The organism is Polynucleobacter sp. AP-Nino-20-G2 (assembly GCF_018688235.1).
GTDB lineage: Bacteria > Pseudomonadota > Gammaproteobacteria > Burkholderiales > Burkholderiaceae > Polynucleobacter.
In genome coordinates this window covers 1,116,172-1,569,177 of sequence record NZ_CP061313.1, presented here as the reverse complement: position 1 = coordinate 1,569,177, position 453,006 = coordinate 1,116,172, and the positions used below count along the sequence as shown (strand labels likewise).

468 protein-coding genes, 5 tRNA genes, 2 other RNA genes and 4 pseudogenes are annotated in these 453,006 nt (G+C 47.4%); 314 read left to right on the top strand and 165 right to left on the bottom strand.

The window, feature by feature from the left end; genetic code table 11:
• Positions 1-126 precede the first annotated feature (126 nt).
• Genes FD960_RS08195 through egtD form a run of 7 tightly spaced genes read left to right on the top strand, consistent with a single transcriptional unit; the run spans position 127 to position 6,655 of the window.
• On the top strand, positions 127-1,278 hold the full coding sequence (locus tag FD960_RS08195) for an SUMF1/EgtB/PvdO family nonheme iron enzyme (RefSeq protein ID WP_215298558.1): 1,152 nt from the start codon (positions 127-129) through the stop codon (positions 1,276-1,278).
• Positions 1,279-1,337: 59 nt separating this feature from the next.
• Positions 1,338-2,378, top strand: a complete 1,041-nt coding sequence (gene selD, locus FD960_RS08190; RefSeq protein WP_068949273.1) for a selenide, water dikinase SelD — start codon at positions 1,338-1,340, stop codon at positions 2,376-2,378.
• Between the two features lie 39 nt (positions 2,379-2,417).
• Positions 2,418-3,290 carry a putative selenate ABC transporter substrate-binding protein gene (locus tag FD960_RS08185; protein WP_068949272.1) on the top strand — a complete coding sequence of 291 codons (873 nt, stop codon included), beginning with the start codon at positions 2,418-2,420 and terminating at the stop codon, positions 3,288-3,290.
• Entirely contained in the window at positions 3,287-4,072 is a 786-nt protein-coding gene (locus tag FD960_RS08180; RefSeq protein WP_371817426.1) for a phosphonate ABC transporter ATP-binding protein, read from the top strand. Before FD960_RS08185 ends, FD960_RS08180 begins: the two co-directional genes overlap by 4 nt.
• Before the next feature lie 2 nt (positions 4,073-4,074).
• Complete coding sequence (locus FD960_RS08175) at positions 4,075-4,902, top strand: ABC transporter permease (protein ID WP_215298552.1); 828 nt, start codon at positions 4,075-4,077, stop codon at positions 4,900-4,902.
• Positions 4,899-5,693 (top strand): phosphonate ABC transporter, permease protein PhnE, encoded by a 795-nt coding sequence (gene phnE, locus FD960_RS08170; protein ID WP_215298550.1) that lies wholly within the window; start codon positions 4,899-4,901, stop codon positions 5,691-5,693. Before FD960_RS08175 ends, phnE begins: the two co-directional genes overlap by 4 nt.
• Positions 5,694-5,722: 29 nt before the next feature.
• Positions 5,723-6,655 carry an L-histidine N(alpha)-methyltransferase gene (egtD, locus tag FD960_RS08165; RefSeq protein WP_228385065.1) on the top strand — a complete coding sequence of 311 codons (933 nt, stop codon included), beginning with the start codon at positions 5,723-5,725 and terminating at the stop codon, positions 6,653-6,655.
• A gap of 11 nt (positions 6,656-6,666) precedes the next feature.
• Here the strand turns inward: egtD and senB are convergent, their stop codons facing one another.
• Complete coding sequence (senB, locus tag FD960_RS08160) at positions 6,667-7,623, bottom strand: selenoneine biosynthesis selenosugar synthase SenB (protein ID WP_215298548.1); 957 nt, start codon at positions 7,621-7,623, stop codon at positions 6,667-6,669.
• Between the two features lie 152 nt (positions 7,624-7,775).
• On the opposite strand from senB, the gene FD960_RS08155 reads away from it, so the two are divergent.
• Entirely contained in the window at positions 7,776-8,195 is a 420-nt protein-coding gene (locus FD960_RS08155) for a CHRD domain-containing protein (RefSeq protein WP_068949268.1), read from the top strand.
• Between the two features lie 642 nt (positions 8,196-8,837).
• Here the strand turns inward: FD960_RS08155 and FD960_RS08150 are convergent.
• Positions 8,838-9,302, bottom strand: a complete 465-nt coding sequence (locus FD960_RS08150; RefSeq protein ID WP_215298546.1) for an Hsp20 family protein — start codon at positions 9,300-9,302, stop codon at positions 8,838-8,840.
• A 226-nt stretch (positions 9,303-9,528) separates the two neighbouring features.
• On the opposite strand from FD960_RS08150, the gene FD960_RS08145 reads away from it, so the two are divergent.
• From FD960_RS08145 to FD960_RS08135, 3 genes are all read left to right on the top strand, one after another.
• The gene (locus FD960_RS08145) at positions 9,529-9,687 is read left to right on the top strand and encodes a hypothetical protein (RefSeq protein ID WP_215298544.1); all 159 of its coding nucleotides are present in this window, start codon (positions 9,529-9,531) and stop codon (positions 9,685-9,687) included.
• Between the two features lie 83 nt (positions 9,688-9,770).
• Positions 9,771-11,672 carry a molecular chaperone HtpG gene (gene htpG / locus FD960_RS08140; protein WP_215300653.1) on the top strand — a complete coding sequence of 634 codons (1,902 nt, stop codon included), beginning with the start codon at positions 9,771-9,773 and terminating at the stop codon, positions 11,670-11,672.
• 22 nt (positions 11,673-11,694) lie between these two features.
• Positions 11,695-11,769: transfer RNA gene (locus FD960_RS08135), tRNA-Gly, on the top strand.
• Between the two features lie 37 nt (positions 11,770-11,806).
• Here FD960_RS08135 and FD960_RS08130 read toward each other — a convergent pair.
• Both FD960_RS08130 and FD960_RS08125 read right to left on the bottom strand, forming a co-directional pair.
• Positions 11,807-12,661 carry a DUF6671 family protein gene (locus tag FD960_RS08130; protein WP_068949265.1) on the bottom strand — a complete coding sequence of 285 codons (855 nt, stop codon included), beginning with the start codon at positions 12,659-12,661 and terminating at the stop codon, positions 11,807-11,809.
• A 14-nt stretch (positions 12,662-12,675) separates the two neighbouring features.
• Positions 12,676-13,305 carry a histidine phosphatase family protein gene (locus tag FD960_RS08125; protein WP_251369777.1) on the bottom strand — a complete coding sequence of 210 codons (630 nt, stop codon included), beginning with the start codon at positions 13,303-13,305 and terminating at the stop codon, positions 12,676-12,678.
• Positions 13,306-13,406: 101 nt separating this feature from the next.
• Here FD960_RS08125 and FD960_RS08120 point away from each other — a divergent pair, with 101 nt between their 5' ends.
• Positions 13,407-13,940, top strand: a complete 534-nt coding sequence (locus FD960_RS08120; RefSeq protein ID WP_068949264.1) for a superoxide dismutase family protein — start codon at positions 13,407-13,409, stop codon at positions 13,938-13,940.
• A gap of 123 nt (positions 13,941-14,063) precedes the next feature.
• Here the strand turns inward: FD960_RS08120 and FD960_RS08115 are convergent, their stop codons facing one another.
• The 3 genes from FD960_RS08115 to FD960_RS08105 are packed head-to-tail and all read right to left on the bottom strand — an operon-like array spanning position 14,064 to position 16,105.
• Positions 14,064-14,474, bottom strand: a complete 411-nt coding sequence (locus FD960_RS08115; RefSeq protein WP_228385063.1) for a dihydroneopterin aldolase — start codon at positions 14,472-14,474, stop codon at positions 14,064-14,066.
• A 13-nt stretch (positions 14,475-14,487) separates the two neighbouring features.
• Positions 14,488-15,483, bottom strand: a complete 996-nt coding sequence (locus FD960_RS08110; RefSeq protein WP_215298542.1) for an NAD(P)/FAD-dependent oxidoreductase — start codon at positions 15,481-15,483, stop codon at positions 14,488-14,490.
• Entirely contained in the window at positions 15,476-16,105 is a 630-nt protein-coding gene (locus tag FD960_RS08105; RefSeq protein WP_215298540.1) for an alpha-ketoglutarate-dependent dioxygenase AlkB, read from the bottom strand. Before FD960_RS08105 ends, FD960_RS08110 begins: the two co-directional genes overlap by 8 nt.
• Positions 16,106-16,182: 77 nt before the next feature.
• Between FD960_RS08105 and FD960_RS08100 the strand changes: the two genes are divergently transcribed.
• Both FD960_RS08100 and FD960_RS08095 read left to right on the top strand, forming a co-directional pair.
• The gene (locus tag FD960_RS08100) at positions 16,183-16,581 is read left to right on the top strand and encodes an MAPEG family protein (RefSeq protein ID WP_215298538.1); all 399 of its coding nucleotides are present in this window, start codon (positions 16,183-16,185) and stop codon (positions 16,579-16,581) included.
• Positions 16,581-16,760: a hypothetical protein gene (locus tag FD960_RS08095; protein WP_215300690.1), complete on the top strand. Its 180-nt coding sequence runs from the start codon at positions 16,581-16,583 to the stop codon at positions 16,758-16,760. Before FD960_RS08100 ends, FD960_RS08095 begins: the two co-directional genes overlap by 1 nt.
• Before the next feature lie 70 nt (positions 16,761-16,830).
• Here the strand turns inward: FD960_RS08095 and FD960_RS08090 are convergent, their stop codons facing one another.
• Together FD960_RS08090 and FD960_RS08085 are read right to left on the bottom strand one after the other, a co-directional pair.
• The gene (locus FD960_RS08090; RefSeq protein ID WP_215298536.1) at positions 16,831-17,691 is read right to left on the bottom strand and encodes an oxygenase MpaB family protein; all 861 of its coding nucleotides are present in this window, start codon (positions 17,689-17,691) and stop codon (positions 16,831-16,833) included.
• A gap of 4 nt (positions 17,692-17,695) precedes the next feature.
• The gene (locus tag FD960_RS08085) at positions 17,696-18,340 is read right to left on the bottom strand and encodes an LON peptidase substrate-binding domain-containing protein (RefSeq protein WP_215298534.1); all 645 of its coding nucleotides are present in this window, start codon (positions 18,338-18,340) and stop codon (positions 17,696-17,698) included.
• A gap of 133 nt (positions 18,341-18,473) precedes the next feature.
• Here FD960_RS08085 and FD960_RS08080 point away from each other — a divergent pair, with 133 nt between their 5' ends.
• Together FD960_RS08080 and FD960_RS08075 are read left to right on the top strand one after the other, a co-directional pair.
• A complete protein-coding gene (locus tag FD960_RS08080) occupies positions 18,474-18,623 on the top strand; it encodes a hypothetical protein (RefSeq protein ID WP_215298532.1) in 150 nt (49 codons plus the stop codon).
• Positions 18,624-18,649: 26 nt separating this feature from the next.
• Positions 18,650-19,084 (top strand): DUF2244 domain-containing protein, encoded by a 435-nt coding sequence (locus FD960_RS08075; RefSeq protein WP_215298530.1) that lies wholly within the window; start codon positions 18,650-18,652, stop codon positions 19,082-19,084.
• Here the strand turns inward: FD960_RS08075 and FD960_RS08070 are convergent.
• Complete coding sequence (locus tag FD960_RS08070) at positions 19,026-19,619, bottom strand: hypothetical protein (protein WP_215298528.1); 594 nt, start codon at positions 19,617-19,619, stop codon at positions 19,026-19,028. The two genes, FD960_RS08075 and FD960_RS08070, sit on opposite strands and share 59 nt — an antisense overlap.
• 35 nt (positions 19,620-19,654) lie before the next feature.
• Here FD960_RS08070 and FD960_RS08065 point away from each other — a divergent pair, with 35 nt between their 5' ends.
• Entirely contained in the window at positions 19,655-20,242 is a 588-nt protein-coding gene (locus tag FD960_RS08065) for an Rrf2 family transcriptional regulator (protein ID WP_215298527.1), read from the top strand.
• Between the two features lie 19 nt (positions 20,243-20,261).
• Positions 20,262-21,662 carry an exonuclease domain-containing protein gene (locus FD960_RS08060; protein WP_215298525.1) on the top strand — a complete coding sequence of 467 codons (1,401 nt, stop codon included), beginning with the start codon at positions 20,262-20,264 and terminating at the stop codon, positions 21,660-21,662.
• 306 nt (positions 21,663-21,968) lie between these two features.
• Here the strand turns inward: FD960_RS08060 and FD960_RS08055 are convergent, their stop codons facing one another.
• Positions 21,969-23,021, bottom strand: coding sequence for an asparaginase (locus FD960_RS08055; protein ID WP_215298523.1), 1,053 nt, complete (start codon positions 23,019-23,021; stop codon positions 21,969-21,971).
• A gap of 269 nt (positions 23,022-23,290) precedes the next feature.
• On the opposite strand from FD960_RS08055, the gene FD960_RS08050 reads away from it, so the two are divergent.
• On the top strand, positions 23,291-23,962 hold the full coding sequence (locus tag FD960_RS08050; RefSeq protein ID WP_215298521.1) for a cupin domain-containing protein: 672 nt from the start codon (positions 23,291-23,293) through the stop codon (positions 23,960-23,962).
• 104 nt (positions 23,963-24,066) lie between these two features.
• On the opposite strand, the gene FD960_RS08045 is transcribed toward FD960_RS08050, so the two are convergent.
• Positions 24,067-26,298, bottom strand: a complete 2,232-nt coding sequence (locus FD960_RS08045) for a xanthine dehydrogenase family protein molybdopterin-binding subunit (RefSeq protein WP_215298519.1) — start codon at positions 26,296-26,298, stop codon at positions 24,067-24,069.
• 10 nt (positions 26,299-26,308) lie between these two features.
• Entirely contained in the window at positions 26,309-26,806 is a 498-nt protein-coding gene (locus FD960_RS08040; RefSeq protein WP_215298511.1) for a (2Fe-2S)-binding protein, read from the bottom strand.
• 212 nt (positions 26,807-27,018) lie between these two features.
• Here FD960_RS08040 and FD960_RS08035 point away from each other — a divergent pair, with 212 nt between their 5' ends.
• Positions 27,019-27,453, top strand: coding sequence for a BLUF domain-containing protein (locus FD960_RS08035; RefSeq protein ID WP_215298510.1), 435 nt, complete (start codon positions 27,019-27,021; stop codon positions 27,451-27,453).
• Between the two features lie 51 nt (positions 27,454-27,504).
• Here the strand turns inward: FD960_RS08035 and FD960_RS08030 are convergent, their stop codons facing one another.
• Positions 27,505-28,419 carry a LysR family transcriptional regulator gene (locus FD960_RS08030; protein WP_215298508.1) on the bottom strand — a complete coding sequence of 305 codons (915 nt, stop codon included), beginning with the start codon at positions 28,417-28,419 and terminating at the stop codon, positions 27,505-27,507.
• Positions 28,420-28,528: 109 nt separating this feature from the next.
• On the opposite strand from FD960_RS08030, the gene FD960_RS08025 reads away from it, so the two are divergent.
• The 3 genes from FD960_RS08025 to leuD are packed head-to-tail and all read left to right on the top strand — an operon-like array spanning position 28,529 to position 31,586.
• Positions 28,529-29,494 (top strand): tripartite tricarboxylate transporter substrate binding protein, encoded by a 966-nt coding sequence (locus FD960_RS08025; RefSeq protein ID WP_215298500.1) that lies wholly within the window; start codon positions 28,529-28,531, stop codon positions 29,492-29,494.
• Positions 29,495-29,530: 36 nt separating this feature from the next.
• Complete coding sequence (gene leuC / locus FD960_RS08020) at positions 29,531-30,952, top strand: 3-isopropylmalate dehydratase large subunit (RefSeq protein ID WP_215298498.1); 1,422 nt, start codon at positions 29,531-29,533, stop codon at positions 30,950-30,952.
• A complete protein-coding gene (leuD, locus tag FD960_RS08015; protein ID WP_215298496.1) occupies positions 30,945-31,586 on the top strand; it encodes a 3-isopropylmalate dehydratase small subunit in 642 nt (213 codons plus the stop codon). The genes leuC and leuD overlap by 8 nt, the downstream gene beginning before the upstream one ends.
• A 157-nt stretch (positions 31,587-31,743) precedes the next feature.
• Here the strand turns inward: leuD and FD960_RS08010 are convergent, their stop codons facing one another.
• A complete protein-coding gene (locus FD960_RS08010; protein WP_215298494.1) occupies positions 31,744-32,379 on the bottom strand; it encodes an NAD(P)H-dependent oxidoreductase in 636 nt (211 codons plus the stop codon).
• Between the two features lie 283 nt (positions 32,380-32,662).
• On the opposite strand from FD960_RS08010, the gene FD960_RS08005 reads away from it, so the two are divergent.
• From FD960_RS08005 to FD960_RS07995, 3 genes are read left to right on the top strand one after another with little or no spacing between them, the layout of a single operon-like run.
• Entirely contained in the window at positions 32,663-33,457 is a 795-nt protein-coding gene (locus tag FD960_RS08005; RefSeq protein WP_215298492.1) for a hypothetical protein, read from the top strand.
• A 9-nt stretch (positions 33,458-33,466) separates the two neighbouring features.
• On the top strand, positions 33,467-34,348 hold the full coding sequence (locus FD960_RS08000) for a hypothetical protein (protein ID WP_215298490.1): 882 nt from the start codon (positions 33,467-33,469) through the stop codon (positions 34,346-34,348).
• 27 nt (positions 34,349-34,375) lie between these two features.
• Positions 34,376-36,082 (top strand): amidohydrolase, encoded by a 1,707-nt coding sequence (locus tag FD960_RS07995; protein WP_215298489.1) that lies wholly within the window; start codon positions 34,376-34,378, stop codon positions 36,080-36,082.
• Between the two features lie 74 nt (positions 36,083-36,156).
• Here the strand turns inward: FD960_RS07995 and FD960_RS07990 are convergent, their stop codons facing one another.
• Positions 36,157-37,059, bottom strand: a complete 903-nt coding sequence (locus tag FD960_RS07990; protein ID WP_215298487.1) for a LysR family transcriptional regulator — start codon at positions 37,057-37,059, stop codon at positions 36,157-36,159.
• A 114-nt stretch (positions 37,060-37,173) separates the two neighbouring features.
• Here FD960_RS07990 and FD960_RS07985 point away from each other — a divergent pair, with 114 nt between their 5' ends.
• From FD960_RS07985 to FD960_RS07945, 9 genes and pseudogenes are all read left to right on the top strand, one after another.
• Entirely contained in the window at positions 37,174-38,367 is a 1,194-nt protein-coding gene (locus FD960_RS07985; RefSeq protein WP_215298485.1) for a CaiB/BaiF CoA-transferase family protein, read from the top strand.
• Positions 38,368-38,406: 39 nt separating this feature from the next.
• On the top strand, positions 38,407-39,333 hold the full coding sequence (locus FD960_RS07980; RefSeq protein ID WP_215298483.1) for a hydroxymethylglutaryl-CoA lyase: 927 nt from the start codon (positions 38,407-38,409) through the stop codon (positions 39,331-39,333).
• 28 nt (positions 39,334-39,361) lie between these two features.
• Positions 39,362-40,348, top strand: coding sequence for a tripartite tricarboxylate transporter substrate binding protein (locus tag FD960_RS07975; RefSeq protein WP_215298481.1), 987 nt, complete (start codon positions 39,362-39,364; stop codon positions 40,346-40,348).
• Positions 40,349-40,363: 15 nt separating this feature from the next.
• Positions 40,364-40,756: pseudogene (locus FD960_RS07970) on the top strand (VOC family protein).
• A 10-nt stretch (positions 40,757-40,766) separates the two neighbouring features.
• Positions 40,767-41,042, top strand: coding sequence for a cupin (locus FD960_RS07965; protein WP_215298479.1), 276 nt, complete (start codon positions 40,767-40,769; stop codon positions 41,040-41,042).
• A gap of 120 nt (positions 41,043-41,162) precedes the next feature.
• On the top strand, positions 41,163-41,990 hold the full coding sequence (locus FD960_RS07960; RefSeq protein ID WP_215298477.1) for a hypothetical protein: 828 nt from the start codon (positions 41,163-41,165) through the stop codon (positions 41,988-41,990).
• 85 nt (positions 41,991-42,075) lie between these two features.
• Positions 42,076-42,342, top strand: a complete 267-nt coding sequence (locus FD960_RS07955; protein WP_215298475.1) for a DUF1488 family protein — start codon at positions 42,076-42,078, stop codon at positions 42,340-42,342.
• Positions 42,343-42,395: 53 nt separating this feature from the next.
• On the top strand, positions 42,396-42,800 hold the full coding sequence (locus tag FD960_RS07950; protein ID WP_215298474.1) for a translational machinery protein: 405 nt from the start codon (positions 42,396-42,398) through the stop codon (positions 42,798-42,800).
• 20 nt (positions 42,801-42,820) lie between these two features.
• Positions 42,821-43,306: a potassium channel family protein gene (locus FD960_RS07945; RefSeq protein WP_215298472.1), complete on the top strand. Its 486-nt coding sequence runs from the start codon at positions 42,821-42,823 to the stop codon at positions 43,304-43,306.
• Positions 43,307-43,325: 19 nt separating this feature from the next.
• Here the strand turns inward: FD960_RS07945 and FD960_RS07940 are convergent, their stop codons facing one another.
• Positions 43,326-44,222, bottom strand: coding sequence for a transporter (locus FD960_RS07940; protein ID WP_215298470.1), 897 nt, complete (start codon positions 44,220-44,222; stop codon positions 43,326-43,328).
• Between the two features lie 216 nt (positions 44,223-44,438).
• Between FD960_RS07940 and FD960_RS07935 the strand changes: the two genes are divergently transcribed.
• A complete protein-coding gene (locus tag FD960_RS07935; RefSeq protein ID WP_215298468.1) occupies positions 44,439-45,062 on the top strand; it encodes a hypothetical protein in 624 nt (207 codons plus the stop codon).
• Here FD960_RS07935 and FD960_RS07930 read toward each other — a convergent pair.
• Entirely contained in the window at positions 45,049-45,954 is a 906-nt protein-coding gene (locus FD960_RS07930; protein WP_251369880.1) for a histone deacetylase, read from the bottom strand. The genes FD960_RS07935 and FD960_RS07930 overlap by 14 nt on opposite strands.
• Before the next feature lie 50 nt (positions 45,955-46,004).
• Between FD960_RS07930 and FD960_RS07925 the strand changes: the two genes are divergently transcribed.
• Together FD960_RS07925 and FD960_RS07920 are read left to right on the top strand one after the other, a co-directional pair.
• Positions 46,005-46,190, top strand: a complete 186-nt coding sequence (locus FD960_RS07925; protein WP_215298466.1) for a DUF2256 domain-containing protein — start codon at positions 46,005-46,007, stop codon at positions 46,188-46,190.
• Positions 46,191-47,444 carry a DASH family cryptochrome gene (locus tag FD960_RS07920; protein WP_215298464.1) on the top strand — a complete coding sequence of 418 codons (1,254 nt, stop codon included), beginning with the start codon at positions 46,191-46,193 and terminating at the stop codon, positions 47,442-47,444.
• A 4-nt stretch (positions 47,445-47,448) separates the two neighbouring features.
• Here FD960_RS07920 and FD960_RS07915 read toward each other — a convergent pair whose 3' ends face one another.
• Entirely contained in the window at positions 47,449-47,829 is a 381-nt protein-coding gene (locus tag FD960_RS07915) for a DUF2237 family protein (protein ID WP_215298463.1), read from the bottom strand.
• Positions 47,830-47,844: 15 nt separating this feature from the next.
• Positions 47,845-48,540 (bottom strand): SDR family NAD(P)-dependent oxidoreductase, encoded by a 696-nt coding sequence (locus FD960_RS07910; RefSeq protein WP_215298462.1) that lies wholly within the window; start codon positions 48,538-48,540, stop codon positions 47,845-47,847.
• Positions 48,541-48,597: 57 nt separating this feature from the next.
• Between FD960_RS07910 and FD960_RS07905 the strand changes: the two genes are divergently transcribed.
• From FD960_RS07905 to ccmI, 19 genes are all read left to right on the top strand, one after another.
• On the top strand, positions 48,598-48,867 hold the full coding sequence (locus FD960_RS07905) for a TIGR03643 family protein (protein ID WP_215298461.1): 270 nt from the start codon (positions 48,598-48,600) through the stop codon (positions 48,865-48,867).
• 4 nt (positions 48,868-48,871) lie between these two features.
• Complete coding sequence (locus tag FD960_RS07900) at positions 48,872-49,270, top strand: thiol-disulfide oxidoreductase DCC family protein (protein WP_215298460.1); 399 nt, start codon at positions 48,872-48,874, stop codon at positions 49,268-49,270.
• A gap of 1 nt (position 49,271) precedes the next feature.
• Complete coding sequence (locus FD960_RS07895; RefSeq protein ID WP_251369775.1) at positions 49,272-49,832, top strand: chalcone isomerase family protein; 561 nt, start codon at positions 49,272-49,274, stop codon at positions 49,830-49,832.
• Entirely contained in the window at positions 49,833-50,387 is a 555-nt protein-coding gene (locus FD960_RS07890) for a DUF3833 domain-containing protein (RefSeq protein ID WP_371817425.1), read from the top strand. It begins immediately after the preceding gene.
• A gap of 15 nt (positions 50,388-50,402) precedes the next feature.
• Positions 50,403-51,935, top strand: coding sequence for a cryptochrome/photolyase family protein (locus FD960_RS07885; RefSeq protein WP_215298458.1), 1,533 nt, complete (start codon positions 50,403-50,405; stop codon positions 51,933-51,935).
• Positions 51,936-52,004: 69 nt separating this feature from the next.
• Positions 52,005-52,463 carry a DUF2452 domain-containing protein gene (locus FD960_RS07880; protein WP_215298456.1) on the top strand — a complete coding sequence of 153 codons (459 nt, stop codon included), beginning with the start codon at positions 52,005-52,007 and terminating at the stop codon, positions 52,461-52,463.
• A 28-nt stretch (positions 52,464-52,491) separates the two neighbouring features.
• Positions 52,492-53,472, top strand: coding sequence for a quinone oxidoreductase (locus FD960_RS07875; protein WP_215298454.1), 981 nt, complete (start codon positions 52,492-52,494; stop codon positions 53,470-53,472).
• A 149-nt stretch (positions 53,473-53,621) separates the two neighbouring features.
• Positions 53,622-54,731, top strand: a complete 1,110-nt coding sequence (locus tag FD960_RS07870; RefSeq protein ID WP_215298452.1) for a linear amide C-N hydrolase — start codon at positions 53,622-53,624, stop codon at positions 54,729-54,731.
• 32 nt (positions 54,732-54,763) lie between these two features.
• Positions 54,764-55,174 (top strand): carboxypeptidase regulatory-like domain-containing protein, encoded by a 411-nt coding sequence (locus FD960_RS07865; protein WP_215298450.1) that lies wholly within the window; start codon positions 54,764-54,766, stop codon positions 55,172-55,174.
• Between the two features lie 189 nt (positions 55,175-55,363).
• The gene (locus tag FD960_RS07860; RefSeq protein WP_371817452.1) at positions 55,364-56,164 is read left to right on the top strand and encodes a metal-dependent hydrolase; all 801 of its coding nucleotides are present in this window, start codon (positions 55,364-55,366) and stop codon (positions 56,162-56,164) included.
• Positions 56,165-56,328: 164 nt separating this feature from the next.
• Complete coding sequence (ccmA, locus tag FD960_RS07855; RefSeq protein ID WP_251369773.1) at positions 56,329-56,976, top strand: cytochrome c biogenesis heme-transporting ATPase CcmA; 648 nt, start codon at positions 56,329-56,331, stop codon at positions 56,974-56,976.
• Positions 56,973-57,638 (top strand): heme exporter protein CcmB, encoded by a 666-nt coding sequence (gene ccmB, locus FD960_RS07850; RefSeq protein WP_215298448.1) that lies wholly within the window; start codon positions 56,973-56,975, stop codon positions 57,636-57,638. Before ccmA ends, ccmB begins: the two co-directional genes overlap by 4 nt.
• Positions 57,635-58,405, top strand: a complete 771-nt coding sequence (gene ccmC / locus FD960_RS07845; RefSeq protein WP_215298446.1) for a heme ABC transporter permease CcmC — start codon at positions 57,635-57,637, stop codon at positions 58,403-58,405. Before ccmB ends, ccmC begins: the two co-directional genes overlap by 4 nt.
• On the top strand, positions 58,405-58,593 hold the full coding sequence (ccmD, locus tag FD960_RS07840; RefSeq protein ID WP_215298444.1) for a heme exporter protein CcmD: 189 nt from the start codon (positions 58,405-58,407) through the stop codon (positions 58,591-58,593). Before ccmC ends, ccmD begins: the two co-directional genes overlap by 1 nt.
• Positions 58,590-59,021, top strand: coding sequence for a cytochrome c maturation protein CcmE (gene ccmE / locus FD960_RS07835; RefSeq protein WP_215298442.1), 432 nt, complete (start codon positions 58,590-58,592; stop codon positions 59,019-59,021). Before ccmD ends, ccmE begins: the two co-directional genes overlap by 4 nt.
• Positions 59,022-59,024: 3 nt before the next feature.
• Positions 59,025-60,944, top strand: a complete 1,920-nt coding sequence (locus tag FD960_RS07830; protein ID WP_215298441.1) for a heme lyase CcmF/NrfE family subunit — start codon at positions 59,025-59,027, stop codon at positions 60,942-60,944.
• A complete protein-coding gene (locus FD960_RS07825; RefSeq protein ID WP_215298439.1) occupies positions 60,941-61,468 on the top strand; it encodes a DsbE family thiol:disulfide interchange protein in 528 nt (175 codons plus the stop codon). The genes FD960_RS07830 and FD960_RS07825 overlap by 4 nt, the downstream gene beginning before the upstream one ends.
• Positions 61,465-61,965 carry a cytochrome c-type biogenesis protein CcmH gene (locus FD960_RS07820; protein ID WP_371817424.1) on the top strand — a complete coding sequence of 167 codons (501 nt, stop codon included), beginning with the start codon at positions 61,465-61,467 and terminating at the stop codon, positions 61,963-61,965. The genes FD960_RS07825 and FD960_RS07820 overlap by 4 nt, the downstream gene beginning before the upstream one ends.
• On the top strand, positions 61,958-63,148 hold the full coding sequence (gene ccmI / locus FD960_RS07815; RefSeq protein ID WP_215298437.1) for a c-type cytochrome biogenesis protein CcmI: 1,191 nt from the start codon (positions 61,958-61,960) through the stop codon (positions 63,146-63,148). The genes FD960_RS07820 and ccmI overlap by 8 nt, the downstream gene beginning before the upstream one ends.
• Here ccmI and FD960_RS07810 read toward each other — a convergent pair whose 3' ends face one another.
• Positions 63,149-63,910, bottom strand: a complete 762-nt coding sequence (locus FD960_RS07810; protein ID WP_215298435.1) for an SDR family oxidoreductase — start codon at positions 63,908-63,910, stop codon at positions 63,149-63,151.
• Between the two features lie 92 nt (positions 63,911-64,002).
• Here FD960_RS07810 and FD960_RS07805 point away from each other — a divergent pair, with 92 nt between their 5' ends.
• From FD960_RS07805 to FD960_RS07745, 13 genes are all read left to right on the top strand, one after another.
• Positions 64,003-65,340, top strand: a complete 1,338-nt coding sequence (locus FD960_RS07805) for a TAXI family TRAP transporter solute-binding subunit (protein ID WP_251369772.1) — start codon at positions 64,003-64,005, stop codon at positions 65,338-65,340.
• Positions 65,337-66,308, top strand: coding sequence for a tripartite tricarboxylate transporter substrate binding protein (locus FD960_RS07800; protein ID WP_215298434.1), 972 nt, complete (start codon positions 65,337-65,339; stop codon positions 66,306-66,308). Before FD960_RS07805 ends, FD960_RS07800 begins: the two co-directional genes overlap by 4 nt.
• A gap of 35 nt (positions 66,309-66,343) precedes the next feature.
• The gene (locus tag FD960_RS07795; RefSeq protein ID WP_215298432.1) at positions 66,344-67,099 is read left to right on the top strand and encodes a 2OG-Fe dioxygenase family protein; all 756 of its coding nucleotides are present in this window, start codon (positions 66,344-66,346) and stop codon (positions 67,097-67,099) included.
• A gap of 49 nt (positions 67,100-67,148) precedes the next feature.
• Positions 67,149-68,393 carry an MFS transporter gene (locus FD960_RS07790; protein ID WP_215298430.1) on the top strand — a complete coding sequence of 415 codons (1,245 nt, stop codon included), beginning with the start codon at positions 67,149-67,151 and terminating at the stop codon, positions 68,391-68,393.
• Positions 68,394-68,399: 6 nt separating this feature from the next.
• On the top strand, positions 68,400-70,838 hold the full coding sequence (locus tag FD960_RS07785) for a heavy metal translocating P-type ATPase (protein WP_215298428.1): 2,439 nt from the start codon (positions 68,400-68,402) through the stop codon (positions 70,836-70,838).
• A gap of 9 nt (positions 70,839-70,847) precedes the next feature.
• A complete protein-coding gene (gene ccoS / locus FD960_RS07780; protein ID WP_215298427.1) occupies positions 70,848-71,027 on the top strand; it encodes a cbb3-type cytochrome oxidase assembly protein CcoS in 180 nt (59 codons plus the stop codon).
• 170 nt (positions 71,028-71,197) lie between these two features.
• Positions 71,198-72,637 carry a cytochrome-c oxidase, cbb3-type subunit I gene (gene ccoN, locus FD960_RS07775; RefSeq protein WP_215298425.1) on the top strand — a complete coding sequence of 480 codons (1,440 nt, stop codon included), beginning with the start codon at positions 71,198-71,200 and terminating at the stop codon, positions 72,635-72,637.
• A 12-nt stretch (positions 72,638-72,649) separates the two neighbouring features.
• Entirely contained in the window at positions 72,650-73,300 is a 651-nt protein-coding gene (gene ccoO, locus FD960_RS07770; protein ID WP_215298423.1) for a cytochrome-c oxidase, cbb3-type subunit II, read from the top strand.
• Positions 73,301-73,336: 36 nt separating this feature from the next.
• Positions 73,337-73,504 carry a cbb3-type cytochrome c oxidase subunit 3 gene (locus FD960_RS07765; protein WP_215298421.1) on the top strand — a complete coding sequence of 56 codons (168 nt, stop codon included), beginning with the start codon at positions 73,337-73,339 and terminating at the stop codon, positions 73,502-73,504.
• Complete coding sequence (gene ccoP, locus FD960_RS07760; RefSeq protein WP_215298419.1) at positions 73,501-74,424, top strand: cytochrome-c oxidase, cbb3-type subunit III; 924 nt, start codon at positions 73,501-73,503, stop codon at positions 74,422-74,424. The genes FD960_RS07765 and ccoP overlap by 4 nt, the downstream gene beginning before the upstream one ends.
• A 3-nt stretch (positions 74,425-74,427) precedes the next feature.
• Positions 74,428-75,885: a cytochrome c oxidase accessory protein CcoG gene (ccoG, locus tag FD960_RS07755; protein WP_215298417.1), complete on the top strand. Its 1,458-nt coding sequence runs from the start codon at positions 74,428-74,430 to the stop codon at positions 75,883-75,885.
• Positions 75,886-75,915: 30 nt separating this feature from the next.
• On the top strand, positions 75,916-76,119 hold the full coding sequence (locus tag FD960_RS07750) for a FixH family protein (RefSeq protein ID WP_215298415.1): 204 nt from the start codon (positions 75,916-75,918) through the stop codon (positions 76,117-76,119).
• Positions 76,116-76,376, top strand: coding sequence for a hypothetical protein (locus FD960_RS07745; protein ID WP_215298413.1), 261 nt, complete (start codon positions 76,116-76,118; stop codon positions 76,374-76,376). The genes FD960_RS07750 and FD960_RS07745 overlap by 4 nt, the downstream gene beginning before the upstream one ends.
• Here the strand turns inward: FD960_RS07745 and FD960_RS07740 are convergent.
• A complete protein-coding gene (locus tag FD960_RS07740; RefSeq protein WP_215298411.1) occupies positions 76,373-77,131 on the bottom strand; it encodes a helix-turn-helix domain-containing protein in 759 nt (252 codons plus the stop codon). The two genes, FD960_RS07745 and FD960_RS07740, sit on opposite strands and share 4 nt — an antisense overlap.
• Before the next feature lie 81 nt (positions 77,132-77,212).
• Here FD960_RS07740 and FD960_RS07735 point away from each other — a divergent pair, with 81 nt between their 5' ends.
• Positions 77,213-77,944: a sulfite exporter TauE/SafE family protein gene (locus FD960_RS07735; protein ID WP_215298409.1), complete on the top strand. Its 732-nt coding sequence runs from the start codon at positions 77,213-77,215 to the stop codon at positions 77,942-77,944.
• Positions 77,945-77,949: 5 nt separating this feature from the next.
• Here the strand turns inward: FD960_RS07735 and FD960_RS07730 are convergent, their stop codons facing one another.
• On the bottom strand, positions 77,950-79,578 hold the full coding sequence (locus tag FD960_RS07730; RefSeq protein ID WP_215298408.1) for a SulP family inorganic anion transporter: 1,629 nt from the start codon (positions 79,576-79,578) through the stop codon (positions 77,950-77,952).
• 13 nt (positions 79,579-79,591) lie between these two features.
• Entirely contained in the window at positions 79,592-79,993 is a 402-nt protein-coding gene (locus tag FD960_RS07725) for a DUF2177 family protein (RefSeq protein WP_215298406.1), read from the bottom strand.
• Positions 79,994-80,081: 88 nt separating this feature from the next.
• Between FD960_RS07725 and FD960_RS07720 the strand changes: the two genes are divergently transcribed.
• On the top strand, positions 80,082-80,522 hold the full coding sequence (locus FD960_RS07720; RefSeq protein WP_215298404.1) for a universal stress protein: 441 nt from the start codon (positions 80,082-80,084) through the stop codon (positions 80,520-80,522).
• 70 nt (positions 80,523-80,592) lie between these two features.
• On the opposite strand, the gene FD960_RS07715 is transcribed toward FD960_RS07720, so the two are convergent.
• Complete coding sequence (locus tag FD960_RS07715) at positions 80,593-82,053, bottom strand: M23 family metallopeptidase (RefSeq protein ID WP_251369771.1); 1,461 nt, start codon at positions 82,051-82,053, stop codon at positions 80,593-80,595.
• 318 nt (positions 82,054-82,371) lie between these two features.
• On the opposite strand from FD960_RS07715, the gene FD960_RS07710 reads away from it, so the two are divergent.
• Positions 82,372-83,505 carry a mandelate racemase/muconate lactonizing enzyme family protein gene (locus FD960_RS07710; protein WP_215298402.1) on the top strand — a complete coding sequence of 378 codons (1,134 nt, stop codon included), beginning with the start codon at positions 82,372-82,374 and terminating at the stop codon, positions 83,503-83,505.
• A 93-nt stretch (positions 83,506-83,598) separates the two neighbouring features.
• On the opposite strand, the gene FD960_RS07705 is transcribed toward FD960_RS07710, so the two are convergent.
• The 4 genes from FD960_RS07705 to FD960_RS07690 all read right to left on the bottom strand — a co-directional run bounded on the left by FD960_RS07705 (position 83,599) and on the right by FD960_RS07690 (position 88,544).
• Positions 83,599-85,611, bottom strand: a complete 2,013-nt coding sequence (locus FD960_RS07705) for a TRAP transporter fused permease subunit (RefSeq protein ID WP_215298400.1) — start codon at positions 85,609-85,611, stop codon at positions 83,599-83,601.
• A gap of 84 nt (positions 85,612-85,695) precedes the next feature.
• Positions 85,696-86,646 (bottom strand): TAXI family TRAP transporter solute-binding subunit, encoded by a 951-nt coding sequence (locus tag FD960_RS07700; protein WP_215298398.1) that lies wholly within the window; start codon positions 86,644-86,646, stop codon positions 85,696-85,698.
• Positions 86,647-86,675: 29 nt separating this feature from the next.
• Positions 86,676-87,602 (bottom strand): dihydrodipicolinate synthase family protein, encoded by a 927-nt coding sequence (locus tag FD960_RS07695; protein ID WP_215298396.1) that lies wholly within the window; start codon positions 87,600-87,602, stop codon positions 86,676-86,678.
• 12 nt (positions 87,603-87,614) lie between these two features.
• Positions 87,615-88,544 carry a 2-hydroxyacid dehydrogenase gene (locus tag FD960_RS07690; protein WP_215298395.1) on the bottom strand — a complete coding sequence of 310 codons (930 nt, stop codon included), beginning with the start codon at positions 88,542-88,544 and terminating at the stop codon, positions 87,615-87,617.
• Positions 88,545-88,628: 84 nt separating this feature from the next.
• Here FD960_RS07690 and FD960_RS07685 point away from each other — a divergent pair, with 84 nt between their 5' ends.
• The gene (locus FD960_RS07685; RefSeq protein ID WP_215298393.1) at positions 88,629-89,570 is read left to right on the top strand and encodes a 3-hydroxyacyl-CoA dehydrogenase family protein; all 942 of its coding nucleotides are present in this window, start codon (positions 88,629-88,631) and stop codon (positions 89,568-89,570) included.
• A 7-nt stretch (positions 89,571-89,577) separates the two neighbouring features.
• Here the strand turns inward: FD960_RS07685 and FD960_RS07680 are convergent, their stop codons facing one another.
• The gene (locus FD960_RS07680) at positions 89,578-90,783 is read right to left on the bottom strand and encodes an MFS transporter (protein WP_215298391.1); all 1,206 of its coding nucleotides are present in this window, start codon (positions 90,781-90,783) and stop codon (positions 89,578-89,580) included.
• Positions 90,784-90,828: 45 nt separating this feature from the next.
• Between FD960_RS07680 and FD960_RS07675 the strand changes: the two genes are divergently transcribed.
• A complete protein-coding gene (locus FD960_RS07675; protein WP_215298390.1) occupies positions 90,829-91,509 on the top strand; it encodes a cytochrome b/b6 domain-containing protein in 681 nt (226 codons plus the stop codon).
• On the opposite strand, the gene FD960_RS07670 is transcribed toward FD960_RS07675, so the two are convergent.
• Both FD960_RS07670 and FD960_RS07665 read right to left on the bottom strand, forming a co-directional pair.
• The gene (locus FD960_RS07670; RefSeq protein WP_215298388.1) at positions 91,510-91,962 is read right to left on the bottom strand and encodes a cytochrome c; all 453 of its coding nucleotides are present in this window, start codon (positions 91,960-91,962) and stop codon (positions 91,510-91,512) included. It abuts the gene before it with no gap.
• A 91-nt stretch (positions 91,963-92,053) separates the two neighbouring features.
• The gene (locus FD960_RS07665) at positions 92,054-92,716 is read right to left on the bottom strand and encodes a site-2 protease family protein (protein ID WP_215298386.1); all 663 of its coding nucleotides are present in this window, start codon (positions 92,714-92,716) and stop codon (positions 92,054-92,056) included.
• 28 nt (positions 92,717-92,744) lie between these two features.
• On the opposite strand from FD960_RS07665, the gene FD960_RS07660 reads away from it, so the two are divergent.
• Genes FD960_RS07660 through crcB form a run of 4 tightly spaced genes read left to right on the top strand, consistent with a single transcriptional unit; the run spans position 92,745 to position 94,271 of the window.
• On the top strand, positions 92,745-92,912 hold the full coding sequence (locus tag FD960_RS07660) for a hypothetical protein (protein ID WP_215298384.1): 168 nt from the start codon (positions 92,745-92,747) through the stop codon (positions 92,910-92,912).
• 44 nt (positions 92,913-92,956) lie between these two features.
• A complete protein-coding gene (locus FD960_RS07655) occupies positions 92,957-93,094 on the top strand; it encodes a hypothetical protein (protein WP_215298382.1) in 138 nt (45 codons plus the stop codon).
• A gap of 9 nt (positions 93,095-93,103) precedes the next feature.
• Positions 93,104-93,883: a 4,5-DOPA dioxygenase extradiol gene (ygiD, locus tag FD960_RS07650; RefSeq protein ID WP_215298380.1), complete on the top strand. Its 780-nt coding sequence runs from the start codon at positions 93,104-93,106 to the stop codon at positions 93,881-93,883.
• A gap of 10 nt (positions 93,884-93,893) precedes the next feature.
• The gene (gene crcB, locus FD960_RS07645; RefSeq protein ID WP_215298378.1) at positions 93,894-94,271 is read left to right on the top strand and encodes a fluoride efflux transporter CrcB; all 378 of its coding nucleotides are present in this window, start codon (positions 93,894-93,896) and stop codon (positions 94,269-94,271) included.
• 16 nt (positions 94,272-94,287) lie between these two features.
• Here crcB and FD960_RS07640 read toward each other — a convergent pair whose 3' ends face one another.
• From FD960_RS07640 to FD960_RS07615, 6 genes are read right to left on the bottom strand one after another with little or no spacing between them, the layout of a single operon-like run.
• On the bottom strand, positions 94,288-95,265 hold the full coding sequence (locus tag FD960_RS07640) for a tripartite tricarboxylate transporter substrate binding protein (protein ID WP_215298376.1): 978 nt from the start codon (positions 95,263-95,265) through the stop codon (positions 94,288-94,290).
• On the bottom strand, positions 95,262-95,783 hold the full coding sequence (locus FD960_RS07635; RefSeq protein WP_215298374.1) for a chromate transporter: 522 nt from the start codon (positions 95,781-95,783) through the stop codon (positions 95,262-95,264). Before FD960_RS07635 ends, FD960_RS07640 begins: the two co-directional genes overlap by 4 nt.
• On the bottom strand, positions 95,780-96,319 hold the full coding sequence (locus FD960_RS07630; RefSeq protein WP_215298372.1) for a chromate transporter: 540 nt from the start codon (positions 96,317-96,319) through the stop codon (positions 95,780-95,782). The genes FD960_RS07635 and FD960_RS07630 overlap by 4 nt, the downstream gene beginning before the upstream one ends.
• 12 nt (positions 96,320-96,331) lie before the next feature.
• Positions 96,332-97,306: a D-2-hydroxyacid dehydrogenase family protein gene (locus FD960_RS07625; protein WP_215298370.1), complete on the bottom strand. Its 975-nt coding sequence runs from the start codon at positions 97,304-97,306 to the stop codon at positions 96,332-96,334.
• A gap of 24 nt (positions 97,307-97,330) precedes the next feature.
• Positions 97,331-98,704, bottom strand: coding sequence for an MmgE/PrpD family protein (locus tag FD960_RS07620; RefSeq protein WP_215298368.1), 1,374 nt, complete (start codon positions 98,702-98,704; stop codon positions 97,331-97,333).
• Between the two features lie 52 nt (positions 98,705-98,756).
• Positions 98,757-99,755 carry a tripartite tricarboxylate transporter substrate binding protein gene (locus FD960_RS07615; protein WP_215298366.1) on the bottom strand — a complete coding sequence of 333 codons (999 nt, stop codon included), beginning with the start codon at positions 99,753-99,755 and terminating at the stop codon, positions 98,757-98,759.
• An 87-nt stretch (positions 99,756-99,842) separates the two neighbouring features.
• Between FD960_RS07615 and FD960_RS07610 the strand changes: the two genes are divergently transcribed.
• Positions 99,843-100,145 (top strand): antibiotic biosynthesis monooxygenase, encoded by a 303-nt coding sequence (locus FD960_RS07610; RefSeq protein ID WP_215298364.1) that lies wholly within the window; start codon positions 99,843-99,845, stop codon positions 100,143-100,145.
• A gap of 11 nt (positions 100,146-100,156) precedes the next feature.
• Here the strand turns inward: FD960_RS07610 and FD960_RS07605 are convergent, their stop codons facing one another.
• Complete coding sequence (locus tag FD960_RS07605; RefSeq protein WP_215298362.1) at positions 100,157-100,924, bottom strand: sulfurtransferase; 768 nt, start codon at positions 100,922-100,924, stop codon at positions 100,157-100,159.
• Positions 100,925-101,014: 90 nt separating this feature from the next.
• Here FD960_RS07605 and FD960_RS07600 point away from each other — a divergent pair, with 90 nt between their 5' ends.
• The 3 genes from FD960_RS07600 to FD960_RS07590 are packed head-to-tail and all read left to right on the top strand — an operon-like array spanning position 101,015 to position 103,775.
• Positions 101,015-102,016: a tripartite tricarboxylate transporter substrate binding protein gene (locus FD960_RS07600; protein WP_215298360.1), complete on the top strand. Its 1,002-nt coding sequence runs from the start codon at positions 101,015-101,017 to the stop codon at positions 102,014-102,016.
• Between the two features lie 10 nt (positions 102,017-102,026).
• The gene (locus FD960_RS07595; protein WP_215298358.1) at positions 102,027-102,578 is read left to right on the top strand and encodes a carboxymuconolactone decarboxylase family protein; all 552 of its coding nucleotides are present in this window, start codon (positions 102,027-102,029) and stop codon (positions 102,576-102,578) included.
• 3 nt (positions 102,579-102,581) lie between these two features.
• Positions 102,582-103,775 (top strand): class I SAM-dependent methyltransferase, encoded by a 1,194-nt coding sequence (locus FD960_RS07590; RefSeq protein ID WP_215298357.1) that lies wholly within the window; start codon positions 102,582-102,584, stop codon positions 103,773-103,775.
• Between the two features lies 1 nt (position 103,776).
• On the opposite strand, the gene FD960_RS07585 is transcribed toward FD960_RS07590, so the two are convergent.
• The gene (locus FD960_RS07585; RefSeq protein WP_215298356.1) at positions 103,777-104,199 is read right to left on the bottom strand and encodes a VOC family protein; all 423 of its coding nucleotides are present in this window, start codon (positions 104,197-104,199) and stop codon (positions 103,777-103,779) included.
• Positions 104,200-104,311: 112 nt separating this feature from the next.
• On the opposite strand from FD960_RS07585, the gene FD960_RS07580 reads away from it, so the two are divergent.
• Positions 104,312-105,286, top strand: coding sequence for a tripartite tricarboxylate transporter substrate binding protein (locus FD960_RS07580; protein WP_215300642.1), 975 nt, complete (start codon positions 104,312-104,314; stop codon positions 105,284-105,286).
• Positions 105,287-105,322: 36 nt separating this feature from the next.
• On the top strand, positions 105,323-107,074 hold the full coding sequence (locus FD960_RS07575; RefSeq protein WP_215298355.1) for an IlvD/Edd family dehydratase: 1,752 nt from the start codon (positions 105,323-105,325) through the stop codon (positions 107,072-107,074).
• 81 nt (positions 107,075-107,155) lie between these two features.
• Here the strand turns inward: FD960_RS07575 and ssrA are convergent.
• From ssrA to ompA, 4 genes are all read right to left on the bottom strand, one after another.
• Positions 107,156-107,514: a transfer-messenger RNA gene (gene ssrA / locus FD960_RS07570) on the bottom strand.
• Positions 107,515-107,593: 79 nt separating this feature from the next.
• A complete protein-coding gene (locus FD960_RS07565; protein WP_215298354.1) occupies positions 107,594-108,268 on the bottom strand; it encodes an HAD family hydrolase in 675 nt (224 codons plus the stop codon).
• Between the two features lie 8 nt (positions 108,269-108,276).
• The gene (gene ubiG, locus FD960_RS07560) at positions 108,277-108,966 is read right to left on the bottom strand and encodes a bifunctional 2-polyprenyl-6-hydroxyphenol methylase/3-demethylubiquinol 3-O-methyltransferase UbiG (RefSeq protein WP_215298353.1); all 690 of its coding nucleotides are present in this window, start codon (positions 108,964-108,966) and stop codon (positions 108,277-108,279) included.
• 98 nt (positions 108,967-109,064) lie between these two features.
• Positions 109,065-109,631 (bottom strand): outer membrane protein OmpA, encoded by a 567-nt coding sequence (ompA, locus tag FD960_RS07555; RefSeq protein ID WP_215298352.1) that lies wholly within the window; start codon positions 109,629-109,631, stop codon positions 109,065-109,067.
• A gap of 159 nt (positions 109,632-109,790) precedes the next feature.
• On the opposite strand from ompA, the gene gyrA reads away from it, so the two are divergent.
• The 16 genes and pseudogenes from gyrA to cysM all read left to right on the top strand — a co-directional run bounded on the left by gyrA (position 109,791) and on the right by cysM (position 128,232).
• Positions 109,791-112,514: a DNA gyrase subunit A gene (gene gyrA, locus FD960_RS07550; RefSeq protein ID WP_215298351.1), complete on the top strand. Its 2,724-nt coding sequence runs from the start codon at positions 109,791-109,793 to the stop codon at positions 112,512-112,514.
• A 31-nt stretch (positions 112,515-112,545) separates the two neighbouring features.
• The gene (gene serC / locus FD960_RS07545; RefSeq protein ID WP_215298350.1) at positions 112,546-113,643 is read left to right on the top strand and encodes a 3-phosphoserine/phosphohydroxythreonine transaminase; all 1,098 of its coding nucleotides are present in this window, start codon (positions 112,546-112,548) and stop codon (positions 113,641-113,643) included.
• Positions 113,643-114,737, top strand: a complete 1,095-nt coding sequence (pheA, locus tag FD960_RS07540; protein ID WP_215298349.1) for a prephenate dehydratase — start codon at positions 113,643-113,645, stop codon at positions 114,735-114,737. Before serC ends, pheA begins: the two co-directional genes overlap by 1 nt.
• Positions 114,734-115,858 (top strand): histidinol-phosphate transaminase, encoded by a 1,125-nt coding sequence (gene hisC, locus FD960_RS07535; RefSeq protein ID WP_215298347.1) that lies wholly within the window; start codon positions 114,734-114,736, stop codon positions 115,856-115,858. Before pheA ends, hisC begins: the two co-directional genes overlap by 4 nt.
• A gap of 41 nt (positions 115,859-115,899) precedes the next feature.
• Positions 115,900-116,781 carry a prephenate dehydrogenase/arogenate dehydrogenase family protein gene (locus tag FD960_RS07530; RefSeq protein ID WP_215298345.1) on the top strand — a complete coding sequence of 294 codons (882 nt, stop codon included), beginning with the start codon at positions 115,900-115,902 and terminating at the stop codon, positions 116,779-116,781.
• Between the two features lie 8 nt (positions 116,782-116,789).
• The gene (gene aroA, locus FD960_RS07525) at positions 116,790-118,109 is read left to right on the top strand and encodes a 3-phosphoshikimate 1-carboxyvinyltransferase (protein ID WP_215300641.1); all 1,320 of its coding nucleotides are present in this window, start codon (positions 116,790-116,792) and stop codon (positions 118,107-118,109) included.
• A gap of 11 nt (positions 118,110-118,120) precedes the next feature.
• Complete coding sequence (cmk, locus tag FD960_RS07520; RefSeq protein ID WP_215298343.1) at positions 118,121-118,783, top strand: (d)CMP kinase; 663 nt, start codon at positions 118,121-118,123, stop codon at positions 118,781-118,783.
• 145 nt (positions 118,784-118,928) lie between these two features.
• Positions 118,929-120,602: a 30S ribosomal protein S1 gene (rpsA, locus tag FD960_RS07515; protein WP_015421646.1), complete on the top strand. Its 1,674-nt coding sequence runs from the start codon at positions 118,929-118,931 to the stop codon at positions 120,600-120,602.
• A gap of 51 nt (positions 120,603-120,653) precedes the next feature.
• A pseudogene (locus tag FD960_RS07510) lies at positions 120,654-120,992 on the top strand (integration host factor subunit beta); the annotation flags it as partial.
• 66 nt (positions 120,993-121,058) lie between these two features.
• Positions 121,059-122,270: a lipopolysaccharide assembly protein LapB gene (lapB, locus tag FD960_RS07505; RefSeq protein ID WP_215298339.1), complete on the top strand. Its 1,212-nt coding sequence runs from the start codon at positions 121,059-121,061 to the stop codon at positions 122,268-122,270.
• Between the two features lie 36 nt (positions 122,271-122,306).
• A complete protein-coding gene (locus FD960_RS07500; protein ID WP_215298337.1) occupies positions 122,307-123,671 on the top strand; it encodes a UDP-glucose/GDP-mannose dehydrogenase family protein in 1,365 nt (454 codons plus the stop codon).
• Positions 123,672-123,709: 38 nt separating this feature from the next.
• Positions 123,710-124,639 (top strand): D-glycero-beta-D-manno-heptose-7-phosphate kinase, encoded by a 930-nt coding sequence (gene rfaE1 / locus FD960_RS07495; protein WP_215298336.1) that lies wholly within the window; start codon positions 123,710-123,712, stop codon positions 124,637-124,639.
• Positions 124,636-125,655, top strand: coding sequence for an ADP-glyceromanno-heptose 6-epimerase (rfaD, locus tag FD960_RS07490; protein ID WP_215298334.1), 1,020 nt, complete (start codon positions 124,636-124,638; stop codon positions 125,653-125,655). The genes rfaE1 and rfaD overlap by 4 nt, the downstream gene beginning before the upstream one ends.
• Positions 125,656-126,371: 716 nt before the next feature.
• Positions 126,372-126,719 carry a hypothetical protein gene (locus tag FD960_RS07485; RefSeq protein ID WP_215298332.1) on the top strand — a complete coding sequence of 116 codons (348 nt, stop codon included), beginning with the start codon at positions 126,372-126,374 and terminating at the stop codon, positions 126,717-126,719.
• 164 nt (positions 126,720-126,883) lie between these two features.
• A complete protein-coding gene (locus FD960_RS07480) occupies positions 126,884-127,279 on the top strand; it encodes a helix-hairpin-helix domain-containing protein (RefSeq protein ID WP_215298330.1) in 396 nt (131 codons plus the stop codon).
• A gap of 41 nt (positions 127,280-127,320) precedes the next feature.
• Positions 127,321-128,232, top strand: a complete 912-nt coding sequence (gene cysM, locus FD960_RS07475) for a cysteine synthase CysM (protein WP_215298328.1) — start codon at positions 127,321-127,323, stop codon at positions 128,230-128,232.
• A 25-nt stretch (positions 128,233-128,257) separates the two neighbouring features.
• Here the strand turns inward: cysM and FD960_RS07470 are convergent, their stop codons facing one another.
• Positions 128,258-129,532 (bottom strand): lytic transglycosylase domain-containing protein, encoded by a 1,275-nt coding sequence (locus FD960_RS07470; protein ID WP_215298326.1) that lies wholly within the window; start codon positions 129,530-129,532, stop codon positions 128,258-128,260.
• A gap of 83 nt (positions 129,533-129,615) precedes the next feature.
• Here FD960_RS07470 and FD960_RS07465 point away from each other — a divergent pair, with 83 nt between their 5' ends.
• The 5 genes from FD960_RS07465 to FD960_RS07445 are packed head-to-tail and all read left to right on the top strand — an operon-like array spanning position 129,616 to position 135,814.
• Positions 129,616-130,536: a histone deacetylase family protein gene (locus FD960_RS07465; RefSeq protein ID WP_215298324.1), complete on the top strand. Its 921-nt coding sequence runs from the start codon at positions 129,616-129,618 to the stop codon at positions 130,534-130,536.
• 52 nt (positions 130,537-130,588) lie between these two features.
• On the top strand, positions 130,589-132,241 hold the full coding sequence (locus tag FD960_RS07460; RefSeq protein WP_215298323.1) for an acyl-CoA synthetase: 1,653 nt from the start codon (positions 130,589-130,591) through the stop codon (positions 132,239-132,241).
• A 59-nt stretch (positions 132,242-132,300) separates the two neighbouring features.
• On the top strand, positions 132,301-133,050 hold the full coding sequence (locus tag FD960_RS07455; protein WP_215298321.1) for an electron transfer flavoprotein subunit beta/FixA family protein: 750 nt from the start codon (positions 132,301-132,303) through the stop codon (positions 133,048-133,050).
• Positions 133,051-133,986 (top strand): electron transfer flavoprotein subunit alpha/FixB family protein, encoded by a 936-nt coding sequence (locus FD960_RS07450; RefSeq protein WP_215298319.1) that lies wholly within the window; start codon positions 133,051-133,053, stop codon positions 133,984-133,986.
• Positions 133,987-134,026: 40 nt separating this feature from the next.
• A complete protein-coding gene (locus tag FD960_RS07445; RefSeq protein ID WP_215298317.1) occupies positions 134,027-135,814 on the top strand; it encodes an acyl-CoA dehydrogenase in 1,788 nt (595 codons plus the stop codon).
• A 41-nt stretch (positions 135,815-135,855) separates the two neighbouring features.
• Here FD960_RS07445 and FD960_RS07440 read toward each other — a convergent pair whose 3' ends face one another.
• Together FD960_RS07440 and FD960_RS07435 are read right to left on the bottom strand one after the other, a co-directional pair.
• Complete coding sequence (locus FD960_RS07440; protein ID WP_215298315.1) at positions 135,856-136,302, bottom strand: hypothetical protein; 447 nt, start codon at positions 136,300-136,302, stop codon at positions 135,856-135,858.
• Between the two features lie 37 nt (positions 136,303-136,339).
• The gene (locus tag FD960_RS07435; protein WP_215298313.1) at positions 136,340-136,870 is read right to left on the bottom strand and encodes an META domain-containing protein; all 531 of its coding nucleotides are present in this window, start codon (positions 136,868-136,870) and stop codon (positions 136,340-136,342) included.
• Between the two features lie 247 nt (positions 136,871-137,117).
• Here FD960_RS07435 and rpsP point away from each other — a divergent pair, with 247 nt between their 5' ends.
• From rpsP to FD960_RS07405, 6 genes are all read left to right on the top strand, one after another.
• Positions 137,118-137,363: a 30S ribosomal protein S16 gene (rpsP, locus tag FD960_RS07430; protein ID WP_215298312.1), complete on the top strand. Its 246-nt coding sequence runs from the start codon at positions 137,118-137,120 to the stop codon at positions 137,361-137,363.
• Positions 137,364-137,456: 93 nt separating this feature from the next.
• Entirely contained in the window at positions 137,457-138,020 is a 564-nt protein-coding gene (gene rimM / locus FD960_RS07425; protein WP_215298311.1) for a ribosome maturation factor RimM, read from the top strand.
• Positions 138,021-138,036: 16 nt separating this feature from the next.
• Positions 138,037-138,783, top strand: coding sequence for a tRNA (guanosine(37)-N1)-methyltransferase TrmD (gene trmD / locus FD960_RS07420; protein ID WP_215298310.1), 747 nt, complete (start codon positions 138,037-138,039; stop codon positions 138,781-138,783).
• Between the two features lie 126 nt (positions 138,784-138,909).
• Positions 138,910-139,299, top strand: coding sequence for a 50S ribosomal protein L19 (gene rplS / locus FD960_RS07415; protein ID WP_215298309.1), 390 nt, complete (start codon positions 138,910-138,912; stop codon positions 139,297-139,299).
• A gap of 63 nt (positions 139,300-139,362) precedes the next feature.
• Entirely contained in the window at positions 139,363-140,100 is a 738-nt protein-coding gene (locus tag FD960_RS07410; protein WP_215298308.1) for a CoA pyrophosphatase, read from the top strand.
• Positions 140,097-141,056 (top strand): CobD/CbiB family protein, encoded by a 960-nt coding sequence (locus FD960_RS07405; protein ID WP_215298307.1) that lies wholly within the window; start codon positions 140,097-140,099, stop codon positions 141,054-141,056. The genes FD960_RS07410 and FD960_RS07405 overlap by 4 nt, the downstream gene beginning before the upstream one ends.
• On the opposite strand, the gene rsgA is transcribed toward FD960_RS07405, so the two are convergent.
• A complete protein-coding gene (gene rsgA, locus FD960_RS07400; protein ID WP_215298306.1) occupies positions 141,001-142,014 on the bottom strand; it encodes a ribosome small subunit-dependent GTPase A in 1,014 nt (337 codons plus the stop codon). The genes FD960_RS07405 and rsgA overlap by 56 nt on opposite strands.
• A gap of 15 nt (positions 142,015-142,029) precedes the next feature.
• The gene (locus FD960_RS07395) at positions 142,030-143,280 is read right to left on the bottom strand and encodes a M48 family metallopeptidase (RefSeq protein ID WP_215298305.1); all 1,251 of its coding nucleotides are present in this window, start codon (positions 143,278-143,280) and stop codon (positions 142,030-142,032) included.
• 15 nt (positions 143,281-143,295) lie between these two features.
• Here FD960_RS07395 and orn point away from each other — a divergent pair, with 15 nt between their 5' ends.
• Entirely contained in the window at positions 143,296-143,895 is a 600-nt protein-coding gene (gene orn, locus FD960_RS07390; RefSeq protein ID WP_215298303.1) for an oligoribonuclease, read from the top strand.
• A gap of 38 nt (positions 143,896-143,933) precedes the next feature.
• On the opposite strand, the gene mog is transcribed toward orn, so the two are convergent.
• Positions 143,934-144,557 (bottom strand): molybdopterin adenylyltransferase, encoded by a 624-nt coding sequence (gene mog, locus FD960_RS07385; RefSeq protein WP_215298301.1) that lies wholly within the window; start codon positions 144,555-144,557, stop codon positions 143,934-143,936.
• Between the two features lie 26 nt (positions 144,558-144,583).
• Here mog and pmbA point away from each other — a divergent pair, with 26 nt between their 5' ends.
• Positions 144,584-145,930: a metalloprotease PmbA gene (pmbA, locus tag FD960_RS07380; RefSeq protein ID WP_215298299.1), complete on the top strand. Its 1,347-nt coding sequence runs from the start codon at positions 144,584-144,586 to the stop codon at positions 145,928-145,930.
• Positions 145,931-145,960: 30 nt separating this feature from the next.
• A complete protein-coding gene (locus FD960_RS07375; RefSeq protein ID WP_215298297.1) occupies positions 145,961-147,043 on the top strand; it encodes a TRAP transporter substrate-binding protein in 1,083 nt (360 codons plus the stop codon).
• 48 nt (positions 147,044-147,091) lie between these two features.
• On the opposite strand, the gene FD960_RS07370 is transcribed toward FD960_RS07375, so the two are convergent.
• From FD960_RS07370 to fdxA, 4 genes are read right to left on the bottom strand one after another with little or no spacing between them, the layout of a single operon-like run.
• Positions 147,092-147,592 carry a dihydrofolate reductase gene (locus tag FD960_RS07370; protein ID WP_215298296.1) on the bottom strand — a complete coding sequence of 167 codons (501 nt, stop codon included), beginning with the start codon at positions 147,590-147,592 and terminating at the stop codon, positions 147,092-147,094.
• A 12-nt stretch (positions 147,593-147,604) separates the two neighbouring features.
• Entirely contained in the window at positions 147,605-148,399 is a 795-nt protein-coding gene (locus FD960_RS07365; protein ID WP_215298294.1) for a thymidylate synthase, read from the bottom strand.
• Between the two features lie 38 nt (positions 148,400-148,437).
• Complete coding sequence (locus tag FD960_RS07360; RefSeq protein ID WP_251369769.1) at positions 148,438-149,481, bottom strand: NAD(P)/FAD-dependent oxidoreductase; 1,044 nt, start codon at positions 149,479-149,481, stop codon at positions 148,438-148,440.
• Position 149,482: 1 nt separating this feature from the next.
• Positions 149,483-149,806 carry a ferredoxin FdxA gene (gene fdxA, locus FD960_RS07355; protein WP_215298290.1) on the bottom strand — a complete coding sequence of 108 codons (324 nt, stop codon included), beginning with the start codon at positions 149,804-149,806 and terminating at the stop codon, positions 149,483-149,485.
• A gap of 119 nt (positions 149,807-149,925) precedes the next feature.
• Here fdxA and FD960_RS07350 point away from each other — a divergent pair, with 119 nt between their 5' ends.
• Positions 149,926-150,942, top strand: a complete 1,017-nt coding sequence (locus FD960_RS07350; protein WP_215298284.1) for a D-glycerate dehydrogenase — start codon at positions 149,926-149,928, stop codon at positions 150,940-150,942.
• Between the two features lie 4 nt (positions 150,943-150,946).
• Here FD960_RS07350 and FD960_RS07345 read toward each other — a convergent pair whose 3' ends face one another.
• From FD960_RS07345 to FD960_RS07325, 5 genes are all read right to left on the bottom strand, one after another.
• Positions 150,947-151,240, bottom strand: a complete 294-nt coding sequence (locus tag FD960_RS07345) for a hypothetical protein (protein WP_015421612.1) — start codon at positions 151,238-151,240, stop codon at positions 150,947-150,949.
• Between the two features lie 11 nt (positions 151,241-151,251).
• Positions 151,252-152,583, bottom strand: a complete 1,332-nt coding sequence (glp, locus tag FD960_RS07340) for a gephyrin-like molybdotransferase Glp (protein WP_215298282.1) — start codon at positions 152,581-152,583, stop codon at positions 151,252-151,254.
• Positions 152,580-153,182, bottom strand: coding sequence for a molybdenum cofactor guanylyltransferase MobA (gene mobA, locus FD960_RS07335; protein WP_215298280.1), 603 nt, complete (start codon positions 153,180-153,182; stop codon positions 152,580-152,582). The genes glp (FD960_RS07340) and mobA overlap by 4 nt, the downstream gene beginning before the upstream one ends.
• The gene (gene moaA / locus FD960_RS07330) at positions 153,182-154,294 is read right to left on the bottom strand and encodes a GTP 3',8-cyclase MoaA (protein ID WP_215298278.1); all 1,113 of its coding nucleotides are present in this window, start codon (positions 154,292-154,294) and stop codon (positions 153,182-153,184) included. Before moaA ends, mobA begins: the two co-directional genes overlap by 1 nt.
• Positions 154,295-154,376: 82 nt before the next feature.
• The gene (locus FD960_RS07325; RefSeq protein WP_215298276.1) at positions 154,377-157,022 is read right to left on the bottom strand and encodes an Rne/Rng family ribonuclease; all 2,646 of its coding nucleotides are present in this window, start codon (positions 157,020-157,022) and stop codon (positions 154,377-154,379) included.
• Between the two features lie 463 nt (positions 157,023-157,485).
• On the opposite strand from FD960_RS07325, the gene FD960_RS07320 reads away from it, so the two are divergent.
• From FD960_RS07320 to FD960_RS07310, 3 genes are read left to right on the top strand one after another with little or no spacing between them, the layout of a single operon-like run.
• Positions 157,486-158,502 (top strand): RluA family pseudouridine synthase, encoded by a 1,017-nt coding sequence (locus FD960_RS07320; RefSeq protein WP_215298274.1) that lies wholly within the window; start codon positions 157,486-157,488, stop codon positions 158,500-158,502.
• A 25-nt stretch (positions 158,503-158,527) separates the two neighbouring features.
• Positions 158,528-159,217 (top strand): HAD-IA family hydrolase, encoded by a 690-nt coding sequence (locus tag FD960_RS07315; RefSeq protein ID WP_215298272.1) that lies wholly within the window; start codon positions 158,528-158,530, stop codon positions 159,215-159,217.
• Positions 159,218-159,268: 51 nt separating this feature from the next.
• Complete coding sequence (locus tag FD960_RS07310; RefSeq protein ID WP_215298270.1) at positions 159,269-160,228, top strand: S49 family peptidase; 960 nt, start codon at positions 159,269-159,271, stop codon at positions 160,226-160,228.
• Positions 160,229-160,279: 51 nt separating this feature from the next.
• On the opposite strand, the gene FD960_RS07305 is transcribed toward FD960_RS07310, so the two are convergent.
• Positions 160,280-161,053 (bottom strand): SAM-dependent methyltransferase, encoded by a 774-nt coding sequence (locus tag FD960_RS07305; RefSeq protein WP_215298268.1) that lies wholly within the window; start codon positions 161,051-161,053, stop codon positions 160,280-160,282.
• A 17-nt stretch (positions 161,054-161,070) separates the two neighbouring features.
• Positions 161,071-161,694, bottom strand: coding sequence for a Maf family nucleotide pyrophosphatase (locus tag FD960_RS07300; RefSeq protein ID WP_371817423.1), 624 nt, complete (start codon positions 161,692-161,694; stop codon positions 161,071-161,073).
• Positions 161,695-161,707: 13 nt separating this feature from the next.
• On the opposite strand from FD960_RS07300, the gene FD960_RS07295 reads away from it, so the two are divergent.
• From FD960_RS07295 to nagZ, 17 genes are all read left to right on the top strand, one after another.
• Complete coding sequence (locus tag FD960_RS07295; protein ID WP_215298266.1) at positions 161,708-162,289, top strand: YceD family protein; 582 nt, start codon at positions 161,708-161,710, stop codon at positions 162,287-162,289.
• Positions 162,290-162,379: 90 nt separating this feature from the next.
• A complete protein-coding gene (gene rpmF / locus FD960_RS07290; protein WP_011902241.1) occupies positions 162,380-162,559 on the top strand; it encodes a 50S ribosomal protein L32 in 180 nt (59 codons plus the stop codon).
• 83 nt (positions 162,560-162,642) lie between these two features.
• The gene (plsX, locus tag FD960_RS07285; RefSeq protein ID WP_215298264.1) at positions 162,643-163,653 is read left to right on the top strand and encodes a phosphate acyltransferase PlsX; all 1,011 of its coding nucleotides are present in this window, start codon (positions 162,643-162,645) and stop codon (positions 163,651-163,653) included.
• Positions 163,654-163,655: 2 nt separating this feature from the next.
• Entirely contained in the window at positions 163,656-164,642 is a 987-nt protein-coding gene (locus FD960_RS07280; protein WP_215298262.1) for a beta-ketoacyl-ACP synthase III, read from the top strand.
• Positions 164,643-164,685: 43 nt separating this feature from the next.
• Positions 164,686-165,621 carry an ACP S-malonyltransferase gene (gene fabD / locus FD960_RS07275; protein ID WP_215298260.1) on the top strand — a complete coding sequence of 312 codons (936 nt, stop codon included), beginning with the start codon at positions 164,686-164,688 and terminating at the stop codon, positions 165,619-165,621.
• A gap of 58 nt (positions 165,622-165,679) precedes the next feature.
• Positions 165,680-166,423 carry a 3-oxoacyl-ACP reductase FabG gene (fabG, locus tag FD960_RS07270; RefSeq protein ID WP_215298258.1) on the top strand — a complete coding sequence of 248 codons (744 nt, stop codon included), beginning with the start codon at positions 165,680-165,682 and terminating at the stop codon, positions 166,421-166,423.
• 103 nt (positions 166,424-166,526) lie between these two features.
• Positions 166,527-166,766, top strand: a complete 240-nt coding sequence (acpP, locus tag FD960_RS07265) for an acyl carrier protein (RefSeq protein WP_062311190.1) — start codon at positions 166,527-166,529, stop codon at positions 166,764-166,766.
• 27 nt (positions 166,767-166,793) lie between these two features.
• The gene (gene fabF, locus FD960_RS07260) at positions 166,794-168,041 is read left to right on the top strand and encodes a beta-ketoacyl-ACP synthase II (RefSeq protein ID WP_215298256.1); all 1,248 of its coding nucleotides are present in this window, start codon (positions 166,794-166,796) and stop codon (positions 168,039-168,041) included.
• Positions 168,042-168,103: 62 nt separating this feature from the next.
• A complete protein-coding gene (locus FD960_RS07255) occupies positions 168,104-169,552 on the top strand; it encodes a DegQ family serine endoprotease (protein ID WP_215298254.1) in 1,449 nt (482 codons plus the stop codon).
• Positions 169,553-169,696: 144 nt separating this feature from the next.
• The gene (gene lepA / locus FD960_RS07250) at positions 169,697-171,502 is read left to right on the top strand and encodes a translation elongation factor 4 (RefSeq protein ID WP_215298251.1); all 1,806 of its coding nucleotides are present in this window, start codon (positions 169,697-169,699) and stop codon (positions 171,500-171,502) included.
• Positions 171,502-172,308: a signal peptidase I gene (lepB, locus tag FD960_RS07245; RefSeq protein ID WP_215298249.1), complete on the top strand. Its 807-nt coding sequence runs from the start codon at positions 171,502-171,504 to the stop codon at positions 172,306-172,308. Before lepA ends, lepB begins: the two co-directional genes overlap by 1 nt.
• Before the next feature lie 4 nt (positions 172,309-172,312).
• A complete protein-coding gene (gene rnc, locus FD960_RS07240; RefSeq protein WP_215298247.1) occupies positions 172,313-173,104 on the top strand; it encodes a ribonuclease III in 792 nt (263 codons plus the stop codon).
• A 44-nt stretch (positions 173,105-173,148) separates the two neighbouring features.
• On the top strand, positions 173,149-174,045 hold the full coding sequence (gene era / locus FD960_RS07235) for a GTPase Era (RefSeq protein WP_251369876.1): 897 nt from the start codon (positions 173,149-173,151) through the stop codon (positions 174,043-174,045).
• Positions 174,046-174,051: 6 nt separating this feature from the next.
• A complete protein-coding gene (gene recO, locus FD960_RS07230) occupies positions 174,052-174,786 on the top strand; it encodes a DNA repair protein RecO (protein WP_215298243.1) in 735 nt (244 codons plus the stop codon).
• A 12-nt stretch (positions 174,787-174,798) separates the two neighbouring features.
• Positions 174,799-175,539: a pyridoxine 5'-phosphate synthase gene (pdxJ, locus tag FD960_RS07225; RefSeq protein ID WP_215298241.1), complete on the top strand. Its 741-nt coding sequence runs from the start codon at positions 174,799-174,801 to the stop codon at positions 175,537-175,539.
• 10 nt (positions 175,540-175,549) lie between these two features.
• Complete coding sequence (acpS, locus tag FD960_RS07220) at positions 175,550-175,942, top strand: holo-ACP synthase (protein ID WP_215298239.1); 393 nt, start codon at positions 175,550-175,552, stop codon at positions 175,940-175,942.
• A gap of 28 nt (positions 175,943-175,970) precedes the next feature.
• Positions 175,971-177,047 (top strand): beta-N-acetylhexosaminidase, encoded by a 1,077-nt coding sequence (nagZ, locus tag FD960_RS07215; RefSeq protein ID WP_215298237.1) that lies wholly within the window; start codon positions 175,971-175,973, stop codon positions 177,045-177,047.
• An 82-nt stretch (positions 177,048-177,129) separates the two neighbouring features.
• Here the strand turns inward: nagZ and efp are convergent, their stop codons facing one another.
• Together efp and earP are read right to left on the bottom strand one after the other, a co-directional pair.
• Entirely contained in the window at positions 177,130-177,690 is a 561-nt protein-coding gene (efp, locus tag FD960_RS07210; protein WP_215298235.1) for an elongation factor P, read from the bottom strand.
• A gap of 87 nt (positions 177,691-177,777) precedes the next feature.
• Complete coding sequence (gene earP / locus FD960_RS07205; RefSeq protein ID WP_215298233.1) at positions 177,778-178,845, bottom strand: elongation factor P maturation arginine rhamnosyltransferase EarP; 1,068 nt, start codon at positions 178,843-178,845, stop codon at positions 177,778-177,780.
• Between earP and uvrC the strand changes: the two genes are divergently transcribed.
• From uvrC to FD960_RS07180, 5 genes are all read left to right on the top strand, one after another.
• Complete coding sequence (gene uvrC, locus FD960_RS07200; RefSeq protein WP_215298232.1) at positions 178,844-180,781, top strand: excinuclease ABC subunit UvrC; 1,938 nt, start codon at positions 178,844-178,846, stop codon at positions 180,779-180,781. The genes earP and uvrC overlap by 2 nt on opposite strands.
• 36 nt (positions 180,782-180,817) lie before the next feature.
• Positions 180,818-181,393 carry a CDP-diacylglycerol--glycerol-3-phosphate 3-phosphatidyltransferase gene (pgsA, locus tag FD960_RS07195; protein ID WP_215298230.1) on the top strand — a complete coding sequence of 192 codons (576 nt, stop codon included), beginning with the start codon at positions 180,818-180,820 and terminating at the stop codon, positions 181,391-181,393.
• A 117-nt stretch (positions 181,394-181,510) separates the two neighbouring features.
• Positions 181,511-181,586, top strand: a tRNA-Gly gene (locus tag FD960_RS07190).
• Positions 181,587-181,635: 49 nt separating this feature from the next.
• Positions 181,636-181,709, top strand: a tRNA-Cys gene (locus FD960_RS07185).
• 89 nt (positions 181,710-181,798) lie between these two features.
• A complete protein-coding gene (locus tag FD960_RS07180; RefSeq protein ID WP_215298228.1) occupies positions 181,799-182,260 on the top strand; it encodes a hypothetical protein in 462 nt (153 codons plus the stop codon).
• Positions 182,261-182,347: 87 nt separating this feature from the next.
• On the opposite strand, the gene lexA is transcribed toward FD960_RS07180, so the two are convergent.
• Positions 182,348-183,067: a transcriptional repressor LexA gene (gene lexA, locus FD960_RS07175; RefSeq protein ID WP_215298226.1), complete on the bottom strand. Its 720-nt coding sequence runs from the start codon at positions 183,065-183,067 to the stop codon at positions 182,348-182,350.
• Positions 183,068-183,127: 60 nt separating this feature from the next.
• On the opposite strand from lexA, the gene FD960_RS07170 reads away from it, so the two are divergent.
• From FD960_RS07170 to dnaB, 6 genes are all read left to right on the top strand, one after another.
• Positions 183,128-184,204 carry an asparaginase gene (locus FD960_RS07170; protein ID WP_215298224.1) on the top strand — a complete coding sequence of 359 codons (1,077 nt, stop codon included), beginning with the start codon at positions 183,128-183,130 and terminating at the stop codon, positions 184,202-184,204.
• A 134-nt stretch (positions 184,205-184,338) separates the two neighbouring features.
• Positions 184,339-184,713 carry a 30S ribosomal protein S6 gene (gene rpsF, locus FD960_RS07165; RefSeq protein WP_015421573.1) on the top strand — a complete coding sequence of 125 codons (375 nt, stop codon included), beginning with the start codon at positions 184,339-184,341 and terminating at the stop codon, positions 184,711-184,713.
• 59 nt (positions 184,714-184,772) lie between these two features.
• A complete protein-coding gene (priB, locus tag FD960_RS07160; protein ID WP_215298222.1) occupies positions 184,773-185,066 on the top strand; it encodes a primosomal replication protein N in 294 nt (97 codons plus the stop codon).
• Between the two features lie 13 nt (positions 185,067-185,079).
• Entirely contained in the window at positions 185,080-185,352 is a 273-nt protein-coding gene (gene rpsR / locus FD960_RS07155; protein ID WP_011902267.1) for a 30S ribosomal protein S18, read from the top strand.
• A gap of 13 nt (positions 185,353-185,365) precedes the next feature.
• On the top strand, positions 185,366-185,818 hold the full coding sequence (gene rplI, locus FD960_RS07150; protein ID WP_215298220.1) for a 50S ribosomal protein L9: 453 nt from the start codon (positions 185,366-185,368) through the stop codon (positions 185,816-185,818).
• 24 nt (positions 185,819-185,842) lie between these two features.
• Positions 185,843-187,282, top strand: a complete 1,440-nt coding sequence (gene dnaB / locus FD960_RS07145; RefSeq protein WP_371817422.1) for a replicative DNA helicase — start codon at positions 185,843-185,845, stop codon at positions 187,280-187,282.
• A gap of 89 nt (positions 187,283-187,371) precedes the next feature.
• Here dnaB and FD960_RS07140 read toward each other — a convergent pair whose 3' ends face one another.
• On the bottom strand, positions 187,372-187,635 hold the full coding sequence (locus tag FD960_RS07140) for a hypothetical protein (RefSeq protein ID WP_215298218.1): 264 nt from the start codon (positions 187,633-187,635) through the stop codon (positions 187,372-187,374).
• A gap of 186 nt (positions 187,636-187,821) precedes the next feature.
• Between FD960_RS07140 and FD960_RS07135 the strand changes: the two genes are divergently transcribed.
• Positions 187,822-188,142: a hypothetical protein gene (locus FD960_RS07135; protein WP_215298216.1), complete on the top strand. Its 321-nt coding sequence runs from the start codon at positions 187,822-187,824 to the stop codon at positions 188,140-188,142.
• On the opposite strand, the gene FD960_RS07130 is transcribed toward FD960_RS07135, so the two are convergent.
• The 10 genes from FD960_RS07130 to FD960_RS07085 all read right to left on the bottom strand — a co-directional run bounded on the left by FD960_RS07130 (position 188,143) and on the right by FD960_RS07085 (position 198,295).
• Positions 188,143-188,730: a C40 family peptidase gene (locus FD960_RS07130; RefSeq protein ID WP_251369768.1), complete on the bottom strand. Its 588-nt coding sequence runs from the start codon at positions 188,728-188,730 to the stop codon at positions 188,143-188,145. It lies immediately after the preceding gene.
• Complete coding sequence (locus FD960_RS07125; protein ID WP_215298214.1) at positions 188,669-190,336, bottom strand: PhoH family protein; 1,668 nt, start codon at positions 190,334-190,336, stop codon at positions 188,669-188,671. The genes FD960_RS07130 and FD960_RS07125 overlap by 62 nt, the downstream gene beginning before the upstream one ends.
• 235 nt (positions 190,337-190,571) lie before the next feature.
• Entirely contained in the window at positions 190,572-191,039 is a 468-nt protein-coding gene (locus FD960_RS07120; RefSeq protein WP_215298212.1) for a peroxiredoxin, read from the bottom strand.
• 56 nt (positions 191,040-191,095) lie between these two features.
• Positions 191,096-192,013, bottom strand: coding sequence for a polysaccharide deacetylase family protein (locus FD960_RS07115; protein ID WP_215298211.1), 918 nt, complete (start codon positions 192,011-192,013; stop codon positions 191,096-191,098).
• 12 nt (positions 192,014-192,025) lie between these two features.
• Positions 192,026-193,072 carry a bifunctional UDP-4-keto-pentose/UDP-xylose synthase gene (locus FD960_RS07110; RefSeq protein ID WP_215298209.1) on the bottom strand — a complete coding sequence of 349 codons (1,047 nt, stop codon included), beginning with the start codon at positions 193,070-193,072 and terminating at the stop codon, positions 192,026-192,028.
• A 58-nt stretch (positions 193,073-193,130) separates the two neighbouring features.
• Complete coding sequence (locus FD960_RS07105; protein ID WP_215298208.1) at positions 193,131-194,000, bottom strand: formyltransferase; 870 nt, start codon at positions 193,998-194,000, stop codon at positions 193,131-193,133.
• On the bottom strand, positions 194,001-194,972 hold the full coding sequence (locus FD960_RS07100) for a glycosyltransferase (protein WP_215298206.1): 972 nt from the start codon (positions 194,970-194,972) through the stop codon (positions 194,001-194,003). It abuts the gene before it with no gap.
• 62 nt (positions 194,973-195,034) lie between these two features.
• Positions 195,035-196,207 (bottom strand): DegT/DnrJ/EryC1/StrS aminotransferase family protein, encoded by a 1,173-nt coding sequence (locus tag FD960_RS07095; protein ID WP_215298204.1) that lies wholly within the window; start codon positions 196,205-196,207, stop codon positions 195,035-195,037.
• 16 nt (positions 196,208-196,223) lie between these two features.
• Positions 196,224-197,918 (bottom strand): glycosyltransferase family 39 protein, encoded by a 1,695-nt coding sequence (locus FD960_RS07090; RefSeq protein ID WP_215298202.1) that lies wholly within the window; start codon positions 197,916-197,918, stop codon positions 196,224-196,226.
• Positions 197,918-198,295: an Mth938-like domain-containing protein gene (locus FD960_RS07085; RefSeq protein WP_215298200.1), complete on the bottom strand. Its 378-nt coding sequence runs from the start codon at positions 198,293-198,295 to the stop codon at positions 197,918-197,920. Before FD960_RS07085 ends, FD960_RS07090 begins: the two co-directional genes overlap by 1 nt.
• Positions 198,296-198,374: 79 nt before the next feature.
• On the opposite strand from FD960_RS07085, the gene FD960_RS07080 reads away from it, so the two are divergent.
• The 6 genes from FD960_RS07080 to moaE are packed head-to-tail and all read left to right on the top strand — an operon-like array spanning position 198,375 to position 204,433.
• Positions 198,375-199,634 carry a pyridoxal phosphate-dependent aminotransferase gene (locus tag FD960_RS07080; protein ID WP_215298198.1) on the top strand — a complete coding sequence of 420 codons (1,260 nt, stop codon included), beginning with the start codon at positions 198,375-198,377 and terminating at the stop codon, positions 199,632-199,634.
• The gene (locus FD960_RS07075) at positions 199,631-200,941 is read left to right on the top strand and encodes a homoserine dehydrogenase (protein WP_215298196.1); all 1,311 of its coding nucleotides are present in this window, start codon (positions 199,631-199,633) and stop codon (positions 200,939-200,941) included. Before FD960_RS07080 ends, FD960_RS07075 begins: the two co-directional genes overlap by 4 nt.
• A gap of 9 nt (positions 200,942-200,950) precedes the next feature.
• On the top strand, positions 200,951-202,393 hold the full coding sequence (thrC, locus tag FD960_RS07070; protein WP_215298194.1) for a threonine synthase: 1,443 nt from the start codon (positions 200,951-200,953) through the stop codon (positions 202,391-202,393).
• A 20-nt stretch (positions 202,394-202,413) separates the two neighbouring features.
• Positions 202,414-203,655 carry a gephyrin-like molybdotransferase Glp gene (gene glp, locus FD960_RS07065; RefSeq protein ID WP_251369767.1) on the top strand — a complete coding sequence of 414 codons (1,242 nt, stop codon included), beginning with the start codon at positions 202,414-202,416 and terminating at the stop codon, positions 203,653-203,655.
• Between the two features lie 54 nt (positions 203,656-203,709).
• Positions 203,710-203,967, top strand: coding sequence for a molybdopterin converting factor subunit 1 (moaD, locus tag FD960_RS07060; RefSeq protein ID WP_215298192.1), 258 nt, complete (start codon positions 203,710-203,712; stop codon positions 203,965-203,967).
• A 1-nt stretch (position 203,968) separates the two neighbouring features.
• A complete protein-coding gene (moaE, locus tag FD960_RS07055) occupies positions 203,969-204,433 on the top strand; it encodes a molybdopterin synthase catalytic subunit MoaE (protein WP_215298190.1) in 465 nt (154 codons plus the stop codon).
• On the opposite strand, the gene FD960_RS07050 is transcribed toward moaE, so the two are convergent.
• On the bottom strand, positions 204,430-204,702 hold the full coding sequence (locus FD960_RS07050; RefSeq protein ID WP_215298188.1) for a GIY-YIG nuclease family protein: 273 nt from the start codon (positions 204,700-204,702) through the stop codon (positions 204,430-204,432). The genes moaE and FD960_RS07050 overlap by 4 nt on opposite strands.
• A gap of 114 nt (positions 204,703-204,816) precedes the next feature.
• On the opposite strand from FD960_RS07050, the gene clpB reads away from it, so the two are divergent.
• Both clpB and FD960_RS07040 read left to right on the top strand, forming a co-directional pair.
• On the top strand, positions 204,817-207,411 hold the full coding sequence (gene clpB / locus FD960_RS07045; protein WP_215298187.1) for an ATP-dependent chaperone ClpB: 2,595 nt from the start codon (positions 204,817-204,819) through the stop codon (positions 207,409-207,411).
• A 62-nt stretch (positions 207,412-207,473) separates the two neighbouring features.
• Positions 207,474-208,706, top strand: a complete 1,233-nt coding sequence (locus tag FD960_RS07040) for an MFS transporter (protein ID WP_215298185.1) — start codon at positions 207,474-207,476, stop codon at positions 208,704-208,706.
• Here FD960_RS07040 and FD960_RS07035 read toward each other — a convergent pair.
• Both FD960_RS07035 and FD960_RS07030 read right to left on the bottom strand, forming a co-directional pair.
• Positions 208,688-209,407, bottom strand: a complete 720-nt coding sequence (locus FD960_RS07035; protein WP_215298183.1) for a 5-oxoprolinase subunit PxpA — start codon at positions 209,405-209,407, stop codon at positions 208,688-208,690. The genes FD960_RS07040 and FD960_RS07035 overlap by 19 nt on opposite strands.
• A 16-nt stretch (positions 209,408-209,423) precedes the next feature.
• Complete coding sequence (locus FD960_RS07030) at positions 209,424-211,148, bottom strand: 5-oxoprolinase/urea amidolyase family protein (RefSeq protein ID WP_215298181.1); 1,725 nt, start codon at positions 211,146-211,148, stop codon at positions 209,424-209,426.
• A gap of 153 nt (positions 211,149-211,301) precedes the next feature.
• Here FD960_RS07030 and FD960_RS07025 point away from each other — a divergent pair, with 153 nt between their 5' ends.
• The 5 genes from FD960_RS07025 to FD960_RS07005 all read left to right on the top strand — a co-directional run bounded on the left by FD960_RS07025 (position 211,302) and on the right by FD960_RS07005 (position 216,456).
• Complete coding sequence (locus tag FD960_RS07025; protein WP_215300636.1) at positions 211,302-212,519, top strand: MFS transporter; 1,218 nt, start codon at positions 211,302-211,304, stop codon at positions 212,517-212,519.
• Between the two features lie 13 nt (positions 212,520-212,532).
• The gene (locus FD960_RS07020; RefSeq protein WP_251369765.1) at positions 212,533-213,402 is read left to right on the top strand and encodes an amidohydrolase; all 870 of its coding nucleotides are present in this window, start codon (positions 212,533-212,535) and stop codon (positions 213,400-213,402) included.
• A 292-nt stretch (positions 213,403-213,694) separates the two neighbouring features.
• Positions 213,695-214,993, top strand: a complete 1,299-nt coding sequence (gene aceA / locus FD960_RS07015; RefSeq protein ID WP_215298179.1) for an isocitrate lyase — start codon at positions 213,695-213,697, stop codon at positions 214,991-214,993.
• 106 nt (positions 214,994-215,099) lie between these two features.
• A complete protein-coding gene (locus FD960_RS07010; RefSeq protein ID WP_215298178.1) occupies positions 215,100-215,540 on the top strand; it encodes an HIT family protein in 441 nt (146 codons plus the stop codon).
• A 40-nt stretch (positions 215,541-215,580) separates the two neighbouring features.
• Positions 215,581-216,456 (top strand): DMT family transporter, encoded by an 876-nt coding sequence (locus FD960_RS07005; protein ID WP_215298176.1) that lies wholly within the window; start codon positions 215,581-215,583, stop codon positions 216,454-216,456.
• Here FD960_RS07005 and FD960_RS07000 read toward each other — a convergent pair.
• Genes FD960_RS07000 through FD960_RS06980 form a run of 5 tightly spaced genes read right to left on the bottom strand, consistent with a single transcriptional unit; the run spans position 216,453 to position 220,796 of the window.
• Positions 216,453-216,878: a DUF1841 family protein gene (locus FD960_RS07000; protein WP_215300634.1), complete on the bottom strand. Its 426-nt coding sequence runs from the start codon at positions 216,876-216,878 to the stop codon at positions 216,453-216,455. The genes FD960_RS07005 and FD960_RS07000 overlap by 4 nt on opposite strands.
• Positions 216,871-217,527 (bottom strand): endonuclease III, encoded by a 657-nt coding sequence (gene nth / locus FD960_RS06995; RefSeq protein ID WP_215298174.1) that lies wholly within the window; start codon positions 217,525-217,527, stop codon positions 216,871-216,873. The genes FD960_RS07000 and nth overlap by 8 nt, the downstream gene beginning before the upstream one ends.
• On the bottom strand, positions 217,527-218,219 hold the full coding sequence (gene rsxB, locus FD960_RS06990) for an electron transport complex subunit RsxB (protein WP_215298172.1): 693 nt from the start codon (positions 218,217-218,219) through the stop codon (positions 217,527-217,529). The genes nth and rsxB overlap by 1 nt, the downstream gene beginning before the upstream one ends.
• Positions 218,220-218,274: 55 nt before the next feature.
• Positions 218,275-219,564: a polyhydroxyalkanoate depolymerase gene (locus FD960_RS06985; protein WP_215298170.1), complete on the bottom strand. Its 1,290-nt coding sequence runs from the start codon at positions 219,562-219,564 to the stop codon at positions 218,275-218,277.
• Positions 219,565-219,596: 32 nt separating this feature from the next.
• Entirely contained in the window at positions 219,597-220,796 is a 1,200-nt protein-coding gene (locus tag FD960_RS06980; protein WP_215298168.1) for an amino acid aminotransferase, read from the bottom strand.
• A gap of 182 nt (positions 220,797-220,978) precedes the next feature.
• Here FD960_RS06980 and uvrB point away from each other — a divergent pair, with 182 nt between their 5' ends.
• From uvrB to fdx, 8 genes are all read left to right on the top strand, one after another.
• Positions 220,979-223,132, top strand: coding sequence for an excinuclease ABC subunit UvrB (gene uvrB, locus FD960_RS06975; protein ID WP_251369764.1), 2,154 nt, complete (start codon positions 220,979-220,981; stop codon positions 223,130-223,132).
• Between the two features lie 141 nt (positions 223,133-223,273).
• A complete protein-coding gene (locus FD960_RS06970; protein ID WP_215298166.1) occupies positions 223,274-223,843 on the top strand; it encodes a Fe-S cluster assembly transcription factor in 570 nt (189 codons plus the stop codon).
• A gap of 44 nt (positions 223,844-223,887) precedes the next feature.
• Complete coding sequence (locus tag FD960_RS06965; RefSeq protein WP_371817421.1) at positions 223,888-225,147, top strand: IscS subfamily cysteine desulfurase; 1,260 nt, start codon at positions 223,888-223,890, stop codon at positions 225,145-225,147.
• A gap of 51 nt (positions 225,148-225,198) precedes the next feature.
• The gene (iscU, locus tag FD960_RS06960) at positions 225,199-225,585 is read left to right on the top strand and encodes a Fe-S cluster assembly scaffold IscU (RefSeq protein WP_215298165.1); all 387 of its coding nucleotides are present in this window, start codon (positions 225,199-225,201) and stop codon (positions 225,583-225,585) included.
• 40 nt (positions 225,586-225,625) lie between these two features.
• Entirely contained in the window at positions 225,626-225,949 is a 324-nt protein-coding gene (gene iscA, locus FD960_RS06955) for an iron-sulfur cluster assembly protein IscA (protein ID WP_215298164.1), read from the top strand.
• A complete protein-coding gene (gene hscB, locus FD960_RS06950) occupies positions 225,915-226,454 on the top strand; it encodes a Fe-S protein assembly co-chaperone HscB (RefSeq protein ID WP_215298162.1) in 540 nt (179 codons plus the stop codon). Before iscA ends, hscB begins: the two co-directional genes overlap by 35 nt.
• 18 nt (positions 226,455-226,472) lie before the next feature.
• A complete protein-coding gene (gene hscA / locus FD960_RS06945) occupies positions 226,473-228,338 on the top strand; it encodes a Fe-S protein assembly chaperone HscA (protein ID WP_215298160.1) in 1,866 nt (621 codons plus the stop codon).
• Between the two features lie 18 nt (positions 228,339-228,356).
• Entirely contained in the window at positions 228,357-228,695 is a 339-nt protein-coding gene (gene fdx, locus FD960_RS06940) for an ISC system 2Fe-2S type ferredoxin (RefSeq protein ID WP_215298158.1), read from the top strand.
• Positions 228,696-228,789: 94 nt separating this feature from the next.
• Here the strand turns inward: fdx and FD960_RS06935 are convergent, their stop codons facing one another.
• Both FD960_RS06935 and FD960_RS06930 read right to left on the bottom strand, forming a co-directional pair.
• A complete protein-coding gene (locus FD960_RS06935; protein ID WP_215298156.1) occupies positions 228,790-229,134 on the bottom strand; it encodes a Rap1a/Tai family immunity protein in 345 nt (114 codons plus the stop codon).
• Positions 229,135-229,186: 52 nt separating this feature from the next.
• Complete coding sequence (locus tag FD960_RS06930; RefSeq protein WP_215298155.1) at positions 229,187-230,428, bottom strand: DUF3300 domain-containing protein; 1,242 nt, start codon at positions 230,426-230,428, stop codon at positions 229,187-229,189.
• A gap of 357 nt (positions 230,429-230,785) precedes the next feature.
• Between FD960_RS06930 and FD960_RS06925 the strand changes: the two genes are divergently transcribed.
• A complete protein-coding gene (locus tag FD960_RS06925; protein WP_251369763.1) occupies positions 230,786-231,778 on the top strand; it encodes a YeiH family protein in 993 nt (330 codons plus the stop codon).
• 1 nt (position 231,779) lies between these two features.
• Here the strand turns inward: FD960_RS06925 and FD960_RS06920 are convergent, their stop codons facing one another.
• From FD960_RS06920 to FD960_RS06895, 6 genes are all read right to left on the bottom strand, one after another.
• Positions 231,780-233,123, bottom strand: a complete 1,344-nt coding sequence (locus tag FD960_RS06920) for a sulfate adenylyltransferase subunit 1 (RefSeq protein WP_215298153.1) — start codon at positions 233,121-233,123, stop codon at positions 231,780-231,782.
• Positions 233,123-234,046 (bottom strand): sulfate adenylyltransferase subunit CysD, encoded by a 924-nt coding sequence (gene cysD, locus FD960_RS06915; protein WP_215298152.1) that lies wholly within the window; start codon positions 234,044-234,046, stop codon positions 233,123-233,125. Before cysD ends, FD960_RS06920 begins: the two co-directional genes overlap by 1 nt.
• Positions 234,047-234,094: 48 nt before the next feature.
• Positions 234,095-234,823: a phosphoadenylyl-sulfate reductase gene (locus tag FD960_RS06910; protein WP_215298150.1), complete on the bottom strand. Its 729-nt coding sequence runs from the start codon at positions 234,821-234,823 to the stop codon at positions 234,095-234,097.
• A complete protein-coding gene (locus FD960_RS06905) occupies positions 234,820-235,614 on the bottom strand; it encodes a sulfite exporter TauE/SafE family protein (protein WP_215298148.1) in 795 nt (264 codons plus the stop codon). The genes FD960_RS06910 and FD960_RS06905 overlap by 4 nt, the downstream gene beginning before the upstream one ends.
• A gap of 18 nt (positions 235,615-235,632) precedes the next feature.
• On the bottom strand, positions 235,633-235,797 hold the full coding sequence (locus FD960_RS06900; RefSeq protein ID WP_215300689.1) for a hypothetical protein: 165 nt from the start codon (positions 235,795-235,797) through the stop codon (positions 235,633-235,635).
• Between the two features lie 111 nt (positions 235,798-235,908).
• On the bottom strand, positions 235,909-236,685 hold the full coding sequence (locus tag FD960_RS06895) for a ferredoxin--NADP reductase (RefSeq protein ID WP_062309273.1): 777 nt from the start codon (positions 236,683-236,685) through the stop codon (positions 235,909-235,911).
• Positions 236,686-236,835: 150 nt separating this feature from the next.
• Between FD960_RS06895 and FD960_RS06890 the strand changes: the two genes are divergently transcribed.
• The 4 genes from FD960_RS06890 to FD960_RS06875 are packed head-to-tail and all read left to right on the top strand — an operon-like array spanning position 236,836 to position 238,628.
• Positions 236,836-237,108, top strand: a complete 273-nt coding sequence (locus FD960_RS06890) for a hypothetical protein (protein WP_215298147.1) — start codon at positions 236,836-236,838, stop codon at positions 237,106-237,108.
• 42 nt (positions 237,109-237,150) lie between these two features.
• On the top strand, positions 237,151-237,636 hold the full coding sequence (locus tag FD960_RS06885) for an isoprenylcysteine carboxylmethyltransferase family protein (protein WP_215298145.1): 486 nt from the start codon (positions 237,151-237,153) through the stop codon (positions 237,634-237,636).
• A 38-nt stretch (positions 237,637-237,674) separates the two neighbouring features.
• A complete protein-coding gene (locus tag FD960_RS06880) occupies positions 237,675-238,166 on the top strand; it encodes a disulfide bond formation protein B (protein ID WP_215298143.1) in 492 nt (163 codons plus the stop codon).
• Between the two features lie 9 nt (positions 238,167-238,175).
• Positions 238,176-238,628, top strand: a complete 453-nt coding sequence (locus FD960_RS06875; protein ID WP_215298141.1) for an OsmC family protein — start codon at positions 238,176-238,178, stop codon at positions 238,626-238,628.
• Positions 238,629-238,693: 65 nt separating this feature from the next.
• Here FD960_RS06875 and lysS read toward each other — a convergent pair whose 3' ends face one another.
• The 4 genes from lysS to FD960_RS06855 form a co-directional block, all read right to left on the bottom strand.
• Positions 238,694-240,238, bottom strand: a complete 1,545-nt coding sequence (lysS, locus tag FD960_RS06870) for a lysine--tRNA ligase (protein ID WP_215298140.1) — start codon at positions 240,236-240,238, stop codon at positions 238,694-238,696.
• A gap of 33 nt (positions 240,239-240,271) precedes the next feature.
• A protein-coding gene (prfB, locus tag FD960_RS06865) for a peptide chain release factor 2 (protein WP_215298139.1) occupies positions 240,272-241,376 on the bottom strand; the annotation gives its coding sequence in 2 pieces (ribosomal slippage) (positions 240,272-241,294 and positions 241,296-241,376; 1,104 coding nt in all).
• A 28-nt stretch (positions 241,377-241,404) separates the two neighbouring features.
• Complete coding sequence (gene recJ, locus FD960_RS06860) at positions 241,405-243,150, bottom strand: single-stranded-DNA-specific exonuclease RecJ (RefSeq protein ID WP_215298137.1); 1,746 nt, start codon at positions 243,148-243,150, stop codon at positions 241,405-241,407.
• A 4-nt stretch (positions 243,151-243,154) separates the two neighbouring features.
• Positions 243,155-244,132, bottom strand: coding sequence for a hypothetical protein (locus FD960_RS06855; protein WP_215298135.1), 978 nt, complete (start codon positions 244,130-244,132; stop codon positions 243,155-243,157).
• Positions 244,133-244,178: 46 nt separating this feature from the next.
• Between FD960_RS06855 and FD960_RS06850 the strand changes: the two genes are divergently transcribed.
• From FD960_RS06850 to FD960_RS06825, 6 genes are read left to right on the top strand one after another with little or no spacing between them, the layout of a single operon-like run.
• Positions 244,179-245,441, top strand: a complete 1,263-nt coding sequence (locus FD960_RS06850; protein WP_215298133.1) for a lipoprotein-releasing ABC transporter permease subunit — start codon at positions 244,179-244,181, stop codon at positions 245,439-245,441.
• A complete protein-coding gene (locus tag FD960_RS06845; protein ID WP_215298132.1) occupies positions 245,434-246,141 on the top strand; it encodes an ABC transporter ATP-binding protein in 708 nt (235 codons plus the stop codon). Before FD960_RS06850 ends, FD960_RS06845 begins: the two co-directional genes overlap by 8 nt.
• Complete coding sequence (locus FD960_RS06840) at positions 246,138-246,989, top strand: TatD family hydrolase (RefSeq protein ID WP_215298129.1); 852 nt, start codon at positions 246,138-246,140, stop codon at positions 246,987-246,989. Before FD960_RS06845 ends, FD960_RS06840 begins: the two co-directional genes overlap by 4 nt.
• A 4-nt stretch (positions 246,990-246,993) precedes the next feature.
• On the top strand, positions 246,994-249,492 hold the full coding sequence (locus FD960_RS06835) for a DNA internalization-related competence protein ComEC/Rec2 (protein WP_371817420.1): 2,499 nt from the start codon (positions 246,994-246,996) through the stop codon (positions 249,490-249,492).
• Between the two features lie 4 nt (positions 249,493-249,496).
• Positions 249,497-249,835, top strand: coding sequence for a hypothetical protein (locus tag FD960_RS06830; RefSeq protein ID WP_215298127.1), 339 nt, complete (start codon positions 249,497-249,499; stop codon positions 249,833-249,835).
• 54 nt (positions 249,836-249,889) lie between these two features.
• Positions 249,890-250,513: a DUF6803 family protein gene (locus FD960_RS06825; RefSeq protein WP_215298125.1), complete on the top strand. Its 624-nt coding sequence runs from the start codon at positions 249,890-249,892 to the stop codon at positions 250,511-250,513.
• A gap of 97 nt (positions 250,514-250,610) precedes the next feature.
• On the opposite strand, the gene FD960_RS06820 is transcribed toward FD960_RS06825, so the two are convergent.
• On the bottom strand, positions 250,611-251,579 hold the full coding sequence (locus tag FD960_RS06820; RefSeq protein ID WP_215298123.1) for a tripartite tricarboxylate transporter substrate binding protein BugE: 969 nt from the start codon (positions 251,577-251,579) through the stop codon (positions 250,611-250,613).
• Between the two features lie 206 nt (positions 251,580-251,785).
• Positions 251,786-251,862 (bottom strand) — tRNA-Met (locus FD960_RS06815).
• 258 nt (positions 251,863-252,120) lie between these two features.
• Between FD960_RS06815 and FD960_RS06810 the strand changes: the two genes are divergently transcribed.
• Genes FD960_RS06810 through radA form a run of 3 tightly spaced genes read left to right on the top strand, consistent with a single transcriptional unit; the run spans position 252,121 to position 255,837 of the window.
• Positions 252,121-253,962 carry a potassium transporter Kup gene (locus FD960_RS06810; protein WP_251369874.1) on the top strand — a complete coding sequence of 614 codons (1,842 nt, stop codon included), beginning with the start codon at positions 252,121-252,123 and terminating at the stop codon, positions 253,960-253,962.
• Positions 253,959-254,468, top strand: coding sequence for a hypothetical protein (locus FD960_RS06805; protein WP_215298119.1), 510 nt, complete (start codon positions 253,959-253,961; stop codon positions 254,466-254,468). Before FD960_RS06810 ends, FD960_RS06805 begins: the two co-directional genes overlap by 4 nt.
• Positions 254,469-254,472: 4 nt before the next feature.
• Positions 254,473-255,837, top strand: a complete 1,365-nt coding sequence (radA, locus tag FD960_RS06800) for a DNA repair protein RadA (RefSeq protein WP_215298117.1) — start codon at positions 254,473-254,475, stop codon at positions 255,835-255,837.
• An 18-nt stretch (positions 255,838-255,855) separates the two neighbouring features.
• Here radA and prmB read toward each other — a convergent pair whose 3' ends face one another.
• Genes prmB through dapD form a run of 3 tightly spaced genes read right to left on the bottom strand, consistent with a single transcriptional unit; the run spans position 255,856 to position 258,756 of the window.
• Complete coding sequence (gene prmB, locus FD960_RS06795) at positions 255,856-256,752, bottom strand: 50S ribosomal protein L3 N(5)-glutamine methyltransferase (RefSeq protein ID WP_215298115.1); 897 nt, start codon at positions 256,750-256,752, stop codon at positions 255,856-255,858.
• A gap of 15 nt (positions 256,753-256,767) precedes the next feature.
• Positions 256,768-257,919: a succinyl-diaminopimelate desuccinylase gene (gene dapE / locus FD960_RS06790; protein ID WP_215298113.1), complete on the bottom strand. Its 1,152-nt coding sequence runs from the start codon at positions 257,917-257,919 to the stop codon at positions 256,768-256,770.
• Between the two features lie 9 nt (positions 257,920-257,928).
• Complete coding sequence (gene dapD / locus FD960_RS06785; RefSeq protein WP_215298111.1) at positions 257,929-258,756, bottom strand: 2,3,4,5-tetrahydropyridine-2,6-dicarboxylate N-succinyltransferase; 828 nt, start codon at positions 258,754-258,756, stop codon at positions 257,929-257,931.
• Between the two features lie 175 nt (positions 258,757-258,931).
• Between dapD and smc the strand changes: the two genes are divergently transcribed.
• From smc to ligA, 3 genes are read left to right on the top strand one after another with little or no spacing between them, the layout of a single operon-like run.
• The gene (gene smc / locus FD960_RS06780; RefSeq protein WP_215298109.1) at positions 258,932-262,453 is read left to right on the top strand and encodes a chromosome segregation protein SMC; all 3,522 of its coding nucleotides are present in this window, start codon (positions 258,932-258,934) and stop codon (positions 262,451-262,453) included.
• Between the two features lie 18 nt (positions 262,454-262,471).
• Positions 262,472-263,524 (top strand): cell division protein ZipA C-terminal FtsZ-binding domain-containing protein, encoded by a 1,053-nt coding sequence (locus tag FD960_RS06775; RefSeq protein ID WP_215298107.1) that lies wholly within the window; start codon positions 262,472-262,474, stop codon positions 263,522-263,524.
• Between the two features lie 9 nt (positions 263,525-263,533).
• Positions 263,534-265,549, top strand: a complete 2,016-nt coding sequence (gene ligA / locus FD960_RS06770; protein WP_215298105.1) for an NAD-dependent DNA ligase LigA — start codon at positions 263,534-263,536, stop codon at positions 265,547-265,549.
• Here ligA and FD960_RS06765 read toward each other — a convergent pair.
• Both FD960_RS06765 and map read right to left on the bottom strand, forming a co-directional pair.
• A complete protein-coding gene (locus FD960_RS06765; RefSeq protein WP_215298103.1) occupies positions 265,546-268,149 on the bottom strand; it encodes a [protein-PII] uridylyltransferase in 2,604 nt (867 codons plus the stop codon). The two genes, ligA and FD960_RS06765, sit on opposite strands and share 4 nt — an antisense overlap.
• Before the next feature lie 14 nt (positions 268,150-268,163).
• Entirely contained in the window at positions 268,164-269,000 is an 837-nt protein-coding gene (gene map / locus FD960_RS06760) for a type I methionyl aminopeptidase (protein WP_215298101.1), read from the bottom strand.
• 256 nt (positions 269,001-269,256) lie between these two features.
• Here map and rpsB point away from each other — a divergent pair, with 256 nt between their 5' ends.
• The 16 genes from rpsB to FD960_RS06680 all read left to right on the top strand — a co-directional run bounded on the left by rpsB (position 269,257) and on the right by FD960_RS06680 (position 284,260).
• Positions 269,257-270,006 (top strand): 30S ribosomal protein S2, encoded by a 750-nt coding sequence (gene rpsB / locus FD960_RS06755; protein WP_062309220.1) that lies wholly within the window; start codon positions 269,257-269,259, stop codon positions 270,004-270,006.
• On the top strand, positions 270,006-270,884 hold the full coding sequence (gene tsf / locus FD960_RS06750) for a translation elongation factor Ts (RefSeq protein WP_215298099.1): 879 nt from the start codon (positions 270,006-270,008) through the stop codon (positions 270,882-270,884). The genes rpsB and tsf overlap by 1 nt, the downstream gene beginning before the upstream one ends.
• Before the next feature lie 189 nt (positions 270,885-271,073).
• Entirely contained in the window at positions 271,074-271,784 is a 711-nt protein-coding gene (pyrH, locus tag FD960_RS06745) for a UMP kinase (RefSeq protein WP_215298098.1), read from the top strand.
• Positions 271,785-271,795: 11 nt separating this feature from the next.
• A complete protein-coding gene (gene frr, locus FD960_RS06740) occupies positions 271,796-272,356 on the top strand; it encodes a ribosome recycling factor (protein ID WP_215298096.1) in 561 nt (186 codons plus the stop codon).
• A gap of 30 nt (positions 272,357-272,386) precedes the next feature.
• Complete coding sequence (locus FD960_RS06735) at positions 272,387-273,160, top strand: isoprenyl transferase (protein ID WP_215298094.1); 774 nt, start codon at positions 272,387-272,389, stop codon at positions 273,158-273,160.
• 21 nt (positions 273,161-273,181) lie between these two features.
• Positions 273,182-274,009, top strand: coding sequence for a phosphatidate cytidylyltransferase (locus FD960_RS06730; RefSeq protein ID WP_215298092.1), 828 nt, complete (start codon positions 273,182-273,184; stop codon positions 274,007-274,009).
• A 5-nt stretch (positions 274,010-274,014) separates the two neighbouring features.
• Positions 274,015-275,196 carry a 1-deoxy-D-xylulose-5-phosphate reductoisomerase gene (ispC, locus tag FD960_RS06725; RefSeq protein ID WP_215300629.1) on the top strand — a complete coding sequence of 394 codons (1,182 nt, stop codon included), beginning with the start codon at positions 274,015-274,017 and terminating at the stop codon, positions 275,194-275,196.
• Positions 275,153-276,343: an RIP metalloprotease gene (locus FD960_RS06720; RefSeq protein ID WP_251369762.1), complete on the top strand. Its 1,191-nt coding sequence runs from the start codon at positions 275,153-275,155 to the stop codon at positions 276,341-276,343. Before ispC ends, FD960_RS06720 begins: the two co-directional genes overlap by 44 nt.
• Complete coding sequence (bamA, locus tag FD960_RS06715) at positions 276,340-278,688, top strand: outer membrane protein assembly factor BamA (RefSeq protein ID WP_215298090.1); 2,349 nt, start codon at positions 276,340-276,342, stop codon at positions 278,686-278,688. Before FD960_RS06720 ends, bamA begins: the two co-directional genes overlap by 4 nt.
• Positions 278,689-278,706: 18 nt before the next feature.
• Positions 278,707-279,234 (top strand): OmpH family outer membrane protein, encoded by a 528-nt coding sequence (locus FD960_RS06710; protein ID WP_215298088.1) that lies wholly within the window; start codon positions 278,707-278,709, stop codon positions 279,232-279,234.
• Between the two features lie 5 nt (positions 279,235-279,239).
• Positions 279,240-280,307, top strand: a complete 1,068-nt coding sequence (lpxD, locus tag FD960_RS06705; protein ID WP_215298086.1) for a UDP-3-O-(3-hydroxymyristoyl)glucosamine N-acyltransferase — start codon at positions 279,240-279,242, stop codon at positions 280,305-280,307.
• A 71-nt stretch (positions 280,308-280,378) separates the two neighbouring features.
• Positions 280,379-280,828, top strand: a complete 450-nt coding sequence (gene fabZ, locus FD960_RS06700) for a 3-hydroxyacyl-ACP dehydratase FabZ (protein ID WP_015421422.1) — start codon at positions 280,379-280,381, stop codon at positions 280,826-280,828.
• The gene (gene lpxA, locus FD960_RS06695) at positions 280,828-281,625 is read left to right on the top strand and encodes an acyl-ACP--UDP-N-acetylglucosamine O-acyltransferase (protein WP_215298084.1); all 798 of its coding nucleotides are present in this window, start codon (positions 280,828-280,830) and stop codon (positions 281,623-281,625) included. Before fabZ ends, lpxA begins: the two co-directional genes overlap by 1 nt.
• Positions 281,626-281,635: 10 nt before the next feature.
• Positions 281,636-282,838: a lipid-A-disaccharide synthase gene (gene lpxB / locus FD960_RS06690; protein ID WP_215298082.1), complete on the top strand. Its 1,203-nt coding sequence runs from the start codon at positions 281,636-281,638 to the stop codon at positions 282,836-282,838.
• The gene (gene rnhB / locus FD960_RS06685) at positions 282,835-283,428 is read left to right on the top strand and encodes a ribonuclease HII (RefSeq protein ID WP_215298081.1); all 594 of its coding nucleotides are present in this window, start codon (positions 282,835-282,837) and stop codon (positions 283,426-283,428) included. The genes lpxB and rnhB overlap by 4 nt, the downstream gene beginning before the upstream one ends.
• Before the next feature lie 7 nt (positions 283,429-283,435).
• Complete coding sequence (locus FD960_RS06680) at positions 283,436-284,260, top strand: RNA methyltransferase (protein ID WP_215298080.1); 825 nt, start codon at positions 283,436-283,438, stop codon at positions 284,258-284,260.
• Between the two features lie 6 nt (positions 284,261-284,266).
• On the opposite strand, the gene FD960_RS06675 is transcribed toward FD960_RS06680, so the two are convergent.
• Positions 284,267-285,094 (bottom strand): pyruvate, water dikinase regulatory protein, encoded by an 828-nt coding sequence (locus tag FD960_RS06675; protein ID WP_215298079.1) that lies wholly within the window; start codon positions 285,092-285,094, stop codon positions 284,267-284,269.
• 106 nt (positions 285,095-285,200) lie between these two features.
• On the opposite strand from FD960_RS06675, the gene ppsA reads away from it, so the two are divergent.
• Positions 285,201-287,603 (top strand): phosphoenolpyruvate synthase, encoded by a 2,403-nt coding sequence (ppsA, locus tag FD960_RS06670; RefSeq protein WP_215298078.1) that lies wholly within the window; start codon positions 285,201-285,203, stop codon positions 287,601-287,603.
• Positions 287,604-287,698: 95 nt separating this feature from the next.
• On the opposite strand, the gene FD960_RS06665 is transcribed toward ppsA, so the two are convergent.
• From FD960_RS06665 to smpB, 5 genes are all read right to left on the bottom strand, one after another.
• Positions 287,699-288,586 carry a proteasome-type protease gene (locus FD960_RS06665; protein ID WP_251369760.1) on the bottom strand — a complete coding sequence of 296 codons (888 nt, stop codon included), beginning with the start codon at positions 288,584-288,586 and terminating at the stop codon, positions 287,699-287,701.
• 60 nt (positions 288,587-288,646) lie between these two features.
• The gene (locus FD960_RS06660) at positions 288,647-289,444 is read right to left on the bottom strand and encodes a transglutaminase family protein (protein ID WP_215298077.1); all 798 of its coding nucleotides are present in this window, start codon (positions 289,442-289,444) and stop codon (positions 288,647-288,649) included.
• 8 nt (positions 289,445-289,452) lie between these two features.
• Positions 289,453-290,460: an alpha-E domain-containing protein gene (locus tag FD960_RS06655; RefSeq protein WP_215298076.1), complete on the bottom strand. Its 1,008-nt coding sequence runs from the start codon at positions 290,458-290,460 to the stop codon at positions 289,453-289,455.
• Between the two features lie 13 nt (positions 290,461-290,473).
• Entirely contained in the window at positions 290,474-291,886 is a 1,413-nt protein-coding gene (locus FD960_RS06650) for a circularly permuted type 2 ATP-grasp protein (RefSeq protein WP_215298075.1), read from the bottom strand.
• A 110-nt stretch (positions 291,887-291,996) separates the two neighbouring features.
• The gene (smpB, locus tag FD960_RS06645) at positions 291,997-292,449 is read right to left on the bottom strand and encodes an SsrA-binding protein SmpB (protein ID WP_076022953.1); all 453 of its coding nucleotides are present in this window, start codon (positions 292,447-292,449) and stop codon (positions 291,997-291,999) included.
• 26 nt (positions 292,450-292,475) lie between these two features.
• Between smpB and FD960_RS06640 the strand changes: the two genes are divergently transcribed.
• The 13 genes from FD960_RS06640 to FD960_RS06580 are packed head-to-tail and all read left to right on the top strand — an operon-like array spanning position 292,476 to position 303,847.
• The gene (locus FD960_RS06640; RefSeq protein ID WP_215298074.1) at positions 292,476-292,910 is read left to right on the top strand and encodes a type II toxin-antitoxin system RatA family toxin; all 435 of its coding nucleotides are present in this window, start codon (positions 292,476-292,478) and stop codon (positions 292,908-292,910) included.
• Complete coding sequence (locus tag FD960_RS06635) at positions 292,900-293,250, top strand: RnfH family protein (protein ID WP_215298073.1); 351 nt, start codon at positions 292,900-292,902, stop codon at positions 293,248-293,250. The genes FD960_RS06640 and FD960_RS06635 overlap by 11 nt, the downstream gene beginning before the upstream one ends.
• Positions 293,251-293,276: 26 nt before the next feature.
• Complete coding sequence (gene guaB / locus FD960_RS06630; RefSeq protein WP_215298072.1) at positions 293,277-294,743, top strand: IMP dehydrogenase; 1,467 nt, start codon at positions 293,277-293,279, stop codon at positions 294,741-294,743.
• Between the two features lie 49 nt (positions 294,744-294,792).
• A complete protein-coding gene (gene guaA, locus FD960_RS06625; protein WP_215298070.1) occupies positions 294,793-296,400 on the top strand; it encodes a glutamine-hydrolyzing GMP synthase in 1,608 nt (535 codons plus the stop codon).
• Between the two features lie 23 nt (positions 296,401-296,423).
• Complete coding sequence (locus tag FD960_RS06620) at positions 296,424-297,248, top strand: ferritin-like domain-containing protein (protein WP_215298068.1); 825 nt, start codon at positions 296,424-296,426, stop codon at positions 297,246-297,248.
• Positions 297,241-299,151, top strand: coding sequence for a radical SAM protein (locus tag FD960_RS06615; protein WP_215298066.1), 1,911 nt, complete (start codon positions 297,241-297,243; stop codon positions 299,149-299,151). Before FD960_RS06620 ends, FD960_RS06615 begins: the two co-directional genes overlap by 8 nt.
• Positions 299,152-299,196: 45 nt before the next feature.
• Positions 299,197-299,895: a hypothetical protein gene (locus tag FD960_RS06610; protein WP_215298065.1), complete on the top strand. Its 699-nt coding sequence runs from the start codon at positions 299,197-299,199 to the stop codon at positions 299,893-299,895.
• A complete protein-coding gene (locus tag FD960_RS06605) occupies positions 299,871-300,599 on the top strand; it encodes a hypothetical protein (RefSeq protein WP_215298063.1) in 729 nt (242 codons plus the stop codon). Before FD960_RS06610 ends, FD960_RS06605 begins: the two co-directional genes overlap by 25 nt.
• A gap of 28 nt (positions 300,600-300,627) precedes the next feature.
• Positions 300,628-301,281: a 7-carboxy-7-deazaguanine synthase gene (gene queE / locus FD960_RS06600; RefSeq protein WP_215298061.1), complete on the top strand. Its 654-nt coding sequence runs from the start codon at positions 300,628-300,630 to the stop codon at positions 301,279-301,281.
• A 41-nt stretch (positions 301,282-301,322) separates the two neighbouring features.
• Complete coding sequence (gene queD, locus FD960_RS06595) at positions 301,323-301,787, top strand: 6-carboxytetrahydropterin synthase QueD (protein ID WP_215298060.1); 465 nt, start codon at positions 301,323-301,325, stop codon at positions 301,785-301,787.
• Positions 301,788-301,795: 8 nt separating this feature from the next.
• Entirely contained in the window at positions 301,796-302,251 is a 456-nt protein-coding gene (gene tadA, locus FD960_RS06590; protein ID WP_215298058.1) for a tRNA adenosine(34) deaminase TadA, read from the top strand.
• A complete protein-coding gene (locus FD960_RS06585; protein WP_215298056.1) occupies positions 302,248-303,183 on the top strand; it encodes an LD-carboxypeptidase in 936 nt (311 codons plus the stop codon). The genes tadA and FD960_RS06585 overlap by 4 nt, the downstream gene beginning before the upstream one ends.
• A 7-nt stretch (positions 303,184-303,190) precedes the next feature.
• Complete coding sequence (locus FD960_RS06580; RefSeq protein WP_251369759.1) at positions 303,191-303,847, top strand: heme-binding protein; 657 nt, start codon at positions 303,191-303,193, stop codon at positions 303,845-303,847.
• Positions 303,848-303,861: 14 nt separating this feature from the next.
• Here the strand turns inward: FD960_RS06580 and FD960_RS06575 are convergent, their stop codons facing one another.
• The 5 genes from FD960_RS06575 to FD960_RS06555 are packed head-to-tail and all read right to left on the bottom strand — an operon-like array spanning position 303,862 to position 309,416.
• Positions 303,862-304,743 (bottom strand): 23S rRNA (adenine(2030)-N(6))-methyltransferase RlmJ, encoded by an 882-nt coding sequence (locus FD960_RS06575; RefSeq protein WP_215298054.1) that lies wholly within the window; start codon positions 304,741-304,743, stop codon positions 303,862-303,864.
• Positions 304,744-304,745: 2 nt separating this feature from the next.
• A complete protein-coding gene (locus FD960_RS06570; RefSeq protein ID WP_215298053.1) occupies positions 304,746-305,543 on the bottom strand; it encodes a phosphatase PAP2 family protein in 798 nt (265 codons plus the stop codon).
• 5 nt (positions 305,544-305,548) lie between these two features.
• Complete coding sequence (locus FD960_RS06565; protein WP_215298051.1) at positions 305,549-306,808, bottom strand: glycosyltransferase family 9 protein; 1,260 nt, start codon at positions 306,806-306,808, stop codon at positions 305,549-305,551.
• A 19-nt stretch (positions 306,809-306,827) separates the two neighbouring features.
• On the bottom strand, positions 306,828-307,871 hold the full coding sequence (locus FD960_RS06560; RefSeq protein ID WP_215298049.1) for a lysylphosphatidylglycerol synthase transmembrane domain-containing protein: 1,044 nt from the start codon (positions 307,869-307,871) through the stop codon (positions 306,828-306,830).
• A 48-nt stretch (positions 307,872-307,919) separates the two neighbouring features.
• On the bottom strand, positions 307,920-309,416 hold the full coding sequence (locus FD960_RS06555; RefSeq protein ID WP_215298047.1) for a glycosyltransferase family 39 protein: 1,497 nt from the start codon (positions 309,414-309,416) through the stop codon (positions 307,920-307,922).
• Between the two features lie 48 nt (positions 309,417-309,464).
• Here FD960_RS06555 and FD960_RS06550 point away from each other — a divergent pair, with 48 nt between their 5' ends.
• Positions 309,465-310,262: a DUF3047 domain-containing protein gene (locus tag FD960_RS06550; protein ID WP_215298045.1), complete on the top strand. Its 798-nt coding sequence runs from the start codon at positions 309,465-309,467 to the stop codon at positions 310,260-310,262.
• Positions 310,263-310,277: 15 nt separating this feature from the next.
• Here FD960_RS06550 and FD960_RS06545 read toward each other — a convergent pair whose 3' ends face one another.
• On the bottom strand, positions 310,278-312,560 hold the full coding sequence (locus FD960_RS06545) for a cation-translocating P-type ATPase (RefSeq protein WP_215298043.1): 2,283 nt from the start codon (positions 312,558-312,560) through the stop codon (positions 310,278-310,280).
• A gap of 71 nt (positions 312,561-312,631) precedes the next feature.
• On the opposite strand from FD960_RS06545, the gene FD960_RS06540 reads away from it, so the two are divergent.
• The 14 genes from FD960_RS06540 to FD960_RS06475 all read left to right on the top strand — a co-directional run bounded on the left by FD960_RS06540 (position 312,632) and on the right by FD960_RS06475 (position 325,347).
• Positions 312,632-312,826, top strand: coding sequence for a heavy-metal-associated domain-containing protein (locus FD960_RS06540; RefSeq protein WP_215298041.1), 195 nt, complete (start codon positions 312,632-312,634; stop codon positions 312,824-312,826).
• A gap of 67 nt (positions 312,827-312,893) precedes the next feature.
• Positions 312,894-313,541, top strand: a complete 648-nt coding sequence (locus tag FD960_RS06535; RefSeq protein WP_215298039.1) for a DUF47 domain-containing protein — start codon at positions 312,894-312,896, stop codon at positions 313,539-313,541.
• An 80-nt stretch (positions 313,542-313,621) separates the two neighbouring features.
• Positions 313,622-314,563 carry an anion permease gene (locus tag FD960_RS06530; RefSeq protein ID WP_371817451.1) on the top strand — a complete coding sequence of 314 codons (942 nt, stop codon included), beginning with the start codon at positions 313,622-313,624 and terminating at the stop codon, positions 314,561-314,563.
• A gap of 141 nt (positions 314,564-314,704) precedes the next feature.
• The gene (gene apbC, locus FD960_RS06525; protein ID WP_215298035.1) at positions 314,705-315,793 is read left to right on the top strand and encodes an iron-sulfur cluster carrier protein ApbC; all 1,089 of its coding nucleotides are present in this window, start codon (positions 314,705-314,707) and stop codon (positions 315,791-315,793) included.
• Positions 315,794-315,817: 24 nt separating this feature from the next.
• Positions 315,818-316,348: a DUF3305 domain-containing protein gene (locus tag FD960_RS06520; protein WP_251369758.1), complete on the top strand. Its 531-nt coding sequence runs from the start codon at positions 315,818-315,820 to the stop codon at positions 316,346-316,348.
• On the top strand, positions 316,348-316,911 hold the full coding sequence (locus FD960_RS06515) for a DUF3306 domain-containing protein (RefSeq protein ID WP_215298031.1): 564 nt from the start codon (positions 316,348-316,350) through the stop codon (positions 316,909-316,911). The genes FD960_RS06520 and FD960_RS06515 overlap by 1 nt, the downstream gene beginning before the upstream one ends.
• A gap of 80 nt (positions 316,912-316,991) precedes the next feature.
• Positions 316,992-319,013: a 4Fe-4S dicluster domain-containing protein gene (locus tag FD960_RS06510; protein ID WP_371817419.1), complete on the top strand. Its 2,022-nt coding sequence runs from the start codon at positions 316,992-316,994 to the stop codon at positions 319,011-319,013.
• Complete coding sequence (locus FD960_RS06505; protein WP_215298027.1) at positions 319,010-319,654, top strand: molecular chaperone; 645 nt, start codon at positions 319,010-319,012, stop codon at positions 319,652-319,654. The genes FD960_RS06510 and FD960_RS06505 overlap by 4 nt, the downstream gene beginning before the upstream one ends.
• Positions 319,655-319,776: 122 nt before the next feature.
• Positions 319,777-319,998 carry a formate dehydrogenase gene (locus FD960_RS06500; protein WP_215298025.1) on the top strand — a complete coding sequence of 74 codons (222 nt, stop codon included), beginning with the start codon at positions 319,777-319,779 and terminating at the stop codon, positions 319,996-319,998.
• 64 nt (positions 319,999-320,062) lie between these two features.
• The gene (locus FD960_RS06495) at positions 320,063-323,047 is read left to right on the top strand and encodes a formate dehydrogenase subunit alpha (protein ID WP_215298023.1); all 2,985 of its coding nucleotides are present in this window, start codon (positions 320,063-320,065) and stop codon (positions 323,045-323,047) included.
• A gap of 27 nt (positions 323,048-323,074) precedes the next feature.
• Positions 323,075-323,734, top strand: a complete 660-nt coding sequence (fdh3B, locus tag FD960_RS06490; protein WP_215298021.1) for a formate dehydrogenase FDH3 subunit beta — start codon at positions 323,075-323,077, stop codon at positions 323,732-323,734.
• The gene (locus tag FD960_RS06485; RefSeq protein ID WP_215298019.1) at positions 323,731-323,967 is read left to right on the top strand and encodes a hypothetical protein; all 237 of its coding nucleotides are present in this window, start codon (positions 323,731-323,733) and stop codon (positions 323,965-323,967) included. The genes fdh3B and FD960_RS06485 overlap by 4 nt, the downstream gene beginning before the upstream one ends.
• 47 nt (positions 323,968-324,014) lie before the next feature.
• Entirely contained in the window at positions 324,015-325,055 is a 1,041-nt protein-coding gene (locus FD960_RS06480; RefSeq protein ID WP_215298017.1) for a formate dehydrogenase subunit gamma, read from the top strand.
• A gap of 10 nt (positions 325,056-325,065) precedes the next feature.
• On the top strand, positions 325,066-325,347 hold the full coding sequence (locus FD960_RS06475) for a hypothetical protein (RefSeq protein WP_215298015.1): 282 nt from the start codon (positions 325,066-325,068) through the stop codon (positions 325,345-325,347).
• Here the strand turns inward: FD960_RS06475 and FD960_RS06470 are convergent, their stop codons facing one another.
• Positions 325,348-326,058, bottom strand: a complete 711-nt coding sequence (locus FD960_RS06470) for an ATP-binding cassette domain-containing protein (protein WP_215298013.1) — start codon at positions 326,056-326,058, stop codon at positions 325,348-325,350.
• Positions 326,051-326,746 carry an ABC transporter permease gene (locus FD960_RS06465; RefSeq protein WP_215298011.1) on the bottom strand — a complete coding sequence of 232 codons (696 nt, stop codon included), beginning with the start codon at positions 326,744-326,746 and terminating at the stop codon, positions 326,051-326,053. The genes FD960_RS06470 and FD960_RS06465 overlap by 8 nt, the downstream gene beginning before the upstream one ends.
• Before the next feature lie 66 nt (positions 326,747-326,812).
• On the opposite strand from FD960_RS06465, the gene FD960_RS06460 reads away from it, so the two are divergent.
• From FD960_RS06460 to cls, 3 genes are read left to right on the top strand one after another with little or no spacing between them, the layout of a single operon-like run.
• Positions 326,813-327,013, top strand: a complete 201-nt coding sequence (locus FD960_RS06460; RefSeq protein WP_215298009.1) for a hypothetical protein — start codon at positions 326,813-326,815, stop codon at positions 327,011-327,013.
• On the top strand, positions 327,013-327,759 hold the full coding sequence (locus FD960_RS06455) for an endonuclease/exonuclease/phosphatase family protein (RefSeq protein WP_215298007.1): 747 nt from the start codon (positions 327,013-327,015) through the stop codon (positions 327,757-327,759). Before FD960_RS06460 ends, FD960_RS06455 begins: the two co-directional genes overlap by 1 nt.
• Positions 327,756-329,231, top strand: a complete 1,476-nt coding sequence (gene cls, locus FD960_RS06450; RefSeq protein WP_215298005.1) for a cardiolipin synthase — start codon at positions 327,756-327,758, stop codon at positions 329,229-329,231. Before FD960_RS06455 ends, cls begins: the two co-directional genes overlap by 4 nt.
• Here cls and FD960_RS06445 read toward each other — a convergent pair.
• Complete coding sequence (locus FD960_RS06445; protein ID WP_215298003.1) at positions 329,228-330,412, bottom strand: CaiB/BaiF CoA-transferase family protein; 1,185 nt, start codon at positions 330,410-330,412, stop codon at positions 329,228-329,230. The two genes, cls and FD960_RS06445, sit on opposite strands and share 4 nt — an antisense overlap.
• An 11-nt stretch (positions 330,413-330,423) precedes the next feature.
• A complete protein-coding gene (locus FD960_RS06440; protein ID WP_215298000.1) occupies positions 330,424-331,593 on the bottom strand; it encodes an acyl-CoA dehydrogenase family protein in 1,170 nt (389 codons plus the stop codon).
• Between the two features lie 229 nt (positions 331,594-331,822).
• Here FD960_RS06440 and FD960_RS06435 point away from each other — a divergent pair, with 229 nt between their 5' ends.
• Entirely contained in the window at positions 331,823-332,326 is a 504-nt protein-coding gene (locus FD960_RS06435; protein ID WP_371817418.1) for a YqaA family protein, read from the top strand.
• An 18-nt stretch (positions 332,327-332,344) separates the two neighbouring features.
• On the opposite strand, the gene FD960_RS06430 is transcribed toward FD960_RS06435, so the two are convergent.
• The 8 genes from FD960_RS06430 to FD960_RS06395 form a co-directional block, all read right to left on the bottom strand.
• Positions 332,345-333,049: an ABC transporter ATP-binding protein gene (locus tag FD960_RS06430; RefSeq protein ID WP_215297997.1), complete on the bottom strand. Its 705-nt coding sequence runs from the start codon at positions 333,047-333,049 to the stop codon at positions 332,345-332,347.
• 13 nt (positions 333,050-333,062) lie between these two features.
• Entirely contained in the window at positions 333,063-333,818 is a 756-nt protein-coding gene (locus tag FD960_RS06425; RefSeq protein WP_215297995.1) for an ABC transporter ATP-binding protein, read from the bottom strand.
• The gene (locus FD960_RS06420; protein WP_215297993.1) at positions 333,818-334,777 is read right to left on the bottom strand and encodes a branched-chain amino acid ABC transporter permease; all 960 of its coding nucleotides are present in this window, start codon (positions 334,775-334,777) and stop codon (positions 333,818-333,820) included. The genes FD960_RS06425 and FD960_RS06420 overlap by 1 nt, the downstream gene beginning before the upstream one ends.
• 14 nt (positions 334,778-334,791) lie before the next feature.
• The gene (locus FD960_RS06415; RefSeq protein WP_215297991.1) at positions 334,792-335,676 is read right to left on the bottom strand and encodes a branched-chain amino acid ABC transporter permease; all 885 of its coding nucleotides are present in this window, start codon (positions 335,674-335,676) and stop codon (positions 334,792-334,794) included.
• An 88-nt stretch (positions 335,677-335,764) separates the two neighbouring features.
• Positions 335,765-337,000: an ABC transporter substrate-binding protein gene (locus FD960_RS06410; protein WP_251369757.1), complete on the bottom strand. Its 1,236-nt coding sequence runs from the start codon at positions 336,998-337,000 to the stop codon at positions 335,765-335,767.
• 100 nt (positions 337,001-337,100) lie between these two features.
• Entirely contained in the window at positions 337,101-338,342 is a 1,242-nt protein-coding gene (locus FD960_RS06405) for an FAD binding domain-containing protein (RefSeq protein WP_215297989.1), read from the bottom strand.
• Positions 338,343-338,348: 6 nt separating this feature from the next.
• Positions 338,349-338,807 carry a VOC family protein gene (locus FD960_RS06400; RefSeq protein WP_215297987.1) on the bottom strand — a complete coding sequence of 153 codons (459 nt, stop codon included), beginning with the start codon at positions 338,805-338,807 and terminating at the stop codon, positions 338,349-338,351.
• A gap of 1 nt (position 338,808) precedes the next feature.
• Complete coding sequence (locus FD960_RS06395) at positions 338,809-339,513, bottom strand: TetR/AcrR family transcriptional regulator (protein WP_215297985.1); 705 nt, start codon at positions 339,511-339,513, stop codon at positions 338,809-338,811.
• A gap of 111 nt (positions 339,514-339,624) precedes the next feature.
• Between FD960_RS06395 and FD960_RS06390 the strand changes: the two genes are divergently transcribed.
• The 7 genes from FD960_RS06390 (at position 339,625) to FD960_RS06360 (ending at position 346,202) form a co-directional block, all read left to right on the top strand.
• Entirely contained in the window at positions 339,625-340,101 is a 477-nt protein-coding gene (locus FD960_RS06390; RefSeq protein ID WP_215297983.1) for a CoxG family protein, read from the top strand.
• A 45-nt stretch (positions 340,102-340,146) separates the two neighbouring features.
• A complete protein-coding gene (locus tag FD960_RS06385) occupies positions 340,147-341,004 on the top strand; it encodes a xanthine dehydrogenase family protein subunit M (protein WP_215297981.1) in 858 nt (285 codons plus the stop codon).
• Between the two features lie 28 nt (positions 341,005-341,032).
• Entirely contained in the window at positions 341,033-341,542 is a 510-nt protein-coding gene (locus tag FD960_RS06380) for a (2Fe-2S)-binding protein (protein ID WP_215297979.1), read from the top strand.
• A gap of 20 nt (positions 341,543-341,562) precedes the next feature.
• Complete coding sequence (locus FD960_RS06375; protein WP_215297977.1) at positions 341,563-343,959, top strand: xanthine dehydrogenase family protein molybdopterin-binding subunit; 2,397 nt, start codon at positions 341,563-341,565, stop codon at positions 343,957-343,959.
• Positions 343,960-344,081: 122 nt separating this feature from the next.
• Positions 344,082-344,858, top strand: coding sequence for a 3-hydroxybutyrate dehydrogenase (locus tag FD960_RS06370; RefSeq protein WP_215297975.1), 777 nt, complete (start codon positions 344,082-344,084; stop codon positions 344,856-344,858).
• Positions 344,859-344,990: 132 nt separating this feature from the next.
• Entirely contained in the window at positions 344,991-345,569 is a 579-nt protein-coding gene (gene sodB / locus FD960_RS06365; RefSeq protein WP_215297973.1) for a superoxide dismutase, read from the top strand.
• A gap of 39 nt (positions 345,570-345,608) precedes the next feature.
• Positions 345,609-346,202, top strand: coding sequence for a urate hydroxylase PuuD (locus FD960_RS06360; protein WP_215297972.1), 594 nt, complete (start codon positions 345,609-345,611; stop codon positions 346,200-346,202).
• A gap of 64 nt (positions 346,203-346,266) precedes the next feature.
• On the opposite strand, the gene FD960_RS06355 is transcribed toward FD960_RS06360, so the two are convergent.
• From FD960_RS06355 to FD960_RS06345, 3 genes are all read right to left on the bottom strand, one after another.
• Positions 346,267-347,436, bottom strand: coding sequence for an NAD(P)/FAD-dependent oxidoreductase (locus tag FD960_RS06355; protein WP_215297970.1), 1,170 nt, complete (start codon positions 347,434-347,436; stop codon positions 346,267-346,269).
• Between the two features lie 63 nt (positions 347,437-347,499).
• Positions 347,500-347,667: a rubredoxin gene (locus FD960_RS06350; RefSeq protein WP_215297968.1), complete on the bottom strand. Its 168-nt coding sequence runs from the start codon at positions 347,665-347,667 to the stop codon at positions 347,500-347,502.
• A 62-nt stretch (positions 347,668-347,729) separates the two neighbouring features.
• Positions 347,730-348,215 (bottom strand): rubrerythrin family protein, encoded by a 486-nt coding sequence (locus FD960_RS06345; RefSeq protein ID WP_215297966.1) that lies wholly within the window; start codon positions 348,213-348,215, stop codon positions 347,730-347,732.
• A 139-nt stretch (positions 348,216-348,354) separates the two neighbouring features.
• On the opposite strand from FD960_RS06345, the gene FD960_RS06340 reads away from it, so the two are divergent.
• Positions 348,355-349,302: a hydrogen peroxide-inducible genes activator gene (locus FD960_RS06340; protein WP_215297964.1), complete on the top strand. Its 948-nt coding sequence runs from the start codon at positions 348,355-348,357 to the stop codon at positions 349,300-349,302.
• 97 nt (positions 349,303-349,399) lie between these two features.
• A complete protein-coding gene (locus tag FD960_RS06335; protein WP_251369756.1) occupies positions 349,400-350,482 on the top strand; it encodes an alkene reductase in 1,083 nt (360 codons plus the stop codon).
• Positions 350,483-350,541: 59 nt separating this feature from the next.
• On the opposite strand, the gene FD960_RS06330 is transcribed toward FD960_RS06335, so the two are convergent.
• The 5 genes from FD960_RS06330 to FD960_RS06310 all read right to left on the bottom strand — a co-directional run bounded on the left by FD960_RS06330 (position 350,542) and on the right by FD960_RS06310 (position 353,478).
• A complete protein-coding gene (locus FD960_RS06330; RefSeq protein ID WP_215297961.1) occupies positions 350,542-350,718 on the bottom strand; it encodes a hypothetical protein in 177 nt (58 codons plus the stop codon).
• A gap of 13 nt (positions 350,719-350,731) precedes the next feature.
• Positions 350,732-351,268 carry a cytochrome b gene (locus FD960_RS06325; protein WP_215297959.1) on the bottom strand — a complete coding sequence of 179 codons (537 nt, stop codon included), beginning with the start codon at positions 351,266-351,268 and terminating at the stop codon, positions 350,732-350,734.
• A gap of 74 nt (positions 351,269-351,342) precedes the next feature.
• Positions 351,343-351,534 (bottom strand): hypothetical protein, encoded by a 192-nt coding sequence (locus tag FD960_RS06320; RefSeq protein ID WP_215297957.1) that lies wholly within the window; start codon positions 351,532-351,534, stop codon positions 351,343-351,345.
• Positions 351,531-352,382, bottom strand: a complete 852-nt coding sequence (locus FD960_RS06315; protein ID WP_251369755.1) for a hypothetical protein — start codon at positions 352,380-352,382, stop codon at positions 351,531-351,533. The genes FD960_RS06320 and FD960_RS06315 overlap by 4 nt, the downstream gene beginning before the upstream one ends.
• Complete coding sequence (locus tag FD960_RS06310; protein WP_215297956.1) at positions 352,333-353,478, bottom strand: alpha-hydroxy acid oxidase; 1,146 nt, start codon at positions 353,476-353,478, stop codon at positions 352,333-352,335. The genes FD960_RS06315 and FD960_RS06310 overlap by 50 nt, the downstream gene beginning before the upstream one ends.
• A gap of 148 nt (positions 353,479-353,626) precedes the next feature.
• Here FD960_RS06310 and FD960_RS06305 point away from each other — a divergent pair, with 148 nt between their 5' ends.
• Both FD960_RS06305 and FD960_RS06300 read left to right on the top strand, forming a co-directional pair.
• A complete protein-coding gene (locus FD960_RS06305) occupies positions 353,627-354,526 on the top strand; it encodes a DMT family transporter (protein ID WP_215297954.1) in 900 nt (299 codons plus the stop codon).
• 124 nt (positions 354,527-354,650) lie between these two features.
• The gene (locus FD960_RS06300) at positions 354,651-355,799 is read left to right on the top strand and encodes an aminotransferase class V-fold PLP-dependent enzyme (protein WP_215297952.1); all 1,149 of its coding nucleotides are present in this window, start codon (positions 354,651-354,653) and stop codon (positions 355,797-355,799) included.
• 34 nt (positions 355,800-355,833) lie between these two features.
• Here the strand turns inward: FD960_RS06300 and FD960_RS06295 are convergent, their stop codons facing one another.
• Complete coding sequence (locus FD960_RS06295) at positions 355,834-356,484, bottom strand: FABP family protein (protein ID WP_215297950.1); 651 nt, start codon at positions 356,482-356,484, stop codon at positions 355,834-355,836.
• Positions 356,485-356,563: 79 nt separating this feature from the next.
• Here FD960_RS06295 and FD960_RS06290 point away from each other — a divergent pair, with 79 nt between their 5' ends.
• On the top strand, positions 356,564-356,863 hold the full coding sequence (locus FD960_RS06290; RefSeq protein WP_215297948.1) for a protein tyrosine phosphatase: 300 nt from the start codon (positions 356,564-356,566) through the stop codon (positions 356,861-356,863).
• 40 nt (positions 356,864-356,903) lie between these two features.
• On the opposite strand, the gene FD960_RS06285 is transcribed toward FD960_RS06290, so the two are convergent.
• Positions 356,904-357,884 carry a DMT family transporter gene (locus FD960_RS06285; protein WP_215297946.1) on the bottom strand — a complete coding sequence of 327 codons (981 nt, stop codon included), beginning with the start codon at positions 357,882-357,884 and terminating at the stop codon, positions 356,904-356,906.
• Between the two features lie 6 nt (positions 357,885-357,890).
• The gene (locus FD960_RS06280) at positions 357,891-358,775 is read right to left on the bottom strand and encodes an NAD(P)H-hydrate dehydratase (RefSeq protein ID WP_215297945.1); all 885 of its coding nucleotides are present in this window, start codon (positions 358,773-358,775) and stop codon (positions 357,891-357,893) included.
• A gap of 62 nt (positions 358,776-358,837) precedes the next feature.
• On the opposite strand from FD960_RS06280, the gene FD960_RS06275 reads away from it, so the two are divergent.
• The gene (locus FD960_RS06275; RefSeq protein WP_215297943.1) at positions 358,838-360,253 is read left to right on the top strand and encodes an MBL fold metallo-hydrolase RNA specificity domain-containing protein; all 1,416 of its coding nucleotides are present in this window, start codon (positions 358,838-358,840) and stop codon (positions 360,251-360,253) included.
• Here the strand turns inward: FD960_RS06275 and FD960_RS06270 are convergent.
• Positions 360,250-361,065 carry an ABC transporter substrate-binding protein gene (locus tag FD960_RS06270; RefSeq protein WP_251369754.1) on the bottom strand — a complete coding sequence of 272 codons (816 nt, stop codon included), beginning with the start codon at positions 361,063-361,065 and terminating at the stop codon, positions 360,250-360,252. The two genes, FD960_RS06275 and FD960_RS06270, sit on opposite strands and share 4 nt — an antisense overlap.
• A 73-nt stretch (positions 361,066-361,138) precedes the next feature.
• Complete coding sequence (locus FD960_RS06265) at positions 361,139-361,339, bottom strand: hypothetical protein (protein ID WP_215297941.1); 201 nt, start codon at positions 361,337-361,339, stop codon at positions 361,139-361,141.
• Positions 361,340-361,538: 199 nt separating this feature from the next.
• On the opposite strand from FD960_RS06265, the gene FD960_RS06260 reads away from it, so the two are divergent.
• Genes FD960_RS06260 through FD960_RS06250 form a run of 3 tightly spaced genes read left to right on the top strand, consistent with a single transcriptional unit; the run spans position 361,539 to position 364,181 of the window.
• Positions 361,539-362,396 (top strand): LOG family protein, encoded by an 858-nt coding sequence (locus FD960_RS06260; RefSeq protein ID WP_215297939.1) that lies wholly within the window; start codon positions 361,539-361,541, stop codon positions 362,394-362,396.
• A 48-nt stretch (positions 362,397-362,444) separates the two neighbouring features.
• Entirely contained in the window at positions 362,445-362,960 is a 516-nt protein-coding gene (locus tag FD960_RS06255; RefSeq protein ID WP_215297937.1) for a hypothetical protein, read from the top strand.
• A 3-nt stretch (positions 362,961-362,963) separates the two neighbouring features.
• The gene (locus FD960_RS06250) at positions 362,964-364,181 is read left to right on the top strand and encodes an aminoacetone oxidase family FAD-binding enzyme (protein ID WP_215297935.1); all 1,218 of its coding nucleotides are present in this window, start codon (positions 362,964-362,966) and stop codon (positions 364,179-364,181) included.
• A 19-nt stretch (positions 364,182-364,200) separates the two neighbouring features.
• Here the strand turns inward: FD960_RS06250 and FD960_RS06245 are convergent, their stop codons facing one another.
• Positions 364,201-364,956, bottom strand: coding sequence for a TerC family protein (locus tag FD960_RS06245; RefSeq protein WP_215297933.1), 756 nt, complete (start codon positions 364,954-364,956; stop codon positions 364,201-364,203).
• 110 nt (positions 364,957-365,066) lie between these two features.
• Between FD960_RS06245 and FD960_RS06240 the strand changes: the two genes are divergently transcribed.
• Positions 365,067-365,996, top strand: a complete 930-nt coding sequence (locus FD960_RS06240) for a tripartite tricarboxylate transporter substrate binding protein (RefSeq protein WP_251369753.1) — start codon at positions 365,067-365,069, stop codon at positions 365,994-365,996.
• Here FD960_RS06240 and FD960_RS06235 read toward each other — a convergent pair.
• Positions 365,993-366,382 carry a group II truncated hemoglobin gene (locus FD960_RS06235; RefSeq protein ID WP_215297929.1) on the bottom strand — a complete coding sequence of 130 codons (390 nt, stop codon included), beginning with the start codon at positions 366,380-366,382 and terminating at the stop codon, positions 365,993-365,995. The two genes, FD960_RS06240 and FD960_RS06235, sit on opposite strands and share 4 nt — an antisense overlap.
• A 116-nt stretch (positions 366,383-366,498) precedes the next feature.
• Between FD960_RS06235 and FD960_RS06230 the strand changes: the two genes are divergently transcribed.
• Positions 366,499-367,026, top strand: coding sequence for a hypothetical protein (locus tag FD960_RS06230; protein WP_215297927.1), 528 nt, complete (start codon positions 366,499-366,501; stop codon positions 367,024-367,026).
• Positions 367,027-367,079: 53 nt separating this feature from the next.
• On the opposite strand, the gene FD960_RS06225 is transcribed toward FD960_RS06230, so the two are convergent.
• Positions 367,080-367,316 (bottom strand): TIGR02450 family Trp-rich protein, encoded by a 237-nt coding sequence (locus FD960_RS06225; RefSeq protein WP_251369752.1) that lies wholly within the window; start codon positions 367,314-367,316, stop codon positions 367,080-367,082.
• Positions 367,317-367,736: 420 nt separating this feature from the next.
• On the opposite strand from FD960_RS06225, the gene FD960_RS06220 reads away from it, so the two are divergent.
• Entirely contained in the window at positions 367,737-368,783 is a 1,047-nt protein-coding gene (locus FD960_RS06220) for a fumarylacetoacetate hydrolase family protein (protein ID WP_215297925.1), read from the top strand.
• Between the two features lie 34 nt (positions 368,784-368,817).
• Here the strand turns inward: FD960_RS06220 and FD960_RS06215 are convergent, their stop codons facing one another.
• Together FD960_RS06215 and FD960_RS06210 are read right to left on the bottom strand one after the other, a co-directional pair.
• Entirely contained in the window at positions 368,818-370,401 is a 1,584-nt protein-coding gene (locus FD960_RS06215; protein ID WP_215297923.1) for a rhodanese homology domain-containing protein, read from the bottom strand.
• Between the two features lie 40 nt (positions 370,402-370,441).
• Positions 370,442-371,419 carry a tripartite tricarboxylate transporter substrate binding protein gene (locus tag FD960_RS06210; protein ID WP_215297921.1) on the bottom strand — a complete coding sequence of 326 codons (978 nt, stop codon included), beginning with the start codon at positions 371,417-371,419 and terminating at the stop codon, positions 370,442-370,444.
• 158 nt (positions 371,420-371,577) lie between these two features.
• Between FD960_RS06210 and FD960_RS06205 the strand changes: the two genes are divergently transcribed.
• A complete protein-coding gene (locus FD960_RS06205; protein ID WP_173942993.1) occupies positions 371,578-371,766 on the top strand; it encodes a hypothetical protein in 189 nt (62 codons plus the stop codon).
• Positions 371,767-371,841: 75 nt separating this feature from the next.
• Here FD960_RS06205 and FD960_RS06200 read toward each other — a convergent pair whose 3' ends face one another.
• Positions 371,842-372,135 carry a DUF1330 domain-containing protein gene (locus FD960_RS06200; RefSeq protein WP_215297919.1) on the bottom strand — a complete coding sequence of 98 codons (294 nt, stop codon included), beginning with the start codon at positions 372,133-372,135 and terminating at the stop codon, positions 371,842-371,844.
• A 91-nt stretch (positions 372,136-372,226) separates the two neighbouring features.
• Here FD960_RS06200 and FD960_RS10490 point away from each other — a divergent pair.
• Positions 372,227-372,622 (top strand): annotated as a pseudogene (locus FD960_RS10490) (NAD(P)-binding domain-containing protein); the annotation flags it as partial.
• A gap of 21 nt (positions 372,623-372,643) precedes the next feature.
• On the opposite strand, the gene FD960_RS06190 reads toward FD960_RS10490, so the two are convergent.
• The 4 genes from FD960_RS06190 to FD960_RS06175 all read right to left on the bottom strand — a co-directional run bounded on the left by FD960_RS06190 (position 372,644) and on the right by FD960_RS06175 (position 375,507).
• Complete coding sequence (locus FD960_RS06190; protein WP_215297915.1) at positions 372,644-373,927, bottom strand: DEAD/DEAH box helicase; 1,284 nt, start codon at positions 373,925-373,927, stop codon at positions 372,644-372,646.
• 104 nt (positions 373,928-374,031) lie between these two features.
• Positions 374,032-374,625, bottom strand: coding sequence for a hypothetical protein (locus tag FD960_RS06185; protein ID WP_305849558.1), 594 nt, complete (start codon positions 374,623-374,625; stop codon positions 374,032-374,034).
• Between the two features lie 21 nt (positions 374,626-374,646).
• Positions 374,647-375,066 carry a YbgC/FadM family acyl-CoA thioesterase gene (locus FD960_RS06180; RefSeq protein WP_215297911.1) on the bottom strand — a complete coding sequence of 140 codons (420 nt, stop codon included), beginning with the start codon at positions 375,064-375,066 and terminating at the stop codon, positions 374,647-374,649.
• Between the two features lie 18 nt (positions 375,067-375,084).
• Positions 375,085-375,507: a GNAT family N-acetyltransferase gene (locus FD960_RS06175; RefSeq protein WP_215297909.1), complete on the bottom strand. Its 423-nt coding sequence runs from the start codon at positions 375,505-375,507 to the stop codon at positions 375,085-375,087.
• Between the two features lie 137 nt (positions 375,508-375,644).
• On the opposite strand from FD960_RS06175, the gene FD960_RS06170 reads away from it, so the two are divergent.
• Positions 375,645-376,226 carry a hypothetical protein gene (locus FD960_RS06170; protein WP_251369751.1) on the top strand — a complete coding sequence of 194 codons (582 nt, stop codon included), beginning with the start codon at positions 375,645-375,647 and terminating at the stop codon, positions 376,224-376,226.
• 107 nt (positions 376,227-376,333) lie between these two features.
• On the top strand, positions 376,334-378,925 hold the full coding sequence (gene mgtA / locus FD960_RS06165; RefSeq protein ID WP_215297907.1) for a magnesium-translocating P-type ATPase: 2,592 nt from the start codon (positions 376,334-376,336) through the stop codon (positions 378,923-378,925).
• Between the two features lie 35 nt (positions 378,926-378,960).
• Here mgtA and FD960_RS06160 read toward each other — a convergent pair whose 3' ends face one another.
• Positions 378,961-379,785 (bottom strand): substrate-binding domain-containing protein, encoded by an 825-nt coding sequence (locus FD960_RS06160; RefSeq protein WP_215297905.1) that lies wholly within the window; start codon positions 379,783-379,785, stop codon positions 378,961-378,963.
• A gap of 75 nt (positions 379,786-379,860) precedes the next feature.
• Here FD960_RS06160 and FD960_RS06155 point away from each other — a divergent pair, with 75 nt between their 5' ends.
• From FD960_RS06155 to FD960_RS06125, 7 genes are all read left to right on the top strand, one after another.
• On the top strand, positions 379,861-380,886 hold the full coding sequence (locus FD960_RS06155; protein WP_215297904.1) for a substrate-binding domain-containing protein: 1,026 nt from the start codon (positions 379,861-379,863) through the stop codon (positions 380,884-380,886).
• A gap of 117 nt (positions 380,887-381,003) precedes the next feature.
• Positions 381,004-381,249, top strand: coding sequence for a FeoA family protein (locus FD960_RS06150; protein WP_215297902.1), 246 nt, complete (start codon positions 381,004-381,006; stop codon positions 381,247-381,249).
• Positions 381,246-383,159 (top strand): ferrous iron transporter B, encoded by a 1,914-nt coding sequence (locus FD960_RS06145; RefSeq protein ID WP_215297900.1) that lies wholly within the window; start codon positions 381,246-381,248, stop codon positions 383,157-383,159. Before FD960_RS06150 ends, FD960_RS06145 begins: the two co-directional genes overlap by 4 nt.
• A 64-nt stretch (positions 383,160-383,223) precedes the next feature.
• Entirely contained in the window at positions 383,224-383,616 is a 393-nt protein-coding gene (locus FD960_RS06140; RefSeq protein WP_215297899.1) for a cytochrome c5 family protein, read from the top strand.
• Positions 383,617-383,625: 9 nt separating this feature from the next.
• Positions 383,626-383,901, top strand: a complete 276-nt coding sequence (locus FD960_RS06135; RefSeq protein ID WP_215297897.1) for a SemiSWEET transporter — start codon at positions 383,626-383,628, stop codon at positions 383,899-383,901.
• A gap of 76 nt (positions 383,902-383,977) precedes the next feature.
• A complete protein-coding gene (locus FD960_RS06130; RefSeq protein WP_215297895.1) occupies positions 383,978-384,670 on the top strand; it encodes a fumarylacetoacetate hydrolase family protein in 693 nt (230 codons plus the stop codon).
• Between the two features lie 69 nt (positions 384,671-384,739).
• Entirely contained in the window at positions 384,740-385,786 is a 1,047-nt protein-coding gene (locus tag FD960_RS06125; protein WP_251369750.1) for an alpha/beta fold hydrolase, read from the top strand.
• A 27-nt stretch (positions 385,787-385,813) separates the two neighbouring features.
• Here FD960_RS06125 and FD960_RS06120 read toward each other — a convergent pair whose 3' ends face one another.
• Positions 385,814-386,587: an enoyl-CoA hydratase/isomerase family protein gene (locus FD960_RS06120; protein ID WP_215297893.1), complete on the bottom strand. Its 774-nt coding sequence runs from the start codon at positions 386,585-386,587 to the stop codon at positions 385,814-385,816.
• A gap of 74 nt (positions 386,588-386,661) precedes the next feature.
• Between FD960_RS06120 and FD960_RS06115 the strand changes: the two genes are divergently transcribed.
• The 5 genes from FD960_RS06115 (at position 386,662) to FD960_RS06095 (ending at position 389,505) form a co-directional block, all read left to right on the top strand.
• Positions 386,662-386,820 (top strand): DUF5993 family protein, encoded by a 159-nt coding sequence (locus FD960_RS06115; protein WP_215297891.1) that lies wholly within the window; start codon positions 386,662-386,664, stop codon positions 386,818-386,820.
• 6 nt (positions 386,821-386,826) lie between these two features.
• Positions 386,827-387,390 carry a disulfide bond formation protein B gene (locus FD960_RS06110; RefSeq protein ID WP_215297889.1) on the top strand — a complete coding sequence of 188 codons (564 nt, stop codon included), beginning with the start codon at positions 386,827-386,829 and terminating at the stop codon, positions 387,388-387,390.
• A gap of 18 nt (positions 387,391-387,408) precedes the next feature.
• The gene (locus FD960_RS06105) at positions 387,409-388,401 is read left to right on the top strand and encodes a tripartite tricarboxylate transporter substrate binding protein (RefSeq protein ID WP_215297887.1); all 993 of its coding nucleotides are present in this window, start codon (positions 387,409-387,411) and stop codon (positions 388,399-388,401) included.
• Between the two features lie 99 nt (positions 388,402-388,500).
• Positions 388,501-388,977 carry a hypothetical protein gene (locus FD960_RS06100; RefSeq protein WP_215297885.1) on the top strand — a complete coding sequence of 159 codons (477 nt, stop codon included), beginning with the start codon at positions 388,501-388,503 and terminating at the stop codon, positions 388,975-388,977.
• Positions 388,978-389,004: 27 nt separating this feature from the next.
• Positions 389,005-389,505, top strand: a complete 501-nt coding sequence (locus tag FD960_RS06095; protein WP_215297883.1) for a glycine zipper family protein — start codon at positions 389,005-389,007, stop codon at positions 389,503-389,505.
• A gap of 24 nt (positions 389,506-389,529) precedes the next feature.
• Here FD960_RS06095 and FD960_RS06090 read toward each other — a convergent pair whose 3' ends face one another.
• From FD960_RS06090 to trxA, 5 genes are all read right to left on the bottom strand, one after another.
• Positions 389,530-390,921 carry an MATE family efflux transporter gene (locus tag FD960_RS06090; RefSeq protein ID WP_215297881.1) on the bottom strand — a complete coding sequence of 464 codons (1,392 nt, stop codon included), beginning with the start codon at positions 390,919-390,921 and terminating at the stop codon, positions 389,530-389,532.
• Positions 390,922-390,924: 3 nt separating this feature from the next.
• Complete coding sequence (locus FD960_RS06085) at positions 390,925-392,652, bottom strand: glycosyltransferase family 39 protein (protein WP_215297880.1); 1,728 nt, start codon at positions 392,650-392,652, stop codon at positions 390,925-390,927.
• A 94-nt stretch (positions 392,653-392,746) separates the two neighbouring features.
• Positions 392,747-393,094, bottom strand: coding sequence for a type B 50S ribosomal protein L31 (locus FD960_RS06080; RefSeq protein ID WP_215297879.1), 348 nt, complete (start codon positions 393,092-393,094; stop codon positions 392,747-392,749).
• Positions 393,095-393,237: 143 nt separating this feature from the next.
• On the bottom strand, positions 393,238-394,500 hold the full coding sequence (gene rho, locus FD960_RS06075) for a transcription termination factor Rho (RefSeq protein ID WP_062309027.1): 1,263 nt from the start codon (positions 394,498-394,500) through the stop codon (positions 393,238-393,240).
• A 307-nt stretch (positions 394,501-394,807) separates the two neighbouring features.
• Positions 394,808-395,134, bottom strand: coding sequence for a thioredoxin TrxA (trxA, locus tag FD960_RS06070; RefSeq protein ID WP_062309025.1), 327 nt, complete (start codon positions 395,132-395,134; stop codon positions 394,808-394,810).
• 130 nt (positions 395,135-395,264) lie between these two features.
• Between trxA and FD960_RS06065 the strand changes: the two genes are divergently transcribed.
• Both FD960_RS06065 and FD960_RS06060 read left to right on the top strand, forming a co-directional pair.
• Positions 395,265-398,255: a PD-(D/E)XK nuclease family protein gene (locus FD960_RS06065; RefSeq protein WP_215297878.1), complete on the top strand. Its 2,991-nt coding sequence runs from the start codon at positions 395,265-395,267 to the stop codon at positions 398,253-398,255.
• Positions 398,252-401,800 (top strand): exodeoxyribonuclease V subunit beta, encoded by a 3,549-nt coding sequence (locus tag FD960_RS06060; RefSeq protein WP_251369749.1) that lies wholly within the window; start codon positions 398,252-398,254, stop codon positions 401,798-401,800. The genes FD960_RS06065 and FD960_RS06060 overlap by 4 nt, the downstream gene beginning before the upstream one ends.
• A gap of 9 nt (positions 401,801-401,809) precedes the next feature.
• Here the strand turns inward: FD960_RS06060 and FD960_RS06055 are convergent, their stop codons facing one another.
• Positions 401,810-402,157, bottom strand: coding sequence for a BrnA antitoxin family protein (locus FD960_RS06055; RefSeq protein ID WP_215297877.1), 348 nt, complete (start codon positions 402,155-402,157; stop codon positions 401,810-401,812).
• Positions 402,138-402,410, bottom strand: coding sequence for a BrnT family toxin (locus FD960_RS06050; RefSeq protein WP_215297876.1), 273 nt, complete (start codon positions 402,408-402,410; stop codon positions 402,138-402,140). The genes FD960_RS06055 and FD960_RS06050 overlap by 20 nt, the downstream gene beginning before the upstream one ends.
• 194 nt (positions 402,411-402,604) lie before the next feature.
• Here FD960_RS06050 and FD960_RS06045 point away from each other — a divergent pair, with 194 nt between their 5' ends.
• The 7 genes from FD960_RS06045 to FD960_RS06020 all read left to right on the top strand — a co-directional run bounded on the left by FD960_RS06045 (position 402,605) and on the right by FD960_RS06020 (position 408,662).
• Positions 402,605-403,426, top strand: a complete 822-nt coding sequence (locus FD960_RS06045) for a tol-pal system YbgF family protein (protein ID WP_215297875.1) — start codon at positions 402,605-402,607, stop codon at positions 403,424-403,426.
• A 38-nt stretch (positions 403,427-403,464) separates the two neighbouring features.
• On the top strand, positions 403,465-403,965 hold the full coding sequence (locus tag FD960_RS06040) for a DUF1993 family protein (protein WP_215297874.1): 501 nt from the start codon (positions 403,465-403,467) through the stop codon (positions 403,963-403,965).
• A 202-nt stretch (positions 403,966-404,167) separates the two neighbouring features.
• The gene (locus tag FD960_RS06035) at positions 404,168-405,853 is read left to right on the top strand and encodes an amidohydrolase (protein ID WP_215297873.1); all 1,686 of its coding nucleotides are present in this window, start codon (positions 404,168-404,170) and stop codon (positions 405,851-405,853) included.
• Between the two features lie 125 nt (positions 405,854-405,978).
• Entirely contained in the window at positions 405,979-406,476 is a 498-nt protein-coding gene (locus FD960_RS06030) for a LexA family transcriptional regulator (RefSeq protein ID WP_215297872.1), read from the top strand.
• The gene (locus tag FD960_RS06025; protein WP_215297871.1) at positions 406,473-407,771 is read left to right on the top strand and encodes a Y-family DNA polymerase; all 1,299 of its coding nucleotides are present in this window, start codon (positions 406,473-406,475) and stop codon (positions 407,769-407,771) included. Before FD960_RS06030 ends, FD960_RS06025 begins: the two co-directional genes overlap by 4 nt.
• Positions 407,772-407,843: 72 nt before the next feature.
• The gene (locus tag FD960_RS10515; RefSeq protein WP_256441640.1) at positions 407,844-407,975 is read left to right on the top strand and encodes a hypothetical protein; all 132 of its coding nucleotides are present in this window, start codon (positions 407,844-407,846) and stop codon (positions 407,973-407,975) included.
• Positions 407,976-408,233: 258 nt separating this feature from the next.
• Positions 408,234-408,662, top strand: a complete 429-nt coding sequence (locus tag FD960_RS06020; RefSeq protein WP_215297870.1) for a hypothetical protein — start codon at positions 408,234-408,236, stop codon at positions 408,660-408,662.
• Positions 408,663-408,729: 67 nt separating this feature from the next.
• Here the strand turns inward: FD960_RS06020 and FD960_RS06015 are convergent, their stop codons facing one another.
• Positions 408,730-409,395 (bottom strand): putative quorum-sensing-regulated virulence factor, encoded by a 666-nt coding sequence (locus FD960_RS06015; protein ID WP_251369748.1) that lies wholly within the window; start codon positions 409,393-409,395, stop codon positions 408,730-408,732.
• Between the two features lie 310 nt (positions 409,396-409,705).
• Positions 409,706-409,803, bottom strand: an RNA gene (gene ffs, locus FD960_RS06010) — signal recognition particle sRNA small type.
• A 33-nt stretch (positions 409,804-409,836) separates the two neighbouring features.
• Between ffs and dnaX the strand changes: the two genes are divergently transcribed.
• The 12 genes and pseudogenes from dnaX to rlmD all read left to right on the top strand — a co-directional run bounded on the left by dnaX (position 409,837) and on the right by rlmD (position 424,717).
• Complete coding sequence (gene dnaX / locus FD960_RS06005; RefSeq protein ID WP_215297869.1) at positions 409,837-411,522, top strand: DNA polymerase III subunit gamma/tau; 1,686 nt, start codon at positions 409,837-409,839, stop codon at positions 411,520-411,522.
• Positions 411,523-411,561: 39 nt separating this feature from the next.
• Positions 411,562-411,885 (top strand): YbaB/EbfC family nucleoid-associated protein, encoded by a 324-nt coding sequence (locus FD960_RS06000; RefSeq protein ID WP_046330302.1) that lies wholly within the window; start codon positions 411,562-411,564, stop codon positions 411,883-411,885.
• Between the two features lie 13 nt (positions 411,886-411,898).
• Positions 411,899-412,522: a recombination mediator RecR gene (recR, locus tag FD960_RS05995; RefSeq protein WP_215297868.1), complete on the top strand. Its 624-nt coding sequence runs from the start codon at positions 411,899-411,901 to the stop codon at positions 412,520-412,522.
• Positions 412,523-412,720: 198 nt separating this feature from the next.
• Positions 412,721-414,136 carry a carbohydrate porin gene (locus FD960_RS05990; protein WP_215297867.1) on the top strand — a complete coding sequence of 472 codons (1,416 nt, stop codon included), beginning with the start codon at positions 412,721-412,723 and terminating at the stop codon, positions 414,134-414,136.
• Between the two features lie 196 nt (positions 414,137-414,332).
• The gene (locus FD960_RS05985) at positions 414,333-415,850 is read left to right on the top strand and encodes a TolC family protein (RefSeq protein WP_251369747.1); all 1,518 of its coding nucleotides are present in this window, start codon (positions 414,333-414,335) and stop codon (positions 415,848-415,850) included.
• A gap of 9 nt (positions 415,851-415,859) precedes the next feature.
• A complete protein-coding gene (locus tag FD960_RS05980; protein ID WP_215297866.1) occupies positions 415,860-417,119 on the top strand; it encodes an efflux RND transporter periplasmic adaptor subunit in 1,260 nt (419 codons plus the stop codon).
• Positions 417,120-420,197 (top strand): efflux RND transporter permease subunit, encoded by a 3,078-nt coding sequence (locus FD960_RS05975; protein ID WP_215297865.1) that lies wholly within the window; start codon positions 417,120-417,122, stop codon positions 420,195-420,197.
• Between the two features lies 1 nt (position 420,198).
• Positions 420,199-420,990: a 5'/3'-nucleotidase SurE gene (gene surE / locus FD960_RS05970; protein WP_215297864.1), complete on the top strand. Its 792-nt coding sequence runs from the start codon at positions 420,199-420,201 to the stop codon at positions 420,988-420,990.
• A gap of 29 nt (positions 420,991-421,019) precedes the next feature.
• Positions 421,020-421,643: pseudogene (locus tag FD960_RS05965) on the top strand (protein-L-isoaspartate(D-aspartate) O-methyltransferase); the annotation flags it as partial.
• 8 nt (positions 421,644-421,651) lie between these two features.
• Positions 421,652-422,434 carry a peptidoglycan DD-metalloendopeptidase family protein gene (locus FD960_RS05960; protein WP_251369746.1) on the top strand — a complete coding sequence of 261 codons (783 nt, stop codon included), beginning with the start codon at positions 421,652-421,654 and terminating at the stop codon, positions 422,432-422,434.
• Between the two features lie 32 nt (positions 422,435-422,466).
• The gene (locus FD960_RS05955; protein WP_215297861.1) at positions 422,467-423,288 is read left to right on the top strand and encodes a 3'-5' exonuclease; all 822 of its coding nucleotides are present in this window, start codon (positions 422,467-422,469) and stop codon (positions 423,286-423,288) included.
• A complete protein-coding gene (gene rlmD / locus FD960_RS05950; RefSeq protein ID WP_215297860.1) occupies positions 423,281-424,717 on the top strand; it encodes a 23S rRNA (uracil(1939)-C(5))-methyltransferase RlmD in 1,437 nt (478 codons plus the stop codon). The genes FD960_RS05955 and rlmD overlap by 8 nt, the downstream gene beginning before the upstream one ends.
• An 85-nt stretch (positions 424,718-424,802) precedes the next feature.
• On the opposite strand, the gene FD960_RS05945 is transcribed toward rlmD, so the two are convergent.
• Positions 424,803-425,504 carry a Bax inhibitor-1 family protein gene (locus tag FD960_RS05945; protein WP_215297859.1) on the bottom strand — a complete coding sequence of 234 codons (702 nt, stop codon included), beginning with the start codon at positions 425,502-425,504 and terminating at the stop codon, positions 424,803-424,805.
• 305 nt (positions 425,505-425,809) lie between these two features.
• On the opposite strand from FD960_RS05945, the gene ndk reads away from it, so the two are divergent.
• The 15 genes from ndk to FD960_RS05870 all read left to right on the top strand — a co-directional run bounded on the left by ndk (position 425,810) and on the right by FD960_RS05870 (position 442,848).
• Positions 425,810-426,235, top strand: coding sequence for a nucleoside-diphosphate kinase (gene ndk, locus FD960_RS05940; protein WP_215297858.1), 426 nt, complete (start codon positions 425,810-425,812; stop codon positions 426,233-426,235).
• Positions 426,236-426,325: 90 nt separating this feature from the next.
• Positions 426,326-427,507 carry a 23S rRNA (adenine(2503)-C(2))-methyltransferase RlmN gene (gene rlmN / locus FD960_RS05935; protein WP_215300618.1) on the top strand — a complete coding sequence of 394 codons (1,182 nt, stop codon included), beginning with the start codon at positions 426,326-426,328 and terminating at the stop codon, positions 427,505-427,507.
• A 17-nt stretch (positions 427,508-427,524) separates the two neighbouring features.
• On the top strand, positions 427,525-428,793 hold the full coding sequence (gene ispG, locus FD960_RS05930; RefSeq protein ID WP_215297857.1) for a flavodoxin-dependent (E)-4-hydroxy-3-methylbut-2-enyl-diphosphate synthase: 1,269 nt from the start codon (positions 427,525-427,527) through the stop codon (positions 428,791-428,793).
• 59 nt (positions 428,794-428,852) lie between these two features.
• Complete coding sequence (hisS, locus tag FD960_RS05925) at positions 428,853-430,172, top strand: histidine--tRNA ligase (RefSeq protein WP_215300617.1); 1,320 nt, start codon at positions 428,853-428,855, stop codon at positions 430,170-430,172.
• 47 nt (positions 430,173-430,219) lie between these two features.
• Positions 430,220-430,879 (top strand): tetratricopeptide repeat protein, encoded by a 660-nt coding sequence (locus FD960_RS05920; protein ID WP_215297856.1) that lies wholly within the window; start codon positions 430,220-430,222, stop codon positions 430,877-430,879.
• A complete protein-coding gene (gene bamB, locus FD960_RS05915) occupies positions 430,879-432,033 on the top strand; it encodes an outer membrane protein assembly factor BamB (protein WP_215297855.1) in 1,155 nt (384 codons plus the stop codon). Before FD960_RS05920 ends, bamB begins: the two co-directional genes overlap by 1 nt.
• The gene (gene der, locus FD960_RS05910; RefSeq protein ID WP_215297854.1) at positions 432,030-433,394 is read left to right on the top strand and encodes a ribosome biogenesis GTPase Der; all 1,365 of its coding nucleotides are present in this window, start codon (positions 432,030-432,032) and stop codon (positions 433,392-433,394) included. Before bamB ends, der begins: the two co-directional genes overlap by 4 nt.
• A 172-nt stretch (positions 433,395-433,566) precedes the next feature.
• Positions 433,567-433,809 carry an RNA chaperone Hfq gene (gene hfq, locus FD960_RS05905; RefSeq protein ID WP_173960446.1) on the top strand — a complete coding sequence of 81 codons (243 nt, stop codon included), beginning with the start codon at positions 433,567-433,569 and terminating at the stop codon, positions 433,807-433,809.
• Positions 433,769-435,043 carry a GTPase HflX gene (gene hflX, locus FD960_RS05900; RefSeq protein WP_256441636.1) on the top strand — a complete coding sequence of 425 codons (1,275 nt, stop codon included), beginning with the start codon at positions 433,769-433,771 and terminating at the stop codon, positions 435,041-435,043. Before hfq ends, hflX begins: the two co-directional genes overlap by 41 nt.
• Entirely contained in the window at positions 435,036-436,538 is a 1,503-nt protein-coding gene (hflK, locus tag FD960_RS05895; protein WP_215297853.1) for an FtsH protease activity modulator HflK, read from the top strand. Before hflX ends, hflK begins: the two co-directional genes overlap by 8 nt.
• Positions 436,538-437,407: a protease modulator HflC gene (gene hflC, locus FD960_RS05890; protein WP_215297852.1), complete on the top strand. Its 870-nt coding sequence runs from the start codon at positions 436,538-436,540 to the stop codon at positions 437,405-437,407. The genes hflK and hflC overlap by 1 nt, the downstream gene beginning before the upstream one ends.
• Positions 437,408-437,429: 22 nt before the next feature.
• A complete protein-coding gene (locus tag FD960_RS05885; protein WP_215297851.1) occupies positions 437,430-438,593 on the top strand; it encodes an ATP phosphoribosyltransferase regulatory subunit in 1,164 nt (387 codons plus the stop codon).
• 52 nt (positions 438,594-438,645) lie between these two features.
• Entirely contained in the window at positions 438,646-439,986 is a 1,341-nt protein-coding gene (locus tag FD960_RS05880) for an adenylosuccinate synthase (RefSeq protein WP_215297850.1), read from the top strand.
• Positions 439,987-440,046: 60 nt separating this feature from the next.
• Positions 440,047-442,260 (top strand): malate synthase G, encoded by a 2,214-nt coding sequence (locus FD960_RS05875; protein ID WP_215297849.1) that lies wholly within the window; start codon positions 440,047-440,049, stop codon positions 442,258-442,260.
• 84 nt (positions 442,261-442,344) lie between these two features.
• Positions 442,345-442,848: a hypothetical protein gene (locus tag FD960_RS05870; protein ID WP_251369745.1), complete on the top strand. Its 504-nt coding sequence runs from the start codon at positions 442,345-442,347 to the stop codon at positions 442,846-442,848.
• Between the two features lie 143 nt (positions 442,849-442,991).
• Here the strand turns inward: FD960_RS05870 and FD960_RS05865 are convergent, their stop codons facing one another.
• Positions 442,992-443,540, bottom strand: a complete 549-nt coding sequence (locus tag FD960_RS05865) for a hypothetical protein (protein WP_251369744.1) — start codon at positions 443,538-443,540, stop codon at positions 442,992-442,994.
• Between FD960_RS05865 and FD960_RS05860 the strand changes: the two genes are divergently transcribed.
• From FD960_RS05860 to FD960_RS05845, 4 genes are read left to right on the top strand one after another with little or no spacing between them, the layout of a single operon-like run.
• Positions 443,534-444,796: an MFS transporter gene (locus FD960_RS05860; RefSeq protein ID WP_251369743.1), complete on the top strand. Its 1,263-nt coding sequence runs from the start codon at positions 443,534-443,536 to the stop codon at positions 444,794-444,796. The genes FD960_RS05865 and FD960_RS05860 overlap by 7 nt on opposite strands.
• A gap of 40 nt (positions 444,797-444,836) precedes the next feature.
• Complete coding sequence (locus tag FD960_RS05855) at positions 444,837-445,520, top strand: dienelactone hydrolase family protein (protein ID WP_215297848.1); 684 nt, start codon at positions 444,837-444,839, stop codon at positions 445,518-445,520.
• Positions 445,521-445,542: 22 nt separating this feature from the next.
• On the top strand, positions 445,543-446,328 hold the full coding sequence (locus FD960_RS05850) for a DUF4239 domain-containing protein (RefSeq protein ID WP_215297847.1): 786 nt from the start codon (positions 445,543-445,545) through the stop codon (positions 446,326-446,328).
• A gap of 21 nt (positions 446,329-446,349) precedes the next feature.
• Positions 446,350-446,847, top strand: coding sequence for a hypothetical protein (locus FD960_RS05845; RefSeq protein ID WP_215297846.1), 498 nt, complete (start codon positions 446,350-446,352; stop codon positions 446,845-446,847).
• Positions 446,848-446,901: 54 nt separating this feature from the next.
• Here the strand turns inward: FD960_RS05845 and FD960_RS05840 are convergent.
• Positions 446,902-446,988: transfer RNA gene (locus tag FD960_RS05840), tRNA-Leu, on the bottom strand.
• Between the two features lie 143 nt (positions 446,989-447,131).
• Between FD960_RS05840 and rnr the strand changes: the two genes are divergently transcribed.
• The 3 genes from rnr to FD960_RS05825 are packed head-to-tail and all read left to right on the top strand — an operon-like array spanning position 447,132 to position 450,523.
• Positions 447,132-449,534, top strand: a complete 2,403-nt coding sequence (rnr, locus tag FD960_RS05835; protein ID WP_215297845.1) for a ribonuclease R — start codon at positions 447,132-447,134, stop codon at positions 449,532-449,534.
• 30 nt (positions 449,535-449,564) lie between these two features.
• Positions 449,565-450,320: a 23S rRNA (guanosine(2251)-2'-O)-methyltransferase RlmB gene (gene rlmB / locus FD960_RS05830; protein ID WP_215297844.1), complete on the top strand. Its 756-nt coding sequence runs from the start codon at positions 449,565-449,567 to the stop codon at positions 450,318-450,320.
• A 17-nt stretch (positions 450,321-450,337) separates the two neighbouring features.
• Positions 450,338-450,523 (top strand): DUF2892 domain-containing protein, encoded by a 186-nt coding sequence (locus FD960_RS05825; protein ID WP_215297843.1) that lies wholly within the window; start codon positions 450,338-450,340, stop codon positions 450,521-450,523.
• Positions 450,524-450,558: 35 nt separating this feature from the next.
• On the opposite strand, the gene trxC is transcribed toward FD960_RS05825, so the two are convergent.
• Together trxC and tal are read right to left on the bottom strand one after the other, a co-directional pair.
• A complete protein-coding gene (gene trxC, locus FD960_RS05820; protein ID WP_215297842.1) occupies positions 450,559-450,981 on the bottom strand; it encodes a thioredoxin TrxC in 423 nt (140 codons plus the stop codon).
• Between the two features lie 40 nt (positions 450,982-451,021).
• Positions 451,022-451,978, bottom strand: coding sequence for a transaldolase (gene tal / locus FD960_RS05815; protein ID WP_215297841.1), 957 nt, complete (start codon positions 451,976-451,978; stop codon positions 451,022-451,024).
• A gap of 97 nt (positions 451,979-452,075) precedes the next feature.
• Between tal and rpiA the strand changes: the two genes are divergently transcribed.
• Positions 452,076-452,786 carry a ribose-5-phosphate isomerase RpiA gene (rpiA, locus tag FD960_RS05810; protein ID WP_215300612.1) on the top strand — a complete coding sequence of 237 codons (711 nt, stop codon included), beginning with the start codon at positions 452,076-452,078 and terminating at the stop codon, positions 452,784-452,786.
• Positions 452,787-453,006 lie beyond the last annotated feature (220 nt).

Here is a 453,006-nt window from a genome sequence, read left to right as displayed (position 1 = left end):
TTAGTGAGAAGAATTTTTCACTGCGAAGTTTCATGCCCATCATGGGGTATAAAACCTTTGAAGAATTACTTGAGATCTTGCCTAAGTAGTACAGCGATATTGATGACCTTCATTTTCTAAATCTAAATGACACAGTTTGACTATCTGCGCTACGAGCCTTGGCCATTACCCAATAAGCTTCTAAAAGATTTAGAGCGCTCGACTCACGTGACACAAACTATCATTAGTAAGCTTGATCACGGCCAGGAAACAGTCGCCTTATTGCCCGGATTAAACCCTCCGCATTGGGAGTTTGGCCATCTGATTTGGTTTCACGAATTTTGGGTTCATCGTAAAGGAGCGGCATCTAATCCCTCCTTTTTGGCTCGTGCAGATGCTTTATTTAATTCTTCTGAAATGATTCATGATGATCGCTGGCAGGTACAAATACCTTCTATCGATATCTTGATGAATTACTTTTCGAATGTGATGGAGCGTACATTTGCCATTCTCAGATCTGGAACCTTGAGCCCTGAGCAGGCTTACTTTATTCAATTGGCCCTCTATCATGAGGATATGCACAATGAAGCATTTGCTTATATGTGGCAATCTTTAGGTTACGTCTGGCCGCTAGAACAAAGTCTGGGTTCTATACAAGACCAACAGAAAGACTTAGAGCCAAGATATATCCATATTCCTCAGTCTCAATTTAAGCTTGGGTCCACACCAAATACAGGCTTTATTTTTGATAATGAAAAATGGCAGCATGAAGTATTAGTCCCCAATTTTTCAATTTCAAGCCATGCAGTTAGCAGCGGTGAATATGTAGAGTTTTTAAGATCTCTAAATGATGCAGGAATAAGCTATGTAGAGCATCAACCTACGTATTGGAAAAAAGAGGGCGATACTTGGTTTGAGCGTTTTTTTGATCAGTGGCGAGAGTTGGATCTTAATGCTCCAGTAAGACATATCTCTGCCCATAATGCTGAGCAGTATTGTTTATGGAAGGGTGTTCGACTCCCCACTGAAAATGAGCTTAGCCTTTTAATGACATCAGCACATGAGCCATGGCAACCCTCCAGCTTATGGGAGTGGACTAGCAGTACTTTTAAGCCTTTTGAGGGCTTTAGCTCCGATCCTTATCAAGATTATTCGGCCCCATGGTTTGATAGCAGGCATCGGGTTTTGAAGGGCTGGAGTGTATATACCCCCGACTATCTGCGTCGACCCCAATTTCGTAATTTTTACCTACCTTCCCGCAGTGACTTTTTTTGCGGCTTTCGTACCTGTTTGGCATAAATTAGGTAAGCTCACATACTTCGCTGACATCTTCTTACTTTTAAATTGAGTTCTTCAACATGACATATAACGGTCGTCTTACCTCCCTCTCTCACGGCGGAGGCTGTGGTTGCAAAATTGCTCCAGGTGTTTTGAGCGATATTCTGAAATCTTCTCCTATTCGCCAGATACCTGCTGCACTACTAGCAGGTTCTGATAACAATGAGGATGCCGCTGTTTATCAAATCAACGAACATCAGGCGATCGTAGCGACAACCGATTTCTTTATGCCGATTGTTGATGATCCGTATCAATTTGGGCGAATTGCAGCAACAAATGCGATCTCAGATATTTACGCTATGGGCGCCCAACCTCTTTTTGCTCTAGCGCTATTAGGCATGCCAATCAATGTCCTTCCTTTGGAGGTCATTCAGCAAATTACTGCTGGTGGTGAGTCGGTATGCGCAGAAGCTGGGATTATGATTGCTGGGGGTCACTCCATTGATACTGTGGAGCCCATTTATGGCTTGGTCGCCATTGGCGTAGTAGACCCTAAAAAACTCAAGCGTAATAGCGGTGCAAAGTTAGGCGATAGCATCATCCTTAGCAAACCCTTGGGTGTAGGTATTCTTTCTGCTGCGCTAAAAAAAGAGCAGCTTTCTGACTCTGCTTACCAGGAGATGATTGCCTTAACGACTAAGCTGAATAAACCTGGCGTCGCGCTATCCCAACTCGATAGCGTGCATGCGCTTACGGATGTGACAGGGTTTGGCTTAGCAGGGCACTTATTGGAACTGTGCCGTGGAGCAAAGCTTTCAGCTCAGATTCAGTGGGACTCTATTCCAGTAGTTTCTGAGGCGGTCAAGCTGGTAAAAGAAGGCATCTTTACTGGCGCATCACCACGTAACTGGCTGGGTTATGGTCATGAAATACAGCTGGCCTCTCATTTGAATGAGTGGCAGCAAAACCTCTTGTCCGACCCCCAGACTAGTGGTGGTTTATTAATCTCTTGTAGCCCAGAAGCGACTGAGCAGGTATTGGAAATTCTCAGGGCAGATGGATTTAGCCAAGCTCAAAAAATAGGCCAATTTGTACAGGGCTCAGGTGTTTCTGTAGCCTAAGCTCTACTTCTTTAATTCAATAGAAAGTATCCGAACAACATGAAACTAAATACTTTGAAATTTTCACTCGGCCTTGTTTTAACAACGCTTTGCTGTAGCATGTTCACGCTTCCAGCTCAGGCGCAAGCCGTCTTACGCGTCTCCGCGATTCCGGATGAATCACCAACCGAGCTACAAAGAAAATTTCTTCCTTTAGGCGAATATCTTTCTAAAGAGACTGGCATGAAAGTTGAATTTACGCCCGTGACAGACTATGCCGCAGTTGTTGAGGCGCTGGCAACAAATAAAATCGATATGGCATGGTTAGGCGGGTTTACCTATATTCAAGCAAAAATTCGTACGAATGGCGCCGTCAAGCCGATCATTCAGCGTCTTGAAGATGAAAAATTTACGAGTAAATTTATTATTCCTGATGCTAGCTCGGCAAAGAATTTGACAGATTTAAAGGGCAAGACCTTTGCTTTTGGTTCGCCATCATCTACTTCAGGCCATTTAATGCCGCGTTTTTACCTAATGAAGGCAGGCATTAACCCAGATAAAGACTTTAAGAGTATTGCTTTTTCTGGAGCCCATGACGCAACAGTCGCATTTGTTGCTAGCGGTAAAGCAGATGCTGGCGCTTTAAATGCATCTGTTTGGGATAAATTGTCTGATGCTAAAAATCCTAATACCGAAAAAGTAAAAGTTCTTTATACAACGCCTCCGTACCATGATTATAACTGGACCGTACGAGGTGGTTTGGATGCAGCGGTAACTAAAAAAATTAGCGATGCTTTTTTAAAGCTGAATTCCAATGATCCTGCTCATAAAGAATTAATGGATCTTCAGAGGGCTAGCAAATATATCCCTACTAAATCATCTAACTACGATGAAATTGAAAAGGCTGCAATTGGTGCTGGTTTGATTAAGTGAAAAAAATAGCATTTGCATTTAAGCAAGTTAGTTTTAGTCATAGCAATGGAAAAGAAGCGCTAAAAAATATCAACATTAGCGCCTCAGCTGGTGAATCAATTGCGATTATTGGATCATCTGGCTCTGGCAAAACGAGCTTGCTTAACTTGATAGCGACTTCACTGCGCCCTAGTATTGGGTCTATATCGTTATTGGGTATTGATCCATGGGCGATTTCAAAAGGGCAATTACGCCGTTTACGCTCTCAAATAGGCTTAGTCCATCAAGCAGCCCCGATCCCACCAAGACAAAGAGTGATTACCGCTGTCTTAGCTGGTCGTCTTGGTCAGTGGCCGCTCTGGAAATCTCTTCTGTCATTAATCTATCCGATAGATATCGCGGGTCCGCAGTTATGTCTGCAAAAAATCGATCTCGCCGACCGCCTCTTTGATCGTTGTGACCGCCTGTCTGGAGGTCAATTGCAAAGAGTGGGTGTCGCGCGCGTGCTGTACCAGAAGCCTTATTTATTACTGGCTGATGAGCCAGTATCAGCGATGGATCCCGTCCTTTCTGATTTAACCATTCAGCGTCTTTTAGAGGATGCCCAAAGTAGAGATGCTTGTTTTGTAGCTAGTCTTCATGCAGTAGATATTGCTTTGCGATGGTTCCCCAGAATCATTGGACTGAAGGATGGGGAAGTCTTTTTTGACTTACCAGCATCTGAAGTGAATGAAAGTTTGCTGCAACAGTTGTATGCATCCGAACGTGGTGTTCTGCCAAAACAAGGTAGCGTAAATACATAGATATGAAAAGAGCGGTCTATCTTAGAGATCCAGATGCGCTCAGGCGTTTTGTGGTGACGTGTATTGCGTTAGCGATCTTATGGCCAATGATGCAATTGGCACAGTTTGATGTATTTAAATTATTTGAAGTTAGCAATCTTAAAGTTTTTACTAACTTCTTAATTCAGTTTTTTCCGCCTAATCTGCAACTATCATTTTTAGCTTTGGTATTCAAGGCTACTTTAGAAACTTTAGCCATGGCAACAGCAGGTATTGCCTTGGCAATGCTGATGGCAATTCCACTGGGCCTCATCATCACTTATAGCCTATCGATTTCGCGTATTGGTCCTGCCTCAGGTCATCGCGTCGCAAAACTTGGTAGATATCTTGCCCGAATGCTGATATTACTGCTCAGGGGTATTCCAGAAATTGTATGGGCCTTGCTTTTGGTGAGAGTATTTGGTTTAGGCCCAATCGCGGGGGTGCTAGCAATCGCTATTACCTATGGTGGCATGCTCGCAAAAGTGTATTCCGAAATCCTGGAAACTGAAAACACGCTACCTGCTAAAGCGCTACTGATGTTAGGTAGTGGCCGTATCAATGCATTTTTATATGGGTTATTGCCAAGCGCCTCACGAGAACTGGCTTCTTACACCATATATCGCTGGGAATGTGCAGTTAGAGCCTCGGTGGTCATGGGTTTTGTGGGCGCTGGTGGCTTAGGGCAGCTTATGGACCAGTCAATGAAGATGCTTAATGGTGGTGAGGTATCTACCATCCTAATCATGTTTTTATTGCTTGTTTTACTCGCAGACTACATCAGCCTCATCATTCGTCGGCAGCTCGCATGAACCACTATCCTGCTCGCAAATTTTGTCTTAAGTGCCTCATTACGCTTTTACTGGTTGCGATATTCATTGTGATGAGCTTTGCCTATCTTTCATTGAATCCTCTGGCTTTGTTTACTCAGCAAGCTATGAGCGACATTGCCATTTATACAGCACGCTTTTTTCCACCAGATCTCTCGCCATCTTTTTTACAGAAGGTGTGGAGTGGTGTATTGCAGACCCTGGCCATTTCTGCCATGGCCACCTTATTGTCGGCAATTGCGAGTCTTTTTCTGGCGCTACCAGCAGCTGGACAGTTTGGTCGTAGCGCAAAAGTGGCGACCCGTTTTTTCTTAAATTTTCTGCGCTCGGTGCCAGAGCTTGTTTGGGCGGTATTAATGGTGTTAGCAGTAGGTTTGGGCCCATTTGCTGGAACCTTAGCGCTCGCCTTGCACACCACGGGAGTGCTAGGGCGTTTATTTGGCGAGACCCTGGAAAATCACTCTCCTAACGCGACACAAGCACTGAGGTTAGCTGGGGCAAGTAATACTCAAGCATTTATTTATGGGGCCTTGCCGGGGGTCTATTCTCAACTTCTCTCTTATAGTCTTTATCGTTGGGAAATGAATATACGTATGGCCACGATATTAGGATTTGTCGGCGCAGGGGGTCTTGGACAAATTTTGTACTATGAGCTCTCTTTATTGCATGAGCAGCAAGCCTCAACGGTGATCATGGCGATGCTTATCCTAGTTGTAGCTGTAGACATGATTAGCAACAAACTCCGTAGAGTGCAAATGCACAGTCTTGGCTAAACTAGGTCGTATTAAAAAGGAATATTGAAGTGAGTCAAGAGCATATGCCAAATCAAAAGTTAGTTGATGAAATTATTGCTGGTCTTTCACAGGAGCAGCCATCTATATCTCCAAAGTTTTTCTATGATGAAATTGGATCTCACTTATTTGAGGCAATTACTTTTTTGGAAGAGTATTACCCAACTCGAACTGAAAAACAAATCATGATGCAAAACGGCGAAGCGATTGCTTTGGCGATTGGAAAGTGCGATGTTTTATTGGACTTAGGGGCTGGTAACTGCGAAAAAGGTAGTGCATTGTTTGACACCCTATTACCCAAAGAGTATCGCGCTCTAGATATCTCAAAAGAATTTTTAGAGCAAGCAATCTCAGGCTTACAAAAAGAATTCCCACAAATTCAGATGCAGGCACAAACCTGTGATTTACAGGAAGAAATGGCATTTCCTGATCTAGTGGGCCGAAAGAAAACCTTTTTTTATCCAGGCTCTTCCATCGGAAATTTTGACCCAGAGGCTGCTCTAGGGCTATTCAAAAATATTGTGAAAGTTTGCCAAGGTGATGGGGGTTTATTGATCGGAGTTGATCTGGTTAAGGATCACGCAGTTCTATCTCGAGCTTATAACGATGCCCTTGGAATTACTGCAGCTTTTAATAAAAACATCCTTTTGCACCTAAATCGTCTGGCTAAAACGGACTTTAATTTGGCGCATTGGGAGCACTATGCAATTTTTAATGAGCAACTTGCTCGAATTGAAATGCATCTTCGATCTTCTCGGAGTCAAGTAGTTTCGTTCCCTGGAGGTAAAAGGCGTTTTGATAGCGGTGCGCTTATTCATACTGAAAATAGCTATAAGTACACGCAAGAAAAATTTGAATCTCTTTTAATGAGCGGCGGTTTTAAAGCCGTACACTCCTGGACTGATCCAAATTGCTACTTTTTAGTAGTTTATGCGACAGCATAGGGTCTGATTGGTTATTTAATCAGGCTTTTAATGAGCTTTTGAATAGATTTTTGTTCTAATTCTGGTTTGGTGATCTTCTGTCGTAAAGCAATCGCCCTACACAATTTTTGATAAAAGACTGGATTGGCTTCAGCCTTGTTTAGTAGTTTGCTTAAGGCAACTTTATCCTCTGCTGGATAGTAAGCGGGGTAGGTATCCCCTAGTAAGCCGCGATTGCCTGGAATGTCTGATGCAATTACGGGGATGCCAATTGCGATGGCTTCGGACACCACATGTGCGCCACCTTCCATAATGCTGGAGATGATCATCACGTGTGAGCGAGAGAGCCACTGTAGCGTTTTAGAGTGACTCAGTTGGTCCAACCATCGATAACGCATAACATTTTTTTCAATCGAGATTGCTTGTTTTTTAAACTCTGGACTCATTGCCTTACCGAGTTGCACTAGCTGGACCTTGCTGTTTGATGGCAATAAAGGCAGGCATTGCGCTGCACAAAAGGGATCTTTTTCAGACCGCAGATGGCCAATGATGCTGGCTAAAAAATGACGTTTCGGCGGAGATTTTTTAGTAATGCCTTTTACTGACTGGTAAATCACTTGGATTTTATGGTGAAATTTCTTAGGTAAGGATTGAATAGCATCTGGTTGAAGAACCACAATCGCATCGGCCATCTCCATTGACTTGATAACCTTGGTTGAATTTTTTAGATCTCTATAGATATCGGTTCCGGTCATTATTAAAACGACTGGATGATTAGGGTAGGCTTTTTTAAACCCTTGAATAGAGTCATGACTTCGTAGCCCATGGAGCGCAATCAGAACGTCACATGGTTTTTTAGACCATTTCTCAGTGACAATACTTTGGTAATTTAAATGTGACAAAAATCGATGCCATCGTAAGGCGGTAATACGGTTTCCATGAAGAGTACCAGGAGGTGCAGGGGTTACGATTTCAATACGCAATTTCAAATTAATATTTCCCAGTTAGCTCAGATTAAAGTTTTGTGCTCCACAAGATTCTAGGGTAGAAAGGAAAGATATGTTCAAGGCCCTTTAATCGTCATGTTTTACGCTTATGTATGTGATAGTCTGAGGTTTCGCTAACCCGATTGGAGATATAGATGAAGATTAATCATGTTTTTGCTAAAGCTGCTTTGGTATTAGGTGTTGGGATTGCCTCATTTGGTGTATCAGCACAGTCCATGAAAGTAACCCTATCCGGGTCTCAAGAGGTTCCTCCAGTCATGACTTCTGCATCTGGAGTAGGTTCAATTATGGTTGCTCCAGATGGCTCCGTATCCGGAACTATCACTACTATGGGTATGGAGGGGACTATGGCGCATATTCATGAAGCGCCAATGGGTCAAAATGGACCCGTAATCGTGCCATTTACCAAGACTGCGGATAATGTTTGGTCAGCACCTGCTGGTGCTAAATTAACCGAGGCTCAGATCCAAAGCCTAAAGAGCGGCAATCTCTATCTCAATGTTCATAGCGCTACAAATAAACCTGGTGAAATCAGGGCTCAGCTTAAGCCCTAAGGATGGAAATACTTCCTCTGCTTCATGTCACTAAGGATTACCAAAACCACCTTCGGGTGGTTTTTTTGAGCGTTACTTTAAGTAACGCTTATTCCTTTAAAAAGTCTTTTGGAGCAACGAAGTGCTAAACGGTTGCTCCAAAAATCCGTTGGTTTCGAAAATAAAAGAGCGAGAGACCAATTTCTTTAAACCCCTGAATTTGCTTGCACATTTACTTACACACCGACACTGTCCACCCGCAGACCCCTGTTTATATGGGTCTGCCTTGGGCTTCTGCTCTCATAATCCTTTGGTCCCAGGTTCAAGTCCTGGTGGGCCCACCAGCAATATCAACGACTTAGGGAGAGATTCTTAAGTCGTTTTTCTATTTTGGCCGCCTAACTTTTCTTTAATACCTCAAAATACTCCAAAGATTTCACCTCTGGTAACTGCTTTAATGCCCACCCCATTTCATTTGTGAGAGGGTGGGAGCTATCCCAATGGATTATGAGGAATCCTATTAGCAAGGCAAACAAGGTGAGACTTATAAGATGGATTTTATTATTTCCCATTTTTAATGATTCCGTGATTAGCGCGTATCCATATCATGGTAAATATTAAGAAGTAAGCTGGCTAAGATGGCTCTGAGCCAGCTCATTTTAATTAAGCCGCTTCTCTGACTTCCTCAATCACCAGCTTAGAGTTGCCACCAATCAGAATCTTACGTGGCAATTTTTCCTCGGGAATCACATTCTCTAGCTTGATGATCAGTAAGCCATTCTCGACATCGGCTGAACGCACAATCACGGTTTCGGCTAGGGTAAAGTCGTGGCTAAAGTCACGGTTAGCAATGCCTTTATGGAGGTATTCGCCAGTCTGCTCGGCCTTAACCTTGCCTACAACTGTTAGTTTGCTGCCTTCAGCGGTAATATCAATCTCATCATTCTTAAAGCCAGCAACTGCGATTTCAATAGCGTAGTCACGTTCATTCTTTTTGATGATGTTGTATGGGGGATAGCTTTGAGCTTTACTGAGGCTATCCCCCGAGCTCATTGCTTCCATCGCATCGATGAGGCGATCAAAACCTACGGAACTTAGTAATACATTTTTACCAAATGGATAAGACATCGTTTTCTCCTTAAATTTAAGCAAGTTCACAATTTCCTAGACCCCGAAGGCATCTAGTTAGAGACTATTTAAGGGTGGAATTTTTCAATTTCAAGGGCCTTGAATTTCAATTTTTTAGCCTATATGTATAGGCAAAAGGACAAAATATCCCATTGAGATTGGGAGGTATTGCCCTTTGTCACTTGCAGGTAATTTGATAGCTAATTGATTTCATGGAGAAAGCAACATGCCCGAAACTAACCATTTAGAGCTCCAGGAAAATAACCGGGAGCCCATTACTAGACCCAAGCTCAAGCGCTTGATTTTGGAATACCTTCAAAAAAGGAGTCGCAAGGAAATTCTTCGGGAAGAGCCTTGCGGTGAGGTGCGTGGGTCGGTGGAGTAGCACCCACTGGCCGTTCCAGGTCTTGAAATGCTAAAAACTATCCCCAAGTAATGGGGAATCAATCTTTTCTATGGGAAATTGAAATGACTGTTGCTACTAAAGAAACACTTGGATTTCAGGCAGAAGTAAAGCAACTTTTGCAGTTGATGATTCACTCTTTGTATTCTAATAAGGAAATTTTCCTGCGTGAGCTTATATCGAATGCTTCGGATGCTGCAGATAAATTGCGTTTTGAGGGCATTGCTCACCCTGATTGGTATGGTGATGACCCTGATCTTAAAATCAAAGTGGAATTTGATAGAGCCGCTAGAACGGTGACCATTTCAGATAATGGAATTGGTATGAGTCGGGAAGAGGTGATCAATAACCTGGGCACTATTGCTCGCTCTGGGACTAAAGAGTTCTTTGCAAAACTCTCCGGTGATCAGCAAAAAGATGCCGCTTTAATTGGTCAGTTTGGCGTAGGATTTTATTCTGGCTTTATTGTTGCCGACCGCATCACCGTAGAAACTCGTCGCGCAGGATTGTCTGTTTCAGATGGAGTTCGTTGGGAATCGGATGGTTCAGGCGAATTTACGATTGAACAAATTAATCGCCCTCAACGTGGTACCTCCATTACATTACATTTGCGAGAAGGGGAGGATGATTTCCTCAATAGCCATCAGCTCAAATCCATCATTCGGAAGTACTCTGACCATATTTCATTGCCGATCCAGATGCGCAAGGAGGAGTGGGATGCGGATAAAAAAGAGAAGGTGGTTAAGGATGGGCTAGAAAGTATTAATCAGTCTTCTGCTCTATGGGTTCGCAATAAGTCAGATATCACTGAAGAGCAGTACAACGAGTTTTATAAGCACCTTTCGCATGATTATGAAAATCCCTTGTGTTATTCATTAAATCGCGTAGAAGGTAGGAGTGAATTTACTCAGCTACTCTTTGTGCCTAGCAGGGCGCCATTTGATTTATGGGATCGCAATAAACGTGGTGGCATTAAGCTGTATGTAAAACGTATCTTTATTATGGATGATGCTGAAAAGCTCATGCCAATGTACTTGCGCTTTGTCACTGGCGTAATTGATTCGGTTGATTTGCCCCTAAATGTCTCTCGTGAAATATTGCAAGAGTCCCGCGACATTAAAGTCATTCGCGAAAGTTCGACTAAGCGTGTTTTGAGTATGCTTGAAGAACTTGCCAATAGCGAAGATGAAGGTAAGAAACGGAAATACCATACCTTCTGGACTCAATTTGGTCAGGTACTCAAAGAGGGTGTTGGCGAAGATCATGCAAACCAAGATCGCATTCTCAAGCTCTTGCGTTTTGCCAGCACCCATAACGACTCTGCTGAACAGACGGTATCTTTGGCCGAGTATGTTTCGCGTATGAAGGAAGGCCAAGATAAGATTTACTACGTTACCGGAGAATCTTTTAATGCGGTCAAAAATAGTCCGCATTTAGAGATCTTCCGCAAGAAAGGCGTCGAAGTGCTCTTGCTATCTGACCGTGTTGATGAGTGGATGCTTTCATTTGTCACTGAGTTTGACGGCAAGCAATTGGCATCAGTTGCTAAGGGTGGCCTAGATTTAGGAAGTCTAAGTGATGAAAAAGAAAAGAAAGAGCATCAAGAGACTGAGAAGCAGTTCAAGGACTTGGTCGAGCGAATGAAAAAGGTGTTGGAGGATAAGGCTAAGGATGTTCGGGTGACATTCCGCCTAACTGATTCCCCAGCCTGTTTGATTGCTGATGAGAATGAGCTGTCTGGCAACCTGCTACGCATGCTCAAAGCCGCTGGTCAAAATGCACCTGATATGAAGCCAATATTAGAGATTAATCCAGAGCATCCTTTGCTATCCAGACTCAAAAGTAACGATCAACATTTTGATGATTGGGCTAATCTCTTGTTTGATCAGGCGCTTTTGGCGGAGGGTGGTCAATTAAATGATCCGGCAAGTTTTGTAAAGCGGTTGAATCAGCTGCTGCTGAAATAGTTTCATGTAGATTGCCTCTATTGCGGGTGTCGTATAACGGCTATTACCCTAGCTTCCCAAGCTAGAGACGAGGGTTCGACTCCCTTCACCCGCTCCAGAGTGTTAATAAGCGTTACTTCCAGCAAAACATATTTCTAAGGATTGCAGTAATTACACCTTGATGGGTCGGCGCCGTCCTGGTTGGTAATCGCCACCCCTTCTTTGTGTCCACACTTTACGCATGACCACATATTAGCAATTGGTAAATTTGTTGGTGCTCCACAGTGACGGCAGGGTAAGCCTTTTTTAGTTTCAGTAATTGAGAACCCAGGAGATTTGCACTCTGGACAAAGGCAGGCCATTTTCTTGGCTAAATCTTGTGTTGCTTTTAGGATATTTGCCATGCGGGTTGGGTTAGTGTGAGCCCGTAGATCATTCTCTACAAAGACATTGCCGCTCTTGGAAAGCTTCGCAGCCCAGTCGTATGCTTCTTTTAGCGACTCAATTGTGTTGATGGCTTTACGGCATTCAAGTTGGTATTCATCATCAGGCCTAATTACCAATTGATGACTTGGAAATTGGGCCTCAGACAAGAAGACTGTCAACTCATCCCAACTCGACGCCAGCTTGCTCGCACTTTGTGCCTCCCCTCCAAAAAACCCAACAATTTCTATATTGCGGGTGTCATCAACCATTAGAACTAATTCATAATTCCAAGGAATTAGTCCGGTGTATGGATCATTCGCAAATGCTCCCTCACTAGCAATACCTATTTGAGTTCCTGAGAGCTCCATGCCAACCCTTGCTTTTTTTCTGGCAGCTTCTAGTTGCGATCCATACCGCGGAATATCACGAGTAAACGTTCCAAGTTTATCTGTGTCATATCCCGTTACATGAATTACTTCAAGACCATTGGTGTTAAGCATTTCAGGGCAAATTACAGACTCTTTACCATGTTGAGTTAGTAGACTTGCTTTCAATCCATCATAAGGCTTGAGATGATTTGACATAAGAGCGCAAATTTTTAATAGCTTGGACTTGGGTAGATTTGATGAGAAAGGTATTTGCCTTTCTTGTCGGTCTTGACTAGGACCATGTCACCAACATTCACCACCTTACCTGTATAAGCTTGTATGTTGACATGGTGTGTCACTAGAATGAGTGGCGCTTTAGGATTTTCTTTAAGTTGAGTTTGAATCAACTTTTCTAAATCTTGGGTTTGTTGTTTTTCGAGGCTCATATCGTCAAAAAAAGAGCCAAGTACCGGTGTAATTGTGACGGGTCCTTTGTTCAATGGCCTTGCTGTATCGAGGCAGCGACACCAGGGACTGCTAAATACTTTTGCAGAGCTAATTCCTTGGCTGCTTAACCATTGACCTATGGCTACTGCCTGTTTTTTACCTTTCTCCCCTAGATTTCTCTGGGTCGCGCATTTATCCAATTGATAGCCCGGGGGATCTCCGTAACCTGGTGCGTCGGCATGCCGCATCAGCAGGACATGCTGCCCATCATTCAATTCATTTGCAAGGTTCGCCCTTGCCGATAAGGTGCAAAAGGCAAGTAAAGGGCCTACCAACAAAAGGGTGATTAATTTTTTCAATTTCATAGTTTCGAGCGCTTTGATGCCCCAGTTTAGTAAAAGTTGTGAATTCATGCATGGCTCGTAATCTTGGATATCGGGATCCTGCAAGTTCAATTTATTTGTGTGAAACTGATCGGGTAATTTCAATTGTTATAAAAATAACGGAGTCAAAAATGAAGCTAATTCAAAAACAGATGCTCCTTGCAGCCTCGACCGCGGGATTGCTGTCCTTGGTTGCCTGTCAATCTATGGAGCAGGGTGCTGGGCAGAAGGCAAGTGCTAGCTTGGATTCTAGGTCGGGGTCCCAGGCTAAAGGCGAAGTTACCTTTGTTTGGCAAGGTCATGACGTATTAATCAATGGCAAATTTTCTGGCTTAAAGCCTAATTCTGAGCAAGGTTTTCATGTTCATGAAAAGGGAGACTGCTCTGCGCCTGATGCAACGAGTGCAGGCGGACACTTTAATCCTGAAACTAAGATGCATGGAATGCCTGATAGTGGCATGAATCATGCAGGCGATTTACCGAATATCAAATCTGATGCTAGTGGTAACGCAATCTATACGGCAAAATTGCACGGCTTTTCTGTTAATACTGGGCCAACAGGAATTGTGGGTCGATCGGTAGTGGTTCACAGAGATCCGGATGACTATAAGAGTCAGCCTGCTGGTAACTCTGGCCCTCGTATTGCCTGCGGCTTGATTAAGTAAGCAGAGATCACAAGGAATGCCGGCCTTCGGGCTGGCATGACACATTTTCATCGTCCGCGATATGAGGCTCGTAAAAAACTTCGATACTTTTATGATGAGTTTTTAAGCCTCATTAGGGCTTATTTACGCTGAGAGTTTTGAGGTTCTTAGTCTCTGCATAGTCTTTTCGTCTACCATGAGACGCACACCAAGTGAACCAGAGCCTGCGCTGACCGGCAATTTCCTCAGGCCAATTTCAAGAGAAATGATTTCGGAATATTTTGCGCAAGCTTGAACTATACGAGTCATCAATCTTTCTTGGGTCTCATAATGACCATCGCCCGCAAGCCTATTAATTTCAGTAACTAATGGGTCATAGTCAAATACATTCTTCATGACATCTTCGGAGATCAAGACTAATTTTGAGTCAATCCATAGAGTCAAATCTAAAAGATGCTGCTTGGGAATAATGGCTCCTGGTCCATAAGTTCCTATTTGCGTCTGGAGCTTGAGATCTTTTAATTCAATACGTGCATTTGTGTTCATCATATTCATATAGATTTTACCTTTAACTATTTGCAATCTGCGATGCTAACTTGTGACCGCTGAGCCAAGCGCCTTCAACTCTACCGCCATGAAGCCAATCGCCACAAAACCCTATCTTTAAATCCTCTCGAAATCTAAAGCCTGGAATGCAATTAATATGCCCGCTTGCATAACGCCAGCGATGAATCGTAATGATGGCTTGATCACAATCGAGACCAAGCGTCTTTGCACAATTGAGGATACGCTTGGCTGCCTCATCTTTTTCTAGCTCGATCCATTCTTGACTCCATTGAGGATTAGCATGAATAGTCCAAGTCTCCATACCAGTTCGATTTGGCTTTGAATTGTTTCGAGAAATCCAGCTAATAATCTCATCGTTAATAAAAGCAGCGTCAAATGGAACATCCGATTTTTCTGCAAAGTTTGCTATAACAGTCCAACAGCCCAGCATATTGGCATCAGCGGCAATTTCTTCAATTGACTTGTCCGACGACTTAGCAAGAGCTTGGGCTTGAGGTGCAGGAAGTGCTATCACAAGCCAGTCAAATTGTTGTTCAATGTCGCCGGCTTCTAGACTGTGTAATAGCCACTTACTATTGTTATAAGCAATGCGATCAATGGTTTGATTAAATTCAATTGGCAAATTCCTGGCTAAATGTTTACCAATTGAATTCATGGCGGGAGTGCCGACATAACGATGTTCACTGGAGACGCTCTCTCGCCATTGTTTGGCTTCATACACTCTTAAGCGTGGATTCCAGATAGCAGCCGCATCGGTATCAACCCATTGATTGACCTCTTCAATAAATAAGGAGTCCCTAGCAGTGAAGTACTGGGCTCCGTGGTCAGCTGACCAATCATCCGCCTTACGAGTGCTCATGCGGCCACTGACACCGCGACTCTTTTCGTAGATCTGTACTGTAAATCCCAGTGCTTTAAGCCGAGTAGCACAGCTAAGTCCCGCTATGCCGGCACCAATGATCGCAACAGAGATTGTTTTTCGTTGATCCTTATTCATTGCTAACATTGATTTTTCTGAAGGTTAGGTTGATGCGAGGTGTATGTATAGTTTTTGTCTTCAGGAGCGTATGCTGCCAAAATTGCTGAGTGGGGGCGTGCATAATGAGGGCGCTACCATTTTCCAGAAGCAGGGAAGTGGTTGATTTATCTTGCTTGTGTCTAAAGGCGAATTTACGGGTGGCACCAAGACTTAGTGAGGCAATAGGGGATTGGGCGTCTAGCTCATTTTCATCATCGCTATGCCAGCCCATTCCATCTGCACCATCATGGTAGAAATTGAGTAGACAAGAGTTAAATTCAGAGTGGGCAATATTCTCTAGTTGACGTTTAATGGCCAATAGTTCTGAGGTCCATGCTTGAGGCTGTTTTTTTACTCCCGAGTAGGTATAAGTGCAAGCGGGGTCGCCAACCCAAGCTACTTTGCGACGAGTGATGACTAACTTGCCAAACATCATTAGTCGATCAGCCTCCCATTGCAGTGACTGTTGCAACTCTTCCATAAGCTTGGCGCATTCAGTAGCACTTATAAATCCTGGCCGGTAAATGGCGACCCCATCTTTGGGCAATAGATTTAACCTACTTTGGGTTGGTTTGGTGGTAAACAGGAGGCCTTGATTCATCAAATATGGATGTAAGCACTAAATGAATAAAAACCCTAGAATAGCCTTAATTCCTATTTCTTGATGGCGCCCTACTAATGAATCAGTATCTCTACACCTCCTTTATAACCCTCCTTACCGTTTTGCTAATGTTTGGGCTTACTTTTAATGTGGGTAGGGCCAGAGGCAAATATCAAGTAAAGGCCCCGGCGGTTTCTGGGCATGAGCTTTTTGAGCGTGCCTATCGCATCCAGCTCAACACGATTGAAAACATTCTCATGTTTTTGCCTGCTTTATGGCTTTACGCCATTTTTATTGGAGATAAAGGAGCGGGGGATTCCGGTGTTATTTGGCTCATTGCCCGAATCTGGTATGCCATAGCCTATCAACTTAATCCTGCTAAACGCGGCCCTGGCTTCTTAATCTCTATCCTGGTTGTGGCTGGATTATGGACTGGGGCTGCTTATGGAATATTTATTCAGCTAATGAAGGTCTGATGATGAAGGCTCCAGATAAACGCTGCTGTGGATCCGGTGTTTGCATCATTAATGATGCAGGCGAGTGTTGGTGTGGACAAGTCTGGGATGGAGAAAAAATGTCAGCACCCAGCCTGAATCTACAGCCCTGCACCCAGAAGAGCCAAGGTCAAGAGCCAGACAAGTTCAAAACTGAATAACTAGCCAGGGCAGCGGGCGCTACCACAACGGTAAAAAAGATAAGCGGTGATCATGAGCGCTTTCAAAAAATTATCCGTAGACTCTGCGAAGTGAGTGGGCTGCCACCCCATCTTTAAGGGCCTCGCGAACAGGAAAGGCAATCAAATCAATGCTCTTTCTAATTGCTAAGCGCTCTAAATAACTTGGGGTAGCTCTTCCAATCAAGGGATACACCCAGCCCGGAAGATTCAGAAAGCCTGCGCGGCTAATGAGTTTAATAAAGGGCTTAGCAGTTAAATTGCTGGGAAAATTCTCAAGCAAATCAATAATGCTCTTAGCACGCTCACCAAAATAAAGCTCCGGAATATAGGCTTTAATGGCGCTCTCGGTATTGGCGTAAGTGTTGGGGAGGTCTTTGGCACCCATTCTTTCACCCAAGGATTTCATTTCTAAAAAATATTGATCTTTATCCCTTGGATTAATAGTCTCTTTACGATAATCCTCAAAAGCGCTCATAAAGCTTCGGGTCTCTGTAAGATGTACCCAAGCAAGTAAATGAGGATCGGTTGCTGAATAGGGTTTACCAAACTCATCTAAGCCGGTAATTTTGGTATGAATATGATTGACCTTTGTGATCACATTGTTTGCCATTTCAGTTGGGCCGTAGGTTGTTGCCGCGATAAAAAATGCGGTTCTGCCAAGGCGCCCCTTTAGATCTTCTCTGAACGTAGAGTGATCCCAAACTCCAGCAAGGGCTTGCGGGTGAAGTGATTGCAAAATCAACGAGCTAATACCGCCAATCATCATGGAAATAAAGTCAGCATGGATTTTCCAGGCCACTGACTCGGGGCCAAATAATCCTGGATCACCTTTTGGCGTGAGAAATGCTACTGGGGGTCCGCTGCCGCCCACCATTTCTCGAATGGTTTTGCGAATGAGCTCATCTAGCATAGTGCTAATGCATCTTGAGATTTCTTAAATCATCATCTTCAATAATTTCAGTAATAAGATCAAGTCTAATCCTGGGATTGGTCTGTGCTAGCAAGTGATTCTTGTGAGCTAATGAGATTGGTAAAAGCTCGGCAAGGCGGTTGGAGACCCAGCCACAATCATTTACCTTAAATGGTTTCTTAAAAGGCGCCTCAGCCAAGAGATCTTCGCTTTGAATGACAGAGATAATGTCGTCTAATAGCTCGGCAACTTTTTGATGCTCTTGGGGAATTGGGGTAAAGGGATCATTTTCTAAAAGCTCGACTTCACCCATCCAAAGTCCGCTGGTCTCTTGTTTGCTACTCACCAACTTAAAGCGCTGCGTTCCAAATGACTTGGTCATATAAAGAGCGGGCTGGATAGGGTCAAAGTCCTCAATTTGTGCCAGGGTGCCAATATTTGAAAAGGATAGAGATATGTCCTCTTCATTGGTATTTTGGTTTTTGATGATGCTTACCACGCCAAACTCAGTCTTTTCTCGCAAGCATTGCTTAATCATATCGAGATAACGCGCCTCAAAAATCTTCAGAGCAATCACGCCATCAGGAAAAAGTACGGTACCCAGTGGAAATAAAGGAATTTTGCGCAAGGAGGAGGTGGAATAGGTCATCAGATCAATGTAATGGATTTATCTCAACTTTGCTGAGGCTCTATTGGAGGTCAATATTTCCCACTATTTTTCTAGTTGTATGCACTAAACCAGGTTTGCGTTTACATTAAAGGCTCAATACTTGGAGAAATCAATGATTCAGAAATTTCGCATCAAGCTTGCCCGTTTTATTCTAGGTAAGCATTGTCCCTGCTATCAAATGGGTTATCACAATATGGTCGATTTTCAGCAGCGCAGTGCCGACCGATTGGCTAAAGCTCAAGAGGCCAACAAGATTCAATAACCTCCGACTGCTCTTGGTCAGTAGATATGGGTGCGAAACGTTGGCAAATGCGCAGAAACTGCGCTCTGACGCCTAAGCAGCTTCTCCGGTTTTATATTGCCTTAGTTTGCCTCTCTTTAATTGTGGCAACGGGCTTCTTTTTGGCTGGGGTGTGGATGATCCCCATTTTTACGACCTTAGAGTTAATGGCAGTAACGATTGGTTTTTTAATCTACTGTAGGCATGCCTTAGATTCTGAAACGATCGAAATCGAAGGTAAGCGTCTTCTGGTTAAAAAATTTATTGGCTACAAAGAAACGCTTTATGAATTTAATACTCAGTGGGCAAAAATTGAGGCGCCGACTGAGGGCTCAAAAATATTCCATATCAGCCAATCCAAATTAAGGGTTGAGCTAGGTCAGTTTATAAGGTACGAGCAGCAGCTTGCCTTGATTGCGCAAGTTCGGGCCCACCTAGGATGATTGTCTTGCTTAGGCGCCAGGCGATGAGGGCGCTCGAGAAAATTTGAGTGCACAGCAATAAGAGCGTAATGCTATTGAGTATTGAAAAATAGTTTGCAAAGGGCGAGAGCATTACTGGCATTCCGTCTTGTAGCGCTGTTTCCCTCAGGTAATCCATACGTGGTATGAGCAGAAAACTAGCGGCAGCAATTGAAGCTATCAACATGAGTGATGACAAGCGAATTGCTTTCAGTTGGAATATGCCGCGCTTAATTAAGATATTTGACACGCTTAAGATGAAAAACGCACACCCCAAAAAATAATACGAGAGATGCTGCATTACTAGATGCGCCATCATGCTAGCCGCCTGAGCATCTTCCATTACAAGATAAGGAGCGGCGTAGCCAAGGGCTTGTGCAATGATGGCGCCAGCCATTAAACAAGCAAGAAAGCGCAGTAGTCGGCAGGAGGATGCGTATTGAGCTCTGGAAACTTCAACCATGGAATAAAAAGGGTTAATTAATGCGATGCAGCACAAAGTGAAAATCAGTTTCATACTAGATCTAATCTCACTTTTATGCCAAAACTACCATGGAAATTAGCAAAGCAGTCAAATTAGCCCTCAACACTCTAGTTGATATTGCTAGCCACTCTATTAATGGTCAAGTAGTTCCCGTTCCAGATATAGCTCAAAGACTGCATATGTCGACTAGCCGCATTGAGTTATTGCTGCGACCCCTTCGAGAATCCGGACTTGTTATTGGGATTAAAGGACGAACTGGTGGTTATCAACTTTTACAGGATCCCCGCATCATTACGATCAAAGATATCGTTTTGGCGATGAATAGCATTAAAAAGCGCAAAGTCGAAGTATCTGATATAGCAAAAGAGCTTTACCAGTCGCTAGAGGCTTATATGTTGAATTGCATCTCGAACGTCACCTTAGCCTCCACTATTACGGACTATATTCCCCGCTTTAGTGATGTGCAAAAAGCACCCGAAAGAAAGTCATATTTTCCATTAGAGCCTGAGGTGAAGGCTAAACAAGAAAAAAGACCCAAGGGGGAGTTCCAAAAAGTAGTGAAGACTTCATTTAAAAAGGTGGAGGATATTCCTCGGGGGCCAAACTCAATTTTTAGCTTTGCCGACTATCTCAATAAAGACTCGCTAGCTAGTTGAATTTATAAAATTATTTGACGTGGATGCACAAGAGTTCGCTTACCCTGATTTAGCCTTTGTAGATATTGAAACCACTGGGTCGCATTTTGATCGTGATCGTATTACAGAAATTGGCATCAAAACTTTAGCCGGCAATGAGGTCTACGTATGGGAGCAGTTACTTAACCCCCAAACTTATATTCCACAAAATATCCAAAGGCTTACTGGCATATCTCAGCAGATGGTTGAGAATCAGCCAAGCTTTGAGCAAATCGCAAGAGATTTAAAGCAAGAGCTTGAAGGAAAGATATTTGTTGCTCATAACGCTCGATTTGACTACGGGTTTATCAAGGCCTCTTTTAAGCGAATTGGCATAGACTTTAAGCCTAAAGTATTGTGTACGGTGAAGCTCTCAAGGCTACTCTTTCCCAATCAAGATCGCCATAATCTTGATACCATCATTAATGCTCATGGTCTTGAGGTTAGCGCCCGACATCGAGCGCTGGGTGACGCAGATTTATTACTTCAGTTTTGGCGCATCTGTGAGAAAAAGTTTGGGAAAGAAAAGCTGAATGAGGTGATTAATCAGCTGGTTGGCAACCCTAGCTTGCCGCCCAATATTGATAAGGAATTAATAGACTCAATTCCCGATGCTCCTGGCTGTTACATCTTTTATGGAGAGAATAGAGTTCCTTTGTACATTGGTAAGAGCATCTCATTGCGCAGTAGGGTGATGGGCCACTTTCAGGGTGCGCTAACGCAACGTAAAGAAATGAAACTCTCCTTGCAAGTTCGAGATATTGATTGGATAGAAACTAGCGGCGAGCTTGGCGCTCTCATTCTGGAATCAAGGTTGATTAAAGAGCGTATGCCCAGCATGAACATTAAGCTACGGAGATCTAAAGATCTTTGTGGGTGGAGCCTAGTTGAAGATGGTGCTGGAGTGCTTACGCCTACGCTAGTGACCCATCATCAGCTCGCCCCTGGCTTGCAAGATAATTTATATGGCTTGTTCTATAGCAAACGAGAGGCGCACTCTTATTTGAAGGCTATAGCCAAGAAGCATCGACTTTGTGAGGCGCTGCTTGGTTTAGAGAAGCGGGTTGAGGGTAAGGCTTGTTTTGGGTATCAAGTAAAACAATGCGGCGGCGCGTGTCTTAATATCACCCCGATTGCTTTACACAATCTGCAATTAAAAACAGTACTAGAGCTATTTAAAGTTCAGGTGTGGCCATACTCCGGGCCTATCGCAATTCAGGAGGGCGGCGAGATGATCGTTATCGATAAATGGTGCTATCTCGGTACCGCCATCAATCAAGATGAGCTTTATGAGCTGACTCAATCCGGAGAGGCTGAGTTTGACCTCGATATTTATAAGATAGTCAAAAAAGCCTTGATCGGACCCTATAAAAAACAAGTGATGCCCATCAGTATCCAGTAGATATTGAATGCCTCGCCAGCCTATGACTAGTGCAGTCTACTGGCTTGTGCTGATAAGCGCTCATATGGCGAATTGGATGGTGATGTATTGGGGTTAATCGTTATAGGGTGCGCCGATAGGATTGATCGATTTCATCCCAAGTGGCTTAACGGTTAAGCGTTGCATGATACAAATATTGCTGTTCCTAAAGTCCTTTGATCCCAGGCTCAAGTCCTGGTGGGCCGACTATAAATAAAAATGCCAACCTTTGGGTTGGCATTTTTACATTCTTAGGGTATTTAGTTGAAGTTACAAAGGTTTCCTAAATTACTTATCAAACGCTTGCTGTAAAGATTTTTGATCTTTAGTACCTTGTTGCAACAATAGCATCAAGAGGATTCTAGCTTTCTGAGCGCGCAAGTCGTCCGCCATCACTGCGCCTGCATCAACTGTAGTTTTCCCTCCGCCAACAAATCCATAGCTTCCCATAACTCGGCCATTATGAACGCGAGTGGCAATCACAACGGGAACATTTTTTGAAATAGCATATTTCACTGCCTCATACATAGACTCGTTCATGTTTCCCATTCCCAAAGCCTGAACTACTATGCCATCAGCCCCACGATCTACAGCTGCTTTGAGCGCAATTCCATCAGCACCGCCGTACATAGGCACGATATCTACGGTTGGCATTTTATCGGTCTTCAGTTTTATATACTGACGTCGGATAGGGTTGTACGCATAGAAAACACGGTCAGGATAAACCTCACCAATAATTCCAAAGATCCCAGAATTAAATGTTTCCACATTGGCGGTATGAGTCTTGGTAACGTATCTGGCTGAATTGATTTGGTTATTCATTGCCAGCAATACACCCTTTCCTTCTGATTGCTTGTCAACAATAATGCGTACGGCATTAGTAAGATTTCTTGGGCCATCAAAATCTGAAACAGATGCATTTCTTTGGGCCCCGATTAACACAACAGGCTTATTCGACTTAATTGTTAAATCAAGCCAAAACGCAGTTTCTTCCAATGTATCTGTCCCGTGAGAAACAATTACACCGGCTACATCAGAGCGTTCTAGAGCTTCTTGAACCGCCTTTGTAAGGCTTACCCATCGCTCAGGGTTCATATAGTCCGAAGGAACGTTGGAGATATTGTTTACTTCAATTTTGGCGTATTTTCCAACTTCTGGAGCTGCAGCCAGTAAGTCATCTCCATTGATGGCTGGAACTGGTGCATTTTTGACTGGGTCAATTTTCATTGCAATCGTGCCGCCAGTCGCAATGAATTTAACGATGGGAAGATTTTGTGCAAATACTTGTTTTAGCGAAACCAAAGAAAGTAGGCCCAAAATTATTAGGTATTTAAATTTCATTTTGTAAGTGCTCTCCTGTATATTTATTTGGAATAATTATTAAATTTGGTAAATCCAAGAGTAAATTTATCCCATTCATTTAGGCCTAGGGTTTGCACTGATTTATCTGGTATCTAAGAGCGAGATTTAGCTAATCTAGGCTTAAGTTCTCCTGGGCTGAGCAGAAAATAAAGCCCTAGTTAGAGATAACTGAGGTTTGGTCAATTTAAGCGCGTATTTAGTTTGCTTGTTATTCTTTGGCTTGTTTCCAAACACCTACATTGCAATAAATGAATATCAATGCCGATTACAGTAAAAGAGTCGTAGTTAATCACCATGATTTACCATGGGTGGCTAGTCCTGAGCCGGGGATTGAAAGGCGCATGCTTGATCGCATAGGTGATGAGGTGGCAAAAGCAACTTCAATTGTTCGCTATCAGGCTGGGTCTCAATTTAAGGCGCATACCCATGAGTTTGGCGAGGAGATTTTTGTTTTGGATGGGGTGTTTAGCGATGAAACGGGAGATTATTCTGCTGGCACTTACATCATGAATCCTCCAGGCTCTTCCCATGCTCCATCTAGTCAATCTGGCTGCACTCTTTTTGTAAAGTTACGTCACCTCGGACCAGATCAGGTGGAGCGAGAAGTGATTGATACAAAAACAGCTCCGTGGTATCAAGGGATGGTGCCGGGCCTTCATGTGATGCCGTTGATGCGGCAGGGAAGTGGATCTACTTTAGTGCGTTGGGCGCCTCAAACCTACTTTAACCCACATAAACATTACGGTGGTGAAGAGATATTTGTGGTGGATGGCGTTTTTGAAGATGAGCATGGCCGCTATCCAGCTGGATCTTGGATTCGTAGCCCCCATCTAAGTCTGCATCAACCATTTAGCAAAGAAGGTTGCACAATCTTTGTGAAGACAGGACATCTTTTGGCTGGGGGCTTAGGAATTACTTAAGTGGTGCCCGTACTTCCTTCTTTCCTGTAGCTAGTCATAAAAAAAGCCCCCGTTATTTCTAATGGGGGCTGTTTTTATAGAGATTGTTACGGTTAACGGATCTATTAGGCCAAGCTAAGACCTTCCTTTTGCAAAGGGAAGTTGCGCACTGGTCGTCCAATTGCGGCTGAAATTGCATTGGCAACCGCTGGGCCTACAACACAAATGGTGGGCTCACCAACGCCACCCCAAAAGTCATAGCTTGGAACAAGTACCGTTTCAATGCGAGGAGTAGAGCGTAATTTCAGTAGTGGGTAAGTATCTAAATTTTGCTGTTTGATGTGCCCATTTTCAACTGTGATCTCTGGCAGGAAGATGGCTCCCAATGCCATTGCAACTGAGCCCTCTATCTGCTCGCGAGTTAAGTATGGGTTTACGATGTGACCCGCATTCAAAGCAAAAACGAGTCGATTAACTTTGACAACATTGTTTTGTACTGTCACTTCGGCTACACAGGCAGAGTAACTAGCGTATCCCATGAATTGGGCGACGCCGCGATAGGTGCCGGCAGGTAAGGGCTTGCCCCAATCTGCTTTTTTGGCGGCCGCATTTAAGACTCCAAGATGCTTAGGATGCTTTTGCATGATGGCTCGCCTAAACTCCACTGGATCCTTGCCTGCAGCAGTGGCGCACTCATCCATAAAGCATTCCATGAAGATGCCGTTTTGGTTGGTATTTACGCCACGCCATGGGCCAACGGGCACATGGGTATTTTTCATCACATATTCGGTTAAGAGATTGGGGAAGGTATAACCCAATTGGGCATCGGGACCATTCTCGTAAAAACCTTGTAGTTGGCGATCATCTTTCCCATTTTTAATGCTTTGCGGGGACAGTGTGGCATTGATTGACTGGCCCGCAACTTTGATATGCATACCGGTGATGTCGCCAGCATCATCAAGGCCTGCTGTCATTTTTGCCATGGCGATTGGATGATAGAAATCATGCGTCATGTCTTCTTCGCGACTCCAGATTACTTTGACTGGAATCCCGGGAAATTTCTGTGCAACTTTTGCCGCATAGCTTGTGAAGTCTTGTGTAGATCCACGGCGACCTAAGCCGCAACCCGAATCTAGCTTGTAGATTTCACAATTCTCGAGAGGAATTCCGGTTGCCTCTGATAGAGCTGCATGAGAGCCTTCTCCATTTTGCGTGGGGACCCATGCCTCAGCACGATTGCCGGAGATTTTTACCGTTGCATTCATTGGCTCCATCGTGACATGAGCCCTAAACGGTGTGAAATAAATGGCCTCTATTTTTTTGGTGGATGCATTAATTGCGGCGGGAGCATCTCCTTCTTTGCGTTGCCAGAAATCTCCTTGTTCATCTAGCCCGTCTCTCAGTTTTTTATTAATGTCGGCTTGTGAGGTATTGGCGCTGATGCCTTCATTCCAAATGATCGGCATGGCATTGAGAGCGGTGTTGGCATGCCACCAAGTGTCAGCAACCACCGCAATAGTACTGTCGTTGATTTTGACAACGCCCCTTACTCCACGCATATTGCTAATTTTGGCCTCGTCATAGCTCACTAATTTCCCGCCAAATACGGGGCAGGATTTTATAGAGGCACACAACATCCCAGGCAATTGCAAGTCAATGCCATACACCTTGCTACCATTGACTTTATTGGCCGTATCTAGGCGTGCATATGGCTGACCAGCAACTTTCCATGTTCTTGGGTCTTTTAAGACGATGGATTTTGGGTCGGGGGGCGTTAAGGTTGAGGCTAACTCAGCAACCTTGCCATAGGTTGTTTTACGTCCAGTGGACGAATGTGTAATAACACCCTTATCGACTGTTAACTCATTGACAGGAACATTCCATTGCTTTGCAGCAGCCTGCAACAACATGATTCGAGCTGCAGCTGCTCCGCGGCGAACATAATCTTCGGATATTCGAATGCCGCGACTACCGCCAGTGCCATGTTCGCCCCATACACGTTTACGTAATAGGCTCTGACCAGGAGTTGCTGATTGTGTTTTTACATTTCTCCAGTTGCACTCTAATTCTTCGGTCACTAATTGCGCTAGGCCTGTGCGAGTGCCTTGTCCCATTTCTGAGCGAGCAATTCTGATAAACACCGTGTCATCCGGCTTGATGCTTACCCAGGCATTTACCTCAGCATCACCGTATCGTGTTGGAGAGTTAGGATCATAGACTGCATTAGCTTGAGCATAGGCGCCCTCAGGTAGTGCGCCCACACCTAATAACAGACCTCCACCAGCTAGAGCACCTTTGATGATGAAATCGCGACGGGAGCCATTTTCTAATGAAGTGTTTTTTGTATTCAGTGTCATGTTAAATCCCTTAGCCGCGAGTTGAAGGCGATGCATCATACTGAGCCAATACATCCGCTAATTTTTTCTGGCCAGAAGCAACATGAATGCCATCGCGCACCTTCTGGTAGGTTCCACATCGACAAATGTTGGACATAGCAGCGTCAATATCGGCATCTGTAGGCTTTGGAATTCTTTTTAATAAAGCAGCAGCAGCCATCACTTGTCCGGATTGGCAATATCCGCACTGTGGAACATCAAGAGCAACCCAAGCCTGCTGTACTGGGTGGGTGTTATTTTTAGAAAGTGCCTCAATGGTTGTTATCTTGTTGGCCCCAACAGCGGATACTGGTATAGAGCATGAGCGGACAGGTTCCCCATTCATGTATACCGTGCAAGCACCACATTGCGCTACGCCGCAGCCATATTTTGTGCCCGTGAGTCCAATCACTTCTCGAATTGCCCATAACAAAGGCATATTTGGCTCCACATTAATATCATGTACCTTGCCATTAATTGTTAGCTTCATACCTGTCCCCTGAGTTCTGAGTTATTTCAAACTACTTTAAACGATTGCTGCAAAGCTGACATATCGCAAATATAAATGCAATAAATAACTACCTTGGCCCTGTTTTTATCATTTGCGGAAGTCTAAGGGTTTATCCGTGTATATCCCTGTAGAGGTTGAGAACACACTAATCCGTATCGCAGAAAGATGGGGAAGCTTGTGGAGTGTATGAATTGAGTTTAGAAAAAGCGAATGACTTAGTTGAGCTGAGTTATGTGAGTAAGGCGACCCATGAGATGGGGCTCACTAGCTTAGTGCATTTATTTGATGTGTCTCGCCAATGGAATCAAGAGCATCAACTCACTGGCGTACTTTTTTATGAAAATGGTCATTTCGGGCAAATTCTAGAAGGTAAGCGAGACGATGTTTTATTTATTTGGGAGAAAATTAAAAAAGACTATCGCCACAAAGTGCTCCATCAAATTGCGCTCGATGAAATTAAGCAAAGATTGTTCCCTCATTGGGCTTTAAGATTTTATGGTGGAGATCAAATTGCCAAAGATGTACCTCACCTAGCGGGAGTTTTAGATGGTCTGCCTGCTAATGATGTTGAATTACTAAGTATCATGCGATCGGTTGCTAGTAACAATCAATACCCTGAAACCTAGATTCGGAGCTTGATGTAGTTGCCAGAAAATTACACGCTAACAGCAAGCGCATTACCAGTGTTGTTGAGCATTCCCGCGATGCTTGGAAAACTCTTCCAATAAAAAATCCACAAATGCTCTCGTTTTAGCCGAAAGGTTATTGCGCGTGGGGAAGACCGCATAAATATCGGCGCTAGGAAGTTTCCAGTCTAGAAGAATGATTTTGAGTTGTCCGCTTCTAATATATTGATCGGCATCCCAGATTGAGCGAACCATAATGCCTCTACCTTCTAGAGCCCATTTCAAGACCGACTCGCCATCATTGCTGGTTAAGGGGCCTTGAACCTTGATGGTTTCCGTCCTTTGCCCTTGGTGAAAATGCCAGGTTCCATAAGACTCATCAGCCTCACGAATAAATAAGCATTGATGTTTACTCAAGTCCTTCGGATGTTCAGGTTCTCCCGCCTGATTGAGATAACTTGGTGCGGCACACAAGATGCGATGATTGTTTGCCAGTAGTCTTGCGCTTAGTCGTACGTCAGGTAATTCACCAAAACGAATGACCACATCTAAACCTTTTTCCACAATATTCATTGGTCGATCATTGAGTGTGAGCTGTACTTCAACCCCTGGATAGAGGTCTGAAAATTTGGCAATTGCGGGGGCAATCAGGCTTCTTCCGAAACCTAGGGTAGCGCCGATCTTGATGACGCCTTTGGGTGTGTTGCCGCTGCCAGATACTGAGCGCTCTAATTCTTCAAGACTGGCAAGCACATGAGCACCTTCGGTCAGATAGGTTTCGCCTTCCGGTGTGAGGCTAATTTGACGGGTGGTACGTTGCAATAGCCGCACCCCAAGTCGCTTTTCAAGTAAGGCAAGTCGCTTGCTGACAGCTGGGGGTGTAAGCCCTAGCTCCTGGGCGGTAGCGGCCATGCTCCCTTGCTTCACTAGCAGGGTAAAGAAGGCGATATCTGAAAAACTATCCATTCTAAGATTATTAACTAAAAAGACCGAAAGTTATAAATTAAACGATATTAAGTTTGTTTAGTTTACGGGTAGGATAGCGTTACAGATAAAAAAATTGGAGGAGACATCCATGAAATACAAAACCGCTGTAATCGCCTTTTTGGGCGCTATGGGTTTGGCTACTTTTGCAGCGGCACAAACATTCCCGGAGCGCCCAATTAAATTGATCGTTCCGTATGCGCCAGGTGGAAGCGCTGACATTACTGCCCGAATGATTTCCGAGGATTGGGGTAAGACCTTGGGGCAGCCTATGATTGTGGAGAATAGGGCTGGCGCTGGCGGTAATGCGGGAGTAGATGCTGTGGCCAAATCCAAACCTGATGGATATACGATCGGTATTCACACCTTGTCTCTGGCGGTAAATCCAGCGCTTTACCCAAAGATGCCCTTTGACACGCTGAAGGATTTATCGCCAATTGGTATGGTGGCGAGTTCACAGCATGTTCTCGTGGTGAATCCAAAAGTACCTGCGCAAAATCTAAAAGAGCTCTTGGCCTTACTTAAAAAGAATCCCGGAAAATTAACCTACGGTTCTGCAGGGAATGGCAGCACGATGCATATAGCCCCGGAATTATTTAAAGCCACTTCTAATACCTTCATTACCCATATCCCTTATCGTGGTGGCGGCCCTGCTCTCAGTGATACAGCTGGTGGTCAAGTCGATATGAGCTTCCCGGTAGCATCTGCAGCCGCTCAGTTTGTACAAAGCGGCATGCTTAGAGCAATTGGCGTGACGGGCACCAAGCGCTCATCATTAATGCCGAATGTTCCAACATTGGCTGAAGCAGGATTACCCGCTTACAGCTTTGAGACTTGGTTTATTGTTTTTGCTCCAGCGGGAACTACTCAGCCTGTGGTCGATAAGCTCAATGCAACACTGAATACCACTTTGGGTAATGCGACATTAAAAGCGCGCATGACTAAAGAAGGGTTTGATCCAATCCCTTCAACACCAGCGCAAGCTCGCCAACGTCTAGAAAAAGAAATTCCGGTATGGGCAAGGCTCATAAAAGAGCGTGGTATCGCATCAGACTAAGAATACATCCGCAAAAATCTCTATTGAAAGAATTACATGAGTGCAAAAACTTTATATCAAAAGCTAGTAGAGTCACATACAGTGGCAAGCTTAGATGCAGAAAATGTATTGTTATTCTGTGACTTACATTTGATGAATGAGTACACCAGTCCGCAAGCCTTTGCGGGCTTGGATGAGAAGGGGCGTGGTGTACCTATTCCTGGGCAGAATATTTCTGTCGTGAGCCACATTATTCCTACTCACAATGAAGCGCCACGAAAGATTGCCGATCCAGCTTCTTTATTGCAAGCATTAAATCTGAAGAAAAATTGTGTAAAGCACAATATCCCCTTATTTGATACTAATGATGCCTTACAGGGAATTGAGCATGTGGTGTCTCCTGAGCACGGTATGGTGCGTCCAGGCATGGTCATTATTTGTGGTGATAGTCACACAACTACTTATGGAGCCTTGGGGGCATTAGGTTTTGGTATTGGCACATCAGAGGTTGAGCATGTTCTGGCAACGCAAACCTTGGTATATCGCTTGGCTAAAAATATGCGTATCAAAATCAACGGTCAGTTGCCGGCGGGAACCACTTCCAAAGATATGGTTTTGAACATTATTAGTCAAATTGGCGCTAAAGGTGCCATTGGATATGTGGTGGAGTTCTGTGGATCTGCTTTAGAAGATCTCACTACTGAGGCGCGATTTACTTTATGCAATATGGCTGTGGAAGCGGGTGCTCGTGGAGCGTTAATTGCGCCTGATAAAACAGCAATTGATTACGTTCTTGCAAGATGTCCCGATATTACTGGTGAGATGAAAGACCGCGCTCTGGCTCATTGGGCAACTTTGTATTCTGATGCTGATGCAAAGTTTGAAAAAGAGTTTGAATGTGATGCCAGCAATATGGCTCCGTTTGTCACCTGGGGTACAAGTCCAGACCAAGCCATAGCCATTCATGCCAATATCCCAACTAAAGAATCCTTTAAGGACCCAGTGGAAAAGCTCAGTCTTGAGCAGGCCCTGAAGTACACCAAGCTATCTGATGGCCAGACTTTGGAAGGCACCCCGATTAACCACGTCTTTATCGGTTCTTGCACCAATGGCCGAATTGAAGACTTGCGCAATGTTCTTACCGTGGTTGGCGATCGCAAAGTGGCTCAGGGCGTGCGAGCGATGGTGGTTCCTGGTTCTGGTGCGGTTAAGGCGCAAGCAGAAGAAGAGGGTATAGCGGATAAGTTAATTGCTGCAGGTTTTGAGTGGCGCAAGCCTGGATGCTCCATGTGCTTGGCAATGAATGATGATGTTCTGAGTTCGGGTACACGCTGCGCATCAACGACAAACCGTAATTTTGAGGGTCGTCAGGGTAGGGGCGCGATTACCCATTTGATGAGCCCTGCCATGGCAGCCGCTGCCGCGGTTACTGGAATGATTACTGACGTACGTAAATTACAAGGAGCAATAAATGCATAAGCAATCAAGAATTAGCGGACACGCTGCCGCATTGCGCATTGCCAACTTTGATACCGACCAGGTAATGCCAAAACAATTTTTACGGGGCATCGATAAATCTGGTTTGGCTGATGGATTATTTTATGACTTGCGTTTTGATGAGGCGGGTCAGCCTAGAGCCGATTTCTTTCTCAATCAGCCTCCCTATGCTTCGACTGACGTCCTAATTGCAGGACCCAATTATGGCTGCGGTTCTAGTCGAGAGCATGCGGTATGGGGTATGCAGCAGTTTGGCTTTAAAGCAGTAATTGCCTCTAGCTTTGCGGAAATTTTTTACTCTAACGCAATGGGTAATGGCTTATTGTTAATCGTTCTTCCCGAAGATCAAGTCCAAGCCTTGATGCAAGAGGCGGATGATCGTGGCGCTCCGGTGGATATCGCGATTGATATTGAGAATCTAACAGTTCGCACTCAAAAGCATGAGTTCAAGTTCACCATGTCCGCAAGACATCACCGTATGTTCTTGGAGGGCTTAGATGTGATTGGGCTGAGCTTGAAATACAAGCCACAAATTGATGCCTTCACTCAGAAGCATTGGGATGCGCAGCCTTGGGTTAAGGATGTGGCGAGAAGAACGATTGATAGATTGGCATAAAAAAGGGGGTGGCAGTAATTCCGACGTTTAAATCAATTGAGTTAATTGACTAAACCGTGAGCTATCCTTCGACTGCTAATGTATAGATTGGCTAGAAGCAAAAACACCAACCCTGGGGTTGGTGTTTTTATGAATAACCGGAGTGCGATCCAGTTGCTTATTCGACCAAGCTAATGAAATCCTCTTTTGCTCTCCGAACTTTTTTGAGATTTACGAGCCAGTCTTCGTCAGTCTTCCTATAACCCAAAGGAAGCATAACAACGCTACGTAATCCTTGGGCCCTGAGGTCCAAAATGTGATCTAGCGCATCTGGATCAAAGCCTTCCATTGGGGTGCAATCAACTTGCTCATACGCTGCGGCAATAAGAGCCGTACCTAAGCCAATATACGCTTGCTTAGCTGCATGCGTGAAATTGAGTTCAGTATCTCTTGGTGGGTAGGTGCTCAAGAGTTTTTGACGATAAGCATCTCCAGCCTCGCTCTTGAAGTTTCGAGCCTTCTCGGTCATATCAAAGGCTTGATTAATGCGTTCGGCAGTGTAGTTATCCCAAGCCGCAAAAACGAGAAGATAAGAAGATTCCGTAATTTGGGTCTGCCCCCAAGCGATTGCTTGAATTTTTTCGCGAATGGCTTGATTGGTGATGACTAGTACTTTGTAGGGCTGAAGGCCGCTTGAGCTTGCTGTCAATCGAGTGGCTTCTAGAATTTGATCCAGTTTTTCTTGTGGAACCTGTTTACTTGGATCCATCTTTTTGGTGGCATAGCGCCATTGCAATTTCTCGATGAGGCTCATATCTATCCCTTTAGATTTTTATTGAATTAAATGCAGTTAAATTAGGCGTCATATCCATAATGAGAGTGCACATTGAGAGCTTGTTGTATTGGCATCAGCAACCTCTGTTTGTGTCCGAACCCTGCATTTCCCCTATATTGTATTGAGGAGAATGGACTTTGTCGGAGTCTTCACCAGAAATGACAAAGGTTTTTTGTTGATTGGCTCCATAAAAGAGCGATTTCGCAAGAAATTTCTATAAAATTATCAATTCTATAAACATCCTCAAATCACCCTATCCCATATGAATAAACAGATTATTTCAACTATTTTGTTAGCCTGCGCATTATGTTCTTGGCTTCCTCTTGTAAATGCGGCCGAAGAGCTCACCCCTATTCCCAAGGCATCGGATGCATGGCGCTTTGAAGTAACGCCATACTTATGGTTGACCGGCATTAAGGGCACCATGAATTTTGATAATAGCCTTGCTAAATCCGCTGATTATTCTTCAGGTAATGTTTTGAGCAACCTGAAGTCTGGTGGCATGATTGCCGCTGAAGCGCATAACGGTAATTGGGGTGTTATGGGCGATTTAATTTCCGCAACATTGCAGCACTCCGGAGCGATTCCGGTGCAGGGCCGTGGCGTAACTCTTGGCGACAAGATCACTTTGCAGCAAACGGTATTAACCGGCGCCGCTACTTATACCGTTGCCAATACTAAAGATGCTTATGTTGATGCTTTGCTGGGTGTAAGGGCGATTGATATTACCGCCACCTTAAATGGTAATTTGGAGGGCACATCGATCTCTAGGACGATTTCCAATAAAACATCTACCGTAGATCCGATTGTTGGTGCCAAGGGCCGCTACCGTATTGCTGATACTTCCTGGTATATCCCCGCTTACGCCGATATCGGTAGCGGAGGTGGTACAACGAATCTGACCTGGCAGGTGATGGCGGGGGTAGGAAAATCTTTCGGTAGTTTGATTGACGCTTCCTTGACCTACCGTGCGCTTTACTACGATATGAAGTCTGGTGGAGTCTTGCAAAAGACGACTATGCAAGGCCCTCAGGCTGCTATCACTTTTAAGTTTTAAAGAAATTTTATGAAACTTTTTGCACAAAGCCTTGCCACTTCATTGCTGGCAATCAGCTTCGCTTGCCCTGCGCTTGCCCAAGAAATGGATACTCGTGCCGCAACTATTAACGCTGAAAAGATCGCTGCCGTCAGCCCCCCTACTGAGCCGGTGGTTGATACCGTAGGGATTGCCAAGAAATTGGCAAACCCAATTGCCAATATGATCTCGGTGCCGTTGCAGTATCAGTTCAGTCGTGGTGTTGGAAAAAATCAAGGCGGCTCCGAGCAAACGCTATTGTTTCAGCCAGTTGCTCCATTTAATCTGGGTGGCGGTGATACATTTATCGTGCGTCCGATCATTGCTGGTGCGAGAGAGGTCAGCGTTCAAAATGCTGCTGGGCAGTCATTTTCCGGTTACGGTATTGCTAGCGTTACCCTCGAATCTTTTTATGCACCGAATACCAACTCATCCTGGATCTGGGGCGTGGGTCCTTATGCCCAGTCCCCATCGGGCAATAGCGGAAAATTTGGTTCACAGCAAACTGGTGCCGGCGTAACTGGTGTGGTGCTCAATCGTCAAGGCCCTTGGACTTATGGAGTGCTTGGCTACCAATCATGGAATGTGGGTGGTAACCCAGCGTTTGGTACGCAAAACAATATATATGGACAACCTTTTGTTGCATTCACCACAAAAGAGGCTTGGACCTATACCGCCAATATGGAAGCGCTGTATAACTATGACACGCATCGCACCTCTAATCCTCTCTACATTGGCGCATCCAAGCTAATGGTATTTGATGGGGTGCCAATTTCATTTGGCGCGGGTCCGATGTATTACGTCAGCAACATCCCTGGTGGTCCTTCTGGTTGGGGTGCTCGTGCTACTGCAACCTTGGTTGTTCTTAAATAATTACTATTCACACTTGGGAGTGTAAAAATGAAATTCGCACCAAAACTATTGTCAGTACTGTTAATAGCTCATTGCACACTTTCTTTTGCCAAGGGCAATGCGGATACTATTTTTTATGGTGGCCCTATCCTCACAGTGAATGCCAAGAATGAGGAAGTCCAAGCCCTTGCAATTCAAAACGGCAAGATTGTTGCGGTTGGTACAAAAGAGGCTGTAACTAAAGATTGGCAATCAGACGGTACTAAAGTCACTGATCTCAAGGGTCAAACACTTATGCCTGGTTTTGTAGAGCCTCATGTGCACATTATGGTGACTTCGGTACTTGAAGGTCTGGGCTTAAATCTCAGTAACTTTACTTTGCCTTATGACACCTTGGAAACCTTGAGCCAGAAGTTGAAGGCAGGCCTTAAAAATGTGCCTGCTGGCGGATGGTTATTTGGCTTTGGTGTTGATCCATCGCGCACCGCCCCCTTTATGGCTGAATTGACTGCGGATGAACTAGACAAGGTTTCTACTGAGGTACCGATTTTCATCGTGAATCAATCGGGTCATATTGGCTATGTCAATCACAAGGCTTTAGAACTTGCTGGCGTTACTGATAAAACCCCGAATCCTGCTGGTGGCGGTATTTATGTGAAAGATGCGCAGGGCAAGCTCACTGGTAAGTTGGTGGAGCCGCCTACTTATTTGCCATTTATGGCCAAAATGCCGAATCCAACTGAGGCGGAATTATTTTCTGCGATTCAGGGCACCATGAAAAAAATGGCATCAACAGGGGTGACAACAGCTTCTGATATGAGTGTTGGTGGTAATTTCGGTGTTGATAAGGAAATTGCAATTTATAAAAGTATTTTTGCAAAAAATGCTTCACCAATAAGAGTGCGCGGTTATTTATTTAGTGAAACTTTGCCTGCTGGATACAACACGATCAAACCGAATGAAGGTGATGATCGGTTGCGCTTTATTGGCATTAAATATATTACCGATGGCTCTACTCAAGGCTTGACTGCTGCGCTCAATGATCCGTACAGTTATCCGAAGGGTTCTAAATGGAGCGGGGCCTTGAACTACAAAGATGCCGACATTTACGCTTCTATGAAGTCATATTTTGATCAGGGTTGGCAAATTTCTTCACACTCAAATGGAGATAAGGCGATTGACCAAGCTCTTAACAGCTACTCAAAGCTTTTGGCTGGAAATCCTCATCCAGAAGAGCGTCGTTTGCGTATTGAGCATTTCACTGTCAACCATGAGCCTCAGGTTAAAAAGGCAGTGAAGTTGGGTGTGATCCCTAGTTTCACGATTGGGCATGTGGATTATTGGGGTGCGGCCTTTAATAATCACATCATCGGATCTGAGCGCGCTAAGCGCATCGATCCTGCTGGAGATTTCAAGCGCGCGGGCGGTAAATTTACCTTACATAGCGATACGCCAGTTTCGAACGTGGGTCCGTTGAACTACATTAGCGAAGAAGTGACCCGCTTGTGGCAGTTGCCTCCGCAGAAAGTCTTGGGACCCACTCAGGCGGTCACTGTTGATGATGCTATTCGTGCGATCACGATCGATGCCGCGTATCAAGTCTTTGCTGACAATATCGTCGGAAGTCTAGAGCTTGGTAAGCAAGCTGACTTAGTAGTGCTGGAGAAGAATCCCCGCAATACACCGCCAGCAGATATTCGTAATATCAAGGTCAAGGGAACTTGGATTGATGGCAAGCAGGTGAATGTGAATTAACTTTCAAGGCCAAGTAAGATTTTCTTGCATATGAAAGCCCGCTTTTGCGGGCTTTTTTATTTAGCTAAACAGATTTATTTTGATAGGTGCTCCCTAAGTAGGGTGGCTGAGGGCGATAGATTTGCGCCTTCTTTGATTGCCAGTAGCAGGTTGCGCTTGGCCCAGGAGTCTTTGAGATGAACCACCGCAAGGTCCATTGCTTGGATTTGAGCAATGCAAGCTTGGATAGGTAGCACGCCAATTCCTAGATTAACTGAAATCATCTGGCACATGGCGTCATAACTGCGCACCTGTATACGCAGCCTCATTTGCATACCTAGCTTCTCGGCGCTTCTGGAAGTGAGTTCTAGTAGCGAGCTACCGCGATTAAGACCAACGAAATCGTAGTTAAGGCACTCTTCAAAAGAAACCTTTTTCTTTTTGCTCAAGGGGTGTGATTTGCTGCAGGCGATTACAAGCTCATCACTCCCAATCATCTTGGTATCTAAGCCTGTGGTTGGAGAGCCTTCAGCAAATACGCCAATGTCAGCAATGCCATCTAGTAATGCGCGCACGATGTCGCCACTAATCTGCTCTTCGACTTCCACTTGGATCTCGGGGTGCTCTTTAAGAAACTGCGCCAAAGCGGCTGGCAGAAATTCAGTTAAAGCGGACATATTTGCCCAAAGTCGGACGTGACCCTTAACTCCCTTGGAGTATTCACCGAGCTCATTGCTAAATTGCTCAAATCCCTGAAAGAGTCTCAATGCGTGTTGCATCACCGCATGGCCGGCTTGTGTGAGGGTAACGCCCCTGGCTGATCGATCTAGTAGAGTGATGCCAACCGTCTCCTCTAGCTCGGAGATTCTTCTGCTGGCGGCCGATAGAGCTAGATTGCATTCATTTGCGCCCTTGGTAATGCTTCCACTTTGGGCAACGGCACAAAAGAGCTTGAGGGTGACAAAGTCGACTCTAGCGGGGTTAATTGAGGAATTCATAGGTGGTATTTTAGCTAAGCCTTCGCAAAATGAGAAGGCTTGATCGTTTCATAGCAATTCTCAAGGGCGTGAAAAGGGCGTAACTTTAGCCAATAGATCTTTTCGGGGAACATCATGGAGCCATTAGCAAATCTCAAAGTCATAGAAATGGGGCAATTGATTGCTGGACCATTTGCCGCCAAAACCTTGGCAGATTTTGGTGCGGATGTCATCAAAATTGAGCCGCCGAAAGTTGGCGATGCGTTACGAAAATGGCGTTTGTTAAAAGATGGCACTTCAGTATGGTGGCAGGTGCAGTCGCGTAATAAGCGCTCTCTTTCTTTAGACCTCAGGCAGGCCGAAGCTCAAGACATTGTTCGTACTTTAATTTCAGAAGCAGATGTATTGATCGAAAATTTCCGTCCCGGCACTTTGGAGGGGTGGGACCTTGACCCTGTGAAGTTGCTCGAGCTGAATCCCAAACTCATTGTTCTCAGAATTAGCGGCTATGGCCAGACCGGTCCCTATCGAGATAAACCAGGCTTTGGTGTAGTGGCTGAAGCGATGGGTGGTTTACGACATCTCACAGCCGAGCCAGGCAGGGTGCCTGTGCGTGTGGGTATTAGCATTGGCGACACCCTTGCTTCCTTGCACGGCGTGATTGGAATTTTATTGGCCTTGCAAGAACGACATCAGAGTGGCAAGGGGCAGGTGATTGATATCGCCCTTTATGAGGCCGTATTCAATTGCATGGAAAGTTTACTGCCTGAGTACAGCGCGTTTGGTGAAGTGCGTCAAGCTGCTGGCAGTGCTTTACCTGGTATTGCTCCAACGAATGCCTATCTTTGTGCAGATGGAGGCTATGTATTGATTGCTGGTAATGGCGATAGCATCTTTAGGCGCTTGATGGGGATGATTGGTCGTGATGATTTGGCAAACGATGCAGAGTTGGAAAACAACGATGGCAGAGTGAGACGTGTCGCTGAGTTAGATCAGGCAATCGGCGAGTGGACTAAAACAGTGAATACCGATCAGGCCTTGAAGATGCTCGATTCAGTGGCGGTGCCTGCTGGAAAAATATACACCGTTGCTGATATTGCGAATGACCCACACTACAAGGCGCGTGAGAATATTCAAACCATTCGCATGCATGATGGCAGCACTTTAGATGTTCCAGGTGTGATTCCAAAACTTTCTCGTACCCCTGGATCAATCAAGACATTGGCGCCTGATATTGGTGAGAACACCGATGAGATCTTGCGAGATATTGGTTTAACTGAGGCGCAGGTGATATCTTTAAAAGAGCGTGGCGTTGCTTTTACTAAATAAATGCGGAACCCAAGCAACAAATATTAAATGAATACATTTATGACCAGAATATATTTCAATGATGTAGTGACTAGAGATGGCTTTCAGATTGAACCTAACTTCATTCCGACTGATGACAAAGTCAAATTGGTGGATGAGCTAAGTCAGTGTGGCTTTGCCAAGATTGAGGTGACTTCATTTACATCGCCCAAGGCAATCCCAATGTTGCGGGATGCAGAAGAGGTGATGGGTAGAATTCAGCGCGTTCCTGGCGTTGAGTACACGGTCTTAGTGCCCAATTTAAGAGGCGCTGAACGCGCCTTTGAATCTCGCGCTGATGAATTCAATCTCGTGATGTCTACTTCTGAGACTCACAATCTTGCTAATTTACGCATGAGTCGCGAGAAAAGTTTTGCTGGATTGGCCGAGGTGATTCGTTATGTAGATGGTAGGACGCCGATTAACGTTTCTCTATCGACTGCGTTTGGCTGCCCTATGGAGGGTGATGTTCCTCAGGCGGTAGTAGAGAAGTTTGTGAAGCGCTTTGCTGATTTAGGGGTGCGTGGAGTCACTATTTGTGACACTACGGGGATGGCCCATCCTGCTCAAGTAGCGAAGATGGCTGATGATTTACAAAAACAATTTTCCGATTTGCAGCTCACTTTCCATTTTCATAATACGAGAGGCATGGGCTTGGCGAATGTGCTGGCAGCAGTGCAATCTGGAATTAACCGCTTCGATGGTTCCTTAGGTGGTTTGGGTGGCTGCCCATACGCTCCCGGCGCAAGCGGCAATATCTCAAGTGAAGACGCCATTCATATGCTCGATGCCATGGGATACGATACTGGAATGGATATTCCAAGGTTATTGGATTTGGCTCGTGAATTACCCCACATTGTTGGGCACTCAGTTCCTGGTCAGGTTGCAAAGGCTGGAGCTACATGTCAGTTGCATCCAGCCCCATCCTACGTCAATGAATTGCGTTAAATAGTCATCCAATTTGAAGGTTAGCCCCATGCGTAAATATTTTTCTACAATCAATGTACTAGTCCTACTGCTATTGACCCAGGTGTCTATTGCTGGCTATTGTCAGGATGGCGGCAAGTACCCAAATAAACCAATCACTTTTATTGCTTCCTCTGCGCCTGGAGGTACGACGGATTTCACGGCTAGAGTGCTAGCTCAGCCCCTTGGGTTGGCGCTTGGGCAAACCATTGTTGTGGAGAATAAAGCCGGAGCATCGGGCGCGATTGCAGCCGCCGCCGTAAAGAAGGCGGACCCAGACGGGTATACCTTGCTGGTTCAATACTCTGGCTACCATGTCATCACCCCATTAGTGAGCAAGAATCCATTGCCTTGGGAATTAAAGGATTTTCAAGCTGTAGCCAACGTGATCTCGGCGCCACAAATTGTGGTGATTCGGGCGGATCTGCCATTTAAGACCATGAATGAGTTGATTGCTTATGCAAAGGCTAATCCCGGTAAATTAAATTACGCTTCATCTGGCAATGGTTCTTTGCAACACGTTACTGGCGCTATGCTGGAGCAACAAGCAGGCATCAAAATGACTCACGTGCCTTATAAGGGAACAGGGCCTGCATTGGCTGACTTGCTGGGTGGCCAAGTAGATTTGACCTTTGGTACTCCGCCGCCATTTATTCCGCATATTCAAACGGGAAAGTTACGCGCCTTGGCTACCACTGGCAAGAAGCGCTTACTCAGCTTGCCTGAAGTTCCTACTGCTGCCGAGGCAGGTCTGCCTAAGCTCGATGCCACTTCTTGGTTTGCGGTATTCGCCCCAATCAATACGCCAACGCCGATTGTTAACCAACTCACTACTGAGATTGCCAAAGTGATGGCTGCACCATCCTTTAAGCAAAAGGCAGTGGAGATGGGTGCGGAAGCTACTTATATGAATCCAAAGCAATTAGAGGAGTTCATTAAGGGTGAGAATACGCGTTGGTCTGCCGTGGTGAAAACTGCGAAGATTGAGGCTGACTAATTCAGGGGTCTATAGATGATTGATCACTTAGATCATCTAGTGCTAACCACGGCGAATGAAAGTGCATGTGTTGATTTCTACACGCGTGTGCTTGGTATGAAGCTAGAGAGTTTTATTGGCGGTACACCACCAGTGGAGCGAAAAGCATTTAAATTCGGAAATCAGAAAATTAACCTTCATATCAAGGGGAGGGAGTTTGAACCCAAGGCTGATATTCCGACTCCGTGATCTCTGGATCTGTGTTTTATTGCTGATAGACCGCTGGTGCAGGTTATTGCTAAATTGGCCGAGGAGAGCTGGCCCATTATTGAGGGGCCGGTGATGCGTACTGGCGCTACTGCAAAAATTCATTCAGTATATGTGCGAGATCCTGATCAAAATTTGATTGAAATCAGCGAGATTGTTTAAGGCATATTGAATGAAGCAAGATGAATTTCTAAAAATGCTTGCCGAGGAAAATTTTCCGGAACCAACTTTGGTAGTGCGTGAGTCATCTGGATTTTTGGATTCTCATTCCCATCCATTTGAAGTAAAGGCTTTAGTGATCGATGGTCAGATTGATCTGATGATTGATGATCTAAAGCGGGTGTATTTGCCTGGAGATGTATTTCATCTAGATTTCGAACAGATGCACGCCGAGCGCTATGGTAATCAGGGTGTTAGTTATCTTGCTAGCAGAAAATCCCGAGGGTAAAAATACCTAAGGTCCATATAACGTTTGGAGCGTATTTGGCAACATCACATTCTCCAGGCCTTATGATTGGGTTATGGTTTCAATATCCTTAATTAATACTCTCTTGCGACTGAATATCGAGTGCTCAGTCCAATCATAAGCAGCTCTAGCCTGCAGCTAGTAAAAGAGGGGCTATCAAAGCTGAAGCAAAGGTTTGATGGCGCCCGTGACGAGCCCTATGTTGTAGAGAGTCGTCAATTCAAAGCCTTATATTTTGATAGCGAATCCACACAAAGTTTGATGGATGTGCAAGCGCCACTTCGATTGGTTGTGAGTTATACCGAGACGATGATGGGATTTCTCATGTTTCATTCCAACCCCAAAAGTATTGCCATGATAGGGTTGGGCGGTGGATCTCTTGCGAAATATTGTCACCATCATTTGCCCAATACCTCAATTTTGGTTCTTGAAAATAATCCCAAGGTAATCGCACTCAAGGATCAATTTCATGTTCCTGATAATGGCCCCCGTTTTCGGGTGCTAGAAGCCGATGGGGCGGAGTATTTCAGAAATACCGAAGAGCAATTTGATGTATTGCTAATCGATGGGTATAACAAATTTGGACAAGCAGCCCAGCTGTGCAGTGAAGACTTTTATGCCAGCTGTCTTGCATGCTTGAATCCTGGCGGTGTGATGGTGATTAATTTTTCTGGGAAGGCAGGATTGAATCAGGCCTACCAAGAGAGGATTGATCGCATCTTTGGGCGTTCTTCAGTGCTGGTCATGGAGTATGACCGGATGAATCAAATTTTATTTGTAAGCAACAGCGATTTATTGAGCGTATCTTCGGCGGATTTGTATAAGCGGGCTGCAATTTTGGATGAGAGCCATGAAATACACCTCCCGAGAACCGTGCAAAATTTCCTTACCCAAAGAAAAGTAGATCATTTTCAGGAAAGAAGCCCCTAAATTTTGATATGAATCAAGAAAGAGGCGGCAAATGGGATCACAATACCAATGTAGTTTTGATTATTCTTAAATAAAGTGAGTTTTTATGAATATAGAATTTATTGGTCCTGCCACTCTCTTGAGTAATGGCGACGTTTCTTATCCCGCACTTTTGGATGGTCAGCCTTTGCAATGCAGTTTCAGCTACGAGGCTCTGCAAGATTTAGATGTCAATAGCGTTGAGGACGATGCCTTGAAATTATTTAAAAATCATCAGTTGAAATTGTTATCGATTGCAGAGCAGAAAATTCGCAATGGCTATGCCGTTAATGGCGCGGTGCATTTATTTAGCCATGATCTAGTGCTGGATTAACGATTTAATCCAGATCCATTCAATATTCCGTTGCTTAATTAGAAAGAGAAAGTATGTTATTTAATCACTCAGTAATCTGGATCGACCACCAAGAGGCGCATGTCATTTATTTCAATCCCACCGCAAGTGAGAGCGAAGTCATTAAAACAAGATCGACGCATAAAAATATTCACCACAAAAGTGGCTCGATAAGTGGTGCACAAGCAGCGCCAGATCAGCATTATTTGCATGAAGTGATCCAGGCCGTTAAAGAATCTAAGGAAATTTTGATTGTTGGGCCGGGCTCAGCAAAATTAGAGCTCATGAAATATGCCTCTAAGCACGATCACCTGACCGCTGAAAAAGTGGTGGGTATCGAGACTGTTGATCATCCAAGCGATAGGCAGTTATTGGCCTATGCCAAAAAATACTTCGCCAGAGTTGATGCCTTAAAGGGTGACACCGTCATTACCCGCTAATCAATTTATCCCCCTGAAAAATGGGGGATAATTTATTGATGTTGCTCATTACCGCCTTTATCGCCAATGGATTGTTGGCACTCATTGTGATCTTGCTTCACTACGAGGCCTTATTTCAGCTAGATAAAAATCTACCCAAGGTTGCGCATATCGCCCCTCGCTTTAAGGTATTGCTGGGTGTTGGCGCTATTTTTATTGCTCACGTTGTTGAGATTTGGATCTTTGCCTTAGGCTATTTTGCGACATTACATTTTCCCGCGATGGGAAATCTTGTCGGGGAGTTATCTGGTCATGGGATATTGTTGGACTGCGCCTACTTATCTTTTATTACCTTTACAACTGTCGGTTATGGTGAAATTGTTGCGCAAGGATACTTGAGGTATTTGACAGGAGTAGAGGCGCTTACGGGACTCATCTTAATTACCTGGTCAGCTTCATTCTTATTTATTGAGATGCAGAAGTATTGGACTGTATATAAGTCGAATCAGACCAAGCAATACAAATGAGTTTTATTGGGTATTAGCCCTAAAAATCTTTCATCAGTCGCACTGCTAGGACGCGAGTTTGTATGAAACCATTTTTGATTTCCATATCGCGACCGTATTGCAGTGAAAATCTTCCGATAGGGGTATGCGCTTGTCCGCTTAGGAGAAACCGCTGCGTATTCACTACATTGTTCATGTAAGTATTGTTAATCGATGTCGCGCCACCGACCGCATAAATGTACGAAGCGCCAACCGTAAAGATTTCGTTAATGCGATAGATTGGACCAAGCTGGGTGGTGGTGAGTGGCTTTTGAGTAAGTGATACGTTATCGCTTGTTGAGTTGCAGGCTGCGGCACATTGGCTATTGCCGCCAAACCACATTGTGTCCACGGCAATCATGCCGTCAATACCGCCGACAATCGGAGTTTGAAATCCAATCTGCAGATCTGTGCGGAAGCGGTTCTCAGCCAGATTAAAGGCTTGCCCACTCGAATAGCTTCCCATCGGAGCAATGAGATAACCACCCACTCCAACATACGTTCTTGTAGCCTTATTGGCGTAAGGCCAAATCGCAGTTGCCAGTACAAGGTCACCAAAGCCGGTATCGGTCGGAGCGCTAGAGAGTGATCCGGCTGGTCGCACCGATCCATAAGGCAGTTGGATATACGAGACCGCAGGTAGATCAGCTAAGGTGTAGGTTCGCGCGCCGCGCAAGATTGCGCTTTGGGTATCAATAACCGGGCTTGCAAATGATGTCTTTGAATTTACAGCACCATTGCTATAGAAGGTTGAATTCTCGGTGTTGTAGTAACTGACTGTGATGAAATTCTTATTGGGGGGCGGCGCAACAATATCATTCGGCTGCAAATCTACCGCCCATGCTGTGAGAGCATGAGTGAGGGTAAGTGCAAGAAGGGCGCTTCGAATGTAGTGCATAGCGCCCGTATTTTAGGTTGATTTGTCTAGTTTATGCGCTGATCATGCTCAAGAATGGGGCGAATGGTTTAGGGGACAACCCCCATCAATACTCAGAAATAGATCTTCAAACCATACCTAATATTGGTTTGGCGGCCTTATTGATTTGAGCTATAAAATCCCTCTAATTGATTGCGCTCATCTTTGGGCCCGGCTTTTTATCTTTATTAGGAAATCATGAATCATCTCTCAAAGCTCTTTGTGCTGTTGTGCACTCTTTTCTTGGCGGCGTGCCAGTCCACTGGAGGTGATGGCAAGCCATTGACCGCGCAAGAGATTGAGCAAAAAAGACAAGCCACTCTTCAAATGTCTCAAACAGGCCTGGCAGCCCTAGTTAAGCAGAATCCTGCGGTCGAAAAAATAGTGAAGGACGCTCCGGGTTATGCTGTTTTCAGCACTACAAATGTCAATATTGTTTTATTAGTTGTAGCCAGGGGTGAAGGTGTTTTGTATGACAAGCGTCACTCAGGCGACCCGATCTTTATGGAAGCGGTAAAGACAGGTGAGGGTGTTGGTGCCGGATATCAAAATCAGTATCAAGTCATTATTTTTAAAAACACCGATGCGATTGATCAGTTTCTCTTAACCTCTATTGATGGATATCGTGGTGGCATGGATGTTGATGCAAATTTTTCAGCGGGTTCGGGTGGAACTATTCGTTCCTTCAATCCCAATATTACTTTTTATACAGTAGGCTTATCGGGATATGACCTCCAGGCCAACTATGGCGGCACTTTTTACTTGGTGGACAAGCAATTAAATGATGCGAAGATTTTGAATAATCTGCCTAAGAAGCAATAAGGCAGTCAAGCGCTGTCTGAATGGTTTGGAGATGAATGTCAACCGTGGAGTCGATCTTTTTTCCATAGCCTCCAGCCATGCAGGTTGCTATCGGAATTTGACGGCTTAGGCCATATTGAAATACGCATTCATCTCTTTGCTTCATCCCCTGCTTGCTGACGCGAAGTTTGCCTAATCGATCATCCTCATGAGCATCGGCGCCGGCTAAGTAAATAATTAAATCCGCTTTAAATCGAGAGTCCAATATTTCAAGGCTGTGATGAAGCGCTGTCAAATAGGCTTGATCTTGAGTCTCATCTGGTAGGCCAATATCAAGGTCGCTATTTTCTTTTGAAAATGGAAAATTATTTTGCCCATGAATGGACAAGGTAAATATAGAAGAATCATTTTCCAAAATAGACGCCGTACCATTGCCCTGATGCACATCTAAATCAATAATTGCCACTGTAAGATTTTGGTTTACTTCTCTTTGTAGGGCTCTGGCCGTGATTGCTGCATCATTAAATACGCAGAAGCCACTACCTCGATTTCTATAGGCGTGGTGTGTGCCTCCGGCAAGATTCACAGCTAGACCATCTTGAAGAGCGTCCTTCGCAGCTGCAAAAGTTGCACCAGCAGACCTTTTGGAGCGTTCCACCATTTGGGGGCTCCAAGGAAAACCAATTTCTTGTTGTTCCTTGGTGTTGAGGGTTCCTGTGAGTACTTTGATTAAGTAAGCGGGATCATGCGCATAAAGAATTTGGGTGTCAGTAATAGCTGGGGCTTCAAGCAGCTCAATGCCCTCTAACAGGGCCACATGGTTGCGCAATTGACTGTACTTTTCCATCGGAAAGCGATGTCCGGGCGGAAGTGGTAAAACATAGTGGTCGGTATAAAAAGCCTTCAATCGCAGTCTCGCAGATTATTTTTATCAACAGTCTATTCTTTTTATAATCTCCAGGTATGACACGATCCGAAAAAACGGGTTTTAAAGGAAATAAATCATTTTTGCCCAGCAAGGTTTGTTTGGCCTGTGGCAGGGAGATGACTTGGCGTAAGTCCTGGTCTAAGAATTGGGATTCCATCAAATTTTGCTCAGACGCCTGCCGTCTTAAAAAATCAGCAGTCACTAATTTAGGGGTTAAGTAATTGCGGGTTTTGATTTATTGGTTTAGAAATGATCTGCGCCTTGTGGACAATCCGGCTATTTCACGGGCTTGCTTGGATGCAGACTTCATCTTGCCGGTATATTTACATGAGCCAGATGGCGAATTAAATGCTTATGGATTTGAACGTGTAGGTCCGCATCGCAAGCTATTTCTAAAGGAATCTTTGGCCGATCTAAGGACTCAATTGAGAGCCTTAGATTCTGATTTATTTGAATTCCACGGCCATGCAACTGCGGTATTTCCGCAATTAATGAAGGCAATCGGTGCTAGCGCAATCTACTGTGAGCAGATTGAGACTCCCGAAGAGATGATGCAGGTATCGGAATTGCTAGGTATGGGTGTTGAGCTTAAGCAATTCTGGCAATCAAGCATGCTCGACCTAAAAGATCTGCCGTTTGATCCACAGACTATGCCGAATGTGTTTACCCAGTTCCGCCAAAAGATTGAAGGTGCAGGGGTCAGGTTTACCGGCCCCATTGCTGCGCCCAAGTATTTGCCGCCACCTCCTGATGGAGTGGATGTGCCGCCTATGGGGGAGATGGAAATTCAACATTCCCAATCTCCCTATTTGGGTGGCTCTAGCCGAGCCCAGAGTCATCTACAGCAATATCTTGAGCGTCGCTTGCCAGATACCTATAAGGAAACTCGCAATCATCTGACTGGCCAGGATTACTCAAGTAAGTTCTCTTTTTGGCTATCGCTGGGCTGTATTTCAGCGCGAGATATCGCCGCGCAGATCAATCAATATGAGGAGCGCCATGGTGCAAATGATGGCACTTACTGGCTCTGGTTTGAATTGTTATGGCGTGATTATTTTCGTTTTATTCATTTCAAGTTTGGTCGGCAGCTCTACCGAGCTCGGGGCTTAAGTAATTTACCCACCCCTTCATTAGATGTAGGGCAGTTTGAAGGCTGGAAATCTGGCAGCACGGGGAATGCCTTTGTCGATGCTGGAATGCATGAGTTGCAGAGCACTGGTTATTTGTCCAACCGAATGCGACAAATTGTCGCCAGCTATTGGATTTATGACATGCAGGGAGATTGGCGAATTGGGGCTGCTTGGTTTGAAAATCAGCTGGCAGATTTTGATATCTATAGCAACCAAGGCAACTGGTTATACATTGCTGGACGAGGAACAGATCCACGGGGCGGTAGGCAATTTAATGTTGCCAAGCAGGCCCAAGATCATGACCCCCAAGGGGAATACCGTAGATTGTGGAATAAGCCAAATTAATGGCTTAGATAACCGGCACTTCAGCGTATTGCAACAGCACCTCTAGGGAAACTTTTTCTAAAGCTTTTACATGAGTGCTTTCAAGCTTAATCATGGGCGCGCAGTGTTGTTCGAGTGCCTCGATCCAACGGTTAAGACAGAGGCACCATTGATCGCCCGCAACTAGTCCTGGAAATTGATATTCAGGTCTTGGGGTAATTAAGTCGTTTCCTCGCTGACGACTGAATTCTAAAAAATCATTGGTTACTATCGCGCAAACTAAATGGCTGCCGGCATCTTGTTCATTGGTTTTACAGCAGCCATCTCTAAAGAACCCGGTCAAAGGATCAAATGAGCAGGGTACTAGTGGTTGGCCTAAAACGTTTAAGTTGGCATCTTGCGACATGGGTACTTTCTTTATTTACCAGGGTAGTTTTGCACCGGAATAGCTGATGAAGCTTCCTGAATCTTCTTTATTGAGTGAGAGCAAGACTTGAAGCATGTCTCCGGCTGCCACTAAAGCTGGCCTTCCGATTTGTTCGCCCTTGAAGGGTTTTGATAGTCGAGAATTTACGGTGCCGGGATGGAGTGCTATTAAGGCGGTATTTGGTTTTGTTCTGCCAAACTCAATTGCAGCTGTTTTGATCAGCATATTTAAAGCTGCTTTGGAGGCACGGTAGCTATACCAGCCGCCCAAGCGATTGTCTTCAATGCTGCCTACTTTTGCAGAAAGGGTTGCCATTACAGAGCCTGCGGGATCAAGTAGCTTGGAAAAGTGCTTGATAGTGAGGCTTGGTCCAATCGCATTAATTTGCATCAGCATCTGTAATTGCTCTGGATTCAGGTCATCCAATTTCTTCTCGGGCATCCACTTTTCAGAATGTAGGATGCCAATGGTATTAATAATGAGCTGGAAAGGCGCCTCAGCCAATAGGGCATTGGCTGAGGACTCGATAGAGTCGAGATTCAGGTAGTCAATGGAGTGAATCGAGTTGCGGTGAATGCCTCTAACCAGGGTGCAGGAGGGGTTATTTTCCAGAAGCTCCACAAAGGCTGCCCCAATCGTGCCAGACGAGCCAATCACTAGTGCGCGGAATGGGGGTGAGATTAATGGCATGGATGTGGTGTCATAGGGAGTCCAGCTAGTTTATTGAATAAGTCTTAAACTTGCTCGATGACAAGTGCACAGCCCAACTTACTATCTGAAGCTGACTTATCTCGAGTCATTGAGATGGCCTGGGAGGATAGAACCCCTTTTGAGGCCATAGAGCTTAATTTCGGATTGACTGAGCCTCAAGTGATTGCCTTGATGCGCGGGAGTTTAAAGAGAGCTTCATTTAACTTATGGCGCAAAAGAGTTACTGGCAGATCAACAAAGCATGTTGCCCTAAGAAGTAAGTTGGTTACACGAGCCTACTGTTCTACCCAGTACAAGCAAAGATAAGTCAATGAGCAAATTGACATTGTTCTATGATGGTTTGTGCCCCCTATGCCAAGCTGAAATTATTTTTTTATCCGGCAGAAATCAGGCTGGATTATTAGACTTTATTGATATCAATTCAGAGAAATACTCTGCTCAAGATGTGGGGGTGTCGTGTGATGAAGCATTACAAGCCATGTATGCGCAATACGAGGATGGCACTTTAATTAGCGGGGTCGATGTATTTGCTGCTGCCTATGAAAGGGCTGATTTGCCAAAGCTAGCGTGGTTATTTTCTCGACCAAGCTTGCGCCCATTGCTGATGTGGGCATACCGTTTTTTTGCAAAAAACCGCCATACGATTTCTGGTATTTTTGGCCCGACCGCATTGTGGATTGTGAATACAGCGGGCAAGAGTAGGAGTTAGGATGATGATTCAATATTTCACAAAAAACGGTTTTGCCTTATTCATGATGCTATCGCTTATTAGTAGTCTTGGCTTGGCGAACAACATTACTCATATTGAAGATGTAATTAAGCAAGTTCAGCCCCAAGGCGCTGGTAGACTGAACTTCTGGGGGCTTCATATCTATGACGCAACTTTGTACCGATCTTTGGGGAAGGATTCATCAGAGTTTGCTTTGGATGTCAGATATCAAAAATCATTCTCCGGCAAGGCTATTGCTAGCCGGACCGTAGATGAAATGAAAAATATTGGCGTGCCTGAGAGTCAGGCTATGGCTTGGGGAAAAGAGTTGGCTGAGATTTTGCCTAATGTTGAGCCTGGGCAAACCCTCACAGGGGTTTATTCTTCACAGCAAGGAACCACCCTATTTTACGAAGGTAAAAAAATTGCCCAAATTCCTGGGGCGGATTTTTCAAAAGCATTTTTTGGAATTTGGCTTAGTCCTAAAACAAGTGCGCCAAAGCTAAGAGCCGAATTACTTGGGAACGGCTGCCCACCACCAATCATTTCTGGAGCTTGCTAAATGCGTAAGATGATGTCCGCCTTAAGATTGTTTATTGGATTTTTATTGGCAGTGAGCTTGTGCGCCTGTTCATCTCCTACAGTGACTCAGTATGCGCAAGAGGCTCCTCGGTTGGACCTCAGTGAGTACTTCAATGGCACGATCGATGCTTACGGTATCTTCACTGATCGTAGTGGTAATGTTCAAAAAAGATTTACTGTGTTGTTGGTGGCAAAGTGGTCCGTAGTGGACGGTAAAAAAACTGGTATTTTGGACGAAAGCTTTGAGTATTCCGATGGAACAAAGCAAAAGCGGATATGGACTCTTACTGAAACCGCCCCGGGCAAATACATTGGCACAGCCGATGATGTGATTGGCGAAGCGCTCGGAGAGTCATCTGGAAACGCCTTAAATTGGACTTATACCTTGGCCTTGCCGGTGGATAAAACAATCTATCACGTGCAATTTAATGATTGGATGTATCTCATTACTCCTAAAGTCATGATGAATAAGGCGAAGATGAGCAAGTTCGGTATTGAGCTTGGTGAAGTGACGCTGAGTTTCTATAAGCGTTAAGAAATTCTAAGAAAGATGCCATTGAAAAAGCTCATACTCATTCTGGGCGATCAGTTAGATCTCGATAACCCCGTTCTCAAAAGCATCAATTCCACTCTTGATCAGGTGGTCATGATTGAATCTGCGGATGAGGCGAAATTTGTTTGGTCGCATAAAGCCAAGATTGCCTTGTTCTTGTCGGCTATGCGCCATTTTGCAAAGCGGCTTGAAGAGCTCGGCCTCCCGCTTTTGTATATTCAGCAATCTCCTCGGTCTATTGTGGAGAATCTGAGAGCAATTATCGAGTCGGAAAAATTTACCCACTTGGTTTGCATTGAGCCAGGTGAGTGGCGACTCAAGCAAGCAATTGAAGCCTTGGCTTCAGAGCTAAAGATCAAGCTAGAGATGCTGGAAGATCCCCATTTTTATTGCTCCCGTCAGGAGTTTGGCGCTTGGGTTGCTGGAAAAAAAGAGTTGCGATTGGAATATTTTTACCGTCTTATGAGAAAGACGCATGGAATATTGGTGGACGAGAAAGGTAATCCAGAGGGCGGACAGTGGAACTTTGATAGAGATAATCGCAAGCCATTTCCAAAGAAGGGCCCTGGCTTGATTCCACCCCCTGAGTTATTTGAGCCAGACTCAATCACTAGTGAGGTGCTGGAGTTGGTGGAAAAAACCTACCCGGATCATCCTGGATCTTTGCGCCACTTTCGGTGGCCCGTCACTCGTCCTCAGGCGCTAAAAGCTCTAGAGGGTTTTATTGAGCATCGCTTAGGCACCTTTGGCATCTATGAGGATGCTATGTGGACCGATACGCCATTTGGTTGGCACTCTTTGCTTTCTAGTGCAATGAATCTGAAGTTGCTGAATCCGAGAGAGGTCATTGCAGCAGTGATTCAAGCATGGAAAAAAGAGAATTTAGATCTTTCAACAGTTGAAGGATTTATACGTCAGATTTTGGGTTGGCGAGAATTTGTTCGGGGCATGTATTTTTTAGATATGCCGCAGATGGCGGAAGACAATTTCTACGACCATCATCATGCTTTGCCGAGCTGGTACTGGTCGGGCGAGACCAACATGTCTTGTATGCAGGAAGTGATCGGACAAACTCTCGAGTATGGCTATGCGCATCATATTCAGCGATTGATGGTGACAGGTAACTTTGCGTTATTGGCGGAAGTTTTGCCAAAAGAAGTATGCGACTGGTACTTAGCTATTTATATAGATGCAATTGAATGGGTGGAGTTACCTAATACTGCGGGCATGGCCTTGTTCGCGAGTGGCGGGCGATTCACGAGCAAGCCCTATATATCGAGTGGTGCTTACATTAAGCGAATGAGTAATTATTGCGACTCATGTCAATACAAGCCAGATATTCGGTTCGGGGAGGGAGCATGCCCCATTACCAATCTCTATTGGAATTTTCTAATCAAACATCGCAAACAATTTGAGGCTAGTCCTCGCACTCGTCTCATGACTGCTAACTTGTCCAGAATTAGCGATGATGATCAAGCGGCCATTCAGCGACATGCAAAGGTCATTTTGGGTGATCTGAATGCGCTTTAAGCGTGGGCGACGCATTTTTAGATTTTGTGTCACACTTTCGTCAAATAAATCAATGGCTTAAAGGCTGCAATGAGAATAGAAGATACCGATCCGGCAAGACATGCGGGTATTGAATACCCAATGGAAGTAGGCGCCCCTGTTTTTGCGCCAATCAAGGTCGTAGAAGAAAAAGATAAGGCTGTCAATGTGGCTCGCCAAAATGCGAAGCTTGAATACGATCGAATCATGGAGCAGGCTGAAGTGCTTATGAAGCAGGCTCGCGCTTTGCAGGCCCGATTGGATGCTACGGAGATGGTGCATAGCGCTAAATTTAGCTTCAACCCAATTCACGGAAAAATTTACCACCTGTATTTTGATAGTCGTAATGAGGTAAATGTATTGATACAAAATGGCCCGAATCAATGGAGTTGCGGTATTCCAGATGCGTGGACCTATTCTATGGCGGTCAAAAAATTAGGTGATAGCACTTGGGCTGTAGTTGAAGATGAAGATGAAGATGTTGCGACATCCTCAATTACGGTAAGATAATTTTTTATAAAAATAAGTAAGGTGACTTGTGACAACTGCTCGAATTGTTAGTCTTTCAGAACTTGGCAGTGCTGATGTTATTCAATTAATCGATAAAGAATTATCAGCGCCAGGTAAGGGTGAAGTACAGCTTCGCCAAACCGCGATTGGTTTTAACTTTATCGACGTATATCAGCGCTCTGGCGTATACCCCTTAGAGTTGCCTACTGGCTTGGGCCATGAGGCCGCAGGCGTGGTCCTGGCTGTTGGAGAGGGTGTAACGCGATTTAAAGCTGGCGATCGTGTGGTGTATATGAATGCCGGAATTGGTGCGTATGCTAGCGCGCGTAATGTGGCGGCCGATAAATTGGTGGCGATTCCCGACGGTATTTCTGATGAAGTTGCTGCAGCAGTATTTTTTAAGGCAATGACTGCGCAATACCTCATCCAAAAGACTTATAAAGTGAAAGCGGGCGATGTGGTGTTGGTGCATGCTGCCGCAGGTGGTGTTGGCCAAATTTTGGCTGGATGGGCAAAATCTTTGGGTGCATTTGTAGTGGGTACGGTAGGTTCGCAGGCAAAGTTCGCTGCAGCTAAAGAGGCTGGTTGCGATGCTGTAGTGGATTACTCGAACCCAAATTGGGCTGAAGAGGTTGTGAAGGCGGCAGGTGGTCGCAAGGCAAACGTGGTCTATGACTCCGTAGCCAAGACTACCTTTTTGGGCTCGCTCGATTGCGCTGCTCCATTTGGCACGGTGGCTTTGTTTGGTGCCGCATCAGGACCGGCTCCTGAAATTCAGCCAGAAATTTTGAATAAGAAAGGCTGCCTATTTTTAACCAGGCCTTCCGTATTTCCTCATAACGCTACTCCTGAGCTTCTCCAAGAAAATGCGAAAGCGGTATTTGATGCGATCGCAGAGGGGCGCGTTAAGGTTCAAATTGGCGCTAAATTTAAACTCGAGCAAGCCGCTGAAGCGCATAAGGCTGCTGAAGGCCGCAAAGTATCCGGGGCGATTGTGATTACGCCTTAAGGCATGATGAGTCTTTGGCAGTCTTTGTAGAGTTAAGAGAAGCCCCGCTTTTGCGGGGCTTTTTTATGCGTCCGTCCTATATCTAGTGCCATGGCTTCGGCAGTAGAATCGACAATAGATTCTGTCTACCATCCCTATCTGGAGTGTTTATGAAAAAGAGTTTTATCAAAAAAGTGCTTGCCACTTCTATTGCCGCTTCTTTGGCTTTGGCGCCAGCGATTGGAAATGCTTGCACTAGCTTTTTATTGAAAGGTAGTGATGGCGGATTTGTTTATGGCCGCACGATGGAGTTTGGGCTCCCGCTCAAATCTCAGCTGACGGTTATCCCAAGAAACCTGCCCTTACTTGGTGTTGGTGTCGATAGTAAGCCTGGTACGGGCCTGAACTGGACTTCTAAATACGCAGTAGCTGGTATGAATGGTTTGGGTATGCCGGTATTAGTGGATGGCATGAATGAGAAAGGTTTAGTAGGCGGCTTACTCAATGCGCCTAATACGGCTGCATACCAAGTTGTAGCGCCGGCAGACTCTGCCAATAGTATTGCCTCTATTCAGATGCTGATGTACGCCTTGACAAACTTTGCCACGGTCGAAGAAGTAAAAGTCGGCTTTAATAAAATCAAAGTGAACCGTTCTATTATCCCCGCCTACAACAATCAATCTGCACCAGTACGCATGACCTTGCATGACGCGGCTGGAAAAAGCATTGTGGTGGAGTACCTTAAGGGCGATTTGGTGATCACCGATAACCCTACTGGCGTAATGACAAATGATCCAGCATTTAGAGATCAACTCAACAATATTGGGAACTATGCAAATCTCACTAGCGTTGAAAAAAATCCGCTGGTGATTAATGGCGCGACCTATGTGCCACCTAGCTCTGGCAGTGGCTTGCATGGCTTACCTGGTGACTATCTCAGTCCAAGTCGCTTTATTCGTGCACTCTTCTTGACGAAGTCTGTTCCAGCAAGTTACTCAACAGTTCAGCAAACTAATACAGCTTGGCATATCTTGGGTAGCTTTGATATTCCTCCTGGCGCGATTAGCTTGCCTGCAACGAATGCTTATGGTGGTGGAGCGGGTGGCATTGAAATTACCGAGTGGTCTGTGGTCGCAGATAATAAAAATATGATGTACTACCTCAAGATGTTTGATTCAACTAATGTGCAGGCATTCGACTTGAAGAAGATCGATGTGAATGCAAAAGCAATTCAGTTCTACGATGTAAATAAGCCCCAGTCATATTTATCCATTAACTAATATTGGATATAGCTTCTATAGGAGGTATTTTGATGCAACTGGCGATGAAATTCGTAGTGGTGACATCCCTTTTGGTTTTTAGTGCTCCGGGGTTTGCGCAAATCCCAGACACGCAATATTCACAAGGTATCTCTTATATTTCTGGTGGAGTGGGTGAGGAAGAGTCGACAGCAATTTTGGCGGAAGCAAAGCAGTGGCCATTGTTGCTGGAGCTCTCCCAGCTCGAGGGTGGTCGTGGCGTTTGGATCTTTGGCGCAAAGATCAAGATTCTGAATGCCAACAATCACGTGATATTTGATGCCCAGGCTGATGGCCCTTATATCCTGATTAACTTGGCTGCTGGCACCTATTCGGTAGATGCTGTTTATCAAGGAGCACCTCAAAAGCGAGTGATTTCCATCAATCCTGCGACACCCCAGAAGATTTCTATCTTCTGGAAGTAGCGAGATCTTGCGCTATCGATCGTTAGTGCTCGTCCTTTTGCTGAAGACTGGCTTAAATGATGCGCTGCCATATAAGCCAAGTTCTCTTTTCTCGGCTATAGTTTGACGAGATCAATACAAATCTTGGAGATTATCGTGCCTGTTTATTCCCGTTTGAGTTCTTTGGTGGTGGCGCTAACGTATGTATTCTTGTCTGGTGCATCAGTTGCACATGCGCAAACTGCAGACAAAGCGAATGTGCAAGGCGGTACTGAGCTCTTATGGCTCGGTCAAGCAGGTTTTCGTATCAAGAGCCCCAGTGGAAAAATGATTTTGATTGATCCATGGATTACCGGCGGCCCTAAAACACCTCCTCAGTATAAAAATGACTTGGCTGCCATCGGACCAATCGATTTGTTATTGGTAACCCATGCCCACGTCGATCATATTGGCGATGCTCCAGCGATTGCAAAATCCAACAATACAAAGTTGTATGGACCGGCAGATATGGTGACCCCATTAATCACTTTGGGTATATTGTCTGGTGATCTAGGGTATCGTTTTAATAAAACAGGGCGCGTAACACCGCTACCCGGGATCAAAGTAACTGCCGTCCAAGCGGAGCATTCTTCCTTGTTGGTTTGGAAAAATCCAGCCACCGATAAGATGGAATCTCATCCAGCCGGCGAGCCAATGGGTTACATCATTGAATTAGAGAATGGCTTCAAAATTTGGCACATGGGTGACACAGGCCTCTTTACTGATATGAAGTTTATTAGCGAGCATTACAAGCCAGATTTAGTGTTGATCCCGATTGGTGGAAATTTCACGATGGCCCCCGATGATGCCGCCTATGCCTTGAAAACATGGGTGAAGCCAAAGATGGTCATCCCTATGCACTACAACTCCAATCCACTGACCAAAGGCACCCTCCTAGAGTTCCAGGATGCCATGAAAGGCAGTCCAATCAAAATCATTCCAATGACCGAAGGGCAGACGGTTCGGCTTTAAGTGCTTTGATCTTCAGGAGAGCCTCCCTCTAGACTCGGCTTATAATCACCTAAGCGATTGAATTAAAAGAATTTATTCTTTAAATTACTGTTTTAGGCGGTTTGACAGCCTTGAGGGGCTCTTGGACAATGTCTGAAGTGGTTTGATTCAAGCCATTTCTTCTGATGACAGCCATTAACTCTCCTTTCCCCCAATCTAATTTGCCCATGCTTGAGGCACGGGCTATTGCCTGTGTACGGGGTGAGCGCAAGCTCTTTTCGAAGGTGGATTTCCAGGTTTTTGCAGGCGAGTGCCTGCATATTCGGGGTGAGAATGGTGTTGGAAAAACGAGCCTCTTACGTTTGCTGACGGGCCTTTCCTTGCCAGAGTCCGGTGAGATTCTTTCGGGCGGTAAGTCAATCAAAAGTGAGGCGGAAGCCTTTCATAACAAGCTCCTATTTTTAGGCCACCGGGATGCCCTCAAGGAGGACCTCACTGCTCTTGAGAATTTGCGAATGTATGCCGCCATTGATGGGGTTGGGCTTTCTGAGGAGAGTGCCTTTATGGCCCTGTGCCGTTTTGGCTTAAAGAGTCGTGAAGATCTTCCAGTAAATTGCTTATCTGCTGGACAGAAAAAACGAGTTCTCATGGCGCGCATGCTCACTCGCCGTGCGCAAATTTGGATTTTGGATGAACCCTTTAATGCCCTAGATGTTCACGCCGCGCAGGAGCTAAAAGAATTGATTGTTGAGCATCTCGCGCTAAATGGCCTGGTTGTGCTGACGAGCCATCAGCATCTAGACATTCCAAACTTAAAGGCACTTGATTTATGAATGCCTTTATCGCAATCGTCCAGCGTGATTTGCTACTGGTAATGCGTCGGAAAAGCGAAGTCTTAACAGCACTATTTTTCTTTGTGATTGTGACTAGCTTGTTTCCCTTGGGTATTGGGGCTGATGCGGCTTTATTGAGAAAGATTGCGCCTGGCGTGATTTGGGTTGCAGCTTTGCTTTCAACATTGTTGGGATTGCAACGGATGTTCGCCGCAGATTATGCTGATGGCACTTTGGAGCAATTGATTCTTTCTCCTAACGCCTTTACTTCATTGGTTTTCGGGAAAATCGTTGCCCATTGGTTAGTTTCCGGGCTCCCTTTGGTTTTGCTGGCACCCGTGATTGGTATTCAGTTTGATTTGGATGCAGCTTCCCTCAAGATTCTCATGCTGGCTCTATTATTGGGTACACCTGTTTTATCATTGTTAGGCTCTATTGGGGCGGCATTAACTTTAGGCGTCAGGGGCGGTAGTGTGCTGATGAGCCTGTTAATTTTGCCGCTTTATATTCCAGTGTTAATTTTTGGCGCAGGCGCTGTGTATGCCAATAGCGTGGGCCTTGATGTCACTGGCCATTTTTCCCTACTGGGCGCCTTATTCATTTTGGCCTTGGTATTTGTGCCTTGGGTGAGTGCTACAGCCGTAAAGATTGCTATTGAATGAGTAATGTAAATAATTTGCCTACAAGTCGTGTGATGAATTGGTTCAGATTCTCGAGCCCAAGCATCTTTTATCCTTTGGCTGGAAAAATGATCCCTTGGTTTTGGGCGCTCTCCTTTATTTTTGGAGTGGCGGGTTTATGGGTCAGTTTTTTTGTTGCGCCAGTTGATGCAGTACAGGGTCAGGGATATCGCATTATTTTTATTCACGTGCCCGCATCTTGGATGTCGATGTTTATCTATATAGTGATGGCAGCTTGGGCTGGTTTGGGCTTGGTTTTTAATACCCGCTTATCAGCGATGATGGCTCAGGCGCTTGCGCCGATTGGTGCTTGGATGGCCTTTCTTTCTTTGTGGACTGGCGCATTTTGGGGTAAGCCAATGTGGGGTGCTTGGTGGGTGTGGGATGCGCGCCTTACTTCCGAATTAATTCTGCTATTTCTCTACTTAGGATTTATTGCGTTGCAGGCCTCGATTGATAATGTTCGTCGCGCGGACAAGGCGGGTGCAATTCTTGCATTGGTCGGCGTGGTCAATGTTCCGATTATTTATTTTTCAGTGAAATGGTGGAATACCTTGCATCAAGGCGCATCCGTCTCCTTAAGTAAAGCTCCTGCTATGGCTCAGACGATGCTCTGGGGAATGTTATTAATGGCCTTATGTTTTTGGATGTACTCAATTGCAGTAGGGTTAATGCGTGTGCGTACCATCATTTTGGAGCGTGAGGCTCATACTGATTGGGTTAAACAATTAAATGAGGTGCAACGCTAATGTGGAATAGCCCGGCTGAATTCTTTGAGATGGGTGGATACGCGCTCTATGTTTGGTGCAGTTTTGGGGTATGTGCTTTAGTTCTCCTTCTGGAGCCTATGGCTGTTCGCGTGCGTCATCAGTCCATTGTTCGCAGACTTCGTCGTGAAGTAAGAGCAGAGCAATTTGATCAAGAGAGTAGAAAGTGAAGCCTAGACATAAACGAGCTGCCATTATTATTGGCGCGCTGACTGCTATTGGTTTAGCTGCTGTATTGATTTTGAATGCCCTCAACAGCAATATCGCGCTTTATGTCACTCCGAGCGAAGTGGTTGCAGGTAAAGCGCCGCAAGGCCAAGTATTTCGCATTGGCGGTATGGTCAAAGATGGGTCGCTAAAGCGCGATGGTTTAACGGTTCACTTTGTGATTACTGATATGGTGAAAGATATTCCTGTTGCTTATACCGGCATTCTTCCCGATTTGTTTAAAGAAGGTAAAGGCGCAGTTATTCAGGGGCGCCTCGATCCAACGGGGCAATTTATTGCCAGTGAAGTGCTTGCAAAGCACGATGAAAATTATATGCCGCCAGAGGCGAAGCATGCTTTAGAGCAGGCTCAAAAAAATGGAAGTAAATAAATAATGATTCCTGAGTTTGGGCACTATGCATTAATTTTGGCTTTATGTGTTGCCATCATTCAAGGGGCGCTACCTTTGATGGGCGCTCATCGGGGACGTCGGGAATGGATTTTGTTGGCAAGACCGGCAGCGCAAACCATGTTCTTATTGCTGGCACTTTCTTTTGCCATTCTGGCTTGGAGTTTTTATGTGAATGATTTTTCTGTCCTGTATGTGGCAGAGCATTCCAACTCTCAGCTTCCAGTCATATATCGTTTGGGCGCGGTATGGGGTGGTCACGAGGGCTCCTTATTGCTATGGATTTTCTTGTTATCCACTTGGACCTTTTTAGTTTCTCAGCTCTCCAAGTCTTTGGATGAATTTATGGTGGCGCGCGTGATTGGGGTATTGGGGTTGGTGACTACTGGCCTGCTGCTATTTGTCCTAACGACCTCAAATCCCTTTGAACGATTATTGCCTGCTGCGCAAGATGGGCGCTCTTTGAATCCACTGCTTCAAGATCCTGGGCTCGTATTTCATCCACCTATGTTGTACATGGGTTACGTGGGCTTCTCAGTCGCATTTGCATTTGCTATTGCTTCCTTGTTATCGGGTAGGTTAGATGCTGCTTGGGCGCGCTGGTCTCGTCCTTGGACAACTGCCGCGTGGGTCTTTTTGACGCTTGGAATTGCACTTGGATCTTGGTGGGCATATTACGAATTGGGTTGGGGCGGTTGGTGGTTCTGGGATCCGGTAGAGAATGCGTCTTTTATTCCTTGGCTGGTCGGCACTGCTTTATTGCATTCTTTGGCAGTTACAGAAAAGCGGGGCGGTTTTAAGAGTTGGACTGTTCTCTTAGCAATCACCGCGTTTTCACTTTCTCTTTTGGGAACTTTTTTGGTGCGCTCGGGAGTGTTGACATCGGTTCATGCATTTGCGACGGACCCAAAGCGCGGCATCTTTATTTTGATATTCCTAGCCTTAGTTGTTGGCTCATCTTTAACGCTGTATGCATGGCGCGCCCCTAAAAGTTCGCTGGGCGGAAAATTCAGTCTGACATCACGAGAAACATTCATCTTGTTGGGAAATGTTTTCTTGGTGGTTTCCGCAGCATCTGTGTTGCTAGGAACTCTGTATCCCTTATTGATCGATGCATTGCATTTAGGAAAAATATCGGTAGGCCCTCCTTACTTTAATAGCGTCTTTGTTCCCATCATGATTCCATTATTGGTGCTGATGGGCATTGGACCTTGGACCAGTTGGAAAAATTCAAATCTTGTGGATGTTATTAAGCGCTTGTGGGTTGCTGCGGTAGTGGCGGTGATTGCAGCAGTCCTGATTCCAATAGTCATGGGCGAATTTACCTGGTTGGGAAGTCTTGGTTTTCTATTGGCTTTTTGGGTGATGGCATCAGGCGTCCTGCAGATTATTCGTCAAACAAAAGCAGGCAAGCCCACGCGCTCATTTATCGGCATGCAGCTTGCACATCTGGGGATTGCGATATTCGTGATTGGCGTCACGATGGTGGGCGCCTATCAAGAGGAAAAAGATGTCCGGATGCTGGCTGGTGAAAGTGTCAGCGTTGGCGGTTATCAAATTCAGTTGCAGAGCGTTGGTGCTGTTCCAGGACCGAACTACAAAGCAATGCAAGGCACTTTCTTGCTTAGTCGTAATGGTCAGTTAGTTGCAACCCTGTATCCGGAAAAGCGTAGCTATTTCTCTTCAACGATGCCAATGACCGAGGCGGCAATTGATGTTGGCTTAACCCGTGATATCTATGTTTCCTTGGGCGAAGAGTTAGAAGATCATTCGTGGGCCGTCAGGGTCTATTACAAGCCTTTTGTGGATTGGATCTGGGGCGGTTGTTTATTCATGGCGCTCGGTGGTGTTTTGGCAATGTCTGATAAGCGCTATCGTATGAAGTTACGGAAGTCGATCGCATGAAGGCCAAGTTTTTAATCCCACTATTCCTATTTGTAATTTTGATCGGGTTTTTGGCTGTAGGTTTAAATCGTGATCCGCATGAGGTGCCGTCCCCCTTAATAGGAAAAGCGGCGCCTGCATTTACATTGCCCCAATTGGCTGACCCTGCAAAGACTTTTTCTCCTGAGAGTTTGAAGGGCCAACCTTGGGTATTGAATGTTTGGGCATCTTGGTGTGTTGCTTGCCGTGAAGAGCATCCTGTTTTGCTCGAGCTTGGAAAATTGCAGGTAGCGCCCATTATTGGTCTGGATTACAAAGATAAGCGTGAAGATGCCTTGGCGATGTTGTCGCGCCAAGGAAATCCTTATGTTCTTTCGGCTTTTGATGCCAATGGTCGAGTTGGTATCGATTATGGTGTCTACGGAGTTCCTGAGACTTATGTGATTGATAAGGCGGGCATTATTCGCTTTAAACATATTGGCCCGGTGACCATAGAAATTTTGAATCAGAAGATCATTCCTCTTTTGACTGAGTTGAAAAAATGATGAAGCGGGCCACCCTTTCTTTCCTGTTTCTTTTGTCGGCTATGTGCGCGCTGAACTTTGCTTTGGCCAAGGATGCTGCGCCGTTGGCTGATGATCCGTTGACTGAGCAGCGTTTGATCATCATTTCGGAAGAAATGCGTTGTCTAGTTTGTCAAAACGAATCTCTCGCGGGCTCACGCTCGGATCTAGCAAATGATTTGCGTAGAGAAATTCGCAATCTGATCAAAGAAGGAAGGACGGACGATCAAATTCGTAGCTTCATGGTGGAGCGCTATGGCGATTTTGTGTTGTATCGACCGCCCGTTAAGCCGATTACTTGGTTGTTATGGCTTGGCCCATTTGTTATTTTATTGGCTGGCATCATTGGTTTGATGGCCTACCTGCGCCGCAGGAATCAAATCGTTCCTAGCGCCACATTATCTGATGAAGAAAATCGCCGTATTGATACGTTATTAAAAGATGCATCGTCGGACGTAACTGAAAGTAGACATGACTAGTTTTCTGATTCCAGTATTTCTCTTATTGATTCTGGTCTTAGTGTTACTGCTGCGCCCATTCTTCTTCCCTAATTCGGAATCAGCTACCTCACGTCGTCAAATGAATGCAGCGATCTATCGAGAGGAGTTGGATAAGCTCGAGGCAGATCGATTGTCTGGGTTGGTGGATGATGCAAGTTATGAGCAGGCTCACGCTGAAATGCGCCAACGCCTATTCCAGGATACCGATGAGGCTGATGATTTGTCAGTCATGGGGTCGCCTAAAAAGACGATGCTTGGAATCTGTATCTTTGTAGTGGTCCTGTCTATTGGAATGTATTTTGTTCTTGGTGGCGCATCCCGGGTTGCTGAGAAGCGTTCTGAAAAGCCAATGACTCAAGAGTCTGTTGAGAAAATGGTAGCTGAGTTTGCTGCCAAGATGGAAAAAGAACCTGACAATTTGAAGGGCTGGGCAATGTTGGCGCGCTCCTATCGAATTTTAGGGCGCAATGCTGAGGCGGAAAAGGCATATGCAAGAGCCGGATCCTTTGTAGAGTCAGACCCACAGTTATTGGCTGATTATGCCGATGTATTGGCAAGCAATGCGAATGGTAGTTTTGCTGGCAAGCCGCTGCAGCTGATTAATAAAGCGCTTGCTATGGATCCGGATAATTTGCTCGCTCTTTGGCTGTCTGGAACAGCATCATTTAATGCGCAAAACTACAAAGCTGCCGTGCAGTCTTGGGAGCGCTTAGCTAAACAATTGCCCGCTGATTCGGATGAGTCTCGAGCCATTGCCACATCAATTTCTGAGGCTCGCTCTAAGGGCGGACTTCCCGCTGCTTCAGCTCCTGTTATGAGCAATCAGAGTGTTAGCGGCCAGATTGATATTGCTCCGGAATTGAAGGCGAAAGTCAAATCAGGCGATATCTTGATGGTGATCGCACGTAAGCCGGGTGAGCGCATGCCGGTAGCAGTCCTAAAAACCCCGGTTACCGCTTTTCCAATGAACTTCGTTTTGGATGATGCTTTGGCAATGAACCCCAATGCTTTGTTATCTCAACTGCCTGAAGTGTCGGTGGAGGTGCGCGTCTCGAAGTCGGGCATGGCTATGCCAGAAGCCGGAGATCTTGTTTCCGCACCTCAAACCATCAAGGTAGGCTCTGGCAAGGTTCGTTTACTAATTAATCAAGTCAGACCCTAATTAACCGCGCCCAACAAATGGCATCTTGGTTGCCATGATGGTCATCGAGAGAATATTGCTCTCTAGGGGTAGTTGAGCCATCTGCAGGACTGCTTGACCGACATGGTCTACATCCATCAGTGGCTCGGCTTTATTGGAGCCATCTGCCTGTATGATGCCTGCGGCCATTGGAATCGTCATCTCAGTTCCTGCGTTGCCGATATCAATTTGCCCGCAAGCAATATTAAAAGGGCGGCCATCCAAGGCGATCGATTTGGTTAAGCCGGTAATCGCATGTTTCGTTGCTGTATATGGCGCAGTCATGGGCCGAGGCGCATAGGCGGAAATTGAACCGTTGTTAATGATTCTGCCACCCTGAGGAGATTGGGCTTTCATCATTCGAATAGCCTCTTGGGAGCAAAGGAAGGCGCCGCAGAGATTAGCGTTTACTACATTCATCCATTGCTCGTAACTTAAGTCTTCCATGGGAATCGCAGGTGCTCCCATCCCAGCATTATTAAAGAGCACATCAATTCGCCCAAAGTGACCTTTGATTTCTGCAAATAAGCACTTTACCTCCTCTGGCTTACCCACATCACATCTAACGGGTAGACAGTTTTGATCATTTCCACCAATTGCTTGAATAGCAGCCGTTAATTTGTCTAGATTTCTACCGGTAAGCACTACCTTGAAGCCACCATGGAGGAGGGCCTTAGCTGCGGCTTTGCCGATGCCTGTTCCTGCTCCAGTTACTAAAGCGACTTTGATGGGGGATGAGGTCATGATTTGGGGATTTAGTCTTTTGAAAGCATCATCTTATCTCGAATTATTTGCTAAGAATCCATTCTTTTGCCTATTATTCGGCTCGGGGCATAATGGCAAAAAAGAAAAGAGCTGATATGGACTTCCTGCGCAAAAATCTCTACAACCCTTTGGCAATCGGTGTAGCTATTCTCGTTTTAGTTGCAATGCTTTTCGCTGTTTTGTGGATTTTGGTTCCACCCCCTCCGCGATCCATCGAGTTGGCAACTGGCTTCCCAACTGGCCTTTACCATAAGTTTGGTGAGAAGCTTCAAGCTCAGTTGTCTGATGAAGGTGTATCGCTGAAGTTAAGAGCCACTGGCGGCACTAGGGACAACCTCGCTTTACTGGAAGATCCAAATTCTGGCGTAGATTTTGCGATGGTGCAGGGCGGTGTGGCCGACATATCAAAGTACCCCAATCTCGTTTCTATTGCTGGGGTGTTTTATGAACCCGTTTGGGTTTGGTACAAAGAATCGTCATTCAAGGCCGATGGCGGTCGATTAAATTTATTAAGCCAACTTAAGGGTAAGCGCGTCTCTATTGGTAATGAAGGCAGTGGAACACTTGCCTTGGCTAATGAGTTATTGAGAGTAAGTGGTTTGGGTGAGGATTCCTTTCGTGCCGAAAAGTTAAAGCCAGACCAAGCCTTAGAGAAATTTAAGAATGGTGAGTTGGATGCGATTTTTTTAGTCAGCTCTCCAGAGGCGCCGATTTTGAAGAAATTCTATGAGACTCAAAATATTCGCTTAATGAGTTTTGAGCAAGCTGATGCGTATGTGCATCACCTTCCCTATCTTTCTAAAGTCAATATTCCTCGTGGCGTGATGAGTATTGCCTATGATCTTCCTAGGCAGGACATACAGGTGCTAGCAGTTACGGCAACCTTAGTGGGTAAAGATGATGTTAGTCCAGCGCTAGTAACGCTGCTACTTGGCGATACGTACGATATTTTGAAATCGTATTCTTATTTACAAAAACCAGGAGAGTTCCCATCTGGCTCCGGATTGGATTTTCCTTTGCATGTGGATGCCGAGATCTACTTAAAGGATGGACCCTCCTTGCTGCACAGGCATCTCCCTTTCTGGACTGCGGTGTGGATTGGCCGTTTTGCCAAGATTGTGATCCCGCTATTGGTGATACTGATTCCCTTGTTTACGTATATCCCCGCCGCCAAGAATCTCTATCTACGCCTCAAGTTATCTCGAGTGTATGAAGAACTGAAGGTGATTGAGAAGAATGCAAGCAATCCTGATCTTAAAGAAGTAAATCTGAGGGATCTCGCTGATATTGAGAGAAGGGTAGGTAATATTCAGGTCTCGATGTTAGATGCCAAAGAGTTGTATGATTTAAAGGGTCATGTGGGTGAGACTCGTGGGAGACTAGACTCCCTGTATCGTGAGAAAAAATGAAAAATAACACTTTGGCCAAGCTTTCGCTGTTGATCAGCGCCGGAATATTTTCCTTGGCGGCTTTCGCGCAGTCTTACCCTTCTCGATCAGTCTCTTTAGTTGTCCCTCAAGCCGCTGGTGGAACTAACGATATTGTTGCTAGATTAATTGCCCCGGCGTTTGGCGATGCCCTAGGAACTTCTGTGGTGGTTGAAAACAGGCCGGGCGCTGGTGGCAATATTGGAACGCAAAGTGTTGCGCGCTCAGCGAAGGACGGCTATACCTTGTTGTTAACGATTAATAGCGCGCAGGCAATTAACCCCTCTTTATACAAAAATCCTGGTTTTGATCCGATCAATGATTTTGTTCCGCTGTATTACATTGGCGCCACGCCATATGTTTTAGTGTCGCCCCCTGGATCACCATATAAAACATTGGCGGATGTGGTGTCTGCTGCTAAGAAGCGTCCTGGTGAGCTATCTTATGCGTCTGCTGGTAATGGAACCATTAGTCATTTGCTGGGAGCAATGCTCAATACCAGTGCGGGTATAGAGATGCAACATATTCCTTATAAAGGGGTGGCACCTGCTATTAATGATGTTTTAGGTGGTCAGGTCCCCCTGGCTTTTGCAAGCCTTCCTTCCGCACTCAATTACATTAAGGCGGGTAAGCTTCAGGCTATCGCCATTAGCTCTGCTAAGCGCTCTAGCGCTGCGCCAGAAATTCCTACGATTGCTGAAACCTATCCTGATTGTGTGGGTGAGGTCTGGGTTGCTCTTTTTGCTCCAAGTGATGTCAACTCAGATGCCGCTAAAAAAATTCAAATAGCGATGGGTAAAGTACTTGCTCGCCCAGAGGTGAGAGAGAAGCTCAATGCTCAGGGCTTGGATCTCAGCCCCGTCCCACCCGCAAAACTAAGCGCCTTATTAAAAGATGAATTAAGCAAGTGGGCGAAGATTGTGAAAGCATCGGGCGCACAATTAGATTAATTACTGAGTTATTTCATCACTACCATCAGAACCCTATGACCCTTACCACGCTATCGCCGCCGCTGACTCCTGTTAAAGAGGTGCCTCAGTCATTGCGGGTAAATGGTTTTGCTATTGTTTCGGCGGAAGATGTTGCGAGTATTGCAAAGATTCCTCTGTCTGTGTTAATGAATCTCACGCAGTTCTGGGAAGGCTTGCCGCGTGATCCTTATTTGAAGGATGGCGGTCGATATCGGTTTCGACGTCACGCTAGTTATGAAATCAAGGGGGATGCGCTTACCTTGGTGCCGCATCGTGCGCATTGGCAGTCGGTTGACTATAACGCGCTGCACGGTGGTATTGAGCGTTGGTTTGAGCCATCACAGGCGGGGTTGACTGGGAGCTCTGCCTGGCAATCCCTTTTACTAGGTATCGCGCACCTACTAAATAGCATTAAGCCCGTCAATCAATGGTTTGTTGAGGCGCACCAGTTTAGGATTGATACGACTGATGGCATTGGTCGACCAACCCCTGAGGGCGCGCATCGGGATGGCGTGGATTTTGTTGCTGTATTTATGCTGAGTAGGGAGGGCATTAAGGGTGGCGAAACGCGTATCTTTGAAGCGGGTGGATCCGCTGGCTTGAGATTTACTTTAACGGAGCCCTGGTCTTTGTTACTCATGAATGATGAGCGCATGATTCATGAGTCGACCCCCATTCAGCCAATGGGCTCTCACGGTCATCGAGATACTCTTGTTCTCACCTATCGATCTAATGGATTTCAGGATTCGCCAACTCGCAGTCAGCAGTAAATCTTTGTCGTGGGCGAGTAGAATGGCCTATCAAATTTGCTAAGTTCCTATGCGCTTGAAACCTACCGGCTACACGCCTCTCATGCTAATGGCGCAAACCTGCGCCTTGCTCGGGTTTGCTTGCTATGCCGTGGTCTTAACTACTCTGCAGGATGAGTGGCATCTCAGCAATCTTCAATCCGGCTTAATTGCGAGCGCTTTTTTCTTCGGTTACATGTTGATGGTTCCGCTAGCAACCGCCTTAACAGATCGGGTTGATGCGAAAAAGGTTTACCTTATCGGCGGTCTTTCCGCTACCTGTGGTTTGCTGGGAATGGGGCTCTTTGCATTTAATTTCTGGTCCGCTCTATTTTTTATGGCCTTAAATGGTGCCGGCCTGGCTGGTACCTACATGCCAGGCTTAAAGATTCTTTCCGATCGAATTAAAACTGGTGAGTTAACTCGGCATATTGCTTTTTACACAGCCTTTTTTGGTATTGGTACGGGTTTCTCTTACTTATGTTCAGGCTGGTTATTAAGTGCTATGGGGTGGCGTTATGTTTTTAGTGTTATCGCGCTTGGCCCATTCACCGCGTTCTTAATCGTCTTGCTGTTTATTCCGAAGTTAGATCACGAAAAGTGGCATGGCCCAATTCAAATCCGCTTGCGCGATATTTTCCCTGTGGATAAATGGCGGTTAGTGTTGCAAGACAAGACGGCCTCTGGATTTATTTTTGGCTACACCACCCATTCGATTGAATTATTTGCTTCACGTAGTTGGATCGTCGCGTTTTTTGGCTTGTGCGCGCTCGTTTCAGGTGAACCTTTTCTCCTGACTGCCACAACCTTGGCTGGGGTAATTAATTTCTTTGGGGTGCCATCGTCGATTCTGGGAAATGAAATTGCCCTAAAAGTGGGGCGACAAAACTGGATTTGTTTTGTCATGATTACCAGCGCGATCTTTGGCGTTACTTTAGCTTTGTCGACGGGGCAGTCTTGGTGGGTGATTATTGCTTTGGCAATCGGGCACACCATCTTCATCATGGCTGATTCCGCTACTTTGACTGCAGGTTTGGTGATGAGTGCCCAAGAAAATATCAAGGGTGCAGCGATGGGTCTACATTCTTTAATGGGTTTTGGAGGGGGCTTATTAGGCCCTGCTATTTTTGGCCTAGTCCTCGACTTGACTGGCTCACGCGCTACGCAAGCTTCCTGGGTTTGGGCCTATGCATCCGTCGTGATTTGGGGTGTGCTCTTCGTGCTTTATGAGCGCCGCAGTGGATGGGCCAACAAAGCGCTCAAAAGAAATCCATAGTTATTCATGAGTTCACTTTCAGCGAGCAATAGCTGTTATCACTGCGGTAGTTTTATCCTGCCAGGCGATTCTTATGAGCTTGAGTTGGGCGAAGAATCTAGAAAATTTTGTTGCGCAGGTTGTATGGCTATTGCGCAAACTATCCATGGCGAAGGTCTTGAGGTGTTTTATGCGCGTCGGGCGCAGTCAAGTGATAAGCCTGCTGCCTATCTTGTTTCTAATGAAATCCCTGAGGCGCTTAAACCATATGATGACCCATCATTGCGCGGTCGCTATACACGTCCCAGCGGCGCTGATGGTGATTTAGAAACCACTTTGCGCCTTGAAAAAATTCGGTGCGCAGCATGCGTATGGTTATGTGAACAGCATCTACGAAAAATTCCAGGTGTCAAAGATGTGCAGATTAACTATGTCAGTCAAAAGCTGAAAGCAGAGTTTTCTCCCGAGCAAACTAGCTTAGCTCGCTTGCTGTATGAAGTAGAGCGTATTGGGTATGAGGCATGGCCTTTTGAGCCCTCTCTGTCTCTCGAGCGCTCAAAGAAAGAGCGTCGTCAATTACTCACCAGACTTGGCGTTGCTATGTTGGGCATGATGCAGGTCATGATGTATGCGTGGCCTTCGTATGTTGGCGATAGCGACATTACTGCCGAGTACGACCTACTCTTGGGTTGGACGAGTTGGGCTTTAACTGTGCCGGTAATGATTTATTCTGCTGGGCCCATTTTTCAGGCTGCATGGCGCAGCGTGGTGTCGTTTCGCAAAACACATATGCTCGGCATGGATGTGCCGATTGCGCTTGCTTTGGCTCTCGCCTTTTTTGCGGGGACAGTTAACCTAGCAACGGGTTCTGGACATGGTTACTTTGATTCGATCACGATGTTCGTCGCATTTATTTTGGCGGCGCGCTACATCGAGTTATTGGCTAGACAGGATGCACAAGGCGGTGCGGAGGCATTGGCAAAACAATTGCCCACAACTTGCGAACGGCTGCTGAATTACCCCTCATCACAGCAAGTTGAAATTGTTCCAGTGGTCAATTGTAGTCCTGGAGAAATTTTGCGCGTATCGCCAGGAGATGTCATTCCTGCAGACGGTGTATTGATTGAGATCGAAAGCGCTGTAGATGAATCCTTACTTACTGGCGAATCAAAACCGGTTGATAAAAAAATAGGCGATCGTCTCTATGCGGGTACGCACAATATTCTCAATCCATTGCTGATGAGAATCGATGCGGTTGGTCAATCTACACGGATCGCTGGCATCGCCTCTCTATTAGATCAAGCTTTACAAGCAAAACCGTTGATGGTGAGTCTCGCTGAGAAGTGGGCTGCTTATTTTGTTGGATTTTTATTGCTGAGCGCATTTCTTTCCTCAGCAATTTGGCTTTATGTTGATCCCAGTAAGGCTTGGACTGTTCTGGTATCTGTATTGGTGGCTAGCTGTCCTTGCGCTTTATCACTAGCTGTTCCTACCGCGATGGCAGCTGCACAAGGTGCTGTAACTAAATTGGGCTTACTGATTGTCCGTGGTCACGTGTTAGGCGGCTTAGTCAAGGCGACGGATTTGGTATTAGATAAAACTGGCACTCTGACGATGGGTCAGCCAGAGCTAAAAGATATCGTGATTGCGCGCAAAGCATTTTCTCGTGAAGAAGCATTGATTCTGGCAGCATCAATGGAGGCGGGGCAAAAGCATCCACTCGCCTTGTCTTTGTTGCGTGCCGCCAAAGTAGGAAATTTGCAATTGACGTCGCTAGAGCATCCCATTGAAAACCTTTTGGGAAAGGGTTTGCACTCTGGGATATATAAATTAGGAAGCGCAAGCTGGGTGGGTGCCCAGCATGATGTTCGTGAGGGGCAGTATGGTCAAGTTCATCTGGCCGATGACAAAGGTTTAATTGCGAGCTTTATTTTCTTAGATACTCCAAGAGATGGTTTAGAAAAGTTATTGAATGCAGCGCACTCGCGGAAGATTGCCGTGCATTTAGTTTCTGGCGATGATCCAGTCACTGTTGCTTGGTGGGCAAATACCGTGGGGATTGCTAGCTTTAGAGGTGGTTGCTCCCCCGAAGAAAAGTACAACTACATAGAGCGCCTTCAAAAAGAAGGTCGATTTGTATGGGCGATTGGCGATGGCATCAATGATGCCCCTTTATTAGCTCGTGCCGATGTGTCTATTGCGGTTGGAGCTGGGGCACCTCTTGCAACCGCGGGTGCGGATGCGATTTTGACTGCGAGCTCATTGGCGCCACTGGCTAAAGCATTGTTATTGGCAGATAAGACTCAGCTCATCATTAAGGAAAACCTGATTTGGGCGCTGATTTATAACCTACTGGCGATCCCGGCAGCAATGATGGGTTGGGTGAATCCTTGGATTGCAGGCATTGGGATGTCGCTTTCCTCATTAGCGGTCACATTGAATGCTTGGCGCCTGAGAAAGGCCTAGACTGTAGGGATGGAAAGCCTATTTCTCCTTATTCCCATATCTTTGCTTCTGGTTGGCCTTTTGGCCTGGATTTTCTATTGGTCTGTTAAAGCGGGTCAATTTGATGATTTAGAGGGGCCCGGGGAGGCAATATTGATGGATGATGACACCCCAAAATCCAAAAAAATTAGTGATCACTATCAAAAATAGCCATATTTTTCAGGAATATGGACGAACTGACGGGTTGTGAGCGCTGCTAAAAAGCTACAAATGCCCCCATCCTTTTTGATATAGATCAAAACGCTCGCTGGGCCTTACTTTGATAATGGATTCAGTCTATTTGGATTATGTCGCTGTTTGGTCACAAAAAAGGAGAAACCATGGGACTTACCGTGGGGAACAATCAAGATACCTTCAATTACAAGGTTGTCAGCCAATTTGCCATCGTTACGGTGCTTTGGGGAATTGTGGGCATGCTCGTGGGGGTTATTCTCGCCGCGCAGCTTATCTGGCCTGAAATCACTTTTAACATTCCTTGGTTGAGCTATGGTCGCTTGCGTCCTTTGCACACCAATGCAGTGATTTTTGCCTTTGGCGGCTCTGCATTGTTTGCAACGTCTTATTACATCGTGCAGCGCACATGCCAGGCGAGACTTTTTTGTGACAAGTTAGCGGCATTCACATTCTGGGGTTGGCAAGCTGTCATTGTCTTAGCTGCCGTAACCTTGCCACTCGGCATTTCCACTTCCAAAGAATATGCGGAGTTAGAGTGGCCAATCGATATCTTGATCACATTGGTTTGGGTCGCATACGCAGTGGTGTTCTTCGGAACAATCATGAAGCGCAAAACAAAACATATTTATGTTTCAAACTGGTTCTTCGGCGCCTACATCCTCACAATTGCAATTCTGCATATCTTTAACAACCTAGAGATGCCAGCAAGCTTGTGGAAATCCTATTCTGCATATGCTGGTGTACAAGATGCAATGGTGCAGTGGTGGTATGGTCACAATGCCGTTGGCTTCTTCCTGACCACCAGCTTCTTGGGCATGATGTACTACTTCATTCCTAAGCAAGCGGAGCGTCCAATCTATTCATATCGCTTGTCTATTGTCCACTTCTGGGCCTTGAACTTTACTTATATGTGGGCGGGTCCTCATCATTTACAACACACATCATTGCCAGATTGGACCCAGTCCTTGGGCATGGTGTTCTCTCTCATTTTGCTGGCGCCATCTTGGGGCGGCATGATCAACGGCATCATGACCTTGTCTGGCGCTTGGTTCAAATTACGCCGTGATCCGATTCTGAAATTCTTGGTAGTAGCCTTGTCTTTCTACGGCATGTCTACCTTTGAGGGCTCCATGATGTCTATTAAGACTGTGAATAGCTTGTCTCATTACACAGACTGGACAATTGGCCACGTACATTCAGGGGCTCTCGGTTGGGTTGCCATGATCACGATTGGTTCCTTGTACTACCTGATTCCACGTTTAGTTGGTCAAAAGGATATGTACAGCACTCGCTTGATCGAGGTGCATTTTTGGATTGCAACTGTCGGTGTAGTGATTTACATCGCCGCGATGTGGATTGCCGGAGTGATGCAAGGATTGATGTGGAGGGCTTTCGAGCCAGACGGTACCTTGACTTATAGCTTTGTCGAGTCGGTTAAGGCAACCTATCCCTTCTATGTGATTCGTTTATTAGGTGGCCTGTGCTACTTGGGCGGTATGTTCTTGATGGCCTACAACGTCTTCAAGACAGTGCAAGGTAAAACCTTTATTAATGCGCCAATTCCTTTGGCAAATAACAATCACTAAGAGGAGAAGAAAATGTCTAGTGAAAATAAATTCTTTTCCCATGGAACGCTTGAGAAGAACGTTGGCTGGCTAATTATTGCCACCATCGTAGTAGTTTCCATTGCTGGTTTGGTTCAAATTGTTCCGCTGTTCTTTCAGCACACGACTACGGAGCCAAGCCCGGGCGTTGTGCCCTATACAGCGTTGCGATTGGCTGGCCGTGACATCTATCAGCGTGAGGGTTGTGTTGGTTGCCATTCTCAGCAGATCCGTACTCTGCGCTCTGAGGTTGAGCGTTATGGCCCTTACTCTTTAGCTGGTGAGTCAGTATTTGATCATCCATTCCTTTGGGGTAGTAAGCGTACCGGTCCAGATTTGGCTCGTGTTGGTGGTCGCTACTCTGACGCTTGGCATCAGATTCACCTGAACAATCCGCGTGATGTAGTTCCTGAGTCCAATATGCCTGGATATCCTTGGTTGCAGAAGAATGCTGCAGATGCTTCTTCTATTCAGTCTCATATGGTTGCGATGCGTCGTCTCGGAGTTCCTTATACGGATGAAGATATTGCGAATGCTCCCAAGGAATTAGAAGGTAAAACGGAGATGGATGCTTTAGTTGCTTACCTTCAAGGTTTGGGTATTTCGCGTCGCTACATCACTGTTGATGAAGTGGTAGCAAAGTAATCGCCAAGGGTTATTAATTAAAACGATAGAAATCAAATGGAACTGATCACACCTTATCTCTCCGCTTTTTCAACAGTCATTGGACTGATCTTTTTTGTTGGGATTGTTTGGTGGGCTTGGTCTCCAAGTCGGCAGTCTGCTAATGAGGAGTCAGCCGAGCTTCCGTTTGATCTTCCAGATGAATTTAGTAAGGACAAATCATGAGTGATTTTTTTAGCAGCGGTTGGAGTAACTACATCGCACTCGTTTCATTAGTCGGCATCGTTTGGTGTATCTGGCTACTGTTTTCGCAACGCAAGGCTAAGGTAGTGCACACGGCCGATGGCGCGGTTGCAGACACTGGTCATGTATGGGATGGTGATCTTCGTGAGTTGAATAATCCATTGCCACGTTGGTGGATGTGGATGTTCTTGCTGTCATGCATCTTTGCTTTGGTGTACTTGGCTCTGTATCCTGGTTTGGGTTCTTATCCAGGCATCTTGGGTTACAGCACAGATGGCGCACTCATGAATTCCATGACAAACGCCAATGATGAGTTAAAACCGGTTTACGCTAAATACGTGAAGATGGATATTGAGCAAGTTGCGGCAGATCCAAAAGCGCGTGAAATGGGTCAACGCTTGTTCTTGAACTCCTGCGCTCAATGTCACGGTTCAGATGCTGGTGGCTCTAAAGGCTTCCCGAATTTGACTGACGGTGACTGGCTCTATGGCGGTTCACCAGAAAATATCAAAGCTACTATTACCAATGGCCGTGGCGGTGTTATGCCTCCATTCCCACAATTAGATAGCAAGCAAATTGTTGATGTTGCCAACTATGTTCGCAGTCTCTCAGGTTTGCCAGCAGATGACTTAAAAGCGGCCCGTGGTGCTGAAGTATTTAAAGCGAATTGTGCGGCCTGTCACGGTGCTGACGGCAAAGGCAATATTGCATTGGGCGCACCCAATTTGACTGATAAAACTTGGTTATATGGCAGCTCAGAAGCAACAATTGTTGAAACAGTCACTAAAGGTCGCATGGCAATGATGCCTGCTCAAGACAAAGTGCTTAGTCCTGAGAAGATTCATCTGTTAACTGCCTATGTTTGGGGCCTATCTAACAATAAACCAGCTCAAGCTCAATAATTAGTGTCAGATCATTCGCCGGTTGGGAAACCTATCCCTATAGATGTCATCGAGGAATCTCTCTACGAGGTCCGGCGAAAGATTTACCCGCGCTCAGTTAGCGGTCTCTTTGCTCGCTGGCGTTTTATCTTGGTGTTTGCTACTCAATTGCTGTTCTACGGCCTTCCTTGGGTTAGCTGGAATGGCCGTCAGGCGGTACTCTTTGATTTAATTCAGCGTAAGTTCTATATCTTTGGTCTGGTTTTATGGCCCCAGGATGTGATTTATCTCACGCTTCTATTGATACTCTCTGCTTTAGCGCTTTTCTTATTCACTGCGATTGCCGGTCGTTTATTTTGTGGCTACGCTTGCCCGCAAACGGTCTATACCGAGATCTTTATGTGGATCGAGCGCAAGGTCGAGGGCGACCGATTTGCACGTATTCGTTTGGATGGGGAAGAGTGGCCATGGGGTATTCGCAAGTGGCGCCTCAAAATTACCAAGCATTTCTTATGGCTTTTAATTGCCTTTTGGACTGGCTTTACTTTCATTGGCTACTTCACTCCGATTGAAACTTTAAGCGCAGCCATCCTGCATTTATCACTTGGCCCTTGGCAAACCTTCTGGCTATGTTTCTATAGTTTTGCTACTTGGGGTAATGCTGGTTTCATGCGTGAACAGGTATGCAAGTACATGTGTCCATATGCACGCTTCCAAAGTGTGATGGTAGATAAAGATACTTTTCTAGTTACCTACGACAGAATTCGTGGTGAGCCTAGGGGTAGTCGCAGTAAGTCTGCTGACCATGCTAGTTTGGGTTTGGGTGATTGTGTTGATTGCAGTATTTGCGTACAAGTTTGCCCAACCGGAATTGATATTCGAGATGGCTTGCAATATATGTGCATTGGCTGCGGTGCCTGCATTGATGCCTGTGACCAGGTGATGGAGAAAGTGGATTATCCAAAGGGCTTGATTCGCTACACCACCGAGCGTGCCATTGAAGACAAAGAGTCCAATCAAAGCGCAATTCGTCATATCTTGCGCCCACGCGTTTTAATCTATGCCGCGTTTATTACAGTGCTGACGACCGCTTTCTTAGTCTCGCTAGCCACCCGCAATCCATTGCGCGTGGATGTGATGCGTGATCGTGGTGCCTTAGCTCGCGAGGTGGATGGCGAGCGTATTGAGAATATCTATCGTATTCAAATCATGAATGCATCTGAGAGTCCGATGAAGGTTCATGTGAAGGCGGTTGGCTTAAGCGATCTCAGGATTTTGAATTCTCAAGGCAAAGAAATTACTGAAATTGAAGTGGCACCTGCTAGCAATCAGTTGTTGCCGATCAAAGTAAGTACTACTATTGGCGCAAATGAACCTGGAAATTATCCAATTCATTTTGATGTGTCCGCGCAGGAGATGTCGGGTGATAAACCCACCAACAGAACGCGCGATGAAAAATCGAGTTTTATTATTCCCCGCTAAGCTTTATAGTGAATGATGAAGAGGATGAATATGTCAGAGCAATCAGCAAACAAACCGTGGTTTAAACAAATGTGGCCATGGTTGCTAATCAGTGGGCCGGCAATTGCTGCGATTGGCTGCATGATCACTATTTATCTTGCCGTTAATCTATATGCCGATAAACCAGTGCGTGATGGCGTGGTGAAGCGTGGACTGAAGGTGGAGCAACTTAAAGTAGAGCAGGATCGCAAATGAAGTACCGTCTATTCATTTGGATCATATGGCCATCTTTTCTGGTCTCTATTTTGGCCGAAGGTTTGCTATTCAGTATTGTGCATCCAGCTGAACTATTATTCTTTGGGTATCACCCCAATATTTCCGATGAGGGTATCTACACCATTGGATTTTTTGTAATCTGGATCTTTTGCTCATTCTCGAGCGCTTTGACTGCTTACATTCTTCCTGGGATCGATTCAGAGGGCGGAAAAAGCCCTGATCGTGGCTTGATTTAAGCGCCTGCGGACTTGATCTGAACGGTGCGGTCTGGATTGGGAATGCTGGCTAATTCATAGAGCCCATCCATATCGATGAGCTTAATGTGCCGCTGTTTAATTTGAATCAAGCCTGACTCTGCAAAGCGAGAAAGCATGCGACTAACGGTTTCAATTTGAATCCCTAAGTAGCTACCAATCTCTACGCGACTCATTCGTAAATCAAATTCATTGTTGAGATAACCTCGAGCGGCAAGTCGTTGAGAAAGATTGAGCAAGAAAGCCGCTAAACGCTCTTCCGCGCGCAAACTTCCAAGTGATAGTAGGTGACGTTGATCCTGAGTAAGCTCACGACTCAGGATGCGATGAAACTGTTGTTGAAGTACTGGAATCTGGCGTGCTAAATCTTCAAAGGCTTCATAGCGAATGATGCACACTTCACTCTCTTCCAGGGCGATAGCATCCGACTGGTAGTGACCATCGCCAATGCCATCGAGACCCAGAATTTCTCCGGGCAGATGAAAGCCGATCACTTGTTGGCGTCCATCTTCAAGGCAGTATTCTGTTTTGAAGGTTCCAAAGCGAACGCTATAAACCGCATTCAGGAGTTCGCCATGCCGATAGAGGCTTTCCCCCTTTTGTAGGTGGACCCGCTCTTTAACGAGGGTGTCAATCTTGGCGATATCGCTTGAGCTGATGCCTACTGGCAAGCAAAACTGACCCAGTACACATACTGAGCATTTGCTACTAGGGGCATCCGAGCTGGTGTAATTCATATTGGATCAAGTTATCAGACCAGTTTATTCTACTAGGATATGCGCAATTTTTTTATATTTCCTACTGCGGGTAATGGGTAGATGTTAACTGCTAGCCTTCTATTGGCGATCTTTTTGGGCGCCTTGGTCAGCGGGTGGCATTGTGCCCTGATGTGCGGTGGAATTGCAGCTGCGATCGAGCATCAGGGAGAGGTCAAAACGATTCCTATCATTCCCGCTCAGAGCAAGGTACAACGGTTTTATCTTCAATTAATCATGCACTTAGGTCGCTTGACGACATACGTCTTGCTTGGGGCTTGCGCTGCTTGGGCTGGCGCAGTCGTTTGGCAGCAAAACATGGTTCCCATTCAGCGCCCACTCTTTGCTCTGACATCGCTGATTTTATTGGCAATGGGGGTGCGCATATTGCGTCAAGGAGGCAAGAGTTCTAGTGCTTTTGGTAAATGGTTTGGTTCGCGTGTGGCCGCATATTGGGCAAAATACTTAGGGCGTTTTACTGGACGCTCCTCCCGCTGGTTTAGCGGCATGCTGTGGGGTTTGGTGCCCTGCGGTTTGGTATACAGTGTCTTGCCTCTCGCTTTTCTGTCCGGCGATGTTTGGACTGGTGCGGCGCTGATGTTGGCGTTTGGATTGGGTACCTTACCCAATCTTTTGTTGATCTCTACATTTTCTGCAGCTTTGACACAATTTGGTCAGTATGTCTGGGTTCGCTACATTGCGGCTGGACTGCTATTTTCGGCGGGAATTTTTGGTCTTTATCGCGCCTGGTATTTGCCTGAAGCCTTACTAAAAGGCGGCTTTTGTATTGGCTAAAAAATTTAGCGAATCGCAGCTGCAAGCCCTTGCTGTAGATCGGTACAAACACAATCACTCGGCAGTCGTTTAAGCAGGTCGCCGCGAAGCGCCATCTCATAAGGTTGATGCGCTAAGCCACAAATAATCAGCTCGACTCCCTTGGATTTGCAGGTTTGTTCAAGCTCTAGTATGGCATCTATGCCAGATACATCGATATAGATCACATTCTTAAAATCGAGCAGCAGCGTTTGGGATGGCAACTCAGTTTCAATCTTTTCTAGCAGCTTTACGGCTCCAAAAAAGATGGCGCCATAGATGCGAAAGGCGGCAATTTTTCCTTCTTGATGTAGTAGGTCAGGAAAGTCATTTGGATTTGCAGACTCGTAGCGCGACAGGCTGGAAATTCTGTAGATGAAGGTAATGAATGCCAGTAGTAATCCCACCTGGATGGCTACCGTGAGGTCAAGCACGATTGTCAGAATGAAAACACTCAGCATCGTAATACGATAAGGCATCCGAAATTGTTTGAGGTCTAAAAACTTTTTCCACTCGCCCATATTCCAAGCGACAAACATGAGGATGGCCGCTAGGCTGGCAAGAGGAATATTTTTTGCAAGTGGCGCACCAAATAGAATAATGATGAGCAATGTGACTGAGTGAATCAATCCGGCGATCGGCGTAGTTCCACCGCTTTGAATATTGGTCACAGTTCTAGCGATAGTGCCAGTTGCTGGCATGCCGCCAAAAAACGGGCTGACGAGATTTGCTATGCCTTGCGCCATGAGCTCTTGATTGGAATCATGACGATCATGGATGAGGCCATCGGCAATGCGTGCGCACAGGAGTGATTCAATAGCGCCCAATAGCGCCAGGGTAATGGCCGGCGCAATCACAAATTGAGCGGTGCTCCAGCTGATGGGAATCCATTCAAAGCTCGGGAGGCCGGCTGGAATGCCGCCAAAGCGACTACCGATCGTGTCTACCGGTAGATTGAACACGCTGGTGATGATGGTAGCTGCGCCCATGGCAATGACGGTGCCGGGTATTTGGCTGAAATGACCCAAGTGTTTTTGTAGTCCTCTCCAGATAATGAGCAATGCGAGACTGCCTATAGAGAGCATTAGGGCCATAGGATTGATGGTGTCTGCAGCCGCATAGAGGGTTTGTATAGCTTGAAAAAATTCAGCGGGCATTTTAGAAATCTGCAAACCAAAGAATTCCTTGATTTGAGAAAGTCCGATGAGCACTGCAATGCCGTTGGTGAAGCCAATGATGACGGCAACTGGAATAAAGCGAATTAATGTTCCAAGTCTCAGTGCGCCCATTAGCAATAAAAATACTCCCGACATGGCGGTAGCTAAGAGTAGATTGGCTACGCCATAGCGGTCGACAATCCCATACACGATGACAATAAAGGCCCCGGCTGGGCCGCCAATTTGCACGCGACTGCCGCCAAGCAGAGAGATGAGCCCACCTGCGATGATGGCGGTAAAGATTCCCGCTTCAGGCTTCAGTCCACTAGCAATAGCAAACGCCATGGCAAGGGGGAGCGCGACGATGCCGACGGTAATGCCGGCTAGGACATCTTTGGTAAATAAGGAGCCGTTATAGCCCTTTAGGGAATCAAATAGCTTAGGGTGGAAAAGATGCATATGACGAGGGCTCTTAAGCTACTCTATTGCCAATCCAGTAGGCAATCCCAGCAGCAAGGGCGGTAACGCTACTGCCCCATGCGATATCAATGAAAGCTAGGCGAGTTGGAAAATCGCGAATCACCGCTAGATTGGTGAGGTCGTAGGTCATGTAGCAAAAGAAGCCAAATAAGGCGCCATATTGCACTGCATAAATCCAGGACTGCTTAGAGATGGCTGGTAGGATCACGAAAATCGTAGTTCCTAGCGCATAAAACAGATAAAAACTAAGCCCGGCCAAGAGTTTTGGCTCGCTTGCCATGAGGGAGCCCATGTCATCGCGATATAGATTCTTGGCGATGCCCAATAGCCAAATTAAATCAATGATGACTAATGACAGAAGAAAGGAGCAATACACCGCCAAGTACTTGAGCAATTAAGTTTCCTTTTTATGCTTTTATAGGTGAATAATAAGCATTATGATGGAATGAAAGCTATTCAGGTTCAATTTAACAGGAGTCAATATGTTTAAACATTTATTAGTCCCAGTCGACGGTTCAGATGTTAGTAAAAAGTCTTTAAAGAAGGTTGCTGAGCTTGCTAAAGCTGATGGAGCGGCTGTTACCCTGGTTTATGTCTCTGATCCTATGCCTCCGATGGTGTATTCCGATAGCACTATGGGTTATGGTATCTCCCAAAAGGATCATAAGAAAGCATGCGATGCATATGCTGCTGATGTGTTTAAAAAGGCTGCCACTGCATTGGGCGCTTCCATCAAAGCAAAAACAATTCATATTTCCAATGGAACCTTATCTGAAGGTATCTTGGATGGCGCTAAGAAGGCTAAGGCCGATGTGATCGTGATGGCATCACATAAGCGCACTGGTCTCAAGAGTGTTTTGCTAGGTAGCGAAACGCATGAAGTGATTGTGCATTCCAAGTTACCAGTGTTGGTTCTTGGTTAAGTTTTCAAAACCTTAACAATAAAGGGGTCCAGTGGATCCCTTTATTGTTTGTAGAACTTTATTTGCTTTTTTAATTCTTAATAGGTGTTCCGAGTAAAAGAATTTCTCTCGTGAGTAGCCCGCTATCGCTGTCGCGCATATTCCACAGATCGAGTTGTGTTTTAGCGCTGTATGGATCAACATAGATGCCATCTTTTCTTAATTCAAAATGCAGGTGCGGGCCAGTAGATCTGCCGGTAGAACCTACATAACCAATCTCCAATCCACGGCGCACTTCGTTCCCCACTTCTAGCTCTACGTTGTAATTGCTAAGGTGGGCATAGTAAGTCCGATAATTACCGGGGTGCTCCAGAATAATCAGATTGCCAAAGGCGCCGCTATATCCAAGATGGACTACTTTTCCAGTGGCAACGCTAAATATTGGAGTGCCAATTGGCGCTGCATAATCAATTCCCATATGGGCGCGGTAGCGTTGTTTTGGTGCGGCTGTGGGGGCAGAACCCTTCTTTGCGGGCGCTGCTTTTTTGCTGGATGCTCGAACACTGCCTACGCCACGTGAGATGCGTCGGTAGCTAAGGGGGTTGGTCCAGAAGGTACGCTCAATCGATTCACCGTTGGCTGTATAAAAACCTCCTGGAATATCGTTACGCTCAATCCAAAATGCACTGGAAAATACTTCCTGCGAAGTGGGGTCGATAATCTCAGCAGCCCAGATCTGCGCCCAATGCTCTTTATCTCCAAAATCAACAATCAGGCGCACCACGCTGTTGGTGTTTTCCAGGGCAGTATTTTCTTCGGGGTAAATTTGCTTGATGACAGAATTCAATTCCCAGATAAGTTCTACTGGTAATTTGTCACCGACTTTTTTAGGGTCGTAGAGAACGTCGCTGAGCGGGAGTTGAATTTCAGTAAAACGCTTAGACTCGTCTTTTAGGTAGTCTTGCTGGATTAGGAAGTTGCCCGCTGCTGACGGCGTAAAAGTCCATATTTCAGTTTTGGAATCTTGTAGTGGACCGTTCATGATGCTGAGGGACTCAAAGCGATTGCGACTTCCCAAAGCTAGGGCATAGGGAATACAGTTACCGCGTATACGATCAAAGAAGCCCTTGGTCTGCGCTTTAAAAAACTCATTGAGGCTACGGTCATTTACCCCAATATTCGCGGGCAGATTCTCTTCATTAAAGCTGCGACGTAGGCAGCCGCGCTGAATGCGATAGTCTAGATTGGCGGCGCCATCATTGCTGTATTCACCTTCGATGCGCTTAAACAGTTCCGGATTTAAGCTCATGCTGTTAGCGCTTTTATTTGCATACCTCTCTTTAAACTGCACGCCTGCCTGTTTGTTGCCTTGTGTCGCCTTTTGTTTGGTTTGTGCGGTTCTATTGGATTTGCTGGCTTGGTTTGACGATTGCGCGAATGCGCTAGAGCCGAGCTCGATCCCAGGCAATTGAACGAGCCCCACAAAGGCAATGGCAAGCACTTTGAGGGCTGCTTTTAAGAATCCGGGTAAATGACTGACATTTTTCTTCACGGGCTAATTATCCAATATTGCGGCAGCAAAATTAGATAAGGCGAGTGCTGTGGCGCAACAATTGCAATTTAGTTGAATTCCGGTGATGTTTTTGATAATTCGGACGCCTTTTTGGGGCTTACCCTCTCTACAGAGGATTTTTTTGGATGGGCTTGGCTAGATCTATATCTCTACTGTACTGGTGACGGTGATGTTGCTTGTGGATCCCGACAAAATGATTGGCTCAGTACATTCATCACTACTTCATTGTTCCTTGTTTAAGTGGCATCGCACAATCAGAATTGTGGCTACAATAATTTTTTGCATACAGGAGCTCTTATGCCCATCATTGAGTCAGTATCAGTTGCAGCGGTTGCAGTCCCTCTGGATAAGGTCACCTCATTTTCTACTCGTACAGTTTCCGAGCGTCACTATTGCTTGGTTAAAGTCCGCGGTAAAGATGGTAACGAGGGCATTGGATTTTGTTATGTTGGTAGCGCTGGTGGCGATATCGCTAAGATCGCCGTCGAGCAATTACTTGCACCAAAACTCATAGGGCAAAACAGTCACCGCAGTGAAGGCCTCTGGATGGATATGTATAACGAGTCCATTCTGCAGGGTCGCTCTGGAGCAGTCATGCGAGGCATCTCTATCTTGGATACCGCGTTATGGGATTTGAATGCGCGAGTCGCTAAATTGCCTTTGCATCATTACTTGGGTTCAGTAGTGGATGATCGCGTGCCGGCATATGCGAGTGGTGGTTATTACTTGGAAGGGAAGACCCCCGCTAAGCTAGGTAAAGAGATGGAGTCCTACGTTAAACAGGGCTTTAAGGCGGTCAAAATGAAAGTAGGACGCCTATCCCCGCGGGAGGAGGAAGCACGCGTCAAGGCCGCTCGTAAGGCAGTAGGTGAGGATGTTTTATTAACCTTGGATGCAAATAATGCTTGGCGCGACTTGCCAACGGCGCTTGAGTACATTCGTCGTTTCGAGGCATATAACCCTTACTGGATTGAGGAGCCGTTCTCACCAGATGCGATCGACCTGCATGCTGCATTAGCGCGCCAGACAAAAATCAATGTAGCCACCGGTGAAATGGAAGCTGGCCGTTGGCGTTTTAGAGAGTTAATCGATGCTGGTGGCGCGGCTATTTTGCAATCTGATGCTGCTGTTTGTGGCGGCATTACTGAGTGGCGCAGGATCTCGGCTTATGCAGACTTGAAAGGGGTTACTGTTTGCCCACATTGGATGCATGATTTGCATGCGCCTTTGGTGGCTGCAACGCCGAATGCCCGTTTCGTTGAATTTTTCCTAGATGATCAAGTGCTCAATTTTCGGAGGCTGATTAATAAGCAATTGACGTTTAAGAACGGCGATTTGATTCTGCATAAAACCCCAGGCCTCGGATTTGAGTTTGATGAGGCTGCTGTGAAGAAATATGCTGGTAAAGCGGCTTGGACGAAGATTTCTTAATCCGCTTGATTGGCTCTTTTCAGTGCAGTAAGAAATAAAAAATCCCGCCTCATGTGCGGGATTTTTTTATTGTTGAATCACTCCAACGGCATCCTAACTTGATCGAGGATTGAGTTTGAAGTGGGTAATGGATTGAGTTACCAACACCAAGCCAAAGCCTAAAAAGCCCACAATATCCGCTTCAAGTGCTGGATATGCCAGGGCAACTCCAGAGATCACCATGATGATGCGCTCAAAGGTTTTGGTTTTCTCAATAAACCAACCTTGCAGGCCGCCGGCCAAGCAGATGATGCCAACTACTGCTGTAAATGAAACCCAGGTAATCTGCATCCAATCGGCTTGCTCTAATGCGGATGTAGAGCCCATGAGCAATAAACTTACGCCAGACTTATCCAGTACAAACATGAATGGCACCAAAATTGCCGGCGCAACGTATTTCCAGGTCTGTAAGGTAGTTTTGTAGGGGTTGCCTTTACAAATCGCCGCAGCAGCAAAGGGTGATAACGCTGTCGGAGGAGATACCTCTGAAAGCACGGCGTAATAGAAGATAAACATATGGGCTGCAAAATCAGGAACGCCTAAATTGATTAAGGCTGGCGCAGCGATCACAGCGCAAATAATGTATGAGGCTGTCACTGGTACAGCAAGGCCTACCACCCAAACTACTAATGCAGTAAAGATTGCGGTTAGCAAAAGTGAGCCACCCGCATACTGAATCACAATGGAGCTGAACTTGAGGCCAAGGCCAGTAAGCGTCACGGTTCCAACAATTAAGCCTGCGCCTGCGCAAGTTGCCGCAATCGCCAATACGCCGGTTGAGCCTGAAGCTAAAGCTTTGGTGAGATTAGAGTTGTAGAGGCCGGACAAAATAGGTTCTTTACCCTTAAGCCAGCCCCAAGGAATGATCGCAGTGTCTTCGCGCAGCATGCTCGACAGAGCAGATACCACGGTTGCCCAGAATACGGACATCACTGGCGAGAACCCGAACAACATGAACACCACAATGGAAATCAGTGAGAAAAAGTGGAACCAATATTTTTTAGTTAATTGCCAAGCAGTTTCCGCGGCTTGGAAATGAATGTTTTTCATTCCATACTTACGGACGTCGATTTCTACCATGACAAACAAGCCAAGGTAAAACAGAATGGTTGGGATGGTTGCCATCAGCAACACATCTAAATAAGAAATCTTTAAAAAGTCAGCAATCAAGAATGCTGCGGCACCAAGTACCGGTGGGGAAATAATCGCACCCAAACCACCTGCTGCCAAGAGGCCGCCCGCTGCATTCTTCTCGTAGCCGACTTTATCAAGCATAGGGGCTGCAACAGAACCAACGGTAACGGTGGTGGCTACTCCAGAGCCAGATGGACCGCCAAGCAGGAAGGAGGACATCACAATGGTTCTGCCTACCCCAGAGGACTTGCCACCCATAGCTGCAAAAGAGAAGTCAATGAAGAATTTTCCAGCTCCAGTGAATTGTAAGAATGCGCCGAAAATCGTAAAGAGAATGATGAGTGTGGCAGAAACGTCTACTGCAGTGCCGTAGATGCCCTCTAGGGTCATATACATATACCCAACCAAGCGATCTAAGTCGTACCCTTTGTGTGTCCATGGTGCAGGCAAGTAATTGCCGAATAGCGCGTATAGCAAGAATAGGGTGGTTACTCCCACCAAAATCATGCCGTTTGTTCTGCGAACACTTTCTAAGATGAGCAGTATCAAGCCAATACCGACCAGAACATCGGTTGGATTGGGCGCGGTATTTCTGTCGAATAGATCATCGCCACCACTCAAAATGTAATAAGCGATAAATACGGAGCCAATCGCAAAGAGCACATCCCACCACATGAGGCGGTTTTTAAAGCGTGCCGCAATCGGAAAGCTTAGGAAAACGAGAAACAGCACCAAAGCAACGTGGATAACGCGCAGTTGTTGGGTTGGTACGATAGAGTAGGCTGCATACAGGTGAAAGAGGGACATGCCTACCGCCACCAAGGTAATAAATTTGGCTAGAAGACCTTTGTAGTCATTTGAATCACCTTCCTCTTGCTTGATAAAGGCGTCTAGTTTTTCTTGGGTTTCGTTATCGATAACGGCTTGGGTCATGTCTCTACCTATTTTTTATTTATTTATAAATACAGTGCCACTAAGACCAAAGAGAGTGGTGGTCCACTCTCTTTGGCGAATTACTTAATTTACTTTTACATTTTTTTCTTTAAAGAACTTTAAAGCGCCAGGGTGAAAATCAATTGGCGTGGATTTTTGCTTTTGGTTCTCCAGAGTCACATTCATATACTCTTGATGTGTACGCACTAACTCCAATTTATTGTCAAAAACAGCTTTAACAATTTTGTAAGCTTCTGCATCAGGCATATTGGCGTTGACAACCAAGATGTTAGCAACTGCAGCAGCTTTATTGTCCTTAGTCATGCCACTGTAGGTCGCTTTAGGAATCACAGTTGGGAAATACAGATTTCCATATTTTTTATTCATGATGGGCACTTCATCGGTAGTGTCTACCATCACGATTTTCATACCAGGGCTATTAGCCAAGTCAGTGACGGCTGCTGTTGGTAAGCCACCAACCCAGAAGAAAGCATCAATCTTGCGGTCTTTTACCGCATTCACAGATTCGGCTACGCTCAAACGCTCACGCTTCACATCTTTATCTTTGTCCAGGCCTGCAGCTTCTAGTAGGCGGAAGGCCATTACTTCGGTTGCGCTGCCTGGTGCTCCAGTACTGATGCGCTTCCCTTTTAAGTCCTTCATGGATTTAATGCCAGTGGAGTCAACGGTCACGACGTGCATTAAGTTAGGGTAAAGAATTAAGAGGGTGCGTAAGTCGATTTTCTTATTAGTAAATTTACCTTCGCCCACTTGAGCATCTTTAGCAGCATCGGCCATAGAGAAGCCAACGTAAGGCTTGCCTGTGCCAATGAGATTGAGGTTGTCTACTGATCCACCAGTGACTTCAGCAGTGGCACTCATTCCCGGAACTTTGCTAGAAAGAACTGATGCAAGGCCGCCACCCATTGGGTAATAGACGCCGCCAGTGCCGCCAGTTGCGATCGAGATGTTTTGTGCTTGGGCGATGCCCCACATTAATCCAAGTGATACGGCAATTACTTTAAAAACTTTCATTGTCTTGTCTCCGCTATCTGTCTATTTAATTAAAGGCCCGGCATGCTGAAATTGATTTTTTCCAACTCGCTCAATAACTTCGCCTGCTGATCTGCGCTAAGTTGGATGAGTGGTGGACGTACGCGCAACCACTCAGGATCTTTGCTGTAATGCGCAACTGCTGTTTTCATGCCAGCAATCATTTGGTACTGAGCAAAGATGGAGCGTACTTGGTCTAACCCGGCTTGGCGTTGATCTGCGTCAGATTCCTTCCAGTGCGCAGCCAATTCAGCGATCGCCCTAGGGTTTACGTTAGCAGTAGCGGAGATGCATCCTACGCCGCCAGCTCGCAAAGCACGCATCAGGAATACCTCGCTACCTGCATAAACGCGGAAACCAGATGGTGCTAGTAATTTAATAACGGACTCTGTGTACGCCCAATCACCGGAGCTGTCTTTCATGCCCACTACTGTCTTTGGATATTCTTTTACCAAGCGCTCCAACAATGAAAGGCTTAAATTGATTTTGGTAACCGGTGGAATGTTGTAGATATAAATTTGTAAACCAGCATCACCAACTTTTTGAATGACTTCTGAGAAGTAGGCAAACAGACCATCATCAGTAACATCTTTGTAATAGAACGGAGGCAACATCAACACGCCAGCGCATTTGTGTTGAACCGCATGGCGGGTCATATTGACTGTGGCATCAATAGAAGTGGCGCCAGTCCCGGGCATCATATGGGCTGGATTGAGGCCGCCTTCAACGAGCGTAGTCAGTGTGCTCATTTTTTGAGGCGCTGACATGGAGTTTGCTTCGGAGTTAGTTCCAAAGATTGCTTGACCTACGCCATTCGCTTCGAGCCATTGACATTGTTTTAGTAATTTTTTCGCATCTGGACTGCCATCTTCTTTAAAAGGGGTGAGTACTGGTGAAAGTACCGCAGGCAATGTTGAAGGGTGTAAGGAAATTGTCATGCTGACTCCAATTTAATTTTTTACTTCTGTAAGAAGTGGCTGTTGATTATAAAAAGCTTCTAAATTGTCTATTGCTAAATTTGTCATCAATTGTCGCGTTTCTAATGTTGCGCTACCAATATGAGGAGTTAATAAGACATTATCAATATTTAAGAAGCCAATGTTTGGATTTGGTTCATTTTCAAATACATCGAGCGCCGCTCCAGCAATCTTTTTTTGCTGCAGTGCAACTAAAAGTGCGGCTTCATCGACGACACTGCCGCGCGCAATATTGATGAGAAAGCCCTTGGTTCCTAAGGCATCTAATACTTCCGCGTTTACCATCTTGTCCGTTTCTGGGGTAGCGGGGCAAGCGAGGATCAGAACATCACATGCCTGCGCTAATACTTTAATGCTCGGGTAGTACTCGTAAGGCACTTCCTTGCGGGTGGGGCCGGTATAGGCTAAATGCACTTTAAAGGGCTCTAAGCGTTTCGCTAAATCCTGGCCAATCCGTCCCATGCCGGCTATACCCACTCGCTTCCCGGCAAGCGTGGTGGTAATTGTGAAGGGCGCTTTTGACCATGCCTTACTTTTCACAAACTCTTGCGACTCAGGGATGCGGCGTAAGAGGCCAAATAGCATGCCAAATGCCAGTTCGCAAACGGCATCATTCAGTACTCCCGGAGTATTGCTAGCTTTAATTCCCTTTTCCTTGAGGGCGGGGAGGGGAAGGTTGTCATACCCAACCCCACAAGTTGCCACCATCTGCACCTGGGGTAATTGCGCTAGCAATCCTGTCGGAATGGTGGTGTTTGAGCGCGTCAGGATGGCTGTGAAGTTTCCCTCAGGGACCTTGCCTTGAGGGTCTAGAAGTTTGGTCGTGCTGAGCCGCTTATCAATTTCCGCCTGCATTATTTCTGGAAATTGGCCGACCTGCAGTACCGAATTGACTGGGATCATGTCTCACTTACTTTTTTATTGGAATAATGAAAGCATTGTAAGAGGATTTGTAATCCTCATCTTGCTGCTCAAGGAGAAATGTAAATGCTATTTACCCCATCTGAAACAAAAGTGGTGGTTGTTGGTGGTGGCACTATGGGCGCTGATGTGGCCGCCGTATGTGCTCGCGGAGGATGTGCGGTACAGGTGGTGGAGCCGACTACCGAGCGCCGTGCTTTGCTGCCAGATTATTTCAGCAACACCATGATGGATTTGGGTTATGAACACCGCATTCATTTGTTGACTGTAGCTGGATCTCTTGAAGAGGTTGATTGGTCGGATATCGATCTCGTGATTGAATGCGTTCCAGAGCGTTTGGATATTAAACAGGAGTTATTCGCGAAGTTAGAACAGTACGCAAAACCGGAGGCGGTGCTAGCAAGTAATAGCACAAGCTTTCCGATTAGCCAAATTGCCAGCGGCTTGAAAACTGCGGCGCGCATGATTGGTTTGCACTTCTTTATGCCTGCGCATTTAGTGCCTTGCGTGGAAGTGGTTTATGGAGAGAAGACTTCTCCTATGGTTGGCGAGAGTCTGTCTCGTTTGATGACTGCCTGCGGCATGGTTCCCGTGACCGTCAAAAAAGATCTGCCTGGCTTCTTGGCAAACCGCCTGCAACACGCCCTATCTCGCGAGGCTTTTGCGATGGTAGATGCAGGGATTGCGAGTTTGGAAGATATCGATAAGGCTGTCCGCTTTGGTTTCGGTTTTCGTTATATCGCTGCTGGGCCGGCCATGCAAAGAGATCATGCGGGGCTTGAGGTCCATGGTGCCGGTGGCGCAACGATTTACCCCACCCTCAATAACTCTCCTACCATTGCGAAATGTTTAAGCGATCGGATTGCCAGCGGCAAATTTGGCATGAAAACAGGTGAAGGTTTTTATTCCTGGACGGCGGAATCGATGAAGGCTGAACGTGAGCGCTATCAGGAAGCTTTACGTGCTGGCTTGAAGATTATTCAAAAAGAATTGCCAGAGATTAAGTAGTCGCTGCTTAGGCAAGATCTTTTAGATTTAATTTTCGGAGGTGGGGCGCGAGTTGATAAGTGAGCGCCACCACTGCGATAGTGGCTACTCCGCCAAACACAATAGAGGGTACTAGCCCCATCAAGCTTGCGGCAAGACCCGATTCAAGTGCGCCTAATTCATTGGAAGAGCCAATAAAAATGCCATTGATCGCGCTGATTCTGCCGCGCATGTGATCGGGCGTTGTGAGTTGCATGATGCTGCCGCGGATGACTACCGAGATGGAATCAAAGCAACCAGAAATAAATAGAAAGAGGGCGCACAGCCATAAATTACTGGATAGTCCAAAGGCAATGATCGCTACTCCAAAGCCACCTACCGATAGAAATAAATGCTTTCCAGAATCTTCCATGAGGGGGTGGCGCGCCAAGTAAATGCCGGTAATTACTGCGCCGGCTGCGGGAGCCGCTCTCAAAATCCCTAGGGTCTCAGGACCGGCGTTGAGCACCTCTTTTACAAAGGCCGGCAGGATAGATACTGCGCCGCCAAAGAGAACGGCAAACATATCCAAAGCCATGATTCCCAGAATTAATTCATGTTTTCTGACGTAATGAAAGCCCTCAAAAAAACTCTTTAGGAAGTTTGTATTTAAGCCTATCGGTTTTTCGTGGATGATTCGAATAAATGTGATGCCATATAAACCAATGATCCCAAAGATGGCGGCCAATGCGTAAGTCCATTCCAACCCTGCAAAACCAATCATCAGGCCACCTAGGCCTGGGCCTGCCACTACGCAAATCTGGAATGCGGAAGATGCATAAGCGGTATAGCGCGCCATTTGTTCTCGGGGGATGATCTGTCCAAAGATTGCTTGATATGAGGGTCTTAATAGGGCGCGAGCCAACCCAAGAATTGCCACTGCGGTGTATATCAGCGGCACGGGTGGTGATAGCCAGCCTAGTGCAATGATAGTTAAAAATAATCCGACAGCAATGTGCAGAATACAGGCGATGGCTGCTATCAGTTTACGGGAGTGGTGATCGACGGCGTGGCCTGCATATAGCGCCAAGGCGAAATATGGAACCAGCTCTGCCAGTCCAACGAGCCCTAGCGAAACCACGCTATTGGTGATTTCGTAGAGGTGCCAGCCGACAGCGACCATCATGATCTGGTAGCTTAGGGTTGCGCCTACGCGGTAGATCAGCAGAGTTTTAAAGGCTTGACTGGCTTTCATGAATTATTGATAAGTGTAACGGGCCTTGTGATTTATGCTTGAGGGATGAAAAAACTTATCCGTATCTGGGACCTCCCTATCCGACTATTTCATTGGCTCTTAGTCGCCTGTATCGTGGCTAGCTTTATTACAGTCGAAATTGGTGGCAATGCCATGGAATGGCATGCGATCTTGGGCTACTGCATTCTTGTGCTAGTTGTCTTTCGGATTTGCTGGGGGTTTGTAGGATCTCATCACGCACGCTTTGTTCATTTCATTCCAAGTCCGCGTCGCTTATTCACTTATATATCTGGTGGTTCCAAGGCATCTCTTGGTCACAATCCATTGGGCGCACTGTCGGTCTTAGCGCTACTTACTTCAATTGGATTGCAAGCGGTTACTGGCTTGTTTGCGAATGACGATATTGCCTTTGAAGGGCCATTTGCGAAGTATGTTTCTAGTGGGACGGTTGAGTTTTTAACTTCGCTCCATCATCTCAATGAAAAGATCTTAATTATTTTGATTGTTTTGCATTTATGCGCAATCCTCTACTATCAAAAGTTTAAAGGCGACAATTTGATTGGTCCGATGATCTTGGGCGATAAAGAAATTGACCCAAGCGAGGAGTCAAAATATCTGACTGCTGACTTGGGTCACGCCTCTAAGGATAGAGGTTTGCAACGCGGCCTTGCTTTGCTGCTGCTTAGCCTTATTGCTGTGATTCTGGGTTACTTCATTACAGCCTAATTATTTCTTCTTAAAGTCGTCATGACAGCCTTTGCAAGTAGCGCCAGCTGCGCCAAAAGCTTTCTTAATGGCATCCTGATCGCCTGACTGTGCGGCAGTATTGAGGTTGGCTACTGCGACTTGCATTTTGTCCGCTGCGGATTTGAATTTGGCGCTGTCTGACCACACCTCTGGCAGTGCGCTACCACCTTCAGTGCCTGGGCCAAAGGCTTGCCATGGCAAGGAGGAGAGCATTGCAACCACCGCTGCATTTTTAGCAACTTCATCTTTATTGTAGGGAGCTTCGCCCTTTACTACTGCGCCAATTTTTCCAAAAGAATTCGCCATCACCGTGAAGACGCTTTTGCGATATTTGATCGCATCATCTGGTTTTTGGAATTGGGCAAAAGCAATGCCTGCGCTAGCTAGCAATGTTGGCGCGAGAGCAAGTAAAACAATTTTTTTAAATTTCATGGTTGGACTCCGGTAATGTTTTCGAAAAAGAGGCTCGGAACTTCGTATGCTCAGCATACTCCCGAACCTGAATTGATGCACTTGGGATTCTTCAGAAAATCAATCGCAAGGGGCTCGTCAGGAGCAGGATGACCCATTCAAAAAAGGCCATGAGAGGCGTCATCCAGAGGCTGCCAATAATGCCGGTGAAGACTAGGCCAAGGACGATAAAGAAGCCCCAAGGCTCAAGTTTTCCCAGGGCAATCGATTGCCGTGCCGGCAACAGGCTGGCGAGTACCCGACCTCCATCTAGTGGCGGCAGTGGAAATAGGTTGAATACTAGTAATCCGAGATTCCAGCTAATTCCAGCTTGGGACATGGCGATGAGGAACTTTTCATTAACACCAACCCCAACAAAAACAATGAGGAGGCTTAGCCAGATGAGCGCTTGGATCAAATTGGACCCTGGGCCAGCCAAAGCGACCCAAATAGAGTCGATGCGGGGATTGTGCAGGCGTCCAAAGTTCACCGGAACTGGTTTGGCATAGCCAACCAAAAATGGCGATCCTGTCAAAATCAGCAATAAGGGGATCAGAATAGTCCCTACGGGATCAATATGCCTAGCGGGGTTGAGGCTGACCCGCCCAAGCAGATAGGCCGTGTTATCGCCAAACCGTCGGGCAGCATACCCATGAGCCGCCTCATGGATCGTAATGGCAAAAATCAAAGGAATCGCATTAATGGCGACGGCTTGGATAGAATAGTCAGTAATCATGGCAATATGATATCCATAGGAGTAAAAAGTGACTGACGATAAAAAAACTGACCCAAAAACCCCGGCTAAGCCCATAACCGCTAAGCCTCCTGCCCGTCCGCCGGCCCCAAAAGGCCCATCTGGCCCCGGTGGCAGGCCTCAAGCTGGCTTTGGTGGCGGAAAAGGCATGATGCGCAAGGCCGGCCGCGGCCGATAGTGGATAATTGACCCACTAATTAATGTACTTAATGAGGATTTAGCATGAACGAATGGCATAACGAGTCGAAAGACGAAATCAACAAAAAGATCATCACTTTGATCGTGATGTTGGCAGTCGCTACTAGCTTGGCTATTTTGTTTGCATTGGTTGCAGCTCACACTGGTTACGTATTCGGTTAATCATTGTTCATGACTAGCCACCGCCAACCTGCGGTATTTGCTGGCCATGGCAGTCCGATGTACGCCATTGAGCCCAACCGCTATACAGCGGCTTGGTCTGCTCTAGGCAAGTCTCTCAAGCGCCCCGATGCTATTTTGGTGATCTCGGCGCATTGGGTGACACGCGGTGTTTGGGTTACCGCAATGTCTAAGCCCAAAACGATTCATGACTTTGGTGGATTTCCGCAGGCACTGTTTGATATTCAATATCCTGCGCCAGGTAGTCCTGCGCTCGCCGATCGCGTCAAAGAGCTATTAGATGTCCCCGTTGTTCTTGAAGAGAATGAATGGGGTATTGATCATGGTGCTTGGTCGGTTCTGAAGTATCTCTATCCCGATGCGGATGTTCCTGTGGTTCAGCTTAGTCTAGATGGCGCAATGTCTGCCAGCGAGCACTATGAGTTGGCTAAAAAATTACGCCCCTTGCGTGATGAAAATATTTTGATTCTCGCTAGCGGTAATGTTGTCCACAATCTACGTACGATTCGCTGGGGAGGAGACTCCGAACCATTCCCCTGGGCAACAGAATTTAATGAATTTTTTATTTCTGAGATGAAGGCGAATCATCATGAGCCTTTGATTCACTGGGAGCAGTTTGGGGATGCTGGCCATTTATCTATTCCCACCCCTGAGCATTATTGGCCCGCCTTGTATGTGCTTGCTCTGCAAGAAAAGGATGAGGAAGCAAGGGTGTTAATAGATGGTTTGGAGATGGGCTCAATCAGCATGCTTGCGTTTACTGTTGAGTAGAGATTAATTTATGTGGCCATCCATTCTTGCAATTTTCTGTGGCGCCGGTCTGGGCGCTTTGTTGCGGGCTGGTTTCAATTTGGCCACAGTTGGTTTTGCCTCCACGCTTCCCTTAGGGACTTTTATATCCAATATGGTGGGTGGATACCTGATCGGAATCGCCGTTGCTTTTTTTGGCAACAATCCCAGTCTTTCTCCTGAGTGGAAGTTATTCGTGATTACCGGATTTTTGGGAGGACTTACTACCTTCTCTAGTTTTTCTGCGGAGGTAGTGGGCTTTATGCAGCGCGGCGAGGCCACTTGGGCTCTGGGTACGGCATTGCTGCATTTGATTGGTTCTTTGGCTTTAACGCTCTTGGGTATATTGACCTACCAAGCACTCAAGTAAGCCCTCCCTGCGGGGCTTACTCTGGTTTCATGTTTCCGGTTTTGACTACAGCGCTCCATTTGGCAGCTTCCGATTTAATGAGGGCCGCAAATTCTGCTGGAGTGCCGCCTCCAATTTCATTTCCTTGAGAGAGCATCAGCTCGCGAAGTTGTGGATCTTTTAGGGCTTCATTCGCTGCGGCATTGAGCTTATCAATAATGGGTTTCGGTGTCTTTGCTGGCGCGATAAATCCTTGCCAGTTCAATACTTCAACCTTGGGATAACCAACTTCTGCAAAGCTAGGAACATTCGGTAGTAGGGGTGAACGTTTTTTGCTGGTGATGGCGATAGGGCGCAGTTTATCAGCCTTAATACTAGGAACCGCTGAATACATTTGATCGAACATCATATCGACATTGCCGCCCATAAGATCGGTCAGTGCTGCAGATCCACTCTTGTAAGGCACGTGAATCATCTTGATTCCCGCGTTTTGCATAAAGAGTTCAGCAGATAGTTGATGGCTTCCACCAATCCCGCCAGAAGAGAAGGTTAGAGTGCCGGGCTTTGCTTTAGCTGCGGTAACAATGTCTTGAATAGTTTTATATGGCGAGTTTGGATTAACCACTAAAACGAGTGGACCTTTTTCGATCAAAATAATGGGGCTGAGATCGGTTTCAGGATCGTAGCGCAGTGTGCCAAAGAGCGTCTTATTGACTGCCATAGGCGCAAAATTTCCCATGCCGATGGTGTAGCCATCTGGCGCTGATCTCGCAACAAATTCAGTGCCGATATTGCCTCCGGCGCCAGGTTTGTTATCGACGATGATGGGTTGCTTAAGAAGAACACTCATTTTCTGGGCAAGTTGTCTACTGCGAGCATCAGCACTACCGCCTGCGCCATAAGGTACTACTAAATTAATCGGTTTATTGGGGTAGTTTGTTTGCGCTTGATTTGAGCTAGATGCAAACATTGCTGCACACAGAATAGAGATTTTAAAAAGCAACTTAATTTTCATATGAGTCCCAGTATTCCTAAAATTGCACCAATTCCAATTAAATATAAAGGATGCCAGCGTGTAAATAAAGTGATGCCGATAGTGCCCAAAGTGAGTGCGTAAGCGGCATAGCTGTGGTTGATTTGCAATGCGATTTGCCAAGCCGAAGAGAGAACTAGGCCGATTGCAAGACTTGCTGCGGCATATTGAATAGTTTTTTTCTTGTGCTGATCACTCATTCCTAGAATCATGCGTTGCAGAAAGAAGATCAAGATTGATGATGGCCATGCAATTGCGAATGTCGCGATTAGAGCGCCTAATACGCCATACACATGCCACCCAATCAAGGTGACTGTCATGAAATTGGGACCAGGCGCAGCCTGCGCAATCGCAAAATAATCCGCAAATGTTTGAAGATCAATCCAATGCTCTTGGGTCACCGCTAAATCGAGCAGACTTGGAAGAAGTGCATTTACTCCGCCAAATGCAATTAGGGAAAAGGCGGATAGCTTTAGAAATAAGCTAAATAAAACGCTCATAGCTTATGGGCTTTCTTGCGCCCTAGGAAAAAGGCGAGCGGTGAGGCGAGCAATACAACCCAGCCAAGACCTAAGTGAAAGTAGCTTGCGCAGATGATGGTAATTGCCACCACCAATAACATTGCGGGAAATTTGAATTCATCTCGCAACATCTTAAAACCAGTTGATGCGATTAATCCAACCCCAACTGCCGAGATTCCTCGGAGAAGTCCTTGGACCTGCTCTAAACCGCTGTAATGTTGATATAAAACCGCCAGTAGCATCACGATGCAAATAGGTCCAAGCGTTAACCCCAGCACTGCGGCAGCAGCTCCCATGGCCCCGCCAAAACGGGATCCAATACACACTGCCAAATTAACAATATTTGGGCCTGGAACGATTTGACAGATGCCAAGAATGGCGCTGAATTCCTCGGAGCTCAGCACCTTATCCTGCTCAACCAAGGTTCGACGGGCCCAGGGAAGTACCCCGCCAAAACCAGACATCCCGATTTTGCTGAAGCTAAGGAACAGCTGGGCTGGGCTAAGCGTTTTCACGTTGATTGAGTGTTAAGGTTTAAATGGATGTGGGACAGGCTTTTGATCTAACCATGCCTCAAGTGTCTCTGTGATTCCTCGGGAGAAAGTTTCAAAGATCGGTTCAGCGATAAATCCGAGGTGGGGCGTTGTTAATAGGTTGGGAGTGTTGCGTAAGGGATCATCTTTTGGCAAAGGCTCAACATCAAAGACGTCGACTGCTGCTTGACCAGGGGCGCCTTTTTTAAGTGCCGCGCATAAATCCGGCATATTAATGAGGGCTGACCGAGAGGTATTGATCAAAATAGAGTCAGGGCGCATCAAGGCTAATTGATCAGCGCTAATGATTCCTTTGGTTCCTGGGCCCGCCACGAGATGCATGGTAACCACCTTAGAGGTGCTGAGTAATTCATCGAGAGTGACAGATTTTGCATTCTCTGCGGCAGCACGTTCTGGCGTCATCCGTGGGCTCCAGGTGACCACCTCCATGCCAAATGCGTGACCAACTCGAGCTACTCGACTACCAATCGCACCTAAACCCATAATTCCGAGTCGTTGGCCTGAGAGCATCGGAAGTACTGATAATTCGTCGCGCCAACCGCCATGAGCAATTAATGCGTTTTGCTCAATCAGTCGTTTGGATGCTCCGAGAATTAAAGCCCAAGTTAATTCAGCGGTAGTTTCTTTGGAAGGTCCGCCCGGTGTGCAAGCCATGGGAATATTTCTAGATACCAGGGCGGCTGCTTCCAACGTTCCATTACGTTCGCCTGTAAACATCAGGAACTTGAGTTTAGGCAACCTGGCAATCATCGCCTCGTTGAATGGAGACCGATCACGCACGATAGCAATAGCATCAGCATCTTTCACTGCTTCATAGAGCGCTTCATCGCGAAGCGGTTCATGATGAATGGTGAGATTTGCATTCTGCTCGAGCTTATCCCATCGGGAGAAGTGGCGAAGGGCGCGTTCATAGTCACCTAAGATGACAATGTTTGGTAGTTGAGTCATGATGATTGGATTCTTAAAATAGTTTTAGTCTGGAGTGCAAAGGCTCAAAATCTTCTTGAGGTCAGGTGCGTCGCCCAGTTTCCATAAAGCAGCAATCAGTTGACGTGTTTTTTCTGCGCCAATTACAGGTTCAGCCAGGCTAGTGAATTTTTGTTCAAGATTGGCATCGCTCATTGGATTCTCGACAGAGCCAATCGCGTTCTTAACAAAGATATGCACTTCTTTGCCGTCTTTGAGAATTGCCTTCACGTCTACTGATGCTTCGCTAATAGAGGTATCGGTCGTAGCATTCACCTTGGCGCGTAATGCAACGACGTCAGGGCGATTGACAATCTCATCGGCATATTCGCCTTCGCCTGCTTGACCAAAGATGAGGCCAACAGCGCAACCGTGATAGACGCTGAATTTCCCTTCAAGACCATCTTTGGGAGTTTTCTTGCCGGTGAGTTCTAGTACGAGTGGGTGAACTCGAAGTTCAATGCGCTCTACATCTTCTGCTTTCACGCCTTGCGCTTTCAGTTGCGCGCAAGCATCAATGGCTGGGTGAATCACAATTCCGCAAGCAAAAGGTTTATAGGTGTTTAATGAAATCTCAAAGGATTTGCCTAGCGCACGATCAATTTCTGACCAGTCGCACTTGGTGGATACGGTTTGCATATAGCCACGACCCGCTTCTAGGGCTTTTGGACTCGCGGTGAAGCCATGCTTCGCCAATAGCGCGGAAAGTTGGCCTGCGCGCGCTGCACCACCTGGATGAAATGGTTTAGTCATTGTGCCAAATTGTTCACGCATGCCAACCGGTTGGGATGCAGCGATGCCCAGGGCCATAGTCGTTTTTTGCGCATCTAGCCCCATCATGCGTGAACAAGCGGCAGCCGAACCAAGCATGCCAGTTGAGCCGGTGATGTGCCAGCCGCGATGGTAGTGGTCTGGATACATTGCATTGCCAACACGACAAGCCACATCAATACCTAGAATGAGTGAGTCAATGATTTGACGGCCATTGGCATTCAGATGCTCGCCTAATGCCAGAATGGCAGAGGCAACTGGCCCGGCTGGGTGAATCACGGTCTTGAGATGGGTGTCATCAAAGTCAAAAGTGTGTGAGCTAATACCGTTAATGAGTGCTGCACCACCCATATCAACACGATCTTTGCGCCCCAGAATGCTTGCTTGTGGCGCTGGTTGAAACTCACGAATCGCCGCCAATGAGGATTCAACGCTTTCATGATTTGCCGCACCGATTGCGCATCCTAGCCAGTTTAAGAATGTGCGATGCGCCTCGTGATCCACTTCAGGAGTCCATCCTTGGCTAGGATGGGATGTAACAAAGTCCGCCAAAATTTTAGTCACTGGTGGAGCATTGAGGTCGGCTGCTGCCTGAATAGCGTGAGACATGATATTTCCTATATCTAGTAAGTAATGAATGAATTAAAAATGTTGAATGGATTTATTCCAGCTCGATATTGCGTTCTTTTGCCACCTTCTTCCAGCGAGCAATATCTTCTTTTATATAGACTTCAAATTGTTGCGGAGACATAGGCATTAAGGTGAGCGCCTCGCTCGCCATCTTCTCAGAAAAATCAGGTAGTGCCAGAGCCTTGTTCAGCTCCGCATTGAGTTTTTGAACAACTGCTGGGGGAAGGTTTGCGGGGCCCACCAGGCCATACCATTGTTGTCCATCAAAGCCGCTATAACCAAGCTCCTTAAAAGTGGGAATGTTCGGTGCCGCAGGATTTCTTTTTGATCCTGTAATGGCTAGTCCACGAACGCGGTTGGTATTGAGATAGGGTACTGCAGCAAAAAGAGTCGGGAGCATTGCCTGAGTTTGACCAGCAAGCAAATCCGTATAGGCTGGCCCCACACCGCGATACGGCACGTGAACCATGGAAATACCAGCTGCCAGTTTTAATTGCTCCATTCCCAGGTGCGTCAAAGTGCCGGGACCTGCAGAACCATAGCTGAGTTTGTCCGGATTCTTTTTGGCGTACTCAACAAACTCTTTAAAGTTTTTGATGGGTAAGTCTGGATTAATGATGAGCGCATTCGGTGTCGCACCAATCATGCCGATCGGGGTGAAATCTTTAATAGCATCGTAAGGTAGTTTGCGGACGGCTGGGTTTGTGCCGTGAGTGCCAACGTAAGCCACCATCAAGGTATATCCATCTGGGGCAGCCTTTGCAACCGACTGCGAAGCAATGGAACCTCCGCCGCCGCCCATGTTGTCCACAATGATAGTCTGCCCAATGGATTTGGACATACGCTCTGCCAGTGCTCGAGCAATGTTATCTAGGCCACCACCAGCTGCTACTGGGGCGATGAGTTTGATAGGTTTATTGGGATAGCCGGCTGATTGCGCTGCAACATTTGAACTCGTTGTGAGGTTAATAGCGCAAATAATTAAGGCGGATAAAAAAATCGGCATTTGCCGATTAAGGGTATTAGACATGTCTCAAGTCCTATGATTTTTAATTTAATCTTATTATGTAGATGATTTTACTATTGATCTAAAAAATATTTTCAAAAGGAAGTTCTGATGATTTTGGAGCACTGTGATATTGAAATTGACCCAAGTAAGGCCGCTCAATTTGAGGAGGCGATCTTGCGCGGGGTAAATACGGTTATTGCTAAATCCAAGGGATTTCGTGGATTTAAGGTGAACCGTAGTGTTGAAAATCCAGCCCGCTATTTGTTATTAATCTATTGGGAAACTATGGAGAATCACACAGTGGATTTTCGTGGATCAGAGGCCTTTACCGAATGGCGCGCAATTGTGGGCCCATTTTTTGCTAAGCCACCCGTGGTTGAGCACTGCACGCTCGTAGGAAAATCGGCCTAAGATTTCCTGTTTTAAGCCTTGAGTTTTTTGCGGATGGAGTTCTCCACTGGGATGGAATCCAGGTTGGGCTCCAATGCTTCGCGTTCATCAAACACAAAGCAACTACCCGTATAGTGCGCTGAGCCAACTTCCTCAAAGTATTTAAGGATGCCGCCCTCAAGCTGGTAGCTATGTTGCATGCCGATTTCACGCATGTACAACCCTGACTTCTCACAACGTATTCCACCAGTGCAAAAACTCACTAATGTTTTATCGGCTAAGGCCTCTTTGTGCTCGGAAATCGCCTCTGGAAATTCGGTAAATTTATTGATATTGAAGTGCAGGGCATTGTCGAACGTTCCATAGTCCACTTCAAACGCATTGCGTGTATCAATCATGACCACGGGACGTCCTAAGTCATCGGTGCCGCGATCAAGCCACTCTTGTAGTTTCTTGGGGGTGATGAAATTGGCTCGACCCTCTTCAGGACGAATCGCTGGATGGTTCATGCGAATAATTTCATTTTTAATCTTGATCAACATCTTCTTAAACGGCTGTGTTTCTGACCAGCTCTCTTTAGCTTCTAAGGGTGAGAAACGAGGATCTAGGCGTAACCAATCTAAAAAGCCGCGTAACTCAGCCTCTTTTCCAGCAAGAAACATGTTGATGCCTTCGCCGGTGAGCAAAATGGTGCCCTTGAGTTGGCAGGCATTGCACTCATCCAATATTTTGGCGCGGAGCTCAGTTAAGTTGTCCAGGCTGACAAATAAATAGGCGGCAATGTTCAAAATTGGCTTCATCTTTAATTCCTTTTGGCTACGCCTTCTATTATCGAGCAAGCCGCCATGAGGGGTGGTAATCTTGCAGTCTTAATCGATGGAGACAAAGCGATGACGATTTTCAAAAAAATGGCTAAAAAGGCCCTATTCCTGGGCTTGCTTTTGATGTCAGCCAGCTCAATTATTGCGAACGCACAAACTGCCGGTCTTGGTACTTGGCCTACCCAAAAGCCCATTCGCTTGATTGCGGTTTTCCCGCCAGGTGGTTCGGTGGATCAGGTGGCTCGTACCCTGGCCCCAGCCCTTCAGGCGGAGCTAAAGCAAAATGTGATTGTGGAGAACATTGGTGGGGCATCTGGCGTAATTGGTACGGCAGCTATGACTCGCTCCGATCCCGATGGCTATACCTTTGCGGTGGTATTTGATACCCATGGCGTCAATCCAAGCCTTAAAGATAAGCTTCCGTATGACACGATTAAGGATATTGCCCCGGTTACTTTGATTGGCACATCCCCAATGGTGCTGGTTGCCAGTAAGAAGTCTGGAATTACCAGCTTTAAGCAACTGGTTGATCAATCTAAAGCCGGCAAACAATTTAGCTATGGCTCAATTGGTATCGGTAGTTTGGGGCATTTAGCGATGGCTCGCCTTGCTAAGCAGGCTGGGTTTGACTGGAATCACATTCCTTATCGTGGCGGTGGCCCTTTGATGCAGGATGTGTTGGGCGGTCAGGTTCCATTGGCCGTAGGTTCTGAATTTTTAGTTAAGCCGCATATTGATAGTGGCGGCGTTATTCCTTTGGTAATTACTACCGCTAAACGCTCACCTGCATTGCCAAATGTGCCGACGATCTCTGAAAGTGGTTTCCCTGGCTTTAATGCGCCAGCATGGTGGGCTGTTCTTGCTCCAGGCAAGACTCCTCCGGTCATTGTGAATGCCATGAATCAAGCAGTCACTAAAGCCTTGAAAACGCCTGCTGTAGCTGAGAAGTTAAAAGCCCAGGGCATTGAGATTGTTGCAGGCAATCCCGAAACATTGCGAGACTTTATTGGTAAGCAAATTGCGGTGTGGGGTAAGTTTGTGATTGAGAACAATATTAGAGAAACGCAATAAGAGAATAAAGATGAGTGAACGTTTAATCCCCTATCAGCCAATGGATTTGGCTGAGCCTGCAGACCTAGTGGCAGCGATTCGCCAGCGTCGTGGCGGTCAATTTATTAATCTGGATCGCATGCTGTTGCATAGCGTGCCCATTGCTGAAGGCTGGAATCACTTTATTGGTGAGATTCGCAATAACCTTGCATTAGATCCAAAACTGCGTGAGCTGGCGATGTGTGGAGTGGCTGTTCTGAACGGTGCTGAGTATGAGTTCTTTCATCACGCACCCCCGTTTATAAAAGCGGGTGGTACGGAACAGCAGGTGCAGGCATTACGTTTGATTGGCCAACCCACTTTTCCTGCCGATTTATTTAGTCCGGTGGAGAGAGATGCTGCCGAGTTAACTTATCAGATGACGCGCAATATCAAGGTAGATAGTGGTCTCATGAAGCGTCTTCAAGCGGCCCTAGGAAATACGGATACGGTAGAGTTGGTTAGCGTGATCGCTGCTTACAACATGGTGTCACGTTTCTTAATTGCATTGGACGTCACGCCTGAGGAGCACCCTCCTGAGTAAGTCATGACTCTAGCAAGCATGTTGCAGTGGGAGGAGGGTAACCAAACTCGCGTTGCGCATTGGCATTCTGAAAATGGCATAGCGCCGCATAAGCGGGTTGTGATCGCTGACGATACGTTGACGGCTGATGATGCTTATCGTTTGGCATGCGAAGGTACGGCTATTCTTTGGAGGGGTGATTTTCAGAATGCCCGTCAACTTTTACAAGCTTTGGTGAGGCGGATCGATAAGCCCTCTAAGAAATCGAAGCGTGCTGGTAAGCGGGTTGATAAGTCATCTAATGAGGCCGTCCAAAAAACCGCGACCGATATTTTTAATCAACATCGCCTCATTCATTCCCAGCGCGCTCGCATACTGGGAATGTTATTAATTGAATGCAATGCTGATCACACCATTTCTCTTAGACGGGCGCCTGATGTATCTCTGGCTTGTTTGGAAGCTTATGGTGCCGTGTCAGAGTCCTATGTTATTTCATTGCGCGAACTCTTGGGTGTCATTAGCGCTCATGAGTGGCGCAAGAATGGCGTGCCAATTCTTGCGGATAGCGAGGGTGAGCCCATTTTCGTTCATCCCCACTATGGCGTTTTTTCGCCAGTTCGCGGCGAATACATTGAGCTCATTTGCAATACACCTTTACCAAAATCATTGAATGAAGAATCGATTGCTTTTGATATTGGCGTGGGTACCGGCGTCTTATCGATTATTTTGGCTCTGAGGGGTGTGCAGAAAATTGTCGCTACCGATATGGATGAGCGCGCTTTAGTTTGTGCTCAAGAAAACATCGAGCATTTGGAATTGGGTTCACAGGTAGAAATCGTGAAGGCCAATTTATTTCCAGAGGGAAGAGCTTCTTTAGTTGTATGCAATCCACCATGGCTTCCAGCTAGACCCAGTTCTTCTCTCGAACATGCGGTCTATGATCCAGATAGTCGGATGCTAAAAGGGTTCTTAAATGGCCTGAGCGAACATGTAGTCGCTGACGGTGAGGGATGGCTCATTCTGTCAGATTTGGCTGAGCACTTAGGCCTAAGAACCCGGAAAGAGTTGCTTGAATGGATTGAGCAATCTGGTTTGGTGGTGTTGGGTAGGGTGGATACTAGACCTAAGCACCCTAAAGCGTCCAGCGAGACTGATCTACTCTACTTCGCCCGGTCTGCGGAGGTTACTTCTTTATGGCGCCTGGGCATTAAAACTTAGTTCATTTCGCAAATAGTTGGGCAGGGTCTTCGAAAGCTTTGAACTCGAGGGCATTGCCAGCGGGATCCATAAAAAACATCGTCGCTTGCTCCCCCACTTTCCCCTTAAATCGAATTTGGGGCTCCATCACAAACTTAATACCGCTGTTACGTAGACGATCAGCCAAGACATTCCAATCCTGCATCGTCAGAACAACCCCAAAATGTTTTGCTGGAACCTGGTGATCGTCCACTTCGCTAGTCGCAACGTGACCACATTCTTCCGGAGCTAAGTGGGCAACCAGTTGATGTCCAAAGAAATTAAAGTCAATCCATCTATCTGAGCTGCGACCCTCTTCGCAGCCTAGGGTGCTTCCATAGAACTTGCGTGCTGCCTCAAGATCATCTACTGGAAAGGCGAGGTGAAAGGGCTGAATGGTCGACATGTTGATCCTTGGCGATGGGTTGGACTGTATCAATGCTATTACCGGCAAAGTTTAGTATATTGGGATCATAAAAATAAAGCTGTTCAACGGAGACAAGATGTTTACTTTTCAAATGATCAAGGTTTGCCGTTCCATTCTATGTGGCTTTCTCATGTTGGTTTTGAGTGGATTGGCGCATGCTGCCTATCCAGATAAACCAATTAAGCTGATTGTTCCCTATCCACCAGGTGGAGCGACTGATGTCATTGGACGTATTTTGGCCAAAAGTCTGGGTGAAGCTCTGGGTCAGCAGGTGCTTGTCGATAATCGTGGTGGAGCCGGTGGCAATATTGGCGCCGAGGCTGTAGCCAAAGCAACGCCAGATGGTTACACGCTATTGATGGGTGCAGTGACATCTCACTCCACTATGGCGACCTTAGAAAAAGGAAAGCTGCGTTACGACATTCTGAAAGATTTCACGCCAATCATGATTGTGGGATCTGTTCCGTTGGTGGTGGTTGTTAATCCTAATGTGCCGGTAAGAACGCTCAAAGGTTTGGTTGATTACGCTAAGGCAAATCCAGACAAGTTAAATTACGCCTCATCAGGCGCTGGTGCGCCTCAACGCATGGGCGCTGAAATTTTCCAAAAAGAGGCTGGTGTCAAAATTACCCATGTGCCCTATAAAGGTAGTGGCCCCGCAATGACGGATTTGGTCGCAGGCCAGGTCAATATGATGGTGGAAACCGTGCCAGCAGCCTTGCCGTTCATTACTGCAGGACAATTGCGCCCCTTGGCAGTGACTACAGCAAAGCGAATTTCAATGTTGCCAGATGTGCCTACTACCGCTGAATCAGGCATGCCTGGTTTAGAAGTCAGCTCAACCTTTGGTGTGTTGGCTCCAGTAGGCACACCAAGCCCTATCATTGATCAGTTGAATGCCGCTATCGCTAAGTTATTGGTAAATCCTGAAGTAAAGGAAGCGTTCTTAAAGCAGGGTGTTTATGCTGCCGCGCCAACTAAGCCCAAGCAAGCCGCTGAGCTTCTCAATACAGAAGTAAAGCGTTGGGAAAAAGTGATTAAAGAAGCGGATATTAAGACTGACTAAGCTTCACCATTTATTTTTTAAGCTAGAGAATTCATCATGACAAGTAATACTGACAAAGAGAAGAAACAATCTAATGAAAGTGGATTGCGTAAAGGCTTAACGAGTTACGGAGATAAAGGCTTCTCTTTGTTTTTGCGTAAAGCATTTATCAAGGGTGCTGGTTACACGAATAGCGCATTAGATAGACCGGTTATTGGAATTATTAATACCGGTAGCTCCTATAACCCTTGCCACGGAAATATGCCGCAATTAATTGAGGCGGTTAAGCGTGGGGTGATGTTGGCTGGTGGCTTGCCGATGGATTTCCCCACGATTTCTATTCATGAAAGTTTCGCGGCTCCAACTAGCATGTATCTGCGCAATTTGATGTCCATGGATACCGAGGAGATGTTGCGTGCGCAACCAATGGATGCAGTCGTCATGATTGGAGGCTGCGATAAAACCGTTCCTGCGCAAATGATGGGTGCCGCTTCCGCAGGTCTTCCTGCAATTCAGTTAATTACTGGTTCGATGCTGACAGGCTCTCACCGAAGCGAGCGCGTAGGCGCCTGTACAGATTGCCGTCGCTATTGGGGGAAATTCCGTGCCGGTGAAATTGATGAAGTCGAAAAGGATGAGGTAAACGATCAACTGGTTGCTAGCGTAGGTACTTGCTCAGTAATGGGCACTGCTAGCACGATGGCTTGTATTTCTGAGGCATTGGGAATGACGGTGCCAGGTGGAGCAACCCCGCCAGCTGTGACCGCTGATCGCATTCGTATTGCAGAAGAGACGGGTACTCGAGCTGTGCAAATGGCTAAAGATGGATTGACGATCGATAAAGTACTGACTGCTGATGCTTTTGAAAATGCAATGCGAGTGTTGTTGGCAATCGGTGGTTCAACTAACAGCATTGTCCATTTAGCGGCGATTGCTGGACGCATGGGTCTAGAGATTGATTTGGATGCGCTAGATAAAATGGGAGATGAAACTCCAGTGCTTGTGGATCTCAAGCCATCAGGCGATCACTATATGGAAAATTTCCATGATGCTGGTGGTATGACAACCTTACTGCGTGAACTAAAGCCGCTTCTCAAGTTAAATGCAATGACGGTTACAGGCCGTACCTTGGGTGAGGAAATTGATGCGGCTCCACCAAGCTTTAGGCAAGATGTAGTGCGCCAATTTAATAACCCTATTTACCCGCGCGGAAGCATTGCTGTCTTGCATGGCAATCTAGCGCCCGGTGGCGCCATCATCAAACAGTCTGCTGCCAATGAAAAACTCATGGAGCATGAAGGGCGAGCTGTTGTCTTTGAGAATTCCGAAGATCTCGCTAACCGTATTGATAGTCCGGACTTGGATGTCACTGCCGACGATATTTTGGTGCTAAAAAATATTGGGCCCAAAGGCGCCCCAGGTATGCCGGAGGCGGGGTATATTCCGATTCCAATGAAGCTCGCACGTGCTGGCGTAAAAGATATTGTGCGGATTTCCGATGGGCGCATGAGTGGCACCGCTTTTGGGACTATCGTGTTGCATGTGACACCAGAGGCTGCGGTAGGTGGACCATTGGCTCATGTGAAAAATGGTGATCGCATTCGTTTGAGTGTTAAAAATCGAGAGATTAGCCTATTAATCTCCGATGAAGAGTTGGCTAAACGTGAGCAGGAAAATCCGGTTGTTGAGCCGACTGCTGAGCGTGGTTATCTGAAGCTGTTCTTAGATACGGTTACCCAGGCTGACAAGGGTGTGGACTTCGACTTCTTAAGAGCGGTAAAGATGGTTGGTAAGACGCCAAAGCGTTGAGTCGGTAATAAAAAGATCAAAAGCAAAACGCCACCTAATAAGGTGGCGTTTGACTATTGAGCGAATCAATTTACTTCAAAATGGTGGAGTCGGCGGGAATCGAACCCGCGTCCGCAAATCCTCCACAACAAGTTCTACATACTTAGTCATATCATTTAATTTAGCCAGCTAGTCACAGATTGACATGTTCCACGCTGGCGATTCACTTAGTTTTCGTACTATCCCTCGTGACTCGAGATAGTCTTATCTCTTGTAAATGACCCTGATGTAGCTTGCGCTACCTGACCCAAGAGAGAATCAGTTCAGGGGCAACCGCAATTAAGCGGCTAGTGCGTAACGTTCGTCGTTAGCAGTTATTACATTCCCATTGATTTACGAGATAACGGGTCCTCGGTATGCCCTTGATGCTTTGTAATCCACGTCGAAACCATGTCGACCCCGGAGTTCATGCATTGGAAGTTCTATTTTAAGGCTCTTAGCCTTAAATTGCTGGATATCTTGCAGACTGCCAAATAAGCCCTACTGAGGGAAGATGATTTTTAATAGCTCCAGCGGATGCTGAACAAGATAATCAGCGCCCCATGCCTCTGGGGGCTCTTCACAGCCACAGTAGCCGTAGGCGGCGGCGATGGTTTTCATACCCGCAGCCTTTCCGGCAACAATGTCTCGTATATCGTCGCCAATATAGAGAGATTGAGCTGGGTCGATATTGGCGATTCTTGCGGCATGCAGAATGGGTTCAGGATGTGGTTTTGAGTATGGCGTGGTATCGCCCGATACCGTGGATATAGCCCTCTGACGCAGTCCCATCAAGTCGGTGAGCGGGTTGGTAAAGCGTTCGCTTTTGTTGGTAACGATGCCCCAAGGGAGCTGTGCGCTATCCAATTGATTCAGCAGGTGACCGACGCCTTCAAATAATTTGCTATCGATGAGCAATCCCTTTTCATAATTGGTGAAAAATTCATCTCGCAAGCCAATGAAATCGGGGTGCTCGGTATCAATGCCAAATGCTCCGCCAATAAGCCCTCTGGCTCCAGCGGAGGCGCAAGGGCGTAAGATTTCATATTGCTTGGGCGCCAGATTTCTGGCGATCAGAAGTTGATTTACTGCGGCCACGAGATCTGGAGCGGTATCAGCAAGAGTTCCGTCAAGGTCGAAAAACACCCCCTGGTAAGGGCTGGATAGATTACTCATACTTTGAATTACTTTCGCACGGCAATCATGTAGTTCACATCGACATCATCACCAAGGCTGTACACCTGAGTGAGGGGGTTGTAGACCATACCCTTCATGCCCATCATTTCGAGACCTGCTTGGCGGGTAAACGCAACCAATTCAGAGGGCTTAATGAATTTGGCATATTCGTGAGTGCCTTTAGGGAGCATACGCAGGACATATTCCGCGCCAATAATGGCGAATAAGTAGGATTTTGGATTGCGATTAAGGGTGCTAAAAAACAGCTTGCCACCCGGTTTGCAGAGTTTTGCGCAGGCTCTGACTACCGATGCAGGGTCTGGAACGTGCTCCAACATCTCCATGCAGGTCACCACATCATATTGCTCCGGCTCTTCCTCGGCCAACGCTTCAGCTGAAATAGAGCGGTATTGAAGGTCAGCCCCAACTTCGAGGGCATGCAATTCGGCGACCTTGAGCGCTTTTTCCGATAAATCGATGCCGCAGGTGATGGCTCCCGATTGAGCGATCGATTCAGCCAGAATGCCGCCACCGCAACCTACATCCAATACTTTCTTGCCTTCTAGGTCAATAAAAGACTTGATCCAGGAGAGGCGCAAGGGATTTATCGCGTGTAAAGGCTTGAATTCACTATTGGGATCCCACCAGCGGTGGGCTAGGGCGCTAAATTTAGCAATTTCAGACTGATCGACGTTCATAGGTATTTGTGGAGATAGGGCTTAAGGAAAGATGAAATACGAATATAGCGGAAATAAAAAAGCCCGCTAGAAGCGGGCTTTTTTACAAGTAAAAAGAATTACTTAACAGCAGCTGTACCAACAACTTCGATGTCGGTGCGGCGGTTCTTAGCGCGGCCTTCAGCAGTTGCATTGCTTGCAACTGGATTGCTCTTGCCTTTTGATTCTGTGTAAATACGGCTACCGTCAACACCTTTGCTTACCAAGTAAGCTTTAACGGACTGAGCACGACGCTGGCCGAGAGCCATGTTGTAAGCATCAGTACCAACGCTATCAGTGTTACCAACAGCAATAATTACTTCCAATTTGATCTTGCTTAAGTCAGCAGCGATTTTGTCCAATGTAGCTTTGCCTTCTGGCTTCAATGTAGCTTTGTCGAAGTCATAAAGTGTGTCAGCTTGCAAAGTGATCTTGCTTTGGCTAACGCCGTCAGCTTTTTTACCTAACCAGCCGTCGCAACCAGGAGCTGCAGTAGCAGGTGTCCAGTTGTTGTCACGCCAGCACAATGCGCCGTCGCCGTTCTTCCAGTTCAATGCAGAGCTGTTTTCCCAGTTATCAGAAGCCATTGCTGCAGAAGCAGAAACAGTGATAACAGAAGCTAGCAACACTTTTAGGGTTTTGTTCATTTTTAGTCCTCAAAAATCTCTTTTTTAATTAAAGTCAAACTTAAATGTAATTCGCCCTACCTTGAAGCAAAAACTGCAAAGCGACACATCTCAATTTCGTACAAACTGACAGAATCTTAGCATAGGGGCTATCAGTCATCAAAATGATATTATTTCTAAATGGAACAAGCCGCTAAAGAAACACTACCAATATCCCTAGAAGACGAAATGCGGCGGTCCTATTTGGACTACGCAATGAGCGTCATTGTCGGCAGAGCCCTGCCAGACGTGCGTGACGGCCTCAAACCGGTTCATCGCCGGGTCTTATTCGCGATGTATGAATTAAACAACGATTGGAACCGTGCTTACAAAAAATCTGCCCGTATAGTTGGCGATGTGATCGGTAAATACCATCCACATGGCGATTCTGCGGTGTATGACACCATTGTTCGCATGGCCCAGGACTTCTCTCTGCGCTATATGCTGGTTGATGGGCAGGGTAACTTCGGTTCTGTAGACGGTGATAATGCCGCTGCGATGCGATATACCGAGATCCGCCTCCGCAAGATCGCTCATGAGTTATTGGCCGATCTAGACAAGGAAACCGTCGATTTCGGGCCAAACTATGATGGCAGCGAGAAAGAGCCCCTCATTCTTCCTGCAAAAGTACCTAATTTGCTGATTAACGGCAGTTCAGGCATTGCCGTGGGTATGGCGACCAATATCCCGCCTCACAACCTCGACGAGGTGGTTACAGCCTGTTTGCATGTGCTGCATAACCCAGATTGCACGATCGATGAGCTCATTGAGATCATTCCCGCCCCGGATTTCCCGACCGCCGGCATTATTTATGGCGTCCAAGGGGTGCGTGAGGGCTACCGCACAGGCCGTGGCCGTGTGGTGATGCGGGCAAAAACCCACTTTGAAGATATCGATAAAGGCGCTCGCCAGGCAATCATCGTTGATGAGTTGCCGTATCAAGTGAATAAGAAGAACTTGCTTGAGCGTATCGCTGAGTTGGTAAATGAGAAAAAAGTAGAGGGTATTTCTGATTTACGCGATGAGTCAGACAAATCAGGCATGCGCGTAGTGATCGAGCTCAAGCGCGGTGAAGTGCCTGAAGTTGTATTGAATAACCTATATAAGAGCACTCAACTTCAAGATAACTTCGGCATGAATATGGTGGCTTTGGTGGATAACCAGCCACGCTTGTTGAACTTGAAGCAAATGCTCGAGTACTTCTTGCAGCATCGCCGTGAAGTGGTTACACGCCGTACGATTTTTGAATTGCGCAAGGCGCGTGAGCGTGGTCATGTCTTGGAAGGCTTGGCTGTTGCGCTCGCAAATATTGATGAGTTCATTGCGATTATTAAAGCGGCTGCAAACCCAGTGGTTGCTAAGCAGGAATTGATGGGTAAAGCTTGGGATTCTTCAATGGTGCGCGAAATGTTGGCACGTGCTGAAACGGATACCCCTGGAGGCCGCAACGCTTATCGCCCTGAAGGTCTATTGCCCGAGTACGGCATGCAGACCACAGGCTTGTATCGCTTATCCGATAGTCAAGCACAAGAAATTTTACAGATGCGTTTGCAACGCTTGACTGGGCTTGAGCAAGACAAGATTGTGAATGAGTACAAAGAAGTCATGGCGGAAATTTCCGACTTGCTCGACTTGCTTGCAAAACCAGAGCGTGTGACCCAGGTAATCGAATCCGAGTTGAAGGAAGTTCAAGCTGAGTTTGGTATTGCTGGTGGTGATACAGGTCGTCGTTCATTTATTGAGATGAACGCCACCGAGTTGTTCACGGAAGACTTGATCACTCCGCAAGATATGGTGGTGACGCTTTCTAATACCGGCTACATGAAGAGTCAGCCTCTGAGCGAGTACCGTGCACAGAAGCGCGGCGGTCGCGGCAAGCAGGCTGCGGCTACAAAGAACGAAGATTGGATTGAAACACTATTTGTTGCGAATACTCACGACATCATTTTGTGCTTCTCTGATCGTGGCCGCATGTACTGGCTCAAGGTGTGGGAAGTTCCGCAGGGTAGTCGCACATCACGCGGTAAGCCAATCGTTAATATGTTCCCATTGATCGAAGGCGAAAAGATCACTGTGATTCTCCCAATCAAGGGATATCAGGATGATCATTACGTCTTTATGGCAACTAGCCTTGGTACAGTGAAGAAGACGCGTTTGTCTGATTTCTCTAATCCACGTAAGGCCGGCATTATCGCCGTCGACTTGAATGAAAACGATTTCTTAGTTGGCGCAGCAATTACCGATGGTCAGCATGATGTGATGTTGTTCTCTGACGCTGGTAAAGCAGTGCGCTTTGATGAGAATGATGTACGCCCAATGGGTCGTACGGCGCGTGGTGTGCGTGGTATGAATTTGGGTGAAGGCCATCAAGTGATCGCGATGTTGGTTGCGCCTGCTGAAGCAGCGGAAGGTGCTGAAGCTGCTGTGGTTGATGCAAATGGTATCGCCATCCCAAGTAGCGTATTGACTGCGACGGAGAATGGTTTTGGTAAGCGCACTCCGATTAGTGAATACACCCGTCATGGTCGCGGTACCAAGGGCATGATCGCCATTCAGACAACAGAGCGAAACGGTAAAGTGGTTGCCGCCGCCTTGGTATCCCCTGAAGATCAAATTATGTTGATTACTACAGGCGGTATCTTGGTACGTACACGTGTTTCAGAGATTCGTGAGATGGGTCGCGCTACTCAGGGTGTGACTTTGATCAACGTGGATGAAGGTACTCGTTTGTCTGGCTTGCAGCGTATCGCTGAAAGCGATTCAGATGATGACAATGAGATCGATGATGGTGAAGAGGGTGAAGAGGGTGATGTAGCCGCAGATCCAGCAGTCGATTCCAATTCTGATGAAGCTGGTGATGCCTAATTGGCATTCATTAAGGGTTAATTAATTCATCATGACGTTTGACCGCCGCATTTTCAATTTCGCTGCGGGGCCCGCTACCGTACCAGAAGAGGTGCTGAAGCAGGCTGCTGCAGAGATGTTGAACTGGCAGGGCCTTGGCGCGAGCGTGATGGAGGTTAGTCACCGCGGCAAGGAGTTCATGGCCCTATACGAAGAGGTGTTGCAAGATTTGCGCACCTTGATGGATATCCCTGACTCTTACGAAATATTGTTGCTTCAAGGCGGTGGCTTAGGTCAAAACGCAGCCATTCCTATGAACCTGATGTCCTTGGGTAAGAATGGCCCTAAAGCGGATTTCTTGGTCACCGGTATTTGGTCTGAGAAATCTTTTAAAGAGGCTGATAAGTATGGTGTCGCGCATTTAGCGGCGTCCTCAGCTGCAGAGAAATTTAATACGATTCCAGCAAGATCTTCGTGGCAGTTATCTGATGACGCTGCCTACGTGCATTACTGCGCGAACGAGACTATTGGTGGAGTTGAATTTCCTGATGTACCGGATGTCAATGGCAAGCTTTTGGTCGCCGATGTATCGAGCAATATTCTCTCGAAACAGATGGATGTATCAAAGTGCGGCGTCTGGTTTGGTGGTGCGCAGAAAAATGTTGGTCCTTCTGGTGTAACGATTGTGATCGTGCGTAAAGATTTGCTTGGTCACAGCATGAAGATCACTCCTTCGATTTGGGATTGGTCTAAGCAGGCTGCAAATCAATCCATGTTGAATACACCACCTACCTTTGCAATCTACATGGCTGGCCTTGGGTTTAAATGGCTGCTTAAGCAGGGTGGCGTGAAAGCGATTGAGAAACACAATCAAGAAAAAGCTGAGTTGCTCTACAACTTCCTGGATCAAAGTAGCCTGTATGAAAATCGCGTTACCAAAGAATATCGCTCCCGAATGAATGTCACTTTCTTCTTGAAAGATGAAAATTTAAATGCGGAGTTCTTGGCGCAATCTAACGCAGCAGGCTTAGTTGCTTTGCGTGGCCATAAAGCCGCAGGTGGTATGCGCGCCAGTATCTATAACGCAATGCCGCTTGAAGGCGTCAAAGCACTAGTCGAATTTATGCGTGACTTTGAAAGGCGTGCCTAGTGAGCTCCAAAGACCAGAGTACCGAAGAACAGCGTCTAGCGCCCATACGCGACAAGATTGATGCGCTTGATTCGCAAATTTTAGATTTGCTAACTCAGCGTGCTCAAGCAGCTCAAGAGGTTGGCCACATTAAAGGTGGATTTGCCTCGCCAGTATTTAGACCAGAGCGCGAGCGTCAAGTAGTGGCGCGATTACAAGAGATTAGTAAAGGCCCTTTATTGCCTGATGGTATTGCAGCAATTTGGCGCGAAGTGATGTCTGCGTGCAGAGCATTAGAGGCTCGCCAAACCATTGCTTATCTTGGGCCAGTTGGAACGTTTTCAGAGCAGGCTGCGCAAACCTATTTTGGCCACTCGATTGCAGGCCTACCGTGCAATAGCATTGATGAAGTATTCAAGGCGGTAGAGAAGGGCGCAGCCCAATTTGGCGTTGTTCCTGTCGAGAACTCCAGTGAAGGCGCTATCTCCAGAACATTGGATTTGCTTTTGGATTCTCCAATGCGCATAAGCGGCGAGGTGGTTCTGCCAATTCGTCACCATTTATTGACAAAAAACGGCACCTTGGATGGTGTCACCACGGTTTGCGCTCATGCACAGGCATTGGCGCAATGTCAGCAGTGGTTAAGCTTGCATGCTCCGCAATTAAAACGCCAAGCCGTGAGTAGTAATGCTGAAGCTGCACGCATGGCTGCCAATGATCCAACGCTTGCAGCGATTGCTGGTGATCCGGCTCAAGAAGCCTATGGTCTTCAGGCGGTAGCTGCCCAGATTCAAGATGATCCGCATAACCGCACGCGCTTTGTGGTGGTTGGCACTTACGAATGTCAGCCGACCGGCAAGGATCAAACCTCATTAGTGCTGTCGGTCGATAACCAGCCTGGCGCCGTTCACCGCTTGCTTGAGCCTTTGGCTAAACATGGTGTATCAATGAATCGCTTCGAGTCCCGTCCCGCGAGAAAAGGCACTTGGGAATACCACTTCTATATCGATGTCGCTGGACACGCGAATGATGCAAAGGTGGCTAAAGCATTGGAAGAATTAAAAGCAACGGCAGCCTTCTACAAAAACCTGGGTTCATACCCCCATTCAGCATGAGTTCTAAGATTGGTTTAAAACATATTCAAGCTATCGCCCCTTATGTGGGTGGTCGCCCGATTAGCGAGGTAGCTCGCGAATACGGTTTAGATGAAAACAATATCGTCAAACTTGCTTCCAATGAGAATCCATTGGGTATGCCAAAGTCTGCTCAAGAAGCGATGCTCAAGGCTGCTGCTGATTTGGGTCGCTACCCAGACTCCAATGGTTTTGAATTAAAGAATGTGTTGTCTGATCGCTTAGGGGTTCCGGCCGATTGGATTACTTTGGGCAATGGCAGTAACGATATTTTGGAGTTGGCTGCACGCGCAGTTGCTCAATCTGGTGACGATATTATTTTCTCTCGCCATGCTTTTGCGGTGTATCCATTGGCTGCCCAAGCAGTAGGGGCTCGCGCTATAGAAGTAGCGCCAACAGAGAGTTATGGCCATGATTTACCAGCAATGCTAGCGGCAGTGAAGGCATCTGGCGATAAAGCGAAACTCGTGTTTGTTGCGAACCCCAATAATCCAACTGGCAGCTACTTAAGCGCAAAAGAGATTGAGGAATTTTTAACTGCATTGCCAGCTCATGTCGTGGTGGTTCTGGATGAGGCATACAATGAGTACCTTGCCCCTGAGCAGCGCTACGATGCCATCGCTTGGGTGAAGCGTTTCCCCAATATGATTTTGTCGCGCAGTTTCTCTAAAGCCTATGGCTTAGCTGGTCTGCGCATTGGTTATGGTGTGGCTCAGCCAGCTTTGACTGATCTGCTCAATCGTATTCGTCAACCATTTAACGTAAATAGTCTCGCTCAAGCAGCGGCCATCGCGGCGTTTCAGGATCATGCGTTCTTGAAGCAAGGCTTTGAATTAAATCGCGCAGGTTTTACTCAGTTGACCCAAGCATTTGATGAAATGGGTCTGACTTATCTTCCGTCGGCGGGCAACTTTGTGCTGGTGAAGGTTGGTGATGACGATAGCGCTGGCGCTCGCATTAATTTGGCCTTGCTCAAGCGCGGCATCATTGTGCGCCCGGTCGGTAATTATGGTTTGCCACAGTGGCTGCGTATCTCTATTGGATTGCCAGAAGAGAATGCCGCATTTATATCTGCTTTGCGCAGCATCTTGATATCCGAATAATCCAATAGCGCAAATAATAAAAATATAAATTCAATACGCCAATGGCCATCATTAATCCATCAAGCAACTACGGAACCGTCACTATTGTTGGTGTTGGCCTCATCGGAGCCTCTTTGGGGTTGGCCTTAAAACAGGCAGGTGTGGTGAATAAGGTCTTGGGCGTGGGACGCAGCGCGGAAAATTTAGATCAGGCACTCAAGATGGGTGCGATTGATGGGGTGGTGGATTTGGTAGAGGCCGCCAAACAATCGGACGTGATTGTGTTGTGCGTGCCTGTTGCTCAGATGCGCGCAGCCTTTGAACTGATTGAGCCGCATCTAGAGTCTAGAACGATGATTACTGATGCTGGTAGCACCAAAGGTGATGTCATTTTGGCTGCCAAGGAAGTGTTAGGCAAGAAAGCCTGTCAGTTTGTACCGGCACATCCGATTGCGGGTGGTGCGCAGCATGGGGCTAGCGCTGCTAAAGCGGATTTATTTGAGGGCAAGCAAACCATTCTTTGCCCTCTGCAAGAAAACTCTCCACAAGATACTGATTTGATTGAAGGCTTTTGGCAGTCCGTTGGATCTGTGGTCAAAAAGATTTCTTGTGTGCAGCATGATGCTATTTATGCGGCAGTCTCTCATTTGCCACACATCCTTTCTTACGCCTTAATGGCAAGCGTGGTGAATTCTGAAGACGCAGACCAAAAACTCAGTCATGTTGGCGCAGGGTTTAAGGATTTCACGCGCATTGCTGCATCCAGCCCAGAAATGTGGCGCGATATTTGCTTGGGTAATCGCACCGCGATCCTAAAGGAATTGGATCAATATTTACTCATCGTCAATCACATGCGCAAATTGATTGGGGACAATGACGGTGTAGGCATAGAAAAGCTTTTCAAGAAAGCCAGTCAAGCACGTCAAGATTTGGATGTGTTGTGATGAGTGGTTTGCCAGATATCACCATCGGACCACTTCAGCGTGCGCAAGGCTCAATCGTATTGCCGGGATCCAAGAGTATTTCGAACCGGGCCTTGTTGCTAGCGGCACTATCTACCGGCACCACCACGCTTAAGAATTTATTAGATGCTGACGATACTCAAGTAATGCGCAATGCTCTACGCCAGTTAGATTTGGTGGTAACTGATCAAGCCGACAAAGTCTGCGTGGTCGAGGGTTGTAGCGGTAAGTTTCCCGTGCAAGATGCTGATCTTTTTATGGGCAATGCGGGTACCGCTATTCGTCCGCTAACGGCTGCCTTGGCAATGCAGGGTGGTAACTATCGTCTATCAGGCGTCCCTCGTATGCATGAGCGCCCCATTCGCGATTTAGTGGATGGCTTAAGACAAGTGGGCGCGAAGATTGACTACGAATTGCAAGAGGGTTATCCGCCCATCAACATTTCTGCGGCGCATATCGCCATTAACGATGTTGTTAAGGTGCGCGGTGATGTGTCTAGTCAGTTCCTCACTGCGTTGTTGATGGCCCTGCCTTTGGTTGCTAAAGAGTCTGTCAAGATTGAAGTGATTGGTGAATTAATTTCCCGCCCTTATATAGAGATCACGTTAAAACTGATGGCGCGCTTTGGTGTCAAGGTTGCTTGCCCAGATGCCCAGACATTTGTCATCCCTGCCAAAACATCGGATGTGGTTTATCGAAGCCCAGGCATTCTATCTGTCGAGGGTGATGCATCCTCTGCGTCATATTTCTTGGCCTTAGGCGCTATCGGCGCTGGCCCAGTTCGTGTTCTTGGTGTTGGTAATGACAGCATTCAGGGGGATGTAGCTTTTGCAGATGCCTTGGAGTTAATGGGCGCAAAGATTTTTGCCGGCGAGGATTGGATTGAGGTTGCTGGTGTGAAGAATGCCAGTGGCAAACTCAATGGCATCACGATTGATTGCACAGAAATCCCGGATGCGGCGATGACACTTGCTGTTGCGGCACTATTTGCTGAGGGCCCAACGCGTTTAAACAATATCGCGAGTTGGCGCGTGAAAGAAACTGATCGCATTGCTGCGATGGCCAAAGAGTTGAAAAAAGTAGGCGCTATTGTGGAAGAGGGTGCTGACTACATCGTTGTTCAGGCGCCTAAATCCATTTCAGACTGGAAGTCTCCAGCAGAAGGTATTGATACCTATGATGACCATCGCATGGCGATGTGTTTTTCATTGGCGGCTTTTGGTCCAAATACCTTAAAGATCAACGATCCGAATTGTGTGGCTAAAACATTCCCAAGCTACTTTGCTGAGTTTGCAAAGATCGTCTCCTAGGATTGGCATTGATGAGCTTGCCTCCTGTAATTGCCATTGATGGGCCAACCGCCTCCGGGAAGGGGACAGTTGCTTCCTTGGTGGCTCAAAAGCTCGGTTTTCACTATCTGGATAGTGGTGCCCTGTATCGTTTAGTTGCTTTGGCTAGCCAAAAGGCATCAATTGACCCTAAAAATGGCCCAGAACTGGGTATTTTGGCAAAAAAACTCGTAATTTCCTTCAAAAATGGCCAAATTTTGCTCAATTCTGAGGATGTGACCGAAATCATTCGTTCCGAAGCCATTGGTTTAAGAGCGTCGGCAATTGCAGTGCATCCTGAGGTTCGTCAGGCTTTGGTGGGGGTTCAGCATGGTTTTCGTGAACTACCTGGCCTAGTTGCTGACGGCCGAGATATGGCCAGTGTGATATTTCCTGATGCGGTATTGAAGGTTTTCCTGACGGCAACAGCTGAAGCCAGGGCGGAACGTCGGTATAAGCAATTGATAGCTAAGGGAATTTCTGCTAAACTTGATGACTTGCTGCATGATTTGCAGGAGCGCGATGCCAGAGACAGTAGTCGAGGTACAGCGCCCTTGTTAGTGGCGGATGGCGCAAAAGTGCTTGAAACATCAGAATTATCGATAGATCAAGCAGTTAAGGCAGTTTTGGATTGGTATCAATCGAAGGCAGCTTAAGTCGCCGGTAGTAGATGTAAGAGAAGTAAAGCAGTAGTTTTGGTGTCTTGGGAAACTCTACAACGCGATTTTCTAACTTAGCGTGTTTCTCGGGGCTTTTTTAACCTAACCCGTCGGGCCTTCTGGCGGCACAAAGTGAATATACATGTCTGAATCATTTGCAGAACTATTTGAAGAATCATTAACCCGATCGAATATGAAGACCGGCCAGGTTATTTCGGCTGAAGTCCTTCGCATCGACCATAACTTTGTCGTTGTTAACGCTGGCTTGAAGTCTGAAGCGTTTATTCCTGTTGAAGAATTCCACAACGACGCTGGCGAGATTGAAGTAGCTCCTGGCGATTTCGTTTCTGTTGCTATCGACGCCCTCGAAAACGGCTATGGCGACACTATCCTTTCCCGTGACAAAGCGAAGCGCTTGGCATCATGGATGAATTTGGAAAAAGCACTCGAGCAAGCTGAGATCGTTACTGGTACTGTTACCGGTAAGGTTAAGGGTGGCTTGACTGTGATGGTTAACGGTATCCGCGCATTCTTGCCTGGATCACTCGTTGATACACGTCCAATTAAAGACACTAGCCCTTACGAGGGCAAGACTATGGAGTTCAAGGTTATCAAGCTTGACCGTAAGCGTAACAACGTAGTGTTGTCACGTCGTGCGGTTGTTGAAGCTAGCCAAGGTGAAGAGCGCGCGAAGTTGATGTCTAACCTCAAAGAAGGTAGCGTTGTTCAAGGTATTGTTAAGAACATTACTGACTACGGCGCATTCGTGGACCTCGGTGGTATCGATGGCCTCTTGCACATTACCGACTTGGCATGGCGTCGTGTGCGTCACCCAAGCGAGATGTTGACTGTTGGTCAAGAAGTTACAGCGAAGATTTTGAAGTTCGACCAAGAGAAGAACCGTGTTTCACTCGGCGTGAAGCAGCTTGGCGATGATCCATGGGTTGGTATCGCACGTCGTTACCCACCAAACACCCGTTTATTCGGTAAGGTAACTAACCTAACTGATTACGGCGCATTCGTAGAAATCGAATCTGGTATCGAAGGTTTGGTACACGTTTCTGAAATGGATTGGACTAACAAGAACGTTGCTCCAAGCAAAGCGACTGCATTAGGAACCGAAGTTGAAGTCATGGTTCTGGATATTGATGAAGACAAGCGTCGTATTAGCTTGGGCATCAAACAGTGCAAAGCAAATCCATGGGAAGAGTTCTCACGTGGCCAACAAAAAGGCGACAAGTTGACTGGCGCAATCAAGTCTATTACTGATTTTGGTGTGTTCATTGGCTTGCCTGGCGGTATCGACGGTTTAGTTCACCTCTCAGACCTTTCATGGAATGAGCCAGGCGAAGAAGCTGTTAAGAAATACAAAAAAGGCGATGAAGTTGAAGCTACTGTATTGGCCATCGATGTTGAGAAAGAGCGTATCTCTCTCGGTATCAAGCAATTGTCTGGTGACCCATTTAACAACTACACATCCGTAAGCGACAAGGGTAGCCTTGTAACTGGTACTGTGAAAGCTGTTGATGCTAAGGGTGCAACTATTCACTTGGCTGATGAAGTTGAAGCTTACTTACGTGCTTCTGAGATCTCAACAGATCGCGTTGAAGATGCACGCAATGTATTGAAAGAAGGCGACAGCGTTACTGCAATGATCATTAATATTGATCGCAAGTCACGTGTTATCAATCTTTCAATCAAAGCTAAAGACAGCTCTGACCAACAAGATGCTATGAGCAAACTCCAAGGTGATGCGCAGTCTGGCACAACCAACTTGGGTGCTTTGTTAAAAGCAAAGTTGGACAATCAAGGCTAAATCAATATCGCCGCTTTCCACGAGGAGAGCGGCGGTTTTTATTGATAGATCATGTCAGATCAAGAGCAACAAGCAATTACTCGCTCCGAACTCGTGGAGAGCTTGGCGGAACAGTTTCCCCAGCTACTTCCTAGGGATGTGGAGTTGGCAGTAAAAACATTGCTAGATACCATGACTCACGCTTTAGCGGAAGGCAAGCGTATTGAGTTGCGTGGTGTTGGTAGCTTTGTTTTGCATCACCGTCCTGCGCGTACTGGTCGCAACCCAAAGTCTGGTGAGAAAGTAATGATTCCAGAAAAACGGGTTCCACACTTTAAGCCTGGAAAAGAATTACGTGAGCGCGTTGATTACAAGCCGCTAAAGCAAGCGGGACCCAAAGAGGGTTCTGGTGCCTAGTCGCATAGCGCATAAGCAGTGGTCCATTCGGGCCATTTTTTTATTTAAGTTCTGCACATCATGATTCAGATTGCCACTTCTTGGCTTTTGTTATTACCAGTCATGTTTGGTATTGGCTGGTTAGCATCGCGCTGGGATTTGCGTCTTGAGAGTCGGATGGATGAGCGTGAACGTATGCGTCAGCAGCGTTCAACATTCAAAGGCTTAAGCCTTTTGCTGAATGAGCAACCAGATCAAGCCATTGAGACCTTAGTCAAGATTGCTCAACTCGACCCTGAAACAATTGAATTGCATTTTGCATTGGGTAGCCTGTTCCGTCGTCGTGGCGAAACTGAGCGTGCGATTCGGGTGCATCAGCATTTAGCCAATCGCGATGACTTAAAGGCTCGTGATCGAGATCATGCAGCATATGAATTAGGCCGTGATTTTTTGAGGGCGGGATTATTGGATCGCGCTGAAGCCTCTTTGAATCGGGTTGGCGAAGGAAAGTTCGCGGCTCCAGCCAAAGAGAGTCTGCTTGAGATGTATCAGATTGAACGCGATTGGAAGAAGGCGATTATTGCCGCTAGCGAACTGGAAAGTTTGCAAGGCAAATCTCACCACACAGAGATTGCGCAATTTCATTGTGAGATTGCGCAAGAGGCTTTGCGTCGTAAGGATTTACCTGAGGTTGAGCAATCAGTTCAATTGGCATTGCAAGCGGTGTCCAACCATGCGCGCGCCTTGATTTTGCAGGGCGATTATTTGATGGCGATGGACCGACCAGCTCAGGCAATAGAGGCTTGGAGCATCATTGCTAAAACACATCCTGCCTATATGCATTTGCTTGCAGACCGCTGGATGCTTGCTCATGCAGCCTTGGATAAGGCTGATGTTGGTTTAAGCGCCTTGTGCGAACTCTTAAAGACGCAGGCTTCTGGTGAGTTGCTCGATATTGTTCAAAAGCATGTGACCAAAATTCGTGGCGCTCAAGCTGCCGAAGAAATGCTAGTAGAAGTGATGCAGCACTCACCAAGCTTGAGCGCTCTATCTAAGTTGGCGGAAACCCGTTTAGCACTTGCCCAGACCAGTGGCAGCCCAGAAAGAATTTCTGATCTTCAGGCCACCCTAAGTTTGTTAAAGCAGCGCACTACTAGCTTGGCCCGCTATACCTGTGGAAATTGTGGTTTTCGTGCGCGACGTTTTTATTGGCAATGTCCGGGTTGCAATCATTGGGAGGCATACTCCCCAAGACGTAGCGAGGGCGCAGTCCCTAGTGGCCCATCAATGTGATGTTGGTTTGCATTCACTGAATTATTTGGAGAGATCTTGAAAGTCACCATCATTGGAAGCGGTTATGTCGGTCTTGTTACCGGTGCTTGCTTAGCGGAGCAGGGAAATAACGTTTTTTGTGTTGACGTTGATCCTAAAAAGATTGAGATTCTCAATTCGGGTGGCGTACCTATTTACGAGCCTGGCCTCAAAGAAATGATTGAGCGCAATCGCATAGCGGGCAGGTTACAGTTCTCCACGGATATTGCCGCTTCTGTAGCTCACGGCGATATTCAATTTATCGCTGTCGGCACTCCTCCGGATGAGGATGGTTCTGCTGATCTGCAATATGTTGTCGCAGCTGCCCGCAATATCGGTCGCCATATGACGACACCTAAAGTGATTGTGGATAAGTCAACGGTGCCAGTAGGCACTGCAGACAAAGTATCTACCGCAATTACTGAAGAGTTGAATAAGCGAGGTCTCTCGCCGGAACTGTGCTCGGTAGTCTCTAATCCAGAGTTCCTCAAAGAAGGCGCGGCTGTGGAAGACTTTATGCGCCCCGATCGTATTGTGATTGGCACTCAAAGTACACCAGCGGGATTGCGCGCCAAAGAGCAAATGCGCAAACTCTATGCCCCATTTAACCGTCACCATGAACGTACTTATTACATGGATGTTAAAAGCGCTGAGCTGACTAAATACGCAGCTAATGCGATGTTAGCGACCCGTATCTCCTTTATGAACGAGTTGGCCAATTTAGCCGACTTAGTGGGGGCGGATATTGAAGCGGTACGCCAAGGTATTGGTTCAGACTCTCGCATTGGTTATGGCTTTTTATATTCTGGAACGGGTTACGGCGGTTCTTGCTTTCCAAAGGATGTCTCCGCTTTATCCAAAACTGCCATTGAGCACGGCAGAGAACTGAAGATCCTCGATGCCGTAGAGGCGGTCAATGAAGCGCAAAAATATATCCTGGTGGAAAAGATTGAAAAGCGCTTTGGCAAGGATCTCTCGGGTAAGAAATTTGCTTTGTGGGGGCTGGCATTTAAGCCTAATACCGACGATATGCGCGAAGCGCCAAGTCGAGTCATCATTCAAGAATTAGTAAAACGCGGCGCTCAAGTAGTGGCGCACGATCCAGTCTCCATGCCAGAAGCTAAGCATTGCCTAGATCTGGACTTTAAGGGCAATCCAGAGGGTTTGAAAAAAGTCTCCATGGTGGCTGACCCCATGGCCGCAGTCGATGGCTGTAATGCCTTGATCATTGTGACTGAGTGGAAAGCCTTCCGTAGTCCTGATTTTGACCTACTCAAATCCAAGCTCAAAACCCCGATCATCTTTGATGGCCGTAATTTATATGAGCCACAGGCCATGCAAGAATTGGGTATTGAGTACCAAGGCATTGGTCGTCATAATTAATCGAAATATTAGAATCCATTAGAAAGATTACGCATTCCGTGGAAAAAGCTAACCGAGAACAATTTTCTAAAGCTCGCTTATTAGTAGTGGGAGATGTCATGCTCGATCGCTACTGGTTTGGTGATACCAATCGCATCTCTCCTGAAGCGCCAGTTCCAGTGGTTCAGGTAGGTAAGATTGACGAGCGCCTTGGTGGCGCGGCGAACGTCGCGCGTAACGTTGCTGCGTTGGGCGCCAAGACCACTATTTTGGGCGTGATTGGCAATGACGAGTCTGGGCGCCGTGTCTCTGAATTGCTCAAATCCAGCGGAGTGGATAGTCAGCTGGAGATTGATGCAAAAGTTCCGACAACAGTGAAGTTGCGTGTGATTGCAAGGCAGCAGCAGTTAATTCGTTTGGACTTTGAGGAGGCGCCTAGTCAGGCTGCTTTGGCTCATAAGTTGGAGCGCTATGAAAAATTAGTTGGTGATGCTGACGTGGTTATTTTGTCCGACTATGGCAAGGGCGCATTGGGTCAAGTCGCCTTGATGATTGAGCAAGCTCGCGCTCAGAAAAAAATGATTCTGGTCGACCCCAAGGGGGATGATTACGCTAAATATCGTGGTGCTACCGTATTGACGCCGAATCGCAGCGAATTGCGTCAAGTTGTTGGTCAGTGGACAAGTGAAGAAGATTTGACAAAGAGAGCGCAAGATTTGCGACACTCCCTTGATCTTCAGGCTTTATTGCTTACTCGCTCTGAAGAGGGGATGAGTTTGTTTACCGAGGCTGGTGTTAGCCATGTCAAGGCTCAAGCGCGTGAAGTCTTTGATGTTTCTGGCGCAGGAGATACGGTGATTGGAACGTTGGCGGTGGCTTTGGCTGCCCAGTGGCCATTAGAAAGAGCGATGGCTTTGGCAAATCGTGCGGGCGGTATTGTGGTGGGTAAATTAGGTACTGCCACTGTGACTTCAGAGGAATTGCAATGACTATTATCGTAACTGGCGCTGCCGGATTTATTGGCGCCAATATTGTTCAGGCTCTCAATGCGCGTGGCGAGAAAAATATTATTGCCGTTGATGATTTACGTCCCGCTGATAAATACCGAAACCTAGCTGATCTCGACATTGTTGATTACCTAGACAAAGATGAATTTTTAGCCGCTTTTAGAAGTGGTCGATTTGGAAAAGTCAGAGCGGTGTTTCATGAGGGAGCATGCTCCGACACCATGGAAACAGATGGTATTTTTATGATGGCGAATAATTTTCGCTACACCATGAATCTGCTTGATATCTGTACAGAGCAAAAAGTGCAATTGCTCTACGCCTCTTCAGCGGCAACCTATGGTGGCTCCGATGTATTTGTAGAGAGTCGCGAGCACGAGAAGCCATTAAATATTTATGGCTACTCCAAGTTCTTATTTGATCAAGTGATGCGTAAGCGTTTTGCTGAGAATGCGAATTCTGCGCAAGTAGTGGGCTTTCGCTACTTCAATGTTTATGGCCCACGTGAATCTCACAAAGGTCGTATGGCCTCAGTAGCATTTCATCAATACCATCAGTACAAAGACAATGGCCAGGTAAAGCTTTTTGGTGAGTATGGTGGTTATGGGCCGGGTGAGCAAAGTCGCGACTTTGTTTCGGTAGAAGATGTTGTTAAGGTAAATCTATATTTCTTGGACCATCCAGAAATCAGCGGCATCTTTAATCTGGGTAGTGGCCGTGCCCAACCTTTTAATGATGTAGCGCACGCGGTTGCCAATGCAATGCGCAAGCTAGATAACGCGAATTCAGCCAGTCTTGAGGAGTTGGTAAAGGAAAAAGCGATTGAGTACATTCCATTTCCGGATGCGCTCAAAGGTAAGTATCAATGTTTTACTCAGGCTGATTTAACAAAGCTACGTGCTGCCGGTTACGCTGAACCTTTCCTCGATGTTGAGCAGGGTGTAGGCCGTTATATTGCTTGGTTGTCAGCCAATGCGGATTTCTTGGCTAACCCACTCTAGATCTTCAGGATCTGTTTCTTTGGCTGAAGTTGTAATAAATACGAGCGCATATCTTTAGTGCATATAAAACTATAAAGGTGCCGGCTAAATTCCCACTTATCAACAGTGTGAATTCCTCAAACCCATAGGGCATATTTGCATAATAGAAATAAGCAACGCGAAATATCGCATTAAAAAATGCACTGATACAAGAAAGCCAGAATAGGTTCTCGACTGACATATTCAATAAGCTTGGCGTAATTTGAAAAATCTTTTCCCACGCTTTGTAAGCGATTAGCGGTGCTAGCGCATAAAGTGTGGCCAGTATTAGCGAGTCAGGAAGTGGCATATCTCGGAAAAAATACACTCGTATCGCGTATGCCAGCCCAACGCTCAATGCGCCCAACCACCCAAAGGTAATGACCGCTATTAGTCTATAGCCTGCAGGAATATAGATTACGTAAATGAAGTCACTAATTTTGAATATTGAAAAATATTCACGGTTCAGGTAATCCGTCAAGAACCAGACTATCCCTGTGCCCACTACTATTGCTAAATTATGGAGAAGTGAAGTCATCTGACGATCGGCTTGGTTTAATATTTATTAAATCTATAACGGCTTAAGAATAGCATTTGCCTATAGTTTGAGTAATGAGGGTAATCCCGTTCTGCTAATATAGTCATTAAGAATGGCAGTGTTTTCTGCACATGCATAAAACCACTCAAAGAAAATACCAATGAAAAATTATTTGACTGAGGCTTTTTTTCGATTCCAGCAACTCTTGCAAGTTGCTGAGCAATTGCCTTCATTCCCTAGTATCGATGACATAGAGCGTAGATTGCTTGTTTTGGTGGCTTTAGCGGAACGTGATGGCGCTCCTTTGTTGGTGGGTGATTTGCTGTGTCGTGCCGATGTCGCTTCACAGGCCACCATTCATGGCCGCCTTTCCAGGCTGCATGGCAAGCAACTCATCAAGTATCAGGCGGATACGGATGGCCGCAAGAAATATGTGTTGTCGACTCCCAAGGCTAACTCCTATTTTGCCAAAGTGGGTGAGTGCGTAGTTAAGGCCAGTAAGCCTTAATGCTTTGCCTTCTTAAGGCGAAGATTTTTCGTAGGTATTTGCCTATTCTTTTGTAATTGCCTGATCCTGCTTTAAACGGGGTCAACGCTTCTTCTCTCCATTCGTTTTAGATGCTCCCGCCAAATTCCTTGTGCGGGATTTATTTATTTTCTGATGGAGATCGAATGAATCAATTATTAAAGTCTTTAGCCTTTTCAGTGATCCTGGCTGCGTCGGGTTTGAGTGCGGCCAGCCCCGTTAATGTAAATACTGCCACCCAATCTGAGCTGGAAAGCATCAAAGGAATTGGCCCCGCTAAGGCAAAGACCATCATTGCGGAACGTTTGGATGGCGGTCATTTCCAAGATGCCAATGATTTGCAAAAACGCGTGCGTGGTATCGGCATGAAGTCCGTAGAAAAAATGGTGGATAACGGTTTAACGATTGAGGCACCCAGTTCATTTCGCGAGCCACACGGACGCACAGCAAAGGAGGGCTCCAGCCCTAGTAGACGTGGCTCGCGTGGTCAAAATGGTTCTCGCCATCATCCGGATCGTGCGGGCTCAAACCGCCGAAATTAAGCCCTTTTATACATAGTCCTACTTATGGCTAAAATGGCCTTATGAGCACACCTTCTTACTTAACCATTTCACAAACTGTAGGGAATACTCCCTTAGTTCGCTTACAACGCATCCCGGGTCTTGAGAATGACTCCAGGAACAATATGATTTTGGGAAAGTTAGAAGGCAATAATCCAGCCGGGTCGGTGAAGGACCGACCTGCGCTGTCGATGATTTTGCGTGCGCAAGAGCGCGGTGAAATTAAACCAGGCGATACCTTGATCGAGGCGACCAGCGGTAACACTGGTATTGCGTTGGCGATGACAGCTGCCATGCTTGGTTACAAGATGGTGTTGGTGATGCCTGAAAATCAGAGCATTGAACGCAGACAAAGTATGGCTGCCTATGGTGCGGAATTGATTTTGACTGCAGCTTCTGGCGGTATGGAGTTTGCGCGCGACTACGCCTTGCAACTTCAAAAAGAGGGACGTGGCAGGCTCCTAGATCAATTCGCTAATCCAGATAATCCGCGTGCACACATTGAAACCACTGGCCCTGAAATTTGGCGTGATACGGATGGACAGATCACCCACTTTATTTCTGCAATGGGAACGACCGGAACCATTACCGGTGTATCTACTTATTTAAAGTCCATGAATCCAGAGATTCAGATTATTGGCGCTCAACCGGAGGAAGGTTCGCAGATTCCGGGTATTCGAAAATGGGCACCCGAGTATCTGCCTAAGATCTATCAGGGCGACAAGGTTGATCGGATAGAGTATGTGACCCAGGCGGATGCTGAGGAGATGGCTCGTCGTTTGGCTGCTGAAGAGGGAATTTTCTGTGGTATCTCAGCAGGTGGCGCCCTAGTGGTTGCATTGAGAATTGCCCGTCAGGTTGAAAACGCAACGATTGTATTTATCGTTTGTGATCGCGGCGATCGCTATCTTTCCACCGGAGTTTTTCCAGCTTAATCAAGCTTACATTCGGTTCTTGGAATTACTTTACCCTCTTCTTACTGCTAGATTTTTTGGATTTAGATTTAGCGGGTGTAGTTGAATTCAATTCTTTTGCACTTGTTTTGCTATTGGTAGTTGCCATGCTGGGAACGACGCTTTGGTTTTTATATCCCAAGGCCTCAGCGAATTCCACAACGCTTTGTGCATAAAAATAGCTGCGGTTGTATTGCACAATGGTTAAGAAGTTATTCAAACCTGCAACATAGCGCACGCGATCATTTCCATCTTGATCTAGGTAAGGGAGATCCACAATCAATGCTTTGCTTTGAGGTTCGACGCCACCTGCCTGTAAGTCGCCTTGATCTTTTGTCAGAATCCTTTTATCAATCAATTCTTGTACTGTGAATTTAAGCTGAGGTTCGCCATCAGCGAGAGCCTTAGCATTAGAAAATTCAGATTCTTGAATAGGGAAGTAAATAGGCATGCCTGGTTGCCACCCATGCTTTTTCATAAAGTTCGCAACACTGGCAATTGCATCTTTGGGGCTTTGTTTTAGATCGATCCGCCCATCGCCATCGCCATCCACAGCAAAACTACGGATGCTACTCGGCATAAATTGAGGTAATCCGATTGCCCCAGCATAGGAGCTATTTTGATTCAGGCAGGCCTTAAAACGGGCTGGGTTGGTGCTTTGACTACTGTTTTTAGCTGGCAAACTGCCTCCCGCCTCTGACCAGCATAAAAGGATTAACTCCTGCAATTGATCTTTAAAGAGTTGCTCGCGGCTAGCCTTATTGGGCGTATCTGGGTAGCTAAATGCCAGGGTGGAGAGCACATCTTTAACCCGAAAGTTGCCAGTTTGACGTCCATAGATGGTCTCAATGCCAATAATGGCCACGATGACCTCGGCTGGAACGCCAGACTCTTGCTCAGTCCTGAGGAGGTAGTCCTGGTTTTGCTCCCAAAACGCCTTCCCGGCCTTGAGCCGAATGGGTTCGATAAAGCGCTTGCGATAGGCGGCCCAATTCTTTTTAAAGGTTCCCGATGGGGGTAATACCAATTTCCGAATCGACGGAATCGCTTTAGCATCGGAGAAGCCTGTTTCTAGTGAGGCTAGCGGAATTTCTTGGCTTTGGGCAATTTGGGCAAGTAATTGGTTGAGATTTTGGGTGAAACGGGCTTCGGTAGCAGCATCCTCTGTCTGGTTTACGATAGTCTCTTTAGTGTTAGCTTGTTGGGTGGGCGTGCTGGAGCAGGCCATTAAAGCTAGCGCAATGAGCAATATTGAGCTGTAGTAGGAGACGCGAAAATTCATGGATTTGAAGGTGGATTTTTGATCGGTAGATAGGTTTTATTGAATTATAAAAATTACAGTTTTGCTATTGAGGATTTCTAGTAATGACAACAGGATACATAACTCACCCAGATTTTCTGAAACATGAAATGGGTAGCCATCATCCCGAGTGCCCAGAGCGCATTCAAGCGATCAACGATCAACTCATTAGAAGTGGCGTAGATCGCTTCCTGCATCACCTAGACGCGCCTTTGGCAACCGAAGAGCAGCTGGAGTTGGTGCATAGTCCAGACCATATCGCTTTTGTTAGGGAGCGCTCGCCAGCCAGTGGATATTTCATGTTGGATGGTGACACTATTATGAATCCCCATACTTGGAATGCTGCCCTTCGTGCAGCTGGTGCTGCGATTGCTGGAGTGGATGCAGTAATGAAGGGTGAGGTGGAAAATGTATTCTGCGCGATTCGCCCTCCTGGTCATCATGCTGAGCCCACCCGTTCAATGGGATTTTGTGTGTTTGATAACGTTGCGGTAGCGGCGCGCTATGCAATGGAAGAGTACGGTATTGAACGTGTTGCCATTATTGACTTCGATGTCCATCATGGCAATGGTACTGAAGCGGCATTCTTCAACTACCCTAACGTATTGATGTGCAGCTTCTTTCAGCATCCTTTTTACCCGTATACCGGTTTAGATCGTGCGAATAATATGGTTAATGTGCCGCTGCCCGCTTCCACTCGAGGGGATGTAGTGCGCTCGATCGTAGAGGAGCAGTGGTTGCCACGCTTGCGGGATTTTGAGCCAGAGCTCATCATTATTTCCGCGGGATTTGATGCGCATCGCGAAGACGATTTAGGTCAAATGGGGCTAGTTGAAGATGACTACGCTTGGATCACTAAAAAACTGAAAGAGATTGCAAATCAATATTCTCAAGGACGCATCGTCAGCTGTCTTGAGGGTGGTTACAACCTCTCGGCCTTAGGTCGTAGCGTCGTAGCGCACGTCAAGGCGCTCGCCGACATTTAAGTATGTGCAAATAATTCATTACCGCTAATAGAGAACAATATTCAAGGCAGATATGGCAAATATTTTTGAGCAAGGTTTAGAGCGCAATTCAGCAAATTTCACGCCAATTACTCCATTGCTATTTTTAGAGAGATCCGCCGAAGTCTATCCAGATCGCTTGGCAATTATTCACGGTAAGTTGCGCCAGACTTGGGGTCAGACCTATGAACGTTGTCGCCGGTTGGCAAGCGCTTTACAAAAGCATGGCATTGGTCTCGGTGACACAGTTGCAGTGATGTTGCCGAACACGCCACCAATGGTAGAGGCCCACTTCGGCATTCCTATGGCGGGTGCCGTACTCAATGCTTTGAACACGCGCCTTGATGCTGAATCAATTGCCTTTATGTTAAATCATGGAGAGGCGAAGGTTGTCATCGTGGATCCAGAATTTTCTGGGGTGATGAAAAAAGCGCTCGAGATTGCAAAGAAGGAAAGTGGGCGCGAGTTCTTGGTGATCGATGTTGAGGAAAAAGAGTTTGATGTTCCCGGCGAGAAGTTGGGTTCACTTGCCTATGAAAAACTCTTGGCCGAAGGCGATTCTCAATTTGCGCTGAAGGTTCCAGAAGATGAATGGCAAGCAATTTGCTTGAACTACACCTCTGGTACTACTGGCAATCCAAAAGGGGTGGTGTATCACCACCGTGGCGCTGCGATTAACGCGGTCTCGAATATCTTGGATTGGGATATTAACAAGCACCCTGTATACCTATGGACGCTCCCGATGTTCCATTGCAATGGCTGGTGTTTTCCATGGACGGTAGCCGCGCGAGCTGGCATTAATGTCTGTTTGCGTAGGGTTGATGCCCAGCATATTTTTGCCGCTATTAAAGATCATGGCGTGACACATTACTGTGCGGCACCGATTGTGCACAACCTACTAGTCAATGCTCCGGATGAATTAAAAGAAGGCGTTCCTGCTGGCGTCAAAGGCTTAATTGCAGGAGCGGCGCCCCCAGCATCGATCATCGAGGGAATGGAAAAGTTAGGCTTTGACTTGACTCATGTGTATGGCTTGACAGAGGTCTATGGACCTGCCGCAGTGTGCGTGAAGCAAGATGATTGGAATGAGGTCGATATTGGCGAAAGAGCTCGACTCAATGCACGCCAGGGTGTGCGTTATCACATGCAACAGGCTATTACCGTGCTCAATCCTGAAACGATGGAGCCAGTCCCAGCCGATGGTGAAACCATGGGTGAAATTATGTTCAAGGGCAATATCGCAATGAAGGGCTATCTCAAAAATGAGGCAGCTACAAAAGAAGCGTTTGAGGGCGGCTGGTTTCATACGGGCGACTTAGCCGTAATGAACCCGGATGGTTATGTGAAGATGAAGGATCGCAGCAAAGACATCATTATTTCTGGCGGTGAAAATATCTCTTCCGTGGAGGTTGAAGATGTGCTCTATCGCCATCCTGCCGTGATTGCCGCCGCAGTAGTGGCTAAGCCAGATTCAAAGTGGGGTGAAACTCCTTGCGCCTTCCTCGAGATTAAGCCGGGTGTTGAGGTCACGGTGGCCGATATCGTTGCGCACTGTAAGCAGCACTTAGCAGGATTTAAGGTGCCCAGAGCGGTGGTATTTGGGGAGCTTCCTAAGACCTCTACCGGCAAGATTCAGAAGTTTGAATTGCGTAAGCAGGCGGGTTCGGCAACCGCCATCGATGTTTAGCCTGAAGCTGTGCAGGGCGGATAAAATAAAATAGTTACCTAAAAATTAGAGAATCGATAATGAAGATCTTAGTAGCGGCAAAACGCGTTGTGGACTACAACGTCAAAATTCGTGTCAAGTCCGATAACTCGGGTGTAGATTTAGCAAACGTCAAAATGAGCATGAACCCTTTTGATGAGATTGCTGTTGAAGAGGCTGTTCGACTAAAAGAGGCTGGCGTTGCTACTGAAGTAGTGGTTGTTTCTGCTGGCCCAACACAGTGCCAAGAAACCTTGCGCACGGCTTTAGCGATTGGTGCTGATCGTGCTATTTTGGTGGAGACCGATGCGGAGTTGCAGCCATTAGCGGTTGCCAAGATTCTCAAAGCCCTTTCCGAGAAAGAGCAAGCACAAATCATTATTCTGGGTAAGCAAGCAATTGACGATGATAGCAATCAAACTGGCCAGATGTTGGCGAGCTTAATGGATATTCCCCAAGCAACTTTCGCCTCCAAGGTGGTAGTTGCTGATGGTAAGGCCAGCGTGACGCGTGAAGTGGATGGTGGTTTAGAAACTATTGCAATTACCTTGCCCGCTGTCATTACGACAGATTTGCGTTTGAATGAGCCACGCTACGTGACTTTGCCGAACATCATGAAGGCTAAGAAAAAGACGCTTGAGGTGATTAAGCCTGAAGAGTTGAGTGTTGATATTGCGCCACGCCTCAAAACGCTCAAAGTGGAGGAGCCTCCTAAGCGCTCTGCTGGTGTGATGGTTGCTGATGTAGCGGCTCTTGTTGATAAATTAAAAAATGAAGCGAAGGTGATCTAAATGGCCGCACTTGTTATTGCTGAGCATGACAATCAATCATTGAAGGCAGCTACTCTCAATGCAGTAGCAGCTGCGTTACTCTGCTCACCGGAGGTAGATGTTCTTGTAGCTGGAAATAATTCTGATGCTGCTGCAAGCGCCGCTGCGCAAATTGCTGGTGTGCGTAAGGTCATCCAAGTAGATTCTCCAGCCCTAGCCGACCAATTGGCCGAGCCTTTGGCTGCGCAGATCCTCTCGATCGCAGGTGGCTATAGCCATATTCTCGCTCCAGCAACTGCTAATGGTAAGAATGTATTGCCACGTGTTGCTGCTAAGTTAGATGTAGCGCAGTTATCTGACATCACTAAAGTTATTTCTGCTGATACTTTCGAGCGTCCAATCTACGCAGGTAATGCGATTGCCACTGTGCAAAGCGCCGACCCGGTCAAAGTCATTACTGTTCGCACAACTGGTTTTGATCCAGTAGCTGCTATAGGTGGCTCTGCTGCTGTAGAAAAAGCTACTGCAGCTGACTCTACTGGCAAGTCATCCTTTGTAGGCCGTGAGTTGACCAAATCAGATCGTCCGGAGCTCACTGCTGCCAAAATCATCGTATCTGGTGGTCGCGGTTTAGGTTCTGGTGAGAAGTATCAAGAGATTGTGGTGCCGTTAGCCGACAAGCTCGGTGCTGCCTTGGGTGCATCCCGTGCTGCAGTAGATGCTGGTTATGTTCCGAACGACTATCAGGTAGGCCAGACTGGCAAGATTGTTGCTCCCCAGTTGTATATCGCAGTAGGTATCTCTGGTGCGATTCAGCATTTAGCGGGTATGAAAGACTCCAAAGTAATCGTCGCAATCAACAAAGACCCAGAAGCACCAATTTTTAGTGTTGCCGATTACGGTTTAGTTGCAGATCTGAATACGGCCGTTCCAGAGCTCACGAATTTACTCGCTTAAGAAATTTAATTTGCCATCTGTCTAATCCATAGGAGTAGTTATGCCATACGTAGCCCCAGTGAAAGATATGCTGTTTGTGATGAACGAATTAGCTGGGCTATCAGATGTGGTTGCGTATCCCTCTTATGCTGAAGCAGGGGCAGATATAGATTTAGCCCCGGCGATCCTGGAAGAGTCCGCAAAATTTAACCAAGATGTTGTAGCGCCCCTCAATTGGTCGGGCGATCAAAACCCCAGCTCTTTAAAAGATGGCGTAGTCACCACTACGCCTGGGTTTAAAGAAGCATTTGAACAGTTTGCTGCGGCAGGTTGGCAAGGTGTTGTTCATCCCGCGCAGTTTGGTGGACAGGGCTTGCCCAAGTTAATTGCGACCGCTTGCTTTGAGATGGTTCACTCCGCTAGCTTGTCATTTGCTTTATGTCCTATGTTGACTGATGGAGCTATTGAGGCTTTGCTGACTGCGGCAAGTCCAGAGCTGCAGGAGCAATTTGTTCCAAACATGATTTCTGGCGAGTGGACTGGTTCCATGTGCCTCACTGAGCCTCAGGCCGGTTCAGATTTATCCATGGTGCGTGCACGTGCCGTGCCTGAAGGCAATGGCACATACAAAATTTTTGCTACCAAGATTTTTATTACCTACGGCGAACACGACATGGCAAAGAATATTGTCCATCTCGTTTTGGCGAGAACGCCTGATGCTCCTGAAGGTGTTAAAGGAATTTCATTATTTGTAGTGCCGAAATTTTTAGTCAATGCCGACGGTTCATTGGGTGAGCGCAATGATGTTCATTGCGTATCAATTGAGCATAAGCTTGGGATTAAAGCGAGTCCAACCGCGGTATTGCAGTTTGGTGATCATGGTGGTGCGATTGGTTATTTAGTTGGCGAAGAAAATCGTGGACTGGAATACATGTTTGTGATGATGAATGCCGCTCGCTTTGCTGTCGGCATGCAAGGCATTGCGGTAGCTGAGCGCGCCTATCAAAAGGCAGTTCAGTACGCAAAGGATCGTGTGCAGAGTCGCGACTTGACGGGTTCCCCTGGTCCCGTTGCGATTATTGAGCAACCGGATGTGAAGCGCATGCTCATGACCATGCGCGCTTACACTGAAGCTTCTCGTGCTTTGGCGTATTACGCTGCTGCAGCCTACGATGCTCAGCATGCCGCTCCAGACGAAGTGGCGCGAAAGGAGAGTCAGGCTATTTACGAGTTCCTAGTTCCGATCGTGAAGGGCTTCTCCACTGAAATGTCGATTGAGGTTGCTAGCTTGGGCGTTCAGGTGCATGGTGGCATGGGCTTTATTGAGGAGACTGGTGCTGCGCAGCACTACCGTGACGCCCGTATTTTGACTATCTATGAAGGCACCACGGCGATTCAGGCAAATGATTTAATTGGTAGAAAAACCGTACGTGATGGTGGAGCCATTGCCAAGTCACTGGCCGATAAGATTGCGCAGACTGAAAAAGATCTTGCCGCTAGTGGAACCGAAGATGCGAAGGCGGTACTCAAGCAATTAATAGCGGCTCGGCAAGCATTTGAATCCGCTGTTGCCTACATCGTAGCGAATGCAAAGACCGATATTAAAGCCGTATACGCAGGCAGCTGCGCATACTTACGGCTCTGTGGTTTGGTGCTGGGTGCATGGCAGATGGCGCGAGCCTTACTCGCCTCTCAAGCTTTGCGCGAGAGTGATCCAAACTTCTTTGACGCTAAGATTGCAACTGCGCGATTCTTTGCGGAAAATACATTGCCGCAAGCCCAAGCTTTGGCAACTTCAATTCTGGAAAGCGGGTATTCCACAAATGCACTCACAGCGGAGCAGTTTTAAATCTTAGTGCTGCTGTAATGCAATTTAAAAAGCTATCTGCATTACTGGGATAGCTTTTTTGCTTCCTGGAGCTGCGAAATAAAGAATTGCTCAAACGCAATGGCGAGGAATGTCATCATGAAGCCTGCACCTAAGACCAGCGAAAAAATGACAGTTAAGACTACTGGCCATCCTGACTGAGTAGATCTTTCAGGGGTTATTCCTGGGTTGAACTGCGCATCCCATTTTTCATCAGGGCGCAAACCAAACGCAATTGTTGTTAACCAGCTTGCTTCAAGCGTAATAAATCCGAAGGTAACGAGTATCCAGCCTGGAGCTGAGTGAAAGTGAGCATCTCTCAGTATGAGCCAACCAGCGATACCGCCGATGCATGCGAGTAGTTGAGTCCAGCCCCAGAAAGATTTTGGGCCTTGCAAATAAAAACAGTTCAATCCAGCGCCTGGAAAAAATAATCCCAGTGCGCAAAAAAGTAATTTGTATTTTTTCATTCTAACTTTCAGTGATGAATATGTTTAGTGTGGCAAGTTATTTTGCAGCGTTGCTACGTTGCATGAAGTTCAACACTTCACGATCGGCACCAATCATGAGTAGCTGATCGCCATTGCGCACAATGCTGCGGTAATCATTGAGATCATAAAGAAAGTCATTTTCTAATTCCATGCGGGCAGGGGAGCACGCCATCTTTGTGCTGGCGATTTGATCTAGCGTAAAGCCGCGGCTATCTTCACTGATACGAGCTGTAAAACGATTACAGCCAGTCGAGCCACTAAGACGCTCGCCGCTCGCATCAAAAATCAGTTGAATCGGGTTGCCGTTATCGCCTTGAGGGATTTGACGGGTGCGAACTTCTCCCCTAGCGTTCGGGGCCAGATTCCAGCGCACGAGCTCCCATTTGGTGTTTCGTAATTCAGCGCTGGGCGGGCTAATTTTGGCATTGCAGGGTGGAATGACATTGGCGCAGGCGGTCAGCAGGCTTAAACCCAAGCAGGAAATCGTGACAAATAGCCTTTTTGTAGAGCTTCTAGAGGGCTTAAAAGTGGCTATTTTCAGGGACATATTTTTATAAGTTATTGTTTTTTAAGGTTATTTGATCGATTACTGGCTTCCATTCTACCGTCTAAGCATTCGGTGCAAGGACTTAAATAGGTGGATCAAGTAGGGGTTTTCGTCTAGAATATGAGGTTTTCCGCTATACCGTACATTTGTTTTGTTAATTTGCTCGGTTAGTTGGAGTCCAAGATTTTGTAGTAATTTCATTGGGTTGTAATCAACCTGTTTTCATTTTAGATTTTAAGGAATAAGTATGGTCGTCATTCGACTGGCACGCGGCGGTTCAAAGAAGCGCCCTTTTTATAGCATCGTGGCTACAGACAAGCGCAATCGTCGCGACTCGAACTTTATCGAGCGTATTGGTTACTTCAATCCACAAGCAGCGTCTACAGAGCAAGCAATGCGTATTGCTCAAGATCGTTTGACTTACTGGACTGGCGTTGGTGCGCAAATTTCTCCAACAGTTGTTCGTTTGATCAAAAGCAATCCTGCAGTCTAAAGACTTCAATTCCAAAGACTTTATCTCCGCGAAAAAGTCTTTGGTAGCAGAATTGATTTGTAGTGTTATTTGGGGAGTTGAGGTGAATTCAATATGAGTACGCCTTCCCTAAGTGACTTGATTGAGCTCGGAGCAGTACAAGACGCTCAAGGCTTGCAAGGTCAGATCAAGGTTCGCCCTCATTCATCTGATCCAGTAGCCCTCTTATCCAGCAAAGAAATTTGGTTATCTCTCATTCCTCGTCGGAGTGCGGGTGTTGCTGCATCTCATGAGCAAGCGTCACTCACGCTTTACAAAGTGAAGCAAGCCAAGATGCATAGTGGCACGGTAGTGATGGCTTTGGATGGCATTACCGATCGCGACCAAGCTGAAGCTTTAAAGGGTGCGCGCATTTTGCTTGGGCGCAACGTCTTTCCAAAAACTGATAGCGATAGTTATTACTGGGTTGATTTGATTGGTTGCAAGGCGATTGATCTGCAAGGCGATGATCTTGGCGAAGTGATTGATGTCACTGACAACGGAGCCCATGGGGTTATCGCTATCGGCGATGCCCAAACCAAAATGGTGAAGCAGCTAGTTCCTTTTGTTAAGGAGGTGGTGCAAAGCGTTGATTTACCGAATCGTCTTCTTACAATCGATTGGCAGCCTGACTGGTAACTTCTTAGTCCCTACTATGCGCTTTGATGTTGTGACCTTATTCCCCGAAATGTTCTCTGCCTTAACGCAGTGGGGTATCACGGGACGAGCATGCGAGCAGGGCCTTGCTAGTGTCAATTTATGGAATCCCCGGGATTATTGTTCTGATCCCCGTAAGACTGTGGATGACCGAGCCTATGGCGGTGGTCCAGGCATGGTCATGATGATAAAGCCCCTCGAAGATACGATATCCGCCGTTAAAGAGGTGCATCACGCTCAAAATATTACTTCCGGCCCAATTTGTCTTCTGGCGCCTCAGGGTGAAACATTTTCCCAGAAGATGGCGACAGATATCCTCAGTTATCGAAATTTAACCTTTATTTGTGGTCGATATGAGGCTGTTGATCAGAGGTTTATCGATCGAAATATCGATTTACAGCTTTCTATAGGTGATTTTGTGGTTTCTGGGGGTGAATTACCGGCCATGACGATGATGGATGCGGTGATTCGCCTTATACCTGGGGCCTTGGGGGATGGCGAATCTGCGGTTCAGGATAGCTTTATCAATGGGCTTTTGGACTACCCCCACTACACTCGCCCTGAAATATATGAAAATTTATCGGTTCCGGACGTGCTTTTAGGCGGACATCACGCTAAAATAGCGGATTGGCGTCGGCAGAAGTCTTTAGAGCTGACGCTAAGGCTCAGACCTGATTTAATTAAATCAGCAAGAGCTAATGGGTTGCTAAGTAAAGAAGATGAGCAATTTCTTCGTACGCTGTGAGTGATTGCAGTGTCGAATTAAAAGTTTGTATTTTGATTTAGTGAAATGGTTTTAACTGCATCCTCTGTCTGGTCCGTTGATGAATGTCTCGGGATTAAACGCTGACAAGATGTTTAAGGATTAATAATGAATTTGATCGAAAAAATTGAGCAAGAAGAAATTGCTCGCTTAAGCGCCAACAAAACACTTCCAAGTTTTGCTCCTGGCGACACTGTAATTGTTGGTGTAAACGTAGTTGAAGGTACACGTAAGCGTACCCAGGCCTTTGAAGGCGTTGTGATTGCTAAGCGCAATCGCGGACTGAACTCTAGCTTTATCGTTCGTAAGATTTCATCTGGCGAAGGTGTAGAGCGTACATTCCAAACTTACTCTCCACTGATCGCTAGTATTGAAGTGAAACGTCGCGGTGATGTACGTCGCGCGAAGTTGTACTACTTGCGTGATCGTTCTGGTAAGTCTGCACGTATTAAAGAGAAGTTACCTGCTCGTAAGGTTGCTACTCCAACTGCTGCATAAGCATTGCTTTAATGCGAAGAAAGGCGGCCTAGGTCGCCTTTTTTATTACCCTAAAATAAGCCCATGACTCAAAAATCCAACCCTCAGGAACAGACTTTCAGTGTTGCGGTGCCCGCGGGTTTTGATGCGCAGGCAATTCCGATTGCCCAGGTTTGTATTGGTCAGTCAAGGGTGGGGGAGGAATATTTGCAGCCACTGGGAATTAAGAGCCGCTTTCAGAACCCTCCAGTTTGGCAGCCGGAAATTACTGATGAAAATCGCCATGTGATTGCTGCCGACATCATTGCTAGGCGACAGGCTGCTGGCAAAATTACCCGGGCAGCGGTCTTGATTCCATTAGTACTCAAGACTGAAGGATTGTCAGTGTTATTAACCCAACGAACTGACCATTTACATGATCATGCGGGTCAAATTAGCTTTCCAGGTGGTCGCATGGACCCTGAGGATCTGAATCCCAACGAAACCGCTCTGAGGGAGAGTGAGGAGGAGATTGGGCTACATCGAGAAGGTGTGGAGATCCTGGGTCATTTGCCGCAGTATTTAACTGTTTCGGGCTATAGTGTGACGCCAGTTGTGGGATTGGTTAAACCTCAGGCAGAATATGTCTTAGATGCTTTTGAAGTTGCGGATGTTTTTGAAGTGCCTTTACATTTTTTAATGGATCCAGCAAATCATCAAGTGCGGGTCTGGGAGAGTGATCAAGGTAGTCGTCGGTTTTATTCAATGCCCTATGAGAATCGTTTTATCTGGGGCGCCACTGCTGGAATGTTGCGTAACCTTTACCATTTATTAAAAGTATGACTTTCTTTTCTATTCTCTTCGCCCTGATTGCCGAACAATATCGTCCGGTGACTTCAACGCATTGGATTGCGCGCATTAGTGCCCGCTGGTTAGATTGGGTCGCTGGTGAGTTCGGTGGCAAGACTGAGGAAGGTGCAAGCCCAGTTGGCGCGCGTATGGCCTGTCTGGTTGCATTCATACTCCCAACATTTTTGGTATTTGTGCTCTACGTTGTATTCATGGTGACCTTTCCAATTTTAGGTTTCCTATGGAACGTATTGATCGCTTATTTATTTTTTGGTTTCCGTCAATTTAGTCATTCCTTTACCTTGGTCCATGAAGCCATTGCAAACCATGACTTGCCTGCAGCACGTCTGGCTTTGGCGGAGTGGTATGGCCCTGAACTAGACGCATCAAATCTCACTGAGACTGAGGTGATTTCCTTAGCTCTAGAGCGCGCCATCATTGGTTCACACCACCATGTATTCGGCGTGCTGTTCTGGTTCTTGATGCCAATGGGTCCTGCTGGTGTAGTCTTGTATCGCTTGGCTGATACTGCTGCTCAGCGCTGGTCTGAAAAAGGCGACTTCAATTTGAGCGAGGCAGCCCGTCATTTCTTCTATGTATTGGATTGGATCCCTGCGCGTATCACTGCGATGGGTTTTGCGATCGTCGGCAACTTCGAAGGTGCTTTGTATTCATGGCGTCACCTGACCGGGAAATGGGCTGACTCTTTATCGGCTGTGATTCTTGCTTCAGGCAGTGGCGCTCTCGGCGTTCGCTTGGGGGAGCCTATGAGCGAGCCGGATAGTGATGAGGCTTTGCGTATGGCTGAAGCTGGTGAGCCTGTGGTTTACGAGGTAGGTCTTGAGCCCAACGAGCGCACCATGCGCTCTGCCGTAGGTTTGGTGTGGCGCTTAGTTATCGCTTGGATGGCTTTATTGTTAATGCTGACCATCGCTCTTTGGCTTGGCTAATTCCTTGAATCTGCGTATCGGCTGTCTTTGAGTCGGAGCGCAATTGTCTAAATAGCGCCAGCCTTTCTGGCGCTATTTCATTTCTATCTACCGCATCGCGAATCGCGCAATCAGGCTCGGATTGGTGCGCGCAATTATGAAAGCGGCACTTGCCAAGCAAGTCATGAAACTCTCTGAAGGCATGCTCTAACTCACTCACCGACATATGCGCTAGACCAAATTCTTGGAAGCCTGGAGAGTCAATGAGGGCACCCAATTTCCCAGTCGCATCTCGACCCCATGCTTCAGGAAGCTCAAAGTAGCGGCATGCGGTAGTGGTGTGTTTGCCGGTATCGAGACGCACCGAGTACTCTTGGGTGATGGCTGCGGCATTAGGGACCCACGCATTTAGGAGGCTGGATTTGCCCATGCCGGATTGCCCAACGAACACAGAAACTTTTCCTTGAATGTCCGGGCGCAAAGCCTCTATGGATGCCTCATCAAACTTGGCTGATACTTCTGTAACGGGATAGCCCATGCGCGCATAGGGCGCAATGATTTTTCGTGCGTGTTCTAAATTATCTTTGAGATCGCATTTATTGAGCAGAATATGTAGACCAATTTGGTTGGCCTCAGCAGCAACTACCGCTCTGCCTAACAGGTCAGGAGAGAAAGCGGGTTGTGTGGCGAGCACTACTAATATTTGATCTACGTTTGAGGCGATCAATTTACTTTTGAATGCATCTGAGCGGTAGAGCAAGTTTTCTCTCGGCTCAATATGGATGATGCGCGCTTGATCTGCTGATGTCATTTCGAGCAACATCTTGTCGCCTACTGCGCCGATATGTTGTTTTGCCGGAGTACTTACCTGAATTAATTCTCCAGCAGGAGACTCATTGCCGCGCTCATCTTTAACCAAGCGCTGCGCTAAGTAATGCCTTCCATAGGAGGCGGTAAGTAGCGCGCGGAATTGTTCCATGAGGTCTTGGTGTTCTTAATTGAATCGCTTGAGGTTTGCAATCCGCAATGGAGCAGGCGGATGCGAACTATAAAAGGCGGTATATATTGGATCCGGCGTTAGGGTGGAGGCGTTGTCCTGATAGAGCTTTACCAATGCGGTAATTAAGTTAGCCGCAGAAGATTTATCTGCTGCAAAGCCATCGGCCTCATATTCATGCTTGCGAGAGGCTAGGCTAGAAAGCGGTGTAAAGAAGAAGCTAAAGACTGGCGAAACCAGCATAAACAAAGCTAGGGCTAAGCCACCGTTATAGCCGTTGGGGTTGGGCATTACGCCTAGGTCGTTATAGAACCAGGGTTGAGTGCTTACCCATCCTAATAATGCGAACATGGCAAAGCTCAAGGCAAAAGACACCAGCAAGCGCTTGCGAATATGGTTGCATTTGTAATGACCGAGTTCATGTGCAAGCACGGCTTCTACTTCGCCGGGGTTCAGTTTTTCAATCAAGGTATCGAAAAAGACAATGCGCTTCGCTTTTCCCATACCAGCAAAAAATGCATTGCCATGCGCGCTACGTTTGCTGCCGTCCATAACAAAAAGGCCTTGGCTTGCAAAGTCACATCGTTTTAGCAAGGCTTCGATTTGAGTTTTGAGTGGACCATCTTCAAGTGCCTCGAATTTATTAAAAATAGGTGCGATAAAGGTTGGGAAGATCCATTGCATTAAGAGGCTAAAGGCGGTGAGAACGCCCCAAGCCCAAAGCCACCATAGATCGCCTGCTTGAGCCATCAGACTGAGAATTGCCCAAAGAAGTGGAATGCCGATTGCACCGCCAACTCCTAAGCCCTTGAACATGTCGCTGAAGAAGAGTTTCTTATTCATGCGATTAAAGCCAAAGCGCTCCTCAAGGTGGAACTGCTTGTACCAGGAGAAGGGGAGGTCAATGATTCCGGAAATTAACGCGATAGATACGAGTAAGGCAATCTGTTGGGCAATACCTTCCCCTAGCAATTGCAGCAGGGCTATATTGAGAATCTGTAATCCACCTAAAAGGGTAAATGCGATCAAAATGACGGCGCTGACACCATTCTCTAAAATACCGAGTCGAAGTTTGGCAATCGTATAGTCGGCAGCTTTTTGATGTTTAGCCAAAGTGATTTGGGATGCGAATTCCGAGGGGACTAAATCGCGATGCTGAGCGACATGACGAATTTGGCGTTGGGATAACCAGTGGCGAAGACCGAAGCTAGCAATGAAGGCAATTAAAAAAACAATAGTGAATGTCATGAGATGATTATAGATATGAGTGAAAAAACAAGTACCCCAGCTACAAAGACGGCGCCAGCTAATGAACACCTGATTTGGGTGGATATGGAGATGTCCGGTTTAGACCCTGAAAAAGAGCGTATTTTGGAGATTGCCATCATCGTTACCGATGCACATCTCAATACGATTGCTACTGCACCTGTTTGGGTGGTTCACCAAGAAGATGCCTTGCTAGATGCTATGGACGCCTGGAATAAAGGTACCCACGGTCGATCTGGCTTAATCGACAAGGTCAAGCTATCCACTTTGAATGAGGCAGCTGTCGAGGCTGAGTGCATTGCCTTTCTAAAGAAATACATCAAGCCCGGTATTGCTCCAATGTGCGGCAATACGATTGGTCAAGACAGGCGTTTTATGGCGAAATACATGCCAAAACTCGAGGCCTTCTTTCATTATCGAAATGTCGACGTTTCTACTCTGAAAGAGCTTTGTAAGCGCTGGCATCCCGAGTTGGTGAAAGGTTTTACAAAGAAGCAGGCTCATACCGCCTTGGCTGACATTGAAGAGTCAATTGAAGAGCTGAAATACTACCGAGAGAAATTTATTGTCCCCTTGCCAGGGCAGGCTTTGGCATAAGCAAAAGATTTGTAAATAGACCCGCAACGCGGGTCTATTTATTTCTTGATTGCGCTTTTGGGTCTGAAGGCCTTGATGATGGACTCATTAGTCTCAATATAAGGACCTCCAATCAGGTCGATGCAATACGGCACGGCGGCAAAGATGCCAGGGACAATCGATTTGCCTTCGGTATCTTTTAATCCTTCCAGCGTCTCCTTGATCGATTTGGGTTGACCGGGCAGGTTGATCACTAACGCTGTATGCCCCTCGATTTCTCGTAAAACCGCGGTTTGGCGGGACAAAATAGCCGTTGGTACGAAACGCAGGCTAATTTGACGCATTTGCTCGCCAAATCCGGGCATTTCACGGGTTCCCGCATCTAGGGTGGCCTCAGGGCTCACATCTCTGCGGGATGGGCCTGTGCCGCCTGTAGTGAGGATTAAATCGCAGCCAAGTTCGTCACATAGTTCCACGATCGTTTCGGTAATCACTTCCCGTTCATCGGCTATGAGGCGCTCATGGAACACGCAGGGGGTGCTTAAAGCGCTTTGGAGCCAGGTTTGTAGGGCTGGGATTCCCTCATCGTTGTACACGCCCTTACTCGCTCTGTCTGAGACCGAGATCAGGCCAATTTTAATTTCATTGGGGGTGGATCGTTTCCAGGCTTCGGTATGCTTCATGTTTCTATTCTAGCTATTATTAGGGCATGTTTACATACTCATCAAATCAGTTTCAAGAAATCGTTGATTTCATGCTTAAAGAGGCCAAAAGAAGGGGTGCCTCTGATGCTGTAGCCGAGATTTCTGAGGGGCAGGGCCTGTCGGTAACCGTGCGTAAGGGCGAGGTCGAGACCATCGAGCAAAGTCTGGATAAGCAAGTTGGGGTAACCGTGTTTTTGGGTCATCGTCGCGGTAACGCCAGTACTAGCGATTTTTCTAAAGACTCTTTGCGCGCTACCGTGGAGGCTGCGTACCACATTGCTCAACACACGGCGGAAGATGTTTGCGCTGGGCCGGCAGAAAAAGAGCTTCTAGAAAAGCATCCGTTAGATCTAGATTTGTTTCATCCTTGGAATTTAGATTCTGCGACTGCAATCGATATTGCGCGAAGTGCTGAGGGCGCGGCATTTGCGGTGAGCAAGCAAATTCAAAATAGTGATGGCGCTTCAGTGTCGGCCCATCATGCGCATTTCATGATGGGGACTAGCCATGGATTTATGGGTGGTTACCCTTTTTCGCGCCACTATATTTCTTGCGCACCAATTGCAAGTGAAGGCGGAAAAAAGTCCCTCATGCAAAGAGATGATTGGTATTCAAGCTCGCGGATCCCTGAGGAGCTGGCTGATCCAGCCGCAATTGGTAAATATGCGGCAGAGCGCGCGCTGTCACGTCTTAAGGCGAGATCGTTAACTACGCGCCGTTGCCCAGTCATTTTTGAAGCCCCATTGGCTGCCGGTTTGTTGGGCGGTTTGGTTCAGGCGGTATCGGGTGGATCGCTGTATCGTCGCTCGAGCTTTTTATTAGATAGCTTAGGTAAGCAGGTTCTACCGAAGCATGTCAGTCTGTTTGAAAATCCTCACCTCAAATCCATGACGGGCAGTGCGCCGTTTGACGAGGAGGGTGTGAAGACCTCCGCTCGAACTGTAGTGGATAAAGGTATTTTGCAAGGTTATTTCTTATCCACGTATTCCGCGCGCAAGCTCGGCATGAAAACCACTGGCAATGCTGGCGGTTCACATCACCTCACATTACAAAGTCGCAAATCACCCAAAGGTGGATTGCCTGCACTCTTAAAGGAGATGGGCACTGGATTGTTAGTGACTGAGTTAATGGGGCAGGGCGTGAACTATGTCACTGGAGATTATTCTCGTGGCGCCTTTGGTTATTGGGTTGAGAACGGAGAGATCCAGTACCCGGTAGAGGGGATTACGATTGCCAGTAATTTACGCGATATGCTGCTGGATATTCAGATGATTGGCAGCGATTCATTGATCCGTGGCACTAAGGAAACTGGCTCTATTCTCATTGGGTCAATGACAGTTGGTGGTAAATAAAACAAAAAATATATTTTGGAGGAGAGAGTAATGCAAAGACGTTCCTTTTTAAAGAAAGCAACTTTAGGTGCAGGCGCTGCGGCATTGGCTGCCCCTGCAATTGCGCAGAGCTTGCCAACCCTGAATTGGCGCTTGGTATCTAGCTTCCCTAAATCCTTAGATACTTTATATGGCACCCCTGAGGTGTTTGCTAACGCGCTACGTAAGGCCACAGACGGTAAGTTTAATGTGAAGGTTTTCGCTGCGGGAGAGGTGGTTCCTGCTTTGCAAGTTTTGGATGCAGTTCAAAACGGCACCGTGGAATGTGGTCATACAGCCAGCTATTACTACATCGGAAAAAATAGCGCCTTCATCTTTGATACTGCCGCCCCTTTTGGTATGACAGCGCGTCAACAATCCGCATGGATGTTGCACGGTAATGGTATGAAGTTGATGCGTGAACTCTACGCCAGCTACAACATTGTGAATTTCTTGGGCGGTCAAACCGGTACTCAGATGGGTGGCTGGTTCCGCAAAGAGATTAAGTCTCCAGAGGATCTCAAGGGCTTGAAATTTCGTATAGCGGGGTTTGCTGGTCAGGTCCTATCCAAGTTAGGTGTTGTTCCGCAGCAGTTGCCAGCCGGTGAAATTTACTCCGCTCTCGAAAAAGGCACGATTGATGCCGCTGAATTTGTGGGGCCATATGACGATGAAAAACTCGGTTTGGCGAAAGTGGCCAAGAATTACTATTACCCTGCCTTCTGGGAGGGTGCTGCTGGATTATCTTTCTTAGTTAATAAGAAGCAATGGGATTCCTTGCCACCTGCATATCAGGCCGCTTGGCAAGCCGCTTGTTTTGAGGCTCACACGGATATGTGCGCTAAATACGATGCCCTGAATCCACCTGCTTTACAGCGCCTACTGCAGAGTGGAGCCGTGCTGCGTAAATTCAATACCTCGGTAATGGATGCTTGCTTCAAGGCGGCCCAAGAAACTTATGCTGAAGAGTCTGCTAAAAATCCGCAGTTCAAGAAAATCTTTGAAGATTATCGCGTCTTTAGAAATATGGAAGCGCAGTGGTTTGGCGTGGCAGAGCAAGCGTTCGCGCAATACAGTTTTGCTAAGAAGCTTTGATCTGGCGATTGAGGTGGGTGTGAAATAAGAGCTCCGAGGAGCTCTTATTTATTTGCGCTCTAACGTAACAAAGTCAAACTGGATGTCGCCCTCAGCAGCCGGCGTGCGTTCTACTTCTTTCCACTCGGATGCATTCGGAACTTCAAAGAAAGTATCGCCACCATCTACATCGATATCGATTTCAGTAATGTAGAGACGATCAGCCTTAGGAAAGGCTTGGGTAAAGAGTTGTTCGCCACCAATGACAAACACGCGTGGGAATTCTTGTAGGCTGCTTAATGCCGCTTCAAGAGAATTCACCACTTCAGCACCTGCAAGTTGCAAGTCAGCATTACGGCTAACCACAATATTACGACGGCCTGGAAGAGGGCGGCCAATCGATTCCCAAGTCTTGCGCCCCATGATGACTGGGTGACCCATGGTTACTTTTTTGAAGAACTGCAAATCTGCAGAAATCTTCCATGGCATTTGATTGTCGCGTCCAATCACGTGGTTGCGTGAGCGCGCAACAATCATAGAGATGGCGGGGTGGCTAACTACGTGAGTCATGGATATTTTTTCTTAAACGGCTACGGGAGCTTTAATGGCTGGGTGGGATTCATAACCAGCAATTTCAAAATCTTCGAATTCATAATCGAAGATGGAGTCTGGTTTGCGCAGGATATTGAGTTTAGGTAATGGGTAGAAATCCCTTGATAACTGAAGATCTACCTGCTCTAGGTGGTTGCTGTACAAATGACAGTCGCCGCCTGTCCAGACAAAGTCGCCCACTTCCAAGTTGCATTGCTGCGCCATCATGTGGGTGAGTAATGCGTAGCTTGCGATATTGAATGGCACGCCCAAGAAAATATCGGCACTACGTTGATAGAGCTGGCAAGACAGTTTGCCGTCAGCCACATAGAACTGAAAGAATGCATGGCAAGGCGCTAAGGCCATGCGGGGAATGTCTGCCACATTCCATGCGGAAACGATAATGCGACGTGAATCTGGATTCTTTTTAAGAGTTTCTACCACTTCAGCGATTTGATCGATATGCTGACCATTGGGAGCGGGCCAAGAGCGCCATTGGTAGCCATAGATGGGGCCAAGATCGCCATCCGGAGCTGCCCATTCATTCCAGATAGATACGCCACGCTCTTTAAGCCAGTTGTTATCTGTGCTGCCCTTAAGGAACCAGAGTAATTCTAGGATGATGGACTTCAGATGCAGTTTCTTAGTGGTCACCATTGGGAAACCTTCTGCCAAATTAAAGCGCATTTGGTGACCAAAGATGGAGATAGTTCCGGTACCAGTTCTATCGGATTTTTGGACGCCCTTTTCGAGGACTTCCTTCATAAGGTTGTGATATTGACGCATACGTTTATTCAGTCAAATAATTCAGTGATGTAGAGAGCTTACTCGAATCTGGGGGAGTCCACTCCAAGCGCTTTATGAAGCTTTGGTGAGGTGGTGGTGTACTGGAGCTGAATCTGCTTTTCTGGGGCTAAATAAGCGGCTGCAGCAAAGGCTGCAAGGGCTGCCTCATGAAAGCCTGACAAAATCAGTTTTTTCTTCCCGGGATAGATATTGATATCACCAACGGCATAGATGCCAGGGGTGTTGGTCTGAAAAGTCGCTGTGTCGACAGTCAATTGCTTGCGATCAATGTTCAGGCCCCAATCAGCGATCGGACCCAATTTTGGGGAGAGTCCGTAAAAGAGTAGGAGGGCATCAAGTGCAATCCGGCGAACCTCACCGTCAATGCCGGTCACTAGAACTTCAGTCAATTTTCCATTGGTAGATTCAAGGTTGGTAATTTGACCAATCTCCAATGTCATTTCATGGGCTTCACATAGAGCCCGCATTTTGGCGACAGATTGAGGCGCCGCTTTAAAGTCATCTCGACGATGAATGAGGGTGATGGCCGAAGCCTTGCCAACTAGGTGGAGCGCCCAATCCAGGGCAGAGTCTCCACCACCGCAGATCACAATCCGTTTGCCCGTAAATTGATCAGGATCTTTAACACGGTAGAAGACTTGTTGATTCACAAAGCTTTCAATGCCATCTAGATTGAGTGTGCGAGGCTGAAATGCGCCAACGCCAGCAGCGATGAAAATCGTTTTGCAGAGAAATTGTTGATCTTGCGATGTTTTCAGCAAGAAGCGCCCATCTACTTGCTTCTCTAATGAGGTGACTTCTTGGTTCAAATGAAATTGGGGCGCGAACGGTTTGATTTGCGTCAGCAGATTGTTGATTAGCTCTCGGCCGGTACAAACTGGAATCGCTGGAATATCGTAGATGGGTTTGTCTGGATAAAGCTCAATACATTGACCGCCTACTTCGGGCAGGGAGTCAATCACATGGGCTTTGATTTCCAGAAGTCCAAGTTCAAAGACTTGGAAGAGCCCCACTGGACCGGCGCCAATAATGACTGCATCGGTTTCAATGGGGTGATGCAATTTACTTGACCAGTTGATCGAGTTTGTTCTTAACGTCTTTCCACTCTTCCGCTTCTGGCAATGCAGCTTTCGATTTGGTAATCGACGTCCATGCAGGAGAGAGCTCTGCATTTAATTTAATGAAGGCCTGTTGATCTCCTGGCACATCATCTTCCGCATAGATCGCATTGACTGGGCACTCGGGAACGCACACTGCGCAATCAATGCATTCATCTGGATCGATCACCAAGAAATTAGGGCCTTCACGAAAACAATCGACAGGGCAGACATCTACACAGTCAGTATATTTGCAGCGAATGCAGGCTTCAGTAACAACGTAAGTCATGATGATTTAAATGTAAGGCGCCCAAATCAATGGACGACCAAGTTATAAAACCTCGATTTTAGCCGAATCAGCCTATTTTTCAGGCAAAAGGGTCAATTTACTTGTTGTAAAGTCACGCTATGAACACTCAAGCCAATACCCCTCAAACCACCCGTAAACCAAAGATTCTGGTCGCTAGAGCCATATTTCCTGAGGCATTAGCCAAATTGGAAGAATCTTTCGAAGTCCGATCCAATCAATCCGACCAGGTTTTGAGCCCTCAGGAGCTACAAAAGGCTCTATCTGAGGTTGAGGGTGCGCTCGTGGCGGGTAGTGAGCGAATTGATGCCGCGGCCTTATCTCAAGCCAAAAGCTTAAAGGTGGTTTCCAATATTTCTGTTGGATACAACAATTTTGATGTTCCTGCGATGACTGTTGCTGGCGTCATGGCAACAAATACCCCTGATGTCTTGACGGACACTACGGCAGATTTTGGTTTTGCATTATTGATGGCAACCGCTAGACGCATTACTGAATCTGAGCATTGGGTGAGAGCTGGAAAATGGGGCCAATGGTCAATTGTGAATAATCCACTCGGGATGGATCTGCATCACAGTACTATTGGCATTATTGGTATGGGCCGCATTGGTCAAGGAATTGCTAAACGCGCCTTAGGTTTTGGTATGAAGGTGATTTATCACAACCGCAGCCGTTTATCTCCAGAAGATGAGAAGGCTTGTGGCGCCGCTTATGTCGCAAAAGAAGAGTTGCTGCGTACAGCAGATCACATCGTATTGGTTTTACCTTACACGGCTCAAAACCATCACACCATCGGCGCTCAAGAAATTGCGCTCATGAAACCCACTGCAACTTTGATTAATATTGCGCGCGGTGGCATTGTCGATGATGCGGCTTTAGCCCAAGCACTGCAAGCTGGAAAGATATTTGCCGCGGGATTGGATGTGTTTGAGGGTGAGCCAGCGGTCCATCCCGAGTTACTCAAGTGCAGCAATATTGTTATCGCTCCGCACATTGCAAGCGCTACAGAAAAGACGCGCAGAGCAATGGTGGATCTTGCTATTGAAAATTTGCGAGCAGCGCTTGATGGTAAGAAGCCGCCAAGCTTGATTAATGCTGAAGTATTTAAGGCTGACTAGATAATTAGTCAGCCTCGATTTCTTCTGGAAGCTCGCGGAGCGCAAGCTCGATGCCACCAAATTTACCCGCCACCCAGTTGTAAACTTTGCAAGCAATCCACAGCAAAGCAAAGCCGAGTAAAGCATTCAGAATAAGCGCTGACAGCACGGTAAATCCAGGAATTGCGCCGTCGCGAATGAAAGCAACAAATAAAGCGAGCAACACAATCGGAACGGAGAAGCAGAGGTAAACCAAAACCAGAGTTTTGGCGGTATGCATTGGGTCAACGAAGGCGATTTCTTTTTTAGTAAGTTTCATGAGAGCCAATCTTAAAGCAGTCCGTCAAAAAGCGCCACATCCACCCAGTCGCCGGTGGCTATATTTCCTTGGTCGTGATACAGGATGACAAAGCAATTTGCCTCACTCATTGATCTCAGAATTCCCGCTCCTTGGCTGCCAGTGATTTTGACAGTCGGCTTTCCGTCTGATCCACGCTCCATAATGGCGCGCTGAAATTCAGTGCGCCCTGGCTTTTTCCGAATAGGCGCTTGGGCAATCGCCTGGGTAAGGCATGGTTCGGTTTGGCTTGCGCCATTGAGTTGCAATAGGGCGGAGCGAACAAACTGGTAGAAGGTCACCATGACCGCCACTGGATTGCCAGGTAATCCGAAGAACAGTGTCTTATGGTTTGAGGAATGGGTTGGCTTTAGTACGCCAAAAGCCATGGGTCGACCTGGGCGCATAGCAATCTTCCAAAAACCTACATCCCCAAGTTCTTGCATGATTTGCTTGGTGAAGTCCGCCTCACCAACGGAAACGCCGCCAGAGGAGATCAGTACATCCGCCTTTTCTGCCGCCGCTATGAACGCACTCTTCAGTGATGCGGGGTCATCGCGTACGATTCCGCAATCGATGATTTCCAAATCAAGGCGATTGAGTAGGCCGATAAGGCTATAGCGGTTGCTGTCATAAATGCTGCCAGCATCTAAGTCCTGACCAAGGGGCCTTAATTCATCGCCAGAGGAGAGGATGGCGACTTTGAGCTTGCGGTGAACTTTGAGTATTCCGACCCCAAGGGATGCGGCGAGTCCAAGATCAGATGGACGCAATAAGCGCCCAGCGTGTATTGCCGCTTTGCCGCTTTGTAAATCCTCACCACGAAGGCGTCGATTTTCTCCACGCTTTACTTGGTTTTGCTTGAAAGTGACCAGTAGATTATTGGCGGGATCCGCTTGCTCGGTAAATTCTTGCGGGATGACCGTGTCGCAATCTTGTGGCATGAGAGCGCCGGTCATGATCTTGAGGCATTCACCTTTACCCACCCTTCCTTCGTAAGGTTTGCCCGCATAAGCAGTGCCAACAATTTTGAGTGTTACAGGCTTATCCTCATTGCCTAAGCAATCGCTATTGAAAGCAAAGCCATCCATCGCGGAGTTATCTGCAGCAGGCACGTCAATCGGTGAGAGTAAATCTTCAGCCAGAATGCGGTTGATGGCTTGATCTAGAGTAACGGTCTGGACATCGCCCAAATCATTTCTTAAGCGTGACTCAGAAATTAAGTCATCGACTAATTGAGCAATTGCTTTTCGGGCTTCATCAACGTGTAAAGACGACGTCAATAAAATGGGGTCATTGGGCGAGTGCTTCTGTGGTGTAGTCATTGCGAAATCTTTTCTAAAGCCTCTAGCTCATCAGGTGTGTTGACGTTGGCAAAGGCCTGTGCATTTTCAAAGACAACAGTGCCGCTTCGTAATTCTTTGAACCAGCGATCAATCTTGAGATCGCCCTTACTTAAAAAGAGCTCTAGCGAATCCCGCAGATTACTGCGCATGAGGCAAAACACTGGTTGCGCCCATACTTTGCCATCTTCTTTTGAAGAGGCATAAACCAAATCCAAATCCTTTGCTTCTATTTCTGCCGCCATTTGTTCAGCAAGATCGGTTGGTAGCAATGGGGAGTCACAGGGGCAAGTGAGGAGATAAGGTGTATTGCAGTGTTTTAAGGCAACCGAAAAGCCAGCTAATGGACCTGAAAAATCAGGTGTCTCATCCATGATGACTGGGTAGCCATAATGAGAATACTTGGTAATGTTTCGATTGGCATTAATGAGGATGCTCTCAACTTGAGGCTTGAGGCGTTTGATTGCAGATTCAATCAATGGTTTGCCATGAAACGGAATTAAGCCCTTATCAACTCCGCCCATTCTTTGGGCGCGGCCGCCGGCCAAGATTAATCCTGTAATTTGAGTTGCAGTAATCATTAGCCGCCGATGTAAGACATTTCTACTTTGCGAGTGCCACTAGTGTTAACGGTATTCGATCCGCGAATTTCAGAGTAGTGGTCATCGCGCCCTGACCAGGTGCTCATAACAGCATTGGCGATTTCTAAATCACTTCTGCCGGATCGCAATAGGGTCTTGAAATCAAAACCTTCATTTGCAAAGAGACAGAGATAGAGTTGCCCGTCAGTTGAAATCCGCGCACGGGTGCACTCATGGCAGAAGGTTTGCGTCACACTGGAGATGAAGCCAATTTCACCAGAGCCATCGAGATAGCGCCAGCGTTGGGCAACCTCACCAGAATAGTTGGCTTCAATTGGCTCAATGGGAAAGATCGCATTAATGCGATTAGCCACCTCTTGAGAGGGAAGTACTTGAGACATATCCCAGCCATTGGAGCTACCAACATCCATAAACTCAATAAAACGTAAGGTAATGCCTGTGCCTTTGAAATGCTTGGCCATGGCAACAATCTCTTGATCATTGGTGCCTTTTTTAACCACCATATTGACTTTGAGATTCGTAAAGCCCGCTTCTTGAGCGGCAGCGATTCCGTCTAATACATCTGTTACTGGAAAATCGACATCATTCATTTTTTTGAAGATGTCATCATTTAAGCCATCGAGGCTAATGGTGAGTCTATGTAAGCCAGCCGCTTTTAAAGCAACCGCTTTTTTGCGCAAGATGCTGCCATTAGTAGTCAGCGTTAAATCTAAGGGTTGCCCAGCAGTGGTCCGAATCTTTGCCAACATCTCAACAAGCACTTCTAAATTCTTTCTCAGTAAGGGTTCTCCGCCAGTCAGGCGAATTTTCTCTACACCAAGCGTGGCGAAGATAGAGCTTAGTCGAGCGATTTCTTCAAAGCTCAATAGTTCTTTGTGGGAGAGGTAAGGATAGTGCTGATCGAATACTTCTTTGGGCATGCAGTATGTGCAGCGGAAGTTGCATCGATCGGTTACTGAGATGCGTAAATCTCGCAATGGACGTCCGCGAGTATCGCTAGTTATTCCATTGGGGGTGATGAGCTGTCCGGGTATGGACGGCGTTAGGCCGTTGCCTTCATCTACACGAATGGGGATCACTTTTTCAACCATCACTAATTATGGCTGTGAAACGGTGTTTCTGCCAAACTGCCAAATATCCTTGTGGGATAAATGACAGTCTGGAGAAAGAGGTTTAAACCGTTTTTTCTTGGCCGCCGGTTTCAACTAAAACCATTGGCCCATCTGGCAGACTTACTGGAGCCTTGGGTGCTCTACCCAAGATTGCCACTTCTGGTTCTGCCTTGATTTGAGATTGCGCTTCAGCATGCTTGCTGGAGTCTGTTGCTACCCACACCATGCCGGCTGATTGAACAACGCTGTGTAAGGGCGTTTCTTCAAGCGCCTGGAAGGCCACTTTAGGTAGCTCAGGCATAGGCTTTGCAATCACTTCAACCGCTGCCACTGCTACTGGCGCAGCAGTCACTTGAGCGGCAGGGGTAGATGTTGGAGCATTGGCCTGGCGTTGATCTTGGCGCGGTGCGCGTGGCTCTCTAGGTGCACGTGGTGCACGCTCTTTCACTTCACTAGGAGCTGGGGCAACAGGATTAAAGCTCTGCGCAATGTTTTGAATCGGCATGGAGGCAGATGCTCCAGCCATTCCTACGGGTGGACCAGAGAAAGTAGGGGCGGCAGATGGTGCTGATGCTGTGTTTGCTTCGCCATTATTTTCTGTGCGCTCACCACGTTCACGTTGACCACGACCACGACCGCGACGGTTGCGACCACGACCACGACGCTCTTCGCCCTCTGCGCTTGGAGCAGCTTCGCTTCCAGGAGCAGCTTCAGTGGCTGGAGTTACCGCAGCTTGATTTTCTGGCTTTGGATTGTTTTGATTGCGGTTGCCGTTATTGCCATTGCGGTTGCGACCATCTTGACGGCCTCTGCCACCATTGGATTCGCGTGGAGCGGCGCCCTCAGTATTGGCTGGTGCACCTTCCGCAGAGCGCTCACCGCGATCATTGCGTTCGCCACGACGACCGCGATTGCGATTGCCATTGCGATTGTTTTGATTGCGGCCACGTGGAGCGCTAGGAGTTGGTTTTACTTCTGGAGCTGGCGATGAAGAAAATAGGCTCTTAATAAACCCAAAGAATCCACCAGTGCTTGCAGTTTCAGTTGTGGTTTTATCGGCACGTGCCGGACGTGGTTGACTTACTGGAGCCGGTGCATTTGGTGTGATGCCCTTAACAGCGGCTTCTGGACGAGCTTTAACGTCCGCATCTTTGCGGCTTACGGCAGTGTCAGTCTCAAGCTCACGCGCAGCTTCTTCAGCCATTACGTAGCTCGCTTTTTGGTCATCAAGACGTGGATCGTCATGACGCAAACGCTCAAGCTTGTAATGTGGAGTTTCTAAATGCTTATTTGGAATCATCAAGACGTTCACTTTGAAGCGAGTCTCAATCTTGATTACTTCAGGACGCTTTTCGTTTAATAGGAACGCGGCAACTTCGACTGGAACCTGTGTATGGATAGCGGCTGTATTTTCTTTCATTGCTTCTTCTTGGATGATGCGCAAGACTTGCAATGCAGAGGATTCAGTATCGCGAATATGGCCAGTACCGTTACAGCGTGGGCAGGTCACGTGGCTACCTTCAGATAAAGCAGGGCGCAAACGTTGACGAGACATTTCCATCAAGCCAAACTTAGAGATCTTGCCCATTTGAACGCGAGCGCGGTCATGACGCAGAGCATCGCGTAAGCGATTCTCTACATCTTTTTGCGCCTTGCTCGATTCCATGTCGATGAAGTCGATGACGATCAGGCCACCCAAGTCACGTAAACGTGCTTGGCGGGCGATTTCATCGGCAGCTTCTAAGTTAGTACGGGTTGCGGTCTCTTCAATATCTGAGCCGCGAGTTGCGCGTGCGGAGTTAACGTCTACAGAAACCAAAGCTTCAGTATGGTCAATTACGATTGCGCCACCAGAAGGCAATGGCACGGTACGTGAGTACGCAGTTTCAATTTGGTGCTCAATTTGGAAGCGTGAGAACAGTGGAACATCGTCCTGGTAACGCTTCACTCTCGGTAGGTTATCTGGCATCACTACAGACATAAATGCCGCAGCTTGCTCATAGATATCATCGGTATCGATGAGAATCTCGCCAATATCTGGCTGGAAGTAGTCACGAATCGCACGAATCACCAAGCTGGATTCGAGATAGATTAATAAAGGTGCTGAATTGCCTTTAGCGGCCTCATCAATTGCAGTCCATAACTGCATGAGGTAGCTTAAGTCCCACTGCAACTCAGTGGCATCGCGGCCAATGCCGGCTGTACGAGCAATGATGCTCATGCCATCTGGAACCTGGAGCTGAGACATGGCTTCACGGAGCTCTTGACGGTCTTCACCCTCAATACGGCGTGAAACACCACCTCCACGGGGATTATTTGGCATCAATACCAAATAACGACCAGCTAAGGAGATGAAAGAGGTAAGGGCAGCGCCTTTTTGGCCGCGCTCTTCTTTTTCTACCTGAACAATGATTTCTTGGCCTTCGCGTAATGCATCTTTAATAGAGGCATTACGGACATCAATACCCTCTTTAAAGTAGGTGCGGGCAACTTCTTTGAACGGTAGGAATCCATGGCGCTCTTCGCCGTAATTTACAAAGCAAGCTTCGAGCGAGGGCTCAATGCGAGTGATAACACCTTTGTAAATATTGCCTTTGCGTTGTTCACGACCGGCAGCTTCGATATCGATATCGATGAGTTTTTGACCATCGACGATGGCAACTCGCAACTCTTCTTGTTGAGTTGCATTAAATAACATGCGTTTCATAACACTCTCCTGTTGGGGAGTGCGTCGCTGCGCGCTGCGGTAGGGACAGGTTATGTGCCGCTTGAGGCATAGCCCATTGGCGGCTTTGGAGTGTGGATCAAGCAAATCCAGGCAATTTTTGCCTAGTACACCGAGTTAAATATTGGTTAAATCGGTGCCACACTTGACGATCGCCGCAGAGACCTCCTTTAGGTCATCAATGCAGGCGCGCGCCTGAAAACTGTCTTCTAATCGCGGGTCGCGGCATACGGCACACCAACCCTGCGCCTCATTACAACGGGGGAGGGGCAACCCCGGGAGTCTATTAAGGGCGACTCCAAGCTCCACGATTCAAACCTGACTTCAGGTTGGGATCAAGCCAATAAATTAGCTAGAGCGTTGATTATACGGCACAAGTTGAACGACAATGGGGTATTGTTGAGTCCCTTGTCACCCCCTGTCGAGGCGGCAAGAGAGATAAATCATGAAATCCGAACCCATTTCCAAGCCCTTAAAGCTCAAAACACCCGCTCCAGCAGCGGTACATCTTCAGACTATTGGTCCGGAAGAGGCTGGGCAGCGCCTGGATAACTACCTTTTGCGTTGGGCCAAAGGGGTCCCTAAGAGCCATGTGTATCGGATCATTCGCTCTGGCGAAGTACGGGTGAATAAGAAGCGGGCAGAGCCAACCACCCGCCTTATTGAAGGGGATGTGGTGAGGGTTCCGCCAGTTCGGATTGCTGAACCAGCACAAATGGCTGCGGTCAATACTGCTCAAACTAAGTCTCGGGCCCGGGGTTATTCCGACAAAATGCCGATTCTTTTTGAGGATGAGGCTTTATTAATAGTGAATAAGCCGGCGGGGTTGGCTGTCCATGGTGGATCCGGAATCGCTCTTGGGGTCATTGAAACCTTGCGCATTACCCGTCCTGAGTTGAAATTCTTGGAGCTGGTTCATCGCCTAGATCGCGATACCTCTGGGGTATTGCTCTTGGCCAAAAAGCGCAGCGCCTTGGTCGAGTTGCATCGTCAGATTCGTGAAGGGCAGACAGATAAGCGCTATTACTTACTGGCTCATGGGGAAATTGCTCAGGGCCCTGGCGTAATGCAGTTGAAATTCCCTCTACACAAATACTTGCTGGCTAATGGTGAGCGTCGTGTGCGCGTTGACCCAGACGGCCTGCCTAGCCATACCGCTTTGCGCGTTACTAAAACGCTGAAACGGGATGGTGCCGCAATTACTTTGGCTGAAGCCCAGTTAAAAACGGGTCGTACTCACCAGATTCGTGTGCACCTACAGAAATTGGGTCACGCCATCTTAGGCGACGATAAATATGGCTTTGAAGATCAAGACAAGCTTGTTAAATCAAAACGTTTGTATTTGCATGCCCATCTCGCTGGATTTACCCATCCGCGTACTGGTGAAAAGATGCGGATTGAGTCTCCGCTTCCCGCTGAATTTGCGGCAATGATGAAAAATTTCGAGCCACTTGCTGAGTAGAATTCAGTAGATAGATATTTCAAAGATGATTGAAGATAAAACGCCCGATAGACGCTACGATCTGATTGTGTGGGATTGGGATGGAACGATCATGGATTCCACGCCAACCATCGTTCACTGTATTCAGCAGTCTTGCCGTGACTTGGGATTTAAAGAGCCTGATGATTCTTTGGCGAGCTCCGTAATTGGTCTGGGCATTCAAGATTCATTGAGAAGAGCGGTGCCATGGATAGAGCCGGCGCATTTTCCTAAGCTCACAGAACGATTTCGTTACCACTATTTAGCCAAAGACCATGAGCTTGATTTATTCCCGGGCATTCGTGAGTTGCTGGGAAGCTTGCGTGAAGACGGTTACTTGCTAGGTGTTGCTACCGGTAAATCACGCGTGGGCTTGGATCGCTCCCTCAAGCATCATCAGCTTGGTCATCTATTTCATGAAACCCGTACCGCGGATGAATCGTTCTCAAAACCTCATCCAGGAATGCTCTTGGAGTTATCCGACGTAATGCAAGTGCCGATGCGCCGAATGTTGATGATTGGTGATACCACTCATGATTTGGATATGGCGGCTAATGCTGGTGTGGACGCTGTCGCGGTAACGTATGGCGCTCATCCACTAAGCACCCTCAAAGAAGCGCCATCACTTGTTCATGTCGATGATGTTGCTCAATTGGCGGCTTGGTTAAATGAAAATCTCACCGCTAAAAACGCATAAAGACGTGATACTGAAGTTGTTTAATCGCTAGTAACCAAGGAATTAAAAGTAATGGATCAAAATCAATCCGACAACGCTAATCAAAACTGGGAGCGTCAAGCTCTTGAGCATTTATTGCTCGAGAATTTAAAAGAAACTCGCAAGACCCGTCGTTGGAAAGCGGTATTTCGCGTACTTACCTTACTTGTTTTCGTGGGTGTAATTCTGGCGATATTTGATTTCAATCTACCAGGGCGCGGTATGAGCATTGAGAAGCACACAGCGCTAGTGACTCTCGAGGGGGAGATTTCTTCTAGCTCTATGGCAAATGCTTTAGATATCAATGCATCTTTGACATCAGCGTTTGAAAATGAAAATAGTGCAGGTGTTGTATTGCGCATCAATAGCCCTGGAGGTTCGCCAGTCCAAGCAGGGATGATGAATGATGAGATTCATCGCTTACGCAAGCTGTATCCAAATAAACCGTTCTATGTTGTAGTGGAAGACATTTGCGCCTCTGGCGGTTACTACGTTGCTGTGGCTGCCGATCAGATTTTGGTTGATAAGGCGAGTTTGGTTGGCTCTATCGGCGTGATCATGGAGGGCTTTGGCTTTACTGGTCTGATGGATAAGTTGGGTGTTACTCGTCGCATGATTACGGCTGGCTCGAATAAGGGCATGATGGATCCATTCTCCAAAGAAAATCCACAACAGGTAGAGATGATTAAAACCATGATTGATGAAATTCATCAGCAATTTATCGCCGTGGTGAAAGCGGGGCGAGGTGATCGCCTCAAAGAAACTCCAGAAATATTCTCAGGTCGCGTTTGGAATGGCGAGCAAGCCATCAAAATTGGATTGGTGGATGGTTATGGAACAGTGGAATCTGTAGCGCGCGATATTTTCAAAGCCCCAGATATTCTGGACTACACCATGAAAGAGAATTTCGCGGAGCGTGTGGCCAAGCGCTTTGGTGCCGAGGTTGGTGCCGCGGCTGGTAAAGCTTTGATGAAGGCGCCAGATTTAAAGTAGGGTGACTAAACAGCCGTTACCAATAAAGATCAAAGTGATCCATTCACAAATCTAGGCCAGCAATAGAAATACTGCTGGCCTATTTTGTAATGAGGCGCAGGCTGCCTCATTTGGATAGCGCTTGCGCCATTCGGTAATTGAGAGTGTTGTAATTGTTTCTGATTTCAGGCTGAGATCCATTCCAACGCAGAGCATGGATTGGGGCGCCAATGCATTGAGGCAGGCCATCAGCATGGCGGTATTGCGATAGGGCGTTTCAATCCAAATTTGAGTCTGCTGTAATTTTCTAGATTCGACTTCTAGTTGCTTGAGTTTTGCAATGCGGTCTTGCGCATCATGGGGGATGTATCCCTGAAAAGCAAAGCGTTGGCCATTTAAGCCACTGGCCATCAAGCCTAAGAGGATTGAGCTTGGCCCAACCAAAGGTTTCACCTTGGCACCGAGTTTATGTGCGGCTAAAACCAATTCAGCGCCAGGGTCAGCTACCCCAGGAACGCCGGCTTCTGACATCAGCCCCATGTCCTTGCCATCCATCAATGGTTTGAGTAAGTCCATTGGCTTTACTGCATCGCCATACTTCGCATTGCGCGCAGCACCGCGCCATTCACTCATTTGCATTTCTTGGATAGTGCAAGCTAAGGGCGATACGCTATCAACGGCCTTGAGAAAAGCGCGCGCTGTCTTCGCATCCTCAACAATCCAATGAGTCAGTTTGGCTGTTTGTGAAATGGTTTCGCTAGGCAGCACCCAGGGTAATTGTTCAGCGCGGGAGTCTTCGCCCAAGGTATTCGGAATTAAAAAGAGGGTGCCTAAGATCTTGCTCATTATTTGATCTTTCTTATTTATTTCTTGGGCGGAATTTCAAAACCTGCATCACGCAAAAGCCCGCTTAGAGCAATCAAGGGGAGTCCAATCAAAGCTGTTGGGTCATCGCTCTTGATCGCTTCGAGTAGCGAGATTCCTAGACCTTCAGATTTGGCGCTACCAGCGCAGTCGTAGGGTTCTTCAGCTAGTAGATAGGCCTCAAGTACATCATCCGATAGTTTGCGAAATTTCACTTCGGTAGGAATGTTCACGGTACTTTCTGTATCGCCATGCATTAAGCAAAGTGCGGTATTAAAAGTAACCGATGAGCCACGCATGAGTTGCAATTGCGCCATTGCTCGTTCGAAGTTGCCGGGCTTGCCTATTGCTGCCCCGCACAGATCCGCAACTTGATCGGAGCCAATGACCCAGGCATTAGGATGATCTTTTGCGACAGCCGCTGCCTTTGCTTTAGCTAGTCTCAGAGCTAAATCTACCGAACTCTCACCAGGTAATGGGGTTTCATCGACCTTGGGCGATACCACGGTGAAGGGGATGCGCAGCCGCTCCAAAAGCTCTCGGCGATATACCGAGGTCGATGCCAGAATTAATTTTTTTGCAGAATTACTCATCACTACTTGCGCTTTCACTAAGACCTTCATTTAGACTCATGGCATGAATCGTAATCAAGTTTTACCTCAAGTTGAGCTTTCCGCAGATCCAAGTGCCTTGCACCGGGTGGATTTTTGTGCACCTCAGTCCTATAAAGGCGCTGGGTTTTTGGCAATTTCAGCGATGCCAAGATTGGCTGAGGAGGTCTCTAGCATTGATGCCGGGGATGGCTTTCATTGGCAAGTCGACACCTATTTCACCGATTCTCCTGGTTCAGAACCCCATCAAATTCTCCAATTGAGGCTAAAAGGGCGTCTGCACCTGCTCTGCCAGCGTTGTTTGCAAGATTCAGCCTTTGACCTGGCGGAAGAGCGTCAATTCGTCATGGTTGCCACTGAGGCCGAAGCGGATGCCTATCCTATCGAAGATGATCAGCAGGAGCCCTTGGTTGCTAGTCAGCACTTTGACCTCTTAGAGCTCATTGAGGATGAAATTTTGCTCTCTTTGCCTTTGATTCCGAAGCATCCAGAGGGTGCTTGTGAGGCACATGCCTCTTCTTTTGGGGAGAATGGAGCGGAGGATGACGAGCTTGAAAAGCCAGAAAATCCCTTTAACGTATTGAAAAATATGAAGAAAAGTTCATAAGTGGGGTTGGGTAATCTAGCCTATTTACTAATAAATCAAGCGTTTAGGGGATTTTCCATGCTAGAATGTCGCCTTGCTTAGGAGTTCAATATGGCCGTCCAACAGAATAAAAAATCCCCATCCAAACGTGGCATGCACCGTGCGCACGACTTTTTGACCGCACCTGCTACGGCTGTTGAAGCCACAACTGGTGAGGCTCATTTGCGCCACCACATTTCACCAAACGGCTACTACCGTGGCCGTAAAGTTGTTAAAACTAAAAACGACTAGTTTTTTAGTCCAAAAAGATAGAAGCGGCTCCAATAAAAGCCGCTTTTTTCTTGGATAAACCACTTGCAGCAATTAATGATTTTATGAGTGTCACTCTTGCTATCGATGCCATGGGCGGAGATCATGGAGTAGTAGTTACGGTCCCGGCCTGCTGCGATTTCCTCGAAAAACATGCTGATGTGAAGATCGCCTTGGTTGGTGATCCGGACTCGCTCAAGCAAGCCTTGAGTAAATTTCCTAAAGCGCCACTTGAGCGCATCCAAATTATTCCTGCTAGCGAGGTTGTCTTGATGGATGACCCCATCGAGATAGCGCTACGTCGTAAAAAAGATTCTTCAATGCGTGTCGCTATTGAGCAGGTGAAAGAGGGTGCTGCTGACGCCATCATCTCTTCTGGTAACACTGGCGCATTGATGGCTATCTCACGCTACATTTTAAAAACACTTGAGGGTGTTGATCGTCCTGCGATTGCTACTGCTATTCCCAATGAAAAAGGTCGTGGCACCACAATGTTGGATCTTGGTGCCAATGCTGATTGCGAGCCTATGCACTTGGTGCAGTTTGCGCAAATGGCAAATGTAATGGTTCAAGTGGTGGATGGCACACAAAACCCCTCAGTTGGTCTTCTCAATATTGGCGAAGAGGTGATCAAAGGTAATGAGGTGGTAAAGCAAACGAGTGAGCTACTGCGCCAAACCAATTTAAACTTTTACGGCAACGTAGAGGGTAACGATATTTTCAAGGGCACCACGGATATTGTGGTGTGTGATGGCTTCGTCGGCAACGTTGTTTTAAAAGCAAGCGAAGGTTTAGCAAAGATGATGAGCGGCATGATTCGTGAAGAATTTAATCGCTCCTGGTTTACGAAGCTAATGGCTGTTTGCGCTATGGTGCCTTTGTTGCGCGTGCGTAAGCGCGTAGATCATCGTCGCTATAACGGTGCGGTGCTTTTAGGATTGCGTGGTTGTGTGATTAAGAGCCATGGCTCTGCGGATCGTTTTGCGTTTGGTTTTGCCCTAGATCGCGCATACGAAGCAGCGAAAAATCGAATGGTAGAGCGCATTGCTCAAGCATTTGTGGTGGAGACAAAATAAAGATGACTACGTATTCAAGAGTAGCGGGCACCGGAAGCTATCTACCGGAGCAGCGTTTAACCAATCAAGATCTCGTTGAGCATTTGGCCAAAATCGGCCTTGAAACGAGTGATGAATGGATTGTGACTCGAAGCGGTATTTCTGCTCGTCACTTTGCTGCAGATAATCAGTTAACTAGCGATTTAGCTGTCAAGGCTGCACAAGCCGCATTGACAAGCGCTGGCTGCACTTCAGAAGACTTGGATCTGATTATCTTGGCAACATCTACGCCAGATCATTTGGGTGGTTTTCCGAGCACCGCTTGCGTAGTTCAGGATAAGTTGGGCGCGCATACCAATTGCGCCGCATTTGACGTGCAGGCAGTTTGCGCTGGGTTTACTTACGCCCTTGCAATTGCGGATGCTTTCATTCGCTCCGGCACCTACAAAAAAGTATTGGTGCTTGGCGCTGAAACCTTTTCACGCATTTTGGATTTTCAAGATCGCACTACCTCAGTATTGTTTGGCGATGGCGCAGGCGCGGTTGTACTGGAGGCTTCTACTGAGCCAGGTATCCTGGCGACGGCTTTACACGCCGACGGAAGTCAGCGCGATATTTTGTGTGTTCCAGGCCGTGCCGGCAATGGGCAGGTTCACGGCTCCCCATTTATGACTATGGATGGTCAGGCGGTATTTAAGTTGGCGGTGAAAGTGCTTGAGCAGGTTGCGTATGAGGCGCTAGAAAAAGCCAATTTAAAGCCAGAACAAATTGATTGGTTAGTTCCACACCAGGCCAATATTCGCATCATGGAAAGTACTGCTCGCAAGATGGGGATGTCGATGGATAAAGTGATCGTAACTGTTCACGAGCACGGCAACACTTCGGCAGCATCCATTCCACTGGCCTTAGATGCCGGTGTTCGTTCGGGTCAAATTCAGCGTGGCCAACATCTCTTGCTAGAGGGTGTCGGTGGCGGCTTTGCTTGGGGTGCCGTAGCAATCAAGTATTAATCAATAGAATCAAATTACCAATCATTATTCAGCGATTATTCCTATGACATTTGCATTTGTATTTCCTGGCCAAGGTTCCCAATCCGTTGGGATGCTCAACTCTATTGCCGATCGCCCAGAGGTCCGTGCGACATTGCTAGAGGCTTCTGAAGCGCTTGGTGAAGATGTTGCGAAGCTGATCGCCGAAGGGCCGGCGGAAGCACTGGCTTTGACTACCAATACCCAGCCAGTCATGCTGACAGCAGCGATTGCGTTTTATCGCGCTTGGTTAGCTGCTGGTGGTGCTGTTCCTAAGGTGGTGGCAGGGCATAGTCTTGGTGAGTATTCAGCCTTGGTCGCTGCTGGCGTCGTCTCATTTAAAGATGCGGTACCACTCGTTCGCTTCCGTGCGGAGGCAATGCAAACTGCGGTGCCGGTTGGTACTGGCGGTATGGCTGCGATCTTGGGTTTAGATGATGCGGTTGTGAAAACTGTTTGTGCAGAAGCTGCTACCGCTTCTGGTGGCGTAGTTGAAGCGGTGAACTTTAATGCCCCAGGGCAGGTCGTGATTGCCGGTGGTAGTGATGCCGTTACTAAAGCGTGTGAGTTGCTTAAAGCGGCGGGTGCTAAGCGCGCCTTGCCATTGCCGGTCTCTGCGCCGTTCCATTCTTCTTTATTGCAGCCTGCTTCCGAAAAGTTAAAAGGCTACCTGGCTGATATTGAATTTAAGGCTCCTACTATCTCCGTTATCAATAATGTCGATGTAGAGATTCTGAATGATCCAGCGGCTATTAAAGATGCTTTAGTGCGTCAAGCTGCTAAGCCTGTGCGTTGGCAAGAAACCATCAATGCGATGGCTGGGCAGGGTGTGACTCAGGTTGTGGAGTGCGGTCCTGGCAAGGTGCTGGCTGGATTGACTAAACGCATTAATGAGAATGTCGTTGGCATTCCTGTGTTTGATGAGGCCAGCCTGAATGAAGCCTTGGCTACAGTAAAGTAAGAGTACAAATAACAACGAGCAGCTTCAAGAAGCGGCATAGAACAAGCGGAAGACAAATATGAATCTCGACCTTAGCGGACAAATTGCATTGGTAACTGGCGCATCGCGCGGAATTGGTCAGGCCATTGCGGATGAATTGGTTAAATGTGGCGCCAAAGTGATTGGTACCGCAACCTCTGCCGAGGGTGCAAAGGCCATAGAGGCGCGCTTAAAGCCTACGGGTGGTGCTGGCTTAGTCTTAAATGTGACTGCGCCAAATGCTTGCGAAGAAATCATCGATCACATCGTAAAAGAGTATGGCGGCATTAATATTTTGGTGAACAACGCTGGCATTACTCGCGATAACTTGGCGATGCGTATGAAAACAGATGAATGGACCGACGTAATTGATACCAATTTAAGCGCGGTATTCCGCTTATCACAAGCGGTGATGCGGCCAATGATGAAGGCACGCGCCGGCCGAATTATCAATATCACTTCGATTGTTGGTCATATGGGCAACCCAGGCCAGGCCAACTATGCAGCCGCGAAAGCTGGCGTTTCTGGAATGACGCGCGCCTTAGCTCGCGAAATCGGCAGTCGCAATATCACCGTGAATTGCGTGGCCCCAGGCTTTATTGACACTGATATGACCCGCGCTTTGAGCGAAGAGCAGCAAAATGCCCTAAAAGTGAACATTCCTTTGGCGCGTCTTGGTAGCCCAGAGGATGTGGCTCAGGCAGTGGCATTTTTGGCCTCTCCAGCGGCTGGATACATTACGGGTAATACCTTACACGTCAATGGCGGACTATATTTAGCCTAAGGGCAAAGCAGGAATTTCATCATTTTTTGGCGGATTTGCTAATTCAGTCCGCCAAGCTGATAAAATCCTTTTCATCGTTTTTTTACAACCCTTGGGGGACTTAATGGATAACATCGAACAACGCGTTAAGAAGATCGTCGCTGAGCAATTGGGCGTCGCAGAAGCAGAGATCAAGAATGAATCTTCTTTTGTGAATGACTTAGGCGCAGACTCTCTTGACACTGTTGAGCTGGTAATGGCTTTAGAAGATGAATTCGGCATCGAAATTCCTGATGAGGAAGCTGAAAAAATCACTACCGTTCAGCTCGCTATCGATTTCGCTAAATCAAAAGCTCAGGGTTAATTCCCTGGCTAATACATAGCTATTACTGTGTCAGCATCAAATGGCCGTCGCCGGGTAGTTGTTACCGGCTTAGGCCTCATCTCACCTGTTGGTAATTCAGTTGATGTAGCTTGGTCTAATTTGCTCGCGGGCAAGTCAGGCATTGCTACCATCACGAAGTTTGACCACACTCCACTGAGCGTTCATTTCGCTGGTGAAGTGAAGGATTTCAATGTCGAGGAATATGTTTCTGCCAAAGAGGCGCGCCACATGGATACCTTTATCCATTACGGTATTGCCGCAGGCACGCAAGCAATTCGTGACAGTGGATTGCAAGTGACAGAAGAAAATGCTGAGCGTATTGGTGTCATGGTTGGCTCCGGTATCGGCGGCTTACCAATGATTGAAGAGACTGGCGCTGAATTATTGGCGCGCGGTCCTCGTCGTATTTCGCCATTCTTTGTTCCAGGCTCGATCATTAATATGATTTCTGGACACCTCAGCATTTTATTTGGGCTGAAAGGTCCAAACGTTGCTGCGGTTACCGCTTGCACAACAGGTTTGCACAGTATTGGATTGGCGGCTCGCTTAATTCAGTATGGTGATGCAGATGTGATGGTTGCTGGTGGTGCGGAATCTACGATTTCCGCATTGGGTGTTGGTGGCTTTGCATCAGCTCGCGCACTATCGACTCGTAATGATGACCCTGCAACTGCTTCACGTCCATGGGACAAAGACCGCGATGGCTTTGTTCTGGGTGAGGGTGCTGGTGTCATTGTTTTGGAGGAGTACGAACACGCTAAAGCTCGCGGTGCAAAAATTTACTGTGAACTTTTAGGTTTCGGTATGAGCGGTGATGCGTATCACATGACTGCACCAAATATGGATGGCCCACGTCGTTGCATGGTCAATGCAATGCGCGATGCCGGCTTGAATGCGGATCAAATTCAATACATTAATGCGCATGGTACATCTACGCCTTTGGGTGATAAGAATGAAACTGGCGCCATTAAGGCCGCTCTTGGCGATCACGCGAAGAAGGCTTTAATTAACTCCACTAAGTCGATGACTGGCCACCTATTGGGCGGTGCAGGCGGCTTGGAATCGGTATTTACTATTCTGGCTTTACATAACCAGAAGTCTCCCCCAACGATCAATATTTTTAATCAAGATCCTGAGTGTGATTTGGACTACTGCGCCAACACAGCTCGTGACGTGAAGATTGATCATGCCGTTAAAAACAACTTTGGTTTTGGGGGTACTAACGGTACCTTGATTTTTGGCAAGCTGACCTAATATCCTTAGTAAGTTCTTTCCCAATCTTTTCATTGGTTTTTACCAAGCAGGTCTATAGCATCATGAAAAAGTACTTTATTGCGCTCTTGGCTATCTTTAGCTTGGGGCAGCTCACATTCATTCCATTGGCTTCGGCGCAAAGCCCCCGTGTGTCTCTTCCAGACTTCGCTGATTTAGTGGAGCGCGCAAGTCCTGCTGTTGTTAATATCCGCACCACAGAAAAGGTGATGGTTCAGCAGGCGCAAGGTGGGATTCCTGGAATGCCGGAAGACCAGGCTGAGTTTTTCCGCCGCTTCTTCGGGGTGCCTATCCCAGGACTTCCTAGCAGCCCAAAACAAGCGCAACCCAATCCTGGCAAGCCACAAGAGGCTGATCGAGGTGTGGGGTCGGGTTTCATTATTGATTCCAATGGTTTGATTTTGACTAATGCCCATGTCGTAGAGGGCGCGAACACTATTTATGTCACCCTGACTGATAAGCGCGAGTTCAAGGCCAAGCTCTTAGGGATGGATAAACGTACAGACGTAGCCGTCGTCAAGATTGAGGCGCGAGATTTGCCTAAGCTGCAGCTGGGCGATTCTTCAAGAGTGAGAGTGGGTGAGTGGGTATTGGCAATAGGCTCTCCATTCGGCCTGGAAAATACTGTCACCGCAGGGATCGTCTCCGCTAAAAGTCGAGATACTGGCGATTACTTGCCATTTATTCAGACTGACGTAGCGGTGAACCCTGGAAATTCTGGTGGCCCTTTATTGAATACTGCTGGGCAAGTGATTGGTATTAACTCTCAAATTTTTAGCCGCTCCGGCGGATATATGGGTATCTCTTTCGCGATTCCCATTGATGAGGCAATGCGTGTCGCAGATCAATTGCGCACCAATGGAAAAATGAGCCGTGGCCGCATTGGCGTTGCCTTGGGTGAGATGACGAAAGAGATTGCTGAAAGTCTAGGGCTAGGAAGGCCGCGTGGCGCTTATGTCCGTAATGTAGAGCCTGGTGGCCCAGCTGCCTCCGGCGGGGTTGAATCGGGTGATGTGATTTTGAGTTTTAACGGGCGAGATATCGCTAAATCTACCGACTTACCGCGTGCAGTTGGGGAAACTAAGCCAGGCACCAATGCCACTGTTCAGGTTTGGCGCAAGGGCTCCGCAAAAGACTTGACGGTCATGGTTGCCGATACCGATGCTAGTCAGACTCCTGTTAAGAAGGCTGATAACTCAGGCTCAAGCAGTGGCAACGCTAATTCCCTGGGGGTAGTCGTATCAGAGCCTTCGGACGCCCGAAAGAAAGAATTGAATATCCGCGGTGGCGTTGAGGTTACTGGCTTAGGTGATGGCCCGTTGGCTCGTGCAGGGGTGCGCTCAGGCGATGTGATCATTCGGATTGCGGATGCAGACATTACCGGGGTAAAGCAGTTTGAGGGCCTGGTAAAGGGTTTGGACGCCAATAAGGCGGTGCCCGTTTTTGTTCGTAGGGCAGATAGCACCATGATTATTCCGGTTCGGCCAAAATAGGCTAAAAACCAGGTTTTTGAATGGAAAAAACGGGTTTAGCGCTAATCTGGCGCTACCCATTACAATCACTTTAAGACGACTTTTTGCAGCGCATCATTGTGGTGCGTTCTGACAAGGCGTTTTTTGAAGACCACATAAGACGCTATGGATTTAATCCGCAATTTTTCTATCATCGCTCATATCGACCACGGCAAATCAACGCTTGCCGATCGAATTATTCAATTATGTGGCGGCCTTTCTGACCGTGAAATGGAAGCCCAAGTTCTGGACTCGATGGATATCGAGCGTGAACGTGGGATTACGATTAAGGCGCAAACTGCAGCCCTTACTTACAAGTCTAAAGATGGCAAGACTTACAACCTTAATCTGATTGATACACCGGGGCACGTTGACTTCTCATATGAGGTGAGTCGCTCATTATCGGCATGCGAAGGTGCATTGCTTGTTGTAGATGCGAGTCAAGGAGTTGAGGCGCAAACAGTTGCCAACTGTTACATGGCTCTTGAATTGGGTGTTGAGGTTGTTCCAGTGCTCAATAAGATTGATTTGCCTCAGGCGGATCCCGAGCGCGCCAAAAAAGAAATTGAAGATGTGATTGGTATCGATGCTTCTGAGGCAGTGACATGTTCGGCCAAGACAGGCTTAGGTGTGGCGGATGTGATTGAAGAGATGATTGCTCGTGTGCCGCCTCCTAAAGGAAATGCGGCGGATCCTCTACAGGCCTTGATTATTGATTCATGGTTCGATAACTATGTCGGTGTAGTGATGTTGGTGCGTGTGGTAAATGGCACCCTAAAGCCAAAAGAAAAAATTACATTAATGGCTAACGGTTCAAGCCATTTAGTTGAGCATGTAGGCGTATTCAGCCCGAAGTCTGTAGACCGCCCAGAATTATCTGCGGGTCAAGTAGGCTTTGTGATTGCTGGCATTAAAGAATTGAAGGCTGCTAAGGTTGGTGACACAGTCACACATTCTCCTGGGCAGCAGGGTCGTGTACCCGCTGCTGAACCGCTTCCTGGTTTTAAGGAAGTCAAGCCCCAAGTCTTCGCTGGTTTATATCCAGTAGAGTCTAGCGAATACGATCAATTGCGTGAATCATTGGAGAAACTCCAATTAAATGATGCTTCGCTGCTATATGAGCCGGAGGTATCGCAGGCTCTTGGCTTTGGATTCCGTTGTGGATTCCTGGGCTTGCTTCACATGGAGATCGTGCAAGAGCGCTTAGAGCGTCAGTACGGTATGAATCTCATTACCACCGCTCCAACGGTGGTGTACCAGGTAGAGCAGTCTGATGGCTCGATCTTATTGGTGGATAACCCATCGAAGATGCCAGAGGCTAGCAAGATCAATACTATTCTTGAGCCTATCGTGACAGTCAACCTATACATGCCGCAAGAGTATGTAGGCTCGATTATCACTTTGTGCGTCGGCAAGCGGGGTATTCAGATGGATATGAATTACCTTGGACGTCAAGTTAAGCTCACTTATGAGTTACCGATGGCCGAAATTGTTTTGGACTTCTTTGACAAAATGAAATCCATCTCACGCGGTTACGCATCGATGGATTATGAGTTCAAGGAATATCGTCCGGCTGACGTGGTCAAGGTGGACATCTTGATTAACGGTGAGCGAGTGGATGCGCTGTCTGTCATTGTGCATAGAAGCAATAGCCAGCATCGCGGTCGTGAAGTAGTTGCTAAGATGCGCGGCATCATTCCACGTCAAATGTTTGATGTGGCTATTCAGGCGGCGATTGGTAGCAATATTGTTGCCCGTGAGAACGTCAAAGCATTACGTAAAAACGTTTTAGCTAAATGTTACGGTGGCGACATCTCCCGTAAGCGCAAATTATTAGAGAAGCAGAAGGAAGGTAAGAAGCGTATGAAGCAAGTGGGTAACGTGGAAATTCCACAGGAAGCCTTCTTGGCAATTCTGCAGGTGGATGATTAATGAACTTCGCGCTGATTCTTCTGATTTTGGTGGTGGTTTCCGGGATTGCTTGGATTGCTGACCGCTACTACTTTGCCCCTCAAAGACGTCTGGCTGGCATCGACCGTATGCCTTTATGGTTGGAGTACACAGCCGGGTTTTTCCCAGTCATCTGCGCAGTGTTCGTATTGCGTTCATTTATTGTGGAGCCATTCAAGATCCCATCTGGGTCGATGATTCCGACATTGCAAATTGGCGACTTTATCTTGGTGAATAAATTCACCTATGGCATTCGTTTGCCGGTGATTAATCAAAAAGTGATTGAACTGGGTTCACCTAAGCGCGGTGATGTTGTTGTGTTTCGCTACCCCCGCGACGAGTCTGTCGATTACATTAAGCGGATTATTGCTCTTCCTGGCGATACCATTCAGTACCAGGACAAGCGCTTAACCGTAAATGGCGAGCCTTTGCAATACAGCGGTGGCGAGCCCTACCTTGATCCTGAGAATATGCGCTACGCCAAGCGTTATGCAGAATCTTTTCCGGCAGCTCTTGGCGGTAATAAACATCAGATTCTCAATGATCCTGATCGTCCTGCAGGCATGTTTCCTGCGGAGCGTTTCCCTGGATTTGAACACTGCCAGTATCAGAATGCGGGCTTAACTTGCACAGTGCCTGCGGGTCATTACTTCGCGATGGGCGATAACCGTGACAATAGCGCCGACTCGCGTTATTGGGGGTTTGTGCCAGATAAGAATATTGTTGGTAAAGCCTTTTTTGTTTGGCTGAACTTAGGAAATCTTGGCCGCATTGGTGGCTTCGAGTAAAGCCATGAATGCCCGCGCTGTCATCGAAACTGCACCGCTTCAAGAGCGCCTTGGGTACACGTTTAAAAAACTAGAGCTGCTCAATCAGGCTTTAACACATCGCAGCCATAGTAAAAAAAATAATGAACGTCTTGAATTTTTGGGCGACTCTATTCTGAACTGTGTTGTTGCGGAAATGCTGTATGAGCGTTACTCCGATTTAGATGAGGGTGATCTCTCCCGCGTCCGCGCTAATCTAGTAAAGCAGCAAGCCTTGTATGAAATCGCTCAAACGCTATCACTATCGGATTACTTGCGTTTAGGTGAGGGCGAATTGAAAAGCGGTGGATTTCGTCGCCCATCTATCTTGGCGGATACGCTGGAGGCCGTTACGGGCGCTATATTTTTAGACGGTGGATTTGATGCTGCCAAGACCTGTTTGCGTAAGCTTTACTCCATTATTTTGGCTAATGTCGATCCCAAAACTTTGGGTAAGGACGATAAGACTTTATTGCAAGAATGTTTGCAAAGTTATCAATTGGCTTTGCCTACATACAACGTTACCGGCACCAGTGGCGCTGCTCACAACCAGCAATTTGAGGTGGAGTGCCTGATTCCCAGTTTGAAGGTGGCGGTAAAGGGTGAGGGCGCTTCTCGACGCGCTGCAGAACAAGCCGCGGCTAAGCTGGCTTTACTTGCGGCGCTTAAGGCCTTGCCTCAAGAGTTGGGCAAACCCAAAAAGACTCGGTCAGCCAAAAAGAAGGCGGCCAAAAAAGTAGCAACCGAAGAGCAGTTAAATCTTAAGCTGAAGGGCTAATCGTGTTTAGATGCGGCACCATCGCCATTGTTGGGCGTCCCAATATGGGCAAATCCACTTTATTGAACGCTTTAGTCGGTCAAAAGATCAGTATTACTTCTCGCAAGGCTCAAACCACGCGCCATCGTATTTTGGGAATTCAGAATCGCGAAGAAGCGCAGTTTATCTTCATTGATACGCCAGGTTTTCAAACCCGTTTGATGAATACCTTAAATAAGGCCTTAAATCGCACGGTGACCACTGCCTTGCAAGATGTCAATGTCGCGTGCTTCGTAGTTGAGGCGGGATACTTTGGCGAAGACGATAAGAAGGTACTTCGCTTATTGCCTAATGATTTGCCCGTAGTGCTGGTATTAAATAAGCTGGACTTATTTAATAGCCGTTTTCAGACCCCTTCTGAGCGCGATCAAGCTTTGCTCAATTTCATGAAAGAAATGAGTCAGCCTTGGAGTGAGCTTGGTGGTCACGAAGATCAAAACAAGTGTGAATTTACTGAAATCGTACCTATGAGTGCTAAAAGCCCGGGCGATGTTCAAAGATTGTTGGATGTCCTTGAGGGTTACTTGCCTGAGGCGCCACCTGTTTACGATGGCGATACCTTGACTGATCGCAGTGAGCGCTTCTTGGCTGCTGAAATCTTGCGCGAGAAGGTCTTCCGCTTTACTGGTGAAGAGTTGCCTTACACAAGTACTGTAGTGATTGATCAATTTAAGATGGACGGCAAGATGCGCCGTATCGCCGCCACTATTCTGGTGGATCGCGATAGTCATAAAGCGATGATCATTGGTCAAAAGGGCGAGCGCTTGAAAAAGATTTCGACCGATGCGCGTATCGACATGGAAAAACTCTTCGACGGTAAAGTATTTTTAGAGACTTGGGTCAAAGTGAAGCGTGGTTGGGCTGATGATCGCGCTGAGTTGCGGGCTCAGGGTCTGGAATAAATATCCATGGCTTCGATTCGTGTTGCTGACGAACCCGCTTTTGTATTGCACAGCATCCCCTATAAAGAAACCAGCTTAATTCTGGATGTCTTTACGCGGCAATATGGTCGTATGGCATTGATTGCCAAAGGCGCTAAGCGTCCACACTCGACATTGCGACCAGTGTTGCAACGCTTCCAACCTCTACTTGTCTCATGGAGTGGTAAATCAGAATTACGTACTCTAACGAAGTCGGAGTGGGTTGGTGGTACGCCATCACTGGTTGGCGACGCGCTCTTATGCGGCTTTTACCTGAATGAGCTCTTGGTGAAATTTTTGGCTCGCGAAGATGAATACGAAAGACTCTACGATCATTACACCGATACGATTTCGGCTTTATCTAATCTAGAGTTTGAATCTAAGGGTCTAGAAGAAATTCTGCGTCCCTTTGAGTTAACCTTGCTTCAAGAGACTGGTTATGCGGCTGCCCTGGATCGCTGCGTTGAGACCAATCAGGCGCCAAATTCAGGAGAGCAATATGTTTATCAGCCAGAGCGCGGTGTTAGGCCTGCGCAAGGTGATGATCCTGGGCATTGGCCCGTCCTAAGTGGTCGATCTCTTTTGGCGATTGCTGCAGGGGATTTTTCTGATCCCGAAACCTTGTCTGAAAGTAAGCAGCTGATGCGCTTCTTGTTGGGACTGCATCTTCAGGATCAAGTGTTAACCACCCGCCAGATTTTGATTGATCTCAAGAAAATCTAGTAATCTACCGTAATGACCAACTTAGAACTCGGCATCAATATTGATCACGTCGCCACTCTACGTAATGCGCGTGGGACTGTGTACCCCGACCCCTTGAGAGCGGCTCGTTTGGCCGAAGAGGCGGGCGCTGATCTCATTACTTTGCATTTGCGCGAGGATCGTCGTCATATCAAAGATGCGGATTTGTTGGCTTTGCGTCCCTTGATTCAGACGCGTATGAATCTGGAGTGTGCTGTTACTCCAGAGATGATTCACATCGCCTGCCAAGTAAAGCCCCACGATGTTTGCCTTGTTCCTGAGAAGCGTGAGGAAGTGACAACTGAAGGTGGTCTGGATGTGTTGGGCCATTTTGATGCCGTTAAAGCAGCGACCGACCAATTGGTTCATGCGGGTATTCGGGTGTCATTGTTTATTGATCCTGAAGAAAAACAAATTCAAGCAGCTAAAGATGTTGGCGCCACCGTTGTAGAGCTCCATACTGGACGATATGCTGATTTATCTGGTGAGCAGCAGGCTCAAGAGTTAGAGCGCATTCGAAAGGCGGCTCAGTTTGGAAAAAGGATTGGCTTGAGAGTAAATGCAGGCCATGGCTTGCACGAGGGCAATGTATTGCCGGTCGCAGCTATCGCCGAGCTCTCCGAACTCAATATTGGACATGCGATTGTTGCCGAGGCCTTATTTAAAGGTTGGCAAAAAGCGATTATTGATATGAAGACTCTGATGGTTCAGGGTAGAGCAAGCCCTTCAAAATAAAGAACCACTCATGATCATCGGAATTGGTACGGATATTTTGCAGATCGAGCGTCTTCAAGCCGCCTACGACCGGACTCATGGCCGCTTAGCCGAGAAAGTTCTTGGTCCCGATGAGTTGATTGTATTTAAACAGCGCTTAGCTAGAAATCACAAGCGGGGCATTGCTTTTTTGGCAACCCGATTTGCTGCTAAAGAAGCTTTCTCCAAGGCGATTGGTTTAGGAATGAGAATGCCTATGACCTGGAGGTCTTTGCAAACGCTGAATGAACCTAGCGGCAAACCAGTGACTTCATATCTAGGTGCGCTAGCTCAATTTATGGCAGAGAAGAATTGGGAAGCTCAGGTAACGGTCAGTGATGAACAGGATATGGCAATTGCACACGTCATCGTCGTTCAGAAATAATTAACATACTAAATAGCTGGAGGAATGCATGAGTAAGTCGACTATGAATCCAGGTCCAATCACTTTGGATATGGTTGGTCTTGAGTTGAATGCAGAAGATCGTCGTCGCATTCTCCATCCCTTGACCGGTGGCGTTATTCTATTTGGTAGAAATTTCTCAAATCGCAAGCAACTCACCAAACTAAGCGCTGAAATTAAAAAGTTACGCCCAGATGTATTGATCTCCATTGATCATGAAGGTGGTCGTGTACAGCGTTGCAGGACAGATGGCTTTACCCATCTGCCGGCGATGCGTCAATTGGGTGAGTTGTGGTCTGCTAAAGCTAAGGGCGCTCATCCTGCCGCTTCCGCTGCTCAAGCAATGGCTGCGGCTACAGCATGTGGCTATGTATTGGCTGCTGAGCTGCGCGCCTGTGGTGTCGACTTTAGCTTTACGCCAGTGTTGGACTTGGACTTTGGTCGCAGCGGCGTCATTGGCGACCGCTCCTTTAGTCGCGATCCGCAAATCACCTTTGCTTTGGCCAAGAGTCTGAATGAAGGTTTGCGCTTAGCAGGCATGGCCAATTGCGGTAAGCACTTCCCGGGGCATGGTTGGGCCGAAGCGGATTCTCATGTGGCCATTCCCGTGGATGAGCGTTCTCTTGAGGAAATTCTGAATGATGATGCCAAGCCGTATGAGTGGTTGGATTTGAGTCTAGCCTCTGTCATGCCGGCTCATGTCATTTATCCTCAAGTTGATCAGAATCCTGCTGGCTTTTCTAATATCTGGCTCCACTCCATCTTGCGTCAGGAGTTAGGATTTGAGGGTGTTATTTTTAGCGATGACCTTTCAATGGAAGGTGCTAGCGTTGCCGGCTCAGTAGTGAAGGGCGCTGAACTTGCTTTGAATGCGGGTTGTGACGCAGTCTTAATTTGCAATCGTCCCGATCTGGCCGATCAATTACTTTCCAAGCTAAAAGTATCTAAAGCTAAACAATCTGAATCTGCAAAACGCTTGAATCGTTTGATGCCGAAGTCAGTAGGCTTGCCGTGGGATGAGTTGCAAAAAGAGGCGGAGTATCAGCATGCCAAAGGTCTGTTGAAGCAACTGAATTTAATTGCCTAGCGATTAACCACTGAGAGAGTGATAAAGAAGTGCCAATAAAAAAGCCCGGCATGCCGGGCTTTATGCTTTGCTAGCTAAAGTATTAGTTAGCGCGACTACGATATTCACCAGTACGAGTATCGATTTCAATCTTGTCACCAGTGTTACAGAACAAAGGAACTTGCAATTCATAGCCAGTAGCCAATTTTGCAGTCTTCAATACTTTGCCTGAGCTGGTGTCGCCTTTAACCGCTGGCTCTGTGTAAATGATTTCACGAACCAATGAGTTTGGCATCGCTACTGAAAGTGCTTTACCTTCGTAGAAAACTACTTCGCATGGCATGCTTTCTTCGAGGTAGTTCAATGCGTCACCCATGAATTCTGCTTCAACTTCATATTGGTTGTAGTCAGTATCCATAAATACATACATTGGATCTGCGAAATATGAATATGTGCAGTCCTTCTTATCCAAGATCACTACATCGAATTTGTCATCGGCTTTAAATACGCCTTCGTTTGGCGCGCCAGTTAACAAGTTCTTGAATTTCATTTTCACAACAGAGGAGTTGCGGCCTGAGCGGCTGTATTCGGCCTTTAAAACGACCATGGCATCGGTGCCGATCATTACTACGTTACCAACGCGGAGTTCTTGTGCTGTTTTCATCTTGCTAGTCCTGGGTGCAGAGCTGATTTTCTGCGGTTTTTATCAAAGTCAAGATTGTAACCGCCCGGAGGCCTATTTTGCTGAAGATCAGGCTACAAAGCCCAATAGACGGGCAGCTAGACCCCCATCCGCCTGTTTTTGCAGTAAATCCGCTCGCCATGCCTCTGAATGGCTATTCCAGCTATCTAGTGATGCAAGCCATTGGTTTGGCATAGCCCAGGTCATGGCGGCAATCACAGCCAACCTGAGTTCTTGGGAGGCATCTTCGAGGTAGAGATCTAAAAATGCGGCAAGTTTGACCTCGTGCGCACGATCTTCCTGGGGATAGATATGCCAGATGAAAGGTTTTCCGGCTAATTGAGCGCGGATAAATGAATCTTCGCCTCGCACTATGTTGAAGTCGCATTGGCCAAGCACCCAGTCGTATTCATCTTGGGATACGAATGGAATAGAAATGAGTTGAATGGAGTTTGGTAGCGAGATAGGGTGGCCAGTGCTGAGCTTGAGCTGCTCAAGTTGGCCGTGGGTCAATACAACATCGACATTCTCGCCTAGTGCCCCAAGATCCTCGAGCCACTTTAATAATGGCGCTCCAGGGTAGCAAAAGACGCTGATGCGTTTTGTGTTGGGGCGCATTTGAGCCCATGCTTCGTACAGACTGCTTGGAATGTTTGCACTCTTGATTGGTTGGTTTGGAATTGGATCAAGGAGGAGACCACCAACATTTGCCTGAAAGCCGGGAAAGAAAAAGTACTTGGGAATTCCATGAGCCTGAGGAGATGCCTTCCCATGAAAGTCCGCAATCCAGGGTTCGGCACTGAGATACTCTAAATTGATGATGATCGGTTTTTTGGGGGCGATCAGCAGGCCTGTGAGATAGCGCTCTGGTAGATCGCATCCAAATGCCTCAATCACCACATCCGGCGTTTCTACTGGGTGACGGCTATTGTTAAAGCTGGACTCCCATGGCTGAAGGTCGACTTTTCGCTTGATTTCTTCATCAACGCCGGAAGCGAGTAAATTAAGGGTTGGCAAGTCGTCGCAAAAAATTCGCACCGTTTGCCCGTGAAGACTTGTTAAGCTTCTCGCTAGACGCCAGCAAACACCGGCATCACCAAAGTTGTCTACGATTTGACAGAAAATATCCCAACGCATGAGCAATTCGCTTTTTGAAACCCTTCAGCAGGATGTTAAACGGCTACCCGGATTGCCGGGGGTATATCGCTTCTTTGATGAGGCGGGGCATATCTTGTATGTCGGTAAAGCGCGCAACCTCAAAAAGCGTGTTTCTAGTTACTTTCAGCGCACTCAACTTTCTCCGCGCATAGAACTTATGGTGGGAAAAATTGCCCGCTACGAAACTACAGTAACACGCTCTGAGACCGAGGCCTTAATTTTAGAGAACAATTTGATTAAGGAGTTGGCGCCTCCATTCAATATCCTCTTCCGTGATGATAAGTCTTATCCCTATGTCATGTTGACTGGTCATCAATTTCCCAGGCTTGCCTCCTATCGCGGTAAGGTCGATAAGCGCAATCATTATTTTGGACCATTCCCGAATTCATGGGCAGTGCGTAATAGCGTGCAGATTCTGCAAAAGGTGTTTCGACTTCGCACCTGCGAGGACTCTGTTTTTAAGAATCGCAGTCGCCCCTGTTTATTGCATCAAATTCATCGCTGTAGCGCACCTTGCGTTGGACGACTTAGCGTAGACCAGTATGGTCAAGATGTTGCTCAGGCAACGCGCTTTCTAGAAGGCGATCACAGCCGTGTTCTTTCTGAGTTGGAGAAGAAAATGCACACCTTTAGTGATGCGATGGAATTTGAAATGGCTGCCGTATTACGAGATCGCATAGCGGATCTCTCTAGCGTCTTACAGCAACAATCAATGGATGCTGTTGCTGATGGGGAGGGCGATGTAGATGTGATTGCGGTTGCTCAAATGGAAGGTGTGGCGTGCGTCAATCTGGCGATGATTCGTGGCGGTCGACATCTTGGCGATCGTGCCTATTTCCCCAAAGGATTGAGAACCATCTCTGGCGAGTTGCCTCTTCCCGCTGAAATCCTGGAGGCATTTATTGCTCAACATTATTTGGAAGATAAGATGGTCGATGGAGAGCCAACTACCAATCTCATTCCCCCGGTGATTATTCTGAATCATCCCTTGCGTAAGGCATCCGATGAGGTGGCAGCTACTGAAATGATTGATAGCGCAAGCGAAGACTCTGCTCCAGAGGATTTGCATGAGTTGATGAATGCTCAGGCTGGCAAGCGGATTACTTTTTTACATCAACCTCAGGGACAGAGGCGTCATTGGTTGGCAATGGCCGAGGGTAATGCCAAGATCGCCATTGCGAAAAGATTGGTAGAGACTGGTGGGCAGCTTGCTAGAGCGCGTTCATTGGCCGATATCTTGGGTCTTGAATTAGAAAGTCTTGAGCAACTTCGTATCGAATGTTTTGACATTAGTCACACCTCGGGGGAGGCCACTCAAGCTTCTTGCGTAGTTTATTCAAAGAATGCTATGCAGCCGAGTGAGTATCGCCGCTTCAACATCAACGACATTACCCCTGGCGATGACTACGCTGCCATGCGACAAGTGTTGCAGCGCCGCTATGCTAATTTCCAGGAGCTCCCAGTTGAGAAGATGCCTCAAGTGATATTGATTGATGGCGGTAAGGGTCAGGTTGAAATGGCAAGACAGGTGCTTTCTGAATTCGGCATGGATATTTCTCTGATCGTGGGTGTGGCCAAGGGGGAAGGGCGTAAGGTGGGCCTAGAAACCTTGATTTTTGCTGATGATCGCAAATCTCTGGAGCTGGGTATTGATAGTGCGGCCTTATTGCTGGTCGCTCAAATTCGGGACGAGGCGCATCGTTTTGCTATTACGGGGATGCGAGCTAAGCGTGCCAAAGCGAGAACCGTATCTCAGTTGGAAGAAATCGAAGGGATTGGGGCAAAGCGTCGGCAAAAATTACTTGCTCGCTTTGGGGGATTGCGCGGGGTAGCAAATGCTACGGTTGAGGAAATCGCCACGGTTGAAGGAATATCCACCGCTTTGGCGGAGCAAATCTATAAGCAACTCCATTGAGTTCACACGCTCATCACATTGGGTTATGCTTGAGCTATGCCCTTTAATCTGCCTATCGCTTTGACTTGGTTGCGCGTTGCCGCAATCCCGCTTTTGGTCGCAGTGTTTTATCTGCCGAATACCTGGCTTACCCCTTTCGAAAAGAATCTCATTGCAACCATCATCTTTGTGTTTGCGGCAGTCACCGATTGGTTAGATGGATTCTTAGCGCGTCGCATGAAGCAGGAGTCCGCATTCGGACAATTTTTAGACCCTGTTGCCGATAAGTTGATAGTTGCTGCCTCATTGCTGGTGTTGCTCAATATGGATCGCGTGCAGGTGTGGGTGGCCTTAATCATTATTGGGCGCGAGATTACTATTTCAGCACTGCGGGAGTGGATGGCGCTCTTAGGTGCAGGTAAGAGTGTGGCAGTGCATATGGTTGGTAAGCTCAAAACTACCGCCCAGCTTGTTGCGATTCCATTTTTATTGCTTAATGACACGCTATTTGGGTGGCTTGATTGCGCGCAAGTGGGTACTTGGTTAATCTGGATTGCATCGTTTTTAACGCTTTGGTCAATGTTCTATTACATGAAAAAAGCCTTGCCCCAACTGGCAGATAAAGCCCAATAAAGACCGCTAGCCCAGTACGCACAAGGCTTTGTGCGATATTGAATGCCCCTCTATTTTTTGTCTTAGCAACAAATAATGCTTTCTCCCAAATTGTTTGTTAAACTACTGCCCTGTTATGCGGGAATAGCTCAGCTGGTAGAGCGATACCTTGCCAAGGTATAGGTCGGGAGTTCGAACCTCCTTTCCCGCTCCAAGTTCGATGGGAAGCCCTGAAAAGCTTCCCATTTTTGATTTTGGTTTCTGGCGCGTTGGCCGAGTGGTTAGGCAGGAGCCTGCAAAGCTTCGTACGGGGGTTCGATTCCCTCACGCGCCTCCAGTGATTTATCTTGACGACTGAGGTGCTTCACCTAAAATACTTTCAATAAATAAAAGTATGTAAGTCGCATTAATCACTGGGGTTTAGATATGAATCAACTGACGCGAATCAAACGCATCTCACTTGCGCTGGCTTTATCTATGCTGCTTGCAGCATGCGCCTCTTCGGGCGACTCGCCAACAGGCACCCCAAATGAAGTTCAAGAAATTCAAGCCCAGCTATTGGGTGATATGCCATTGCCTGCGGCATCGAAGATCATTGGCGCAGACTCACTCATTATTGGTCGTGGCGATAACTGGGTTGGGCGTGTCGTTTTGTCTGGCGTCCAAACTCCAACCGACATTTACGCATTTTTCCAAGCTGAATATCCCAAAGCCGGCTGGACTACTGTGAGTGCTGTGAAATCCAAAACGAGTATCTTGGTTTTCACTAAGGGTGATCGTACTTCTACGATTGAGTTGAATGAGGGCTCTTTCACTGGACCCAAAACGATCATCACAATTACCGCATCGCCGAAGAATGCAAACGTAGTGGCGCCTAATAAGAAATAAAACAAGCGACACAAATACAAAGCAGCAGTGCGTTCAATATTAAAAAGGCCTCACGAAGAGGCCCTTTTTATTTTGTTGAAGAAAGTCCTACAGTCCTTCAGCCCTGATCAACCCAACCGCCTGACCCTCTACCGCAAAGTTGGGTTGGCGACTGTCAACCAGAATATTTTTAAAGTCTGGATTTTCAGCTTGTAATTCAATCACGAGGCCATCCGCTGTTTTCTTTTGATTCCAGCGTTTCACTGTGACTTCATCGTCCAAGCGTGCAACTACGATATCGCCATTACGCACTTCGGAAGTTTTTCTCACAGCCAGGTAGTCGCCATCCAAAATACCAGCGTCCCGCATACTCATTCCTTTTACCTTCAAGAGGTAGTCAGCGCCCTTGCTAAACAAGCTAGGATCAATTGGAACTTGTTTTTCAATATGCTCGACCGCCATGATGGGGGAGCCTGCAGCAACGCGACCAATGAGAGGAAGTGTGAGTTGCTGAAGTGCGCCAGAAGGCAGAGACATCTGGCGATATTTATTTGGATTATGTGATTGGTTGAATCGTTGTGGAATTCGAATGCCGCGAGAAGTTCCCGGCGTGAGTTCGATATATCCCTTTTTCGCTAAGGCGCGTAAGTGCTCCTCTGCTGCATTTGCAGATGCAAAGCCCAGTTGCGCTGCGATCTCTGCGCGCGTCGGAGGAGAACCGCTTTCCTCGATCGCATTGGTAATGAGATCTAAAATCTCACCCTGACGTGAGGTGAGTTTAGGGAGGGCAGTCAGCTCCTCTGGAAAATCGACTGTATTTATGTCCATACTGGGATTGTATACAGCACTATTTGATAATTCAAGGGATTTGGCGGGGGATAATGGGATATGAGCTCAAATCCGCTGATTATTGAAAAAACACCCCATATTTTGGTTCTAGGCATGGGTGGCACGATAGCCGGCCTGGCCTCCAAGCCAGAAGAGAATCCACTTCAATATCAGGCTGGGCAGGTGGGTGTGGACACTTTGCTAAACCATATTCAGTCGGCCATTCCCCAAGGAGTGGCGCTCGTTTCCAAGCAGATAGCCAACATTAATAGCCGCAATCTCGATGAATCTCTGTTAACCACACTCGGGCTAGCTGTCCAAGAGGCGTTGAATGATCAAGCTGTCAAAGGGATCGTGATTACGCACGGCACGGATACGATGGAGGAAACGGGCTTGTTCCTTCAGTTAACGTGTGGCAAGCAGGCGCTGACCCAAAAAAAGCGAGTCATTCTGACGGGAGCTATGCTCCCAAGCAATGCACCTGGCGCAGATGGGCCGTCTAACCTCTTGGATGCATTACGTTGGGCCTCCACAGCCATTGATAATTGCCCGGGCGGTATTTTTGCGGTGATGGATGGTCGTGGCTGTATGGCGATGGATCTAGCAAAACGCCATGCCACAGCTTTAAATGCGCCAATACAGAATTCACCGAGCAGCTCTGTGAGCTTGATTAATCTCTCATGGCTTTCAGGAGTAAAGGCTGTTGGGGCTGCTTGGACTGAGGATTTACCAATTCCCGGTGAGGGTGAGTGGCCTTGGGTGGAGATCTTAACTAGCCACGCCGGTGCACGCCCCCAAACCGTGGGTCAGTGGCTCGGAAGTGGCGTGCAGGGCTTGGTGCTGGCTGGAAGCGGTAGCGGCGGCTTTCATGATGCCTGGATAACCCCTCTAGAAAAGGCAGCATCTCAGGGAATTGCGCAGGTGAGAACAACGCGAACTGGGGCAGGGGCAACATTGGCTAATATTCCCGAGTTAGATCCCTCTGGGCGAATGGCTGCGGGCACCTTATCTGCTCCTAGGGCGAGGATTGCCTTGCAAATGGCCCTCAATGCTGCAAAACAGGCGAATTTAGCCGGTAAACCCCTGACTTGGCAGGATTTTTTTGCTAGAATAGCGGACTTACCTGAAATTCGGTAAGGACTTAAAAAGCAGTAAATATGTGTAGCTCGTTTTATCTACAATTTGTTACTACCTTGTCACACTGGCGCTAACTTTAAAACCATCGGAAGTTAGCAAGACGCCCAGGTGACTTTATCCTTAAGGAGTGTTAGATGCGTCATTATGAAATCGTCTTTATCGTCCATCCGGACCAAAGCGAGCAAGTGCCTGCGATGATCGATCGCTACAAAGCGACATTAGCTGCTGCTGGCGGCAAAATTCATCGTATGGAAGACTGGGGTCGTCGTCAGATGGCTTACATGATCGACAAGCTTGCTAAAGCCCACTATGTTTGTATGAACATTGAGTGCGACCAGAAAACTCTGGACGAGCTCGAGCATGCGTTCAAATTTAACGATGCTGTTTTGCGTCACCTCATCATCAAGACTAAGAAAGCTGAAACAGAGCCTTCCATCATGATGAAAGAAGTGCAACGTGAAGAAGCGCGCAAATCAGCTCAATCCGACGCTCCTGTAGCAGCGGCTTAAGTTAGAAATTTGAAGAGGAATACACAGACTAGAAAACGTATCAGAGTGACGGAGCGGCGTTGAATCATTTCACCCTAACTGCATTCTTGGTATCTAAAGACGCAATTCGATTTACTCCTGCAGGAATACCTGTGATGCATTGCCTGCTTGAACATAGTGGCGAAGTTCAAGAGGTAGAAGTAGCAAGGAGAATTCAGATGAGCGTTGAAGCCATAGCAATTGGCCCGATACAAAAGGGCTTAGAGCAAATGGATTTAGGGGCCGAGGCGGTGTTTGAAGGATTCTTAGCACCCAAGACTCTACGTAATCAAAGACTTGTTTTCCATATCACCCATATTCAATTGAAAAATTAAAGAGGAAATCATCATGGCGTTTGGAAAGAAACCCGATTTCAAAAAGAAACCAGCTCAGAACCCATTGTTCAAGCGTAAGCGTTATTGCCGTTTCACTGTTGCTGGCGTAGAACAGATCGACTACAAAGATGTAGATACATTGAAGGATTTCATTGGCGAAAACGCCAAGATCACTCCTGCACGTTTGACAGGCACAAAAGCTAAATATCAGCGTCAGTTAGACACTGCTATTAAGCGTGCTCGTTATTTGGCTTTATTGCCATTCTCTGATCAACATAAGAAATAATTGGGAGCCCTCAATGCAAATCATTCTTTTAGAAAAAGTAATCAACCTGGGCAACCTTGGTGACATCGTTCGTGTTAAAGACGGTTACGCTCGTAATTTCTTAATCCCACAACGCAAAGCCCGTCGTGCAACTGAAACAGCAATTGCTGATTTCGCCGTTCGCCGTGCTGAGTTGGAAAAATTGGCTGCTGAGAAATTGGCTGCTGCTGAAGCGGTTGGCGTAAAGCTTAAAGACTTGGTTCTCGAAATCGGTCAAAAAGCGGGCGTTGACGGTCGTTTGTTTGGTTCTGTAACTAACCACGACATCGCTGATGCGTTGAAAGCTAAAGGCTTTGTAATTGAAAAAGCCTCTGTACGTATGCCTACTGGCCCATTGAAAATGGTTGGTGATCACCCTGTAGCGGTTGCTGTACATACCGATGTAGTGGCTGATATCACTATCCGTGTCGTTGGCGAGCAAGCGTAAGTTTTAGAACTGTAGGCTAGCCTCATGGCTGAATCCCGCTCACGCCCCCTAATGTCAAATCCTGGCATGACGGGTTCTGGGGATGCAGTCGTGCAGGCCTTAAAAGTACCGCCACATTCTGTAGAAGCCGAGCAATCTTTGCTCGGCGGTCTACTGATCGATAACGCAGCCTGGGATCGCCTGGGTGGTGTGTTAACCGATAAAGATTTCTATCGCCCTGAACATGCTTTGATCTACAAGGTCATTCAGCGTTTAGTTGGCGACAATCATCCCGCTGACGTCATTACTGTTCATGAGGCTGTGAAGTCTGAACAGGGTGGTGATTTAGTTGGTATTGATTACCTTAACTCCTTAGCGCAAAGCACTCCAAGTGCCGCGAACATCAAAGGCTATGCTGACATTGTTCGTGATCGCAGTATTTTGCGTCGCCTGATTGAGGTATCTGACAATATTGTTAATTCTGCTTTTGTTCCTGAAGGCCGTTCCGTAAGAACGCTTCTTGATGAGGCTGAATCTCGTATTTTGCAAATTGGTGAAGAGGGTAGTCGTAAGGCTGACTATCTAGAGATTGAACCTTTGCTTCGTACTGTGGTTGCTCGTATTGATGAGCTCTATAACCGCCAGGGCGGAAGTGACATCACCGGTATTGCGACTGGCTTCATTGATCTGGATAAGCAAACCAGTGGTTTGCAAAAAGGCGACTTAGTGATTGTGGCTGGCCGTCCATCGATGGGTAAGACGGCATTCGCCTTGAATATCGCTGAGAACGTAGCGTTGGCGGAAGGATTGCCAGTCGTAGTCTTCTCTATGGAGATGTCGGGTGAGCAATTAGCGGCGCGTTTATTGGGCTCAGTAGGGCGCGTTGATCAAGGCCGTATGCGTACCGGTAAATTGCAGGACGATGAATGGCCGCGCGTTACTGATGCGATTGCCCGTTTAAGTAATACCCAAATTTTGATTGATGAGACTGGTGCGCTTTCAAGTCTCGAATTGCGCGCTCGTGCGCGCCGTATTGCCCGTAACTTTGGAGGCACTCTTGGACTGGTTGTGATTGATTACTTGCAGCTGATGAGTGGCTCTGGCTCTGAGAACCGTGCTACGGAGATCTCTGAGATCTCACGCTCTTTGAAGTCGCTTGCAAAAGAATTGCAATGTCCAGTGGTTGCACTCTCCCAGTTAAATCGTGGTCTTGAGCAACGCCCTAATAAGCGTCCAATCATGTCTGACTTGCGTGAGTCAGGTGCGATCGAGCAAGATGCCGACTTAATTATGTTCATCTATCGCGATGAGGTGTATCACCCGGATACAACTACCGATAAGGGTGTGGCAGAGATTATTGTAGGTAAGCAGCGTAATGGCCCCATTGGAACTGTTCGCTTAAGCTGGCAAGGTCCATATACCAAGTTTGATAACCTGGCCATGGGTTCGGTTGGCTACTCATCCGGTGGGTATGAACCGTTCTAGAGCTATCTAGAAAATGACACTTCAATACAAGAAGTCCAAATAAGAAAATGCCTCGCAATGCGAGGCATTTTTAACTAAAGGTATCGATCTTACTTGCCTTCACACTTCTTAATAGAAGCCGCTTTAGCAGCGCCATACAGGGGCTTGCCATCTTTGCTAACTGCCTTGGCTTCGCAACCAGAATCAACGGCGCTACCCATACACTTTTTAATAGAGGCATCTTTAGCGGCACCATGCAGCGGCTTACCATCTTTACTGACAGCTTTTGCTTCGCAAGCGGCTTGATCCGCAAAGGCGTAAGAAGGAAGCGCAAAACTGAGTGCAATACTTAAGGCGATGATGATTTTCTTCATGCGAACTTCTCCTTTGGTTGGAATTCAATCAATTTATAGACTGTAATTCATTATTTCCAATAAGTAAGTCTAAGGGTATTGGCTTTAGGGTTAATAGATATTCACTTTATAGCTAATTATCATAACTAGTATTCCCATACACGAGCTTTCTAAGCCATCTTATCTGACCCATTTCAGTTTAAAGCTATGAAATTGATACAAAAATTATCCCAACATTCGGCCCCTTTTATTTTGGCGGGCGCCTTTATCTTAACCCCCAATGTAGCATCGGCAGTGGCGGCGGGTGGTTTTAACAGCTATACGCCAAACACACCAAACGGCTCTTCCCAGACTGTTTCTTGTAATTCAGGTATTACCCCAGTGGCAACTGCTGGTGTAATTACTGCTCAGAATACAACTACCGTTGGAAATAATGTCACCGTCAATATTGTCAACGGCACTTGTCAAGAGGCTTATCAAGCTCTTACCTCAACTACAGTAATGGCTACCTACACAGTTGGTCTGTAACTAGTTCTGCGTAGTTGCTGAAGTTAGTCTTCTTGCCTCAGTAAATCTAGCTGCCCAGTAGGGTGTAGCGATGTACTCCAGGCGCACGGTTCCACCGGCGCTTGGGGCATGCACAAATCTTCCTTGCCCCACGTAGATTCCAGCGTGGGAATATTTTTCACCAGTCGTATTAAAAAAGACTAGATCTCCAGGTGCGGGTGGCTGGTTATCTACGCTTTGACCTTTGCCGCTCATCTCTTGGATGGTGCGCGGTAATTTGATATTGGCTGATTTGGAATATACGTAGTTAATAAGTCCGCTGCAATCGAAACCGCCCTTGGGAGTGTTGCCACCATAGCGGTAGGGAACGCCAACAAGACCTACGGCAGCAATGGATATATCTTCAGTCCCAACGCTAGTGTCCTGTTTAAATTGAGCGACTTTAGCTGCGTTTGATCGAGTGCTAAAGGTACTGCAGCCCGACAGCGTAAGTAGGGCGCAAATAATAATGCCGCACCCTATGAGAGTGCGGCATGAGAGAGGTTGCTTAGAGTGCGTCAGCAGCATGATCCGCAAGACGTGAGCGCTCTCCACGTGCGAGAGTGACATGACCGCCGTGACGCCAGCCTTTGAAGCGATCGACGACATAGGTTAGGCCTGATGAACCTTCGGTTAAGTAAGGCGTATCAATTTGCGCGATATTGCCTAGACATACAATTTTGGTCCCTGGTCCTGCACGCGTCACTAAGGTTTTCATTTGCTTTGGAGTTAAGTTTTGCGCCTCATCAATAATGACGAATTTGCTTACAAACGTTCTGCCGCGCATGAAATTCATGCTCTTTACTTTAATCCGTGAACGAATTAATTCTTGGGTGGCAGCGCGACCCCATTCTCCAGCATTGTCTTCATTGCGATGAAGCACCTCAAGGTTGTCATCAAACGCTCCCATCCAAGGTTGCATTTTCTCTTCTTCAGTGCCTGGCAAGAAGCCAATGTCTTCGCCCACAGGCACTGTGGCGCGCGTGATGATGATTTCGTTATAGCGCTTGCTATCTAACACCTGCTCTAATCCTGCTGCCAATGCGAGAAGGGTCTTGCCGGTGCCGGCTTGACCTAATAGAGTAATGAAGTCCACATCAGGATTCATGAGGAGATTCATGGCGAAGTTCTGTTCGCGGTTGCGGGCGGTCACACTCCATACATTATTTTTTTGGTGCGAGAAATCCCGTAGTGTTTGCAAGAGAGCGGTCTTACCATTAATTTCTTTTACTTGAGCATAGAAGGGTGTTGAGCCATCAGGATTTTCTTGATAGACGAATTCGTTCACCAACATGCTTGGCACTGAAGGGCCTGTCACTCTATAGAACATCGTTCCAGACTTGCCATCAGCCCAACTTTCCATCCCTTTGCCATGCTTTGGCCAAAAGTCAGCAGGCAGCGCCATAACGCCAGAGTACATGAGATCGCGGTCTTCTAGCACCTGGTCATTGAAATAATCTTCAGCAGGTAAACCTAAGGCACGGGCCTTGATGCGCATATTGATATCTTTGGATACCAATACAACTTCTTGGCCTTTACGGGTCTTTTGTAGCTCGCTAACGACCGCAAGAATCAGGTTGTCACCTTTGCCCTCAGGCAAGCCCTCTGGCAGTGCTTGGGTAGTTAATTTGGTTTGAAAAAATAGTCGACCAGAAACATCTTGATTACCTAATTTATTGAGCGGAATACCTTCATCCAATGTGCCGCTTGTACCGGCCACCAATTGATCTAATGAGCGACTGACGGTACGAGCATTCCGCGCAACCTCAGTCATACCTTTCTTGTGATTATCCAACTCCTCTAGAGTCGTCATCGGCAAGAATAGGTCATGCTCAGAGAAGCGGAATAGGGAGCTTGGATCGTGCATCAGAACATTGGTATCTAGCACGAAGAGACTCGGAGGGCCAGTGCGAATAATGCGTTTTGGTTTTTCTGGAACAGCTGATGCTTTATTTTCGTTGCGGTCACAGCGAACAGGGCGGTGATCACCTTTAATTTTTTCAAGTGCTACTTCGGCGGCAGAGAGATCCTCTTCGGTATCGCTAGCCCAATCTGGGACATGACTTTCCATCACAACAGGTTTTGCTGGGGCGGGACGTTTCTTTAAATTGGGAGTGTCCTTGCTGCTAATTTGTACTTGGCCGGCAATTTGAGTTGGGATTGGGGGCAATGGCATGCAGACTCTCCTAAAAGAAAAAACCGTCAAGCGGGTTGCATTGACGGTTCATAACGAAACTAGCTGTAAAAAGCGCTACAAAACGATGGAGGCTGTTCGCCAAGCCTGTTTTGAAATAATCAGGCTGCTGAGTCAAACGGATGATCAGACTTTCCCGTCGTTTACGGTGCATATAACTTCACTTTACCCCAAATTTTTGGCTTTGCAAGTACCCCAGATTAAATTCATTTAAAAATTATTTAATGGCCTGGGCTGCTTGTAATACCTCTGTCACATGACCTGGGACCTTAAGGCCGCGCCACTCTTTGACCAGTTTTCCTTCCGAGTCAAAAAGGAAGGTGCTGCGCTCTACGCCACGAACCTGTTTGCCATACATATTCTTCATCTTCATGACGCCAAAAAGCTGGCAAAGCGTTTCTTCAGTGTCCGCAACTAGTTCAAACGGCAACTCTAGTTTGCTACGGAAGTTGTCATGGGATTTAAGGGTGTCTCTCGATACACCAACAATCAGCGTATTAGCTTTAGTAAAAGCATCGATATTGTCTCTAAACTCACCCGATTCCGCCGTGCATCCTGGAGTCATATCTTTGGGGTAAAAGTAAATGACCAATTTTTTACCTTTAGCTGATTCTGGTGTGAAGGTCAGTCCGGAAGTGGCTGGTATTGCGCACTTGGGCATTGGTTTGCCAATTTCTACTGTCATGATGATCTCGCTTATTAAATTGGTTTTTATATTTTCTACTGATTATTGCTTGCTAGCTAGACTGTTTGCAGAATGAGCTCGCCACTACGGTTAGGGATTTCCCCCCAAGTGACCGGCTGTACGTCTATTTTATCGAGTTGCTTCGTTGCTTCCCAAGATTTGTGGAGCTCACCCATGGTAACCAAGTCATGACCCTGATTGAGCCAACCAGCTAGTAGTTGTTCAAAAGCTGGGAGCAGTTTCTGACCTTCCAGTTCCGCATGCAAAGTAAATACCTGGTCATTGGGATTGCTTTGAGTAATTTCCAGCAGCTTTTTCACTACACCGAATTCATCTGCATCATCAATCCCAATCAACTCATCAAAAGTGGGCAAGGTCGTTGGGTATTGGACGTGTTTCGCAGTTCCAGAGGGTAGCGCAAGGCGATAGGGCATCAGGTTGGGTACTGCTCTGCCGTCGGATGAGTATTTGATGCCCCATTGATCAAGTTGCTCAAAAGCAGCTTCATTCATTTGCCATCCAGCGGCGCCATACGTTACCGGTGGATGACCAAAGATCTCAATAAAACGATCCCAACTTTTTTGCATCTGCACTTTTGTCCACTGCGCATCACGATGGCGTACTGCGTCCTGCCAAGCCACGTGATCCCAGGTGTGAATTCCAGTTTCATGGCCGGCTGCATCAATCGCGCGCATTTCACCAGCTGCTTGTTTGCCGATATCGGGCCCTGGCAGAAGTACGCCATAGAGAAGTGTTTTGATGCCGTAATGCTCTACTACGGAAGTGCGACTGACCTTCTTCAGAAAACCTGGGCGAAATACCCGCTTCAATGCCCAACCGGTATGGTCGGGCCCCAGGCTAAATAAGAAAGTGGCTTTGAGGCCGAAGCGCTCGAGGGTGCGCGCTAGATTCGGAACGCCCTCTTTAGTGCCGCGTAAGGTATCTACGTCTACCTTGAGTGCAATTTTTGCCATGAACCTCTGAGCTTATTCTTTATCAACCAAGTGACGTGCTTTTTCAACGTCTTGACGATAAGCTTCAAAAATATTCTTGAGTGCATCGCTCATCGTGGTTGTTGGTTTCCAGCCAAGCTCGCTCATCGTGTTATCAATCGCAGGTACGCGATTCTGAACATCTTGGTAGCCTTCACCGTAGTAAGCGCCTGAAGTAGTTTCTACAATTTTTACTTCATTTGCAGTCTTGGCGTACTCTGGAATGCTACGTGCGATCTCCAGCATCTGGTTGGCGAGTTCACGAATAGAGTGATTGTTCTTTGGGTTGCCGATGTTGTAAATCTTGCCATTCGCAACACCATCTTTGTTATCGATGATGCGCATTAAAGCATCGATGCCATCATCAACATAAGTAAAGGCGCGTTTTTGGGCGCCACCATCAACAACGTTGATTGATTCGCCACGAACAATATGGCCCAAGAACTGAGTTACTACACGGGAAGAACCTTCTTTTGGCGTGTAGATGCTATCTAGGCCGGGACCAATCCAGTTAAATGGGCGGAAGAGGGTAAAGCGCAAACCTTCCATGCCATAACCCCAGATCACGCGATCCATTAGTTGCTTAGAGCATGCGTAAATCCAGCGTGGCTTATTAATCGGGCCATAAACCATATTCGATTGAGCGGGATCGAATTCACCGTCCTCACACATTCCATAGACTTCGGATGTGGATGGAAATACCAAATGTTTTTTGTATTTCACGGCAGAGCGCACGATAGGCAAATTGGCCTCAAAGTCGAGCTCAAACACTTTTAATGGCTGCTGAACATAAGTTGCTGGAGTGGCAATCGCAACTAAAGGCAGAATGACATCACATTTGCGGATGTGATATTCAACCCATTCTTTATTGATGGTGATATCACCTTCAAAAAAGTGCATGCGTGGATGGTTGATGAGATCGCCAAGACGATCGCTTTGCATATCCATGCCATAGACATCCCAATCGGTTGTTTCTAGGATGCGTTTTGAAAGGTGATGGCCGATAAAACCGTTTACGCCAAGAATGAGCACTTTTTTCATCTCTACTACCTCGTTTTTAATCTAATGTGTATTTTTTTACTTGCTACGTTTTTATTGCTCAGCTATTTGCCGGAAACCAGTCCAGTATCGCTACCGCTTTTTGGTCGCCACAAATGCCGAATACCTGATTATCAACCACTTGGATGCCTGGGGTCTGAAGATCTAGTTGGGCCGGAAAGGCGCCCTCTAAGCTAGTGCGGGCCACAATCATGCGCTGACCTTGCCAGTCTGTAAAAGCCCCGGGATAAGGGGGTGCAACAGCCCGAACAAGATTGTGAACCTGTTGGGCCGTCTGTTTCCACAGAATCTCCCCATCCGCAGGCTTGCGCCCGCCAAAATAGCTGCCCTTGGTCAAGATATTGGGTTTTCTGGGTACCTGCCCCTGAATTAGGGTGGGCAAGATCTGATTCATGACTTCGACAGCTGCTTGGCTGACCTTCCCAAAAACTTGGGTAGCAGTTTCATTTGATCCAATCGCAACAGTAGACTGACCAACAATATCGCCAGCATCGGGCTTTGCTTCCATGATGTGTAAGGTGGCGCCGGTTTCAGTTTCCCCATGCAGGATGGCCCAATTAACCGGTGCGCGTCCGCGGTACTTTGGCAAAAGCGAGCCATGCATATTGAGTGCAGCAATTTTGGCGCAAGCTAGAAGCTCAGCCGGAATCATATGGCGATAATAAAAGGAAAAGAGATAGTCTGGCGATAACCGTTGGATCTGTGGAATGAGATCCAGTAGTTGATTGGCATCTGGTGTGATGTAAGGAATTTTTTTATCCTCGCAGAGTTTGGCAACACTTCCAAACCAGACATTTTCTTTTGGATCATCTTGGTGGGTGATCACGAGATCCACTTGAATGCCAGCGTTTAATAAAGCCTTAAGGCAGTTGACGCCAACATCGTGATAAGCGAAGACGACTGCGTGCAATTATTTTTTCTCTAAAACAGTCTGCACTACGTAGCGTGGACGTTCTCTGACTTGTTGGTAGATGCGGCCAATATATTCACCAAGCAATCCAAGGCCAAATAGCATCACACCAATTAAGAAGAAGGTGAGCGCAAATAAGGTGAACACACCCTCTACCTCTGCGCCCAATACAAAGCGGCGCACTAATAAGTAAACGAACAGACTGCCGGCAGCCAGTGCGAGCAGCATGCCTAGGATCGAGAAGATCTGCAATGGCATAACCGAGAAGCCAGTCACCAAGTCGAAGTTCAAGCGAATGAGCTGATAGAGGCTGTATTTGGATTCACCCGCAAAACGCTCTTCATGTTTGACGGTGATCTCAGTAGGATTAGAGGCAAAGGTATAGGCCAATGCCGGAATAAACGTATTACTTTCATCGCACTGGCGCACCAGATCAACAATACGACGGCTATAGCCGCGCAACATGCAGCCTTGATCCGTCATCGTGATGCGGGTAATTTTTTGGCGCAAATGATTCATGGCGCGTGAAGCAAATTTTCTAAAGAAGCTATCACGACGATTCGCACGAATAGTGCCTACGTAGTCATGACCCTTTAGTAGCTCATTCACTAGGGCATCAATTTCTTCAGGGGGATTTTGCAGGTCAGCATCTAGCGTGATGATGTATTCGCCGCGAGAGTATTCAAAGCCAGCCATGATGGCCATGTGCTGACCAAAGTTGCTGTGAAAAATCACCGCACGGGTGACATCAGGTCGCAAATCCACTTGTTTAGCCAGTATTCCCGCAGAGCGATCTTTGCTTCCATCATTGACGAACACCACTTCATAGCTAATGGCACGTTTGCTGGCCAGCGCATCTAAGGAGGGATAGAGGCGATCAAAGAGAGCTTGAAGACCGTCTTCCTCGTTATAAACGGGGATAACAATGCTCAGCTTGGGATTATTGGTTTGGGTTGCTAAATTCGCAGTCATTCTGCAATTTTGCCTGATCTTCTCGCTTGCGCCGATTTCTGAGGGAATCGGCGTTTTTGGGTCTACTTTTGGCGATGTTTCTTCAAAATAGCGACTAAACCACTAGCTATTCGGCTAATGTCTTCGTCCACCATCCCTGGAAAGAGTGGGAGAGTCAAAATGGAGCGACTAATGCGTTGTGCAACGGGGGTTGCTTCAGTTTTATAGCCGAGCTTTTGGTAGAGCGTGAATCCAGTGATGATGGGGTAGTGCACGCCTGTTCCAATTCCCAAATCTTTAAGCTTAGTCATCACCTGTGCGCGATCAACATTGAGCTGATCAAGCGGTAAAACAATCTGGAACATATGCCAGTTACTATCGCCAAAGTTTTCCACTGGTAGTTCTAGTTTTAAATCTTCCAGTCCTGCGGATTTGAGCTCGGAACGAATGGCATCAAAGTATTGTCTTGCCAGTACAGCTCTACGAGCCTGAAAGGCTGGCAATTGTTTGAGTTGATGCAAGCCAATGACGGCATTCACATCAGTCAGATTATCTTTGCCACCAAGCACATCTACATCCATGCCGTCCATGCCTTGGCGTGTGACGCCTTGCAAGCGAAGCTTCTCGGCCAACTTAGCTTCCTGCTCGGTGTTTAAAACAAGGCAGCCGCCTTCAACGGTGGATAAATTTTTGTTTGCCTGAAAGCTAAAGCTCACCAGATCGCCAATGCTACCAATCCTCTTCTCTTTCCACTGCGATCCAAAGGCTTGCGCCGCATCTTCAATCACGCGAAGTTTATGTTCTTTGGCAAGCGCATATAAGCGGTCCATATCAACGGGCAGGCCAGCTAAATAGACGGGCATGATGGCGCGTGTCCGGGGAGTAATTGCAACAGCGACTTTATTTAAATCAATATTGCGCGTCACTGGATCAATATCCACAAATACCGGTGTGGCACCGACACTTAAGATGACATTAGAAGTAGCAACCCAAGTTATCGGAGTGGTGATAACTTCATCCCCCGGCCCAATGCCGGCAACCTGTAAAGCAATCTTCATGGTGGCGGTGCCATTAGCAAAGCATCGCACAGGTCGTCCACCAAAATATTCACTTAAGGCCGCCTCAAATTCAGCGAGCTTGGGGCCTGAGGTGACCCAACCCGAACGCAATACCTCAGCCACCGCATCAATGGTTTCTTGATTGAAGTGAGGGCGTGTAAAGGGAATAAAGGGGGGTGCGTTTTCGTTGGTCGACATGATTAAGCTTGAGGCCTTATTGTGGAGAAGCGCTTGCAGATTCAGGGTGCTTCACAATTACACGCCTAGAATCTCTGCCAACTTCTTGCATCGGTACATTCAACTTTTGTAGCTCTAGATATTGCTCTGGAACCATTAATGCATATGCGGTTTGATCTTCTTTCCAGCGCTCAATAAATGCCGCCAGTGTAGGAAGCCATAGTTCGGGTTCTTGCTTCACGCCAAATTCCAGCTCATCTGGAAACTCTACCATCGTCATGGTTGTGCCCAAATAGAACGGCACAGTGTGATCTAAGATGCGAACAGAATAAAACTGTGTTTGCGTAGGAATACTGCCCTTAACTTGTTCAACTAAATCAATCCCAGATACTGCGCGGCCGAGAGTTTCATGTCCAGTACCAGCGATAAGTGCGCATAGAAAGAAGCCGCTCGCAAAGCTGGTGATGCTTAATAAACCATTGCGTTTACTTTGGGTAAATGCAAACAGGCTAAAGCCGGTTAAAGCAATCAGCGCGGCAATAATCCAGTATGTGTACTGGGTATAGGATTCAATCTCATCAGGTCTAGCTTGTTTGCTAATCTCTCCTAAGAACATAAATCCAATGCCACCAAGGATGGCGAAGAATATTGTTTGTGTTTGCCATGACAGCGTCAGCGAATTGCTGAGTCCTAGATTGCGATCCAAGCGGTTTCCAACAAGAAGCGCAAGCGCCGGAAAAATCGGGATGATGTATCCCGGTAGTTTGGATTGAGATACGCTGAAGAATCCAAGGATCACAATAAACCAGCAAGTGAGTAGCCAGCCGCTAGAAAACTCGCGATTACGTTCACGCCAAGCTTGGCTGATGGCGCCAGGGATCTGCGCAACCCAAGGAAGAAAGCCAAGCAAGAGTAGGGGGATGAAGTAATAGATGGGGCCAGTTCTGCTGTGAGCGGTTTGCGTGAAGCGTTGCAAGTGCTCATGAATGAAGAAGAACTCCAGGAACTCCGGGTTGCGTTGTGCGACAAGAACAAACCAAGGAGCAGTAATAGCTAAAAATAAAATGGTGCCGCTGATGATGTGAAGTCGCTTCCAGATTTTCCAATCCCAAGCGGTGAGGGAGTAAGTGATAAACACCATACCCGGTATTGCAGCTCCAATGACACCTTTGGACAGGGTGGCTAGAGCCATCAATGCCCAGCATGCCCACATCCAATTGCGAGCTTGGGTTTTGTTATGTGAAGTTTGCGCCAGCAGAAGACTGCAAAGCGCGGCGACCAAAAAGGCCGATAACCCCATATCCAATGAATTCACATGACCGCCAATCACCCACATCGGACTTGATGCCAAGACTAGGGATGCTAGCCAGCCCGCACGTGCCCCATAGATTCGCGCACCGGTGAAGCCAATAAAGAAAATGGTGAGAAAGCCAGTAAGGGCGGTCCACAGTCGAGCTTGCCAGTCTCCAATGCCAAAAATATTGAAGGCTGTAGCGGTTGCCCAAATTTGTAATGGAGGCTTCTCAAAATATTTATAGCCGTTATAGCGCGGAGTGACCCAGTCACCGGTGACGAGCATTTCTCGGGCGATTTCGGCATAGCGCCCTTCATCGGAGGGGATGAGGTGACGGTAATTGAGGGTTCCAAACCAGAAAAGTCCGTAAACGAGGACTAAGATCAATATCTTTGCGGGATTCAGGGCGCTAGATTGCCTAAGTTGGCCAAATTGCATTAGAGGGCTTCCACGATGAGGGCGAGCAAGACTTGACGGCCTTCGCCAACGAGGATGTTGTAGGTACGGCAGGCGGCCTGGGAATTCATGATTTCAAAGCCAATTTTGGCATCAATCAGGGGTTTTAAGAGCTCAGGGCCTGGGAAGCGTTGGCGTGTGCCGGTTCCAATAATGATTAATTCGGGCTTAATGGCGGCCATTTGGGAGAAATCAGCCGTTGTGAGTGCATCAAACGATTTGACTGGCCATTCCAGGATTTCACCATCCGAACTCAATAAAACGGCGTGACTATAGGGGGTCTTATTGATCTCTACGTAGCCATCACCGTAACCGGTGATCGTATTGGCTCCGGAATGGGGGTCAGATTGAAGCTTCACATGGACTCTCTGTCATAATTATGAGGATTATAGCTAGCTGTTTTTTCCTAGATTTCAAGAACTTACCCTTTAATTTATTGTGAAACCCATCCTAAAGTCCGAAAAACTCAATCACGTCTGTTATGACATTCGTGGACCCGTGCTGGAGCTTGCTCAGCGCATGGAGGAGGAGGGCCACAAAATCATCAAATTAAACATCGGTAATGTGGGTGTTTTTGGCTTTGATCCCCCTGAAGAGATCCAGCTCGACATGATTCGCAATTTGGGTAATGCCTCAGCGTACTCTGATTCCAAGGGAATCTTTGCGGCTCGTAAGGCCATCATGCAGTATTGCCAAGAAAAAGGCATCCAGGGCGTGACTTTGGATGATATCTATACAGGCAATGGAGTTTCTGAACTCATCGTCTTGGCAATGAATGCACTGCTCAATAATGGCGACGAAGTTTTGGTGCCTGCCCCTGACTATCCCTTGTGGACTGCTGCGGTGAGTTTGTCTGGTGGCACCCCGGTTCATTACTTGTGTGATGAAGCCAAAGACTGGGCGCCAGATTTGGCAGATTTGCGCAAAAAGATTACGCCGCGTACTAAAGCGATTGTGGTGATCAATCCCAACAATCCAACTGGCGCCATTTACTCCAAAGAAGTATTGCTGGAGTTGACCGCGATTGCTCGTGAGCATGGATTGATATTGTTCGCCGATGAGATCTACGACAAGATGTTGTACGACAAAGAGAAGCATGTCTCTTTAGCGTCCTTGTCCACTGATGTAGTCACCATTACCTTTAATGGCTTGTCTAAAAACTACCGTTCATGTGGTTATCGCGCTGGATGGATGATTGTTTCTGGCGATAAAGAGATGATTCGAGATTACATCGAGGGCTTGAACATGCTCTCCTCGATGCGACTGTGCGCTAATGTGCCAGGCCAATACGCCATTCAAACGGCTTTGGGTGGCTATCAAAGTATTGATGACTTAGTGGGTGAGGGCGGTCGCTTAGCCAAGCAACGCGATCTCGCCTGGAAGTTGATTACAGAGATTCCGGGTGTCACTTGTGTGAAGCCAAAGTCCGCTTTGTATTTATTTCCAAAGCTCGACCCCGAGATGTATCCAATTGAAGATGATCAGCAATTTGTAGCAGATCTCTTAAAGGAAGAAAAAGTATTGCTGGTTCAGGGCTCCGGTTTTAACTGGACAAAGCCAGATCACTTCCGAGTAGTGTTCTTACCTCATGAAGATGTGTTGAAAGAGGCCATTGGCCGTCTGGCACGTTTTCTAGAGCGTTATCGTCAAAAACATAGTCGTAAAGCGGCTAATTCAACAGCAACAAAGGCATCATGAAACCGATTCAAGTAGGTCTATTAGGTATTGGCACTGTAGGTGGTGGCGTATTCACTGTTCTGGAGCGCAATCAAGATGAGATTACGCGTCGCGCTGGTCGTAGCATTCGCATCAATACCGTTGCCGATCTCAATGTAGAGCGCGCTAAAGAGTTGGTTAAAGATCATGCTCAAGTGGTGAGTGATGCTCGTGCCGTTATCAATAACCCTGAAATCGATATTGTGGTGGAGTTGATTGGTGGCTACGGTATTGCCAAAGATTTGGTTTTAGAGGCAATCGCTGCTGGTAAACATGTGGTGACAGCTAACAAGGCTTTGATCGCTGTTCATGGTAATGAAATCTTTAAGGCCGCCCATGAAAAAGGGGTGATGGTTGCGTTTGAGGCTGCTGTTGCTGGTGGCATTCCAATTATTAAAGCGCTGCGTGAAGGTTTGACTGCAAACCGCATCGAGTGGATCGCGGGCATCATCAACGGTACGACAAACTTCATTCTTTCTGAGATGCGCGATAAAGGTTTAGATTTCGCGACCGTTCTGAAAGAAGCCCAACGTTTAGGTTACGCAGAAGCGGATCCTACTTTCGATATTGAAGGTGTTGATGCTGCTCACAAGGCAACCATCATGAGTGCGATTGCATTTGGTATTCCAATGCAATTTGAAAAAGCACACGTTGAAGGTATTACTAAGTTAGATGCTATTGATATTAAGTACGCGGAACAATTAGGCTATCGCATCAAGTTGCTTGGTATTGCCAAGAAGACTTCGACTGGCGTGGAGCTTCGCGTTCACCCAACTTTGATTCCGACTAAGCGTTTAATCGCAAACGTTGAAGGCGCAATGAATGCAGTTCAAGTGTTTGGTGACGCAGTTGGCACTACTTTGTACTACGGTAAAGGCGCTGGTTCCGAGCCAACTGCTTCCGCTGTGATTGCTGATTTGGTAGACATTACTCGTTTGTTGGGAGCCAGTCCCGAGAATCGCGTTCCTTACTTGGCGTTCCAGCCAGATGCGGTGCGCGATATCGCTGTGCTGCCTATGGGCGAGATCACGACTAGCTACTATTTGCGTTTACGCGTTGCTGATCAAGCTGGCGTACTGGCCGATATTACGAAGATCTTGGCTTCGCACAGCATCTCTATCGATGCGCTCTTGCAAAAAGAAGCGGACGAGGGTGAGAGTCAAACTGATTTGGTTGCTCTGACTCATGAGACCAAGGAAAAACACATGCTTGCCGCCATTCAGGAAATTCAAAATCTGAAGACTGTTGCCGGTGAAGTGGTGAAGATCCGTTTAGAAAATTTGTCTTAAGCAAAATACATGCGTTATCAATCGACTCGGGGCAATAGCCCACAGCAATCCTTTTTAGAAATTCTGCTTGGTGGATTAGCTCCAGATGGTGGTTTATATCTGCCTACGGAATATCCAAAGGTCACCAAAGAGCAGCTCGACTCCTGGCGTGGTCTGTCTTATGCCGACCTTGCCTATGAGATCTTGAGTCTGTATTGCGATGACATTCCTGAAGATGATTTACGTGCGCTACTACGCAAGACATATACCGAGCAAGTCTATTGCAATGGCCGCACCGAAGATAACGCTAAAGATATTACCCCTTTGCATTGGTTGGGTGAAGAGGGTGGTGCGCGAATTGGCTTGCTGAGTTTATCTAATGGACCTACTTTGGCTTTTAAAGATATGGCCATGCAGTTATTGGGCAATCTCTTTGAATATGCTCTCAAGAAAAAAGGTCAAAAGCTCAATATTTTGGGTGCCACCTCTGGTGATACCGGTAGTGCCGCTGAGTATGCAATGCGCGGTAAAGAGGGCGTCAAGGTTTTCATGCTCTCACCGCGCGGCAAGATGAGCGCCTTCCAGTCCGCGCAGATGTATTCTTTGCAAGATCCGAATATTTTTAACTTAGCAGTAGCTGGCGTATTTGATGATTGCCAGGACATTGTTAAGGCAGTGAGCAATGATCATGCTTTCAAAGCAGCCAATCAGATTGGTACCGTTAACTCCATTAACTGGGGGCGCGTTGTTGCTCAGGTCGTGTATTACTTCCAGGGCTATTTATTGGCGACGAAGTCTAGCGCTGAAAAAGTATCCTTTACGGTGCCCTCTGGTAACTTTGGCAATATCTGTGCCGGCCATATCGCCCGCATGATGGGTTTGCCAATCGAGCACTTGATTGCCGCCACCAATGAGAATGATGTTTTGGATGAGTTTTTCCGGACCGGTGTTTACCGTGCGCGCAAGTCTGCTGAGACTTTGCACACTTCAAGTCCGTCTATGGATATTTCTAAGGCGAGCAACTTTGAGCGGTTTGTATTTGATCTAATGGGTCAAGACGGCAAAGCTACCGCTGAAATGTTTAAGCAGGTGGATGAGGCGGGTGGCTTTGATATTTCAAAAGACTTAGTTTTCAAAGAAATCACCAAGTACGGCTTCCAGTCTGGACGCAGCACTCATGAAAACCGCTTGGAAACTATTCGCGATGTTTACAAGCAATACGGCGTCATGATTGATACCCATACTGCCGATGGCGTTAAGGTTGCCCGCGAGCATTTGCAGGCAGGTGTACCGATGATTGTTTTGGAAACGGCTTTACCAATTAAGTTTGAAGAAACGATTGAGGTAGCATTGGGTCGCCCGGCAGAATGTCCTCCGGCATTTAAGGATATTAAGTCTAAGCCTCAGCGCGTTGAAAACATTGATGCCGATGTTAATCAAGTGAAAAACTTCATTACCTCCCATCTTACTTAAGTCAGTAAATACAAAACGCTATGAATAAGCCTCCGATGTTGACTGCTCAACAGGCCTTGGATCACTTACTTTCTCATGCAAAGGCCGTGCCTGAGAGCGAGAAGGTTACTATGCAAGCCGCACTAGGTCGCGTGCTAGCTGAAGATGTGAATAGCCTGGTAGATGTTCCTCCGCTCGATAACACCTCAATGGATGGTTATGCAGTGAGATCTGCTGATACGCAAACCCTGGGAAGCATTCTTAAGGTTGCCCAACGTATACCCGCAGGATCCATGGGTAAGCAATTGGAGCCTGGTACTGTTGCCAGAATATTTACAGGCGCTCCTGTTCCTCCTGGTGCTGATGCAGTGGTAATGCAAGAGGATTGCGCAATCCCCGAGGGGGCGGTAGATCACGTTCAGGTGAACACCATTCCGATGGCTGGTCAATGGATTCGTAGAAGAGGTGAGGACCTCTCGGCTGGCAAGGTGGCGCTAAGCGCAGGTACATTTTTACGTCCACAAGAGTTGGGTGTTGCTGCCTCCGCGGGCTTAACGCACGTAAGCGTCAAACGCAAAGTGAAGGTCGCCGCTTTTTTTACCGGTGATGAGCTATCTTTACCTGGAGAGCAGCTCAAGCCAGGCGGTATCTATAACTCTAATCGCGATACCTTATTGGCTTGCCTTAAGTCTTTGGGCTGTGATGCCACTGATTTCGGCATCGTTCCCGACAGTCTGCGTGCCACGCGCGAGACTTTGCGTGCTGCTAGCAAAGATCATGACCTCATTATTACTTCGGGCGGTGTATCTGTTGGCGAGGAAGATCACATTAAGCCCGCCGTCAGTGCAGAAGGTAGATTGGATCTTTGGCAGATTGCGATCAAGCCAGGCAAGCCTTTGGCTTTTGGCGCAGTGCGTAAATCCGATGAAACAAAAACTGGTGAGGCATGGTTTATTGGCCTCCCCGGAAATCCTGTCTCTAGTTTTGTCACATTCTTGTTGTTTGTAAGGCCATTCATTCTCAAGCTTCAAGGTCGGGATAGTGGCCATGCGCAGTCTTACCCAATGCGCGCTGACTTTGATTGGCTCAAAGCGGATCGCCGTAATGAATTTTTGCGCGTCAAAATTAATCCTCAGGGTGGTTTGGATATATTCCCCAATCAAAGCTCTGGTGTGCTCACTAGCGCCTCTTGGGGTGATGGCTTGATTGACTGCCCTCCAGGAGCGACATTCAAAGCTGGTGATATGGTGAAGTACATCCCATTCAATGCCTTACTTTCTTGAAGTAAGTTCAATTTAGCATCAGCAATCTCAAGCTAATCAGATTACGATTCACTTATGAAACTTCAATTGCGATTCTTTGCCTCACTACGTGAAGGCCTTGGCCTTTCGGAGGAGAATATCAGCGTGCCATCGGAAGTAAAGACCATCGCTGACTTAAGGGTGTACCTGATTCAGCGCGGAACTCCTTGGGCTGAAGTGCTGGCTAACACCAGAATCATTCGTTGCGCCTTAAATCAAGAGATGGTCAAGGACTCCGCTGCACTTGAAGAAGGTGCTGAAGTGGCTTTCTTTCCGCCTGTAACGGGTGGCTAAGATGGCGAGCCATTTGATCTGCATTCAGGAGGCTGATTTTGACTTAAGTGCCGAAATCAAAGCGCTTCGCAAGGATGATCCACGAGTAGGGGCTGTTGTTGCTTTCGTGGGCACAGTGCGCGATATGAATGATGGCAGTAAGGTAAAGGGCATGACTCTAGAGCACTACCCTGGCATGACTGAAAAAGCTCTAGAAGAAATCATTACTGAGGCCAAGGGCCGTTGGGATATTTATAAAACCCTGGTTATTCATCGAGTCGGCCCATTGTTGCCTGAAGATCAAATTGTTTTGGTTGCCGTCACAAGCGCGCACCGAGGCGAGGCTTTTGCTGCTTGTGAGTTCATCATGGACTACCTCAAGACAGCGGCCCCATTCTGGAAGAAGGAAGACACTCCAGAAGGCGCAAGATGGGTAGATGCCCGCGTGACAGATGATGCTGCAATGGCACGCTGGAATCAAAGCTAGAGCGTAGTAGTGATCTTGCTTGTCTCGCTACCCTCAAAAAATCCCAGCTTTTCTACTCTTGGCAACCTCTTCAGTTTTGCTTCCGCCTTGGAAGCCTCAGATCGATCTGGGTGCTCTTGGGTGGCTAAAAGGATGACGGGTCTACGGGACCTTGTATAGCGAGCGCCTTCCCCTGAATTATGGGCTGCCAAGCGATGTTCTAGTCGATTGGTAATGCCAGCGTAATAGCTGCCATCAGAGCATTCTAGGAGGTAAACAAGCCAGGTCAAAGTTAGGGGTAAATTCGCTTAAAAGGGGTCTAAGGCACTTGAAATTGCCAAGAATGTCCCTATATTCTATAGATAGAAATTAATAAAAAATAGATAGAGTAGATAGGGCTAAAAATGAGAATAGATAAGTTAACTACTAAATTTCAAGAAGCGCTGAGCGAGGCTCAAAGCTTAGCTTTGGCTAAAGATAATCAATATATTGAGCCAGCCCATTTGTTGCTGGCGATGTTGCGCGATGCTGATGGCGGCGCAAAGAGCTTGCTCACACGTGCTGGTGTCAATGTGCCTGGCCTAGAAAAGGCTACAGAGAAACTCATTGGTAACTTACCTGAGGTATCGGGTACTGGTGGTGAAGTACAGGTCAGTCGTGACTTGAGCAATTGGCTGAATTTATGTGAAAAAGAAGCCAATAAGCGTAATGATCAATTCATCGCTGGCGAATTGTTTTTGTTGGTTGTGGCAGATGATAAGGGTGAGCTTGGCAAGATTGCTCGTGAGAATGGTTTAAATCGTAAATCGTTAGAAGCGGCTATTGATTTAGTGCGCGGAGGAGAATCAGTGAATAGTGCAGATGCTGAAGGTCAACGTGAAGCCTTGAAGAAATATACCGTCGATTTAACTGAACGTGCTCGCATGGGTAAGTTGGATCCCGTTATTGGTCGCGATGATGAGATTCGTCGCACCATTCAAATTTTGCAACGTCGTGGCAAAAACAATCCGGTCCTCATTGGTGAGCCTGGGGTAGGTAAGACTGCGATCGTAGAGGGTTTAGCCCAACGCATCATTAACGGCGAGGTTCCGGAAACCCTGAAAAACAAGCGCGTGCTCGTTTTAGATATGGCCTTGTTATTGGCGGGCGCCAAGTACCGTGGTGAATTCGAGGAGCGTCTCAAGGCGGTTCTGAGCGATGTCGCTAAAGATGAAGGTCAAACCATCATCTTTATTGATGAAATTCATACGATGGTTGGTGCTGGTAAGGGTGATGGCGCAATGGATGCTGGCAATATGCTCAAGCCTGCTTTGGCACGCGGCGAATTACATTGCATTGGCGCAACTACATTAGATGAGTATCGTAAGTACATCGAAAAGGATCCCGCTTTAGAGCGTCGCTTCCAAAAGGTGATGGTTGAAGAGCCAAGCGTTGAGGCAACGATTGCCATCTTGCGTGGTTTACAAGAGCGCTATGAGTTGCATCACGGTATAGAGATTACCGATCCCGCTATCGTGGCAGCGGCGGAGTTATCCCATCGCTACATTACAGATCGTTTCTTGCCAGATAAGGCAATCGATTTAATTGATGAAGCGGGTTCACGCATTCGGATGGAGATAGATTCGAAGCCAGAAGTAATGGATAAGCTTGAGCGTCGCCTCATTCAGCTCAAGATTGAGCGCGAAGCGGTGAAAAAAGAAAAAGATGAAGCATCACAAAAACGCCTCGGCTTAATTGAAGATGAGATTAAGCGTTTGGGCGCTGAATATGCTGACCTTGAAGAAATCTGGAAGGCTGAAAAGGGTGCCGTATTGGGTGCCGCCCACATCAAGGAAGAGATTGAGAAGACCAAGGCTGAGATTGTGAAGTTCCAGCGCGAAGGTAAATTGGAGAAAGTAGCTGAGTTGCAATACGCTAAGTTGCCAGAGCTTGAGGCTAAGCTCAAATCGGCTGCTGCTGCGGAAGCGAAGGGTGATAAAGATGGTGTTGTGAAGAACAAGCTGTTGCGCACCCAAGTAGGCGCTGAAGAGATTGCTGAGGTTGTGTCTCGTGCGACTGGTATTCCTGTGTCAAAAATGATGCAGGGTGAGCGCGATAAATTGCTGAAGATGGAAGAGCTCCTTCACAAGCGTGTGGTTGGTCAAGAAGAGGCTATTCGTGCGGTATCTGATGCGATTCGTCGCTCACGTGCCGGTCTTGCCGAAGAGCATCGCCCTTATGGCTCATTCTTATTCTTAGGCCCAACTGGTGTCGGTAAGACAGAGCTCTGTAAGGCGCTGGCTGGCTTCTTGTTTGATAGCGAAGATCATCTCATTCGCATCGACATGAGTGAGTTCATGGAAAAGCATAGTGTTGCGCGTTTGATCGGCGCGCCTCCAGGCTATGTCGGCTACGAAGAGGGCGGCTATTTAACTGAGCAGGTCCGTCGTCATCCGTATAGCGTGATCTTATTTGATGAGATCGAGAAGGCTCACCCAGATGTCTTCAATGTACTCTTGCAGGTGTTGGATGATGGTCGTCTCACGGATGGCCAGGGCCGCACTGTGGACTTTAAGAACACTGTGATTGTGATGACAAGTAACATTGGCTCGCATCTTATTCAGTCAATGACGGATAAGAAGCAGTCAGAGATCAAGGATGCGGTATTTGAAGAGCTCAAGAATCACTTCCGTCCAGAGTTCCTCAATCGGATTGATGAGATTGTTGTGTTCCACGGTCTTGATAAAGGCAATATTGCCAATATCGCGAAGATCTTACTCAAGAACCTCTCAGATCGTTTGGCTAAGATCGATATGCAGCTGGAAGTGAGTGATGCCGCTCTCAATAAGATCGCGGAGGTAGGCTTTGATCCGGTCTTTGGAGCAAGACCGCTTAAGCGAGCTATTCAACAGTACATTGAGAACCCGGTCTCCAAGATGATTCTAGAGGGCAAGTTTGGTCCTAAGGACACCGTTCCTGTGGATGTCGACAAAAAAGGTGACTTTAGTTTCACTAAGTGAGCTTTGGAGCTGTAAAAAAGTAGTGTTCTGCAGGATTTTTCCTGCGCCAGTAAACTCGGTACATGATTGACGCCCTCAAAGCTAGACGCGCCAGTGATGTCCGGGTTGTTGGTTTAATTAGCCTGGCTCACGGCAGCTCCCATTTCTTTCATTTAATTCTTCCGCCAATGTTTCCTTGGTTGAAGGCTGAGTTTGGCTTTAACTATGCTGAACTTGGTTTGTTGATGACCATCTTCTTTGTGACCTCTTGTGTTGTGCAAGCAGCCTCTGGATTTTTAGTCGATCGCATCGGCGCTCGTCCAGTATTGTTTGCTGGAGTGGGTTTGCTTGCTTTGGCTGCACTGACGTATTCACAAAGTAATGGCTATCCCATGCTGGTACTTGGTGCGGTAATCGCCGGTTGTGGAAATGGGATATTTCATCCAGTTGATTACACCCTCATTAACCATAAGATTTCCCCGCCAAATTTGCCATATGCCTATTCCATCCATGGGGTAACAGGGTATATCGGCTGGGCTGCTGCGCCTGCGTTTATGGTTGCGGTAACGACAATATTTGATTGGCGCATCGCCTTTTTATCTGCCGCGGTTCTTGAGGTGCTTATTCTCGCCATCCTTTGGGTGAGTCGAGCACGCCTAGTAGATGATGTGCAGGCAAGACGGGATGAGTCAGAAGCTAGTCATGTGGCGAGTAATCCTGGCGGCGCACCGATGAGTACTTTTGGATTTCTAAAACTACCGGTCGTCTGGCTTTGTTGGGTTTTCTTCTTCTTTAGCATGGCGGCAACTACTGGCCTGCAATCTTTTGCGCCGACTGCACTCTTCAAAATATATGAGATTGCTGTGAGCTCGGGTAATTACTACTTAACGCTGATGTCTATGGGCGGGGCTGGTGGAATGTTATTGGGCGGCTACCTGGCAACCAAATTGAAAGTGCCCGAGCGCATCATTACGATCTGTTTTACCGTCAATATTGTGATGGGCCTGTTATTGGCAACGGGTTTAGTTCCTGTCGAATTGATTGTCATTACTTTCATTGTGATCGGTCTTGGTTTGGGGATTGCCGCGCCATCTCGCGATTTAATGATTCGTGCTGCAACACCCTCTGGCTCATCGGGCAGGGTGTATGGGATTGTTTATTCCGGCATTGATTTAGGGGCTGCGCTAAGTCCCCTGGTCTTCGGCATCTTCTTAGATGCCGGTTTGCCTAAGTTGCTATTCGTCGGGGTTGCATTACTTCAATCAATGATTATCTTGATTGGATTTAAGTTGGTAAATCAGCGTAGGGCAGCCTGAATCTTTTTTGCAAATTGAACAGCATGTGGGTTATCTCCATGAATGCATAAAGTATCAGCTTGTATTTTTACAATGCTGCCATCAATCGCAATTAACTGCCCATCTTTGGCCATTTGCGATACCTGTTTAAGTGCTGCAGAATCATCTTCAATGATCGCTCCCGCCTGATTGCGGGGCACTAGAAACCCTTCTTTGGTATAGCGACGGTCTGCAAATACTTCCTGCCAGACTGGCACGCCAAGTTCATTGGCGGCATCAACTAGGCAGCTGCCTGCCAATCCATACAGGATCACATTGGCCCCCAAGTCTTTTACTGCGTTTGCGATGCCGCGTGCTAGTTTGATGTTTTTGGCGGCTTGATTGTAGAGTGCGCCGTGAGGTTTAACGTGATGCAAAGTGCCTCCTGCAGCACGTATAAAGGCCTGTAGTGCTCCTGCTTGGTAGAGAACATAGTTGTAGGCGTCATCTTCTGAGATGGCCATTTCACGTCTTCCAAAGCCTTCGAGATCTGGTAGTCCTGGATGTGCGCCAATGTGGATATTTTTTTCTATTGCAAGCTGTACTAATTTTTTCATGCGGGAAGGGTCTCCAGCATGCCATCCGCAGGCAATATTGGTTGATGTAATGTAATCGAGCAATTGAACATCATTACCCATATCCCACGCTCCAAAACCTTCACCCATGTCACTATTAATATCCATTGCCTACCTTCGCGCCTTAAATGATTGCTTTGATTGAATTGATGGTCGATGCTTGTAACTTTAACGCCTCTGCGTTGAGACGATCTGCTTCTTGCAGGTCGATGGGAATCAGTTGGAGTTTATCGCCCGGTTTCATTTGCGCTAATTTGACTTGATCGGATTGAATGACTTCCGCAAGGCGTGGGTAACCCCCGGTGGTTTGATGCTCCGCGAGCATGACAATGGGCTCTTGCGATGAAGGAAATTGCACGGTCCCAAAGGTAATTGCTTGCGAAGGAATATTAGGCAGACTTTTTTTAATTTTGAAATCGCTTTGCAGGCGAACCCCCATTCGATTACTTTGATTGCTCACCGTCCAAATGCTGGACCAGAATAGATTCCTGTCTTTTGCTGTCAGGAAATGAAGATGAGGCCCTGGTAGACAGTAAATTGATGTGACACTACTGCTGGGTAAAAAAGGCGATCTTATTTTCCACTTGGGGAAGCTGGGAAGAGGGGCGTTTTGATGTAGCTTTTTGAGAAATTCTGATCTCAATGGCGCTTGTGGATTTTTGAGGAATAACACATCCCCTTTCTCTAGGCGCTTATGCCCAATATCAGCACTCAGATGAGAGCCTTTGCGCTCCAGAATATCGGGAAGATCGAGTCCCCCACCAATACTCAAAACGGCGCGAAAGCCAGGATTAAGGGGTGAAAATTTAAGGCTAGAACCATGGGCTATCCATACTGGACGATTGCCAGGAATACGTGCGCCATTGACTATCGCTTCGCAATTGGCGCCAACCCACGCGATGCAAGTATCAGCATGGAAAAGAATGCTTGGGCCTGTTGAGGTCATTTCAATAGCGGCCATATCGAGAGGATTGGCCACCAGAGCATTGGCAAGTTGTAGGGAGCGCAAATCGCAAGCGCCACCAGGTCCAACAGCCCAATGCGACAGATTTTGGCGCGGCTCATCTTGAATAGTCGTGAGAGTGCCGCCTTGTGTAATTTCAATCAATGCGTTTTTGATTGGGTCTGCAGTTGCTCGGATAAATTCGGGGCGAGTATTGCTTTTATCAAGAGCAGAAAATTCATCTAGCGAGATTTCATCAATCTGCATTTGATCGCCCGCCATGAATAATCCTGGCGGATGTTTTTCAATGTCAAATAATGCATTGGGCGATCTGCCAATAATATTCCATCCACCTGGGGTGGTTCGTGGATAAATGGCGGTTTGCAATTCTGCGATCGCAACACTTCCCTTTGGTACAGCGGGTCTTGGTGAGGGTAGGCGTGGAAGTTTTAGCTTGGGATCAAGTCCGCTGAAGTATGCGAAGCCCGGCATGAATCCCAGTATGTCGGCTGTATAAGTAGCACTTTTATGTAAATTGATTACCTCCTGAATTGTCATATTGCAGGCATGCGCAATCGGTGCAAGATCAAGTGATAAATCGGGGTGATAGCACACCTGAATGCGATGAATGCTATTTGCGTCAGCGGCTTTGATTTTGAGTTTCTGAAATTTTTCGGCAAGCTTAGTGAGCTCTGCGATAGCTAAGTTTCTAGTGCTGTCAGGTTCGCCATCCAAGTATTGCAACTTGATGACGAGGGAGTCTAAACCTGGAGTGATTTCAGCGGCCCAAGAAGGTTTATTGGTAAACAGCATTTTGCTGATGCCGTGAATTTGTTCGAGCGGGTTCATGGACTTTGAGAAATCCATTAAGACGCTGTGATCGCCAATGAGAGTGCAATGCATCATAAGATTGGGTTAAGGGTTTTTACTAGTTTGCCCTATAGCGGGAATATTTGGTTTATAAAGAGAGCACTCATTCATTAAATCAGAGTCTATAAAAATAAAGGAGACAAAGTGAGTCAACAAACCGATACAAGTCTGACCGGCTTTTATAAGGTCATGAATCCGAAAGAGAAGAAAACCTTTTGGGGTTGCTTCTTGGGTTGGGCTTTAGATGGCATGGATTTCATGATTTACCCCTTGGTCATTGGCACTATTATTGCAGTATGGCAGGTAGATCGCGGCATGGCAGGGCTTGCTGTGACTGGCACGCTGTTGGCTTCCGCATTTGGTGGTTGGTTTGCGGGTTATTTGGCTGACCGTATTGGTCGCGTGCGCACCTTGCAGTTCACCATCCTGTGGTTCTCTAGCTTTAGCTTAATTTGCGCGTTTACTCAGGACTTTAATCAACTCATGATTGCTCGCGCACTTTTGGGATTTGGTTTTGGTGGTGAGTGGGCGGCAGGAGCCGTATTGATGGGTGAAACTATCCGCGCCGAGTATCGTGGGCGTGCGGTGGGTACCGTTCAATCTGCATGGGCTGTTGGTTGGGGCGCTGCCGTACTCTTGCAAGCCATCATGTTTAGCTTGTTGCCTCCCGATATGGCTTGGCGTGCGATGTTTGTTGTTGGCTTCTTCCCGGCAGTACTTTTGCTTTATATTCGCCGTCACGTTGAAGAGCCAGAGATTGCAAAGATCGCCCGTGAAAAGGTGGTTGCCCAAGGTAGTTCACCTTCTATTTTTGAAATCTTTAAACCAGGCATTCTGAAAACAACAATCTTGGCATCCCTGTTAACCATGGGTGCACAAGGCGGCTACTATGCAATTACTACTTGGGTGCCTACTTTCCTCAAGGCTGAGCGTAAGTTAACGGTAGTTGGTTCTACTGGCTACCTAGCATTCTTGATTGTTGGTAGTTTTATTGGTTATTTGGTTGGTGCATGGATGGCCGATCGCTATGGTCGTCGGAAATTATTTATGACCTTCTCAATTGGCGCGATTGTTTTAGTTTTGGCATACACCCAATTGGAGATTACCAATGAGATGATGATGTGGCTTGGTTTCCCGCTTGGCTTCTTTGCTAGTGGTTACTTCTCTGGCATGGGTGCATTTTTGACTGAGTTGTTTCCAACCCGTTTACGTGGCTCAGGCCAGGGTTTTTGCTATAACTTTGGTCGTGGTATTGGCGCTCTATTTCCGGCCTTGGTGGGTTACTTCTCAGCTCAATATGGCTTAGCAATGGCAATTGCCATCTTCGCTGTGATTGCGTATGGTGTGTTCTTTATCGCTGCGGTAGCTCTTCCAGAAACGCGCGGACGAGAGTTGCAAGCGAACTAAGCGAGTTTAGTTAGTGGGAATCACCATTCCGCTTTGTCCAGGACCACCATTGCATCAAGGTGGTCCTTTTCCATTTGTGATTCCAAAGGGTGCAGTTGATACGCATGCCCATGTAATCAGTGCGGCCAGCTTTGTTCCAGATCGTTCTTATACCGCCCCTGAGGCCACTGAAGCGCAATATATTCAGATGCTAGATGAGGTTGGAATGACCTATGGCGTGCTGATTCAAGTGAGCGTGAATGGACAGGATAACGAGCCCATGCTTAAGGCTCTGGCTAATCATCCTCAAAGATTGCGGGGGGTTGCTGTACCCTTGCTGAATCAACCCGATGCCTATTATCAAAATATGAAAGATAAAGGTGTTGTTGGTATCCGTATGAATGTGATGTTCTCTGGCGGTGGTTTGGATTTATCAAAACTAGAGGAGTGTGATGCGCTCGCAAGAGATTGGGGGTGGCATATCCAGTTTTTGTTGGATGCGAATGATTTGCCCGCGCTAACTCCGCGTATGCAAAATATGAAATCCACTTTAGTAATTGATCATATGGGCTACCTGAGAACTTCAGTTGGAATGGAGTCACCCGGCTTTAAAGCGCTCTTAAGTTTGGTGAGAGAGCGCGCTTGGGTGAAGGTTTCTGGCGCATATCGCTTGACGGATCAACTTCCACCATATGTCGATGTTGTGCCTTATGCGCAAGCGTTAATTGAGGCTGCGCCAGATCGTTGTATTTGGGGCTCTGATTGGCCCCATGTTGCAAATTGGGGTGTTATGCCTTCGATTGCGCAAATGCTAGAGAGTCTTGCCTTGTATGCGCCTGAAGAGGCATTGAGGAACCGCATTCTATGCTCTAACCCTCAAAGGCTCTATGGATTCACATCCTAAGCTGATCTAGCTCTAATTTCACAATGTGGAAAGGCATTTCCATACGCAAAATGCGGTGCAGCAATTTACTTAGAGCGTTCTTTCGCCCAGTGAATAAGAATTTCACATAGCAAAAAATAACATTTAAGTAATTGAATCTATTGATTTAAATATTTTCAATAAATATTGAAATAGTGCTTGCATGCTTATTTCAGATCCTTAAACTCTTATATAAGACATAAGACTTGAACACTTCAAATCAGCGTCTCAATATTCGTAATGAGAAGTATTTGTTTAACTTAGGGAGAGAAACATGGCAGATCGCAAAGCAGAAATCGCAGCGTTACAAAAGGATTGGGATACTAATCCACGCTGGAAGGGTATTACTCGTGGCTATACAGCCGAGGATGTTGTACGCCTCCGCGGTTCATTGAAGATCGAGCACACATTGGCCAAGCATGGTGCTGAGCGTTTATGGGAATTGGTTAACAACGAAGCCTACGTAAACTGTTTAGGCGCATTGACAGGTGGTCAAGCAATGCAACAGGTTAAAGCTGGTGTTCAAGCCATCTACTTGTCGGGTTGGCAAGTTGCTGCTGACGGTAACTCATACGCGGCAATGTACCCTGATCAATCTTTGTATCCAGTTGACTCAGTGCCTAAGATGGTTGAGCGCATTAATAACTCATTCCAACGTGCCGATGAGATTCAGACTGCAAAAGGCATTAATAAGGGTGATGCTGGTTATATCGAATACTTTGCGCCAATCGTTGCCGATGCTGAAGCTGGTTTTGGCGGCGTGTTGAATGCATTTGAATTAAGTAAAGCATTGATCAAGCAGGGCGCTGCTGGTGTTCACTTCGAAGATCAGCTGTCATCCGTTAAGAAGTGTGGTCACTTAGGCGGTAAGGTATTGTTGCCAACGTCTGAGTCTGTACAAAAATTGATCTCAGCACGTTTGGCTGCTGACGTCATGGGTGTTCCAACAATCATCTTGGCTCGTACTGATGCTGAGGCTGCTGATTTGTTGACATCTGACTACGATGCAAATGACAAGCCATTCTTGACTGGTGAGCGTACAGCTGAAGGCTTCTACAAAACACGTAAGGGCTTGGATCAGGCGATCTCCCGTGGTTTGGCATACGCAGCATACGCCGATATGGTTTGGTGTGAGACTGGTACTCCTGACCTTGAATTTGCCCGTCAGTTTGCCGAAGCTATTCGTGCTAAGTTCCCAGGCAAGATGTTGGCTTACAACTGCTCACCATCATTCAATTGGAAGAAAAACTTGGACGATGCCACTATCGCTAAGTTCCAACGTGAATTAGGCGCTATGGGTTACAAGTATCAATTTATTACTCTCGCTGGTATTCACTCTATGTGGTACAACATGTTCGACTTGGCTCAAGACTACATGCAGCGCGGTATGACTGCATACATCGAGAAAGTACAAGAGCCAGAATTTGCTGCTCGTGATCGTGGTTATACATTCGTTTCTCATCAACAGGAAGTTGGTACTGGTTACTTCGATGACGTTACTACGGTTATTCAGGGTGGTAAGTCTTCAGTTACAGCATTGACTGGTTCTACAGAAGAAGAGCAGTTCCATTAAGAATCCCTAAGTAGTATGCAGTAGAAGCAGTAGCACCAATACTGCCGCGGCATCTAAATTACCTCGCAAAGGTGACTTAGATGCCGTTTTCGTTTACATTATTTCAATGACTAATTGCGTACTGTGTAAAGACGAGCTCAGGCCTGAGGATGGTCAACTAGTTTGGCGCGGAGATGACTGCAGAGTCATCTTAGTGAATGATTCGGATCTGCCGGGATTTTGCCGTGTTATTTGGAATCGCCATGTCGCTGAAATGACAGATCTCACATACGGTGAGCGTGAACATGTCATGTCCTTGGTATTTGCGGTGGAGGAGGCTGTGCGGCATGTAATGCATCCCGATAAGGTCAATATTGCCGCCTTGGGAAATATGGTTCCCCATATTCATTGGCATGTCATCCCCAGGTATAAGGACGATGCATTCTTCCCGGGATCGGCTTGGTCGCAAAGGACTCAACAAACGCCATCAAGCAATTTAGAAATGCGTATGAAATTGACGCAACAATTGCCGGCTGCAATCAAGTCTGCGATTGCCCTGCTATCCTAAGATTCCTCGAAAATCAGTCTTGTAATTCCAAAGGGTGTTAGTGAACAGAGAAACCAAAGGAATGCTAATTGGATTTATTGGCATTCTCATTTTTAGCTTAACATTACCAGTAAGCAAAATTGCAGTTGTAAGCTTTGACCCTTATTTCATTGCATTTGGTAGAGCGTCCTTAGCCGGTCTAGTTGCTCTAGCTTATCTTTCCTATAACCATATTTCGCTTCCCAGTAAATCAGACTTAGCGAAGTTCGCTGTGATTGCGATGGGGGTTGTATTTGGGTTTCCAATTTTTACTACGGTAGCGATGAAAGAGGGTTCTTCCTCTCATGGCGCCGTCATTTTAGGAATGATGCCCTTGGCCACCACAGTGATTGGAGTCATTCGCTTTAAGGAGCGCCCATCCGTGGGCTTTTGGTTTGTATCAATGCTCGGCGCAGGGCTTGTCATGATTTATGCGCTTCTCAAAAGTTCTGGCAGTTTTACCTATATCGATAGCCTCTTAGTGCTTGGTGGGATTTGTGCATGTGTTGGTTATGTGGAGGGCGGGGAGTTATCTAGGCGAATGAACCCACGCGCAGTCATCTCTTGGGCATTAGCCATTTCATTGCCTATTAATATTGTGGCGACTTATTTCACATTCTCTTCAGCGTATTGGGACGTTGGTGCAGTTGCTTGGACGAGCTTTGTGTATCTCAGTCTATTTCCGATGTATTTAGGATTTTTCTTCTGGTATGAGGGTCTTGCGATTGGCGGGATCGCAAGAGTGAGTCAAGTTCAGCTTATCCAACCCTTTTGCACACTGCTCGCCTCAAGTTTGTTATTGGGTGATCACCTGACTGCAATGAATCTGGTATTCGCATTTCTGGTTGTTTCTACCGTAATTTTGAGCAAGCGCATGCTGGTGAAGCGTAGCCACTAATTTAACTTCTGCAGCGCCTCAAGATATTTCTCGGGGCTAAGCGCTTGGCCCTCACGTTGCGCTTCCCACATGACCTGCCCTAGGCATTCCATCATGGCGTGTTGGGCTTCATGCTCAGAGCCTAATTTCTTAGAGAGCTTTTCTGCGATTGCTTTGATGCCGGGAGGTTGGTCAATTGATATTTGCTCGCTGATGGATAGGTGCATAGAGAGATGCAGGAAGGGGTTCGTTTCCCCGCGCTCCGGAGTGTAGTCTTGAGCAATCGCATCCTCTGGATCGGTCAATACTGCGTGATACTCAGGGTGCTGCACCATCCAATCACTCGCAAGCGTTTCCATTGGTGTGAGAATGTGATTCTCAGTTTTCTTTTTCCAGGTATCGCAGAAAAAACGACGCACCTCTTCACGGGTTGGATTAAATATCGCCACGGACTTTTCCTTTGCCAGTTTTTTGTTTAAAGCCGCATAGTGGCTCAACAATGCATTGCTCACAATCGGGGTTGCGGGCCTTGCAGGTATATCTGCCGTGCAGAATCAGCCAATGGTGGGCATCTTGTAAATATTCTTTTGGTACACGCTTAAGCAATTGTTCTTCGACCTTGAGCACATCTTTGCCAGGCGCTAAACCAGTGCGGTTGGAGACTCTAAAAATGTGAGTGTCTACAGCCATGGTGGGTTGCCCAAAGGCGGTATTGAGAATGACATTTGCTGTTTTTCTGCCAACACCTGGTAGCGCTTCTAGTTCCTCGCGATTCTGAGGAACTTCACCGCCATGCTTTTCAAGTAGCAGTCGGCAGGTCTCCTGAATATGTCTACCTTTGGCATTAAATAATCCAATGTGTTGAATATAGGGCTTGACGCCTTCTTCCCCCAGATCCAATAGGGCTTGAGGAGTATTGGCAATCCGAAAGAGCTTGCGCGTTCCTTTGTTGACTGAGATATCTGTTGCTTGAGCGGATAGCAATACCGCTATCAGTAGCTCAAATGGAGAGCTATATTCCAGCTCCGTTTCTGGATGTGGATTGTTCGCCTGTAGTTGCTCGAAGAAGGCTCGACGTTTTTCTAGGTTCATCATTTCTTTTGCTGGGCCCGTGCAATTGCCGCTGCAATGATGGCGCGTTTTCTTTCCTGTTCTTTTTTTGCTTCTTCTGAATCTGGATGTTCCGCATTCACTGCCACCAGTTTAGCGGCTGCCTTTTTAGCTAGACGCTCCTCGTTGTCGCGTTGTTCACGATCCAATCGAGCGTCGCGTGCGTAATACCTCGCGCGTGCTGTATCGGCCAACTCTTGAGACCATGCGTCCCATCCAGTTTGATTGCCTGTGACATTAATCATGGTGATGCAATCTACTGGGCAGGGGGGAATGCAAAGATCACATCCAGTGCACCAGTCGCTTAAAACCACATGCATTTGCTTGGAGGCGCCAACGATCGCATCTACTGGGCAAGCCTGAATGCACAGCGTGCAGCCAATACACGTCTTGGGGTCGATGAATGCTACTGGTCTAGGACGTTCCACCCCACACGTCGGATTAATCGTAGGTTGTAGATCAAACGCATCTTGAGGGTAGATGGGCGCCAGGATGGCGCTGAGTCTCTTGATGCCTTCTACGCCACCCGGAGGGCATTGATTAGGCAAAGCCTCGCCAGAAGCCAAAGCTTCAGCATAGGCGTGGCAATCTGGGTAGCCGCATTTTCTACATTGAGTCTGGGGAAGGGCATCAACCAGGCGGTCGATTAGTGTATTTGCCTGGTGAATTTTCATGTATTGCTGACCCTAAAGTAATTAGAAGCCTCTAAGGGCTTCTAATTGTTGTGGATTACTTTGCTCCTAATTTGGGGAGTCTAGCTTTCGTCTTTCGTTGGGCCGGCTGATGTTCACGAATGAAGGATTTAATCTTTGGATACACCTTTTCGCGCCAGCGACGACCGGAGAAGATGCCGTAGTGACCAGCGCCTGCAACTTCGTAATGATCCTTGGCAGACTTGGGAATGCCGGCACAAAGCGCATGGGCCGAGCGAGTTTGACCACTACCGGAGATATCGTCCAACTCGCCCTCAACAGTAAGTAGGGCGGTTTTCTTAATGTCTTGTGGCTTAACTAAATCACCTGATACTGTCCATGTGCCATTAGGCAAGGCATATTCTTGGAATACTGTTTTGATGGTGTCTAAGTAAAACTTTGCATCCATATCTAGAACGGCGTTGTATTCATCATAGAAACGAATATGCGCCTCAGCATCTTGCTCGTCACCGCGAACCAAGTTCTGGAAATAGTCCCAGTGGGATTGCAAGTGGTTTTGTGGGTTCATGGCAATAAAGCCTGTGTGTTGCAAGAATCCTGGGTACACCTTACGGCCAGCGCCTGGATAGGTTGGAGGTACCTTGTAGATCACATGACTTTCGAACCATTCGTAAGACTTTTGATCAGCCAAATTATTCACGGCAGTTGGAGATTTGCGGGCGTCGATTGGGCCGCCCATCATGATCATGGATGCAGGCGTCTTTTCGCCGGCGGAGGCCATCAAAGAGATTGCGCCTAAGGTTGGAACGGTTGGTTGACATACGGAGATCACATGTAAGTTCTCAGCACCAATTGTGCGGATGAAATCTTGTACATAGTGAACGTAATCATCTAAACCGAACTCACCGTCTTCAGCTGGAACAATGCGGGCATCAATCCAATCAGTGATGTATACCTTGTGATCTTGCAATAGTGTGCGCACGGTATCGCGCAAAAGCGTGGAGTGGTGTCCGGAAAGTGGCGCAACCACCAACACTACTGGATCATCTTTTAGTTTCTTGATGACATCAAGGTCATCGGAAAAACGTTTGAAGCGAATGAGGTTGCAAAAAGGTTTAGCTAAAACAGTTCTTTCGTGAATAGCTACTTCTTTGCCATGCGCCTGTACTGAACGAATACCAAATTCTGGTTTTTTATAGTTCTTACCAAGACGGTAGAGGAGTTCGTAGCTGGCAGCTAAGCGATCAGATCCTGGAATCTTCGAGGCCGGATTTGAGGCATTGATAAATGCCTCAGAAGCTGCTCGAGCCCATGAGCTTACTGGTTGAAGTAGGGCTTTTTGAAATTCGTGTAACTGATATAGCATGCTGCCTCCTAATAACTCGGTAGAACCGCTTGTTACGCTAAAACGCGGGCGATTGCTTTGGCTACTTTATCAATATTTTTAGTATTGAGGGCAGCCACACAAATACGCCCAGTAGAGAGGGCATAAATGCCATCTTCTTTTTGCAAGCGTTCAACTTGCTCGGCGCTTAAGCCCGAATAAGAGAACATGCCTCGCTGAGCTTCAATGAAGGCAAAGTCTTGCTTTACGCCTGCAGCAGCGAGTTTTTCTACTAAGCCATGACGCATTGCCTTAATGCGATCACGCATTTCAGCCAATTCATCTTCCCAAAGCTTTCTGAGTTCTGGTGAATTCAGAACGGCAGCAGCAATTGCAGCGCCATGTGTTGGAGGATTGGAATAGTTGGTGCGAATGACGCGCTTTAATTGAGACAGTACGCGAGTAGATTCATCTTTACTCTGAGTCACGATCGACAAGGCGCCAACGCGCTCGCCGTATAGTGAAAAAGATTTAGAGAATGAGCTGGAAACAAAGAAGGACATTCCGGATTCAGCAAACAAGCGAACGGCAATGCCATCTTGCTCAATGCCGGCGGCAAAGCCCTGATAGGCCATATCCAAAAAAGGGATCAATTGCTTTGCTTTGCAGATATCAATCACCTGACGCCATTGCGCCTCAGTGATGTCGGCGCCGGTTGGGTTGTGGCAGCAAGCGTGCAACAACACAGTAGTGAACTTTGGGAAAGATTCTAGTGACTTCACCATGCCATCGAAATCAACACCACGAGTCTTGCCATCAAAGTAGGTGTATTCAACCACTTCAAAACCAGCAGATTCAAAAATGCCGCGATGGTTTTCCCAGGTTGGATTACTGATGGCGCAAGGGGCGTTTAAATTGAGGCGCTTAATAAAATCAGCGCCAACGCGCAATGCACCAGTACCGCCAAGACATTCGGCGGTAACAACGCGACCATCCTTGATTAGTGCAGAGTCTGCACCAAACAAGAGATTCTGAACTGCACTGTTATAAGGATTTGGGCCTTCGATTGGGATGTAGCTACGTGGAGAATGCTTCGCCACAATCGCCTCTTCGGCCTTAACAACGGCCTTCAAAAGAGGTACCTTGCCCTCGTCGGTGTAATACACGCCAACACCCAGGTTTACCTTGTCTGCGCGTTGATCGGCGACATAGGCTTCTGTGAGGCCAAAAATAGGGTCTTTAGGGGCTAGCTGTACGGAGTTAAAAAGGTTCATTTGAGAGTCAAAAAGGCGTGATTAAGGGTGAATAAGGGGGTATTTCTGGGTTAATTGACGTTAAATTTAGTTAAATTTGCTTTAAATGTCTGTTTTTGAGGCTAGATTCAACTATTTCTAAATAAAAACGGCAAAATCATTGTTTGTACAAAATTCGCTGTGAACTAAAAGTCACAAGTGAAATGATAGCTGAGATGCCCCCTAAGTTGAGTAAAACTTCCACGAATTCCAAAGTTGCCGAAAGCAAGAAAAGCCCTGTGGCTGATCCTTTGGGCGAGGTAGGTCACGATCTCGATCCAGCCAAGTTTGTTTCCTTCCCTGGCTCTCCATTTCAGCTGTATCAGCCGTTTCCGCCTGCAGGTGATCAGCCAGCCGCAATTGACGCCTTAGTAGCTGGAATTGAGGATGGATTGACCTTCCAGACCCTTCTCGGGGTGACTGGTTCGGGTAAGACCTTCACGATGGCCAATGTCATTGCTAGAACGGGTCGTCCAGCCATCATTTTTGCGCCCAATAAAACTTTGGCTGCCCAGCTCTATAGTGAATTTAGGGAATTTTTCCCAAAAAATGCGGTGGAATACTTTGTAAGTTACTACGACTACTATCAGCCAGAGGCATACGTGCCGCAGCGCGACTTGTTTATTGAGAAGGATTCTTCGATCAATGAACATATTGAGCAAATGCGACTCTCTGCTACCAAGAGCTTATTAGAGCGCCGCGATGTCATCATCGTTGCTACCGTTTCGGCAATTTACGGTATTGGTAATCCCGGCGACTATCACAGCATGGTGATGACTTTGCGCCCCGGCGACAAGATGAGTCAGCGTGATATTTTGATGCGTTTAATCGCGATGCAGTATGACCGTAATGAGACGGACTTTAAGCGCGGAGTCTTCCGTGTGCGTGGAGATACGATTGACATTTTTCCTGCCGAACATAATGAGTTGGCGGTGCGAGTGGAATTATTTGATGATGAGATTGAGAGTTTGCAATTCTTTGATCCGCTCACCGGAAGAATTCGTCAAAAAATTCCTCGCTTTACTGTCTATCCAAGTTCGCACTATGTCACTCCACGTGAAACTGTTCTCAAGGCGATCGAAACAATCAAAGCTGAATTGCGCATACGACTCGACGAGTTCGTAAAAGACGGTAAGTTGGTCGAGGTGCAACGTCTAGAGCAACGTACGCGCTTTGATTTGGAGATGCTCAATGAGTTGGGCTTCTGCAAGGGGATTGAGAACTACTCTCGCCATCTCTCTGGTGCCATGCCGGGCGAGGCTCCGCCTACCTTGGTGGATTATCTCCCTAATGATGCGCTGATGTTCTTGGACGAAAGCCATGTGTTGATTGGTCAGCTCAACGCTATGTATAACGGCGACAAGTCCCGCAAACACACTTTAGTTGAGTTTGGCTTCCGCCTACCTTCCGCAATGGATAACCGTCCGCTGAAGTTCACTGAATTTGAAACGAAGATGCGCCAAACAGTTTTCGTTTCGGCAACACCCGCTGATTATGAAAATGCGCATACTGGCCAAGTCGTTGAGCAAGTGGCTAGACCAACTGGATTGGTTGATCCGGAAATTGAAGTCTTGCCAGCAAGCTCGCAGGTAGATGATTTGCTCAGTCAGATTTATGAGCGCGTTAAAGTGCATGAGCGCGTGTTAGTAACAGTCCTGACTAAACGGATGGCCGAGCAACTTACGGATTACTTATCGGATAACGGAGTGAAAGTGCGTTATGTTCACTCTGATATCGATACTGTTGAGCGCGTGGAAATTCTCCGTGATCTGCGTCTAGGTGTATTCGATGTATTGGTTGGTATTAATTTATTGCGCGAGGGCTTGGACATTCCAGAAGTCTCCTTGGTGGCAATCTTGGATGCGGACAAAGAGGGCTTCTTGCGCTCCGAGCGAAGCCTCATTCAGACCATCGGTAGAGCTGCCCGAAATGTTCGGGGCAAAGCGATTTTGTACGCGGACCGGATTACCGACTCCATGAAACGAGCCATGGGCGAGACCGAGCGACGTCGCACCAAACAAATCGCCTTTAACAAAGCGAATGGCATTGAGCCTAGAGGGGTTCAGAAGCGCATTAAAGACATCATTGATGGGGTCTACGACGTCAAAGAGAAGCGTTCTGAGATGCAAGTGGAGCAGGAGCGGGCTCACTATGAGGATATGAGTGAGAAGCAGTTAGCTGCTGAAATCAAGCTTTTAGAGAAGCAAATGAACACGGAGGCCAAGAATCTGGAGTTTGAGAAGGCCGCCGCCACCCGAGATCGCCTTACAAAAGTTAAGGAGATGGCCTTTGGAGCGCGCTCCCGTGACGCGATTTAGCGTTTTGAATGGGATTTCTTGGGGATTTTTGCGATAATTCCCGAGCGGATTGCTTGGGTATATGGTAAAGTTGAGTGGAATGGTCGGGTATTACCCGCCCGACTGTTAGCTGTCCATAACAATCCATTACCAAGGTGACATATGAGACTTACAACTAAAGGCCGTTTTGCAGTAACCGCAATGATCGATTTAGCCCTCCGTGAAACGCATGGACCGGTAACTTTGGCCGGAATCAGTCAAAGACAGAAGATTTCCCTTTCCTACCTGGAGCAGCTGTTCGGCAAATTACGCCGCTTCAATATCGTTGATAGCACTCGTGGGCCTGGAGGTGGTTACACCTTGGCGCGTAAATCTGACGAAATTAGTGTTGCAGACATCATTGTTGCGGTAGATGAGCCCTTGGATGCTACTCAATGTGGCGGTAAGGGCAACTGTCATACCAATGAAGAGAATCATGGCCGTTGTATGACTCATGATCTTTGGACAAATCTCAATTCCAAGATGGTTGAGTACCTGAGTTCTGTTTCCTTGCGCGACTTAGTTCAGCAGCAAGAAGGGCGTGGCGTTGTATTGCACGATTTGCGTCCGAAGAAAATCAAAACTGAAGGCCTGAAGGCTGAAAAGCCAGCACCTTTGGTTGCAGTAAAGAAAGAGATTGCTCCAAAGCGACCTCTGGTTAATTCCGTTTTTAATCTGGCTCAACAGGGTTAAGCGAAGTCGCTTAATTAGTTAACCAATCAATTGACAAGTAAATCATGAACGCACCACAAGACATTCCTCAGCAACCCGTGCCGATGTTTAGCCCAAAGCACTTTCCTGTGTACATGGACTATTCAGCGACTACACCGATTGATCCACGTGTAGTGGACAAAATGCTGCCTTATTTGCGTGAGCAGTTTGGTAACGCCGCATCGCGCAGTCATGCATATGGCTGGGCTGCGGAAGAGGCTGTAGAGTGGGCGCGCTCAGAAGTTGCGCAGTTGGTGCACGCTGACCCAAGAGAAATCGTTTTTACTAGTGGCGCAACAGAAAGTATCAATCTAGCACTCAAGGGCGCGGCGTACTTTTATAAAGATCGCGGCAATCACATCATTACCGTCAAGACTGAGCACAAGGCAACTTTAGATACTTGCCGTGAGCTAGAGCGCGAAGGTTATGAGGTCACATACCTAGATGTATTGCCTGATGGCTTAATTGATTTCGCTCAACTGGAAGCAGCAATGAAGCCGGGCACGATTTTGGCTTCTGTCATGTATGTGAATAACGAAATTGGTGTGGTTCAAGATATTCCACGCATTGGCGAGTTATGCCGTTCCCGTGGCGTCATTTTTCATGTGGATGCAGCGCAGGCAACCGGCAAGGTAGAAATCGATTTAGAGAAAATCAAAGTTGACTTAATGAGCTTCTCTGCGCACAAGACTTATGGTCCCAAAGGAATTGGCGCATTATTTGTGCGTCGTAAGCCACGTATTCGTATTGAGGCGCAAATTCATGGTGGTGGACATGAGCGCGGCATGCGTTCAGGCACTCTCGCAGTGCACCAAATTGTTGGTATGGGAGAGGCTTTCCGTATTGCCCGCGTTGAAATGGTTGAAGAAAACACACGCATTCGGGCCTTGCGTGACCGCTTGCTTGCGGGACTGAAGGATATTGAAGAGGTTTATGTCAACGGTGACATGGATCATCGAGTTCCACATAATCTCAATATCAGCTTTAACTATGTTGAAGGTGAATCGATGTTGATGGCCCTGAAAGATTTGGCTATCTCATCTGGATCTGCTTGTACATCCGCATCTTTAGAGCCTTCTTATGTATTGCGTGCCTTGGGTCGTAATGACGAATTGGCGCATAGCTCTATTCGTTTTACCTTAGGGCGCTTTACTACTGAAGAGGAAGTGGATTTCACGATTAAGTTGGTGAAAGAGAAGATCGCGAAGTTGCGTGAGCTTTCACCATTGTGGGAAATGTTTAAGGATGGCATTGATCTCAGTACCATCCAGTGGGCTGCTCACTAAGCAGTATTGAAAATATTTACAGCAAGATTAAAGAGATAACGAGGAAATACCATGGCATATAGCGACAAAGTAATCGATCATTATGAAAACCCCCGCAACGTGGGCTCTTTTGAGAAGGGTGATGATCAGGTTGGTACCGGTATGGTCGGCGCACCTGCTTGTGGCGATGTGATGAAGTTGCAGATTCGCGTAAACGATCACGGCGTGATTGAGGATGCGAAGTTCAAGACTTACGGTTGTGGCTCTGCGATTGCATCCTCTTCTTTGGTAACAGAGTGGGTTAAAGGCAAAACTTTGGATCAAGCGTTAGAGATCAAAAACTCTTTAATTGCTGAGGAATTGGCCTTGCCTCCTGTCAAGATCCATTGCTCCATTTTGGCTGAAGATGCCATTAAGGCGGCGGTAGCGGATTACAAAGAAAAGCATCCTGCCAAATAAGTGGTGATGGCAAAAAGCGAATAAAGAAAACAGGTTATTTATGGCAATTACCTTAACTGATAAAGCGGCAAAGCATGTTCAGCGTAATTTAGATAAGCGCGGGAAGGGTTGTGGCTTGCGTCTTGGCGTTCGCACTACGGGTTGTTCGGGATTGGCCTATCAATTGGAGTATGTGGATGAGGCCGCCCCAGAAGACACCATGTTTGAATCGAATGGTATTAAAGTATTTATTGATCCAAAGAGTTTGGCTTATTTAGATGGCACTGAATTGGATTTCGTGCGCGAGGGTTTGAATGAGGGCTTTAAGTTTCAAAACCCGAACGTAAAAGATGAGTGTGGTTGTGGCGAATCCTTCCGCGTCTGACGATTACTTTCGTTTCTTTGGTCTAAATCACCAATTCAATATTGATTTGGCTGCATTAGATCAGGCTTATCTAGCGATTCAAAAAGAAGTACATCCAGATCGCCATGCTCGCGGAAGTGATACCGAGCAAAGACTTGCTATGCAAATGGCGACCCTGGCCAATACCGCTTTTCAAACCTTAAAAAATCCTATTCAGCGCGGGCTGTATCTTTGTCAGCTCCATGGTGTGGATGCGCGCCTCGAGACGAATACCGCAATGCCTGCCGCCTTCCTCATGAAGCAGATGGAGTGGCGAGAAAGCCTTGAAGAGCGGGAGGATGATCTTGCTGCCTTAGAGTTGCTTGCTGAAGAGGTCGATAACTCCAAAAGAGAAACCCTTGCTGAGATTGCTCAGGCTGTAGACGGGGCTAAAAATTACGAGCGAGCTGCCGAGTTATTGCGCGGCCTGCTTTTTATAGATAAATTTGCACTTGAGTTAGATGACGCCATCTCAGCTTTGGTATAGCTTTAAACTGAAATCAATATGGCCCTACTACAAATCTCCGAACCTGGTAAATCATTAGCCCCTCATCAGCGGCGCATTGCTGTTGGTATTGATTTGGGTACTACCAACTCATTAGTGGCGATTGTGCGGGATGCCTTGCCTAAAGTACTTCCAGATTCCGAGGGACGTGAGTTACTGCCTTCGGTAGTGCGCTATCTACCCAATGGCCGAACTCAGGCAGGCTTTGATGCGTTGGAAAGTATTGTTTCCGACCCCAAGAATACGATTGTTTCTGTAAAACGTTTTATGGGCCGCGGCATTGTAGATGTGGAGCATATTGAGAATGCGCCATATGACTTTGTTGATGAGCCTGGTATGTTGAAGTTAAGAACAGTTGCTGGCGACAAAAGTCCTATTGAGGTCTCTGCTGAAATTCTGGCGCGCTTGCGTCAGTTGGCGGAAGATTCGGTAAACGACGATATCGTAGGGGCGGTGATTACAGTCCCTGCATATTTTGATGATGCTCAACGTCAAGCAACGAAAGATGCCGCAAAGTTGGCTGGAATCGAAGTATTGCGTTTGCTCAATGAGCCAACTGCAGCAGCCATTGCCTATGGTTTAGATAATGCCTCCGAAGGTATTTATGCCGTGTACGATCTTGGCGGTGGAACTTTCGATATTTCAATTTTGAGAATGAGTAGAGGGGTATTTGAAGTGCTCTCTACTGGTGGCGATTCCGCTTTAGGTGGAGATGATTTCGATCATCGCTTGTATTGCTGGGTGATTGAGCAGGCGAAGTTACCGCCACTATCGATCCAGGATCATCGCAAACTACTGCTTTCCTGTAAGCATGCAAAAGAACAGTTAAGTCACAATCCGCTTGCGCGCGTTCATGAAACCTTATCCGATGGAACAGTGGTGAATGTTGGCATTAGCCAGGCCCAGTTTTTTGAGATGACGCAAAACCTCATCAATAAAACCCTTGTTGCGGTGAAGAAAGCGCTGCGTGATGCGGGGCTCAAGGCCGATGAAGTGAAAGGCGTGGTGATGGTGGGTGGGGCGACTCGCATGCCTCATGTGCAACGCGCAGTCGGCGAGCTATTTGGTACTAAGCCTTTAAATAATTTAAATCCAGATCAGGTAGTTGCTTTGGGTGCTGCCATGCAGGCGGATTTACTTGCTGGCAACCAAAGCAAGGATCATGAGTGGCTCTTGCTAGATGTGATCCCGCTCTCCTTGGGTATTGAGACCATGGGTGGCTTGGTTGAAAAAATCATTCCACGTAATACGCCGATTCCTGTTGCCCGTGCACAAGATTTCACGACCTTTAAAGATGGTCAAACCGCACTTGCTATTCAGGTAGTGCAGGGCGAGCGTGAACTAGCTCAAGATTGCCGTTCACTCGGAAAATTTGAACTGCGTGGCATCCCTGCTATGGCGGCAGGTGCAGCGCGTATTCGTGTGACCTTCCAGGTGGATGCTGACGGCTTACTTTCAGTCAGCGCGATGGAGCAAGGGTCAGGCGTGCAGGCCTCAATTGATATTAAGCCATCGTATGGTTTGACGGATGCTGAGATCGCTCGCATGCTGCAAGATGGTTTTGCCTCTGCTAAGGTCGACTTGCTAGCAAGATCTTTGCGAGAAGAGCAGGTTAATGCGCAACGCTTGCTAGATGCCGTGCAAACTGCGTTGGATTCAGATCGCGGATTGCTGAACGAGGCAGAGCAGGCTAGCGTTGATCAAGAGATGGCTAGCTTGCAAAAAATTCTCACTGAGGAAACGGATAGCGCCATTTTAAGAAAAGCAGTTGATCATGCCGCCAAGGCAACCGACGAGTTTGCGCAAAAGCGCATGAATGCCAGCATTCAAAAAGCTTTGGCCGGTAAGAATGTTGCTGAAATTTAAGAAAAGAAAATTACAAAAATGACCCAGATTGTTGTTTTGCCCCATAGTGAATATTGCCCTGAAGGTGCTGTAGTAGAAGTTGCGCCCGGCACCTCTATTTGCGAGGCTTTACTAGAAAATAATATTCCTATTGAGCACGCTTGCGATATGGTGTGCGCTTGCACCACCTGCCACGTGATTGTGAAGGAGGGCTATCAGAGTCTGAATGCTCCAGATGAGAACGAAGAAGACTTGTTAGACCGTGCGTGGGGTTTAAATCCCCAGTCTCGTCTATCTTGCCAAGCTATTGTGGCTCGTGAGGATTTGGTGATCGAGATACCGAAATACTCTATTAATCACGCAAAAGAGAATCATTAATTGCTCTGATGATTTGCGCAAGCGCTACCAATAAAAAAGCCACCCTATACAGGTGGCTTTTTTACTTCTCAATCAAGTGATTGAGAGCGGCGACTTATTTTCCGCAAGGAAACACGCCTTCTAAAAAGCGGAGCATTGTTTCGGCAGCTGGTTGAGAGCCGTTTGCAGGATTGGCATTTGCCCAAGCGATGTATTCATCAACGACCTGGATACGCGTTGGCGCAGGTTGTTTTACGCAGATCTTGCTTGGGGCGGTTTTAGGATTGCGAGTTGCTAAGTAGGTGTCATAAACCGCTTGACCATAAATTTGGCAAGTGACGTTTGTACTTCCTTCGCCTTTGCAGTATTGCAATAGCTCATCAGTGGTTGTTGCGTTTGCAACTTGCATAGCAGTCGCCATTCCAAAGGCTAAAGTAGCGCCGATTAAAAATTTCTTCATGTTTATTCCTTTAATCAAATTTGTATATGTCAATGTCAGTATGTAGGTGAAGTTAGCGACGGCCACGACCGCCACCGCCAAAGCCTCCGCCGCCAGCTCGTGCACCACCACCAAAGTGATCGCCACCGCCATCAAAGCGTGCTCCGCGAGTGTCGCCAAAGCCTCCGCCGCCACCGAATCGATCTCCACCACCGGAGTGATTGGCTGCACGATCTCCGCCACCAAAATTACCGTTACGATCACCGCCAGTTCTGCTGCCTGTTCGGTCGGCGCCCGAGCGATTGCCTGAGCGATCACCGTTACCCATATTGCCAGCACGGTCCCCAGTGCGGTTGCTGCTTAAATCTCCCCGCTGGAGGTTCTGGCGTAATTGATCGCGCTCGGCGTCACGATTTGCATTGGCTCCAGCACCACCACCAAGATTGGCATTGCGGCGTTGTTGGTCAGGCTTCCAGTCGCTGGAGCCACCATTACGATTGCCATTCCAATTGTTATTCGTGTTCTTGTTGAAGTTATTGAAGTTGTTGTTATTAACTGTCAGCGAATTGCCGCCGCCCCAGCCGCCACCCCAATGGCATCCACCCCAGAGTGCAGCACCAACTGCCATACCAACACCAAAAGAGAGGAGCGCTGTACCCGCTACGTATCCTGGTGGGTAGTATGCGTAGGGAGGATAAGCGGGGTATGCCCACGTACCGTAAACAACGGTGGGGTTGTAAGTGGGAACATAAACTACTTGTGGGTTCGCAGGTTCAATGATGATGGTCTGACTGCTACCGCTACCTTGTGTTGTCACTGTCTGTTGTGAGTTCGACTGCAATGAGCCAGCCTGTTTGGCTTTTGCGCGTAATGTTTGAATCGCACTCATTGTTTCAGACTGTTGTGCCAATACTGCATTGCCTAATTGTTGAGTCCAGCTTAATTGGGAGCCCATCATTTCCAATACGGGAGGAAATGACACTAGAGATTTGACGCTAGCATCCCAAGTTTGCTGTTGGAGCGCTTGATTGAGCGCGTCACCCTTAAGTTTGCTGTTGGTTTTAGCCCAATTTGATGCCTCTCCTACCTCTAAAGGATAGGTGGCAGCCATCAGAACTTGAGAGACCAGTGCATCGGGGTAGAGGGCGATAGGTGCTACTAGTGCCTCTAACTGAGCCTGGGAAAGCTTTGCCGCTTGTTGTTGAGAGCTACCCTGAGCATAGGCTACAGGGGCTGCAGCAGGCAGGGCAAGCGCAGCTGTCAGGAGACTTGCGATTAAGCGAGATGGAGCCCTCGCCTTCTTTGATGCCAGCATTGGCACTCCTTCATGATTAGTTGATTAGGGATTAATTCTACTAAATAGCACTATATGGGCTATATGCACTAAATTGAAGCATGGAGCACTGAAACAAAGCAAGAGATTCGGTTTGGGATAAGCCGAATAGCTAATATGAACTTGTTGTTCATTCTTTAGTTCTACCTCCATAGACTTACTTTAGCCACCCCTCTCGGGTGGTTTTTTCTTTATATCTTGACGGTCGGCAATTTGCCTATAGAGCTAGCGATTTAGAATCCAGCCATCAATGATTCTTTGTGAGTCAGAAAATACCTTAAGACTGCGGTTCTTCGAAGTCAGATGCTCTTCATGGGAAAAGAATGGTGTATTAAGTGAATGCTTAAGATAGTCAAACATTATTCTCCGGGCTTAATGGTCTGCCTGCTTGTCGCTTTGGCCACCAGCTTTCTGTCGGAAAGCTATGGCGGGCCACAATTACTCTATGCCTTATTGATCGGCTTATCACTCCATTTTTTATATCTTAACGAGGTGGTTAAGCCTGGAATTGATTTTTGCGCCAAAACGATTTTGCGGATTGGCGTTGCTCTGCTGGGTATCCGTATCACTTTTGCGGATATGAGTGCGATTGGCCTCAATACTGGACTGATGGTCGTTGTTGCCGTTGGCGCAACAGTCTGCCTTGGATATTTTTTGGCTAGATGCCTGAAGTTATCCTCCGATTTTGGTTTTATTGCGGGAGCTTCGGTTGGTATTTGCGGGGCATCGGCAGCTTTGGCTGTAGCATCGGTTTTGCCTAAAACCAAAGAAAATGAACGGTTTACTTTGCTGGTAGTGGTTGGTGTCACTGTCCTCTCAACCATTTCGATGGTGCTGTACCCCTTTTTATTGCAACTACTGAACATTACCGATTTTCCTGCTGGAATTTTCTTAGGTGCAACGATTCATGACGTAGCTCAGGTAGTTGCTGCTGGAATGTTATTTGGTCCCGAAGCAGGCGATGTAGCAACGGTTGTGAAGTTATTCCGTGTTGCCCTGCTGTTGCCGGTAGTTCTATTGATTTCCATATTTTTCGGAAGCAATAAATCGTCCCAGCGTCTGGGGTGGGGCAGTCTGCGCTTGATCCCAACATTTTTAATTGGATTCGTTGCTTTATCGTTGGTCGCGTCTATGCAAATCTTGCCCGGAGCTGTGACTCATTCAATTGGCGAAGCATCTCGGTGGATGCTAGTGCTTGCAATTGCTGCTGCAGGTCTAAAGACCAACTTTCAGGAGTTAAGTAAGCTGGGCTGGCAGCCTGTCTTAATGCTAGTCGTAGAGACGATTTTCATCGCCTCCATTGGACTTGTTTACATTCTTTGGATTTCTTAGCTTACGCAAGGGCCTCGCGAATCATGCCTGCAGCAACAGTATGGTTGGTGGCTTCATCAATCAAAATAAAAGCGCCAGTTCGCTGCGATTGATCAAATAGATCTGCTGCAATAGGCTTTTGGAGTGTGAAATCCACTCGACCGATTTCATTGGCATTGAGAGGGTGGGTTTCAAGTGTGCGAGAGAGTGTTTGTACATCCAAAACCTGTTGAATCACCTTTACCTTAGCGCCAATCGTATTAGTGGTGTGACGTAGAGCGTACTTGCGACTCAAAGAGAGAGGCTCACTATCTAACCAGCAAAGATCAGCCGAGATCTGCTTGCTTAATGTTGGTGGAGTGGAGTCTTCCGCGCTGATAAATAAAGAGCCTCTAGATACATCGATATCCTCGCTCAGGCTAATTGCTACAGCTTCCCCGGTTTGAGCGGAGTTCACTTCATTATTCGCATTAGATTGATTGCGGTTTCCCAAATAGATCTTAGCAACCGTTGCTTCACGATTCTCAGGAAGCACTTTAATTTTTTGACCTACCTGAATACTCCCAGATTCAATTTGACCGAGATAGCCCCGGAAGTCATCTGAGGCGCTGCCATCTTGGCGGGCGACATATTGAACAGGAAAACGCAAACCGATCTTTTCAGACTGAGGGCTGGTGTCGAGACCTTCTAACCACTCCAGCAGTGTTGGGCCCTTATACCAAGGTGTGGCATCGCTAGGACTTACTACGTTCGCACCAAGTAGTGCTGACATTGGAATTAAGGTTGGTTCAGGAAGACCGATCCTCTTGTTTAAATCTTCAATCGCTGTTTTGATGGCGTCAAAGATCTTTTCATCAAAATTGAGCAAGTCCATTTTGTTCACTGCAAATACAACATGGCGCAGTCCTAACAAATGAACAATGGCAGCATGACGTTTAGTTTGAGCTAATAAGGTGGCTGGATTGGTGCCCAGATCAACGCGGGCTGCATCGACCAAAATAACCGCAACATCAGATTGCGAGGCTCCAGTGACTAAATTACGAGTGTATTGCTCATGACCCGGGGCATCGGCTACGATAAATTTTCGTTTGGGTGTGGAGAAGTAGCGATAGGCCACATCAATAGTGATCCCTTGTTCACGCTCAGCTTCTAGCCCATCGGTTAATAGCGCTAAATCTACGCCAGCATCGGAAGAAGTGACGCGCGCATGTTTTGTCTTTGACAGAGACTCGAGTTGATCTACCAAAATCGATTTGGTGTCATAGAGTAAACGACCAATTAAGGTGCTTTTGCCATCATCAACACTGCCGGCAGTGATAAAGCGCACTACGTTTTGGTGGATATTTTCTTTATTTTCTTGAGTCATTAGAAGTAACCTTCTTTCTTGCGGCGCTCCATGGAGGCCTCATTAGTTTGATCGTCCATGCGAGTGGCGCCACGTTCAGTGATTTCCGTAATCGCAGTTTCGGCGATGATGTCAATTGGATTTGCGGCAGTGCTCACTACTGGGCAGGTGCAGCTAATATCCCCAACAGTACGGAAGCGCACATTCAATATTTCACTGACATCGCCAGGCGCTTTAGGGGTGATATTGGTCACTGGAACTAGGAGGCTATTCTTTCTCACAACCTCACGTTCGTGAGTGTAGTAAATGCTGGGGAGTTCTAATTTTTCTCGAGCGATGTATTGCCAGACATCAAGCTCCGTCCAATTGGAAATCGGGAAGACGCGCATGTTTTCACCTTGGGCAATACGAGCGTTGTAAAGGCTCCAGAGCTCAGGACGCTGCGCTTTTGGATCCCACTGGCCGAATTCATCGCGGAAGGAGAAGATGCGCTCTTTGGCACGCGCTTTTTCTTCATCACGGCGCGCTCCACCCATCAATGCATCAAACTCATACTCTGCAATCGCTTCTAGCAAAGTCACTGCTTGGGCAGCGTTGCGAGAGTCTGTTTCTTTGCGTAAACGAACACTCCCTTTTTTGATGGAGTCTTCAACGTGACCCACAATCAGCTTGACACCTGTTTTTTCAACTACCGCATCACGATAGGCGATGACTTCTGGGTAGTTGTGGCCAGTGTCAATATGCAAAATGGGGAAGGGTAGCTTTACTGGGCGATCACCAAATTGAAAAGCTTTGCGAGCCAAGTGGAACATCACGATAGAGTCTTTGCCGCCTGAGAATAACATCGCTGGATTTGCGCACTGCGCAACCACTTCGCGAATAATGTAGATCGACTCTGCTTCAAGCCAGTCTAAATGGTCGTCTAATAATTTTTTTTCTTGCATTCTGTAATTCGTTCTTTGCTAAGTTTTGATAATGAAGTAATCAATCGATTATTGATTAACGTGTAGTCCACACTCTTTGCTATCGCTTTGCAGCCACCACCAGCGACCGGCGCGGATATCTTCACCTTTCTTTACTTGGCGTGTGCATGGTTCACAGCCAATGCTGGGGTAGCCTTTTAAGTGAAGGGGATGAATCGGTACATTTTCTTGTTTGATGTAGGCCCAAATATCTGCTTCGGACCAATCAAATAGGGGATTAAATTTGGCGATACCGCGTGCTTCATCGCCTTCCTCAAAATTGAGTTCAACACGAGTCGTGGATTGCTCACGTCTTTGGCCGGTAATCCAGGCATCTGCACCCAAGAGGGCTGTATTCAGAGGTTTAATTTTGCGAGCACTGCAACAGGCTTTCTTAGCCTCTTCGCCATCATAAAAACCATTCATGCCATATTGATCAATAAATTCCTGAATATCACTCTCGAGGGGGTAGGCTTTATGAAGCGTCAGGCCGTAATGACGTTCCGCAGCCTTGGTCATATCAACAGTTTCTTGATGAAGGCGACCTGTAGCTAAAGTAAATAAGCGAATGTTTGCCTTAGTTTTGGCGATTGCATCAGTAATGACCATGTCCTCAGCTGCTAAGCTAGTGGCAAAGCGCACATCAGAAAAGCGCGAAGTGATGTCGAGTAATCTTTGCTTGAGGGCGACTATCTTATCCATCAACTCCGCTGGCGTAAGAGTGTCTGCTGGAATGGACCAAAATTCTGGTTTGATCATGAGGACACCAACTTAATTCCAACCAAGAATAATGTTCCTGCGAGCGTAGTTCTAGTTGCCCTCTCTGAAAGGATACTCGACAGTTTTGCGCCAAGCCAGATGGCCGGTACGGATCCAAGCAATAACCCAAACAGCAAGTCAAAATGGACATTGCCTAGCCACCAGTGACCTAGTCCAGCTAGCGCGGTTAATGGGACTGCATATGCAATGTCCGTGCCAGCTACTTCGGAGGCTTTTAAATGGGGGTAGAGCAGCAATATGAGTGTTGCTCCAATCGCTCCCGCACCAATCGACGAGACGGTGACAAGAACTCCGATCACTGCCCCAACACTAATAGTGGCGATATTTAATGCTAACCCTGTGGGTAAGTAGCGAGGGTTAGCTTGAACCCATTTCAGAATCTTTGCTCTAAATAATAGCGATACGGCTGTTAGCAATACGGAAACCCCAATCGAAATGCTAATGAGATGATTCCAATCCTTTGATACGGGTCCAACATATTTCAAAACGAGAATTGACAGAACTGCGGTGCTAATACTTCCAAGGCAGAGTAGGCGGACGATATCCCAGCGAACATTGCCATGTAGGCGATGTGCGGCAGTGCCAAATCCTTTGGTAATTGCCGCGAAGGCAAGATCAGTTCCTACTGCTGCTGTTGGGGCAATCCCGAAGATCAGGGTTAGCAATGGCGTCATCAGTGAGCCGCCACCTACGCCAGTCATTCCAACTAGAAGCCCCACAAGTGCGCCGGAAATAATGAAGTGTGAAGATTGGATTAAAAAATCAATCATGAACAAGTATTTCCTTAATTAAGCAAATGCTTGTTCAAATTCTTCGAGCTTGATGGCATTCATTAAGAAAAGGATGCGCCGCTGAAAACTCTTACGCTCCGCTACATTCTCATGGGGCAAACGGTCATGCTCACGCAATAGTTTGGTGATGATGGGGTTGTAGTGCTCACGTACGGGGGACATCTGGATTCCTTGGTAAATATCTCGTTAAAGAGAATTTACCAAGGGGCTTATATATCTACAAGGAATATATAGAGATATCTAAATTACTTTTAGATATATAAAATAAGTGAATTATTTCTCTACGAAAGCACGTTCGAATACGTAATCACCTAGCTGACCTAGGCTTGGGGAAACCTTGAAGCCTTTGGCATCTAGCATCTCAGCAGTTTCTTTCAGCATGGAAGGGCTACCGCAGATCATGGCGCGATCAACAGCGGGGTCTAGCGGAGGCAAGCCGATATCTTTGAACAGCTGACCAGATTCAATCGCGGTAGTTAAGCGGCCAGTGTGTTTAAACGCCTCGCGAGTGACTGTTGGGTAGTAGATGAGTTTTTCGCGGATGATTTCGCCAATGTATTCATCTTGGGTTAACTCATTCTTGATGTAATCAGCATAAGCTAATTCGCTTACCAAGCGTACGCCGTGAATTAGGACCACTTTCTCAAACTTCTCGTAAGTATCTGGATCGCGAATGATGCTCATGAATGGAGCAAGGCCGGTCCCAGTGCTAAATAAATAGAGATGCTTGCCTGGATTTAAATCGTCAATGACTAGTGTTCCCACTGACTTTTCGCTCACTAGGATGGGGTCGCCCACTTGAATCTTCTGAAGACGTGAGGTGAGGGGGCCATCCTGAACTTTAATGCTCAAAAACTCTAAATGCTCTTCATAGTTTGGGCTGGCCACGCTATAAGCTCTTACCAAAGGCTTGCCTTCAACCTCTAAGCCAATCATCAAAAAATGGCCACTACGAAAGCGCAACCCCTTATTTCTGGTAGTGGTAAAGCTAAAGAGAGTGTCGTTCCAGTGATGAACAGAGAGGACGGTTTCGGTGTTATAGGCTGCCATAAACGCTTATAAATAGAGATAAAACGATGATTATCCTCATTATTTAAGCGGTTCTATATATAAAAAAGTATTTAGCTTATAAAAAGGGATTCTTTTACTTATTAGCGCTACCCCCATAAGATCCTTGCATACCCATCTGAAGGAAGTCTTATGTCTACAACGCCAATCAGTGAAAAGTCTCTATTGTTGACCTTAACTCAAATACTGTTGGGCTTGGCGCTATTAAGTCTATCAACCCATCTTGCTCTAGAAAGCGACCGTTATTTAGAGGTCCTTAATCAAAATGACCTGAACCAATACCATACCTTTGGATTGCTGGTTTGCCTGAGCTTTCTTGCTGGGGTGTTTCTCATTGCTCAACATGTGTTGACCCAGGATCGCGACGTTTTAGATGAGGGTTTCGAGAGAGCGGTAATGTATTGAGGTGAGGGTAGACTGTAGCCTGATCCTCTAAAGGTTAGGTAAATGAGCGCTTTGTCCAATAAGACTGTATTGCAACGAGGTGCTTTCTACGTGCTGATTCAAGGTATTTTGATAGGCCTAATACTCTTTGGTCCCCAGGGGTCTTATTTCATTAGCGCGCAGTCGCTAAAAACCATTCTTCATGCCTGTGGTATTTCAATTGGTTTATTGGCCTGCTTAATCATGTTGGTCGCAGTGATCAACTTGGGGAAAAATCTGACCCCGCTGCCATACCCAAAAGATGATGCCCAATTCGTGCAATCGGGTTTATATCGTTATGTGCGCCACCCCATCTACTTTGGAGTCCTTCTGGCCGCTATCGCTTGGCTATTGATCTTTCCAGGTATTTACGTGCTGGCATATGTCCTCGGCTTATTTTTCTTATTTAATGTGAAGGCCAGTCGAGAGGAAGTTTGGCTAATTGAGCGCTTTCCAGTGTATGTAGATTACCAATCCAGGGTGAAGAAGTTAATTCCAGGGCTGTATTGAGATTCTCTCGGCTATTGGGGTTTAGTTATCATTTGCTCATGAATCAAGCCAAATACCTTTCCCTCTCCCTCCTTAGCTTGGGCTTAGTCATTTTCGCAGTCGTTCTTCAGCAAGTCGGCTATCAAGGGGTCAGCTTTCTTCCTTGCCCTCTGTGTATTTTGCAAAGAGTCGGCTACCTGGCTATCGCGATTTTTTGCTTCATAGCAGCAGGGTTTGATCCACTCAATCCATTGAGAAAAGTATTCCATGTCTTGGCAGCCGCTGCTGCAGCTTACGGACTATCTGTAGCGACGCGTCAAGTTTGGCTGCTATCGCACCCAGAGAGCTCTTGCGGAATTGACCCGCTTGAGACCTGGATCAATCAATTTCAGTTGGCCAAGGGCTTGCCTTGGTTATTCAAAGCCGACGGCCTATGTTCCGCCAAGCTACCAGCTATTCTAGGTTTGCAGGTTCCGGAATGGTCTCTGTTTTGGTTTGCATTTTTTCTGCTGGTATTGGCAGTAAGCTTCTTTAAGAAAACTACTAAATAAAAGGTGTCTATGGGCGAGTCTCCATCAGTAAGGTTAGTTCAACAAAGTGACTATCAATTTTCAATCTATTACAACGAAGAGCGGGATCCGATTTTTGGCGATGAGCCACCACCCTTGGGCAGATCTCAGGGCGCTACTCCCTCACAGTTCTTGTTAGCGGGCGTAGCCAATTGCTTATCAGACTCGCTGTTATTTGCTCTCAGAAAATTTAAGCAGAATCCCGAACCAATCGAGACTAAAGCGAGTTGCGAAATCGGTAGAAATGATCAGAACCGTTTACGCATTTTGAAGATCGACGTTGAAATTCGGGTTGGAGTGCCTGGTGAGACTTTGGAAAATCTAGATCGGGTGTTGGCACAGTTTCAGGATTTCTGTACCGTCTCTTCCAGCGTGAGCTTGGGTATTCCAGTCAATGTCACGGTAATCGACAGTCAGGATAAGTTGCTATATCCTGCGGTTTAAGTAAAACCGTTTTAGCCAAATAAAAAGCCGCAGATGTCTGCGGCTTTTTATATTGAAGAGGGGGCTTATTCTTCTTCGCGGCGCAGGTGAGGAAACAAAATCACATCACGAATATTTGGCGCATCCGTCAGAAGCATCACGAGACGATCGATGCCGATACCGCAACCACCAGTTGGAGGCATACCGTATTCCAGGGCGCGAATGAAGTCATGGTCAAAGTACATCGCCTCTTCATCGCCAGCTTCTTTTTGCTCCACTTGCTTGCGGAAGCGATTAGCTTGATCTTCGGCATCATTGAGCTCGGAGAAGCCGTTAGCAATCTCGCGACCGGTGATGAACAATTCAAAGCGCTCGGTAATACCAGGGCGCGTATCGGATTCGCGGGCAAGCGGGCTCACTTCGATTGGGTAATCGATGATGTAAGTTGGTTCCCAAAGATGGGATTCGGCAACCAATTCAAATAAGGCTAATTGGAGTGCGCCAATGCCGGCATTCTTGAGAGTGGGGCTATCTGGGTTCTCGCCGCCTTTTTTCAATTCAGCACGAATGAATGCCGCATCCTCTAATTGTGCAGCCTCATAGCTCTTATTGGACTGACCGCAGTATTTCAAGATGGCTTCAGTAATCGTTAAGCGCTGGAAGGGCTTGCTCAGATCAAGCTCACGACCTTGGTGGGTTAGTACTGCGGTACCTTGCGCATCAATCGCAGCAGAGCGAATTAAGCTCTCCGTGAAATCCATGAGCCAACGGTAGTCTGTATAGGCTGCATAGAACTCCATCATGGTGAATTCTGGGTTGTGACGCGGGCTTACACCTTCGTTACGGAAGTTGCGGTTAATTTCAAAGACACGTTCAAAGCCACCCACCACCAAGCGCTTTAGATAGAGTTCTGGAGCGATACGCAAGAACATCTGCATGTCTAGGGCATTGTGGTGGGTAATAAATGGTTTAGCAGTTGCGCCTCCTGGAATAGGGTGCAACATTGGCGTTTCCACCTCCATGAATTCTGCATCCAACATATGGCGACGCAATGAAGCGATAGTATTGCTACGCGCTCTAAAAGTATTGCGACTTTCTGGATTGACGATGAGGTCAACATAGCGCTGACGATATTTAGTTTCTAAATCAGAAAGACCGTGGAATTTGTCTGGAAGAGGGCGTAATGATTTGCTCAATAGGCGCAGATTGCTGCACTCAACGGAGAGTTCGCCTTTATTGGTTTTGAATAAATGACCTTCAGCGGCGATGAAGTCGCCCATATCCCAGTGCTTGAACGCGGCATGAGTATCCGCACCACTAATTTCATCATTGATGTAGAACTGAATCTGACCGCTACGATCTTGAATAGTCGCAAAGCTTGCTTTACCCATGACGCGTTTGAGAACCATGCGACCGGCCACTTTGACATGTACTTTCTTGGCTGCCAACTCTTCTTTAGTCAGGCTGTCATAGTGGGTATGAAGATCGGCGGCTAAATGGGTTGGTACAAAGTCATTTGGAAATGCAACGCCACCCTCGCGTAGCTTGGCTAATTTTTCACGTCGCTCTACAATGATGTGGTTCTCATCAACAACTTCAGTAGCGGGGGATTGATTCACTTTATCGTTCATATAAATTATGTATAGCTGGAATGGGGTAATTGATCAGACGCCTTGTTTTAGGCTGGCTTCAATGAATGCATCGAGATCACCATCCAATACTTTTTGTGTGTTGGAAATCTCAACGTTGGTGCGTAAGTCTTTAATGCGGCTCTGATCAAGAACATAAGATCGAATCTGATGACCCCAGCCCACATCGGTTTTGCTAGCTTCTAGCTTGTCTTGTTCAGCCCGACGCTTTTGCATCTCATGTTCATAGAGGCGTGACTTCAACATTGTCATCGCTTCCGCTCTGTTGCGGTGCTGGCTTCGATCGTTCTGGCACTGCACCACAATTCCGGTTGGAAGGTGGGTTAAGCGAACTGCAGAGTCAGTTTTATTGATGTGCTGTCCGCCGGCGCCAGATGCGCGATAAGTGTCGGTACGAATATCGGCGGGATTGACGTCGATTTCAATCGAGTCATCAATCTCGGGGTAGACATAAATACTGGCAAAAGAGGTGTGGCGCCCATTCGAGGAGTCAAATGGGGACTTGCGCACTAAACGATGCACGCCAGTTTCTGAGCGAAGGTGGCCGTAAGCATATTCTCCATCCACCTTAATTGTCGCGCTCTTAATGCCAGCAACATCGCCATCAGACTCTTCCAGAATTTCTGTTTTGTAGCCTTTGCGTTCGCAGTACTTAAGATATTGGCGAAAGAGCATGCTTGCCCAGTCGCAAGCCTCAGTGCCGCCAGCACCTGCTTGAATATCAATAAAACAGTTGCATGAATCCATCTCGTTGTGGAACATGCGGCGGAACTCTAGATCGTGAATGATCTTGCTATAGCCTTCGACATCTTGCTCGATAGCGGCAATCGTCTCAAAATCACTCTCTTCTTTTGCCATATCGAATAATTCGATGGCGCCAGTGATGTTGGTATTTAAATCGGTAAGGGTGGCAACAACACCATCGAGCAATTTCTTTTCTTTGCCGAGGGCTTGTGCTTTCTTTTGATCATCCCAGATGGTGGGATCTTCAAGAATAGAGTTAACTTCGGTAAGGCGTCGTGACTTTACTTCGAAGTCAAAGATACCCCCGAAGTGCTTGCTCACGCGTGAGCAGATCGGAGAGGGTATTTGAAATAATATTAAGTTGTTCGGCTTCCATCCCCTGATTATAAGGGGGTTATTCCAGTTTAGCCCTCGTCATGGGCCTCAATCATGAGCTGAACCCGTGCCTGCCCCTGAAAGCGGTCCGTCACTAGTCGGTAGGCCAGCTTGGCTCTTGATGGCAGAGTTTGGGTACGATTGAACCAGACCCCAGTAAAAGGCTTGCTAGATACTTGCCCATCTCCTAGGGGGCGCAACTGTAGGCGTAGATGTTTTTCCTTCATCAGGCTTTGTTGTCCGACCTCAAATTCCCCATAAAAAATAGGCTGAGGAAAGCCTTGACCCCAGATTTCTTCGGCCAGGAGATCTCCCATTTCTGGTGTGAAGTCTGATGGCGCCAAAGCTCCATCGTGAATATGACGACGCTCAAGTAGCTCATCGTTGAGTAGTTCATCGGCGACCTGCTGGAACACGGTGTCAAAACGCTCAAAATCCGATTTGCGGATTGTCAGGCCCGCTGCCATGGCATGGCCACCAAATTTCAGGATGAGACCGGGTTCGCGTTTAGAAACGATATCGAGAGCATCTCGTAAATGAAAGCCTGTTAGCGATCTGCCTGAACCACGCAATTCCTCTCCGGTGGCGCCATCGGCAGGAGCAAAAACGATTGCAGGTCGATTAAAGCGTTCTTTAAGGCGGGATGCCACGATTCCGACAACACCTTGGTGCCACTCTGCATTCCAAAGGCAAATACTATTGCGATCCGCCATAGTGCCCGCCAGTTGGTCTTCAGCAAGATGGGCGAGAGCGGTTTCTTGCATACCCGTTTCAATCACCCGTCGCTCGCGGTTGATGCGATCGAGTTCGTAAGCGAGTTCAATGGCTTCATCTTGCTTGTTGCTCAGCAATAGGCGAATCCCTAAAGTCATATCCGCAAGTCGACCAGCGGCGTTAAGACGCGGCCCTATCGCAAAGCCTAAGTCAAAAGTATTGGCTTTACGTGGATCGCGGCCTGCCGCCTGAAAGAGGGCTTGAATGCCTACTTGTGAAATCCCTGTGCGAATACGCTTTAGGCCGTTGGAAACTAATATCCGGTTGTTGCGATCAAGCTGAGCAACGTCGGCCACTGTTCCTAGTGCAACGAGGTCTAATAGGTTTTCAATTTTCGGCTGGGTTTCTGCTGTGAATTTTTCACGCTTACGCAGTTCGGCACGAAGTGCTACCAGTACATAAAACATCACGCCTACGCCAGCGAGTGCTTTGCTTGGAAAGCTGCAGCCAGGTTGATTTGGGTTGACGATTGCCGTAGCTTTTGGCAGCTTATCACCGGGCAGGTGATGGTCCGTAACAATCACTTCCATACCTAATTCATGAGCTCGATCTACACCGGCCTCACTAGCAATGCCGTTATCAACGGTAATGAGGTATTTGGGTTTTGGCTGTTGTTGCGCCGCCAACTCAACGACTTCAGGTGTTAAGCCATAACCCATCGTAAATCGGTTAGGCACTAGAAATTGAATAGCGGTATCGGCGCCACCTAACATTTTGAGTCCGCGTACCGCTACTGCGCATGCAGTAGCGCCGTCGCAGTCATAGTCTGCAACCACTAGCATCGATTCCTTGCGCTCTAAGATATCCGCTAACAAAGTGGCGGTACTAATGCAATTCTTGAGCTCGACAGGTGACAGTAAGCCCTTGAGGTCTAGTGATAATTCTTCCGGCTTATCGATCCCGCGCGCCGCAAATAATCTGGCGAGTAGTGGATGCAAGCCACTTTGCTGTAGCCAAGTAGCGGTGCGGTCGGAGAAAGGACGCTGCGAAAATAAACTCATGCTCTTACCCTGCGATTTCTGGCCAGCTTAGGGGCTCGGACTTTTTCCAGAATGCCCACGATTTTCTATTTACGTCTTTAGCGGTGAAGATTCGATGACGTGGTTTGCCTGTTTGAAAGTCAATGATTTCTAGTTCATCGATTGTTTTATCTAATAGGGCTTGCCTCAAGTTACCCCAATGTGTTTCTGGATTGCTCACCCAAGCAAATGCGTTAACTAAATTTGCAAAATCAATTTTATGTTGGTGTGGGCGATCAAGAAATTTTGCCAATCCAGCTAGGGTGGGGTGATCTCCATAAATATTGTTAGCGCTTTGAAGAAGCTGGGGTGCCTGAACATCTGCTAATTTCCCAATGCCACTAATCCAAAGGGAGTTAATACTTGGCAGTCCGATTTGCGCGCGCTGCTCATTGACAGGATCAATATGCCAGAGCATTTGGATTTCATTTTGAAGTTTGCGCCAGAGTCTGGCCAATCCCGCTTCATGAGTATCGCGAGGCATCCACCAATCAATATTGCGACCATGAGCCTGTTCGATCGAGTGGGTGGCGAGGCTGGCAAAAGGGCCGGCGGGAATAAACCAATCCCCCTGTCCTTGAAATAACACTTTGTGTTGGAAGTCTTCCTCAATAAAGGGAATTGCTACTTTTAGGAGAGCATTGGATTCTTCGGCAGTCAGATCAACCTGGCTTTGCGCCATCAAAATTAAATGGTCTCTAGTGGCATGAAGGTGGACTGGTTGCAGGCAGGCGATCACCTGTTGGGGGTCAAATGCCACAGCGCTTTGAGCCATCAACAATATTGGGGCAATTGGCAGCTTGTCGCCTAATAGGAAGCGCTCTTGGGGAAGTCCGCTGGGAGGTGAGTTTTGTGCCAAATCAAGATCAAACGCATCCTCCCCTGAGAGCATGAGGGTAAAGCGCCTAGATGTGGTGTTTTGGGAGGTGAAATTGGCAGTCATTCCCCTGATTTTAGGTGGCATTTACAGAATCCATCGCATTGTCTATGTGATTGTCTAAACTGTGGTCATGTTGAGACTTCCTATTGAGCTGGAAATTGGCCTGCGTTATACCCGATCTAAGCGTCGCAAGATCGTCGGCAAGCGCGATGGCTTCCTATCTTTTATTTCCGGAATATCCACCGCAGGCATTGCCCTAGGGGTTGCAGCCCTTATTGTGGTGCTTTCTGTGATGAATGGTTTCCAGAAAGAGGTGCGAGATCGCATGCTGTCCGTGCTCTCCCACGTTGAAATTACTGCTCCCGATGGTCTGGCGAATTGGGAGGCTGTTTCTCTTAAAGTCGCCTCCCAGCCGCACGTATTGGGTGTCGCGCCTATGGTGAGTTCGCAAGGTTTGCTCAGTCGTGAAAATGTCATGCGTGGCGTTGCTATTCGTGGCGTGTTACCAAGTGAAGAGGGCAAGGTTTCTGATTTACCCAAGCAATTCGTTGCTGGCAGTGTTGAGGATTTGAAGCCAGGTAGTTTTGGTGTCGCCTTGGGTGCGCAGTTAGCAAGCATTATTGGTGCGCGTGTGGGCGATCGTATTAATCTGATCGTGCCAGAAAGCGACCTCACTCCGGCAGGCGCTATGCCGAGGATGCGTACTCTCCAGGTGGTTGGAATTGTGGATAGCGGCCATTACGAATACGATAGCTCTTTAGCAATCATGCACTGGAAAGATGCTGCGGCATTGTTGCGCTTGCAGAATCCTTCTGGTCTGCGTGTCAAAGTGGATGATATGCAGCGCGCTCCAGAGATTGCTTCAGAATTGGCGCAAGTCGTGCCGCAGGCACTGTGGGTAACGGATTGGTCCCGCTCCAACCGCAATTGGTTTGCCGCAGTTCAAACCGAAAGAAAAATGATGTTCATCATCTTGACGCTCATTATTGCCGTTGCTGCATTTAATCTGGTCTCTACTTTAGTCATGACCGTGAATGAGAAGCAGGCGGATATCGCCATATTGAGAACGATGGGTGCTAGCCCAGGATTAATTCAACGCATCTTCCTCGTGCAAGGCTTGGCCATTGGATTGCTGGGCTCCTTGGCTGGAGTCGGTTTGGGTCTGTTAATTGCCTTAAATATTGATGTCATCGTGCCAGCAATCGAAGCTATATTCAGGGTACGTTTCTTGCCGCGTGATGTGTACTTTATTAGTGAGTTGCCATCAGACGTTCGACTTTCTGATGTACTTACTGTTGGCTTAATGGCCTTTGGTTTATCAGTGTTGGCGACTTTGTATCCAAGCAGACGTGCCGCTCAAGTTCAACCAGCGGAGGCCTTGCGTTATGAGTAATACAATACATCCCACATCGAATTTAGTGCTCAGCGCTAAAGGTTTGGCAAAGACCTATGGGAAAGGCGTGACCGCTGTTGAAGTGCTCAAGGCGATTGATTTGGATGTCATTACTTCTGAGAAAGTAGCAATCATCGGATCTTCTGGCTCTGGAAAGAGCACCTTGTTGCACTTGCTAGGTGGCTTAGATGCACCGAGTGCTGGTTCTGTGATGTTGGCTGGTGAGAATCTTCATCAATTACCTGTGGGCAAATTGGATCAATTGCGCAACCAGGGCCTTGGTTTTATTTACCAATTTCACCACCTCTTGGATGAATTTAGCGCCGTAGAAAATGTCGCCTTGCCACTGCGTATCCGTGGTTTAGGTAATGATGAAGCTATGGAGCGGGCTAATCACATGTTGCATGCTGTGGGATTGGCAAAACGAGTGCAACATACTCCTGGCGAGCTTTCTGGTGGTGAGCGTCAGCGTGTTGCAGTAGCGCGAGCATTGGTTGGAAACCCCGCCTGCGTCTTGGCGGATGAGCCAACTGGTAATCTCGATACAGAAACTGCTGATGGTGTGTTTGATTTGATGTTGAATATCGCTCGCGAGCAAGGCACGGCCTTTGTGATTGTGACCCATGACCCTATCCGCGCCAAACGTTGTGACCGCATTTTGCATTTAGAGCGCGGAGTATTAAAAACGTTTTCACAATGAGCGATGCTCTGAATTGGGTTGATACCCATTGCCATTTAGACGCCCCAGAATTTACTGATCAGCTCGCGAAGATCATTTCGTATGCGGCTGATGCCGGGGTTAAGGCAATTCTTGTTCCAACAGTGCGGGCGTCAGATTGCGATGTCGTTAAAGGCTTGATCAGAAATTACAGTAGTGATATTACTGGGCTTGTTTACACCCTAGGCATTCATCCTCTCTATATCAATCAAGCCAAAGAGAGTGATATAGCGGTTTTGAAATCCCATATTGAGCAATCGATGGATGATCCGCGCTTTGTTGGTATCGGAGAAATTGGCTTGGATTATTTCGTAGAGGGTTTAGATCCTCAGCGACAAGAGTACTTCTTTCATGCGCAATTGGATCTTGCTCAAGAATTTCAGTTGCCTGTGATTTTGCATGTACGCCGCTCACAAGACGCCATTCTGAAAGCTTTAAGAAGGCGAGCAGTGCCAGGTGGAATAGCACATGCATTTAATGGTAGTCATCAACAAGCTGAACAATTTATTGGGCTTGGCTTTAAGTTAGGCTTTGGAGGTGCGGCAACCTATGATCGCGCCTTGCAAATCCGCCGCTTATTACAAGAACTACCGCTAAGCAGCATCGTGACCGAAACGGACGCCCCTGATATTCCGCCATCTTGGCTTAAAGGTGAGGGCGGGTTGTTGAATGAGCCCGCATTGCTTCCTCGAATTACTCAGCAATTGGCGGCCATTCGCGGAATCAGTGATGAGGCATTTTCCATCGCTGTTTGGCAAAATGCGATGGAGGCTTTGCCTCGTTGGTCAAATCTCATGACCAAGCAAATCAACCCTAAAGCAGCCTCTTAAACACTTGCGGATTAATATTACGGCGTTTATCGCCGGGGGATCGCTTCTGCTATTTTTGCCTGAACTTCCAGGGCGCTGGCCTCTATTTTGCTCTGTGATTGGTATTACTTGCTTCATAGGCGGCTATTTGAATTGGGTTTATTTAAAGCGCCTTTACTTATCTAGAGTATTCAACTCTCTTTTATTTCTGTGTGTAGGGTTTGCTTGGAATGCGTACTATGCGCAAAATAGATTAAATAATATTTTGTCTATAGAGTACGAAGGTAAAGATGTCATTCTCGAAGGCAGGGCAAATTCTTTGCCTCAGAGCACTTCTTCGGGTGCGAAGTTTTCCTTTGAAGTCGATCACGCAACCTTGGCTCAGCATGAGCTTGATGTATTTCCCAAGCAGGTCTATTTAAGCTGGCAACCAGCCTGGCGCAATCCTCAAGATGTGCCGGAAATTATTCCCGGTCAGAGATGGAGATTGAAGGTCAAAGTGAAGCGTCCTTATGGCTCGCTAAATCCATACACCTTTGATTTTGAGCGCTGGTCATTTCACCAGAATTTCGGTGCCAGCGGATCCGTCAGGTCGGGTGAATTAATTCTAGAACGGGATATTGCATGGCATGAGTTTTCCTTGGCGATGGAGTATCAACGCTGGAAGCTAAGGAAAAAGATTCAGCGCTCCCTGCCTGCTGATGCGCGGTATGGCGGGGTGGTAGCTGCCTTGGTGATGGGTGATCAAAATGCGATTGCCCAAGATGATTGGAGGGTATTCAATGCCACTGGTATTGGGCACCTCATTTCTATTTCGGGACTCCATGTCACGATGCTGGCTGGATTTGGGGCGATGCTCGCCACATTTTTTTGGCGTCGCCAATCTTTACCCTTATTGATTCCGGCTGCTAAGGTATCGGCTGCGATGGGTTTGTTGACTGCATTTATTTATGCTTGGTTAGCAGGCTTTCAGATTCCTGCGCAAAGAACCATGTATATGGTGGGTGTGGTTGCCTTCGCGCTTTGGTCGGGCAGAAATCCTCGCTCATTTGATATTTGGTGGTGGGCTTTAGCATTTGTATTATTGATTGATCCCATGGCACCTTATACACCTGGGTTTTGGCTTTCATTTGGTGCTGTAGCTGCCATCCTCTACGCGATGCAAGATTCTGACGGATTGCTTGGCCTCCCTACAGGGCGTGAGTTGGAGGTGCATTGGAGGCAGAGATTAACCCAAGCCTTGCGTGAAGCTTGTCGGGTTCAGGCTGTTGTTACCATCGCATTGCTGCCTTTGACTCTGTATTGGTTCTATCAGGTATCGATTGTGTCGCCCTTGGCAAATGCGATTGCGATTCCAGTTGTCAGCTACATCGTGACACCTCTAGCGATTGCCGGAGCATTGTTGCCGGAGTTCATCGGTAAATGGCTATTGCTACCCGCTCATGCAACGATGGAATATTTGGCAGTCATGCTTGCTTGGATGGCGAGTTGGAGGTGGGCTGTGGCTTGGTCAAATCAGCCGGCTTGGTGGGCACTTGGTTTATCGACCATTGGAATTGTTATCGCAATTCGTCCTGGAAAACTTGCAGATGCTTGGGTATTGAGGTTGATAGGGATTTCTTTATCGCTATGCTTATTTATTCGGCCTACAGCATTTCAATCTCTAGTACCTGGCGAGTTCCGTGCCACCGTATTGGATATTGGGCAAGGCACCGCCGTACTGCTTGAGACGTCTAGTAAAAGCCTGTTATATGACACGGGACCAATACAGGGGAAAGATGATGCCGGCCAAAGAACTATTCTGCCGTTTCTGCGAGGGCGGGGAATCAATCAAATTGATCGCATGGTCATTAGTCATAGTGATAGCGACCATATTGGCGGTGCGGCAAGCTTGCTCAAGGAAATTTCTTTTGATTCCATGATGGGCTCCTTGCCAAGCGCAAATCCTTTATTGAAAAACTTAGCGGCACGCCAGATTCCGGCGATTCCTTGTCGCTTTGGTCAGAATTGGGTTTGGGATGGAGTGGAGTTTTATATCTGGCATCCGCATGAAGACACTCGCTTTGAAGAGCGCCAGCCAGGCAAGCCAAACGAAATGAGTTGCGTTCTAGAGGTGCGTAATCACAACACCTCGTTCTGGTTAACTGGTGACGTAGAGAGGCAGGGTGAGGCTGAAATCACCGCTCGCTTGGATGCTAGCGCTTTAGACAATGTGGGGGATAGAGAGCTAATCTTTATGGCACCGCATCATGGTAGTAAAACATCTTCATCCCTTGAGCTTTTGCAGGTCTTAAGTCCAGACGTGGCATTTGCCCAAAACGGTTATCGCAATCGCTATGGCCACCCCCACCCCACAGTCAGTGCTCGTTATCAGGCTTTAGGTATTCCATTTACCCAAACCCCAAACACAGGGGCTCAAATTTGGACATTTAAAGCCGCAAATCCCTCAAAGGAAAGTCCGTTATTTTGGAGAAATCAGTCAATGCGTTTATGGCACCGTAGGCCAGAATTGAGCGTAAACTGAAAGAATGAAGAAGGTGGTAATCCTATTCTGTCTAAGTCTCCTTATCGGCATGGTGAATGCCGCATCGATGCCATTTCAAATCGCTCATACAAGTTTGGCAGCAACCGATATTGCTGGTCATGACCATTGTGAGACTGCAGTCAATGCAGATCAATATGAAGGCGGGGCTTCCAGCTATGGGACAGCTACGGGCCACTACTGTTGTTCCACTATCGCAGTCTTAAATACCCCGTTTATCTTTAGTCATCCCGAGCAATCCCATGCCTATTCATTTGGCTACGGATCTAAATTGATCTCTAACATTGCAGAATCTATTTATAAGCCTCCCAAAAATCAGGCATAAATTCATGTAGATGGCAATTTGCCTTTTAATAATTTTTGATTTTGGAGAAGTGCAATGAATATGACTCACTATATGCAGTTACTGGCTGATAACCAGCCCTGGAATCTTTTAATCTTTATGGCAATCCCTGTTGTGCTTGCTGAGACATTGGCAATCACCGAGTTATACATTCTATTTACCCGTAAGTTCGATGGCTTTGTGTATCACCTTAATCGTTTTTCGGGAACGGCAGTAGGGCTGTATTTCATTGGCATCATTGTGTATTTGATGGCTACTGCTGTATTGCCCATTACTAAAAATGGTGAATGGAGAACTGCGATAGATGTGATTGCAGTGGGTAGTTACTTGATAGGTGGCTTGCCTTTGATTTGGATTGCCTTGCAGGAATTTGGTTTTGTAAACAAGGCTCTTGATCAAATGGGCAAGTTACGAGTTCATGCTATTTGTGTCGCCTTGTTTTTGGTGTTTGGGCATATCGCCATGATTGCCGGCATGCTTGATCCTGCGCTCTTGGGTTACAAGGGCATAGGTCATGAGATGGGTGGCGCTTCAAGCGCTACAGGATACGAGCATTGCGATCCTGCCATGCATGGCAGCATGAAAGATATTCATCAGCAAATGATGAATGGCAGTGGCATGCCCCAGGGCGCTCCGAAGCAAATGCCGATGAACCAATAGGGGCATTTACATCAATGATGTATGCGGAAAGTGACTCACTCAGAAGCAATAAAAAACCGCCAGAAAAAAGGCGGTTTTTTATTGGAGCTTCAAGCGCTTACTCTAATTCTAGTTTTTGCTTGGCAACTACACCCTTATAAGTGGAATACTCCGAAGCAATCTCTTTGGAGAATGCTTCTGGACCATTTACGTTAATGATCGAGCCCGTTTCTTCGATACGTTTTTTAACAGCGGGATCCTGCACCACTTTTTGCGCAGCCGCATAAATCTTGTCTACGACATCTTTTGGTAATCCAGCAGGGCCCAATAAGCCGTAGTAAGCCATTCTGTTTGCTGGTGCAAGACCTACTTCCGCGAATGTGGGAACGTTTGGTAATTGAGCCAAGCGCTTTGGTGCGGCGATCACAATCGGAATGAGTCTTCCATCCTTGATGAAGGGTAGGGCGGAAGGTAGGTTGTCGAACATGATGGGAACCTGTCCTGCAACGACATCAACTAAGCCGGGGCCTGCGCCACGGTAGGGGATATGAACGATAAAGGTCCCGCTCAAACTCTTGAAGAGTTCGGTTTGCATATGCCCAATACCGCCCGTGCCAGAACTGGCGTAGGAGTATTTGCCCGGATTCTTCTTAATGACTTCCATAAAGGTTTTGAAGTCACGAGCCGGAAAGGATGGGTTCACTACGATGACATTAGGGGTCGCAGCAATATTGGTAATGGGTGTGAAATCCTTAATCGGGTCGTAGCCAATTTTGGTATTGATGGCTGGATTGGACGCAGTGGTCGATACGGTAGCAATTCCCAATGTGTAGCCGTCTTTTGGGGCGCGCATTACCTCAAGGGCGCCAACTGAGCCTCCGCCGCCAGCCTTGTTTTCCACAATCACTGGTTGACCTAGTTGCTTGCTTAATGGGTCAGCCATACTGCGCGCAATAATGTCTGTACTACCACCAGGGGCAAATGGAACAATGATGCGTATAGGTTTAGTGGGGTAGGTCTGGGCAATTGCTCCAAAGCTGGTTAAAGAGCTTATGGCGATCGCAGCCAGTTTGCTTAATAGTGTCATTGCACATTCTCCAAAAGTTTCAATCCAGGCGGATTGACTAAAGATCATCAATTTCAGAATAGTAGAGTGTTTGATTATGCGGGAGCTGTTTATCCCTAATTTAGGGATGTTTGAGCCCCACTTTAGGGAGTCACAATTCAGTCACTCTGTCTACATAAAAGCAAAAAGGCTTCTGAGTCAATTGACCTAGAAGCCTTCTACTTATTTGGTTGCGGGGGCAGGATTTGAACCTACGACCTTCGGGTTATGAGCCCGACGAGCTGCCAGACTGCTCCACCCCGCGTCTGAAGCTGTAATTCTACCATTTTTTGACCATCTCTGTCGAGGTATTCCTTGAAATAGCGGTGGAATATGGGGTTTTGAAGGGCAAATATGAGCCCTAAGTCAGCCTGCATAAGGAGTAACATATTGCCACGCAACATTGAGATGAGGCCTATTAATGTCAGTCAGTAACCCGGAGTTTTCCCAATCCTCTTTATTAAGACCGGTTGAGATTTCTCGCCAAGAGCAAGATCACCCAAAAGGCGCCTCATTCTCACTCATGCTTGCAGCCATTGGCGTGGTTTTTGGAGATATTGGAACCAGTCCTTTATATGCTCTGAAAGAATGCTTCAGTCCTGAGCATGGCATTCCTTTTTCACCCGAGGCTGTTTATGGTGTGATTTCGATGGTTTTCTGGGCTTTCGCGATTGTGGTCTCGCTCAAGTATGTGATGTTTGTGATGCGCGCCAATAACCATGGCGAGGGTGGAATTCTGGCCCTGATGGCATTGGCACTACGCACAGCGCCAACTGGATCAAAGCGATCCCTACTAATCATCATGGCGGGGGTTTTTGGGGCCTGCATGTTCTACGGCGATGCCATCATCACCCCAGCTATTTCCGTTCTCTCCGCCGTGGAGGGTATGGAGGTTATCTCGCATGACTTTACTCGTTACATCATTCCAACCACGATTGTGATTTTGGTTATTTTGTTTTTCATACAAAAGACCGGTACCGCGGTGGTGGGTAATTTATTTGGACCAGTCATGTTGCTGTGGTTTGCGGTGATTGGTTTAATGGGTATTTATCAGGTGATTGATAACCCTGCAATTTTTGCTGCAATCAATCCTTTGTATGCCATTCAATTTATGGATGAGCATGCTTTGCAGGGGTTTATTGTTCTTGGTGCCGTCTTCTTAGTTTTAACCGGCGCAGAGGCGCTTTATGCGGATATGGGGCATTTTGGTGCTAAACCTATTCGCCTGGGCTGGTTCTTTATTGTGATGCCTTGTTTGATCTTGAATTATTTTGGTCAAGGTGCAATGTTCTTAAATCATCCTGAGAACATTACCAATCCATTTTTCTTAATGGTTCCAGAGGGTTTTGTATTTCCGTTAGTGATACTCGCCACATTGGCCACTGTGATCGCCTCACAAGCAGTGATCTCGGGGGCATTTTCTATGACAAGCCAGGCGATCCTATTGGGTTTTGTCCCGCGTATGAAGATTCGCCATACCTCTGATCGTGAAATTGGCCAGATTTATATGCCTCTGGTCAATTGGAGCTTATTGGTTTTGGTGATTGCGGTGGTGCTTGCGTTTAAGAAGTCTGAGAATTTAGCTGCCGCCTATGGCATTGCGGTTACGACCACAATGATTGTGACCACTTTCTTGGCAGCCATTGTGATGCGAATAGTTTGGCGCTGGAATACGCTATTGGTCACTTTGGTGATTAGCGCATTCTTGATCGTTGACTTAGCATTCTTAACCGCCAATCTATTAAAGATCTTAGAAGGCGGTTGGTTCCCATTGTTATTGGGTGCAGCTTGCTTCTTGCTCTTAATGACTTGGTATCAGGGTCGCAAGTTATTGCGTCAGCGCGCCATGGAAGAAGGCATTGAACTGAAAGGCTTCATCGATGTTCTGATGAAAAACCCTCCGCATCGAGTAGAGGGTACGGCAATTTTCTTGACTGCGCATGTTGACTATCTGCCCGTTTCTTTCCTGCACAATCTCAAGCACAACCATGTGCTGCATGAAAGAGTATTTTTCCTGAAGGTCAGCATTTGGGATGTTCCTTATGTAAAGGATGAAGAGCGCATTAACTTGCGCGATCTCGGAAATAACATCTATGTTGTTAGGGCTGTTTACGGATTTAATGAAACTCCGGACATGGGCAAGATTATTGAGTTAATTGAAAAGTCATCGGGCCTGAAGTTCAATTTAATGGACACCTCATTCTTTTTATCTCGAGATACGATTGTGGCAACGGAGTTGCCTGGTATGGCCTTATGGCGTGAACGTTTGTTCTGCTGGATGTATCAAAACGCAGGTCGTCAATCGGACTTCTTTAAGATTCCTGCTAACCGCTTGGTTGAGCTTGGTGCGAAGGTTGAGATTTGAAAAAGCCGATTACTTTACGCTCGTTGTTTTCCTGCGGTGTTTTCTTACTCATCTGCTCATTCAGTAGCTTGGTATTAGCGACGCCTGCAGAAGAGGCTCAGCTCGAGCAGCTCGATAAAATTGAGCAAGAGCTAGAGCTACAGCGTGACTGGGCTAAGTATCGTTGGGAAAAAACCAATAACGAGTGTTATCAACAGTATTGGGTAAATCGTTGCTTGGCTGAGTCTCGTGCGCAGTATCGTAAGGAGATTGACCCGATTCAGGCGCAGGAAGTTGAGTTGCATGAGGTTCAGCGTAAGTTGCGCACCAGTCTTAAAGATCAGCGCGATGCTGCAAAGATTGCTGAACGCGGTTCTGCTGAGAAGGCTGCCGAACGCGCAGCCAATCAAAAGGAGTTTGAAGAGAAGCAAAAGGCCGCTGCAGCCCGGGCTGCAGATGTAGAGCAGCGTCGTAAAGATGCGCCTAGGCGTGCTCAAGAAAATAAAGCGGGCACTCAGCTCGATTAATACATTGGCCAAGATAAAAACCATCTATATATGTCAGTCCTGTGGTGGTACTTCCGCTAAGTGGCAGGGGCAATGTCCATCTTGTCAGGCGTGGAATACGCTGGAGGAAGGCCTGCCAGAGGTCAGCTCGAATTCTCGCTTTCAAGGTCTGGCGCAATCTTTGCCTCGTCAAAAGTTATCCGCTATTTCGGCAGAGGATTTGCCTAGATTTAGTACTGGCGTAGAAGAATTTGATCGTGTCTTAGGTGGTGGATTAGTTCCTGGCGGGGTGGTCCTATTGGGTGGTGATCCAGGTATTGGTAAATCCACCTTATTGCTGCAAGCGCTTGCCGAAATGAGTGCGGCCGGCATGAATGTCCTCTATAGCAGTGGTGAAGAGTCTGCGGCTCAAATTGCCTTGCGAGCCAAACGCATTGCTCTAGATGCGCCGCAACTCGAAGTACTCGCCGAAATTCAGTTAGAGAAGCTCCTCTCCATTATGGATACCGTGAAGCCCCAGGTATTGGTGGTGGATTCAATTCAGACGCTGTATTCAGAGGTATTGAGTTCTGCTCCAGGCTCTGTGGCTCAGGTTCGTGAATGCGCTGCGCAGTTAACGAGAGCGGCAAAGTCAAGTGGCATTTGCGTGCTGATGGTTGGGCACGTCACTAAAGACGGCCATTTAGCGGGTCCCCGAGTACTTGAACATATTGTGGATACGGTTTTATATTTTGAGGGCGATACACACTCTTCATTCAGGTTGGTGCGCTCCATCAAGAATCGTTTTGGCGCCGTGAATGAGTTGGGTGTTTTTGCTATGACGGAAAAGGGCTTGCGCGGTGTCGCCAATCCTTCGGCGATTTTCCTATCTCAACATGCAGAGATGGTACCTGGTGCCTGCGTACTGGTTACGCAAGAAGGTAGTCGTCCATTGTTAGTGGAGATTCAGGCGCTCGTTGATACGGCGCACATCCCCAACCCAAGAAGGCTGGCTGTGGGCTTAGAGCAGGCTCGCTTGGCAATGCTCTTGGCTGTACTGCATCGCCATGCTGGCGTTGCTTGCTTTGATCAGGATGTTTTCTTAAACGCGGTTGGTGGTGTCAAGATTTCAGAGCCGGCCGCTGACTTAGCGGTATTGTTGGCGATTCAGTCCTCTATACGCAACAAGGCATTGCCTAAAGAGTTAATCGTATTTGGAGAGGTTGGTTTGGCCGGAGAGATTCGTCCTTGCCCACGTGGTCAAGAGCGCTTGAAGGAGGCTGCAAAGCTTGGCTTTACGGTAGCCATCATTCCAAAAGCAAACATGCCTAAGACTAAGATTCCTGGATTAAAGGTGATTCCGGTGGAGCGCATTGATCAAGCTATCTCTGCTGCTGCAGAGCTGAGCTAGTCAAGTATCTAGAAAGTCTTAACGCAAGTCTTCCGCTTGAATGAGTAGCACCTGCTCGTCACCTGCAGAGACTTCCATCCAAATGACAGGAATTTGCGGGAACGCTTTTTTGAAGTTCTCATACTCATTGCCGATCTCAATCAAAATCGCACCACGCTCAGAGAGGTAGTCTGGCGCTCCAGCAATAATTTTGCGAATGAGATCCATGCCATCATTTCCACCGGCTAATGCAAGGGCGGGTTCGGCATGATATTCAGCCGGCAAGGCGTTCATCGAGTCTGCATTGACATAAGGTGGATTGCAGATGATGAGATCAAAACGATTGTCATCATGCGGCTCTGGCAATGCCTCCCAGAGATCGCCATCAAATAACTCAACCTGGGAAGTTAGCCCGTGGCGATCGAGGTTGCGAGAGGCCACTGCCAGGGCAGGCAGGCTAATATCGCAAGCGCTGACACGAATATCTGGGCAGGCTAGTGCTAGCAAAATAGCTAGCGAGCCATTGCCAGTACAGAGGTCCAAGGCTTTACCATCAGCAGGTAACCAAGGCTCAAGTGAGCCGTCCACAATCAACTCAGCAATCCAGGAGCGAGGAACAATGCTTTGTTCGCTGGAATAGAAAGGAACACTCATTAACCAGGCCTCACCTAAGATGTAGGCTAATGGTTTGCGTGTCGTAATGCGGGTTTTGGTAACCTCAAGCGCCTTGCTCATTTGCTCAACGCTCATGATGTGATCAAGATGATCAAGTGCGTCTGCAGGGCTTAAATCTAGTTGCTTGCTGGCGATCCACAAAGCCTCACTCTGGGCATCAATTGCACCATGACCATAATGCAGATCTGCAGCTTCTAGTTGTTGTGCGATTTGATCAATACATTGATCAAGTGTGAGCGATTGCTGGGGCGAAGGGTCCATAAATTTTTGATTGGCTTAAGCAATTAGCTGCTCAAGCGTTTTGCGGTAAATATTTTTGAGGGGCACGACGTCATCAACAATGACGCACTCATTGATTTTGTGGCTGGTGGCATTGAGTGGGCCAAACTCGACTACCTCATTGCAAATCTTGGCAATGAAGCGACCATCGCTAGTGCCACCAGTGGTGGAGAGTTCAGTATCAAGTTTAGTTTCGGCTTTAATCGCCATGCGGAGCGCGCCAGCTAGATCGCCATCGCCTGTAATGAAGGGGCTGCCGCCAAGCACCCAGTCAATCTCAAAATCTAGACCAGCAGAGCTAAGAATGTTCTCAAGGCGACTACGGAGCTCTTCAGGCTTGCTTTCAGTTGAGAAGCGGAAGTTGAAATCTATCGTGAGTTCGCCAGGGATTACATTGTTAGCGCCAGTACCCGCATGGATATTGGAGATCTGAAAGCTGGTTGGCTGAAAGTATTGGTTGCCCTTATCCCATTCAGTCTCCACTAAAGATTGAATCGCTGGGGCAGATAGATGAATTGGATTGCGACCTAAGTGAGGGTAGGCGATATGCGCTTGAATGCCTTTAACTCGCAACTTTCCGGAAAGCGATCCGCGGCGACCATTCTTAATCATGTCGCCCAATTGATCTACTGAAGTGGGCTCACCAATCACGCAGTAATCAAGGCGCTGACCTTGCTTTTGCAGGCGATCACACATGATGACGGTGCCATCATTTGCAGGGCCCTCTTCATCGCTGGTGATTAAAAAGGCAATGGAGCCTTTGTGGTTTGGGTGGGTCACTACAAATTCTTCGGTAGCTACAACAAAACCGGCTAAGGATGTTTTCATATCCGCAGCGCCACGGCCGTAGAGCATGCCATCTCGAATTGTTGGGGTAAATGGATCGCTGTCCCATTTTTCCAGGGGGCCTGTTGGGACAACGTCAGTGTGGCCTGCAAACATCAAGACTTTGCCTTGATCCCCGGCGCTACCTTTTTTGATTGCCCACAAATTGGTTACTTGAAAATTCTCGGGTCCACTGACGACACTCTCGGTATGAAAGCCGATTGCCTGAAGTCGCTTGGCAATCAGCTCCTGACAACCTCCATCTGCCGGGGTTACTGAACGACAGGCGATTAGGGCTTCAGTTAACTCAAGAGTGGCGCTCATATGGCTGGCTTAATCGCGTAACAGTTCGTTGATAGCTGTCTTTGCTCTAGTTTGAGCATCGACCTTCTTCACGATTACCGCAGCGTAGAGGCTGTATTTGCCGCAAGCTGAAGGGAGTGAGCCAGGAACAACCACGGAGCCTGCTGGAACGCGACCGTAATGGATTTCACCGGTTTCACGGTCATAAATTTTCGTGCTTTGACCAATGTAAACGCCCATCGAAAGCACGGCGTTTTCTTCAATGACTACGCCTTCAACCACTTCGGAGCGGGCTCCAATAAAGCAGTTATCTTCAATAATGACTGGGCCAGCTTGGATTGGCTCCAATACACCGCCGATACCAACACCACCAGAAAGGTGAACGTTTTTGCCGATTTGGGCGCAAGAACCGACGGTTGCCCATGTATCAACCATGGTGCCTTCGCCTACATAAGCGCCAATATTGACGTAAGAAGGCATTAAAACGGCATTTTTACCAATAAATGAGCCTCGGCGAGCAATGGCCGGGGGGACAACGCGGAAACCGCCATTGGCGAAGTCTTCTGCGGTGTAGTTTTCGAACTTGCTGGGCACCTTATCGTAGAACTGGGTATAGCCACCAGCGCCCATGGGTTTGTTGTCTTCTAGGCGGAAAGAGAGCAAAACTGCCTTTTTCACCCATTGGTTCACTTCCCATTTGCCGACGCTGCGGCGTTCAGCCACGCGAATATTGCCGGTATTGAGGCCTTCGAGGACTGCATTAACGGCGTTACGGATTTCCCCAGAAACGGCTTCAGGAGAGAGGTTTGCGCGGTTTTCCCAGGCTTGTTCGATGATGCTTTGTGGTGATTGGCTCATGCTTTTCAGTTAACTATCAGATTGTTAAGGGGTTTTGGCCCTGGATGTAGATTAATCATTATATCGGTGGGGAAAAAACCCGTGCGGGGAGCCCTAAGCTTGCTATCATCTTCCCACTTTAGTATTAATTTTTACCCCCTTTATTTGAACCCCTTTTTTCCCTGCAAAGTACGCCGTGCAACTGAAATCCATCAAACTTTCCGGCTTTAAGTCGTTCGTCGATCCAACCCATTTTGAAATGCCAGGTCAATTGATCGGTGTTGTAGGCCCTAACGGTTGCGGAAAATCGAACATTATTGACGCTGTACGTTGGGTTTTGGGTGAATCCCGCGCGAGTGAGTTGCGTGGCGAGTCTATGCAAGACGTTATTTTTAACGGTTCGGGTTTACGTAAGCCATCTGGTCGTGCCAGCGTTGAACTCATTTTTGATAATTCAGATGGTCGCGCTCAGGGGCAGTGGAGTGCATTTACAGAATTGGGTGTAAAACGCGTTTTAACTCGTGACGGCAATTCCAGTTATTACGTCAATAACCAAGTGGTTCGCCGCAAAGATATTCAAGATATTTTCTTGGGTACTGGTATGGGTCCAAGAGGTTACGCGATTATTGGTCAAGGAACTATTAATCGCATCTTAGAGGCTAAACCAGAAGAGTTGCGTGTTTTCCTAGAGGAAGCTGCCGGCGTATCTAAATACAAAGAGCGACGCAAAGAAACTGCTTCACGCCTTGAAGACACGAAAGAGAATTTGGTGCGTGTTGAAGATATCTTGCGTGAGCTGGATCAACAGTTGACTCGTTTAGAGAAGCAGGCAACAGTGGCCGAGCGTCATGCAGAGCTTTCTACTGAAATGAAGTCGCAGCAACAGTTACTCTGGTTTGTACGTCAGACTGAGGCTGGCAAAGAGCAGGAGCGCCATGCCAACGGCATTCGCGATACTCAGGTAAACCTCGAAGAGCAGACCGCAAAAATGCGCCATGCTGAAACCGAATTAGAAACGATGCGTACAGAGCAGTACGCATTGCAGGACAAAGTCTCTCAAGCGCAAGGCGATTTGTATCAAACCAACGCCGATGTCAGTCAGGTGGAGTCTCAGATTCGTTATGTGCAAGAAGCGCGTCAACGTTTGCAACAGCAGTCGCAAGATTTGCAGGCTCAATTACAGCGCTGGACAGTTCAAGAGACAGACGCCGCACAGGCTCAGCGCACGGCTGAACATGAGCTGAGTTTGGCTGCGGAGAAGGAGCAAACTTTATTGGCTGATTTGGCTGGCTTGCAAGAGCAGATGCCAAGTCGTGAAGAAGCCTATCAAGTCAATGTGCGCGAACTCAATGATGCGCGCGAAAACCTCGCCACAATCGATCAGCGTTTGGCAAGCTTGGGTGAGCGCCTTAGAGCAATCACTACTCAATTAGAGGAATTGAAGGGGCGCGATACACGTCTTGAAGCAGAGCTCGCAGGAATGCGTCGTCCCGATGCTGAAGCATTGCAAATGGCGATTGACCGTCATGCCATGGCGCAACGCAAAGTGGATGAGGCAAGACAAAAAGCAGGAGAGGCGCAACAACGCGTGCCCGCTGCTGATGAGGCTCGAAATACCGCGCAACAACAGATCCAGGTTGCTAACCAAGAGTTAGCCCAAACCGAAGCCAAATTGACGGCATTAACTGCTTTGCAGGCCAGCGTGCAGGCCCAAGGCAAAATTGGTCCATGGCTTGAGAGTAAGGGTTTAAAAGAGAGCAAGCGTCTATGGCAAGAGCTCAAAGTGGAGAGTGGCTGGGAAGCGGCTTTGGAGTCCGTCCTGCGTGAACGTTTGGCTGCCGTCACAGCAAAGAGCGTTCAAGAAACTCTCACTTTAGCTAATGATGCGCCACCAAGTCGCTTAGCTATTTTATTGACCGAAGAAATCTCCCCTGCGCATACCACTGTGCCTGCGGATTTTGTGCCCTTGCTTACGCGCGTACAAAGTGCGGGCGCACCTCGTGTTTCTGCGGTGTTGCAAGAGTGGTTAGACAATATTTACATCGCCAATAGCCTGGAAGATGCTTTGCATCGTCGTGAGAAATTACCCGCAGGCGGCGCCTTAGTAACTCAACAAGGTCACCTGGTTAGCCGTGTTGGCGTCCAGTTATATGCAGCTGATTCTGAGCAAGCCGGTATGTTGGCGCGCGCTCAAGAGATGGAAGGGCTTGAGAAGCAGTTACGTGCGCAGCGTTTGATTCAGAGTGAGTTGCAAGGCGAGCTGGATCAATGTGTTGCTAACTACCAAGCGGCTCACCAGGCTGCTGAGCAAACTCGGATTGCTGCTGAGCAGGCAGTGCAAGAAGTGCATGGCTTTGAAGTGGAAAGAATGCAGCTCACTCAGGCCGAGGAAAAATACAGTCAACGCGCTGAGCAAATTCAGGCTGAGTTAAGCGAACTACGTCAGCAGATCGAGCAGTTAAAGCAAACTCAAGAGCAATCTGCTGAAGAGTTAGCTCAATCTGAAGAGAGCAAACAAGGTCTTCAAGAAAGCTTAGCACTTGCTCAAGAAAAATTAGAGTTAGCTACGCAAGAGCGCGATCGCTTGCGTGAATCTTTACGCTCTTCTGAGATGTCAGCCCAGGAGGCCGCATTTGCAACGCGCTCATTGCAACAGCGAATTGCTGACTTGCAACGCGATCAAAGCACTGCGCGTGTGCAGATCATGGAGATTCAGGATAAGCGGGCTACTTCAGAACAAGAGCTTGAAACTCTCAGCGATGATGAGGCTCAAGATAAGTTACAAGGCTTGCTATTGGCTCGCAGTGCCCGCGAAGCAGCGCTGGCAAATGCTCGTACGGAACAAGATGCACTCTTGCATCAATTGCGTGAGGCCGATGAGGCTCGCTTGCAAATTGAGCGTAGCCTTCAGCCGATGCGTGACAAAGTGGTCGATTTGCAATTGCGCGAACAGGCTGCCCGCTTGAATTTTGAGCAATTTGCTACATTGTTGTCTGACGCCGAGGCGGATTTAAGTGCCCTAGAAGCCAGCTTTAGCCCTGACCTCAAAGTAGGCGCGCTACAGACAGAAGTGAATCGTCTCAACTCAGAGATTCAGTCTTTGGGCCCGGTCAATATGGCAGCTCTCGATGAGTTGTCTAGTTCACGTGAGCGCAAGCAATTCTTGGATGCGCAATCTGCCGACTTGAACGAAGCAATGCAAACCTTGACGGACGCGATTGCGAAGATTGATGCGGAGACTCGAGACCTCTTGCAAGGTACTTTCGACCAAGTCAATACCCATTTCGGAAAACTATTCCCAGAACTCTTTGGTGGCGGTCATGCTGAACTGGTGATGACTGGTGAAGAGATTTTAGATGCTGGTGTTCAGGTAATGGCCCAGCCACCTGGCAAGAAAAATAGCTCGATTTATCTCTTGTCCGGCGGTGAAAAGGCCTTGACTGCGATCGCTTTGGTCTTCTCTCTCTTCTTGTTGAATCCAGCTCCATTCTGCTTGCTTGATGAGGTGGATGCGCCGTTGGATGATGCGAATACCTTGCGCTATGCGCAGATGGTTGCCAAAATGTCAGATAAGACGCAATTCGTTTTCATCTCACATAACAAGATCACCATGGAAATTGCACATCAACTGATTGGTGTCACCATGCAAGAGCAGGGTGTATCCCGCATTGTTGCAGTGGATATTTCTTCTGCGGTATCTATGGTGGAGGCAGCTTAAGTGGATTTAGAGCAAATCATGACAGCATTGGGTTTGTCTGACTTGCAGTTTGCTTTGGCTGTTATTGGCCTGCTGATCTTAATATCAGTGGTGATGCTCAACTTTAAATATGCTCGTGCGCGTCGCAAGGCAAGAGCTGCCGGTGAATTTTCTGCTGAAGATCGGTTTGCTCGTGAGCCTTCCTTTGGCCAGGGTTTTGTAGAGTCCAATGAGCGCGCAGAACCTTCTTTCGGTGACATCAGCCTTCCGGTAGCGGCTGAGCCTGAAATTTTTTCTATTGACCCCAGAATTGATTGCGTTATCACCCTCCGTTTTGATCAGGCAATCAGTGGCGCTGAAATTTTGGAAGAAATCAATGCTTGGGTAGCTGAGACTGTTTCTTCTTCGGCCCGCTGGATGTGTGAAGGTTTAAATGCAGATGTAGATACGGCCGAGGATTGGGAGGCTTTGCGTGCAGATGCCTCTTATTCTGAGTTGCAGTTGGCCATTCAATTGGCGAGTCGTCGTGGTGCCATTGGAGTTTTAGAGCTCTCCGATTTTTGTTCTCGAGCTCAGGCGCTTGCTGAAACGCTGGGTTCGCAGATTGATATGCCGAGCGTGAACACCATGCTGGAAAGCGCCAAAGAATTAGATGCTATGGCTGCTGAGAGCGATATTCAGTTGAGTATTAATGTTCTCTTTGATGAGGCGTATCCATGGGCTAATTTTGATGCCCTCATGCGTCAGCGTGGGTTTAAGTTATCTCGCAATGGTCGTGCTTATGAGTTCCTGAGTAATGGCGTATTCATTTTTACCAGTGCGGAGTTAGATCCCAATAAGCCAGTTAAGCAAGTCACCCTTTTATTGGAAGTGCCATTGGTGGCTCATGAAGAGCGTGCTTTTGAGCGTATGTTGGGCGAAGGCATTGAGATTGCGCAATCTGCCCATGGACGCTTGGTAGATGACAGTGGTATTAATCTGACTGAGGCTGCCGTAATTAGCATCCGCCAGCACTTAGATGTTCTCTACGCTACTCTTGAGAAGGGCGGTGTTCCAGCTGGCTCTTCTACCGCCAGCAGACTCTTTAGCTAAGGAATTACTTTGTCGTTTAATAGTCCGACAGATTTAGCGGATCGCTATGCATTCTTGCAATCTGAACTGGCACGTTTAGAGCATGCCTATTACGTTCTAGATAATCCAATAGTTCCTGACAGTGAATATGATCGCTTATATCGTGAGCTATTGGAGATTGAGGCTGCTCATCCTGAGTGGATCACAGCCGATTCACTGTCTCAGAGGGTGGGTGGTGCTGCCCTCAAGGAATTTGATTCTGTTACGCACGCTGTTCCAATGCTGTCCTTGAACAATGCTTTTGAGGATGCGGAGTTAATTGCATTTGATCGCCGTTGTCGTGAGGGCTTGCATCTAGAACAAGTCGATTACGCTGGCGAGCTCAAGTTTGATGGTTTGGCGATATCCCTTCGTTATGAGCAGGGTACTTTAGTCCGGGCTGCAACGCGTGGGGATGGTGCGAGCGGTGAAGATGTCACGGCCAACATTAAAACCATCCGCGCAATTCCACTCAAATTGACTGGAAAAGATATTCCTGTGGTGCTGGAAGTGCGTGGTGAGGTCTTCATGTATCTCAAAGACTTCCAGAAAATGAATGCGCAAGCTGCCGCTCAAGGCGAGAAGGAGTTTGCTAATCCTCGTAATGCGGCTGCAGGCAGTTTACGACAGTTGGATTCTAAGATCACCGCCAAGCGACCGCTTTCATTCTTCGCTTATGGTTTGGGTGCACTAGAACCGCAGTCTTGGCTACCGGCCACTCATGAAGAACTCCTTAACGCCTATGTAAACCTAGGGCTGCCTGTTTGCTCGGAGCGCAGAGTCCTGCGATCGGTCCAAGAGATCTTGGCGTTTTACAACGAAGTCGGCGCAAAAAGGGATTCATTGCCATATGACATCGATGGCGTGGTGTACAAAGTTAATTCATTTGCTGAGCAGGCTAAATTGGGCTTTGTTTCAAGGGCGCCACGGTTTGCCTTGGCCCATAAATTTCCTGCTCAAGAAGCTCTAACAACCGTTCTTGGTATTGATGTGCAAGTGGGACGCACTGGCGCAATTACGCCAGTTGCTAGATTGGCCCCAGTCGAGGTGGGCGGTGTCACTGTGACAAATGCCACTTTGCATAATGAAGACGAAGTAAGGCGTAAGGATGTCCGCATTGGCGATACCGTCTCGGTTCGTAGGGCGGGCGATGTGATTCCCGAGGTCGTATCTGTGGTCAAAGAGCGTAGACCCGCAGATGCAATCGAGTTCACTATGCCAAGGCGTTGTCCGGTATGTGACTCTCATATTGAGCGTTTGGCCGATGAGGCTGTAGCGCGTTGTAGTGGCGGCTTATTCTGTGGCGCACAGCGCAAACAAGCATTAATTCATTTTGCCCATAGACGTGCTTTGGATATTGAAGGTTTAGGCGAGAAGATTGTTGATCAACTGGTAGATCAGAATTTAGTAAGAACGCCAGCTGATCTCTATCGCTTAGGTTTCACTGCCTTAGCCAATCTGGAGCGCATGGGTGAAAAGTCTGCAGACAATCTTATTGCTGCAATTAATCAATCTAGAAATACGACCTTGGCGAGATTTATTTTTGCCTTAGGTATTCGGCATGTGGGTGAAACCACCGCCAAAGATCTGGCAAATCACTATCGATCCATGCATGCTCTGATGGATGCTAGCCAGGACGATCTCCTCACGGTAAAAGATGTTGGCCCAGTTGTTGCGGATTCGATCACTAGCTTTATGGAAGAGGCGCATAACCGTGAGGTAATCGAGCAACTGCTCGCCTCTGGTATGCAGCTCTCCGTAGAAGAAAAAGTCATTAGCGCCGCAGTCGCTGGAAAAACCTTTGTGCTCACGGGTACATTCCCAACAATGACGCGCGACGAGGCAAAAGACCTTCTTGAAAAAGCGGGCGCCAAAGTAGCCGGCTCAGTCTCCAAGAAAACAGACTACGTAGTAGCCGGTTCGGATGCGGGTAGTAAGCTCACTAAAGCCGAAGAGTTAGGCGTGCCAGTCATTGATGAAGCTGCTATGCTGAGTTTGCTAGCTTAAGCTCCTAGAGCCTCTAATAAATCCGTCTCTAGCAAAATTTGTAGTTTCGGGTTCTTACTTAAGTTGGCTGCATCCAAAAGGAAGACGTCTTCCACTCGCTCGCCCAAAGTATTAATGCGGGCGGTATGAAGGGAAACATGATGCTTGGCCAGAACTCTAGAGATCGCATAGAGCAGTCCAGTGCGGTCGCTTGCTGAAAGTGAGAGTGCGTAGTAATGACCGCGCTCGTCTGGAATCATGTGTATCCGTGGCTGAATCGGGAAGATGCGAGATTGTCTTGAGAGGCGTCCCATGCTCGGCGCTGGCAACGGATCATTGTTTTGTAGTGCGGCGGTCAGCTCATACTCCACCAGCTGGATAAGATCGCGATAGCTTCCACCTTCATCCACTAGATTACTTCCTGAGATTTGGAAGGTGTCCAGCGCATAGCCATGTCTTGTAGTGTGAATGCGGGCATCCCAAATGGAGAAGCCATGACGTTCAAAGTAGGCGCAAATTCTGGCAAATAAATCTTCTTGGTCTTTTACATAGACAGCAATCTGCAAGCCCTCGCCAACTGGAGAAAGGCGAGCGCGAACTACCGGCGTTTCACTATCTACTTTGTTAAATAGGTGGCGAGTCAACCAGGCAATATCAGCCGCATCTTGGCGCAAGAAAAAGGCGACATCTAGCTGCTTCCACAGATTCTCATAAGCCGAATCTTCAATACCGTAAAGACGTAACTTAGCGCGCGATTCTTCCTGATGTTGGGCTAGCTCAGATGAGGCATCAGGTTTTGCGCCACCTAAAACACGCAGAGTGGCGCGATAGAGATCTTCTAGTAGTTTGCCTTTCCAGGCATTCCATACTTTTGGGCTCGTTCCACGGACATCGGCAACGGTCAGTAAATATAGGGCTGTGAGATGACGCTCATCACCCACCTTCTTAGCAAAAGCCTTCACCACATCTGGATCCGTGATGTCTTGCTTCTGAGCCACTTGGCTCATGTTCAAGTGCTCTGCCACCAGCCATATCAGCAATTCAGTATCTGCTTTATCTAGGCCATGGTCTTTGGCGAACTTGCGCATATCCGCTTTACCAAGTTCGGAGTGATCTCCACCGCGTCCTTTGGCAATGTCATGGAAGAGTGCGGCAATCACGAGAAGCCAAGGCTTTTCAAAATGGGCAATCAAGCTACTGCAAAAAGGAAACTCATGGGTATATTCGACAACCATAAAGCGGCGAATATTGCGCAGAACCATCAAGATGTGCTGATCAACCGTATACACATGAAATAAGTCATGCTGCATCTGGCCAACAATTTTTCTGAAGGCTGGAAGATAGCGACCAAGAACGCTAGAGCGATTCATGAGCTGGAATGCGCGACTGACTCCCTCAGGCTCTTTCAGAATCTGAATAAATAAAGCACGATTCACTGGATCTTTGCGCCATTTGCTATCCATCTTTTGGCGAGCGTTATAGAGCGCTCTAAAAATGGTGGCGGACAAGCTCTTTACGTTTGCCGTTTGTGCAAAGACCAAGAAGGTCCGCAGAATTTGCTCTGGATGCTTCTGAAATAACTGTGGATCGGTAATATCTAAAACGCCTTGACGCTCGATAAAGCATTCATTTCCCTCGCCTGCAATAGCATGCGTTGTTTTAGATTCTTGGGGAAAGAGTAGCGCCTCAATATTTTGTAGCAAGACATCATTTAATTGAGTAACCGCTTTGGCTGCCCAATAGTAACGACGCATGATGGCTTCACTAGCCAATCTTGACGAATCTTCATGGACTCCCATTGCCGCAGCAAGCGGGGCTTGCAAATCAAATGCCAATACATCTTGTCTCCGTTTGGCGAGTAAATGCAAATTAGCACGCAAGGTTTCTAGGAAACGTTGATTGCGATTGAGTTCAGTTAATTCGCGTTGGGTTATCAGACCCGCAAGATTGAGGTCTTTAAAAGTACTACCTAAGTGGGCTGCTTTACTTACCCATGAGATCACTTGTAAATCTCGTAAACCGCCGGGACTCTCTTTGCAGTTTGGCTCTAACGAGTAGGGCGTATCTTGATATTTATAGTGGCGCTGAATTTGCTCTGCTAACTTGGCTTGAAAGAATGACTTTGGATCTAAAGTCTTTTCATAAGTCGACTCAAATTCCTTAAAGAGCGACTTCTTGCCACAGATCAGGCGCGATTCCAATAGGGAAGTGCGTACCGTAATATCTTGCTCTGCCTCGGAGGCACACTCAGCCACTGTTCGAACAGAGGAGCCAATCTCGAGGCCAGTGTCCCAGCATTGCGCGACAAATTTCTCTATCTTTGCGGCTAATACTGCTTCAAAGAACTGCTTGTCCTCGGGCAACAAAATCAGAATATCAATATCTGAATAGGGGAATAGTGCTCCGCGACCAAAGCCACCTACCGCAACAAGCGCGGCATCCGACTTTAGATCACAAGAACTCCAGAGGCTAATGAGGAGTTCATCGCTTAACTTACTAAGTTGTTTAGTTAGTCTGCCAACAACTTGGTGTTCGCGGAACTCCGAGTAGGCTAATTCGCGCGCGGCTCTCAAGCTAGCAATGTCTACAATGGGTTTCAAGCCTGATGATGATTGAGGCATTGCGCTCTAAATACTTAAGCGTTAACTAGGTTTGGTCTAAAAGAAAGGCCTTTGACGCAATCCGGAGGAGGGTTGCTGCCTTCTGACCAGGTGAGCACTTCTACGCCGGTGGCTGTTACCAAGAGCGTGTGTTCCCATTGCGCGGAGAGGCTGCGGTCTTTGGTCTTCACGGTCCATTGATCGGGCATCGTGCGAATATCTCGCTTGCCCGCATTAATCATTGGCTCAATGGTGAAGGTCATGCCTTCTTTTAGTTTTTCACCAGTGCCGGGGCGACCATAGTGAAGAATCTGCGGGTCCTGATGAAATACTTTGCCAATACCGTGTCCGCAATACTCACGCACCACAGAGTAGCCAGCATTTTCAGCATGGGTTTGAATAACGTGACCAATGTCACCTAGGGATGCGCCTGGCTTCACCTGTGCAATGCCGAGCCACATACATTCAAAAGTAATTTGGGTCAGACGTTTTGCGAGTACAGAGGCTTCGCCAACCATGAACATACGACTGGTATCGCCATAGTAGCCATCCGGAGTGATAACGGTGATATCCAAATTGACCACATCACCTGTCTTGAGGATTTTCTCTCCTGGAATGCCGTGACAGATCACATCATTTACCGAGGTGCAGATGGAGGCCGGGAAGGGTGGGTAGCCAGGAGGTTGATAGTTCAACGGAGCTGGAATGGTCTTTTGCACATCGCGCATATATTCATGGCAAATGCGGTCCAGCTCACCAGTGCTAATCCCCGCCTTGACGTGGGGCGCTACATGATCGAGAACTTCACTGGCTAAGCGGCCAGCTTCGCGCATCCCTTGGATGTCTTTTTCGGCGGTAAATACACTATTCATGCCTTGATTATCAACGACTTGGGAGTTTTTAGCAGGATTGCAATGCTTAAATATTGGGCAGTTAGCCTATTTAGAGGTATTTCAAGGTGGGTTTTGTTCAAGAGGGCCGGGGGGAGGGGGTCTAGGTGATTGATATTTAAGCTATAATTTCAGTCTCATGTCTATTTTGGACTTGAAATCGCGAGTTGAGCCTTCCAGGGTGGCGTTTTTTAGCGCAGCTAGGACTCAACTTTAGAACCAACCCTTAGGAGAAGTTATGTCAGTAACTATGCGTCAAATGCTGGAAGCCGGTTGCCATTTTGGTCACCAAACTCGCTTCTGGTCCCCAAAGATGGCCCCTTATATTTTCGGTCATCGCAACAAAATTCACATCATCAACTTGGAAAAAACATTGCCAATGTTTCAGGACGCCCTGAAATTCGCAAAACAAGTTGCTGCTAATCGTGGAACTATCTTGTTTGTTGGTACAAAGCGTCAATCACGCGAGATCATTGCTGAAGAAGCTGCTCGTGCTGGTATGCCTTACATCGACAGCCGTTGGTTGGGCGGTACGCTCACAAACTTCAAAACTGTTAAAGGTTCCCTCAAGCGTTTGAAGGACATGGCAGTTGCTAAAGAAGCTGGCGATTGGGAAAAGCTTTCTAAGAAAGAAGCCTTGACTAACGATCGCGATCTCGACAAGTTGCAAAAAGCGCTTGGCGGTATTCAAGATTTGAACGGCGTTCCTGATGCGATTTTCGTAGTGGACGTTGGCTACCACAAGATTGCTATTACTGAAGCTAACAAGCTTGGTATTCCTGTTATCGCTGTGGTTGATACCAACCACTCACCAGAAGGTGTTGATTACATCATTCCTGGTAACGATGACTCAAGCAAGGCTGTAACCCTCTATGCGCGTGGCATTGCTGATGCAATCCTCGAAGGCAAAGCAAATTCAGTTCAAGAAATCTTGACCGCCGTTAAAGAAGGCGAAGAAGAGTTTGTTGAAGAAGGGAAAGCTGAATAATGGCCGCTATTACCGCTGCAATGGTTGGCGATTTACGCGCCAAGACTGATGCTCCGATGATGGAGTGCAAAAAAGCTCTGACTGAGGCTGATGGTGATATGGCTCGTGCAGAAGAGATTCTGCGTGTAAAGCTTGGTAGCAAGGCCGGTAAGGCCGCTTCTCGTGTAACGGCTGAAGGTATCGTTGCTTCATCTATCGACGGCACTACTGGTGCTTTGTTGGAAGTGAACTGTGAAACTGATTTCGTTTCTAAGAACGATGACTTCTTGGCATTCACACAAGAGTGCGCACAGTTGATCGCTGAAAAGAATCCGGCTGACGTTGCTGCATTGCTCGCATTGCCACTCAATGGTCAAACGGTAGATGAAGTTCGTAGCGCGTTGATCGGTAAGATTGGCGAGAACATCATGCCACGTCGTTTCAAGCGTTTTGCTGGTAGCAACAAATTGGTTGCTTATCTCCACGGCACTCGTATCGGCGTGATGGTTGAGTTCGAAGGTGACGAGACTGCAGCTAAAGATGTAGCAATGCATATTGCTGCAATGAAGCCAGTGGCTTTGTCTATGGCTGATGTTCCTGCTGAATCTATTGCGATTGAACGTAGTGTTGCTGTTCAAAAGGCCGCTGAATCTGGCAAGCCTGCTGAAATCGTTGAGAAGATGGTTGAAGGTTCTATTCAGAAATACCTCAAAGAGGTTTCTTTGTTGAATCAAACTTTCGTTAAAAACGACAAGCAAACTGTTGAGCAAATGCTCAAGGCTGCAAATACAACAATCAAAGGTTTCACCATGTTTGTTGTAGGCGAGGGCATTGAGAAGCGTCAAGACGACTTTGCTGCTGAAGTTGCTGCTCAAGTAGCTGCTGCTAAAGGCGCTTAATTCGCCCCTAGCTGACTGGGTCCGCCCAGTAAGGCCGCAATCCCCAAAAGGGCATAGAAACCTCGGTTTCTATGCCCTTTTGTTTGATCTGTGCCAAGCCCTTTATAATTCGGGCAAGATATTAAAAAGTACTTTGAGATCAATAAGCTAAGCGAGAAAATTGCTTGGCAAATTACGGAAAATAAAACGATGCCAGCCTACAAACGTGTTCTCTTAAAACTCTCTGGTGAAGCCCTTATGGGGGATGATGCTTTCGGCATTAATCCAGTCACCATTGATTCGATGGTTAAAGAAATTGCCGATGTAGTCAACAACGGCGTTGAGTTGGCAATCGTGATTGGCGGCGGAAACATTTTCCGCGGAGTGGCTGGTGGTGCCGCAGGTATGGATCGCGCAACTGCTGATTACATGGGTATGCTTGCCACCATGATGAATTCATTGGCCCTACAAGATGCTTTGCGTCAAAAAGGCGTAGAGGCTCGAGTGCAGTCAGCCTTGAGAATGGACCAGGTGGTTGAGCCTTACATTCGTCCTCGCGCCATCCGCGCACTAAGCGAAGGTAAAGTTGTTATTTTCGCGGCAGGCACAGGCAACCCCTTCTTTACAACTGATACTGCCGCTGCATTGCGTGGCGCGGAGATGGGTGTGGAGATTGTGCTTAAAGCTACTAAGGTAGACGGTATCTATAGTGCTGATCCGGTAAAAGATCCTGCCGCTACTTTATATAAAACAATTACTTTTGATGAAGCCATCATCAAAAACTTACAGGTTATGGACGCCACTGCATTCGCATTGTGTCGTGACCGTAAATTACCCATTAAAGTATTTTCGATTCTCAAGCCAGGCGCATTAATGCGTGTGGTTCAGGGTGAGTCTGAAGGTACCTTAGTACACGTTTAATAGGAGGCCTGATGTCCGCAGCAGAAATTAAAACTACAACCGATCAAAAGATGCAGAAGTCGCTTGAGGCTCTGAAGACTAATCTCGCAAAGATTCGTTCTGGACGTGCTAATCCAGGAATTTTGGAGCACATTCAGGTGGATTACTACGGCAATCCTACGCCACTAAGCCAGGTAGCCAGCTTGGGTTTGGCTGATGCTAGAACCATTAATGTTCAGCCATTTGAAAAAACCATGGTTGCCGTAGTTGAGAAGGCGATTCGTGATTCTGACTTAGGTTTGAACCCAGCATCACAAGGTACCGTCATTCGCGTACCAATGCCAGCTTTAACTGAAGAGCGTCGTCGTGATTTAACGAAGGTTGTTAAGAACGAAGGCGAGGATACCAAAATTGCAGTGCGTAATTTGCGCCGTGATGCAAACGAGCACTTAAAGCGACTCACTAAAGATAAAGAAATTTCTGAGGATGAAGAGCGTCGTGCTACTGATGAAATTCAGAAGATGACGGATCGTGCGGTAGTAGAGATTGATAAGATCGTTTCTGAAAAAGAAAAAGAGATCATGACGGTTTAATCGTCGGATTAATTTTTCATTATTCGCTTTATGACTCAGCACGCTAGCTCTACCTTAGTTGTTCCGGAGGTCAGCGCTATTCCTCGGCACGTTGCCATCATCATGGATGGCAACGGTCGTTGGGCTAGTAAGCGTTTTATGCCCCGTGTGGCAGGACACTCAGAAGGTCTAGGTGCCGTTCGAAAAATCGTTCAAGAATGTCGCCGCTTAGGTGTTGAGTACCTTACTGTTTTTGCCTTTAGCTCTGAGAATTGGCGTCGCCCGCCGGAAGAGGTGGGCTTTCTCATGAAGTTGTTTTTAAAGTCTTTAAAAAGTGAAGTATCCCGCTTAGCCGAAAACGATATCTCGCTGCGTCTGATTGGCGACTTAAGTCGCTTTGACTCCGCCATTCAGGAGATGGTTCAGTTCTCGGAAGAAAAAACCGCCGGATGCAAGGGTTTGACTTTTACGATCGCCGCCAACTATGGTGGGCGCTGGGATATCTTGCAGGCAATGCGCCAGTGTTTAGCTGCCAACCCAGGGTTAAAGCCTGAGGATGTCTCAGAGGAATTACTTCAATCCTATTTATCCATGTCTTACGCTCCGGAGCCGGATTTATTTATTCGCACGGGTGGCGAGCAACGCGTCAGCAATTTTTTGTTGTGGCAACTGGCTTATACGGAGTTGTATTTCACTGATGTGCTTTGGCCCGATTTTGATGAGGCTGAATTACATAAAGCATTTGATTGGTTTAGCCAGCGTGAGCGTCGTTTTGGACGAACCAGTGCACAACTTGCATCCCAGACCATGAGCGATGCTGTTTAAGCGCTCAACCTTCCTACTTATATGCTAAAAACTCGAATCATTACCGCCACTATTTTGTTGGCGGTGCTTTTGCCTATTTTATTTTTTCTCCCACCGTTTTATTTGGGCGCATTCTTTTTGCTCGCTTTAGTCGCTGGCGCTTGGGAGTGGAGTTGTATTCTTGCTCCTGAGGCTAAATTAGCTGCTTGGCTATACGCCTTATTTTGCCTTGTAATTATTTTGTTTTTACTGGGCATGCAAGCGGTGTCGTGGCAATTTTCATTGCTGACCATGGCTGCGCTATTTTGGTTTTTTGTTGCGCCATTTGTGTTGGCAAAAGGAATGAATCTCTCTTTACAAAAATTGCGACCTTTCTACAGTATTCTAGGCCTCATCATCCTTCCTGCCACATGGTTTGCCTTGGTTTTCTTGCGTGAGTTGGGCTTAGTATTTTTGTTGTCCAGCATGGCGTTGGTATGGGTTGCCGATATCGGCGCTTACTTTGTTGGTAAAGCATTTGGTAAGCATAAGTTGGCAGCGCAAATTAGCCCAGGAAAGTCGATTGAAGGTGCGGTAGGTGGATTGTTGCTCTGTTACGGTTACGCATTCTTATGTGTTCTGTATCTGCCGCTTGGAGATACTTTGTTTGGAGCCTGGGCCATTCGGTTTGGTTGGGTTCCGATGTTCTTGATGGTGACGGTTTTAACCGCCTTTAGCATCTTCGGTGATTTATTTGAATCGCAATTAAAGCGTTTGGCTGGAGTGAAGGACAGTAGTCATTTATTGCCTGGTCACGGTGGCGTATTGGATCGCGTCGATGCTTTGCTTCCCACTATGCCGATTGCTGCCTTACTTGCTGGATTCGTCTGATGGCTATGAAGCGGGTTGCTATTCTTGGGTCGACGGGATCTATCGGGGTTAATACGCTCGATGTCATTCGCGCCCATCCAGATCGCTTTGAGATCGTTGCCCTCACTGCCGCAAAACAAATTGAACGCCTTGCTGAGCAATGTATCGAATTTAAGCCCGCAATAGCTGTGGTTGCTAATGCAGAAGGTGCGGCCCAGCTCAGTCGTCTTTTGCAGGCAAAGAGCATTTCCACTCAGGTGCTTTATGGCCCGGACGCTTTAGTCACTGCTGTGATGGAGTCCGGTTGCGATACGGTGATGGCGGCCATTGTTGGTGCAGCTGGCTTAGTTCCAACCATGGCAGCGGCGCAAGCTGGCAAAAGGGTATTGCTGGCAAATAAGGAGGCCTTGGTCATGTCAGGCAATCTCTTTATGCAAGCTATGCAGTCGGGTGGGGGAGAGTTACTGCCGATAGATAGCGAACATAATGCGATCTTTCAATGTTTGCCTGATCACTTTACAAAATCGCCATCAGCGCATTTGGGCGTAGAAGAGCTTTGGTTGACTGCCTCAGGAGGGCCGTTTAGAGATAAGCCGATTGCAGGGCTTGCAACGATTACACCGGAGCAAGCATGCGCTCATCCTAATTGGGTCATGGGCCGTAAGATTTCAGTAGATTCCGCAACGATGATGAATAAAGGTCTCGAAGTCATTGAGGCCTTCTGGCTCTTTGGACTGCCTTTAGAAAGAATCAAGGTATTGATTCATCCGCAAAGCGTAGTTCATTCCATGGTTCGCTATCGTGACGGTTCGGTCTTGGCGCAGATGGGTCAGCCTGATATGCGCACACCAATTGCCTATGGTTTGGCATGGCCCGAGCGAATTGATGCGGGAGTCCCTAATTTAAATCTCACTCAATTAGCTAGCCTCAGTTTTACTGAGCCTAATTTTTCTCAATTCCCCTGCTTGAGTTTGGCATTTGCAGCGGCCAAAGCGGGTGGCACGGCCCCGACTGTTTTAAATGCTGCCAATGAAATTGCTGTGGCGGCGTTTCTAGATGAGGGCCTTCCTTACTTAAGAATTTCTGAGGTGGTTGAGCGCACTCTCAGCGCGCTTGAGCCTATCGCTGCCAGCTCTCTGGAGCTGATCCTGGATGTAGATGCGCGTGCGCGTGATATGGCCCGTCAGTGCATTCGCAACTTCAAGTGATGAGATTGTTTTAGTGCAAGCCTTGATTACTCTTGCTGCATTTTTGGTCACGCTTGGCGTGTTGGTGAGCTTTCATGAGTATGGACATTTTTTGGCAGCACGCTTGTGTGGTGTCAAGGTTCTGCGCTTTGCCTTAGGGTTTGGAAAGCCTCTTTTTACTTACCGAGCCCACAATGGGACCGAGTGGGTGATCGCACCCATTCCATTGGGCGGTTATGTAAAGCTGCTAGACGCCCGAGATAGTCAGCAATCGATCAATGCTAGCGAGCGACCTCAGTCTTTTGATGGCAAGCCACTTTGGCAGCGCTCCTTGATCGTAGCGGCTGGCCCGTTTGCCAATTTCTTTTTGGCCGTCATGCTGTTTGCCCTTATTTATGTCAGCGGCGTACCTCAGTTGCCTGCCCGACTCCAGGCGCCTCCCGAGCATTCGGTTGCGGCGAAGTTGGGTGTAGTTGTGGGTGATCAGGTTATCGGCTGGAAATACCTCTCTGATGATCGCAGTGGTAACCCCGTTATTGGGGAATTTGATGTGGTCCCCAGTTGGAACGCTTTGCGTTGGCTCTTGTTGGATGCTCTGAGCGGAGAAGAAGGTTTCGCCCTGGAGATTGAGAGTTCCACGGGCTCCCGTTTGGTCAAAAGATTTGATCGGGCGGATTTACCGCATATTCGCCCTGAATCCGACCCTTTTCAGGCTCTGGGGGTGATTCCCCAGGTTACCCCGCCAGCAGAGTGGTCTGAGCTTAAATTGAGCCCTTTATATGCCGTAGCTTTTGCTGCCCAAAGGGTCTATCTCGTTACCAAGGTTTCTGGGAGGCTCATGATGGGTCTTTTTACTGGAAAAACCACCTTAAAACAGCTTGGCGGCCCACTCAGTATTGCTGATATGGCTGGAAAGTCAGCCCAGGTAGGGTGGCAACCATTTGTGGCATTTTTGGCCCTCATGAGCATCAGTATTGGACTCTTAAATTTGGCGCCCTTGCCAATGCTCGATGGGGGTCAGCTCCTGTATGATGCATGGGAGTTGGTTGCTGGAAAGCGAATTTCGGTTTCAATGCAGGAAAAGCTCCAAAAAGTGGGTTTTTTGTTATTGATTTCCCTTTCCTTGCTAGCCTTGTTTAACGATTTGCAACGCTACCTTTCGCCTTGAATTTTCTGACCCCCTCTTTTCGCACCTTTTCCCGATTTGTTGCACAAGCTGCTCTGATTATTGCGGCAGGCTTTTGTGTGAACGCTCAAGCGACAGATTCCTTTGTCATTAAAGACATTCGTGTCGAAGGCCTACAGCGTGTGGAGCCCGGCACGGTATTTAGTTACTTGCCAGTGCAGGTTGGGGATACTTTTACGGAAGAGAAGGGCGCTGAGGCAATTAAGGCCTTATATACCACCGGATTTTTCCGTGATGTGCAGATTCAGGCGCAGGGTAATGTCTTAATTGTGATTGTTGAAGAGCGGCCAACTATCTCCCGTATTGAATTTACCGGGATGAAAGAATTTGAGCAGGAAAACATTCGAAAGTCCCTCAAGGCTGTTGGGGTTGCGGAGGCGCGTTTTTACGACAAGGCTTTGATTGATAAGGCGGAGCAGGAATTAAAGCGCGCTTATGTCGGTAAAGGCATGTACGCGGCTGAGATTGTCGCAACAGTGACTCCAGTTGAGCGCAATCAGGTGGCCGTGTATTTCAATGTGGATGAAGGCCCGGTTGCGAAGATTCAAGAAATCAACTTCATTGGTAATAATGTCTTTAGTGAAAGCACTCTGAGAAGCGAGATGCAGCTCAAGACGGGCGGTTGGTTGTCTTGGTACAGCAAAGACAATCTCTACTCTAAGCAAAAGCTAACAGCTGACTTGGAGAATATTCGTTCTTATTACCTGAATCGGGGTTATCTTGAGTTTGTAATCGAGTCCACTCAGGTGTCGATTACGCCAGATAAAAAAGGGATCTATCTCACTATCAGTATTCGTGAAGGTAATAAGTTCACAGTAAAAGATGTGCGTTTAGCTGGCGAGCTTTTGGGCAAAGAGGCTGAATTAATTCAGTTGGTAAGCTTAAAGCCAGGCGATACATTCTCTTCTGCAAAGTTAACGGAGAGCACCAAGGCGATTGCCGAGATTTTGGGCTCCTATGGATATGCCTTTGCGACGATTAATCCACAGCCCGATATTCGTCGTGAACTCAGTGAAGTGGATTTGACTTTGGTGGTAGATCCAGGTCGTCGCGTCTATGTGCGTCAAGTGAATGTGAGCGGTAACGCAAAGACCCGCGACATGGTAATTCGTCGCGAGATGCGCCAGTTTGAGAGCTCTTGGTTCGATAGTGACAAGATTGATTTGTCCAAAAAGCGCTTGGGTCGTTTAGGGTATTTCACAGAGACTGACGTTACTACGCAAGATGTTCCAGGATCTCCTGACCAGGTTGACGTCAATGTGAAGGTAACTGAAAAGCCAACCGGTGCTGTGACAATTGGTGCTGGCTTCTCGTCTACTGAAAAATTGATTCTGTCGGCCGGTATTAACCAAGAGAATGCTTTTGGTACTGGTACCGCAGTGGGTATCAATATGTCTTTAGGTAAGATCAATCAAAACTTGACCTTATCTAACTACGATCCTTATTTCACGGAAGAGGGTATCAGTCGCTTTACCGATTTGTACTACCGTTCTTCAAAGCCGCTGTATTACGTTGGCGACCCTGATTACCAAATCAAATCCGTTGGTTCGAACATTAAATTTGGTGTTCCCTATACTGAAGTAGATAGAATTTTCTTTGGCACTGGTGTTGAGGCCTTCCAGATTCAATCCAGTATTAATACACCAACTCCATACTTAACTTATATGCAGAGTTATGGCGTTCCAGCGCCAGGCTACCCTGCAACATTAAATACGTATAACGTTCCACTGACGGTAGGTTGGTCTCGCGATGGCCGTGATAGCGCCTTGATTCCATCTAGCGGATCCCTGCAGCAGTTGAGTGGCGAGGTTGGCACTCCAGTGGGAAATATGACTTTCTATCGAGCTTATGGGCAGTATCAAAAGTACCACTCATTCTCAAAGGCCAATATCTTGTCCTTTAATGGTGAGGTGGGTTACAGCCAAGCCTATGGAAATAATCCATTCCCGATTACCAAAAACTACTATGTTGGCGGTATCGGTTCAGTTCGTGGCTATGCACCTGGATCATTGGGCCCTACCTATTTCAATACCTATACCGGTACTTATCAGCCTACTGGTGGTCAATCTAAGATCGTCACCAATGTTGAGTACACAGTACCAGTCCCTGGCTCCGGGGTTGATAAGACGCTGCGGGTATTTGGATTCGTGGACGGTGGTAATGCCTTTGGAAGCAATATCAATCTAGTATTGCGATATTCTTATGGCTTGGGTTTATCATGGATATCACCGCTGGGTCCATTAAAGTTCAGCTATGGTATTCCGATCAAATCGTTGCCAACGGATAATGTCCAGCGTTTGCAGTTCCAAGTCGGTACAGCGTTTTAATTGTTTAAGGAAAGTTTTATGAAGCTTCGTCAATCTTCTAAGTGGATTCAGTTCGGCTTAATCGCTTTTTCTACAGCCATCGCATTGCCACAGGCGTTCGCGCAAGATGCTGGAACACGCGTAGCCGCAGTTAATGTTGAGAAAGTATTCAACGAGTCAAATATGGCCAAAGCGAGCCAGACTAAACTCCAAAATGAATTCATGAAGCGTCAGAATGAAATTCGCACTAGCGCTGAAAAGATTAAAGCCGCTGCTGAAAAGTTGGATCGTGATTCAGCGGTAATGTCCGAAGCGGATCGCGTTCGTCGTCAACGCGAGCTGGCTGATCAAGATCGCGAACTACAACGTAAGCAACGTGAATACACGGAAGACCTAAATCAAAGAAACTTTGAAGAGCGCGCGAAGATTGCTGAAAAAGCAAACCAAGCACTCAAGCAAATCGCCGACCAAAGAAAAATTGATGTCATTATTCAAGATCCAGCGTACGCCAATCCAAAGGTGGACGTTACTGATGATGTCATCAAGGCTTTGAATAGCCTCAAGTAAGTTTTATGCCCACCGCCATCGAGCTGGCCGAACAGTTTCAAGTAAGCTTGGTGGGGGACGGCTCCCTCGCGCTTCAGGGTCTCGCACCTCTCGAGCGTGCCCAATCGAGCCAAATATCCTTTCTTTCTAATCCGCTCTATCGTCAGCAAGCTAGCGAAAGTGCTGCTGGCGGCTTGATTCTGAGTCAAGCGGATTTAGATTTTCTTCAAGCAAATCCAGGTGCGAATGCTTCAAAACGGGTTTACTTTGTAGCCAAAAATCCCTATGCCACCTTCGCAAGGATGGCGCAATTTTTTGCCAAGGCTTCTGCCCCAATTTATGCGCCCGGTATCCATCCAAGCGCAGTTGTAGATTCCTCCGCAGTGGTTCCTGCTTCTTGCCATATTGGTCCGTTTGTTCAAATCGGTCCAGGTGTGACATTAGGCGAGCGAGTAGTATTGCTGGGCAATACTGCTGTGGCCAGAAATTCCACCATTGGCAATGACAGCTTGCTTTATCCAAATGCCTCCATTTATGCAGATGTACGCATTGGCGAGCGCTGCATTATTCACAGCGGTGCAGTAATTGGTGCCGATGGATTTGGTTTTGCTCCTGATTTTTCGGCCGCCGGGGGAGAGTGGGTCAAGATTCCTCAAACAGGTGGCGTGACCATTGGTAATGATGTCGAAATTGGAGCCTCAACCACCATTGATCGTGGTGCCATGAGTGATACGGTTATTGGTGCTGGCACCAAGATTGACAATCAAGTGCAGATTGCGCATAACGTGATTGTGGGTAACTGCTGTGTCATTGCTGGCTGTGCCGCAATCTCGGGAAGCACCAAGATTGGCAACTTCTGCATTGTTGGCGGAGCTGCAAATTTTGCCGGCCATCTTTCTATTGCGGATAGAACCACCATCTCCGGCAATACTTCGATTATTCGCTCGATTACCGAGCCGGGGCAGCATTTCACTGGGGTCTACCCATCAATGCCCCATGGCGCTTGGGAGAAAAATGCCGCCATCCTACGTGGCCTAGATAAAATACGTCAACGCTTGCGTTTATTGGATAAGTCTAAGAGCTCAGACTCTTAAATTGTTCCAATAGTCGCCATAATCATTTGTCATTTCAGTAACTCTAGAAACTTTATTAAGCAGGTATATACATGAGCAAACCCATCGCCATCGACATTAATCAGATCTTGAAATTATTGCCGCATCGCTATCCATTTTTATTGGTAGATCGCGTTTTGGAGATCGAGCCACGCCAAAGTATTACCGCACTTAAAAATGTGACGATGAACGAACCATTTTTTCAAGGCCATTTCCCCGATTTTCCAGTAATGCCTGGCGTATTGATTATTGAGGCGCTTGCGCAGACTGCTGCTTTGCTGACATTCTCGGAAGTAAGGGAAGAAAATGCGATTTACTACTTTGCAGGCATTGATGGCGCTCGCTTTAAGAAGCCTGTATTGCCGGGTGATCAGTTAATCATGACTGCGAAGTTAGAGCGTGAGCGCGCTGGTATCTACAAGTTTCAGGTTCAGGCGACAGTAGACGGAGAGTTGGCTGCTGAAGCCAATATTACTTGTGCTGTTCGTACGAAAGGTGCGTAATGACTCGGATTCATGCTTCCGCGGTAGTTGATAGCAAAGCTGAGATCGCTAGCGATGTTGAGATTGGCCCTTACTCGGTAATCGGACCTAATGTCAAAATTGGTGCTGGTAGCAAAGTAGGCTCCCATACCGTCATCGAGGGTTACACCACGATCGGTAAGGAAAATCACTTTGCCCACTTCGCTGCAATCGGTGGTGCCCCGCAAGATATGAAGTACCGCGGCGAGCCAACGCAATTGATTATTGGCGATCGCAACACGATTCGCGAGTTCACTACGATTCATACGGGCACCTCCCAGGATGAGGGCATTACCCGCATTGGGAATGACAACTGGATCATGGCTTATGTCCATATTGCTCATGATTGTCAGATTGGCAACCACACCATTTTTTCAAGTAACGCGCAGATTGCCGGCCATGTACAGGTCAATGATTGGGCGATTATGGGCGGTATGTCTGGGGTGCATCAGTTTGTGCGCATTGGCCAACATGCCATGCTTGGTGGTGCCTCTGCTTTAGTTCAGGATATTCCGCCGTTTGTGATTGCTGCGGGTGATAAAGCCTCACCGCATGGCATTAATGTGGAAGGTCTTAAGCGTCGTGGTTTTTCAAGTGAAACGATTTCAGCATTGCGCCAGGCATATAAGGTTCTCTACAAAGATGGATTGAGTTTTGAAGAGGCAAAGGTAGGGATTCAGAAGATGGCCCTCGCTCATGCGGCTGATATCGCTACCGCTGAAAAACTTACCCAGTTCCATGACTTTATTGCCGCATCTACTCGCGGCATCATTCGATAGAGATTAGGTAGTGCCTAAATTAGCTTGTGTTGCTGGTGAGCCCTCGGGGGATTTGCTGGCAGCACCAGTTCTCAGTGCCCTTAAACAAATTCCAGATACTGCCAATCTAGAAGTTTATGGAATTGGCGGTCCTCGCATGCAAGCCGAAGGACTTCGTTCTGATTGGCCCATAGAAACACTCAGTGTGCGCGGTTATGTTGAGGCGATCAAGCAACTTCCCGCCATTCTTAAACTTCGTAAAGAGCTGATTGCCACCCTGCTGGGTGAGGGGCGGCCTGATGTGTATCTGGGCATCGATGCGCCGGATTTCAATCTGGCGGTGGAGTTGGCTTTGCGTCAAGCAGGCATTCCGACCTTGCATTTAGTTTCTCCCTCAATTTGGGCGTGGAGAGCGGGGCGCATTAAAAAGATTGGGCAAGCTGTTGAAAAAATGCTCTGCATCTTCCCATTTGAGCTGGAGATCTATGAGCGTGCCGGCATTAATGCGGCTTATGTTGGTCATCCGCTAGCAAGTGATATTCCACTTGAACCAAACCCTTCTGAAGCGAAGCGAAAAATTGAAAGCATTCTTCATCTTTCTCATGGCTCCTTAAATGGAACGATTGTTTCCGTATTACCGGGAAGTCGTGGCTCCGAAATTGAACTCATTGCCCCCATCTTTTTTGAGGCTATGGCAGAGTTATCGAGTCGCATGAAGGGTCAGACACTACATTTTCTGATTCCGATCGCAACACCTCGCTTGCGTGCGCCACTTGAGAATCTCAAGAAGCAAGCTCTCGAAAAAAATCCTGAGTTGCATATTGAGTTATTAGATGGCGAGGCCGATATCGTATTGGAAGCGGCCGATGTAGTTCTGATTGCCAGTGGCACAGCCACTTTGCAGGCGGCGCTATGGAAAAAACCCATGGTGATTTCTTATAAGGTACCTTGGCTCACTGCGCAAATTATGAAACGTCAGGGTTATTTGCCTTACGTGGGCCTCCCTAATATTTTGTGCGGAGAATTCGTTGTTCCGGAATTACTCCAGGACGATGCCACTCCAGCAAAATTGGCGGATGCATTGCTGGATTGGCTCAATAGCCCGAGCAAGGTGAATCAACTCAAATCTCGGTTTGAGCAGATGCACCAGACCTTGCGCAGGCCAACCGGATTATTGGTTGCCCAAGCGGTGGCTCAAACGATTGAGGCCGGCAAAGGCCGAGCCAAACCGTGAGTCTAATTTGGGTGTGCGGCGTTGACGAAGCGGGGCGCGGACCGTTGGCTGGTGCGGTAGTGGCTGGCGCAGTAGTGCTTGACCCGGAAAATCCTATCGAAGGATTGAGGGACTCCAAAAAATTATCCGCAGCGCGCCGTGAATATTTATTCGAGCAAATTCAGATGAAGGCAAAAGCCTGGGGAATTGGCGAGGCCAGCCCCGCGGAAATCGATGAAATGAATATTTTGCAAGCGACCATGCTGGCCATGCGTCGTGCGATTGAGGACCTGACATCGCGTTTGGGCGCTTGGCCTGACAAAGCTTTGATTGATGGTAATCGATGCCCAGAACTTCCAATTGCCGCAGAAGCCATTGTTAAAGGTGACGCTAAAGAGCCAGCTATATCAGCCGCATCGATATTGGCCAAGGTCACGCGCGATCGTCAGATGCTCGCTTTGCATGAATTGCATCCACAGTACGGTTTTGCGCAACATATGGGGTACCCAACTGAGGCTCACTTTGCCGCGCTGAAAGAATTTGGTGCTTGCGATGAGCATCGTCGCAGTTTCTCGCCCGTTCGCAATGTATTAATGTTGCATAGCCGATAATATCGCTATGAAGCTTGATTTAATTACCTCAAAAGAAAACTCCTTATTCAAGGAGATTCGTCTTTTGCAGGCTACTGGGTCTAGGGGGCAAAAGGCAAGACTGGCTTGTGGCCAGGCTTTGCTTGAGGGTATTCATCTCATTCAAACTTGGGTTGGTAATCCAGCGCTAAAGACTCTCTTTACCTCTGAGCTCGGTTTGCAAAATCCAGAAATTGCACAAGCAGTGTATGACCATGTTGAGATCTGTCCTGAAACCCGCGTTTATCAGTTGGAGAAAAGTCTTTGGGATTTATTGAGTGATTTGGTGAATGCCCCCCATATTGCCGGTCTTTTAGATTTACCCAATACTGCTTTGGCGCCACAGCAGTCGATCGCTACGCTGTCTGGCGATGTGATTATTTTGGATCGCATACAAGACGCAGGTAATGTAGGTTCTATTTTGCGTACGGCCGCTGCTGCCGGGTTTACTCAGGTGATTGCTTTATCGGGCTGCGCCCATTTATGGTCAAGTAAAGTGTTACGCGCTGGGATGGGGGCGCATAAATTGCTCGATCTGTATGAAGGTTGGTCTAATCAACAGGTATTGAGCGCTATTACCGCTCCTTTATTGGCTGCGACCGCTAATGGTGAGTTAGATGTGTTCAATATGTCAAAGGCGCTGATTCACCCGGTTGCCTGGGTGATGGGTAGCGAGGGGCAGGGGGTTTCAGAAGATCTCATGACGCAAGCCAAAGGTGTTTCCATTCCGATCGATCCTCGTGTCGAGTCTCTCAATGTCTCTACTGCGGCGGCAATCTGCCTTTTTGAAACTGTTCGCGTCCGACGTAGCTAGTAAAGCTTAGCCTAAGATCGTTTTATCGGACTTAATCGATTGCAGAACAGTGGTGGCAATCTCCTCAATGGATTTGCTTGTAGTGGCCACCCAAGGAATGGATTCTTTTTTCATCATGGCTGTCGCCTCATTAATCTCATAGCGACAGTTCTCTAATTTCGCATAGTTGCTGCCAGGGCGACGCTCATTACGTATTTCGGATAGGCGTTCGGCATCAATCATGAGGCCAAAAATCTTATGGCGGTAGGGGATTAAGTCCTTTGGTAGCTGGCCACGCTCAAAGTCTTCTGGTATTAATGGGTAATTAGCTGCTTTCATGCCGTACTGCATCGCCAAGTAGAGGCTGGTTGGCGTCTTGCCAACCCGGGAGATGCCCACCAAGATGACATCGGCCTCAGCGAGATTACGATTGGATTGCCCGTCATCGTGCGCCAAGGAGTAATTAATAGCCTCAATCCGGTTTTTGTAAGCTTCGGTATCCGCATTATGGTGAAGTCGATTCATGGCATGGGTGGATTTAATGCCTAGCGCCTGCTCTAGTGGGGCCACGAAGGTCTGGAACATGTCCAAAATTAGCCCATTTGCCTTGCCGACGATGGTATTGAGCTCGGGATTCACTAAAGTGGTGAAAACAATGGGTTGGACCCCATATTTAGCGGCTGCCTGATTAATGCTAGAAACGGCATCATGAGCCTTATCAGGGCTATCCACAAAAGGTACCCGAATATGCTTAAAAGTGGCCTCAAATTGGGCCAAAATCGACTGACTGAAGTTCTCAGCGGTGATGCCGGTGCCGTCAGAAACAATAAAAACAATGCGGGTTTGGGTAGACATGAGATTGGCCTAAAAGTCGTGGTCAGCACTACAATATGTAGTTAATGAAGTATGCCGTATTTTATTCGGCCGCTCGACCAGTTTCCTTATCTTTAGAGAGTATTTTATGTCCAACCAACAGCAACAAAATAGCAATCTAGAAAACGCTTATGTTTTGCCTTTTGAGCAACTCCGCATGACTGATGTTGAATCAGTCGGCGGTAAAAATGCTTCATTAGGTGAAATGATTTCCCAGTTATCGTCTACTGGTGTGCGAGTACCTACAGGTTTTGCCACTACTGCTTTAGCATTCCGTGATTTCTTAGAGCACAACAATTTGACTGAGCGCATTCAGAAGCGCCTAGAGAATTTGAACATCGACGATGTTCGTGCTCTAGCTGAAGCCGGTAAAGAAATTCGTAACTGGATTGAGACCGCGCCATTTCAGCCGCGCTTGGATGAAGAGATTCGTACCGCATTTAAGAAATTAGATGACTCAGGTAAAGGCTCTTTTGCAGTGCGTTCTTCCGCAACTGCGGAAGACTTGCCAGACGCTTCTTTTGCCGGTCAACAAGAAACTTTCTTGAACGTTGAGGGCATTGACGATGTTCTGAAAAAGATTCGTGAAGTATTTGCTTCTTTGTATAACGACCGCGCTATCTCTTACCGCGTTCACAAAGGCTTTGCGCACGCTGAGGTCGCTTTGTCGGCTGGTATTCAGCGCATGGTTCGTTCAGATTTGGGCGCTGCCGGCGTGATGTTCACAATCGATACTGAATCTGGCTTTGAGGATGTTGTATTTATTACTTCGAGCTATGGTCTGGGTGAGACCGTAGTGCAGGGCGCGGTAAATCCAGATGAGTTCTATGTTTTCAAAACCGCTCTTGCAAAAGGTAAGAAAGCGATCATTCGTCGTTCGCTAGGTTCAAAGCTCATTCAGATGCAATTTGCACCAGCAGGTTCTGCTGAGAAAGTGGTCACTGTTGATGTGACTCCTGAGAAGCGCAACCGCTTCTCTTTGGAGGATGCTGACATTACTGAGTTGGCTAAGTACGCAGTCATCATTGAAAAGCACTACGGTCGTCCAATGGACATCGAGTGGGGCAAAGATGGTCAAGATGGTCGTATCTATATTCTCCAGGCTCGTCCAGAGACAGTGAAGAGTCAAGCTGCTGGCCAAGTAGAAATGCGCTACAAGCTCAAGGGTAGCTCAAAGGTATTGGCGAAAGGCCGTGCGATTGGTCAAAAGATCGGCGCTGGTCCGGTGCGTGTAATTCGTGATCCAAGCGAAATGGATCGTGTTCAGCCGGGTGATGTATTGGTTGCCGATATGACCGATCCGAACTGGGAGCCCGTAATGAAGCGTGCCTCAGCGATTATTACGAACCGTGGTGGACGTACTTGCCACGCTGCGATCATTGCGCGTGAGTTAGGTGTGCCTGCGGTGGTTGGTTGCGGTGATGCCACTGAGCATTTGCAAGACGGAATGATGGTTACCGTATCTTGTGCTGAGGGCGATGAAGGTCATATCTATGATGGCTTGATCGAAACTGAAGTCACTGAAGTATCACGTGGCGTGTTGCCAGAGATTCCAGTCAAGATCACCATGAACATTGGTAATCCTCAGTTGGCGTTTGATTTCTGCCAGATCCCGAATGCGGGTGTTGGTTTGGCTCGTCTTGAGTTCATCATCAATAACTACATTGGCGTGCATCCACGCGCAGTATTGGAGTACCCAAATATTGATCCTGATCTGAAGCGCGCAGTAGAGAGCGTTGCTCGCGGTTACGCAAGCCCACGCCAGTTCTATGAAGATAAGTTGGTTGAGGGTGTTGCAACAATTGCTGCTGCTTTCTATCCAAAGCCAGTGATTGTGCGTTTGTCTGACTTTAAGTCAAATGAATACAAAAAACTAATCGGTGGTTCACGCTATGAGCCAGATGAAGAAAATCCGATGCTCGGTTTCCGTGGCGCATCCCGTTATGTGTCAGCGGATTTCGGCGAAGCTTTTGCTCTAGAGTGCGCAGCAATGAAGCGTGTTCGTGAAGACATGGGTCTAGACAATGTCGAGATCATGGTACCGTTCGTACGCACCATCAAGCAGGCAGAGCGCGTGATCGATATGATGGCGAAGTTTGGTCTGAAGCGCGGCGAAAATGGTTTGCGCCTCATCATGATGTGCGAGATTCCTTCCAATGCTATTTTGGCGGATGAATTCCTCGAGCATTTCGATGGATTCTCAATCGGCTCAAACGATATGACTCAGTTGACTTTAGGTTTGGACCGCGATTCTGGAATGGAATTGTTGGCAATCGACTTTGATGAACGTGACCCTGCGGTTGAGTTCATGATTGCCCGCTCAATCGAAGCCTGCCGCAAGCAAAACAAATACGTTGGTATTTGCGGTCAAGGTCCTTCGGATCATCCGGACTTTGCACGTTGGTTGGTTGCCAAGGGTATTACTTCAATCTCCCTCAATCCGGATAGCGTAGTTGCTACTTGGGAAATGTTGGGTGAGAAAAAGGCATAAGCCATAAACCTATACTGCTATTGCAGCATGGCTAGAAGTTAGAAGCAAAAAGACCTAGATGCGAATCTAGGTCTTTTGCTTTAGATCTAAAGCTTTTAGGCTTTTGTCTTCTTTACTGCTGCTTTCTTTGGTGCAGCCTTACTTGCTGGTTTAGTTGCCTTTGAGACGGCTTTAACGGCAGTACTTTTGCTTGCTCGATGAATGGGTACAGCCCCCATTTTCTTGGCTGGAGAGGCGATCGAGCGCGAAGGAGTGGCTCCAGACCAGCTTGGCTCAGCAATCGAGTTAAACGCTGAGCGCAGCTTCTCACCCCATAGCTGATGAATCATCTGAAAGTAGGGGTTTGATTCATCCAAGGTAACAAGCTTGCTAGCTTGCAAGGAATTCTTTTCGTAAACCAATAAGTCCAAGGGGAGGCCTACGGAGATATTGCTATTCAAAGTCGAGTCCATTGAAATCAACGCACACTTGGTAGCCAAATTGAGTGGAGTATCAAAGCTGATCACTCTATCTAGAATTGGTTTTCCGTACTTGGATTCACCAATTTGGAAATAGCATGTCTCTGGGGTTGCTTCAATAAAATTTCCTGCAGAGTAAATATTAAAGAGTCTTGGACGCTCGCCCTTCACTTGTCCGCCAAAGATGAGGTTGCAATTGAAATCAATGCCAGCCTTCTCTAGCGCCTTATGATCTCTGTCATAGACTTGTTTAATCGCATCACCAATCACTACGGCGGCATCATGCGAGTTATCTACATTCCAAAGATTTTTGCCGCCCAGTAACTGGCCCTGCAACAAAATCTCTTTTACAGCTTGCGTAATGGCAAGGTTGCCAGCACTCATGAGTGTAAAGAAGCGATCCTTATTTTTTTGGAATAAAGACATCTTTCTAAATGTACCGATCTGATCAACACCAGCATTTGTGCGGGTGTCTGATAAAAAAACCAATCCATCTTTTAGGCAAAGCCCAACGCAATACGTCATACCAAAACCCCTTTATTCATTGCTTGAAATTATCCCTTACTTACTTGAACTGGGGTTTTTTCAAATGATCTTGGCAATTGAGATGCTGGCGCTAAGCGCTTCGCCTCCACCACCAGAGCGAACCCCTTTAACGGGTGCGGCAGAGTAGTAGTCCCTGCCTATGGCGAGACGAATATGGCGGGCATCAATGAGACAGGCGTGGGTAATGTCGACGCTAATCCAAATGCCTTTATCAATATCAAGGCAAAAATCAATCCAAGCATGGCTGGCTAGGTTAGGGGACTCCTCTGCAAAGAAATATCCGCTGACATAGCGCGCTGGAATTCCGGAGGCGCGACATAGGCCCAGCATAATGTGAGCATGGTCTTGGCAAACACCAGATTTCATAATGAAAGATTGCGCAGCGGTAGTTGCAAAATTCGTTTGCCCTGGGAAATATAGAATCGCCTCCTGTACCGCTTTGGCTAGCTTCAATACTTCCTCAATCGTGTTTTTCTGGGGAAGTGATGCGGCAAAAAACTCAAGCATTTCTGCCGAAGGTTCAGTGAGGTTAGTCTGTTGAAGCAGGTGATAAGGGGATACCGCCTTCGGGGCATCAATGAATTCATAAGCATCTTGCGTATGCACTTCACCTTCCGCCTCAATCATCATTGAGGTATAGGCGCTCTCTTGAGCGAAGACACTGCAGAGATTCCCAAAAACATCATGAGAGGTGCTTGCTTTAATTGGCGTGCTTACCTTCCATTGATCCACGCACTGACCCTCCACTTGTGGCGGCGTTAATCGTAACTCTTGAATGGAATAGCGTACCGGTGTTTCATAGCGATATTCGGTGCGATGGCGAATCTTCAGGTGCATAGTGTTCTTTAGGCTACAGCCAATGGGATGAGGTAGGCGTTACTAAATTCATCAGCAACGTGATTGATTTGCTCTAAAAACTCTTCAATGAATTCTTCCAAACCTTGGTTAAAAACCTCATCAATATCTGAGTAGTCTAGGCTTGCCTTGAGTTTTCCCAAGAGACGTTCAATCTCTTTTGATTGTTGGTTCTTGACCTCTGAGATTAATGGAATGAGTTCATTCACGCAGCAAATCAACGAGCGCGGCATTTGCTTATTAAAAATTAAGAGCTGGGCAACTTGCTTTGGCGTTACTTGATCGGAATAAATTTGACGATAGATCTCGAACGCTGAAACAGAGCGCAATAGGGCGGCCCAATGGTAGAAATCAAAGAAGTCCCCATCCGCTCCATCAGCTAGCTCTATCGGCCCATCATTGCCAATCTTTATTTTGCTGTCGTTACGGAATACTTTTAGTGCCGCTTGATCTTCGTACTTTGTTTCTAGGATGCGGGCAGTATTGTCGGCGCGCTCTAGCAGTGTTCCTACATTCATAAAGTAGAACGATTCATTCTTTAGCATGGTGCCGTGCATCACACCCCTAAATAGATGGCAGCGGTGTTTTACCCAGTCAAGCAGTCTACTGGGATCGGCCTGGTTTCGCGCTTCAAGAATTCTCTGCAACTCCAGCCATGTTGTATTTTGAGTTTCCCAGGCTTCCGAAGTAATTCGGCCACGAATCACCCGGGCGTTCTCTCTCGCGGCAAATAGGCAGGACACAATGCTGGATGGATTGCTGGTTTCATAAATCATGAAGTCCAAGACATTCTCGCGATTAATCACATCGTAGCGACTTAAGAAAGACTCTTCTAGCTTGGAAATGGTCAGCAACTTCTTCCAGCTTTGCTCCAAAAATTCTGCGGGCTGTGGCAATAAGGAGGTCTGATGATTGACATCCAACATGCGAGCGGTGTTTTCAGCACGCTCTGTATAGCGAGCCATCCAATACAAGCAATCAGCGGTGCGACTCAGCATAAATTCTTATCCTCTATTCTTCCAGCACCCAGGTATCTTTAGTTCCGCCGCCTTGCGAGGAGTTCACGACTAAAGAGCCTTCTTTGAGGGCGACCCTTGTCAGCCCGCCTGGAACCATCTTGATGGTTTTTCCAGAAAGTACGAATGGTCGTAAATCGATGTGACGTGGCGCTACACCCGACTCCACGAAGGTAGGGCAGGTTGATAAAGCCAAAGTAGGTTGAGCAATGTACTTATCTGGATTGGCAATGAGATGCCCCCTAAATTCTTCTATCTCAGTCTTGGTGGATGCTGGTCCTACCAACATTCCGTATCCACCCGCTCCATGCGTGAGCTTGACTACTAGTTTTTCTAGGTTTGCCAGCGTGTAGGCAAGATCATCAGGTTTACGGCACTGAAAGGTTGGCACGTTGTTCAGAATGGGCTTCTCGCCCAGATAGAACTCAATCATGTCGGGGACGTAGGGGTAGATTGATTTGTCATCCGCAATTCCGGTGCCAATAGCATTGGCTAGGGTGACATTACCCGCGCGATGCGCCGAGAGCAGGCCTGCTACGCCTAAGGTGGAATCTGATCTGAATGCGAGGGGATCTAGGAAGTCATCATCGACTCGGCGATAAATGACATCGACCCGTTCAGGGCCTTGTGTGGTGCGCATGAAGACCTGTTCGTTCTTCACAAACAAGTCTTTGCCTTCCACCAGTTCTACGCCCATTTGTTGAGCAAGGTAGCTATGTTCAAAGTATGCGGAGTTGTACATGCCTGGGGTAAGTACGACCACATTAGGTTTTTTGACATCATCTGGCTTAACGGACCTTAAGCATTCCAACAAAAAATCTGGATAGTGCTCCACAGGTGCCACGCGATACTTTTGAAAGAGATCTGGGAAGAGGCGCATCATCATCTTCCGATCTTCAACCATATAAGAGACGCCGGAAGGTACGCGTAGGTTGTCCTCTAATACATAAAACTCACCTTCGCCAGCGCGCACAATATCAATGCCTGCAATTTGAGCGTAGATATCACGCGGTACGCTCACATTGCGCATTTCCGGGCGGTATTGCGCATTGTTAAATATCTGTTCCCCAGGAATAATTCCTGCTTTGATGATTTCTTCTTCGTGATAGATGTCATAGATAAAGCGGTTGAGCGCTTTCACTCGTTGACGTAGCCCGGCCTCGAGTTGCTCCCATTCCTTGGCGGTAAAAATGCGAGGGACTTGATCAAAAGGAATGGTCCGCTCGGATCCCAGATCGTCTCCGTAGACCGCGAATGTAATGCCTACTCGTCGGAAGATGAGATCAGCCTCAGCGCGCTTTAGACCCATGAGGGTGTCACTCTGTTGCTTTAACCAGTTATGGAAAGCTTGGTAATGGGGACGCGCTTTTCCGTTGGCGTCGAGCATTTCGTCAAAAGGCAATTTCATAGTTACAAACTACAGCCTCTGAAGGAGCGGAAATGCTGGGGGTGGAGCGGCTTGGTGCCTATGTGCACCAATTCAGTGCATCAATGCCTGGCTTTGAATCCTTTGTCTCGTCAGGCGTTTAAATCGCCTCTAGCGATACGGCCTTTTTGAACTTCCCATTCCCGCTCTTTGGTAGCCGCACGCTTGTCGTGCTGTTTCTTACCTCGAGCCAAACCAATTTCGCACTTCACATTCCCTTTGGAGAAGTGCAGGTTGAGGGGAACTAGGGTGTAGCCCTTTTGCTCCACCTTACCGATAAGCTTGCGAATCTCTATGGCATTGAGTAAAAGCTTGCGGGTGCGAGTGCTATCTGGAACGATATGGGTAGACGCTGAAAGTAGGGGGGTAATGTGACAGCCGATCAGGAATAGCTCCGCCTGACGGATGACGACATACGCTTCCTTGATGTGCACGCGACCTGCGCGGATGGCCTTCACTTCCCAGCCCTCCAGTACAAGCCCTGCTTCGAACCGTTCCTCGATAAAATAATCGAAGAAGGCTTTTTTGTTATCGACGATACTCATATTTATTTAGCTTCTCAAGATCGATTATGGCAGACGTCTACAAGACCGTTTTAATTGGCCAATCAGCCGACAGAATGTATGGCCTCGTTACTGACGTTGCTCGGTACCCGGAGTTCCTGCCGTGGTGCGGTGGCGTGGAAATATTCGAGCAAACCGAAACTGTCCTGGACGCCAAAATCAATATCCATTTCAAGGGTATTACGCAGTACTTTCATACCCGCAACGTTAATCATCGCCCCGAAACCATTGATATGATCTTTGTAGACGGCCCTTTTAAGTATTTTTCAGGGCAGTGGAACTTCATTCCCCTCAAGGAAGATGCCTGTAAGGTCGAATTTAAGCTCCATTGGGAGTTTAAGAGTGCCATTCTGGATAAGATCATTGGCCCTGTTTTTGGCCATATTGCGGGCACCTTCGTGGATTGCTTTGTAAAGCGAGCTGAAGATCTTGATGGTCAATAGATCGTTTGAGATTCTGATCTGTGACGCCCGGGCTGGAACCCCCCAGATCAACACCTTTCTGCTGGATGTCGTTCCTGGGGAGCAGCCTACAGTAGGGCTGGCTTTGCTACGGGCTGGGATTGCCAGCGGTCCAGACGATGAAGTCTTGGCGAGAAAAGGCTGTTTTGGGGTTTTTGGCAAGCGTAAGGACTGGGATAGCCCCATTTACCCCGGGGATCGCTTGGAGCTCTATTCCCCGCTCTTGGTCGACCCAAAGCTGGTCCGTCGGAAGAAGGCCAATCAGAACCAAGATGCTAAATTCCAGGCGGCCGCAGCTAAAAGAAAGGCTAGGAGGCTATAATCGGTTTTTGCGACTAGGGGTTTTGCATGCGACTCATTCAAAAAGCACTCACTTTTGACGATGTGCTCCTCGTACCGGCCTATTCATCGGTACTTCCTCGGGATGCCAGCTTGGCAAGTAAGTTAACTCGAGATATCTCACTCAATACACCACTGGTGTCTGCTGCTATGGACACTGTGACCGAAGGTCGTTTGGCGATTGCCATGGCCAGCGAAGGTGGTATTGGCATCATTCATAAAAACCTGAAGCCTGCAGAGCAGGCGAGAGAAGTGGCTAAGGTTAAGCGTTATGAATCCGGAGTTCTCCGCGATCCAATTACGATTAGTCCAGACGTTACTCTTCGCCAGGTTATTCAGCTTTCACGCGAACATGGTTTCTCAGGGTTTCCAGTTCTGACGGGCAAGGAAGTGGTTGGCATTATTACCAACCGCGATTTGCGCTTCGAAGAAGATTTGGATGCTCCAGTAAAAACCAAGATGACTCCCCGCGAGCGCTTGATCACGGTTAAAGAGGGCTGCTCATTAGAGGAGGCCAAGCGCTTAATGAGTCAGCATCGCTTAGAGCGCGTTCTCGTAGTGAATGATAAATTTGAATTGCGCGGCTTAATTACCGTAAAAGATATTCTTAAAGCCACTGAACATCCGAATGCCTGTAAAGACGGCGAAGGTAAATTGCGTGTTGGCGCAGCAGTCGGTGTTGGCCCAGACAATGATGAGCGTATTGAGCTACTGGTGCGCGCTGGCGTTGACGTGATCGTAGTAGACACTGCGCACGGTCATAGCCAGGGTGTATTGGATCGCGTCAAATGGGTTAAGAAAAACTACCCTCATGTTCAAGTGATTGGTGGAAATATTGCTACTGGTGATGCTGCAAAAGCATTGGCCGATCATGGCGCTGATGGCGTGAAGGTTGGTATTGGACCGGGTTCTATTTGTACTACTCGAATTGTTGCTGGGGTAGGTGTTCCGCAAATCACGGCAATCGTGAATGTGGCTACCGCACTCAAAGGCACAGGCATTCCATTGATTGCTGACGGCGGTGTGCGTTACTCAGGCGATGTTGCAAAAGCTTTGGCGGCTGGCGCAAGCTCTGTCATGATGGGCGGCATGTTTGCTGGTACCGAAGAAGCGCCGGGCGAAGTGTTCTTGTATCAGGGGCGTTCTTACAAGAGCTATCGCGGCATGGGTTCTTTGGGCGCGATGGCGGATGGCTCTGCGGATCGTTATTTTCAAAGCGATATCAGTGCGGCGAATGCTGAAAAGTTGGTTCCTGAAGGTATCGAAGGTCAGGTTCCATACAAAGGTAGCGTGTTAGCGATCTTGCATCAGTTAACTGGTGGTATTCGTTCTTCGATGGGTTACTTGGGTTGCAAGACGATCGATGAACTTCATGAGAAAGCGAATTTTGTGGAAATCACTTCAGCTGGTGTGCGCGAGTCGCATGTGCACGATGTGAAGATCACCAAAGAAGCGCCGAATTACCATATTGATTAACAAGTAAACAAAAGCTGAAATTAAGGCTGAATTAAAGACTGACCCTTTCGTGCACGACAAAATACTGATTCTCGACTTTGGTTCACAAGTAACTCAACTCATTGCAAGGCGTGTACGTGATGCGCGCGTGTACTCTGAAATCCATCCATATGATTGCGATCCAGAGTTCATTCGCAAATTCATTCAAGAGCAGGGTGGCAAAGGAATTATTCTTTCCGGAGGGCCTAGCTCTGTAACGGAAGAGGGTAGTCCACGCGCACCCCAGATCGTTTTCGAATTAGGCGTACCCGTTCTTGGCATTTGCTACGGCATGCAAACCATGGCAACTCAATTAGGTGGCGCAGTCGCTTCTGCCGAATCCTTGGGTAAGGCTCGTGAATTTGGCTACTCTGAAGTGCGAGCCCATGGCCACACTAATCTCCTGAAAGGTATTCAGGACTTTTCAACCAGTGAAGGTCACGGCATTCTCAAGGTTTGGATGAGTCATGGTGATTCAGTAACCGCACTGCCACCTGCATTTAAGTTAATGGCCTCAACAGAGTCTTGCCCCATTGCTGGCATGGCGGATGAAGAGCGTCGGTTCTACGCATTCCAGTTCCATCCAGAAGTTACCCACACCATCCAAGGCACAGCGATCTTAGAGCGTTTTGTGCATGACATCTGCGCCTGCAAACCAGATTGGGTGATGGGGGATTACATTGCCGAGGCTGTAGAGCGTATTCGCAAACAAGTTGGCGATGAAGAGGTCATCCTGGGTTTATCGGGCGGAGTGGACTCTAGTGTTGCCGCGGCCCTGATTCATCGCGCGATTGGCGATCAGCTGACTTGCGTGTTTGTTGATCATGGTCTGCTTCGTTTGAATGAAGGTGATATGGTCATGGAGATGTTTGCTCGGAACCTTGGAGTCAAGGTGATTCGAGTGGATGCCAAAGAGAAATTTATGTCTGAGCTTGCCGGTGTAGCTGATCCTGAAGCGAAGCGAAAAATTATCGGCAAAGAGTTCGTAGAGATTTTCCAGGCTGAGTCCGGCAAGATTAAAAATGCAAAGTGGCTTGCTCAGGGAACCATTTACCCGGATGTGATTGAGTCTGCTGGTAAGGGCAAGAAGGGTGCGCATACGATTAAGAGCCACCATAATGTTGGTGGTCTCCCTGAAGATATGCATCTGAAGTTGCTTGAGCCATTGCGTGAGCTCTTTAAGGATGAGGTACGTGAGCTGGGTGTCGCCTTAGGCTTGCCGCGTGAGATGGTATATCGCCATCCATTCCCGGGTCCTGGCTTAGGTGTTCGTATCTTGGGTGAAGTCAAAGCTGAGTTCGCAAGCTTGCTACAACGTGCTGATGCAATTTTTATCGAAGAGTTGCGCAGCACTATTGATGAAGTGAGCCAAAAATCTTGGTATGACCTTACCAGCCAAGCCTTCGCTGTATTCTTGCCGGTCAAGTCTGTTGGTGTGATGGGTGATGGCCGAACATATGAATATGTGGTCGCATTGAGGGCTGTTCAAACTCAGGACTTCATGACTGCACATTGGGCCCACCTGCCGCATGATTTGCTTGGCAAAGTATCTAATCGCATCATTAATGAAGTGCGTGGTATCAATCGAGTTGTATACGATATCAGCGGAAAACCTCCGGCAACCATCGAGTGGGAATAGGCGGCTGTAGTTCGCCATGACCCATGCTTGAGTTACGAGAAACAGCCCTCGCAATACTGGCAAACACCGATGCGCAGACTAAGGTAAGTCAGCTGTTTCAATTGTTTGATGAGTATCAACATCAACGCGTCAGCATTGATCTTTCTCGTACATTGGATGCTCGCAGTCTTCATCTCCCCGGGCGACCATTAAAGCCAGAACTAGTTCCACCGCTGCAGGTTCCCAAAAGAAGAATGGATACTCCTGATGGGCGCGCCATTTTGTGGCACTCGCTAGCGCATATTGAATTCAATGCCATGAATCTTGCTTTGGATGCAATCTGGCGTTTTCCAGATATGCCAAAGCAATACTATGAAGATTGGTTAAAGGTTGCCAAAGAAGAGGCCTACCATTTCAGCTTGGTGAACGAGCATATGCAATCGCATGGATTTGCATATGGGGATTTCCCGGCCCATAACAGCTTGTGGGAAATTGTTGAGAGAACAACCGATGCTGTAATTGCCAGGATGGCCTTAGTGCCCAGAACAATGGAGGCAAGAGGGTTAGATGCTGTGCCTGGCATTCGTGATCGCTTCAAGCAAATTAAAGATGCAAGAGCGGTTGAAATTCTAGAGATCATTCTGAGAGATGAAATCGGCCATGTACTGATTGGCAATCACTGGTTTAATTTTCTCTGTTCTCAAGATAACGTTTCCCCAATTGCGACTTATAGAGAATTGGCCAGAAAATATCAGGCGCCTGCCTTACGGGGTCCATTCAATATAGAAGCGCGTAAGCAGGCTGGTTTTACGGTAGAAGAATTAGATCTTCTTGATGCCGCTAGTAATAAAAAGCATGTACATGTCTGAGGCCAGGATGAAGGTACTCAGCCTCATCCCGCCGATGACGCAGTTAAATACTCCGTACCCCTCCACGGCCTACCTCACCGGTTTTTTGCGCTCTCGCGGTATTGATGCCGTCCAAGAAGACCTGGCACTTGCCTTGGTGCTGAGTTTCTTTACCCCCAAAGGCTTGGATGAAATTAAGAGTGCAGCCCTAAAGCTTGCCGAGGAGTATCGTAGCGCTCCGGTCAATTTCTTTCTGGATTATTTTGCGGATTATCAAAGCACGATTTCTCCAGTCATTGCATTTTTACAAGGTAGAGATAGCACCTTAGCCCATCGCATTAATAGTCGCGTCTTCTTGCCCGAAGGTCCACGTTTTACTTCTTTGGATAGTTACGACGACGAAGATGGTGGGGATTCTCTGGCATGGGCGTTTGGTGCATTAGGATCTCAAGATAAGGCGCGCCATTTGGCAACCCTGTACCTCAATGATTTATCTGATGTGCTGCGAGATGCTGTCGATGAGCGTTTTGAGTTCGTGCGTTATGCGGAGTCCTTAGCAAGTAGTCAGCCCACTTTTACTCCATTGGCGGATGCTTTGGAGGCCACCCCGACATTAATGGATTTGCATCTACAAAGTTTGACTAAGATTGCGATTGATCGGCATCAGCCAACACTGGTGCTCTTATCGGTACCATTTCCTGGTGCGATGTATGCAGCGCTAAGGATTGCCAAAACGATTAAATCCCATTTTCCAAAGATCAAGATTGGTCTCGGTGGTGGATATGTCAATACCGAATTGCGTGAGTTGACCGACCCACGCATATTTGATTTTGTCGATTACATCACTCTGGATTCTGGCGAGAGGCCATTACTTGCGCTCATTGAGCATTTGAATGGCAAGCGTTCCGCCGAAAGATTGGTTCGGACATTTATTCGGGATGATGCTGGTTTGGTTCGCTATATTCGGTGGCAAGAGCCTGATATCCCTTTTGAGGAGGTGGGAACGGCGACTTGGGATGGCCTGCCACTTAGCTCCTACCTATCCTTATTGGATATGCTCAATCCAATGCATCGACTATGGAGTGATGGTCGTTGGAACAAGCTCACGGTAGCTCATGGTTGCTATTGGAAGAAATGCAGTTTCTGTGATGTATCTCTGGACTATATTTCTCGTTATGAAACCGCCTCAGCCACTTTATTGGTTGATCGCATTGAAGCGATTATTGCGGAGACTGGGCAGACGGGATTTCATTTTGTGGATGAGGCTGCGCCACCAAAAATATTAAAGGCGCTCGCGGAAGAGTTGATACGTCGTAAGGTGATGATTTCATGGTGGGGCAACATTCGTTTTGAAAAAACGTTTACACCGGAACTCAGCGAGCTATTGGCACAAAGTGGCTGCATCGCAATGTCTGGTGGTTTGGAGGTTGCGTCCGATAGATTGCTCGACCTCATGAAAAAAGGTGTTTCAGTAGAGCAAGTTGCTCGGGTAACCAAGGGATTCTCGGATGCGGGAATATTGGTGCACGCCTATTTGATGTACGGGTTTCCAACGCAAACCGTACAAGAGACTGTTGATGCCTTGGAGTATGTGCGCCAGCTATTTGAAAATGGCTGCATTCAGAGTGGCTTTTTTCATCGCTTTACTTGTACAGTCCACTCACCAGTTGGCTTAGATCCAAAATCCTATGGAATAGATCTCGTGCCATTACCCCCAATTACTTTTGCTAAGAATGATGTGGCATTTATTGATCCAAGCGGCGTGGATCATGATGCGCTCGGTCTCGGTCTTAAGAAGGCGATTTATAACTTTATGCATGGTGTTGGATTTGAAGAAGATGCTCATCTTTGGTTTGATATGCCAGGCATTCCAAAGGCCTCAGTAGCGCGCAATAAGATAGCCAAAATCTTGAGGCATATATAAACTTTGTATTCAATCGCCATTTAATCCAATCCTGAGGATGTCCATATGAACTTATCTCGTCGCACTTTCATTTCATCAGCCGCCTTGATACCTGTAGCCTGTACTAGTTTGTCCTATGAGCATGGAATTCCGGTTGCACAGCCCAAACCGCTTCCAGTCATTCGTCCACCTCAGGTAGGGCAGGAGTGGACATATGTCAAGCGTAATGTCTTTGATGGAAAAACCTTGGGAGTGATTACCGAGCGTATTGCTAGTATTGCTTCTGTCATTACGATTGAGCGCACTTCTGGTGATGGAGTCGCTTTGCCTAGTGAGATTCAGACCTCGTGGGGGATGATTGCAACGGATACCCAGTGGGCCCATCTATTAAATTTCAATCCATCTCTGCCATTGTGGCCCGAACAACTCTCTACATCTTGGGCTAAACAGTTCAATACAAAATATAGTGTGGCTGGTTACCCCGGGTCGAATCTTCATTGGCAGGAATACATGAGCGTACAAGGCTGGGAAAAAATTACGGTCCCAGCAGGTGACTTTATTGCCTTGCGTTTTCAGAATCTGATTAATTATGAAAGTAATGATCCCAATAAGGTTGATTGCATTCGGAAAGAAACTGTTTGGTTTGCTCCTCAGATTGGTCGTTGGGTTGCCCGAGAGGCCTCTGGCTCCTATCAAATTCAAGGTCAAATTGGGGCGGTGATCTTAGAGGGTAGTTATCAATGGCAACTTACCTCCTACAAGTAAATTTCATTCGAAGGGCCTTAATTGGAGCGGTACCGGCGCTATTAACGGCCTGCATCTCATCACAGCCTTACCCGGTTGGTACGCCGCTTCCTCAGCCCGTAAAGCAAGTTCAAGTACGTGGACCTCAGGTGGGTCAAGAGTGGGTCTACCAGGTGCGCAGTGTATTTAATCAAGAGATCTTGGATATTGTTACTGAGCGTATTGTTGCAGTAGGTCCCCAGGTCCGAATTCAGCGAAGCGGCATCAAGGCAGGACCCCTCCCGGATGAAATGCAAGAGCCCTGGGGTTATGTTCTCCAGGATCCTCATTGGAGTCCCCCGCAGAAATTTGAGCGGGCACTCCCAATGTGGCCCGAGCAACTTACCGCAGGATGGTCGGGGTTTTATCGAACTCGCTATCAAGTACTTGGTTACCCAGGTAGCAGTTATTACTGGGGCTTAAGTATTTCTGCCCTTGGCTGGGAAGCTATCTCTGTGCCGGCAGGGCAATTTACCGTCCTCAAGTATCAAAATGAGGCCCCTTATTTTCAAAGCAATGATGTTTTTAGGCTGGCCAGTATTCGGCAGGAAGATGTTTGGTTTGCCCCGGAAATTGGTCGTTGGGCTATTCGCAGGGGGTATGGCCGGTATCTTTTGGCTGGAATGTTCTGGAACGATGCCCTGTGGGAAGACTATTTAGAGTGGGAGCTTGTGTCCTGGAAGTAAGCAAAGCGCTTAAAATCAGTCTCTACTTATGTATACCGTCAAAGAACTATTTCCAACCCTTCAGGGCGAGGGCGCTCAAGCTGGCCGTGCGGCTGTTTTTTGCCGTTTTGCCGGATGCAATCTTTGGAGTGGTCGCGAGGAAGATAGGGCTACAGCCGTATGCCAGTTTTGCGACACAGATTTTGTGGGTAGCGATGGTACCGGTGGCGGGAAATTTGAAACCGCCGCTCAACTTGCTGACGCGATTGAGAAAGCGTGGATTAGCACCTCAGCTGGGCCACAGCAACGCTATGTTGTCTTTACCGGTGGCGAGCCATTGCTCCAGTTGGATGGCGCCTTAATCGATGCATTACATGCCAAGGGCTTCGCCGTGGCTATTGAAACGAATGGAACGATCAAAGTGCCTCAGGGGATTGATTGGGTATGCGTTAGCCCAAAAGCAGGCTCAGATCTGATTGTGTTGCAAGCTGATGAGATTAAGGTGGTGATTCCCCAAATCGGACACACTTCCATTGAGGCATTATTGGCTCGCTTTGAGAAAATGGATTACCGCAATCGTTTTTTGCAGGCCATGGATGGGCCTAATCTCCAGGAGAATATGGCTTTGGCGGTTCGCCTTTGCCAAAAGCGGCCTTTATGGCGACTGAGTGTCCAAACTCATAAAATGATTGGTATTCGTTAGCCATGATGGCACGCGAATTTTAAGTATTCAGAAAAGTATCTATGACTAGTAAGCAAGCAGCAATTTCCATCACCCGTAGGCTCGAGTTTGACTCAGGACATCGCATTCCCAATCATGATGGCCAGTGTCGGCATTTGCATGGTCACCGTTACGCTATTGAGATTACCTTGACGGGAGATGTTGCTAATAATCCAGGTAAGGCGGATGACGGTATGGTCTTGGATTTTGGCGATATCAAACGCCTCGCTAATCAATACATCGTTGAGCCATGGGATCATGCTTTCTTGGTAGCAAAAGAGGATGCTGGTTTAGTGGCGTTCTTAAATTCGATGCCTAACCACAAGACCGTCATCATGGACCATGTGCCTACAGTAGAAAACTTGGCAACTGCCGCCTTTCAGATATTGGAGCCAGTGTTTCAGAAGGCGTTTGGTGGGCGCTTAACGCTTTCAGCGATTCGCCTTTATGAAACCCCCAATTGCTGGGCTGATGTTTCTCACCCCTAAGACTGAATATGCAAGCAGAGCTTGACCGCCAGTTTATGCAGCAAGCTTTAGATCAAGCGAAGCTTGCCGCTCTTGCAGGTGAAGTTCCTGTGGGTGCCATCTTGGTTCGTGATGGTCAGGTTATTGCAAAAGGCTTTAATAAACCCATTAGCAATAGCGACCCCAGTGCGCATGCGGAGATGATGGCCCTCAGAGCCGCTGCTCTAGAGGAGAAAAATTATCGTTTGCCTGGCACCACGCTCTATGTCACTCTTGAGCCTTGCACAATGTGTGCGGGTGCCATGTTGCACGCCAGGGTAGATCGGGTTGTATTTGGAGCGCAGGATCCTAAAACAGGAGCGGCAGGAAGCGTCCTCAATGTATTCTCAGAAAAGCAGATTAATCACCAGACTCAGGTAGAGGGTGGAGTGCTTGGCGAGGAGTGTGGTCAGGTATTGCGTGATTTTTTTAAGGAGCGGCGTTGAAATACATTCATTTGATTGCTCCTTCTGGAGCGAGTTTAGATGCCTCAAGTCCTTTAGCTGGAATTGAATGGTTACGTCAGCAAGGTATTGAGGTTAAAAACGCTGATTGCGTTAAGCGTGTTGACCAACGTTTTTCAGGTACTGATGCAGAGCGTTTATCTGAGATCAATCATCTTGCTAATCTATCGCCAGATGCTGTAGTTGTAGCGATGCGTGGTGGTTATGGGCTACATCGCTTGCTCCCCAAAATCGAATGGGGCTCTATTGCTCAGTCAATCAAAAATGGCCTGCAAATTTGTGGTCATAGCGACTTCACGACCTTTCAGGTGGGATTATTGGCAAAAACGGGTGCCATTACTCTCGCTGGTCCGATGCTCAATTTTGATTTTGCTTGTCAGGGTGAAGGCGGTGCCCCTAATGCCTTTATGTGGCAGCATTTTCAAGACGCCATTGCTAATCGCAAATTAGATTGCACCATTAGCGCTCCACAGATATATTTAAACTCACCAGTGAGCGGCAATGCTTCAGGGATATTGTGGGGCGGTAATTTAACTGTGCTCGCTGGATTGGTGGGGACGCCTTATCTCCCAAGTCGCGAACAAACTCAGGGCGGCATCTTATTTATAGAGGATGTGAACGAGCATCCTTACCGCATAGAGCGCATGTTGATGCAATTATTGGATGCTGGAGTGCTGGGGAACCAAAGCGCTATTTTATTGGGCGGATTTTCAGCTTACCGACTTTACGATAACGACCGTGGATATTCTTTGGATGCCGCCATTAAGGCAATCATTGAAAGATTGCCAAAGCATATCCCTGTATTAACTGGCTTACCTTTTGGGCATCAAGCAGAAAAGTTGACTCTGCCAGTAGGCGCGCAAGCGCACATTCAATATGATGAAAAAGGTTTTAGTATCAACTCTCAGTGGTAGGGAGTTAATGACCAAGGACTCTCCCTTGCGAATATTGTTATTTTTAACAAGTATCTTGATTGCGAGCATCGCGATGGCAACAGAAGAGCCAAAATATACAGTCCTACAAAAGTCTGAGCCTTTTGAGCTAAGGGTTTATGCTCCGTTGATATTGGCTGAGGTGTCGGTCACTGGCGATTTGGATTCCGCATCTAGCCAAGGCTTTCGGTTGATTGCCGCCTACATTTTTGGACAAAATCAAGTGAGCGAAAAAATCTCCATGACTGCTCCGGTGGGTATTGAAGCTGATAGCGAGAGTAAAAGCGCTAAGATTGAAATGACAGCGCCCGTAACTGTCGAAGGCGGCATATTGCCAAAGGACCGGGATAATTCTCGCTGGACAGTGTCATTCGTCATGCCGTCTGAATACACTTTCAGCACTTTGCCAAAGCCTTTAAATTCTCTAGTCCATATTCGAGAAGTGCCCGCAGCAAAGAAGGCCGTCATTCAATTCTCCGGCTTTTATAACGAAGAGAAAGTTTTAGAAAAAACTCAAGCGCTGGAGGAGTGGATTAGGGTCATGGGATTGCAAGCTGTAGGCTCCCCACAATTTGCTCGCTACAACCCACCTTGGACATTGCCTTTTATGCGGCGCAATGAAGTGATGATTCAGGTGCGAGATTAATTTTTCGATTGCCTTTAAGCCTCAAAACTCTTGAGCAAAAATTCGGCGCGATTATCTTGGCCCAAGGCTTTGACTAGGATGGGCAAGCTCTCAGCAAGATGCTTTTCTAATGTCCACGGTGGGTTAATGATGAACATACCGCTAGCCTGAAGGCGCCGCTCTTTTGGGGCATTTTCTACGCGTAGCTCTGCATGCAACCACGAACGTTTGTGATTCGCGGCGATCTTTTTAAGGTGATCTGGAAGCGCGGCAGATTCACGGCGAGAGAGAACGGGGTACCAGATAGCATAGCAACCAGTGGCAAAGCGCTGCAAGGCTTCTTCCATGGCGGTTTCGAGATAGCGATAGTCTTGCTTATCCTCGTACGACGGGTCAATTAAGACCAGTCCACGTCTGCTCGGCGGAGGCAGCAGGCCTTTTAATCTTGCAAAACTATCTTCTGCATAAACATCAATTTGCTTGGCTTGTTTTAGTTCGCTGATATTGTGACGCAAAATATCAATTTCTTTGGGGTGAAGCTCAAAGAGCTTTAGGCGATCTTGTGCTCGAAGTAAGCGTGCCAATATAAATGGTGAGCCAGGGTAGACGCTGATGTCGCCGTCACCATTTTCATTTCGAATGCATTCCAAATAATTACTAATGCCCGCACTCATTGGTTTGCCTGTCGCCAATTGATCGGCTGTAAATTTGGCAAGTCGATAGATGCCCTCATCAGCTTCTTTGCTGACAGTTGCGAAGCCATCAATCAAGCTGTAAATACCAGCGCCTGCATGTGTATCAACAATGGTGAGGGCCCCTGGTTTTTCCTGAAGGTATTCCACCAAGTGAATAAGGGTAAGGTGCTTCAGAATATCTGCATGACTGCCCGCATGAAAGGCGTGCCTGTAACTAAACATCTTTAAGCGACTTTCCTATTCTGGGCTTTGATAAAAAAAGCCAGGGTAATACTAACGAGCACTGCGCTGGCGTATTGCAAGGATTGATTTTGGCTTAAATCCATAGTTTGCGTGAGCAGAGCATAAATAGTGGCCGCTCCCCCAAGCGCAAGCAATCTGGGTACGGTCTTATTGGGTGCCAATTGGGCCTCAGGAATACGTTGAGATAACAGAGCGCCAGCCATGCCCGACCATAGACCAATTGCGCAGCCAGCCAATACATCGGTGAACCAATGGGCGCCGATTGCATTGCGAGATACTCCTGCGAGCCCCGCGAGGAGAAAGAGCCACCACAAGTTAGCCCGCTTATTTTTATCACAGGCGAAGAAAATCCCGGCCGCAACAGCAAATGCTGTCAATGTATGACCCGAGGGCATTGCTCGGTAGAGTAGTGGTTCGCCAACTCGGTAAAAGTCATCTAAAGCCAGAACGCTCGCTGGTCTTGGGAAGGCTAAAAAAGATTTGACTATTAGGCTAATGATTCCACCAATGGCAGATGCCAGAAGACCGGCGCAGAGTAATCGTGGTGCTAGCAATAGTAATGGGAAGCAAAGCGCAAATGCTCCCCAGCCATTTCCTAAAAAGGTAAGCCACGCCCATGCTGTATCAGGTACGACTTGCGTCGACTGATTAATCAATAAAAATGTCGGCGTTTGTAGATTACCAAAGTAAATCCCGATTGCTAGACCAAGTGGAAGCAATGGTGTAAACCACGCCCAGACAGCGATGTTGCCGACGGCTAGCTTTTGCTCCTCGGACATGCGAATCAGCGAGCCTTCTCTTGGTCTGCTTCATTCAATTGATGAACCATCTTTTCTAAAACCTGAGTAACGGTAATGGCTTGCATACAGACATTGTCATGACAAGGGGTCTTACGATGATTCGCAGCGCTCACACAAGGTGAACAAGCAAGGTTGGCGGTGATGGAGATGGATTTTCCTACTGAACCATAAAGCGCCGGAGTCTCTGGGCCAAATAAAACAACCGTTCTGAGTGCGGTAACCGCGGAGAAGTGGCCGGGACCGGAGTCGTTGGTAACCATTACATCAGACAGGGTGTATAGCGGAGGTAGTTCCGCAAAGCTGACTTGACCTGCAAAGTTCAGCGCATTTTTCACGTTCGCTACAGCACGTACTTTTTCTACGTATTCAAATTCAGCAGGAGAGCCGGTGATCAAAATCAAGTCCTGAGGGTAGCGTTGATGCAGGCCATGAATCAATTCTGAGAAACGTTGTTGCGCCCAACGTCTTTGGGGTAGTAGGTCGCTCGCATTCGGATTGACCAAGATGAGACGTTGCTTGCCTTGGGAGAATGGAATACCAGCTTCTGTACTGAGTTTTTCAATGCGCTCCCGAACTTTAACGAGTGCATTCGGGTCAATTACCGCCTGCTCGAGACGCACTTCAGAATCCGCAATATGGATTTTGCTGAAGGGTGCTTCAACCTCTTTTGCGAAGGCCGCATGGATGAGGGATAAAAAGTTTTTAGTAATGTGAATATGTGGGTTGTAGTGCACTTTACGTGTCAACATAAAGCCGCGCCATAGCCCTTCACCGTGGAAGATGTGATAACCAACACGACGACGTGCACCGCATAGGCCGGTAAGTAGTGCCGTAAACCGAGAGAAGAGCTCCAGGTCAATCACGGTATCAATGCGATGCTTGCGAGCAATAATCAAGAATTTGATCGTATCTCTAATTAACCCACCCAGACTGGAAGAGTCAATCGTGAAAATATTTTCTGGCTTAACGGTATTGAGCAAAGTGAGGCTGGCGCGATTACTTTTAAAAATCAAGAAGAATAACTCTGCACCCCGTGCTTGTGCGTTGCGCATGGCAGGGTCAACCAAAATAGCGCTACCCATTTCAGATAGCTCGATGAAGAGCAGTTTGCGTGGTGCCTCAGATTGTTGGTTAAAGATATTTTTGATGCCATCGATGAGGGCGACAATAGGACTTGCTACCGCACAGAGTGGCACGCCGACCCAATGATCGATGGCGCGCATGGTGTTAACGCTAATACTCATAGTAGGGCTCTAAAAAGAATTATTTCCGTTTGAATAAAAAATAAGCGCCTGGTAAAACCGATATCACGGTAATGGCGCCATAACTAATGGATGCAAGTACTGTCATTGAGGGATTGATGCCCCACAAAGCTAGGACGGAAGAAAGTGTCGCCTCTCGCAGACCCCATCCAGAGATGCTAATAGGGAGCATGAGCAGTAAGCTGAGTGCTGGTAAGCCAATCATGAGGGCTTCAATTGGCGCATCTACTCCGTAAGCTTTAAGACAAAACAAGAGCGTCAGGATGGTTAGGAAATGAATTCCAATTGCTAGTGCAGCTTGGGCAATATTCATTGGCCAAGAAAAAGCGAACTTGATTCCCGGTAGCGCGTTATTCATTTGCAGCTTGTCGAGGAGCCTTTGCAATAGTTTGCAAGTTGGCTCCCAGGCTAAGGCAGCAGCGATGATCAGGCCGGCAAAAATCATGATGCTGGTTACGGCATAACCCAGATCTTTCCCCCAAACAGCTAAAGTAGCGCCGCCCAAAATGAGGCCAATTCCGCCCAATAAATTATTACCCGCCAAGCCGAGCAGACGATCGACTAAAACCATTGCAAAGCTAAGTCGCAATTTTGGATTGGCATGCTCTAGGTCTACTGAGTGATGCAACTCTTTGTCTAACTCTTTTGCTTCTGCAAGTTTGCCGCTGCTGGTTAAGTGGGTTGCGGTAATGGCGCGATAGCTATCGCCGCCCAAGGTGCTCGGTAGACCCTGGTTAATGAGGCCGCCTGCTATATACAGTCCAATATACGACTGAATGCGGCGCGGAAAACCTACGGCCTGCATAAACATGCCCCAGCGATAGCCTCCACAAATAAACGCCAACATCATGCAGATTAAGGCAGCTAAAAACCACATGGGCTCCATCTGAATTTCTGAGTTAAACAGGGTGCGCCAATCAATTCCGCTTGTGGCTTTCCAAAGGAGCGCAGCGGATAGCAAAATGCGAATTGTGGGCCAAGCCCGCTTGAGGAGTGCTTTCCACCCAGATGTGGCTTTAGGGGTGGATTGGGGTTGTGAACTCATAGGCGTAAGGATAATGCCTTGCGCCCCTAAGGTCTTGAATTTGGAGAATTAGTGCGGCGTTTCTGATTCCTGCCAGTTACGACAAAGGCTGAAGTCAAACTTGGACAAAACATGGCCAAATCGAATGATTTCTAGGGTATCTAGGGGTTCACAGCGCTCAAAGGCTGGTTTGGCTCCCACGGGGGGTGCAAATGTCATGCCAGACCAATTAATGAGAAGGGCGCTGGATCCTGATGGAATCTGCCCAAACCAGAGGTCAAACTGATCATGGCGTTGATCTAGTACGAAAACTGTCAGGGGGCTGGCGTACCAAGCAGCCCTGCTGCCAAGCGTCCAGTTTTGCACTGCAATACTATTGGCTTGGGTGGCCTTGGCTAATTGAGATGCTTTTTGTCCTGCTGCCTTCCATCCGTAGAGATCGGCAATAGGGTTGGACTTCATTGCTGCGGAGTTAATGCCGCCAGCAAGTACAAAGGCAAAGCCTAGAATGCAAATGAATACTTGGCCAACAAACAACATTTGTATGGCAAGACGTTTGTTCATATTCCACGCCTTCGCTAAGCCAATGCCCGCAAAAGGCGCAAGACAAAACCAGGCGGGAGTGGTCCAGTGAGGAAGGCTGCCGCCTCCCGATAAGCTGGCAAAGATGCAGAAGGGGATGAAGAAGAAGCTAAGAAGGGCGAATAAAACGAGCTTGCGGGAATATAGACAATCCTTGAGGAAGGTGAAGGCGCCGATAAGCAAGAGCGGACCAAAGCAAGCAATCTGGATTCCAATAAATGCCGCAACTCTGCGCCATGCCCAAGCGCCACCGCTACCGTGGGCAATTTGATATCTGAAGGAAATCCAGTCATTTATCCAGTTCCAATAAAGCACTGGGCTAATTGCAATCAGCGCAATGACAGCAGCCACCCAAAATCCTGTCTTAGTGATCCACGGTTTTTTGGGGAGAGACAGAAAGACAAGTAGAAGGGCAATGGCGGTGAAAGCCGCAGTATATTTGCTGAGCCCAGCTAAGCCTAGCAGCACTCCAATACTCATCCAATCCGAAATGGTGAGGGTGTCTTGTCGAACCCAGCGCAATGCCATCAACATCAGACCAAGACTCAGCGGGGCAAGTAAGGTGTCCGGTAGGAGGCCGATGGCGAGAACGTGTGGAAGTGGCGCCGCAATAATTGCCAATACAGCCATGAGTCCGCATAAATTGGCTGAAGGGAGGGCGGTGGTGAGGTAGCCCGCATTACGTCCCTGCATGACATGGTGAATCTCTAAAGTCACTTCGTACACTAGATAAGCAGAAAGCGCCCAGAGCAATTCTGGAATGAGGCGGATGATGCCTTCCGATGAAGTGAGTGCTACTAGTGGCCATTGGATCCAGCCTACTAGTGGTGGGTGATCAAAATAGCTCCACGCCAAATGCTTGGCATATAAGGCATAGTGCGCTTCATCTACCGAGAATTCAATTGAAAAGCCCAAAGCAAAATGAATCACTGCGGCAATGCAGATGCCGATGGCGGCCCAGTTTGAGGGGGATTGATGGCGCATGGAATGATTTTAGACTCAGTCCATTGAATCTTTGGGACAATTAACCACATGCTTAAAAGAATCTTGCTGATCGCATGCATCAGTTCCTCTATCTTGCTGGTAGCCTGCGCTGGGTTTACTGGCCAGTCCCTGGAGAATGAAGCGGGCCAGCCCTTTAATGTGGACCAATTACCCGCTCAGGAGGAGTTGCCAAAATTTTCCACTGAGAGGCCACGCGATGGCATGCCGGAAGGCTGGCACTTTTACCGCATAGCGCCTTATAAGAAAAACACAATTTATCGCCTTGAAAACTATCAAGGCCGAACAGTATTGGCTGCTAATTCCAAAGCATCTGCCTCTGGACTTGCGGTAAAGCTGCGTCCTCGCTCCGCTCAAAACCTATCGATGCAATGGGAGTGGAAGGCAGCAGGGGCAATGCCACAAGCTGATAATGCGGACGGTCAAAATGATGATTCACCTCTGCGGATTTTAGTGGCCTTTGATGGGAATAAAACAAAGCTGCCACTAAAGGAGAAACTCACTTTTGAAATGGCTAGTCTTATTAGCGGTCAAGAAATGCCGTATGCAACTCTGATGTATATCTGGTCGGGAAAGAATCCCATCAACACTGTGTTAAGTAATGCGCATACTTCTCGCATCAAGATGATCGTCGTGGATTCTGGGTGGGAAAATCTCAGCGAATGGCGCAAGCACGAACGCGATCTTGCAGCGGATTACAAGTTAGCCTACGGAGAGAACCCAGGAAATGTGATTGGCATCGCACTACTGACAGATACTGATAACACCAAGTCTGAAACACGGGCCTTGTATGGAGATATTGAATTGATTCGTAAGAATCAAAAATAATGCGCTGATATTCTTTTAGGATTGCTTTGGGTGCCAGCGCTTGAGAAGCAGGGCATTACTCAATACGCAGAAGCTAGAAAGCGCCATGGCACTGCCGGCCAGCATTGGTGATAGGTAGCCCAGTGCCGCCATAGGGATTCCGATGGTATTGAAGGCGAAAGCCCAAAATAAGTTTTGACGAATCTTGCTCCAGGTTTTCTTGGAGATATCAATCGCATCTGCGACCAAGGTCGGGTCGCCTCGCATTAAAGTGATGCCCGCAGCCTGCATGGCGACATCTGTTCCCGTAGACATTGCCATCCCCACATCCGCCATCGCCAAGGCTGGCGCGTCATTCACTCCATCGCCAACCATGGCCACGTAATGCTTTTGACTGCCAAAGCCGCTCTGCAATGTTTGAATAATCTCTGCTTTGTTGCCTGGCATGATTTGGGCAAAGACTTCATCTATGCCAATAGATTTGCTTACCCGTTGAGCGGCAGATAAATTGTCCCCTGAAAGCATGACGGTGCGAATGCCTAAATCATGGAGGGCATCAACTGCCGATTTCGCGTTTGCTTTTAGCTCATCTCCAAATGCGATGATGGCAATTGGAGTGTTTAATGAATCTAGCTCGTTTCCTAGATTCATTAATACAGAAACGGTTTGTCCTTGGTCAAAGCAGGCTTGTGCTTTTTCTAGAACGAGGGGAAGGTTTGGATTGCCCTCTAGTGACACCACGCTCTGCAAGCGGAGTGTATGCCCAGCAAAAGGGCCTGCAGTCGGAATGGCTTCAATACCAATTCCTGGCAGTGCTTTGCTATTGACAGTGGTAATCGCTGCAATCTGTTGATCTTTGGCGGCATCTAGTAATGCTTTGGCTAAAGGGTGCTCACTACCCAACTGCAGGCCTGCCGCCGTTGCCAGAATTTCATTGGTTTGTATGGATACTTGATTGAAAGGGAGGAGTGTAAGCAAGCGAGGTTTACCGATAGTAAGCGTTCCCGTTTTATCAAATGCCACGATATCGAGTTTGTGCGCAAGCTCCAGCACTTGTGGATCTTTAATCAGAATGCCAAAGCGGGCTGCAACCCCGGTTCCCGCCATGATGGCTGCTGGTGTTGCTAAACCCAGTGCACAAGGGCAGGCAATGACGAGTACAGATACGGCGCGTAAGATGGCGATAGATGTGGAATCGATATAGAGCCAATTCGCTATAGCAGTAATCACGGCGATGAGAATGACTGTAGGAACAAAAATTGCGCTTACTTGATCTACCAGTTTTTGAATGGAGGCTTTTTGAGTTTGAGCCTCCTCAACCAAAAGAATGATTTTGGAGAGAACGCTCTCAACGCCAACGGCCTCAGCCCGCACCACCAGTGCACCCTCACCGTTGAGTGATCCGCCAATCACTTTAGATTGAGGCATTTTTTTCACGGGCTCACTTTCGCCGGTGAGCAGTGATTCGTCGACGTGTCCGTTGCCGACAATAATTTTGCCATCAACTGGAATGCGTTCACCAGGCAAAACTAAGATGCAGTCTCCAGGCAGGACCTGATCTAAAGGTAGGTCTCGATATTGATCTGGAGTAAAGCTGCCAGCAAGCTGGACTTCGACATTGAGCACCTTGGCATATTCAGGCCAAAGTTTTTGGAGGGCGCGAATTGCCTCACTGGTCTGTTGTTTGGCGCGAGCTTCTAGCCATTTGCCCAATAAGACCATGCAGATAATGATTGCGGATCCTTCAAAGTACAGCTCGTGAGCATGGCCTGAGGTAAGGAGAAGATATAGACTTAGCCCGTATGCTGCGCTAGTACCGATGGCTACGAGTAAATCCATATTCCCAGCGCCAGCCATGAGTGACTTGTAGCCTGCCTTGTAAAAACGCCATCCCAGTATGAGTTGTATGGGGGTCGCCAAGACGAGCTGCCACCATCCCGATAAAGACCAGTGAATACCTAAAGGCATCAATAACATTGGCAAGACTAGTGGGGTGGCGAGGGCGAAGCCAAGTAAAACTCGCGCCAATCCATCGTTAGCCCAGAAGGATTTGCTTGTTTTTTGATTTAGATGGCCGCGAGGGGAGCTCTCGCTCGCCTCATACCCCGTCTTTTGAACTAGGGCAATGATGTCCGCTAGCGTGCTAGTGCCTCGTTTAACGCGGATACGCGCCTGCTCGGTAGCTAAATTCACCATTGCCGCCTCAACCCCCGGAATTTTGTCTAGCGCTTTTTCAACTCGACTCACGCAAGAGGCGCAAGTCATGCCCCCAATATCTAAGATAAAAAACTCGGAATCTGTCGGCTCTTTTGGGGTCATATAGAAGATAATCTACAGCAAGGGCTATAAAACTGCATTTTTAGCCTTTCTAAGGCATATAAGGGGGCGTTATGTTCAATCTCAAGGTTTCTGGAATGACTTGTGGTGGTTGTATTAATGCCGTGACTAGGGCGGTTCAGGCTCAAGACCCGCAGGCTAAAGTTCAGGCGGATCTTGCTACCCAAGTAGTGAGCCTGGAAACGCAGCTTTCTCCAGAATTAGCTGCGCAGCTTATAACAGATGCTGGCTTTCCCGTATCTCATTAGGGCATTGTTTAGAATGTCATCCAAGTTAGCAAATCCCGCAGTTATTGTTTCTAAAGGATCGTGATTTATGTTCTTCAGTAAGTTAATGCCTCACGATGGTAATTTTTTCGAATTGTTCAATCAACACGCTGAACATATCGTTTCCGCATCTGAATCTTTTCTGAAATTCATCGAGCATTACAACGATGAAGCGTTGCGTGCGAAATATACCCAAGAGGTCGATAGTGCTGAGCACGCTTGTGATGATGTTGTGAAAGAGGTGCATCGCCGCCTGCACAAGACATTTATCACTCCAATCGATCGTGACCAGATCTTCTCTTTAATTAATACGATGGATGACGTTGCTGATTTAATTCAGAACGGCACCGAGGCAATGCATTTATATAACGTCAAGCAAATGACGGATGAAATGCTCCATATGGCCGAGCTTTGCAATCAATGTTGTATTGGTATGCGTAATGCTGTTGGCATGCTCAAAGACATCTCTGATCCTGAAGTTGCTAAGGCTGCCCTGAAGACTTGCGATGAAATAGACCATCTGGAGTCTGGCGCAGACCGCTTGCTTTCAACGGCGATTACCAAGCTTTTCCGTGAGGAAATTGAGGTGCGTGAGTTGATTAAGTTGCAGCGGATTTATGAGTTGCTCGAGGAAGTGACTGATAAGTGTGAAGATGCCGCCAATTTGGTTGAAGGCATTGTTCTTGAAAATTCTTAAGGTTAAATAAGTTGGCTTCCATAGAAGTAGCTTTTTGGGTAGTCGCGCTCTTGGTAGCGTTGGCTTTAGCGTTCGATTTCATGAATGGATTTCATGATGCCGCGAACTCTATTGCTACCGTTGTTTCTACTGGAGTCTTGAAGCCGCAGCAGGCGGTAGTATTTGCTGCCTTCTTTAACTTCCTAGCTATCTTCATTTTCCATCTCAGTGTTGCCGCTACCGTAGGTAAGGGCATTGTTCATCCGGCTGCCGTTGATTTGCATGTGATCTTTGGCGCTTTGGTTGGTGCCATTATTTGGAATGTCATTACCTGGTATTACGGTATTCCCTCTAGCTCCTCCCATGCCCTGATTGGCGGTCTAGTTGGCGCAGCCCTTCCTAAGGCCGGTGTAGACGGCTTGGTATGGTCGGGCATTATCAAAACGGTTTCCTTCATCTTCATTTCGCCTTTAGTGGGTTTCTTGCTCGGCTCTTTGATGATGTTGTTGGTTGCCTGGGTATGTCGCAATGCCAATCTTGCTAAAACTGATCGTTGGTTTAGACGTCTTCAGCTTCTCTCTGCAAGCGCGTACAGCTTAGGTCACGGCGGTAATGATGCGCAAAAGACTATCGGCATCATTTGGCTTCTCTTGATTATTACCGGCTATGCCGAAGCGGGGGCAAGCATGCCGCCGACTTGGACAATTATCTGTTGTTATATTGCGATCGCCATGGGCACGATGTTTGGTGGCTGGCGCATTGTGAGAACGATGGGGCAAAAGCTTACAAAGCTCAAGCCTGTTGGTGGCTTCTGCGCGGAGACGGGTGGCGCAATTACTTTATTTGCTGCAACTGCTCTCGGTGTTCCTGTATCTACTACCCACACAATTACTGGGGCTATTGTTGGCGTTGGCTCTACTCAGCGCGCTAGTGCCGTGCGTTGGGGTGTTGCGGGTAACATCGTTTGGGCTTGGATCTTCACGATACCGGCTACTGCATTGATGTCTATGGCGGTTTACTACATCAGCCTCCTTCTTTTTTAATACAGCTAAACGAGGTTAAGTGACCTCGCTTTAAGCAATTTTTTGCATGTGCGGTTAATCTACCCACTATTCCATGATTTGTAATATCTCAATAAACCATATTGAGAGCCCCACAGGGGCTTTTCTTCCTAGGAGATTTTGGTGGCGGTTACTGTAGAGGCTGTTCAAACGGCATTAAAAGGTCTGATCGATCCGAATACGCAGATCGATTTTGTAACAGCTAAGAGTGTCAAAAACTTACGCGTTGACGGTGGCGATATCAGTTTAGATATTGTGTTGAGCTACCCAGCTAAAAGCCAATTTGAACTGATTCGAAAATCGGCGATTGGTATTCTGCGTGAGTTGCCTGACGTTAAAAATGTCAGCGTTAATGTCAGCAGCCAAATTGTTGCGCATGCGGTTCAGCGTGGCGTGAAATTATTGCCTGGTGTAAAAAATATTATTGCGATTGCAAGCGGCAAGGGCGGTGTCGGTAAATCGACTACTGCCGTTAACCTTGCTTTAGCCTTGGCCGCCGAAGGTGCTCAAGTCGGAATGTTGGATGCGGATATTTATGGTCCAAGCCAGCCAATGATGCTGGGCATTACAGGTCGCCCTGAGTCTATTGAAGAAAATACGATTGAGCCTATGGAAGGCCATGGTCTGCAGGCAAGCTCCATTGGTTTCTTGATTGATGATGATGCCCCTATGGTGTGGCGCGGACCAATGGTCACATCGGCTTTGGAGCAGTTGCTTCGTCAAACACGCTGGCGCGACCTCGATTACCTCATTGTGGATATGCCTCCAGGCACTGGCGATATTCAGTTAACGCTAGCTCAAAAAGTGCCGGTGACGGGCGCTGTGATCGTGACAACCCCTCAAGATATCGCTTTGCTAGATGCGCGCAAAGGTCTCAAAATGTTTGAGAAGGTAGGCGTTCCTATCGTGGGCATTATTGAAAATATGAGTACCTATGTGTGCCCAAGTTGCGGCCATGAAGAACATGTATTCGGCACGGGTGGCGGCGAGAAGATGTGCAAAGAGTATGGCGCGGATTTCTTGGGCGCCTTACCCTTGAACTTGTCTATCCGTGAACAGGCTGATGCTGGTCGTCCAACTGTTGTGGCAGACCCCGATGGTGCGATCAGTGCAATCTATAAGACGATCGCAAGACAGGTGGCCATTAAAGTTGCCAGCCTGTCAAAAGATATGAGCAGTAAATTCCCTAATATCGTGGTTCAAAATACCTGAGGACCTATGCGTTTTGCAGTGCTCATGCGTAAGCAGTTTCTAGACAACCCATGGGTTTCGTATCGATGGGTACCCCAGGAGGTGTTGCCTGATTTCGGCCAATTTACGGCTGAAGGTCGCAATGCCAATCACAGCAGTAAATTCTCGGGGCAATTTCTGGGGCGCGATGATGATGGGGAGTCCTGGTTATTTACCGGCTACGAACTCGATCTTTTCCCGGACGAGGCAGAAGGCTATTACTTAAATCTATCCGCTACTCAGCCCTGCTGGTTTGTAATGTGGCGCCTGGAAGAAGACATCGATCGTTATATTGATGAGCAATCCATTGAGTTAGCTAAATCAGAAACGACGTTTGCTGTGCCACATCGCATTAGCGTAAGTTATAACGAAGCAGGGCGCCTGCTTGATGGTGGTGAGTCGGTGGATAGCGTTCCGATGTCGCCAGAGCATGCTTCTTGGTTGCAGGAATTTGTGAATGAGCATTACCGACCAGAGGAAAAGAAGCGGCATCGTCCCGCATCCTTTAAAGGGGCTGATCGCCCAATGGAGAAGTAATGGCTGGCGGTTTTCTAAATCGTTGGTCGCGCCGTAAAGCGGGCGAACAGATTGAGCCAGAACTAGGTTCGGCCAATACTGTTGTTCAAAAGACGGATGCTCCCTCTGCAGATCTCAATGCATCTACAGAGCCAGGGGAGGCGCCGCCTCTCACATTGGCTGATGTTGAGAAGATTGATCGTTTTGCCCCTGACTTTTCTGCTTTTATGCAGCCGGGCGTTGATCCTGCCGTTCAGCAGGCCGCGATGAAGAAGATGTTCTCCGATCCGCACTTTAATGTGATGGATGGCCTGGATATTTATATCGATGATTACTCTAAGCCCGACCCCATTCCCCTGGAGATGCTCAAGCGTATGGTTCAGTCCGATATGCTTAATATCTTCCGCAAAGGGAATGGTGACGAGGATGAAAAGACCGGCGATGCTTATCATGCGCAGGTAGCAGAGGCGACAAATCCTCCTTTGGCCGTATCGGATCAGAGTGATTTAACATCCACACCTCTCGCTTCCAATCAGGAGGTTGAGGATCAACAGTCTATCCCTGTGGATAAGAAAACAAGTTAAGAAGATTATTCATGAGCCAAAAATTAGTCTGTAATTGCAATGGAACCATGACTTTGGATACAAAGGCCCTGGGGCTTCCCATGCATACCTCTTTATGCAGGCAGGAGATTGGCTCTGTCATCAAGGCGTTTGATAGTAGCGATTCATTAGTAATTGCCTGCACGCAAGAGAGCGCTTTATTTAGCGAGTTAGCTGACCAGTCAGAAAAACCCTTGGTTGCGCCACTTCGTTTTGTGAATATTCGTGAAGTGGCTGGTTGGACTCAGGAGGCCAAAACTTCTGGACCAAAGATTGCCGCGCTTTTGGCGTTGGCCGATATGCCAGAAGCGGAGCCTGTTCCCGTCGTGAATTATGAAAGCCAGGGACGACTCCTTATTGTTGGGCCTGGTGAGCAAGCTTTACCTTGGGCTGAAAAGCTAAGTGCCTCACTTGATGTCTCGGTTTTGTGTACCGAACCAGCTGCGTTGCCGATCGCCAGAAATTTCCCAATCTATACAGGTGCAGTAACCAAGCTAGATGGTTATTTGGGTAATTTCACTGTTGCATGGGATTTGCAAAATCCGATTGATCCTGAGATGTGCACGCGCTGTGGGGCTTGCGTTGACGTTTGTCCTGAGGGCGCTATTAATGACGCGTTTCAGATTGATTTAGATAAATGCAAATCACATCGGGATTGCATTACAGCTTGCGCAGGTATCGGTGCAATTGCTTTTGATCGCTCTGATCGTCAACGTAGCTCAGATTTTGATCTGATTATGGATTTGCGCGCTCATCCTCAGATGCGTATGAGCCAAACTCCACAAGGTTACTTTGCTCCTGGCAGCGATCCGCTTGAACAAGCCTTGGTCGCCAATCAATTGCTCGGTTTAGTAGGCGAGTTTGAGAAGCCTAAATACTTTGCTTATAACGAAAAGGTTTGCGCGCATGGTCGTAACGGCAAAGTAGGGTGTAGCGCTTGTATCGATGTGTGCTCTACGGGCGCTATCAGCTCCCTGTTTAAGAATGGGCAGGGCACCGTCGAGGTTAATCCGAATCTCTGTATGGGTTGTGGCGCTTGCTCTACGGTATGCCCATCAGGGGCGATGCGTTATAACTATCCTAGCGTTGCTCATCAGGGCAAAGAAATCAAAACCCTCGCAAGCGTGTTCACTGCTGAGGTGGCTAAGCTTAAGCAGACGATTGCGCCCGCATTGTTGCTCCATAACCTGAAGGCCGGCACCCAATTACTTGATTCGCTGGGCCGTTCAGCGCACCTGAGGCCTAAGCAATTCGAGGGATTGCCATCCTATGTATTGCCGTATGGCATTGAGCATATCGCTGCTACTGGTTTAGATATCTGGCTTGGCGCTCTCAGCTATGGGTTTGGCGAGGTGATTCTGCTTTTAACTGGCGATGAGGATCCGGCGTATCGTGCTGCGTTGGAAACCCAGTGCGCACTAGGTAATGCCATTTTGGCTGCCTATGGTTTTGATGCCAGAATTTCATTAATACAACTTGAGTCTGCGGATGATCTGCAGCCAGCCTCAGCAGCAATGGGTAGATTGCGCCAGCGGGGCGCTTTGCCTGCTATCTGTTCTCCTGCTAGCTTTGGTTTGGGTAATCAAAAGCGTGAAACTATTGAGGCGGTGCTGGAGCATTTACAAAGACAAGCAAAAACACCGTTGCCCGAAGGCGGTGTGGATTTACCAAAGTCTTCTTTGTTGGGTGGCTTAAACATTAATAAGGATGCCTGCACGCTTTGTATGTCTTGCGTTGGAAGCTGCCCCGAAGGTGCCTTATTGGATAACCTTGATGAGCCTAAGCTTTCGTTTATTGAGAAGCAGTGCGTTCAATGTGGAATTTGCGTGAAAACTTGCCCTGAGCAGGCCTTGTCTTTAGCTCCACGCTTGCGGACGGTTGAGGAGCGCAAACAAAGAGTTGAGTTGAATGAAACTAAGCCTTTCCATTGCATTAGCTGCGGCAAGGTTTTTGGTACATCCAAGATGGTGGATTTAATGTTGGCGAAGCTAGGTACTCATGGCGCATTTGCTGGGGCGGCATTAGATAGGCTCAAGATGTGTAGTGATTGTCGTGTGGTTGATATGGTGAAAAAAGAAATATGAGCGAGCAGATAAAAGAAGGCGGCACTACTGAAGTGGGTGATGTGGGGTTACCGGAGGATTTAGCCCGCGCGGATTTATATGGCCTGATTGCTCGATTTTTTCATCAGCCGCCAGATCAGGAGTTGCTTGATCAGATTGCGGCATCCATTCCCGACGGTCAAGAGGCGCAGAGTGAGGATGCTCCCTTAGCGAAGGTTTGGCATAGCGTAGTGGAGGTGGCTAAGTCCAATTCCGCTAAGGCTTGGCATGACGAGTTTGACCTGAACTTCATTAGTGTTGGTCGACCTAATGTGGTTTTGAACGGGTCCTTTTACATGGCTGGCCATTTAAATGAAAAGCCTTTGGTCGATATTCGTCGAGCTCTGGAAACTTTTGGCTTGGAGTCGGCTGAAGAGGTAACTGAGACCGAGGACCATATCTCGGCGCTTTGTGAGGTTATGCGTTATCTGATCGCGGGCGATGATGTGGAGATATCGAATCTGACAAACCAGCAATTATTTTTCAATAACCATATCCGTCCTTGGTACGACGAATTATGCGATGCAATAGAAGACATCCCTGAGATGCACCTTTATCACCCGGTCGCCGCCTTGACTAGAGAGTTTTTGGCGATCGAGGGGCAGGGTTTTGACATGATCTGATGTTGCATTGCATCAAAAATTGTGTGATTTTGATTAACATTGTTTTGTGAAGCCAATATGTCAAAAATGCAATTACCTATTACACTTGACCCTAGTCAATTTGTACTAAAACGGAGCATACGATGAGTGAACACTCTAATAACGCAGCAGCAACAGACAATAAGCCTTCTCGCCGCAAGTTTTTCATTGGGGCCGGTGCCACCGTTGGTGCTGTAGCTGTAGCTTCCCAAACTAGTATTGGCAAAGCTGTTATCCAAGAAATTAGCAGCACAGTCCAAAGCAAGGATGAAGGTTATCAATTGTCCGCGCACATTCGTAAATATTACGAAACCACAATGCTTTAAATCTAATTTGCAATTGAGCAGTCGCTAAACACATTAAATAAAAAATCTATCTCAGGGACAACATATGAGTCTGACTCGTAAATCCAATACCCCACAAAGCAGCCGATCCACACCTGCATCTCGCTTAGTCGGTAGCCTGTCTCGCGGACTTCAAGCCGCTGTGCCAACAATGGATCGCCGTACTTTTTTGAAGCGCTCTGGAGTAGGTGTCGGCGCTGGAATTGCCGCTAGCCAATTGAGCTTAGTGCAAAAGGCATCTGCTGAACCAAGCAAAGCAATGCTCGATGGCAAGGGCAAGATTGAGGTGAAGAGATCTATTTGCACCCACTGCTCCGTTGGTTGCGCTGTCGACGCCACTGTTGAGAATGGTGTTTGGGTACGTCAAGACCCTGTGTTTGATTCACCAATCAATTTGGGTGCGCATTGCGCCAAGGGTGCGGCATTACGCGAGCACGGCCATGGTGATTACCGTTTGCGTTACCCAATGAAGTTGGTTGATGGCAAATATCAGCGAATCTCTTGGGATCAAGCCTTAACTGAAATTACTGCGCAGATGAAAGATCTCCGTAGCAAGTACAGCCCAGACTCTTTGTTCTTTATCGGCTCTTCTAAGCACAATAATGAGCAATCCTATTTATTGCGTAAATGGGTTTCATTCTTCGGAACCAACAACACAGACCATCAGGCGCGTATTTGTCACTCCACAACGGTAGCGGGTGTTGCTAACACCTGGGGCTATGGTGCGATGACTAATAGCTACAACGACATGATGAATGCTAAAGCCGCTTTGTACATCGGTTCAAATGCTGCGGAAGCCCATCCCGTCTCAATGATGAGCTTGCTCCATGCAAAAGAAAATGGCTGCAAGGTGATCGTAGTAGATCCACGCTACACCCGTACTGCAGCTAAGTCTGATCAATATGTACGTATTCGTTCAGGTAGCGATATTCCATTCTTGTTCGGCGTTCTGTATCACATCTTCAATAATGGCTGGGAAGACAAGAAGTACATTAATGACCGTGTATACGGCATGGATGAAATCCGCAAAGAGGTGATGGAGAAGTGGACTCCAGCTAATGTTGAAGCGGCTTGTGGCGTTCCTGAGGCTCAAGTCTATAAAGTTGCCGAGACCATGGCTAAGAACCGTCCAAGTACTTTGGTCTGGTGTATGGGTCAAACACAGCACACCATTGGCAATGCTATGGTTCGTGCGTCATGCATCTTGCAATTGGCATTAGGCAACATTGGTAAATCTGGTGGCGGCGCGAATATTTTCCGCGGTCACGATAACGTACAGGGTGCTACCGACGTTGGTCCTAACCCAGATTCATTGCCCGGTTACTACGGTCTTGCCGCTGGTTCATGGAAGCATTTCGCAACAGTTTGGGGTGTGGATTATGAGTGGATCAAAGGTCGTTACGCGCCTGACATGATGGAGAAGTCTGGTACCACTGTTTCTCGTTGGGTGGATGCGGTACTCGAGAAGAATGACATGATCGATCAACAAACGAATGTCAAAGGCCTGTTCTTCTGGGGTCATGCTCCTAACTCACAAACTCGCGGGTTGGATATGAAGCGCGCGATGAACAAGCTGGATTTATTGGTTGTAGTTGATCCTTATCCAAGTGCGACTGCGGCAATGGCGGCAATGCCTCCTGCCGAAGGCGATCTAGTGAATAAGAATCGCAATGTTTACTTGTTGCCAGCGACAACTCAGTTTGAAACTACAGGTTCTGCAACAGCATCCAATCGCTCATTGCAGTGGCGCGAAAAAGTAATCGATCCATTATTTGAATCAGTGCCAGACCATGTGATCATGCAAGCATTCGCTGATCGCCTTGGTTTTGGTGAAGAGTTGTCTAAGAATTTCAAAATGCTCAACTCGAAGTTCGCTGGTAAGCAGTGGAGAGAGCCAGAAATTGAATCTATCCTGCGCGAGATCAATCGCTCTGTATGGACGATTGGTTACACCGGTCAAACTCCTGAGCGCTTGAAGGCGCACATGAGAATGGTTGGCACTTTTGATCCGAAGACATTGAAGTCTCGTGGTGGTGTAGATCCGGTGACTGGATACGATACGACTGGCGACTACTATGGTTTGCCTTGGCCTTGCTACGGCACAGCTGCAATTAAGCATCCTGGCTCACCAAATCTCTATGACACAAGCAAGAGCGTGATGGAAGGCGGCGGTAATTTCCGTGCCAACTTCGGTGTTGAAAGGGATGGTAAGAGTCTCTTGGCTGAAGACGGTTCTTGCTCTAAAGGCTCCGCCATTACTACTGGCTACCCAGAATTTGATCACGTCTTTGTCAAGAAGTTGGGTTGGTGGAATCAGTTAACAGAAGAAGAGCAAAAGTTAGCCGAAGGTAAGAACTGGAAAACCGACTTATCTGGTGGTATTCAACGTGTTGTAATGAAAAACGGTTGCCATCCATTTGGGAATGCGAAGGCTCGCGCTGTTGTCTGGAACTTCCCAGATGCTATTCCAATTCATCGTGAAGCCTTATTCAGCACGAATGAGCCGATGATGCGCAAGTATCCAACTGCGGCCGATAAGAAGAACTTCTGGCGCTTGCCAACTCTGTACAAAACTGTTCAAGACAAAAACTTGAATGAGAAGCTGTATGAGAAGTTCCCAATCATTCTGACTTCAGGTCGCTTGGTTGAGTACGAGGGTGGTGGTGATGAAACCCGTTCGAATCCATGGTTGGCAGAGTTGCAACAAGAGAACTTTGTTGAGATCAATCCTAAGGCTGCGGAAGCGCGCGGCATTAAGAATTGGGATTACGTTTGGGTTAAATCTCCTACCGGAGCCAGAATCAAGGTTCGCGCGTTGGTGACTGAGCGTGTTGATCAAGGTACAGCGTTTGTGCCATTCCACTTCGCTGGATGGTGGCAGGGTGCTGACTTGCGCAAATATTACCCAGAGGGCGCAGCCCCAGTAGTTCAAGGTGAAGCGGTGAATACTGCGACAACCTACGGCTACGACATGGTGACGATGATGCAAGAAACCAAAACCACCATGTGCCAAATCGAAAAATTTGCCTAAGTTAAAAGATAAAGTCAGGAGAACACAATGGCAAGAATGAAATTTATTTGTGATACAGAGCGTTGCATTGAGTGCAACGGTTGTGTCACTGCCTGTAAGAATGAAAACGAAGTGCCTTGGGGTGTGAATCGTCGTCGCGTAGTTACCGTGAACGACGGCATCATTGGTCAAGAGAAGTCTGTATCTGTTGCTTGTATGCACTGTTCAGATGCGCCTTGTATGGCTGTTTGTCCGGTAGATTGTTTTTACCGAACTGACGAAGGCGTGGTCTTGCATGATAAGGATATTTGTATCGGTTGCGGCTATTGTTCATTTGCCTGCCCATTTGGTGCCCCTCAGTTCCTAAGTAAGGGTGCCTTTGGCGTTCGTAGCAAGATGGATAAGTGCACATTCTGTAGCGGAGGTCCAGAAGCTAACGGTAGTGTTGCTGAGTTTGAGAAATATGGTCGCAATCGTTTGGCAGAAGGTAAGTTGCCTTTGTGCGCAGAGATGTGTTCAACCAAGGCTTTGATTGGTGGTGATAGCGAAGTGATTTCCAGCATCTATGGCAAGCGCGTTGCGGTTCGTGAAGCGAATGGTAGAACTGCCGGAAACGGTATCTTTGGTTGGTCTACTGCTTATGGTCCAACAGGTTCACCAGCGCCAGCGCCAACACCAGCTGACAAAATTCCAGGAGCGAAATCATGAAATTGAATTTCAAAACTCTCGGCTTGTGTTTGGTGGCCGGTATTTTGTTGGCTGCTTGTTCGGAGCCGCCTGAAATTGCTCCGAAGGCTGCTAAGCGTCCTGACGTTGCCCCGTACATGGGTGCCGATAACGGCTTTATGACTAAAGGCTGGACGCCAGGCAATCAAGCTAGCTGGACAGAAGCGATTAATAAACGCAATCAGAATCAGTCTGAGTATTCACGCGTTAAGTGATCAGTTAAACAACAATAAATAAAACGAAAACGTTTAAGGATATTTGTATGAATCGATCATTCACCAGTGTTAGTCGTTCCTGGGTTCTTGCTCTCGGCGTATCACTCAGTTTATTGAGTGGAGTTTGTTTGGCTGAACGCGCTCCAATGGAGCCTTTGCCAACGCCAAGCGGCATTGATATTCCCAAGAATCTGAAGAGCATTCCAGAGGGCACTCAGGCTCAGTCACAACCAGCCAATCCTTCTATCTTCACTGCACCAAACAGCGATCCGCAAAACTATGTCAGCATTCCTGATAAACAGGCTGGCGTTTTGATTCAGCGCGCTGGACAAGAGTGGCGCTTAATCCGCAATGGCGTGATTACTGTTTATGGTGCTTGGTTATTGGCCATTGCCTTCTTTGGCATCGTTGCGATGTATACGGTGAAGGGTCCAATTAAACTTCATGCGCCTTTGTCTGGTCAGATGGTGAAGCGCTTTAATGGTTTCGATCGCTTTACACACTGGACTATGGCATTTAGCTTTATTGCTCTCGCATTTACTGGTCTTATGATTTTGTACGGCAAGTATTTCGCAATGCCTTTAATGGGTGGCGTGGCTTATGGCTCATTCTTGATGGTTTGTAAGAATATCCATAATTTCACAGGGCCATTGTTCACGCTGAGTATCGTCATTTTCTTCTTGCTATTTGCCAGCAGAAACATTCCAGAAAAGGGCGACTTGAACTGGCTTCTTACTTTCGGTGGAATGTTAAGTGGTAAGCATGTGCCAGCAGGATTCTTTAACTTAGGTGAAAAGTTCTGGTTCTGGTTTGGTATGGTTTTCTTGGGATTGACTATTTCAGCATCAGGCTTTGTGCTCGACATGATCGTGCCATTTATGGATGTTCAATACTTGCGCGGCACAATGCAGTTAGCCAACATTATTCATAGCTCCGCGGCGATTTTGATGACAACCATGGCAATGGGTCATATCTATATCGGTACTATTGGTATGCAAGGCTCCATCGATGGCATGAAGAGTGGTTATGTTGATGCCACTTGGGCTAAAGAGCACCATGAGCTCTGGTACAACAAGATTAATAAATAAGGAAGAGGCCATGAAAAAAATCATTGCTTTCACAATCTGCGCATTCGCAACGGCAACAGCTTTTGCAGCATTACCGCCGCTGAGTCCTGAAGCGCAAGAAGCGGCTAATTTAGCTAAAGCAAAAACCGCGTATGGCGATAAAGTTGGTGCTTATCAGTTATGCCAGGCGCAAAATAAAGTGGCTGACCGCTTTAGAGTTTCTGGTACTCCAGCGCCAGCAGCCTGTGTTGCGCCGCCACCATTTGTTGCGCCTGTAGCTGCTGCCGCAGCGCCGGCACCAGCCGCCAAGTAATCAGGCTGACAGCAACTCCTGTTGCAGGTAGCGCTTAGCTGCTTGTGTCTGAGGGTTGGAGAAAAAGGGACCTACGGGTCCTTTTTCTTTGATCTCGCCTTGATCAATAAATACGATGTATTCAGCTAGCCTCTGTACTTGGGCAAGTTGATGAGATGTAAATAGAACCTCTGATCCGCGTTGTTTGAATTGGCGAATCATTTCTTCTACCTGTTCCGTTGTCTGGGGATCGAGATTAGCGGTAGGCTCATCTAGCAAAACTAAGTTGGGTTTTTGCAAAATGGCGCGACCCAGGCAGAGCTTTTGTCTTTCACCTGCGGAGAGCTTGTGGGCCGGACTATTGGTCAAGTGGCTTAGACCGACTTGTTGCATCACTGCATCAATCTCTGATGGCGTTATGGATGAGTCGATATCTCTCACCATACCGATATTAAGACGGGCCGATGCTTTAATCATCGGGGTGTGATGCAGCACCAGGGCTGAGCGTACGGGTGAGTAGGAGTGGGTAATCGTGCCTGAGTCAGGCTGAATTAATCCATCAATCAATTTCAATAATGTTGTCTTGCCAGCCCCATTTGGGCCAATGCAGGCGCAAATACGATCAACCGGAATAAGCGCATGAGGAATATTGAGGATGATTCTTCCATCACTTTTGACAATGACACTCTTGAGTTCAATGAACTTTTCAAAATGATCCAATACCTTATCCATAGCGGCGCTCAGCAATTTGACGTACTGCAAAGGTGAATAGATTGGCTAAGAGCACGATTGTGAGAAGCACCACGCCTAAAGCAAGGGCAAGAGGGAGGTCCCCTTTGCTGGTTTCTAGTGCAATTGCCGTTGTCATTGTTCGGGTGGAGTGGTCGATATTGCCGCCAACAATCATCACGGCGCCAACTTCAGATATCGCTCTAGCTAGACCCGCCAAAATCGCAATGGTTAGGGAAAATCGACAGTCCCAAATAAGCCATTTCAATGCTGAAATTCTCGGAAGTCGGAGGGTCATAAAGGAGTCGCGGTGGATTCTCCAGGAATCTTCGAGGATTTGACGGCTCAGAGCCGCGATTAAAGGCGTTGTCAGCAGCGTTTGTGCCAGGATCATGCCCTTAGCGGTGAATAGCCACCCCCATGCTCCTAGAGGCCCTGTACGCGAGAGTAGCAGGTAAACCACTACCCCAACAATGACAGTTGGCACCCCCATGAGGGTATTGAGGGCAACGGTAATTGTTTTTTTGCCCCGAAATTCCTCTGTGGCCAGCAGGGCCCCAATGGGTAATCCCGCTATGGTGCCTACAAGCAGTGCGATTAGGCTTACTTGGAGGGAGACTAGAACTATGCCAATAACACTGGCATCTAATTGCACAAGTAGTCTGAGGGCGTCCTGAAAGGTCGTAAACATGGGCTTGATTCTAGCAAGGGGATGGCAAAATGGAGTAAATGAAACCAATTTCACTATTTTTGACCCATGGCTGAAGTACTTTGCCTCTGCAATGAGGTTCTTGATGTTGATCTTCGGGAATACCTCGATAGTCACCCGATTGAGTCAATTGACGAACTGCGGGAGCAGGCCTCTATATGCAATAAATGTATGCAGTGCCAAGATTTGGTTGAAGGTGAAATCTATTTGGCTCGAGTCAGAAGACAACGTGCGGCTGGACAGTTTTAATGACGCAACCTAGGGTGGGTCGTTTCAGTGTGATAACGATGAATGTGCATAAGGGCCTGTCGCCGCTGCATCGACGCTCCACGATTTATGAGTTGCGTCAAAGAATGCGATCACATCATCCAGATTTACTTTTTCTTCAAGAGCTTCAACAAGAGCATCGTGGACGCATCAGGCGATTTGGACAATGGCCGTTAACAGAGCTAACGCATTTCTTATCTGAAGATTTTTGGCATGACTGGCATTACGGTAAAAATGTAGAGTATCCCGATGGCCATCATGGCAATGCTATTTTGTCTAAGAAGCCGCTTCATAAGGGTGAGAATTACGATATCTCCGCTTATCGATTTGAGCGACGGGGCTTGCTCCATAGCGTCACTCAGCATGAAGGAGTTCCTATTCATTGCTTTTGCGTGCATCTTGCCCTTTTTGAAAGAGGGCGTGAGCGTCAGCTCAATGAGATTATTCGTTACATCGACACCCTTGCGCAAGGCGGGCCAACTATTGTTGCCGGCGACTTTAATGATTGGCGTAATCGAATCAGTGCGCCGATGCTAGCGGCTGGATTTAATGAGGTTTTTGAGCTGCTTACGGGGGCGCCGGCAAAAACATTTCCGAGTGTGAAGCCGGTGCTGCCGATGGATCGTATTTATGTGCGAGGTTTAAAAGTGCATTCTGCGGAAATTCTGCATGAATGGTTGAAATTATCTGACCATCTAGGTCTTGCTGCGGAGCTTGAAATCTTATGAGTATCTTGAATTTCCTACTGGGCTCCGTTTTTGGATTTTCATTGATATGGGTGCCGATTGTTCATATCATCATCGTCATTCTTTTTGGGTTTCGACTGATTTCCGTCAGAAGGCCAGTTGGTGTGGCATTCGCTTGGTTTTTAATTGTGGTGTTATTTCCCCTTGTTGGAATTGCCTTGTACATCTTGATTGGCGAGCGTCCGGTTGGCAGAAAGTTGACCCGAAAAATTATTCGCATGGATAAGGAATATGCGGCAATTACTGAAGAGATGCGCCAGCGTTACTTGGCGGATAAGCGGCAACTTCCAGTCGAGGGTAGGGCTTTGAGCTTATTGGCTGAGTCTAAAAATGGCTCGCCCGTTATTGCTGGTAATAGCATTGAATTATTCACAAAATCCCTTGAAATCTTGCAGAGCTTTATTGATGAGATTAATGGAGCGAAACATACGCTACATTTGGAGTTTTATATTTGGGCTTTAGGTGGTGATGCCGATAGAGTTGGCGAAGCATTGATTGCGTCCTCGAAGAGAGGTGTGAGTTGTAGAGTCCTCTTGGATTCCTTGGGTAGCAAGGATTGGTTTAAATCTACTTGGCCAAAGCGTTTTAGGGATGCAGGAATTCAGGTGACTGAAGCTTTGCCTATTCAGGTTGGTCGCTTTCAATTCCGCCGCGCTGACTTGAGATTGCATCGGAAAATATTTGTGATCGACAACACCGTCGTTTGGACGGGCAGCATGAATATGGTCGATCCCCGCACCTTTAAGCAGGATTCAGGTGTTGGTGAATGGGTAGATGCTATGGTGAGAATAGAGGGGCCGGTGGCCTCTCAGTTTGAATTAACCTTCTCCTTTGACTGGAGTGTTGATAACCCCAAGATAGCTCACTTTAATGATGTCGTTCCGGCCCTCACATCAGTTCAAGGGCCTGTTTTGGCTCAGGAGTTTTCTTCTGGACCCGTATATCGCGACGATATTTTGTATCAAGTATTACTCTCGGCGATTATGGATGCGCGTGAAGAGCTCACTATTACAACGCCGTATTTTGGTCCTGACGATGGTTTGATTCAAGCCTTAATGGCGGCTGCTGGTCGAGGGGTTAGGGTGACCTTGATTGTGCCCAAGCTAAATGATTCAAAACTAGTAGCTTGGAGTAGTCGTAGCTTCTACGCGGACTTAATGAGTGCCGGGGTCAATATCGCTGAATTTGATGGCGGCCTTTTGCATACGAAGAGCTTATTAATTGATAAGCGAATTGCTATTTTTGGATCTGTGAATTTCGATCAACGCAGTTTACGACTCAATTTTGAGATCAGCTTAATTGTGTATAACGAAGAATTCTGCGCCAAGTTGGAGAAGTTGATTGAGTCATACCTCGCTCAATCGGATATGGTTAATCCTGTGAGTTGGGCCAAGAGGCCGCGATGGCGCGTTCTACTAGAAAACGCTGCTCATCTCTCTTCGCCGCTACTCTAGATTGCCCCCTGAGCTCGCATTGCCTCTATCTGACTGGTAGCGAGTCCAAGCTCGGATAGGATTGCATCGGTATGTTGACCTACTGCAGGGATATCATCCATACGGTAGTCATAACTGTCATTTGCTCCCGGCGGGAGCATCGCGGGAATGGGTCCTACAGGGGATCCTACTTTGACCCAGCGGTCTCTTGCTTTAAGTTGATCATGCTTCCATAACCCATTCATATCATTGAGCCGCGCATTGGCAATTTGAGCTTGATCCAGTTTCGCAATGACTTGCTCTGTCGTTAGCTTGCTAAAGCAGGCATCAATAATCGCAAGTAGTTCGGTGCGTTTTTCGTTGCGCTTAAAGTTTTTATCAAAGCGCTCATCCTTAGCTAGATCAATGTTCTCTAGCACTACCTCGCAGAACAAAACCCACTCTCGATCATTTTGTAGTCCAAGCATTACCGTGCCACCATCACCAGCCTTAAATGGGCCATAGGGATAGATCGTTGCATGGGAGGCGCCATTGCGTGGGGGTGGGGTAGCTCCATCATATGCGTAATAGAGTGGATAGCTCATCCATTCACCCAGAGATTCAAGCATGGATACATCGATAGTCGATCCCTTGCCTGTCTTGCTTCTTTGTAGAAGGGCAGCTAACACATTGGTATAGGCATACATGCCAGCGGCAATATCCGCAATCGAATTTCCTGCTTTGCTAGGCGTTTCTGGGGTGCCTGTAACCGATAAGAAGCCAGCCTCACTTTGAATGAGTAGGTCATAAGCTTTCTTGTCGCGAAATGGGCCATTGTTTCCATATCCCGAGATATCACAGAGAATGAGTCCTGGATTTTCTTTATGAAGGAGTTCTGCGGTGAGGCCCATGCGTGCAGCTGCTCCTGGGGCTAGATTTTGCACAAGTATGTCGGCAGTTTTGAGTAGCGTCTTGAGGGCAGTTAGGGCGGATGCTTGCTTCAGGTCTAGAGTTAAGCTTTCTTTTGAGCGATTTACCCAGGTGAAGTGTGAAGACATGCCATTCACTCGTTCATCATAGGCGCGCGCAAAATCACCCGCTCCAGGACGCTCTACTTTAATCACTCGTGCGCCAAGATCAGCTAGTTGACGAGTGCAAAATGGCGCTGCAATAGCATGCTCTAAAGAAACTACAGTAATTCCATCTAAGGGGCGAATACTCATATCAAATCCTACTAGAAGGAGCGCGGCAAGCCGAGGATGTGCTCAGCAACGTAGGAGTAGATCAAGTTAGTGGAGATTGGTGCCACTTGATAGAGGCGGGTCTCGCGGAACTTGCGCTCAACATCATATTCATTGGCAAAGCCAAAGCCACCGTGGGTTTGCAAACAGACGTTCGCTGCTTCCCAAGACGCTTTAGCGGCTAAGTACTTGGCCATGTTTGATTCAGCTCCGCAAGCTTGATTGTTATCAAACAGTTCGCAAGCCTTAAAGCGCATGAGGTTTGCCGCTTCAGTCTCAATAAAGGAGTCGGCAATCGGGAACTGTATACCTTGATTCTTGCCAATCGGACGATCAAATACGACACGCTCATTTGCATAGCGACGCGCTTTATCCACAAACCAGTAGGCATCGCCAATACACTCGGCAGCGATCAAAGTACGCTCTGCATTAAGGCCATCGAGAATGTATTTAAAGCCTTTGCCTTCTTCGCCAATGAGATTCTCAGCGGGAATCTCTAAGTTATCAAAGAACACTTCATTGGTCTCATGATTGACCATATTGGCAATCGGTTGAATCGCCATGCCTTTACCAATTGCTTCTTTCAGGTCAACAATAAAGATCGACATGCCTTCTGATTTCTTGGTCACTTCTGCAAGAGGGGTAGTGCGCGCCAAAAGAATCATCAAGTCTGAGTGCTGAATGCGAGAGATCCAAACTTTCTGACCATTAACCACATACTTGTCACCTTTTTTGACTGCGGTGGTTTTGAGTTTAGTGGTGTCAGTGCCGGTGGTTGGTTCAGTAACTGCCATCGTTTGTAATCGCAACTCGCCAGTAGCAATCTTTGGTAGATACAGTTTTTTTTGTGCATCAGAGCCATGGCGCAATAAAGTGCCCATGTTGTACATCTGACCGTGGCAAGAGCCTGCGTTACCACCAGAAAAATTGATTTCTTCCATGATGACGGAGGCTTCAGCCAATCCCAAGCCTGAGCCACCGTACTCTTCAGGAATTAATGCGGCCAACCAGCCTGCTTGCGCCATCGCATCTACGAATGCTTCTGGATAGTCGCGCTCATGGTCAATTTTTTGCCAGTAGGCTGAGTCGAAGCTTCCGCAAAGGTCGCGTAAGGCTTCGCGCATATCTTGATATTGGTCTGGCTTGGGAATGGGGTGGTTCATGTATTTATTGAGAGGGTGGAGTGTATTAATTTACGGGTTTATCCCCATAGTTTAAGCAAGAATTCAGAATTGAGGTGAATCTAATAAAGCAGGTGAAAATAGGGGTTCTATATAAATATATGTGCCATATGAAGACTCAAAAAATGAAAGCGGCCTGGATGTTGGAATGTCAGGCGCATACTGAACCCATGAGCATTACTTTTAATAATCAATTTGGGATGCTTATTTAGTGGAGCAAATGCTTAGCCACTTTTTTGACTTTTTCGGCATGCCGTCTATTGGCCTGCCTGCTGTCTTTTTTAGCGCCTTTATCTCGGCCACCTTGTTGCCCGTGGGCTCCGAGCCAATTCTTTTTGGCTACATCTCTATTAACCCTCATTTATATTGGGTTGCCATTGTTGTGGCCACCATTGGCAATACTTTAGGCGGAATGACTGACTGGTGGCTTGGGTTGTTGAGTCGCAATAGTTTTGAATCTCTCAAGGGGCCAACAAATGGCCGAATGCAGTGCTGGCTTGAGAATCGTGGAGCGAAGATACTTCTTCTTTCATGGCTACCAGGATTCGGTGATCCTCTTTGCTTGGCAGCGGGGTGGCTTAGACTTCCTTGGTTGCCTTGTTTGGTTTATATGGGTATTGGCAAGTTTCTACGCTATATCACCATGACATGGCTGCTGACTTTGATCCCTGATAGTGTTTGGCACCAAGTAGGGCATTGGTTACACCTCATCTAAACCTTACTGCAGCTAACTCTAAACCGCGCAATATTTCTGCTGAATCTCATCGTTATTCAATAGATTTTGGGCGGTATCGTGAAAGACGATTTCACCTTGATCGAGAATATAAGCTCTGTCAGATATTTTAAGCGCCTGCTGAACGTTTTGTTCTACGAGGAGGATGGTTAAGCCTTGTTGCTTTAACTTGGCAAATAGCTCAAACATTTCCTCTACTAGCACAGGCATGATGCCTTCGGACGGCTCATCTAGGAGAATCACCTTAGGTTTGGCAATCATGGCCCTTGCTATGGCTAGCATTTGTTGCTCACCGCCGGACATCGATGTTCCGTCCTGATGAAGTCGCTCTTTGAGGCGAGGGAAAATCTCAGCAATTTCATCAACCATGGCGCTCATATCACCATGATTTTTCTTGGCGATAACGCCAAGCTCTAAATTTTCTTTAACGGTAAGCCCAGGAACAATGCGACGATCTTCTGGAACATAGGCTAAGCCAAGATGGAAGCGTTCGTGCGCAGCTAGATCTAGGAAGGATTGGCCATCAATGGAGGCTTTACCCTCTCTTTTGGAAAGTAGGCCCATTAAAGAGCGAAGAGTGGTTGTCTTCCCAGCCCCATTTCTGCCCATTAAGGTAACTATTTCGCCCTTTTGCACTTCGAGGGAGACGCCCTGAAGTACATGGCTTCGGTCATACCAAGCATTTAAATTTTCAACGCGCAACATATATAAGCCTTCGTTAACTTTGACCTAGGTACACGCGACGTACCTCAGCATTGTTTTGAATTTCTTCAGGAGTGCCTTCGGCTAAAAACTCGCCATGATGAAGGACGATGATTCGCTTGCATAAACCCATGATGAGCTTCATCTTGTGCTCAACCAGAATGACAGTTCGTTCACTGGCTAATGTTCGAATGAGCTCCATCATTACTAGGGTTTCCTCAGGCGACATTCCCGCGGTCGGTTCATCAAGCAGCAGGAGGCTAGGGTTGCATGCAAGCGCCATCGCTATTTCTAATGCGCGTTGCTGGCCGTGAGCCAAGTCCCCCGTTTTTTTATTGCGTAAGTGCTCTAGGTTGACGCGACGCAAAAGTTGATCTGCTAACTCAATTGGGCCTGGATAGCTTTGCGCGTTTCGGAAGAAGTTATAGCGGGCAGTTTCCATTTGAGCAGCAACGCGAACATTTTCATGAACTGTGAGCTGCTTAAATACATTGGTGATTTGGAAGCTCTTAGAAATACCGATGCGTGCAAATTCATACTGCTGCATGCCGGTAATATCTTTGCCATTAAAGAGGATTTGCCCGCTGGAAGGTGGGAATGCGCCACTCAATACATTAAAAAACGTACTTTTACCTGCGCCATTAGGGCCAATAATGGCCGTTAGTGTTCCAGGCATAAAGCTAGTGGAGACATTTTGTAGTGCTTTGAATTTACCAAAGCTTTTGCTAACTTTACGCGCCTCTAATATTGGGGTTTGGTTTGGGCTGCTCATTATTTTGAATCCTGATCAATGTTTAGCTTGCTCAAAATGGTTCCCCAAATTCCTTTTGGGAAGAACAGCACAAAGAACATAAATACCAGACCAATTACCGCCATCCAGTGTTTGGTGAAGGTGGTAACAACGTCCTCTAGGTAGAGCATCACCGCAGCACCGACAAATGGCCCGAAGAAGGTTCCCATTCCACCCAAGATGCTCATCATGACAGCTTGACCTGATTGCAAGTAGTGCAGGGAATCAATTGGAACAATCGAGAGGTGCAGGGCGCGCAGGGAGCCGGCTAAACCGCAAATTGCTGCTGATAAAACAAACACTAACAACTTAGTGCGAGTGACGTCGAATCCACAGGCTGCCGCACGCTTTTCATTTTCCCGAATGGCCTCCATCACTGCGCCTAGCGGAGAATTGAGAATGCGCGATATCAACCAAATGGCAATGACTACAAAAAATAAAATGATGTAGTACTTCGCCAGTGGATTTAGAAAATCTACAGGTATGCCAAAGATATTGAATGAATCTACTCGTACGCCCCGCAAGCCGTTTTCTCCGCCGGTTAAGCTTTCGGCCTTATAGAAACCGTAGAAAACAATTTGACCAAGCGCAAGAGTAACCATTGAGAAGTAAATGCCTCGCGTACGAATCGCTAGGAAACCCATAATCAGGCCGCCGAGTGCTGCTCCAATAACGCCAATCAGTATGGCTGTTCCCCAGGGTAGTGAGTAATGCACGATACCAATACCCGTGAGGTAGCTGCCAATTCCTAAGAAGGCGGCATGCCCAAAGGAAAGTAGCCCCATATATCCAAATAGGAGGTTAAATCCCATGGCAAATAAGCCGAAGATCAGAATATTGATGGCGAGCGCTTCGTACGGCATGATGAATGGAAAAATCATCAAAAAGAGGCTGCTCGCCAGAACACGATGTCGTGCGATAAGTTGAAAATATGAATTCATAGATTTACGGGGTATTAGCCCATCGCCCCCGCTTTACCAAATAAGCCTTGTGGGCGAATTAAGAGCACCACCGCCATGAGAACAAAAATAGAAAGCTCAGAAAGGTCTGGAAAGAAGAGTGAGGTCATGCTGTACACCACGCCAACTAACAGTCCTGCTACTACGGCGCCAACCGGAGACCCCATACCTCCCACCACCGTTACAACAAATGACTCAGCCAAAATAGGAATACCCATTTCAGGATTTACAGAGCGGGTAGGTGAGGCCAAAATTCCAGAGAGGCCAGCAATTGCGCAGCCTAGACCAAATACCAAGAGCCATACTTTGGCAATATCAATGCCAAGAACCTTAACGATTTCTTGATCGGCGGCGCCGGCCTTGATGATGAGGCCATACTTTGTTTTCTGAATAAAGAACCATACGGCCAAAATGATCATCGCAGTTGCTGCGATTAAAAATAGACGGTATTTGGGGAAGAATCCAATGCCTACATCCAAGCTGCCTTTTAGGCTATCTGGCGTGACGGATGGAAGGCCTTCAATACCAAAGGCGACACGCATGGCTTCGATCAATACATAAGAAAGGCCAAAGGTAAGTAGCAATGGATAGTCGATGCCTCGTCCATAGAGGGGACGCACTAAAAACCGCTCTGTAAGTAGGCCAAGGCCACCGGTGACAATTGGCGTCAGAATTAAGCTGAACCAGAAATTCCCAGTAAGGCCTAAGAAGTAGACGCCCATAAATGCGCCAACCATAAAAAAGGCGCCATGCGCGAAGTTCACTACATTGAGCATGCCAAAAATGAGGCATAAGCCCAAAGCAAGAAGTGCATAGATGCTGCCCAGGGCGATGCCCGTTAGCAACTGCATGCATAAAAGTTCAAATGTAAGACCAGTCATATATGTACTCAGAAAAACTCCCCTTGTGCACAAGGCATCAGGGGAGGGGTTCAGGGTAAATCAGATGATCTACCCTGAAATTTCAGGATTAAGCCTTGTGGCCTAGTTCTGCGCAACTACGCATATTTTTCTCGGTAGTAGGTTCAATTGTCAGAATATTAAAGACGTCATACTTATCTTTCATATTCTTAGATTTAGACTCAACGATGATGACTGTTTGAACTGCTTGGTGGTCGCACTTGCGGTAGTACTCAGGACCTTTGTACCAGTCATACTTGAGATTCTCCATTGCGGTAACCACTTTCATGGTTTCCGTGGATTTGGCCGCCTTAATAGATGCGAGAACGCTCTTGACGCCAGCATAGCCAAGTGCGCCGTAATCTGATGGCACTGAGCCGTTGTACATCTTGCGGAAAGCATCATTGAATGCTTTGGCAGTTGGAATGCGATCCTCAAGACCCCAGTAATATGAAGTGCCGCCAATAATTCCTTCAAATGCTTCGGGGCCACCTGCTAGACGTGAGGTATACAGTAGGACGGGAGTCACGATCTTCATGCTGGATTTAAGTCCAAAGTCTGTGCATTGTTTAGCGGCATTGACCAAGTCACGACCGAAGTTGCAGAGGACCAAAATATCTGGGTTAAGCGCCTTAATCCGTGGCAAGAATGCTGAGTAATCTGATGCGCCTAATGGATGGCGAATGTCAGCTAAGGTGGTTGCACCCATTTCTTTGCCGGCGCGTTCAAAAGCGCGAACCATTTCGTGTCCGTAAGCGTAGTCAGCGGTCAGGAAGACAATCTTTTTACCAAAGCGAGGAATGGAGTAGCGAGCAACAGCCCCAGCAGTCATGGTTGGGTTAAGTGCTTCATGGAATGTATAAACACTCCAATCCTTCGCCTCATTAATTGCATCCGATTGACTGATGGAATTAAAAAGTACTTTACGCTCTTTGCAGACGGCATTGATGGAGAGTTGTGTGGCTGCAGAAAGTGAGCCAACAACAAAATTCACCTTATCTTTTTCGATCAATTCAAGTGTGCGAGTTGCAGCCTCTCCGGGATTTAACTTGTCATCACGCACCAAGAGTTCGGCTTTACGCCCGTTAAATCCGCCTGCATCATTAAATTCCTTAATGGCTAATTCAGCCGCTTTAACTTGGTCCTGAGCTTCTGCTGAGAAGGGGCCGGTGAGTGGTGTTGGGAAGCCAATTTTGATTGTGTCGGATTGTGCGCTGGCGATATTCATCCAGAGCGGAGTGCTCGCAGCAGCAGCGCCGCCAATGAGCATTTTTCTTCTTGTTTGATTCGTTACTTTTTGTTTCATGGTTGTCTCCTCCATTTAAAACAGTTGATTAATAACAATACTTTTTTATTTCATAAATCTTAACTGAATACAAAACAAACCTTTAAAGCTCAATACCAAGTCAATGCACTGAATCTGGAACTGCTTTACCTTCTGCAAGTAGCGTGCTGATATCAATAGCGGTTTCCGCCATAACCGTATCGGCATTTCTTTTCAGGCTATTGCTGTCTCTTTCGCCTTTACTGCCTTGGGCCTGCATGTAGCGTCCAAGATATTGCGCTCTAGCGACGACCTGTTGGCCAAGTGCAAGACGTTCTTTGCCATATGCCTCTAATGCTGCAGGGGTGGGGCCTAAGGCCGCGATGTGTTTGGCAATGACCATTGCTTCATCCCCAGCTTTGGTAACACCCATACCTACATGTGGGCGACCAACAAAAGCAGCGTCACCCATTAGCGCAATTCTTCCAAAAACAATTTGCTCTGAGCGTACGTCATAAATCGCCTGTAAAAACGGCAATCCAGTTTTTTCTAATATCTCAGCATATTGAGGCGCAAGAATTTCACGGGCAGCCTTACGCATTTCTGCAATATGTTTCCAGGAAACCTTCAGCGGTGGAATTCCAGTGGGGTAATACTGGCCATCAGCATCGGTTAGGAGTTTGACTAGTTCATCCTCCTCGGAGGCTGGTCGATACCACACGAAGTTATAGCGGCGATGTCCTGGTCGCGTGTCATTACCGCTGCCGGCGACAGGATAACCCAACATTTGCTCGCCATTGGGCAGGCAAAAGCCAAAATAATTAAAGAGAGTATCAAGGGTATATTTGGAAAGATGGCTTTCATCGCAAACACCGCGCCATGCTATGTATCCAGCATATTCTGGTTGGATTTCCGGTGCTACGTGAGCGCGCACGGCCGAACGAATGCCATCTGAGGCAATGAGTAGCTCTGCTTGGTAATTGCTTCCATCCTCACAGGTAACAGATACGGTATTGGCATCTTGAGTGACGCTCTTTACATTCTTACCTTGTAGATAGCGCTCTTTTGGAAAGTTTTCTTTGAGCAAGTGGTAGAGTCTGCTCCAGGAGGTTAGAACTTGATTGAGAGGCATTTCACCAAGACTGGCTCCATCCGCGCCTAAGGTAACGCGCTTCGTTACCGAAACGCCAAGAGTCTCATCAACGGTAATGCCTGCCTCGCGGAGGGCGTCGGCTAGGGCATCATGCGTCACAATGCCTGCACCCCTACCATCTAGTGAGCCAACTGCTTTTTCTAGCAGAGTGACATCATGTCCTTGGCGCAGCAGAATATTGGCGGCAAATAATCCACCAAGTGATCCGCCAATAACCAATATCTTTGCCATGACTACTTAGGCGCCTTTAGCATCAAGTACGGCTTTTTCCGCTGCAGGGTAATTTAATTCAATGACGATGCCGTTTGGATCGTCGAGAAAAAGTTGGTGTAGCTTTAATACGGGTACGCTACGCTCTCGACAGGTGATGCCTAGCTTCTTTAGGTGTGCAAGTTTGGCTTCCAAACCTTTGGCGAAGAAAGCAATATGGTCCACTGCGCCTGACCCATATAGAGAACTGGGATCGCGATCACCAAGATATTGCTTTAAACCATTTGGATCGTTTTTATCGATAGCAATTAAATGAAGAACCGCATTGGCCCAGTCGCTCTCATCACCGTTGTACATCCACACTCCGGGGAAAGGAAATTCGGGTCGTGGCCCCACGGTGAAGCCCAAAACATCAGCATAAAATTGCGTTGTTTTTTCTATTTCCAGGCTACGAATAGAGAAGTGATTGAGGCTTAAGTTCGTCATGTTATTTTTTACCTGTTGAAAATAAAGATTTAGCCGACATCAAATATGAGCGTATTCGATCTTGAATAATTTCTTGCTCCGTATTGGGGTTGCCAGAATCGTAAATGGCCTGTCCGTAAATCCAGCGACGCATCCCAATGTAAAAGATTCCGCCGTGAAGGCCCATCAAGAGCTCTAATTCACGTTGACTCGGTTTACTGCGAGAGTCTCTGCCACAGTATTTACGCGTTTCTCGAATAAGGCGCGGCAACAAGCGAGAGCGCAATAATTCAAAGAAGCGATCGCTAATGGAATGGTCGCTTAAGCCTGAAAATATCAGGATTCGCACAAAGTCATACGTGAGAACAGTATTTGAGTAGTCAATGTAAAAAGCATTGAGTTTTTCTTCTGGGGATAATCGTTTGTCATCCAACAACGTTTCCCATTCCGGCTTCCAGCGGGATTCAAAAACTTCTTCATAAACTGCTTTAATGAGCGCATCTTTTGTTGGGTAATAGTGGTAGAGAAGGGTGTGGGTAACGCCAAGTCCTTTGGCAAGATTGCGTAATTGAGCCTCGATGCCGTGCTTGGCAAAGAACTGAATAGCCCTCTCCAGTATCTGACGTTTGCGTTCAACGGCGCTCATTCTGCGACGTGCGGGCAATGAAGTTTCACCTGCTAGTGCAGTAGCTCCATTCCGTAATCCGTTGTCTTGGGTGAAACTCATCGTCGTCAGGGTTTATCCGAATTTGGCGTTATTGACCAAAAGTTAAATAATGGTACATTGTTGAACAATTGGTAGATAAGACTCTATTCGTATAAACCCCAAGGAGACGAAATGGAACTGAATGGCGAGCAACTAATTGCCACACCAATCCCTGAAGTATGGAAGGGATTGAACGATATTGATGTCCTGGCTAAGTCAATTCCGGGCTGTGAAGAGATTAGTCGAATTTCCCCGGAGGAGATTCACGCCAAAGTAATGTTCAAAATTGGCCCTGTGAGGGCGCGTTTTGCTGGAAAGCTCTTTCTGAGCGATGTCATTCCCGATCAATCGTGCTCAATGGCCTTCGAGGGGTCTGGAGGTGCCGCTGGCTTTGCAAAAGGGCGCTCTCGGGTCGAATTGAAGTCTGTCGAAGGCGGCACTTTAATTTCTTACACTACCGAGGCGTCTATTGGTGGCAAGCTCGGTCAAATTGGCGGACGAATGATTAGTGCTTCGGCCAAAAAGATTGCAGATGATTTTTTTCAGCGTTTTGCGAAAGAATTAGGTGGCGAAGTTGTGTCTTTGGACTCAGGCGCCGAGACTGACTAATAAGGTTGGCTATACAAATAAAAAAATAGTAGTGGAGGAGACATCATGAAAGCTGCGGCATTTGATTACGCAAAACCAAAGGCCCTATCTGAAGCAATAGGCTTATTGTCTGAAGCGGGTGAGGACGCACGTTTAATCGCTGGCGGCCAAACCTTGTTGGCAACCCTAAATCTACGTCTTTCTGAGCCTAGTGTACTGATTGATATCACCAATATAGACGAGTTGAAGGGTATCTCTCTTACGGGGAATCAATTGCGCATTGGTGCCTTGGTTACCCATACTGAAATTGAGGATTCCGAACTCATTGCCAAGCATGCTCCCTTGCTCAAGGTTGCTGTGCCGCACATTGCTCACAGGGCTATACGAAATTTAGGAACCTGGGGCGGCTCTCTAGCTTACGGAGATCCAGCTGCCGAATGGCCTGCTTGCAGTCTTGCACTCAACGCCACGATGTTGATTGCGGGTCCTGCGGGTGAGCGCCGCATTTCTGCACAAGATTTTTTTGTTGATCTATACACCACCTCTTTAGAGCCCGATGAAATTTTGGTTGCTACAGAGATTCCAATTGCCACTAGCAATCAAGTCTTTTATTTTCATGAATTGGCTCGTCGGCACGGGGATTATGCGATTGCTGGTGCCGCCTTGGTGGCCGAGAAGCAGGGCAATGTACTTAGTGAATGCGCTTTTACATTCTTCTCTGTGGGCGCTACTCCGGTTATGGCAAAAAAAGCCCAAGCTTTGGTTAATGGAAGGCCGCTCACTGGCGAGCTGATTGCGAGCGCAGTTGCTGCTGCAAGAGATGAGATTGAGGCGATGGCTGACATCACCAATAGCGCAGAAACCAAAGAGCATTTGATCGGTGTTTTATTAGAGCGCGGTCTCAAGCATTTGCTTGCTGAATAAAAAAGATAAATCAAGTTCGGAGATTGAAATGAGCTTAAAGAAAAAAATTACCATGACCGTAAACGGATTAACCGTTAATGCCGAGATTGAACCGCGCCGTCATTTGGTGGACTTTTTGCGTGAAGATTTGCATCTGAAGGGCCCGCATTTGGGTTGTGAGCAGGGTGCTTGTGGTGCGTGCACTGTCAAAGTTGACGGGCAAATTATTCGTGGCTGTTTGTATTTGGCGGTTCAGGCCGATGGCTGTGAAGTAGAGACGATTGAGGGGCTCACAAAAAACGGTACGCTCGCTGATCTACAGGAGTCCTTCATGCGACGTAATGCGATGCAATGTGGCTTCTGCTCCTCAGGGATGCTGCTTGCCGCTGCTGAATTGGTTGAGCAGCGGCCTCATGCCTCTCGTGAAGAGGTGCGTGAATGGATTTCTGGTAACTATTGTCGTTGCACGGGGTATCACTCTATTGTTGATGCAATCGTTGATGTTCTAGAGGCCCGAGCCAAGGGTGAAAAAATTAAACCCGTTGTGGCTCACGCTTAACGAGACTGGGGAAACTAATTATGAATAAGCCAGCAGATTTAAAAGGATTGGTACTGGACCCGGTTACCAATGATCAGCGTTATATCGGTAATAGCGAGCCTCGTCACAAAGCGCGTCGTTTGCTTGAAGGTCAGGGCACCTATGTCGACGATATTCAGCTACCGAGAATGGGGCATGTGGTGTATTGGCGTTCGCCAGTTGCTCACATGAAAATTGGAAAAATTCATACCGAGCAAGCGAGCAAGATGCCAGGAGTGCTGGCGGTGGTAGACGGCGTAAAAATGGCTGAAATTTGTAAGCCATGGGTCGCAACGCTTGGCCATTTGGCGGGTATGAAATCCGCCCCCCAACATTCCCTGGCAATTGAACGCGCATGCTGGCAAGGTGAGCCTGTTGTCGCGGTGGTGGCTGAGACCCGCGCGCAAGCCGAGGATGCATTGCAGTTAATCGACGTTGAGTGGGAGGAGTTGCCAGCGGTTGTTTCAATGGAAGAAGCGCTGAGCCCCGATACCCCTGTCATTCATCCCGATTTAGGCGATAACCTTTGCTTTACTCGTAGCTTGGATGTTGGTCAGGTTGACGACGTGTTTGCTTCAGCAGATGTGGTTTGCGAGGCTACTTTTGGATTTGGTCGTCATACCGGGGTTACCTTGGAACCGCGTTGCCAGATCGCTGATTACAACCCAGGTGATCGCCGCCTGACTGTGTATCACTCTCAGCAAGCCCCGCATATGATGCAGGATTTGTATTGTCGTCAGTTCGGCTTATCCGAATCCGATGTGCATGTGATTTGTAAAGATGTTGGTGGATCATTTGGCATTAAGGTTCACGCCTATCCAGATGATTTCGCGACCGTTGGTTTATCAATGATGCTGGAGCGTCCAGTAAGGTTTGTGGCTGATCGATTGGAGTCATTCACCAGCGATATTCATGCTCGCGAGCATCGTATCAAGGGGCGTATCGCTGCCAATAATCAGGGCGATATTTTGGCATTTGAGATTGATGATCTCACTGCAATTGGCCCTTACTCTATGTTCCCAAGAACTAGCGCGATTGAGGGCAATCAAGTGGTTAACTTAGTAGGTGGCCCCTACAAGCATCAGAACTACCGAGCCAAGTTAAATGTGGTGTTTCAGAATAAAACCCCAACCTGCCAATATCGTGGCGTGGGCCATCCCATTGCTTGTGCTGTTACAGAAGGTTTAGTAGATTTAGCTGCACAAAAACTCAAGATGGATCCTTTGGAGTTCCGTAAGCGTAATGTGATTCCTGATGATGCCTATCCATGTTCTGGAATTTCTGGAATCAAGCTAGAGGTGTTGTCGCACGAGCAATGTTTGCGCACCATCGAAAAGATGATGGATTATCCCGCCTTACGTAAGGAACAGGCCGAATTGCGTAAAAAGGGTATCTATCGCGGTATTGGTTTTGCAACCTTGATTGAGTTAACCAATCCAAGTCCAGCATTCTATGGAGTGGGTGGCGCGCGTATCGCATCTCAGGATGGCGCTTCCGCTAGGCTAGACCCTAGTGGAGTTGTCTCCATATTGATTGGTGTTGGTGAGCAGGGTCAGGGCACCGAAGGTATTTACGCTCAAATTGCCGCTGATGCCGTTGGCATATCTATCAAAGATGTGCGCATTATTACTGGCGACACCGACGTCACTCCGTATGGCGGTGGTACATGGGCCTCTCGTGGTGCCGGTGTTGGTGGTGAAGCGGTATTACTTGCGTGCCAGGCTTTGCAAGAAAACATTTTGAAACTTGCTGGAGCCATATTAACTAGACCTCCAGAAGAGTTGGTAGTTCGTCGTGGTCATATTTTGGACAAAGCCACTGGCGAGCAGCTTTTGCCTTTCAGTGAAATTGGTCGAATTGGATATTTCCGCACTGATACATTGCCGGCTGGATTCTCTGCGGATTTAATGGTTACTCGCCACTACACGCAAAAAGAATATCCATTTATCTTTACTAATGGGGTTCAGGCATCTTATGTTGAGGTAGATCCTGATACTGGATTTGTCAAACTCTTAAAGCATTGGGCAGTCGAAGACTGTGGTCGCGTACTCAATCCAATGTTGGTGGACGAACAAGTGCGAGGTGCAATTGTTCAAGGTATTGGAGGCGTACTCTTTGAAGAGTGCCTCTATGACGATAGCGGCTTATTGCGGAATGGCAGCATGGCTGATTATTTGGTACCAATGGCCAATGAAATGCCTGATATTGAAGTTGCACACGTCGAAACTCCAACCCAGTCATCTAAGTTGGGGGCTAAAGGTGCTGGAGAGGCGGGTACAGCTGGCGCACCGGGGGCGGTACAAAATGCTATTAACGATGCGTTAGCACCACTAAATGCCTCGGTTTTTGATCAGCCAATCACTTGCGAGAAGATTCTTAAGGCTTTGGGTAGGGTTTAGGTCTGCATTAGTGCATTCCCGATATCCCTGGCTAATTGCCATCCTGTAACATCAAGTTTTAACCAGGCCCCCTATCTTTGAGTAGGAGGCCTGGGGCTTAACTTGATATAGCGAATAGGAATATGTCCCAATTAAAAGGTAAAACAGCTCTAGTCACCGGTTCTACAAGCGGCATTGGTTTGGCGATGGCAATTGCATTGGCAAAGCAGGGCGCCAACGTCATGGTCAATGGATTTGGCGAGAAAGATGCAGCAGTAGCAGCTATTAAGGCATGTGGAGTGGATGTTGACTATCACGGTGCTGACATGAGCAAGCCCGCTGAGATTGAGGATCTGATTAAGCAAACTGAAAAACGCTTCGGCTCTTTAGACATCTTGGTGAACAACGCCGGGATTCAATACACCTCAAATGTTGAGGACTTTCCAGCGGATAAATGGGAATCGATTATTGCGATTAATCTCAGTTCCGCTTTTTACACCTCTCATCACGCGCTTCCCGGGATGAAAAAACGTAACTGGGGCCGCATTATTAATATCGCCTCTGTACATGGCTTAGTGGGCTCCACTCAAAAATCAGCCTATGTTGCTGCTAAGCACGGCATTGTTGGTTTAACCAAAGTGACCGCGCTCGAGAATGCAAAAACAGGAATTACTTGCAATGCGATTTGCCCAGGCTGGGTTCTGACGCCGCTAGTCCAGAAGCAGGTAGATGCTCGTGCTGAACGGGATGGGATATCCAATGAGGCGGCAAAAAACGCCTTGGTTTCTGAGAAGCAGCCCTCTGGAGAGTTTGTTGCGCCAGAGCAATTAGCTGCCTTGGCAGTTTTCCTATGTGGTCCAGACGCCTCTGAGGTTCGCGGGGTCGCTTGGAATATGGACGGTGGCTGGACTGCGCAATAAAGGCGAAGCACTTCTTTTCTGCCGGAAATCCAGATTTTCATGGCAAAAAACGAAATTCACAGAATCGTCTATAGTTGATGTCAATCGGCTTATGGGCCTCATGATTAATGCAATTTTTTTTAAGGAATAAATATGGAACACACATTACCCCAGCTACCTTACGCTCTGGATGCGCTTGCGCCGTTTATTTCAAAAGAAACTCTTGAGTTTCACTATGGTAAGCACCATCAGACTTACGTTACTAATTTAAACAATCTCATTAAAGGCGGCGAATTCGAAAATGCCCCACTAGAAGATATTGTTAAAAAATCATCTGGTGGCATCTTCAACAATGCAGCTCAAGTTTGGAACCATACATTCTATTGGAATAGTATGAAGCCAAATGGCGGTGGCACTCCAGCTGGTCCTTTGGCTGATGCAATCAATGCAAAGTGGGGCTCTTTTGATAAATTCAAAGAAGAGTTCACAAAGTGTGCTGTAGGAACTTTTGGTTCAGGTTGGGCTTGGTTGGTGAAAAAGACCGACGGAAGTTTGGATTTGGTATCTACCAGCAATGCTGCAACTCCGCTAACAACAGATGCGAAGCCATTGATGACATGTGATGTTTGGGAGCATGCTTATTACATTGATACTCGTAATGCACGTCCTAAGTATTTGGAGAATTTCTGGAATTTAGTGAACTGGGATTTTGCTGCTCAGAATTTTGCATAATTAAGTATCTGATTATTGATTGATATTAGGAAGGTTTTTATGTCATCCATTTTGACTTCATTGGGGCGCACAGTTTTAGCTGGTTTCGTGCTCTTAGTTTTAATTGTTTTCGCCTTGGGCGGTAACTTTGCTTCCGTTGAATTGCCATTCTTGTTTCGCTGGATCCACGTGATGGTTGGCGTAATGTGGATTGGATTGCTTTGGTATTTCAATTTCGTGCAAATTCCTTCCATGCCAAAGATTCCTGACGAGCAAAAGCCAGCGGTTGGTAAAGTAATTGCTCCAGCGGCTTTGTTTTGGTTCCGTTGGGCAGCTTTGTTCACGGTGGTAAGCGGCTTAATTCTTTCTGTATTGAATGGCTACGCACACCAAGCATTTACTTTGCAAGCTCCTTTCCGCGCTATCGGTCTAGGTATGTGGATTGCTTTAGTAATGGCTTTCAACGTTTGGTTCATCATTTGGCCAAACCAAAAACGTGCTTTAGGCATTGTTGCTGTTGAAGCTGACGTAAAAGCAAAATCAGCGCGTATCGCGATGTTGACTTCACGCTTGAACACAATGCTGTCTATTCCGATGTTGTTCTTGATGGTTGCTCAGTCACACAACACTACTTGGTTTGTGATCGTCTCATAATCCAGTAGAGCGTCATTAAAGAAAAGGCCCGCAAAACGCGGGCCTTTTTTATTGACTAAAAGTCCTACTGAAGGATTGGTGGCAATTCCTTGGTCAGAGCACCGCGTTGTGCGGTAGCGCTTCCCAGCAGGGCGAAGCCAAGCAGCCTTCCATCCGGAGCTTCAAAGCGAGCCTCAACTCCATCATCAGTCACATTCATCTTCCACTCGCCTGTAGCACCCTGTGCTGGAGGTGAAACGATTGTTGGAAGTGCGGGAGTTTTCACCATCACTGGCATTGCGGGGTAGGTGAGAGTGCTTGTCTGACCAAGTAAGTTTGGTGCCAACACTCTAGCCGCTTGCATGATAGGCATAACGTAAGGCAATACTAGTCCCTCAATTTCAGCGCAGTCGCCAATCGCAAAAATATCGCGAGCACTGGTTTCTAGGTGTCGGTTGACAATGATGCCGGCGCCTGTAGAAATTCCAGCGGCTTTTGCTAAATCCAAGCGAGGTTTCAAACCTACAGCCGAGAGAAAAACTTCACTTGTGACGACCGCTCCATTTGCAAGGGTAATTTGTAGGAGTTCACCATTGCGGTCTATTGATTGAACCGTAGTGCCAAAGTGAAAGCGGATTCCAGCTTCGCTGAGCTTCTGTTGTAGGGCCTGTGCAGCTGCCTCAGGAAGTAAGCGCCCCAAGGCTTGGGGTGCTAAGTCAATCACATCCACCTCATAAGAGCTCAATGCGAGATCGTTCGCAAACTCACATCCAATTAAGCCGGCTCCCAGGATAGCAACCTTCTTTTTTCCAGCAATCAATTGGCGAAACTTCGCATAGTCCTCTAGATCATTGACGGTAATGACTTCATCGGCCGCATTGCCATTTAAGGGTAGGCGAATTTGATCTGCGCCCAAACTTAGAACCAATTTCTCGTAAGTCAATTTACCTTTCGAGGTTTCAATGGTTTTGCTGTTGGTATCGATAGACAGTACATCTGTTTCACTAAGAGTAGTGATCTCTAGTTGAGTGGCCATGCTCTCCGCATTCGAAGAGGCTAATTGCTCTGCGGTTTTATTGCTTGCCAGGGCGGTAGACAGCATGGGCTTAGAGTAGGAATAGCCAGGCTCGCGGGTTACCAGAGTAATTGGAATGGTTTTATCCAGCTTACGAATTTCTCGTATAACGGTATATCCAGCCAACCCACTACCAATGATGACGATAGGTGATTGAGATGGGTGTTGATGTTGATCCAAGGCTGGGCTCCCTAATAAAGCATTTAATAAGTAATTTCTACAGGCTGACTAACGGTTGCTTAATTAAGCAACTTGCACCATTTCAAAATCTGATTTTGCTACGCCACAGTCAGGGCACTCCCAATCCTCTGGAATATCTGCCCAAGCGGTGCCTGGAGCGATGCCGTCCTCTGGAAGGCCTTTTGCTTCATCGTAGATAAAGCCGCAAACGATACATTGCCAAGATTTCATAATATTTCCTTAATAGATGATCAATGAGTTTAAATTCAATTTTGTTTTAATTCTGCTGACGCTTATTTAGCGGCAAATTCTGTTGCTTTTTCCAATGCCCTCTTATAGTGATTTGCATGACGCTCTTCAACATTGGCTAGAGCAGCAAAGCGCTTAGCCGCTTTAGATAACGTCGCCTGAAATTGCTCGGCATGTTCTTTGGATTCGGCAATCTGCTCATCAATCTCCGCTACGGCAGCTGCATTACCTTCTTCAGCCGCTGTCTTACGGAATGTTGGGTACATTTCTGTGTACTCATAAGTCTCTCCTTTAATCGCGATTTCTAAGGCGCGAGTTGGGGTAGTGATACTGGCTGGGTAGAGTAAATCTAAGTGCCCAAATGCGTGCATAATTTCTTGGTCAGCTGTTGCTTCGAAAATTTCAGCAGTTGCGATATCGCCAGCAGCGCGTGCCAATTTCGCGAAATAACGATATTTAATGTGAGCCATGGATTCACCTGCAAATGCAGACTCGAGATTTTGAATGGTCTTAATTTCTGGACGTGCCATGGTTTGCTCCTCTATAGTGAATTGGTAAGCAGTGCGTTAACACCATGGAATGAATTCTGCGCCTCGATGATTAATCAGTCCAATGAATAATAATGATATTATTTATCTAATAAATTGATTATAGGGATATTTCAACTTTATGGCTGCTCTACCTTCACTACGTCAACTTCGTTATTTTGTGGCTATTGCCCGAGAGCTGAACTTTACTCGCGCGGCTGAAGTGTGTTTTGTTGGGCAATCCACCCTGAGTGCGGGCTTAAAAGAGCTTGAGGACAGTCTGGGGGTTCGTCTGGTTGAGCGTGATCGGCAAAACGTTGCGGTCACTCCCATCGGTCTTGAGCTTCTTACGCGTGCACAAGCCATCTTGGCGGCTTCTGAGGACCTAGTTGAGTATGCTGGGGCTGCAGGCAGGCCCATGGCTGGGACGGTGCGTTTGGGCGTGATTCCAACAATTGCACCTTTCTTGTTGCCAAATGTGTTGCCAGATATTCGTGAGCGCTTTCCTGATCTCAAGATTGCTTTGCGTGAGGACCTGACGGCAAACCTCTTGGAGAGGCTTGCCGAACATCAGCTGGACTTCATCCTGATCGCCTTGCCTTATGAAACTTCTGGTTTGCTGGTTAAAGAGTTATTTGATGATGAGTTTTGGTTGGTGGCTCATGAAGAGGATCCCGCCCTTAAGGGTAAGGAAATTCATTTGCCCGCCAAGATGGCTGAGCGCCTCTTGTTATTGGAGGAAGGACACTGCCTGAGGGAGCATACCTTGCAGGCCTGCAAACGCTCCGATATTCGTAAAGCGGATGGGATGGAGGCGACGAGTCTTTTGACGCTTTTGCAAATGGTTGAGTCTGGAATGGGTATCGCCTTATTGCCAGAAATGGCTGTGAGGGGCGGCTTATTGAACGGTACCAGTTTGGTTGCTCGTCCATTGGCTCCGCCCGCGCCTAAAAGGGTTATCGCCTTAGTGGCACGCGCTTCCACAGCGCATCTTCAGGAGTTTGAAGCTCTCTCCGACTGTATTCAGGATCGTTTTAAGCGGAATGCAAAAACGAGTCGTAGCCCTGTTAAAAGTGTAGGCAAGAATTAACTAGCGCCAAGCAAGAACGAGTCATTCTTGCTACAGTGTCCCATTTAGTAATCCCATCAGCATCCATAGAAAGAGTCATATGTCCGGAAAAGAAATAATGTTTACCCCTGTTAAGCTCGGCGCCATTGAATTAAAGAATCGCCTTGTAATGGCTCCTTTAACTAGGATGCGCGCGGTGGATGGCGATGTCCCAAACCCATTGGCTAAAACATACTATGCGCAAAGAGCTGGCGCTGGACTCATCATTTCTGAGGCAACACAAATTTCTCCTCTTGCTAAGGGGTATCCAGCAACCCCGGGAATCTACTCTCCCGAGCAAACAGCTGCCTGGAGAGAGGTTGTTGAGGCTGTGCATGCTAAAGGTGGAAAAATCGTAGCGCAGTTGTGGCACGTGGGACGTATTTCACATTCCTCATTGCATCCAGAGCAGGGCGTTCCAGAGGCGCCTTCTGCCATTGCGGCCGCTGGTCAGACTTATGGCGCGGACTGGAAGTTGCATGACTATGAAACGCCTAAGGCAATGACACTAGATGATATTGCGCGCCTTCTCAAAGAGTTTGAGGCTGCCGCCCAGAATGCAAAGTCAGCGGGTTTTGATGGCGTAGAAATTCATGCGGCAAATGGTTATTTATTGGATCAATTTTTACAAGATAAAACCAACCACCGTACGGACCAATATGGTGGCTCGGTAGAAAATCGCTTACGCTTATTGGGCGAGGTCATTGATTCGGTTACCAAGGTATTCCCAAGCGATCGCATTGGCGTGCGTTTATCTCCGTATGGCAGCTTCAACGATATGGCCGATAGCGATCCAGTTGGTTTATTCAATGCGGCTATACAAAAGTTAAATGGCTATCAGCTTGCTTATGTTCATATGATTGAGCCCCGTTCTACGAGCGCTGGCGGCAATGATCAGGTGAATGAAACAGCGCCAATTACATCGGAGATCTTCCGCGCAGCCTATCAAGGCCAATTTATTAGTGCTGGAGGCTACGATCAGGCGATGGGCGAGGCAGTCTTAGAAGCTGGTTTAGCAGATGCCGTAGCGTACGGGCGTTTGTACATTTCCAATCCGGATCTGGCGGAGCGCTTTAAACAGGGCGCCCCACTCAATGCCTACGATCGTGCAACTTTCTACGGTGGAGCTGAGGTGGGGTATACGGATTACCCGACCCTATAAAGCATTGAGTTAAAACTGAGGTAGCAAAAGGTAAAGACCTCCTTCGAAAGAAAGAGGTCTTATTTTTTGTCTTCAGGATCCTTCAAGAGGTCATAGTGATTGGCCACCAATAGCAACGCCACCGAAGCGCATCCCATAGCAAAAAATTGCCATTGATGCAGCATCGCAGTGCCAATGACTGTCATCAAAATAGTCCAACCTACAGCCATCTTGGCTTTTTTAGTGAGCGGTTTCATTTCTTAAGGCCTTTTATTGCGTTGATTTATTGAGCATGCGACGCAGCGTCTCATTCTTGAGGATGTAATGTTGCCATAATGCGCCCGCGGCATGTATGCCAACCAAAAAGTAGATCGAGGTACCGAGCGACTCATGGAGTTCTTTAAAGATTTTTTTGATGTTCGGATCTGGTTCGATGAGCTGGGGCCAAACCCAGCCGAGAAAATGTACCTCTTTACCGCCGGCCTGCAAGAAAACAAAGCCCATTACCGGAAGGGTTAGGAGTAAGGCGTAAAGAAGCCAGTGCATGATTTTGGCTGAGACAACAAGGGCCTGATTGGGGTTTAAGGGTGTTGGTGTGCCAAATTTAAGGCGAACAATCAGTCGCATGATCATGGCAATAAAAATGATTTGTCCGATGAAGCTATGGATTGTTTTGCAGAGCTCTCTCGGCTTGCTCCCTTTGGGGTATTGGCCTTTGAGCTCAATCACCAAGAGCGCGGCTGCCACCAGAATAAAAATAAGCCAATGAAAGAAGATTGCAAGAGGGTGATAGCGTGTATTTGGCATAAATTGATTGAGGGATTTGCAATCAATATGATAGCCAAGTCTTTGGCAATACTTGCCTTAGGGTTAATGCGAAACTACTTAATGGAAAGGCGCGCTTTGGCACTGAGTTCGCTGACGGTCCCGCGTTTATCGAGTTGAGAAAGTCGCAATGCTTCTAGCTCGAAATCAATTTGGGCGGGATGAAACTCTAGGTTGCCAAGGTGAATTACATAAGTCCAAACCAATTCACGTCCCCGATTTTTGTACACATCTACAACACGTTTCATTGATTATTGCCTATTGAGGGTGTGTGGCTAGTTGCTGGAGCGATGTTCTGCTTAAGGTCGATTAAATTGCGAGGGTCTATGCGAATCACGCCACCTCTTGGGCTATCAATATCGGCAATTAAAAAGAACGCAATTGAAACCATGATCGGGAACATCATGAAGAGTGCGGTATTACGCTTAAAGTTTCTTGCTCCAAATCCCACTAGAAGATTGGCACCAACGGCGATTGCGGCCATTAACCACCAAGCAGCGCCAGGAATTCGATTCCACCATGCTGCTTGGGTATAGCCTTGTGAATTAATGACATCATTCATTCCTGAAACAACCAGGGCGATTGTGGGGCTTGATTGGGTGCGAGCTATGGGAAGAACTTCGCTCCATAAAGCTGACTCCAATTCCACGGTACGCCGCGTAATTTGATTGGCAGTTTCGTGATCTTGTTTTGAGTAGAACAAAATGCGTTGATCTAGATACTCATTGAGGAGTTGTTTAACTACCTCCGCATTTTTACTCGGTAGTAAATCGGCCCTCAGGAATTCCGTGCCAATCGCATTGGCCTCTGCCTCTTCGTAGGTTTGTCGTAAGTCATACCGAGCGATTGCCATAGAGAAGGTAAAGCCAATAATCAGACCAAGTAAAGTCAGAGTTGCCGTCTGAATAATTCCTAGGTCCGCTGAAGTCTCCGTATCTTTTGTGCGGTACTTGCTTAATACCGCATTGCCAAACCAAACCGATGCCGAGAGGCTTACGGCGGAGATCGCAAAGACAAGCAGCGGGGAGTTGGCTAAGTGTGGAATATTAAAAAGTTCCTGGATACAAGATATCTTTAGTGACGTTTTGAATGTCACGATGACCAGTGAAAGCCATGGTGATATCTAGTTCGTTATGAATAATCTCTAGACACTTTGTGACGCCTGCTTCACCCATTGCGCCTAATCCATAAAGGAATGGGCGACCAATCAAAGTACCGCGTGCGCCGAGCGCCCAGGCTTTGATAACATCTTGCCCGGAGCGAATGCCGCCATCCATCCATACTTCAATATCCTTGCCAACCGCATTGACGATTCCTGGCAGTGCTTGAATGCTGGAAATAGCGCCATCTAATTGACGACCACCATGGTTTGACACAATCAAAGCATCCGCACCAGAATTTGCCGCCATGCGCGCATCTTCCTCGTCCAGGATGCCTTTAATAATGAGTTTTCCGCCCCACAGCTTTTTAATCCATTCAACGTCATCCCAGCTTAAGCCTGGATCAAATTGCTCTGCTGTCCACGAGGAGAGGGATGACATATTGCCAACGCCGGTAGCATGACCAACGATGTTACGGAATGTCCTGCGTGGAGTCATCGCCATGCCCATGCACCAACGCGGTTTTGTCATCATGTTAATGATGTTGGCAATCGTCAATTTTGGGGGTGCGGATAATCCATTTTTGAGATCTTTGTGGCGTTGCCCCAAAATTTGTAGATCTAAAGTGAGCACGAGGGCAGAGCACTTAGCGGCTTTGGCACGCTCAATCAGACGCTCAATAAATCCACGGTCTTTCATGACATAGAGCTGAAACCAAAATGGCTTGGTAGTGCGCTCAGCGATATCTTCAATCGAGCAAATGCTCATTGTGGATAAGCAGAAGGGCACGCCAAACTTCTCTGCCGCACGAGCCGCCAAAATCTCACCATCAGCATGCTGCATTCCGGTTAAGCCTGTAGGTGCCAACGCAACCGGCATGGCAACTTCTTGACCAACCATAGTTGTCTTGGTGGTGCGATTGGTCATGTCGACCGCAACGCGCTGACGCAACTTAATCTTCTGGAAATCGGATTCATTGGCGCGATAAGTTGACTCAGTCCAAGAGCCAGAGTCCGCATAGTCATAAAACATCTTGGGAGTACGTTTTTGGTGCAATACCCGCAAGTCTTCAATATTGGTGATGATCGCCACTAAAATCCTCTTCTGTATTGCCATTTCAAGATGGCTGTCGGTAAATTAAGCTCTATCTTAGCAATACCAGCCGTTTGTTTCTACAATGCCAAGGGTCAGGTCGCATTCAACCTCCAATTACTCGCTTATTTAGCCATTTGCTCTATAAATGCCTCAACTCAACCTCCCAACCGTTTGCTATTTGCTGCTCGCCACTGCTTTGTGGGCCGGTAATGCTATTGCTGGGCGGGCTTTGGTTGGAAGCATTTCTCCGGTCACCTTGAGTGCTGCGCGTTGGGGGCTGGCCGCATTGATGTTGCTTCCTTTGGGGTGGCGGATATTTAAACCGGGAAGCGCCTTGTGGCAAAACAAACGCCGCTTCCTGCTCCTGGGTCTCCTTGGGGTGGGGAGTTACAACGTGCTCCTCTATTTAGCGCTGCAGACCTCGACCGCGATCAATGTCACCCTAATTGGGGCAAGCATGCCAATTTGGATGCTGTTCATTGGCGCTGCGTTTTATGGGGTGAAGCCATCACTTTTGCAAATGATTGGTGCAGCGGTCTCATTGGTAGGTGTTATGGTGGTTCTAACCAGAGGAGAGCTAGCCAGCCTACTGACTATGCAGGTTGTTATGGGTGATTTGCTCATTATGTTGGCTACCATCCTGTGGGCCTTTTACAGCTGGATGATTAGTCGTCCGGGGCAGAGTAATGAAAAGCAATGGCCATGGGCTGAATTTTTGATGGCTCAAGTCATGATTGGCTTACTGTGGACCTTGATGTTCGACGGCCTAGAAATTGCCACTGGCAACGCTTTTATTGATCTGAATTACTGGACGGGAGCCCTCATCGTTTTTGTGGCAATTGGACCCTCCCTCATTGCTTATCGGTGCTGGGGTCTAGGGGTGAATGGCGCGGGGCCAACAGTGGCGGCATTTTTTGCCAACCTGATTCCCTTGTTCACTGCCTTACTCTCCGCTGCGATTTTGGGTGACCCTCCTCAATTCTTCCATGGTCTCGCTTTCACCTTGATCGTTATCGGAATTCTGGCCTCATCTACTAGGCGATAAGGCGTCCAAACCCCTTCCAATAGGCCAAAATCATCGTTTAGAGGGGTTTTCAGTGCTCAAACACCCATTGGGCCCTAAATCAGTATCATTTAGGGCTAATCACACGATTTACTAGGAAATTACTATGCCAGGTTTACTCCCCAACGTTGATCCAGACGGCCTTTTAGAGTTTTCGGTTGTCTACACCGACCGCTCTTTAAACCATATGTCTGAAGAGTTTAAAAAAGTGATGGTGGATATTTCCAGCATCCTCAAGGACGCTTATAACGCGAGCTCTGCGGTGATTGTTCCTGGTAGCGGCACTTTCGGTATGGAAGCGGTTGCTCGTCAATTTGCCAATAATCAAAAGTGTCTTGTACTGCGTAATGGATGGTTTAGTTATCGCTGGACCCAAATTTTTGATTTAGCCAATATCACTCAGGACGTCACTGTTATTAAAGGCAAGCAATTGGAAGATTCCGCGCAAGGTGTTTTTGCTCCTGCGCCAATTGAAGAGGTAGTGGCATTCATTCAGAAAGAAAAACCCGCGGTGGTTTTTGCTCCCCATGTTGAAACTTCAGCAGGGATCATTTTGCCGGACGGCTATCTCAAAGCGGTTGGTGATGCCGTACGCTCCGTAAATGGTTTGTTCGTACTCGATTGCATCGCCTCTGGCGCCATGTGGGTTGATATGAAGGCTTGTAATGTCGATGTTCTCATTACCGCCCCGCAAAAAGGTTGGAGTAGCTCACCCTGTTGTGCATTGATTGCTATGGGTGATCGTGCTCGCGAGCGTATTGATGCCACCCAAAGCAGTAGCTTTTCAATGGACTTGAAAAAGTGGCTTCAGATTATGGAGGCCTATGAAAAGGGTGGTCACGTGTATCACACAACTATGCCAACGGACGCGCTCAAGATTTTGCGCAACGTCATGAAAGAAACGCAAACTTTAGGGTTCGCTGCTCTTAAGCAAAAGCAACAAGAGTTGGGTGACAAAGTGCGCGCCTTGCTGGTATCAAAAGGTTACCACTCAGTATCTGCAAAAGGCTTTCAATCTCCAGGTGTGGTGGTTAGCTACACCAAGGATCCAGATATTCAATCAGGCAAGAAGTTTATTGCGCTTGGCTTGCAGACAGCAGCCGGTGTGCCTTTGCAGTGCGATGAGCGCCCAGACTTCCGTACATTCCGCATTGGTCTCTTTGGTTTAGAGAAGTTGGCGCATGTTGATCGTACAGTCGGCCACCTACAGGCAGCATTAGAAAAAATTACTGAGACTGAAGCTCAAACAGCTTAATTCTCAGAAGATTCAACTTTACTAAAAGGCCGTCCTAGGACGGCTTTTTTGTTGCCTCCATGGCCAGTGGGTTTGGGGTGGGCTCACCAATTTTTGTTAATACGTTGCTATCAATATGATGGAAAGGTTCAGTCTGACCTTTAATCATCATGACAGTATCTTGTTCATAAGACCACGTTCCATCATCCAAGAGGGTGATCAAAATTCGATACTCAATCGTCTTGAAGGCGTAATCTAAAAATGGGCTAGATGAGATTCCTGCTGTTGGATCATCAATTTTGGCTATGCACTCAAATTGAGTTGCGCTTGCCAGGGCCTTGCCAGTTGCCATCGTTACCATCCCGCGAGGAATTGTGAGAGTGTGCACAATGAGTCCGGTGGCGGGCTCCCAAAGCCAATAACCCACTTGCTCATGATAAGTTTTGACTTGATCTGGTTTCGTGATGTGTAGGTGATAGCGTAATCCGTAAAACAACTGTGGCCCATTGGTCTGTGGGTCGATGGGCTGCATCTCAATCCGCTCGGTATAAACCTGTTTTTTTGGCCCATCAGCCTTAGGCTTGATATCTAGGCCGCGCTGTCCCTCCCAAATTCCGGCAAGGCGAGAGAGGGGGCCGAGATTTTTCAGTGTGTCAACTGAAAACCCTTGAGGTTCTGTGAAGATGTCGTCTGGAAAGGGGTTCATAGCAAACCTTGTTAAATGAAGCATTTATGACAAATAATTGAGTATTATTAAATCATCAACAAACCTATTGGAGTCTCAAATGAATTCTCGCTTTGCAAAACTTAGTTTAGCTACTCTCATTTCCGCTTCAATTGGCCTATCTCCGCTAACGGTGCTGGCCGCTGACCCAGCGCCTGCACCTGCACCTGCTCCTGTTGCGGCGCCAGCAGCAGCTCCGGCTACGCCAGCTCCAGCAGCTCAATCTGATAAAGCTGCCGAGAAGAAGGCCGAGAAGAAGGCCAAGAAGAAATCCAAGAAAGAAAAGAAAGCCGAGAAAAAAGCGAAAAAGAAAGCTAAGAAAAAGGCAAAGGCAGCTCAAGAGCCTGTAGCTGCTCAGTAACGCTGCATTTAACTGCGTTTTGCGTAGTTAAGTTAGCGCATTAGTTGATGGGGTCGGATCCTTCATAGTCAGTTGATCTTGGAGTGTCCAGACCCTTTTTCTTTGCTGGGGCATCATTGCGTACCAGTAGCCACATTGCCCCCATCACTAAGCTCATCCCGCTGATCTGAATCCAAGTAACTGGTTCCGATAAGACAGCCCAGCCCATAAAAATAGTCGAGACAGGACCCAGGATGCCGGCTTGGGCAACCAAGGGTGATCCAATGCGATTGATAGCAATCATGATGAGTAACATTGGAATTACCGTGCATAAGCTAGCATTCAAAAGGCTTAGCCAATAAATTTGAGGAATTTGTACAAAGACAGCGGCGGGATCGTAAATCAAAATCTGAATGACGCTGAGTAGGGCTGATGCTGAGCTGGCATATACAACCAACCGTACGCTACCCACTCTTTTGACCATCTCTCCAGAGCCAATCATATAAATAGCGTAAGCGCAGGCACTCGCGAACACGAGGACCATACCCAGTAAAGCTGTGGAGCCTGTTGAGCTTGCATCTTGAATGAATACCACGATCACACCAAGATAGCCCACAACCAGGGCATACCATTGGAGTCGACTGATCGTTTTATTTAAAACAAAATAAGAGATGAGTAGGACGATGGTTGGAGTGAGGTAGAGGACAATGCGCTCCAATCCGACAGAGATATATTGCAGCCCTAAAAAATCTAAATAGCTTGAGAAAAAATAGCCCATAAATCCTAGGCCAAAAATTTTCAGTTGATCATGCAGGCTAAGTCTCACCATCTGTTGTCTGCGAGCTTGCCACCAATAAATTCCCCAAAACAATGGGAGGGCCATGAGCATGCGTAGAGCAATTAAAGTTTCCGCATTTGCGCCGTAGGTAAATGCTAGCTTAATTAAAACCGCTTTACCGGAGAACAGAACAGATCCCAGGCCGGCCATAGATAGCCCATATAAATATCGACGGTGTTGATGTGCTCTGCTGATGGATTGCATGCCAATTTATAACAGCTTATTTAGAAGGCTTCTCATCTCTAGAGTGACCTCTGTTGGTGTAAGTCCAATCGGTCCTACTTGTTTGGCTACTAAGCTATCAGCCGCAGTCGCATGTAGCTGAACTCCAACACAAGTTGCCTCCCACAGATCAATCTGATGTGCGATACCCTGCGCAGCAATGGCTGCAATCGTTCCCGTAAGGACATCGCCCATTCCGCCAGTCGCCATTCCGGGATTACCTTGCGCGCACTGAGCTGCTTCGTGAGTGGGGGAGGCGATCAGTGTGCGCTCCCCTTTTAGGGCAATGATTGAGTCGCTTCGTTTGACTAGAGCCATGAGAGCGGCAAATCGATCCTGTTGTACTTGGGCGGCTGTGATACCCAGAAGGCGAGCCGCCTCTCCTGGGTGAGGGGTGAGTACGCTGCGGCCTGGAAATAATTGATTACGCTCTTTTAACTTTTCTAGGAATTGGGGGGTATCCGCAATAAGATTTAGCGCATCTGCATCAATCACAATTGGGCATTCTGGAAAGTTCAGAACAGCATTTAGCCATTCTTTGGCTAGCGTGGAGAAGCCGAGGCCAGGGCCGATGGCGATGACATCTGGCGCCGTACTGGTAAGTTGTTCTTGAGCTTTAAAGCTTGCTAAGCGAACCATGAGTTCAGCCTGTTCCGGATACGCATGTGCGGAGCTTGGGTCAAGCATCTCCAAGATTGTCCATCCCGCCCCTAGATGGAGCGTCGCGCTGCCGGCAAGTAATAGAGCGCCAGCCATGCCAGGTGCGCCACCAACTAGCAAGGCTTTCCCGGCATTACCTTTGTGCTCTGAAGACTCGCGTTTTAAGCGCCGGATAAGATCAAGTGCTTGCAGGGCTGGGGCTGGCGTGTGCATGGGGCTAGTATCGCTCTATTTTTTATCTCAACCGCCAATAATATCGGGAGTATCCTATTGTTATGAGAATCCAATTTTTAGGTGCTGCCGGTGAGGTGACTGGATCAAGGCATTCGGTTGAAGCGCAATTGGGTGGACGTCCTGTACGCTTCATGGTTGATTTTGGCATGTTTCAGGGCGGTCGTGAGGCCACCACTAAAAATCTAGAGCCGCTGCCTTTCTCCGCCAAGGAGATTGATTTTGTTGTTCTCACGCATGCCCATATCGATCATAGCGGTCTGTTGCCAAGATTGTGCGCTCAAGGTTTTACTGGCCCGATTTATTGCACTGGCGCCACCTTTGAATTATTGAAAATATTATTGCCTGACAGTGCGCATTTGCAGCGCTCCGATGTTGAACGTGCTGAGCGCAGGCAAAAAGCGGGGAAGTGGCGTGGAGATCTGCCGGTCGCGCTGTATTCATTGGAAGAGGTTGAGTTGGCGCTTGGGCAATGTGAAGTGCTCGAGTATGGCAAGTCCCTTCAGCTATCTGATGGTATTGATCTGGAGTTTCAAAACGCGGGGCATATCCTAGGTTCTGCGATTGCCATTATCGATATCACTGAAGATGGTGCATCTAAAAAGCGTTGCGTGTTTTCAGGGGATATTGGCATGAAAGGCAAATTGCTGATGCCTGATCCCGCCATTATTTCGCATGCGGATGTTTTGGTGGTGGAGTCCACCTACGGTGATCGCTTGCATAAAAGTATGGATGAGACCGAATCTGAATTCATTGAGGTTGTTACCCGCACAATGAGTGCGCATGGAAATATCGTTATTCCCGCATTTGCAGTAGGCCGCACCCAGGAAATTCTATTTCTACTGATTGATTTGGTTCGTAGAAATTTATTGCCTCACTTGAGTGTTTGGGTAGATTCTCCAATGGCCACTGCCGCCACTCATTTAACACAGCATTTCTTCACTCAGTTAGATCGCGAATCACAAGTGACGCTGGAGTGGTTCAAAAAAAATCCAGGCGCTGTAGATTTGCGATTTATCGCGGACGTTGAAGAATCAAAAGCATTAAATAAGCTTAAGGGTGGCGCAATTATTATTTCCGCTAGTGGAATGTGTGATGCGGGTCGGATCTTGCATCACCTACAAAGTAATTTACCTCGTGCGCAAAATGCGATTGTCATTACTGGCTTTCAGGCTTATGGTAGTTTAGGTCGTCGCTTAGTCGATAAGGCGACCAAAGTTCGATTGTTTGGCGAGGAGGTTCCAGTCAGAGCATCGATTCATACTATTGGCGGCCTATCTGCTCATGCAGATCAGGCAGGGTTGCTAGGCTGGTTGCGTGGTTTTCAATCGCCGCCTAAGTCGGTTTTTGTGGTTCATGGAGAGCCTGAGGCATCTGCTGTATTGGCTGAGGCTATCCGAACCGAATTAGAGTGGAAGAATGTGGCAGTACCAGAACGTTTGCACACTCACTCTTGTTAATCAGCAACTTTGGCGCCTTCAATACCATGCCGCTTGAGAGCCTCATCTATAAATCCTGATGTCTTGAGTGTGGCAATGATCTTGCTTAAATAGACATTCGTATTTTCTACTTGGGGACGTGCCTTCGGTATCCCAATCGCCTGATTGATTACCATGAATCTACCTGGAAGCATGCGTAGCCCATCATAGCGTTGTGCATCGCTTTCGAGTTGTTGCTTTACTCCAGCAGCTACATTTCCCTTGCCATTCATGAAGTCATCTACAACAGCTTGTGAACTGGCAGAGCGAAGTAGCTTAGCGTTCTTTATTTCTCGGGTCAGGTAAAGATCATAGGCGCTTCCTTTGCCGACGACAATTTCATTTCCTTTTGCATCTGCTTCTGCATTTGATTGAAGAGGGGATGAGGCCTTGACCATATAAGCCCCTTCAATTTGAATGTAGGGCGGGGTATAGCTAATGTCTGCTCCACGAATTGGGTCAATTGCCACAAAGATGAGATCAAGTGCGCCAGCTTTGAGAGCCTCAACAGTTTCGCCCGCAGTCTGAAAAGAAATAATCTCTATCGGCAGTTGGGATTGTCGACCAATTTCATGGGCGATATCAATCGTTACCCCTTTGGGTTGCGGTTCAGTCTTATCGATAGAGCCTGCCAACACAGGATTCCCGAGATTGATTCCAACACGTATGGTGCCAGTGGGTGCAAATGATGATTTCATGGTTATCAGTTCGGGGGTTTGTGTTGCGGAGTTCGTATTTTGAGCAAGCAGCAATTGAGAAATCAATATCAACCCAATGCAGAGCTTATTTTTCATGGAAGGATGTCATTAAAAATGAGGGGCATAAAAAAACCGCGGCGGACCGCGGCTTCTTTTTCTCTAAAAGAGATTATTTCTTAGCTTCAGCCGCTGGAGCTGCTGCAGGAGCAATAGGAGCTGCTGGCGCATCTTTCTTGGCTTCTTCCATATGAGCCGCTTCTGAGCCATGCTTTTCGCCGCCCATATCAATGTCGCCATCGCCTTTGAGAAGTAAGTAGGCTGTAGCACCAATTAATACTAGTACCATGATGATGATTGAACGGTTGCTCATTGCGTTTCCTTCAGTTTGGTTGATATTGAAGCAATATTAACGCCTGATGGACAAGTGGTAAATCCGAATTAGCCCTAGAGAGCAAATTAATGCAATATTCTAGGTAGTAATACTAATTTTGCTGCAGTGGTCATGGCCCTCAGAGTCCAAATACATGGCTCCAAAGGTTAATATGAGCCACTCTTTTAAAGGTTGCGATATGAGTCCCAAACTCCCTCTGAATAACTCTCAAACGATTACGGACTTTCTCAATCTTCAAAAAAGTCAGATATCAGAAGATAGCTCTGAAGATTCGTATAAGTTCGCATTTGATGATGAGGCTTTTTTAGCTCGGCGAGAAACCCTAGGCTTACGCTTCCAATTAGAACTCCTCAAGCCCGAGATTTTGTTACATGAGCGAGGTATAGAGCACACGATTACCGTATTTGGTTCTACACGTTTTGTGAGTTCTGAAAAAGCTAAGGAGATGGAAGAGGGTGCAAAAACGCCCGAGGAGATAGCGGACGCAAAACTCGCCTTACTACACTCCAAGTATTACGATTCGGCAAGAGAGTTCGGCGCGATAGTGGCGCGCTATAACGCCACGCAAACGGAGAGTAAAAATAAGCTATACATCACCACGGGCGGCGGCCCCGGAATCATGGAGGCGGCTAATCGAGGTGCGTTTGAGGAGGGTGATAAGGCAATTGGTTTTAATATCAGCCTACCAAGAGAGCAACACCCAAACCCCTATCTCACTCCTGGCTTAAGTTTTCGATTTCATTACTTTGCGCTACGCAAGATGCACTTCATGCTCAGGGCGAGGGCGATTGTGGCCTATCCCGGTGGATTTGGCTCATTCGATGAGCTCTTTGAGGCTTTAACCTTGATGCAGACAAAAAAGGTAGAGCGTTTCCCCATTATTTTGGTGGGAAAAGATTTCTGGTACGAGGTAATTAACTTCAATAAGATGCTTGAGCATGGGGTGATTGAGCAGGCTGATATGGATTTGATCCACTGCGTCGAAACAGCTGAGGCGGCCTGGTCTGTCATACGTGACTGGTATCAGTTGGCTTAAAGCGCCTAGGGCCTGCGGGGATCTGTAAAATACGCCTTAAAGCTCATTATGACTATTGCAAATACCCTCCAACTCTCAGCGCGCCTAGATTTGCCGGCATACCTTCTTGGCATCTCTATGTTGCTGATTGTGATGCTAGTTCACGGCTTGGCTTTGCTGCAGGTTGCGAAACGATATGAGGTGAAGTCATTTCTGTATTTGTCAGAGCATCGATATTCCGCGGTGGCTTTCACTTTTTATGCCAGCATCCTGTGTTTATTTTTAACTCATATCTTTGAAATTTTTCTCTGGGGTATTTCACTTTGGGCATTCGATCTTCTGCCCACCATTGCAGAGAGTATTTTATTTAGCGGTAGCACTTATACGGCCATGGGCTTTATGGACGATCTTCTGCCTGTAGGCTGGAAGATGTTGGCCATCATCATAGCCTTCTCTGGAATGTTCGCATTTGCATGGACGGCATCGGTAATGATCTCCATGACTAAGAATTTTCGTCAGGCCTATACGCGTTTGCATATGCAAAAGCTCAAGTTGCCCGCTGAAGTCATTGAGCGCTTTAAATAAGTCATGAGCAAAATATGGGATGCCATCATCATTGGAGGTGGCGCGGCAGGGCTATTCTGTGCCGGTGTAGCTGGGCAACGAGGAAAAAAGATTCTAGTGCTGGATCACTCCGATAGTTTGGGTGAAAAAATTCGCATTAGTGGGGGTGGTAGATGCAATTTCACCAATCTTCATTGCAGTCCCGCAAATTTCCTATCGCTGAATCCACATTTTGCAAAAAGTGCGTTAGCACGTTACCCCTCCACGGAATTTATTAAGCTAGTGCAGTCATATCGGATTGCCTATCACGAGAAACACCAGGGGCAATTGTTTTGTGACGATTCTGCGATGCAAATTATCGAGATGTTGTTGGGGGAGTGCGCTAAGGGTGGCGTGGAAATACGTCATCCCGTCAAAGTGGATTCCATTTCAGGTAAGGCTGGTGATTGGTTGATTCATACCAGCGCCGGGAATGAGCGCACCAAGTCAGTGGTGATGGCGACAGGGGGCTTGCCTGTTCCCGCAATTGGCGCCACTGCCTACGCATTAGATATCGCCAAGCAATTTGAATTGCAAGTCGTAGAGCCTCGCCCTGCGTTGGTTCCGCTTTCATTTACCTCCAGTGAGTTCGAGGGTCTTAATGAGTTGGCGGGCTTAAGTCTGCCTGTGCGGATTGCGGCTGGCTCCAAAGGCAATCGATATGGCGCCTGCCGTTTCAATGAAGACTTACTCTTAACGCATAAGGGGCTCTCCGGCCCCGCCGTTCTGCAGGCCGGCAGTTATTGGGCTGAAGGGGAGGCCATTCATGTGGATTGGCTGGGCGCGGTTGAGGCGAATGGTCGTTTTAATTGCGATGAATTATTCAGTAACGAAGAAAATCGCCTCAAACTCACTGAAAATATTCTCGCATCAGTAATGCCATTACGTTTAGCAAAAGTATTTGCTGAGCAAAAAAATCTCCTAGGTAAAAAGTGGGCGGAAGTTTCTAAAAAAGATCGCCAGGCTCTCAAAGAGCTCATCACCAATTGGTCAGTCAAACCTGCCGGAACATTGGGTTGGAAAAAGGCTGAGGTCATGCTGGGCGGGGTTGACACCAAGGAGCTTGATGGTCAAACCATGATGGCTCGCAAACACCCCGGTTTGTATTTCATCGGGGAGTGCGTGGATGTCACTGGCCACTTAGGTGGACATAACTTCCAATGGGCTTGGGCTAGTGGCTTTGCTTGCGCTCAGTCCCTATAGCACTAGTTAATCAGCTCAATCAATTTCGTTTTTTCTTTCGCGAGCGAATGTTTAATAGCTCAACCCCCAAAGAGAAGGCCATTGCCACATATACATATCCTTTGGGAATATGAACGCCCATTCCCTCGGCAATCAGGACTACGCCCACTACCGTAAGGAAGGAGAGGGCGAGCACCTTAATCGAGGGGTGATGATGCACGAAATCTCCAATGGGTTTGGCGGCAACCAGCATGATGAGAACCGAGGCAAGGACTGCGGCAATCATGACGCTAATTTCATCAACCATTCCGACCGCGGTGATCACGCTATCGAGAGAGAAAATGATATCCAGAATACCTATTTGAATTACCGAGCTGATAAATAGGGTGAAAAGCGATTTAGTGGAATTTTGATGTTGCGAACCCTCTACTTGATCGGCGTGCTCGCCGGCCTCCACCTCCGTATAAATTTCTTTGGAGGCCTTCCAGATTAAAAAGAAACCGCCAATCAATAAAATGAGGTCTCTGCCGCTGATAGCGTGATTGAGGATGGAGAAGATCGGTTGGGTAAGTCCCATAACCCAGGAGAGGCTGAGTAATAATAAAATGCGCGTCACTAATGCAAACAAGAGGCCAAAGCGACGAACCTTTTCGCGTATTTCAATTGGGAGCCTATTGGCGATAACACTGATAAAGATAATGTTATCAATGCCCAAAATAATCTCTAGGGCTGATAGAGTTAAAAAAGCGATCCAAGCATTGGGATCGGAAATTAATTGGATTGAGCTTTCGAGCATTTCTTTTTTCGTTAAAGTGACCTTGCGGTAAAGTGTATCTAAGTAAGTTCAATCCCTCTTTTATCTATATGCCCACATACTTTGTCAGGATATTTTTAGGCTCCCTTCTGATGCTTCTGTTGTCAGGAGGTGCGACTGCAGCGTTTCCAGAAAAACCGATTAAGGTGATTATTGGATTTCCGGCCGGTGGGCCGCTAGATGCAAATATGCGTCTCTTGGTGGAAAAGCTCCAATCCACATTGGGGCAAACGGTGATTGTCGATTACAAGGCTGGGGCTGGTGGGACGGTTGGTGCGCAGTTTGTGGCGCAATCGCCAGCCGATGGCTACACGCTCCTTTTGGCTAATACCGGCACTATGGTGATTAATCCAGCGGTATATCCAAAATCATCTTACGAGACTTTGAAGGAATTTCAGCCTATTGCGAGAACGGCACAGCAACCTTTGGCATTGATCGTCAATAAGGATGTCCCCGCGCAAACCTTAAAACAGTTTGTCGCCTATGCCAAAGCCAATCCTGGAAAGTTAAATTACGGTTCTGCTGGAAATGGTGGGATTTCACATTTGGTGCCTGAGATGCTCAAAAATGAAACGGGAATATTTATGGTGCACATTCCATTTAAAGGAAGCGCTCCCGCATTTACGGATTTGATTGCGGGGCACGTGCAATTTATGGCGGAGTCTGTTCCTCAGGCAGCTAACTATGTCAAGCAGGGCAAAGTAAAGGCATTGGCCGTGACTAGTGCAAAACGTAACCCCGCGTTGCCAAATACCCCAACCGTCATGGAGACTGGTGTTGCCAATTTAGAGGTAGTTGGTTTTTATGGCATCTTGGCCCCCAAAGGAACGCCGCCAGAAGTGGTAAATAAGCTTAGCCAAGCATTTAAAGAGACGCTAGAGACGCCCGAGATACAAAAGAAAATGATTGACCAGGGTGCTGATCCCGCCTATCTGAGCGCCGATCAATTTACCAAGTTTCTGGCAGGCGAGATGCCACGTTGGGCTAAAGCGGTGAAGCAGGCCGGGGCAAAGTTAGATTAATTCGCCTGGTTTCTCATCCAATCAGCTGTATTAAAGAAAGATTCTTCTAGTTGCGCACCTAGTTGGCCATCAATGCCACAATCTTCAAGCGCGCGGTACATGCATGCTAACCACTGATTTCGCTCCTGAATGCCAATCTTGAAGGGGAGGTGCCTTGCCCGCAACATAGGGTGGCCATGTTTGGGTGAATAAACATCTGGGCCGCCCAACCATCCGGATAAAAACAGCTTTAATTTATCTCTCGAGCTGGATAGATCTTGGGGGTGCATGGCACGTAATTGCGCAAAGGGTTCTTCAAGCGCCATCAAATCGTAAAAGCGATCCACTAATTCATCGACCTTTGCGCTGCCGCCAATCATTTCGTAAGGGGTTTTTCTTTCGCTCATCTGTTCATTTTAATGCCAGTAAATCAGGTGATTGGCAAGCCTCAGATTTGGGTATAGAGTAAGAGTATAGATTCAATAATTGTTAATACTTTTATCTACATCAAGGGAGAGAAGCGATGAATCAAAAAGATCTTCAGGCATGGCAACAGGAAAAGGCAAAAGAATTGTTCGCGTATTCAAATAAGCTACTAGATGCCGCTAAGGATTTGAGTGAGCACCACCTTGCGGAAATTCAATGGGGCATGAAAAATGCGATGGAGAGTGCCAAGTCTGCCGCTAAGAATGATTTGGTGAAGCTGAAGGATTTACAAGAAGCGGCTACAAAAGAAGCTGCGAAGCGTGCAACCGTGTATCAAAAGAAGGTTAAGTCTGTCCTTAAGGATTTAGGTGAAGATGCTGCGGATGAAACTGAGAAGCATTTGGAAAAGGTGCGATCTTCCCTAGTTGCTTGGCTAGAAGAGGCTGAAAGCAAGATGCCTACGCATGCGGATAAGTTGTCGAAGGTAGTTCATGACATGTCAAGCGCGGGGCAAAAAATGTTTAAAGAGGGTAGAAAGATTGTGAATCAGGTTGCGGATGCTGCTGAAAAGAATATTGAAGAGCACCTCAGAAAAGCGTCTGATTCCAAGGGGAAAACGAAGTAGCTAAAGCGGTACCACTCGTTCGCTAGCCGTCTACTTTTAGTAGGCGGCTTTTTTTACACCCACCCCTGAATCCAATGTTCACTATCGCAGAGTTCGCGCCACGCAATCGTTTGTCTGTATTTATCGTAAATCGCTTCAATTTCAACCAATTCAATCGCCTCATCTGGTAGGTCGGGGGCAATCACTTTGCTCACCAAAAAATGCTTTCGCTTATTTTTGGGGTGAGCCGCCGTCCACTTGGTGAGCAATAGCTTTTTTGGGCTTAATGGATTTATTTTCTTAGAGGGCATTACAAGAGAACACATTTCCATTGCTAAGGAGTTGACCGGTGCTAGGGGTAAATACTTGGGCTGAGTCCTGGGGTTGGGCAGGGCACTTTACGTCAAAGTAGCTATTGGTCCCGAGACTGCCGCAATAGCTAAATGCTTGATCTTGAAATAGCATCTGTGTTTTTTTGAGGACCATCGTCAGCTTGACTTGCGATTCATTGCTGCAACTCCAGGTGGTATACGAGTCTGAGCTGCATGCTATAAGCCCAGAGCCGAGCATACCGAAGGCGGCAATATAAATAGGGGTTAATAAAGAGCGCATAGGATTGAGCATAGCCTTCTTTTCGCTTTTCTGCCGCCGGTTTACTTTGGCATTAATATTGTCGAAGAGAGTTCCGGCATTCGGAATATCGATAACAAGAAAAATAGATAAGGAGATGTATGGATAGCAATCGTCGTGATGTATTGAAAATTGGTGCAACTACTGCAATTGGTGGCATGCTCATGCCCAATGTTTCTACAGCTACTGGGCGCACCCCCATTGTTGTGGAACCGCTTACTGGTAAGGCTGGGTTTAGGGTGGCAAATTATTTGCCGAAGATGGGCGCTAGTTCACGCTTGGGCCTAGTTACTAATGATGGTTTGGTGGTGGATATTCCTGCGCAAGCTTCTAAGCAAAAGGTGCAACTCTCATTTGATCCGAGCTCCATGATTTCTTTGGCGGCTTCAGGCAATCAAGGATTGCTAGAGCTTGCAAATATTTTCAAAAATCGCAGCGGCAATTTTCAGAATGTAAACCAAGTCATTTTGCTATCCCCGATTCCTAAGCCACAAAGCAATATCTACTGTGTGGGCTGGAATTATTTGGATCACTTCGATGAGGGTATGCAAAGTCGCGCTGATAAAACGGTAAAAGAGTACCCAACGGTTCCCGTACTCTTTACTAAAGGCACGCAAACCATGAATGGCCCTTTTGACTCCATTCCTTACGACGGCAGCTACTCCACCATGATTGACTGGGAAGCTGAGTTGGCGGTCGTGATTGGTAAGAAGGGTAAAAACATTTCCGAAGCGAATGCGATGGAGTATGTTTTTGGTTATTCAGCTTATAACGATACGACTGCCCGCGATGTTCAGCAGAAGCGTCATTCTGGACAATGGTTTAAAGGCAAGAGCTTGGATGGCCATGGCCCTATGGGCCCATGGGTAGTGACTGCCGGCGGCGTGAATCTTGATGACACTCGCATTATTTGCCGAGTGAATGGTGTAGAAAAGCAAAACGCCAGCTACAAGCAAATGTATTTCAAGATTCCGGTGATTATTGCTGAGCTCTCCCGTAGCCTCACTTTATTGCCTGGCGACATCATTGCGACTGGCACTCCATCAGGAGTGGGTTACAGCAGAAAACCCCCAGAATTTTTAAAGCCTGGCGATATGATGGAAACTGAAATCACTGGCGTGGGAATTATTCGCAATAAGATTGCCTGATGGTGAGGTCCTGGTGGACCTCAAACACAAGGATTTAAAGCACCCAGAAGTGATGGGTGCCATCCTTGCCCAGTTGTTCCACCAGGCCAAACTCCCAATCCAAATAGGCTTGCATCGCCGCTGGGTCGACGCTAGTTCCCTCGTAGGGGCGCTTATAGCGATCTAAAGGAGGTGAGGCTAAGCGAGTGGAGCCTTTCTCAAGCTCAAGTCCTGCATCTACCCATGCTTTATTCCCGCCTGATAAAACCACTACTTCTGCAGCTGTCAGTGCCTGTATTTCATTAGCCGCAAATGTAGCGAGCTCGCCCGTTGTACTGGTGAGGACATAGCGATCGGCTTTAGGTAATTTTTTCAAAGCATTTAAAAATTGTGAACGTAGGGCAAACCAGCTGCCTGGAATATGCCCTTTTGCGTACTGGGCATGCGTGCTGACATCTACAAATACCGTTCCACTATCGTTTTTGAGCCAGGTGGAAGCTGTTTTAGCATCTACCGCTTTGCTTGAGGGAATTGAAGGTAGTGGTGGTTGCCACGGGCCTGTCTCGGTCAGGTCGCTCATATTGACGCCATCGAGCACATAAACATCCCATGCCATTTGCGCAAGCCATGAGGCGGGCATATTAGCTCTCACGCCACTTGGGTCGCACAGTACGATGCGGGCACCGCGGACGGGGGCGACCATTTCTGTTTCTTGAACAAGTTGGCCGCCAGGCACCGAGCGAAATCCTGGGAGGTGACCAGCTTCGTACTCTTCAGGTGTTCTGGTGTCAAAAAAGTAGGTGGTGCGATCCTTCTGAGACTGCCATTTCTGAATGTCGGCAGTTGTTGCGCGCTTGACGCCAGCTCGATCGGCAACGCTACGTGCTCGTTGCGCAGCTTCATTTGCGGTAAGGGTGCTGACTTCGGAAAATTTCCGACTTTGTCCTTTATCGAGCTCTTGTCCTGCTAGAGTCCAGCCAATAGTGCCGTTACGTAAGGCATTTACCTGATTGGGAATACCCGCATTGATCAGTGATTGGGTGCCGATGATGCTGCGGGTTCTTCCTGCGCAATTCACAATCACTCTTGTCTTGGGGTTGGGGGCTAGTTCGGGAACACGTAAAACGAGTTCAGCGCCGGGAACGCTGATACCAGTGGGGATACTCATGGTTTGGTATTCATCAAAGCGTCGCACATCAACCACCACCACATCCGCCTCATCATCAAGCAGTTTTTTTACTTCCTGCGCAGACAAAGAAGGTGTGTGTCTTTTGGATTCAACAAGCTCACCAAAGGATTTGCTGGGGACATTGACATCTTTAAATACCTCGCCACCTGCAGCCTTCCAGGCTTTGACGCCACCTCCAAATACAGCAACATTTGAGTATCCTAAATCAGACAGTCTTTGGGCTGCTAGCTGGGCATCACCTTCACCATCATCAAGGGTAACGATGGGTACATCTTTTTTTGGAAGCTTGCTGAGTGCATCGACTTCGATGCGGGATAGAGGTAGATTCGCCGCGAATAAAGGATGCTCTTGAGCGTGCGGATCTTCTTCGCGCACATCTAGGAGTGCAATCTCTTCTTTATTCAGCAGTTTATTGCGAATGAATGCGTAATCTTGAGTTTTGATGGACATACGATTTTCTGTTGAGTTATATGTTTAGCTAATGATTGATTTAATCTAATTTGGCGTTTGATTTTTTAACTACCTCACCCCAGCGAATAATTTCCTGGTTGATGTAGTTCGCTAATTCAGTGCGACTCATTTTTGGTGCGGTTGCTCCCATCGCAGCCCAACGCTCTTTGATGTCGGGTGAGGCTAGGGCGATTTGAACTTCGGCGCTCATTTTGTCGACAATCTCTTTGGGCGTTCCCTTGATGGCCCACAGGGCATACCAGCTAGACACAATGAAGTTGCTAATGCCAAGTTCTTGAGCGGTTGGTACATTCGGAAATGCATCTACACGTTTTTGGGTGGCCACCGCAACGGCAATGAGTTGACCATTTTTAATAAATGGCGCCGCACCAGCAAGCGTATCAAACATCATGTCTACTTGACCTGCTACCAAGTCCTGCAGCGCTGGCCCCGTCCCTCGGTAAGGAATGTGAGTGATGAACAATTTATTTTGCATCTTAAATAGTTCGCCGGTGAGATGCTGGGATGTTCCATTGCCTGTAGATGCGTAGTTATATTTTCCAGGATGCTTCCGAATTTCCTCAATGATGGATTTCAGATCATTTTTAGGAAACTTTTTGGGATTGACGACGATCACATGCGGTACGCTGCCAATAATGGCGATGGGCTCAAAGTCTTTGGTGATGTCATATGAGAGATTGGTGTACATGCTTGGCGCAATGGAGTGGTGCACCGCACCTAGTAGCCAGGTATATCCATCAGGCGCCATTTTTGCGGCAGCAGCTGCGCCCAGGGTTCCACCTGCGCCACCGCGGTTATCAACAATGATGGAGGCTCCCAATTGGGTGGAGAGTTGCTTGGCCAGGGGTCGCCCAAAGGCATCAACTGCACCGCCTGGAGGGAAGGGGTTAATAAAGGTGATTGGCTTGTTGGGGATGGGCCATTGAGCGGCCTGGGCGAAGCTTGAGAGGCTAAGAATGCTCATAGCCAGCAAAACGAGGATATTTCTAACTTTCACGAGGGTCTCCAGTGTTTTTTATAGTCTTTTAGCTATTTTGGAGGATATTTACCGTATAAGAGTTATCCCTGATGTGGGCTTGTAATTCTGATACTTTTTATGGGGATATACTGGCTTGGCTGTCGGTTATCAATATTTACAGATCAATGGGAGACAAGATGTCACAACACGATACATTGTTAGCTGCTTTTGAGACATACAAAGCGGAAAACGAAAAGTTTATTGAAAAAGGCGTTAAAGCATCTGCTGCGCGCGCACGTAAAGCCTTGCAAGAAATTGCTGGCGCTTGCAAAGAGCGTCGCAAGGAAATCACTGCCGCTAAAGAGGCGATGGAAGCTAAGAAGTAATTTATTTCTACTGCTGAAATTTTAAGCCTAGCCCTCATAAGGAGCTAGGCTTTATTTTTTGCGCATCTTGAATGATCAGGTCGATGCAGAAAATAGCGTTAACTTCATCGCCTTGCTCCGTACCGCTAGCAAAGCTTGGTATTCCGCGCTACCAGCCCAAGCCTTGGCATGATCTAGGTCTGGAAACTCTAGCTCCACAAAAGCTTCAAATGCATAACAAGCTAATTCATTCCAGAAGAGTTGATTTACCACTCCTCGAGCGCTGATTTTGCCTTCGTAGTGTTCGACCGTTTGACCTACCTGGCTGCGGTATTGCTCAAATGCATCTTGATCGTTTAACTGAATTAAGCCAATTACTTTGGTAGTCATTGCCATCCTCCATCAATTTCTTCACTAGAGTATAGGCAAGCTATAGTGAGATATTAGAAATTCATCATCGCATATTAAAAACAGGGGCTCTATGAAGATCGCTTTGTCGAAAGCAGGGCATCAAGTTCTAGGATTTGATTTAGTGCAGTCTCAACTGGATAGCTTTAAGGCTTCAGCCGGTATTCCTGCGGCGAGCGCCCTAGAGGCTGCCAAGGATGTCGAGGTGATCATTACTATGTTGCCAGCTTAGCGACATGTAGAGGCTTTGTATTTGGGTGATGCAGGCTTGCTGGCTCATGCCAATCCAAAAGCATTGCTCATGGATTGCTCCACGATTTCTCCAAAGGTTGCTCAGGCAGTCGCTGCTCAGGCAAAAGCAAAGGGTTTTGCCATGATTGATGCTCCCGTTTCTGGTGGGACTGCTGGGGCGCAAGCCGGCACATTGACTTTCATGGTGGGTGGAGATTCCAAAGATGTCGAGTGCGCTCGGCCGCTATTTTACTGGTGTTTATCTAGAAAAACTTCTTTTTGGGGGACTGCTACGCTTGGCAGCCGGTTTTCCACTGCCACCATTGCCACCACCAGCTGGACGAGGCTTTCTGGATTGTTGGTGTTGCTGACTGCGCAGTTGAATCGGCTGCGCAACCGCATTAGGATCCGGCTCAAATCCCGCAATCACCTCTTGTGGCAGTTTTTGTTTGATGAGTTTTTCGATATCCCGCAACATCTGGTGTTCATCGACGCAGACTAAGGAAACCGCTACACCGTTAGATCCAGCTCTACCGGTGCGACCAATACGGTGAACGTAGTCTTCCGAAACGTTAGGCAGGTCGTAGTTCACAACATGGGGGAGTTGGTCGATATCAATTCCGCGTGCGGCAATATCGGTGGCTACCAATACGGTAATTTTTCCATCTTTAAATTCTGCCAATGCTTTTGTGCGAGCACTTTGGCTTTTATTTCCATGAATGGCCATGGCGGTAATGCCATCTTTTTCCAGTTGTGTCACTAGTTTATTGGCACCATGTTTAGTGCGGGTGAAGACTAGAACTTGTTTCCATTGATTGCTAGTAATGAGATGTGCGAGTAATGGATGTTTTTTAGTTCGATCTACCGGGTGAATGAGTTGGGCGATCGCTTCATTAGTGCTGTTGCTTCGAGCCACCTCAATCAGTGCGGGAGAATTCAGTAGCCCATCCGCCAGTGCTTTAATCTCCGTTGAAAACGTTGCCGAGAAGAGTAAGTTTTGACGGTGTCTTGGAAGGGCCGCCAGAATTTTTTTAATATCGCGCAAGAAACCCATATCCAACATGCGGTCAGCCTCATCCAATACGAGGATTTCAATAGCACTGAGGGATACGCAATTCTGAGACATTAAATCTAGCAGGCGACCTGGTGTGGCCACCAAAATATCTAAGCCAGCTGCAATCGCTTTAATTTGAGGGTTGGCGCCAACGCCACCAAAGATTACCGCTGACTTTAGGCCAGTATATTTTCCATAAGTGGTGACGGATTCTTGCACCTGGGCGGCTAATTCGCGAGTCGGGGTCAGTATCAACACGCGTAATTGGCGTTTGCCTGAACCAGGTTTAGTGCTTGTGGAGAGGCGCTGAAGAATGGGGAGTGTAAAGCCGGCTGTTTTACCGGTGCCAGTTTGAGCGGCAGCCAGCAAATCTCCACCCTTTAAAACTGCGGGAATGGACTTTTCTTGAATGGGGGTGGGGCTGGTATAGCCTTCCTCGTTAATAGCGCGAAGAATGGATTCTGATAAACCGAGATCTGTAAATAACATAGGGACCAAATAGATATTGGCCCGTATTCAATTAAAAGACTATCCCGGCCAATGGGGTGGGCTGCCACACTTGAAGTGATTGCAGAAAGAACCTCTATTTTAAGCTATTGGGCCTTGTTATTTGATGGATGCCATAAATTTGGCACAAAGGGATTGGCATAACCAGAAACAAATAATTTCTCGGCGCCGCTCGCGGGGTCAAAAACCGCTCTCTCAATGCGCCCAATATTTCCACCGTAAACATGAATGCTGATGGAGGTTTGGTCACTTAAGTCGTTTGCCACCACATGAATGTCATGGGTATCAGGCGATACCGTTGCAACTTGGCCGGGGTGACAAACAAAAGATTCGCCCGCCTTATAACTTCCATCCGCTTGGCGGTAATAGTTAGCGCTTCGTTCTTGGCCGCGCAATTGACCCACCATGCCCCAGACGGTGTGGTTATGCACAGGCGTCTTTTGATTCGGCCCCCAAACGAAACTCACGATCGAAAATCGATCGAGCGGATCTGCATACAGCAGGTATTGCTGGTAATACTCGGGGTGCGGCTTAGCGAGTTCTTCTGGCAGCCAGTCATCTACTTCGATTAATGTCTCTAATAGTTTTTTGCCTTTGGAGAAGATAAGCGTCTCGCTTGGGCTAGTCTCTAAAAGCGTACTTAGTCCCTTAACAAAGGTGAGTAATTTTCCATCTTGCATACAGGACTCCAAAAGATAAATTTATTGATCTTTAGTAAAGAGCCAATCAGGCAAGCCCTTTGGTTTGAGGGTGGTGGTATCGACGCAAACGATATGGAGCAGGGCGCTGGCGATGAGTTCTGGTTCGGCACCCTCAGTGATGCGCTTGGCGGTTTGTTTTACAGCAATCTGGGTGCGGCCACGATGCTCAATGATTTGATCGATGCTCAGAAGATCATCCAAGCGCCCTGGCCTATGAAAGTTCATGGTGATCTCTCTTACTGGCAGCAGAATGCCAAACTCATTAATTAATTTTGTTGGGCTAAGGCCGCGGTCTTGCAACCATTGCGAGCGGCTACGCTCGAAGATCTCTAAATAGCGTGCATGGTAAACAAATCCTGCAGCATCGGTGTCGGAGTAGCACACTCGAAATAGAAATGGGGTGTCGGTAACTGGGGTCATTGTGATTGGTGCGGAGGTTTATATATCTAGGATCATATCTCGATGCGGGATTCCTGCTTCATCATAAGCATCGCCCAGAGGTACAAAGCCAAATTGCTCATAAAAAGGAATGGCTGACAGTTGTGCGTGCAAGATAAATTGACTGACCCCCAGCTCTTTTCCAAGGGTGATGAGGGCTTTTATCAGCATGGTGCCATAGCCCTGCGAGCGATGGGATTTTAGTACGGCCATTCGACCAATCTGACTCTGATGTGCCGTCAGTTCAATTAGACGGGCTGTACCAACGCATTGCCGTCCTGAATAGACTAAGGCATGGTGGGCTTTGGGGTCTTGGTCATCCAACTCCATTTCCTCGGGTACCCCTTGTTCCTGAACGAAGACGCTCTTACGGATGGGGTAGGCCTCTTCCTGAGCATCTGGCCAAGATTGAATCAATATCACGCTGTTATCCGGTAATTGAGGTGTTGAGAGCTTTAATATATATTAGCTATAGGGTTTATAAGCATCATTTTTCGTGGTTAAATGAATCAAGGCGATGGTTGTTATACGCCCCCATAAACCGTTATCAAGGAGTTATTTTGAAGAAATCTTTACTTGCTACATTAATCGCATCTATCGGCTTAGTCGCTGCTAGCTCAGTATTTGCACAAGTCCCAGCAAAAATGCTGCCATTGGCTGCTGAAGCGGCTGTATTAACCGCTACTGTGGATTCTGTGGATGTTAAGAAGCGCATCGTAGTGTTAAGGGATGCTAATGGTAATTTGGCCCAAATGAATGTAGCCAAGCAAGTGAATGACTTGGATAAAGTGAAGAAGGGTGATCTTTTTGTTGTTGAGCATGCTCAAGCGATCGCTGTTGGTTTAACGGCCGCAACCAAGGATGCTAAGCCAGGCGTTTCTGGCGTTCATTCTGTTGTCATTGCTGGCAAAGGTTCTGCCAAGCCGTTCGAAGAGACAACTGACACCGTCTATGCCACTGTGAAGATTGGCACTATTGATGCCAAAACTCGCATTGTGACATTTACACTGCCATCCGGCGAGAAGCAAAAAGTGAAAGTAGATCAAAGCGTTCTTGGTCTTGAGAAATTCAAGGCGGGCGATGACGTCATGGTTGAGTTTGTTGACGATACCGCAATTGGTTTCGTAACACCGAAGAAGTAATTGATGAGCGCAGAACTTTGTTCTGCAAGCAATAAAACACTGCCCGCTAAGTATGACCTAGTGGGCAGTTTGTTTTTTATCTGCAGCATTAAACGCCAGGCCCTACGATGAAGATCGTGCAACAAGAGAGTGCTGATATTTTCCGCCTTGCGCACGTCAAGGTTGATTTATTACTGGCTGATTTGGGTAGCTCTACTCAGGGCTTAAAGCACGAGATCGCCTTGGATCGACTGAGTCAATATGGGCCAAATGCAATTGATATCACGCGACAAATGCATCCGGCATTGCAATTTTTAGCGTTATTTCTATCGCCACTGTCTTTGTTATTAATTGCTCTATCGACGATCTCTTTTGTTACGGGTGGCACAACCGGGGCGATCGTGATTGCCATCATGGTGATTTTATCTACCAGCTTGGCTTTTGTGCAGGAATATAAATCTAACCGAGCTGCTGAAAAATTACGCCAATTGGTGAGCGTTAAGGTCACTGTAGTGCGTGAGGGGATTGCTCAAGATATCCCGCTTAGCCAAGTTGTGCCTGGCGATTTGGTGCGATTGTCTGCCGGCGATTTGATTCCCGCCGATTTACGATTACTTTCAAGCAATGATTTGTTCGTTAATCAGTCATCATTAACAGGCGAGGCAATGCCTGTTGAAAAGACACATCTCGATGGTGAGAATGCAAAATCCGTTTTCGAACTCGATACCATCTGCTTTATGGGAAGTCATGTGGTGTCTGGATTGGGTGAAGGAGTGGTTCTCAATACCGCTGCGCAAACCATGTTTGGTAAGTTAGCCAAAGAAATCTCTGTTCAAAAGAAAGTTTCCGGTTTTGATATTGGGATAAAGAAATTCATTTGGCTCATGATTAAATTCATGGCCGTCATGGTCCCAGCAGTGTTTTTAATTAATGGCTTAATCAAGGGTGATTGGATGGAGGCATTGCTATTCGCTACTGCGGTAGCCGTAGGCCTCACCCCTGAAATGCTCCCGATGCTCGTGACCATTAATTTGGCTAAGGGCGCTATAGCGATGTCAAGGAAGCGGGTAATCGTAAAGCGTCTTAACTCTATTCAAAATTTAGGTGCCATGGATGTACTTTGCACAGATAAGACGGGAACACTCACGCAAGATGAAATCATTCTTGAGCGATACGTAGATATCCAAGGAAATGAAGATGAAAGTGTTTTGGAATATGCCTATTTAAATAGCCACTACCAATCTGGATTAAAAAATCTGCTGGATGTAGCTGTGTTGAAGCATGTTGATATCCATCACAAGCTGCACGAATCTGATACCTATCAAAAGGTAGATGAAATCCCCTTTGATTTTCAGCGACGTCGGATGTCGGTGATTGTCAAGCAAAATGAATCTGGCCACTTGTTGATTTGTAAGGGGGCGGTGGAGGAGCTCGCCGCAAAGTGCTCACAAGTAATCGTTAATGGTAAGCCACATCCCTTGACCGAAGAGTTAAAGGCTCAGCAGGAAATTCTGTATTCGGAGTTAAGTTCCGATGGATTTCGGGTGATTGCAGTTGCTATCAAAGATATTCCTATAGAGCAGGTAAGTCCCCAAAACCATTACACGGTTGCTGATGAGGAGAGGCTGATCTTGGTAGGGTATGTCGCCTTCCTCGATCCCCCAAAAGATTCTGCAAAACCAGCGATTGAGGGTTTGCATTTACTGGGTGTCAAAGTAAAGATTTTGACGGGAGACAACGAGCTAGTCACCCGAAAAATCTGCAGTGAAGTGGGTGTGCCTGTTGATCTGGTCATGGTTGGCTCTGAGTTAGATGCCATGAGCGATCAAGAGTTGGGTGACAGGGTGGAGGCGACTTCTGTCTTCGCCAGAATGAGTCCGCAACAAAAGGCGCGCGTCATTAGCATTTTGCAATCCCGCTCTCATGTGGTTGGGTATTTGGGCGATGGCATCAATGATGGTCCTGGGCTGAAAGTCGCTGACGTCAGTATTTCAGTGGACACTGCTGTAGATATCGCCAAAGAATCCGCTGACATTATCTTGCTCGAGAAGAGTTTACTGATTTTGAAGGATGGCGTTCTCGAGGGTAGAAAAGTCTTTGGAAACATCATGAAGTACATCAAGATGTCGGCCAGCTCTAATTTTGGCAATATGTTCAGCATGCTTGGGGCTAGTGCGATTTTGCCTTTCTTGCCAATGGCGCCTGTGCAAATTCTTCTCAACAATCTTCTGTATGACTTTTCCCAGACATCGGTTCCAAGTGATCATGTTGATGAGGAGTATTTGCTAGAGCCAAGAGCGTGGAATATTGCCCATATCGCGCGTTATATGTTTTGTATCGGCCCCATTAGTTCCGTATTCGACTACGCGACATTTGCTCTGCTTTGGTACATTGTGGGAGCAAATTCAATTGCTCAAGCTGGACTGTTTCAAACGGGTTGGTTTGTGGAGTCATTGCTTTCGCAAACGCTTATTGTGCACATTATTCGCACAGGAAGAATTCCGTTTATTCAAAGCCGTCCTAGCTGGCCTCTATTGATCACGACGTCGGTCATTTGTGGTGTCGCCGCTGTATTGCCTTATACCGTCTTGAGTGGGCCCTTGGGTATGGAGGCATTGCCCGCCATCTATTGGTACGGCTTGTTGCCCATCTTATTGGTCTATTTGGTCTTAACGCAACTGGTGAAGTCGATGCTGGTTAAACGGTTTGGTTTGATCTAAAAAGGCCCACTAGTGGCGGACCTCAATTGCATAAATTATCTTTTGGCGTTGGGGAAGAATAGCTGCTCTCCACCAATTTGATAGCTGGCAATGACATCTTGACCGTTTTTAGAAATCAGCCAATCAATGAATGCATGTCCTTCCGCTTTTTTCACATGTGGAAATTTACCGGGGTTAACTAACATCACACCATATTGGTTAAATAGCCTTGGATCACCTTGAACCAAGATGACGAGATCCCCGCGATTTTTAAAGCTTAGCCAAGTGGCGCGATCGGCCAAAATGTATCCATTCATGGCGGAAGCGGTGTTGAGGGCCGGACCCATTCCTGAGCCGGTTTCTTTATACCAACTTGATCCTGGAATCACTGTTACTCCAGCATCTTTCCAGTAGCGCAACTCAGCGGCATGGGTGCCACTCTTATCTCCACGGGATACAAATGGCGCTTGGGATGTTGCGATTTTCTGGAAGGCGACCTTGATATCCTTGCCGCCAGTAATTCTGGCTGGATCCCCCTTTGGTCCAATGAGCACGAAGTCGTTGTACATGACTTCATTGCGTTTTGTTGAAAAACCCTCGCTGACAAATTTTTCTTCGGCGGGTTTGTCGTGAACAAACACGACATCTGCATCACCGCGACGACCAATATCCAAAGCTTGTCCGGTTCCAACGGCAACTACTTTCACATCGATACCAGTTTTCATTTTAAAAATTGGCAGAATGAATCCGAATAGACCTGATTGTTCTGTCGACGTTGTTGAAGAAACGACGATGCTCTTTTCTTGCGCATGAGCACAGGCGGAGAAAATCACCAGAACGGTGATAGCGCCACCGATTTTTCGGGTGAATGACAGTTTCATTTGGGCGTGCTTCCTGGGGCTAGGTTCGGTTAAGATCTGTCATATTACAAAACATCAATATGCAAATAATTACATATGAGAATTCAGATACGACCAACCCTTGTTTTTGGAAGCAAGAATGCCAAAGACCCTGCTGTGGTTGATTTGGTGTGGTTGACGAGTTTGCTCAAGGACATTGATCATGGCAAAACACTCATGTCTGCTTGCAAGAAAATGGGGCTCTCTTATCGTAATGTTTGGCAAAAGCTCAATGAAGTTGAGCAGGCTTTGGGCTTTAAGCTGATGGATCGGGTAAGGGGGCATGGGTCGCAACTATCGGAATATGCCCGCTACTTGATTCAATTTACGGACGATTTTGATCAAAAGACCATGCGTCTGGGTCAGACCAGCCTCCTGCATCTCGAAGAGGGTTTTGCTCAATTTAGGTTTAAAGCCAAAAAGCAGTGGCGATTTGCCAGCAGTAGCGACCCGATCATTCAGAAGGCAGTCATCGATATTGGCGGATTTGAGTTAATCACAGCTGGCTCTGGTGAGGCTCTAGAGCGCCTTCTCAACTATGAGGTGGATATAGCTGGCTTTCATGTATCTGATCCGCAAAGCTCTCAAATTATTGCTAAACGACTGCAAAAAGAGGGCATGCAAGTATTTCCTGTGATGAAGCGTGTTCAGGGTTTTCTGGTTGCCAAAGGAAATCCCCTGAGTATCACTTCTCCAAAAGATTTGACTAGGCCCAAGCTTCGCTTCATTAATCGACAGAAGGGCTCTGGCACTCGACTTTTGTTAGATACCATCTTAAAAGATGGTGGTATCGATAGTCGCAGCATCAAGGGTTATGAAAATGAAGAGTTCACGCACTCCGCCATTGCCATGTCTATTTTGGCCAAAAAGGCTGATGTAGGTATGGGCGTGAAAAGTGTCGCGATTAAAAATGGCTTGGACTTTATCTATCTGAAAGATGAAGTTTTTTTCTTGGCGATGGGGGAGGAGTTATCGCTCGACATGGAGCTGGCTAAACTCATTCGTAAGATTCGGGTGTTGTCTGGTGAAATGCCTGGATATAAATCGATTGGCCTGAAGCGCCAAATTGCTGGGTGGGTGTAGTAAAAATAGGGCTCTGGACCCCATCAAGCTTTATTTTTAGGTAATGATATTCATTCTCATATGAGGATATAATGGACTCGTACATCAATTAATACGACCAGCCCAGCACATTCGCATATGAATCTTCATGAAATCCTCCCGGGAATTCGGGGGCGTGTAAAGAGAATCGCCGCCTTAGGCGATCAGCATGAAGACGTACGTGGTCAGTTGGAAGATATTGGGTTTTTGCCTGGAGAGCGGATTGAGGTTCTCCGTAAGGGTCTTTTGGGTCAAGGACCAATACTGGTCAGAGTGGGATCGTCTACTTTTGCTTTGCGCGAATCAGAGGCGCAACTAATTGAGGTGGAGCCCCTAGAGGTATGAGTGAGTCCAAGGTTCATTTTTTCCCAAGCGAACCCCTTGTTGCCCTTTTAGGTAATCCAAATTGTGGCAAGACGGCATTATTTAACTTGCTTACAGGAAGTCGCCAAAAGGTAGCGAACTATTCTGGCGTCACGGTTGAAAGAAAAGAAGGGCGTTTAACGCTCAACACTCAAAAAGTGATTCGTATTTTGGATTTGCCTGGCGCTTACAGTCTCTATCCAAGATCGCTAGATGAACGAGTGACCTGCAATGTATTGCATGGCAACGCTGAGGGTGAGAAGCGGCCAGATCTCGTGCTATGCGTACTCAACGCCATGAATCTCAGGCGTAATCTGCGTCTAGTCTTGGCTGCAAAACGTCTGGGTCTGCCGTGCATTGTGATCTTGAATATGGTTGACGTTGCCCAGCGTCAAGGCCTCAAGGTAGATGCAAAGGCACTCTCGAAGGAATTAGGCTTGCCCGTGGTTAGCACCATTGGCATTCAGTCGCATGGCGCAGATGAACTCAAGCAATATCTAAGTGATCTTGACTGGAAAAATTTATCCGCTTTACGCAGCAGTGATATTGATGAGGGTATAGAGTCTTCGAGAGATCATTCCGCGCACACCGAATTAGATAACGTACAAGTGCAACAGATTTTGCACAACTTGCATTTGGATCACATCACTCCGGATCGATTGAGTGATCGTTTGGATGCTGTATTGCTTCATCCTGTATTGGGCCCAATCATTTTGGCGGTTGTGCTGTTCTTTATTTTCCAGGCGGTGTTTAGCTGGGCAGTATTGCCCATGGAGGCGATTGAGTCTGCCGTGGATTGGCTGGGCGGATTGTTGACGCAATTACTGCCAAATAATTGGTTACGTAGCCTCTTAATTGATGGTGTGTTGGCGGGCGCTGGCGGCGTGTTGATTTTCTTACCGCAGATTTTGATTCTGTATTTCTTCATTTTGATTTTGGAGGAATCCGGATATCTTCCACGCGCCGCCTATTTGCTTGACCGTCTCATGGGGAAGGTGGGTCTTTCTGGTAGATCTTTCATTCCGCTCTTGTCTAGCTTTGCCTGCGCCATCCCCGGCATTATGGCAACGCGCAGCATCTCTAGTGCGCGTGATCGTTTGGTTACCATTCTGATTGCCCCGATGATGACGTGCTCCGCACGTTTACCAGTGTATGCATTGCTTATTTCTGCATTTATCCCTGAGCGTAAATTGTGGGCCGGACTGGATTTGCAAGGTTTAGTACTCTTCTTGCTTTATGTTGCCGGCATTGTTGGCGCTATGGCTGTTGCCTGGGTCTTAAAGTACTTTACGAGCGAGAAGTTTCGCCTCAATGCCCTCATGATGGAGTTGCCAAGCTATCACTTGCCGCGTCTCGGTAATTTAGCGATTGGTTTGTGGCAGCGTGCTGAGATATTCCTGCGTAGAGTTGGCGGCATTATTTTGATCATGACGGTTTGCCTGTGGGCGCTCTCCAGTTTTCCATTGCCACCAGAAAACGCTACTGGAGCAGCAATTCAATACAGTATTGCTGGCATGATGGGTCAAGCCTTGGCGGTGGTGTTTGAACCGATTGGCTTCAATTGGCAAATTAGTATCGCCTTGGTTCCTGGCATGGCTGCCCGCGAGGTTGTGGTGAGTTCTTTAGCAACGGTATACGCACTCTCTAGCTCGAGTGTTGATGCGGCAGATGCCCTGGTGCCTCTTATTTCTAAAGGTTGGAGCTTGGCGACAGCACTTTCTCTCTTGGCCTGGTTTGTATTTGCACCGCAATGCTTATCCACTATCGCAGCCGTTAAAAGAGAGACGGGTGGCTGGAAGATTCCAATCGTGATGCTGAGCTATCTTTTTGCCTTAGCTTACCTGGCGGCCTTTATTACTTTCAGGGTGGCAAGCTACTTCGGGCTCGCTTAGAGCGCCTATTTCAAATTTGAGATAAATTGTTACTAATGACAATTTATGTATAAATGGCGTCCCTATGAAATTATTACTTTCTGCAATGACCCTTGCCACCGTTTTTTGCGGCAGTACTGCGGCTTTTGCTGAGCCTGGTGAGAACACTTACAAGCAAGTTTGCGAGGCCTGTCATGGTTCTGGCGTTTTAAATGCCCCCAAGTTTGGCGATAAAGCAAAGTGGGCTCCACTGATTGCTGAGGGTCAAGTGACATTGACCGCTCATGCTTATGTTGGTGTGCGAGCTATGCCTCCCAAAGGCGGCAATCCCAATATGACAATTGAAACATTTTCAGATGCGGTAGCTTATATGGCGAACAAAGCGGGCGGTAATTGGAAAACGCCCGATGCTAAAACATTAGCAGCCATCAATAAAGAGATCGAAGCTCGCAAAGCGGGTTTGAATCAAAAGCCGTAATTCATCTGAATGAGCCTGCAGCCGTACCAGATTGAGCTTATTGGGTATTGCGCTGCATTTTTGACGACGATTGCTTTTCTACCTCAGGCAGTTCAATCGTGGCGTACCCGGGATTTATCCGGTATCTCGCTAGGAATGTATAGCCTGTTTACCGCAGGCGTAGGCTTATGGCTGATTTACGGTTTGATCATCGAAAAGTGGCCCCTCATTCTGGCAAATGCCCTGACCTTTGCCTTGGCTTTGAGCATCTTATTACTGAAGATTAGGTCTCCAAAGGCTGGCTAGGGTGCTCATGTAACTAATGTCATAATTCATTTGCACAATAATTAATATAACTAGACACTTATCTAAAAGGTAATTCATGAGCACTGCTTTCGTTATCGATCCTCCAATTACACCTTCTCTTCCAGTAGTAGGTGATACCCGCCGTTTTGCTGTGAATCGAATTTATTGCGTAGGCCGTAACTATGCCGATCATGCGCGTGAAATGGGTCATGACCCAGACCGCGAGCCGCCATTTTTCTTCATGAAACCGGCGAACTCGATCTTGGCGGATGGTAAAGATATGCAATATCCAAACCTCTCTAATGATGTTCAGCATGAGATTGAGATGGTGGTGGCAATCGGCAAGGGCGGTGCTAACATTCCCGCCGATAAAGCGCTAGAGCATGTGTACGGATATGGCGTTGGTCTAGATATGACTCGCCGCGACTTACAAGGCGAGGCAAAGAAGATGGGGCGTCCATGGGACACCGGTAAGGCCTTTGATCAATCAGCGCCTTGTGCGGCAATTACGCCTGTAGCTCTATGTGGCCATCCTAGTTCCGGCACCGTTAAATTACTGGTGAATGGTGAAGTGCGCCAAGAGGGTGATCTCAACCAATTGATTTGGAATGTGCCAGATACGATTGCTTACCTCTCTACCTTGTTTACTTTAGAGCCGGGCGATTTGATTATGTCAGGCACTCCTGCTGGCGTTGGCCCCGTTAAAAAGGGTGATGTACTTGAGGGGAGTGTTACAGGTTTGACTACTCTAAAAACAAAAATCGTTTAAGTAATTGACCCCCATCAGTAGATGGGGTGAAGAAAATTCATCAGGGGTGGGGCGAGGCTAATGTTGGGTATGACAATGAGATCGGTAGCGAAGTCACTTGCATTAGTTTGTGTAGCTACTAGCGCATTAACGGCCTGCACTTCAATTGATCAGGCTGCCAATACTTCAGCCCCCAGCCGCTATGCCAATGCTACTGCATTGGATCTTCGACTCAGCGCTTGGCCATATCCTTATCCCACGAAAGAATTTAAAACGTCACTCCAAGATCAAGCCGCAAGCATGGTCTACATGGATGTGCCGGCAGTGGGCAAGCAAAAGGGCGTAGTAGTTTTATTCCATGGCAAGAATTTCTCCAGCGATTATTGGGCTCCTACGATTGCTGGCTTATCAAGCGCCGGTTATCGTGTCATTGCTCCCGACCAGATTGGCTTTGGAAAATCCTCAAAACCTGATGTCGCATACCATCTTGATGATTTAGCGAATAATACCCAGGCCTTATTGAAGTTCTTGGGTATTCGTAAAGCCTCGGTAGTGGCTAACTCCATGGGTGGTATGGTGGGAATTCGTTTTGCGCGCCTGTATCCTCAGGTGGTTCAAAAACTGGTTTTAGAAAACCCGCTAGGCCTTGAGGATTACAGCAAAGATATTCCACCGCAAACGAATGACAATTTATTGAAGCTAGAGATGGCGCAAACAGAGGTAAGTTATCGCCGTTTCTTGCAGTCCTACTTTCCCATTTGGCAGCCGAGTTTTGAGCAATTTGTGGAAGTGTATGTCAGGGTGCATAAGGGTTCGGACTATCCCGCTTATGTAAAAACCTCGGTGCTGACTTATCAGATGATTGCTGAAAAACCGGTGGTTGGGGATTTACCGCAATTACAGATGCCAGTGCTATTGATCATTGGACAAAAAGATAGAACGGTATTCGGTCGCCGATTTGCGCCACCCGAGGCCGTGAAATCCTTGGGAAATTTTCCTGAGTTAGGACGTAAGGCTGCCCAAGCTATTCCAAATGCGAAGTTAGTTCCTTTGGATAACGTTGGGCATGTTCCTCATATCGAGGTGCCTGATGTATTTGTTCAAGCGGTGACAGAGTTTTTAAACGCCAAGCCTTGAGGCTCTAGAGCGGCATCATTTGAATGCTTATTTGCCAATCCACTTCGGTGGACGGCCATCAAGGAAAGCATTCACCCCCTCTTTGAAGTCGGCGCTGTTATAGGTTTCTCGCATCAGCTCAGTGCAATCCGGTAGATTGCTTTCCATTAAGCGTGCCAATGTCACCTTACTTGCTTTTTGAGTAATGGGGGCGAGTGCTATTAATTTCGTGGCCAATACTTCAACCGCTCCGACAATTTCTTCGGGAGATGTGGTCTGATAGAGATAACCAGAGTTCAGTAATTCTGGGGCTTTAATAAGTTCAGCGCTTAAGAGCATGCGCTTAACCATGGGTACGCCAAGATGCGCGGCGATCCATGACAAATTGCTGGGCGATAAACAATTGCCTAAAGTCTTTGCTACTGGAATGCCAAAGCGGGCGTCGGCTGTAGATATTCTGAAATCACAAGCAGTAGCAATGAGTAGACCGCTTCCTACCGCCAAACCCTCGATAAGTGCAATGGTGGGGATGGACAAATGTTGTAGCGAATGGAATATATGGTCTACGGCAACTTCATACGCCTCATCGTGCTTGAGGTCCACAAATTGTTGAATATCACTTCCAGATACAAAAGCTTTGTCTCCAGCCCCTCTGAAGACCGCCACCCGAATGCTGGGATTGGTTTCTAAATCATCACAAATTCGCTTGAGCTCTTCATACATTGGCCACGTTAAGGCATTACGAGCGGCTGGATTATGAAAGGTAATGCGAGCAATCGCTCCATCTAATTCGAGGGTGATGCAAGGTGGGGTGGTATCCATGGCCCCATTCTATACAAAAGACCTCTAAAACCCCTGTTTTTAATCTGTCATCCGACCTGCGATAGAATTCTTGCATGTATATGTTTCTACCTTTCCTGACAGCCTTTATCGGTCTTGTCCTTGTTTGGTTTGAGAAGCGACTGGCTGGCCTTGTTGTGCTCGCTATCACTGTTGGAATTCTGATGTTCTGGTTCCGTATACATGCGACCTCACACCTCAATATCAGTCTGTGAGGAACTGTGAGTAGACATTCTTTTCCTTCTCTAGCTGGCCTTGGCAATCAACTTGCTCTTGCCGCGATTGTTGGCATGTTGTCTTATGCCTTTGTAGATCAAATTTATCTGGGTGAACTGCCGTGCCCGCTTTGTTTGATGCAGCGCATTGGATTTATTGTTATTGGCTTTGCATTAGTGCTCAATATTCGTTGCGGCGCTCACTCGGCGCATTACGGTTGGGGCGTCATTGGCGGGCTCGTTGGCATGACGGTTTCCCTGCGCCAAGTACTATTACACGTCTTGCCAGGCGATACCGGATATGGCGCGACATTTTTAGAGCTCCATTTTTATACTTGGGCCTTTGTTGCTTATGTTGGATTATTGGCTGGCATAGCCATTCTCTTGATGTTGCCTAATCGAGAGGTACGCTCTCGTTCGGCACTGGCAAATACACTAGTCATCCTCTTTATCTTGCTTGTGTTTGGTAACCTCGTTTCCACACTTTTAGAGTGCGGCATCGGGCCTTGCGCCGACGATCCTGTTAAATATGATGGATGGCTCTGGTTGCGCTCCCGTTTTGGTTTTTAATCTACCGCTGACTTTTTCATGCTGAGCATTACAAGGGTGGCAAGGATCTTCCTCGCAGTATTGATCTGCATTCTATCTAGTGCTTTTGCTCAAGCGCAGTCATCCAGTAAGATCTGGCCAAAACAGCCCATTCGGATTGTGGTGACATTTACTCCTGGTGGTGCCCCCGATATTTTGGCTCGGGTACTTGCTGAGAGTTGGCAGCAGAGTTTGGGTGTTCCAGTCTTGGTGGAAAATCGCCCAGGTTATGGTGGCAATATTGGTGCCGACATCGTTGCCAAGAGTGATCCTGATGGGTATACCTTACTGATTGGTACAGTTGGTATTCACGCGATCAATGGCGCTCTCTATGAAAAGATGTCCTTTCATCCGATCAATGATTTCACGCCTATTAGTTTTTTAGCAAGTACGCCCAATGTGTTGGTGGTGAACAAGCGTCTTGGAGTGAGCAATCTGCATGAACTCATTGATCTGGCTAAAGCAAAGCCCAATCAGCTTACTTTTGGCTCCTCTGGTGTTGGCACTTCTCTGCATATGTCTGGCGAGTTATTTAAAGATATGACGGGTGTGCAAATTCGACATATTCCATATAAGGGGAGGGCGCAGTCTTTACCCGATTTGATTAGCGGCCGTATATCGATGCTCTTTGATAACCTATCTTCATCCCTACCTATGATTAAGGCGGGAGAGGTTCAGGCTCTAGGGGTGACTACCTTAAAACGCTCGCCTGCCGCTCCAGATATTCCGACACTAGCAGAGCAGGGCTTGCCCGGTTTTGAGGCTACTTCATGGTTCTCTTTGATGGCTCCGGGCAACTTGCCCCCTGCGGTACAAAAACAGTTAAATACCATGGTGCGTCGCACCCTCAATCAGACTGAGGTGAAGCGCAAACTGTTAGCCAGTGGTCTGGAGCCTGCTCCAGGAAGCCCTCAGGCGTTGTCTAAATTGATTCAGGTCGAGAGCAATAAATGGGGTAGAGTTATCTACAAATCAGGCGCAAAATTAGACTAGAAAAGTCATCAATATTGCGTCAAATAAGGCGATTCTTGTCAGCTTGGCAATGAATGAAGCGTTATAGATGGTAGGAGGCGACCAAACATGAGGTCCACTATGAACACAAGTAAACAGAACTCTCAAAATCAATATTTAATGCCTGCATTGCTATTGGCGGCAGTACTCGGCTCCATTGCCACACCGATTGAGGCACAGGCAGGTCAAGTTGGCTGGGCGGTTTCAGTAGGCGGTGGCTATGGAGGCGGTTGGCGTCCCGCAGCTTACGGCCCAGGTTGGGGTGGTGGCTGGGGTCCAGGCTGGCGAGGCGGGTACTATGGGCCTGCGTATGGCTACCCATACGCCACAGGCTACTATGCTGCACCCGTCGTATATGCTGCACCACCGGTGGTAACGTACGCCGCCCCTTCGCAACCAATGGTATTGGCTGCGCAACCACAGCCACCGGTTTGGTATTTCTGTGAAGCTAGCGGCCAGTACTTCCCCTATGTGCAAAGTTGCGCCTCTGGTTGGCTTACTCAGCCAGCAGTGCCACCCTCTGGCAATACCCAGACTAAACAGCGTATTCACAATTAAGTGATTTTTTAGATTTAAGGATTCAATATGAAACGAGCAATACTTACTTTGGCAATGATTAGTTCTTTAGCTGCTTGCGTCTCTGCCCCAACCGGTCCAACCATCGCGATCATGCCGCGCGAAGGTAAGCCTTTTGAGGTTTTCCAACAAGAAGATCAACAATGCCGAGAGTTTGCCGCCAATGCTGTGAAGGATACTAGTAATGCTGCGTTAAAAGAGGGTGCGACTAGCGCAGCAATCGGTGCTGCACTGGGCGCAGCGGCAGGTGCAGTAATTCAGGGTGGCAATAGTCAGAATGTTGGCACTGGTGCAGGGATTGGATTATTGGGTGGTGCCGCAATAGGCGCCATGAACTCTGCTGGTAAGCAAAATCAATCTCAAACTCAGTACAACATCGCCTATCAGCAATGCATGTACTCCAAAGGCAATCAAGTGCCCAGTTATCCAACACAAGGTAGTGGCAGTGGTTACAACATTCCACAAGGCAAGCCATCTATGCCTCCAAACGGGTTTAAGCCCATTCAGTAATTCTGTTTGCTGTAATTACACCAATTACACCTCAACCGGCGGATGCGTTTTCTCGAAGCGCGCCGCCGTTCTTCTAAAGAGATAGAGTAGTAAGAGCGCAGCCAAGCCCAGACTCATGCTGTTGCCGGCCCAAAAGCCATTAGCGCCTTGCAGAAACTCTGGTGTATTGCCTAGTACATTAAAGCCCATCAGATAACCACCGCCTAATCCCACGCCCCAAAGTGATCCTGCGTAAATGAGCATTGGCCAGAAGGCGATGCGGTAAGCGCGTAAGATAAATGCCGCAGTGATTTGCAGGGCATCAAAGATTTGATAAAAGGCAATGAACAAGAAGAGTGGCACAGAAAAAACTTTGACCGCTTCAGGTGGATCATAAAGATCGAGCAATTGCATTCTGAAAATCCATACCGCAATACCAATCACAATACATAAGGTCGTTGTGAAAAATACCGATGACCAGCCAATCTCTTCTGCGCGTTCTTGCTTATTCGCACCAATCGATTGGGAGACCAAGGTCATGGTCGCGATGGATAGTGATAGTGGAACCATATAAATCACGGTACCCATATTAGCCACAATCTGATGTCCCGCTAAAGCAGTGGTTCCAAGACGGGCGATGAACAGCGACATAAAAGTAAATGATGTGACCTCGATAAGATAGCTAAACCCAATCGGAGTGCCTAGTCGTAATAGGGTCCAGATGCGATGCCAATCGGGCCAACTAAAGCGCGCAAAAATCTTAAATGGACGGTAAAAACTATCCAGGAGCACAAAGCCTAGGGTGATGATGAGCCAAAACCAATTAATGATGACGGTGGCAACCGCGCAGCCAGGGCCGCCCATTCCTTCGATGCCAAGTCCGCCATAAATAAAGAGTAGATTGAGCGGCAGTTTCAATCCAAGGCCAATCAATTGCACCACGGTAATCACGGCCGGCCTTGAAACCGCGTTATGCAAAGCCATGAGAACGCGCATGGCCATACTCGCAGGCAAGCCTATTGCCAGAATGCCAAGATAGAGGCGCGCTTTGCCTTCAATGTCAGGGCTAACTTGAGAAATTTGTAATAGATGGTCGGCATTGAGAAGAACAAGGCAACCAAGGAGAGTGAGACCAAGGGCGAGCCATGTCGCTTGACGCACTTCCTCGCCAATCTCACTAAAACGTCGGGCACCAAACAGCTGCCCTGCAATTGGGGCGAGCGCTGAGATCACGCCCGTCAAACCAACATAGATACTAATAAAAATGGCTGAGGCCATCGCGAGCGCTGCCAAATCATCTGCTGAGTAGCGTGCAGTCATAGCGGTATCTAAAACACCAAAGGCAATAACCGCTAGTTGGCCAATCAGCAACGGACCAGCTAGCTTTAGTAGGGAGGGAATATCCTCGCGTAGGCGCGATAACTTGAAGTGCAGCATGAATTACTCTTTGCCGGCTGAAGTGATTTGATAGAGGCGCAAGCGCTCATCACGGTCAGATGCGCGACGATCTTCCCAAAGCAAGGTAATTTGCTTTTTATTTAGGCTAGCGTATGCCTTTGCCTCTAAGGAGCTATGGGTCAACATGAGGTTGCAGTTAGGATCATCACGCAAGGGTAATTTAGTGAAGTAGCTAAACGAAGCTAACTGAGCTGGACCCAGATTAGTGGTGTCGATGCAGCCTGGTGTGTTGGCAATAATTTGCGCCAAGCGATCGGAAACATAGCGATAGGTTTTAGCGTAGTTAATTGTTGGCAGCCAGAGCGTCATCAACAGCACCCACATTAAGGTGGTGCCCGATGCGGAGATGATGAGGCAGCGCCAGATTTCTTTGGGGGCGCGTGATGTTCTCCAGCGCACAATTGCTAGCCAAACACCGGTAATGACAATAGCTACCAAAAAGCTGATGTAATCAAACCGCGCCTGAAATCCCGGCAAGAGTCGTGTCAGATTCGCGGCGGTAGATTCTGGAAAGCCAGTGACTTTAGCTAGCCAAATAATCCAAATTGCCAAAGCAATGATGGTGAAGCTGAACATCGCAAACCAGTCAATGAAACTGATCAGACCGCGTTTCAGAATAGGGAGGCTAAATGCGGCAATGATGGACAGACTTGGAATCAAGATCATCAAATCATGTTCGTTAGCTTCCATCCTAAACAACACATAGATGAGGCAACCAATAAATATACTCAGCGGGATACATAGATGTGGTGCACGCCATTGACCCGCGGCTTTTACTCGACCCCAGTGGGCGAGGGAGATGATGGCAAGCGGCCAGACTGGCCAGGCGTAAGCCCAAAAGTTCACGCTAAAAAATCCAAGAGATTCAATCGATGGAGTGGCGCGCATCTCTGGCATATTGCGCCAGCCTTCTTCGGCAATGTGGCGCCATTCTGGAGTGAGGTTGCCCAAATACCAAAGTGCAGGCCAGATCGCAAAACCAATTAAACCAAGTACGGTGCTGGTTAATGTCCAACGAAAGCGTAACTTTGCATTGCTGGCAATCACCGCAATGATGGTGGAGCTCACAATGATGAGGCTGAGCGTGAGATTGCTGGAGAGCGCCACAATGGCAATGCCAAGGCCAGTCCATAAACCACCTTGCCATGGCTTGTCCAAGCCGCGAACGGTGCCGTACAACACAATACTGATACCCATGAGCTGCGCCATCATGGGCGTGGTTTCATGTGCGCGTTGCGCAAGACCTACGCATGCCAAGAAAATCAATAGGGCGCCATCGGCTAAAGTCATGCCATAGTTCTTGCGACCAGGCTGACCACCTACCGCTAAAGCCATAGGCTGAACTTCTTGACGGCGACCTAATAGATAGGTGGCATACCAAATCGCTAGTGCCGATGCAAAAAAGCAGATTGCGGCATAGAGACGCGCCGCATTGGTGGCGCCAATCAAAGGTCCAAATAGATCGATGAGGGTAGCGCCTAGCCAGTATGGGAAGGGAGCGCCTAAAGAAACATCGCGTCCCGCTAGATGCGGAACAATCCAATCCAGCGCTTTGCCGTGCTGCAGGGTCCACATGCCGCCAAAGCCGATTGCATCCTCGTTCTTCCAGGGATCGCGCGCAAATAGACCGGCGAGACCGTACACCAAAGTCAGCGCAAAAATAATGATGCGCGGAATAGAGGTGGTGGCGGCGGCGGTAAGTTTGACCATAAAAAATTAGCAATAAAAAAGGCAGCAAACGCTGCCTTGATTATCTCGCAGGGGGTGGGCGATTACCCAATCCCTATTCGAAGTAAGCCTGAAATTAAGCCTTTTTCTTAGCTGGCTTTTCAGCAGCTTTAGCTTCTGCAGCAGCAGCTTTTTTCTCAGCTGTTTTAGCAGCGCCATCACCGGAAGCTTTAGCAACAGCTTTAGTACCGAATTTCTGACGGAATTTCTCAACACGACCGGCAGTATCCATAATCTTCTGGGTACCAGTGTAGAAAGGGTGTGACTCAGATGAAGTCTCGATCTTGGCTAATGGATACTCATTGCCATCCTCCCACTTGACTGTTTCTTTAGTGGCCATGGTGGAGCGAGTCTTGAAGCTGAAGTTGTTGGAAACGTCCAAAAAGACGATTTCACGATATTCGGGGTGAATGCCAGGTTTCATTTTTAGTCCTATTAGCGAGTAGCCGTTGTGGTTTAAAACCTCAATACTTACCCAGTTAAATGCAAATTATTAAAGCGATAAAAGCGAAATTATGCCATGAAATCAATAACAAAGCGCACTTTTACCGAGTACAAGGGGCTAAATTAGCCGCCTTTACGCATTAAATCAAAGAATTCGCCGTTATTTTTGGTGGATTTGAGCTTATCAACGATAAAGTTCATCGCCTCGATATCATCCATATCTGCCAATAATTTACGTAAAACCCAGATTTTTTGGAGGTTTTCAGCTTTCACCAGCAATTCCTCGCGGCGGGTGCCAGACTTGTTGAGGTTGATTGCAGGATAAACACGGCGCTCAGCCAAACGACGCTCAAGGTGAACTTCCATATTGCCAGTACCTTTGAACTCTTCGTAAATGAGGTCATCCATACGGCTACCAGTTTCAATCAGGGCAGTAGCGATGATGGTGAGTGAGCCGCCTTCTTCCACATTACGTGCTGCGCCAAAGAAGCGTTTTGGACGCTGCAATGCATTGGCATCCACACCGCCAGAGAGTACTTTGCCCGATGAAGGAACGACTGTATTGTAGGCGCGAGCAAGACGCGTAATGGAGTCAAGCAAGATGATGACGTCTTTTTTCATCTCTACCAAGCGCTTGGCTTTCTCAATCACCATCTCGGCAACTTGCACGTGACGAACGGCTGGCTCATCAAATGTTGAGGCAACGACTTCACCGCGAACGGAGCGCTGCATCTCGGTAACTTCCTCAGGGCGCTCATCCACTAACAATACGATAAGAATCGCTTCGGGATTATTCGCTGCGATGGCATGCGCAATGTGCTGCATCATCACGGTCTTACCGGATTTTGGTGAAGCCACCAGCAGGCCGCGTTGACCATAGCCAATCGGGGAGATCATATCGATGATGCGGCCGGTTAAATTCTCTTCAGCCTTAATGTCGCGCTCTAACTGCACTACGCGATTAGGGTGCAAAGGCGTTAGGTTCTCGAACATGATGCGGTTCTTTAACGCCTCTGGAGGCAGGCCATTGATCTTGTCTACTTTTACTAATGCAAAGTAACGCTCACCATCTTTAGGAGTGCGAACCTCGCCCTCAACGCTGTCACCAGTGTGCAGATTGAAGCGACGAATTTGTGCAGGGGAGATATAGATGTCATCCGGAGATGCCATATAAGAGGCGTCTGGGGAGCGCAAGAAACCGAAGCCATCAGGCAATACTTCCAAAGTGCCGTCACCAAAAACGGTTTCACCAGCTTTGGCACGTTTCTTCAGAATGGCGAACATCAATTCTTGTTTGCGCATCCGTTGCGTGTTTTCGATCTCCAGGCTGGCTGCCATTTCAAGTAGGGCGGAAACGTGGAGGACTTTGAGTTCAGATAATTGCATGTGGTTCTCGGGTATTAAATAAGGGTATGAATGTGTTTTGAGTAATCGCCGTCTAGATGAATATCAGACGGATATGGAAAAACAGAATGTGGGGGATTTTGCTAAAAAGAGGGGAGGTAAATTACTAAGAATCTTGCTGAGGGTCGGCGCACTGAAAGTGCTTTGATGTACTGATGCAATAGATACTACACTAAAAAACAGGCGTTTCAAGTAACTAGTGAGCTAAAGCGGTCTAAAGCAGTCTGAAGCAGGCTAAACACCAATAAAAACCACAGGCTCACCCAGTGAACCTGTGATCAAGCACTATTTACAGATGACTATCAATAAAAGCAGTCAGCTGGGATTTGGCCAAGGCGCCTACTTTTTGAGCAGCAACAGTGCCGTTCTTAAAGAGGATCAATGTTGGGATACCGCGAATATTGAATTGGGCCGGAACACCTTGGTTCTCATCCACGTTCATCTTCGCGATCTGAATCTTGTCACCGTATTCGCCGGCGAGTTCTTCAAGAATAGGGCCGATCATCTTGCAAGGACCGCACCACTCAGCCCAGAAGTCGAGCAATACAGGTTTATCGGACTTGAGAACATCTTGCTCGAATGAAGCGTCAGTTACATATTTAATGCCGGCACTCATGAAAATTCCTTATTTGGTCTTATTTAGTTTTATATAGTGATTGCGTTACACCGCTTATATTAGCAATAAGCCACACTTTCTGCCCAAAACTCTTAAATTGACCCAAAACTAGAATCCCGCTCCACACTGAATGTCTCGCCCATTTCCGACCATTTCTGATCAACAGCAGCCTTACGCATGGACTATTGCGCCTAATGCTGGCGCCTTAAAGGAGCTCGCGGACGGTATTTGGAATTGTGCAGTGCAAACTAATCAACGCCCCTTGGTGGTGCTCAGTACTGCCGGCCCCTTGATGGGTGTCAGGGCGGCCTTAGAAAAGTATCGACCTAAAGGACTGAACCCCAAGATCGCTTTCTTACCTCAAGTCATGAGTTTCAATGATTGGTTAGAAGCCGCGCCGGGCGCTTGGAAGTTTCCTAAAAAACAATCCGACTTAGAGCGCTGGCTCTCGGTATACGCCACTCTCAGAAAGCACAAGGATCTACAAAGTTGGTTTAAAGCGGAAACTGAGGCAGGGGCATGGGGATTGGCGCAGGCCATTATTGCGGCATGCGATAGCTTGTCGAATACCATTGCACCAATTCTGCAGAAGGAGTTACATGGACTCATTAGCGAACAACAGGGTGAGGTTAATACGCAAGCCTGGATTGAAACGCTGCAGCCATTATTAGATCGTGCTGTTGCGCAGGCATACCCAAACCTAGCGCGCAAAGTGGTGGATCAAGAGGCGCAAGTACTGCTGACATTTTGGCGATACATCACGAGCGCAAGTGATCCCGCATTCAGAAAACAATTCGCAATGGCAGCCCATCTTGAGGCTGCTCAATATGGCTCAGAACCACGGCCGCTGATCTGGGTGGAGACAGCTGATCCAACACCAGTAGATAAAACACTAATTCAACATTACCTCTCAGATTACGCAAAGTATGCCCCTGCCATTGAAGTGACGATGAACTGGGAGTTAGTTGCGCTATGGAGTGAGGCGCTCAATACGAATGACGAGTCAATCACAGAAGCGCAAGTTCAGGCCACAGTTCAAGCAAATATTGCCAATGCGCATCCAGAACATTGGCGCTTGATTGCCGCTAAACGTTTTGAGGAGTTGGCATGGGCAACCGCCAAAACCATCGAGCAGCAACTGATTGATGGAAAAACTAATATCGCCTTGGTCGCGCAAGATCGCTTGGTGGCCAGAAGGGCGCGCGCATTACTAGGGCGCTTAGGTCCATCACTCAAGATCCAAGATGAAACAGGCTGGAAGCTCTCCACCACTAGAGCTGCAGCAGCGCTTAATAGTTGGCTGGAGTTATTGCGCTCATCCCCTGAAGGTCCAAGTGCGAACGACTTATTAGAGTTTTTGCAAAATCCATTTTTAGATATCGCTCAGTGCTTAAGTCAAGATAGCTCCGGCAGTCCCAGGGCGGCGGAGTCTCTCAATGGCTTGGTTGCAGAACTAGAAGATATCTTGATTGCTAGTCAGGCCAAGTCTGGTTGGGAAACTTTTCATATGGCCATTGAGGGGTCGGTTGCGCACGGCTCCGCGGCGCCTAATCCACTATTGCTTGAGTTGTTGCAGTGTGTTCGAGGCCGCTTAAATCGTTGGCGTGGCATCAAGATTGATTGCGCGCTTGCTTATCAATATCTGATAGAAGATTTGACATTCACTGGAATGTCGCAGGGCTTAGAAAAAGACTCTGCTGGTAAGCAATTACTTGAGCTCTTAGCAGCATTTGATTTTGATGAGGAGCATCAGCGTATTGTCATGCGCCTCAATGAGTGGCTGAGTTTGCTGAAGACGGTAGTCGAAGAAGCTTCTTATGAGGAGAAGGGCATCAATGCTCTAGCAACTTTAAGCATCCTGCCTTTAAGCTCTACGCGTTTTCGGGAGTTTGAGTCGGTAGTGGTTGTAGGGTGCGATGAGCAGCAGTTGCCAGCATTCTCAGAGCCGCCATTATTTTTCTCAGACGCATTGAGTCGCCTATTGGGCGGCTCGAGTATTGAAGCGCAATTTATTCAGCAGGCGCGAGACTTATCCCAGCTCTTGATTTCGTTTCCGCGCGTGGATTTATTGTGGCAAAGCAAGAGCAAAAGTGGCGAACCCTTGAGACCATCCGCATGGATTCAGCGTTTACAAATTGAGCTCCCACATTGGCAAGCCCAAAATGCTAATGCCTTATTTGAGCCTCGTAGTGCCGCTGCCGTACCTGCTCACATGTCAGTAGCTCGTTTGGATGCCGATTTACCCATGCCGCTTTCGATGAGCCCAAGCGCCTATAAAGCCTTGCGAGATTGCCCTTATCGATACTATGTCCGTAGCCTTTTAGGCCTACGAAAACTCAAAGGCTTTGAAGAAGGGTTTGATGCTTCTTTGGCTGGTCAGACTTTGCATAAGATCTTGCGTAATTTCTATCACGCGATGAAAAGTGAGGGGCAAAAATCCACTTCACCAGTCGTGACTAATATCGATATGCGTCGCAACTGGATGCATCAGCAGTTGGTCAATATTTCGGAGCAAGTGTTTAAACGTTTGATCGAGGGCGACGCCAGGGTCCTAGGCATCTTAAGAGATTGGCAAAAACAAATTCCGAGTTTTATTCAGTGGCAGTTAGATCGCGAGGCTCAAGGCTGGGATTTCCATGACGCGGAAGTCAAGGTGGGATTTGATTTGCCGTTTACTGATGCAGATGGTAATGAGCGTCATATTCGCATTGAGGGCTATGCCGATCGCTTTGATGTCAGCATGCAGGATGCCAAAACGGCTTCCGTGATTGACTACAAGAATCAATCTTTGACAAAGGTGGAGTGGCGTGCGGATGCGGTACTAGATGATCCCCAACTCCTCATTTATGCTCGAGCTTCTAACGAGAGTCAAAAAATACCCGGGCGCGTAGTACAGCAAGCCGAGTGGGTAGCCTTAAAGGCGGATATCAAAAAAGGTGGTGATGAGGCCGAGCGGGCAGTCGCTATTCAGGATATGCCAGATGCAATGACGCAATTCTCTGAGCAGATTACAGAGGATGTGGAATTGCTTTGGTCTGGCAAACCCCTCAAAGCATTTGCGCCTGATAGTGTTTGTCAGTATTGCGAAGCTAGAGGCATTTGCAGAAAGGGGATGTGGTGAGCGATATCCCTATTTCTGAAGGCAAACCGGTATTCCGAGTGGATATTGCTTGCGATCCGCAGCGCTCTGTCATTGTCTCGGCTTGTGCCGGCAGTGGGAAGACTTGGTTGCTGGTTGCACGGATGCTGCGCTTACTCTTGGCTGGCGCTAAGCCTCAGGAAATTCTCGCGCTGACTTTTACCCGTAAAGCCGCTCAAGAGATGCGTGATCGACTCTATCGATTGCTAGAAGAATTCTCTCAATGCAGTGATGAGCAGCTGGCTGATCATTTAACGGAGCGTGGTGTAAATAAGGCACAAGTAGAACAGTTACTCCCTGTAGCAAAATCCCTCTATGCAAAAGTGTTAGCAAGTCCACAAGGGATTGTGATTGACACCTTCCATGGCTGGTTTGGAAGATTGCTGGGCGCGGCTCCAGTTTCAGCCGGAATTCAACCGGGCTTCAGTCTGCGTGAAGATGCCAAGCGACTGCAAGAAGAATGCTTGGATGATTGGTGGGGTAATTTGCCACAAGGCATCGAGTCCCATTTTGATACGCTCTTGAAAAACCTAGGTGCTAGCGAGACACAGAAATTCTTGATGGGCAATTACAGTCTCTTTAAGCAAAGAGGTGCTTGGACTTTTTTCTCACAAGCGTGCAAAGCCAAGGGTATTGCACCGATTGAGCAATTTAAAAAATCACTAACCCGCTTAAATGCTGCCAATCCATTGGATGCGGTGTGGGGTGCCATGAACGCGGAAGCAGACCTGCGATTCTTGCAAAAGTGTTTTACGAACAGTAGTGCGACAGAGCAGGGCTATGCCCCTGCTATCAAAGCAGCGATGGAGGTCAAGGCTCGCGGTGGAGATGTGATGGAAATCGCATCTGTCTTGCAGTCGGTATTCCTGACGCAGGATGACACCAATAGAACGTCCAATGATAAAGCCGCTGGCGATTTGAAGAAATACCTCAAGAAGGAGGGTCTTTCTGATTGTGAACAAGAGCATGTTTCCTACAAGCAGGCATGGGCGAGCGCTTTTCTGGAATTCATCAGCTGGCAAAAAGAGCGGGAAGCTTATGCCTTAAATGAGGCTTGGTTTGCGATGAGCTCTGCCATGATGGAGCACGTGAGCGCCACAAAAGAGTCTATGCGGGTGCGTGACTTTGATGACCTCGAGATTGGTGTCAGTCAGTTAATGGCGGACTGCGCTAATGCATCCTACTTGCAAGCGCGATTGGATGCGAAGTACAAACATATCTTGGTGGATGAGTTCCAAGATACCAATCCCTTGCAATGGCAGATTCTGCGTGCATGGTTAGAAGGCTATGGTCAGGATGAGTCCAAGCCGACCGTCTTTATCGTGGGCGATCCCAAGCAATCGATTTATCGTTTCCGCCGTGCCGACCCACGTTTGTTTGATGATGCCGAGGCCTTCCTTGTTAAAGAGCTGCAAGCGGCATCTCTGAATCAAAATGCGACGCGTCGTAATGCGCCGCAAATTAATACGGCAGTAAATCGTGTATTTGATCGCGAGAGATTGCCTGAGACATATCAATTTACTGGACAGAACACCCTATGGAATGCGCCCGCTGGTGGTGATGCCCCATATCAGTTAGAAGGCGAAGCATATCTCTTGCCGCTCATCAAGCATGAAGCGGAAGAGTTGGAGCAAAGAGCAGGTAGTGCATTTGATCAAGCGATTGTGGATGCGCGGCAAACAGCTGATGTGACTCAACGCTATATCGAGGGTCAGCAGATCAGCGCGTTAATTCAGCATGTCATTGCAACTCGCCCGGTAGCCGATCGCGAGAACGGTAACGAAGTATGGCGCAAGGCGAGAGAGAGTGATTTCTTGCTGCTAGTGAAGCGTCGCAAGTATTTGCCGCAATTTGAGCGGGCCTTGCGTGAGGCGGGTCTGGCTTTTGAGAGCTCTCGTCTGGGCGGCTTGTTAAATACCTTGGAGATTGATGATCTGATCGCACTCCTATTGGTATTAGTAACGCCTCGCCATGACTTACCTTTGGCCCAAGTACTCAGAAGTCCTATTTTTGGATTTACCGAGCAGCAAATGCAAACCCTCGCGAAGGCGATGGCTTCAAATCAATATCGCTCATGGTGGGATGCCTTGCAAGATAGCCCTGATGCGAGCTTGATTCAGGCGGCGCGGTATTTAGAGCATTGGCGCATATTAGGTGAGCGTTTGCCAGTTCACGACTTGCTCGATCGCATCTATCAAGAGTGTGATCTGCGCATGAAGTACGCCAGTGCCTGCCAAGACATTGCGCGCGCCCAAGTGCTTGCCAATTTGGATGCTTTCTTGGAGTTGGCTTTGAATCAAGATGGAGGTCGTTATCCAAGTCTCGGTCGTTTCATAGAAGAAATTAATGCAATCCGACGCGGTGATGATGACGAAACCCCGGATGAAGGGGATGTCGAAGCAGAATCTGATTTAGTGGATGTAGATGAAGAGAGCGAGTTATCGGAAGAAGATAGAAACAAGCGTGTACGTCTCATGACAATTCATGGTGCGAAGGGTTTGGAGTCTCCCTTTGTGATCATGCTCGATGCCAATCATACCGAGGGTAAGGCTGATCACCGTGGCGTGTTATTGGATTGGCCTCCCGAGCATGAGAGTCCCACCCATTTATCGATGTATACCTCAGGCACCTTAACCAATCCTCGTAGTGAAGTGCGTGAACGTGAGCTCTTGATTGGTGCAAATGAAAACTGGAACTTGCTCTACGTCGCGATGACTAGAGCAAAGCAGGGGCTTTGGATAAGTGGCGTAGCAAAAGCACCCACCAGCAAAAATCCGACAGGCCTTGATGAAAAATCTTGGTATGGCAAAGCGACCTTGGGCGGGCTGCCGCTTCTAGAAGATCCATTCCTGGTAACCCAATCTACAAGCTGGCAAACTGGCGCCATCCAGACCATAGAGATAAATCAAACCCATTTCATGATGGAGGATTTTGAAGTTTCCTGGAATGCGGCAAAGATAAGTCATCAGCAACAACTACAAGATATTGAAAGTGGCCTCACGCTAGACGCATTCCAAGATGAAGAATCAAGCCAACAAGAGCGTAACTCTGACATTCTGGAAGAGGGCGTGCATTTCCATCGACTGCTGGAGTATCTTGCAATTCAAACGGGGCAAACAGGCAAAAAAAGTAAAACAAGCCAGACCATGAATGCCGATCAAGTAGCAGCTTGGCTGAAGATTGATCAAGAGCAAGCAGTCAAAGCACTACAACAAGCGCAAACCGTTTTAAATACCAATGCGCTCCAGCAATACCTCACGACCAATCAATGGGTGCAAGCTTGGAATGAGATTGATCTCATTAGTCAGGAGGGGAAGAGCTATCGCTTGGACCGTCTAGTGGAATTTGATGACCATCTAGCCATCATTGACTACAAGCTGACGATTCCCGAAAAAGGTAGTGAGGCGCACAATCAATATCGCGCGCAGCTAAATAACTACAAACAAGAGTTAGGCAGAATTCGGCCGGATAAACCAGCCAAGGCATTTCTGATCTCATCTAAAGGTGAGATTGAGGAGGTGATTTAAAGGATTTCCTTAGGCCGCAATTTTGAGCTTGTTCGAAATTAGATTGCCTTTGATGATCTTCTTTTCAACCGCTGATATTGATTTCGCTTCCTTTTTAATTTCACCCAATACTTGATTGATAAAGGTTTGCCATCCTTCGCCTTTGGATTTGTAGAAATCCAAAACATCTTTATCGATTCTCAGGGTAACTTGCTCTTTGGTTCCGCTGCCTAGCGGTCTGCCGCGTCCGCGTACTAGTGTAGGTTTGACTTTCTTCCACTCTTCATCGGTGAATAGAATGGAGTCCGGATCTTCCATGGCAGCTTTTGTAATTGCCGTATCTTCTGCGGCGCTATGTCTAATTAATTTTTTCTTCATAGATGCTCATCTCGCGGTTATTTGCTTTTCTTAGGCTGATAATTCTGATGCCGATTTTTAGTTCAACATAAACTACGCAGTACAAACGTTCCTTTATGAGGGCTAGCGCTACACGTCTTTCCTCACCATAATTTTTCCTAGCATCAATCCACTCTAAGGCTGTATCCCACTCAAGTAGCTTGGCTTCTGCAAGTGATAAACCATGTTTCTCAATATTTGAATTATTTTTAACCGAATCATAGGGTAATTTCATCGGAAATATTGTAGTTACGTTAAATCGTATCAGCAATGAATTTATATAGCTACAAAAATTAAGGGAATGATCACTTCGATCTGATAGTTAGCCTCTTGAAGTTCCTCAGAAAATCCCCATATAGCTAGGGAATAGCAAAAATCCCCAAACTAGGGATAATGGAATTCGCAAGAAACATCCTACAAGGAGTCATGATGAAAATGCGTCACGTAATGAATTTAGTAGTTAGCGTATTCGCAACGGCGGTACTGCTCACTAGCAATGTGGCATTTGCTGAAGCAACTCTGCCAGAGGTCTATCAAGCTGTGCAAGCCGGACAGATGGCTAAAGCTGATGCCATGATGAAAGAGGTTTTGCAAAACCATCCGAATAGCGCAAAAGCACATTATGTTGCTGCCGAGCTGTACCTCAAAGAAGGTAAGCTAGAGGTAGCGCGCAATCATTTCATCAAAGCGGAGAACCTTGCCCCAGGCTTGCCATTTGCTCAGCCTGAGTCTGTTCAAAAGTTACAAATGCAATTAGCTGGTGGAGCCGCTGCTCCCGTAGCCGGTAGCTCAACATCTATTTTTAGTAATCCACTCTTCTGGGGTTTGATTGCCATCTTGGTAGTGGGCATCATCATTGTGATGAAGCGTCGCCAGGCTGAGGCAGTCCAGGTCTACAACGCCCCGAGCGCTGGTTACCCTGGTACTCCAGGCGGACCCGCTGGCTATCCCGGCGGTCCTGGCTACCCTGGTACGCCAGTTGGTGGCGCAGGTGGTGGATTGATGGGTAGTTTGGCTACTGGTGCCGCATTGGGTGCTGGTATGTATGCTGGTCAAGCATTGGCAAGTCACCTGATGGGCGGTCACGAAAGTGGCAATCCCAATATGAACCCTAATATGAATCAAGTGGGCGGTCCAGCATCTTTAGATCCTAATTTTGGCGTGCAAGATGCTAGTTCTTGGGATGATGCCGGTGCAAGCTCAAGCTCATGGGATGACAGTGGTGGTGGCGATTTCATGAGTGATGTTTAATTCACTCACAATTAAGTAATTTATTTCAGAAAGTATTTATGGCCATTTCAATGTACCAAGCATCGATTCCACAATTGAAAAAGATGCTTGGCAATCTCTCTAGCCTTTTGACTAAGGCTGAAGAGCATGTTGCCGCCAAAGGTATTGATGGTGCTGTTTTGGTGGAGGGGCGCCTATTTCCGGATATGTTCCCTTTGGCCAAACAGGTGCAGATTGCTTGCGATCAAGTGAAGAATGGCATGGCACGTTTAGCTAGCATTGAGGCCCCCAAATTTGACGATAACGAAACTACTATTGCGCAGTTAAAAGAGCGCATTGCTAAAACGATTGCCTTTGTCGACACCATCAAACCCGAGCAAGTGAACGGCACGGAGGCCAAAGAGATTAAGTTTTCCGTCAAAGAGTGGAGCTTTGAGTTTGTCGGCGAGCAGTATGTGCTGACTTGGATTATTCCCAATTTCTACTTCCATGTCACTACGGCCTACAACATCTTGCGTCACAACGGCGTAGAAATTGGTAAAGCGGACTATCTCGGCTAATGGATCGCTTGCTTGAGATCATCGAAGTGGGGCATGCCTGGTTTTACCGGGCAAGCATCTATGCCTCGAATGCCTTCTTGGATGATCCAGCTATTCTGGCTTTTGCCTTTTGTTAGTAATAAACCAGTTACCACTTCAAGTGCATTGACCACCTTCGGGTGGTTTTTTGTTTCTCAGAATTTTTTCCTGTAAAAAGTAGGGTATGAAGACCTTTCCAAAAATGATCAGCAGTATTTTGATCTCTATTGCGACTACAGCTTTCGCTGGTTCAGCAACTCTGTATTACAACGGGGATATTGTGACAATGGAGGGTGATAGCCCTAAATATGTTGAGACCGTTCTAGTCAAGGATGACAAGATTGCCTTCGTGGGGACCATGAAAGACGCTCTAGTAGAAGTGGGTAGCAATGCCACTCTCTATGACTTAAAGGGTCATACTTTGTTGCCGGGATTTATTGATACCTGGGGGCATTTCGCTTTAATTGCCCAAGATACTTTTGGCGTCAATCTTGCCTATTTTTCTAAAAATCCTCCCAAGACGAAGTTGCAATTGCTTGAGAAGTTAAAAAATGAAACAAGACCATTTAATGGGTGGATCGTTGGCACGGGATATGCCGAAGCTGTATTAAGTGATGGCGCTATTAGCTTGGCGGAGTTGGATCAGACCTTTCCGGATACCCCTGTATTAATTGAAAACATTTCTACCTTAACCGGCATGGTCAATAGTGCAGGCCTGAAAAAATTGGGCATTACCACCAGCACTAAAGCAGTATCTGGTTTTATCCCAGTTAACCCCAAGACAGGGCAATTGACTGGCGAGTTAATTGGTATGCCTTATCTCACTGCCGTAGCAAAGGCTGTGGGTAAGTATTCTCAAGACCTCACGTTTGAGTCTTATCGCAAAGCTGAGAAGCTTTATGTGGCCAATGGTTTCACTACTGCGCAAAGCTATGAGGCGACATTGATGGATATGCGCAATATGCGTTTGGCGGTGGATCGAGGTGTGATCTCTATCGACCTCATTGCTTTGCCGACCTTTGATGTTGTCGACCAGCTATTGAATAACAATCCCAATTATCAATTTGGTATTTACAGCAAAGGCAATCGGGGCTTTAAGGTTGCCGGCATACAAGTGCCGACGGATGGCGCGCCACAACTGCGTTTGGCTTATTTCTCAAAACCATATCTCGATACCACGGGCTTTGCAAAAGATTGGCGTGGTTTTGCCTACTACCCACAGAGCTTAATTGATCAATACGCCAAGTTGGCTTATGAGAAGAATATTCAATACTTTGGCTATAGCAATGGCGATGCTGGTATCGATATGACGTTATTGGCTATTGATAAGGCAATGAAAGAAACTGGCGTGACAGAGGATCGTCGCACAGTAATTGCCCATTCATTCTTTGCGCGCGATGATCAGCTAGATGACTATAAAAAGAAAAACATCATGGCAGTCATGATGCCTAACGGTGCTTGGTTATATGGCGATGTTTATGACAAAACGCTGGGGGCGGAGAGGGCAAATAATCTGAGTCCTTTCAATAGCGCCAATGCAAAAGGGGTGGTAACTGCGCTGCACAATGACACGCCTTCATCCGGCCCTAATGTGCTCTTCTCGGTATGGAGTGCTGTCAATCGCCAAACCTTTTCTGGAAAAACTTTAGGCCCAGAGCAAAGAGTCGACCCTTATCTGGCGCTCAAAGGATTTACCAGTAACGCAGCCTATCTCTATAAAGAAGAGGGTAGTAAGGGCACGATTAGTGTTGGCAAGCTGGCTGATTTGGTGGAGTTGGATCAAAATCCCCTAAAGGCGGACCCAAAGAATATTAAAGATATTGGCGTTGTGCAGACCATTAAGGCCGGGGTTCCACTGCTCATTCACTAGAATGCTCAGTAGAAAAGCCAGTCAAAAGCTACTAAACCGCTTCTAAATGGGTCAAAAACCACGTTTTTGAAAAAATAAGCTGTGGGTCTTGAAATACTGTATGGATATACAGTATATTAGAACCCATGGCACTTATCGCACTTCCACAAAGCTCCTCAGAAAGCACTCTGACTCAGGCCCCACAGGCTTTGGCGACGAGCGACACCTACGAGTTCAAGCTTCTCAGTCACCGTATTTCAGCAGGATTTCCGAGTCCAGCGGCGGATTACGCTGAGGAAGGGCTCGATCTCAATAGCTATCTGATTCAAAACAAACCGGCCACCTTCATGTTCACCGTCAAGGGGGATTCAATGATGGGTGCGGGTATTTGTGACGGCGATAAGGTTGTCGTCGATAAAGCCCTCAAAGCAAAGCATAAAGACATCGTTGTCGCCGTAGTGGATGACGAGTACACCATTAAGCGCCTCTATCAATTGCGTGGCAAAACCGAGCTTCAGCCCGAGAACCCGAGTTACGAACCCATCACCTTTAACGAGAGCAGTCAGCTGCAGATCTGGGGTGTAGTGGTCGGGGTAGTGCGCAGATATAGCCACGCTAGCAGCAGAAACGGGAAGGCAATATGAATCAATCTGGCCAAACCAATCAGCTCTTTGCGCTGGTAGATGTGAACAACTTCTACGTTTCTTGCGAACGGGTATTTGCGCCCAAGTTAGAGGGCGTGCCGATGGTGGTGCTCTCCAATAACGATGGTTGCGCAGTGGCGCGCAGTGCGGAAGTAAAAGAGCTTGGCGTGAAGATGGCGACCCCCTGGTTTCAGATGCAAGATCTAGCTAAGAAGCATGGCATCCAGGCCTACTCATCAAACTACACCCTGTATGGGGATATGAGCAACAGGGTAGTTGAGGTCTTAAAAACCTTCACCCCGCATTTAGAGGTCTACAGCATTGACGAGAGTTTTCTCAGAATCGAGACTGTACTCAAGCAATACATCGATCCAGTAGAACTAGGTCAAACCATCAAGCAAACGATTAAAGACTCTACTGGCCTACCAGTGTGTGTAGGTGTTGGTGCCAGCAAGACCTTGGCTAAGTTGGCTAATCACCTAGCCAAAAAGCACAAACAGTTTGCAGGCGTATGCGATATCAGCGCTATGCCTAAAGAAGAGCTCTACCAGTGGATGACCGAAACACCAGTAGGGGAGGTGTGGGGTATCGGCAAGCAACTTAGCAAGAAACTCAAAGTACTACAGATCAATACTATTTTTGATTTGCTACAAACTTCACCGCAATCCATGCGCCAGCAATTTGGTGTTGTCATTGAACGTATTTGCTACGAGTTGCGCGGCGTATCTTGCCTAAGTCTGGAAGAAGTGGTGCCAGCTAAACAGCAGATCGTTTCCTCGCGTAGCTTTGGTAAACCAGTGACCTCCATGGAGCAGTTAGCAGAATCCGTTGCTACTCATATTGCAAGAGGTGCGGAGAAGCTCAGAGGTCAGCAATCCGTTACGGGCGCGCTCACGATCTTTATCCAAACCAATCCGCATAAGCCTGAGCCCCAATACCACCAGAGCGTCACCATTCCATTGGCTGATCCTAGTGATAACACCTTAACGCTAACAACTGCCGCACTCAAAGGCTTAAAGCAAATCTATCAAGCAGGCTTTAAGTACAAAAAAGCCGGAGTGATGTTCAGTCTCTTGGCAGATAAGCCCACAGTGCAGCAATCCCTTTTTGATGACATGGAAGTCAAAGGCAAGTCAGCTCATCTCATGAAAGCTATGGACTCGATTAACAATCGCTTTGGTAATGCCGTCATCAGAACCGCAGTATCTGGAACCACTCAAGACTGGAAGATGAGATCAGGCAACAGATCACCCAACTACACCACGCAGTGGGATGAATTACCCGTAGCGCGATAACAAATGAATGAATCAAAAGCAGCAAGCAAACACAGTAAATAACTTAGTCAGCAAGTAAACAAGGAGAAACACATGGACCTATTAAATAACTTCAACGGCATCTCACTCGCAGCCATCATGATTCTGTCTTACTGCGCGGTACTGAAAAGCACCAGGCGTAATGAGCAAACTAATACACGCGTATTTAGCCGCAAATATCAGTAGGCAGGCCTGAAGAGTGGATGAAAACAATAAGTAGCAAAGAAGCGCAGTAGAGGAAGTAAAAATATAAGCAGCAGGCCTAGAAGGGGAATAAGGAAATCACGGATTCCTTATTCCCTGTTGATGGGTGGAAAAGGATTGGGCTCGAGAGATCTCAATCCTTTTTATTTAGCACTCCTTTAGGGTGAAGATTATCAAAATCCTCTCTTTTGGAGTGGTACTAAAAATCAGGTCAGTTCAGTTGTTAGCAATCGTTACCCAATGTTTTATATAGGGGTAACAGAGGGTGGCCTACGTTCGGGGATATTTGATGCTGGCCGCTTAATTCATCATGCTCGAAAAATGCTGGCTATTAGAGAAAGTAGCACTAGTCATACCGGCGGCTGGTTGCGTCATGCTGTCGAGCGTTACGATGACAATGTGGCCGCACACGCGCTAGGAGCTAATGACCCTGAATTTTTTCACAACTTGCTAGGCGATATTTATATTGCCGTTGCACATCAAGGACATGATGCCTGGGCTCCTGCTAGTGTTGAGGGGACTGTTTTAGATTTTGTGGAGAGCGCGTTGAATGCTCGACATGGCAATATGCAGAAAATGAACACTGCTGGTCTGGGGCGGGACCCGGTTGATATTCAGCTCCCAGGAAATTTTGATCAAATTGTTGATGAATTCATCGCGATTAGATAGTTTTACTGAATTATAAAAAACCCACCATTCTTTTTAAAAAGTATGGTGTCTTCAGGCCAAATCTAAGTCAACCACCCAGGGCTTTGCGCAGATACTCTGACACATTGTCTTGACGCAGCATCCATTGCTTGTAATCACTAGGTACCTGGCTAATGAGTTCGCCTTTATGTTTGCCAAAGGGCATGATGGTCGGAATGCGTGCCTTCTCAGACATTTCCCATAGGGCATCCAAGGAAGCGGGTTGCAAGCGATCCAGAATCTGACCCAAAATCTTAGAGCAGATCCATACATCCGCTAATGCGCTATGCGCATCACGCAATTGTTCTCTAGCAGTAGCTCTTTCAAAGTGATAGAGCAAAGCGCTCTGTGTATGACTATCCAACTCAGGCCAAAGGCTGCGAGCCAGTGCAAGAGTGCAAATACGTTTCACATCTGGCTTACCAATAGCCTCCCAGTCAAAATCAACGCTATGGCCAATAATGTACTTGGTGCCACCAGGCAATCTAAAAGAGCTGCTAGCGGGGCAATTGACCAATTCCTCATCCATGATGTGATGGGTCGCTAAGGCGCCTAAGCTAATCGGCTTGCCAGGGTTGTAACGCTGAACCCAAGGATTGCCGACAGCAAGCGGATTGATAGAAGTCACATCCAAAGAGGCGGCCTCAATAATGACTGCATCGTTCTTATCGGTGGCTTCTACATCGAAAATGATGGCTTGGGGCATGGGCTTCATAACTGAAAAGGATTTGAATGGCTATTGTGCCTTGAAGTTTTGAGAATCTCACGATTCGTTAGCATTTTTCCTACGCAGGATTAATCTTCATGCACTGTTATTCATGTTTTTAAACCTCTACGCTGAACCCTTCAATCTGAGGAGGGTTTGGTTTGCGAGTTTATATAGAGTGTTCCCATAAGCATTTGCAGCTATTTCGAATCTCTTTGGATTCAAGAGTCATCCTAGTTTTGCTGATTATTTGGATGATTTGGGGGATCTTCAGGGTCTTAAAGATCCTGTAAATGGCGTAAATCTAGCTTTGGGGGAGGTGGACGAGCCCGACCCCCGGCACTGACAGAATTGGGTTTGGCTGCTTCGTTCCCGACCTGACCAGGTTATCCAAACCGCCATGCGGGGAGGCCCGTCCACTTACCATTTTAGCTTGTTAGAATGTAAGACATGACAGCATTGGCTTTAGCCCGTTCGTGGCGCCCTAAAACTTTCTCCCAATTGGTAGGACAAGACCATGTGGTTAAGGCATTAACCCATGCCTTAGATCAAGGCCGCCTACACCACGCTTGGCTCTTTACGGGCACCCGCGGGGTCGGAAAGACCACTATTGCTCGAATTATGGCCAAAGCCCTCAATTGCACCGGGGAAGATGGCCAGGGTCGTATGACCTCAGAGCCTTGTGGAAAATGCCCGGCTTGCATGGAAATCGATGCAGGCCGCTTTGTTGACTATATCGAGATGGATGCTGCCAGTAACCGTGGCGTCGATGAAATGGCTCAACTGCTTGAAAAAGCAGCCTATGCACCAAGCAATGCCCGTTACAAGGTTTACATGATTGACGAGGTGCACATGCTCACCAATCATGCCTTTAATGCCATGCTCAAGACGCTCGAAGAGCCGCCTGAACATGTGAAGTTCATACTTGCGACAACTGATCCGCAAAAGATTCCGGTAACGATTCTGTCGCGTTGCTTGCAGTTCAATCTCAAGCAAATGCCAGTACCGCTCATCGTTGAGCATCTAGAAAAAGTACTCGCAGCAGAAAAGGTTGATTGCGAAACCAATGCACTACGTGTGTTGGCAAAAGCAGCACAAGGCTCTATGCGTGATGCTTTGTCCTTGACCGATCAAGCCATCGCATATGCTGCTGGCAAAGTGTCGGAAGAAGCAGTGCGCGGCATGCTTGGCACGCTCGATGATGCTTATCTTATTCGGATTTTGGATTCACTCATTGCAAAAGATGGTGCGACATTACTCGCGATTGCCAATAAGATGGGTGAGCGCAGCATGTCTTTCTCATTAGCGCTGGCAGATCTATCCAGTCTCATTCAGAAGATCGCTGCAGCACAAATCGTCCCTGAATCTGTTTTAGAAGACTGGCCTGAAGCGGCGGACATTCGTCGCTTGGCTGGTGCACTCTCAAAAGAAGAGGCGCAACTCTTTTATCAAATCAGTATTACTAGCCGTCCCGATTTATCGCTTGCTCCTGACGAGCAAACTGGCTTTGCCATGACGCTTTTGCGCATGCTGGCCTTTCGTCCAGGAAATGACGGAGCGAGAGCGGGTGGCAATGGCGCGCCTCCAGTAGCGTCTGCACCTAGGGCTCCCGCTAATCAAACTGCTTCTCCAGCTGCTGCGCCGGTGCGCAGTGCGGCACCTGCATCTGCTGCTCCGGTCGCCACTCCAGCTTCAACCCCTGCAGCTCCTGCCGCCGCCCCATCAGCACCAGCGGCGTCTGCATCCGCGGCCGATCGTCCAGACTGGCATGCCTTGATGCGTCAATTGCCGGTGAAGGGTTTGGTTCAGCAGTTAGCGTTTCAGACAGAATTGCAAGATTGGGAAGATGCTCCCGCAGGTGTGCGCGCAACGGTTGTCACACCCATGCCGCAGCTCGCTTCAGAAGCTTCTGTTGTCCGTCTAGCTGATGCCTTGACTGCGCATTTTGGCAAGCCAGTCAAACTCATTATTGAAAAAGGTGAAGTTGAAGGCAAGACTGTGGCTAAGGTCGATGCGCAGATTCATCAAGAGAAAAGACAAAACGCAGAGCAGATGATTGCTCAAGATCCATTTATTCAGCAATTAGAAAAAGAGTTTGGCGCCAAAGTGGTTGGCGGCTCTGTTAAACCTCTTTAATTGCTAGATCAATCAATATAGATATAAGGAAATAAAGCGATGATGAAAGGTGGCCTTGCTGGTTTGATGAAACAAGCCCAGCAGATGCAAGAGAAGATGAAAGTGGCGCAGGAGCAGTTAGCTGCGCTTGAAGTGACTGGTCAAGCCGCAGGCGGACTCGTTAAAGTCACCATCTCTGGCAAACACGAAATGAAGCGCGTACAGATCGATCCAGGCGCAATGGATGATCGCGAAATGCTCGAGGACTTGTTGGTGACCGCCTATACAGAAGCATTCAAGCAAGTAGAGGCGGCAAGTTCACAAGTGATGTCTGGCGCAACGGCTGGCATGCCGATGCCTCCTGGTTTCAAACTACCGTTTTGATCGTTAAACACTAATGGCACGTCATGAAGCTCCGCAAGATGCTCTCGGTCGATTGATCGAAGCATTGCGGGTATTGCCAGGAGTAGGACCGAAGTCTGCGCAACGCATGGCTTTCTACTTGCTCCAGCATGATCGCAATGGTGCGGCAGTCTTAGCTCAATCATTGGGTGAGGCTGTAGAAACCGTTGGGCACTGCGCCCGCTGTAATACTTTCTCAGAAACCCAAATCTGCGGTACTTGCAATGATGATCGTCGTGACCCATCCTTGCTGTGCATTGTGGAGACGCCCGCTGACCAAGTGATGGTGGAGCAGACATTAAGTTTCAAAGGTAATTACTTTGTACTAATGGGGCGCATCTCGCCACTCGATGGCATGGGCCCCAATGAAATTCACTTCGATCGATTACTTAATCGCATTGAATCCCCTGATACCGGTGTGTCGGTAAGGGAAGTAGTTCTAGCAACTAATTTCACGAGTGAAGGTGAGGCAACCGCCCATTACATTGGTGAGGTGCTCAAAGCCAAAGGCATCAAAGTCACCAGAATCGCTAGAGGCATTCCGGTGGGTGGCGAGCTTGAGTATGTAGATGCCGGCACCTTAGCTAGAGCGCTGATGGATCGCCGTACTGTTGGCTGAGCACCACCTCCGCATCATTCCCGGCGTCAATCGTCACCAAATCGACATAAATTCTAGGTAAATTGCCTCTTTTTGGGGATAATTTGGCCTGCACCAATGTTGAGCTTCAATCTCACGCCGTGCCATCTGATTTGTCTTATTTGTTACCTCAGTAGATCCGGCTACTTGTCGAAGATGCTACTTACCGTGAAATTGTGAATGACCCGCAAGCTTTTACTCGCTCTCTTGTTAGGTTTTGTTGTCGCTTCTGCGTGCGCGCAGAGAGCGGGGTCGGGCGCTGACCAAATTGCAAGTTTTGCGGATAACCTTTCTTGGTTGCCAACCGAGGGGGAGCTATTTGGTTTGCCAGTAAACGTTCATGGCCAAACAACCTACATCAATCAGCGGTACAACCCATTCAATTCTCCTTACCAGGGACAAAATAGTCTGTCGCCCAATAAGTCGATGAGCTATACCTGGTCCGGCACGTTGTTCTTAGGCGCTCGTATTGCAGAAAATACAGATATTTATTTCAATCCCGAAGTAGTTTCTGGCGTTCCTTTCTCTGGCTTGACCGGACTGGGCGGCCCAACCAATGGTGAAGCAACTCGCGCGCAGGGTGCGCAAGCCCATTTTTATTCAGCGCGCGCTTTCTTGCGTCAAACGATTAATCAAGAGGGCGATAAGCTCGAACTAGAAAATGATGCGAATCAAATCACCCAAATACTGAGTAGCAATCGTTTTGTCATTACTGCTGGACAATTTTCTACTCTAGATATTTTTGACGACAGCAAGTACGCCAAAGACCCTCGTGTTCAGTTTATGAACTGGGGCAATATGACTTACCTGTCATATGACTATGCAGCTGATGCTCGTGGTTATAGCTGGGGCTTGGCGGGTGAGTGGTATCGCGATAACTGGGTATTTCGCGCTTCACGGATGCTTACTCCCAAAAGTCCAAATGGCCGAGATTTGAATTGGCAAATCTTTAATGCTTATGGTGATCAACTTGAAGTAGAGCGCCAGCATAATATTGGCGGCTTGCCAGGTAAGGTGAGCGTGCTCGGCTATCGCAATCGCATGGTAATGGCGCGTTTTACAGATGCAACGAATTACTTAATTGCCAATCAAGTGCAAGGCACTCAAGCTATTTTTAATGTGCGTAATTCCGCTCAAATTAAAACGGGTGTTGGTGTGAATGCGGAGCAAGCCCTGACCAAAGATATGGGCGTCTATATGAGGGCATTTACCTCAGATGGCCATACAGAAACTATGGCCTTTGCAGAGGCTGATAGTTCTTTGTCGGTTGGCATGGGTATCAATGGTGAGCGTTGGGGCAGGGCTAAAGACACCATTGGTGTGTCCGCAATGCTAAATGGCATTTCTTCAAATCGTAGAGCCTATTTGCAGGCGGGCGGTATTTCTAACTTTGTCGGTGACACTCCTTACCCCTATAACGGCCCTTCTCAAACCATTACTTATAAGCCAGAACAAATCAGCGAAATTTATTACAACGCCTTGGTGGTCCAGAATGTGCTGCTTGGCCTAAATTACCAGCACATCGTTAATCCAGCCTATAACGCTGCTCGTGGCCCTGTAAATGTCGTGTCTTTTAGGGTTCATGCTGAATTTTAGATGTCTTTTAGTGGTTTGATTTAATTATTGCCTTTAGAATCAATGGCTTAGAAATTCTCAATTAATAGACTTTTGGGTTTTCTCACCTATAATCTTTCAAACCCCCTATTAGTGCAGGGAAACCTGCATTTGGGGCTATAAAAACAGCATTAGTACAGATTTAGAGGCAGCCGATTTGATTCACGGCCAGAAAAAAATGCGCTTAGCGCTACATACAACAGCGACCCCTATGAAAAGGGTGGCTTGTGCCGTTGCCTCTCTGTTTTTTACCGCCTCTGTTTTTGCACAATCAAATTCTGCAAATGTCGGTATCCCAGCTTCAGTGACGGTTCAGACTAGTGAGTCCAAGGATTCTTTGTCTGCGCCACCAATGGTTAGTAATGAGCCGGCGGCAAACCCGGCCAATGCTTCATCACTATTTGCGCCAGTAAAACCCAGCAATACGCCAAAGATCTACACCAAGGGTGCGCCATCAGGTCCTTCCGAAATGGATTTGCGTCAGCTCTGGACGGAATTGAAGTTAAATAATCCACAACTGTCTTCCCTGCGTGAGTCTTACCTCTCCGCAAAAGCGACTGTGCCGCAAATTGCTGCGCCATCTAATCCGCAGGTCGGCTTAGTGTGGTCTGGGATGCCGGTAAATTCCCCGTTTGCTTTGGGTGGAGCAAATGCGCCAAGTGCTGCCAACTCAGGCGGTATTAGTAGCAATAACTCGATTTCCGTTACCCAAGCATTTCAGTTCCCGGGCAAGAAAAGCTTGGCGGCCAATATTGCCGATACCAATGCTGAGGCTTTGTTGGCGCAAACCGAATCCACTTATTTGCAATTGGGTGCGCAACTCTCGACTTTGTATTACGGTGCACTGGCTTCACAGAAACAACTTCAGGTTTTGAAAGAGTCCGTGTTGCGTTTGGAAATGATTAAGAACGTCGCTAAAGCGCGTTACTCCAATAATGCCGCCGCCTATGTTGAATACCTCAATGCACAAGTATCACAAAGTGCTGCGCAGGCTGATCAATTTAATGTGGAGCGTCAACTTCAGGTTGCATTGAACAATATCAACACCCTAGTTGGCCGTCACTCAAGAGAGAAGTTGGTATTGCGGGGTGATGTACGTCGCGCTATGACAGGTATGCCTACCTTGATTGAGTTGGAAGACTATGCAGAGTCTAGTCATCCATCCTTGAAGAGCTCCGCATTGCAATTAGATGCCGCCCGCAAAGGGGTTGACCTGGCGAAGAAGGCGTATTTGCCAGACTTCCAGGTGATTGGTTCATCCTACACGCCACGCGGTCCATTTGCTGCAAATAATGGCGCTTTGTTTTATCAGTTTGAGCTAGATCTCGTTATTCCTTTGTATTTCTTTACCAAGGAAAAGTATGGTGTGGAGCAGGCGCAGCGTAATCAAGCGGCTGCTGAGGCGGGCGATATTTCCAATCGTCAGCAGATCGTGCTGGCCGTGAACAGCGCTTACGCCGCTTACGAGCAAGCGAAAAATCAAACCCAATTTTTAAAAGAGCGCCAAGTTCCGCAAGCAGATGCTGCATATAAGGTGGGCTTAACGCAGTACTCCAATAATGGTCAGGGATTTAACGATTTGCTGACAGCGCAAACACAATTGCGCAATCTCGAAGTTCAATTAGCGCTGGCGGAGAGCAATCTCTTGCAGGCGCAAGCGACATTGCTAGTGACATCTGGCAAAGAACCTTTTTAAGGAGCAGTGTTGAAAGACAAAATTATTTCTTTCTTGAAGTCTGCGCTCAAAACGCTTGGAGAGCTTTGGAGTCGATTGCTGCATAAGGCCAGCGCCAAAGAAGAAGAGATCCGCAAATCCTACTGGGCATTGCCACCTGCGACGCGAGCTCGTATTCGCCTCATGGCCATTTGCATTTCAATACTCATGCTTGGAATTGTGATTGGCTTAGCTGTTAACGTAAACCGCCCGGTGAAACTTGAGAAGAGTGATAAAAGTCTCAAGATTGAAAAAACAGGATCAATGGAGTTGCGTTTGCAGGGTGTTGAGCTCAACCCTGATATTTATATTTTTCAAACCGCAGTGAAGGTTCCCGTTCCAGTTGAGCTCAATGTGCCTGGCCGCCTGGCTTTTAATGCCGAAAAATCGAAGGTACTCTCCGCTCGAGCGCCGGGCAGGGTAGAGCGTATTTATGCTTTTGATGGTGCTGATGTCAGTGTCGGATCTCCAGTGGTTGAACTGTATAGCCCAGAATTTATTTCCGCTCAGCAGGAGTTTTTGTTGTCTTCCAAGATGGCAAAAGTCCTTGAGGAAAATAAAACAATGAGCGATCTCTTGGGTGACGCTCGCATTACCCAGCAGGCCGCTGCTAACCGCATGCGCAATCTGGGTGCTGGAGAAGGTGAAATTAAGTCTTTAGAAAAAACAGGGAAGACTCAGCCCAATCTTGTGATGCGTTCGCCATTAGAAGGAATTGTGGTCAAGCGCTCCGTTGAGCCTGGATCAATTGTGAATTCAGGGGATGTCTTAGTTACTCTGGCCAATCCTAAAGAGTTGTGGTTTTTAGGAAGCGTGTACGAACAAGATATTCGGAAGATTCAAAAAGGACAGACAATGATTTTGCGTTCGCAGTCCTATCCCGATAGAGAGTTCATTGCTACCGCCAATTACATTGCTCCAGTGATTGATCCTGAGACTCACGCCTTATTAATCCGTTGCGATGTTGAGAACCCAGATGGCTTCTTGCGCCCGGATATGTATGTCAATGCCAGATTAAAAATTGGAGATGCTGAAGCAGTAGTTGTGCCCCAGTCAGCTATCGTTCGCATTCGTGAAATGCGTTACGCCATCATTAAGACAGCTCCTGATACCTTCCGCCGGTTTGTGGTTAAAGGCTATGACTTAGATGGAAAGCGCTTCGCGGTTACCGAGGGTCTTGAGCCTGGAATGCAAGTATTGACTGATGGCGCGGTCCTATTGAATGACCGTTTCGCCAAGCAGGAGGAATAAGTGAGTTTAGTTACCTCATTTATTCGGGGGGTTTTAGAAAAGCGCGTCGTTATTTTGATCGCTTCTGGCATATTGCTTTGCTTGGGCGCATTCAGCCTAAAAGAGTTGCCGATTCAGCCATACCCCGGTGTCGCGCCATTGACTATTCAGGCGATTTCTCAATGGCCTGGTCGAAGCACGACTGAGGTAGAGCAGCAAGTCACGATTCCAGTTGAGAATGCGCTTGCTGGTATTCCTGGGGTAAAGACGTTTCGTTCTGTTTCTTTATTTGGCCTATCCGTTGTTACTCTGAAATTTAATGACAATGCTGATCCCTTTAAAGCACGACAGATTTTTATTACCAGCCTGTCCAATGTGGCATTTCCGCCGGGGGTGAACTCTAGCGTTAGCCCTGATTCGGATGCGACTGGGGAGATTTTGCGTTACCAGGTTAAATCTGATTACGCATCGCCTACGCGATTAAAAACTTTACAGAACTATGAGATCTATAAAGAGTTAAAGCAAACACCGGGTATCGCTGATGTCTCATCCTTTGGCGGTAAGGTTCGTCAGTACCAGGTGATTGTCAGCCCTGAAAGTCTTCAATCCAAGGGTGTAACGGTTCCGCAGTTAATTGACGCCCTATCAAAGGCAAATGACAATACTGGCGGCGGCGTTCTTCCTAGTGGGGAACAGCAATTTGTTGTGCGTGGCGTTGGTTTGTTGCGCAATATCGAAGATATTAAGCAGGTAGTTATTGCGGTGAATAAAGGTGTGCCGATTCGGATTGGCGATGTAGCCACAGTACAGATTGGCAATGCCCCAAGATTGGGTTTATTCCAGTTTGACGACAATCCAGATTCAGTAGAAGGGATTGTTTATTTGCGTCGCGGTGAGAACGCATCTGAAGTTTTGGCTAGAGTCCGCGACAAGATATCCAATATCAATAATCACATTTTGCCGCCTGGCATTGAGGTCAAACCTTTCTATGATCGCCAGGTATTGCTAGACATTACTGTTGGCACAGTGAAGCACACCATGTTTTTTGGTATCACGATGGTGTTGGCGTTGCTGTATCTCTTTTTGGGTAACTTGCGTGCTGCAGCTGTGGTTGCTGCGGTCATTCCGCTGGCGCTGTGCTTTTCCTTCATTCAGATGTATCTATTCAATGTGCCTGCGAATTTAATTTCCCTAGGTGCAATTGACTTCGGTGTGATCGTCGATGCCGCGGTCATCATTACTGAGAATGTGATGCGTCACCTGGAAGAGGGCGGCAACCGCCTGAAGCAAAGTATTATTTTGGCGACTAGTGAAGTGCAGCGCGCGATGGTGTATTCAACCAGCATCATTATTGTTGCCTATTCACCGTTATTTCTCATGGGTGGTGTCGAGGGCATTATCTTTAAGCCAATGGCCTTCACCATGGGCTTTGCTCTGATAGCTTCGATCATTTTGAGTCTAACCTTTTTGCCGGCTGCGATTTCTTTGGTATTCGGCGATAAATTCCACCATGCGCCACCTAAATTCATTACTTGGATGTTAGAGCGTTATAAGCCTTTACTGCGTAAATGGATGGATCACCCGCGCCATGTCATTGCTGTATCTGTTTTCATTTTAGGTATAACGCTATTGAGTGCTACCCGTTTGGGAACAGCATTCTTGCCGACTCTTGAGGAAAATAATATTTGGCTGCGTGTGACATTGCCAAATACGGTTGATTTGGATTATTCAATCAAAGTTGCCAATCAATTGCGCGAGATCTTTTTAAAACAGCCAGAGCTGGAGAAAGTGGCCGTACAAATTGGTCGTCCAGATGATGGAACGGATTCAACAGGGGTATTTAACCAAGAATATGGGCTTTATCTCAAGTCTCCAGAAGAGATGCCTAAGGGGTCGAGCAAGGCTTTATTGCTACAACACCTTCAGGCAGAGTTAAACAAGATCCCGGGCGCTAACTTTAGCTTCTCGCAATATATTCAAGATAACGTCAATGAGGCGCTTTCTGGAGTGAAGGGTGAAAACTCGGTCAAGATTTATGGCGCAGATTTAGATGTCCTAAATCAAAAGGCGCACGAGGTTGTGGCTCAACTCAAAAAAGTGCGCGGCATTGAAGATGAAAATATCTTGAAGGAGTTGGGTCAACCGACTTTAAATATTCAGATTGATCGAGAGCAGGCTGCTCGCTACGGTGTGAATGTAAGTGATATTCAAACAGTGGTAGCCAATGCAATTGGCGGAGCTCCGGTATCGAATTTCCTCGAAGATGAAAAAACCTTTGGCATCGCGGTTCGCCTCAATGAGGCTAGCCGTAACGACATTCCTGATGTTGCTAGTTTGCTGATTGACACACCCAATGGTCAAAAGGTACCACTCTCCATGGTCGCCAATGTGCGCCTGACGGATGGCCCTTTCTTTATTTACCGAGAGGCTGGTCGACGCTATATCGCAGTAATCTTTAGTGTGCGCAATAGGGATTTGGGTGGCGCCGTTGAAGATGCCAAGTATCTCGTCGAGAAAAATGTCGCCTTGCCAACCAACTATACGATTGCATGGGATGGTCAGTTCAATCAAATGAAAGCTGCTCAGCAAAAGTTGATGGTCATCATTCCGCTCACGCTGCTGGCGATCTTCTTGTTGTTGGTTGCTGCATTGGGCAATATTCGTGATGCTGTGATTGTGTTGATCAACGTACCCTTTGCCGCTATTGGCGGCATTATCGCCTTGCATCTTGGTGGTGAGACTTTGAGTATTTCAGCGCTCTTTGGATTCTTATCTTTATTCGGCATCGCCATTCAAGATGGTGTCATTTTGATTTCCTATATTAATAAGACCGTTGCTGAGGAGCATGGCGCCATGAAAGATGCCATGGTGGATGGGGCGGCATTGCGTGTAAGGCCGGTACTGATGACTGCCATGCTTGCTGGCCTCGGACTTTTACCTGCAGCTCTGTCTCACTCGATTGGCTCCGAAGCGCAGCGACCTTTGGCCTTGGTCATTGTTGGTGGTATGGTGACAACAACGATCTTAACTTTATTGGTTTTACCAGTACTTTACGCTTCGCTCAGAGGTAGGGGTAAACACAGTCAGGGACTCATTTGATATGTCAGAACATCAACAGCCGCATATCCTGATCTCTAACGATGATGGGTATCTTGCGCCAGGTCTTTTAGCTCTGGTCAATGCGATTCGTCCATTGGGTCGCGTGACCGTGATTGCTCCTGAGCAAAATCACAGTGGCGCCTCTAACTCATTAACGCTGTCTAGACCGCTGTCGATTCATCGAGTAGCGGGCGGTGAGCGCGATGGTTTTTTATTCGTCAACGGCACTCCAACCGATTGTGTGCATATCGCTATGACCGGTTTCTTGGAAGAGAAGCCGGACCTCGTGGTCTCTGGCATCAATCAAGGCGAGAACATGGGTGAGGACACTCTGTACTCCGGTACTGTGGCTGCCGCTGTCGAGGGTGTCATGTTTGGTGTACCCGGCATTGCCTTCTCGCAAATTGATAAAGGCTGGAATCGTATTGATGATGCCGCTAAAGCCGCTCACGATATCGTCGCGCAAATGTTGGTATCGAAGCTTGCGCATACAGAAGGCGCGGCAACTTTACTGAACGTCAATATTCCTAATCGACCCTATGCTGATTTATATCGTTGGCGCGTTACCCGCTTGGGTAATCGCCACCATTCTCAGCCGGTAGTGGTGCAAAAAAGCCCACGTGGCGAAGAGATTTATTGGATTGGCGCAGCAGGGGATGCTAAAGATAGCTCTGAAGGAACGGACTTTCATGCGATTGATGATGGCTGCATTTCCATTACGCCAATGCAGTTGGACTTAACGCATCACGCCCGTCTAGCGGCCATGCGTGCTAATGGTTGGGACCGCGGTTGAAGCCTGCAGTAGAACGGAATGCCGGTCATCGGCACGCCTTAGCAGCGAAAGTACTCGCTGCTGGGGTAAAGCACCACAAAACATTAGAAGCGATCGCTACAGTGCCGCGTCATGCTTTCATGGATGCGGGCATGCATCCACAAGCTTATGAAGATACCGCTTTACCCATTGGACATTCTCAAACGATTTCTAAGCCATCCGTAGTGGCTCGCATGATCGAGTTGCTGCATAAGCCAAGACACAAGCTTGGCAAAGTTTTAGAAATCGGCACAGGTTGCGGTTATCAGGCGGCAGTCCTCAGTTTGTTGGCGGATGAGGTCTATTCAATTGAACGTATTCGTCCATTGCATGACATGGCAAGGGCTAAGTTGAGGCCATTTCGGATTAATAATCTGCGACTCATTTATGGTGATGGCATTTTGGGTCTTCCTCAAGCAGCCCCATTTGATGGAATCATCCTGGCTGCCGCTGGCTTGGGTATTCCGGATGCCTTATTGGATCAGTTGGCTATTGGCGGTCGCTTAGTTGCCCCAGTTGCCAAAAATGAAAAAGAGCAGCAATTGATTATGGTCGAGCGAATGAGCTCCCAGCGCTACCAAAGAACCGTTCTGGACGAGGTCTTTTTTGTCCCCTTACAATCAGGGGTAGTATGAGAGATCCAATGACTTCAATCGCCAAACTCCTTCTATTGCTTGCCGCTATTGCCTCATTAGCAGTCAATGTGGGTTGCTCTTCAACACCGCGCGCTAAGCCTGCGAATGTAGTTGATCGCAGTGGTGGTAGCAGCGAGCCAGCTCCTCCTGGGTACTATCGCGTCAAACGCGGCGATACCTTGGCGCGCATTGCTTTGGATAATGGTCAGTCCCCTCGAGATGTGGCGCAGTGGAACAATATGTCCAACCCCAATCAGATTGAAGTGGGAGATCTGATTTTGGTAAGACCGCCAGCCGGTCCAAAGACTCCTGTTAAGCCGGTAAGCAAAACCCCAAGCAATATCGATGCTCCAAAGACAGATGTACCAAAAGCAGACGCATCTAAAGTAGATGCTCCTAAAGCAGATGCTTCAAAAGAAATGGTTGCTGAGCCAGGCATTCGTTTGTCATGGCCCGCTAAAGGTAAAGTTACCGAAGAGTTCAATGATAAGAATAAGGGTATTGATATCGCTGGAAAACTCGGTGAGTCAGTTGCCGCCGCCTCCGATGGCAAGGTAGTCTATGCCGGTAATAGTCTGCGTGGCTATGGCAATCTTGTGATCATCAAGCATGACAATACCTACTTAACCGCTTATGCCCATAACCGCACACTGTTAGTAAAAGAAGGTGATACGGTTAAGAAGGGGCAAAAGATTGCCGAAATGGGTGACACCGATGCGAATGCAGTCAAGCTCCACTTTGAATTACGTGTAAATGGCAAACCGGTAAATCCAACGCCATATTTGCAGTAATTGCCGCTTAATTCATTTCTCGTTAATTGAGTATGGCAACTGTTCTCGTATTTGATATTGAAACGATTCCCGATGTCGCGGGCTTACGTCGACTTGACGATTATCCAGACTCGATGTCAGATAGCGAGGTTGCTGCAAAAGCGATGGCTGAGCGTGCCGAGAAAACCGGTAGTGAGTTTCTTCCTTTGTACCTTCAGCGCATATGCGCTATCTCTTGCGTCATTCGTAGGACCACTAAAGATGGCTCGCCTCAAATCAAGGTAGGCACCCTGGGAACGTCAGAAGATGATGAGAAGGTGCTCATTCAAACTTTCTTTGAGCTCATTGAAAAATACACTCCGCAATTGGTTTCATGGAATGGCAGTGGCTTTGATTTGCCAGTGCTGCATTACCGCGCTTTAGCCAATCATGTGCAAGCACCGCGCTATTGGGAGATGGGCGAGAGTCAAGAAAACGATAGCCGCGAGTTTAAGTGGAATAACTACATCAGCCGTTATCACATGCGCCATCTCGATATGATGGATCTCTTAGCAAAATTCAATGGTCGTGCTAACGCCCCATTGGATGGCTTGGCAAAACTTTGCGGATTCCCCGGCAAGATGGGGATGGATGGCAGTCAGGTTTGGCCAGCCTATCAAGATGGCAAGATCGATGACATTCGACGCTATTGTGAAACCGATGTGGTGAATACCTATCTCATGTATTGCCGCTTTCAATTGATGCGCGGCGGCTTTTCTTTGGAAGAGTACAAAGAAGAAATCATTTTCGTAAAAGAGTATTTGGAGAATCTCGCAAAAGAACCTAATGGCGCGCAATGGCAAGAATATCTTTTAGGCTTTGCTCCGGATGCGTAGAGGAGAAAAGCCAGTTCATATCGTCGTGACTGAGCCAGTGCGGGTAGAGTCTCTTGATCTTGATGCGCAAGGGATAGCGCGTTTGGCGCCAAATGAAGAAGAGGCTGCGCAAGGCCAAAGCGGCAAGGTGGTCTTTATTCAAGGCGCATTGCCCACTGAGTTGGTTTCTTACGTGATTACCCGTGATAAAGCCCGCTTTAGTAAGGCCAAAGTTCTCGACATATTAAAACCCGCTGTATTTAGGGCTGAGCCCAAATGCAAAGCCTTTGGCGTCTGTGGCGGCTGCACGATGCAGCATTTGGATATTCGGGCGCAGGTTGCCATGAAGCAACGTGTATTGGAAGATGATCTAAAACACATTGCGAAAGTCGCGCCTGAAGAACTTCTTCGTCCGATGGGTGGTCCCGCTTGGGAGTACCGTCATCGCGCACGATTGAGCGCTGTCAATCGCTCGATCAAAAAAGGCACTGTTTTGATCGGTTTTCATGAGGGCAAGAGTGGCTATGTAGCGGATATGACAGCTTGTGAGATTTTGCCTAAACATGTCTCTGATCTGCTTCCGGAAATGCGCAAATTGGTGATGGGTTTATCGATCGTTGATCGCATGCCCCAAATTGAAATCGCCGTAGGTGAGCCTGAGGATCCAAATTCTGATGACCTCAAAAAATTAAAGCCGGTAACGGCATTGGTATTTCGCACGCTCTTACCCTTAACGCCTGCCGATGAGCAATTACTTAAGGATTTTGCTGATCAATATCAGGTATGGATTTGGTTGCAGCCCAAAGGGATTGAAACCGTCGCGCCGTTTTACCCATTGACTGGCAAGCTTTGTTATCGCTTGCCTGAGTTTGAGGTGGAAATGCCGTTTAAGCCGGCGGATTTCACACAAGTGAACCATATGATGAATCGCGCGCTGGTTAGTCGCGCCATTCGCCTGTTGGAGGTAAAGCCATCTGATCGTGTACTGGATTTGTTCTGTGGCATTGGTAACTTCACCTTGCCGCTGGCAAGAAGAGCAAAGAGTGTGTTGGGTATCGAGGGCTTGGCGAGCTTAACCACCAGGGCCAATGAAAATGCGCTTCATAATGGCCTGGCTGATAAAGCAAGCTTTATGCAGAGCAATTTATTTGAGGTGAGCACCGAGACCATTGCTTCGTGGGGTAAAGCGGATCGTTGGTTGATGGATCCACCGCGTGAAGGTGCAATGGAGATTTGTCAGGCATTAGCGCAATTGCATGAGCAGGGTAGTGACCTACCGCCTCAACGCATTGTGTATGTTTCTTGCAATCCTAAAACACTTGCGCGGGATGCCGAGATTTTGTGTCACCAGGCTGGCTATACTCTCAAGAGCGCGGGCATTGTTAATATGTTCCCTCACACCTCCCATGTGGAGTCGATGGCGGTATTTGAAAGGCCCTATGCTACCTAGCATTAATGAATCTTGAGACAAAGAAAAAGGCGCCTAATCAGGCACCTTTTCTATTCAGTCAGCACTGAAGCGATGCAATGACAGCTTAGTCTCTATCACCACCAACAATACCTAAGAGTGCCAGCAAGTTTGTGAAGACGTTGTATACGTCCAGATAGATTGCCAGGGTAGCCATGATGTAGTTAGTCTCACCGCCATTGATGATGCGTTGTACATCCACCAGGATGAATGCGGAGAAGATCGCGATTGCCAAAACCATCACAGTCAACATCAGAGCAGGGAGGTGTAGCCAGATATTTGCCAATGAGGCAACGATCAAGAGCAGCACGCCAACCATCAACCATTTACCCAAGCCAGAGAAGTCACTCTTGCTGACGGTCGCAATACTGGCCATGACAGCAAAAATTGTCGCTGTGCCACCAAAGGCCAACATAATCAAAGCAGCACCATTGCTGTAGCTGTTGAGTGTGTAGCCGATTAAGCCGGACATCATGATGCCCATGAAGAAAGTGAAGCCCAAGAGCAGTAGAACGCCTAGGCCAGTGTCCTTGTTTTTCTCAATTGCCCAGAAAAAGCCGAAAGCGACCGCCATAAAGACGATGAAACCCATAAATGGGCTACCTGCCATGATGTTTAGTCCAAAGGCAACGCCAAGCCAGGCGCCAATGACGGTAGGAACCATCGAGAGTGCCAAGAGGGCATAAGTGTTGCGCAGTACGCGGTTGCGTATCTGGGGGGTGCTAATCGAGCTAGATTGCCCAAAGCCGTAAGAGTTCAGATCACTCATATTGACTCCTTCTTCTAAGTAATTACACGAGCCCACGAGGGGCTGTTGTCAGCAAGTATAGACAAATTGGGTGAATTTCAAGCCCCCAATCAGATCAGGGGATAAAGGACTACAAATCGCAGGGTTATGCCCTGTAAATTCAAAGGCTTAGCCCCACCTAGATCAGGGTAAATACGGTTAGGCGATGTATAATTCGGGGGTCGCTGAAATCCTAGTGCGCTATAGGAGGCGGGAGAGGAGTCCTCTCCAAGCCCCTTGAAGTGCCATTTCAGCTTAAACCTTTGAAATCACTATTGGAGTTTTACATGGCTATTGAACGCACCCTTTCTATTATCAAACCTGATGCTGTAGCAAAAAACGTTATCGGCAAGATCTATGACCGTTTCGAATCAGCTGGTTTGAAGATTGTTGCGTCCAGAATGGCGCACTTGTCACAAAATGAAGCCGAGCAGTTCTACGGCGTTCACAAAGATCGTCCTTTCTTCAAAGATTTGGTGAGCTTCATGATTTCTGGTCCTGTAATGATTCAGGTATTAGAAGGCGAAGGCGCTATTGCTAAGAACCGCGATTTGATGGGTGCTACTGATCCTAAGAAAGCAGAAAAAGGCACAATCCGCGCTGATTTTGCTGACAGCATTGATGCTAACGCTGTGCATGGTTCAGACGCTCCTGAAACAGCTGCTGTGGAAGTGGCATTCTTCTTCCCTGGCATGAACGTATTCAATCGTTAATTGACGATTGTTAACGAACAAGCTATTTATACATAAGTAGGCGCATTGACCTCCCCGCGCGTAAATCTCTTAGATTTTGACGCCGACCAAATGGCGGCGTATGTCGCGGGGTTGAATGAAAAGCCCTTTCGGGCGAAGCAACTCATGCAATGGATACACCAACGCGGTGTTTCTAATATCAATGACATGAGTGATTTAGCTAAAAGCTTTAGAGCGAGCTTGCTCGATAAAGCAGAAGTTCTTTCTCTCCCGGTACTAAAAGACGAGCAAGCGCATGATGGCACCCGTAAGTGGTTGCTGGATGTGGGGGCTGGCAATGCCGTGGAGTCGGTATTTATTCCCGAAGATGATCGCGGTACTCTGTGCATCTCCTCGCAAGCGGGTTGTGCGGTTAATTGCCGTTTTTGCTCAACAGGGCATCAAGGCTTCTCTCGTAATCTAACTGCAGGCGAGATTATTGGTCAGCTTTGGTTTGCTGAGCACCTGCTGCGTAATGATCCCAATGCTGTGCGCCGTGTTGAAGAATATCCAACGCCAGGCTGGGAACATACTGGCCGAGTGATCTCAAACGTAGTCTTAATGGGCATGGGCGAGCCACTACTCAATTACGACAATGTCGTAACCGCCTTGCGCCTCATGCTCGACGATAGAGCGTATGGCCTATCACGTCGTCGTGTCACCGTTTCTACATCAGGCGTGGTGCCGATGATCGATCGCTTGGCAAAAGATTGTCCAGTAGCATTGGCAGTGTCATTGCATGCGCCGAACGATAAGTTGCGCGATCAACTCGTGCCACTGAATCAAAAATATCCATTACGAGAATTGCTTGCTGCCTGTGAGCGCTATTTACCGTTTGCACCAAGGGACTTCTTAACCTTTGAATATTGCATGCTCGATGGCGTGAATGATTCTGACATTCAGGCAAAAGAATTGGTGCGCTTGCTGGCGAACATTAAGTGCAAAGTCAATCTCATTCCATTCAATCCTTTCCCTGAGTCGGGGTTAAAGCGTTCACCATCGCAACGGGTTCATGCCTTTGCCAGCATTTTGTTAGATGCCGGCATGGTGGCTACTGTACGTAAAACGCGTGGGGATGATATTGCCGCAGCCTGTGGTCAGCTAGCAGGTGATGTGGTCGATCGCACACGTGTGCGTGAGCGCGCAGTGCATGATGCAAAAATTGTTCATGACGAACAAGACGATGAAGATGACAGTCAAGATGCGCAGTCTACTGAGCATCCAGTGCAATGGCTCAAAAGATTAGACGATTGATGTATTTAAAAAGTTACATGAGTAATTTATCAAACAATCTTCCAAAGCTGCCTTTAGGTCCAGCACCTAAGCGCGCTACGCGTCAGGCTACGGTAGCCTGGAAAACCAACATCATTACGATTGGTGGCAATGCACCCGTTCGCGTTCAGTCGATGACCAACACCGATACTGCTGATGCAGTAGGGACCGCGATTCAGGTAAAAGAATTAGCCCGCGCCGGTTCGGAGATGGTGCGTATCACGGTCGATACACCAGCTGCCGCTGCAGCCGTTCCCTACATTCGTGAGCAGTTAGACAAGATGGATGTCTTAGTGCCGTTGATTGGCGACTTTCATTACAACGGCCACACCTTATTAAACGACTACCCGGACTGCGCTCAGGCTTTATCAAAGTACCGCATTAATCCGGGCAACGTCGGCAAAGGCGCTAAGCGCGATCCCCAATTTGCGCAAATGATTGAAGCGGCATGTAAATACGATAAGCCGATTCGGATTGGTGTGAACTGGGGGAGCCTAGATCAAGATTTGCTCGCCAGCATTATGGATAGCAATGCCGCATTGGCAGTCCCAAAGACTGCGCAAGAAGTGATGATCGAGGCCTTGATTCAGTCGGCGCTACAGTCTGCTGAAAAAGCGGTGGAGTTCGGCATGAACCCCGATCAAATTTTATTGTCTTGTAAAGTCAGTAACGTGCAAGACTTGGTAGCTGTATATCGCGATCTTTCACGTCGCTCTGAATATCCCTTGCATTTGGGTCTCACTGAAGCGGGCATGGGAAGCAAGGGGATTGTTTCCTCTACGGCGGCGATGGCTATTTTGTTGCAAGAAGGCATTGGCGATACCATTCGCGTATCACTGACTCCAGACCCAGGCGCACCGCGCGAGAATGAAGTCATCGTTGCCCAAGAAATCTTGCAAACCATGGGTCTGCGTAATTTCACACCCATGGTGATTGCGTGCCCTGGTTGTGGCAGAACAACCAGTACGACCTTCCAAGAACTAGCGGCGAATATTCAGTCCTATTTACGTCAGCAAATGCCGGTATGGAAAAAGACGCATCCCGGCGTTGAGAATATGAATGTCGCTGTAATGGGTTGCATCGTGAACGGTCCAGGCGAAAGCAAGCATGCCAATATTGGTATCTCATTGCCCGGTACTGGTGAGACTCCAGCGGCACCTGTCTTTGTTGATGGCGTCAAAGTGAAAACTTTGCGTGGTGACAATATCGCCCAAGAGTTTCAGTTGATTGTTGATGATTACGTGAATCAGAACTACGCACCTAAATAAGCAATCCCCGAGAGCGCCAAAATAATAACAATAGCAATCAAGATAACTCTATGCACATCATGACCGAGCAAGTAAAAGCACAAAAGATTCAAAAAATTAATGGCGTACGCGGCATGAATGATCTCTTGCCCGCCGATGCTGCTCAGTGGACACATTTAGAGCATGTCTTGCGTGATTTAACTCGTGCTTACGGTTATGAGTTCCTGCGCACTCCGATTGTGGAGGCGACGGCGGTATTTCAGCGTGGCATTGGTGAGGTGACTGATATTGTTGAGAAGGAGATGTATTCCTTTGAAGATCGCCTCAATGGCGAGCAGCTGACATTGCGCCCCGAAGGTACTGCTGCTTTAGTGCGTTCCGTCATTGAGAACAATTTGCTCTACGAAGGGCCAAAGCGCCTTTGGTACACCGGCCCGATGTTCCGTCACGAGCGTCCACAACGTGGTCGCTATCGTCAGTTTCATCAGTTTGGTATTGAGGCTCTTGGATTTGCCGGTCCTGATATTGATGCAGAAATCATTTTGATGGGTCAGCGTCTTTGGGATGAGCTGGGTTTGAAAGGTGTGCGCCTAGAGATCAATTCTCTCGGGCAGGCAAATGAGCGTGCTGAGCACCGCGCTGCTCTAGTGGCCTACTTTGAGAAGAATCAAGCCCAACTCGATGAAGATTCACAGCGTCGTTTGCTGACCAATCCATTGCGTATCTTGGATTCTAAGAATCCAGCAATGCAGGATTTGATTGAAGGCGCGCCGAAGTTATTGGATTTCCTGGGTGAAGAGTCCTTGAAGCATTTTGAGGCAGTTCAGGCTTTGCTTAAAGCCAACAACATCCCTTGCAAGATCAATCCTCGTTTGGTGCGTGGCTTGGATTACTACAACTTGACGGTATTTGAGTGGATTACCGAAGAACTGGGTGCACAGGGAACGATTGCTGGCGGCGGTCGTTATGACCCCCTCATTGAGCGTATGGGCGGTAAAGCTGCCCCAGCTTGTGGTTGGGCGATGGGGATGGAGCGCGTTCTGGAGTTGATGAAGGTTTCAGGATCTCTGCCGGTGCCACAAGCTCAATGCGATGCTTTTGTGATTCATCAGGGTGGCGAGACCCTTACTGCGGCCATGATTATTGCGGAACGCTTGCGTAATGCTGGTATTGATGTGATTCTGTTTTGCCCTCCAGATGGCCAAACAGCGAGCTTTAAGTCCCAAATGAAGAAAGCTGATGCGAGTGGGGCGGCTTATGCTGTCATTATTGGCCCTGATGAGATGACTAAAAACGAAGCTCAGCTCAAGGATTTACGCACCAGTGGCGAGCAAAAGGCGGTAGCCTTGGATAGCGTGGTGGATGCTGTAATTGATGCCATTGTGGGCGCCACCGAATAGAATGAAGATATTCATTATTAATACTGTATTTATTAGCTTGGAATGACATGCCTTTAGACCTAGAAGAACAAGAACAGTTAGAGCAATTTAAAGCGTTTTGGCAAAAGTATCGCAACCTGATTACCGGTGTTGCGACTGTGCTTTTGTTTGCCTATGCAGCCTATAGCGGCTACCAATGGTGGCGTACAAGTCAAGCTGCAGCCGCTTCTCAGTTATACGAAACAATGGTGACTGCGATTGGTAAGGGTGACAAGGATCAAACTTTGCGAGCGGCCGACGATTTGCAAAAGCAATTCTCTGGCACGCCTTATGCGGCGATGTCTAGTTTGGTTGCTGCCAAGATTGCTTCTGATGCGGGTGATGCTGCTAAGTCTATGGATTACTTGCGCTGGGCGGCGAAGAACTCCTCTGACAAGGGCTACCTGGCTTTGGCTAAATTGCGTTTAGCTGCTCAACTCATTGAGCAGGGCGCTAAAAAGGATTTTGCTGAGGCGGATGCTATTTTGAATGAGAAGCCAGTTGCCGGATTTGAGGCACTTTGGATGGAGCGCCGTGGAGATTGGTATTTGGCGCAGAAGAATACTGCGGATGCGCGTAAGAGTTATGAGGCAGCTTGGAAGCAGTTAGATCAATCAAAAGAGTTTCCGGAAGAGGCGCACCGCCTCTTAAAAGTGAAGTTAGATGCCGTTGGAGGAGTGGCTCAGTGATGGTGGATTGCAAACGTGTAGCAAAACTAGTAACTACAGCTGTTGTCATTGGCTCTGCTGTTGTTGCCTTGGTGGCCTGTTCAGGTGGCTCACGTGTGCGTAAGCCGGCGGAGCTCGTTCCTGTCAGCAATCAATTTGATCTGACTCCCGTTTGGTCAACTGGTGTTGGCTCGTCTGAGTCATTTAACTTTCATCCAGCGGTTGCTGGCGATGCCGTTTATGCGGCATCCCATCGCGGTAATTTAGCGAAGATTGATTTGCGCACTGGAGAGAAGATCTGGGAAGTGTCAGTACCGGATCGTTTATCGATCGGCCCAGGATCCGACGGTCGCACGACGGCCGTAGTGACAACCAAGGGGACTGTGTATGCATATGACGATACCGGTAAGCCGATTTGGAATTTCAATGTTGGTAGCGAAGTATTGACTGAGCCTGTTGTAGCTGGTGGGGTAGTGGTGATCCGCGCTTTGGATAACCGCTTTGTTGGATTGGATGCCCAAACTGGCGTACGTAAATGGACTTATCAACGTCAACAATCCGCCTTATCTTTGCGGGTTGGCTACGGCATGCTCCCAATTGGCAATGAAGTGATTGTGACTGGCTTTGCTGGTGGTCGCTTTGGGATGATCGCGATTGCGAATGGCGGTCTGGTTTGGGAGACACCGATTTCCTTTCCAAAAGGCTTCTCAGAAATTGAACGCTTAAATGATGTGACTGCTAAGCCTAGTATGGAAGGCGAGATTATTTGCGCAGTTTCTTATCAAGGCCGAGTCGGTTGTGGCCAAGCGCGTACTGGAAACCTACTGTGGTTCAAGGACTACTCTAGCTATACCGGTACAGCCCAAGGTCCTAATTTGGTGTTCTCCTCTAATGAGAGGTCTTATGTCACTGCATTTGCTGTGAAAGATGGTTCGCAGGTTTGGGAAAATACCCAGCTGACTTTTAGAGATGTTGGTGAGCCCATGGCCGTAGGAAGAGTTTTACTCGTGGGTGATGCGCAAGGTTATGTGCATGCACTCTCACAAGAGAATGGCGAGATGCTTGCACGGATTCGTCATGACAGCAGTCCAATTACAGCCGCACCGATTGCGGTGAACGGCCTCATCTTGATTCAATCTCAAGGTGGAAAACTAGCGGCGTACAGTCCAAAATGAATCCAGTAATTACTATTGTCGGTCGTCCTAACGTTGGTAAATCGACGCTTTTTAATCGCCTCACGCGTTCACGTGATGCCTTGGTAGCGGACTTCTCCGGCTTAACCCGGGATCGTCACTACGGCAAAGGTCGCATTGGTGAGCGTGCGTTTATTTGTGTGGATACCGGTGGTTTTGAGCCTGTTGCTAAGACCGGTATCGTGGCCGAGATGGCCAAGCAAACCAAGCAAGCCGTTGCTGAGTCCGATGTGATTATTTTCTTGGTGGATGGCCGTTTAGGTATGGCGCCACAAGATCGAGTGATTGCGGATTTCTTACGCAAGACTGGTAGACCGGTCATCTTGGCAGTAAATAAAACGGAAGGCATGCAGGCAGGTGTTGTGACTGCGGACTTTCATGAGCTGGGATTGGGTGAGCCATTTCCGATCTCATCAGCACACGGTGATGGGGTACGCGGCTTAATTGATGATGCCTTGGATTCATTGGGCATCCCCGAGCCGGAACCAGAAGACAAGGATGATGATCCGAACCGCCCGATGAAGATCGCGGTAGTGGGTCGCCCAAACGTTGGTAAATCGACCTTAATCAATAAGTTGATCGGCGAAGAGCGCGTGATCGCGTTTGATATGCCTGGAACGACCCGTGATGCGATTGAAGTTCCGTTTGAGCGTAACGGTAAGCCATACATCTTGGTGGATACCGCTGGATTGCGTCGCCGTGGCAAAGTATTCGAAGCGATTGAGAAGTTCTCTGTTGTCAAAACCTTGCAAGCGATTGCGGATTGCAATGTGGTCATCCTCATGCTCGATGCCCAGCAAGACATTTCTGAACAAGATGCGCATATTGCCGGATTTATTGTTGAAGCAGGGCGTGCATTAGTGGTTGCCGTGAACAAGTGGGATGGCATTGATTCCTATGTCAAAGAGCGTGCGCGTTTAGAGATTGCGCAAAAACTACGCTTCCTTGATTTTGCTAATGTGCATCCGATCTCTGCTAAAAAGGGCACAGGCCTCAAAGAGTTGTTTAAGGATGTGGATGCAGCTTATGCCGCAGCTATGGCTAAGTTGCCAACACCAAAACTCACCCGCATTTTGCAAGAGGCTATTGAGCATCAGCAGCCTAAGCGTGTGGGTATGGGCCGCCCAAAATTGCGTTATGCCCACCAAGGTGGCATGAATCCCCCCATTGTGGTGATTCATGGAACCTCTTTAAGTGGTGTAACGGATAGCTACAAGCGCTATCTAGAAGGTCGTTTCCGTGACGTATTTAAGTTGCGCGGCACGCCTTTGCGCATTCAGATGAATACCGCCAAAAACCCTTATGTTGACGCAGACAAAGGCAAAAAGGGCAAAAAGAAGTAAAAAGGTATAAAAACCCAGGTACAGTTTTAATGATGTTGAATTGATTGGTGGATGGGGCTTGATTTTGATGAATCAGACCCCTTATGCCAGAGGTAGACAGTTAGCGTAAGTTGCATTAATAAAAAAGCAAGACTCCCTAAATAAAAAAGCCTAAAAATCCAAAAGGAGCAGTATGAATAACAGCAAAATCCAATTACTACAGGATCCTTTCCTCAATGCCCTGCGCAAAGAGCATGTACCTGTCTCAATCTATTTGGTAAACGGTATCAAGTTACAAGGCAATATTGAATCTTTTGATCAGTATGTCGTGTTGTTGCGTAATACCGTGACGCAGATGGTTTACAAACACGCCATCTCCACGATCGTTCCTGCTCGTGCAGTTGAATTCCGTACGGAAGAAGTTAGCCCTGTATAAAACCGGTGTAGATGCGGCTCGCGCTGTCCTGGTTGGTGTAGATACTGGACGCGAGGATTTTGCAGATAGCATGGCAGAACTCAGCCTCCTGGCTGATAGTGCCGGCTCTATACCCACAGCCAGCGTTATTGCCCGAAAGGGTAGAACCGATCCCGCTTTGTTTATTGGATCCGGCAAGGCAAATGAGCTCAAGAAGGTGATGGAAGAGCAGGGCGCTGAGCTGGCGATTTTCAATCACCCGCTTTCCCCAACGCAACAACGTAACCTTGAGCGCCATATTGGCTTTCATGTAATGGACCGTACCGGCCTCATTTTGGATATCTTTAGCCAAAGAGCGCAAAGTCACATTGGTAAAACCCAAGTAGAGCTAGCTCAGGTGCGCTACCGCATGTCACGTCTGGTGCGCGCTTGGAGTCATTTGGAGCGTCAACGTGGCGGTATCGGTGTGCGCGGTGGACCGGGTGAAACCCAGATGGAGCTAGACCGCCGCATGCTGGCAACCAAGGCAAAGCGCCTCGAAAACGAGCTAGAAAAGCTTCAGCGCCAGCAAAGAACCCAAAGAAGGGCCAGAAACCGCAAGGATGTTTTCTCGGTTTCCTTGGTTGGATACACCAATGCCGGCAAATCCACCTTATTTAATGCCCTGACAAAAGCCGGCACTTATGCGGCCGACCAGCTTTTTGCCACCCTGGATACCACCTCCAGAAAGGTCCATTTGGACGAAGTGGGCTCAATTGTGGTCTCCGATACCGTAGGTTTTATCCGAGAATTGCCGCATCAGCTTGTAGAGGCGTTTAGAGCCACTTTGGATGAAACCATCCATGCCGACCTGATATTGCACGTTATTGATGCCTGTAGCCCGGTTGCTCGTGAGCAAAAGGCGGAAGTAGAGGCGGTTTTACGCGAAATCGGGGCGGATGACATCCCTCGGATTGAGGTCATGAACAAAATTGATCAAATGCCCCAAACCTTTACAGAGGGTGCGGTTTTAGTGCGGGATTCTGAGGGTATTCCGAGTCAGATTTTCCTGTCGGCTAGGACTGGCCTGGGGCTCGATTTATTACGCTCCGCCCTGGCCGAATGCTCTCAAATGACTGATAGAATAAGGGTCGAGCAGAATCGTGCCAAGGTCCAGATGGCCCCAGACGAGTTTTTAGCTCCTTTACCCGAACGACCAGAGACTTCTGAATTTAATCCGATTCCCAACCGAAAATATTCACCAAACAATGCGTAAATTTCTTGAGCTGTTTTCGGTAAATGATCCAGGCTGGGGTAATAGTCACCCCGGAAGTGGACCCAAAGATGCTAAAGATGGGCAGGGCGGGGGTCAAGCCCCTCAATCTAATCCAGAGTCCGACAAGCCGGTAGAAGCTCAGCCCAAAAACCCGCAGTCAAATAACCAACCCGCCAAACCAGATGGCCCACCCGATCTGGACGAGTTGTGGCGCGACTTTAATGATCGTCTTGCTGGAATCTTTGGCGGCAAGAAAAAACCAGGCGGCTCATCCGCAAAACCCGCGAATAAGCCCAGTAGCACTGATATCCCTCCGCCATCACAACGTGGCAATAGCGGGGGTGGAAACAATGGCGGCGGCATGAGTGCGCCTGAATTTAATTTCACCAATCCGTTTGGCTCTAAAGCCACCGTTTTATTGGCAGTGGGTGGCGTCTTCTTGATTTGGATTTGCAGCGGCTTCTTCATCATTCAGGAAGGCCAAGCAGGTGTTATCTCTACTTTTGGTAAGTATGACTACACCGCTAAGCCGGGCATTAACTGGCGTATGCCTTGGCCCATCCAGTCTCAAGAGACGGTCAATCTATCTGGTGTGCGATCTGTAGAGGTTGGTCGCCCTGTGTTGATTAAGGCAACCAATCAAAAAGATTCATCCATGCTCACCGAAGATGAAAACATCATCGATGTGCGTTTTGCAGTTCAGTACCGCCTCAAGGATCCAACGGATTACTTATTTAACAACCGCGATCCTGATGCTGCAGTAATTCAAGCGGCTGAGACCGCCGTACGTGAAATCGTTGCGCGTAGCAAGATGGATACGGTGCTCTATGAAGGGCGCGAAAAAATCGGTATTGATCTCGCAAGCTCGATTCAGAAGATTCTGGATAGCTACAAGACGGGCATCTATGTCACTAGCGTCACCGTACAAAACGTGCAGCCCCCAGAGCAAGTTCAAGCTGCGTTTGATGATGCCGTGAAAGCCGGTCAAGATCAGGAGCGTTTGAAGAGCGAAGGCCAGGCTTACGCCAATGACATTATTCCTCGCGCAAAGGGGACCGCGGCTCGCTTAATTCAGGAGGCTGAGGGATATAAGGCTCGTGTAGTGGCAACGGCCGAGGGTGATGCGGCCCGCTTTAAACAAGTTCAAGCTGAATACGCTAAGGCGCCTGGTGTGACCCGTGACCGCATGTACATCGACACGATGCGAGAGATGTATAACAACGTAACCAAGGTGTTGGTTGATACCACCAAGAGCAATAGCCTTCTGTATCTTCCTTTAGATAAGATCGTGGCGCAAGTCAGTGCCGAAAGCACTCAAGCGGCTACTGGCCAAGCTCCTACAAGCACCCCAACAGGTTCAGTCACTGTCGGTGGTGCAACAGGCAATGCGCCGGCACCTGCAGCGGCCAATCCTGTAGTAACAACTCCACCCGCGGCAAATTCTTCGACCGATAAGCGCGATGGCTTGCGTAGTCGCGATCGGGAGGCAAGATAATGAACGCGAATCGTTTGCTTGCGGCCTTAGCTGGATTGATTGCCTTAACGTATGTTTTGGCTTCTAGTATTTTTATTGTTGATCAGCGTAACTTTGCTGTGGTGTTCTCATTTGGGCAAATCGTGCGAGTGATCGAGCAGCCTGGTTTGCAAATCAAATACCCGGCACCATTTGAGAGTGTGCGATTCTTTGATCGCCGCATCTTAACGATCGACAATCCTGAAGCAGAGCGCTTCATTACTGCCGAGAAGAAAAACCTCTTGGTGGACTCCTATGTGAAGTGGAGAATTGTTGATCCGCGTAAATTCTTTATCAGCTTTAAGGGTGATGAGCGTTTGGCTCAAGACCGTTTAACTCAGCTGGTTCGTTCAGCTCTGAATGAAGAGTTCACTAAGCGCACTGTTCGTGAATTGATTTCTGATCAGCGCGAGCAAGTGATGCAAGGTATTCGTAAGAAGGTTGCTGATGATGCTGCTGACATTGGCGTTGAAATTGTGGACGTGCGCCTAAAGCGTGTTGATCTCTTGGCGGAGATTAGTGATTCTGTATATCGCCGCATGGAAGCAGAGCGCAAGCGTGTAGCCAATGAATTGCGCTCAACCGGTGCTGCCGAGTCTGACAAGATTAGGGCGAATGCGGAGCGTCAGCGTGACACGATTTTGGCTGAAGCCTATCGTGATGCGCAAAAGATTAAGGGTGCGGGCGATGCGAGAGCAACTGCTTTGTATGCCGAGGCTTTTGGGCGCGATCCCCAATTTGCACAGTTCTATCAGAGTCTTGAGGCTTACCGTAGCTCATTCAAGGATAAGAAGGACGTCATGGTGGTTGAGCCGAACGGCGAGTTCTTCAAGTTCTTGCACAAAAAATAATGGAAAGTGAATATTTCAGATCATGAATCGTTGGTTACTTCCTGAAGATATTGCTGATGTGTTGCCGGCAGAAGCTCGCAAGGTCGAGACTTTGCGTCGCGCCATTTTGGATTTGTATCAATCCTATGGCTATGAATTGGTTGCTCCTCCGATTTTGGAGTTCTTGGATTCATTGTTGACCGGCACCGGCTCTGATCTGAATTTGCAAACCTTCAAGTTGGTGGATCAACTCTCTGGTCGCACTCTAGGTCTGCGCGCAGACATGACGCCGCAGGTAGCGCGTATTGATGCGCATCTGTTAAATCGTAAGGGTGTCACGCGTCTTTGCTATGCCGGCTCTATTGCGCATGCACGGACGCCGGTAGGTAGTGCAGCTCGCGAAGAACTACAACTGGGCGCTGAAATTTATGGCTGTGCCACTTGGGAGGCGGATTTTGAGGCGATCTCATTGCTATTAAAAACCTTAAGTGTTGCTGGTTTAAATACCGTCTATCTAGATCTCTCACACGCAGGTGTCCTAGAGGGAATTTTGGATGGTCAAAACATTAGCAAAGAAGATGTTGAGGCTCTCTATTCATTACTGCAAAGCAAGGATCGATCACGCTTAGCTATTTGGGCGAAGTGCTTGCCTGCCAAATCAGCAGAGGCGCTATTGGCGTTGACCGAATTAAATGGCCCTTGTGGAGAAGTTCTTGCTAAGGCAAAACAGATTCTGCCTAAGCACAAGTGCATTGATGAAGCATTGGCGCAATTAGAGAGGCTATCAACAGCTGCCGCCTGTTTCTCAAATGATGTGGAGCTGAGTATTGATCTGGCTGATTTGCGTGGCTATCAATATCACAGCGGTGTGATGTTTGCCGCCTATGTTGACAAGCTACCGCAGCCGATCGCGCGTGGTGGTCGCTATGATCATGTTGGTCAAGCGTTTGGACGCGCGCGTCCAGCCACCGGTTTTTCAATGGATTTGCTTACCTTGGCGAATTTATCGCCGCTGGCCCAGCGCAAATCCGCCATCGTGGCGCCTTGGATCGAAGATGCCAGCTTAGCTAATAAAATTGCTCAATTGCGGCAAGTGGGGGAAGTGGTAATTCAGGCGCTGGCGGGCGACGCAGTAGAAACTGCGGAATATCTGTGTGAACGTGAGCTGGTAAAGCAGGGTAGCTCATGGGAAGTGAAAAAGAAGTAAAGAAGCTTATTTAATAACGAACTAATTCTGTAATTACCTTTTGGATTTCATTATGTCTTCAAAGCAACAAGCTCATGGTCGTAACGTCGTAGTCATTGGCACCCAGTGGGGTGACGAGGGCAAAGGCAAAGTGGTTGATTGGTTAACCGATCATGCTCAAGCGGTAGTGCGCTTTCAGGGCGGACATAATGCGGGCCATACTTTAATCATTGGCGATAGGAAAACGATTCTGCGTTTGATTCCCTCCGGAATCATGCACAAGAATGTGATTTGCTATATCGGTAACGGTGTAGTGCTTTCTCCTGAGGCTTTGTTTAAGGAGATCGGTGAGCTCGAGGCTGCTGGATTAGATGTTCAGTCGCGCTTGAAGATCTCCGAGGCAACCACATTGATTCTGCCGTACCACGTCGCGATTGATCACGCGCGTGAAAAACGTCGTGGGGATGCGAAGATTGGCACTACTGGTCGTGGTATTGGCCCAGCGTATGAAGATAAAGTTGCGCGCCGTGCATTGCGTGTGCAGGATTTGTTCTATCCAGAAAAGTTCGCAACCCAGTTGCGTGAGAACTTGGAATATCACAATTTCATGCTCACCAACTACTACGGTGGGGAGTCAGTAGACTTTCAAAAAACATTGGATGAAGCGATGGCTTATGCTGACCGTATTAAGCCAATGGTGGTTGACGTTTCTAGCGCCTTGTATGCTGCAGAACAGGCTGGTCAAAATTTATTATTCGAAGGTGCGCAAGGCACCCTTCTTGATATCGATCATGGCACTTACCCATACGTCACATCGAGCAATTGCGTAGCGGGTAACGCAGCTGCTGGATCTGGTGTTGGGCCAGATTCCTTGCAATATATCTTGGGCATCACTAAAGCCTATTGCACCCGTGTTGGTGCGGGCCCTTTCCCAAGTGAGTTATACGATTTTGATAATCCTGCCAAGCAGGATCCGATCGGAGTGCGTTTGGCTGAGGTCGGTAAAGAATTTGGTTCAGTGACTGGCCGTCCACGCCGTACTGGTTGGTTGGATGCGGCGGCATTGAAGCGCTCCATTCAGATTAACGGCCTCTCTGGTCTTTGCATCACGAAGTTGGATGTCTTGGATGGTCTTGAAACAATCCGCCTGTGTGTTGGCTACAAGTTAGATGGTCAAACATTGGATGTATTGCCACGAGGCGCTGAAGCAGTTGCGCGTTGTGAGCCAATTTATGAGGATTTCCCAGGTTGGAAGGGGACGACTTTTGGCATCCGTGAATGGGACAAACTCCCAGCAGAAGCTCAAAAGTTCTTACGCCGTATCGAAGAAGTTGCCGGAAAGCCGATTGCCATGGTTTCTACGGGCCCTGAGCGTGATGAAACCATTCTCCTTCAGCATCCTTTCCAGAATTAATGGAAAATATTCTTTTACTTATTTAATTAACCAAATAACACTAGCTCCAAGGGTTTTCAGATGACTGCGCGTACAACTTGCAATAGCCTTCAAGTAGCAACTCCTCTCTATCGCTTTATCGAAGATAAAGTTTTGCCTGGAACAGGCATCAAGAGTGCGGATTTCTGGAAGGGATTTGACGAGATCGTTAAAGAACTCAGTCCAAAGAATGAGGCTTTGTTAGCAAAGCGTGATCGCTTGCAAGCGGACTTGGATAAATGGCATCAAGCTAATCCTGGCCCGATTAAAGATATGCCTGCATATCGCAAGCATCTCAAGGAAATTGGTTATTTAGATGAAGTGCCAGGCAAGGTTGTTGGCACAACCAAAAACGTTGATGATGAATTAGCGCTTCAGGCTGGCCCACAATTGGTGGTTCCAGTACTCAATGCGCGTTATGCATTAAATGCTGCTAATGCACGTTGGGGATCTTTGTACGATGCTCTCTACGGTACAGATGTTATTTCTGAGGAAGATGGCGCTACTAAAGCTGGCGCATACAACCCAGTACGTGGTGCAAAAGTAGTTGCCTTCGCGCGTAACTTCTTGGATCAGTCTGCTCCATTGGCTAAGGGCTCACATCGCGATTCAGCTGGCTACTCTGTTGACGGCAACAAGCTGGTTGTCGCTTTGAAAGATGGCAGCAAAACGGGTTTAGCTGATGAAAAGCAATTCGTTGGCTATCAAGGCGATGCTTCTGCTCCATCATCTGTATTGCTGCGCAATAACGGCGTTCATATTGATATTGAGATTGATAAGAGCAAGACCATTGGTTCTAGCGATCCAGCAGGTGTAAACGATGTTGTTTTAGAGGCAGCGCTTTCTACCATCTTGGACTTGGAAGATTCTATTGCCGCTGTTGATGGCGATGACAAGGTTCTCGCCTATGAAAACTGGTTAGGCATTTTGAAGGGCACTCTGGTTGAGGAAGTAAGCAAGGGCGGTAAGACATTTACTCGCGCATTAAATCCAGATCGCCAATACAAAGCGGGTGTTGGTGCAGTCGACGCTAAAGATGGCATTGTTACTTTGCATGGCCGCTCTTTATTGTTCCTCCGCAACGTGGGCCACTTGATGACCAATCCAGCAATCATTACTGGAGACGGCAAGGAAATCTACGAAGGTATTTTGGATGCGGTAGTGACTGTATTGATTGCTCTGTACGACATCAATCGTCCAGCAACGCAAAAAATTGGTAACACCCGCAAGGGATCGGTTTACATTGTGAAGCCAAAAATGCATAGCCCAGAAGAGGTTGCATTCGCCGCCGAACTCTTCGGTCGTGTCGAGAAGTTGCTCGGCTTGCCAGCCGATACAGTGAAATTGGGCATCATGGACGAAGAGCGTCGCATGAGCGCAAATATTAAAGCCGCTATCGCTGCCGCAGGTGCGCGCGTCGCCTTTATTAACACCGGATTCTTGGACCGTACTGGCGATGAAATGCACACAGCTATGCACGCCGGCCCAATGATGCGCAAAGGCGATATGAAAACCAGCAAATGGTTGTCAGCTTATGAGCGTCGTAACGTCTTGGCTGGTTTGGATTGTGGCCTACGTGGCCGCGCTCAAATCGGTAAAGGAATGTGGGCAATGCCAGATTTGATGAAGGCGATGGTTGAGCAAAAGATTGTTCATCCTAAGGCTGGTGCAAACACTGCTTGGGTTCCATCACCAACAGCAGCTACTTTGCATGCTTTGCACTACCATCAGGTCAATGTTGCACAACTTCAAAAAGAAATGGAGCAGTTAGATACTGCTGCTGAAGCAGAAGCGTTGATTGATGACTTGTTGACCATTCCTGTCGTGGAAAAAGCCAACTGGTCTAAAGAAGAAATTCAACAAGAGTTGGACAACAACTGCCAAGGTATTTTGGGTTATGTAGTGCGCTGGATTGACCAAGGTGTTGGTTGCTCCAAGGTGCCTGATATCCATAACGTAGGTTTGATGGAAGATCGCGCGACTTTGCGTATTTCTAGTCAGCATATTGCTAACTGGTTATTGCACGGCATTGTGACTGAAGCTCAGGTAAATGAAACATTGCAACGCATGGCTAAAGTAGTGGATGGTCAGAATGCTGGCGATTCTTTGTACAAGCCTATGATGCCCAACTACCAAGATTCTTATGCGTATAAAGCAGCAAGCGATTTGATCTTTAAAGGTCTAGAGCAGCCAAATGGCTACACTGAGCCTTTATTGCATGCATGGCGCTTGGAAGTCAAAAAGGTGCATGCTTAAGTCCACATCGACTTAGTTGCAAAGCGAAATGGATTTGTCGAAAGACAAGTCCATTTTTCTTTGATATCGACCATATCTTTATTCATGTTTGGCTTTCTTAATCCTTTTAATAACTTGAAGCGCTCGCCTGGTCGAACGCTGGATTTTTGCTTTAATGATGGGGGTAGGGAGGCCGCTGGCTTCAAGGGTGGGGCTGGGGATTGCGTCGTTCGGGCGATCGCCATTGCAGCTCAGATTCCCTATATGAAGGTCTATGAGGATTTGAGGATAGCTAATACGGCCTATGCGGAGCGGCGTAATGACAAGCTCGCAAGGCGACTCAACGCGAAGGGCTCTTCACCTCGAAATGGAAATCACCGCAATGTATTTCATGACTACATCCTGAGCTATGGTTTTGAATGGATTCCCACAATGAAGGTGGGAGCAGGGTGTCAGGTTCACATGAGGGCTGATGAGTTGCCCAATGGCGCCCTCATTGTGAAGGTTTCCAAGCACTTAAGCGCTGTTATTGATGGAGTGATTCAGGATACGCATGACCCATCCCGCTCTGGAACCCGTTGTGTATACGGCTATTACATTCAGCGATGAGGCGCAAAAAGCCGCCATTACAACCCAGGAGCTGTATTCAAAATAGCTAAAAATTGGCTGAAATTGATGAAAAAACACTAATTTCCGCTGTTTTTCCATTATTTATTGCAAAAACCATCACTACTGAAGTGCGGTGATGGCTTTTACAACTCTGCGCCTGGCGACTGGTATTTCTGATTCCAGGCATTTTTATAAGCATTTGTCATGCCGATCATGATGGAAGTCGTCCAGGCCAAGGAGAAGAGGCCGGTAAAGGCAATATAGAAGGCGAGACTTTTCCAGCCTTCAGGGAGGATGTCGGTTACAAAGCCAACGGTTGTGTAACAGCTCCCCGAAAAAAGGATGGCATCAAGTGGCTTCTCAATCAAATCAAATTTGAGGATAAATACAGCCCAAAGTAAAATCTCCGCAATATGGATCAGGGCAATGAAGACGAAAGAGGCGTAAAAGTGAAAAAAGACGCGGTTATATTGCACCAAGGCTAAGTTGGCTTTGGTGAGTCGCTCGAACCGCATGTAAACGTGGTTAATGGCGCTCCCATGAAAAATGAGGATTAGGGTGAGGCCAGCAACGCCAAAGGCAATATTCGCGAGCAAGGTGATGTAAGGGAATTCGAGGATGGGATCGCTCATGGCATAGATATCTTTAGTTCGCGACCAAGCGCTATTGGCCTTCAAGGTTGATAATGTCATATCCCCACCACCAAGTAAAGACAACATTGACAGAGAAATATATGCCCGGAGGAAAGCAGAAAGAACGCTTTTTCTTATTCTCCTTGGCTGGCATTCAGTTCACACATATCCTGGATTTCATGATCATGATGCCATTGGGTCCCGAATTTATTCGAGAGCTCAATATCAATACCCATGAGTTCGGACTTCTTTTATCGTCTTACACTTTTGCTGCTGCAATAGCAGGCGTCTTTGCGACCTACTTTGTGGATCGCTTTGAGCGCAGGGTGCTTCTACTTAGTTTGTATGCCTGCTTCATCATCGCAACATTGATTTGCGGCTTAGCTCCGGATTACCACTCGCTATTTATTGCACGCGCTTTTGCTGGTGCCTTTGGCGGAATACTGGGTTCATTGGTGCAGACGATTGTTGCAGATTCCATTCCTTTTGAGAGAAGAGGTAAGGCTCTCGGTACAGTGATGTCTGCGTTTTCTGTCTCGACGGTTGCGGGTGTGCCGCTGAGTCTATTTTTAGCGAATAACATTCCATCCCTGGGATGGCGTGCACCATTTATTTTTATTGCACTGATCTCCAGTTTGATTTTGTATTTGGGATATCGCAATATTCCGAAGATCGCCGGTCATCTCGGCCATACTCATGAGGGTAGTCGCCTTCGTCAAATCTGGAATATCTTTTTTGCCCATCAGCATCTGCGTGCATTCATTTTCATGGCGCTCATTATGTTGACGGGCTTTTCAGTAATCCCGTACATCGCGCTTTACCTCACCTCCAATGTCGGAATCGATAACTCCTACATCTCCTTGATCTACCTTTGCGGTGGCATTGCAACCTTAATGAGTTCTCGCTTGATTGGGCAAATGTCTGATCGGCTGGGTAAGGTAAAAACCTTTAGAGTCCTCGCTGTAGTGAGTCTGATTCCATTGCTAGTAACCACCAATCTTGTACCTGTTCCCCTGTGGCTTGTCTTGATTAATTCCACCGCGTTTTTTGTGCTGGTTTCTGGTCGTATGATTCCTGCGATGGCGATTGTTAGCCAAGTGGTCGAGGCTAAGATCCGCGGCACCTTTATGAGCCTGGTTGGTTCGGTGCAGATGCTGGCTTCAGGATTGGCCTCGGTGCTTGCCGGCGTCGTTGTCACCATTGGGGTGGATGGCAAGATGGAGCACTATAACTTGGTGGGCTATGGCGCAGCCTGTTGCGGCTTGCTTACCTTCTGGTTGGTCGGCTATATTCATAATGATCAACCAGCGAAGTAAATACCCCAATAAAAAAGATTTCTAAAATAGAGAGATTGTGATGATTACATTTCAAAGGCCTGACGGCAAAACCGTGAATGCTTATCTAGTTGAACCTGCTGATGCCAAGAGTGCGCCAGGGGTTGTTGTGATTCAAGAGTGGTGGGGTCTGGATGATGAGATTAAAGCCGTTGCTGATCGATTGGCGAATGCAGGCTATCGGGCTTTGGTTCCCGATCTCTATCGGGGCAAGCTAGCCCTTGAAGCAAACGAAGCCGAGCACTTAATGAATGACCTCAACTTTGGGGACGCAGCTAGCCAGGATATACGCGGAGCAGTTCAATATCTCAAGGCCACTGGTAGCGCTAAAGTCGCTGTTACAGGATTTTGCATGGGTGGTGCCTTGACGGTCCTCTCTGCTGGCTTGGTCCCGGAGTCCGATGGAACTGTGGTCTGGTACGGTTATCCTCCGCTGGAATATGTTGATGCTCAAGCCATTAAGAAGCCGATGCTGGCCCATTGGGCTATCCACGATGAGTTCTTTCCGATTGCTGGCGTTGATCAGTTGGAGGAAAAGTTAAAGCTGGCTGGAGTGGATTGCGACTTTCAGCGTTATGACGCGAAGCATGCTTTTGCCAACCCTAAGTCTGATGTAAGGCATCTGCCACCATTGCAATTTAACCCTAATGCTGCCAATTTGGCATGGGATCGCACAATGGATTTCTTCAAAAATCATTTGGCTTAATTACCCATTCACCAAGGCACACATGTTTTTCGATTGGATTTACAAAAAGAGCAATACCCAAATATTAATCATCCTGGTGCTGTTCTTCGTGGTGTTGCTAGATGTTATGCCGAGAATTTTGCAGTCCATTCCATTCTTTGCACCTACTCAAGATAGCACTCGTTTGGGCTTAAGTTTATTTGGATCAATCATTACGCTTAGCGGCTTGCTGATTGGTTTCTTGCTCAATCAAGCGCAAACCAATTTTAGAGAGGTGCAGTCCTTGGTATCGAGAGAGGCGGGGCAAATCAATAATCTGGATCGCTTATTGGTTCGTTACGGAGATCCGGCTATTGCACCGATGCGAAAAGAACTGTTTGAGTACATGAACTCCATCGTGAATGACGAATGGGATTTGCTGAAGGGTGGCAAGGGTAGTCCTAAGACACATATGCTTTGGCGAGGAATTTCACGTAAGCTTCTGAGTTTGGAGCCGCATACCAATAGACAAACAGCGATGTACACCGACATTATTAAAAAGGCGGAAGAGGTAGCCGAGAGTCGGGAATCCCGCATCGAACGCTCATCCGTTCGTCTCCCCAGTTTATTTTGGGTTGTCATATTGATTTGCATGACCGCCTTACTTGGTATCAATACCTTGTTTTTGCCTTCGGACTCATTTTTTGTGGGTCTGAAAATTTTGCCAGTGACGCTTGGTGCCTTAATTTCTCTTTTGGTGATTACCGACCAGCCCTTTAAAGGCCAGAGCTCTGTTCAGCCTGATGCGTTTCATAAAATCATTGAGTCTATTAAAACTCGTACCGAATAATTCTTAACTCAGTTCTTTGCTATGCACCTTTTTGCTGAAAACCTCGCTGTTGAAATCGCTTCTTACTATCGAAATCTTGCCTTAGGCCATGGCGTCATTCCTAAGGTATTTACCCTGGTTAATGGTGAGGGTGATCAATATCTATTCTTTATCGATGATCTGAGGATGGAGAAAGATGAAGAGTCGCAATTTCTGGCTTATGTTGTTCAGGCGCATGAAGCGGTTTGTTATGCCAGAGGGACCCTGGTCATCCTGGATAAGTCTCAGCAACTCATCGAATTTGCCGTGATTGATAGGGATGATGAAGAGGCCATTGTGTGCTCGGCAGAATTAACTCGAGATCTAGAGGATAAGCCGGTAGGGTTAACGGATTTTGAAAAGACCCTAGCCCCTAAAAAAACGATCTTCTTTAGCGGACTCTTTGAGCCGGTAAAGCTGTCTGAGGATAGGGCTGAAGAGTTCGAAGGCCTCTGGGATGAGATGAAGCCTAAGATCTTGCATCGAACTATGGGCATCTAAGCGCCTATTGAAATAAGGCACTTTCATCCCCATATAGGTCTTAGCTGCTGTATTTGGTGCCTAGGAAGGGATTCGAACCCCCACAACCTTTCGATCGCCAGCACCTGAAGCTGGTGCGTCTACCAATTTCGCCACCTAGGCATGCCATTATTATAAAGGTATGCGCCTTTTGGTGACTTTTCCAACCCCGTTTGGCTTTTCCCCTTCAGACCGGGTGGTTTGATACAGTAGCCTAATTAAGAATAATCATTGTTACATAAGGCATGTATTGCCGAAGGAATTAAATGCGTAAAGCAAAAAACTTGGTGCCACGAGAGGCTGACCGTCTAGGTACGGTCCAGGGGCACCGAGATGGATTTGGATTTGTCATCCCAGATGATGGCGGTGAGGATATTTTTCTTTCCGAGAGAGAAATGTCCCGCGTCATGCATGGCGATAGAGTCAGCGTCAGAGTATTAGGTACAGATCGCCGTGGTCGCCCGGAAGGTCAAATTGTTGATGTGGTGTTGCACGCCAATAAGGTAGTCATTGGACGTCTCTTAAATGAGAACGGTGTTTTGATTGTTGCTCCTGAAGACAAGCGTATTGGTCATGACATCTTGATTCCACCCAAGGGTCAGGGTAATGCCAAATTAGGTCAAGTAGTCAGTGTTGAAATTATTGATTATCCAGATAGCTATCGTCAGGCAGTCGGTCGTGTGATTGAAGTGCTTGGCGAAATTGACGATCCTGGTATGGAAATCGAAATCGCTGTACGTAAGTACGGCGTGCCCCATGAGTTCTCAGCGGCAGTCAGGAAAGAAGCCGATGCGCTTCCCGATACCGTTCAGCAAGCCGACTTAGAGGGTCGAGTAGATTTACGCGATGTGCCCTTAGTGACTATCGACGGTGCTGATGCACGCGACTTTGATGATGCGGTGTATTGTGAACCTGTAATGTACGGCAAGGCTAAGGCTTGGCGTTTAATTGTGGCAATTGCCGATGTATCACACTATGTAAAACCGGGGCAACCCCTCGATGACGAAGGTTTATTGCGCGCCACCTCTGTGTATTTCCCGAGAAGGGTAATACCGATGTTGCCTGAGAAGATCTCTAATGGTCTTTGCTCTCTGAACCCAGGCGTAGACCGTTTATGCATGGTGTGCGACTCGGTAGTGGATAACAATGGCGTAGTGCTGGCTTACCAGTTCTATCCTGCGGTGATGCATTCAGCGCAACGCTTTACCTATGACACTGTTTGGGAGATTCTCTCTAATAGCAAAGGTCCAGAAGCAACTCGATTTGCTGAGTTCCGTCCGCTATTAACTAACCTCTATTCGCTGTATAAGATTCTGCTTGAGGCACGTCAAAAGCGTGGCGCGATTGAATTTGAAACGACCGAAACCCAGATCATCAGCAATGAACTCGGTAAGATTTTGCGGATTGAGCCGCGCCTGCGTAATGATGCTCATCGCCTTATTGAAGAATGTATGTTGACGGCCAACGTATGTGCCGCCGATTTTATTGATAAAAATAAACACCTGAGCCTGTATCGTGTTCACGGCGAGCCGTCAGAAGAAAAGTTAGTCACTTTGCGCCAGGTGCTCCGCACCTCTGGTTTGTCATTGGAGGGGGGTGATAAGCCCAAGCCAAAAGACTTTGCCAAGCTCATGCGTGAAATCAAAGACCGTCCTGATGCCAATATGTTGCAGTCGGTAGTATTGCGTGCCATGCAGCAGGCAATGTATCAACCGGATAACGAAGGTCACTTTGGCTTGGCATACCCAGCGTACTCACATTTCACTAGCCCGATTCGTCGCTATCCCGATCTTTTGACGCATCGCGTTATCAAAGCGATTTTGGCTAAAAAACCCTATGTGCCTGTCTTGCCACCAAAGGTTCCACTCAACCTCACATTGCCACGTAAAGGTAAGGGTCGTGAGAATGCGGTCAATGCCAAGAAGTCTCATCAAGATGCAAAAGATGCTGCCGCAAAGGGTGCTCGTTTGCCAAAACTGCCTAAAGGCGCTAATGCCGCTCTCCCCATTTGGGGTCAGTTGGGCGTACATTGCTCATCGAATGAGCGTCGCGCTGATGAAGCCTCTCGTGATGTTGAGGCTTGGTTAAAGTGTTATTACATGCGCGACCATTTGGGTCAAGAGTATGCCGGCACGGTTACTGGGGTTGCCACCTTTGGCTTATTTGTTCAGCTAGAGAATCTCTTTGTTGAAGGAATGATCCATGTAACGGAGTTGGGTGGCGATTACTTCCAGTATGATGAAGCTCGCCAAGAATTGCGTGGTGAAAGAACGGGTATTCGTTATCGCTTGGGTGATCGAGTGCATGTCTTGGTTAGTCGTGTTGACTTGGATGCGCGCAAGATTGAATTTAGCCTCGTGAAGTCTGTGGGTGTCGAGCCGGGCGGAGCAACCAATCGCCGTCAAATTATTTTGGCAAGCGACACTGGAAGACCGAATAAGAAGGCATCCCCTAAGAAAAGTCGACCTGGCAGCAAGGAGCCGCAGAAGCATGCTGGCATAAATGTAAACGCAGCTAAATCTGCCGGCAATCTTGGTGCTAACCAGTCTAAGAGTAGAGCGGGACGGAGTGCTAGTCAGGTTGCCAAATCTGGCAAGCCAAGCAGGCCTGCAGGTAAGCCTGCTGGAACAAAGCCGCCGGTACGCAGCACTAAAGCACGCCGTAAATAAGTCGCATTACACACACGAGATAAAGTAAAGATGAAGCAGATATTAGTAGGTTTTCATGCAGTACAAGCGCGCTTGCGCGTAGATCCCGATAGCTTGAAGTCGGTTTATTTCGATCCTAGTCGGCGCGACCGCCGTATGGGGGATTTCTTAAAGCAAGCAGAAGAAGCTTTGGGAGAAAGACTTCATGCTGCTGATGCTGAGCGTCTGCATAAATTGACTGGTCACGATCGTCACCAAGGCGTGGTGGCTTTAGCTGAAAAGATGACTGTGGCCCGCACTATTACTGAGGTTGTTGAAGATGCTGAAAGCAATCAAAACAAAGTGATGTTCTTGGTATTGGATGGCGTTACCGATCCCCATAACTTTGGCGCTTGCTTACGTGTGGCTGATGGCGCTGGTGTCGATGCTGTAGTGATTCCGAAGGACCGTTCCGCATCGATTAATGCAACCGTGAGCAAAGTATCGAGCGGCGCTGCTGAAGTGATGCCAGTGATCACGGTTACTAATCTCGTGCGTAGTATGAAAGAGATGCAAGATGCCGGTGTTTGGCTTATTGGTACCGATGATGAGGCGGAGAAGTCTATTTACGATATCGATCTCACTGGTCCAATTGGAATGGTGATGGGCGCAGAGGGTGAGGGCATGCGCCGTCTGACTCGCGAGACTTGCGATGAGTTGGTCCGCATTCCAATGCAGGGCGTTGTTGAGAGTTTGAATGTGTCAGTTGCAAGTGGCGTATGCTTGTATGAGGCCTTAAGGCAGCGTCTGGCAAAGGCTCCCAAATAACGCACTGAGACGCTTATATGAAATGCAATATCGGACATACTGATCGTGTACTTCGCATGACCGTGGGTGTCACGCTCATGGGCTTGGCTGGTTTTGGTATTACTGGCCTTTGGGCCTGGATTGGCATCATTCCATTGCTTACTGGAATGATTGGTAATTGCCCAGCTTATACCTTGCTAGGTATCAATACCGCCAAGAAGTAATCCTAAAGTAGTAACCCAGGCTAATCAGCGGCCCATCAACTGGCTAGCTGCTGAACAAATTGCTCGAGTTGTGCTGGTGGCAAAGCACCGCTAATGCGGTGCACTTCCTTGCCATTCTTAAATCCTGCCAAGGTAGGGATAGAGCGAATATTAAATTGCGCTCCCAGCGACTGCTCAGATTCGGTATCTACTTTGACAAACACGACTTTATTGGCATTGCTGCTTGCGCTTGTCTGAAAGGTTGGCGCAAACATCTTGCATGGGCCACACCATGGAGCCCAAAAGTCTACGATGACCGGCAGGGTGGTTTGTGCAATCAGCTCGTGGAAATTGGTTGCAGTCGCATTAATGGGTAGGGAAAGGAGGTCTTGCTTGCACGCCCCACACACTGGAGTCTGATTTAATCTCTCCGCAGGTACGCGGTTTCCTTTGGAGCAATGTGGACAATGAATGATCATCTAGCTTCTCCAATGTGATGAGGCTTCCCTCAGCATCTTCTTAACTATTCAGTAGTGCCTCTAACTTTTCAGTATCAATGCAGAAATTCCGAATACCCTCGGCCAATTTTTCTGTTGCCATTGCATCATTATTGAGCTGCAATCTAAAGCTAGATTCATCTAACTCTAAGGGAGTGATTTTTTCGCTCATCGCGCTTGCTGCGTTCAGCTTTTGCTCTACAGATCCCGTCTGCGCGTGAAGTTCACCCAAGAGTTCGGGGCTAATGGTGAGCAAATCGCAACCAGCGAGTTCTAGTATCTGACTCGTATTTCTAAAGCTGGCGCCCATAATTTCGGTGGTAATACCAAAGTGCTTGTAGTAATTGAAGATGCGCTTGACAGAGGTAACCCCAGGATCATTTGCTCCGCCATTATTCACATCACTCCAGTTGGCTCCAAGTTTCGCTTTGTACCAATCGGTAATACGACCCACAAATGGTGAAATGAGTTTGGCATTAACGGCACCACAGGCGGCCGCTTGAACCAATGAGAAGAGCAGAGTCATATTGCAATGAATGCCTTCGGCCTCCAATGCCTTTGCCGCCTGAATGCCTTCCCAGGTTCCAGCAAGCTTAATTAATACGCGCTTGCGATCAATTCCATGTGACTCGTATAGGGCAATGAGATGTTTCGCTTTTTGAATGGTTCCTGGCGTATCAAATGAGAGTCGAGCATCCACTTCAGTCGAAACCCGGCCCGGGACAATTTTTAAGATCTCCAAACCAAAGGCAACCAGAATGTAGTCAACCAAGTCCGCGGCTTTCATACCGGGATGTGCAGCCTTGACCTGATTTACCATGGCTTGATAGTTAGGCTGTTGGGCCGCTTTCAGAATTAGAGAGGGGTTGGTTGTGGCATCCTGAGGCTGATATTCCTGCATGCGCTCAAAGTCACCTGTATCGGCTACAACAGTAGTGAGTTTCTTGAGTTGGCTGAGGGCGGAAAGGCTGGACGTCATAGGAATCTCTGTCAATTAATCTGTAAAGGCATTGAATATCATATGATAGATGGATCAATAACGGTATTCCAGCATGAATAAGGCATTAGACGGCATCATGAATCAAGATCAACTCAAGCAGTTAGTAGGCGAAGCGGCGCGAGACGAAGTTCTCAAATTACCCGCTGGCCAGGTTTTGGGGGTAGGCACTGGCTCAACCGCCAATTGCTTCATTGATGCTTTAGCGCCCCACAAGGATCATTTTGCCGGAACGGTATCGAGCTCCAATGCCACAACCGAGCGCTTGTTAAAGCATGGTTTTAAGGTCTTGGATCCCAACGAGGTGAGTGCCTTGCCAGCTTATGTGGATGGCGCGGATGAGATTGACCCTGCTGGCCACATGATTAAGGGCGGTGGCGGAGCTTTAACTCGCGAAAAGATCATTGCTTCCATGTCTAAGCAATTCATTTGTATTTGTGACTCTTCAAAACAAGTGCCCGTCTTGGGCAACTTTGCCTTGCCGGTAGAGATTATTCCCTTGGCCAAGAGCGTTGTGACGCAAGAACTGGAGAAGTTGGGCGGCAAAGTCTCCTTGAGAATGGCTAAAGACACTAGGGCGGATTTGGGTCAAACCCCAAGCCAACCTTTTGTGACGGATAACGGTGGCTGGATTTTGGATATCGCTGGTTTGAGGATTCAGAACCCCTTAGCATTGGAGGCTCAGATCAATCAAATTGCTGGAGTGATTACCGTTGGCCTATTTGCGAAAGAGAAGGCCGATATTTTGCTCGTCAGCAACGCGTCAGGGGTGAGTAGGGTCTCGTTCTAATAAAAAAACTCGACGGGCAACTAAGTTAACCCATCGAGTTTGTTTGCCGTGTCAATCACGGCGAAGGCAAAAGGAAGAGATTGAGTTCCTAGTGCCCAATAAGCCTATAGATAGACTTATGAGGATCGGCTTTCGCCAATGTAGCTCATCACAGACTCTGATCAACTACAGCTTCATCCTATGCTCCTCTTTTGAGGTCGTCAAGCAAATCTAAAAAAAT

What these genes read in the sequence shown, in the direction of transcription:
- FD960_RS08195 (WP_215298558.1), top strand. Translation starts at nt 127, where the DNA reads ATGACACAGTTTGACTATCTGCGCTACGAGCCTTGGCCATTACCCAAT.
- selD (WP_068949273.1), top strand. Translation starts at nt 1,338, where the DNA reads ATGACATATAACGGTCGTCTTACCTCCCTCTCTCACGGCGGAGGCTGT.
- FD960_RS08185 (WP_068949272.1), top strand. Translation starts at nt 2,418, where the DNA reads ATGAAACTAAATACTTTGAAATTTTCACTCGGCCTTGTTTTAACAACG.
- FD960_RS08175 (WP_215298552.1), top strand. Translation starts at nt 4,075, where the DNA reads ATGAAAAGAGCGGTCTATCTTAGAGATCCAGATGCGCTCAGGCGTTTT.
- phnE (WP_215298550.1), top strand. Translation starts at nt 4,899, where the DNA reads ATGAACCACTATCCTGCTCGCAAATTTTGTCTTAAGTGCCTCATTACG.
- FD960_RS08155 (WP_068949268.1), top strand. Translation starts at nt 7,776, where the DNA reads ATGAAGATTAATCATGTTTTTGCTAAAGCTGCTTTGGTATTAGGTGTT.
- FD960_RS08150 (WP_215298546.1), bottom strand. Translation starts at nt 9,302, where the DNA reads ATGTCTTATCCATTTGGTAAAAATGTATTACTAAGTTCCGTAGGTTTT.
- FD960_RS08145 (WP_215298544.1), top strand. Translation starts at nt 9,529, where the DNA reads ATGCCCGAAACTAACCATTTAGAGCTCCAGGAAAATAACCGGGAGCCC.
- htpG (WP_215300653.1), top strand. Translation starts at nt 9,771, where the DNA reads ATGACTGTTGCTACTAAAGAAACACTTGGATTTCAGGCAGAAGTAAAG.
- FD960_RS08130 (WP_068949265.1), bottom strand. Translation starts at nt 12,661, where the DNA reads ATGTCAAATCATCTCAAGCCTTATGATGGATTGAAAGCAAGTCTACTA.
- FD960_RS08125 (WP_251369777.1), bottom strand. Translation starts at nt 13,305, where the DNA reads ATGAATTCACAACTTTTACTAAACTGGGGCATCAAAGCGCTCGAAACT.
- FD960_RS08120 (WP_068949264.1), top strand. Translation starts at nt 13,407, where the DNA reads ATGAAGCTAATTCAAAAACAGATGCTCCTTGCAGCCTCGACCGCGGGA.
- FD960_RS08115 (WP_228385063.1), bottom strand. Translation starts at nt 14,474, where the DNA reads ATGAATATGATGAACACAAATGCACGTATTGAATTAAAAGATCTCAAG.
- FD960_RS08110 (WP_215298542.1), bottom strand. Translation starts at nt 15,483, where the DNA reads ATGAATAAGGATCAACGAAAAACAATCTCTGTTGCGATCATTGGTGCC.
- FD960_RS08105 (WP_215298540.1), bottom strand. Translation starts at nt 16,105, where the DNA reads ATGAATCAAGGCCTCCTGTTTACCACCAAACCAACCCAAAGTAGGTTA.
- FD960_RS08100 (WP_215298538.1), top strand. Translation starts at nt 16,183, where the DNA reads ATGAATCAGTATCTCTACACCTCCTTTATAACCCTCCTTACCGTTTTG.
- FD960_RS08095 (WP_215300690.1), top strand. Translation starts at nt 16,581, where the DNA reads ATGATGAAGGCTCCAGATAAACGCTGCTGTGGATCCGGTGTTTGCATC.
- FD960_RS08090 (WP_215298536.1), bottom strand. Translation starts at nt 17,691, where the DNA reads ATGCTAGATGAGCTCATTCGCAAAACCATTCGAGAAATGGTGGGCGGC.
- FD960_RS08085 (WP_215298534.1), bottom strand. Translation starts at nt 18,340, where the DNA reads ATGACCTATTCCACCTCCTCCTTGCGCAAAATTCCTTTATTTCCACTG.
- FD960_RS08080 (WP_215298532.1), top strand. Translation starts at nt 18,474, where the DNA reads ATGATTCAGAAATTTCGCATCAAGCTTGCCCGTTTTATTCTAGGTAAG.
- FD960_RS08075 (WP_215298530.1), top strand. Translation starts at nt 18,650, where the DNA reads ATGGGTGCGAAACGTTGGCAAATGCGCAGAAACTGCGCTCTGACGCCT.
- FD960_RS08070 (WP_215298528.1), bottom strand. Translation starts at nt 19,619, where the DNA reads ATGAAACTGATTTTCACTTTGTGCTGCATCGCATTAATTAACCCTTTT.
- FD960_RS08065 (WP_215298527.1), top strand. Translation starts at nt 19,655, where the DNA reads ATGGAAATTAGCAAAGCAGTCAAATTAGCCCTCAACACTCTAGTTGAT.
- FD960_RS08055 (WP_215298523.1), bottom strand. Translation starts at nt 23,021, where the DNA reads ATGAAATTTAAATACCTAATAATTTTGGGCCTACTTTCTTTGGTTTCG.
- FD960_RS08050 (WP_215298521.1), top strand. Translation starts at nt 23,291, where the DNA reads ATGAATATCAATGCCGATTACAGTAAAAGAGTCGTAGTTAATCACCAT.
- FD960_RS08045 (WP_215298519.1), bottom strand. Translation starts at nt 26,298, where the DNA reads ATGACACTGAATACAAAAAACACTTCATTAGAAAATGGCTCCCGTCGC.
- FD960_RS08040 (WP_215298511.1), bottom strand. Translation starts at nt 26,806, where the DNA reads ATGAAGCTAACAATTAATGGCAAGGTACATGATATTAATGTGGAGCCA.
- FD960_RS08030 (WP_215298508.1), bottom strand. Translation starts at nt 28,419, where the DNA reads ATGGATAGTTTTTCAGATATCGCCTTCTTTACCCTGCTAGTGAAGCAA.
- FD960_RS08025 (WP_215298500.1), top strand. Translation starts at nt 28,529, where the DNA reads ATGAAATACAAAACCGCTGTAATCGCCTTTTTGGGCGCTATGGGTTTG.
- leuC (WP_215298498.1), top strand. Translation starts at nt 29,531, where the DNA reads ATGAGTGCAAAAACTTTATATCAAAAGCTAGTAGAGTCACATACAGTG.
- leuD (WP_215298496.1), top strand. Translation starts at nt 30,945, where the DNA reads ATGCATAAGCAATCAAGAATTAGCGGACACGCTGCCGCATTGCGCATT.
- FD960_RS08010 (WP_215298494.1), bottom strand. Translation starts at nt 32,379, where the DNA reads ATGAGCCTCATCGAGAAATTGCAATGGCGCTATGCCACCAAAAAGATG.
- FD960_RS08005 (WP_215298492.1), top strand. Translation starts at nt 32,663, where the DNA reads ATGAATAAACAGATTATTTCAACTATTTTGTTAGCCTGCGCATTATGT.
- FD960_RS08000 (WP_215298490.1), top strand. Translation starts at nt 33,467, where the DNA reads ATGAAACTTTTTGCACAAAGCCTTGCCACTTCATTGCTGGCAATCAGC.
- FD960_RS07995 (WP_215298489.1), top strand. Translation starts at nt 34,376, where the DNA reads ATGAAATTCGCACCAAAACTATTGTCAGTACTGTTAATAGCTCATTGC.
- FD960_RS07990 (WP_215298487.1), bottom strand. Translation starts at nt 37,059, where the DNA reads ATGAATTCCTCAATTAACCCCGCTAGAGTCGACTTTGTCACCCTCAAG.
- FD960_RS07985 (WP_215298485.1), top strand. Translation starts at nt 37,174, where the DNA reads ATGGAGCCATTAGCAAATCTCAAAGTCATAGAAATGGGGCAATTGATT.
- FD960_RS07980 (WP_215298483.1), top strand. Translation starts at nt 38,407, where the DNA reads ATGACCAGAATATATTTCAATGATGTAGTGACTAGAGATGGCTTTCAG.
- FD960_RS07975 (WP_215298481.1), top strand. Translation starts at nt 39,362, where the DNA reads ATGCGTAAATATTTTTCTACAATCAATGTACTAGTCCTACTGCTATTG.
- FD960_RS07965 (WP_215298479.1), top strand. Translation starts at nt 40,767, where the DNA reads ATGAAGCAAGATGAATTTCTAAAAATGCTTGCCGAGGAAAATTTTCCG.
- FD960_RS07955 (WP_215298475.1), top strand. Translation starts at nt 42,076, where the DNA reads ATGAATATAGAATTTATTGGTCCTGCCACTCTCTTGAGTAATGGCGAC.
- FD960_RS07950 (WP_215298474.1), top strand. Translation starts at nt 42,396, where the DNA reads ATGTTATTTAATCACTCAGTAATCTGGATCGACCACCAAGAGGCGCAT.
- FD960_RS07945 (WP_215298472.1), top strand. Translation starts at nt 42,821, where the DNA reads ATGGGGGATAATTTATTGATGTTGCTCATTACCGCCTTTATCGCCAAT.
- FD960_RS07940 (WP_215298470.1), bottom strand. Translation starts at nt 44,222, where the DNA reads ATGCACTACATTCGAAGCGCCCTTCTTGCACTTACCCTCACTCATGCT.
- FD960_RS07935 (WP_215298468.1), top strand. Translation starts at nt 44,439, where the DNA reads ATGAATCATCTCTCAAAGCTCTTTGTGCTGTTGTGCACTCTTTTCTTG.
- FD960_RS07925 (WP_215298466.1), top strand. Translation starts at nt 46,005, where the DNA reads ATGACACGATCCGAAAAAACGGGTTTTAAAGGAAATAAATCATTTTTG.
- FD960_RS07915 (WP_215298463.1), bottom strand. Translation starts at nt 47,829, where the DNA reads ATGTCGCAAGATGCCAACTTAAACGTTTTAGGCCAACCACTAGTACCC.
- FD960_RS07910 (WP_215298462.1), bottom strand. Translation starts at nt 48,540, where the DNA reads ATGCCATTAATCTCACCCCCATTCCGCGCACTAGTGATTGGCTCGTCT.
- FD960_RS07905 (WP_215298461.1), top strand. Translation starts at nt 48,598, where the DNA reads ATGACAAGTGCACAGCCCAACTTACTATCTGAAGCTGACTTATCTCGA.
- FD960_RS07900 (WP_215298460.1), top strand. Translation starts at nt 48,872, where the DNA reads ATGAGCAAATTGACATTGTTCTATGATGGTTTGTGCCCCCTATGCCAA.
- FD960_RS07895 (WP_251369775.1), top strand. Translation starts at nt 49,272, where the DNA reads ATGATGATTCAATATTTCACAAAAAACGGTTTTGCCTTATTCATGATG.
- FD960_RS07890 (WP_371817425.1), top strand. Translation starts at nt 49,833, where the DNA reads ATGCGTAAGATGATGTCCGCCTTAAGATTGTTTATTGGATTTTTATTG.
- FD960_RS07885 (WP_215298458.1), top strand. Translation starts at nt 50,403, where the DNA reads ATGCCATTGAAAAAGCTCATACTCATTCTGGGCGATCAGTTAGATCTC.
- FD960_RS07880 (WP_215298456.1), top strand. Translation starts at nt 52,005, where the DNA reads ATGAGAATAGAAGATACCGATCCGGCAAGACATGCGGGTATTGAATAC.
- FD960_RS07870 (WP_215298452.1), top strand. Translation starts at nt 53,622, where the DNA reads ATGAAAAAGAGTTTTATCAAAAAAGTGCTTGCCACTTCTATTGCCGCT.
- FD960_RS07865 (WP_215298450.1), top strand. Translation starts at nt 54,764, where the DNA reads ATGCAACTGGCGATGAAATTCGTAGTGGTGACATCCCTTTTGGTTTTT.
- ccmA (WP_251369773.1), top strand. Translation starts at nt 56,329, where the DNA reads ATGACAGCCATTAACTCTCCTTTCCCCCAATCTAATTTGCCCATGCTT.
- ccmB (WP_215298448.1), top strand. Translation starts at nt 56,973, where the DNA reads ATGAATGCCTTTATCGCAATCGTCCAGCGTGATTTGCTACTGGTAATG.
- ccmC (WP_215298446.1), top strand. Translation starts at nt 57,635, where the DNA reads ATGAGTAATGTAAATAATTTGCCTACAAGTCGTGTGATGAATTGGTTC.
- ccmD (WP_215298444.1), top strand. Translation starts at nt 58,405, where the DNA reads ATGTGGAATAGCCCGGCTGAATTCTTTGAGATGGGTGGATACGCGCTC.
- FD960_RS07830 (WP_215298441.1), top strand. Translation starts at nt 59,025, where the DNA reads ATGATTCCTGAGTTTGGGCACTATGCATTAATTTTGGCTTTATGTGTT.
- FD960_RS07825 (WP_215298439.1), top strand. Translation starts at nt 60,941, where the DNA reads ATGAAGGCCAAGTTTTTAATCCCACTATTCCTATTTGTAATTTTGATC.
- FD960_RS07820 (WP_371817424.1), top strand. Translation starts at nt 61,465, where the DNA reads ATGATGAAGCGGGCCACCCTTTCTTTCCTGTTTCTTTTGTCGGCTATG.
- ccmI (WP_215298437.1), top strand. Translation starts at nt 61,958, where the DNA reads ATGACTAGTTTTCTGATTCCAGTATTTCTCTTATTGATTCTGGTCTTA.
- FD960_RS07810 (WP_215298435.1), bottom strand. Translation starts at nt 63,910, where the DNA reads ATGACCTCATCCCCCATCAAAGTCGCTTTAGTAACTGGAGCAGGAACA.
- FD960_RS07805 (WP_251369772.1), top strand. Translation starts at nt 64,003, where the DNA reads ATGGCAAAAAAGAAAAGAGCTGATATGGACTTCCTGCGCAAAAATCTC.
- FD960_RS07800 (WP_215298434.1), top strand. Translation starts at nt 65,337, where the DNA reads ATGAAAAATAACACTTTGGCCAAGCTTTCGCTGTTGATCAGCGCCGGA.
- FD960_RS07795 (WP_215298432.1), top strand. Translation starts at nt 66,344, where the DNA reads ATGACCCTTACCACGCTATCGCCGCCGCTGACTCCTGTTAAAGAGGTG.
- FD960_RS07790 (WP_215298430.1), top strand. Translation starts at nt 67,149, where the DNA reads ATGCGCTTGAAACCTACCGGCTACACGCCTCTCATGCTAATGGCGCAA.
- FD960_RS07785 (WP_215298428.1), top strand. Translation starts at nt 68,400, where the DNA reads ATGAGTTCACTTTCAGCGAGCAATAGCTGTTATCACTGCGGTAGTTTT.
- ccoS (WP_215298427.1), top strand. Translation starts at nt 70,848, where the DNA reads ATGGAAAGCCTATTTCTCCTTATTCCCATATCTTTGCTTCTGGTTGGC.
- ccoN (WP_215298425.1), top strand. Translation starts at nt 71,198, where the DNA reads ATGGGACTTACCGTGGGGAACAATCAAGATACCTTCAATTACAAGGTT.
- ccoO (WP_215298423.1), top strand. Translation starts at nt 72,650, where the DNA reads ATGTCTAGTGAAAATAAATTCTTTTCCCATGGAACGCTTGAGAAGAAC.
- FD960_RS07765 (WP_215298421.1), top strand. Translation starts at nt 73,337, where the DNA reads ATGGAACTGATCACACCTTATCTCTCCGCTTTTTCAACAGTCATTGGA.
- ccoP (WP_215298419.1), top strand. Translation starts at nt 73,501, where the DNA reads ATGAGTGATTTTTTTAGCAGCGGTTGGAGTAACTACATCGCACTCGTT.
- FD960_RS07750 (WP_215298415.1), top strand. Translation starts at nt 75,916, where the DNA reads ATGTCAGAGCAATCAGCAAACAAACCGTGGTTTAAACAAATGTGGCCA.
- FD960_RS07745 (WP_215298413.1), top strand. Translation starts at nt 76,116, where the DNA reads ATGAAGTACCGTCTATTCATTTGGATCATATGGCCATCTTTTCTGGTC.
- FD960_RS07740 (WP_215298411.1), bottom strand. Translation starts at nt 77,131, where the DNA reads ATGAATTACACCAGCTCGGATGCCCCTAGTAGCAAATGCTCAGTATGT.
- FD960_RS07735 (WP_215298409.1), top strand. Translation starts at nt 77,213, where the DNA reads ATGTTAACTGCTAGCCTTCTATTGGCGATCTTTTTGGGCGCCTTGGTC.
- FD960_RS07730 (WP_215298408.1), bottom strand. Translation starts at nt 79,578, where the DNA reads ATGCATCTTTTCCACCCTAAGCTATTTGATTCCCTAAAGGGCTATAAC.
- FD960_RS07720 (WP_215298404.1), top strand. Translation starts at nt 80,082, where the DNA reads ATGTTTAAACATTTATTAGTCCCAGTCGACGGTTCAGATGTTAGTAAA.
- FD960_RS07710 (WP_215298402.1), top strand. Translation starts at nt 82,372, where the DNA reads ATGCCCATCATTGAGTCAGTATCAGTTGCAGCGGTTGCAGTCCCTCTG.
- FD960_RS07705 (WP_215298400.1), bottom strand. Translation starts at nt 85,611, where the DNA reads ATGACCCAAGCCGTTATCGATAACGAAACCCAAGAAAAACTAGACGCC.
- FD960_RS07700 (WP_215298398.1), bottom strand. Translation starts at nt 86,646, where the DNA reads ATGAAAGTTTTTAAAGTAATTGCCGTATCACTTGGATTAATGTGGGGC.
- FD960_RS07695 (WP_215298396.1), bottom strand. Translation starts at nt 87,602, where the DNA reads ATGACAATTTCCTTACACCCTTCAACATTGCCTGCGGTACTTTCACCA.
- FD960_RS07690 (WP_215298395.1), bottom strand. Translation starts at nt 88,544, where the DNA reads ATGATCCCAGTCAATTCGGTACTGCAGGTCGGCCAATTTCCAGAAATA.
- FD960_RS07685 (WP_215298393.1), top strand. Translation starts at nt 88,629, where the DNA reads ATGCTATTTACCCCATCTGAAACAAAAGTGGTGGTTGTTGGTGGTGGC.
- FD960_RS07680 (WP_215298391.1), bottom strand. Translation starts at nt 90,783, where the DNA reads ATGAAAGCCAGTCAAGCCTTTAAAACTCTGCTGATCTACCGCGTAGGC.
- FD960_RS07675 (WP_215298390.1), top strand. Translation starts at nt 90,829, where the DNA reads ATGAAAAAACTTATCCGTATCTGGGACCTCCCTATCCGACTATTTCAT.
- FD960_RS07670 (WP_215298388.1), bottom strand. Translation starts at nt 91,962, where the DNA reads ATGAAATTTAAAAAAATTGTTTTACTTGCTCTCGCGCCAACATTGCTA.
- FD960_RS07665 (WP_215298386.1), bottom strand. Translation starts at nt 92,716, where the DNA reads ATGATTACTGACTATTCTATCCAAGCCGTCGCCATTAATGCGATTCCT.
- FD960_RS07655 (WP_215298382.1), top strand. Translation starts at nt 92,957, where the DNA reads ATGAACGAATGGCATAACGAGTCGAAAGACGAAATCAACAAAAAGATC.
- ygiD (WP_215298380.1), top strand. Translation starts at nt 93,104, where the DNA reads ATGACTAGCCACCGCCAACCTGCGGTATTTGCTGGCCATGGCAGTCCG.
- crcB (WP_215298378.1), top strand. Translation starts at nt 93,894, where the DNA reads ATGTGGCCATCCATTCTTGCAATTTTCTGTGGCGCCGGTCTGGGCGCT.
- FD960_RS07640 (WP_215298376.1), bottom strand. Translation starts at nt 95,265, where the DNA reads ATGAAAATTAAGTTGCTTTTTAAAATCTCTATTCTGTGTGCAGCAATG.
- FD960_RS07635 (WP_215298374.1), bottom strand. Translation starts at nt 95,783, where the DNA reads ATGAGCGTTTTATTTAGCTTATTTCTAAAGCTATCCGCCTTTTCCCTA.
- FD960_RS07625 (WP_215298370.1), bottom strand. Translation starts at nt 97,306, where the DNA reads ATGACTCAACTACCAAACATTGTCATCTTAGGTGACTATGAACGCGCC.
- FD960_RS07620 (WP_215298368.1), bottom strand. Translation starts at nt 98,704, where the DNA reads ATGTCTCACGCTATTCAGGCAGCAGCCGACCTCAATGCTCCACCAGTG.
- FD960_RS07615 (WP_215298366.1), bottom strand. Translation starts at nt 99,755, where the DNA reads ATGTCTAATACCCTTAATCGGCAAATGCCGATTTTTTTATCCGCCTTA.
- FD960_RS07610 (WP_215298364.1), top strand. Translation starts at nt 99,843, where the DNA reads ATGATTTTGGAGCACTGTGATATTGAAATTGACCCAAGTAAGGCCGCT.
- FD960_RS07605 (WP_215298362.1), bottom strand. Translation starts at nt 100,924, where the DNA reads ATGAAGCCAATTTTGAACATTGCCGCCTATTTATTTGTCAGCCTGGAC.
- FD960_RS07600 (WP_215298360.1), top strand. Translation starts at nt 101,015, where the DNA reads ATGACGATTTTCAAAAAAATGGCTAAAAAGGCCCTATTCCTGGGCTTG.
- FD960_RS07595 (WP_215298358.1), top strand. Translation starts at nt 102,027, where the DNA reads ATGAGTGAACGTTTAATCCCCTATCAGCCAATGGATTTGGCTGAGCCT.
- FD960_RS07590 (WP_215298357.1), top strand. Translation starts at nt 102,582, where the DNA reads ATGACTCTAGCAAGCATGTTGCAGTGGGAGGAGGGTAACCAAACTCGC.
- FD960_RS07585 (WP_215298356.1), bottom strand. Translation starts at nt 104,199, where the DNA reads ATGTCGACCATTCAGCCCTTTCACCTCGCCTTTCCAGTAGATGATCTT.
- FD960_RS07580 (WP_215300642.1), top strand. Translation starts at nt 104,312, where the DNA reads ATGATCAAGGTTTGCCGTTCCATTCTATGTGGCTTTCTCATGTTGGTT.
- FD960_RS07575 (WP_215298355.1), top strand. Translation starts at nt 105,323, where the DNA reads ATGACAAGTAATACTGACAAAGAGAAGAAACAATCTAATGAAAGTGGA.
- FD960_RS07565 (WP_215298354.1), bottom strand. Translation starts at nt 108,268, where the DNA reads ATGAGTAATCTATCCAGCCCTTACCAGGGGGTGTTTTTCGACCTTGAC.
- ubiG (WP_215298353.1), bottom strand. Translation starts at nt 108,966, where the DNA reads ATGAACGTCGATCAGTCTGAAATTGCTAAATTTAGCGCCCTAGCCCAC.
- ompA (WP_215298352.1), bottom strand. Translation starts at nt 109,631, where the DNA reads ATGAACAAAACCCTAAAAGTGTTGCTAGCTTCTGTTATCACTGTTTCT.
- gyrA (WP_215298351.1), top strand. Translation starts at nt 109,791, where the DNA reads ATGGAACAAGCCGCTAAAGAAACACTACCAATATCCCTAGAAGACGAA.
- serC (WP_215298350.1), top strand. Translation starts at nt 112,546, where the DNA reads ATGACGTTTGACCGCCGCATTTTCAATTTCGCTGCGGGGCCCGCTACC.
- hisC (WP_215298347.1), top strand. Translation starts at nt 114,734, where the DNA reads ATGAGTTCTAAGATTGGTTTAAAACATATTCAAGCTATCGCCCCTTAT.
- FD960_RS07530 (WP_215298345.1), top strand. Translation starts at nt 115,900, where the DNA reads ATGGCCATCATTAATCCATCAAGCAACTACGGAACCGTCACTATTGTT.
- cmk (WP_215298343.1), top strand. Translation starts at nt 118,121, where the DNA reads ATGAGCTTGCCTCCTGTAATTGCCATTGATGGGCCAACCGCCTCCGGG.
- rpsA (WP_015421646.1), top strand. Translation starts at nt 118,929, where the DNA reads ATGTCTGAATCATTTGCAGAACTATTTGAAGAATCATTAACCCGATCG.
- lapB (WP_215298339.1), top strand. Translation starts at nt 121,059, where the DNA reads ATGATTCAGATTGCCACTTCTTGGCTTTTGTTATTACCAGTCATGTTT.
- rfaD (WP_215298334.1), top strand. Translation starts at nt 124,636, where the DNA reads ATGACTATTATCGTAACTGGCGCTGCCGGATTTATTGGCGCCAATATT.
- FD960_RS07485 (WP_215298332.1), top strand. Translation starts at nt 126,372, where the DNA reads ATGAAAAATTATTTGACTGAGGCTTTTTTTCGATTCCAGCAACTCTTG.
- FD960_RS07480 (WP_215298330.1), top strand. Translation starts at nt 126,884, where the DNA reads ATGAATCAATTATTAAAGTCTTTAGCCTTTTCAGTGATCCTGGCTGCG.
- cysM (WP_215298328.1), top strand. Translation starts at nt 127,321, where the DNA reads ATGAGCACACCTTCTTACTTAACCATTTCACAAACTGTAGGGAATACT.
- FD960_RS07470 (WP_215298326.1), bottom strand. Translation starts at nt 129,532, where the DNA reads ATGAATTTTCGCGTCTCCTACTACAGCTCAATATTGCTCATTGCGCTA.
- FD960_RS07465 (WP_215298324.1), top strand. Translation starts at nt 129,616, where the DNA reads ATGACAACAGGATACATAACTCACCCAGATTTTCTGAAACATGAAATG.
- FD960_RS07460 (WP_215298323.1), top strand. Translation starts at nt 130,589, where the DNA reads ATGGCAAATATTTTTGAGCAAGGTTTAGAGCGCAATTCAGCAAATTTC.
- FD960_RS07455 (WP_215298321.1), top strand. Translation starts at nt 132,301, where the DNA reads ATGAAGATCTTAGTAGCGGCAAAACGCGTTGTGGACTACAACGTCAAA.
- FD960_RS07450 (WP_215298319.1), top strand. Translation starts at nt 133,051, where the DNA reads ATGGCCGCACTTGTTATTGCTGAGCATGACAATCAATCATTGAAGGCA.
- FD960_RS07445 (WP_215298317.1), top strand. Translation starts at nt 134,027, where the DNA reads ATGCCATACGTAGCCCCAGTGAAAGATATGCTGTTTGTGATGAACGAA.
- FD960_RS07440 (WP_215298315.1), bottom strand. Translation starts at nt 136,302, where the DNA reads ATGAAAAAATACAAATTACTTTTTTGCGCACTGGGATTATTTTTTCCA.
- FD960_RS07435 (WP_215298313.1), bottom strand. Translation starts at nt 136,870, where the DNA reads ATGTCCCTGAAAATAGCCACTTTTAAGCCCTCTAGAAGCTCTACAAAA.
- rpsP (WP_215298312.1), top strand. Translation starts at nt 137,118, where the DNA reads ATGGTCGTCATTCGACTGGCACGCGGCGGTTCAAAGAAGCGCCCTTTT.
- rimM (WP_215298311.1), top strand. Translation starts at nt 137,457, where the DNA reads ATGAGTACGCCTTCCCTAAGTGACTTGATTGAGCTCGGAGCAGTACAA.
- trmD (WP_215298310.1), top strand. Translation starts at nt 138,037, where the DNA reads ATGCGCTTTGATGTTGTGACCTTATTCCCCGAAATGTTCTCTGCCTTA.
- rplS (WP_215298309.1), top strand. Translation starts at nt 138,910, where the DNA reads ATGAATTTGATCGAAAAAATTGAGCAAGAAGAAATTGCTCGCTTAAGC.
- FD960_RS07410 (WP_215298308.1), top strand. Translation starts at nt 139,363, where the DNA reads ATGACTCAAAAATCCAACCCTCAGGAACAGACTTTCAGTGTTGCGGTG.
- FD960_RS07405 (WP_215298307.1), top strand. Translation starts at nt 140,097, where the DNA reads ATGACTTTCTTTTCTATTCTCTTCGCCCTGATTGCCGAACAATATCGT.
- rsgA (WP_215298306.1), bottom strand. Translation starts at nt 142,014, where the DNA reads ATGGAACAATTCCGCGCGCTACTTACCGCCTCCTATGGAAGGCATTAC.
- FD960_RS07395 (WP_215298305.1), bottom strand. Translation starts at nt 143,280, where the DNA reads ATGACATTCACTATTGTTTTTTTAATTGCCTTCATTGCTAGCTTCGGT.
- orn (WP_215298303.1), top strand. Translation starts at nt 143,296, where the DNA reads ATGAGTGAAAAAACAAGTACCCCAGCTACAAAGACGGCGCCAGCTAAT.
- mog (WP_215298301.1), bottom strand. Translation starts at nt 144,557, where the DNA reads ATGAAGCATACCGAAGCCTGGAAACGATCCACCCCCAATGAAATTAAA.
- pmbA (WP_215298299.1), top strand. Translation starts at nt 144,584, where the DNA reads ATGTTTACATACTCATCAAATCAGTTTCAAGAAATCGTTGATTTCATG.
- FD960_RS07375 (WP_215298297.1), top strand. Translation starts at nt 145,961, where the DNA reads ATGCAAAGACGTTCCTTTTTAAAGAAAGCAACTTTAGGTGCAGGCGCT.
- FD960_RS07370 (WP_215298296.1), bottom strand. Translation starts at nt 147,592, where the DNA reads ATGACTCACGTAGTTAGCCACCCCGCCATCTCTATGATTGTTGCGCGC.
- FD960_RS07365 (WP_215298294.1), bottom strand. Translation starts at nt 148,399, where the DNA reads ATGCGTCAATATCACAACCTTATGAAGGAAGTCCTCGAAAAGGGCGTC.
- fdxA (WP_215298290.1), bottom strand. Translation starts at nt 149,806, where the DNA reads ATGACTTACGTTGTTACTGAAGCCTGCATTCGCTGCAAATATACTGAC.
- FD960_RS07350 (WP_215298284.1), top strand. Translation starts at nt 149,926, where the DNA reads ATGAACACTCAAGCCAATACCCCTCAAACCACCCGTAAACCAAAGATT.
- FD960_RS07345 (WP_015421612.1), bottom strand. Translation starts at nt 151,240, where the DNA reads ATGAAACTTACTAAAAAAGAAATCGCCTTCGTTGACCCAATGCATACC.
- glp (WP_215298282.1), bottom strand. Translation starts at nt 152,583, where the DNA reads ATGACTACACCACAGAAGCACTCGCCCAATGACCCCATTTTATTGACG.
- mobA (WP_215298280.1), bottom strand. Translation starts at nt 153,182, where the DNA reads ATGATTACTGCAACTCAAATTACAGGATTAATCTTGGCCGGCGGCCGC.
- moaA (WP_215298278.1), bottom strand. Translation starts at nt 154,294, where the DNA reads ATGGTTGAAAAAGTGATCCCCATTCGTGTAGATGAAGGCAACGGCCTA.
- FD960_RS07325 (WP_215298276.1), bottom strand. Translation starts at nt 157,022, where the DNA reads ATGAAACGCATGTTATTTAATGCAACTCAACAAGAAGAGTTGCGAGTT.
- FD960_RS07320 (WP_215298274.1), top strand. Translation starts at nt 157,486, where the DNA reads ATGAAATCCGAACCCATTTCCAAGCCCTTAAAGCTCAAAACACCCGCT.
- FD960_RS07315 (WP_215298272.1), top strand. Translation starts at nt 158,528, where the DNA reads ATGATTGAAGATAAAACGCCCGATAGACGCTACGATCTGATTGTGTGG.
- FD960_RS07310 (WP_215298270.1), top strand. Translation starts at nt 159,269, where the DNA reads ATGGATCAAAATCAATCCGACAACGCTAATCAAAACTGGGAGCGTCAA.
- FD960_RS07305 (WP_215298268.1), bottom strand. Translation starts at nt 161,053, where the DNA reads ATGAGCAAGATCTTAGGCACCCTCTTTTTAATTCCGAATACCTTGGGC.
- FD960_RS07300 (WP_371817423.1), bottom strand. Translation starts at nt 161,694, where the DNA reads ATGAAGGTCTTAGTGAAAGCGCAAGTAGTGATGAGTAATTCTGCAAAA.
- FD960_RS07295 (WP_215298266.1), top strand. Translation starts at nt 161,708, where the DNA reads ATGAATCGTAATCAAGTTTTACCTCAAGTTGAGCTTTCCGCAGATCCA.
- rpmF (WP_011902241.1), top strand. Translation starts at nt 162,380, where the DNA reads ATGGCCGTCCAACAGAATAAAAAATCCCCATCCAAACGTGGCATGCAC.
- plsX (WP_215298264.1), top strand. Translation starts at nt 162,643, where the DNA reads ATGAGTGTCACTCTTGCTATCGATGCCATGGGCGGAGATCATGGAGTA.
- FD960_RS07280 (WP_215298262.1), top strand. Translation starts at nt 163,656, where the DNA reads ATGACTACGTATTCAAGAGTAGCGGGCACCGGAAGCTATCTACCGGAG.
- fabD (WP_215298260.1), top strand. Translation starts at nt 164,686, where the DNA reads ATGACATTTGCATTTGTATTTCCTGGCCAAGGTTCCCAATCCGTTGGG.
- fabG (WP_215298258.1), top strand. Translation starts at nt 165,680, where the DNA reads ATGAATCTCGACCTTAGCGGACAAATTGCATTGGTAACTGGCGCATCG.
- acpP (WP_062311190.1), top strand. Translation starts at nt 166,527, where the DNA reads ATGGATAACATCGAACAACGCGTTAAGAAGATCGTCGCTGAGCAATTG.
- FD960_RS07255 (WP_215298254.1), top strand. Translation starts at nt 168,104, where the DNA reads ATGAAAAAGTACTTTATTGCGCTCTTGGCTATCTTTAGCTTGGGGCAG.
- lepA (WP_215298251.1), top strand. Translation starts at nt 169,697, where the DNA reads ATGGATTTAATCCGCAATTTTTCTATCATCGCTCATATCGACCACGGC.
- lepB (WP_215298249.1), top strand. Translation starts at nt 171,502, where the DNA reads ATGAACTTCGCGCTGATTCTTCTGATTTTGGTGGTGGTTTCCGGGATT.
- rnc (WP_215298247.1), top strand. Translation starts at nt 172,313, where the DNA reads ATGAATGCCCGCGCTGTCATCGAAACTGCACCGCTTCAAGAGCGCCTT.
- era (WP_251369876.1), top strand. Translation starts at nt 173,149, where the DNA reads ATGGGCAAATCCACTTTATTGAACGCTTTAGTCGGTCAAAAGATCAGT.
- recO (WP_215298243.1), top strand. Translation starts at nt 174,052, where the DNA reads ATGGCTTCGATTCGTGTTGCTGACGAACCCGCTTTTGTATTGCACAGC.
- pdxJ (WP_215298241.1), top strand. Translation starts at nt 174,799, where the DNA reads ATGACCAACTTAGAACTCGGCATCAATATTGATCACGTCGCCACTCTA.
- acpS (WP_215298239.1), top strand. Translation starts at nt 175,550, where the DNA reads ATGATCATCGGAATTGGTACGGATATTTTGCAGATCGAGCGTCTTCAA.
- nagZ (WP_215298237.1), top strand. Translation starts at nt 175,971, where the DNA reads ATGAGTAAGTCGACTATGAATCCAGGTCCAATCACTTTGGATATGGTT.
- efp (WP_215298235.1), bottom strand. Translation starts at nt 177,690, where the DNA reads ATGAAAACAGCACAAGAACTCCGCGTTGGTAACGTAGTAATGATCGGC.
- uvrC (WP_215298232.1), top strand. Translation starts at nt 178,844, where the DNA reads ATGAGCAATTCGCTTTTTGAAACCCTTCAGCAGGATGTTAAACGGCTA.
- earP (WP_215298233.1), bottom strand. Translation starts at nt 178,845, where the DNA reads ATGCGTTGGGATATTTTCTGTCAAATCGTAGACAACTTTGGTGATGCC.
- pgsA (WP_215298230.1), top strand. Translation starts at nt 180,818, where the DNA reads ATGCCCTTTAATCTGCCTATCGCTTTGACTTGGTTGCGCGTTGCCGCA.
- FD960_RS07180 (WP_215298228.1), top strand. Translation starts at nt 181,799, where the DNA reads ATGAATCAACTGACGCGAATCAAACGCATCTCACTTGCGCTGGCTTTA.
- lexA (WP_215298226.1), bottom strand. Translation starts at nt 183,067, where the DNA reads ATGGACATAAATACAGTCGATTTTCCAGAGGAGCTGACTGCCCTCCCT.
- FD960_RS07170 (WP_215298224.1), top strand. Translation starts at nt 183,128, where the DNA reads ATGAGCTCAAATCCGCTGATTATTGAAAAAACACCCCATATTTTGGTT.
- rpsF (WP_015421573.1), top strand. Translation starts at nt 184,339, where the DNA reads ATGCGTCATTATGAAATCGTCTTTATCGTCCATCCGGACCAAAGCGAG.
- rpsR (WP_011902267.1), top strand. Translation starts at nt 185,080, where the DNA reads ATGGCGTTTGGAAAGAAACCCGATTTCAAAAAGAAACCAGCTCAGAAC.
- rplI (WP_215298220.1), top strand. Translation starts at nt 185,366, where the DNA reads ATGCAAATCATTCTTTTAGAAAAAGTAATCAACCTGGGCAACCTTGGT.
- dnaB (WP_371817422.1), top strand. Translation starts at nt 185,843, where the DNA reads ATGGCTGAATCCCGCTCACGCCCCCTAATGTCAAATCCTGGCATGACG.
- FD960_RS07140 (WP_215298218.1), bottom strand. Translation starts at nt 187,635, where the DNA reads ATGAAGAAAATCATCATCGCCTTAAGTATTGCACTCAGTTTTGCGCTT.
- FD960_RS07135 (WP_215298216.1), top strand. Translation starts at nt 187,822, where the DNA reads ATGAAATTGATACAAAAATTATCCCAACATTCGGCCCCTTTTATTTTG.
- FD960_RS07130 (WP_251369768.1), bottom strand. Translation starts at nt 188,730, where the DNA reads ATGTCACTCTCGCACGTGGAGAGCGCTCACGTCTTGCGGATCATGCTG.
- FD960_RS07125 (WP_215298214.1), bottom strand. Translation starts at nt 190,336, where the DNA reads ATGCCATTGCCCCCAATCCCAACTCAAATTGCCGGCCAAGTACAAATT.
- FD960_RS07120 (WP_215298212.1), bottom strand. Translation starts at nt 191,039, where the DNA reads ATGACAGTAGAAATTGGCAAACCAATGCCCAAGTGCGCAATACCAGCC.
- FD960_RS07115 (WP_215298211.1), bottom strand. Translation starts at nt 192,013, where the DNA reads ATGGCAAAAATTGCACTCAAGGTAGACGTAGATACCTTACGCGGCACT.
- FD960_RS07110 (WP_215298209.1), bottom strand. Translation starts at nt 193,072, where the DNA reads ATGAAAAAAGTGCTCATTCTTGGCGTAAACGGTTTTATCGGCCATCAC.
- FD960_RS07100 (WP_215298206.1), bottom strand. Translation starts at nt 194,972, where the DNA reads ATGACTGCGAATTTAGCAACCCAAACCAATAATCCCAAGCTGAGCATT.
- FD960_RS07095 (WP_215298204.1), bottom strand. Translation starts at nt 196,207, where the DNA reads ATGTCGACCAACGAAAACGCACCCCCCTTTATTCCCTTTACACGCCCT.
- FD960_RS07090 (WP_215298202.1), bottom strand. Translation starts at nt 197,918, where the DNA reads ATGCAATTTGGCCAACTTAGGCAATCTAGCGCCCTGAATCCCGCAAAG.
- FD960_RS07075 (WP_215298196.1), top strand. Translation starts at nt 199,631, where the DNA reads ATGAAACCGATTCAAGTAGGTCTATTAGGTATTGGCACTGTAGGTGGT.
- thrC (WP_215298194.1), top strand. Translation starts at nt 200,951, where the DNA reads ATGCGTTATCAATCGACTCGGGGCAATAGCCCACAGCAATCCTTTTTA.
- glp (WP_251369767.1), top strand. Translation starts at nt 202,414, where the DNA reads ATGAATAAGCCTCCGATGTTGACTGCTCAACAGGCCTTGGATCACTTA.
- moaD (WP_215298192.1), top strand. Translation starts at nt 203,710, where the DNA reads ATGAAACTTCAATTGCGATTCTTTGCCTCACTACGTGAAGGCCTTGGC.
- moaE (WP_215298190.1), top strand. Translation starts at nt 203,969, where the DNA reads ATGGCGAGCCATTTGATCTGCATTCAGGAGGCTGATTTTGACTTAAGT.
- clpB (WP_215298187.1), top strand. Translation starts at nt 204,817, where the DNA reads ATGAGAATAGATAAGTTAACTACTAAATTTCAAGAAGCGCTGAGCGAG.
- FD960_RS07040 (WP_215298185.1), top strand. Translation starts at nt 207,474, where the DNA reads ATGATTGACGCCCTCAAAGCTAGACGCGCCAGTGATGTCCGGGTTGTT.
- FD960_RS07035 (WP_215298183.1), bottom strand. Translation starts at nt 209,407, where the DNA reads ATGGATATTAATAGTGACATGGGTGAAGGTTTTGGAGCGTGGGATATG.
- FD960_RS07030 (WP_215298181.1), bottom strand. Translation starts at nt 211,148, where the DNA reads ATGATGCATTGCACTCTCATTGGCGATCACAGCGTCTTAATGGATTTC.
- FD960_RS07025 (WP_215300636.1), top strand. Translation starts at nt 211,302, where the DNA reads ATGAATCCGAAAGAGAAGAAAACCTTTTGGGGTTGCTTCTTGGGTTGG.
- aceA (WP_215298179.1), top strand. Translation starts at nt 213,695, where the DNA reads ATGGCAGATCGCAAAGCAGAAATCGCAGCGTTACAAAAGGATTGGGAT.
- FD960_RS07010 (WP_215298178.1), top strand. Translation starts at nt 215,100, where the DNA reads ATGACTAATTGCGTACTGTGTAAAGACGAGCTCAGGCCTGAGGATGGT.
- nth (WP_215298174.1), bottom strand. Translation starts at nt 217,527, where the DNA reads ATGAACCTAGAAAAACGTCGAGCCTTCTTCGAGCAACTACAGGCGAAC.
- rsxB (WP_215298172.1), bottom strand. Translation starts at nt 218,219, where the DNA reads ATGAAAATTCACCAGGCAAATACACTAATCGACCGCCTGGTTGATGCC.
- FD960_RS06985 (WP_215298170.1), bottom strand. Translation starts at nt 219,564, where the DNA reads ATGCTATATCAGTTACACGAATTTCAAAAAGCCCTACTTCAACCAGTA.
- FD960_RS06980 (WP_215298168.1), bottom strand. Translation starts at nt 220,796, where the DNA reads ATGAACCTTTTTAACTCCGTACAGCTAGCCCCTAAAGACCCTATTTTT.
- uvrB (WP_251369764.1), top strand. Translation starts at nt 220,979, where the DNA reads ATGATAGCTGAGATGCCCCCTAAGTTGAGTAAAACTTCCACGAATTCC.
- FD960_RS06970 (WP_215298166.1), top strand. Translation starts at nt 223,274, where the DNA reads ATGAGACTTACAACTAAAGGCCGTTTTGCAGTAACCGCAATGATCGAT.
- FD960_RS06965 (WP_371817421.1), top strand. Translation starts at nt 223,888, where the DNA reads ATGAACGCACCACAAGACATTCCTCAGCAACCCGTGCCGATGTTTAGC.
- iscU (WP_215298165.1), top strand. Translation starts at nt 225,199, where the DNA reads ATGGCATATAGCGACAAAGTAATCGATCATTATGAAAACCCCCGCAAC.
- iscA (WP_215298164.1), top strand. Translation starts at nt 225,626, where the DNA reads ATGGCAATTACCTTAACTGATAAAGCGGCAAAGCATGTTCAGCGTAAT.
- hscB (WP_215298162.1), top strand. Translation starts at nt 225,915, where the DNA reads ATGAGTGTGGTTGTGGCGAATCCTTCCGCGTCTGACGATTACTTTCGT.
- hscA (WP_215298160.1), top strand. Translation starts at nt 226,473, where the DNA reads ATGGCCCTACTACAAATCTCCGAACCTGGTAAATCATTAGCCCCTCAT.
- fdx (WP_215298158.1), top strand. Translation starts at nt 228,357, where the DNA reads ATGACCCAGATTGTTGTTTTGCCCCATAGTGAATATTGCCCTGAAGGT.
- FD960_RS06935 (WP_215298156.1), bottom strand. Translation starts at nt 229,134, where the DNA reads ATGAAGAAATTTTTAATCGGCGCTACTTTAGCCTTTGGAATGGCGACT.
- FD960_RS06930 (WP_215298155.1), bottom strand. Translation starts at nt 230,428, where the DNA reads ATGCTGGCATCAAAGAAGGCGAGGGCTCCATCTCGCTTAATCGCAAGT.
- FD960_RS06925 (WP_251369763.1), top strand. Translation starts at nt 230,786, where the DNA reads ATGCTTAAGATAGTCAAACATTATTCTCCGGGCTTAATGGTCTGCCTG.
- FD960_RS06920 (WP_215298153.1), bottom strand. Translation starts at nt 233,123, where the DNA reads ATGACTCAAGAAAATAAAGAAAATATCCACCAAAACGTAGTGCGCTTT.
- cysD (WP_215298152.1), bottom strand. Translation starts at nt 234,046, where the DNA reads ATGCAAGAAAAAAAATTATTAGACGACCATTTAGACTGGCTTGAAGCA.
- FD960_RS06910 (WP_215298150.1), bottom strand. Translation starts at nt 234,823, where the DNA reads ATGATCAAACCAGAATTTTGGTCCATTCCAGCAGACACTCTTACGCCA.
- FD960_RS06905 (WP_215298148.1), bottom strand. Translation starts at nt 235,614, where the DNA reads ATGATTGATTTTTTAATCCAATCTTCACACTTCATTATTTCCGGCGCA.
- FD960_RS06900 (WP_215300689.1), bottom strand. Translation starts at nt 235,797, where the DNA reads ATGTCCCCCGTACGTGAGCACTACAACCCCATCATCACCAAACTATTG.
- FD960_RS06895 (WP_062309273.1), bottom strand. Translation starts at nt 236,685, where the DNA reads ATGGCAGCCTATAACACCGAAACCGTCCTCTCTGTTCATCACTGGAAC.
- FD960_RS06890 (WP_215298147.1), top strand. Translation starts at nt 236,836, where the DNA reads ATGTCTACAACGCCAATCAGTGAAAAGTCTCTATTGTTGACCTTAACT.
- FD960_RS06885 (WP_215298145.1), top strand. Translation starts at nt 237,151, where the DNA reads ATGAGCGCTTTGTCCAATAAGACTGTATTGCAACGAGGTGCTTTCTAC.
- FD960_RS06880 (WP_215298143.1), top strand. Translation starts at nt 237,675, where the DNA reads ATGAATCAAGCCAAATACCTTTCCCTCTCCCTCCTTAGCTTGGGCTTA.
- FD960_RS06875 (WP_215298141.1), top strand. Translation starts at nt 238,176, where the DNA reads ATGGGCGAGTCTCCATCAGTAAGGTTAGTTCAACAAAGTGACTATCAA.
- lysS (WP_215298140.1), bottom strand. Translation starts at nt 240,238, where the DNA reads ATGAACGATAAAGTGAATCAATCCCCCGCTACTGAAGTTGTTGATGAG.
- recJ (WP_215298137.1), bottom strand. Translation starts at nt 243,150, where the DNA reads ATGAGTTTATTTTCGCAGCGTCCTTTCTCCGACCGCACCGCTACTTGG.
- FD960_RS06855 (WP_215298135.1), bottom strand. Translation starts at nt 244,132, where the DNA reads ATGCCACCTAAAATCAGGGGAATGACTGCCAATTTCACCTCCCAAAAC.
- FD960_RS06850 (WP_215298133.1), top strand. Translation starts at nt 244,179, where the DNA reads ATGTTGAGACTTCCTATTGAGCTGGAAATTGGCCTGCGTTATACCCGA.
- FD960_RS06845 (WP_215298132.1), top strand. Translation starts at nt 245,434, where the DNA reads ATGAGTAATACAATACATCCCACATCGAATTTAGTGCTCAGCGCTAAA.
- FD960_RS06840 (WP_215298129.1), top strand. Translation starts at nt 246,138, where the DNA reads ATGAGCGATGCTCTGAATTGGGTTGATACCCATTGCCATTTAGACGCC.
- FD960_RS06830 (WP_215298127.1), top strand. Translation starts at nt 249,497, where the DNA reads ATGAAGAAGGTGGTAATCCTATTCTGTCTAAGTCTCCTTATCGGCATG.
- FD960_RS06825 (WP_215298125.1), top strand. Translation starts at nt 249,890, where the DNA reads ATGAATATGACTCACTATATGCAGTTACTGGCTGATAACCAGCCCTGG.
- FD960_RS06820 (WP_215298123.1), bottom strand. Translation starts at nt 251,579, where the DNA reads ATGACACTATTAAGCAAACTGGCTGCGATCGCCATAAGCTCTTTAACC.
- FD960_RS06810 (WP_251369874.1), top strand. Translation starts at nt 252,121, where the DNA reads ATGCTTGCAGCCATTGGCGTGGTTTTTGGAGATATTGGAACCAGTCCT.
- prmB (WP_215298115.1), bottom strand. Translation starts at nt 256,752, where the DNA reads ATGGACCCTTCGCCCCAGCAATCGCTCACACTTGATCAATGTATTGAT.
- dapE (WP_215298113.1), bottom strand. Translation starts at nt 257,919, where the DNA reads ATGAGCGCCACTCTTGAGTTAACTGAAGCCCTAATCGCCTGTCGTTCA.
- dapD (WP_215298111.1), bottom strand. Translation starts at nt 258,756, where the DNA reads ATGAGCCAATCACCACAAAGCATCATCGAACAAGCCTGGGAAAACCGC.
- FD960_RS06775 (WP_215298107.1), top strand. Translation starts at nt 262,472, where the DNA reads ATGACAGCATTGGGTTTGTCTGACTTGCAGTTTGCTTTGGCTGTTATT.
- FD960_RS06765 (WP_215298103.1), bottom strand. Translation starts at nt 268,149, where the DNA reads ATGCCTCAATCATCATCAGGCTTGAAACCCATTGTAGACATTGCTAGC.
- map (WP_215298101.1), bottom strand. Translation starts at nt 269,000, where the DNA reads ATGAATAGTGTATTTACCGCCGAAAAAGACATCCAAGGGATGCGCGAA.
- rpsB (WP_062309220.1), top strand. Translation starts at nt 269,257, where the DNA reads ATGTCAGTAACTATGCGTCAAATGCTGGAAGCCGGTTGCCATTTTGGT.
- tsf (WP_215298099.1), top strand. Translation starts at nt 270,006, where the DNA reads ATGGCCGCTATTACCGCTGCAATGGTTGGCGATTTACGCGCCAAGACT.
- pyrH (WP_215298098.1), top strand. Translation starts at nt 271,074, where the DNA reads ATGCCAGCCTACAAACGTGTTCTCTTAAAACTCTCTGGTGAAGCCCTT.
- frr (WP_215298096.1), top strand. Translation starts at nt 271,796, where the DNA reads ATGTCCGCAGCAGAAATTAAAACTACAACCGATCAAAAGATGCAGAAG.
- FD960_RS06735 (WP_215298094.1), top strand. Translation starts at nt 272,387, where the DNA reads ATGACTCAGCACGCTAGCTCTACCTTAGTTGTTCCGGAGGTCAGCGCT.
- FD960_RS06730 (WP_215298092.1), top strand. Translation starts at nt 273,182, where the DNA reads ATGCTAAAAACTCGAATCATTACCGCCACTATTTTGTTGGCGGTGCTT.
- ispC (WP_215300629.1), top strand. Translation starts at nt 274,015, where the DNA reads ATGAAGCGGGTTGCTATTCTTGGGTCGACGGGATCTATCGGGGTTAAT.
- FD960_RS06710 (WP_215298088.1), top strand. Translation starts at nt 278,707, where the DNA reads ATGAAGCTTCGTCAATCTTCTAAGTGGATTCAGTTCGGCTTAATCGCT.
- lpxD (WP_215298086.1), top strand. Translation starts at nt 279,240, where the DNA reads ATGCCCACCGCCATCGAGCTGGCCGAACAGTTTCAAGTAAGCTTGGTG.
- fabZ (WP_015421422.1), top strand. Translation starts at nt 280,379, where the DNA reads ATGAGCAAACCCATCGCCATCGACATTAATCAGATCTTGAAATTATTG.
- lpxA (WP_215298084.1), top strand. Translation starts at nt 280,828, where the DNA reads ATGACTCGGATTCATGCTTCCGCGGTAGTTGATAGCAAAGCTGAGATC.
- FD960_RS06680 (WP_215298080.1), top strand. Translation starts at nt 283,436, where the DNA reads ATGAAGCTTGATTTAATTACCTCAAAAGAAAACTCCTTATTCAAGGAG.
- FD960_RS06675 (WP_215298079.1), bottom strand. Translation starts at nt 285,094, where the DNA reads ATGTCTACCCAAACCCGCATTGTTTTTATTGTTTCTGACGGCACCGGC.
- ppsA (WP_215298078.1), top strand. Translation starts at nt 285,201, where the DNA reads ATGTCCAACCAACAGCAACAAAATAGCAATCTAGAAAACGCTTATGTT.
- FD960_RS06665 (WP_251369760.1), bottom strand. Translation starts at nt 288,586, where the DNA reads ATGACGTATTGCGTTGGGCTTTGCCTAAAAGATGGATTGGTTTTTTTA.
- FD960_RS06660 (WP_215298077.1), bottom strand. Translation starts at nt 289,444, where the DNA reads ATGCACCTGAAGATTCGCCATCGCACCGAATATCGCTATGAAACACCG.
- FD960_RS06655 (WP_215298076.1), bottom strand. Translation starts at nt 290,460, where the DNA reads ATGCTGAGTCGCACCGCTGATTGCTTGTATTGGATGGCTCGCTATACA.
- FD960_RS06650 (WP_215298075.1), bottom strand. Translation starts at nt 291,886, where the DNA reads ATGAAATTGCCTTTTGACGAAATGCTCGACGCCAACGGAAAAGCGCGT.
- smpB (WP_076022953.1), bottom strand. Translation starts at nt 292,449, where the DNA reads ATGAGTATCGTCGATAACAAAAAAGCCTTCTTCGATTATTTTATCGAG.
- FD960_RS06640 (WP_215298074.1), top strand. Translation starts at nt 292,476, where the DNA reads ATGGCAGACGTCTACAAGACCGTTTTAATTGGCCAATCAGCCGACAGA.
- FD960_RS06635 (WP_215298073.1), top strand. Translation starts at nt 292,900, where the DNA reads ATGGTCAATAGATCGTTTGAGATTCTGATCTGTGACGCCCGGGCTGGA.
- guaB (WP_215298072.1), top strand. Translation starts at nt 293,277, where the DNA reads ATGCGACTCATTCAAAAAGCACTCACTTTTGACGATGTGCTCCTCGTA.
- FD960_RS06620 (WP_215298068.1), top strand. Translation starts at nt 296,424, where the DNA reads ATGCTTGAGTTACGAGAAACAGCCCTCGCAATACTGGCAAACACCGAT.
- FD960_RS06615 (WP_215298066.1), top strand. Translation starts at nt 297,241, where the DNA reads ATGTCTGAGGCCAGGATGAAGGTACTCAGCCTCATCCCGCCGATGACG.
- FD960_RS06610 (WP_215298065.1), top strand. Translation starts at nt 299,197, where the DNA reads ATGAACTTATCTCGTCGCACTTTCATTTCATCAGCCGCCTTGATACCT.
- FD960_RS06605 (WP_215298063.1), top strand. Translation starts at nt 299,871, where the DNA reads ATGGCAACTTACCTCCTACAAGTAAATTTCATTCGAAGGGCCTTAATT.
- queE (WP_215298061.1), top strand. Translation starts at nt 300,628, where the DNA reads ATGTATACCGTCAAAGAACTATTTCCAACCCTTCAGGGCGAGGGCGCT.
- queD (WP_215298060.1), top strand. Translation starts at nt 301,323, where the DNA reads ATGACTAGTAAGCAAGCAGCAATTTCCATCACCCGTAGGCTCGAGTTT.
- tadA (WP_215298058.1), top strand. Translation starts at nt 301,796, where the DNA reads ATGCAAGCAGAGCTTGACCGCCAGTTTATGCAGCAAGCTTTAGATCAA.
- FD960_RS06580 (WP_251369759.1), top strand. Translation starts at nt 303,191, where the DNA reads ATGACCAAGGACTCTCCCTTGCGAATATTGTTATTTTTAACAAGTATC.
- FD960_RS06575 (WP_215298054.1), bottom strand. Translation starts at nt 304,743, where the DNA reads ATGTTTAGTTACAGGCACGCCTTTCATGCGGGCAGTCATGCAGATATT.
- FD960_RS06570 (WP_215298053.1), bottom strand. Translation starts at nt 305,543, where the DNA reads ATGTCCGAGGAGCAAAAGCTAGCCGTCGGCAACATCGCTGTCTGGGCG.
- FD960_RS06565 (WP_215298051.1), bottom strand. Translation starts at nt 306,808, where the DNA reads ATGAGTATTAGCGTTAACACCATGCGCGCCATCGATCATTGGGTCGGC.
- FD960_RS06560 (WP_215298049.1), bottom strand. Translation starts at nt 307,871, where the DNA reads ATGAGTTCACAACCCCAATCCACCCCTAAAGCCACATCTGGGTGGAAA.
- FD960_RS06555 (WP_215298047.1), bottom strand. Translation starts at nt 309,416, where the DNA reads ATGCGCCATCAATCCCCCTCAAACTGGGCCGCCATCGGCATCTGCATT.
- FD960_RS06550 (WP_215298045.1), top strand. Translation starts at nt 309,465, where the DNA reads ATGCTTAAAAGAATCTTGCTGATCGCATGCATCAGTTCCTCTATCTTG.
- FD960_RS06545 (WP_215298043.1), bottom strand. Translation starts at nt 312,560, where the DNA reads ATGACCCCAAAAGAGCCGACAGATTCCGAGTTTTTTATCTTAGATATT.
- FD960_RS06540 (WP_215298041.1), top strand. Translation starts at nt 312,632, where the DNA reads ATGTTCAATCTCAAGGTTTCTGGAATGACTTGTGGTGGTTGTATTAAT.
- FD960_RS06535 (WP_215298039.1), top strand. Translation starts at nt 312,894, where the DNA reads ATGTTCTTCAGTAAGTTAATGCCTCACGATGGTAATTTTTTCGAATTG.
- FD960_RS06530 (WP_371817451.1), top strand. Translation starts at nt 313,622, where the DNA reads ATGAATGGATTTCATGATGCCGCGAACTCTATTGCTACCGTTGTTTCT.
- FD960_RS06520 (WP_251369758.1), top strand. Translation starts at nt 315,818, where the DNA reads ATGCGTAAGCAGTTTCTAGACAACCCATGGGTTTCGTATCGATGGGTA.
- FD960_RS06515 (WP_215298031.1), top strand. Translation starts at nt 316,348, where the DNA reads ATGGCTGGCGGTTTTCTAAATCGTTGGTCGCGCCGTAAAGCGGGCGAA.
- FD960_RS06510 (WP_371817419.1), top strand. Translation starts at nt 316,992, where the DNA reads ATGCATACCTCTTTATGCAGGCAGGAGATTGGCTCTGTCATCAAGGCG.
- FD960_RS06505 (WP_215298027.1), top strand. Translation starts at nt 319,010, where the DNA reads ATGAGCGAGCAGATAAAAGAAGGCGGCACTACTGAAGTGGGTGATGTG.
- FD960_RS06500 (WP_215298025.1), top strand. Translation starts at nt 319,777, where the DNA reads ATGAGTGAACACTCTAATAACGCAGCAGCAACAGACAATAAGCCTTCT.
- FD960_RS06495 (WP_215298023.1), top strand. Translation starts at nt 320,063, where the DNA reads ATGAGTCTGACTCGTAAATCCAATACCCCACAAAGCAGCCGATCCACA.
- fdh3B (WP_215298021.1), top strand. Translation starts at nt 323,075, where the DNA reads ATGGCAAGAATGAAATTTATTTGTGATACAGAGCGTTGCATTGAGTGC.
- FD960_RS06485 (WP_215298019.1), top strand. Translation starts at nt 323,731, where the DNA reads ATGAAATTGAATTTCAAAACTCTCGGCTTGTGTTTGGTGGCCGGTATT.
- FD960_RS06480 (WP_215298017.1), top strand. Translation starts at nt 324,015, where the DNA reads ATGAATCGATCATTCACCAGTGTTAGTCGTTCCTGGGTTCTTGCTCTC.
- FD960_RS06475 (WP_215298015.1), top strand. Translation starts at nt 325,066, where the DNA reads ATGAAAAAAATCATTGCTTTCACAATCTGCGCATTCGCAACGGCAACA.
- FD960_RS06470 (WP_215298013.1), bottom strand. Translation starts at nt 326,058, where the DNA reads ATGGATAAGGTATTGGATCATTTTGAAAAGTTCATTGAACTCAAGAGT.
- FD960_RS06465 (WP_215298011.1), bottom strand. Translation starts at nt 326,746, where the DNA reads ATGTTTACGACCTTTCAGGACGCCCTCAGACTACTTGTGCAATTAGAT.
- FD960_RS06460 (WP_215298009.1), top strand. Translation starts at nt 326,813, where the DNA reads ATGGCTGAAGTACTTTGCCTCTGCAATGAGGTTCTTGATGTTGATCTT.
- FD960_RS06455 (WP_215298007.1), top strand. Translation starts at nt 327,013, where the DNA reads ATGACGCAACCTAGGGTGGGTCGTTTCAGTGTGATAACGATGAATGTG.
- cls (WP_215298005.1), top strand. Translation starts at nt 327,756, where the DNA reads ATGAGTATCTTGAATTTCCTACTGGGCTCCGTTTTTGGATTTTCATTG.
- FD960_RS06445 (WP_215298003.1), bottom strand. Translation starts at nt 330,412, where the DNA reads ATGAGTATTCGCCCCTTAGATGGAATTACTGTAGTTTCTTTAGAGCAT.
- FD960_RS06440 (WP_215298000.1), bottom strand. Translation starts at nt 331,593, where the DNA reads ATGAACCACCCCATTCCCAAGCCAGACCAATATCAAGATATGCGCGAA.
- FD960_RS06430 (WP_215297997.1), bottom strand. Translation starts at nt 333,049, where the DNA reads ATGTTGCGCGTTGAAAATTTAAATGCTTGGTATGACCGAAGCCATGTA.
- FD960_RS06425 (WP_215297995.1), bottom strand. Translation starts at nt 333,818, where the DNA reads ATGAGCAGCCCAAACCAAACCCCAATATTAGAGGCGCGTAAAGTTAGC.
- FD960_RS06420 (WP_215297993.1), bottom strand. Translation starts at nt 334,777, where the DNA reads ATGAATTCATATTTTCAACTTATCGCACGACATCGTGTTCTGGCGAGC.
- FD960_RS06415 (WP_215297991.1), bottom strand. Translation starts at nt 335,676, where the DNA reads ATGACTGGTCTTACATTTGAACTTTTATGCATGCAGTTGCTAACGGGC.
- FD960_RS06410 (WP_251369757.1), bottom strand. Translation starts at nt 337,000, where the DNA reads ATGAAACAAAAAGTAACGAATCAAACAAGAAGAAAAATGCTCATTGGC.
- FD960_RS06405 (WP_215297989.1), bottom strand. Translation starts at nt 338,342, where the DNA reads ATGGCAAAGATATTGGTTATTGGCGGATCACTTGGTGGATTATTTGCC.
- FD960_RS06400 (WP_215297987.1), bottom strand. Translation starts at nt 338,807, where the DNA reads ATGACGAACTTAAGCCTCAATCACTTCTCTATTCGTAGCCTGGAAATA.
- FD960_RS06395 (WP_215297985.1), bottom strand. Translation starts at nt 339,513, where the DNA reads ATGAGTTTCACCCAAGACAACGGATTACGGAATGGAGCTACTGCACTA.
- FD960_RS06390 (WP_215297983.1), top strand. Translation starts at nt 339,625, where the DNA reads ATGGAACTGAATGGCGAGCAACTAATTGCCACACCAATCCCTGAAGTA.
- FD960_RS06385 (WP_215297981.1), top strand. Translation starts at nt 340,147, where the DNA reads ATGAAAGCTGCGGCATTTGATTACGCAAAACCAAAGGCCCTATCTGAA.
- FD960_RS06380 (WP_215297979.1), top strand. Translation starts at nt 341,033, where the DNA reads ATGAGCTTAAAGAAAAAAATTACCATGACCGTAAACGGATTAACCGTT.
- FD960_RS06375 (WP_215297977.1), top strand. Translation starts at nt 341,563, where the DNA reads ATGAATAAGCCAGCAGATTTAAAAGGATTGGTACTGGACCCGGTTACC.
- FD960_RS06370 (WP_215297975.1), top strand. Translation starts at nt 344,082, where the DNA reads ATGTCCCAATTAAAAGGTAAAACAGCTCTAGTCACCGGTTCTACAAGC.
- sodB (WP_215297973.1), top strand. Translation starts at nt 344,991, where the DNA reads ATGGAACACACATTACCCCAGCTACCTTACGCTCTGGATGCGCTTGCG.
- FD960_RS06360 (WP_215297972.1), top strand. Translation starts at nt 345,609, where the DNA reads ATGTCATCCATTTTGACTTCATTGGGGCGCACAGTTTTAGCTGGTTTC.
- FD960_RS06350 (WP_215297968.1), bottom strand. Translation starts at nt 347,667, where the DNA reads ATGAAATCTTGGCAATGTATCGTTTGCGGCTTTATCTACGATGAAGCA.
- FD960_RS06345 (WP_215297966.1), bottom strand. Translation starts at nt 348,215, where the DNA reads ATGGCACGTCCAGAAATTAAGACCATTCAAAATCTCGAGTCTGCATTT.
- FD960_RS06340 (WP_215297964.1), top strand. Translation starts at nt 348,355, where the DNA reads ATGGCTGCTCTACCTTCACTACGTCAACTTCGTTATTTTGTGGCTATT.
- FD960_RS06335 (WP_251369756.1), top strand. Translation starts at nt 349,400, where the DNA reads ATGTTTACCCCTGTTAAGCTCGGCGCCATTGAATTAAAGAATCGCCTT.
- FD960_RS06330 (WP_215297961.1), bottom strand. Translation starts at nt 350,718, where the DNA reads ATGAAACCGCTCACTAAAAAAGCCAAGATGGCTGTAGGTTGGACTATT.
- FD960_RS06325 (WP_215297959.1), bottom strand. Translation starts at nt 351,268, where the DNA reads ATGCCAAATACACGCTATCACCCTCTTGCAATCTTCTTTCATTGGCTT.
- FD960_RS06320 (WP_215297957.1), bottom strand. Translation starts at nt 351,534, where the DNA reads ATGAAACGTGTTGTAGATGTGTACAAAAATCGGGGACGTGAATTGGTT.
- FD960_RS06305 (WP_215297954.1), top strand. Translation starts at nt 353,627, where the DNA reads ATGCCTCAACTCAACCTCCCAACCGTTTGCTATTTGCTGCTCGCCACT.
- FD960_RS06300 (WP_215297952.1), top strand. Translation starts at nt 354,651, where the DNA reads ATGCCAGGTTTACTCCCCAACGTTGATCCAGACGGCCTTTTAGAGTTT.
- FD960_RS06295 (WP_215297950.1), bottom strand. Translation starts at nt 356,484, where the DNA reads ATGAACCCCTTTCCAGACGACATCTTCACAGAACCTCAAGGGTTTTCA.
- FD960_RS06290 (WP_215297948.1), top strand. Translation starts at nt 356,564, where the DNA reads ATGAATTCTCGCTTTGCAAAACTTAGTTTAGCTACTCTCATTTCCGCT.
- FD960_RS06285 (WP_215297946.1), bottom strand. Translation starts at nt 357,884, where the DNA reads ATGCAATCCATCAGCAGAGCACATCAACACCGTCGATATTTATATGGG.
- FD960_RS06280 (WP_215297945.1), bottom strand. Translation starts at nt 358,775, where the DNA reads ATGCACACGCCAGCCCCAGCCCTGCAAGCACTTGATCTTATCCGGCGC.
- FD960_RS06275 (WP_215297943.1), top strand. Translation starts at nt 358,838, where the DNA reads ATGAGAATCCAATTTTTAGGTGCTGCCGGTGAGGTGACTGGATCAAGG.
- FD960_RS06270 (WP_251369754.1), bottom strand. Translation starts at nt 361,065, where the DNA reads ATGAAAAATAAGCTCTGCATTGGGTTGATATTGATTTCTCAATTGCTG.
- FD960_RS06265 (WP_215297941.1), bottom strand. Translation starts at nt 361,339, where the DNA reads ATGAGCAACCGTTCAATCATCATCATGGTACTAGTATTAATTGGTGCT.
- FD960_RS06260 (WP_215297939.1), top strand. Translation starts at nt 361,539, where the DNA reads ATGAGTCCCAAACTCCCTCTGAATAACTCTCAAACGATTACGGACTTT.
- FD960_RS06255 (WP_215297937.1), top strand. Translation starts at nt 362,445, where the DNA reads ATGACTATTGCAAATACCCTCCAACTCTCAGCGCGCCTAGATTTGCCG.
- FD960_RS06250 (WP_215297935.1), top strand. Translation starts at nt 362,964, where the DNA reads ATGAGCAAAATATGGGATGCCATCATCATTGGAGGTGGCGCGGCAGGG.
- FD960_RS06245 (WP_215297933.1), bottom strand. Translation starts at nt 364,956, where the DNA reads ATGCTCGAAAGCTCAATCCAATTAATTTCCGATCCCAATGCTTGGATC.
- FD960_RS06240 (WP_251369753.1), top strand. Translation starts at nt 365,067, where the DNA reads ATGCTTCTGTTGTCAGGAGGTGCGACTGCAGCGTTTCCAGAAAAACCG.
- FD960_RS06235 (WP_215297929.1), bottom strand. Translation starts at nt 366,382, where the DNA reads ATGAGCGAAAGAAAAACCCCTTACGAAATGATTGGCGGCAGCGCAAAG.
- FD960_RS06230 (WP_215297927.1), top strand. Translation starts at nt 366,499, where the DNA reads ATGAATCAAAAAGATCTTCAGGCATGGCAACAGGAAAAGGCAAAAGAA.
- FD960_RS06225 (WP_251369752.1), bottom strand. Translation starts at nt 367,316, where the DNA reads ATGCCCTCTAAGAAAATAAATCCATTAAGCCCAAAAAAGCTATTGCTC.
- FD960_RS06220 (WP_215297925.1), top strand. Translation starts at nt 367,737, where the DNA reads ATGGATAGCAATCGTCGTGATGTATTGAAAATTGGTGCAACTACTGCA.
- FD960_RS06215 (WP_215297923.1), bottom strand. Translation starts at nt 370,401, where the DNA reads ATGTCCATCAAAACTCAAGATTACGCATTCATTCGCAATAAACTGCTG.
- FD960_RS06205 (WP_173942993.1), top strand. Translation starts at nt 371,578, where the DNA reads ATGTCACAACACGATACATTGTTAGCTGCTTTTGAGACATACAAAGCG.
- FD960_RS06200 (WP_215297919.1), bottom strand. Translation starts at nt 372,135, where the DNA reads ATGACTACCAAAGTAATTGGCTTAATTCAGTTAAACGATCAAGATGCA.
- FD960_RS06190 (WP_215297915.1), bottom strand. Translation starts at nt 373,927, where the DNA reads ATGTTATTTACAGATCTCGGTTTATCAGAATCCATTCTTCGCGCTATT.
- FD960_RS06185 (WP_305849558.1), bottom strand. Translation starts at nt 374,625, where the DNA reads ATGCAAGATGGAAAATTACTCACCTTTGTTAAGGGACTAAGTACGCTT.
- FD960_RS06180 (WP_215297911.1), bottom strand. Translation starts at nt 375,066, where the DNA reads ATGACCCCAGTTACCGACACCCCATTTCTATTTCGAGTGTGCTACTCC.
- mgtA (WP_215297907.1), top strand. Translation starts at nt 376,334, where the DNA reads ATGAAGATCGTGCAACAAGAGAGTGCTGATATTTTCCGCCTTGCGCAC.
- FD960_RS06160 (WP_215297905.1), bottom strand. Translation starts at nt 379,785, where the DNA reads ATGAAACTGTCATTCACCCGAAAAATCGGTGGCGCTATCACCGTTCTG.
- FD960_RS06155 (WP_215297904.1), top strand. Translation starts at nt 379,861, where the DNA reads ATGAGAATTCAGATACGACCAACCCTTGTTTTTGGAAGCAAGAATGCC.
- FD960_RS06150 (WP_215297902.1), top strand. Translation starts at nt 381,004, where the DNA reads ATGAATCTTCATGAAATCCTCCCGGGAATTCGGGGGCGTGTAAAGAGA.
- FD960_RS06145 (WP_215297900.1), top strand. Translation starts at nt 381,246, where the DNA reads ATGAGTGAGTCCAAGGTTCATTTTTTCCCAAGCGAACCCCTTGTTGCC.
- FD960_RS06140 (WP_215297899.1), top strand. Translation starts at nt 383,224, where the DNA reads ATGAAATTATTACTTTCTGCAATGACCCTTGCCACCGTTTTTTGCGGC.
- FD960_RS06135 (WP_215297897.1), top strand. Translation starts at nt 383,626, where the DNA reads ATGAGCCTGCAGCCGTACCAGATTGAGCTTATTGGGTATTGCGCTGCA.
- FD960_RS06130 (WP_215297895.1), top strand. Translation starts at nt 383,978, where the DNA reads ATGAGCACTGCTTTCGTTATCGATCCTCCAATTACACCTTCTCTTCCA.
- FD960_RS06125 (WP_251369750.1), top strand. Translation starts at nt 384,740, where the DNA reads ATGACAATGAGATCGGTAGCGAAGTCACTTGCATTAGTTTGTGTAGCT.
- FD960_RS06120 (WP_215297893.1), bottom strand. Translation starts at nt 386,587, where the DNA reads ATGGATACCACCCCACCTTGCATCACCCTCGAATTAGATGGAGCGATT.
- FD960_RS06115 (WP_215297891.1), top strand. Translation starts at nt 386,662, where the DNA reads ATGTATATGTTTCTACCTTTCCTGACAGCCTTTATCGGTCTTGTCCTT.
- FD960_RS06105 (WP_215297887.1), top strand. Translation starts at nt 387,409, where the DNA reads ATGCTGAGCATTACAAGGGTGGCAAGGATCTTCCTCGCAGTATTGATC.
- FD960_RS06100 (WP_215297885.1), top strand. Translation starts at nt 388,501, where the DNA reads ATGAACACAAGTAAACAGAACTCTCAAAATCAATATTTAATGCCTGCA.
- FD960_RS06095 (WP_215297883.1), top strand. Translation starts at nt 389,005, where the DNA reads ATGAAACGAGCAATACTTACTTTGGCAATGATTAGTTCTTTAGCTGCT.
- FD960_RS06090 (WP_215297881.1), bottom strand. Translation starts at nt 390,921, where the DNA reads ATGCTGCACTTCAAGTTATCGCGCCTACGCGAGGATATTCCCTCCCTA.
- FD960_RS06085 (WP_215297880.1), bottom strand. Translation starts at nt 392,652, where the DNA reads ATGGTCAAACTTACCGCCGCCGCCACCACCTCTATTCCGCGCATCATT.
- FD960_RS06080 (WP_215297879.1), bottom strand. Translation starts at nt 393,094, where the DNA reads ATGAAACCTGGCATTCACCCCGAATATCGTGAAATCGTCTTTTTGGAC.
- rho (WP_062309027.1), bottom strand. Translation starts at nt 394,500, where the DNA reads ATGCAATTATCTGAACTCAAAGTCCTCCACGTTTCCGCCCTACTTGAA.
- trxA (WP_062309025.1), bottom strand. Translation starts at nt 395,134, where the DNA reads ATGAGTGCCGGCATTAAATATGTAACTGACGCTTCATTCGAGCAAGAT.
- FD960_RS06065 (WP_215297878.1), top strand. Translation starts at nt 395,265, where the DNA reads ATGTCTCGCCCATTTCCGACCATTTCTGATCAACAGCAGCCTTACGCA.
- FD960_RS06055 (WP_215297877.1), bottom strand. Translation starts at nt 402,157, where the DNA reads ATGAAGAAAAAATTAATTAGACATAGCGCCGCAGAAGATACGGCAATT.
- FD960_RS06050 (WP_215297876.1), bottom strand. Translation starts at nt 402,410, where the DNA reads ATGAAATTACCCTATGATTCGGTTAAAAATAATTCAAATATTGAGAAA.
- FD960_RS06045 (WP_215297875.1), top strand. Translation starts at nt 402,605, where the DNA reads ATGAAAATGCGTCACGTAATGAATTTAGTAGTTAGCGTATTCGCAACG.
- FD960_RS06040 (WP_215297874.1), top strand. Translation starts at nt 403,465, where the DNA reads ATGGCCATTTCAATGTACCAAGCATCGATTCCACAATTGAAAAAGATG.
- FD960_RS06035 (WP_215297873.1), top strand. Translation starts at nt 404,168, where the DNA reads ATGAAGACCTTTCCAAAAATGATCAGCAGTATTTTGATCTCTATTGCG.
- FD960_RS06030 (WP_215297872.1), top strand. Translation starts at nt 405,979, where the DNA reads ATGGCACTTATCGCACTTCCACAAAGCTCCTCAGAAAGCACTCTGACT.
- FD960_RS06025 (WP_215297871.1), top strand. Translation starts at nt 406,473, where the DNA reads ATGAATCAATCTGGCCAAACCAATCAGCTCTTTGCGCTGGTAGATGTG.
- FD960_RS10515 (WP_256441640.1), top strand. Translation starts at nt 407,844, where the DNA reads ATGGACCTATTAAATAACTTCAACGGCATCTCACTCGCAGCCATCATG.
- FD960_RS06020 (WP_215297870.1), top strand. Translation starts at nt 408,234, where the DNA reads ATGTTTTATATAGGGGTAACAGAGGGTGGCCTACGTTCGGGGATATTT.
- FD960_RS06015 (WP_251369748.1), bottom strand. Translation starts at nt 409,395, where the DNA reads ATGAAGCCCATGCCCCAAGCCATCATTTTCGATGTAGAAGCCACCGAT.
- dnaX (WP_215297869.1), top strand. Translation starts at nt 409,837, where the DNA reads ATGACAGCATTGGCTTTAGCCCGTTCGTGGCGCCCTAAAACTTTCTCC.
- FD960_RS06000 (WP_046330302.1), top strand. Translation starts at nt 411,562, where the DNA reads ATGATGAAAGGTGGCCTTGCTGGTTTGATGAAACAAGCCCAGCAGATG.
- recR (WP_215297868.1), top strand. Translation starts at nt 411,899, where the DNA reads ATGGCACGTCATGAAGCTCCGCAAGATGCTCTCGGTCGATTGATCGAA.
- FD960_RS05990 (WP_215297867.1), top strand. Translation starts at nt 412,721, where the DNA reads ATGACCCGCAAGCTTTTACTCGCTCTCTTGTTAGGTTTTGTTGTCGCT.
- FD960_RS05985 (WP_251369747.1), top strand. Translation starts at nt 414,333, where the DNA reads ATGCGCTTAGCGCTACATACAACAGCGACCCCTATGAAAAGGGTGGCT.
- surE (WP_215297864.1), top strand. Translation starts at nt 420,199, where the DNA reads ATGTCAGAACATCAACAGCCGCATATCCTGATCTCTAACGATGATGGG.
- FD960_RS05960 (WP_251369746.1), top strand. Translation starts at nt 421,652, where the DNA reads ATGACTTCAATCGCCAAACTCCTTCTATTGCTTGCCGCTATTGCCTCA.
- FD960_RS05955 (WP_215297861.1), top strand. Translation starts at nt 422,467, where the DNA reads ATGGCAACTGTTCTCGTATTTGATATTGAAACGATTCCCGATGTCGCG.
- rlmD (WP_215297860.1), top strand. Translation starts at nt 423,281, where the DNA reads ATGCGTAGAGGAGAAAAGCCAGTTCATATCGTCGTGACTGAGCCAGTG.
- FD960_RS05945 (WP_215297859.1), bottom strand. Translation starts at nt 425,504, where the DNA reads ATGAGTGATCTGAACTCTTACGGCTTTGGGCAATCTAGCTCGATTAGC.
- ndk (WP_215297858.1), top strand. Translation starts at nt 425,810, where the DNA reads ATGGCTATTGAACGCACCCTTTCTATTATCAAACCTGATGCTGTAGCA.
- rlmN (WP_215300618.1), top strand. Translation starts at nt 426,326, where the DNA reads ATGGCGGCGTATGTCGCGGGGTTGAATGAAAAGCCCTTTCGGGCGAAG.
- ispG (WP_215297857.1), top strand. Translation starts at nt 427,525, where the DNA reads ATGAGTAATTTATCAAACAATCTTCCAAAGCTGCCTTTAGGTCCAGCA.
- hisS (WP_215300617.1), top strand. Translation starts at nt 428,853, where the DNA reads ATGACCGAGCAAGTAAAAGCACAAAAGATTCAAAAAATTAATGGCGTA.
- FD960_RS05920 (WP_215297856.1), top strand. Translation starts at nt 430,220, where the DNA reads ATGCCTTTAGACCTAGAAGAACAAGAACAGTTAGAGCAATTTAAAGCG.
- bamB (WP_215297855.1), top strand. Translation starts at nt 430,879, where the DNA reads ATGGTGGATTGCAAACGTGTAGCAAAACTAGTAACTACAGCTGTTGTC.
- der (WP_215297854.1), top strand. Translation starts at nt 432,030, where the DNA reads ATGAATCCAGTAATTACTATTGTCGGTCGTCCTAACGTTGGTAAATCG.
- hfq (WP_173960446.1), top strand. Translation starts at nt 433,567, where the DNA reads ATGAATAACAGCAAAATCCAATTACTACAGGATCCTTTCCTCAATGCC.
- hflK (WP_215297853.1), top strand. Translation starts at nt 435,036, where the DNA reads ATGCGTAAATTTCTTGAGCTGTTTTCGGTAAATGATCCAGGCTGGGGT.
- hflC (WP_215297852.1), top strand. Translation starts at nt 436,538, where the DNA reads ATGAACGCGAATCGTTTGCTTGCGGCCTTAGCTGGATTGATTGCCTTA.
- FD960_RS05885 (WP_215297851.1), top strand. Translation starts at nt 437,430, where the DNA reads ATGAATCGTTGGTTACTTCCTGAAGATATTGCTGATGTGTTGCCGGCA.
- FD960_RS05880 (WP_215297850.1), top strand. Translation starts at nt 438,646, where the DNA reads ATGTCTTCAAAGCAACAAGCTCATGGTCGTAACGTCGTAGTCATTGGC.
- FD960_RS05875 (WP_215297849.1), top strand. Translation starts at nt 440,047, where the DNA reads ATGACTGCGCGTACAACTTGCAATAGCCTTCAAGTAGCAACTCCTCTC.
- FD960_RS05870 (WP_251369745.1), top strand. Translation starts at nt 442,345, where the DNA reads ATGTTTGGCTTTCTTAATCCTTTTAATAACTTGAAGCGCTCGCCTGGT.
- FD960_RS05860 (WP_251369743.1), top strand. Translation starts at nt 443,534, where the DNA reads ATGTCATATCCCCACCACCAAGTAAAGACAACATTGACAGAGAAATAT.
- FD960_RS05865 (WP_251369744.1), bottom strand. Translation starts at nt 443,540, where the DNA reads ATGACATTATCAACCTTGAAGGCCAATAGCGCTTGGTCGCGAACTAAA.
- FD960_RS05855 (WP_215297848.1), top strand. Translation starts at nt 444,837, where the DNA reads ATGATTACATTTCAAAGGCCTGACGGCAAAACCGTGAATGCTTATCTA.
- FD960_RS05850 (WP_215297847.1), top strand. Translation starts at nt 445,543, where the DNA reads ATGTTTTTCGATTGGATTTACAAAAAGAGCAATACCCAAATATTAATC.
- FD960_RS05845 (WP_215297846.1), top strand. Translation starts at nt 446,350, where the DNA reads ATGCACCTTTTTGCTGAAAACCTCGCTGTTGAAATCGCTTCTTACTAT.
- rnr (WP_215297845.1), top strand. Translation starts at nt 447,132, where the DNA reads ATGCGTAAAGCAAAAAACTTGGTGCCACGAGAGGCTGACCGTCTAGGT.
- rlmB (WP_215297844.1), top strand. Translation starts at nt 449,565, where the DNA reads ATGAAGCAGATATTAGTAGGTTTTCATGCAGTACAAGCGCGCTTGCGC.
- FD960_RS05825 (WP_215297843.1), top strand. Translation starts at nt 450,338, where the DNA reads ATGAAATGCAATATCGGACATACTGATCGTGTACTTCGCATGACCGTG.
- trxC (WP_215297842.1), bottom strand. Translation starts at nt 450,981, where the DNA reads ATGATCATTCATTGTCCACATTGCTCCAAAGGAAACCGCGTACCTGCG.
- tal (WP_215297841.1), bottom strand. Translation starts at nt 451,978, where the DNA reads ATGACGTCCAGCCTTTCCGCCCTCAGCCAACTCAAGAAACTCACTACT.
- rpiA (WP_215300612.1), top strand. Translation starts at nt 452,076, where the DNA reads ATGAATCAAGATCAACTCAAGCAGTTAGTAGGCGAAGCGGCGCGAGAC.